Origin of the sequence: Vreelandella sp. F11 (assembly GCF_042466685.1) — a bacterium.
Lineage (GTDB): Bacteria > Pseudomonadota > Gammaproteobacteria > Pseudomonadales > Halomonadaceae > Vreelandella.
The window spans coordinates 3,078,766-3,540,138 of record NZ_CP170448.1; the positions used below are offsets into that span (position 1 = coordinate 3,078,766).

The following is a 461,373-nucleotide window of genomic DNA, read 5'->3' on the forward strand; positions in this document are numbered from 1 at the left end:
CATCTGGCTGTAGCGCTTCATGGCTTCCAGCTGATACTGGGTCATTTTTTCCATGTTGTTGAGCATCAGCGAATTAATTTTACGCATGGGCTCAAACATTTGCTTAGTTTGGGCGTTGAAGGCGTCCATCATATTATCTTGCATAGTGTCTGCTCCTGTTTAGTTCCTTGGCATGAGCCTTGGAGTGACTCATCGTGATGTAGCTGGTCTTACTTCACCTCGACTTGCTGCACTGCAAAAAGAGTAGTCCTACACATGCTGCATTGCAACAGCGATACCGTTTTAAGCCGCAGCATCCGGTAACGCTACAAAAACGGCTCCGCATGACGACTCTCATCGCTGGTAGCGACCTTTACCACGTTACCAATCGCTTACAGCCCACTTTCACAATCTATCTTTGCCCGTATATCGTTACCGATTTATGAATCACTGCGCTTGGATGTTGAACGTGCGTTTGAGCCTGAACGGGAGCGCGACGACGCTGTTGACTTGGTCTTACCACCACTGCTGCTGGCTCTTTTATTGGCACTATCGCTAGTCGCCTTGGCATTCGCCGCACTGCTTTTTGCGCTGGCGGTACCGGGCGGCTCCGCATCACTGCCCTTTGTCGAAGACGCACTGGCGTTAGTGCTTGCACTGCCCGCTTGGCGCAACATATCAAGCATCATTTGCTGATAAGTACCAAAGTTGGCTAGCCCTTGAGACAATCCTTCAGATAGCCCTTGAGAGAGCCCTTGATGCATCATCGGCTGCTGCAGAAAAGGCCGCATCAGACTCATGGGATCGTAGCCCTCTACACCAGACTCCATCTGCCGTTGAATATTTTCCAGCAGGTTTTTCTGAAAAGCTTCGACATCCGGGAGGCCCAGTGATTGGCGAAATTCATCCGGAGTAAGATCAAACTCAACGTTAATCTTCATAGGCGGCTCCTGCACTGTTTGTCACGACCAGTCGTCATGCATTTGTTTTGTTTGAGTGTAGCAGCGAACTGCCAACCTCACCGTATTGCGTTAGCGCTGAGTTAAACGCGGCGTATCAACGCTTACCTCACCATTTTGTCCGCGCTGACGCAGCCAGTGATCCAACAGCGTAATCGCCATCATCGCTTCAGCAATGGGCGTTGCGCGAATGCCCACACAGGGATCGTGGCGCCCTTTAGTAATCACCTCCACCGCATGACCATGGATATCAATAGAGCGACCCGGTGTGGTAATACTGGAGGTCGGTTTTAGCGCCAAGCGAGCCACAATGGGCTGGCCGCTGGAGATACCACCTAACACGCCACCGGCATGATTGGAGAGAAAGCCTTCGGGCGTCATCTCGTCACGGTGCTCGCTGCCGCGCTGGGCGATACAACCAAACCCTGCACCTATCTCAACACCTTTTACCGCATTAATACTCATCAAACCATGCGCCAGATCAGCATCCAGGCGGTCAAACACCGGCTCGCCCAGCCCAACCGGCACGCCTTCGGCAATCACGGTAATCTCTGCACCCACTGAATCCTGGTCGCGACGCAGCTGATCCATGTAGGCTTCCAGTTCGGCTACCCGCTCCGGGTCAGGACAGAAAAAGGCATTTTGGCCCACCGCCTCCCACTGTTTGAAATCAATTTTTATGGGGCCTAACTGGCTCATATAGCCGCGAATCTGCACGCCTTGGGCGGCCAAATACTTTTTGGCAATCGCCCCGGCTGCCACTCGCATGGCGGTTTCACGGGCGCTGGAGCGCCCGCCGCCGCGATAGTCCCGGTGGCCATATTTATGGTGGTAGGTGTAGTCCGCGTGGGCGGGCCGAAACTGCTCTTTAATTTTTGAGTAGTCGTTGGAGCGCTGGTCGGTATTCTCAATTAACAGGCCAATCGAGGTGCCGGTGGTCTTACCTTCAAATACCCCTGAGAGGATGCGCACCTGATCAGGCTCTTTGCGCTGGGTGGTATGTCGTGAGCTGCCCGGTCTGCGGCGATCCAAATCATGCTGCAAATCGGCTTCGCTTAACGCAAGCCCCGGGGGGCAGCCGTCGACGATCGCGCCGAGCGCAGGGCCGTGACTCTCACCAAACGTAGTGACGGTAAATAGTTTGCCAAAGGTATTGCCAGACATGGCGGTTAGTTCCTCACTGGAAAGACGCCGCATGGGCGTCGAGTTCAGCGGCGCTCAAAGCAAATACGCCCTGGCCGCCACGCTCGAATTCAAGCCATAGGAAAGGCACGTCGGGAAACGCTGCTTCCACATGGCGATCTGAGTTGCCGACTTCTACAATCAGCCAGCCCTCATCGGTTAAGTGCTCCCGCGCTTGACGCAGTATCCGCCGGACAATATCCAGACCATCGCTGCCTGCCCCCAGTGCCAAGGAGGGCTCATGGCGGAACTCAGCGGGCATGGTGGCCAGGTCGCGGGCATCCACATAGGGCGGGTTGGAGACGATGAGATCAAAACGACGACCTTCCAGGCCGCTGAACACGTCCGACTCCACCGCTCGCACTCGGTCTCCCACATCGTGGCGGGTAATATTTTGCCGTGCCACGGCGAGGGCATCCTGGCTGATATCGGCCAGCGCCACTTCACAAGTGGGTAAATAGAGGGCTGTGGCAATGCCGATACAGCCGGAGCCGGTGCATAGATCCAACACGCTGGCAGGCGGCTCTTCGGGGAACCAGGCGGCAAAGCCATCTTCAATCAGCTCGGCAATCGGCGAGCGCGGAATCAGCACGCGCTCATCAACGCTAAACGGATGGCCGGCAAAGAAGCTCTCGCCGAGCAAGTAAGGCAGCGGACGGCGGGAAGTCACACGCTCTCGTGCCAGGGCAATAATCCGCTGGCGTTCAACGGGCAGCAGCCGCGCCTCTAACACACTGGGGTCAATATTCCACGGCAGGTGTAGCGCGCCTAAGCAGAGCGCCACCGCCTCATCCCAGGCTGAGTCAGTGCCATGGCCATAGTGCAGCCCCGCCAGATAAAACTCGCTGGAGACCCAGCGCAGGTAGTCGCGTAGCGTAAAGAGCTGGCTCACCAGCAACGACTCCGACAGGGAAAGGGTTGAGTGTGAATGCTCAACATTTAAATGCGTGGTCACAGCGGCTCCTGGTTAACGATACTCATGGCGATAAAGCGTTATACGTCTAACGAATAAAAGATTGTACCTTTCACTTCGTCCGGTTCACAGCAACGCTCAGCCCGCTATACTGTGCTTCTTTAACTGATTCACCTTGCTACCTCCATTTTGCTACCACCCGAGCCTGACATGACGCGACACCGCCACCTGCCTAACGATGACGATATCAGTGCCTTTCGCGACGCCTTAAAGGCGGCGGGGGTACGTCCTATCGCCACTAATCAGGCCGACCCAGGCAAGCCCAAACGCGACACTAAGGCTCATGAGGCACGGCGCAGCGCGGCGGTTGAGAGCAGCACACCGCAAGCCAGTGGACGTACCTCGGATGGTCGGGTGGAAGCCGTACGCCCTTCCGAGTACCTAGAGTTCAGCGTGCCCGACTTGCCATGGCGTACGTTTAGCCAACTAAAGCGCGGTCAAACGGCGTGGCAGGCGGGGCTTGATCTGCATGGCTATACGTTGGAGGAGGCCCGCGCGGAGTTAGAGAGTTTTCTACGTGATTCGGCGGGGCAAGGCCTGCGCTGCGTGCTGGTCGTACACGGTAAAGCCTGGGGCACCACCTCGGATTTTCCTGTGCTCAAAAGCCACACCAACACCTGGCTCCGTGAGTGGCCGGGAGTACTGGCGTTCTGCTCGGCCATTGATATCGACGGTGGCACCGGGGCCGTCTATATATTGCTACGCAAGCGGGGCCAATAGACGTCTATTCAGTAGCGTCAGAAGCAATGCTGGGCATGCGCCGCTCTAATGCTTCATCGGCCAAATGACGGCCAAGGCGAATCAAATCTCGGCCCCGGTAAAATTCGTAAGTGCTACATACCGTTTTGGGGATTTCGATCAGCACATCGGGCGGGTACCCGGCCACCTTATACTTGGCCAATGCCGCTTGGGTAATATCGAATGACTCCAAAATCATATCGAGCTTGCTCCACTCACGCTTGCCTCGCGCTTCAGTGCTCTCTTCTAACGCTTCTTCGTCGCTCTCGCCATTAGCACCATCGCCATTAGTACCAAGTCCTGCCCACAGTTTTTGCGTAGCGGCACGCACATCGCCAATCCAACGCCCCATGCGTTGATCACGGTCAATCTCGCTTTCGGTGCGGCTATCGGCTGTTTCCTCCTCTTTAGGCAGTAACTCCTCTAAGGTCACCGGCAACGGGCTATGGGCAGTGACATTAACCGCGACCACAAAATCCGATTGGTGGGCGGCAACCATGGGCATAATCGGTAGTGGGTTGAGCAGCCCGCCGTCCACCAGCACCTGCTCGCCAAGATGAACCGGGGTGATAACGCCCGGTACGGCCATGGAGGCACGAATCGCCTGCAGCAACGGGCCGCTTTGAAACCACACTTCCCGCTGTCGCACCAGGTCTGTCGCAACCGTGGTAACGGGGATCGCCAGGTCTTCGATGAGAATATCGCCGACCAGCGATTCTAGTTTGCTCATGACTTTACTGGCCCGCATAGCCCCCATAGGGCTCCAGGTGACGTCCACCAGTTTGAGCACATCCAGGTAGTCGAGCTGGCACACCCAGTCACGGTATTCCGGAAGCTTACCCGCGGCATAAATCCCGCCAATCACCGCCCCCATTGAACACCCGGATACGGCCACGATTTCAAATCCTCGTGCCTCTAGCGCTTCAATCACGCCGATATGTGCATAGCCGCGGGCGCCACCGCTCCCCAGCACCAGTGCAACCTTATTGCCACTGTTCAAATGAGCCAGTTCGTTCATGCTACGCTCCTTCCCTAAACGGTACCGGTGTTGCCCCAGTGTCCGCCGATAACTAAGGCGACTTGCGCCACTGCCCTGGGCTCCAAGTGTAAGTGATGGCCACCCTTGAGCACCTGGCGGGTTAACCCTTTGACAGCTTTCCGCGCCTCTTGGGCCCATTTCCGTTCGCCCAGAATCCCCTGCTCGCCCTCTATCAGTAGCAGCGGCGCGGTAATGTTCGCCAGTAGTGAAATGACCTGCTCGGGTGTAAAGCGCACCAGGGAAGGCTTTAACAATCGGCTATCAGTGCGCATTTGCACATGACCATCGGCAGTAGACTGGGTATTGCGTTCGACTAGCGGCGCTGCCGTGATGCTATCTAACGGCGTGACCCCGCCTGTAACACGCGCAGCAACGGCACTCTCGATATCGGGGTAGCGCGGTGCGCGGGAAAGTGGCCGATGGTAGGCGACTAGTCCCTTACGCAGTTGACTAGCAGTCTCTTCAATAGGCGTATTGAGCGCCCCGAGCCCATCAATTAGCGTTAGCCGTTCGACTCGCTCTGGCAGCGAAGCGGCAAGCAGACAGGCCACTGCCGCGCCCATGGAATGGGCGAGTAAGCTGGTTTGCTCCAGTCCCAGATCCTCCATGGCATCCAAGATGTCGTGGCAGTAGTCCCAAAGTGCATAGTCACTGCCAGATGGCGCGTGTGCCGAATGGCCGTGGCCGCGAAAATCTAACGCCACAATACGAATATTCAACGCCTCGACCAACAGCGGGGCTAAACGAGTAAAGCTGGCGGCATTATCCAGCCAGCCGTGTAAAGCCAACCAAGTTGGGGCATCAGCTCTCCCCCAGCTCAGCGCCCCTAGGCGTCCTTGAGCAAGGGAAAGCGGCTTTGGCGCAACAGAGTGCGTCGCCGGAGTGTTTTGGGGCATAAATAGCAGTCCTGAATAAACAGCTAATGATCCTAAACGAACGGTCGCGTCACTGGATCAGTATGATGACGGCGCAGACAACAAACGTTACCATGCTAGGCATATTTTACTTCAACCTTGTACTTAACCTCGTACTTAACATTGTACTTAACACTGTATTGGTGCCGTTATGAAACCACGTCGTGATACTCGCGCCCGTAATCTGGTCTTTTTTGTTGCTGTCATCAGCGCCACCGTCGTCGGTTTCTGGCTAGCTAAATAAGTTCATGATCACTAAGCCTCACCCAATAGCCCCAGGCTGGCTGCTGGTGCTTGACGACGCAAACCCCGCGAAAGTGCATGACCAATGATACCGATCAGCAGCGCCCCGCCAATGGGGAGGAAAATCCATAGCCCCAAATGCAAACGCGGAGTGAGATCCAATAGGTAAATATACAGCACCGCCGACGTTAGCTCCGCAAGCACTGCGCCCATCAAACCGCTGGCAAAGCCTAACAACGCGTATTCAGCCCCCTGTACCCGTGAAATCATCCGGCTGCCTGCGCCAAATACGCGCAGCAGGCCACTTTCATGGGCGCGTACCGGGCGGCTTGCGGTCAGCGCGGCATACAACACGCTAATGCCTGCCAGTAGCACCAGGGCAAGCACTAACTCCACCGCTCGGGTAACCTGGGCGAGCACATCCCGCACCTGGCCTAAAATCGCGTCCACGTTAAGCAGCGAGACGCCGGGGAAGTCAGTGATCAGTTCACGGATCAGCCCTTGCTCCGCCTCAGGAAGGTGAAAAGCGGTAATGTAGCTATGGCCAAACTGCTCCAGTACGCCCGGCGGGAAGATGATGAAGAAATTGGGCTGGAAGCTATCCCAATTCAGACTGCGCAGGCTGGTAATTTGGGTAGTAATTTCGTCGCTACCCACCGAGAACGTCATCTCATCGCCAATGCCCAACCCAAGCCTTTCAGCCAGACCATCTTCCATCGAGATAGGTACTGGCGCCGATTGTGGCGTTGCGTCGACGGCGCTCATCCAGCCTTGAGGCGCGTCTCCCTCAGTTTGCGCGGCAGAGAACCACTCGCCGGCCACCACTTCATTGCCTTCTGGCACGTCTGATTGCCAGGTGAGGTTGAGCTCTCGGCGTAGCGAGTTGTCGCCCCGCGCATCCGGTGGAACAGCGTCTCTCGGCGGCTGATCATTGATCGCAATCACCCGGCCACGCACCATCGGGTAGAGCGTGCTTTGGGTTTCCACTCGCGGCGAGACCGCGGCTTCAAAGGGATCACGCTCAGAAGGCTGAATATTGATAGCAAAATAGTTGGGGGTATTTTCGGGCAGTTGATCCTGCCAGGTGCTTAGTAAATCGCCACGCACTAGCACGATCATCGCCATGGCAAAGAAAGTCACTGAGAAAGCCAGCAATTGACCCAGCCCCGCTTGACGCCTGCGTGCCAACTGGCGGCCACCTAGCCTCAGCGCCTGTGACCACTCACTACGCCCAGAGAATCGCTGCACAACGCGTAATAGGCCGCTAAGCAGCAGCGCGCTAATCATCCACAGCACACCCAGCAAAAGCGCACCACCGATTAGCAACCCAATCGCCAGTGGCAGACTGCCCGAATAGAGCCAAAGCAGCCCGCCAAACACGACACTCGCTACGCCCACGACCAGCCAAGCCGAAGGCGGCAGTGGGTCAAGCTCACGACGTAGTACTTTAAGAGCGCTGACTTGCTTGATACGCAGCAGCGTTGGCCCTGCAAAGCCAACTAAAACAGCAAGGGCCGTGAATACTCCTAGCCCCAGTGGCATTAGCCCCGGCGGCGGGAGCGTCATGGGTAGAAAGCTCACCAGCAGCCAAATCAGTACCGCTTGGCCCAGAAGCCCAAGTAGTGCCCCAATCACCGCCGCTACCAGAGCTAAACCGAGTAGTTGAAGGGTGAAGATCGTCACTAATTGACGCTGGCTGGCACCAAAGCAGCGTAGCAGCGCGGCGGTATCCAGGTGGCGCTCCACATAGCGGCGGGTAGACATTGCCACGGCCACGCCCGCTAGCAGCACCGCCGCTAAACCGGCTAACCCCAGGTAGCTTTCCGCACGCTGTAACGCATTGCCGAGTTGAGGGCGGTCAACGCGCACATCGCGCACCTCTACCCCGTCACGTCGTAGCTCGGCAAGCAGCCCCTGCACTTGATCCAGCGCTGCAGGAGCGCCCGCAGCTAGAATTTCAAATTCAATCCGCGAACCCTCCTGAACCAGGCCCGTGGCCTCGACATCCGCAGTGTTCATCATCAGGCGCGGATTAAAATTACCAAACCCACCGGACTGATCCGCTTCGCGCTCAATAATCCCGCTAACGGTCAGTTCGGTTTGCCCCACTTGCACCCGGTCGCCCAGCTCAATCTCGACCAGCTCCATCAGTCGCGGGTCAGCCCAGGCTTCTCCAGGCGGCGGACCAGAGGCGATTTGCTCAGTGCCATTGCCAAAATCCACGTAGGAGACACCGTAGTGTGGGTAGACCTCATCCACGGCTTTTAAGCTGGCGGGCTGAAAACGGCCATCGCGACTAATCATCGACACCAGATCTATCTGGTCGCTAAGGACAAAGCCCGCGCTCTCCAAACGTTCGCGCAGTTCCTCGGAAAACGGATCACGCTGCTCTAGCACTAGGTCGCCACCCAGCATCTGCCCCGCCTGGCGCTCCAAACCGCGCTCTAAACGGTCAAGAAAAAACGCGATCATGGTGGAGGCTGCCACGGCCAATACCAAGGCAATAAACAGCGCACGCACATCAGCAGCGCGCAGATCTCGCTTAAGGCTGCGCATTGCCAAACGCCAGTTCACATCACTCATTGCGTGCCCTCATCAAGCGCAGCCGCGGTGGGTACGCTGTTTTCAGGGACGGCCTCTAACTTGCCATGATCTAACCGCAGGCAGCGATCACAGCGACGTGCCAGAGCGTGGTCGTGGGTGACTAGAATAAGCGTGGTGCCCGCCTCACGGTTTAGGGTGAAGAGCAGATCAATGATTTGCGCCCCGGTGTCAGGATCCAGATTGCCGGTTGGCTCATCGGCGAATACCAGTTCAGGGTCGGTAACAAAAGCACGGGCGACGGCCACCCGCTGCTGCTCGCCACCGGAAAGCTGCTTGGGCAAGTGGTTCACCCGCTCGCCAAGCCCTACTCGCGCTAACCACTGAGCAGCGGTATGCGTCTCCCCGGCGCGCGGCGACAGTTCAAGGGGGAGCATGACGTTTTCAAGCGCACTCAGGGTGGGCAGCAGTTGAAAGTTCTGGAACACAAAGCCGACACGTCCAGCGCGCAGTGCTGCACGCCCATCCTCATCCAAACGGCTTAACGCGTGACCAAAGAGCGTTAGTTCTCCGTCGCTTGGCGTATCAAGACCAGCCAGCAGGCCCAGCAGTGTTGATTTACCTGCGCCGCTTTTACCCAAAATGGCGACACTCTCCCCCGCCGCTACGCTCAGCGACAGGTCGTGTAAGATAGTGAGCGAACGCTCACCGCTGGTGACTTTTTTAGACAGCTTATCTGCGTGCAGTATGGACGGCCTATTGGCGCCGTGGGGAACATCGTTAACCGCTTGGTTGTCGGTATTAGGCTGGCGCTCGCCTTGGGGTGACTCGCTTGACACTGTTTTATCGAAAGATGAATTCGCAGTTTGATCTGAGGAGCTGGAATTTGAAGAACTGGAATTTGAGGAGTATGACATGAAGCGTGGCATCCCTGTGGCATGGCATGGACTGAACCGCATGGTAACCGGATGGCTGGTGCTGCTGATAGTCACCGTTACCTCACCGTCTATCAACGCAGAGCCTGTCAGTGCAGACGCTGGCCCCACCCTATTGGTGATGGGCGACAGTTTAAGCGCCGCCTACGGCATAGAGCGTGATGAGGGCTGGGTGAGCTTGCTAGCAGCGCGTTTAGAAGGCGATGCGAACGTTATTAACGCCAGTATTAGCGGTGAAACCACATCCGGGGGTCTACAAAGGTTCTCTGAGATTATCGGACAACGGGAGCCAGATATTGTTCTCATTGAACTGGGCGGCAACGACGGCCTGCGCGGCTTATCACCCAATCAAATGCAGGCGAACCTAGCCAGCATGATTGAGCAGAGCCAGGATGCAGGTGCTCGGGTACTGCTGTTGGGAATCGATATTCCGCCCAACTATGGCCAAGCCTACCGGGATGCTTTTACTGGGGTCTTTTACTCGCTGGCAGAGGAGTATGACGTACCATTAGTGCCCTTTTTACTCGCGGATATCGCCCTGAACGATGCTCTAATGCAGAGTGATGGCATTCACCCTACCGCCGATGCACAGCCGATTATCCTCGACAATGTATGGCCTGAGCTTGAGCCGCTGATTGATCCATTAATAGAAAATACGCATCAGGCAGCCGCTCAATAACCCATCCTTTTGACTGAGAGGTGTAGCACTTCAACCCGCCAGCTTGTAATCTTAACCTCTATTTGGCGGTTACTAATGGCGACTCATGCCTGCATCCTCAGACCAAAGCCCTCCTGTATTTTCGCGTCGGCAGTTCTTAGCAACTGTCGGCGCGCTTTGGTTGGGCGCAGGTATTGGCATTCATCCAACGCCTGCGATAGCGTTTGATCCTCAACGCTTACGTCAAAGCATGCAACAACAGTATGGGCAGGCTGGCTTAGCCATATTAGAAGAGTGGTTTGCTCTTCTTCAACAGCTGCAAAATCAAGATATTCAAGCCAAACTACGCGGGGTTAATGACTTCTTTAATCGTCGCATCCGATGGGTGGATGATATTCAAGTTTGGGGAGAGGAAGATTTTTGGGCCACACCTTTGGAAGCGATGGGTAAAGGTCAAGGAGATTGCGAGGACTACTCAATCGCCAAATACATTAGCCTTAAGCAGTTGGGTGTTACCAGTCAATACCTACGCATGATTTATGTCCGTGCGCGCATAGGGCGTAGTCAAATTACCCAAGCCCACATGGTGCTAGGCTATTACTCGACGCCCGATGCAGAACCCCTGGTACTGGACAACATTGTACCTTCCATCACCCCTGCCTCTCAGCGTACTGATCTTGACCCACTGTTTAGTTTTAATAGTGATGGCCTTTGGGCTGGCGGTTCATCTGAATCCCGCGCAGATCCATTGGCTCGGCTATCACGCTGGCGCAGCGTCATCGGACGTATGCAAACCCAAGGTTTCATTTAAGAGGAATTGGCAAGATGTCACTTATCAAACAACTTTGGATTGCCATTATCGCCCTGCTGCTGCTGTCGTTCATTGGTAGCCTCGCCATTAGCATTACCACTAGCCGCGACTATATCGAGCAGGAAGTGCGTATTAAGAATGAAGACAATGCTACCGCTTTGGCACTTTCCATGAGCCAGCTCGATAAAGACCTTGTCACTCTCGAACTGTTAATCGCCGCTCAATTTGATACCGGTTACTACCGCCAAATCACTCTGCGTGATACAGACGACACTGTACTTATTGAGCGCTCAGCCGAAGAGTATAGTGGCGATGTGCCTGCCTGGTTTCGTCAGCTTGTCGAGTTTGATGTGCCCAGTGGCATAGCGACGATCCAAGACGGCTGGCGCCAGTACGGCACGTTGGAGCTTGAGAGCCAGCACAGTTTTGCCTATACCTCTTTATGGCGCAGCATGCTGGAACTCGCCGCCTGGTTTTTACTTGCTGGAGTAATCAGCTTAGCGATTGCGACGGTGATCGTTCGTGGTATTAAGCACCCCCTTTCCCGTGTCGTCACACAGGCACAAGATATCAGCGCACGCCGTTTTACCACCATTAAAGAGCCACGCACCCTGGAATTACGCCAAGTCACCCAGGCAATGAACGTACTCTCTGCCAATGTTCATCAGATGCTGAGTCACGAAAGTCATAAGCTGGATGAGTTGCGCCGCCACTTACAGCATGACCGAGTCACCGGTGCGTTAAATCGCGATGTTTTTATGGGCAAACTGTCGTCTCAATTGGGCAGCGAAGATGCGCGTGCAACCGGTATGCTGATCATGGTTCGCATCCAGGCATTAGAGACTCTCAACGAGCAGCTCGGCTACGCTGCCACCGACCAACTATTAAGTACGCTAGTTACCCAGTTGGGGCAATTGGACAGCGTGTCGGCAGAACCGATGGTAGGCCGCCTAAACGGTAGTGATTTTATCTTTATGCTACCGCTAATGGATGATGTAGAAGAGCTACGAATTCAAGTGATGGCATCCTTGGCTGAGGTAGCCGCCACGCAGCCCGACGTGGAAATTTATCTTCCTACGGCGATTGTGCCCTATGCACCCCATGATGAGCGCGGCACACTATTAGCCACCCTGGATGACGCCTTGGCACAGGCCGAAAGCTTAACGTCCTTCGAACAAGTCGTCGTACGTCAGCGTCAGCGCATTTCACTTTATAGCAGCCATGCCGAATGGCGAAATGCACTGGAAGCAGCCATTCTGGTTGGCCCAGAGTTAGCTTACTTCCCTGTAGTAGACGCCCAGGGAGACATCATCCATTACGAATGCCCGGCCCGCTTATTGCTAGGCGGTGATTGGCACACCGCTGGTGTCTTTATTCCCTGGATAACCCGCTTTGAGATGGAGCCCGCGCTCGATTTAGCTGTTGTCAAAAAAGCACTAACCAACCTCCAAACTGATCTTAAACCGGTAGGCATTAACCTCTCCGCAGCATCCATCACAAACACGCAGTTTGTTAACGAGCTGCGGACACTGTTGGTTGCCCACCCCCTACTGGCCAAGCAGCTCTGTTTTGAAGTGCCTGCTACGCTTAGCACGCATGCGATTGGCAGTTTACGGGGGCTTTGTACCGCTTTACGTCCGCTTGGCTGCACATTTGGCATTGAACACGTAGGGGCAGAATTCACCAAACTTGCTGATTTGCACGATGTAGGGCTTGCTTACTTAAAAATGGATAGCAGCCTTGTTCACCAACTGCATACTTCAAATGAGCAGCAAACCATTGTGCGCGGCATGGCCACGCTGTGCCATTCACTGGGTATTCAGGTGATAGGAGAAGGGGTTGCAGACGAGGAGGAGATCGCCTGTTTGTTCCGCGTGGGTGTCGATGGCGCCACCGGGCCAGGCGTGCAACTTTGATTACTTATGACATATCGCCCCAAGCGACGATGACTTTAGATAGTATCGTCTTCGCTTAGCAAACCCACATCATTTTTTGACCGCAGTGACTTACGCTCCATTACCTTGGCCTGCGCGGCTTCCGGCAGGTCAGTGAAGGTGATAACCCCCTTATCCAGTAACACCTCAAGAATATCCTCAACCACCCTAACAAACGCTAAGTCAGAGGCGATAAAGTTCGCGGAAGATTCCGGCTGTTCGGCAAGAAAAGCCAGCACCTCAGGTGAGTCAGGTGCGATCATTTCGCTGCACTCTGCCGTTGGTTCTTTGCTGAGCATTAGGATCTCGCCGGATGTATTTCGGTTGATGTAGAGCATCGTTCCCCTCTAAAGAAAGCTGTTCGCAATTAAGAAAGCCGCCCCCTTTCAGAGCGGCTATCAAGCTAATCAATAGAACAATGATAGACTATTGGTCGATTTTCAGTTGACCATCCGTAATCAGTTTAGCGATCAAATCCTCTCCATTATTGACCCCAAAGTCACTAAAGGACTTACCTTCAAGAGCTATCTTCTGATCAGCCCCGCTCGGGCTGCCTTGAGAGCTGATATTTAAGACGATATTACCGGCACTGTCTTCCTCTGCAAAGATGTACTCGCTGCTATCCTCACCTTTCAGAAGATCAGAAAGATCGAGCCTATCAGCGTTTTCGTCCGTGCCAAACTGTCCCTGGGTGAAGTCCATTACCTGATCCATCGCTGGCTGGTCTGTCGTACCCTGATCACCAAATTCCCAGGCGAAGGTATCAGCACCAGCTCCTCCAAAGAGGAGGTCATCGCCTTTTCCCCCAACCAGCAGATCGTCCCCCCCCTGACCATAGAGAATGTCGTCTCCCTTGCCGCCATACAACTCGTCGTTTCCGCCGCGCGTATCGCCTGCCACGTTCAGTTCCGCGTTACCGGCTTTGATGTAGTCATACAGTTGCTGCTCGGTAGGTTCTTCTCCACCGTTGCTGACTTTCAAATACTCCTTCAGCGCAGCCATGCCCGAACCGTCTGGCAGTTCACGTCCCGCCCAATCCAGAGCGTCGGTATTGATGGCGTCACCGAAGAGGATGTCGTTGCCATCCCCGCCGTTGACAACGTCATCGCCCAGCTCGTCGAGTTCCGTATTGGTGGAGCCACTTATGAGCACGTTATCAAGATCTTCAGCAGTATCGATCAATGATGGCTGACCAACCTGACCACTGACCAAGTTAGGTGTAGTCAACTTAATATTATCAATATCCAGGTCAGAGTCACCAAAAAAGCTATTGTCTTCAACACTAAAAACTAGCCTGTAAGCGCCCGCTGCAAGATCACTACTTTGGTTATCTGTCCATTCTGACGAAATTGCCAACGCTTTAAAATCGCTTACATCTTCCCAACTTGAACCAGATTGTTTCTGAAGCTTCCACCCAAATTTATCACCAGAGCGTGAGTCATAGGTTCGGTAATCAAACTCAATCAGGCTTCCGCCAACAGATACCTCAAAGGCACTGCTCACTACGAAAGTGGCACCAAAGTTAGTGGAGTCCTGGATCGTCAAGAACTCACCATACGTCTTGGTAACATTGCCTGAAGCGTCACTATTGCTTAGCTTGATCCATTTACTCAAATTATCGAGCTGGTCATTGGATCCTTTAAAGTCCGCCAATGTAAGCTCTGACGCACCAAATGAAACGCTACCTTGCCCCAGCGTCTCAGTGTTATCGAAGAATTTTAGATACTCTTCATTAACGTTATCACTTCCCAAGCCAATACCATGCACAATGCTTATATTCGACAGGGGTGTGAAGGCATCAAGAGCATTCTGTAAATTCCCCTGACTGGTCTGAGAGCCGCTACCATCGCTAGTGGGGTTACCCGACGCATCAAGATGATAGGTTGGATCGCCATCCGTTAGGAAGAAAGTCAGATTCTCATAGTCGTTCCCTTGGCCATCGAACCACTGCTTGGCTTCTACAAAAGCGGCCTCATAGTTCGTACCGCCATTTGCATCCAAGCTATTTATGGCTGACTTAATTGTGCTAAGTGCATCATCCGTATTCGTGATGTCACTCAGCGCCAATAAAGTTTCAGCATTGCTGTCGAAGCTGACAAGCTGGAAGTTGATGGTTCCATCGTGATTGACAAGCTGATCAGCGAGCTTATTAAGTGCATTCTTCAGCATGGTCAATTGATTGGCGATACTCCCTGAAGAGTCCACAATCAACGAGACATTATAGTTCTGACCAGGAGTGGTAACGATTTTATTACCACCCAAGTCACCCAGTAGAACGTCGTCGCCTTGACCACCCTGAATATTGTTATCACCATTATTCGCGGTTTCAAGATCGCCCTTGTACAGCGTCAGGCTGATAGGGACATCAACGTTCTCAAAGTTACCGTTAACGCTAATAACCTCAGCAGTCAGATCGCTTTGGCCATCCGTTTCCACGGAGACACTGCCCTTCCCGTTACGATCAAGATTAACCGTGTACTCTTGACCACCGATATTGACCGTGGCTGTCGGGAAAGTGTCAATGAAGTCGAACTTACTTTCATCGGGTGGATTAGACGTCTCGATTTCAAAGGTGACGTCAGAGGCACCCCCTATACTGGTCGCATCACCGTTCATTACTTCTTTGTAGGCGATTGCGTGGATCAGATAGTCGTCGTCATAGCCGACCGCCGTGAACTCGGCGCTTGTGAATGTGTCGCCGCTTCCCGGTTCAAAGGTATAGGCATTGTCAACGCGGTCAGAGCCGCCCTGCGCCCGCTCAGTCCTGGTTACATCGCCATTGGCGTCATAGTAAGTAACCAAGGCTTCTGTTGATGTACCGCCACCCGAAACAATCGCTGAACCAACAGAGTTTCCGTCTTTGTCAAAGAACTCTACTTTTGCTCGTTCATTGTTGTTCCGCCAAGCGAACTGAACGTCGAAGTTTTTCACCTCGTTATTGAAGTTGACAATGATGCTTTCACTACCTGCATTGCCGAAACCAAGCTCGCTGCTCGCTCCCCCGCCGGTAGTGGCTCCGACCACACCAAATCCATCATGGTTGGTTCCCGTCACTTTGGAAATAGTCCCTTCACTACCATTAGGGTTGGAGGCCGTGACGGTAAAGCTATCGGTATTATCCACATTGCCAACGTTAATGACGGATGTTTTCGTCACAATCGCGCTAATGCTGACGTCTGTGACGTCGCTGTCGTCAACCGTGGTCACCGTGGCGGTGCTGGTCGTGTCGAGGGCTTCGTAGTTGCCACCGTCGGTGCCGCTGATGCTGAGGGTCTGGCTCTCGTCGCCTTGCTGGAAGACGTCGTCCGCCCGGCTGGCGAACGTCACGCTGCCTTCGGTGGCGTTGGCGGCAATGACGATCTGCTCACCGTTGGACAGTGTGATCGTGAGGTCTGTGGCCGGGGCGTTGTTCACGCGGGCGGTGACGGTGATGTCGTTGCCTTCGGTGACGGTCTCCGGGGCGTCCAGGGTGATGGTGGTGACGTCGCTGTCGTCAACCGTGGTCACCGTGGCGGTGCTGGTCGTGTCGAGAGCTTCGTAGTTGCCACCGTCGGTGCCGCTGATGCTGAGGGTCTGGCTCTCGTCGCCTTGCTGGAAGACGTCGTCCGCCCGGCTGGCGAACGTCACGCTGCCTTCGGTGGCGTTGGCGGCAATGACGATCTGCTCACCGTTGGACAGTGTGATCGTGAGGTCTGTGGCCGGGGCGTTGTTCACGCGGGCGGTGACGGTGATGTCGTTGCCTTCGGTGACGGTCTCCGGGGCGTCCAGGGTGATGGTGGTGACGTCGCTGTCGTCGACCGTGGTCACCGTGGCGGTGCTGGTCGTGTCGAGGGCTTCGTAGTTGCCACCGTCGGTGCCGCTGATGCTGAGGGTCTGGCTCTCGTCGCCTTGCTGGAAGACGTCGTCCGCCCGGCTGGCGAACGTCACGCTGCCTTCGGTGGCGTTGGCGGCAATGACGATCTGCTCACCGTTGGACAGTGTGATCGTGAGGTCTGTGGCCGGGGCGTTGTTCACGCGGGCGGTGACGGTGATGTCGTTGCCTTCGGTGACGGTCTCCGGGGCGTCCAGGGTGATGGTGGTGACGTCGCTGTCGTCGACCGTGGTCACCGTGGCGGTGCTGGTCGTGTCGAGGGCTTCGTAGTTGCCACCGTCGGTGCCGCTGATGCTGAGGGTCTGGCTCTCGTCGCCTTGCTGGAAGACGTCGTCCGCCCGGCTGGCGAACGTCACGCTGCCTTCGGTGGCGTTGGCGGCAATGACGATCTGCTCACCGTTGGACAGTGTGATCGTGAGGTCTGTGGCCGGGGCGTTGTTCACGCGGGCGGTGACGGTGATGTCGTTGCCTTCGGTGACGGTCTCCGGGGCGTCCAGGGTGATGGTGGTGACGTCGCTGTCGTCGACCGTGGTCACCGTGGCGGTGCTGGTCGTGTCGAGGGCTTCGTAGTTGCCACCGTCGGTGCCGCTGATGCTGAGGGTCTGGCTCTCGTCGCCTTGCTGGAAGACGTCGTCCGCCCGGCTGGCGAACGTCACGCTGCCTTCGGTGGCGTTGGCGGCAATGACGATCTGCTCACCGTTGGACAGTGTGATCGTGAGGTCTGTGGCCGGGGCGTTGTTCACGCGGGCGGTGACGGTGATGTCGTTGCCTTCGGTGACGGTCTCCGGGGCGTCCAGGGTGATGGTGGTGACGTCGCTGTCGTCGACCGTGGTCACCGTGGCGGTGCTGGTCGTGTCGAGGGCTTCGTAGTTGCCACCGTCGGTGCCGCTGATGCTGAGGGTCTGGCTCTCGTCGCCTTGCTGGAAGACGTCGTCCGCCCGGCTGGCGAACGTCACGCTGCCTTCGGTGGCGTTGGCGGCAATGACGATCTGCTCACCGTTGGACAGTGTGATCGTGAGGTCTGTGGCCGGGGCGTTGTTCACGCGGGCGGTGACGGTGATGTCGTTGCCTTCGGTGACGGTCTCCGGGGCGTCCAGGGTGATGGTGGTGACGTCGCTGTCGTCGACCGTGGTCACCGTGGCGGTGCTGGTCGTGTCGAGGGCTTCGTAGTTGCCACCGTCGGTGCCGCTGATGCTGAGGGTCTGGCTCTCGTCGCCTTGCTGGAAGACGTCGTCCGCCCGGCTGGCGAACGTCACGCTGCCTTCGGTGGCGTTGGCGGCAATGACGATCTGCTCACCGTTGGACAGTGTGATCGTGAGGTCTGTGGCCGGGGCGTTGTTCACGCGGGCGGTGACGGTGATGTCGTTGCCTTCGGTGACGGTCTCCGGGGCGTCCAGGGTGATGGTGGTGACGTCGCTGTCGTCGACCGTGGTCACCGTGGCGGTGCTGGTCGTGTCGAGGGCTTCGTAGTTGCCACCGTCGGTGCCGCTGATGCTGAGGGTCTGGCTCTCGTCGCCTTGCTGGAAGACGTCGTCCGCCCGGCTGGCGAACGTCACGCTGCCTTCGGTGGCGTTGGCGGCAATGACGATCTGCTCACCGTTGGACAGTGTGATCGTGAGGTCTGTGGCCGGGGCGTTGTTCACGCGGGCGGTGACGGTGATGTCGTTGCCTTCGGTGACGGTCTCCGGGGCGTCCAGGGTGATGGTGGTGACGTCGCTGTCGTCGACCGTGGTCACCGTGGCGGTGCTGGTCGTGTCGAGGGCTTCGTAGTTGCCACCGTCGGTGCCGCTGATGCTGAGGGTCTGGCTCTCGTCGCCTTGCTGGAAGACGTCGTCCGCCCGGCTGGCGAACGTCACGCTGCCTTCGGTGGCGTTGGCGGCAATGACGATCTGCTCACCGTTGGACAGTGTGATCGTGAGGTCTGTGGCCGGGGCGTTGTTCACGCGGGCGGTGACGGTGATGTCGTTGCCTTCGGTGACGGTCTCCGGGGCGTCCAGGGTGATGGTGGTGACGTCGCTGTCGTCGACCGTGGTCACCGTGGCGGTGCTGGTCGTGTCGAGGGCTTCGTAGTTGCCACCGTCGGTGCCGCTGATGCTGAGGGTCTGGCTCTCGTCGCCTTGCTGGAAGACGTCGTCCGCCCGGCTGGCGAACGTCACGCTGCCTTCGGTGGCGTTGGCGGCAATGACGATCTGCTCACCGTTGGACAGTGTGATCGTGAGGTCTGTGGCCGGGGCGTTGTTCACGCGGGCGGTGACGGTGATGTCGTTGCCTTCGGTGACGGTCTCCGGGGCGTCCAGGGTGATGGTGGTGACGTCGCTGTCGTCGACCGTGGTCACCGTGGCGGTGCTGGTCGTGTCGAGGGCTTCGTAGTTGCCACCGTCGGTGCCGCTGATGCTGAGGGTCTGGCTCTCGTCGCCTTGCTGGAAGACGTCGTCCGCCCGGCTGGCGAACGTCACGCTGCCTTCGGTGGCGTTGGCGGCAATGACGATCTGCTCACCGTTGGACAGTGTGATCGTGAGGTCTGTGGCCGGGGCGTTGTTCACGCGGGCGGTGACGGTGATGTCGTTGCCTTCGGTGACGGTCTCCGGGGCGTCCAGGGTGATGGTGGTGACGTCGCTGTCGTCGACCGTGGTCACCGTGGCGGTGCTGGTCGTGTCGAGGGCTTCGTAGTTGCCACCGTCGGTGCCGCTGATGCTGAGGGTCTGGCTCTCGTCGCCTTGCTGGAAGACGTCGTCCGCCCGGCTGGCGAACGTCACGCTGCCTTCGGTGGCGTTGGCGGCAATGACGATCTGCTCACCGTTGGACAGTGTGATCGTGAGGTCTGTGGCCGGGGCGTTGTTCACGCGGGCGGTGACGGTGATGTCGTTGCCTTCGGTGACGGTCTCCGGGGCGTCCAGGGTGATGGTGGTGACGTCGCTGTCGTCAACCGTGGTCACCGTGGCGGTGCTGGTCGTGTCGAGGGCTTCGTAGTTGCCACCGTCGGTGCCGCTGATGCTGAGGGTCTGGCTCTCGTCGCCTTGCTGGAAGACGTCGTCCGCCCGGCTGGCGAACGTCACGCTGCCTTCGGTGGCGTTGGCGGCAATGACGATCTGCTCACCGTTGGACAGTGTGATCGTGAGGTCTGTGGCCGGGGCGTTGTTCACGCGGGCGGTGACGGTGATGTCGTTGCCTTCGGTGACGGTCTCCGGGGCGTCCAGGGTGATGGTGGTGACGTCGCTGTCGTCGACCGTGGTCACCGTGGCGGTGCTGGTCGTGTCGAGGGCTTCGTAGTTGCCACCGTCGGTGCCGCTGATGCTGAGGGTCTGGCTCTCGTCGCCTTGCTGGAAGACGTCGTCCGCCCGGCTGGCGAACGTCACGCTGCCTTCGGTGGCGTTGGCGGCAATGACGATCTGCTCACCGTTGGACAGTGTGATCGTGAGGTCTGTGGCCGGGGCGTTGTTCACGCGGGCGGTGACGGTGATGTCGTTGCCTTCGGTGACGGTCTCCGGGGCGTCCAGGGTGATGGTGGTGACGTCGCTGTCGTCGACCGTGGTCACCGTGGCGGTGCTGGTCGTGTCGAGGGCTTCGTAGTTGCCACCGTCGGTGCCGCTGATGCTGAGGGTCTGGCTCTCGTCGCCTTGCTGGAAGACGTCGTCCGCCCGGCTGGCGAACGTCACGCTGCCTTCGGTGGCGTTGGCGGCAATGACGATCTGCTCACCGTTGGACAGTGTGATCGTGAGGTCTGTGGCCGGGGCGTTGTTCACGCGGGCGGTGACGGTGATGTCGTTGCCTTCGGTGACGGTCTCCGGGGCGTCCAGGGTGATGGTGGTGACGTCGCTGTCGTCAACCGTGGTCACCGTGGCGGTGCTGGTCGTGTCGAGGGCTTCGTAGTTGCCACCGTCGGTGCCGCTGATGCTGAGGGTCTGGCTCTCGTCGCCTTGCTGGAAGACGTCGTCCGCCCGGCTGGCGAACGTCACGCTGCCTTCGGTGGCGTTGGCGGCAATGACGATCTGCTCACCGTTGGACAGTGTGATCGTGAGGTCTGTGGCCGGGGCGTTGTTCACGCGGGCGGTGACGGTGATGTCGTTGCCTTCGGTGACGGTCTCCGGGGCGTCCAGGGTGATGGTGGTGACGTCGCTGTCGTCGACCGTGGTCACCGTGGCGGTGCTGGTCGTGTCGAGGGCTTCGTAGTTGCCACCGTCGGTGCCGCTGATGCTGAGGGTCTGGCTCTCGTCGCCTTGCTGGAAGACGTCGTCCGCCCGGCTGGCGAACGTCACGCTGCCTTCGGTGGCGTTGGCGGCAATGACGATCTGCTCACCGTTGGACAGTGTGATCGTGAGGTCTGTGGCCGGGGCGTTGTTCACGCGGGCGGTGACGGTGATGTCGTTGCCTTCGGTGACGGTCTCCGGGGCGTCCAGGGTGATGGTGGTGACGTCGCTGTCGTCGACCGTGGTCACCGTGGCGGTGCTGGTCGTGTCGAGGGCTTCGTAGTTGCCACCGTCGGTGCCGCTGATGCTGAGGGTCTGGCTCTCGTCGCCTTGCTGGAAGACGTCGTCCGCCCGGCTGGCGAACGTCACGCTGCCTTCGGTGGCGTTGGCGGCAATGACGATCTGCTCACCGTTGGACAGTGTGATCGTGAGGTCTGTGGCCGGGGCGTTGTTCACGCGGGCGGTGACGGTGATGTCGTTGCCTTCGGTGACGGTCTCCGGGGCGTCCAGGGTGATGGTGGTGACGTCGCTGTCGTCGACCGTGGTCACCGTGGCGGTGCTGGTCGTGTCGAGGGCTTCGTAGTTGCCACCGTCGGTGCCGCTGATGCTGAGGGTCTGGCTCTCGTCGCCTTGCTGGAAGACGTCGTCCGCCCGGCTGGCGAACGTCACGCTGCCTTCGGTGGCGTTGGCGGCAATGACGATCTGCTCACCGTTGGACAGTGTGATCGTGAGGTCTGTGGCCGGGGCGTTGTTCACGCGGGCGGTGACGGTGATGTCGTTGCCTTCGGTGACGGTCTCCGGGGCGTCCAGGGTGATGGTGGTGACGTCGCTGTCGTCGACCGTGGTCACCGTGGCGGTGCTGGTCGTGTCGAGGGCTTCGTAGTTGCCACCGTCGGTGCCGCTGATGCTGAGGGTCTGGCTCTCGTCGCCTTGCTGGAAGACGTCGTCCGCCCGGCTGGCGAACGTCACGCTGCCTTCGGTGGCGTTGGCGGCAATGACGATCTGCTCACCGTTGGACAGTGTGATCGTGAGGTCTGTGGCCGGGGCGTTGTTCACGCGGGCGGTGACGGTGATGTCGTTGCCTTCGGTGACGGTCTCCGGGGCGTCCAGGGTGATGGTGGTGACGTCGCTGTCGTCGACCGTGGTCACCGTGGCGGTGCTGGTCGTGTCGAGGGCTTCGTAGTTGCCACCGTCGGTGCCGCTGATGCTGAGGGTCTGGCTCTCGTCGCCTTGCTGGAAGACGTCGTCCGCCCGGCTGGCGAACGTCACGCTGCCTTCGGTGGCGTTGGCGGCAATGACGATCTGCTCACCGTTGGACAGTGTGATCGTGAGGTCTGTGGCCGGGGCGTTGTTCACGCGGGCGGTGACGGTGATGTCGTTGCCTTCGGTGACGGTCTCCGGGGCGTCCAGGGTGATGGTGGTGACGTCGCTGTCGTCGACCGTGGTCACCGTGGCGGTGCTGGTCGTGTCGAGGGCTTCGTAGTTGCCACCGTCGGTGCCGCTGATGCTGAGGGTCTGGCTCTCGTCGCCTTGCTGGAAGACGTCGTCCGCCCGGCTGGCGAACGTCACGCTGCCTTCGGTGGCGTTGGCGGCAATGACGATCTGCTCACCGTTGGACAGTGTGATCGTGAGGTCTGTGGCCGGGGCGTTGTTCACGCGGGCGGTGACGGTGATGTCGTTGCCTTCGGTGACGGTCTCCGGGGCGTCCAGGGTGATGGTGGTGACGTCGCTGTCGTCGACCGTGGTCACCGTGGCGGTGCTGGTCGTGTCGAGGGCTTCGTAGTTGCCACCGTCGGTGCCGCTGATGCTGAGGGTCTGGCTCTCGTCGCCTTGCTGGAAGACGTCGTCCGCCCGGCTGGCGAACGTCACGCTGCCTTCGGTGGCGTTGGCGGCAATGACGATCTGCTCACCGTTGGACAGTGTGATCGTGAGGTCTGTGGCCGGGGCGTTGTTCACGCGGGCGGTGACGGTGATGTCGTTGCCTTCGGTGACGGTCTCCGGGGCGTCCAGGGTGATGGTGGTGACGTCGCTGTCGTCAACCGTGGTCACCGTGGCGGTGCTGGTCGTGTCGAGGGCTTCGTAGTTGCCACCGTCGGTGCCGCTGATGCTGAGGGTCTGGCTCTCGTCGCCTTGCTGGAAGACGTCGTCCGCCCGGCTGGCGAACGTCACGCTGCCTTCGGTGGCGTTGGCGGCAATGACGATCTGCTCACCGTTGGACAGTGTGATCGTGAGGTCTGTGGCCGGGGCGTTGTTCACGCGGGCGGTGACGGTGATGTCGTTGCCTTCGGTGACGGTCTCCGGGGCGTCCAGGGTGATGGTGGTGACGTCGCTGTCGTCAACCGTGGTCACCGTGGCGGTGCTGGTCGTGTCGAGAGCTTCGTAGTTGCCACCGTCGGTGCCGCTGATGCTGAGGGTCTGGCTCTCGTCGCCTTGCTGGAAGACGTCGTCCGCCCGGCTGGCGAACGTCACGCTGCCAGTTGTTTCACCAACGGCAATAGTGATCTGTTGACCATTATTCAGTGTAATAACCAACGGGCTACCCTGGGGGGCGCTACCAACGCTGGCGGAAACGGTGATCGGCTCGCCTTCAACGACTTGCTGAGGAACACTTAGAGTAATGACATCAGTTACTCCAGCATCTGGTATTGGTTCTGGGTCAGGAGTAGGCTCTGGCTCGGGAGCCGGTGTTGGCTCTGGCTCAGGAGTTAGCTCTGGCTCGGGCACCTCATCTGCGGTATCTGTTGCAAAAGTACCACCGTCAAATTCAAAAAACTCAGCGCCTTCTAAACCACCTTCAGTGCTAAAGCTTAGTGGGTCAGTTTCTTCGGCGATACGAGCAACACGCACGAAATCGCTACCACCGCCACCACCACCGGCACCACCACCGGCTGCAGTCGCGTCAAGAAGGTCAAGCAGGTCGCCCTCTTCGTCGTCTAGGGCAGCAAGCAGAGCGTCAAGATCATCATCTTGGGCGCTAGCATCTTCAGTAGCAACGATAAGATCGCTAACAAGATCGGCAGTAACAGCCACTTCCTGGCCACCTTCTACTACATTGGCGCCAGTGCCGTCAGCAAAATCTAGTTCTACGCGACCAGTACTGGAAGTAATTAACGTTTCGCCTTCCTGAAGCGTGTCGCCAATTCGCAGTTCACGTAGATTACCCGCTTCATCACGCGCCCATGCTTGGCCTGAAATAGCGATTACCGTTGCAGTTGCCATGTGTCACCCCTGGATCAATGCTTGATCATTATTTGATTCCACTTACCTAGCCTAGCGAGTTAGCACTAGCGAGATTAGCGGTATATGAATCCATCCTAGGGGAGTAGGCAATTAAAAAGTATTGTACCGATGGACAAAAAAATGAGGCCATTTAGGCCTCATTTTGTAACGCAGCGACAACTAATTAACACTATGTTGATAGCTATACTAAGAGCTTAACTGTTCAGCAACAGGCGCTAGCTTAAGAATAAGCTGTAAGCGATCTCGCACGGCAAATTTTTTAAAAATGGCGCTCAAATGTGCCTTTACGGTGCGCTCCGTAATATCGAGCTGCCTCGCCACCTCTTTATTAGTAGCACCACGAGCAACGGCAAGCGCCACACCCCGCTCGCGCTCGGTAAGCAGTTCAAGATATTCACCATGCTGAAATGATCCACCTTGATTGCGCTGCTGTAATGCTTTAAACGAGCCACCAAGCACCTTGGCCAGAAGCTCTTGACCTACCCATACGCCTTGATTGGATACCACCAAGGCCACCTGCTTAAGCAACTCAGGTGCGGCCAGAGAGTGGACATAGCCGCGCGCCCCCAGATCTAAAGCTCTAAGCGCTTCTCGGTCATTCGGCGCATAACTGAGCATGACTGCAACAGCCCCTTCAGCAACAACTAAAGGGACTAACTGTGGCCAATTTTCTACCGTAGTGGAGAGCCATACCAAGTCGTTTGGCTGCGCCGATTGAAGAACCGACTCAGGGTCTGATGAAGCTACATTATCAAATGCTTTTTTCCAACGCGCTTTCAAGTTACCGTCGGTGGTAATAAACCAATGCTTCATCAGCGTTCCCCCATGGAATCACGCCACGCTCTTAAAACAGGCTTCAGCATAAACTGCATCACTGTGCGCTTGCCGGTTACTATATCCACCTGCGCCGTCATGCCAGGGATTACTTGTAGTCTATCGGCGACATTTTCGTTTTCTAAACTGCGCACTCGAACCTGATAGAAGGTATTGCCGTCATCATCAGTAATGGTATCGGCACTAATACGCTCAAGCTCAGCCTGCAAGCCACCATAAATGGCATAATCGTAAGCCGTGAGCTTGATAGTCGCAGGCTGCCCTGGATGCAAAAAGGCGATATCTTGCGGGGCGATGCGTGCTTCAACCAGCAACTGGTCGTCAGTAGGCACGATTTCAACAACCTCTTGCCCTGGCTGGGCAACCCCGCCGATGGTGTTGATGTGGATACGCTGAACGATGCCGTCAACCGGCGAACGAATTTCGGTCAATCGAACGCGATCCTGCAGCCCTGTGCCCGATTGCTGTAATGCGTTTAAGTCACCGAGCGTTTGCGCAAGGTCATTCCGCCACTCACTCCGACGCTCGGCGCTTAGCTCCAGCAGTTGACCCTCGGCTTCTTCGACAGCGGCTTCAAGCCGTGAAACGGCAGCATCAGCCTGGTTACGCTCACCTGTAGCGCTGGACACATCCCTCTGCAGGCGCAACACCTCTACTTCCGAGACAGCCCCCGAAGCCAACAATGGTCGCGTCAAGTTAAGCTCCTGACTGGCCATATTGACCTCACGTTGAGCTGTATCGCGGCGAGCTTGTGCCTCTCGCAGCTCTTCCCGACGCTGACGAATACGGTCATTAAGTACATTTTCCTGTTCACGCAACTCTTCGCGGCGGCTCTCATAAACCTCGCGCTCCTGGGCCACAATATCTGGCACTTCTTGGCGCAGCTCTTCGGAAGGCTCAAACGCAGTGCCTGTTGCCAATGCTCGCAGCCTTTCAGCGCGTGCTTGAAGTGCATAGCGCTGAGCACGGTTTTCACGAAAATCCGAAACGAAACGAGTCGGGTCAATTTGCATCAGCACTTCCCCTGCTTCAACAATTTGTCCTTCGCGAATAAAGATTTGTTCAATAACGCCACCGTCAAACGACTGAATACGCTGCAACTGGCTGGCGGGGATCACCCGCCCCGCTCCGCGGGTCACTTCATCGATAGAGGCGAAATACGCCCACACTAAAAGCGCCACCACGGTCAGCAAAACGGTATACAGGAATAGCCGTGCACGAATGGGCTCTTGCTGCATACGCGCCCAGTCGGTATCGCTTGCCCAATCACGGTTTAAGTGGGCGGAAGAGACACGCTTGGCAAACAGCCGATCCATAAAAGGGCGAAATGGCTTTTGGCCTTTTTCTGAGAAACGGCCAATGGCATCAAAGCCTTTTTGCTCGGAGGTAGAAGAGGATTTGCGCGCCATCACGATGCCCTCCCGATCTGGCCTTTGCGCAATGCTTCGACCACAGTATCCCGCGGCCCATCAGCCACAACCTTGCCGGCGTCCATGACTATAATTCGGTCGACCAATGAGAGGAGCGAGGTGCGGTGCGTCACCACCAGAATCGTTTTTCCTGCAGCCACGTTTGTCAGGTTGGCTTTAAATGCCTCTTCGCTGGCGTTATCCATAGAGCTTGTCGGTTCATCCAACAGCAGAATAGGCGGATCCTGCACCAGCGCACGGGCGATAGCGACGGACTGTTTTTGTCCACCGGAAAGCGCTTGGCCGCGCTCGCCCACTTGCAGATCCACGCCATGGGGGTGGCTATTAACAAGGGACTCCAAACCCGCCAAACCAATTGCACGCAGCAACGCCTCGTCATCAACGCGGTCACTACCGCCACCCGCGACAATATTATCCCGCAGTGACCCTGAAAACAGGCTAACGTCCTGGGGAACATAGCCAATATGGCGGCGTAGCTGCAGTGGATCTAACTGACGAATATCCACGTTATCAACCAGCACCGCTCCCGACGTTGGCTGATAAAACCCCAGCACTAATTTATTTAATGAAGATTTACCGCAACCAATGCGGCCAAGCAGGGCTACTTTTTCACCGGCTTTGACCGTTATCGATACATCCTTCAGCGCTTCACGCTCTTCATTGGGGTAGCGAAGAGTGACTTTCTCAAGACGAATATTGCCAACGAAGCTGGGCTTTTCTACATAAGCTTTGCCCTCATGGCGCTCTACCTTTTTGTCCATTACTGCGTTGAGTGAATCAAGCGCCGTTGAGGATTGATGGTATTGCGCCAGCAGCGCCGCTGCCTGACTGATAGGTGCCATCGCCCGTGAAGAGAGCATATAGGCGGCAATCAACCCGCCCTGGGTGAGGTTGCCTTCGATAATTTGATAAACACCGACAATAATGACGCAGACCGCCACGCTGTGCTGCGCCCACTGGGCCACATTGGAGACCGAGGTACTGACCATTTTTAACTGCGCGCCGGTACGGGAAAGGAAGGCCGATGATTTTTCCCAGTGGCGCTGGATCCGGCTTTCTGCCCGCAGCGCTTTAACATTTTCTAACTGAGAAATCGATTCCACCAACAGCGAGTTACGCTGTGCGCCAACCTCCCAGGTAGTTTGCGAAAGCTCATGAAGTTTTCCCTGAGCAGCCAGGGCGTAAAGCAGCACAAATACAATGCCCACCAATACCGGAAGGACTAGCCAAGGGCTAATCAGCGCGATAATCGCCGCAAACATTAGTACAAATGGAAGGTCGACAATGCCCAAAATAGTCGCAGAACCAATAAAGGCGCGCACCGATTCAAAGGATTGAAGCGTCGAGGTAAACGACCCGGTTGATGCGGGACGCTCTTCTAAACGCAAACCTAATGCTTTGGCCATAATAGAGGAAGAGAGCTTCACATCCGCCCGGCTAGCGGCCAAATCGACAAAGCTGCTGCGCATTAGCCTGAGCACTAAATCAAAGCACAGCACAATAAAGATGCCTATCGCGAGCACCCAGAGCGTTTCCGTTGCCTGATTGGGCACTACCCGGTCATAAACGTTAAGCACAAACAGCGGCATGGCGATGGCAAACACATTAATGGCCACCGACCCGAGCACGATATCGCGATAGAGAGGTCTGTTTTCGCGAATAACGCCCCAAAACCAGTGCTGATCGCGACGCTTCTTGACCCCAGGTTCAGAGGCATTATCGGCGAGAAACTTAGGGCGGACATAAATAGCCTCGCCGCTATAGCCCGCATACAGCTCTTCAAGAGGCAGTTCAACGTTTGATTCAGATAGCTCAGGAAAGATGACGTTTGCTTTTTGCTGCTTGAGATCAATCCCTAACAGCACACACGCCCTACCCGGCTCCAACAAGAGAATAGCGGGAAATAGTGCAGGGTTTAGTGCCGACAGCTTGCTTTTAACAATCCGCGACGTCAGCCCGGCACGGGTAGCGGCCCTACCAAAGACGGAAGGCGTCAGCTTACCCTCCTCCAAGGGTAAGCCCGCTCTAAGGGCCTCTGATGACACCTCGTGCTGATGAAATGAGGCTACCGCTTTCAAACATTCGAGTAACTCATCGCCTAATGGCTGCTCGCCAGCATTTGCAGCGGTCGGCCTTTCCAGCTTGGTTTGTGTCACAAAGACCTCTTTCCCCTAATGCCTATGTAGGCATCTATTTCCCCTATGATTAGCGGAGGCCGCTAATCCATCGCCGCCAAACGACGAATAACTCTGTTTCAGTACAGAGACTATTCACACACATTAGCCGTTAGTGACCAGCGCATCCTCGTGGCCCAATTGCAGCTACTGGGAAATCATAGTTAGCTGCTCATTGTTGGCATAAGACGACGTTAGCGTATCAGAGTGAGTGGGTAACGAAGAAATACCGCGCGTAAAGTCTTCTAAATTAAAGCCACGAGGCCCTTCCGTTCCACAGGCCATCTCATTACTAAGCGTTATATCGTCGTAGCCAAGTTCGGCAAGGCTAGGAATATCGTCGCGCACCACTTCAAGAGTGTGCATAAGTTGCCCCATTGCAGCTAGCGTACGCGCTTGGGCCAAGGTTAAATCAAACTCAGCATTTGCGAAGGCTCGGCTGGCCTCGAAATATTCGTTTTCACTGTCAAGCACGTCCAACAACGTTCGCTGGCCAATATCAAACTGCTGCTGATAAGCCCCGCGAACTCGGTTAATCGACTGACGATGCTCATTTAGATAGCTCAGTTGCTCTTCCAAGCGCTGAGTATCGTTATAGGCAATTTGAGTAGTTTGACGAACATTTGTACAAGCCGCCTCACGTTGATTGACGGCTTGCTCAATCCGCGTGGCCGCCGCATCAAACGCTGCACTATCAGAACCACCGCGATAGAGATTCATGCTAGCAACCAATTGAATACTGTGCTCGTCACTGCGTCCAGCTATTGAGTCGTCTTGATTATTGGTTCCCGTGCGCCCCTGTATATCAAGGCGGGGCATAAAGGCGGCTTTAGCAGCCCCTTGCTCGGCACGTTGCACAGCAATATTTTCAATCGCGGCATGGAAATCTGGGTTCCCTTCAAATGCCATTTCGACAGCTTGGTTAACATCCGTGGGCAGGTCAGCGGCCAAGCTAGGTGCAGGCGACATATTCTGGGGAGGAAGTTCGCCGACGATACGCTGATAGCGCGCCGTTACATCGTGTAGGTTCGACGCCTCGGTCATCAAGTTAGATTCAGCTAACGCCAAACGGCCGCTGATTTGCTCCAGGTCAACGCCACGCCCTGCCCCGGAAAGGGCGCGTTCTTCAATTTGCGAGAACACCCGTTGATGCTCGCGGTAATTATCTTGTGCTAAACGCACCATCTCGCGGTAGCGAAGCACATCAAGATACGTTCGGAAGGCTTCCAGCGTCACTTCTTCACTTGCGCCCAGCAACTCAAAATAGGCAATCAACCGAGTGCGATCCAACCGCTCTACTTCACTACGGGTGGCAAACCCATCAAACACCATTTGGGTGAGTGTAAGTTCCGCAAAGTCACTGCTGTAGCTTCCACGTCCATCATTTTGCTGGTCTTGACGCCCCACTCCTGCAGAGATATCGATCGAAGGCAAATAATTACCCTTTGCGACCCTGACATCGCTACCGGAAGCGCTAAAGTTCGCCCAAGCAGCATTGACATCGGGGTTCGTAATGATCGTTTGCTGAATCGTACTGGGAAGATCGGTGGAGCCTGGTGCGTAGAGGCTAGCGGGAAGAGACTGCGCTAACGCCGTAAGCGGGACACACGCTAACGTGGTCACTGTCAGCGGCTTGAACACATGGTGACAGAAGATTTTTTTGAGTCTCGATACGGCATTTTTGTTCATCGTCAGCGTTCCCTAAAGTATGGCACTCATCGCACACAGCGCATTATTCGTGTGGCCCATTGAGCCATGTTGCGCTATTGCATCAAGCATCAGCTCGCGAAACCTTATCGCTAAGTGAGCCTATATCCCTACGAGCGCCCAATTTTTGAATTAAGTTAGTGGTAGTTAAAACTTAATCAGCCGAGCTTAGCCTAATTTAGTTAATTTCCTACTCATTCTGAGGACATAAAACCAAATGTCACAAAAAATTACAATAAGAACATCACTAAAACACAAAAAAATATTCAGAATTGTTCGCTCTTCTGGGTTTGCTGCAGCCCTAGACCCAGCAGTATCAGCACTAGCCCAATTAACGTCGAAGGCAAAATAGGCTCTCCAACGACCAGGAAAAGTAACAGCAGCGATACTGGAGGTGAGAGAAAAATCAGGTTGGAGACTTTTGCCGTACGCGACACCTTATGCACTGCCAACTGCCATAGAATGAACGCAACCCCCATTTCAAATAGCCCCACATACACTCCAGCACCAAAAGCAGGCCAACCGTGCCATTGGTAACCAGGGCCGAGCAGTAACAATAGGGACAATACAGGCAGGCCTACACTAAAATTTTGCCATTGACCAACGAGCGGTGGGCGTCGATCACGCGCATTAAGTAGCCAATAAAGCGCCCATAGCAACGTCGAAGCAAGTGCCAGCACGACCCCTAGCGGGTCGGCGAAAGAGACATTAAAAACCGCGCCGCGTGTAGCGATGACCCACACGCCAGCGTAGGCGACGAGCCCTGCTGCAATATCCATACGCGTCAAGCGCTGCCCCAGTAATGGCACCGCCAAAAACGCCATCGCCAAGGCCCAAGTGTAATTCAAAGCCATCGCCTCCTGCCCAGGGAGGCGGTCATAGGCGGCGAAGAGCACCAAATAATAGGCCACAGGGTTCATAAGCCCTGCCCAGGCTGCTGTCTTCCAGCCGTTGCGTAGCGCTGTGGCGATATTTCCCTGCTTAATGACCAGCGCCCCCATCAGTGCCCAGGAAACGAGCGCTGCAAGCCACATCAGCTCTAGAGGAGTCATCCAAGCGAGCGCTACTTTAAAGGCCGTTGCCACCGTCGACCATAATGCAACGGCCCCTAAACCAAACAGAATTGCTTGCCGATCCTGATTCATCGGTCGATATGTCCTAAATCGCGACCTGGCTCCAGCTGGTCGCGTACACGCTGCTTGAGAAGCTTGATATCAGGGAATCCACCATCGCGCTTGCGCTCCCATAACAGCACCTCATCACACCAGATCTCGAACGTACCACCATGGGAAGGGGCTAGCGAAACCTCGCTTAACCCCTCACCAAAGGTTGAGAGCAGTTCCTGCGCATACCAGCCACTACGCAGCAACCATTGGCATTGAGTGCAATAACGGATTTGAACACGTGACATCCTGACCTCTGAGTCAAATTAATATGGCATCCTAAGAAGGCATTCTGTCATTTTGAGTTAGCCTGAGATAGGTGGATTAAAAAGGAGCCCCGATGGCCAAACATAACGTTTCGCAAACTCGTCTGTATGAGTGGCTAACGGGCGATGACGACAGCCGCATGTGCGACGACATACCTGAAAGCGCCTGCGACGAACAACCGCGCAATTTTTTTCTTCATGTCTGGGCCTCTTTGGGCAATAAGTTGGCTGACGAGCTGTCGAGCGCACGCTTGGTTTTACCCTGGCTGATGGGCATCATTGGCGCCCCCGTATGGATGGTAGGCCTACTGGTTCCCATCCGGGAGTCAGGCGCCCTGTTGCCACAAATTTTTGTGGCTGGGTTTATCCGGTTAAAGCCCAGGCGCAAATGGGTGTGGGTAGCCGGCGCACTGACCCAAGCATTCGCTGCCTTAGCGCTTGCCGTATTAGCGTTATTCGCCACCGGCACCCTGGGCGGTGCGCTAGTGCTCGCAGCGCTAGTTCTGCTTTCGCTAGCACGTGGATTATCCTCAATTGCCACAAAAGATGTGCTGGGTAAAACCATTGCCAAGCGTCGCCGTGGCACGTTAATGGGCTGGAGCGGCAGTATTGCCGGCGGCGCGACGTTGGCAGCTGGAGCGGTGCTCATGCTGTTTGAAAGCCGCCCCGGCAATGTAGTAGTGGCAATACTGCTAGCCATAGCCGCCAGCGGCTGGCTAATGAATGCCATCGCTGCCGCGCGCATTCAAGAAGCCGCGGGAGCGATAGAGGGAGGAGAGAACGGCTGGGACAGTATTAAACTGGGGCTCTCGCTGCTGAAAGATGACCGCACTTTTTTACACTTCAATGTTGCGCGGGCACTCCTGCTGTCAAGCGCTCTGGCTCTTCCCTATATCGCTCTTCTCGGGCAGAACCAAAGCGGCACTGACCTGGGGGGACTGGGCATACTGATTGTGGTATCGGGACTCGCTGCCATGGTAGCTAGCCCGGTATGGGGAAAACGCGCAGATCAGTCGAGCAGAGGTGTGATGCGCGATGCAGCGATGGGCACCACTATTTGCTGCTTATTGGCCGCCAGCCTGGTTTGGCTCCCCGGTGAATGGACGCACAGCATATGGCCCTATGCAACGATTTATGCCCTGCTCGTCATTGTGCACCACGGCGTGCGATTAGGACGTAAAACCTATCTCGTCGATATGGCAAGCCAAGACAATCGTGCACTTTACGTTGCCCTATCAAACACCTTAACCGGCGTATTAATGCTGCTCGTAGGTGGTTTCATTGGCGCCTTTGCACAGTGGTTTGGTAGCGGAGTATTACTGCTCATTCTGGCGGCTACCGCCGTCGGAGCGATTCTAAGCGCGCATCAATTACCCGAAGTCGAGTAGTATGCCGCTGGCAAGCAATATGAAACACAAGGCTATTTTCAATAAGCCCGCTGGCGTTAGGCTAGCGTTCACGATTGCAATGCATGGCAACGCTCGCCATGATAGGGCCAGATAGCAGTGATGCGTTGGCGCATTTGCTATGCTACCTATAATAAGTGACTGGACATTCCGAAGGTTCACAGGCGTAGAAACGGCTGAGAATCATGGAAAGGACTTGGAGCTGCAACAGGAACCACTTGATGAAACGATCCCCTTTGATCAGCCCGGAGCTGCTTGAACGTATTGTTGACGCATCGGAAGACGGCATTGTCGTTGCCGAACAGGAGGGGGATGAAAATATCCTCATCTACGTCAACAAAGGCTTTGAGCGCTTAACGGGCTACAGTGCGGATGAAATTTTGTATCGCGACTGCCGCTTCTTACAAAACGAAGACCGTGACCAGGATGCGCTAGTCGCTATTCGGGATGCGCTTAAAGATGGCCACCCTTCCCGAGAAGTACTGCGTAATTACCGTAAAGACGGCACCATGTTTTGGAATGAACTGTCTATCACGCCGGTCTATGACGAAGCTGATGAGCTGATGTACTACATCGGTGTGCAAAAAGATGTGACGGAGCGTGTAGAGGCCCAGCTAGCACTTGCGGAGTTACAAAAGCAGCGGTAAGGCAGCTGATCATTAACTTTCTCACTAAAAAAAACTATAAAGCTTGAACTTCATCCCAACTGGCGTTATATAGCGGCAAGGCGCTTGAACTGCGCTAGGCGCTTCACGTTTCGGATAGCATGTGTTTTGAACTGCATATGCACTCGTGTGAAGCCGTTGTTTCGCCGGCACGCCGGCTGGGTTGGAGGACATCACATGAGCCGTGATCCCCTAAGTCGTGAGACCCTAAGTCATGAAACCTTAGGCAACGAAGCACTCGACTCAGACGAGTTTGAAAGCTTAGACGCCGTCAATGATGACCACTACGGTAAAAGCAAACCAAGCAAAGCAGACAGCTTACGTGCGCGACGCCAAGTTGAAGCATGGTTAGAAGAGCGCCGACTCCAGCGCGCCATTGAAGACGACTGGGACGAAGAAGAGTAAACCTTGAGTAGCTCGGCCTTCTCAGCAACTGAGTGGGCCTGGCTTGCTATACGTTCCTAGCCTTTCCTGGCGCAGACCACTATCATCACTCTCTGGTCAGTAATACGAGTCTGTAATAAGAGCCAGTAGCCCGCTGCTGTCGCTTTATTCTTTTCATCAACTTAACGGATCTCCATGGCGCAATACGTTTTCACCATGAACCGGGTCGGCAAAGTAGTGCCGCCCAAAAAGCAAATTCTCAAGGATATTTCGCTCTCGTTTTTCCCGGGCGCCAAAATCGGTGTGCTGGGGCTTAACGGTTCGGGTAAATCCACACTGCTGCGCATTATGGCCGGTGTCGATAAAGAGTTTGAAGGTGAAGCTCGTCCGATGCCCGGCATCAATGTTGGCTATCTTCCCCAGGAGCCGCAACTAGACGACGAGAAAAACGTCCGCGACACCGTCGAAGAAGCGCTAGGGGAGATTAAACAGGCGCAGGAGAAGCTGGATGGGGTGTATGCAGCCTACGCAGAACCCGACGCCGACTTTGATGCGCTGGCCAGCGAGCAGGCACGCCTTGAGAATATTATCGAAGCCGCCGATGCGCACAACCTGGAGCGCAAGCTTGAAGTAGCTGCGGAAGCACTGCGTCTGCCTCCCTGGGAGGCCAAGGTAGGCAATCTATCGGGCGGTGAGCGACGCCGTGTAGCACTTTGCCGCTTGCTGCTTTCCAGCCCTGATATGCTGCTGCTTGACGAGCCAACCAACCACCTTGACGCAGAGTCGGTGGCGTGGCTGGAACGCTTTCTTCACGACTACAACGGTACCGTCGTGGCGATTACCCACGACCGCTACTTCCTGGATAACGTGGCAGGATGGATTCTTGAGCTTGACCGTGGCCAGGGAATCCCGTTTGAGGGTAACTACTCCCAGTGGCTGGAACAGAAAGATCAGCGCTTAAATCAAGAAGCCAAACAGGAAGCCTCGCGTCAGAAGGCCATCAAGCAAGAGCTTGAGTGGGTGCGCAGTAACGCTAAGGGCCGCCAGGCAAAAAGCAAAGCGCGTCTTAACCGCTTTGAAGAGATGCAGTCAGGCGACTTCCAAAAACGTAATGAGACCAATGAGATTTATATTCCGCCTGGCCCACGCCTGGGCGATAACGTCATTGAGTTTCGTGATGTAGCCAAGCGCTTCGATGACAAGCTGCTCTACCAGAACCTCTCTTTCACCATTCCCCAAGGTGCGATTGTCGGCATCGTCGGCGGTAACGGTGCGGGTAAATCGACCCTCTTCAAACTGATTACCGGCAAAGAGCAGCCGGATGAGGGCGAAGTCCTGGTCGGAGAAACGGTCGACATCGCCTACGTCGAGCAGTTGCGCGACGCCTTGGACGACAAACAGACCGTTTGGGAGGCTGTTTCCGATGGCCAGGACATCCTTAATATCAACGGCTACGAAGTCTCTTCACGCGCCTATGTGGGCCGCTTTAACTTTAAAGGTAACGACCAGCAGAAGCGCTTGTCGGAGCTTTCTGGCGGTGAACGCGGCCGTTTACAGCTTGCTCAAACGCTTAAGCAAGGCGCTAACGTTTTGCTACTCGATGAGCCCTCCAACGACCTGGATATCGAAACCCTGCGGGCACTCGAAGACGCACTTCTAGCCTTCCCTGGCTGCGCCATGGTGATCTCTCACGATCGCTGGTTCCTTGACCGGATCGCCACGCACATTATGGCCTTTGAGGGTGACTCTGAAGTGGTCTTGTTTGAAGGCAACTACGCGGAGTACGAAGAGGATCATAGAAAGCGGGTGGGTAACGATACGCCTAAGCGCATGAAGTATAAGCGCATTGACGCCTAGTCATTGGCATCATGTTGACAGCAAAAGGCCCCGCTCTGCGGGGCCTTTTAGTTTGTAATTGCACTGGCGCCAGCGTAATCCCCTAACGCCTGCGGCCTGTAAAAAGAGACACAAGAAACAAAATCACAAACAGCACAAACAAAATTTGCGCAATGGAGGAAGCCGCCCCGGCGATACCAGAAAAACCGACCGCTCCCGCGATGATTGCAATAATCAAAAACAGCACCGCATTACCTAGCATCTCCTTACTCCTCTCCTTGGCAGCCATTTCCTTAAAACAGCGCATAGTCCATTTTGCTTCGTGAATCCGTATTAGAGATGATAGACGCTTTTAGTCATCGCCTTAGAGGCCAGACGCATACCCCACTTCACCGGCGCCGGAAAACGAACGCCTCCTGCTTCTAAGGCAAGCTGAGCGTGGTGGGCTTCATCCACGGCCATCTGGCTCAATATGGCGCGTGAGCGGTTATCGCCACTAGGTAGCGCCTGCTGGTGTGCATCAATATGCTTGCCTGCCAGCTCTTCGGTCGCAGAGACCAAGCCCAAGCTAATACGGTCACTGGCCGCACCCGCTGCCGCACCCACGCCAAAGGAAGCAATATAAAACAGCGGGTTTAGGTAGCTCGTTCGACTCTGCAACTGCTCCAGGCGCTCATCGCACCAGGCGAGATGGTCAATCTTCTCCTGCGCCGACTGCTCCATCTGGTGACGCCCATGGTGAAGTTTAGCGGTTACACCCTGCCCTTGATAAAGCGCTTGGGCACACACTTCACGGGTATGGTTAATACGCATTAAGCCCGCCGCATGACGGCGTTTTTGATCATCAAGCACTCCCTCAGCGACTCCTTCGCCAGGGCTGGTACACTGGGACGAGGCCGCATGGGGCATCAGCGTTCGTAAGGCGATATCAAACTGATGTATCAAGCGGTCTGAACGACTCTGTTGACGATCCATGGCAACACTCCGTTGACTTGCGATAGCGGCCTGCTGAGCTCAACCGGCAGGCCAGGTGAATGCACGCCCACCCATTAAATGCATATGAATATGGTAGACCGTTTGGCCGCCCATTTCGTTGCAGTTCATCACCACGCGGTAACCATCTTCCGCAAAGCCCTGCTCGCGAGCAAGCTTGGCAGCGGTAAACTGAAGTCGCCCAATCAAGGCAAGATCGGCCTCATCGATATCATTGAGCGTAGCGATATGCTTTTTAGGAATGATTAGCTGATGAGTAGGTGCCTGAGGGTTAATATCATTGAATGCCAACACGTGGTCATCTTCGTAAACGATATCAGCGGGAATTTCACGGTTAATGATTTTGCAAAACAGACAATCCATACAGCTCTCCATTATTTTTTGCACCTAACGGTTTTCTCGCCACAATTAGCGAAAGCGCCGTTGCGATAACAAATGTCGAACGAGAGGAGCAAGTATTAGCTCCATTGCCAGCGACATCCGCGCTCCCGGCACGACCAACGTATGCGGGCGGGTCATAAACGAGTCCTTTATCATCGCCAGCAGCCAAGGGAAATCGACGGTAGAAGGATCCCGAAAGCGGATGACCACGAATGACTCTGCATCGGTGGGAATATCCTGCACTTCAAAGGGGTTAGAGGTATCGACGGTGGGTACACGTTGAAAATTGATGTGAGTACGCGAAAACTGCGGCTGGATATAACGCACATAGTCATCCATCCGACCCAGAATAGTGTCAATGACCGCTTCTTGTGAGTAGCCACGCAGCTTGGTGTCACGGTCGATCTTTTGAATCCACTCAAGATTCATGGTCGGCGCTACACCGACCAACAGATCCACATGGCGGGCAATGTCATACTCCTCAGTGACCAGCCCACCATGCAAGCCTTCATAAAACAGCAGGTCGGTACCGCAGGGCAGCGACTGCCACTCGGTGAAAGTACCTACCCGACAGCCTGCTTCAATTTTTTGCTTATCTTCAGCGTGGATATAGTGCCGAAAAGTACCCGAACCATGCTCGCCATACTCACTGAACAGCCCTTCAAGGCGATCCAGCAAATTCGCCTCTACGGCAAAATGCGAAAGCTCATCTTTGCGCTCCGGCTCCTCCCGGAAGATGCGATGCAGATCATCGCGTGTATAGCGGTGAAAGGCGTCGCCATCGACCATTGCTGCATGCACATCTTCGCGCAAAAACATGCGCTCAAAGCTGCGCCGTACGGTGGTGGTACCCGCCCCTGAGGAGCCGGTTACCGCAATAATCGGATACTCGCGAGACATCAGCCACACCTCGCGCGAGAAAGCGCTTGTTTAACCGGCTCAGGCACGTCGACAGGACGTCCACTAGCAAGATCAATCAGTAGCTGATTCACCCGTGCGGTGGCGACTACCTGCTGAGAATCCAACTGATAAATACGCTGATAGATCGTTAATGATTTACCTTGCGGCTCAGGTACAGCGGTAGCAATCCTTAACTCATCAGGCCAGCGCGCTTCGCTTTGATACTGAACGGCGAGATCAGCGACTACCGAAGGGTACCCGTGCATATCCCACTCAGGCAGATCCAGTGCCGCGAAAGCTTGAATACGCGCCTCGTGGAGCAGCGATACCAACGCATCATGCCCCAAGTGGCGGCCGTAGTTCATATCGGTTATCCGCACCGTCATAGGATGACGATGAATGACCGCCTCAGCGGGAAAGTCCAGCTTGACACGCTCCATGCCTGTTTCCTCGTCAGTGAATTAGGAAGCCACTGATTAATCGGGGTATCCGTTCAGCGTAAGCTTGCTTACTCCTCGCGGGCAATCGCCCTGAAGGCGATATCACGACGATACTCGACACCATCCCACTGAATGGCACTAACGCCCTGATACGCTTGCTGCTGCGCTTTTGAGACACTATCACCCAATGCCGTCACACATAGCACACGGCCACCTGATGTGGTGATCTCACCCTTGTCATTTTGCACAGTACCCGCGTGAAACACTTTACAGCCTGCTGCTTCCGCCGCGGCTAGACCGTGAATCACATCACCCTTGCGGTAGCTACCGGGATAACCACCGGCTGCCAGTACCACCCCTACCGAAGCACGGTCATCCCATTCGCACTGTAACCCAGCCAACTTACCTTCGGCACCCGCTAAACAGAGCTCAGCGAAGTCAGAGGTTAAACGGAGCATGATCGGCTGAGTTTCAGGGTCGCCAAAGCGACAGTTATACTCAATAACCTTGGGATTCCCCGCCGCGTCGATCATCAGGCCTGCATATAAGAACCCGGTATACGCATTGCCCTCCTCGGCCATGCCGCGCACGGTAGGCAGAATGACCTGCTCCATGATGCGGGCGTCAACCTTGGGGGTTACCACCGGCGCTGGCGAATAGGCGCCCATACCACCGGTATTGGGGCCGGTATCACCATCGTAGGCGCGCTTGTGGTCTTGGCTGGTGGCCATGGGGACGACACTCTCTCCGTCCACCATGACAATAAAGCTCGCCTCTTCGCCTTCCAAAAACTCTTCGATAACGACACGCGCACCCGCACCGCCAAAGGCGTTGGCTTCCAGCATATCGCGAATAGCCGCCTCAGCTTCGGCCTCACTTAGCGCCACAATGACGCCTTTGCCCGCCGCCAAACCATCCGCTTTAATCACAATCGGCGCGCCCATTTTGCTTAAGTAATCAAGCGCAGGGCTTACTTCAGTAAACGTTTGATAGTCAGCTGAAGGAATATTGTGACGGGCCAAGAAGTCTTTGGTAAATGATTTTGAGCCTTCCAACTGAGCGGCCGCCTGAGTAGGGCCAAAGATAGTTAGGCCGGCCGCTTGGAAACGGTCAACAACACCTTCGACCAAGGGAGCCTCCGGCCCCACCACGGTCAAGCCAATCTGCTCATCACGGGCAAAAGCGACCAGGCTGTCTAGATCCGTTGCGTCAATCGCTACGTTGGTCAGCTTGGCTTCCGTCGCGGTGCCGGCATTGCCAGGTGCTACAAAGACCTGCTCAACCTGGGTGGATTGCGCCAATTTCCAAGCCAGGGCGTGCTCGCGACCACCGCCGCCTATCATCAAAACCTTCATGTGCATCCTTCTCAAACGGGAGAGCGTATATCGGCGGCATTATGCCACAGCGCAGCACCAAGTGGGGTCAGGAGGAGGGTTTGTTATCCTTGTTGGCCTCGCTGCTATCGCTCTCATGCTGCTCAGCATCACCCGGCTCATCGCTTTGTTCTGGCTGATTCAAGGTTTTTTGCCAAAAACGCATGTTCTCTTCGGCGAGCTCACGCATAAATTCAAGCGGCGTATTACGCATTGCCTGCTTCCACTGGCTCTGCAGCCGTTTCTGCTGCTCCAACATAAGCTGCGTACCTTGCTCGAGATAACGCGACAGCGGCAGCGGTGACGTCATATCGTAAACACGGATTAGCTGCGCCAGCAGATCGTTTGAAAATACTTCCGCTTCGCTATCGGCCTGCTCCTGCTCGATAATGATAGAGAGCAGAATAGTGCGCGTCAGATCTTCCCCGCTTTTGGCATCTTCCACCCTAAACGGCTCTTCTTCGATGATTAAACGGCGCAGGTCTTCAAGCGTTACATAACGGCTCTGCTGAGTATCGTACAACCTGCGGTTGGCATATTTGCGAATTACGCGCACGGCGCATCTCCTTAAACGCGATAGGGGCTTTTATTCCCGTTACTGGTATTGTGCCTGCACCACGCGCCTATGCAAGCCACCTTAATCGTTTAGATAGCCGCACTGCGCTAATTCTGTGACCAATAGACCACTATTATGAATTTGATTCTGCTCAATCCCAACGATCTTACTGAAGATGGCCACGTCTGTATTACCGACCCACGCCGCCTGACACACCTTCGCGATGTTCATCGTTCGTCACCCGGTGACCTGCTAACCGTCGGAGTTCAAGGCGGCAACATGGGGAAGGCGCTGCTAAAAGAGCTCACCGCTGAGCGGGCGTACTTCCAAGTGGAGAGCCTCAACGAGCCACCGCCACCGCCGTTACCCGTGCATCTGGTATTGGCCCTGCCCCGCCCGCGTATGTTGGCGCGTACCTTGGAGCATGTGACGGCACTGGGCGTGAAAGAGATCACCCTGCTACATACTAAACGGGTCGAGAAGAGCTACTGGCAATCCCCAGAGTTACGGCCTGATAAAATTCACCAACATTTAGTGCTGGGCTTAGAACAAGCTTGTGATACGCAGCTTCCCTCGGTAACCCTAAGCAAAGGTTTCCGCCCTTTTTTGCAACAGCAACTACCTGCTTTGCTAAGCCAACGCCGCGGATTGGTGGCGCATCCTGGCATGGCCAATGCCTGCCCAAGAGGCATAAGTGACCCCACCCTGCTACTGGTAGGCCCAGAGGGCGGTTTTATCGCTTGGGAGGTAGAACAACTGATGCTGGCAGGCTGCGAGGGTATGCACCTTGGCCCGCGTATTTTACGGGTTGAAACAGCCGTGACTGCGCTTCTGTCACGGCTGTTCTAAGCCTTATCTTATTGCATCAGGCCGAGTGAGAGCATCAGGACTGATCATCTTCCGGGTCGTGGGGCACCACCTCAGCGTTTTCCCCGCACCCGGGTTCTTGCAAGAAGGTTTCACGTACATCCAGCAGGCCAAGGTGGCTAATGGTACGGCGACCAAGCAGCAGCGGATAGTTCATCTCTTCACGGTCGCGTAGGCTAAACTGCTCTTCGTAAATGGTGTCCCCCATACAAACTTCCAGCAGCACCACAGGGCGTTCGTCACGGCCGCCTGCGCCACGCACGGATAGTTCCCGATAGAGCGGGCGCTCGATCTGATCGCTAAACACTTCACCACTTGCCTGATCTTCAAGCTTCAAGCGAAAGCGAACCCACTCCTCGTCATCCTGCTCAAACATCTCTATATCGCGGGCGTCTAGTGAGGAGGTTAATGCTCCGCTATCCAGCTTGGCTTTTACTTCGATATCCCAGGGTTGTAGGGTGGCTTTTTCAACCCAGCCGAATACCTGATCATCATCTGCCATCGCCGTGGAGGCAGACAGAAAGGCTCCTAATACCACACTGCTAAGAAATATCTTACCCATCAATTGCATAACATCATCCTTGGAAAGTAGAAGCACCTTAAACGCTGCTTACTGCGAACGCTGACGCAGCTGCTCGAGCAGTTCCTGGGTCGCAAACCCATCCGGTATTACCCCTTGATCACGCTGAAAGTTCCGCAACCCTTCCCGCGTGTTGGGCCCCATAACACCGTCAGCGCCACCTACTGGGTAGCCTATACGGTTTAATGCGCGCTGAAGTTCTTGAACATCGTCACGGGTCAGAGGCGCCTTATCCCGCGGCCAGCCTTGTTGAATGCCATCACGACCGGCAATCGCATCCCCCAGAGTGGCGACGGCCAGTGCGTAACTGGTGGCATTGTTATAGCGTAGGATTGCACGGAAATTGGCACCTACCAAAAAGGCGGGGCCATCCGCGCCAGCGGGTATCACAATAGCTGCACTATCAAAGTTCGGTAATTCACCCTGCTGTGCCCGCACGCCTTGACTGCGCCACTCATCGCTGCTGCGTCGCTCGGTCTGGGCGTAATCAAACCCTTCAGGCAGTCGTACCTCAACCCCCCAGGGCTGGTTAGCCTGCCATCCAGCTCGGTCAAGATAGTTGGCCGTTGAGGCCATTACATCGGGGATGCTGCCCCAAATATCGCGCCGACCGTCACCATCGCCATCTACCGCGTAGGCTTCGAAGCTGCTGGGGATAAACTGAGTATGTCCCATGGCCCCGGCCCAGGAGCCTTTCATTTCATCAGCGGCAATATCCCCTTGATCAATAATCCGTAACGCTGCGAGCAGCTCACCGCGGGCAAAGTCACGGCGCCGACCATCGTAAGCGAGCGTGGCGAGTGACTCCAAGGTCGAAAAATTGCCAAAATTACTGCCGTAATTGCTCTCAATGCCCCAAATGGCGACAATGATTTCGGCTGGCACTCCATAGCGCTGCTGCATTTGCTGAGCCGTTTCGCGGTGTTCAGCTAGCTTTTCTAACCCGTTATTAATACGCGTGGATGAAACGGCTGTATCCAAATATTCCCAAATAGGGCGGACAAACTCAGGCTGGTAACCGTCAAGCTCAATCACCCGTTCACGATAGCGAACACCATCCAGAGCGTTACTTAGGGTCGCCTCACTGATTCCCTGTTCCGAAGCATACTGGCGAAAATCGCGCAGCCACTGCTGAAAATTAGCATAGCTAACCTCAGTGGCAGTTTGAGTATCGACTTCAGACATCAGTTGAGGATTCGCAACCGCTACACTTGCTGCAAACGGCGTGCTTAACACGGCCATTAATGAGGCACACAGCAACGGGCTACAACGCAGCCCAATAGAGAAATGACGAGGCATTATTTCGATCCTTAGGCAGTCCTTGGCATACCAGGGATGATGGCCTAGAAAAGAGCCAGATACTAGGGTCTGGCAGAAGGTGATGATTACTTTATAACGCTCGCCACATCAGGCAGTTCGGCTGAACTGTCAAACTCACTGCGAGGGATCAACCACCGCTCCCACTGCTCAGGCTCAACGCAAGGCGCTTCAAACGTAGAAGGGTCGGCACGCCACGGTTGATGCCGTGCCAATCCATGGGGAAGTTTTTCAAGTGACTTTAACCAATGGGCAACATAAAGACCCTGCGGATCATAATGCCCTGCCTGCTTCAACACGTTAAAGTAGCGATCCTGGCGCGGATCGCGCCCAACACCAGCAATATAGCGCCAGTTGCCCCAATTACTGGCCACGTCATAATCAATCAAACAGTGCTCAAACCAAAGCGCCCCTAAACGCCAATCGACATGTAAGTCTTTAACCAAAAAGCTGGCTACGTTTTGGCGGGCGCGATTGGATAGCCATCCAGTGTGACGAAGTTCCTGCATGGCAGCATCCACAAATGGCAGTCCTGTGGTGCCACTACGCCAGGCGTCGAAGGCGGCACACGGCCTGTCAGTTTGGTGGGAGCCAAACATCGTCTCTCCTTCCAACTGAGCGGCACGGATAAAGTACTCCCGCCAAAGTAGTTCGAAAGTAATCCAGTAGCTTGATTCGTTACTCCCGTTTTCAGCCTCCCACACCCTCACCGCATCATAGACTTGACGGGCAGACAGGCAGCCACGCGCCAACCAGGGTGAAACGCGGGTTGAAAAATTTGCTCCCAGCAGCCCATTACGGGTTTTCTTATACGTTTCACCGCCCTGTTGACGCCACAAGTAATCCTTCAGGCGCCCATGTGCTGCGGACTCCCCCCCTCTATAGGCATAACCTTGACGAGCATCGGGATGCCAGGTAGCACTCTGCTCACAGACGGCTTTGAGCGGTGGAAACCCCCTTGCCGCCTCAGGCCACGGGGGCAGTGTGACAGGGGCGCAAGCACTGGCTGGGACGGTACATTCACTCTCCACGCTGCGCCTAAAAGAAGAAAAGCTCGCCGGCAACGCTTCAAGCGCGAAAGGCAGTGCCGACTGGTCGATGAGGCGTCCACTCTCAATGCAGTCAAATGCCGTTTGACGAGGCAAACCTTCCTTAACCGCCCGAATATGAGCCGTTTCCTCAACCCCTGCATGTTCAGCAACACGGACTTGGCGTGCGTTAAGCGTAGACGCCAGTTCAATCACTACGTCACTGGGTTTACCAATACGAACCAGCAGGTCACTGCCGCGCTGCAGAAGCTCCCCACGCAACTCCATTAAACTTTGCCATAAAAAACGCAATCGAGCAGGCCCAATACGCGGTGTCGATTCACCGTCAAATAAAGGAGAAAACCACTGTTCGTCCAGTACGTAGAGGCACAGCAGGTAACAAGGGGGGGTTGCGAAGTGAAAAAGAGGGTTATCAGCAATACGCAGGTCGTCCCGCAACCAGACAATATCAATCGTGCTGTTCATGCTTGAGCCTCCTAGAGGTGCTTTGATGCCTGGTACATAGATGCTGGTGCTTTAGGCTATGGCTGCTTCGCACTACGGCGGCACCGCTCGCTGCAGTAGCGCACTTGATCCCAGCAGCGCGCCCATTTCTTTCGCCATGTAAACGGTCGCTGGCATTCAACACAGGTTTTTTGCGGCAGGTTTCCTTTACGTCGCATACTTACGTCTAATCACATTTTTAGCGTTTTATGGTAAAAACATGAACGCATTATCTTATACAGTACAATTATTGTACATTATTTTTATTGTACACATTTTCCTTCGGCTGAAATAATAGTGAGTATCTACCTGCTCCCTACGTTAGGCACAAAAAAAGCCACCCTAAGGTGGCTTTGGCGGTTACGCACTGACTGGCGATTTGGCCAGCTTTAATCAGAACCTAGTCAGGGTCAGTCTCGCGGGGTTGGCGCTTGGCGTTTTCCTGAGTTTCCAGGCCACTTTTCAGCTCATGGGTGAGTGGATCATAGTTGGGGCGTAACTCATCCTTTACGGTTCCACTCCACAGCTTGGAACCGACGAAGTAGCCAGCGCGACCAATCACGTGAGCCGCCACCGGAGCGGTCATCAGGATAAACACGATGATAGCGAACGAACGAGCCACTATCCCTACTTCAGCAAAGTGCATAGCGGCCGCCAACATAATTAAAATGACGCCTAACGCCGCAGCCTTGGTGGTAGCGTGCATGCGGGTTAACAAATCGGGTAGCCGCAGCAGCCCAACTGAGGCGAGCAGTATAAACAGCGCCCCCCCGATGATTAGCGTGCCCTTTATAAAGTCAATCATCCCTCGGGCCTCCCCTTTCCAAAAAGCGTGCAAAGGCAATGGCTGCTAAAAACCCCATTAATGCGATTACAATCGCGGCATCCAGAAAGCTAGCCACGTCAGATTTGATGGCGTAAACCCCAACTAACCCCACCACAGTGGTAGAAAAAAGCTCTAACGCCACGACGCGGTCGGGCAGACTCGGCCCACGCACCACACGAACAAAGGTGAGGATAAGCGCCAGGCTCATAATCACCTGGCTGATAAGAATAACGGTGTCCATTAGCGAAACAGCTCCAAAGCCCGGTGCTCCATCTCTTTTAAGTTGCGCCGTAGCTCTTCCTCGTTGTCTAAAAACATCGCGTGGATATATAAGACTTTACGATCATCCGACACATCCAGGCTCAACGTTCCTGGTGTTAATGAAATTAGGTTGGCTACCAGAGTAATTTCCATCTCAGTCCGGGCGGAAAGCGGCATCGCGATAACTCCTGGTTTCATGTGCCAAGGCGGAGTCACAATATCAAAAGCGACGCGCAAATTAGCTTGAACCAGTTCTTTTAGAAAAAAACCAATAAAACCAATAAAGCGCGGCACGCGTGCCGGGTAACCCTTCAAAGAGTCGAGCTGAGGCTCAATCAGTACCAGGGTGATATAGCCAAATATTAACCCGACAAGAAGGTTTAACCCGCTGAAATCTCCGCTTAACAACACCCAAGCGAGCCCTAGCAGCAGGTTCCAAATGGCCCCGGTCATGGCGCTTCCTCCTCGGCGTTAGGCTCTGGTGAGGGTGGTTCCAGCAGCACATCGTCTGCACTGGCAGCCACCCCAAGCACCGCTTCAATATACCCTGCAGGTTCGAAAAGCTGATCCCCGATGCCCATCATTACCCACATGATCGGCTCTGCAAGCGCACCAATGAGCAGTGAAAATAGCGCCAACACCATTACCGGCAAATACATCATCCACAGGCTGGGCTTTAGCAACCGCCCGTCATCGCCAGTCGGTGTGGTCGTTTCAGGAACGTGATTATCTTCTGGGAGAGACTTCCAAAACACCTCATTCCAAATTTTCACCATGGAGTAGAGCGTCATTAGCCCCACGGCCAGCGCGATGCCGGTAACCCAATAGGCTTCAATCTCTAAACCGGCACGCACAATCACAAACTTGGCAAAAAAGCCTGACAGCGGCGGTATCCCTGCCAGCGAGAAGGCTGAAAGAAAGAACGCTACCGATAGCCAGGGACGCTCCCGGTACAGCCCGCCCATTTTTTTGAGCTGATAGGTCCCCTGCAAGCGGTGGGTGATACCACTGATCAAGAAGAGATTCGTCTTCACTACCATGTTATGCACGATAGCAAACACACCGCCGGCAATAGCGAGTGGTGTGTACAGCGCCAAGCCCAAAATCATATAGCCAATCTGGCTGACAATATGAAACGACAATATCCGCCTAAATTCATATTGGGCGGCAGCGCCAAGCACGCCTGTTACCATAGTGAATGCAGCGCCCCAGAGCATAATGTCCTGGAGGTAGCCCATGGTTTGATCGAACATCAGCGTGAAAACACGGAACATGGCATACACACCCACCTTGGTGAGCAGCCCCGCAAATAATGCAGAAACGGCGACAGGCGGGGTGTGGTACGAGGCTGGCAGCCAGAAAAACAGCGGAAACGCAGCCGCCTTGATTCCAAAAGCCACCATAAACATGACCGCAAGGACTTCGACCATGCCTGTGTGTTCCGCTGCATCCATGCGCAGCGCAATATCGGCCATGTTGAGTGTCCCCACCATGCCATAAAGCAGCCCCACCGCCGTTAGGAAGATAACCGATGCCAATAGGTTCAGGGTAACGTACTTAATCGCCCCTTCCATTTGCGCGCGCTCGCCACCGAGAATCAACAACGCAAAGGAAGCCACCAGCATTACCTCAAACCATACGTAGAGGTTAAAGATATCGCCGGTTAAAAAGGCCCCCATCACCCCGGCGAGCAGCAGATGCATTAACGGGTAGTAGCCAAATTTTTCGTGGCCGCGGCCAGTGGTGGCCAACGAGTAGATCCCCATTGCCAAACCGATAATAGCGGTCATCAACACCATCACCGCGCTTAATAGGTCAGCAATTAAGGTAATTCCAAAGGGAGCAGGCCAGCTTCCCATCTGCATGGTGACATAGCCATCTGACAACGTAGCTACAAACAGCCACAGGCTAACCACTAACAGCGCAACATTGCCTGCCACTGCCAAAAAACGCTGCATGGGGCGCGAGCGCCAAAACAACAAGGAGAGTGCCCCGGTCAGCAAGGGCAAGAGGACGGGAAGAGCAACTTCGGGCCTCACGTATCAGTATCCTTCATCTTATCGAGATCATCAGCCTTAACAACTTCGTAGGCGCGTCGAATCAGTACCACGGCAAAGGCAAGCACCCCAAAGGCAATCACAATGGCGGTCAGTACCACAGCTTGGGGTAAGGGGTCGGCTACCCCGCTGGGCGGCAACATCATGCCCTCTGCAATCAGTGGCGGCACGCCTCGCGTCATACCTGCAGTGGTAAAAATCAGTAAATTGGCGGCGTTAGAGAGCAGCATCAGACCAATCACTAATTTGACGATAGAGCGGCGCAACATCATAAAAATAGCCGTCGCGTACAGCAGGCCAATCGCCACTCCCATTAAAGGTTCCATGGTGTGCCTCCTGTTAACTCAAGGTTCATCCTTGTCGACCTCCATAAGCGTCATCACCATACCGGTGACCGAACCTAGCACGGCAAAGTAGACGCCTATATCGAAAATTAGCGGTGTGGAAGCTTTAAAGTCGATAACCGGAATAGTCCACCACTGAGCGGTCAAAAAGGGTTGGCCCATAAACCAGGCCGGCACCACCGAGATCATTCCCAACAGCAAGCCAACGCCAATCAAATCGCGAGGGTCGACCATGCGCAGCACTTCTTTAGTAGCGCTAACACCAAAAGCAAACAGATACAGCGTAAATGCCCCCGCCGCCACCAATCCGGCAATAAAGCCACCGCCCGGCTCATCGTGCCCTCTCAACAGTAAGAAAACAGAAAACAGCAACTGCAGCGGCATTAAAAAGCGTGCAGCGGTATTAAGAATAATCGTGCCTGACTTAACCATCGTAAGGCTCCTTGGCAACCAGTTTGCTGTTTTCGGCGGTTTTCATGCTGTTGCCTTCACCATTACGCACTTCTCCATGGCGTAGCTTCAACATGGCGATAACACCAATCGCAGCGAGAGCTAACACGAACATCTCGCCTAGCGTATCCAAGGCACGGTAATCGACCAAAATGACATTGACGATATTGCGGCCATAAGCCAACGGTGCACTGTTCTCAATCATATAGGTCGAAATGGGCTCAAATTGTTGAATGCTCCATGACGTCATAATCAGTAGACATATCAAGATACCCACCATAGCGGCCACCACGCCGTCGCGTATGCGCTCCAGGCTGGTGGAGAGATTGGAAAAGCGTGGCAGGCGGAATAGCACCAGGACGAGTAAAATGACCGTTAAGGTTTCTACTAGCAGTTGGGTAATCGCCAAGTCCGGCGCACTAAACAGGATAAAAATCAGTGCGATAGAGAACCCCATAATCCCGACCGACACCACTGCCCCCAACCGAGACCGAGAAATAGTCGCGAACAGAGCTCCCATCACCATACTCCCCACCACAACTACCTCATGGAAACGTACATCCAGGTCAAGGGCGAATTGCGGTGAATGGCGCAGCAGAATTGAATTACCGATGAGTGCGATGAGCGTGATTAACATCACCAAAATATAGTTCCGCATATAGCCGTTTTGCAGAAGCCGTGTTTGCCACTCTGAGAAATAGACTATGCCGTTCATCATGCTTTCATATCCCGCCTCGGGGCCATGGCGCATTACCGGCGCCAACACAGAAAGCTTGCCACGCACAGCGTCCCAACGCTTAAACAGCAAGAAGCCCAAGCCAAGGCTAATGATCGACATGATCAACGCGATGTTAATGCCATACCAAAGCGACAGCGCCACCTCTATCGGTTGCCCGGATATAGCCGAGGCGGTTGCCGTTAATAGCGCATCGGCACCCAGCACAGCGGGGATCAGGCCCAGTAATAGCGACATTATCACCAGCAGCGCAGGCCCTATTAGCATGCTCAAGGGCGCTTCATGGGGCTCTAGCGGGGTTTGGTGACGTTTACCGTAAAAAGGCCGTAACGCCACAATAAAGGCGACGGCAATAGTCAAAATTGAAGCCAGAAAGGCGAACAACACGAGTAGCGTTCGGAAGCTATCGGCGCCGAGCACTGACTCAAGCATTAACTCTTTACCGATAAAGCCGAGAAGCGGCGGCACACCGGCAAACGAGAGTGCTGCGACCAGGGCAATGGTGGCGGTTACCGGCATCAGTGAGCGAAGCCCGCCCATTTGAGTAACGTCTTTGGTACCGGTTTCGTGATCAAGAATGCCGGCGACCATAAACAGCGCGCCTTTATAAAGCGAATGCGCCAATAGAAAAGTAACAAAGGCGGTCATCGCATACTCGGTGCCAATGCCCAAGAGCATCGTCAGCGTGCCCAGTGCCATAATGGTCGAGTAGGCCAGCAGCTTTTTGATATTGGTGTGGTGAATCGCTAGAAACGCCCCGACCAGCATCGTAATCGCCCCGACCACGGAAAGAGTGCCGACCCACATCGCCGTTCCACCCAGCTCTGGGTGTAAGCGCGCCAGCAGATAAATACCCGCTTTCACCATGGTGGCAGAGTGCAAGTAGGCCGAAACCGGTGTCGGCGCCGCCATGGCATTGGGTAGCCAGAAGTGAAACGGAAACTGAGCCGATTTAGTGAAGGCGCCCAGCAGCAAACAGATCAGCATGGGTGTGTAGAGCGCATGTTCGCGCAGGTCGGCTTCCTGGCCCAGGATTTCCGCCAGCGACCAGCTACCGCTGGCAATCCCTAACAGCACTAGCCCAGCCATTAACGCCAATCCGCCCGCTACGGTAACGAATAAGCCCTGCCGCGCTGATTTACGCGCGTTAACGTCAGCGTGGTTAAAACCAATCAGCAAATAGGAGGTAATGCTGGTCAGCTCCCAGAAGATAAACAGCGTCAACAGCCCGTCAGCTAACACCAACCCCAGCATCGAGACCATGAAAGCGACCAGGGCGATATGGAAACGAGCAAGATCAGGGTGATCTTTAAGGTAGCCACCGGCATAGACCAGCACGCAGGCACCCATAACGGTAATTAACAACCCGAAGAGCAGCGATAAACCGTCCAAGAGGAAGGTAAGAGTGATGCCCAAAGAAGGCACCCACTGCCACTCTAAAAGCAGACTGCCGTTCTCAATAACCTCCAGAGCTTGTAGCGCCAACCATGCGGCCAGTCCGGCAGGAAACAGGGCCAGTACAAGACTGGTGCGCTGACCGAACCAGCCGTTCAACATTGGCGACAGCGCCGCCAGCACGAATCCCATTAAAACGGCGAATTGTATCAAGCGAAACCTCCTGAATAACGAAAGGCTCACCATCAGACAGCGGCTATAGCCCAGGCATCGTGCCTAATCACTGGCATGCCAGCGTTGAATAATAGTGATTCTAAAGTTGTACACTTTATAACAGTCAGTTTTGGCTGACCAGTCAAACCCTTAAACGCAAGCAGCCGCAAGCGCCTTAATGCGCACTGCGGCTGCCGCGAGCAAGATTTAACAGCAAATAGTTACACTAGGGAGCCGATAGCCATCCGGCCAACTCATTATTGATGACGGCGAGCAAAGCATCGATATGGTCATCGCGATCATTGAGGCAAGGTATATAGCTGAACGTTTCGCCTCCCGCCTCCATGAAGCTATCGCGGATCTCCTCTTCGATCTCCTCCAAGGTTTCGACACAGTCAGAGGAGAAGGCTGGCGACATAATCGCAATGTGTTTATGCCCCTGCTCGGCGAGCTCCGCCACATGCTTAACGGTTTGCGGGCCGACCCACTTTTCGGGGCCAAACTGCGACTGAAACGCGGTGTCCACCTCCTCTTTGCTAAAGCCAAGTTTCTCGCGGAGCAAACGTGTCGTTTTCTGACACTGGCAGTGGTAAGGATCACCCTCCAACAGGTAGCGCTCGGGAACGCCATGGTAACTGGCCACCAACTTGGTAGGCCGGGTTGAGAAACCGTCATAGGCTTCTTGCACCGAGTTAGCCAACGCCTGAATGTAGGCAGGATGTTCAAAGTATGCTGGCACCGTACGTATATAAGGCTGCCACTTCATCTTCATCAGGGTGCGAAACGCCTGATCATTCGCCGTTGCCGTTGTCGGTGACCCGTACTGAGGATAAAGCGGAAAGAATACGATACGTTCACAGCCCTTCTCTTTTAATCGCGTCAGCACGCTTTCCGTAGAGGGGTTGCCGTAGCGCATGCAGAAATCGACTTCAACATCGTCACCGTAAAGCGCTTTTAAGCGCGCGGTCATCTTCTCCGTCTGGGCACGCGTCGTTGTCAGCAACGGGCTTTCGTTCTTTTCATTATTCCAGATGCCACGGTAGGCCTTGCCCGATGAGAACGGGCGCTTAGTCAAAATAATCAGTTGAAGTAGCGGTTGCCATTTCCAACCGGCATAGTCGACCACGCGCTTGTCCGACAGAAATTCATTGAGGTAACGACGCATTGACCAATAGTCAGTGGCATCCGGGGTGCCCAGGTTCGCTAGCACAACGCCCACCTTGGCACGCGCTACCGGCGGATGATCGCTGGGTGCATGGGCCAAACGGCCCTCGCCCGGCTGATCCTTGACGACATACTCGGTCATTACTCATGCTCCTGAAAAATAGCGATGGTGCTCGGTACATATATCAATTAACTAAATCCTAACACTTTTCGGCAAAGTGGCGGCATAAAGTTATACTATCAACATCATTTGTATAACCCTGAGGCAACTCATGTCCAAGCCTTTGCTTTTAGTTCTTGGCGATCAGCTCTCATTTTCACTCACAACGCTGCAAAACGTGCCCGCTAATGCCGTCGTCGCCCTGTGCGAAGTCGCTGAAGAAGCGCGCTATGTGCCGCACCATATTCACAAAATTGGCCTCTTTTTGGCCGCCATGCGTCATTTTGCCCAGGCGCTGCGCGACAAAGGCTTTCAAGTACATTACAGCGCGCTGGATGATGCGGATAACTGTCACTCACTCATTGAGGAGGCCGAACGCATCGCCCAACAGTATGGCTGCGATGAGATACGCGTTGCCCGACCGGGGGAGTGGCGACTATGGGCGTCGATGCAGCAGCGCGAAAGTTTAACGACTCCCTGGCGACTCCTTGAGGACGATCGCTTCTTCACCACCCCGGAGGATTTCGCCCACTGGGCCAAAGGCCGCAAACAGCTTCGACTTGAGTACTTTTACCGGGAGCAGCGCAAGCGTACCGGGCTCTTGATGGAGGGCGACGAACCCGCCGGCGGCAAATGGAATTTTGACCACGATAATCGCCAGCCTATCAAGGCCGCGCTCGAGTTTCCTGAGCTTCCTCAACACCGCCAGGATGAGATCACCCAAGAAGCGCTCAGCGATGCCAAGCGTCACTTCGGCGACCACATGGGGTCTGCGGAAAATTTCAACCTACCGGTCACTCGCCGCCAAGCGCTGGGGGATTTACACCATTTCATGAATCATGGACTGGCGGATTTTGGCCGCTATCAGGATGCAATCAGCGACTCAGCTCCCTATCTGTATCACTCGCGGCTTTCTGCGGCGATGAACATTGGCTTGCTGTCGCCCCATGAGGTCTGCGCAGCCGCTGAGCAGCGCTATTACGATGGTGATGTACCGATCAACGCCGCCGAGGGGTTTATCCGCCAAATTCTTGGCTGGCGCGAATATGTACGCGGGCTCTACTGGACACAGATGCCAAGCTATAAAAGCGCCAACCAGCTAGGTTTTAAGCGCGATTTACCCGCCTTTTACTGGGACGCTGATACCGATATGCGCTGCCTGCAGCGTGCTATTCAGATGACTATCGACAACTGCTACGCCCACCATATTCAACGACTGATGGTCACGGGCAATTTCGCACTGCTATGCGGCGTTAAACCCGAGGCACTATGCGACTGGTACCTAGCCGTTTATGCCGACGCCAGCGAGTGGGTAGAGCTGCCTAACACGTTGGGCATGGTGCTGCATGCAGACGGTGGCTTAATGGGCTCAAAGCCCTACTGCGCCTCGGGTAAATATATCGACAAAATGTCCGACCATTGCCAGCACTGCCGCTACTCACCCAAGCAGGTAACGGGGCCTAACGCCTGCCCTTTCAATAGCCTGTACTGGCACTTTCTTGAAAACAACGCCGAGCAATTGAATAAAAATCCGCGCATGAAGCTGATATACGGCTCGCTTAGCCGTATGTCTGAAGACAAGCGTGAAGCAATGCACCAGCAGGCTGAAAGCTTCTTGGCGCAATTGAAAGTATCACCTGGCTACGGGCAAACCTGTCACACTGCAGGCTATGCCACTACCACAGGCAATAGCTAATACGATCGATACTCAGAAGGAGCCCCAATGAGCCGCTACGCACCGCTAAACGCGTCACCGCCGGTTACGCTATTTCACGACGGTCACTGCCCTTTCTGCCAGCAGGAAGTCGCGTGGCTTAAGAAGCATCGCCATCGGGAACATATTGCGCTGGTAGATATTCAGGCTGGGGGCTTTAACGCCAAGGAGCATGGAAAAGAATTTAACGCCATGATGGGACAATTGCACCTGCGCGATAGCCAAGGGAATTGGTTCATCGGTATGGATGCCAGCCGTGCCCTCTATGCAGTGTTGGGCTATCAGCGGCTGGTGAAGTTGTCTTGCTTACCAGGTCTATACGGCGCAATGAACGCCGGTTACCGGTATTTTGCCCGTCGCCGAATCAGGCTTGGGCGGTGGTGGGAAAAGCGTCAGGCTAAACGTCAAAGATGAGTAGTGTTAAAAGACAAGCGGCATACGCGATGTAAGTGGCTCACTATAGTGTGCATCGCGGCCTATTACTTCATCATGCGGTACGTGCTGAACCAGGTATGCGCGGTGTATTCCAGCGCGCTTGAGATCCATATAGGCATCGTCCAGCGAGCGAAACAGCATCGGCTTGGCACGCTGCATCAGCATATGGCGCTCACCTTCCACGTCTTCCAGCTCAATTTGATAAAAACGGCTGCCCGAATGGGTAATCACGCGAATTTCAAAGTTGTCGTGATTGGCGACAAACTGCTTAAGATCCTTCAGTTCCATGGTTCCCTCCTATTATTTGGCTATTTCATACGTTATGTCAGACGGTATGTCTTCAGAATATGTCATCAGGGCACAGCATGACTGCACCCTATGACACTTCTGTTGCCCCGTCATTGCAATGTAATGACAACAAGCAATCACTAGACATTAATAGCTAGGAGGCCAATAGTGCAAGAGAGTTCCTGACCGGAAGGTCAAGACATCATTCGATCATTGATATTCAGAGGGGTCGATGGCTTTACCAAGCGAATTGCGGTCAATCCAATTGCCCCCCTTAGTCTCTTTGTAGCGAAACACGACCTTATCTCCCACCGTCACAGGCAGCTCGCCATCTTCGGTCTGGTAACTATACTTCTCGCCCGCGACTACCAAATGGTAGCGATAAAGGTCAGGCATACCCAGCCACTCTTTGAAAGGGCCTTCCCGCTCTATCGCCTCTAGCTCACCGCGACCTTCTAACTTAGGAAGGCGCTGCCGGTTACCGCGCCGAAATCCACCTGCCATTTGCTGCTCCCGTTTTTACATATCGTGGGTGGGGCATTATACGAGCTCGCTCCCCATCCTCAAGTGACTCATCACAAAGCTGTCTCTACAAATCAGTCGTTACAAAACCAGTCTTTACAAAACTAGTCACCGAACGCTTGGCCGTAACTGTCCGGGGCCAAATCCTCAAAGCGGGTATATCTGCCGATAAACGCCATATGCACCGTGCCGATAGGGCCATTACGCTGCTTACCGATAATCAACTCGGCTATCCCCTGATTGTCAGGATTATCTGGATTATAGACCTCATCGCGATAAACGAAGGCAATGACGTCTGCATCCTGCTCGATCGCTCCAGACTCCCTAAGATCCGACATAACCGGACGCTTGTTGGGACGCTGCTCCAAGGAGCGGTTTAGCTGGGAGAGTGCCACGACGGGGCAACTAAACTCTTTTGCCAACCCCTTCAAGGAGCGTGAAATCTCGGAAATCTCGCCAGTACGGTTTTCACCAAAGCCAGGGATCTGCATCAACTGCAGATAATCGATCATCACCAACGCAATATTGCCGTGTTCACGCACCACACGGCGTAATCTTGAGCGCATCTCGTTGGGTGACAAGGCCGCGGTATCGTCGATAAACAGCTGCTTGTCTTTAAGCAGATTGACGGCGGAGGTAAGGCGTGGCCAATCCTCGTCTTCCAACTGCCCGGTACGCACCCGGGTCTGATCAATCCTACCTAGAGACGACAGCATCCTCAGCATCAGCGACTCGGCGGGCATCTCCATGGAGAACACCATTACCGGCTTGTCGCTGGAGATAACCGCATGCTCCACCAAGTTCATCGCGAAGGTGGTTTTACCCATAGAGGGCCTTCCGGCGATGACCACCATATCGGAAGGCTGTAAACCGGAAGTCATTTCATCCAGGTCACGGAATCCGGTGGAAAGCCCGGTCATCTCACCTTTTAGATTAAACAGCTCGTCGATGCGATCAACCGCTTTGGTCAGTAGATCACTCATGCCAATAGGCCCGCCCGTTTTGGGACGCTCCTCGGCAATCTGGAACACTAACCGCTCGGCTTCGTTGAGTAACTCATCCGCTGGACGCCCCTGGGGCGTAAAGGCGCTATCGGCAATTTGGTTAGCAGCACGGATCAGCTTACGTAGCGTTGCCCGCTCACGCACGATATCCGCGTAGGCGCGAATATTGCTGGCAGAAGGTGTGTTACGCGCAAGCTCAGCCAAAAACGCCAATCCGCCTACGGTATCCAAATGATCACGCGCTTCCAGCGCTTCGGAAAGCGTCACCACGTCCAGAGGTTGACCGGATTCCGCCAGATGAATCATCACGTTGAATACCAAACGGTGCTCATAGCGGTAGAAATCATCAGCGACCAACCGCTCTGAGACGTTATCCCAAGCCTGGTTATCCAGCATGAGCCCGCCTAGTACCGACTGCTCCGCCTCCAACGAATGCGGCGGCAGTTTTAACGCTGCCGTTTCTTTATCGGCAGAAGGCTGGTCCTGCATAGCGAGCTCCTTTAAACACAACGGTGTAGCCGGTGAAGATGCTTATCTTAGCCGTATGTAGCGCGACTACCAACACGATCAAGATGTTGCCTTAAAATACCCAGCAGCAATGGGCTAGATAGTTTAGGCAACACCCAGCACCCAGAAAAACAAAAGGCGCGGGAGAAACCCCGCGCCTTTTGAGGCAGCTGTCTTAGCTGCAGTTAGTAACGGCGTTACGCTGTTACTAACTTAATTACACTCACTTACTCTGCAACTACTACTACGCGTACAACAGCGTCCACTTCAGCATGCAAATGAAGGGTGATGTCGTATTCGCCGGTTTGACGAATCGGGCCATTCGGCATACGTACTTCGCTCTTGGCAATATCGATGCCAGCAGAGGAAATCGCATCAGCCAGGTCACGCGGGCCGATAGAACCAAACAGTTTGCCTTCGTCGCCTGCTTTGGAAACCAAAGAGAGCTCGATGTCATTTAGCTGCTCAGCACGCGCTTCGGCTTCTGCCTTACGCTCAGCGGCTTGCGCTTCGAGCTCAGCACGCTGTGCTTCAAACGCTTCGATGTTATCTTTAGTGGCCGGTACGGCTAAACCGTAAGGCACCAAGTAGTTACGACCATAACCAGGCTTCACAGTGACCTTGTCACCCAGGCCGCCCAGCTTACCAATGTTGTCGAGCAGAATGACTTCCATCTCGTAAACCTCTTGTCAGTTGCTGCGGGCAAGGCGTGCGCGAACGTTCGCGAATGTATCAATCAGCCCCAACAGCAGCACAATGAGAATCGTGGGCCAGGTCGTGATCAGTAGCACATAAAATGCTACCAGCCACAGCCCGTTCATCCCCTTTATTCCAATAAAACCATGCACTAACGCAACGCCAGCGACCAATAGCGGAATCCAACCCAGCATCGCCAGAGCATGAGCACCCAGCAGCATACCGATCACCCCAATAGCGACCAACACGGCCAGCTCTTTGGGGGCTAAGCGCAGTGCGTGGAACTCTTGCCGGAAGCCACCTGGGTTATACAACCCAGCTTGCCAACTCCGCGCAAGTGCCAGACACAGGATAGCTGCCAACAGCACCACAAACCCGGTCACTCCCCCCACTACCAGCGAGGCAATGGTTTGAGTATCGTAACCCTGATTGGCAAATTCCGTGAGCATGCGATCCACTTCTTCCGAACCTTCTCGCAACTGCTCAAGCATTAGCTCAGTGCCACCTGGCGGACTGAAGATGCCAAGCTGAACCATGACAGCGGCGACCAACGTCCCCACAATCAGGGTCTCACCCCAACGCATCCTCTCACGCAGGATGACGGCCATCAGCGTAACCAGCAGTAAGCTAGCCAGCGGAATTACGTCACCCTGAGCCCACCACCAACCGGCAGGTAGTGCTGCAGCGACAATGACAGGTAGCGCAGGAGCAAAGCCTCTGCGTAAGGTCATCAACGCGGCGATGGCTGCACCTAACCAGAACAGCCAGGGCACTAGCGTTGCCAAGGCAGCCCCGCCTGCAGCGTAAGGCGTGCCCCGCATTAGCCATCGGGCTAGTGCCAGCATCACGTTAAACGCTTACTGGTGGCTATCGGAGTAGGGCAGCAGTGCCAGATAGCGCGAGCGCTTAATAGCGGTCGCCAACTGACGCTGATAGCGTGCTTTGGTGCCGGTAATACGGCTTGGAACGATCTTGCCGGTTTCAGTAACGTAGGCCTTCAGCGTGTCCAGATCTTTGTAATCGATCTGCTTGATGCCTTCAGCGGTAAAGCGGCAAAACTTACGGCGACGGAAAAAACGTGCCATGGACTAGCTCCTTAAAACGTGCAGTGAATAAAATCAGGCAGTTTCTTCTTCTTCAGCGCGCGGTTTCTCTTCGCGACGCGGACGTTTTTCTTCTGCCGGTTTCATCATCGGAGAAGCTTCAGTAACAGCTTCTTTGCAGCGAACAACCAAGCTGCGGATAATGGCGTCGTTGTAACGGAAGATGTTCTCGATCTCATCGAGGGTCTCACCGGTACATTCAACGTTCATCAGCACGTAGTGGGCTTTGTGGATCTTGTTGATCGGGTAAGCCAAATGACGGCGGCCCCAATCTTCTAGACGGTGCACAGTGCCGCTGTTTTCAGTAACGATGCTGGTGTAGCGTTCAACCATCGCCGGCACCTGCTCGCTTTGATCCGGGTGGACCATAAACACGATTTCGTAATGACGCATGGGATCTCCTTGCGGTTTGACAGCTTCCGTTGAGTGCCATTGCGAAGTGCAATAAACAACGACAAGGAAGCAAGGAGTTAACTGAAGTGCTCCGCCACCGCACTAGGCGGCTACCGGGGCATCAAACAGAACTTTTATTTCAACAACTGTTTTTCACGACAGTTTCAATTACTAATTCTCACAGCTAACGCCCGCTTGCAGACAAACGGGCGCGTGTATCTTAGTAGTACGGCGATTAACTTGCAAGCTGACGCTGGCGAACAGCCTCAAATAGACAAATACCAGTGGCCACCGAAACATTAAGGCTAGAGACTTCACCGGCCATAGGTAATTTGGCAAGATTATCGCATGCTTCGCGAGTTAAGCGTCGCATCCCCTTCCCTTCGGCACCCATCACTAACGCCGTCGGGCCGGTCATATCTATATCGAAGACGCTTGACTGGGCCTCCCCTGCCGTACCGGTTATCCACACACCGGCATCTTTTAGCTTGGCCAGAGTGCGCGCCAGGTTAGTCACTTGATAAACCGGCACGACCTCAGCGGCACCACAGGCGACCTTGCGCACCGTTGCATTAAGTGGTGCAGCCTTATCCTTTGCCACAATGACCCCATGGGCACCGGCGGCATCAGCACTGCGCAGGCAGGCGCCAAAGTTGTGCACGTCCGTCACTCCATCCAGAATTAGCAACAGCGGTGGTGTAGACGAGGGCCATGCGCGCAGCTTAAGCCAAAGCGACTCTTCACCTTCTGGGGTTAACGGGGGGCAGAACGCCACCACCCCCTGATGAGCCGCGCCCTGGGTTAATTGATCGAGCAGGTCGCGGGGCTGCTCTTTCACTTTAGCCCCTTGCGCTTGTGCGTGAGCGATCAGCTCCTTTAAGCGACTCCCCGCCCCTTGCTGCACCCAGAGTTCGCGCGGTGCTTCACCTCTGTCCAGTAGGCTTTGCAGGGCATGAACGCCGTATACCTGATCCAGGCCATCGGGAGTCTTAGGCCCCCGCCGAGATGACGCCGACTTCATGCTCAACCCTTATTCGGTGATGGTTTGCGCGGGCCATTACGGGTGCGACGGGGGCCACGACGGGTGGCGGGCTTCTCGCTAGTGGATTTCTTCTCACCAGCCGTTTTTGCGCTATCGCCTTTCACACCAGCGCCTTTAGCACCAGCACCCTCTTGCCCACCACGGCTCTTACGCGGCTGGCGGCGTGGGCGAGGTTTTTCATCCCCCAGACCGAAGTCAATCTTACGGTCATCCATATCGACACGCGCCACCTGAACGGTAAGGCCATCACCCAAGCGATAGGTCGTGCCGGTGCGCTCACCTTTAAGACGGTGCTTCTCAGCTTCGTAGTGGTAGTAGTCCGAAGGCAGCGATGTCACATGTACCAAGCCTTCCACGAAGAACTCATCCAGACGAACAAACAGACCAAACTGAGTGACCGACGCGATAGTACCTTCGAACATCTCGCCGAGCTTGTCAGACATAAACTCACACTTCAGCCAACTCTCTACATCACGAGTGGCTTCATCGGCGCGGCGCTCAGTCATTGAGCAGTGCTCACCCAGCTCAAGCATCTGCTCAAAGGTATACGGACACCACTTGCTGGGCGGCTCAACCGGCGCACCCTCTACGCGCAGCACCGTGTTGGTCTGACGCGGGCCGCGGATCACAGAACGAATAGCACGGTGCACTAACAGATCAGGATAGCGGCGAATTGGCGAGGTGAAGTGGGCGTAGGCTTGATACGCCAAGCCAAAGTGACCTTCGTTTTGTGGCGAATAGACCGCCTGATTCATCGAACGCAGCATGACTGTTTGGATGATATCGAAGTCAGGGCGCTCAGCAATCGCCTCACGCAGCGCCTGATAATCCTGTGGCGTCGGCATATCACCACCGCCAACGGAAAGCCCCAGCTCGTTTAAGAAGAGGCGCAGCTTGTCTAGGCGCTCTGGCGTTGGCCGCTCATGAATTCGGTAGAGTGCAGGCAAATCATGTTTATCCAGAAAGCGAGCAGTCGCCACGTTGGCGGCCAGCATGCACTCCTCAATAAGCTTATGAGCATTATTACGGCTACGCGGAACAATTTTTTCGATTTTGCGTTCGTCATTGAAGATGATCGCCGTTTCAGTGGTATCAAAATCAATAGCGCCACGTTCAACACGCGCTTCTCGCAACAAATAGTAGAGCTCTTCCAGATTTTTCAGCGGCTTAACAAGTTCGCTGTGTTCTGCCCGGAGCGTTTCACCCTCTTCGCTCTCCTCATCAAGAATTGCGGCCACCTTGTTATAGGTCAGGCGAGCATGGGAGTTCATCACAGCTTCGTAGAAGCGGTAGCGGCTAATCGCGCCGGTTTGCGAGATATTCATCTCGCAAACCATGACCAAGCGATCCACATGGGGGTTAAGCGAACAGAGCCCGTTGGAGAGCAGCTCCGGCAGCATGGGCACCACTTGACCGGGGAAATAGACCGAGTTGCCCCGAGTCCGCGCTTCATCGTCAAGAGCCGTACCGGGGCGTACATAGTGGGAAACATCCGCGATGGCGACGAGCAGCTTCCAACTGCCGGATTTGGTTTTCCAAGCACACACAGCGTCATCAAAGTCTTTGGCAGACTCATCGTCGATGGTAACCAGCGGTACATCACGCAAATCAACGCGGTGTTGCTTATCCCCTTCTAGTACTTCTGCCGAAATACCGGAGGTCTGATCAAGCACCTCCGGCGGAAACTCTGCAGGAATATCGTAACTGCGAATGGCAATATCAATTTCCATACCGGGATCCATACGCTCACCCAGCACTTCGACCACTTCGCCCACCGGCTGCACCCGGGTGGCCGGCTGTTGGACAATCTTGGCCGAGATCACCTGGCCATCCTTAGCGCCACCGCAGGCGCTATGAGGAATAATCACCTCCTGAGTAATACGCGGGTTTTCCGGTATCAGAATGCCAAACTCAGGAGTGTTGCTACGATAAACACCAACGATGGTTTGCGTGTTACGCGCAATGACATCGGCAATGGTCGCCTCATCACGACCGCGTCGGTCACGCCCGCTAATGCGTGCCAGTACATGGTCACCATGAAAGACACGACGCATTTGGCGTGGGGGCAATACCAGGTCGGGCTTTTTGCCATCATCGCGCAGCAGAAAACCGAAGCCATCACGATGCCCAAGCACCTTGCCTTTAATCAGATCGAGTTTATCGATCAACGCGTAAGCACCGCGGCGATCGCGCAGCACTTGGCCATCGCGCTCCATAGCCGCCAACCGGCGCCTAACGGCTTCTATGAGTTCTTCGTCTTCCAGCCCTAGCATGCGGCTCATATTTTCGTGGGTAATAGGCTTGCCATAGCTTTCTAACGCAGCCAGCAGATACTCACGGCTCGGCGCTGGGTTGCCATATTTATGCGCCTCGCGCTCAGCGTGTGGATCATCACTCAACGTCCAGTACTTCATGCGATCAACATCCTTGATGGCGTCATTTGCGAGAGGCATAAAAAAGGCGCAAACGCGGTGCGTTGCGAGCTGGGTATTTCAGCGTTTGATAGGCTGAAATGAATAGAGTTTTGTTTAGTCATAGGCGCAGTATAGCGCTGCACGTTCAATCACCCAACCGTCTTAGACGTTGTTTATACAATTTGCCTTATAAAAAGCGCCTGTTGGGTCTTGCATTTAACCATCACCCCGGTATTATACGCGCCACTTGCCCAGATGGCGGAATTGGTAGACGCGCTAGCTTCAGGTGCTAGTGTCCGTATGGACGTGGAGGTTCAAGTCCTCTTCTGGGCACCAAACTGCTTTTATGCTATCTATTGGTATAAGCAGTACAGTGCTAAGGCAAGTGGTAACAAGCAAGGCAAGGTTTGTGTTCGCCCAGGTGGCGGAATTGGTAGACGCGCTAGCTTCAGGTGCTAGTGTCTGTATGGACGTGGAGGTTCAAGTCCTCTCCTGGGCACCATACGAACACAACCGGTAAAAAGTCAGTTGATACTGACTAATTTGTAAATGACTAAGCTGTAAATGATGCGCCCAGGTGGCGGAATTGGTAGACGCGCTAGCTTCAGGTGCTAGTGTCCGTATGGACGTGGAGGTTCAAGTCCTCTCCTGGGCACCATGACTTACATGGGCCAGTCCGCATCATTATGATTCTTCCCCCGATTATACTTTGCTGACTTTATTCTCCTTTCTTTATTCCCCCCCAATTTATTGAAACCGCCCCGGCCGCTTCGCTACTTCTCCCAGCGCCCACCCTTGTGTACGAAGCTCACCTTCCAGGACAGCCTCAAGCGGTGGTGCCAGGTCTGGGAAGAAGTTAAGCCCTGTGCGCGCTTCAATTTCATCGATGGTCACTAAGTAGTCATCTAACGGCTCATTGCCGCGCACGTCTTGCGGCATGATGAAGGCCAGCGCGAGTGGCCCTTCGCTATGCGGCACCACGATGATTTTATAAAACGCTTCCGGCACTTCAACCAGCCCAACGCGATTAAAGACGTTATCCATAAAGTGCTCTGGAAAAATGGGGCCAGTAATCACTTGCAAGCGGTCAAAACGCGGCGCGAAGTGATCCATTACCGCCTCTTCCAAGCGCTGCCAGAGCTGCCGGTTCAGGTTGGGGCGCTGCGGGGTCATATTGCTCATTAGGAAGGTATCGACCTGAGCGCTGCGCCCATGCACCGCCGCAATGGCGTAGTTGGGTGCTAAATGGCCTCGGTCGTAACCGCTACCGGCGTAGCTGTCGGTGCCTATCGGCCACAGCGTGCGCCAATCGGCTTGGAAATTTGGCCTTGGGCCAATGCTTGAGTCGTCTACTGCTTCAACCTGATAACTCACCCATAGCGGGTTGACCCGCACATCGGACCAGCCCACCAAGTAGCCATCGTTGCGCAACACCCGGTGTATTGTCGTCGGGCGAAACTCCTCCCAAGTGGGCACCCCCATCCAGGTGTAAGCATCTTTATGCTGCCGCTCCTGAAACTCCCACAGCCCTGTGCCAACCACCACAAAAAGCACGGCAATGCCCAAGCGTCGCCCCTGCCGACGCCAGCTCAAAAGCGATGTTCCCAACAGATTTTCCCCTTGTTAAATGCTTACATTAGTGTTTTTTCATTTTTACTGCGTCCGTGAACGCTTTGCGTGTAACCAAATAATAAAGGGCTACCAACCCAAAGAGAACATGGTTTCAAGATCGTGGCGGGAGTGAACCTGCATGGCATTCAGGGTCTCGGTATCGCTAATTCCTTCCACGGCGTTTAAGCGCTCCGTCACCAATTCGGCCAAGCTTTCAAAATCACGGGTGCGGGCAATCGCCACGAGATCATAACGGCCACAGGTGGAGTAAACTTCGCTAATGCCTTCTACATCAGCCAGGCGCTCGGCCACAGCCTTGACCTGGCCTTTATCAGTATTGATTAAAATAACTGCATTTTGCATGGCACGCCCCTTAGAGAAAATGGTCATAAAAAGTAATGTCGAAGATGCGCAGAGTATAGCAGCGACAAGGAAGCTAGCGCAGCACCCTGCTACGGCGTGACCAATTGTCGCTATCCCAGCAGCACTATTCGCACAACCCTTGTACATCCGCTAGCATGTAGTTGAAGTGTAGGATTGAAAGATGCAGCAAAAAGCTCCGGCTTATAAGGTGATGCGGAGCATAAAGAGGTGGATAACCACCCGATAACGTGACCAAACGTCAGACCGTGACGATAAGGAGTAATCATGGCTAATAAGAGCCGTCGTGACTTTATGCGTAACAGTATGCTGGGCCTTGCGGCTCTGCCACTGGGAGCGGGTATTCTTTCCAAGAGTGCTTTTGCCCAAGAGCTGCCGCGCCTTGATCCTTCCGCAACCAATGCACAAGCGCTGAACTATGTGGAAGACGCCAGTGAAGCTAGCGACCACCCTGCGTATGAAGAGGGCGAACGCTGCGATAACTGCATGTTCTATAAAGCAGAAAATGAGGGCTGCCAGCTATTTCCTGAGAATAGCGTAGCGCCTGCTGGCTGGTGCCAATCCTGGACCGCCCAAGCTTAAGCGTTTAGAAGTTGATAGCTGTATGAGAACCTCTACCCCGCCTTTTGAGCGGGGTAGCTTTGTTTAAAGCACGTTAGTGGCTAAGCGGTCGGGCTTTCATCCTCTACCGGCCAGTGAAAACGCCGCGTGACTCGCCCCTCTTCCAAAGAGACTAGATGAACGGGAAACCCCCACAGCTGCTGTAAATGGCGTATCACCGGATAAACGCTGCGCCCTAATGGCCGCCGGCTATCCTGAACGTGATGCAGCGTTAGCGAGCGATCCCCACGAATGGCAGCCTCCACCACTTGAATATTGGGCTCACGAACAGAGAGCGCGTATTGCGTAGCTAACGCTTCCCGAACCTGACGGTACCCCTGCTCGTTATGAATCGCTGCTACTTCAAGAGTCTCCACTTGATCATCGTCCACCACCAAAAACAGCTTATGATCACGCATTACCTTCGGTGATAAAAACTGCTGAATAAACGACTCATCCTTGAAATTACGCATCGCAAACTCCAGCGTTTCCCGCCAAGGAGTGCCCGCTATATCAGGGAACCACTCGCGATCCTCATCGGTGGGTGCTTCGCAGATCCGCTTAATATCCATAAAGATCGCGAACCCTAACGCATAGGGGTTAATGCCACTGAAGTGAGGATGATCAAACGCGGGCTGGTTAATAACCGCCGCATGCGACTGCAAAAACTCCAGCATCAGCCCCTCATCGACATTGCCATCGTCGTAGAGCCGGTTCATCAAGGTGTAATGCCAGAAGCACGCCCACCCTTCATTCATTACCTGGGTTTGCCGCTGAGGGTAAAAGTACTGCGCCAGCTTACGAACGATACGCACGATTTCACGCTGCCAAGGGGCCAATAGCGGCGCATTCTTTTCAATGAAGTAGAGCAGGTTCTCCTGAGGTTCGGGGGGGTAATGGCCACCGCTGTGCAAGCCCAAAGGGTCATCGTCGGCATGCAGGCTGCCCGGTAGTGGCACTTCCCCGGCGGGCGTCTCGGGAATAGTACGCCAGAGCATATTGACCTGGGTCTGCAGGTAGGTTTCTCGCTCCTCCTGACGCTTCGCTTCCTCTTCGGCGGAGATCGGCGAGGGACGCTTGTAACGGTCGACCCCGTAGTTTTGTAGCGCATGGCAAGCATCCAGCAACTGCTCGACGGCCTGGACGCCGTGGCGCTCTTCACACTTGGCGATATATTTACGCGCAAACACCAGGTAATCAACGATAGACGAAGCGTCGGTCCAGGCCCGGAACAGGTAGTTACCCTTAAAGAAGGAGTTGTGGCCGTAGCAGGCGTGGGCCATCACCAACACCTGCATCATCAGCGTGTTTTCCTCCATTAAATAGGCGATGCAGGGGTCTGAATTGATCACCAACTCATAGGCCAGGCCCATCTGGCCGCGTTTATACGCCTGCTCCACGGCCAGAAACTGCTTGCCGAACGACCAGTGGTGATAGCCCACTGGCATGCCCACGCTGGCATAGGCGTCCATCATCTGCTCGGTAGTAATGACTTCTATCTGGTTGGGATAGGTATCCAGCCGATACTCATCGGCGAGCCTAGCCAGCTCCGCATCAAAACGCTCCAGTACACTGAAGTTCCAATCGGAGCCAGTGGCAATCGGCTTACGCTTGCGGGTCGCACTCATAGCCCACTCCTCTACACACGGTCAAGACGACTGGCTTAAGCGGCGCTTAAACAACTCACGAAAGACCGGATAAATATCGCCCGCCTCCACAATTTGGCGCATGGCAAAGCGTTCAGGAAACTCTTTCACCACACTTTCGTACTCATGCCACAGTGACTGATGATCATGGGGCGTAATCTCCACGTAGGAGTAGTACTGCAGCTGCGGCATAAGCTGTTTGACCAGCAAGTCGCGGCAAATATTGGAGTCGTCGTCCCAGTTATCACCATCAGAAGCCTGGGCCACATATAGATTCCACTGACCCACGGGATAGCGCTTTTCGATAATGCTATTCACCAGGTTCAGGGCACTGGAAACAATCGTACCGCCAGTTTCCCGGGAGTAGAAAAACTCCTCTTCACTGACTTCCCGGGCGGCGGTATGGTGACGCACGAAGACCAGCTCGACTTTCTCGTAGTGCTTCTCCAAGAACAGATAGAGCAGCAGGAAAAACCGCTTGGCGATGTCTTTATGGTTTTGGGTCATCGAGCCGGAAACATCCATGACACAAAACATCACCGCTTGATTGGAGGGCTGTGGCTGCGCGCTAAGCTGGTGGTAGCGCAGGTCATAAGTATCAATAAAGGGTACGCCCGCGATACGCTTCTCCAGGCGCTCAATTTCGGCTTTCAGCTCAGTGATGCGTGCAGGATTGCGCAGTACCGGGTCTTTACGCTCTTCGGCCTCCAAGGCATCAATCGCTTCTCTTAGCGCCCGCTTAATCGGCGCGCGCATGGCAATACGCCGGGCATAGGCTTCGCGCATCGAGCGGGTAATGCTAATCCGCGACGGTACACCGTCCCGGGAGAGCCCCGCTCGCACCATTTTGACCTCTTCAAGCGATTTCAACGGTTTACGTTGCAAATGGGGGAGCTCTAAACCGTCAAAAACAAACTCCAAAAACTCTTCGCGACTCAGTGTAAAAGCGAACTCATCGACGCCTTCACCCTGATTAGAGGCTCCCCCCTCGCCGGTGCCACTACCGCCACCCTGACCACCGGGACGGCGGATTTTGTCACCAGCGACAAACTCTTTATTACCGGGCGAAACGATATTACGCGCCCCGCCCGGCCCATGCTGGAAGACCGGCTCTGAGATATCCTTCGCCGGAATCGAGATTTTCTCGCCGCGCTCCATATCGGTAATTGAGCGGCGGTTAACAGCCTCCTCAACCGAGCGCTTGATATGCTTACGGTAGCGCTCCAAAAAGCGCTGACGATTTACCGCGCTTTTATGTTTCGCGTTTGGCCTTCGATCAATAAAGTAGGTCATACGACCTCCTTAGACACCCATCTTAAGCATGCCACCCCTTACTGGGACTTGCGCACGCGCAGATACCACTCGGATAGCAACCTCACCTGTTTCTCGGTGTAGCCACGATCGACCATCCGCGCCACAAAGTCCTCATGCTTTTTCTGATCCGAGCGGGAAGCCTTGGCATTGAACGAAATCACCGGCAGCAGCTCTTCGGTATTGGCGAACATCTTGTGCTCGATCACGCCCTTGAGCTTTTCATAAGACTGCCAACTTGGGTTCATGCCATTGTTCTGCGCCCTCGCCCGCAGCACAAAATTGACCACCTCGTGGCGGAAGTCTTTAGGGTTCGAGATGCCCGCGGGTTTTTCGATTTTCTCCAGCTCTTCGTTGAGCGCCTGGCGGTCTAGTAACTCGCCGGTTTCGTGGTCACGGTACTCCTGATCCTGAATCCAGAAGTCTGCGTAGGTCACATAGCGGTCAAAGATATTCTGGCCATACTCGCTATAGGATTCGAGGTAAGCGGTCTGGATCTCCTTGCCGATAAAGTCCACATAGCGCGGCGCCATATACTCTTTGATAAAGCCTAAGTAGCGCTCAAACACTTCCGATGGCAACTGCTCGCGCTCCAATGCCTGTTCAAGTACATACAGTAAATGGACTGGGTTAGCGGCCACCTCGGTGCTGTCGAAGTTAAATACCTTGGAGAGAATCTTGAACGCAAAGCGCGTAGAAAGCCCCTGCATGCCCTCATCGACGCCGGCGGCGTCACGGTACTCCTGAATAGACTTGGCGCGGGGGTCGGTGTCTTTCAGATTTTCACCGTCGTAGACGCGCATTTTCGAGTAGATATTGGAGTTTTCCGGCGCTTTCAGCCGCGATAGCACCGAGAACTGGGCCAGCATGCGCAGGGTATCCGGTGCGCAGGGCGCGGCGTTAAGTGAAGAGTCCTCAAGCAGTTTTTGATAAATCTTGATCTCTTCGGTAACCCGTAGGCAATAAGGCACCTTGACGATATAAACCCGGTCAAGAAACGCTTCATTGTTGCGGTTGTTGCGAAACGCCTGCCACTCCGACTCGTTGGAGTGGGCCAGAATTACCCCATCAAAGGGAATCGCCCCCATGCCTTCGGTAGGGTTGTAGTTGCCCTCTTGCGTAGCGGTAAGCAGTGGATGCAGCACCTTGATCGGCGCCTTGAACATCTCCACAAACTCCATCAGCCCCTGGTTTGCCCGGCATAGGCCACCGGAGAAGCTGTAGGCATCCGGGTCATCCTGGGAGTAGAGTTCCAATTGGCGAATATCGACTTTACCCACCAGTGACGAGATATCCTGGTTGTTCTCATCCCCCGGCTCGGTTTTGGAGATAGCAATCTGGTTAAGCCGAGAAGGGTATAACCGCACCACGCGGAACTGGGAAATATCGCCACCGTACTCTTTCAGCCGCTTCGCTGCCCAGGGCGACATTACGCTGCGTAAATAGCGTTGTGGAATGCCGTACTCTTTCTCCAGCAGTTCGCCGTCCTCTTCAGGAGAGAACAGGCCCAACGGCGACTCGTAAACCGGCGAACCTTTAATGGCATAAAAGGGGATCCTCTCCATCAACAGTTTAAGACGCTCGGCGAGTGACGATTTACCGCCACCTACCGGCCCCAGCAGGTAGAGAATCTGCTTGCGCTCTTCCAGCCCCTGGGCCGCATGGCGGAAGTAGGAGACGATCTGCTCAATGGCCTCCTCCATACCGTGAAACTCGGCAAAGGCAGGGTAGCGGCGAATCACTTTATTAGAAAAAATACGTGATAGACGCGGGTCTTTCGCCGTGTCGATCACCTCAGGCTCGCCTATGGCTTCCAGCATGCGCTCGGCGGCGCTGGCATAAACCTTCGGATCACGGCGACAAAGCGCCAAGTACTCCTCAAGGCTCATGTCCTCTTGCTGAACGCGGGAAAAACGGTCTTGAACGTGATCAAAGATGCTCATGAAACTCTCCTATGGCCCATCCCCAGGCAGTCACCGTCAAGCCAAGTGTGTCGCAACGGCGTGCCAAACGAGGTGTCGCTTTTTTAGCGTAGTCAGCATTAGCAAAAAGTGATGACTAAAACTTCAACGCTGCAGCGATATAGATAAGAGAATTATTCAGACGAATAGTTGCGTTAGTCCAGGCATCACCAATAAACGCAAAGCATGACCCAGCAACGCCGCTGGCATTGGCAGCGGCGTTGCTGGGTCATGCGTGACAAGCCGCGCCACAAAGAGCGCAACACCGCCGTTACTGCGCTAGTACCAAGCGGATATCGGCTAGTAGCGCATCCAGCAGTTCAACGGTAGTGTTCCAAGCACACACAAAACGGGCTCCGCCTGCGCCAATAAAGGTATAGAAGGTCCAGCCTTTGGCTTTCAACGCTTCAATCGCCGGTAGCGGCAATTCAACGAAGACGCTATTGGCCTGGGTAGGGAACATAAGTGATACGCCCGGCAGCGCTTGCAGCCCTTCCGAGAGATAGCGCGCCATTTCGTTGGCATGCTGGGCGTTAGTTAGCCAGGCGCCGCTCTCTAACAGCCCTAACCACGGGGCTGAAACAAAGCGCATTTTGGAAGCCAACTGCCCCGCCTGCTTGCAACGGTAGGAGAAATCTTCGGCTAAATCACGATTAAAGAACAGGATCGCTTCGCCAAACGCCAGGCCGTTTTTAGTGCCCGAAAAACACAGCGCATCCACGCCTACCTGCCAAGTAAGCTCGGCCGGTGACATGTCTAAACTAGCACAGGCGTTGGCAAAGCGAGCCCCGTCCATGTGCAGTCGCAGGTCATGCTTATCGGCAATGGCTCGAATGGCCATTAGCTCTTCGCGAGAATAAAGGGTGCCCACCTCGGTGGCCTGGGTGAGCGATACCACTTTGGGTTTGGGGTAGTGAATATCGCTGCGTTTGGTGACCAGCGCCTCAATGCCTTCCGGTGTTAGCTTACCGTTGGCCCCCGGCGAAGTGAGCAGTTTGGCACCATTAGAGAAGAACTCCGGGCCGCCACACTCGTCGGTTTCGATATGCGCCAGCTCGTGGCAAATAACGCTGTGGTAGCTGCGCCCCATCGCCGAGAGTGCCAGTGAGTTGGCGGCGGTACCGTTGAAAACAAAGAAGACATCGCAGTCGTAGTCAAACATCTCGCGGAAGCGATCCGCGGCGCGGGCGGTCCAGAGATCGTTGCCGTAAGCCAAATCATCACAGCGGTTGGCTTCCAGCAGGTATTCCATCGCCTCCGGGCAGATACCGGAGGTGTTATCACTGGCTAAAAATCGCGGGCTACACTCCGAGGTCATGACGACAGTCCTTTTATCTGGCGATCGAACAGCGCGAGCTGGGTGCCACTCGCGCCTTTAATATCTAATTATGCTTAATAACTAGATTAGTCATTTAGTCTATCGCCATTTATGGGCTAACGTCACCTGCTCAACGTTCCTGCACAGAACTATCTCATGACGTACCGGTGATGAGGACAGGTTTCCGCGAGGGCGCTGTAAATCCATCCATGGACGCTACTTTCGCCATCCATGGCGAAAGACCCTCGCTTCAACCTGCCCTCACACCTAGTGAATGGGCGTTTGTAAAATTTACTCTAACCAGCCTACAGGCCAGCGGCCAATCGAGTACCCTGCTCAATGGCGCGTTTGGCGTCCAGCTCGCTGGCTTCATCCGCGCCGCCAATAATATGTACCGCTGTTCCTGCACGCTCTAGCGGCGCCAACAGATCGCGCACCGACTCCTGCCCGGCGCACACGACAATGCTGTCAACGGCGAGCACTTGATCGGCGCCGTCGCGGCGAATGTGCAGCCCCTCGTCGTCGATTTTGAGGTATTCGCAGCCGGTGAGGGTTTTTACCCCCCGCTGCTTAAGCGATGCGCGGTGTACCCAACCGGTGGTTTTCCCCAGATACTTACCCGGCTTGGAGGCTTTACGCTGGAGCATGACAATGTCACGGGGAACCGCAGGCGGCGTCGGCGCTTTCAGGCCGCCCCGTTCGCCCACCGCCAAATCAACGCCCCACTCGTCACACCAATCGGCAATATCCAATGCCGGGTGTCCTTGGTGCGCCAGCAATTCAGACACATCAAAGCCAATGCCTCCCGCACCAATCACCGCCACTTTACGGCCAACGCGCTCAGGGGATTCAATCGCTTCGGCATAACTCAGCACCTTGTCGTGATCGTAACCGGGCAGGCTTAGCTCCCGGGGTTGAACGCCGGTGGCCATGACCACCTCGTCAAATTCGGCAAGCGTTTCTACAGTGGCGGTGGTATTCAAGCGAACCTCTACCGCATGCTTCTCCAGCATTACCCGGTAGTAGCGCAGCGTCTCGTTAAACTCTTCCTTACCAGGAATCTTACGCGCATAGTTAAACTGCCCGCCCAGCTCGCTGCGCTGCTCAAATAAGACCACGCTATGGCCGCGGCTTGCGGCTGTCACAGCCGTTGCCAGCCCCGCCGGGCCACCGCCCACTACGGCCACCCGTTTGGGCGTTTGTGCCGGTTCAATGGTCAGTTCGGTCTCGTGGCAAGCGCGGGGATTGACCAAACAGGAGGTCAGCTTGCCAGCAAAGGTGTGATCCAGGCAGGCCTGGTTACAGGCGATACAGGTATTGATCTCTTCCGCCAGGCCCTGTTCGGCTTTGCGCACCCAGGCGGAGTCAGCCAGGAAAGGCCGCGCCATGGAGACCATATCCGCGTGGCCTGCTGCCAGCACACGCTCCGCCACCTCGGGCATATTGATGCGGTTGGTGGTGATTAACGGAATCGATAGCGCCGATTTGATGCGCTTAGTCACTTCAGTAAAGGCAGCGCGGGGCACGCTAGTCACAATGGTAGGTACCCGTGCTTCGTGCCAACCGATACCGGTGTTGATCACATTCGCCCCAGCCGCTTCGATTGCTTGACCCAGCGTGACAACCTCCTCCCAGGTACTGCCCTCTTCGACTAAATCAATCATTGAGAGGCGGAAGATGATCACAAAACGTTCACCCACTGCCGCGCGAACCCGACGCACAATCTCGACCGCAAAGCGCATACGGTTTTCAAACGCCCCGCCCCACTCATCGTCACGCTGGTTGGTGCGTTGGCAAATAAACTGATTGATCAGGTAGCCTTCCGACCCCATGATTTCAACCCCATCGTAACCCGCCTGTTGAGCAAGCCTGGCACAGCGAACATAGTCGGCAATTTGTTGCTCAACCTCATCGCTGCTCAGCGCCCGAGGCATAAAGGGATTAATCGGCGCCTGAATAGCCGAAGGTGCTACCAGATCCGGCGAGTAGGCGTAACGTCCAGCATGGAGAATCTGCATACACAGGTGGCCGCCCTCGGCATGCACGGCATCAACCACCCCTTGATGCTCCGGCAACTGCGCTTCATCAATAAGCGCGTTGGCTCCCTGGAAAACCGCGCCCTCTGGATTAGGCGCGATTCCGCCGGTGACGATCAGGCTGACGCCCTCCCGAGCCCGCTCAGCATAAAAGGCCGCTAAGCGTTCAAAGCCATTGGGGGCCTCTTCCAGATTGGTATGCATCGAGCCCATTAAGACGCGGTTGGGCAGGGTTAAATGGCCAATGGCCAGTGGGCGAAACAGATTTGGGTACGCGGGCGTTTGGCTCATCACGGGTCTCCTGAATTTTATTAGCGTCATTATAAAACAAATTCAAACAAGCGTATGACATCCAGAGCATCACGTATAGTCCCTAGATACTTGGGCCAACCGCTTGCCCAGCGTGCAAATCCGCGGCACATTACCCGGCTAACGATAAGGAACCGTTGCTATGCCCTTGATGTACTTTTTACCGCCGCTTGCCACCGTGCTTATCTGGTCGGGCAATATGACCATTAACCAGCTTAGCGTAGGTGCCATCGCGCCTAGCAGCATCGCTTTTCTACGCTGGCTGCTTGCCCTGGCGGTGATGACCCCCTTTGTCCTCCCCGCTGCGCTACGACACCGCGACGAAATACGTCGCCAGTGGCCAAAGCTTGCGCTTTTGGGCTTGCTAGGCATGGGCCTGTGGCAGGGGCTGGCCTATGTGGCTGCCGAAACAACCACCGCGACCAATATGGGCATTCTTGCCGCCATGGTGCCACTGTTAACGGTGCTGCTGAGCGCACTGATTCTTCGCGAGCCGCCGACCCTGGGCGGCATTGTGGGCGGCGTGCTGGCCTTCGTCGGGGTTACAGTGCTCCTGGGCCGCGGCAATCCCCTCTCGCTGCTACAGCTACAGGTGGCCCTAGGAGATGCGCTGATGGTGGTAGCCGCCACTTGCTACGCGCTATATGGGGTGATGCTCAAGCGCTGGTCGATGAATTTACCGCCCTGGGTGATGCTTTATGCCCAGGTCTGTTTTGCGGTGCTGTTCTTGTTACCGCCTTATTTGATGGGGCCAATGACACCTATCGATGGCCAAAATATCGGTCTGATTGTCTACGCGGGCATTCCTGCTTCGATCATCACCACTTTTTTATGGATGCGCGCGGTGCGCCAGATCGGTGCCAATCAATCGAGTATTTTCATCAACTTGATGCCGCTATTTAGCGCACTGATTGCGATGGCCTTCTTGGGAGAACAAGTGGCGGGGTTCCACTTTACCGGTGGGCTACTGATTCTGGCTGGGGTCATTATGGCGCAAACGCTGACACGCCCGTTAGCACGTGGTTTAACCTCGGATAAGCCTAGCAACGCCCAACAATGATAGAATGGTCGTTTACTTCTGACGCTGGGAAGCCCTGATATGTCCCTGGAAGAACTGCATCTTAATCTACGCAACCTAATGAGCGATGACTACGATCAGCTCAAGGCGTTGATGGACGCTGTCTATCACGATATCGGCGGGTCATGGCCGAAACACACCATCGACAAATTGATTCAGGAATTCCCCGACGGCCAAATCGCCATAGAAGACGATGGCCTTCTGGTGGGCGTAGCACTCACCGTGCAGGTGGATTACGACGAATTCTCCAACCCGCATAAGTACGATGACCTGATCGGCCATCGTGAGATCATCCTCAACGACGAGGATGGCGACGCTATGTATGGGCTGGATGTACTGATTCACCCGGACTACCGGGGTTATCGACTGGGCCGCCGCCTTTACGAAGCGCGTAAAGAGCTGTGCCGCTCCATGAACCTACGGGCGATCCTTGCCGGTGGACGCATTCCTGAGTACCACCAGCACGCCGATGAACTCACGCCTGCTCAATATATCGATAAAGTCTCACGTAAAGAGATCTACGATCCGATCCTCTCTTTCCAGCAGGCCAATGACTTCCAGGTAAAGCGCCTACTGCGCAAATACCTACCGGAAGATGAGCAGTCGCGGGGTTACGCCACCCTGCTGGAGTGGAACAACATTCTATTTGAGCCCGCGGCCAGCGTGCTTGATAACAAACCGACCCAGGTGCGGGTGGGCGCGGTGCAGTGGCAGATGCGTGAGTTCTCCTCGGTAGAAGCCGCGCTTCAGCAGATCGAGTACTTCGTCGACGCGCTCTCCGACTACCAGAGTGACTTTGCGGTATTTCCAGAGCTGTTCAACGCACCGTTGATGGGCCTTCAAGACCGCGCCGCTCAACAGGATCAAATGGGCGCAATTCGCTTTTTGGCCGGTTTCACCGAGCGCTTTAAGTCTGAACTGTCGCGTATGGCGGTCTCCTACAATATCAATATTGTTGGCGGCTCGATGATTGAAGTGGGGGACGATGACCGACTCTACAACATCGCCTACCTGTTCCATCGCGACGGCACCGTTGAGCGCCAGGCCAAGCTACACATTACCCCACAAGAGCGCCGCGACTGGGTAATCGAGGGCGGCGATGAGCTACAGGTGTTCGATACCGACGCCGGCCGCGTGGGCATTCTAATTTGCTACGACGTGGAGTTTCCAGAGCTGGGCCGGCTGCTGGCTGACCAGGATATGGACATTCTGTTTGTGCCCTTCTGGACCGATACCAAAAACGGTTACCTGCGTGTGCGCCATTGTGCCCAGGCGCGGGCGATAGAGAACGAGTGCTACGTCGTACTCTGCGGCAGCGTCGGCAACCTGCCTTCCATTGAAAACCTGGATATCCAGTACGCCCAATCAGCAGTGTTTTCCCCCTCTGACTTCGCCTTCCCCCACGATGCGGTGCTGGCGGAAACCACGCCCAATACCGAGATGATCTTCTTTTCGGACTTGGATCTCACTCGCCTAACGGTAGTACGCGCCGAAGGCTCTGTGACCAACCTTAAAGACCGCCGCAAAGACCTATTTGATCTGCGTTGGCGCGACTGGTCGTGGAAATCGGGTGCTAATTTGGAAGAGTGAGGAGTAAAATGTGAGGTGTGAGGTGTGAGGTGTAAAGCAAATCACCAACGCTCATAATAAACTCGCCACCATATACAACGGCGCCGCCCAATTTGGGCGGCGCCGTTGTTTTAAAAATACCTTAAAGCTTAATCAGGCCAAACGAGGTGCGCTGGTATGCGGCCTTTGGCATCGAACAGCACGCCTTCATCGCGCAGTTTGCGGTGCTGGCGTTCGGCGCCGCCGTGATCGGCGAGCTTCAAAGAGGAGGCAATCACTCTGTGCCAGGGGAGCTGATGGCCATCCGGCAGATGCCGCATGGCGGAACCTACCATGCGTGGGGTGGCACCTTCGGTCATGGCGGCAATGCGGCCATAGGTGGTCACGCGTCCCGGCGGAATTTGATCGACAATGGTGTAGATCTGTTCGAGCAGTTCCGGCCGGGCCATGTGATTCTCCTTCTATTATTCCTTGAGAGGCCTTGAGATATTCCTTGAGAGCGCGCCTAAGCGTGCTTAAAGCCCCTCAACCAGTTGATCGATCGCCTGGAAAGCTTCTTTAAGGGCAACAGCGCGATGCTGATCCCCCATGTTCAGGCCTTCTGCGTAAACCACGTCTACATCGGTAATGCCCATCAAGCCTAGCATGCTTTTAAGATGTGGCGTCTGGCTATCCATCTCGGTGCCGGCATACATGCCGCCACGAGCTGCCAGAATAATTGCCCGCTTGCCCTCCACCAAGCCTTGAGGGCCATTTTCGGTATAACGAAACGTTTCACCGGCCCGCAGTACTCGGTCAAACCAGGCCTTGAGCTGCGAAGGAACGCCCAGGTTATACATGGGCACGGCGATCACCAAAACATCATTGGCGCGCAACTCAGCCAGCAGTTCGTCAGAACGCACGGCTAACGCCTGCTGCTCGGCAGTACGCTCTGCGGCCGCCACTTGCCAAGCACCTAGTTCGCTAATATCCAAGTGAGGCAGTGTGTTCTTGACGACATCACGCTGGGTGACCTCGATATCGTTGCGGGCATTAGCCTGTTCAATCAAGCGATTCGCCAACGCATTAGATTGACCATTATCAGCCAGAATAGAAGAAGTAATCACCAGGGCACGAGTTGTCATTGAAAGCTCCAAAATCATTAAAGGGAAGGATTGGGAGCTATTCTACGGCGCTTTCTAATAAGCAAAAGCGCAACGTTTTCCGACTTGTATTCGATTAAATCGAATCATACCAGCACCAATAAAAAACCCCGCGTCGCAAAATGCGAGACGGGGCGCGGCCAGCCTACTAAACGCCTTGGACTCGTCTAGTGCAGCTCGTTTGGCTCAACTCAATTACTTTTTAGGCCAGGCCTTTGGATCAACCTTATCAACCAGCTTGGGGAAGCGGCTGGGGTCGAAAACCGGCTCTTTGCCCGCTTTCAACTGCCTTTCGTAGTCGCGGAAGAGTGAGAAAGCCACTGGCGACAGCATGAGAATCGCGACCAGGTTAATAATCGCCATCATGCCCATGGAGAGGTCGGCGAAGTTCCAAATCGCCCCCAGGCTTGCCACCGAGCCAATCATGATCATTGCCAGCACCGCTAAGCGGTATATAAACACGGCAACCGGGGCGCGGCGCCCGGCCAGATACTCAATGTTGGACTCGCCATAAGAGTAGTTGGCAATCACCGATGTGAACGCAAACAGCAGAATAGCCACCGCGACGAACATGCCGCCCCACTCGCCCACATGGCTTGAGAGCGCCATTTGGGTCAACTGAATGCCGTTATTCTCCTCCCCCGCCATTAGCTCCGGGCCGGCCATAATGATAATGGCCGCCGTGGCAGTACAGATCACCAGCGTATCCAGAAACACCCCAAGCATCTGAATAAAGCCCTGAGCAGCGGGGTGATCGGGCCGCGTAGAGGCTGTGGCTGCCGCGTTGGGCGCTGAGCCCATGCCCGCTTCATTGGAAAACAGCCCGCGCTGAATGCCGTTCATAATCGCCTGGGAAACCGCGTAGCCTACTGCCCCACCGGCCGCCTGCTCAAAGCCAAAAGCACTACGCACAATAGCCATGATCGCAGCGGGTAAGTCGCTGATATTCAGCCCTACCACCACCAGCGCCAGAATTAAGTAGAGCAGCGCCATCAGCGGTACAACAAGCTCAGCCACCTTGGCAATCGACTTCAAACCGCCAAAGATGATCGGAGCAACCACCGCCATCAACACTAACCCCATTGCCCAGGTGGGAACGGCAAATGCCTGCTCCATGGCCTGGGCGATAGAGTTGGCCTGCACGCTGTTGAACGCCAACCCAAAGGCAATAATCAAACAGATAGAGAATAAAACGGCCAGCCAGCGCAAGCCCAAACCACGCTCAATATAACGTGCGGGGCCGCCACGGAAGGTGTTGTCGCCGTGGTCGGTTTTATATGCCTGGGCTAGGGTGGACTCAACAAAGCTTGTCGCCATCCCCACCATGGCGGTCATCCACATCCAGAAAATGGCACCAGGGCCACCCAAAGAGATAGCCACCGCGACACCCGCAAGGTTACCCGTGCCGACTCGGGCCGCTAGGCTGGTGGAGAGCGCTTGAAACGAAGAGATACCACCATTTGATTGGCGGGAACTGCCCAGCAGCTTGAACATATGGCCGAAATAGCGCAGCTGAATAGCGCGGGTCAGCACCGTAAAATAGAGGCCTGCGCCTATCAGCAGGTAAATCAGCACACTGCCCCAGAGCAGACCGTTGCCGCGATCCACCAGCGATGTCAGCAGTGGAGGAAGAGTAAAATCCATGAAAAGCACGCCTTTTTAAACAGTGAAGGCGCTTCATTTTTCACGGTTGCACCAAAATGGCAAGAAAATTGGCAAAAAGACGTTCAATCAGCAACAACCACTTAGCCCAGTGAATCAACGAGCCACTGCCAAACCAGTGCGGCTTCATCGCTGACGTGGCGTCGGCTAGGGCGCACCAGCCAGAAGCGTTCATCGCTGGGTACACTCAGCTCAAAAGGCGCCACCAAGTCGTTGTGCTGCTCCATTAAGCGCCGGTGGGTTAGCGCGATACCCCCACTCTGGCTCGCCAGGGCCAATGTCATGACTTGATTGTCGCAAGTGAGCGACCAGCACTGCGCCTCCAGATGGGCAACGCCCGCCTCCTGTAGCCACCCCGGCCACCCGACCCCAAATCCCACTGCATGAAGCAGCGTATGCCCCGCCAAATCACTTGGCTCGGTTAGCATCTCCGCTAAGGCTTGCGAGCAAACAGGCAGCAATTGCTCTTCGCCTAGCGGCTGCATTTCAACGCCCGTCCACTCTCCTTTGCCATAACGAATTTCGATATCGGCCCCTTCGGGGCCAAAGTCGTCCGGCCAGATAGCGCTCACTAGGCGAATCGCCACCTGAGGGTGAGCGTGGTGGAAAGCAATCAATCGCGGCGCCAGCCACGACTGCTGAATGATCGGCGTGGCCCGCAGCGTCACCGGCTGTTCAGAGGTGCTGCCAAACACTTCCAGGGTGCCTTCGCTAATACGCACAAAGGCATCGTGAATACTTGGCAGCCACGCCTGCCCGGCGGGGGTGAGCGTCAAACTGCGCGCATGGCGCACAAACAATTTCTGCCCCACCCGGTCTTCCAGCAGCCTGACTCGCTGACTAATGGCCGCTTGAGTGACACCCAGTTCATTGCCGGCGGCAGTAAAACTCAAAGTGCGCGCCGCAGATTCAAATGCTTGTAGCCATAGTAGAGGGGGTAACTGACTCATGAAAAAGGAACCTATAAATAAAATGACACCTTAGGGGCCAGATTAATCGTTTGTCACTGCCGCAGCTACTCCCCATCCTAGATAGCACTTACGCAAATCCCCTGAGGCATGCCTATAAAACCGCTGCTGGCACTGGCACTTAGGGAGCGAATTGGAGTTCACATGAACAGCGCGTTACAAACCTCACCTCAGGATCACGCCCCCGAAATGGGCGAATTAGCGCCTTATCACTCAAGCCCGGCACTCATACAAGCCACGCTGACTCAGCAAGGCGTAGCCCTAACGTGGCAAGAGGGTCACCAAACGACCCTGCCCCTGCGTTGGCTACGTGATCACTGCGCCTGCCCGGCCTGCCGCCACCCACAGACCCGCGAACGGCTTTACCTGCCCCTTGAACCCATCACCGAGCCACCCAGTGTTGCGCTGCTGGAGGGCCACTTGCACCTTACCTGGCAGGATGGTCACGTCAGTGCCTTTCATAGCGGCTGGTTATACCAGCGCCGTCCAGAGGCCGCGCTAGCCTCAGCCGTTCCAAAAGTCGCTCCGTGGGAAGATGACTTTGCTCCCGAGCGCATTCGCCATAGCGACTTTTTAACTCCAGAGGGCGAAAAGGCCTGGCTGACCGCCATGCTGCGGGACGGGCTGGCATTGATCACCGATGGCCCCCTGGTGGAAGAGGAAGTGAGCCGTTTAGCCGAACGTATTGGCCCCCTGCGTGCCACCAACTTTGGCGCTCGCTTTGACGTACGCTCCAAACCCAACCCTAATAACGCGGCCTATACTGCCGTGGGGTTACCGCTGCATATTGACCTGCCAAACTGGCGGCAGCCGCCGGATATTCAGCTGCTCTACTGCCTACAAAATGGTGCCAGCGGCGGCGAATCGCTGTTTGCCGATGGTGCGCGTGTGGTTGAGGCCCTGCGCCAGCAAGACCCGGCAGCGCTCGCGATTCTTAGCGAAACGCCCATCGACTTTCGCTTTCAGGATGAAACCCACGATATTTCCATGCGGGCACCGGTGGTCACCCTGGATAGCGCAGGCAATCTGGTCGAAATGCGCTTAAACAACTGGATTCGCGATGCCCTCCACCTGCCGGTAGAGCAGATGGATGCCTGGTACAGCGCCTACGCCCTGCTATGGAAGCTGTTTCACAGTGAAGCGCATCAGTTGGAGTTCACTCTTCTCCCAGGGCAGATGGTCGCTTTTGATAATCGCCGGGTACTCCACGGGCGGCGCGAATTTGATCCCAACAGCGGCGCACGCCATTTACAGGGCACCTATTTAGACCGCGATATGCTGGCTTCACGCCTCCGCGTGCTGGCTCGCAACGTTTAGCGTCATCCAATAATAACTGTTGAACGACAACACCTATCCAGACAAAAACCAAGCAAGGAGATCCCATGACACACCTTAAACCTCTCACCTCAAGCATTGCCTTCGCCACCGCTACGCTATTCGCCTCGGCAGTTCATGCCGACGACCAAACCCTAGATTTTGGGGTACCCGCCTGGCCCGGCATTACGGTTAAAACCGCCATTGCTGAAAAACTGTTAAACCCACTCGGTTACGAAACCAGCACTCACGACATTGGCCTACAAGTCATTTATCAAGGGATCGAAAGCGGCGATATCGACGCCTTCCTGGGTGCTTGGCTGCCCGCCCAGAGGGAAATGTTCAATCCGCGCAAGGAGTCAGGCGTACTTATCGATGTCGCCAACAACGTCGATGGCGCACAAATGACCCTGGCCGTGCCGGAATACCTGTATGAGAGCGGCATTCAAAGCTTTGCTGATCTGGATGAAAATCGCGAACAATTCGACGGCGAGATCTATGGCTTTGGGGCAGGCTCCGCCGCCAGCGAGATTCTCCACAATGCCATTGATAACGACACTTGGGGCCTAGGCGACTGGCAGATCGTCGATACCAGTGAAGTCGGCATGCTTTCCGCTGCACGTGATGCCATTTCCCGTGAAGAACCGATTGTCTGGGTAGGCTGGACGCCCCACTGGATGAACCTTGAACTGCCCATGCGCTACCTGGAAGACCCCGAAGACCTGTTCGGTGAGAATAACGGTGAAAGCGATGTGCTGACGCTGCTGCGCAGTGATTATGCTGAAGCCAACCCCAATGTGGTGACCTTCTTTGAGCAGTTCACCTTCTCCGCAGAAGAGCAGAGCTGGATGATTCAGGTGTTTGGCCAGGAAGAGCAAGACCTTAACGATGTCGCCGAACAGTGGATCAACGACCACCCGGAACGCATTGAAGCCATGCTGGCAGACGTCACCACCACTGACGGCGCCCCTGCCTGGCCGGTCATTGAAGCCCAGCTCGACAACTAACGTTTGGTGTAAACGCACCTTCATCCCATCGGACAGCTAGCGTATGCTAGCGCTTTTTTAGCCGATGGGAGTGGGCATGTCGCGGACATTGAGCAAGGGTGTTGGCCTGCTGGTAGTCGTCGTGCTGCTGGGCATCATGTGGCAGCTACTGCAGCGCTACGACCTACTCACCCAGGCGCGCCTTAGCGAGTTTATCGCTTATATTCGCCAGTGGCGTACCGCGCCCTGGATGTTTGCCGCGGTGATGACCACCTACGCCAGCGCGCTACTGGTGATGTTTCCGCTTAGCCTACTGGTGGTGGTAACAGGTCTACTGTTTGGCCCGATATGGGGATTGGCCTACGCCACGCTAGGCACATTGACCTCGTCTGTTGTGTCTTACTGGGTAGGCCACTGGTTAGGTCGAGAGGCGCTGATGCGCTATGGCGGGCGCCATCTGCGTGGCCTATCGGGTTACTTATCCAAGCGCGGCATTCGCACCATGACGGTGATCAACCTGCTGCCGCTGGCACCGTTCACACTCACCAATATGCTGGCGGGTGCCTTCCACCTTAAATTTCGCGACTATATGATCGGCTCCACCCTGGGTATTGTGCCTGGGCTGGCAGCGGTGATCCTATTGGGCAGTCAACTCGGCGCTCTTTTCACCGCGGCTTCAGCGAAAGAAATTATCCTAGCGGCTGTCGGACTCGCTGCCGGAGTTGGCCTGTTAATAGGCCTTAAGCGTTATGCCAGCCGTCGCCAAGCAGCAAAAAAACAGCCTCACCGTGAGGGTGAGTAATACTTGGCCAGCACCTCAGCGTAAAAGCTCGCCACTGTTGAGGCGAAATTGGCGATATCGAACTCTGCGGCAAACTGGCTGGCCTGCTTACCCAACTGCTCGCTGAGCTCGGCATCATCTTTTAATGCCACTACTTTCTCCCCCCACGCCTGTCGATTTCGCGGTGTTTTGAAGCCGTTTACGCCCTGGCGTACCACGTCATCAATACCGCTGGAGCGCACCGCCACGACCGGCAACCCCGCCGACATCGCCTCAAGAATCACCATGCCCTGAGTTTCCGAGGTGGAGGCAAACACAAACATATCGCCTAGATGGTAATAAAGCGCCATCTGGTCAGGCGGCACCGCGCCCACCAGCGTGGCCTGCGCCGTAAGTTTCAAGGTATCAATTTTGGTTTGAATCGCTGCACGATCCGGCCCATCGCCAATCAGTAGCAGATGAAAATCAGCGTGCCCCTGTGCCTTAAGCTCGGCGAGGGCTTCCAGCATAAAGCCAATATTTTTCTCTTTGCTAATCCGCGAGACGCTGATCAATATTTTGCTGGCAGGGTCGACACCTAATCGCTCGCGCAACGCCTCCAACGCACTCTCCTCTACCTGGGCAAACCGCGCCACATCTATGCCCGTAGGCTGCACTAGCGTGGGGGTTTTCACTCCAATCATGCGCAGATACTCCTCTGCGGAGTGAGTCGGCACAATCACCCCTTGGCAGCGGTTGGAAAAGCGCTTGATCAGGTAGTGCGAGATCAGATTTCGAAACAGTGCACCGGGCAATGGCACAAAGTGGGCATAGTGCTCCAGGCGGGTGTGATAGGTGTAGATTACCGGCACCTTGAGCCGACGCCCCATAAATAGCCCCATGGAACCTAGCCAAAAAGGGTGATGAACGTGAATGAGGTCAGGCTTGAACGCCCGCAGGCAGCGGCGAAAACGCGCGCTGAAGGGATTGGTTAACCGAAACTCGCCCTTCTGACCAAACGCCATCAGCGTAGGGATACGCTCTGTTGCGCTATCGTCATGCCAGGGATCCCGGTAGCGCGGCACCAGCAGTTGGATAGTGTGGCCTAGATCGCACAAGCCAGTGCGCAGGCGATCCACCGAGACCGATACCCCGGACACAAAGGGAAAATAGTTATTGGATACCATCGCTACCCGTAGCCTCTTATCCATAAAAGGCGTCGGGTCGATATCAAAATCGGGATAGTAGTCGCGGTCTTCAAAGATCAGCCGATGCAAGCGCAGCGCGAGCAGCGTCAATACCCCCACAATCAGCAAAAACCGGGTATAGCTAACGTAGAAAAAGGCATACACCGTAGAAGCCACACTACTCAGCATTCGCCACCAGCCAGGGCTATCCACGTTCAAACGTACTGGTGCAATAGTGACATTGTCACTGTCGACATCGACGATAACGTAGTGATGAAAGCTACTGTCGGCATCGATCAGAATACCGCCCGCGCCACCGGTGGTGACGTAATCCACTCCATTAATTGTCTGCTGAGAGAAAAGCGTCAGGTTGGCGGAGAACACGGTATCGACACCGTGCGCTTCCGCCAGCGCCATAATCCCATCAGCAAGGCGGGGGTCATTGAGGTAATTGTCCGCTTCAAACAGCGGCGCGTCGCTCACCACATTGTGCAGAGGCAAGCCAACAAACAAAAACCTATGCTTTGCTTCTGAGGCCGTAAGCTCCCGCTCCAACCAATCAAGCTGCCAGGAGGTAGAAGACTTCCCGGTGCCGTCAAGGAAGATAAAGTGGCTATTACCTGCGACAAAGGAGTAAAAATGGGGCCCAAAGTATTCGTAAAACAAGTAGCTACCAAAATCACTATCTTCGTTTTCGCCGTAGGTGAGTAAGTAAGGGACATTGAGCGTCTCCAGGCTCTGGTAGATCGCTTGGTAGCTCTCCTGTCGCCCCCCATTCACGGCATTGCCCGCAGAAACCAGAAAGTCGATACCGCCCTGATTGATGAGCGGCACAATCTCCTCCTGAAACACGTTTACTGAGTTATTGATATTGCCCACCACCGCAAAGCGGTAGTCGGTTCGATCCCTCAGTACCTCGCGTATATCTGCCACTTCAAGGGTATGCACCGACTCAAATTTGGACTCTGCCACATACAGCCAAATTTGGTGAGTAATCAGCCCTACCACCAGGGCGAGATTAAGGTAGAAGAACAGCCGCAACCAGCGCTGACGGGAAAGGCGAAAAAAGGAGCGTCGAGGCATTTAAAAGCGCTTTTCAATAATAAACATGACAAAGCCGCCACACGGGCGGTTTGAGCCTAAAAACGCCTTTACTATACAGCAACGTTGCATAGAGTTGGCGGCCCAGGTTAACGCGCCTCACAGCCGTTTAGGGTAGCCAGTAACCGCCGTGGCCCCGCTTGATTGCGGTGTTCTCCCAGCCATATGCCCTGCCAGGTACCTAAGGCCAAGCGTCCATCCCGCACCGCCAGGGTAAGCTCTGTTCCCAGCAGGCTGGCGGCCACATGGGCTGGCATATCATCAGGCCCTTCCAGCGTATGGCGAAAATAGGGCAAATCTTCGGGTACCAGACGACGCAGAAACGCGTCTAAATCGTGGCGCACATCCGGATCAGTGTTCTCATTAAGCGTTAACGAGGCAGAGGTATGCATCAGCTGCAAATGCAGCATGCCAATATGGCAGTCGTTTATGCATGGCAGCGCACGAGCTACATCATTTGTAATCAAATGAAAACCGCGCGCCACTTCGGGGAAATGAATCTCTTGTTGGAACCACATAAACACTCCTTTGTTTGCCGTTTAAATAGTGGCACGCCATCACCAACGTGCTCTTCTTGTATGGCAAAATAGCGTCAGACATAGTCCTTAACATTGCCCTTAAGATAGCCCTTACCATAGTACTTGAGACAGTACTTAAGATAGCCGATCCCTCATGAGTCTTCGCCAAGGAGCGCGTTAATGAAAGCAGTGCTAGGAAGCAGTGTCATCACCATGGCCCTACTCACAGGGTGTACCGGCATCCCTGATGGCACCAAGCCCGTCACGGGCTTTGAGCTAGACCGCTACCTGGGCCAGTGGTACGAAATAGCTCGCTTGGATCACTCCTTTGAACGCGGCCTTGACTGCGTTACCGCCACTTACAGTCTGCGCGATGACGGCGGTGTGCGAGTGATCAACCGCGGTTACAACCTTGAAGAGCAGGCTTGGGATGAAGCAGAAGGCCGCGCCTACTTTATTGATGCCCCAGACGTCGGGCGCTTGAAAGTAAGCTTTTTTGGCCCCTTCTACGGCGGCTATAACGTTCTTGAGCTGGATGAGGAGTACCAATGGGCATTAGTGGCCGGCCCGAACCGCGACTACCTATGGATCCTTTCACGCACGCCGGAGATGGATAACACGGCTGAAACCCGCCTGCGCCAGCGGGCAGCCGAACTGGACTTCCCCACCGATGAGTTGATCGACGTTAACCAGGCTGAGGCTTGCCCCCGCCGATAACGCCTTACCCCGCTGGCAGCGCCGAAACCCTGCCGGTCATCTCACGCTGAATATAATCGATAAAAGCGCGTAGCCGGGCGGGTACATGGCGGCGCTGCTCGAACACCGCATAGAAATCCGCCCGCACACCTTGCCAGCCAGGCAGCAGTTCAACTAACGCACCACTGGCAAGGTGCTCGTTCACGTCCCACCATGAGCGCAGCATGACACCGTGGCCGTCCAAGGCCAGCCGGGTAATGACCTCTCCATCGTTGCTAGCTAATCGACCACTGACCTTTATCGACTGTGTCTGCCCAGACTGCCCTTTCGCAGACTGAGCGGCTTGTTCAAAGCGCCAAAGCGGGAAATCACTGTCATTTTCGCGAATCACCAAACAGGCGTGTTGCTGTAAATCTGTCGGTACTTGCAGAGGCGGCGCCAGGGCAATGTAGGCAGGCGACGCACAGAGCACGCGTCGATTGGCCAGAATACGCCGAGCGACCAAGCGCGACTCAGGGGGCTCGCCCACGCGAATACCAATATCAAAGCCATGGTCGCTCAAATTGAGCGGAAAATTAGTCAGCTCTAACCACCCTTCCACTTCCGGGTGCTCAGCACAAAAGCGCGACAGCAGAGGCGCGATATGGCGGCGGCCAAAGCCAAAGGTGGCGTTAACCCGCAAACGCCCGCTAAGTGCTTGGTCAGCCCCCTCTCCCAGTGAGTTTTCCAGCTCATCCAGCTCATCTAAAATCAACGCGCCACGGGCCAGATAGAGCTCCCCCTCCGCCGTCAGCGTCAACCGCCGCGTGGTGCGAGCCGCCAGCTCTACCCCCAGGCGCGCTTCCAACTGTTTTAGCCGCTTACTCACCGCAGAGAGCGACAGCCCCAGCTCACGAGCCGTCGCGGTGAGGCTACCTGCCCGCGCCAAGTGCTGAAAAAATGCCAAATCATCCAGATGCGCCATGCCTCTCCCCAGCTATTCTATACTTTCACGCAACAATAGCTTGAATAGTAGCCTGATTATCTCCGCCAAAATAGCCGCTACACTCTACTTACTATTCACGACTCACGACTCACGACTCACGACTCACAAACATAGAAGCAACTAACAAGATAAGGAACCAGTATGACCCACCGTATCGCCATTATCGCCGGTGACGGCATCGGCACCGAAGTAATGCCCGAAGGCATTCGCGCCCTTGAGGCCACCGCCAAGCGGTTTAATATCGATCTTGAGTTCACCACTTTTGAGTTTGGTAGCTGCGACTACTATCTCGAACACGGCCAGATGTTGCCGGATGATTGGTTCGAGCAGTTAAAAGGTTTCGATGCGCTATTTTATGGCGCGGTGGGCTGGCCGGATAAAGTGCCCGACCATATTTCCCTATGGGGCTCGCTACTGCAGTTCCGGCGCCGCTTTGATCAGTACATCAACCTGCGCCCCTGTAAGCTCATGCCTGGTATCAAAAGCCCGCTGGCTGGCCGAAAACCCGGCGATATCGATTTTTATGTCGTGCGTGAGAACACCGAAGGCGAGTACTCAAGCGTTGGCGGCAAAATGTTTGAAGGCACCGACCGTGAAGTGGTGATTCAAGACACCGTCATGACCCGCACCGGCGTTGACCGGGTACTGAAGTACGCCTTTGAGCTGGCCCAAACCCGCCCGCGTAAAAAGCTCACCTCTGCAACCAAGTCCAACGGTATCTCCATCACCATGCCCTACTGGGATGAGCGGGTGGTCGAAATGGCCAAGGGCTACCCTGAGATCGCGGTGGATAAATTTCATATCGATATTCTCACCGCCAACTTCGTTCTTCACCCGGATTGGTTTGATGTAGTGGTGGGCAGCAACCTGTTCGGCGATATTCTTTCTGATCTCGGCCCCGCCTGCACCGGCACCATTGGCATTGCGCCTTCGGCCAACATCAACCCGGAAGGCAACTTTCCCAGCCTGTTTGAACCCGTACACGGCAGCGCGCCGGATATCGCCGGTAAAGGCATCGCCAACCCAATCGGTCAGATCTGGTCAGGCGCGATGATGCTGGAGCACCTGGGCTATAAAGAAGCGGGCGATGCAATGGTAACCGCCATTGAAAACGTGTTGAGTGAAGGCGATGCCACCGTACTTACCCGCGATGTGGGGGGAGAAGGCACCACTGCAAGCCTAGGCAAGGCAATTGCCAACGCTATTTCGCACTGACACAGCTATGTCATAGCGTTTGGCTGTCCGATTGTACCCAATCGGACAGCCTATGTATGCTCTTTGAGAATCTATGTTCTACATTTGTCCTGAGGGCGGAAGAAACGTCAGTTTCACTCCGCTCATAACAACATCAACAAACAACCATCAGGACAATGCTATGAAACTTGGACGCCGTCAGTTCCTTTCGGCATCGGCCGCCCTGGCCGCTGTTGGCACATCGCCCCAGCTTTTTGCTTTGCAGAGCTCACAAGGCTCCATCCCAGAACGATATCCAATCGATGCCTGGAAAGTCGAAGATTCCCGCTTTAGTGATTACATGATTTTTAACAGCCCTCTAGAGCGCCACTGGAGTGGAGGACTGTGGACAGAGGGGCCAGCATGGAACGCCGTAGGGCGTTATGTCGTGTTCAGCGACATACCCCGTGCCAAGCAGATGCGTTGGGACGAATCCACTGGCCAGGTCAGCGTTTTGAGAGAAAGTGTCGGCCACTCCAACGGTAATACCTTCGATCATCAGGGGCGGCTAATTGCTTGCGAGCACTACCCCTCACGCGTTTTGCGCTATGAGTGGGACGGCAGCACAACGGTGCTCGCCGAACGCTATCAAGGCAAACCGCTCAATGCCCCCAATGACGTGGTGGCACTGCCCTCGGGTGGAGTGATCTTTACCGATCCAGGCTATGGAGCTCACTTCGATTACGAGGGTAAAAAACGAGACCTGGAGTTAGAAACGGCCATCTATTACGTCGATGACAGCCTGGATGAGCCCATCATGCTGACCGACGATATTTATAAGCCAAACGGTATTGTATTAACACCGGATGGCGATGGGTTCTACGCCAGTGACAGTGCCCCCACCCATTTCGACGAACCCGCGCGAATTATTCGCTGGTCGCTGGGGGAAGAGGGTCGCAGTGTTAGCGACCGGCAAGTTATCGTGACCAGTGAAGACACGATTTTCGACGGTATGGCCTGCGACGTGGATGGCAATATCTGGTCAAGTGCCAATGGTGGCGAAGGTATCGACGGAGTAGTGGTCTTTTCACCGGAAGGCACCCTGCTGGGCCGAGTATTGCTACCCGAAGTCTGCTCAAACGTGTGTTTTGCGGGCAAGGGCCGCAATCGGCTATTTATGACGGCCAGCCAATCCGTCTACACCATTTATACGGCAGCGCGAGGAGCTTAGTAAGGCGATAATTCCAGTCTCCATATCCCAACCCAAAAAAGCCTCGCTGGCTATGTCCAGCGAGGCTTTTACCATGACTAACTCATATATGACTTGGCTAGTGAGCTCATTAACTAGCCAGTTTAGCCGCCGTTTGCGCGACCAGCTCGCCCTGGAAACGGGCAATTTTCAGTTCACGCTCGTCAGGTTGGCGTGAACCATCGCCACCGGCCAGCGTTGCGGCGCCGTATGGCGTACCGCCGCTTACCTTAGAAATATCAAACTGCTCTTCAAGGCCGTAACCAATCGGCACAATGATCATGCCGTGGTGGGCGAGTGTGGTCCAGGTAGAGGTAATGGTCATCTCATCGCCGCCACCGGTACCGGTAGAGGTGAACACGCTAGCGACTTTGCCACGCAGAGAACCGTTCGCCCACAAACCGCCGGTCTGATCCAGGAAAGTACGCATTTGGCCGGCCATGTTACCGAAGCGGGTCGGTGTGCCAAAGATAATCGCATCGTAATCGGCAAGCTCTTGAGGCGTCGCTTCCGGCGTGTCGTAATCCTGCTTACCGCCTGCATTCTTAAATGCTTCTTCCGGCATTGTTTCGGGAACGCGCTTAACCGTTACTTCGACACCGTTCACACCTTTTGCGCCTTCTGCTACGGCTTGGGCCAGCGTGTCGATATGGCCATACATGGAATAATAAAGTACCAGTACCTTCGTCATTGCTATCTCCTTCACTAATGAGCAGTGCAATCAGCGTCGCCTAGAGTGGGCGTCACCTAATAAGTAGTAAACACAACATAGCGCACTCAAGCATAGAAAAAAGCGAATGTTTTCGTCCGTGGGCGTCGATTTCATCGACGCACGCCACCTTGCACTTTACGCCAACCACCACTAGCTTTTGACTTGCCCACATCAAACGTATCCAAGGAGTCTGGAATGACGATTTTTGAAGCCCTGCGCAAGGATCACGATATTCAGCGCGACCTGCTCGCCCGCTTAGTTGAAACACATGGAGATAGCGATGAGCGCGACAACCTTTATCAACAAGTTCGGGCAGAGCTGCACTATCACGCCGCCGCCGAAGAGCGGGCGCTCTATATCCCGATGATGTCGATTGACCTGACCCAGGAAAAAGCCCGCCACAGCGTTGCTGAACATCATGAAATTGATGAGCTTTTAGAACTGCTCGATGAAACTGATTACAGCGCAACTCATTGGCTCACCCACGCCAAACAGCTCCAGGATTTAGTCACCCACCACCTGGATGAGGAGGAGCAAGAGGTTTTCCAACTGGCGGGCCGGGGCCTGCAAGATAAACAGAAGACGTCGCTCGCCGGAGAATACCAAGAAGAGATGCAGCGTCAGCGCTCCGCGCAACCTTAGTAAGCCAACCCAAAAGCGTCCATGCATCTCACTGGGCGCTTTTTTGTTGCCAGCGACTTAGGGGCACGTTTAGATTCCGCTTGCTTCATGAATACGCTTTTGTACCAAAACGCTTTTTCACGAATATGCTGGGCTTTTACACGCGAACGACCTACTGGCTTGTGACAAAGGCCTCGCGTGGCGATGCTAGGCTCACTTTGATCCTGACAACGATACTGAAAATAGAGATTAAGGAGCGACAATGCTAGGCCAATGGCTCGACTGGTCGCTTGACGGGCAGCTCCCCACCGCCAGCCACGGCGCCTTCGCAAGCGGCACTTACCATTTGCATGCGCCTGGTATTTTGGAACTCTCTCCCAACACGGCTAGGGATGGCGCTTACGCGTGTATCATTTCAGCGGCGATCCACGGCAATGAGACTGCGCCAGTTGAATTGGTAGGTGAGTGGTTAAGCAGCATAGAAGCAGGCAGCATATCGCTCGGTGCGCCCGTTCTGGTGATTTTAGGCAACCTGCCCGCGCTTAAAGCGCAGCAGCGGTTTCTTTCCACCAATTTAAACCGGCTATTTAGCCGTGAACTCACCGCCAAGGGCGACGAACCTGATCGCGCCAGGGAATTAATGGCCGCCGTGGATAGTTTTTATTCCCGCCATGCCCAGCTCCCCAAACTGCACTACGACCTGCATACCGCGATTCGGGAAAGCCGTTACCCCCGCTTCGTCGTAGAGCCCTTTGCCGAAACGTCCACCGCTGCCGAGCAGTGGGGCTGGCTGGCGGCAGCGGATATGCAGGCGGTGCTACATCAACACCAGCACAGCTGGACGTTCTCCCATTACAGTAAACACTACCACGGCGCCCAGGCATTCACCTTTGAGCTGGGCCGAGTAGCCCCTTTTGGCCACAACGATATGGCATCCTTGCAACCGATGCGCACGCTAATCGCCGCGCTGAGTGAAGGGCATACACCACCCAGCCAGCCCGCCAGGCAAATGCAGTTTTTCCAGGTTCAGCACGAGTTAATACGTCACTCAGATGACTTCACTCTCTGTTTTCCCGAGGAGACAGCAAACTTCAGCCGCTTTGAGCCGGGTACACTGCTGGCCCAAGACGCCAAGGCGGGTGAATTTCGGGTAGGCGACACGCCCCTCCATGTAGTGTTTCCTAACTCGCAGGTAGAGATGGGCTCCCGTGCTGCGCTGTTGGTGGCGCCTATCGCTTAACCACAGGCAGAAACTATTTTAGCTAAGACAATAACAATGGTAAGGCGATAACAGGCCTCTCGACGTCGATAAGACCAACGTCGAGTGCATAATGTTATAAGGAAAGCGCGCATAATGCGTCCAGCCTGATAGAATCGCCCCTTTTTTCGCGCCAGCCGCATCAAACCCATATGTTGCTGCGGCAACTCTGTACTGGAGCCTATGATATGGCCGCTACGCCTACTCCCCTTGAAGTGCGTAATATTAAAAAACGCTTTGGCGATACGGAAGTTCTGAAAGGTCTTTCATTACAAGCCCAAAAGGGCGATGTGATTACCCTGATTGGTGCCTCTGGATCGGGTAAAAGTACTTTTTTGCGCTGCATGAACTTGCTCGAGCAACCCGATGATGGCGACCTTATCGTCCATGGCGAATCCATTCGATTTAAAACCACTAAGCACGGCCGAGAGCCCGAAGATTGGAAGCAAGTAGTACAAATGCGCGCCAAGCTCTCCATGGTGTTCCAGAGTTTTAATCTGTGGGCCCATATGACGCTGCTCGAAAACATCATCGAGGCGCCGATTCATGTGCTAAAAAAACCTAAGAAAGAGGCCTTGGAGCACGCCCATGCCCTGCTTGACCGGGTGGGATTAACGACCCGCGCCAACGCCTACCCTGCGCAGATGTCCGGCGGCCAGCAGCAGCGTGGCGCTATTGCCCGTGCACTGGCGATGGATCCAGAAGTGATGCTGTTTGACGAACCCACCTCTGCCCTTGACCCGGAACTGGTCGGCGACGTATTGAAAGTCATGCATGGCCTTGCTGAAGAGGGACGCACCATGGTGGTGGTGACTCACGAGATGGGGTTTGCCCGGGATGTCTCCAGCCAAGTGATTTACCTTCACCAAGGTCTGGTGGAAGAAGCCGGCCCCCCAGCCCAAGTGCTAGGCAACCCGCAATCACCGCGTCTGCAGCAGTTCCTGGCACCTAAATACTGATCCGCGAGGCTCACCATGATTGATTTACAAGGTTATGGCCCCCGGCTGATCGAGGGGGCAGGCGTTACCGTTCAATTAGCGGTGCTGTCGCTAATTTTAGCGATTATTTTAGGGTTGCTAACCGCCAGCGCGAAGATGTCGCGCAACTGGTTTTTAAGGCGTACAGCAACGGTTTACACCACGCTTATTCGCGGCGTCCCGGATCTCGTTTTGATGATGCTGCTATTTTTTGGCGGCCAGATTGGTGTTAACGCCATCAGCGACATGCTCTATTACAGTTACGATATCGACCTATATATTAATTTCAATGCCTTCGCTGCTGGCGTACTGACCATTGGTTTTATCTTCGGCGCCTATATGGGCGAGACCTTCAGGGGCGCCTTTATGGCGGTGGATAACGGCCAGATTGAAGCGGGCAAAGCCTACGGAATGAGCAATGGCCTCGTATTTCGTCGTATCCGCTTTCCGCAAATGATGCGCCATGCGCTGCCGGGGTTATCTAATAACTGGATGGTACTGCTCAAAACCACCGCGCTGGTCTCGGTCATTGGCTTGACCGATATGGTACGGGTGGCAGCGGAAGCCTCCCGAGCGACCCATGAGCCGTTTACCTTTTTGCTCCCCGTCGCCGTAGCGTACCTGCTCATCGCCAGCGTATCTGAATGGATTTTCGCGCGCCTGCAGAAACATTACGACATCGGCTTTGGAGGTCAGTGATATGCTCGATATTTCCACTTGGTTCAATGACCTTCTCGCTGGCAACACCATCTTCACCGCCAATACACTGGGATACTACTGGGAAGGCTTGGTCACGACCACGCAACTGGTATTTTTATCGCTTGTGGCAGGGTTAATTCTGGCCGTACCGCTAGCCATTATGCGCAGCTCCAAGCATAAATGGATTAGTCTGCCGGTTTATCTGTATACCTATGTGTTTCGTGGCACACCGCTGTTGATTCAGCTCTATATTATCTACTACGGCGTTGTCTTTGTTGACGGTATCCAAGAGAGTTTTTTGTGGCCAGTGCTGCGTGAAGCCTTCTATCCAGCGCTGATTGCCTTCACGCTGAATACTGCCGCCTACACCACCGAGATTTTTCGCGGCGCCATCAAATCCACGGCTAAAGGCGAGATTGAAGCTGCCCGCGCCTACGGCATGTCGCAGAGCCTGATGATGCGCCGAATCATCTTACCCAGCGCCTTTCGTCGCGCCCTGCCCGCCTACGGTAACGAAGTGATTTTTATGCTTCACGCCAGCGCTATTGCCAGCGTAGTCACACTGATGGATTTAACCGGTGCCGCGCGATTTGTCTACGCCCGTTACTATGCCCCTTTCGAGGCGTTTCTGTTCGTGGCGGCCATTTATCTATGCTTAACGTTCGCGATTTTGTTCTTCTTCCGCTATCTAGAGAAAAGGCTGCTCGCACACCTACGGCCACAAGATGCTTAATTATGGAAAAGCGGTTGATCATGGAAAAACGGTGCAACTGTCAAACAAACGTTGGTTCACAACGTAACGTCCCCTTTTCGTCAACGCCAACCTGGGTTAGTTTAATTGTCGACTAACAACTATTTGTCAGTTAAAAACGGGGCTCACTTTCAAGTGAACCCGCTTTCTACGGAGTAATAAGATGAAAAAACTACTATCCCTTTCACTGCTGGGCTTGGCAGTCGCCGCTGCTTCCTCGGCACAGGCACGTGATTACGATAACGTGCGCATTGGCGTTGACGTTCCTTACGAGCCTATGGAGTTCCGCACCGCGGAAGGCGAACTCACCGGTTTTGACATCGACCTGGGTAACGAGCTGTGTGACCGTATGGGCGTTACCTGCGAGTGGATCGAGCAAGAGTGGGACGGCATCATTCCCGGCCTAATGTCACGCAACTACGACGCCATCATGTCGTCAATGACCATTAACGACGAGCGTCGTGAGCAAGTGCTGTTCTCTGAGCCCTACATCACTATGCCCTCTGCATGGTTTGCTGCAAGCGACCTGGGTATCAGCGAAGCCACTAAAGAGACGCTGGAAGGCATGACCATCGGCGTACAGCGCGGCACCCTGCAGGATAACTACGTGACTGACAACTTCAGTGACGTGGCCGAGATTAGCCGCTACTCCACCGCCGACGATATGGTGCTGGATATGGAAGCTGAGCGTCTGGATATCGTGTTCCTCGACTTCCCGATTGGCCAATCCACGCTGCTAGAAAGCGAAGAAGCTGAGTACGTGGTGGTTGGTGAGCGCATCAGTGAGCCAAAAGAGTACTTCGGTGACGGCTTTGGCATCGCCTTCCGTCAGCGCGATGAAGCGCTCGCCGAGAAGTTCAACGAAGCCCTGGCTGAAGTGCAAGAAGACGGCACTTACGACGAAATCTATAACCGTTATTTTGGTGAAGCTGAGTAAGATTACACAGCAAGCCTTGATGTCCATTACCCCGGCAACTGCCGGGGTAATGTGCTTTTAGAGCCAAGCTAATTAAGTGAACTAGGTAAAGCTACCTCTGTCTGTGTATCATTGCGCATATTCAACACGGAGGTTTTATGGCTCAATCAACAAGCCCACATGCAGGCACGCTCCCTCGCCCATCCTCCCATTGGACCGGCTGGGGACAGTGGCTGGCACTGATCACCATGACGGTGGATCACCTCACGCGCTATGTGCTGCCCGGGGATTGGGATTTAAGCTGGGCGGGGTCTTCCATTGGCCGTATCGCCTTTCCTCTGTTTGCTGCCATGGTGGCTTGGCATGGGCTGTTTAATACCCGTAACCCGTTACGCTACTCACGACGAATTTTAGTTATCGGCTTGGTCGCCCAACTTCCCTATATGATGATGCCCCGTGCATCAGACGCGTTTATCCTCAACGTCTGCTTTACTCTGGCCAGTGGTTTAGCCCTAGGCACACTAGTGCGCCAAGGCTGGCAACACTACCAGCAGCAAACGTTAGGTTTACCCTGGCTGTTAGCAGGCGCGGCGGTAGGGGTTACCGTTTGGTACTTGCTTGGATTCTGGGTGGAGTACGGGCACAACGGACTGCTGCTGATTCCGCTATTAATGTTCGCCATGCACGCATTGAGCCAAGCTGAAAACCATTTTCAAGCGCGTCTATGGGCAGGCCTGGCGGCGTTCCCAGTACTCTGGATTGCCGGACAGATGAACGCCTCTGATATGGCCAAATCGTTTACCGTAGGCACCTGCGTCGTCGTGCTCATTCTGGCTGCAGGTGCAGCCCAGCGAATCCCCCCCGTCAGCTTGGTAATGCCGCGCCGTTTATGGTTGGCTTGGTACCCCGGCCATTTTGCGTTAATCGCATTATGGGTGCTTTTAATCGGCCAACTGGCTTAACAAAAACGTCTCACTGCATCTTATCGCGCATCCAGGGCTGGTAGCGGCACAGCCGCGCCCGCCCTTCTGTTTTGGCGCGATACATCGCAATATCCGCTTGTTTAAGCACTTCTTCGTGATCACAGTCGGCCGTCGTAAAGCATGTGTAACCGATGCTGGGTGTTACCTCCTTATCTTGGCTTGCCAATCGGTAAGGTAGAGCTAAAGCCTGCTGAACGTTGCGCATATAACTCTCAGCACGTGCTTCCAGGGATACCTCTGTCTCCCCTTCCAATAACGCCAGCAATACAAATTCATCACCGCTGAGACGAGCAGCCATATCGCCCTCACTCAAACAACATTCGAGGCGGCGAGCTACCTGCACCAATAGATCGTCCCCTGTAGCGTGCCCCCAGGTATCGTTAATCAACTTAAAGCGATCCAAATCCAAGAACATCACTAAACCGTTCTGAGATTCTGTTTGTTGCTCATCACAAAGAGTTGCCAAACGCTCTATAAACAGCCGCCGATTGGGTAAATCGGTGAGTGAATCATAAGAAGCCTGGCGGTAAATGATCGCCTCAGCGCGCTTACGCTCGGTGAAGTCTTCAATAATGGCTACGCCGCCGACCATCTCATTACCGGCACTATGCACACCATTGAAGAATGCCCGTAACGGGGTGCCTGCGCTCGCTTTGGGTAAATAGTAAGTTCCCTCGTAATAACCAGTCCCTTTGGAGAGTGCATCGCGCACAGCGTTGGCCACCTCTGGATCCGCTGAGTGGGATAACATTTTATAGCCGAGCAACTGAGCGCGATTAACGTCCAGTATCTCTAACAGCTTACTATTACAATCAGTGATGAGCCCCTGACTATCAAAATGCAGCACGCCCAATGGCGAGCGTTGAAAGATAGAGCGGTAGCGATTTTCGCTCTCCAGCAGTTGTGCCTCCCTGGCGGACATACTCACCCGCAGGGAAATGTTATCGTGGATAATTCTACTTAAACGTCGGCTGGTGGTCATAATCAGGCCAAGAAATAGGCTAAGCATGGCGCCAATCAAAATTGCCAACGGTGAACCTAATAGTAAAAATTGTACTAACAAGGGAAGCAAAATCGGCAGCACGAAACCGAGCGCCACCCACCAAATGGCCGAAAGCGTTGTGACACCACCGGCAGCAATACCCGCCAATACAATCGAAAGCGCTGCCACCTGACCGTGATTTTCGCCAGTAAACAGAACAACCCCGCCAGCGCCCCAGACACAGCCAGCTAAAAACGCCCCGGCGCTAAACCGATATAGCCAGCGGCGGCGCTGTTGCTGCTGCGCAGGCAAACGTTGAAAATAGAAAGCCAATGCAAGACGAGCTATTGATACCAGGATCAATACAGCAAGCCACGCGAGCAGCACCCAGCTTGTGATCACTGGCCACATGGCGGCCACTAATAGGATCCCTGCTAATACACTGCTCAGCACCGGTTGCCACAGGTTGTCGTATAGCAGAGTTACTTTTTCGCTATGCAAGCGTTTTACAGTGACATGATGATCGCGATGAAAACCACTGCGCAGCCCAGACGATGTTCCAGTGGTTGAAGAGTGAGGCATACTGACTACCCGCCTAAAAAGAGACTGTTAAGATCAGCCTAATGGCTGATTTTTATTGTCGCTCCTTTTTAGCGCATTTAAGTACTTTTAGCGATATAAGTTATTGTGGTTGGTCAATATTGTAAAAAAAGCCGCCTAAGTTAGACAGGCGGCATTAGCAATTACAGCTTAATGGAAAAACTTAACGCAGGCAGCGGTGCCTCAGGCAGTAACGCACTGCAGGCGTTCACTTTTTCCAGCAGTTCGGCATGATTAGGTGCGAGGATATTCACGTGGGCAAGCTTACGACCAGCCCGCTCAGCTTTGTCATAGCGATGCAGGTGCGTATTGGCAAGCGCTAGAATCGCTGCGTTGTCGCCTTCACGACCAATCACATTAATCATGCAGGTGGGGGCAATCGCCTGGGTATCGCCTAAGGGTAAACCCTGTATCGCCCGCAGGTGATTTTCGAACTGGCTGGTTACTGCACCATCCATCGTCCAGTGGCCGGAATTATGAACGCGGGGGGCCATTTCGTTGGCCAGCAGGCTACCATCACGAGTTTGAAACAACTCAAGCGCTAGCACGCCCACGTAATCCAGCTCATCCAACAGCGCACGAATATAGCCATCAGCAGTTTGCTGAACGCTGTCGTCCAGGTCTGGCAACGGCGCCACGGAGTAGCGAAGGATGCCGTCTACGTGCTGGTTCTCGGCCATGGGGTAGAACACCACCTCGCCATCGCGCCCCCGAACGGCAATCATCGAGACTTCACGCACGAAATCGACAAATGCTTCAACGACCAACTGCGAATGGCCAATAGCGCTCCACGCCTCGCCAGCCTGCTCGGGCTGCTTCAATACCGCCTGCCCCTTGCCGTCGTAACCCTCAGTGACCGATTTAGCCACTACCGGACAACCCAACTCACGGGCAGCCGCTTCAAGCTGCTCGGCACTCTCAACCACCCGGTAGGCAGGTGTAGGGATGCCTAAACGGTCAAACAGTGTCTTCTCTTCGACCCGGTTCTGACACACTTCAATAGCACGGCTGCTGGGGTAGACCGGCTTGTGCTGCTCGATCTCACGCACCAACTGAACGGGCAAGTGCTCAAACTCGTAGGTCACCACGTCAACCTTGGCTAAAAACTCCGCAAGGTGCTGATTGTTAGGATCGACAATCACATCGCCAAGCCCTGCGCTAGGATTGCCAGTGGTATCCAGAAAGGTGAAGCGGTTACCCAGCGGATACCCCGCTAGTGCCAACATGCGGCCTAATTGACCTGCACCCAGTACACCGATGTTTTGTACGACGTCAGTTTTAACGACATCAGTTTTAACAACGTCGCTCTTTGCACTACCTGAATTCATAGCCAGGCTCCTTATTCCGCTTCCGGCTCGGGGCGCGGATCAGGGTTGTCGAGGACTTTCTGTGTCTGCTCCGCGCGGAACGCCTCGACCGCACTGCGCACCGTGGCGTCTTGCAAGCCAACGATCTGCGCCGCCAGCAAGCCTGCATTTGTAGCACCCGCCTTCCCAATCGCCAATGTTCCCACCGCAATACCGCCAGGCATCTGCGCAATGGAGAGCAGCGAATCCAAACCTTTTAGCGCTTTTGACTCAACAGGCACACCCAGCACAGGTAGCGGCGTTTGCGAGGCCACCATGCCGGGCAGGTGCGCAGCACCGCCCGCACCTGCGACAATGACCTGTAAGCCACGCTCAGCAGCACTCTTGGCATAATCGAACAGCAGGTCAGGCGTGCGGTGCGCCGACACTACACGGGTTTCATAAGCCACGCCCAAACGCTCCAACATGGAAACAGCGTGTTCCATGACTGGCCAATCAGACTTGGATCCCATGATCACGCCCACCTTGGGTGCGCTGTTCGACGACATGCAAAACTCCTCGGCCAAAGGCCTATAAAAGCGAAACTAAATTAAAAAACAGCGTGCGCCGGGTTAGGCGCACATCAAAATAGGAAGGCGAATAGTCTACCAGAGCCACAGCGTTTGCGGGCTTTGCTGAGGTCGTGAAATTTTCATCAAAATAGGCATTGAAATACTCACCGGTTGGCGGCATTGTGTGATTGTCATTTCAGACTGATGGAGCCACATGAGCACGGCACGCGCAACTGCCACTGCGGAACAGCTTGATCCTCCGCGAAGCAGCCCTGACCTCGACGTCAGGGAACTTGAAAAACGTACGCGATTAATGCGTATTATCACGCGTCTGATCGCCGTATCAGACCTAGGAAGCCGAGAAATTGCCCGCCGGGCAGGGCTTCCCGTTCAGAAAATTAGCGACTTGCTCGCCGGAAGGCTAGAGCACCTGGGGGTAGATGAACTTCACGCCCTGCGTCGCACCTTAGAGCTGGAGGCGCCATAGCAGACACTTTTTGCTGCTGTTTCCCACTCCTCTACTCATCACAGACCGCCTCCCGGCGGTCTGGCAAAAATTATCATTCAAGCTAGCCCCCCCTAGATCAACACGCTTCGCTCGCTATGACACGTAAAATGTCATTGCTCACGGCGCGATAAGTATCCCCCCAAACGCGACGATAACCACCACTACCCAAGCGGGCAGCTTCCATACGGTTAATAGCAAGAAACCGGTGAGCGCCAGGGCAAACTCTTCCGCACCAATGATCGCGCTCGTCCACACCGGCTGGTAAAGCGCTGCACCTAAAATACCCACCACTGCGGCATTGGCTCCGCGCATAAGCGCTTGTGCGCTTCTCCACTGACGAAATTGATTCCAAAACGGCAACACGCCCACTAACAGCAAAAAGCCAGGGATAAAGATCGCCAACAGTGCCAGCAAGGCACCGGCGAGAGCATTTATACCGGGCAGCAGCGCGCCTAAATAAGCCGCAAAGGTAAATAGCGGCCCTGGCACCGCCTGGGCGGCCCCGTAACCAGCTAAAAATTCATCCGGCGTAACCCAGCCCGACTGCACCACTTCCGCTTCCAACAGCGGCAGCACCACGTGACCGCCGCCAAACACTAATGCACCTGAACGATAAAACGCATCGGCGATCTCCAGCCAAGCCGCCATACCCGCCAACAATGGCAACAGAATCAACAGCCCTGCGAATCCCCCCAGCGCCACCATGCCCACCTTCCGCGTGACAGGAAAATGCAGCGACTCACTTGCTGTGACAGCAGCACTATCGCGGCACAGCGCTAGCCCCGCTAAGCCCCCAGCACAATCGCCGAAACCTGGCCCATAGGGCCACTAACCAGCACCACCGTAAATATCGCCGCCAGCGCGATACCCGCACGGGTTTTATCCGGGCAGAGATTGCGCGCCATACCCCACATCGCGTGGGCCACAATCGCCACCGCCACTACTTTTAAACCGTGGATAATGCCACTGGCAATGGGGCCATCCAGCACGGCTGCGCCAAACGCAAACAGCACCAGGATAATCGCCGAGGGCAGTGTAAACGCTAGCCACGCCATGGCAGCCCCCCAGGGCCCCGCACGCAGTAAGCCCAGGGCAAAGCCCACCTGGCTACTGGCGGGCCCCGGCAAGAACTGACACAGCGCCACTAGATCAGCGTAGGCACTTTCGGTTAACCACTTGCGGCGTTCCACAAAAGCAGTACGAAAATACCCCAGGTGCGCCACTGGGCCGCCAAAGGACGTTAAGCCCAGCGCTAAAAATGCCCAAAAAACTTCACTGACACGCCCTCGTTCCTGTGTTTGCTCCACCATCTGGTCACCTGCTACCCAATTAAAAAAGCGCAAGGCTTTTATACTAAGCCCTGCGCTTTAAGTCTTTATGACAGCGTGTTTATAAGGATACGTTCATCATAGCAATACGTTTATTCCTGGTCAGTCACCGCACCGGTGCTGGCCGAGCTAACGAGGCGCGCATACTTGGCCAGCACACCGCGAGTGTAACGGGGTTCAGGCTGCTGCCATGCAGCACGACGGCGCATCAACTCTTCATCAGAGAGATCCACGTCGATGGTATCTGCTTCAGCGTCGATGGTGATGGTATCGCCATCCTCCACCAGCGCCAGCGGGCCGCCGTCGAAGGCTTCCGGCGACACATGGCCGACCACAAAACCGTGACTGCCGCCAGAGAAACGCCCATCGGTAATCAGCGCCACGTCGTTACCCAAACCACGGCCCATAATCGCAGATGTAGGTGTCAGCATTTCGCGCATACCGGGGCCACCTTTAGGACCTTCGTAGCGAATCACCACCACATCGCCTGCAACGACGGTGCCATCGTTAATGCGCGCCTGGGCCTCTTCTTCCGAGCCGAATACCCGCGCTGAACCTGAGAAGCGAGTGCCCTCCTTACCGGTAATCTTTGCAACCGCCCCTTCCGGCGCCAAATTGCCGTAAAGCATGCGCAGATGGCTTTCCGCTTTAATCGGATTACCCAGCGGTGCAATAATGGGCGGCTCTGCCGGGTAAGGCTCAATCTCAGCGAGGTTCTCCTCCAGCGTTTTACCGGTAACCGTCAAACAGTTGCCATTGAGCAGGCCCGCATCTAATAGCATCTTCATCAACGGCTGAATACCGCCGATCGCCACCAGCTCGCTCATCATGTAATGACCGCTGGGACGCAAATCAGCGAGAACCGGTACACGTTTACCAATCTCGGTAAAGTCAGCAAGGGTAAGTTCAACGCCGATGGTGCGCGCCATGCCGATAAGGTGCAGTACCGCGTTGGTAGAGCCGCCCAGGGCAATCACCACGGTAATCGCGTTCTCAAACGCCTCGCGAGTCATAATATCGGAAGGTTTGATGTCGTCGGCCAGCAGCGCCAGTACCGCTTCACCCGCCGCTTTACAGTCGTCGCGCTTTTCCTGAGAGATGGCATTTTGCGCCGAGCTACCCGGCAGGCTCATGCCTAAAGCTTCAATGGCCGACGCCATGGTGTTGGCGGTGTACATGCCGCCACAGGAGCCAGGGCCGGGGATCGCCGTTTCTTCGATGTTTTTAAGTTCGATCAGATCGATATCGCCACGGGAGTGGGCTCCCATGGCCTCAAAGACCGAAACGATATCAGTGTGGCCTTTGCCAGGCATAATGGTGCCGCCGTAAACGAACACGCTGGGGCGGTTTAAGCGTGCCAGCCCCATCAGACAGCCCGGCATGTTCTTATCACAGCCGCCAATGGCGACAAGACCATCAAAGCCTTCGCAGCCCGCAACGGTTTCGATGGAGTCGGCGATGACTTCACGTGAGACCAGCGAGTACTTCATGCCCTCGGTGCCGTTGGCAATACCATCGGAAATGGTGATGGTATTGAAAATCACACCCTTACCACCGCCCGCATCGGCACCGTCACGCGCAAACTCGGCCAGTTCATTAATATGGCTATTGCACGGCGTCACCATGCTCCAGGTAGAGGCAATGCCCACCTGAGGCTTTTTGAAATCTGCGTCGTTAAAGCCCACGGCGCGCAGCATAGCGCGGCTGGCGGCTTTGCCTGGGCCATCGACCACTTGAGCAGAGTGGCGGCGGGAATTGTTTTCAGGCTCGTTCATGGGGATCTCTCTTAGCGTTGTCCACGGTATCCGCATAGCTTGGCGATATTATCCTCATCCCGCAAGATGATTGACACTTAGCGGCTCAATCCTTCAAACGATTAACCAAATGAAACAGAGAACAAGCCTATCCTCCATCGTCGCTAGGGTGGTTAGAGAATCCTTACTTGATCGTGCAAGCTCAGGCCACCACGTTTACTCACCCGATGAGTTAACTTTAAAAAACTCATAGACTCAAAAGCAAAAAAATCATTTCACTAAAGACAAATCTAATGGAAGCACTTATAATCATTCACTTTAATTAACCATGAGCAGAGAATTAAAAATGGAACAGCAAGAACTGTTAAAGGATGTCATTGAACCAATCTACCGCGCTAAATTTTGGATGCAGCTAACGGGCGTTATGCTGATTCTATCTGGGATTTTGACCGCTCTTTCCATTGTCGGCATCATTGTTGCCTGGATCCCCATTTGGGCTGGCATTGTGTTAATGCAGTCGGCCAAAGCCGCTAACATAGCTTTCCAAAGCGGTGATGCACGTGAGACTAAGTTTGCCCTTGAGAAGATCAAAACACACTTCACTATCTTTGGCGTATTGATCTTAATATACCTCGCTATTTTTGTCTTTGTCGCGCTATCCGGTGCGATTGGCTTTGGCTCCATGATGATGTCGTATTGAGCGCTTTAGGTTGAAACATTAAGTCTGGCACCAGTACTGCTTATGACTTAAAATTCCGGCTACCCCTTAAGATGTGGTAGCCGGTTTTAGTTCCCCCCTCTTTATATGCCCACCTAAGATAAGCGCTTAAGACAAGAGCCCTAGCGGTTAAAAAAACAGCACTTACTGGCAAGGTTTAAGAACATTCGGCAGAGAGCCGCCCCCTATGTCACTATAGTGAATTGAATACCCCTGCCGTGAAGGAACATCGTGCATGCCTGCCAACTCGCTGCTCTCACAAACGCCGCTAACGCCGGGCTTTATGGTTGTGCATGCCAATCGCCTGGAAGATTTGCGCGGTTTGGCGGTGGAGTGGATGCGGCTACATCCGCTCGGCCCGCTGGAGAATGAGACCATACTGGTGCAGAGCAACGGTATCGGGCAGTGGCTGAAGCTGGCGCTAGCAGAAGACCCAGCCCAAGGCGGCGCAGGCATAGCGGCGGCGCTGAACGTCACGCTGCCTGCGCGTTTTCTGTGGCAGGCCTACCGCACGGTGCTAACCCAACTGACTCATGACGAGCAGGCGGTGCCCGAAACCTCACCTTTTGATAAGTCACGGTTGATATGGCGCTTACTACGCCTGCTGCCCAGCCTCGCCGAGCAAGAAGCTTTCGCGCCACTGGCTCGCTTTTTAGAAGTCGATCGCGACCAGCGCAAGCACTACCAACTGGCCGAACGACTGGCAGATCTGTTCGACCAGTATCAGGTCTACCGCGCCGACTGGCTGGACGCCTGGGCCAAAGGCAACGACGTATTGATCACCGCCCGTGGCGAAGCCCGCCCGCTGGAATCGCACCAACTGTGGCAGCCAGAACTATGGCGCGCACTGCGCGACGATGTAGCTAATAATCTTGGCGAAGCGGGCCTTAACAGCAGCCGCGCCCAGGTGCACAGCCGCTTTTTAGAAGCCGCCGTTCAGCTTGAAGGCCAGGCCTGCCCACACGGCCTACCCCGGCGGCTAATTATTTTCGGCATCTCATCGCTGCCGCAACAGACATTAGAAGCCCTGGCGGCGCTGTCGCGCTGCTGCCAAATCGTGCTCTGCGTGCACAACCCCTGCCAGTACTACTGGGCGGATATTATCGAACACAAGGATCTGCTGCGCGCCAGCCGCTACCGCCAGCGGCGCAAGGCAGGCATGCCTGATGCGTTGGATGTACTGGGTACCGGTGACGCCAGCGATTCCCTGCACCTCCATGCCCAACCGCTGCTAGCCGCCTGGGGCAAGCAGGGGCGCGACTACCTACGTCTGCTCGATGAACACGACGATTCGGGTAACTACCAAACGCTCTTCGAGCAGCAGGCGCTGCGCATCGATATGTTCGAGCCTTTTAGCGATGGCGAACACAGTTGCCTACTCAGCCAGCTCCAAGACGATATCCGCGAGCTGCGACCGGTAGCAGAGACACAAACCCACTGGCCCGCGCTAGATCCGGCCAGCGATGACTCTATCGTTTTCCACGTCGCCCATGGCCCCCAGCGGGAAGTGGAGATTCTTCACGACCAGTTGCTCGCCGCCTTCAGCGCCGACCCCGATCTGCGCCCGCGGGATATCATCGTCATGGTGCCGGACATCGACCGCTACGCGCCGCACATTGAAGCCGTGTTCGGCCAGTATCGTTCCGCTTTCAGCAGTTATGCGTTTAACGTCCGCCCCGACGACCCGCGCTACATCCCCTATACCCTTTCGGATCAGGCCAGCCGCCACCGCCTGCCGCTGATGATTGCGCTGGAAAAATTGCTGCGCCTGCCAGAGCTGCGCCTCTCGGTGAGCGACCTGTTAGACCTGCTGGAAGTCCCCGCGCTGCGCACACGCTTTGGCATCGACGAACATGACCTGCCCACCCTCAGCCGCTGGATCGAGGGTGCTGGCATCCGCTGGGGGCTCAATGCTGAGCAGCGCACCAGATTGGATCTTCCCGAAGGCCTGACCCAGAACACCTGGGCCTTTGGCCTGCGCCGCCTGCTGCTGGGGTATACGGTAGGCAGTGCTGATGCCTGGCAAGGCATCGAGCCGTTTGATGATATTGGAGGACTGGAAGCCTCACTAGCAGGCCCACTGGCGAACCTGTTGGAAAAGCTGGAAAACACCTGGGAAACGTTCTGCCAGCCCACCGATGCCGCCACCTGGGTGGCCCGACTACGCGAGCTACTGGAAACCTACTTCCTGACCGACGACGCCCAAGAGAGCGTGATGCTCACCAAGCTGGAGACCGCGCTTCAGCAGCTATTGGACAGTACCGAAGAGGCCGAACTTTTTGACCCAATGCCGCTCTCCATGGTGCGTGAACACTGGCTGGGGCAAATTGACGAGCACAGCCTCTCCCAGCGGTTTCTCGCGGGTGCGGTCAACTTCGCCACCCTCATGCCAATGCGGGCGATTCCCTTCAAGCACGTGTGCCTGCTGGGCATGAACGACGGCGAGTATCCGCGTTCCCAGCCGCCGCTGGATTTCGACCTGATGGGCAGTGACTACCGTCCCGGCGACCGCTCCCGCCGCGAAGACGACCGCTACCTGTTTCTGGAAGCGCTGCTCTCCGCCCGCCAGCAGCTCTACATTAGCTGGGTGGGGCGCAGCCAGATCGACAACAACCCCATGCCGCCCTCGGTGCTGGTCGGCCAACTGCGCGACCACCTGGAAGCAGGCTGGCACACGCAAAACGGCGCACCTTTGCTGGAAACTCTGACCACCGAGCACCCGCTGCAGCCCTTTAGCCGCCGCTACTTTACCCAACAGGCCGACGACTCCCCCGCCCAGGCACGGCTATTTACGTATGCCCACGAGTGGCACGCCCTGCACGCACCGCGAAGCGAAAGCCAATCAGGCGGGAGACCAGCGACGCTTAAACCAGACAGCGAACAACAAGGCACGTTAACCCTGGCCCAGCTAGGCGGCTTTCTGCGTGAACCGGCCAAAGCGTTTTTCAATACCCGCTTGGGGGTCTATTTCGAGCAGGAGGAGCTCACCCAGCTAGATGTAGAACCCTTCACGCTGGACGGCCTTCAGAACTGGCAGTTGCAGGATCAATTAATCGCCGCCCAACGCCACGCCGTGGATAACGGCCAGCCGCGCATGGAAGCACTGCATGCCGCACTGGAACGCTTCAAGGGTCAGGGCGTACTGGCCGTGGGCGCCTTTGGCGAGCGCATGCGCGAAGCGCTGGCAGAGCCGATGGAGGCGCTATTCGGCGCCTACGAAGAAGCGCTGCAAGAGTGGCCCCACATAGTGGCCGCGCCTCAAGTAGTTTATGTGGAAGGAAGCGTCACGCTGGAAGATTGGTTGGGGGAACTGCGCCAGGATGAGGCAGGCAATCGTTGCCGCCTACTACTGCTCAGCAGTAGCCTGGTCAGCCAAGGGCGCGGCCGTGGTCAGTACCGCTGGCAGCATCTGCTGCGCCCCTGGGTCGCGCATCTAGCGGGCAATAGCGAGCGCCCGATGACGACCCAGCTACTTTCCAAAGTGGGCCATGTGCGGCTGGAACCATTAGAAGCCGAGAATGCCCGCTACCAGCTACAAAACCTGCTCCGTATCTGGTGTGATGGCATGCAAGCGCCACTACCGCTGGCCCCACAGACCGCTTTCGCTTGGCTGGCAAAACTTGGCACGCCTGACAGTGAGGCCGATAGCGACGCCTACGCCGCCGCCGAAACCGCCTACGAGGGAGGCCGCTTTCAGACCGGCGAAGTCACCCAAAGCGCCTACCTTTCCCACCAATGGCCAAGCTTTGAGCGACTGTTTAACGAACAGGCCCTGGGGCACCGTTTTGCCTCGCTGACAGAAGCGCTCTACGCACCGCTGCACCGTGCGGTCAAGGGTGACTAAACAAAGCAACCCGTCTTAGGTTAAATACTCTGCCCATTCAGCGACAATACCCGCTTCGCCAGGGCGATCATTTCCGGGTCGCCGGTGTTCTTTTCCGCCACGTCGGAAAGCTTGATCACCGGCAGCCAGCCCTGCCCTTCAGGTCGCGCCTCGACCATCTTGATCACCATATTCATCGGTTCAGCGCCCACATCGTTAGTGAAGTTGGTGCCGATACCAAACGCCATGCCGATGCGATCCTGGCAAAAAGCGTGGATTCGCTCGACCTTCTCCGGTGTTAACGCATCGGAGAAGATAATCGTCTTGCTCAGCGGGTTAATGCCCAAGCGCTCATAATGCTCGATGGTCTGGGAGGCAAACTCGATAGGGTCGCCGCTATCGTGGCGTACGCCATCGAACAGCTTGGCGAACTTTTTATCGAAGCTGTCGTAAAACGCCTTAGAGGTAAAGGTATCCGTTAAGGCGATACCCAGATCACCACGATACACATCCACCCAATGCTCCAGGGCCAGGCTATTGGCCATTTTGAAACCGAAGCGGGCACCATGGAACATAAACCACTCGTGGGCGTGGGTGCCAATCGGCTTAACGTCATGGCGCATGGCCATCAGTACATTACTAGTACCGCTGAACGCCTCGCCGCCGTGGTGGCTAAGCGCACCGACCACCCGGTCGTGAACGTCAGAAGAGAAGCGCCGACGGGTACCAAATTCCGCAATTTTCAGCCCCAAGCGGCGGTAGAGTTCAATCTTCTCCTGGGCACGCTGCTCAATCTTCGCATCGGCGTCAGGGGTGATCGTTACGCCACGCAGCCGATACCACAGCTCGCTGATCAACGCCATCAGCGGCACTTCCCACAGAATAGTGCGGTACCAAGGCCCTTCGATAATCACCGAAAGGTCACTGCCCTGCTGCTCTACAATCACCTCACTGGGGTTGTAATGAAACCCCGCCAGAAAGTCGAGATAAGTTGGGTCTAAATAGGGGCAGGTCAATTCGAGGTAATGCTTCTCCTCATCGCTCAAGCGCAGCGATGCCATCTTATCGACCTCGCGGCGTAGCTCTGCACCGAAGCCTTCAGGAAAAGCATGCTCGCCACGATTAATAAAAGCGTAGCGCGCATGGGCATAAGGAAAGCGTTTGATCACGGCGTTCTGCATCGTGATCTTGTAAAAGTCATTATCCAGCAGCGATGTCAGCATGAGATCCCATCGTTAGAGTGAACCGAAGCCGCCGGTAGCGTAAACTAAAATGCACCTAAAGTGGCTCGGCAATAAGATTATCAGGTGGCGGGGCTGTCATACAGTTAAGGAGCTGACTTCATGCGTATTACCCAAACACATCGCGCGATCATTCTCTCCGGGGTGGAAGAGTACATTGATGCTGATGTGGAAGTTCTTGTCTTCGGTTCGCGACTTGATGATACCCAACGAGGCGGCAGTGTTGATCTATTGTTGACCTCCAAGACAGGGATCTCCGAGCTTTCTTGCGACGAACTCAAAGGCATACTTGAAGAATATCTTAAGCTGCCGGTTAACATTATAACCTATGATCCGTCCGATGAACCAAGCCCGCTCCAGGCGAAAGCCTTAGCTGAAGCTCTGCCTATTGATTAGAAGGATACGTCATGAGCCAGCCCGCCCCCCTCAATCCATTGAGCCTCCCCCTTCACGGCAGCCGACTGATAGAGGCAAGCGCTGGAACCGGCAAAACCTTCACCATCGCGCTGCTCTACGTGCGCTTGGTACTCGGCGGCCACAGTACGGACGACGGCACGGCCTTTGTTCGCCCGCTTACGCCGCCGGAAATCCTGGTCGTCACCTTCACCAACGCCGCCACCCAAGAGCTACGCGAACGCATCCGCAACCGGTTGGTAGAAGCAGCAGAAGTGTTTCGAGCTGAGGACGTAGAAGGAGGGGCAGATCCACTACTCCTCCAACTCCGCGACCAATATGACCCCGCCACTTGGCCCGCCTGCTCCCGGCGCCTGGCGCTGGCCGCCGAATGGATGGACGAAGCCGCGGTTTCCACCATCCACAGCTGGTGCTACCGCATGCTGCGCGAACACGCCTTCGACAGCGGCAGCCTGTTCTCCCTCAACCTCGAAAACGACCAGCGCGAACTGGAGCAGGAAGTGGTGCGCGACTACTGGCGCAGCTTCTACTACCCGCTGGACAGCGACGCCCTCGGCATTGTCACCCGCTACTGGAAATCACCGGACGACCTGCACGCCCCGCTGCAAAGGCTACTGCCCGAAAGCGAAGCGCTAGGCGGCGCAAAGCCCGAACCCAGCAAGACCCTGGCCGCCACCCAGGCCGAACGCAGCGCCCAGCTCAACGAGCTCAAAGCCCCCTGGGCCGCCTGGCTTGACGAACTGGTGCCCGCCCTGGAAGAGGCCGCCACGCGCAAAGCCTTCAAGGGCCAAAGCTTCAACGCCAAAAGCCGCGCCAACTGGCTAGGCGCACTGCGCGAGTGGTGCGAAAGCGATGCCGACCGCCCGGCGCTCACCGACGCCGCCTGGAAACGCATGACCCCCGACGGCATGGCCGATATCTGGAAAGAGGGCGCACCGCCCTGCCCGCAAGCCTGGGAAGCGCTGGCACAACTACCGAAAGCGCTGGATGCCCTACCCGAGCCACGCAACGACCTGTTGATTCACGCCGTGCAGTGGTGCCGCACCCGGCTGGAGCGCGAACAGGAACGCCGCGCCGAGATGGGCCCCAACGACCTGCTCACCCATCTGGATCGCGCCCTGAAAGGCCCCAACAAAGAGGCCCTGGCCGCGCAGATCCAGCGCCAGTTCCCCGTGGCACTGATCGACGAGTTCCAGGATACCGACCCGATCCAGTACCGCATCTTCAACGCTGTGTATGACGTCGCAACGCCCCAGCGCGACAGCGCCATCCTGCTGATTGGCGACCCCAAGCAGGCGATCTACGCCTTCCGCGGTGCGGATATCTTCACCTACTTGCAGGCCCGCCAGCACACTGAGGGCCGCCACGTCACGCTGGGCACCAACTTCCGTTCCAGCCAAGCCATGGTGGCAGCGGTCAACCACTGCTTCAGCTACGCCGACCAGCACGATGCCGGGGCCTTTCTATTCCGCGCAGAAGGTGGCGACAACCCACTGCCGTTTAACCCCGTCAACGCCAAAGGCACCACTGACACCCTGGTACTCAACGGCAAACCGCTACCCGCGATGACGCTATGGCCGCTTGAAAGCGAAGAACCTCTCTCCAAAACCGCCTACCAAACCGAGATGGCCGAGCGCTGCGCCTCGCACATGGCCGCGCTTCTGGAAGCTGGCCGACAACGGCAGGCGGGCTTTGCGAAAGTGGCTAATGACAGCGACGATAACGGACTCACTCCGCTGGCCCCCTCGGACATGGCGGTGCTGGTCAACGGCCTGCAGGAAGCACGGGCGATTCGACTGGCGCTGGCCAGCCGAGGCATCAAGAGCGTCTACCTTTCCGATCACGACAAGGTATTCAGCTCCCCCATTGCCCCGCAGCTAGCCATTTGGCTGCGCGCCTGCGCCGAGCCCCAAGCCAACTCGCGCCAGGCGGAAGCCAAGCTGCGCGCCGCCCTGGCAACGCCGGTGCTGGGGCTGAGCCTTGAAGCACTCGACCACCTCAACCAGAGCGAGCTGGCCTGGGAGCAACGGGTCGAACAATTCAGCGACTACCACCGCCTGTGGCAGCGCCAAGGCTTACTGCCATTGGTGCGCCGTTTGATGGTTGATTTTGATATCGCCGCGCGGCTGCTGGGCGAGTTCGCCGAGGGTGAGCGTTTGCTAACCGACCTGCTCCACCTGGGTGAAATGCTCCAGCACGCCAGCCAGGAACTGGACGGCGAACACGCGCTGATTCGCTTTCTAGCGGAAGCCATTGCCGACCCGGATAGCCACGGCGACAGTCACAAGCTGCGCCTGGAGAGCGACGCCGATCTGGTCAAGGTAGTGACCATTCACAAATCCAAGGGGCTGGAGTACCCGCTGGTGTTCCTGCCGTTTATCGCCAACCACCGCCCGGTCAGCGACACCGACCTGCCGCTGCGCTGGCACGATAGCGACGGCACACTGCAACTCAGCCTAAGCGCCGATGAAGCCACACTGGCTACAGCCGACCGCGAACGCCTCGGCGAAGACCTGCGTAAGCTTTACGTCGCGCTCACCCGTGCCCGTCACGCCACTTGGCTGGGGCTGGCGCCGCTGAAAGGCAGCGAGAACAGCGCCATCGGCCACCTGATCAACGACGGCAAAGCCATTGCCCCCAGCGCCTTTACCCAAGCGCTAGGCGATCTGGTGAAAGGCAGCGATATCGATTTAAGTGCCGCCCCAGAACCCACCGCGCTGCGCTTCACCCCGGCGCCGGAACAGCAGGCACTGGGCCACGCCCGCACCCCGCTGCGCCCCGCTCGGGAACAGTGGTGGATCGCCAGCTACTCGGCGCTGCGCACCTCAGGGGCTGTCTCTGAAACGATGCCAGGGGCGGCGCAGCCAACGCCCACGCCGGAGCCCACCACGCCCCAGGAAGCCACCACCCTGGAAGTGCTGGATGAACCCCACGACAACGCCATCAACACCGAAGCGTTTCACCTGCACCGCTTTCCACGCGGCCCCGGCCCCGGCACCTTTCTGCACGGGCTTTTAGAGTGGGCAGGTCAGTTAGGCTTTAACAGTGCCCTAGAAGACCCCACCGCCCGGGAAGATATGCTGCGGCGGCGCGTGCAGCTGCGCGGCTGGCAGGCATGGCACGACACCCTGGCGGGCTGGTTTGAAGAACTGCTCGCCACGCCGCTTCCACTGCCACTCTTACAACAACAGTCACAGCCCAGCGAAGGCAGCCAGGTGGCGCTATGTGAACTCGAAAGCTATCAGGTGGAGCTGGAGTTCTGGTTTGCCGCCCATCAGGTTGGAACGCGCAAACTGGATGAACTGGTAAGTGACCACTTACTGCCTGGGGTATCACGCCCCGCGCTGGATGCCGACACGCTTAACGGCATGCTCAAAGGCTTTATCGACCTAGCCTTTGAGCATGAAGGCCGCTTCTATGTGCTCGACTGGAAATCCAACTACCTGGGCAGCGACGACAGCGCCTACACCGCGGAAGCCATGCGCAACGCCATGCTCGAAAAGCGCTACGACCTGCAAGCCGCGCTTTACCTGCTCGCACTCCACCGGCTACTCAAAGCGCGCATGCCCGACTACGACCCGCACCAGCATTTGGGCGGCTCGATGACGGTGTTTCTGCGCGGCAGCCGCACCACCGCCCGCGGCGTACACGCCGTGCCTGCGCCGGTCGCGCTGATCGAAGCGCTGGATGCACTCTTTACAGGCACGGCAGCAGATGCAGTATCAGAAACAGGCCTAGAGGCGGTGGTATGAGCAATAGAGACACACAATCTATGAACCTTGACCTGTTCGCCGATGACGCGCCGCCCGCTGCACCTGATTCAACCTCATCGGTAACGCCACCGACAGAATCAGCCGCCAGTGCCGCCCAGCCGCACCCCGCGCTAAGCGACACCACCGCGCTATTCCTACTGTGTGAGCGCTGGGTTTCCCGTGGCTGGCTGCGGGATCTGGATTTGGCCCTGGTGCGTTTTCTTGACCGTGAAACACAAAACGCCCCGCCGCTGCTACTGCTCGGCGCGGCGCTGGCCAGCCACCAGCTTGGCCGTGGCCATGTGTGCCTGGATATAGCCGCGACGCTGGAAGCGCCAGATTTTGCGCTTTCGCTGCCGCCGGAAGGCGACGACCTGAACGACCCACCGCCGCTGCCCAGCCATGTGCTGGCCACGCTAACGCTGCCCAAATGGCAGGCCGCGCTCGACCACCCCACGCTTATCAACGACGGCCCCGGTAATACGCCCCTGGTACGCAGCGATGGCCAGAACACTACACGTCTCTACCTACGCCGCTACTGGCAGTTCGAGCAAACCCTACACCAGGAAATCGCCGCCCGATTAGCTACCACAGAACTTGATAAAACTGGTGGGAAGCCACTCCAGGGCTTAAGTTATGAGGATTCCACAGAGCATGATGATGTTTGTGGGAGGCCGCTTCAGCGGGCGAAGGGTGACGATAGTCACCCCCAAATACTCAAAGATGCCCTAGATACCCTATTCCCCGCCAGCAACAGCATAGACTGGCAAAAAACCGCCTGCGCCCTAGCCGCCCGCAGCCCCTTCGCGATCATCACCGGCGGCCCCGGCACCGGCAAAACCACCACAGTGGTGCGCCTGCTAGCCCTGCTGCAAACCCTACAACTGGCCCAGCCCAACGCCCACCCTCTGCGCATTCGCCTAGCCGCCCCCACCGGCAAAGCCGCCGCACGGCTAAACGAATCCATCGCTGGGCAGGTGGAACTGCTACCCACAGAGAAACTTGCCGCCTTGTGGGAGGGAGCTTCAGCTCGCGACGATTCAAGCACTGACCAACTACAGGCCGCCATCCCAACCGAAGTCACCACACTTCACAGGCTTTTAGGCGCAAGAGCCGACACCCGCCACTTCCGCCACAACGCCGCCAACCCGCTGGCGCTGGATGTGCTGGTGGTGGATGAAGCCTCGATGGTGGATATCGAAATGATGACGGCGCTACTCAGCGCCCTGCCCGCCAGCGCCAAGCTAGTGCTGCTGGGGGATAAAGACCAGCTGGCATCCGTGGAAGCAGGCGCCGTGCTGGGCGACCTGTGCCGCCGCGCCGACGCCGCCCACTACACACCCGCCACGGCGCAGTGGCTTTTTGAGCTCACCGACTACCCGCTGCCGGAGGCATTAATTGACCCCAACGGCCAGCCGCTGGACCAAGCCATTACCATGCTGCGGGTAAGCCACCGCTTTACTGAATCAAGCGGCATCGGCCAGCTCGCCCAGGCGATTAACCAGCCGTTAAGTGAGGCAATGCAGGAACGGGATAAACACCAAGCAGTGCATGGCGTACTGAATAACGGCTACGCCGACCTGCACCATCTGGTGTTGAAGCCTGACGCGCAAAACGAAGAGAGCGCCCTAGAACGCCTGGTGATCACCGGCAGCCCGCAACGTTTTCCCAACGCAGGCGAAGGCCGTACCAATTTCAAGGGCGAGCCAATTGCACCGCCCACCGGCTACCAGCACTACCTGAATACCCTGGCGAGTGAACGGCCTGATACAGCGCTAGCGTTTGAAGAGAACGGGGAAGCTTACGATGCTTGGGCAAGAGAGGTACTTAAGGCCTACAGCCGCTTTCAGCTGCTGTGCGCGCTACGCAAAGGCCCCTGGGGAGTAGAAGGCTTAAACCTGCGCATCGCCAAAACATTGCGCCGCGAAAAGCTGCTGTTCGGCAACGACCACACGCTAGAAAAAGGCTGGTTTGAAGGCCGCCCGGTGCTGGTCACCCAAAACGACTACGGCCTAAAACTGATGAACGGCGATATCGGCATCACAATGGCGGTGCCTGATCCACGAAGCCCTTCAAACAAGCCAGGAAGATCGCTCTTAAGAGTCGCATTTCCAACCAGCGACCCAGAAAACCCCATTCACTGGGTGCTGCCTTCCCGCCTACACGCGGTAGAAACCGTGTTCGCGATGACAGTACACAAATCCCAAGGCTCGGAGTTTCAGCACACCGCCCTGCTGCTACCGCAATCACCCAACCCGATTCTCACCCGCGAGCTGGTCTACACCGGCATCACCCGCGCCCGCGACTGGCTCACGCTAATCGAAGCCAAACGCGGGATATTGAATGATGCGGTGACTAGGGAGGTTATGAGGGTTAGTGGGATGGGGGTTAATACTTAGCTGCCAAGCCTGCGCGCCGAGCACCGAGCGTCCTATCTATCCAAACTCGTTTGATTGGGGGTGATTGGGGGTGATGTGAGTATTTACGGCACTGCAGCCAGTTGGGCGGTCCACCACACAGTAGGACAAACTCCTTGCGGCTATTAAACGATGCATACTGAAAAGAGATTGCCCATGACTTTGATCACATCCGTTAGATGCTTAGGACATGCGTTTTTAAGCATGGGCCTGCTGTTCATAACGGCACCAACCAGCGCTCAGACGACATCGGCCACCATTGATGATTTTTTCGCCGGCGAAGGTTGCGCCATTGGCCCTACAACACGCCATGCAGCACTAGCTGAGGGTTTTCAGGACAGCGATATTGATGCCTTGGTCAACGAAGTAAAGCTCGATGAACACACCGTGGTGACCGGAGAATGGGTCCTTCTTCCGCCCGACAAGTGCACGATACGTCTTCCAAGTCCTTCAGGTGCACTGGCGCTTAGCGATCCTGAGGTCGTGGCGGCCACCTCCTCGACGATTACTTACTATAGCGAGGCTTATAGCGATAAGGAGGACTTGGGCTGTTTCTTATCCAGCCCAAAACTACATAACAACTTAAGGCAATCACGCGGTTGGGATGATTATACTATTAGCCTCGAATATGCGCGGATGCTCAGTAGCGCCATTGCCCAGGGCAACGCCACTTTTTACTCCGACTCACCGCTGCGCACCCCACCCGGCTATCAGATACTCACAGGAGATTGTGTCAACGTGCCGATGATGCCTGAGATCCGCGAGAGCAATAATTTTTTGCGCGATAATTTCGACTATTTGATCCGCACTCTTGGCCAGTCACTGACTTGCGACTCAGATGCTAACCTCATCATGGTATACAACGAAAACGTCGCTGGCACTTTAGAGGAAGAGACACCATCTAATGCATGGCGGGGTATGGAGATCATGATTATCGCGATGGGCGCAGGCTGGTACGAGGACATGAGCACCACAACCCCAGGCACCCCACGGCCACCACTCTGTCATTATCCATGACTGAAGTGCCCCTCCAGCGGCACCGAAAAGCCCAGCCGCTGGGTTCTGCTTTCCCGCCTGCACGCAGTGGAAACCGTGCTTGCGATGACGGTACACAAATCACAAGGCTCAGAGTTTCAGCACACCGCCCTGCTACTACCGCAAAAAACCCAACCCAATTCTCACCCGCGAGCTGATCTACACCGGCATCACCCGCGCCCGCGATTGGCTCACGCTGATCGAAGCCAAGCGCGGGATATTGAATGATGCGGTGGCCAGGGAGGGATAGTGGGGTTAGAGGAGATTGTTTTTAATCAACATCGGTTTCCTCTTTAATAACTCTAGGTTGCTTTAACACTTAAGTAGCTGAATTATCAGTCAATAACAATATTTTCATTTTCTGACTTTCTTTGAGTAGGTGTTTCGCTGTACCTTTTATTGAGCTCATCATTTACGGTTTCTACAAAAAGATTGCCATGCAGAACATGACGCAAATAAATTTCGCTATTTTTAGTGTAACGATGAACCACATGTATAGCATATGATCGGCAAGCCCAACTTATTAAACCTTTATTATAAAGAGCACCATCAATATCACGCCATTTAACGCCATAAAATCCTTTTTGCCAAGGCAAAACTCCTTGATACAACCATACACCTTCATCATCGATATAAAGTTCAACACTTCGTATATATAAAACTTGATAAGCCAAACAAATAAAAGCTATGACTACAATCACTCCAACTAACCACTGGCGCTCTATCATTTCAGCAATATAAAAGCTAATCACTACTGCTAACATCGTAGTCAATACAGGCCTAAAGTATGCTACCCATGACAAATTATATATTTTTTTACAGCTTTCCATATTCGCCTCTAGCATATTAGATCAATTAAATTACAATATTACACTAATATTTTTACAAAAAAACTTAAGAGGAAAATATTACTTAAAAATTACACTTCAGTTACTTTTAGGCATCTATTCAACCAATCAATCTTACGTAATGTTACTTTTTGCAATATTAAGCCGCACACAAATCCCAGGGCCAGAGTTTCAGCACACCGACTTACTATTATCGCAAACGCCCAACCCGATTCTCACCTGCGATCTGGTCTACACCGGCATCACCCGCACTCGCGATTGGCTCACGCTGATCGAAGCCAAACGCGGGATATGGAATGATGCGTGACTAGGGAGATTATGAGGGTTAGTGGGGTGGGAAGGTTGTAATCCGAACTGACAAGACCGATGCAGATGGGCAGTTTTGGGCTCGGGGTGGCCCTTTGGCGCATTATTATATAACGCCGCGCTCGCAGGAGCCGAGCGTAGATCATGTTTGCGTAACATTTGAGCGCAGCTAAAACACAAAGAAGATCAATTGCAGCGCTGCGTGCAGCGTTTTTTATTGGAATAATTTAAAAAATTTAAAATAAAAGCGATCAAATTAAAAAATTTTAAAACGCAACATTTAAAAATAAAACTCCTCATCCTTTATTACCCAAAACCCATTGCAATCAATCATTATCTCTGAAACCAAATCTTTTGGCAAGTCTGAAATAGAGCGCACGAGCTGATAATTTTGACTTTCCAACCATGCAAAAACATCACTTTTGCTCATGTCGTCACTAAATAGGTGGTGATTCATATCAATAACTTTTTCACTAAAAACTAAATTATAATCACAAACCGGTTTTATCTGCACTATTGCTGAACAATCAAAGCCTGTCGTGTATTTTCCAGCCTCCACTCTATCAGGGGTAACAAAAATACAGCGTGAACGCGCAGACACATTAAAACTCTCTTTAAACCACTGATCAGCATACCGATGAATATTTATCGGTGTAGACACAGGCCTCCTTTCTTTTTTCCTATATTTATTATATTCCATACCGTATTTAGGAATAGACCCTAATCCTCTATATAACTTCACTTTTATTCCTTCGAGAAAAAACAATAATGTAGAAAAACCCAAGCCATATTAACGCCCACTTTTTTGACTGATTTGAAGCGCAGAGTCAAACCAGTCCAGCAACATGCGTTTGTTAAAATTTAATGGCTTGGTTAATGTCATTTTATTGAATGTTCTGCTTGCGCCAGTTATCAACAGCAATTGATAAACGCTTGTCTTTGACTGGTTTTTGCCATTCATCCCAAAAATCAACCGTACCACTATTTGGCTTATTTTGTGGCTCATCAATTCTGATCCGACTAGGCAATAGACTAGCATCGCCAACAACAAGAGCTTCGCCTGTATCAAGAGTTGGCAAAATATCGCTGAATCCGCCAAGGCTATCAGGAAGTAAACGCTTGATAACCCCTTGATCCTCGGCATTGGTCAACCTCATGGATACGAAGTTACTACATTGGCTAAGCATCGTCTTATTTACTTCGGACGGGCGTTGGCTTATCACCACCAAGCTTACGCCGTATTTACGGCCTTCCTTAGCGATGCGCTCGAAAATATCAAGCGAGATGTCGTCGGCAGAGTCGGCCATGTTGCGTTGTGGCATGTAAAGGTGCGCCTCATCACACAGCAACGCGATAGGATGACGTAGATGCGATGGCGTCCATTGTTGGACAGAGAACGTGACCCTTGCAACCAGAGATACAATCAGTGGGAGAACGTCCGACGGCACTTCCGAGAAGTTAATGATCTTAATCCCGGCCTTGCCATTCTCATCTGTACTCCCGAGTACTGCAGTAGTGAATTTATCAAGCCAAGTGAAATCTAGTAGGCCGCCACCGCCGTTGAACATAAAGCCAAGGCGCCTATCGGAGATTTTGTTCTCAAGACGGGAAATCATGCGGGCGAGTTTCCCGAAGAAATCACCTTGTTTCTCTCTGCCACCCGCTCCAGGAACCATCTCAACATTGATGTAATTCAACCGTCCCATAAGAACATCGAGATCAAATGGGACTGGGCTATCTACGGTGAAATGCTTTAACACGTCTTGCTGACCGTTTTCCTCCAAGTAAGTTTGCTTCGCTTGGTTGATTTCGCGCGCCATAATCATGGCCTGGTTGGGGGCATTCTGGTCGCTACGGTCGACGAACATGGACACGAGTGCTTCATAAGAAAGCAGCCAGTACGGAAGGTAGATCACATCATCATCAATGGTACGTTTGGCTTCAACATCAGCAGGGCCAGCAACCTTGAAATGCTGAATGCCTTTGCCCACCAAAGGAGCGTATTCGCCATGAAGGTCAAAGACGATAGCGTTAGCGGTAGAGAGCCCCGACATCTGCTCGATGATTTTGGCAGTCGTCCAGGATTTACCAGAACCGGTACTGCCACCAATAAAGGCGTGGCGTTGGAAAAATTTGTTGCCGTTTAGGTAGGCAACAGCATGTTCGTCCAACGTGTATTTACCGAGAGTCAGGGCATTCCCATCGGCAGATACGCTGGAAAGGGTACGCATGAAACCTGTGAGGTTTTCACCTTCGAGCGAGAAGCAATTCGCGTCTATTTCAGGAACGCTTTCGAGGGTACGACGGAATACGTTTTCCTTTTCGCCGTCACGATCTAGCATAGTGCCAATCAGGGCTATACGGCACAGATTTAACTCTGGTGCGTGGTCATTGATACCGTCATTGATAATGTCTTCGATACCACGTTTGCGGGTCACCTGCGTAATAAGACCGATAAGGTGCTGTCCGGGCCTGCTGCTTTGCAGTACAGCGAGATGGTTAACCTGTAACCTTTTGAGCTGGTCGATGTTCTCCACCTCTACTATTACATTTGTAGTGTCTACAGAGGCAACCTTCCCAAGCGCTTCTTCGTCCTCAAACTTAAAAATCGGCATATCTTCTTCCTATATGATTAGTGATAGGTAACCTTCAAGGCTCCAGATATTCATTTCTACTGTGACTGGAGCCTTATCAAGAGAAGAATAAACGATGGATTGATCGTCTGTATCACCCCGCTCTATTGCCAAGTAGTTCTGCGCATTACCATCAATAATAAGTTTTTTGACTGATTCAGAAAGCGAATAAGTAATAATAGTTACAGGTGTCTTCTGCCTAAGGCACTTCATCATCAACTTCGGCTGAATATGCTCGTCATTAAAGCCGTAGCCAATACAGAGATAAGAACCAGCTTCACTGATAGCTATATCAGCGTGATTGATAATGGAGCGGAACGGTTCCAGATGCGTTTTTTGATATTTCTGGGTGCCAGGGGTCACGATCTGAGGTTGGTAGTTGTCCGGTATCTCTTGGATATTTGAGAGGGCGACAGTATCTTCCAGGGGGGTCTGGAACCAATCCAAAGATCCATGAACCTTCCAGATATTAACTCTGCGCGCAGAGGTGATTTCTGTAGGGCCCGCGAGTTGGCGGAAGAAGCCGTGCGTAAATCCGGTGTAATGATGAGTGCGACTCTGATCGCAGGCATACTCTGCCAGACGATCATAATTTGTAGTGATAATATTTATCTTCTTGAGGCTGCTTCTGAACATATGATCAAGAAGACGGCTCAATGAAAACATCGTATTATCCTGAAGACTCTTCCGAAAAATTTCTATGTCTTCAGAGTTAATTAGCATCCAGGTGGCTTTAATGATTCTGGACGTCAGCTCCTCAGAAGGTGCTACTTGGTGTAGGGCGGATTCCAGGTCTACGCCGTCGCCCAAAACCTGACAGAACTTTTCCCAGACCTCCAGCTCATGAGCTGACAGACCGGACACGTCGGTGTGTGCGATAAGATGATTAGCAAGTGCCCACATCCCTGACATGCCGTGCGCAGCTGAGGCCCCGCTGCCCAGAATGATGACAGGTGCCTTTCCATAGAATTCCTGCGCTTGTTTTTGGTAGTTCAAATCAGGCATATCATTCTCGCTATTATTGCCCCTACATCCTTCAGTTAACTGTGCACCTGTCGACAGCGCTTACTCGCCCTAACAGTGAAGCACTTATGCGTCATGCTCCGCACAGCGTATATATGCTTCACGGATACTCCTAAGTATTAATTTTCATTCGGCAATATCACACCAATCATCGTGCCCACTGCATAACACGGAAGAACGTGCCGACAGTATTTGACGGTATGACCGCTTAGTCACTTCTATCACCAACATTTCCTCTACTATCTGCTCGTAACTCATTGCCTCCTGAGTATGTTGGCCAAACGAAAAGTACGTAGCATCGCCCTTGAAAGAGTAGTGGGTTGCGCTGTCGGAGACCACCAGCAGATCCATCCGTAGGTCATCCCGAGTAATATATTGCCGCGGAGGATAGCCGCGTTCGCGAAGCTCGATAGCTCAGGTGATATTGGCAAGCAAGGTGCCCGCACTGCACCCTCACGCGTGGGGCATGAGGATATAAGATAATGTGGGACTGGATGAAAACCGTTGGCATAAGCCAACCCTTACGTATGAGTATTGTCGTTATACTAAAATTAGATCAAGCCTAGCACCTTAAGCTGATTTGTCCCACTCTAGCTATCAACGGTTACCGCGAAATACGACCTATAGACTGTCGACGCTGCCTAGGCATCCAAGCATGGTTGGCTTGATGGTGGCCACACTCACTATCGTGGGGCAAGGGGACGTAGCACCGGCATCCTGGCGACAAGCTTCAGCGATGCCATGCAGGAACCAGACTGAAGGCGATAATAACGATTAACAAGACAGGGAGCGGAGAATGGCACTTCGATTTAATCGGCGTATCCGTATTGCCCCAGGCATTAGCCTGAACCTCAGCAAAAGCGGAATCGGGGCCTCTATTGGCCCTCGTGGCGCCAAATTAAACGTTAGTAGTCGCGGTGTATATGGCAATGTGGGGCTGCCGGGTACCGGCCTAGCCTACCGTGAGAAGCTCAACAAGCGCGGAGGTCGAAGCACCCAGGCAGGAGCGCCCTCTCCCGGCAAAGCTCTTGAGCAGCAGCTCAAGGCAGGGGGCTCTGCGGTGGTTCGTGTTCGTGTGCAAGAAGACGGGGAGTTCGTGATCACTGACGATGGCGGCCAGCCATATGACGAGACAGAGCTGCGTGTACTTCGTAAGTACGCTGGAGAAGGCATGCGCGATATGCTCCAACAAGCATGTGATCGGCTGAACGCCGACCTCTCTGCGTTGGCAACAGTGCATTGCGATACGCTGTCCCCACGAGACAAGCCAGCATTTCAGAGTCGAGCGTTTCCTGAACCCGAGCCCCAGCGCAGGACTCTTCTTCCGCCAACGCTCTGGAGCCGTATCTGGCCCCCTGCGAGACGTCGGCTAGAAGAGCAAAATGAGCGGCGGGCTGAACAATATACTCGCGCCTTTAGCGAATGGGAGGAGGCAGCGCGGGCCTTTAACGAGCAGGAGCGGCAACGACGTGAGCAGGAAACCGAGTTAGTGCTGACGAACCTCGATGCCATGGCCAATATTCTTGAGGAACACCTGGGGGAAATCCCGTGGCCCAGAGAGACGAGCGTGAGTTTTGATCTCGGAGATGATGCCAGCACCATCGCTATCGACATCGAGCTACCTGAGGAGAATGCCTTTCCAGATGTGGAGTACACCCTAGCCGCTAAGCAACCGAAAGTTTCTGTCAAAAAAATTGCCGCCACTAGGCGGCGCATGCTGTATCGCGACTACGCCCATGGCGTGGCGATGCGAGTACTCGGTGAGATATACCACCGTCTTCCAACCGTTCAGGTAGCGCTTATATCGGCCTACGTGCCGACCCTCGACACCGGAACTGGTCAGCCCACAGAAAAATATCTCTACAGCGTCCTAGTTACCAAGTCTCAGTGGCGAGAAATCAATTTCAAGGCCCTAGCCAACATTGAGCCACCGGCTACCCTTGAGCGCTTCGAACTACGGAGAAAAATGACCAAGACGGGAGTGTTCAAGGCTATTGAGCCGTTCGATGTTGAAGCGCTGGAGGGTTAGTGAGCCCGGGATCAAGATCAACCGAGCCCCAAAAGACAGGGAGTATTTTTGAGATGAGGTCTACGAATCCGCATCTTAATTCAAATCAGCCCCTGGTGTGCAGCAGCAGCTATAGCCTGCGCCCGATTGGTTACATCTAATTTCCGGTAGATATTGCTCAGATGAAACTTCACCGTCCCCTCAGACAGGCTAAGGATAATACCAGTTTCCCATACCGTTTTACCTTCACTTACCCACTTTAGCACTTCCGATTCACGTACAGTCAACGGCTGTACAGGCTTATGCTGTTTTAAAAAACTAGTTGCTGTATGCAACGCTGGCATGACATTACTAAGAGCCCATTGGGCTGCTGGGCATAATGCCTTGCTATCGACGCAAATAGAACAGATTGTGATTATGCCGGAGCCCTCTTGCGCATAACTACACGCGAACCCTGCATGCAAGCCATGATCAGCGGCTTTTTCAAAGAACGTAGTCGGGCAGTAACTTCCAAAGTGTGTATAAGCGTCTTCCCAGGAGTAAATATCTGAGGCTAAAGATGCATAACGTATCACTGGGTCGACCTTACCAAAATCTTGTGCCAAGTAAGTTTGTATCCATCTCGGAGGATAGTCATGGCTAACAAGATGCCTGATTGAGGAAGCGGATGGATGTTTAGCTTGGCACAGAATGATGCCATCGCAACAACTGAGGTCACGAAGCCAGTCCAGCGTGTCTGAGACACCTTGTTCTGGCTGCGACAAGCAGCTTTTCATGTGGTCAACAAGGTCGAAAAGAGTCGCTTCATCTAAGACATCGGACATATCTTCACTCCCTCTTCTATTCGAGAGTTCGCCTAATTACAGCGTCTCTGTAGGTATTACAAATAATACATACCCAATTTGGCGCGGCGTACCCCACTGTTTAAGGTGATTTATAGATAGCTAATCTACCTTCTCCTATAAGCCAAAACTATAATTAACTCCAGCTAGCTCTACCCTATCCATTCGGTTAGTAGACAATGATTTCGATAAAGGTAATGCTAATTTAAAAGATGACGATAACGGTGCTGGTATGCCAATGGGTGCTAAAAAAGCGAAACTACCTTTCGCAAATCCTGATGATGTGAAGACAATCACGCTTGATCATCAGGAGTACCGTCTTGAATATCCATTATGCAACTGTCGTTTAACCCAAGCATTCGAGCTTAGAGCCAAAGTCTTCTGCAGTGAGCTTGGGTGGGTAGGCCACAAAGGGCAATTGAGAGAAGTCGATACTTTCGATAGTAGCGTTTGGCATCTTGGAGTTCTGGCTCAGGGTAAGCTAGCAGCGTATTTACGTGTTCATCCTTATTGGGCGCCTTGGATGATCGATAGTGTTTTTTCTGACATCGCGCCGACAGATTGCTCAATACGACGGCCCGGTGTCTGCGAGGTGTCACGCTTAGTAGTAGCTCCCGCATTCCGCCGCTTCGTTTTTTCAGATGATCAGACAGCAACTAGCTTGATCTTACAGCTATTGTACACTTTTTGTTTTCTGCACCAAATCGATAAGGTGTACATGATCGTTACTAATCACTCACTTCGTGCCTTGAGACTGCAAGGTCTCCCCTGCCATCCCAGGCCACGGGCTCATCGCCAGTCTGATCGGGATGCACCGGTTTTTGCTACCCTCGACTGGGATGAGTTTAGGTCGAGTAGCGATTCGCTTATTGCTAAACGACGCCCTGCATTTTTAGCAATGGTGGCACAAGCCAAGCTCGCGCATAAGGGGAAGCTAGCGCGAGCATCTCAATGTCACTGCCAAGTACATCTGTAATCTCATCTTCTATTCTTTACTGTCTTATTCTTACTGATGTCCGCCGTCGGATACGAGCGGGTCATGTATGAACTGACCTCGATTTTCTTTTCTGGCTAGCCCTTTTCTCTATAACTGCTCTAGATAACTGGCTGTTAGCTGTTGCGCTAGCAAGTAGCTAACACTCAATCACAACAATAAAGCAAGTCTTGCCCGAACGCGGAGTAAGTCAGCATATGCCTATCCAGATGGACAGGTGCGCAGTCTAACAATGCCCGATAACCTCATAAGTGCCGACGTCGGAATTGAAACCAAAGCCATAAAAGGAGAAAGACATGTTGAAGAAAAATATCATGAAGAAGCACCTCCCTAGTGTGCTACGTCAAAAGACGTCTACCTTCAAAGCGAGCAGTGCAATCCGCGGGACAGGCGGCGGTGCCATTATTGAGGGCACCTATGCTGTTTACCGGGGCCCATGGATCTAAGGGCTAGCGCCCCACCGGCATGCCGTACCTAGTGCGGCATGCCGCACCGTGATACCTATGTTCCGCCATGTACGTGCGGACATCTCCTGCTCAGTAAACCACGGAGCCATGCCATGGAGGTTTATCCCGTTTTTAGCCAATACGCTCACTATGTCCTACTTAACGGTGAATTCATCATCCTAGATGAGCAAGCAGACTGTTATGTCATCCTTGAGGCACCAACCAGCCTAGAACTTGAGTCGGCACTAATAGAGGGCGGTGAACCGTCAGAGATTGTCCAAGCGCTGCTCGACCAGGGAATACTGGAGCTCTCCAGCCAGCGGCAGACGATCCGGAGAGTGTCAGCACGGGAGCAAGGGATTGGCGACTACGAGTGGCGGTTTGCTCGCCAATTCCACCAGGCCTTCCCAGCTAGGGGGATGCGCCTTCGCGCGTTGCAAACATTGCTTTGGACGAAGGCTTTGCTTTCGATGTGGGGATTTCACACCGCAATGAACAGTCTGCGTGCGCTAAAAGCCACATACACGAATGCGATTCATTTCCCAGCAGAATCCAGTGAGCACAACCGAATTTGCGCGAGCGCGGCTGCAAGCGTAGCAGAGGTAGCACTCTGGGTGCCCTATCGTGTGGAGTGTCTGGAGTATTCCATGTCGCTGTCACGGCTACTTCTTTCACTCGGTGTCTATCCCACGTTCCGAATAGGAGTTCAGCGGTACGACTTCTTATCACACGCTTGGGTTGAAGTCGGGGGAAAAGTGCTAGGCGATGACCCGAACTTACCCGAGAGAATGTGCCCGATTGTTGACATCTAGACCACAGAGCCCCCTGCTATGAAAGATACGTATCCTTCTTCCTATGTGACGACCTATCGGCGCGGGCTTGAGCTGGTTCGCTCACGATATCCACAATTTTTTGTCCACCTCATACTGGTGCTGCTGCTCATGATCAGCATAGCGGCGGTAGGCGCAGCGGTTCCCTATTTGCTCCGGCAGACGACTAACCTCTTAGTGGAGGGGTCGGGTGAGGCTATGGTGGGCATGATCTACGTCTTCGCTACTGCCTACGCGGTCGGCTGGACATTAAGCAACATGATGGAGTGGGGAAAGAATCTCGCGAGTTCATACGTGATGGCCAGATGCGATGCGGCCGTTTATTCGAGTGTTGTGCGGCGTCTCTTACGCCTGCCTTACCAGGCGCAGCATCAGCTCGATACGGGCGTAGTCATGGCGGATGTGAACCGCGCGATGAGCAGCTTTGGCCTGATCAACCATGCCATCTTCTGGACCATCGCCCCTGTAGTCATCCAGCTCTGCTTCGTCTTCGGTATTCTCTGGCAGGTGATCAATCTCACCTTCGCGGTCGCCTTCATCCTGGCCATCGTTATACTCTTCGTGTTGACCTACCGAATTGCCGATACGACAACCCGCATCCATAAGAAATTCTACCAGACGCATACTCAGCTGAGTGAATTCCTCGCGGAGCGACTACGGGCCCTGTACGACATCAAGATCAACCTCGCGGTTGGACATGAAGAACGCACACTCGATCAGCATCTGCACACCTACGTTCACACGGTATACGGGACTCATGCCAAGCTCAGCGGTTTGATGGGCGGACAAGTCCTCGCTGTGGGTCTAGTGCTGGGTGGGTTCACGCTCTATACCGTCAGCGAAACGCTACGCCAGCGCTATCAAGTCGGCGACTTCATCATGATCACGACCTATGTGGTTCAACTCACCTCACCGTTCGTCATGATCGCGGCGGCGCTGATCGACCTCAAGAAGAACTACGTCGCTCTCGGTGACGGCCTTAGATACCTTGACCTGCCTACCGAGCTCCAGGCCGCAGCCGATATTACCCTGGATCATCAGCAGCCTGTCTTCACACTACGTGGCGTTACCCTACGCACCGATGACGCCACCTCCGCCATGCCGCTCAGCACAGAAATCCAGGCAGGCAAGATGTACGGTGTACGCGGCCCATCCGGAAGCGGAAAGTCCACGCTGTTGAGAACCCTTCTAGGGCTTGAGCCTCAGGCAGGCGGCGAGATCCTCTTCCACGGTGTCAGTGTTCGCCATCTTTCGCCGGAGGACATCCTTGGCGAAGTGAGTGTCGTTCCCCAAGCGCCTCTGATTTTCAGCGGTAGCGTTCGCGAAAATCTTCTGTACGCACACCACCAGCCCGTGCCTGACCAGGAGCTACTGGCACTCGTCGAACTGCTGGATCTAGAACGGATCGGCGGTGCAACCTCTGGAGAGGGTGTGCTGGATCGTGATGTTGGCGTACAGGGAAGGAATCTTTCCGGTGGGGAGCAACAGCGTATCGCCATTGGCAGAGCGCTGCTGCGAAGCACACCCACCATCATCCTTGATGAGCCCACGGCGGCGCTGGATAGTGCGCGCGAGATTCAGCTCATGCAGGCGCTAAGAGCAAGCGTTGAGACCTTAGTGGTAGTAAGCCACCGTGAGCAGGTGCTCGCGCTTGCCGATGAGTTCATTGATGTCGGCCCGTGCAATACGCCGATTTTGGCAGAGCAGGGAGGGGGGTAAGCTTATGATTTTGGGAGACTCATCGGATACATTACATGATGGCGGCAATAACCCTTGTATGAAAGGCGTTGTGCATCAGCTCATCGGTCGTGTTCCGCTGCTGATAAGTCTCGATGACAGCTTAATTACACCAGCGCATGCGCAAAGCACGCTCAGCGAGATGACGCCAACGCCCATGGCTCGCGCTCCGTATGTCGAAGCCAAGAACGGCAAAATAAGGGTGCGGAATCCGTTAGGTAGTTGCCGCGAGATCTATTTACGAACTACGTCTTCAGGTGCATTAGTTAGCAGCACACTTGAGGAGATACTCGAGAAAGGAACCAACACGCCAGCGCTTGAGAAGGTTGTCGCGCATCTAAATAACGACCGAACATTGGGTTTCTCAGTTTGGCGAGATGTGCATGTTATCCCCGCCGGCGGTGTGGCTCACCTTCAGCGTGGAGGAGCGATGCACATTGCCTCGGAACTAGACTCAATCCACGACATCAGCAACGCCTCTGGAAATCCGGCTGTGATACTTGAAGAGTTACTTCAACAAGAGGCACTTACAGAGCGTTTCGGTGTTGCATTCTCGGGCGGTTGTGATTCAACTTCTTTGCTCTATGCAGCTGCAGCCGTATACGGGGTAGAGCAACCTGTAGCTTGCACTTGGTACTTTCCAGGCGGTAGTGCACACGATGATGCGAAGATTGCCTCGGCTATTGCCAACGAACTCGGCGTCGAGCACTTCTCGTTAACGCTTTCGGAAGATTTGTTATTTCGTCCGATTCAAGGGCCGCTACCTGCAGCTCCTTCAACTGCACTCGCCTTCCAAGCCGTCATCTACCAGCTTGCGGAGGAACTATCGATACGAACCAAGACACGGCCTGTGACGATTCTAGATGGCCATGGTGGCGACCAGATCTTTCTCGACCCCGTGCCGGTAGCCACGCTACGAAGTACCTTGCGTAGCCAACCTTCGGCATTCCCCCGGAAACTTAAGCACTACGCTCAGTTGTACTCGGTTAGTTATATCCGGGTGTTGCGAGAAATAATGAAGGCCCCTCCCAATCCGGTTAATAAGTTTCTCCGGAAAGAAGTGAGTGCGGGCTTCCGCCAAGATCATCCGTCACTCACAGCGAGAAATGAGCCTATAAGACGCGCATGGATGCAAGATGCTATTAGCGAGAACAGCTATCGTATCATTTGCGATGAACGGGCGAAGTATTTAAGGCCATTTACTCAGGATGAAATGCTCCGATACGCCCTTTCGCTTCCTACAGACGCCCTCTACGATAAAAATCATACGCGCCTGCCTTTTCGGCAGAAAGTTGCTAAGCACTATAATACAAATGCCGTTTTTCGACGCAGGAAGGGCTCAGTTACAGGGGCTTTTCAGAAAACATTGTGGAACGATAGAGCGTATTTGGAACCACTGGTTCTCGAGGGACAGCTCGCTCAGTGGGGACTAATTGATCGTGAAAGGTTTAGAGAAGTCTACAACCAGACGGCACTAGGCTGTGGTGGGTTTGACTATGATCTTTTTAAGCTCCTTACCACTGCGCTACTCCTAGACGCTTATCAAAGGCTGTTGTAGTTGGGGAGATTTGACTGGCAGTGCCTGCTCTTCCAAAAAAATGCCAGCAAGATCGGTTTTGCACGTAGCTTTTCCCATTAGCGTTATGTACAAACCTTCAACTGGGTGCTGCCATCCCGCCTGCACGCGGTAGAAACCGTGTTCGCGATGACGGTACACAAATCCCAAGGCTCGGAGTTTCAACACACCGCCCTGCTACCGCAAACGCCCACTCCGATTCTCACCCGCGAGCTGGTCTACACCGGCATCACCCGCGCCCGCGACTGGCTTACGCTGATTGAGGCCAAACGCGGGATATTGAATGATGCGGTGACTAGGGAGGTTACGAGGGTGAGTGGGGCTATGTGAGCATGTAAGCAACACCTATATTTAAAGTTTAATGGTGTCGGTTTTCGGCCAAAGAACAGTCTTTTAGATTCCACTAATGTAATGTGGTAACTCAGACACCCAATAACCGTCCAGCAGTTTCCGGGGCGGCTGGAGCGCCCTGTTGTGTCATATTGTCACTTAAACCCAGAAAGCTGTAAGTTGTATATAAGTTCCAGCAATGATTAACCAAAACCCAATTGCTGCATTGTAAAACAATATATTCCGCACCCATGTTAAGAATGGCCTTTCTAGGTTATCAATAATCTGCCGTGTAATATACGACGGACTACCATAAGGAAACTCATTTTCGCTACCATATTCATCTATTACCTTTTTAAACAGCCCACTCACCTCAAGTTGAAAAACACCAGAGGCTGTAGCAAGCAAGCCAGAAGAAGCTAGCTATTTTGCAGGGTTAGCACCACCCGTAATAACTGAATAGATACTTACAACTAGGCTAATCAAAGTCGCAACCAGCAATACAATAAAGGCTTGGCGTTCGAACCTCTTAAAGATAACGATATCTCCTATTTGGCCCAACGCCGTGTCCACGGGAATATCAGGAGCGCAGCAAATAATTTTTCCGAATGCAGCAACTTGTTATATGCTGGAAAATAAATTAAATAATGCAATGCCTTAAGAAGATAAGGGCTACCATCACAACACTTAATCGGCTGAGTGGATGAAAATTGCTGCCGGAGCGTCCTGCCCGAAAAGTCGTTTCTGGCGCTCCTTTTCGAGTTTTCCGTAGCGTCTATTCAGTGGGTTTTTCAGGCTCGTGCCAAAGGCTGCAATCGATCCGCCATCTTGAGTAAAGCTATCTCTCCACATATCAAACCGGCCATCAACACATTGTGTGAAAAGAACCCCAGCCTGCCAAAACGTGACAGGATTATTGGTTTCGCACATGATCTTGAACCAGTGTCGAGCCCAGCTATTATACCGATAGGCAGTGATCGCCGCCGCGTATGCTTTGCCGGGAAGGCCCTCGGTATCTTTGAATTCCGCTAATATCCTTTCACTGTGTGGGCTTTTATCGCAAAAGCCGGCAACCATAAGCCCGCGAGCAATTTGGGCTGGTTCGGGCTGCGCAATCTTTTCATCGATATAGGCATCAAGAAAAGACCCTTGATTGCATTGCAATGCGGATAATACTTCGATTGCAATCGCTTGGTCAGTTGCCGCGCTGTCCAATCGCTTTCTACGCAACGCATCAAAAGATGAAGATTTGCCTCCCTTCCATACGCTAATTGATCCAAGATCAACGCCGCTCTTACCGAATGTAAACCTTACCAACGGGCGGCTATGTGCCGCTCGCTCAAATAGCAGCACACTCTTCTCAGGATTGGTGTCTGCAATCGCACTAGCCACCAGCAGAATGAGATTGTGGACGACTGGGAGCCTAGTGTCGTTGATCTCCATGAAGAGGTCACCCCACTTATTTATAATTTCGGGATCGATAACGGCCAACGCCGCAAAATCCTCATGCGTAAGGTGATCAAGAATGATATGCGCTTTTGCTGCTGTCAGCTCTTCCCTGAAAGCAATGAACGAGTCTTTATTATGTTTTTGCCTATCGCGGAATTCATTATCGCTCTCGGATAAACGTCTGAAAAAATCTTCTATATTCTCTGAGGGTGTCTCTCGCTCTGAGACAGAGAAAAGTATTGGATCCTTGGAAAAAATATACTCTGCCTCCAACTCAATTTCAGGAGTAATCAGTTCAATCGGTAGGCCGACTGCACAGTGAATAGAGGCATCAATGCGTTGAGCTATTTGCTGAACCGCTGTTCTTTTGAGCACCGTTGCTGCTCGCCCATAGAGTGATGGTGAAATCCGGTCTATAACCATACTCTCATCGATGAGTCCGGCCTCTGCAGCCTCTAGCAATGCAAGAGAGCCATACCAGTTCTCAAAATTATCTTTGCCCTCGGACACGGACAGAACGTATTTCCAGTCACTCTCCGCTACCGCCCTTATAAGGGCGGGATGCCCCGAGTGGACTGCCAAACCGAGTGCACTTCTGCGAAGCCGTCCTTCTTTCGAAGTAATTGAAGACCGGGTGAAATCGCATATCTCGGTTGAGAGTTCTGCGCCCGTCGCAGCAGCTATCTCAAGAAGCAGGTGCTGCCTATAACATTTCGTGCCCTCGGCCAGGGTTTCTTTTAAGAAACGGTCGAGGATCTGTGGATCGGGAGTTTTGGTTTCATCGATGAGTTCCAGCAGGAGTGGCTGATCCTCGGTCGTTGCCAGCAGAATTTCAATCTGCTCGGAGCAAACAAGGAATGGAAAAGCGATGAGCAATTCATACTGCAGCAAGATGCTCTCACCTTTTGGCAGTCCTTGATTATCGCCTGCTCCTTGTGCATTTTTCCATTTTTCGACCAGCGCCCGTGCCTGATCCTCCGTGACGAGCGCGCCATGTTCGCGCAGCTCCAATAACCCTTGTCGAAGCGATATGTCGGTGCGTTTTACAACGTCCTCTGCAAACTCGCGAAGCTTAGCTGTGGCGGCTTTCAGTGCAAAACGGGCAACGACCGGCAGGGAATCAACAAAAACGTGATCCTGAGACGATTGCCCTCTGCCCTGTCGGAGCGCGGTGAAATCAAGGCTCTGGTAACGCTGGACAGTTTGATCCATGTTAGCAGGTACCGGTGCTGACGGATCACAGGGCTCTATTTTTTCCTTTGTAGGGAATAGGCCAGGTGGCATCTGACGATCTTGGGTTAGTTCCTCATAAAGGATGCCAGCTTCCCGATCGTCACCTGAATCGCCCGTTGCTCGCAAGATTCTAAGCAGAGCCCACTTGCCTGTTTTTGAGATGGTATCAGAGGTCAGATCCTTGCAACTTCGCAACAGTGAACTTCGCGTCTCTGACCAATCACGAAGGTTCAGGCTAATGAGGGCAAGGAAACTCTTGCTTGGCACCTGATAGGAGCCGTTAAGCGCGTTGGCAAAACTCCAGTCAGTAAGCTCGTTTGCGAACGGTGCGAGTCTCTTGCCAGCCAGCAAAATCAAAGCAAGCCCTGATAGCGCATCCAGATCACCCTCCATCTTTATTAGACGTCTCTGACGAGTCTTTTCGGCGGGAGAGAGGGCAGCAAGCTTATCATCCATTTCCGCTTGCAGCTTTTCACGCTCCTGCTTAACCTTATCCTGGGGATCACGATGGACGTGACAATGCATACGGCGCTCCACCGCCAGAGAGTTTGCGCGTAGCCAATCCCGAACTTCCTGTGCCACCGAGTCCCAGACGGCACTTGATTTTGCAGCTTGAACAAGCGCCGCTTGTATCCAGTCGAAGTTTGGCTGGTGACTAGGATGCAAACAGAGATTCCGAGCCGCCTTTGCGATATCCAGCGGTCTTTCCCTTGCTAAACTGACCAAGGCGTCAAGCGAATCCGGCGGTGGGTTCTGAAGCTCGGCGAATCCCTTAATAAGTGCCTGGGCAATCTCAGGTGAATACTCATCATCGTCAGCCGCGCATACTGTAATTGCCGCTTTCACTGCCTCAGCCGTTTTATCCAGCGCTTCGATCGGCTCAAGAACCTCTTTGAGAGCATCATCAAGACTATGGTTGTTGCGCTTGGCTTTGCGCAGATTTTCGATAATGGAGAACCCAAGGGCCAATGTTAGCCCCTCATCCCTGAGTTCGTATTTTTGCGGCTCCCCGGGGACGGCGGAATAGAAGCGGCCTTCGGCAACCGCGGGCACTTCGTTGTCAAAGATGCGCAGATCGTCCTTTACTTGGCTCGTAGCGCGTATTAGTAGTTCCTGCGCTTGCCCGCGTAGATGTGCTACGAATTCGATAGGATCGTCGCCAAAGTCTTCCTTGATTCCTGCCATGATATGCTCGAACAACAGGCGTTCGATGCTAAGTTCCTCAAATATTGCAACGTCATCCCCGAAAACCTCAAGTGCAATCGACAGAATGCGAGGATTCCTTAGGAACTCTGCAACAGTTGGATTGAGCTTGTTAAGAGGAACTAGGTGTTTCCTTAGAATGCTGTCACGTTCGTCAGCATCCCACTTGGGAACAACTACTTCTTTAACAGGGTATGTCAGCGCCTTCCTAACTCGCGTGTTGAAGTAGTGTGTGCGTGCAGTGAGTACGATGCGACCGCCACGCCGGTTAACATAGGTGGCGACATTATCGACGATCTTTCCCCATTTTCGGTCGGGACGCTGATTGATCCCGTCTAAAACGAAAACAAAGCGCGGACGTGCCGGTTTGCCTTCAGCTTTCCATGCCTTCAGTCGTCGCCGCCAGCGTATTGTGCTCTTATCGCTTTTTACGTCGCCGGTCTGCGCGAAGAGTTTTTTGATCAGAAGTGTCTCTATGTCGTCTTGTGTAGCGACCTCTGAAAAATCATCAGGCGTTAAAAACACCAGAAGAGGCTTGTCAGAGCGTGAAAGCCATGTCTGCAACACAATCCATGATTTGCCGCAGCCTTCCTCACCATGGACGCAGACAATATTGTCCTCATCCATATTCGATAAATATGCCCCCAGTTTAATGACTAAGTCATTGCGGGCTAGAACGGTGACAGCCTGATCTCTGGGGGCAAGGGGCTGACCGAGTTCGATGCGCGCAATGGCTTTTTGCGATACAGTTTTTTCAAACCATATTACGTTGGCATTCTCTGCCATCGCTGTGGCCATTCCCGACGCGTCGAGTCTTCTGCGAATGGACTCTTCTTGGTGCGGAAACCGAGTATCTAAACGAATAGCATCAAGTGCAGCAAGCGCCGCACTTAACATCTGATTGTTAAGACTAGCTTGCAGAAAGGCCTTGGTCTTGATGTCAGCTATTGCGAGTGCCACAGCCAAACGTGGAAAATCAGAAGGAGTCCAATCTAGGATCAGGACGCTGATACCTTGCTGTGCGCCATCAGCACGCAAGTCATCTGCCAACTGGCTAGGTACCTCACAGGTTGCGCCTAGTACCCAGACTAAGTCTGCGTAATCGTTGTGGCGGACAAGGTCTGGGATCTTTGACAGCACGTCTGCGCGCGGCAGTTTGTTCGTGTAGAGTTTGCCTTCAAAAGCAACAGCGCCTTCAAAAGCAGCCTTGCCATCGATTCCGCGTTGGTAGCCGCTACTCGCAAGCCGAAAGGGGATGCCCGTGATTCCCTCAAGCACTTCGCCAATAAGCCCTTCAAAGCCATCTTCTCCAGTTGGCTTCAGAGTCAGAAGAGCGTTCCTCAGGTTTTCAACATGGGTTATAAATGGTTTGATCATTCAGGATCTCATACCTAACTGTTCAGCACCGATGAAAGCACATGCTGCCTTTGCCTGCATGGCCGCTTTGGGTCGATTGCATCTATGCACGAGCATTCTTGTTTCGGCCAGACGCTGCCTTTTAGTCGTCTCTAATATAACGCTTTGCTCTCCGGTAAATTAGGAGCGCAGCGAGTAATTTATCCGCATGCAGCAACTAGTTATACGGGACTTGATTCGGCCTTCAACCATGCGCATACGGCCAAAATTAGACATGGAAATTATAAAAAATAACGTTATTAACGCTCTGCTAGTTTAACTTAAATTCTCTGATGAGAAATTAAGGTAAAATATTTGAATTAGAAAAAACTGTAATAGATTTTGCTCCCCGTGACAGTGCTACGTAAAGGTTTTGTGCATTCAACGTTCCTGCGTCTAGTAGGAGGCAGTGATCAGCCTCAAGCCCCTTTAACAACAATGTGGAACCAATTGCACGAGAAGGTATGCGGCTATCACCTCGATGCCTACGCTGCTCCCTTACTATTTCAGCAGCCTGCTTAGTGGTTTTAGTCGGATCGCTAACACTCAATGAAACAGCGCTTTTCAGTGCAGTGAATGCACCTCGTCGGAATAATCTTGTATCAGGGCTAACCTCAAGACAACCTAATAGATTACCAACAGAGCTTTTATCACTGATTTCGATAACATCCCTAACCGCCAGTTCGATTGGTGTAGCAGGCGTACGATTGCGACCCGCCAATATCGTAGGCATTCGCTTGAGCACATTTGCTTTTCCTACCCCAGTCATCATTAATGATATTGCCATAAGGACATGATTTGCCAACTCTTCACCACGCAAGCTGTCTATTTGTGACGAAATCTGCGTCACGTCCGCCAAATCAACAGGCTCAACAACATCAATCCCTCTCGATAGACTAGCGAAATTGTGTCTCGAACGCGGATTTCTTGAATCTCCTATGACTAATAGCGAATGACTGGGATCGTTACTATTTCGTATGTGGTATTGAATTTCCGTCTGTCGTTGTTTGTCGGTTTGTGGATCGCCTGCTAGCTGAATCCAATGTACGAAACCCGGACAACTTAAAAGGTCTATAGGTCGGCGCTGCAGTAAAGACTCTCGGCAATTAAGAATCCATTGGCCTAGATCAGGCGTTCCCGAATTTATCCATCGCCACGGAGTATTTAACTCCATGATAACCGGAAACCTTGACTTAACGTCTCCATCCCAGGATGGCATAGGTCCACCAAAGTTGAAGATGCACTGCATCGGATCACCAAAGATTGTGGTTGGTAACACCTCGGAAAGAGAACATATCAATGCATGCTGGTCAGCGTCACAATCCTGATACTCATCTACTAAAAGGCGAGTGTATGATGACCTAATAATTTCAGATATATGCCCCGGGGCTATATAGCCTTGAACCTTCCTTCTCAGCTCTGGATAAAAAACTCTCGGGTTATCAGGTGTAGCTCTAACATCACATGATACAGGGAAGACATTTGAGATCTGTCGTGCCCATCCGTCTATTGTAGATACAACATAATTTTTGTTTGGAACTCCAAGAATTTTCAAACGTTGCTTGAGCGCAGCTACACCAGCCGTAGTGTGTGTTAGGACTAGATAAGGCTTTTTATCAGTAACAGCCAATGTTTCGGTTATTAAGTGTGTTTTTCCACACCCAGCTGGAGCAACAATCAACCCTCTACCAGAACCCAATACAGCCTCAACACTCACTATTGAGCACCCGCCGGTTTTGCCCATAAGAATAGGTTGTTTAAAGGTTGCTGAAATATTTGATGAAAGTTTTCGTACTGTGGGGCAATTATTAAACGAGCGATACTCTCAGCGGGTTCAACATCTTTATACCATGCTCCTTTTTTACTTTTAGCAGCTTTAGCCAATATAGGCCTCATCGTATCTTCAAACCTATTGAGGCAGTCGTCAAGAGAAACTCTGTTTTCTGAAAAGCCTTGTATGTTCGAATTTATCGAGTCATACCCCTTTCGTTCGACAGCCAAATTGAGCAAGTTAGAAATAATCACTGCTGGGCAGCAGTTAAACAAAGCGTCTTCAGTTGAGTAATTATTTCCCCATTCAAAAATTTGGATACCTTGCACACGGGCTTCATTACTGGGAATTACATGTTCTGCATCTTTATCAGAGTCTTTCAGTATTGCGGTTGGATAGCCAAGGCTTTTAAAAACTTTAGCGCGTATAAACATACTATCGCCACCACCATCAGCACAAGAAGCCCCGCGTGATTGAATGGTTGCAGCATCTCTATCTTGGCAATAAAGATCAATTCCTCTGACTAATCCAATCTCTGTTTTACCCTCACAAACAATAACAGACTGACTAAAGAAAGATTCCGCACACACGCGCAATGTACTTTGTTGTTCATCGCCACCAGTCAACGAATATATCAAGTGAGAATAATTCATATACGGAGGTGGGAAAGGTGCGGCAGCGGCTTTCCGTATTACATGAAGCTGTGCAGCTTGAAGTTCTCTCAAAACATATGGCGAGTGTGTTGTTATAAATACCTGCTGTTCAGGAGCGACCGATTTTGAGCCGAGTTCATTTAACAATCTAGATATTCGATATGGCTCTAGTCCGTATTCCGCCTCATCCACAATGAAGATGTTTGATGTGCTAGCAGACTTTTGCAGCCCGCTAACTAGCAGTCGTGCCGATCCTGTTCCAAGCTGGCGCAACGGAGTATTATCATTGTTATGAAGGCTAATAGCCCCATTTGATAGAGAGGAGCTATTAACATCTAGCAATGCTTTTAGATCACCAACGGGGACTCCAAGATTGTTGGCTAGGATTTTTACTTTGCTAAGTACGTTTTCAATTCCTTCAACGTCATGTCCTGAAAATGTTTGGCGAGCCGTTCTACTCAGCTGTGCCAGTGTTGATGATATATCAAGGCCATCTTCTGACAGTTTATTTAAAACTGATCTTCCACCCCAGGCCAAATGATGGTTGGATGCGACACCAAGTCTTGCCGGTGCAACGAATTCTCGATGCTTCCATGGGAGTCTTCGCTCTACTCCCTCCGTTTCCGCTCTTTCTGAATAAAGTAGCCAGTCAGCATCTAAATCTTCCGCGACTGTTAACTTAAGAGTTATTACAATTTCTTGCCCGGCCTGAGGTTCGTCCGAGATTACTCCTGAAGTCGGGTCAAAACTCCTTAGAAACATACCATACGCATCAATATTTTTTAGCTCATCACTCAATACGCCAATAGTTACCCATATTTCAATGGGATTGTTTGTATCAAGGTTAAAAAAATCAGCGTCAGTAAACGGATAGGACCGTCTAGCTCCCAAAGCAAGGTCAATGGCATCAAGCACAGTGGATTTTCCAGAATCTCCAGGGCCAATAAGACAATTCAATCCAGGCTTGGGTAGCCATTCAAGCTCTTTTATTACGCGGAAATTTTTTACATGAATATATCTTATTTGAGACAAGAGAAAATCCTTTTGAGTATTTTCTTACCAATTATAATGTTTATTCAAGTTGCATTTTATTTCGAAATTTTACGCCAAAAAAACAATTCCAAGATCGCTACTGATCGAAAGCGCGCACGGCTGCGTTGCCGTATAACAGTGATTATGCTCCCCTCTACATAACCTCAATGAACCCAGCGGCGCGTTTATTCAGGTTATACAGCGCTTCATTCACGATCTATCCCATTGAAATTATAATTGATTAAGTATAAATAGGCAGAATAACATAGATCATCGTGCCGGCTGCATAACACGGCTGAATCAGCATGCCGCTTTCGCCGGGAGGGCCGCTTTGGGTCGAAAGGCCTCATTCGTTCTCTTCCTCACCAAACGCCACCCTACCCACTATCACTTCCATCCCTTCAATCGGCTGCTCATAACTCCAGGCAATATCTTTATTTTCGCCTAGCGAGAAATACACCGTGCTGCCTTTAAACGGGCAGTGGGTAGTCGTTTCTGAGGTGGTAAGCAAATCCATCCGCACGTCTTCGCGTGGGAAGTAGTGGCGTGGTGGGTAGCCAGTTTCGCGGAGTTCGAAGGCTTGGCTGGAGTCGGCAAGCAACTTGCCACCCACCTGCACCTGCACCTGCACGCGTTGGCTAACGGGGTGAAGCTCGATGCGAGGTGCCTGTGGCATTAGATTGTTCCCTGCGGCTTTTTTAGCTCTAGTAAAATGAGCCTAGCAGCAAAGTTCGTTGAATCCCATGTACGACGCATCACACTTTAGGCTACGACCATGACCTGCGTCATGTTTTTGCCACTGCTCTCTAATTCACTACGACTGTCCTAACACTGCGGTGCTCTCGCCCTTGCCTGAGTAGTAAGAATTAAGCCGGTTACAATCAGCCCAGCCCCAATAAAATCCGCCATACGCAATGGCTCCCCAAGTATTAGATAAGCGAGTAGTACGCCGAAGAACGGATTAAGTAAGTGATAGCTGGATGCCGTCGAGGCGCCGCTGATGCGAATCAGCACTAGCCAGAGACTCATTCCGCCGATGGTGACGACAAATACCAGATGTGCAATCGCTATCATCGTAGCAGTAGAAGGCACGGCCAGCGGCTGCCCAAATACCATGGCTATGGGAAGAAGCGCGAGGGCGCCCGCTATGGATTGCCAGAAATTGGCCTGCAAGACCGGAAGGCCTGCGCCTTGGCCGCGGAAGAACACGGTGCCACTGGCAAAGGCGAGCATGCCTCCAGTTGCCATAAGCACTCCCCAAATATCGACTTGCACCCCGCTAGCAACGCCTGAGATGACCACCACTCCCACTATCCCCAGCGCCGCGCCGAGTAACTTCATTGGGGAAAGAGGTTCTACGCCCCACCATGCTGATAGCAAACTGGTGGCCAGCGGTGCGCAACTAACAATAACAATAACGACCTGGGGGCGAACCGTCTGCAATGCGGCAAAGCTCAGCCCCAGGTAAAGGGCGTTGTTAAGCACGCCAAGTAGCAATCCGCGCCTAATAGCGATGCGATCCCCATGAGTTGATAACCGGAAGCCTCCGCAGCTAAGGCAAATGGGCAGCATCAGCAACGCACTCAATAAAAACCGGATGGTGAGTAGCGTAAAGGGGTCGAAATCAGTCAGTGCAATGGCACCGGCTATAAATGCCGAACTCCAAACGATACTGAAAATGATCACCAAGCCAGTTAATACGAAATTGTTCATGCAACCCCCTAAAAGCGCCATCCTGCTTTTGCACCATCACCATGAAACTGATGGTGCATGGGAGTTAGATGTAGTGGAAATTAATTATTAACCGATCATAATTAGATAAATTAATATTAAGTACGGAGAGATAGTGTGTTTAATTGCCAACCTTCCCCCTTGGGCGACAGGCGAGTCACGCTGGAACACCTGCGCGTTTTCGTACTGTTGGCCGAAGGCAATGGTTTTCAGCAGGCAGGTCTTCAGTTGTACCGCAGCCAGTCTGCGGTCACCCAAAGCCTGAAACGGCTGGAGGAAATACTCAGCTGTAAGTTGCTTGAACGTCGTCAAGGTCACATCCTTGGCTTGACGGCAGACGGCGAGCGTTTTCTTCCTGCCGTCAATGAGATACTTTCCCGCACATCTGAGGCGGTGAGTGCCATGCAGCAACCGGAAATTGCCGGACGTCTGCTGATTGGTGTTCCTGATGATTTCAAGGTGGTGGATCTACATGGCGCTATTTCCCGCTGCGCCGAGCTAAACCGCAATCTGCGTCTGGAAGTTGTCTCTGCGCTCTCCTCGCAACTGCTCCACCAGCTCGATAACAGCGGCCTTGATCTCGCCATCTTTAAGTGTGTGGGAGACTTAACGCCAAGCGACCCGCGCTGGCAGTGTCATCTACTGCGGCGAGAGCCTCTCCATTGGGTAGCCACGCAACGGCATGATTTTGACCGCATGTCTGATGTACCACTTGTTATCTTTCCTGATGGCTGTTGCTACCGTAGCGCAGCGCTCGCCGCATTGGATCAGCCCGGGAAGCAGGGCTACAGCGCCTATGTCAGCGCCTCTTATGACAATATTCGTGCCGCTGTGTCAGCAGGTCTCGGCATTGGTGTGCTGCCCGCCAGTGCGCTTGCTGAAGACCACATTATTTTAGGCAAGCGGGAGGGATTTCCGGAGCTGCCTATGGTTGAACTCGTGATGGTTCAGGCGTCACAGAAGCGTGCCACCCAGCAACTGGCGGACTTCCTTACGCTTTCTTCGGCGATGAAGTCTCAAAGCGTTAGCACTCCCCTAATCGATGCTACCCCACCCTGATATGGGTGCCGGTTGACGCCAACCCGCCAATAGTTGCTTGTCGAAGGCCCGCTATTTATTTTTAGATATACTGTTATATGCGAGGCGGTAGCGTTGGTGTATTGAAATGAGGAGAATGCATGAGTGATCAGGAGGATAGTCGCCGCAGTGACCACGACAGCCCATGGAAGATGGCGCTGGAAGCGTATTTTCAGGAGTTTCTGGGGCTGCTATTTCCCACGATCCATCAACAGGTGGATTGGTCGAAGGGCTACAGTTTTCTCGACAAAGAACTGCAACAAATCACCGTCGATGCGGAAAGCGGTAGGCGCTATGCCGACAAGTTGATCAAGGTGGCTGCCCTGGATGGTATTGAGACCTGGGTGTTGATCCATGTAGAGGTACAAGGCGAACCAGAAGATAGCTTTGCCGAGCGTATGTTTACCTACCAGTACCGGTTGCGTGACCGCTATAATATTGATGTGGTCAGCCTTGCCGTACTGGCAGATACCCGCGAGAGCTTCCGCCCCACAACTTTTCATTATCAACGCTGGGGATGTGCCCTGACCTTTACCTTTCCCACGGCTAAACTGATTGATTGGGAAGCGCACTGGGCAGAACTGGAAGCCAGCGACAATGTCTTTGCTTTAGTGGTGATGGCTCAGATTCAGGCTAAGCGAGTGAAGGAGAATGCATCACGAAAGGATACCAAAGTGGCCCTTATCCGGCTGCTCTACGAGCGAGGCTACAGCCGCGATCAGGTTTTACGGCTGTTCAACATCATCGATTGGATGATTCAACTGCCTAGAAGTTTAGATCCTGAATTTGCACAGGCGGTCTACGCCATACAGGAGGAGAAGCACATGCCTTACGTCAACACGATTGAGCGGCTGGGTATTGAAAAAGGACGTCAGGAAGGGCGTCAAGAAGAACGTCAAGAAGCTGAGCAGCGTGCTTTGGACAGCAAACGTGATACTGCCCGTCATTTATTGAAGTTTGGCGTGCTCACTGATGAACAGATTGCGGAGGCGACTGGGTTATCGGTTGATGATATAGCTAAACTCCGTCTCGAAGATAAACACTGAAATTAAGGTCTTCCCAGGTGGCATCGGCGGGCAACTGGTTAATTAGCCTATACGCGCCTTTTTTACTCATCGGGGCTCAATGCGCAAACAAAGTAGCGGTGCATTTACATGTCAGCCGTACGCGAATGATCACTTTGTACTCATAAACAATAGGTCACTGGTCGACTCTGATTCAATGGCAAAGAAACCAAGGCTGGAATACAAAGAATGTGCTGCATGATTGTCTCGGTAAACACGCAGAGTAACCGTTGATGAACCCGTTGATTGCCGCGCCTTAGCTATGAGTTGTTCACATAGCAAACGCCCTACCCCCTTTCCTCTAGCCTCAGGCGCAATAATAATTCTGCCGATATGAACCGCGCCTTCTTTACCGGCCCAAAACTGACCAAAGCCAATGCAGCTGTTGCTGCTATCGGACAAGCAATAGCTTGAGCCTCCTTTTACGGCGAGCAGCTTAGGCAGCTTTTCAGCTGCAAATGGAAACGGCACTAATGGGCCTGCCCAGCGAGCGCAAGATTTTTGATCAGTTACCCAAGCTGCAATAGTTTGGTAATCGATTTGCTCTGGCGTTCTCAGAATTTCTTTCATATGACTAATGCTTGAAGCGCTGGAAGAGCCATAAGCCATGCCCACGCATGGTTTACGCTGATCGAGGTCAACACCGGGATATTCTTAGCCGATGCTACCACACCCTGATATCGGTATAGACTAACGCCAACCCGCCAAACGTGCTTGCCGAAGGCCCGCTATTTATTCTTAGAAATATTGATTTTTTGCGATGCAATCTCGCTGGCACATTGAACAAGGAGCACATTGATAAGGTCATTACACGTTGGATCAAGCGTCACCTGCAACGGCTTGGGGCAGAGGTGAATCTGGAGCAGCTCAACAGTTTGGTGGAGGATAAAGATATGTTGGCAGAAAACTTAGAAAATCTGGTGCAAAAAGAGCGCCAACAAGGGCGTCAGGAGGGACGGCAAGAAGAACGGCAGGAAGCTGAACAGCGTGCTTTGGAAAGCAAACGCAACGCGGCCCGTAAACTGATCGCTCGCACCGAAATGGATGATCAGACAATCGCGGCTATTGAAGAACTGCCCGTCGAAGAGGTGGAAAGGTTACGGGCAGAGACTCAGCATTAAGGCCTAATAAACTAGCGCGACCGCCGCCACTCAGCCAGCGCTTGAATATCCTCCGGTGTCGTCCGGCAGCAACCGCCAATGCCTGACGCGCCTGCTGCCAGCCATTGCTCGACCCCTTGTGCCAATCCGGAAATATCCGAAGCGGTGTGATCGCATTGGGCCGGGTGCCAGGTTTTAGTTACCGCGTCGTAGACCTCTCCTGAGTTGGGGTAAACCAACACCGGCAGATCGCACTCACGGCGGATTTCCTCAATCAGCGATTCGATATGGGCCAACGCTGTGCAGTTCACACCGATTGCCGCTACGCCTTGGCAGTTGGCCAGCGCTCTCGCACATTCCGCAATCGACGTGCCATCGCTGATATGTTGGCCATCCTTCGCTGAGAAAGTGATCCAGGCCTGCGCGCCCGGATGCTCGGCCAGCAAATCGGTGATCGCCAGCGCTTCCTCCAATGAGGGCAAAGTTTCAGCGGCCAGTAGATCCGCCCCCGCCGCCAGCAAGAGTTCAAACCGCTCACGGTGAAACTCAACCAGCCCGGCGCGATCCAGGTCATAGCCGCCGCGATACTCACTGCCGTCTGCTAGGTAGGCGCCATACGGGCCGACGGATGCGGCTACCAACGGTTTGGGACGGTCGGTTTGGCCGGGCTGCCAGACCGCATCCCGTGCTTGCTGGGCCAGCGTGACCGATAACTGAATCAGTTCCCGCGCCTCTTCTGCCGTCATCCCCGCCTGCATAAAACCCGGCACTGTGGCCTGATAGCTGGCGGTAATCGCACAGTCGGCACCGGCTTCAAAGTAGGCCTGATGCACCTGAAGAATCTTCTCCGGGGCCTGGGCCAACAGGCGCGCCGACCAGAGGGCGTCATTGAGGTCGCAACCGAGCGCTTCCAGCTCGGTGGCTAAGGCTCCGTCGATGACCATAAACGGCACGTCGGCCAACAGCGCTTTGATTGGATTAAACTCAGTCATACGGTGTTTTCCTCAATGGCGTTAGGCGAATATTCAGAACGTTGGGGGGCCGAACGGTGGCGCACATAGTGCACCAGGTAGCACAGGCCAATGAAGGGCACACCGAAATAGAGCGCCACGCGTTGATGCGGGTCGAAGGCAATGCCAATGCACGCGGCAAGGCAGGCTGCAAACGCAAGAATCGGCACCCAGGGATAGAACGGCGTGCGATAGACCAAATCCTTCAGTTGCCCGCCTTCACGCAGGTAGTGGCGCCGGAAATTGAACTGGCTTAGCGCGATCGCCATCCAGACCACCACCACGGCCAGCCCGGAAATCGAGACCAGCACCAAATAGACGGTTTCAGGGGCATACACGCTGGAGAACAGCGCGCCCAAGCCGCCGACCATGCTGAGCAGCAGGGCATTCATCGGAATGCCGCGCTTATTGAGACGGCCAAGCGACTTGGGCAAGGTGCCCTGGTCAGCGAGCGTCCACAGCATGCGCGATGAGGCATAAAGCCCGGAATTCGCCGCCGACAGCAGCGCGGTGATGATGACGAAATTCATGATATCGGCTGCGCCCGGTACGCCAAGGCGTTGGAATACAGCCACAAAGGGGCTTTGACTGAGCCCGGCTTGATCCTGAGGTAACAGCGCCGCAATCACGACGATGGTGCCAACGAAAAACAGGATCAATCGCCACAGGGTGGCGCGGATCGCCTTGGGTACATTGCGGGCCGGATCCACCGTCTCTCCGGCGGCGATCCCAATCAGTTCGGTGCCGGAAAAAGCAAACATCACTGCTAGCAAGGCGGTACCAATGGCCAGCAGGTTGGGCGGCATGGCGCCCTCTCCCCATAGGGCCGATAGCCCCGGTGAGGCGACCTCAGCGCCAGCGGCATCATGCAGCGGCACCCAGCCAATAATCGCCACCGCCCCCACCAGCACAAACACCACCACCGCAATCACTTTGATCAGTGAAAGCCAGAACTCAGACTCGGCAAAGAAGCGCGAGGTAAACGCATTAACGCCAAAAACAATCGCCGCAAACAAGCCGCTCCAGTACCAGCCGGGGATGTCGGGAAACCAGCGCCCCATAAAGACCGCCGCCGCGGTGAACTCTGACCCTAGCGCTACCGTCCAGGTGAGCCAGTACATCCAGGCCACCATATAGCCAGTGCCGGGGCCGATATAGCGGCTGGCATGCGCGCTGAAGGCGCCTGAATTGGGCATATGCACCGCCAGCTCGCCCAGGCACATCATCACCAGCCAAGCAACAATGCCACCGACCAGATAGGCCAACACTGCCCCAATAGGCCCGGCCTGCTGCACGGTATAACCGGAACTCAAAAACAGCCCGGTGCCAATCACGCCCCCCAAGGAGAGCATCACCAAATGGCGCGTCTGCATACTGCGCTTGAAGTGCGCCCCCTCTTGATCACTTACTGGCTCACTCATGGTGACATCCCTATCGTTGGCCTAACGCGGCGGCAATCGCCTAGCGGCCTGGCTCAGAAAGGGCGCCATTTTAGTGCATACTTAATTTACTAAAAAGCATAAAAGATATTTTTAATATTCTTATTTTGAATATACAAGTCTGACATGAGTGATAAGCGCGGGAAGCTTCCATTTAGATAATGGCTGGCGCCAAGCAGCGGTACTAACTGAATGCAGTCTGCTCAAAGCTTGTACGTGCAGTCACGCCAGCGTGCCATATCTGAAGCTGCGGGTACTCTTCTTTCCAGTTCACCTCTGGCAGCCTAAAGGCGAGATAATCCAGCGCCACTGCGGTGGCGATGTGGCCCAGGTTGATAGTTGAGCTCTGTTGTTCTTCGCCAAGCTCACTGTCCAACTGTTTCAGTAGCCGCTGCATGGCTCGCGAACGTCGCTGGCCCAGCTCGCTAGCGTCAATCTCTTTGCCGTAATGCTTTCTGGCAATCACGGTGTTGAACGCGGCATCCATCAGGTTTTGGCCAAGCCCCGCCAGGTGCAGCACTTCACCCAAACTGTCTTGGGCAATCATCGGCTTGTTAGGGCTTACACCATCCAGATAAACGGCTATCAGCAGCGACTCGCTAAGCCGGATGCCCTCCTCCGTTACCAGCGCCGGAATACGCCCGGCGGGATTGGCTTTTAATAGATCGGCATCGTCTGCCCAAGGGTCGCACCACTTCAGCGTGACACTTTCCGCCAGGCCTTTTTCCAGTAAAACGATTCGCGCCAGGCGCGCATAGGGTGATGTGGCGTTTAGGTAGAGTTCCATTATTGCCTCCCAGGGTGTGATGTAGATTACTGAGTAGTAAAGTGCGCGTGGCGTTGCTGTACACCACGGCTAAGCAGCACCAACAAAAAGCCTGCTGCGAGCATGCAGCCGCTGATGGCAAATAGCGGCGCGTAGGTCTCCCAGGCACCATAAAGCGCAGACATGACATATCCCGCCAGCGCCTGGGCAGCAGCAAAAGCAGCGGTTGCCTGCCCCCATAGCTTCTTGTGCGCGGTCGGGCCTACTAATTCAGCAATGCGCCCAGAGGTGAGTGCGACAATGCCGGGGATCATCGCCCCCACCATAAAGGAGGAGACGGATTGGCTGAGCAGTGCTAGCGAAAATACCGGCAGCGATACAGCGGTAGCCTTGGCCACAAAGGCAATCGCTAGGCCACGATGCCAACCCACTCGATGCGCCAAGGCGCCCACCATCAGCGGCCCACAGACGGCGCCCAAGCCGAAGATGCCCCACTGTAGGGAAGCGGCGTGATTACCCAGAGCGTTCTCCCTGGCAAGATAGTCCACCCAGAACACGGTATGGGGCACAAACCCGACCGCGTCCAGAGCATAGGCGCCGATGACCAGCCACACCACTAGCTTGACTCCCACAACGCCCTTTTGGCTATTGGCCGATGGGCTAGCTGCCGAAGGTGAGGCTACGGATAAGTGGCTAACTCCCCAGTCACCTAAAAGACCCGCCGCAATGCAAAGCAACCCCAGCGTGCCCCAGGTGACCGTTAGGCTTAATTCAAGAAGCATGGGCACAATGGAGGCCGAAAGCAGCGCGCCGAGGCCAATACCGGTAAACACCATGGCACCCACACTGGCTCGCCTTTCAGGCGGCGTGGCCGCCAGCGCCAGCGAAGGGCCAACCACCATTAAAATGGCCCCGGCAATACCGGATACCAATCGCCAAAAGAAGAACCAGGCGAAACCGCCCGCCCCAGCGCAAAGAATAAAGCTGAGGGCAATAGCCGCGAAGCTTGCGTCGATGACTAAGCGAGGAGAAAAGCGCTCACTCAACGCGTGAGCGCAGAGTGCGCCGAGAAAGTACCCCAGCAGGTTCGCAGCCCCCAGGTAGGCGCCTTGGCTGGCAGTGAACCAGCCTTCCTGAATAATCGCGGGTAGTAGCGGCGTATAGGCAAAGCGCGCAATGCCAATTCCCGCCAAGGTCGCCATTATCCCGGTTATTAGGGCGGGTCGGTCTTGGGCAGTGAGTGTTCGATTCATCATCTTGTGTCCTTTTCGTGCCGCCATTCAGGCAAGGTGGGCAGCGCGTTGGTACGCAGCCAGACTACGCGTGAAGAACTATTTCTAGAAACGATTAATTTTGATAGCTACTATCTTTTTTTGAGATAACACTTTGTCGAGATGGCGCTTTTGACAGAACAACCGCTTGGCGGGGAGATGGGGTATGCAACTTAAATCACTGCGGCTATTTATGGCGGTGGCCGAAACGGGCAGTTTCGTGGCGGCTGCAAATCAGTTACACACGGTGCAATCCAACGTGACGGCTCATATCAAGAAACTTGAGGATGAGTTAGGCGTCCAGCTTATTCAGCGCCTGGGCCGCGTTCGCCCTACGAGCGCTGGTTTGGCATTGGTGGAGTACGCTGAACGCATGTTGACGGCTCACGATGAAGCGGTATCGCTATTCAAGGGCCAGGAGAAGGCGTGTGGACGGCTACGTATAGGCGCCATGGAGACCACGACCGCCCTGCGCCTGCCGCCGATACTGGCGGCGTACCACGCAGCGCAGCCTGACGTTGATATCCAGATCAAGACCGGGCCCACGGCGGAACTGGTGGAGTTGTTGCTGGACGGGCAGGTGGACTGTGTCTTTGTGGCAGGTCGACTTGAGCATGGCCGCTATCACTTGCTCAAGGCTTTCAGCGAGCAGCTTGTACTGGTGGGTTCAACGCCGATGATGACGATGCCCTCTTCTCAGGAGCTGATGACGTCGGCCTTTCTGGCGTTTCGCCAAGGGTGTAGCTACCGTCAGCGTATCGAGCTATTGCTGGCCTCCCGTGGGGTTAATGCTGGGCGGATTTTTGAGTTCGGCTCACTGGACGCGATGCTAGGCTGTGTCGCGGCTGGAATGGGCTACACGGTGCTGCCCCGTGGGACAGTCGAAGCCCATCAACACCGATTCGGGATTCACACCCTGGAACTGCCCTCATCCATCGCCAATGTCGATACTTACTTTGCCGCCCTCGAACCCAAGACCTGGACGCCCGCCCTGGCAAGCTTCGCTGAAACCTTGCGTGGCGCGGTGGTGGTGGATGAGCCTCAGTTTACTGCGTCGTGAAGTGGGTACCGACACTCCTCTATAGCGTTGCCCTATTCGCTTTTCAGTCGGTTCATAGATGCGTGTAAAACAGCGAGAACGTCAATTTGATCTGGTTTGATGTAGTAAATAATGCGGTAAGCGCCACACAAGACTTCCCTTATTTGAGCGATATCGTACTCGGGCACCTTGCGTCCTGAAGCGGGGAAATCACCAATCTGTTGTGACCTTCGGGTGATTTTATCAACTGTGCTCAACGCATAAGCTTCTGAGTCCTGGGCGATATAGGCATAAATCGCGTCCAAATGAGCTTCTGCTGTTGCTGTCCAGAACACATTCATTCAGGTAAGCCGTATTTCTTGCGAATATCTCCCACATTTGTAACGTTACCCGCTTGGCTATCCGCCATGCCCTTCTCGATGGTCTCCCGGATATAGATCTCATGCATAAGGTCTTCCCAGGTGGCATTCGCAGGAAGTTGTTCAATTAGCTTGTGTGCGTCGTCTTTGCTCATCGTAGCTGACATGGTGACTACCTTTTTAGGTACGTAGAAAATGCTTTTAGAAGATACCTTGGGTTACCGAGAGTTTTGCGGTTTATGCCATTTTCTGCAAACACATCGCCAAGGTCGACACCTACTTTGTCGCCCCTGAGCAGGAGACCTGAACACCCTCGCTGGCAAGCTTCGCTGAACCTCCGCTTACTGCGTCGTAAATTAGGTAGCTGGCCGAGTTCTGAGGCCGCCGGCTTTATCAACTTCTCTCCGCTCTGCCAAGCAACAAGACAGATAAACCCGCAGCGATAAACGTAATGCCAGCACCAATATTCAAACCCAAAATAGCGCGCGGGTGGCCTTCTAGCCATCTCGCAAATAAGGATGAAAAAGAACCCAACACTGTAAAAACCGCGAATGCCAGCAACGCAAACCATGTGCCCAGAAAGAACGTTTGTAGCTCGACTGCCCCATGCATGGGCGATACAAACTGAGGAACAAAGGCCAAAATAAACAGCGCTGGCTTGGGATTAAGGACATTGGTTAAAAAGCCGGTGAGAAACACAGCCCGATGGGACAAATGGCTCTGGGACGAGAAAGCAATCAACTCTTTTGAGCGTAAGGCTTTAATCCCTAGCCAAATCAAATATCCAGCCCCCGCAAATTTAACCACACTAAACGCTACTGCCGATGCCTGAATGAGAACCGCCAACCCCAGAAAAGCGACTAGAACATGCACCATCAGGCCAAGACCAGCTCCAGCACTAGAGACGCATGCCGCTAGACGCCCCTGACAAAGCCCCCGACTGATGGCAAGAATATTGTCAGGCCCGGGCACAAGAATGATTAAAATGCATGCGACGGTATACGTCAGCCAGGTTTCGATAGGTACCATGCTATCTCCTATGAGGCTAATACTCGGTTTTTAAGAAACTGTTATAGCAAAACGTCATAATCGGTACGGCTAGTGCCCTTTTAGCTGCTCACTCAATGCGACGAGGTCTTCAGCCACAAAATCCCATGCTTGCTCGGCTGCTAAATCTTTACGCTGTTGCGGGCCATACTCTGTACGACGGGGTATAAACGCCGTTTTCATCCCCAATGCTCGGGCAGCCGCAAGGTCGTAATTGTGCGCTGCGCATAGCATCACCTCTTCAGGCGGCAGGCGCAGTAGGCGGCAAGCCCCTAAATAGACCTCAGGGTCAGGTTTATAGTGCTGGAATAGCTCGGCGCAAAACACCATATCCCATGGCAGTTTGGCGTGACGGGCAACATCCACCATTAGCGACAAATTACCGTTAGTTAAGGTCGCGATAATGTGGTGCTCTTTCAACTGCTGAAGGCCACGCTGAACATCCGGCCATGGGTCTAACTGGTGCCAAAAGTGATTGACGCGATCAATGGTCGCCTCGTCTAGCGAAATCCCATGTTGCTTGAGCAGTGTGACTAGGCTTTCCCGATGCAGATCATCCAACCCCGTCCACGGAATTTCGCCTTTGCGCACCCGATCCATCGAAGGCGCATAATGCTGACGCCATTGATCCGTCAGCGCCTCGCTGGGAAGCTCGACACCCAACTCCTGCTCTAACGCCCGGAACTGGTTAATCAAACTGGAACGCCAGTCGACAATAGTGCCAAATACATCAAACACGATGGCTTTCATTAGCTTCGCCTTTACGTTGGATGGTCATCAGTAGCCCTAATAGTGTCATGGTGATCAGCAGGCTCCAGCCGAGCATAAAGCTGCCCGTTATATCCAGCATCCACCCCAGCAGTGGCGGTACCGATACGATCGCCAGTTGGTTAATCGCCATGGCCAGCCCCAGCACAAAGCCGGTTTTATCTGCGAGTGCCGACTCCGCCACATAAGCCACCCAAGGGCCGTACCAGCCGAAACCAAAAAAGCCCAACCAGGCCATCAAGCAAACCAGCATGAACGTTGAGTGTAGCGGCAACCAGACTAATACCAGCAGCCCGACGATTACCGCCACCATGCACACCATGACCGGGAAATAGCGCGAGCGACAGCGATCACTCCAGGCCGCCAGCAAAATGCGCCCGGCAACCCCGGCTCCTTGGGCCACAAATAGCAACGTTGCGGCTTGCAGCACCTCTATCTGCAAACGGCTGTGCAGATAGAGCACGGTAAAAATCAAAATACCGTATTGAACCGAGATCAAACTGATACCGGACGCCATAATCTGCTTCATGGCCGGTTCACGAATCATCGCCAGTCGCGATAAGACGACCTTTGTCACGCTGCCTTCAGAGGCTCTTGCGACCGGCACCGCGCCAGCAGGGGCACGATAAAAGAGCATAAAGACCAGCGCCCCGAAGACCGCAATCAGCCCGCCCACTAGAAAAGAGGCGCGCCACCCCCAGGTGATCGCGACGGTTGGCAGTACGATCGCCGCCAGCGCCCCGCCCAGTGGCAAGCCCGCCTGACGAATACCCATGGCAAAACCACGCTGGGATTTATCAAACCAAGCAGCTACCGATTTGCTACCGCCGGGCTGGGCAGTACTGTAGCCAGCCCCTACGATGACTAAAAATAGCAGCATGGCCCAGTAACTCTCAGCCAGCACGGCAGCGCTAAGCGCGATACCTACCACGAGGGTGCCTACCCCCACCACCAAACGCTCACTGAACCTGTCCAGCAACTCCCCGGCAACCAACAGCCCAACCAACGGCACCAGCTGAGCCGCCGAGACCAGCGCCCCAATCTGAAATGCAGAGAGCCCCATATCGGCCTGTGCATAGACGCTTATGGCACCGATACCCTGAACGAAGAAACACGCCGCTGCTTGCGCAAGAGTGGCTATCAACAGAATAACCCAGCGGTAATGTCGGTTAGCAGTCATCGGCGGCACGGCTGTCAGGTAAGTTCAGATTTTAGTCAGGCCTTTTTCACAAAATGGGCGGTCACCATCATGTCGCCGACGCCGTCGACTTTGCAGTCCAGTTGGTGATCCTTGCTGTCCATGAGCCGCTTGATCACGGCTTTGGTGCCTACCTTGAGCACCAGTGAACTGCCTTTAACCTTGAGGTCTTTGATCATCGTTACCTTGTCGCCTTCCGCTAACAGGGTGCCGTGGGCATCTTTTATCGTCACGGTGTCTTCCGCCTCAGCTTCTGCAGGGTTCCATTCGTGGGCGCACTCGGGGCAGATAAACAGGCTTTGATCCTGATAGACGAATTCGGATTGGCAATGGGGACACGGTGGGCACGACATGAATGATGACTTCTGTGGTTTGGTTTAGGCTACTTATGATACTGAGCCAGGGGCACCGTGGCGAATACCTTCACGCCTGCCCAGGAAAGGAGAACCAGAATGAACAAACGTGACCTGGAAGCGACCTACCGTGATTACATCACCTGCCTCAATAATCAGGACTGGATGCACCTTGGCCAGTTCGTGCATGACGATGTCCGCCACAGTGGCAGGCGTCTAGGGCTTGATGGCTATCGCGCCATGCTGGAAGCCGATTACGAACAGATACCAGATCTTCACTTCAACATTGAGCTGCTGGCCGTTGATCCACCGCATGTCGCGTGCAGGCTGCGATTCGATGTAACGCCTAAAGGTAGCTTCCTCGGCCTTGCGGTGGAGGGCAAAAAACTGATCTTTTGCGAGAACGCGTTTTACCTCTTCCATGATAATAAGATTCAGGAAGTCTGGTCGGTGATCGACAAGACGGCGATAGAAGCTCAGCTGGATTGAGGCTCCAAATGCCACCCTTGCTCGGTTACCAGCAGGCGGTCTGTTAAGGCTAGGTTTTCCAGAAAGGCATCGTCATGGGATACCACCACTAACGCACCTTGGTAACTGCGCAGCAGGGTTTCCAGTGCCTGTGCCGATGGCAGGTCGAGGTGGTTATTGGGCTCGTCGAGCAGCAACAATTGCGGGGGCGAGTCGGCGTAGAGGATGCAGGCCAGTGCTCCTTTTAGGCGCTCACCGCCGCTTAGTAGCCCGCTGGGCGTGGTGATCTTCTGCGCATCCAGGCCTAACTGGGCCAGTAGCATGCGCAGCTCACCCTCCGTCGTTGAGCGGTTAGCCCGTTGCAGCTGTTCGAGCACGGTTTTTTCCGGCTCAAGACTCTCCAGCCGCTGATCGAGATAAGCCTTTTCTGGGGTCACCTTGCAGGTTCCGGACAATGGCTCGATTTGGCCCGCTAGCACTCGGAGCAGCGTTGATTTGCCACAGCCGTTGGGGCCAACGATACCGATGCGCTGCGGCCCTCTCAGCAGCAGGCTAATCTGACGCGTGGTTCCCATCACGAACGGTAGCTCTACCCTCTCCAACTCTACCAAACAGCGCTTAGCGACCTGATTAACGGGGATCTCATGCAAGGTGATGTGCGCCTCGTCTTCGACCTGCTTTGCGGCTTCCCGCACGCGCTGATTAAGTAGATCCCGGCTGGCCGCCTGCTTTTGGCGCAGCGCGCCGGTGGAGTTTTCGCTGCGCTCTTTCTGTCCATCCAGTATTACCTTGGCCTGATTGGCTTCCTTACCCTGCCGTTTACCGCGGGCTTGGCGTTTCTCCTGGCGTTCTCGCTGTTTGCGCATTGCCCGATCCTGGCGTTGGCGCTCCAGCTTATGTTGATTGAGCTGATCAATCGCCGCTTGCTGCTCGTGAGCTTTCGCTTCTGCATAGAAGGTGTAGTTGCCACCGTAGCTGTGCAGCCCCAAGGGGGAAAGCTCCACAATGCGCGCCATGGATTCCAGTAGTTGCCGGTCATGACTAACTACGATCAGCCCACGCGACCAGCGCTGCAGCTGTTCGATGAGCGCTCGCCGGTTGGGTCGGTCGAGATGGTTGCTTGGCTCATCAAGAATCAGGAAATCGGCATTCGAGAGCATGGCGCCCATTAAGGCAACCCGCATGGTTTCCCCACCGCTCAGCGTGCTGGCCGGTGTGCTGGCCTCAAGATAGCCCAGGCCATTGCGTTCCAGCTCATGGCGAAATCGCTGGGGCATGTCCCAACGCTCATCCACGGCTTCGAAATCTTCCATGGCGGTACTACTACCCGCTTCGATACGCGCCAGCGCATCCAGGGTTGATTGAATACCAGCAAGCGCGGCGACAGAGACCCCCTTGGGCGGGGCTACTTGCTGGGCAAGGTAATGAACGCGACTGGGGCGCTGACAATTGCCGGTGGTAGGTGGCAATAAACCCGCGAGAATTTGGGCTAAAACTGTTTTTCCGACACCATTGCGCCCCACTAACCCGGTCGGGCGTGTATCGAACTGCTCATGGAGGTCGGTAAAAAGCGTTATGCCATCCGACAAAACGTAGGAGACACCTTTTAAGGTGAGAGGGGTAGTGGTCATAGTTGATTCCAGCGATGCCGAGTTCTCCCCCTGGGTCAGGGGCTAATGGAGACTGGCCGTCATTGCAACGGCGGGCATCAATGGTTCATTGGACAACTACCTCTGTTTAGCATGGAAAGGATCACTACAATACAAATAATGATAGCGAACCGACAAAGGGATGGCCATCCTAGTCTAGGTATTTGCATTATCCCCATTAACAAACGAGTAAAGCAAAATATCGGATCGGTAGGCCCAGCCTTGGTTTGACCAGAACTGCTGGGCGGCTTCGTTCTCGGGGAGAATCATTAGGTGTGATTTCAGGATGCCTTCATGCTTCAACGCTTCCAGGCAGAGGTCTACCAACCGCGTGGCGATGCCTAACCGGCGATGGGAATCCGCCACCGATAAGTGCTGAACATAACCGCGCTTGCCATCGTGGCCCGCCATGATCGTTCCCACCAGCTCCCCTTCTCTTTCTCCTTCTGCCACAAAGCTCAGACCGGGGTTACGCAGCAGGTATTTCTCAATGCCTTCCCGTGAATCGGCGTTGCGCAGCCGCACGCCTTCACTTTCGCTCCACAGGGCAATGGCGGCTTCGTAATCGTTGATGGTCATGGTGCGGTAGTGCATCAGGCGGCTCTCATTGGATGGTGGTATCGTCTTGTTCATTCTGCTGGGCAGGGTGGTTGAAGTGCTCCTTCTGCTCTGCCCATTTAAGCAAGGCATCCAGCGCCGGACAGAGCGTTTGCCCCCATTCGGTCAGGCGGTACTCCACTTTTGGCGGCACCTGGGGATAAACCTTTCGGGCCACAATGCCATCCGCCTCCAGTTGGCGCAGCTGTTGGGCCAGCATTTTCTGGGAAATGTCAGGGATGAGTTTTCCGAAATCGGAGTAGCGCTGCACTTTTCCATCGAACAGATGAAAGAGAATAATGAGCTTCCAGCGCCCTTCCAGCATTTTTAATACATTTTCCACATCGCTTGCGGCGCTAGCGGGCGTATAAATCTTTCTCATGGGTAAGCCACTTACCTTTTTGTGCGTTCTTGATAACGCGTCAACCTAGGCAGAATATTCTCTCACATTACCTTGCGAGAGATGATCATCATGAGCTTGTCACTGCCAGACGCGATCACCATTTACTTCACCATCAGCAACGGTGCGGATGCCTCCCACATTGCGAATTGCTTCACTCAAGATGCCTGTGTGTTTGACGAAGGAGAGACACATCGCGGGCACACCGCTATTCAATCATGGCTGCGCGCCACCCGTGCCAAGATTGTGTATCGCGTCCAGCCGGTCAGTGTTTCCCATCAAGACAACACGGTGGTGGTTGCTGCCACCGTGACCGGCGACTTCCCCGGCAGCCCGGTACAACTGGATCACACTTTTCAGCTTGCCGATGCGCAAATCCAGTCATTGGAGATTCACTAATGAACCTGAACTTGAACGGGCGACGCGTATTGATCACCGGTGGTAGCAAAGGGGTTGGCGCTGCCGTGGTGGCACTCTTTCGCGAGGAAGGCGCGCAAGTGCTAATAACCGCCCGTACTCGCCCCGCCGACCTGCCCGATGAGCTGTTTGTAACCGCTGACCTAACGACGGCCGAAGGCTGTTCCTCGGTGGCCGATGCGGTCAACGAACGCTTGGGTGGCGTGGATATTATCGTTCATGTGCTGGGTGGCTCATCCGCGCCCGGCGGTGGATTCGCAGCCCTTGGGGAGGAGGAGTGGCAGCGTGAGCTCGACATCAACCTGTTTCCCGCCGTACGGCTGGATCGTGCCCTACTGCCCGGCATGCTTGCCCAGGGCGATGGAGTGATTATCCACGTGACCTCCATTCAGCGTGAGCTCCCCCTGCCCGAATCGACCACGGCTTACGCGGCGGCCAAGGCGGCGCTATCCACCTATAGCAAGAGCTTGTCAAAAGAGGTGTCACCCAAAGGGGTGCGTGTGGTTCGGGTGTCGCCGGGCTGGATCGAGACGGAAGCCGCCGTTGCGCTGGCCGAGCGGATTGCCCAAGATGCAGGCACCGATTACGCAGGCGGCAAACAGATCATCATGAATTCGCTGGGCGGCATCCCGATTGGCCGCCCTTCAAAGCCTTCTGAAGTAGCCAACCTGATTGCGTTTCTGGCCTCACCGCTGGCGGCTACCATCACGGGTACGGAATATGTGATTGATGGTGGTACTGTGCCTGTTGCTTGAGGGTGGTAGGAAATTGAGATCGCCTAGTTTATATCGCTAATATCGGTGCTCTCGACTGGCCTTAGCCCCGTCCCTCTGACCACACGGCAAACTCGTTGCCGCTGGGTTCAGTAAAGTGAAAACGGAAGCCTCCGGGAAACTCAAAAATCGGCTTTACGATCTCGCCGCCATTGCCCACCACCTTGGTGTAGGTCTCTTCCAACTGAGCACTATAAAACACCAGCAAGGCGGCGCCGTTGTCGGTACGGCTGCAGGCGTCCGCCTGGTAGAAGCCGCCATCCAAGCCCTGGTTGGAAAACGCACTGTATTCCAGGCCGTAGTCGGTGAACTCCCAGCCAAACACCGCTGAGAAAAAGGTTTTAGTGGCGTTCAAGTCCTTGGCGGTAAGCTCGACGTAGTTGAGCTTTTCACGCTGGTTCATGCCCTGCTCCTTTGTTTTGTTGTGCTTTTTGATCCTGGCTTTTTAATCATCACCCTGCCCCAAGCCGATGTCCAGGCGCATCGCTTGGAGGCCGTCGAACTCGGCGCTTACCTCGTCTGAAAACACCGGGTGCCCTTACACCGCTAAATCCAGCGCGAGCACAACTAACGTGATAAAAGCTTTTTCATCGCGTTTCTCAAGTTGTCAGAACGTTGCGGTGTTCACCACCCGCCACCCCCTCTCCCTCCGCGAACGAGGGGATGATGCCGCTGGCTGGATCCACCGCCGCCACCAGCGCCTCACGCACCCGGCCCACCAGCGGGTGATCCTCGCGGTCGGCAAGCAGGAAGGCCAATGCCAGCACAATCATCAGTGAAAAGAGCTTTCCCATGCCGAATACTTGGCGGTGTTCACTATCGTTAGGCCATCATTGCACAGTCGATGAGCAATTATGTACAAGCATCCGTGGCGCTAACGATTGGGTTTGCGCATGTGTGGCGGCCACTTACCAGCGCTTAGCACCCACGTACTATCTATTGAGTTGCTAGTGGGAGGCTTTTATCGACTGAAAAATCAGAAGTCCTTAGCCAGAAAGGATTCAAGATTCAACTCGGGATACTGCTTCGCCACATTCGCAACGTCATTGCGTGTTTCTTCTATTATCCACTCCCGAACCTGCTTGGCTGCATCGCTTAGCGGCTTCTTACGTGAGTGAACCAGGTGGCATAGCCGCTCGGTGGCAATCGCGGTTGGTGTGGCGGGAACAAGCGAGCCGGTCTCCAGCCAGTGGGATGTGATATTCAGCCAGCCGATGGCGATACCCTGGCCCAGCAGGGCCGCCTGGATCACGACGGCATAGTCCGAAAAAACCAGTGAATGCGTCGTTCCATAAGCCTGCAGATGGAAATTGGGCAAAAGCTCAAACCAGTCTATGCGGCTATCGCTGAGGCTAATCAGGGTGGTGGAGACATCGTTACCGGACGATTCGAGCTGCTGCTTTCGATAGGCCGGACTGCAGACCGGTACCAATATCTCCGGCAGTATCAACGAGGCATCATGCAGAATGTCCTCCCCCGTAACAAAGCGAATCCCCAGGTCAACATCCTCGACCGAGCCGCTGACCGCCCCCGATATCAGCTGAAAGCGCAGATCGATATGGGGTAGCTGCGCCTGCAGCCTGTGCATGCGCGGCATCAGCCAATGGGTGGTGAAGGCGGTTGACACCGATAGCGTGACGGTTTCAAGCCCGGTGCTGCGCGCCCGAATTTCCTGAATCGCCGCTTCGATATTATGAAAGCCGTCGACCACGCCTTGGTAAAGTATCTCGCCACTCTCGGTCAGCTCGGTTTTACCGGGCGTACGCAAGAACAGTTTGACCTCCAGATACTCCTCCAGAAGCGCCAGCATGCGGCTGACCGCCGGCTGGGTCACCCCCAGCTCGGCAGCGGCTTTGGTGAAGTTACCGCAGCGGGCCGCTGACTCAAAAACAAACAGGGCGTTGGCACTGGGTAGTTGACGGCGCAATGTAGGCATAATTTCAGGTTATGCCAACGCCAAGAATTTCGCAATTGTCCGCGAACACCTTATCTGCTGTACTCAATGACAACCGATAGGCATTAAAACAATGAAAGGTGATACCCCCTATGGATGAGCGAGAGAGTGTGGGTGTTGCCATACGCTCCATCAGTAAGCGTTATGGCAGCACGGTAGCCCTGAAGGATATAACCTTAACTATTGAGCCGGGGGAGTTTGTGTCGCTACTGGGCCCTTCGGGCTCGGGTAAAACGACCTTGCTTGGGGCCTTGGGTGGCTTCGTAATGCCCTCTTCAGGGTCGGTGTGGGTCGGCGATCAAGACATGACCTATATGCCGCCACACAAGCGCAATATCGGCATCGTCTTTCAGAGTTACGCACTCTTTCCGCATATGAGCGTTGGCGAGAACGTCGCCTTTCCCCTTCGCGCTCGTCGCCTTCCCAAGTCAACGTGGCCAGAACGCGTTAAACAGGCGCTAGCCATGGTCGAATTAGATGGCTATCAGGATCGTGGGGTGTCGCAACTTTCGGGTGGCCAACGACAGCGGGTCGCTCTGGCCAGGGCGATAGTGTTCGAGCCACGGCTGATTCTAATGGACGAACCCCTGTCGGCACTGGATAAACAGCTGCGCGAGACGATGCAGATAGAACTGCGCCGCTTACACCGCAAGCTGGGGGCCACTGTGGTTTATGTGACTCACGACCAGCGTGAGGCGCTGACCATGAGTGACCGGGTGGCAATCCTTAAGGATGGTGAGCTGGTTCAGATCGGCGCTCCCGAGACCCTGCACAACAATCCTAAAGACTCTTTTGTGGCCAGCTTTATCGGAGACTCTACCCTGCTCCCGGTGACCCGTATTGATGAGCACAGTGTCCGGCTCGGCAATCACACGCTGCGTTCTGCCAAGCCCATCGCTCCCCATGCTGAGCTACTGCTGGCCATTCAAACCGAAAAACTGCTGATCGATGATGGCAGCCATGATCCGGGGGTCAATCGCCTGCCATGCCGGGTCATTGAGGCCGTGTACCAGGGCGATAGCCTGCGACTGTTCCTTGAACTGGAAGACGGCACCTCTATCAGTCTGCGTCAACCCAGCCACCACGCCGCAAGGCGACAGATTCCACCGCTCGGCGAGCGCTTGAGCGTGGTACTGCATCCAGAGGACACCATCATCGTGCCTCGTGCGGGATGCCCCACTCCGGCAACAAACGTTGCCTGACATAACTGCGCAGTAATAAAACAGGAGTCATAGCCGATCATGGAACTTTCCAACTTTAAAGTTCTGACATTTGATGTCGTGGGCACGCTGATCGATTTCGAGAGAGGTGTACTGGAAGCGATTCGGCAACTTGGTGGGGCTGCGGCCCTGGATCTGGACGACAACACTATTTTCGAGGCCTACAAGCGCGGGCGTGACCGCTACCCAGGCCGCTCGAGCAGTGCCATGGCAGATGTCTACCTCTCGCTGGCGGAGGAGTTGAAACTGCCTGCCGACACCACCTCGGCCGACGCCTTTCAGTTGGCGGTGCTGCGTTGGCCCGCTTTTGAGGATTCAGTAGCGGCGCTGAAACGCCTACGTAAGCACTATCGCCTGGTAGCAATGACCAATGCCGATCGCACCGCGTTCTCTTGCTACTCGCATATTCTCGATGACCCCTTCGACGATAGCGTAACCTGCGACGAGACTGGCGTTGCTAAGCCCAACCCCCAATTCTTCGCCTACAATCGCGGTCGTCAGGCGGCCCACGGCTATAAGTTCTCGGAAATACTGCACGTCGCCCAGAGCCAGCACCACGACATCGGCATTGCCAAGGAGCTGGGTTACACCACCTGCTGGATAGAGCGTCGCCAAGGGCAAACGGGGTTCGGCGGCACGCCGGAGCCAAAACAGCTCACGACACCGGATTTCCACTTCCCCACCCTTAAAGCGTTGGCCGACGCCGTAGAGAAGGTGTGATATGAGTGGGCCGCAGCCTGGATACCCAATTGCTTCGCTTTGGCGTGATACGGCCAGTATCACCCCTTCCTTTGCGCCGCTTTCCAGCGATAAAACCGTTGATGTCGCCATCATCGGCGGTGGCTACACGGGATTAACCGCGGCCCACCGTTTAGCAGAACGTGGCGTTCACGCCATCGTGGTGGATGCCAACCCTATCGGCTGGGGAGCAAGCGGTCGCAATGGTGGCGTGGTATCCGCCAAGTTCCGGCTCTCGTTTCCAAGCATTGCCCAAACCCACGGCATGGCGGTGGCCACCGCCATGCATCGGCTCTGCCATGAGGCGGTGGATGAGGTGGAAGCACTAATTCAGGCGTATGGTCTTGAGAGTGCCCGCTTCACCCGCTGCGGCAACCTGCGCTGTGCCCACACAACCAAGGCGCTGAAAGACATTTCCGAAGAAGCCGAGTGGATGCGGCGGGAAATGGGCGATGACTCGCTGCGCTGTCTCTCCGCTGGCGAGGTCGCCGAAGAGACTGGATCCAAGGCCTTTACAGGCGGGGTTTTAGGGCTTGGCGTGGGTACCTTGCATCCGCTCGACTATGTGCGGGGGTTGGCGGCAGGACTTAACCAGCGCCATGGCGAGATCGTCTTCGAGCGCTCCCCGGCCACTAGCATTCGCCGCTTGGGTGATGGTGTTCATATCACGACGCCAAGCGGTGAAATCAAGGCGCGACAGGTGATCCTGGCCACTAATGCCTATTCGGATATTACGCCCGTCAGTGCCGCGATAAAGACGCGCCTGGTGCCGTTTAGAAGCTCGATTATCGCCACTCACCCTCTTCCAGAGGCGCTGCAGAACTATCTGTTGGTCAAGGATAGAAGCTATGGCGAAACCCGCCGGATGATGCGCTGGTTTCGCAAGGTCGATGGACGGATCGTATTTGGCGGTCGTGGTGCGTTTGGGAAGCGTGACTCTCAGGCGGCGTTCGACTCCCTGCAGAGCGCTATGGTGTCGCTCTTTCCAGCGCTTGCGGATATCGGCATTGCCTATCGCTGGTCAGGGCATGTGGGCATGACGCTGGATGCCTTGCCCCATGTAGGCAGATTTGACGACCGTGTTTGCTACGCCGCTGGTTATAACGGCGCGGGTGTGGCCATGTCGACGTTGCTCGGGCGGTTGGCGGCAGACTACGCCTTGGGTGAAAGCCCTGACGTAGCGCTGCTTGCTGCGGAGCGGCTCAAGGCCGTCCCGCTTTACCCCTTACGTGAAGTCGGTATTCGACTGGTAGCCGGGTATTACCAGTTCCTTGATGCAATCGGGCGCTGATGCGGCGCCGAAGGCACTTACTCAGTTGGAGGTCGCAAGATGAAAAACATTAACTGCTTCAAATACTTGCTTGGTTCCTCGGTAGTGGTTGTTGGTGCGCTTGGCGCTGGGCAAACGCTGGCCGACGGCGAAATCACTTTCGTCTCTCAGGGTGGCGCGTATCAGGAAGCGCAGACGGTGGCCATTCTCGACCCGGTTGCCGAGGCGTTGGGCATCACCATTCGTCAGGAGAGCGCCCCCGACGCCTGGCCGATGATCAAGACGCAAGGCACCACCGGCCAGGCGGTATGGGACGTGGTCGATACACCCCCGCTGAACTGTGTGCGGGGCGGTAACCAGGGACTGATTGCAGAACTCGACTTCAGCCGGATTCCCAACGCCGAGTCGATGCCCGAGGCGTATAAAACGCCCTACTCTGTCGCTTACGAGTTTTATTCCAGCGTACTGGCCTACAATCCAGAGGCCTTCGAGGGTAAACCGCCCCAAAGCTGGGAGGACTTTTGGAATGTAGAGGAGTATCCCGGCAACCGTGCCCTTCGCAACCACCCACTGGGAACACTTGAAGCTGCTTTAATGGCTGATGGCGTGGCGCGAGAAGAGCTTTATCCGCTGGATGTTGACCGAGCTTTCGCCAAGCTTGAAGAAATCAAACCACATATCACCACTTGGTGGACGTCTGGCGGCCAGTCGGCGCAGTTGCTCTACGATGGCGAGGTGGACATGCTGATGATGTGGAATGGGCGTGTCAGCGCGATCATCAATGAAGGCGCCAGCGCTGATTTCACCTATAACGATGGTGTGTTGCAGAACACGCACCTGTGCATTATTGAAGGTGCGACCCATCAGGATACTGCCGTTGAGTTCATCAACGCGGCCATCGCCCCCGAGTATCAAGCCAACCTGCCCCTGCACATCGACTACGGCCCCGGCAACCCGGCCGCTTTCGATACAGGCAAGATTCCTGATGAGCGAGCCCGGGAACTGCCGAGCTTCCCAGAAAATGCCGAGCGTCAGGTATTGATGTCGTACGAATGGTGGGCCTCCTCTGCGGGTGAAGAAGCTGAGCGTCGCTGGCTGGCATTTATGCAACGATAAGTGCGTCGTTGCCGTGCCCCACCTGTGGGTTACGGCAACGCTTGTCGATTTCCCGCTAGGAGACATCCTTTGAAAGCGACTGTCATCAACAACAATTACCCTCACGCTCTCCACCGGGATGCCTCCCGTGGCTATAGGCGGCGCGAGCATGCACTCATGCTGCTTTTGATGTCGCCCGCCGTGCTGGTGGTGTTTGTGCTGCTGCTGATTCCACTCGGTTGGTTGATCGGCCAGTCCTTCTATGCCGATGGTTTCACGCTGGAGCACTACCAACGAATCCTCACCGAAGGCATCTACTGGAATACGTTTTGGGTCACGTTTCGTATCAGCTTTATCGTCACTCTGCTGGCACTGCTGATGGGCTACCCCATCGCTTATGCCGCCTCGGTCTTGCCACGGCGCTGGTCGATGTTGGTACTGGCCCTGGTGATTCTGCCGTTCTGGACCAGCGTACTGGTGAGAGCCTACGCCTGGCTGATTCTGTTACAACGCTCAGGGGTGGTGAATGAGTCGCTGATGGGCGTTGGCCTTATCGATGCACCGCTGGCACTAGTGCATAACGAGCTGGGCACTATCATTGCCACCGTACATATCCTGCTGCCATTCATGGTTTTGCCGCTTTACGCCACCATGCAGAAAATTCCCGGCGACCTGATCCAGGCGGGCGCGAGCCTTGGCGGCACGCCGCTGCATGTTTTCAGGCGTGTGTTCTTCCCTCTTTCGCTCAGTGGAGTGCTCGCAGGCATGACGCTGGTGTTCGTGCTGTGCCTCGGCTTCTATATTACCCCGGAACTGGTGGGTGGAGGGCGTACGGTCATGGCATCCATGCTGGTCAGCCGCAACGTCCAGCTCTATAGCGACTGGGGTGCCGCTAGCGCCGTCAGTGTCGTACTGCTCATCTGCGTGCTGTCCATTTTCTATGTAGTGAGCCGCCTCGTCCCTCTTGAGAAGATACTGGGTGCAAAATGAACAAACTATCCTTGAACCGCATCATCTTTATTGGCTATGTAGCGTTAGTGCTGATTTTCCTGATTCTGCCCTTGCTCATCGTCGTGCCCATGTCCTTCTCTGATAGCCGCTTCCTCTCCTTTCCGCCCAGTAATTACTCGTTTCGGTGGTATGACACATTCTTCAGCAATCTGGGCTGGATGTCGGCTGCGAAAACCAGCTTGATCGTGGCGTTCTCCACGGCATTGATCGCTACACCGATTGGCGTGGCAGCGGCCTATGCTATCAATAGCTCGACGCACTGGCTGATGCGCTATCTGAAGCTCGTGCTTCTGCTGCCGCTGATCGTGCCGATCATCATCGTCGCCACCGGGGTATTCTTTATTTATGCCCTGTCGGGAATGCTGTACACCATTCCGGGCCTGATCATGGCCGATGTGATGCTGGCGCTGCCCTATGTTATCACTGCGGTAACAGCAGGCCTGCACGGTTTCGACCAGACCCAGGAGATGGTCGCTAGAAGCCTTGGCATGAATCGTTTTCGTAGTTTCATGAGCGTCACCCTGCCTCAGATCATGCCGAGCGTGGTCACCGGGGCGATCTTTGCGTTCATTCAGGCCCTGGACGAAACCATGGTGGCGCTCTTCATTTCGGGGGGCCAGAACCAACCCCTGACCGTGCGCATGTTCACTGCGCTTCGCGACGAGATCGACCCAACCATCGCCGCCATTAGCACCCTATTAACGGCCGCTTCCTTCGCACTGGTATTATTGCTGGTGCTGGCACGCAAGCAGTCACCGGTATAAAAACGCTTCCCTGGTAGCTGCCACTGCCGATTAGCAATTATGTACAAGCATTCATGAACGGTGCTGGCATAAGCTAGTGGTGTGACTAATCAGGAGGGGCGGCATGAGTAACGCGAGCCGATTTCAATTCATCAAGAGCCAGCACGTGCCAACGCTGACGGTGCTTCACGCAGCGATTGAGGATTTCAGCTATGACCGCCACGCCCACGAGGAGTATGCCTTCGGCGTTACGCTGGCGGGGCGTCAGGATTTCTTCAGCGGCGGGCAGTTTCACCGTAGCCCACCGGGCAACGTTATTCTGTTCAACCCAGAGGAAGTTCATGACGGTCAACCGGGCGGAGAGAGCGCGCTGGATTACCTGATGGTGTATGCCCACCCTGAGCAGGTAAACGCCCTGTTCGCTGATGCCCTTGGTCACGAAAACACCGCTCACTTTCGTTCGCATAATACGCTGATTCAGGATACTCCACTGCGCAACGCTATTTTAGAACTGGCGCGCTTAGTTACCTCGCAAGCAGGTAGCTGTATTGATCATGAGAACGCGCTGTATCAAGTCATTGAGCGAACCGTGCAGCTCGGCGGCACCTCCCAACCCGACCAGATCAGCACGCGCCCTGATGCGCTGTTGGGATTAGCAAAAGAGTATATCCACGCCTACCTGGATAGGGATATCTCTCTTGATGACATTAGCCAAGCGGCGCACCTATCCAAGTACCACTTCTTGCGCCTGTTTCGTCAGCATTACGGCCTCACACCCCACCAATATGTGATTAATTGCCGGATTAACGCGGCTCGTTCGGCGCTAGACCTTGGTGCTTCCCTGACGGAGGTCGCTTTGCGCTATGGGTTTGCCGATCTCAGCCATTTCAATCGCCGCTTTAAGCGTATTTATGGCATGACGCCCCATCAGTACCAGCGTGATATTGCGCGCTAATCCCTAAATACCCAAATACCTAAATAGAGGTTTACCATGTTAGGAATTGTCGCCTATGCCCTAGGCGCTATGTATTCGCCTGGGCCTGTGAATCTGCTTGGTTTAAATATTGGCATCAATGGGCAAGCTAGGCAGTCGGTTGGGTTTTGCCTTGGCGTAGGCACCGCGATGCTGGCGTACTTAGTAGTATTAGGCTGGGCGGGCGCTGCTTGGATCGACGATGAGGCACTGATCGTCGTGAGCGCATTGGGCTGTGGCTATATTATTTATCTAGCGACGAAAATTGCCCGCACTAGCGTTGATTTAAGCCCCCATTCAAACACCGATGTAAACAGGCCCAATCATGCCCCTCGGCTAGTAAGCTTCCGAGATGGGCTGGTGATGCAGTTGCTTAATCCCAAAGCCATTGTCGCTACCCTGCCAATTACCACACTGCAATTTCCGGCAGCAGGGATTGAGGGGTCTAGCTTAGTAGTCTGGGCATTGGGGTTGGCCATGTTGGCCGCTGGCGCACCCGGCAGCTATATCGTGATGGGCAATTTCGTGGGCCATCGCATTAAAAGCGTCGGCATCATTAAGTACTTCAATTGGGTGATGGCAGGGTTACTGATTGCCGTAGCTTTGTCGATTGGTGTTGAGCATGTTTGGGTTCCGCTCACTTCTACGACTACCTAACCTAACTATTTGATGAGAATAGCTACTCCGACCAAACCGCAAATTCGTTGCCACTGGGCTCCTGAAAGTGAAAGCGGCGGCCGCCTGGAAACTCAAAAATAGGCCTAATGATCTCACCGCCGCTCCTCTCAACTTTGTTGAGTGTTGCGTCAATGTCAGCACTATAGAAAACCAGCAGTGCGCCGCCGTTTGAGGTTTGGTTGCAGGCATCAGCTTGGTAGAAGCCACCATCCAACCCCTGGTTGGAAAACGCGGCGTATTCAGGGCCGTAATCGACAAACTCCCAACCAAACGCCGCAGAGAAAAAGGCCTTTGTTGCGGCTAAATCTTTCGCGGCGAACTCAACGTAGTTGAGCTTTTCATGCTGGTTCATAGCCTGCTCCTTAGTTGTTTTTTTTCAGACGACAGAGGCGTTATCTATTGGCCGAAACCGATGCCTAAACTTAGTGCTTGCAGCCCATCGAATTCGACACTGACTTCATCAGAGAATAAGGGATGGCCCTGCACTATCAGATCCAACGTTGCTTGAGAGCCGCGATAAGTGACGGTCACCTCTATGTTGGCAATCGTGTTAATAGGCGCCAGCACACCATACTCAATGTTATCCACGCTGACGGCAGAGAGGCCGCGCTCATCCAACTGCTGCTGAACTTCTCGTTCAATGACAATGCCGTAATAGAAGTAGATACCTGTATAGCCAAGCACTACCAATAAAACCAGCGAAAAGAGCTTTCCCATTGTTTCTCTCTGTTTTATAGAATATTGGATGGTTGCTGCCTGCAGTAAACACGCTTGAATCGCGCACCTAAGCGTATGCTATGGGAAAGATCAGCAGGCAATACGAGTCTTGATAATGCTTGGGGTAATCAGAGCCCACAAGCGAGGAAGGCGAGCATTTTTACTCATCGAGCGAACTGCTGCAATAGTCGTCACAAGACCCAACACGATAGTAGTGCCTGTGTTCATTCGAGCCTCATATTAAAAAATATGTCCTGAGTAATTCAGACTCTGCTCAACCTTAAAAAAAAGAGCAGGCATTATTGGCCTGCTCTCTTAGCGTATCACTCTTTTTTGCTGTGCTTGTATCAGCAGATTTGTGGCTCGCTTGCGGTGCGACACGCCCTAATACTTTCTGCCAGTTCGCTGACCAGGCTATGTACCTGTTCAACGGCTTCATCCGGCGTATTGGCACGTTCGATACAGTCGACTAACGCAGAGCCGACAACGACTGCATCGCTGAAGCGGCCAATGGTGGCAGCTTGCTCGGCAGTGCGAATACCGAAGCCCACAGCAATAGGCAGTTCAGTGTGTTCGCGCAGTTGATTAACGGCGCTTTCCAGTCGTTCCGGTGTAGGGGCGTTACCACCGGTGACCCCAGCTACTGAAACGTAATAGATAAATCCAGAGGTATTAGCCAGCACTTTCGGCAGGCGCTTGGCATCGGTGGTCGGTGTCGCTAGGCGGATAAAATCGATGCCATGTTGGGCCGCTGGATGGCAGAGCTCTTCGTCGTGTTCGGGGGGTAGATCCACTACGATCAGACCATCGACACCAGCGCTGACGGCATCAGATAAGAAGCGCTCGACGCCGTAACAGAAAATAGGATTGTAGTAGCCCATCAGCACAATCGGCGTGGTGCTGTTCTGTTCACGAAATCGGCGTACCATCTCTAATGTTTTAGCTTGGGTTTGGCCGCTGTGCAGCGCTCGCAACGCGGCTTTTTGAATAGCGGGGCCATCGGCCATGGGGTCGCTAAACGGCATGCCAAGTTCAATAATATCCACCCCTGCCGCGGGCAGCCCGTGCAGCAGACGTCGGGAGGTCTCGGCGTCCGGGTCGCCAGCGGTCAGATAACTGACCAGCGCCGGGCGGTTTTGCTGTTTGAGCTCGGCAAAGCAGTTTTTCAGGCGAGAAGTATTATTCATGACAGTCTCCAGGAACGCACTCATTTGAATTTTTCCCCCAGATGATGGGCTACGCTCATCATGTCCTTGTCACCCCGGCCGCTCAGGTTGACCACCATTAAGTGCTCGCGGGGCAGACTGGGGGCACGCTTGGCCACTTCGGCCAGGGCATGGGCGGTCTCCAAGGCGGGAATAATGCCCTCCTGGCGGCAGCAGACCTGGAAGGCTTCCAGCGCTTCGTCGTCAGTGGCAGAGACGTACTCGACCCGTCCCTGCTCGTGCAACCATGCGTGCTCTGGCCCGATACCGGGGTAATCCAGCCCAGCGGAAATCGAGTGAGCGTCGATAATCTGGCCATCTTCGTTTTGCAGCAAGTAAGTGCGGTTACCGTGCAGCACGCCGGGGGTGCCGCCGTTCAGGCTGGCCGCGTGCAAGCCGCTTTTAACGCCCTTGCCACCCGCTTCCACGCCAATCATCTTCACATCAAGGTCATTCAGGAAGGGGTGAAACAGCCCCATGGCGTTTGAACCACCGCCAATGCAAGCCACCAGCGAATCCGGCAGGCGACCTTTCTTTTCCAGCATTTGGGTACGGGTTTCATGGCCAATCACGGCCTGGAAGTCACGCACCATGGCCGGGTACGGGTGCGGGCCCGCCACGGTGCCAATGATGTAGAAGGTGTCGTCGACGTTCGTTACCCAGTCGCGCAGCGCTTCGTTCATGGCGTCTTTTAGCGTGCCTGTACCCGAGGTAACGGGGATGACTTCCGCGCCCAGCAGCTTCATGCGGAATACGTTGGTCTGCTGACGCTCGATGTCGGTTGCGCCCATATAGATGACACAAGGCAAACCAAAGCGCGCCGCAACGGTAGCGGTGGCAACGCCGTGCATACCGGCGCCGGTTTCGGCGATAATGCGTTTTTTTCCCATCTGCTTGGCCAGCAGTACCTGGCCGATGCAGTTGTTGATCTTGTGCGCGCCGGTGTGGTTGAGCTCTTCGCGCTTTAAATAGATGCTGGCCCCACCAAAATGCTCGGTCAACCGTTCGGCAAAGTAGAGCGGGCTGGGCCGCCCGACGTAGTCACCTTGAAAATAGGCCAGCTGGCGCTGAAATTCGGGGTCGTTCTTGGCGGTGGTGTATTCGTCTTGCAGCTCTAGAATCAACGGCATTAGCGTTTCGGCGACAAAGCGACCGCCGAAGCTGCCAAATAATCCGTTGGCGTCGGGCAGGCTATTGGATACGTCTACAGGTTGATTCATCACGACCTCTGAATGCGTTATCAAACAATGTAGTGAAAGTAGCGCAAGCGGGTGGGGATAAAAATCGATAAGATGTCATCAACATGTGAGCTGGAGTCACCTATTAATGCAAAACAGCATGCCACCGCTTAGCGCCTTGCGCGCCTTTGAAGCTACCGCCCGGCTGGGTAGTGTCACCGCCGCTGCGGAAGAGCTTAACGTTACCCACGGCGCTGTAAGCCGGCAGCTTAAAAGCCTGGATGATCATTTTGGCATTCCGCTATTTGCCAAAGCAGGCCGTGGCATTGCGCTTACGCCGCATGGTGAGCAGCTTCAAAACGGAGTGGGTGAGGCGTTCACCCGCCTCAAGGATAGTTGCGTCGCGCTCAAGCGTGATATAGAGGAGGCGCCCTTTACCCTCGCCTGCCCTGGCAGCCTATTGGCCCGCTGGCTGATTCCCCGTCTTGATCGCCTGCACCGCGAGCTGCCAGAGCTGAAACTGAAAGTGGTCGTCAGCGAAAGTGAGCAACCTGGTATGCAGAGCGACGCCAGCGCTACCCTGGCATTTTCCGAGCCACCCTGGCCTGCAGACGTAGAGGTATTCGAGCTAATGCCGGAACAGATCTGCGCGGTAGTAAGTCCCCAGTTGATGGCCCTCATCGACGCCACCAAACCAGAAACACTCTTTGCCAACAAGCTACTGTACACCGCTTCCCGCCCCCAGGCGTGGCCGCAGTGGGCCAACGCTCATGGGCTTGAACTCGCTCAGCTTGAAGAAGCGTTAAGCAAAGGCCAGGGGTTTGAGCACCTTTACTATTTGATGGAAGCGGCAGTAGCGGGTCTGGGTATCGCCATCGCGCCACGGCTATTAGTGGAAGACGACCTGAGGAGTGGCCGGTTGGTGGCCCCCTGGGGAAGTATCCGAACACCTGGGCGCCTCTGCCTGTGGCTGCCCAGCCAAGCCGGCTTACTCTCCTACCCGCGCCGCAGCGAGCCGTTGGCGGAGTGGCTTAAAGGGGAGCTGGGGTAGGTAGGATAAAAAGTGAAAACTTAGCGCTGTATCACCCACTCAAGCGCTCGCGGTTATTGGCCACCAGTTCAGTAAGAAAGTCCGCCACGGCCCGGGTACGGCCTGATTGGGTGAGATCCGTCTGGATAACGAGGTAGATGGGCTGATCCACGCCAATATCGCCAGCAACACAGACCAGTCCAGCCTCCAACGCCAAAAAATGCGGCAATACCGCTATCCCCAGCCCCGCTTTCGTCGCCGCTAGCTGGGTCGCCAGCGAGGTGGTGGTTAGCGCGGGTTCGCGCCCCTGCAGTACCCGCTCAACCCACTGGGCGGCAGGCAGGTGCGCCTGCGTTTCGCTCCAGGTGATAAAAGCGTCGCTGTCGTAATTGCCCGCGTCACGATGAGCCTCACGCTGGGCCACATAACCGTGGCTAGCATAAAGCCCAAACCCCAGGGTGCCCAGGCGACGAAGGGTGACATTGCCCCGCTCCGGCTTGACCATTCTAAGTGCCAAATCGGCGTCGCGGCGGTGCAGGTTAACCGTAGTGATGTCGGTCACCAGCTCAAGCCTGATACCGGGATACTGAGCATGGAATCGTGGCAACGCGGGCAGAATCAGCGCTGTGGCAAGGTTTTCGGCAGTGGCCAAACGTACCCTGCCGCTAAGCTGCGTGGCGTGGGACACCCCGCTGGCAAAGGCCGACGCAGCGGCTTCCAGGGCTTCGGCTTTTTCGATTAGCCCTGCCCCTTCTTCAGTAAGCTGATAGCCCGACTGCTGACGCACAAACAGCGGTAGCTGTAAGGCTTTTTCCAGCCGCTCTATACGCCGGGAGAGCGTCGCGATACCCAGGTGGAGTTCCGCTGCCGCGCCGCTCAAGGTGCCATGACGGGCCACCGCCAGAAAGGTGCGCGTGTCATCCCAAACCCACCCGCGGGGCATCTGCTTTTCAAAACCGGAAATCGACTTACCCAATTCGTTTATTTTTTCCATTACTGGATAGTGCCACGCTGTCACTCCGCGACTCAAGAACGATTCAAGGAGCAACATTATGCAAACACGCACACTGGGCAGCGACCTGACCCTTTCCGCCATTGGCTTAGGCTGCATGGGAATGAGCGAGTTTTACGGCCCCCGTGACGACAGTGAGTCGCTGCGGGTATTGGCCCGCGCGGTGGAAATGGGCATCGACTTTTTCGACACGGCGGATATGTACGGCCCACACCATAACGAGGAGTTGATTGGCCGTTTTCTCGCCAGCCATAAACCCAAGGTACGTATTGCGACCAAGTTTGGCATTGTGCGCAAGCCCGGTGAGTACCAGCGCAGCCTGGACAGCAGCGCAAGCTATGCCCGCCAAGCCTGCGAAGCATCGCTTAAGCGGCTAGGCGTCGAACAGATTGACCTCTACTACGTCCATCGCGTTAACCCGGCCACGCCCATTGAAGCGACCATGGAAGGACTCGCCCAACTGGTAAAAGAGGGAAAAATCGCCCACATTGGCCTCTGTGAAGTCAGTGCAGAGACCCTGCGCCGAGCCCATGCGGTACACCCGGTAACCGCTGTGCAAACCGAGTATTCGCTCTGGACGCGGGACGTTGAACAAGCGGTGCTGCCTACCTGCAAGGAACTCGGTATTGGCTTTGTGCCCTACTCACCTCTGGGTCGGGGCTTCTTGACGGGAAGGTTTCAAGCCGCTGAAGATTTTGAGGAAGGCGATTTCCGTTCCAATCTGCCGCGTTTTTCTGAACAGGCTATGGTCACTAACCGCAGAATCGCCGAGGTAATTAGTGACATGGCGACACTTAAAGAGTGCACCCCGGCGCAACTATCGCTGGCTTGGCTGCTATCTAAAGGCGACAGCATTGTGCCGATCCCCGGTACCAAGCGGCTGCGCTACCTCGAAGAGAATGCAGCAGCAGCATCCATAACCCTAACCAGCGACGAACAGCAACAGCTTGAGGCGGCCACCGCAAACCTTCCAGTGATCGGTGAGCGCTATACACCGGAAGGCATGAAGGGGGTTAATGCATGAGTGGCTGAGAGCTACTTACTGAATAATCTCACTCATCGAACGCTTACCATCCAGCAGTAGGTACTCTTGATTGACCACGCCAGGGGTTTGCACCACATGCAGCAGTGCATGAGCCACATTGGCACGGGAGATCTGGTTATCGCCAGACTCCTCCACCGTGCTGGCAAACTGCTGGCTAGCGGCTTCGTCGGTTAGCCTCCCCGGCTTGAGAATGACATAGGGAACGCCGCTATTACTCAGGTGTGCGTCGGCGGCGAATTTTGCGGCCATGTAGGGGCGCATTTTCTCAGGTGCTTCCAGGGGCTTTTCTGCCCGCATGGCGCTCACCATAATGTAGCGTGAAAGACCTTTTTGCTTAGCAATGTCGGCGGTACGAATGGCACCATAAAGGTCGATCATCAGCGTTTTATCTGGCCCGGTGTGGGGCCCAGACCCCGCCGTGAAGACCACTTGATCGCAACCTTCAAAGGCGTGTTCAAACGCGCCTTCCAAATCGGCTATTACAGTGTCGATACCACGCTCTTTAAACCACAACGCCTGCTCTTCACTGCGAATCATCGCTTTAATAGGCGTGCCCGCTTGTTGGGCCAGCTCGCAAAACTGTTTACCAATCTGTCCGTTCGCGCCAATCACTAACGTTGTCATAACGACTCCTTGTGAATTGATTACTCCCTTATCAGTGCAGGCACTTAGGTGGAATTCAACCCTGGGATGCGAACAGTGTCGGCGCAGTATGTCTCTAAGCCATCACGCCAAACAGATGTCCGATGGCGGATGTTAAAGACATGGCGAGCGCGCCCCAGAACATTACTCTTGCCGCTGCTTTTAGGATTGGTGCTCCGCCCACTCGGGCAGCGATAGCCCCCAGAAAGGCTAAAAAGAGCAGTGAGAACAGCGCTACTAGTGGAATCAGCAGTGCATGTGGTGCCCACCACGCGACTAGCAGCGGTAGCAGTGCACCGATGGTGAACGTCGTGGCTGAAGAGAGTGCTGCCTGAAGTGGGCGAGCTTGGCTGGTGTCGGTGATGCCGATCTCATCTCGCGCATGCGCGCCCAGGGCATCGTTGGTCATCAATTGCTCAGCGACCAGCTTTGCCAGTTCGGGCGCCAAGCCGCGGGTTTCATAGATAGCCGCAAGCTCTTCCTGTTCTAGTTCGTAATGCTCATCCAGTGCTTTGCGTTCGATCTCAAGATCAGCGTTTTCAGTGTCCGATTGTGAGCTTACCGAAACATACTCGCCTGCGGCCATCGACATGGCACCTGCCACCAAGCCCGCAATTCCCGCCAACATAATATCACTTAGAGTGGTACTCGCCGCGGCAACACCCAGTATCAAACTGCTCGTAGAAACGATGCCATCGTTAGCCCCCATTACAGCGGCACGTAGCCAACCGTTACGGTGGGAACGGTGATGTTCTGTATGGATCATGGGCTTTCCTTTGTGTGAGGCATATGCACTATTCTGCAGGCACGACCCTAAGCAGCCTGCCCTCTGGGCTGTCGGTAAGTAGATACACCTCGCCTTCTGGGCCTATCCGCACATCTCTAATACGCTCGTCCAGCTCACCAAACAGGCCTTCTATATCGCTGGCTTGTCGACCATTGTGAGATAAACGTACCCGGCGCACCTCTTTATTGACCAGCGATCCAATGAGTATATCGCCTTGCCACTGCGGAAATAGTTCGCCGCTATAAAACGCTATACCTGAGGGCGCGATAGAGGGTGTCCATTCTAAAAGAGGCGACACAGTACCAGGGTACTCTTTGAAGGGAGTGACACGTGCGCCAGTATAATCCAGCCCTCCTGTGGCAATTGGCCAACCGTAGTTAGCCCCCGCTTCAATAATATTGATCTCATCTCCGCCACGCGGGCCATGCTCATGGGCAACCAGTCGCTGGTTCTCCTCATCGTAGACGACTCCTTGGACGTTGCGATGACCGTAGCTGTAAATCTCCGGGTGGGCATCGCCACGGCCTACAAAAGGGTTGTCGTCGGGTACGCTGCCATCGCGATTCAGACGTACAATAGTGCCAATGTGATTGTGGAGGTTCTGCGCCTGCTCGCGGTAATCAAAGCCATCACCCAGTGTAAGAACCAAGGTCTCATCTGGCAGCCAGGTCAGGCGCCCGCCAAAGTGAGCGTTGCCCTGTTTAGCGGGCTGCACACGGAATATCTCGACAACGTTTTCGAGGCTGGTTTCAGCCAGCGTGCCCCTGGCGAGGCAGGTGTGGTTGGCTTCCTCACTACCGCACGCATAACTGAAATAAACCTGCTGGTCGTCTTCAAACTGCGGCGATAGCGCTACATCAAATAAACCTGACTGACCAGAGGCATATACCTTCGGCAAACCACCTAGGGATTCCACCAAGGTGTTGCCATCCGCGCTTAGCACTCTTAAACGCCCCGGGCGCTCTGTCACTAGCATGCGCCCATCAGGTAGAAAAGCGAGCGACCACGGGTACGCTAAATTCTCAGCGACGATGTTCACTTTATACGGCGGTACACTTTGTGCCTGAATCGGTGGCGAGATCACAATGAGGCCACTGACACTCGTCCACAATGCAATGCTGGTAAGTGCGTGAGGATGAGAACGGTGAGTATTTCTCGAATGCCCGTTGAGCAGCGCGAATAGCCACCCGGCCAGCGCTGCACATAACAGCATGGCGATCAAACCAGAGATTTCTCGGGTAGCCGCGATGAAGGTCGGCATGGGGGCCAAACTATCCACGATTTTTAATGAGACCAGTAGCGCTATCGCCGCGGCGCCAGCACTTAACAACGCTTGAAACATGCCGCCCAGCCAGCGTGATATCAGCACAGCGGCTATTTGCGAAGGCAGAAACCCCACTATAAATAGTGCTGCATAGACTGGTGCAAACGTGATGAGGTCTTGAAGCGTAGTTTCCAGCCGTAGCATTGTGGGTATTTCAACGCCCATGCTTTGCAACGCAGCCAAATTAAACTGGGTTTGAACCACGCTGCCGAGTAATCCCCCGTTAGCAACGCGATAAGGAACTTAATACTGATAACAAACCTTCCTGATCGTGTGGGCATTGCAGATTCCAGTCGTCAGTAGCGATAAAGGATGTTCTCAAGATTAGCAGCTGTTGAGCGTTAATAGCGCTGATGCACGTACTGCCCCCCGCTATCTCGGTCATTTGGCTTAAACGCTTCAATGCATGTAAGGTTATTGAATGAACATTCAATTAAGGAGCTTTGATGCAACATCATCCGTTATTCGCCGCAATGACACTGGGTCTTTTGGCTGGTGCTACCACCACGACTGTTTTAGCAGATATGCCGCCACTGGAACAGCAGCTAAAAGATCTTGAAACATTCCAAGTAATCGCCCACCGCGGGGCCAGCGGCCACGCACCGGAAAGCACTATGGCGGCTTATGAATTGGCCCATGAGTGGAATGTCGATTACTTAGAGCTGGACGCCCAAATCACCGCCGATGGTGAAGTGGTGGTATTTCATGATGATGCCATTGACCGCACTAGCGACGGTGAAGGCAAGATTAATGACTTCACCTTGGAAGAGCTGAAAGCGCTGGATACCGGCACTTGGTTCAATGAAGCCAATGCTGATAAAGCAGATGCTGCCTTTGCAGGGGCACATATCCTCACTCTGGACGAGCTTTTTGAACGTTTCGGTCACGATGCTCGCTACTACATTGAAACCAAGTCACCGCAGCTAAACCCGGGCTTGGAAGAAGCCCTGGTAGAAACGCTGGAAGCTTATGACATGGTCGAAAATGGCCGCGTATTAGTACAGTCTTTCGAGCAGGAGAGCCTGCTCAAAGTGCAGAAACTGAACGACGACATTCCGCTCATTCAACTGGTTTGGTACTACCCCAGTGAAGAGGATGAATCGCGTTTAGTGGAGTGGACTGGCGTGACATCGGGCCCCGCAGAGATTAATGATGAAGACTTCCAGGCGATAGCGGAATACGCGTCGGGAATCGGCACTAACTATATCTACGAAGGCCAAGAAGTCATCGATGCCGATTTTATCCGTCAAGCAAATGAAAACGACTTGCCGGTACACGTGTACACCATTAATGAAACCGATGAGATGGAGCGTTTGATGGAAATGGGTGCAAACGGCCTGTTCACCAATTACCCTGACCGTTTGCTTGAGCTTGTTGAATAAGCTCGTTTTATAAGCATTCATTGAAACGATATTACGCCCGGCCTTCACTGGGCGTTTTCAATACAAGATTTTACTCTAGCCCAAGCTGCTCCAGTACCTGCTCTACTCTTTTACGGTCTCCCGTTTGGAGCGTTTGAAGCGGCTGGGGCAAGCAGGGCTGGCTCACTCTACCTGTGACTTCTGCAATGGTAGCCGCCACTCGCAGACTTCCGCCGTATTCACGGTATAGCGCCCACAGGGGCTCAAGCTGTTCTGAAAGTTGCTGAGCCGTTGTGGCATCCCCCGCCTGGGCCGCCCGGGTGATCGCCAGTGCTGCTTTCGGATATATCCCGCCGATAACCGAGTACCAGGCATCGCACCCCGCATTTAGACCGGTGGCTGCCGCCGCGTCACCGCTGATACCGATGGTGACATCAGAGGGAATCAGCTTGCGCAACCGTGCAACTCGCTCCGTTGCCGCTTGAATATCGCTGTTCACCGGGGGAATTTTGATAGAACGAACGTGGGGTAGATGGGCGATCCGACCATGCAGCTCATCGCTGAATTCAAAATGGGTAGTACCGGGGTTGTCATAAACGCAAAGCGGTACACTCAGCGATTGGGAAACCGTAGCGTAGAGGTCGAAAACCTCGTCAGAGGTAAGCTTTTGGTAAGAAACCGGCGCGAGCAATACACCGCTGACGCCTGCCTGCTGAGCCTTCTCTGCATTGGTCAGCACATCACGGGTACGTAACGCACCAATGCCCGCGATAACCGGTACGCCAGCCGCATTTTCAACGCTAAGCTTCACAACAGAGGCACGCTCATCAGGGTTCAAATAGGCGTAGTTCCCTGTCGAGCCCAACACGCCTATGGAGTCCACCCCAGCCTCAGCTAAATGCTCAACCAAATGGGCAAACTCCAACTCCTTGATGCCCTGCTCGCTCATAGGGGTTAGCGGAAATGCACTGAGGCCAGTGAACATAATGGGTGCTCCTTTGAAGATAGATGCCAATCGCAGTGTCGCACAGGCGGTTAACTATTATGTACAAACATACGGTAATGGAATAGCCACAACTTATCCTCGCTATTCGTTGACATAACATCCTGTTATTTTTCTTGAATTGATGTAGTGTTTGCGTATGCGCCGTATCGATACGGCACAATTGTGTTTGGATGCGTATCTTTCAGTCATACCAGAAGAGCTGAGTATAAACACAGTTCTGTTAGTGCTGCGAAGGGGAACACGTCATCAATTCATACACCGTTAATGTGCAGAGCAGAGCTGCATCGTGCGTGAAACTGGTGTTCATCAATCAACCAGTAAGTCACCATCAATGTCATCACCCGTTATAAGTGGCTCTTCATTACGACTGGCCTTACTGGCAGTGACCACCCTTTTTTTGCTGGTGGGAGTCACTTTCGCAGCAACGAATGCCATCGCACGTGAGGTTCCTCTGTATTTAGTGGCTCATCCTGATGTCGCCACCCAATGGCTGAATCGGGATACCACCCGCGCAATTTTCGCCATGCGTCAACGCTCATGGCCGGATGGCCAAGCTGTTAGGGTATTCGTTTTAAATAACAACAACCCCGTTCATGCTCGCTTTACCAAAGAGCAGTTGGCTGTTTACCCACACCAACTTCAGTTAGCCTGGGATCGCATGGTCTTTTCAGGCACCGGGCAAGCCCCAGACCGAGTAAACGATCAGGAAGAGATGCGCGAGCGCGTTGCCTCGACGCCGGGTGCTATTGGGTATCTTGAAAGGGAGTATCTGGATGATAGCGTCCAAGTCATTTCGATGGAATGAATGCCGCGCCATTGCCGCTGTGCTAGGCACCGTTGTGATGGGGTTATCTGCTAACGCCCAAAGCGACGAACAGGTGTTGGATACTCTGCAGGTGCATGGCTTTCTTAGCCAGGCGCTGGTTATTACTGACGATAACAATTTTTTTGGCCACAGTAGCCGTGATGAAGGCAGCTTAGAGTTCACCGAGATCGGCCTTAACGTCTCCTTGCGTCCTCATCAGGATGTGCTTGTTGCTGCTCAGGTGCTGAGTCGTCGAGCTGGTGGCGATAGCAGCGATGCAGCACCGAAATTGGATTACGGTCTGATCGATTACCAAATGATTTCTAATCAACAGCGTAATTTTGGTGTACAACTAGGCCGAATTAAAAATCCTTTTGGTTTTTATAACCAAACACGCGATGTAGCCTTTACACGTCCAAGTATCTTGCTGCCTCAGTCTATCTATTTTGATCGAACACGCTCAATGGCTCTTACAGGCGATGGAGTGACGTTTTATTTGGAAGAGCGATTGAGCAATGGGGTTCTACGGGGCCAAATTGGCTTAGGTGAGCCCCAGGCTGGAGATGACTTAAACCAAACTCTTCAGTTGAATCGTATTGCGGGCACCTTCGATCCTCAGCAATCCGCCATTGCACAGGTTCGCTATGAGCATGACGGGGGGCGCGTTGTTGCGGCGGTGAGCAAAGCCGAAGTGAAATCCCGCATAGAGTCACACCAACCCGGAGTAAGCGACGGAGATTTTTACTTTAAACCTTGGGTATTTTCCCTCCAGTACAATCAAGAGCTTTGGAGTTTAACGGCTGAATATGCGATCCGCCGCTCAGGTTTAAAAAACTTCGATCAGTCCTCTTTGAATTTTGATACCACAGGTGAGAGCTGGTATTTACAGTATACAAGACGCTTTTATGACGATTGGCAGTGGCTAATACGGTATGACAGTTTAACCAGTAATCGTAATGATGCCTCGGGTAAAGCGTTTGAGGCTAATGGCCAGGGGCCAGCACATACCCAATTTGCAGATGACCTAACTTTTGGCCTGCAGTGGACACCGCATCCACAAGTTATGCTGGCAGGGGAATATCACCATGTGGACGGCACTGGCTGGCTGCCCATCCAGGACAACCCCGATTCATCAGCAACAAGTCGGAGATGGAATATGTGGCTATTCCAGTTATCACTGCGCTTTTAAGGCTTCCCCCAATCCGGCTAGGACGTTACCGCAATGAAAACACCTACCCTTTTGCGAGCGCCTCAGCGCCTTAGCCTAACATGGCGGGTTATCGCGTTAAGCAGCCTGCTGCTTTTAGGGCTGGTATCGCTTTTTACTTGGCTAGGCCACGACAACTTAACTCGTCAGTTTCAGGAAAGCCGGGCTCAGCATCATGAACGTCAGCAGCGAGAAATCCGCTTAGCGCTACTCCGCTCATCGGAAAATTTACGCCAGCTAGCCGGCTTAACTGCCGCTTCTGCTAGCCTTGGGCTTCCCTTACAAGCAGGTAGTTCAGCCGATGTCGAACAAGCTCTGGACGCCCAGTGGCCCGCTCTTCAGTTGGAGGCAGGGATTGATGAGATTCTAATCATTAATACTCAAGGAGAAGTCTTGGGCAGTTGGGGGAACGGGTATTCGCAAGGACAGCTCCCCCTACTAAGCTGGGTAAGGCGTGTCATAAATTCCGAACAACCTCTCTCAGCGCTTCGCTGTTCAACTAGCTGTCAGCAGTTCGCTGCCGTACCGGTGCTAGAAGAGGGAGAAAGTGTCGGTATGGTCGTGTTGTCCCGTTCGCTAGCCGATGTCACTCGGCAAGCCAAAGAAGTTTCTGGCAGCGAAGTCGCGCTACTCGTAACAGGATCCGTTGAAGACAGCCAGGTAACCGCAACACGGCAGTTGCAAGCGTGGAATGGCCAGTTGCTGGCACTCACCAGCGAAGAACAAAGCTTAATACCTCTACAGCAAGCGGCTAATACGACTTCTGTTCGCCGCTTGATGGAAGCCCCCCTCAGTCTTGAGTATGACGGCAGGCATTTAGAACTCAGCGCAGTACGTATGGAAGAGGATAACGAACGTAATAATATCGGGTACTTCCTGCTGATATCAGACATTACCGAACAAATTAAGGCGATTAATCAGGATACCCGCATGCTGCTGTTCGTAGGTGTGCTCGGCTGGATTGCCGCTGAACTACTGTTATTAGTCATATTGCTAGGCCCAATGGCTAGGCTACGAAGAATCGCCGGATTGCTCCCTGCCCTAGCCGACGGCAAGTTCAGCGACATACACTCCGCCATTCCCAGCCACCGGCGCCGGATCCCCGATGAGATAGATGTGCTTGAAAGCAGCACGCTCGAGCTATCGCGGCAACTTGAATTGTTAGAAGGCGAGGTTCAGGAGCGCGGTCATCAACTAGCCGAGCGCATTGAAGAGTTAGCTGAAGAGCGTGATTTCATTAGTGGTCTGCTGGACACAGCTCAGGTATTTATTATTGCCCAAGACTGTACTGGTCGGATCAGCCTAGCCAATGAGTATGCGCAGTTGATGTTGGGGCTAAATGAGGCTTCGCTGCTTGGAAGGCATTTTGTTGATGTTTTCGAGGCGGGCGTCCCTACCACTGTGAATACGTTTTCCCAACCCCAGCAAGAGGAGAAAACGCTACGTACGCCCGATCACCGGCTCCATACTATTGCTTGGTACCATGCACCGTTACAGACAGGTAGTGAGGGGAAAGTATCCCGCCTATCTGTAGGGCTCGATATTACCGAGCGTAAGGCTGCCGAAGCACGTTTAACCTGGCTGGCAGAACGCGACCCGCTGACAGAGCTTTACAACCGTCGCTATTTCCAGCATGCATTGCAAATTGCTCTTGACCGTCCCTCGAAAAAAAGTGGGGCGGTACTGTTGCTGGATTTAGACCAATTCAAAGAGGTAAACGAGCTGAGTGGTCACCATGTGGGCGACAAATTATTAAGCGAAGTGGCCGACACACTCCTTCATAACCTTGGCCGCCGTGGCGTTATTGCCCGCCTTGGTGGCGACGAGTTTGCACTTTTATTAGAAGACACCAACGCCGATCAAGCAGTCAGTGTGGCGCAATATATAGTTCAACTGCTGGATAGTATCGGCTTCGCTGTCGGCGAGCGACGGCACCGTGTAACTGCCAGTATTGGCATTGCTCTATTCCCCACCCATGGCACTACACCTGCAGATCTTATGGCTAGTGCTGATGTGGCTATGTACAAAGCCAAGGAAAGTGGTCTTCATCACTGGCATCTTCTTTCCAAATCAGAGAATGCAAAAGACGAACTACAAGAACGAGTTTACTGGGTTGATCGCATACGCAATGCACTTGAAGAGGATAGCTTCGAGCTTATGGTGCAGCCCATCATGCGCCTGGAAGACAATGACGTAAAACACCATGAAGTACTGCTGCGAATGCGCGATGCAGATGGTAGCCTTATTTCTCCCGCCCACTTTATTCCTATTGCTGAACAGAGCGGACAAATCATCTTAATCGACCGTTGGGTATTGCGACACAGCTTAAAAGCACTTAGCCAATTGCAGGATCTAGGTATTACTCTAGCTGTGAATCTTTCCGGGCAATCCCTACACGATGGAGGCTTAAAACAGTATTTGGCTGATGAGCTGAATGCCAGCGGAGCTGACCCTCACCATCTAATATTGGAAGTTACAGAAACAGCGGCGGTAACCGATTTCTCTACCGCACGCGGCGTGCTACAGGCAGTACGCGACCTGGGTTGCCGTACCGCGCTGGATGACTTTGGGGTTGGCTTTAGCAGTTTCCACTATCTAGGCCAGTTGCCCGTCGATTATATAAAGATTGATGGCTCCTTTATTCGCAGCTTGTTAATCAGCCCTGACAGCCGCATTATCGTACGTGCTATTGCAGACATTGCTAAAGGGTTTGGCAAACAAACGATTGCAGAATTTGTGGATCAGGAAGCGATATTACCAATCTTAAAAAATTACGGCATAACTTATGGGCAAGGATACTACCTTGGGAGACCAATAAAACTTAACACAGCGTTTGGCATAACCAAAAATCTACCGTAAATTTCATTCTGGATTTAAATAGGGATAGCGCATGAAGCCTTCACAACAGAAAGCTAACAATAGGGAATCACCAGAGGTATTGATTGATAGATTCATTAAAGAATTCAAATTCAAGCTTTGCATAGCCGCACATGAGAAAGAGCTGGCTTATCGCCTAAGGCATGACGTTTACTGTGAAGAGCTTCAATATGAAAAAGCCAGCGACCCCATTAAAAAACTAGAATTTGATATCTATGACCAAAACTCTATTCACTGTTTGATTGAACATCGCAGAACTGGACTAGTAGCAGGCTGCGTGCGAGTTGTTGTTCCAACTCCCTCTAACCACTATCCGCTTAACCAGCTTCCTTTACAGTCTTATGGACGCGATAGCCTGACACACGCTGAACTACATCCCGACAAATTAGATCCAGAGAGCTTTTATGAAATTTCTCGGCTGGCTGTAAATCGTCTTTTTAGAACAAGACCCAAAGAGGATATTGTGTCTACTGCGTCCAACCCCATGAATGATACTTCTTTTTTTTCTACTGAAGAGAGAAAACTTTTTCCTTTCCTAGCTACCAGTCTATTTATCACAGGCTATGTTTTAGGTAGACAACTAGGTAAAAATCAGGTTTTTGCAATGATGGAACCTAGTTTACCTAGACTTCTCGCCCTTACTGGGTTTCATTTCACCAAGGTAGGCGAAACAATCGACTTCCATGGTCGCAGAAGCGCCTACTACATCAATAAGCAACAAGCAGAAAACGGATTAAAACTAACACTTTTACCACTCTATCAACATATACAAGAAACACTAACGCTTCAATTAAGAGAAGTGCCTCATGAATGTTCTAGCACCTCTCTCACAACTTGAGCCTTGCGTTTATATTTCTACGGTGGCCCCTCCATGCTCATCCAATGGTGATGAGCGCCTAAAGTCATCCACCGTTACACTGGTAAATTTTGCCAAGAAAAACACTAGCGTTTCGGGATATTGGAAACGCTCTTCAAAGCGCTCTTGACCCTCTTGTGAGCGCCGCGTCACGCTTGCTTTATAACCTTCACTCGATTTAGACACCTTTACGCTATTCTCACGAGTGCCGTCACGCTTAATTGCCGTAATTGGGGAGTGCTCGCTTAGTAACACGTCTAGCTGTTGAGCGGCAGTGCGCTCCTCATCGGATGCCCAAAGAGGTTGATCCCGGTCGCCATAACGGTAAAGCATAATCACCAGCATGACGGAGAATATGCTACTGGTCAGCATCCAGGTTAGTAAAACGCTCGAAAGCGATGATGTCAGCATGATGACCATTTGAACCACAACGCCCACCGCCAGCACACCGGCCAAGGGCCTCCACATACGAGGGTTCATGAACCCTCGTTTGAGGATGTATCCCCATAGTCCAATAACTGCTAATGCACCCAACAGCAAATGAATGGGAGCAAGTAGCGTCCCCCCTCCAGCCAATATGGCAATCACACCAATGATGACCATCAAACTGTAGAAGGCAGCCAGCAGGTAGTAAGCACGATCCAGGGTCATATACAGTCTCCATGCAGAGTAACCGATGGCTTATGGTGCCATCGGCTTTATTGTTATAGGCATGCGGATAAAGCCTTGAATTGCAGTATAGATGATCACCACAATTCTTCACTATTACGGTGGCAATCAGCAAGGCTATCAGCGTTCCGGGTCACAGTCCTTGCGCGCCCCGGCGTAACCAGTCGTGGACAAAGGCAAGCTTGCGACGAGCCGTCTCTGATAGCACAAACGGATACAGATCCGGCAACCCCATCGAGCGGTTTACATGGTTAACCCCGACGGTTAAAGCTGCTGCCACATATATTAAACGCTCGGCATCTGGCTCGGCATAAGGATCCCACTGGGGGCTTGGCAGCTCCGGCGAAGCGAGATCTGATGCTGCAAAGCTATCGGCAATATCGGTTAAATGCAGCAGGTGTGCGGCCGTTTCGGCCCAATCTTCGTGTGGATGTGCTGAGGCGTAGGTGGTTAAATAGTGCTCTTTCCAATCGGGCGGTGGGCCATCCTGGTAATGGCGCTGTAGCGCAGCCTGATAATCCTGACGCTCGTCGCCAAACATCTCGCGAAAAGCATCTAGGAAATCCTCACGTAAGCTGAGCCGCCACCAAAGCATATGCGAAATTTCGTGACGCATATGTCCGATCATCGTGCGATAGGGCTCTTCAAGCGCTTCTCGCCGGGTCGTGACTAACACAGGGTCTACTTCGGCCACACTAATGGTCACTACCCCCTCTATGTGCCCCATGGGGACAGGCGAACGCCCTTCCGCCAACAGATGGAAAACCGGCGGTGCGCCTGGATCTTCCGGGCGGAACCAGTGCCAACGGCCCAGGTTATCTAAAACCCAGCGTTTGGCTGCTTCTGTCTTTGCCCAATTTGGCATCGCATCAGGCAGGCTGGGGTCTGGCGCCAGCGCTGTCATAGCACAAGCGCGACAAAAAGCGCCTTCTTTAGGGGCGATCCAGTTACAGCCGATAATGTCGCGATTGATACAGAAAGGCGGCATTGGCACAAAAGCACGGGCCTGGGGGTCATAGGCAACGGGGATACCGTCTGCGGTGGCAAGATTGTCGAACCATAGAGAGCCGGAACCGACGGGATTTGAAAAGACGCGCATACGGTAAAGCTCCTGAAAGCAAGGAGAAGAGAACCTCTATCGACTGACTAAAGTTCTCTTCTCCAAAAGTCCTGTAAAAAGTGTGCAGCACCCCTTACTTCATTTCGAAACCGCGCTCGATCAAAAAATCGCGCATATGAGGGCGCAACTTGTTATCGAACAATGGTTTAAGATTGCGGGACCAGTCGGTATCTTTATTACTGCTGCTGCGAGCCTGATAATAAGCCTGCATCGTGGTGTCGAAGGCCTCTACCTGCTCACTGTCTTCAGTGTAGTAGTCTTCTTTGAGAACCGCCTCCACGGGTAAGCGTGGCTTTACTTCAGGCGCTTGGTCTGGATAGCCGAGGCACATACCAAACACCGGATAAACGTGCTTGGGTAGGCGTAACAGATCACTAATCTGTTGGGGGTTATTACGGATACCACCGATATAGCAGATTCCTAGCCCCTCCGACTCAGCAGCTACCGCTACATTTTGTGCCATCAACGCTGCATCTACTGTCGCTACCAATAGTTGCTCAGTCATGCCTCGAACAACGTTAGCGCCTGTGCGCTCCGAGGCTTCCGTTGGGCGCTTCATATCGGCGCAGAAAACCAGAAAGTCTGAACAGGTGGCAATATAACCCTGTCCACCGGCCAGCTCGGCTATCTGCTCACGGTTCGCCTGGTTTTTTACGTGGATAACGGTATATGCCTGAACATGGCTGGATGTGGCTGCACCCTGGCCGGCTTGAATTAGCTCCCGCAGTAACTCGCTTGAAATCTGCTGATCACTAAATTTGCGGATCGAACGGTGGGATTTCAGTAACTTAATAACGTCGTTCATGGAACCTCGCTTTTCTGGATAACGCTTATCTAACATAACTAGCCGATAGGGTAACAGATTCGTACAACATGACGGGGTTGGCTGATTGTTTTAAAACTGACTACAGCAAATGGATGATCGCGCCGCGCACGCCACGTTGATCAATCCATAATTTGCCAAGCGTAATAGGCAGCTTGAATCGCCGCTTTCCCGCCGCACCAGGGTTGAAGAGCAGCTTTCCTTCCTGATGTTCGTTGCGTGGCTTGTGGGAGTGGCCATGCAGAACAGCCACACAGGGAGTCCTTGGGTCGAAATCCTCTAGGCGGTGGACAAGGTGCAGGTGTTTTTCGTTCACAATGATGTCCTGATGTATCGGCAAACTCATTGCCCACGTTGGCGTATCGATATTGCCCTTCACACAGTGCACAGGCGCCATTGCCTCCAAACGTTGCAAGATCGTTTTATCCGCCTCTTTGCTGCCCACATCCCCCAAGTGAAGAATGAGCTCGCACCCTTCAAGTAGATAAAGAGCCTCATCACGCAGCACACCATGGGTATCGGCAATCACGCCAATAGGAGTATCAATGCTGTAGCACGGTATAGATGGACACATTCACAACCTCACTGCGCAGACAAATCGCATAATTGTAGCTTTTTTTGCTAGAACGCTATTAAAAGTTGCGCTCCTGGGCCGATATCTAAGCTATTAACCCGCTAGCGATGGCGAGTCATTTATTAGATTTTCATTGTCTATCTAATAAGTTAGACACCAGCAAGCTATACTGCTAGGGCTATACGCTGATAACTGACATGTGATGGAATAATAACGACGCCAGGAAGCCGATATGACCAATACCTCTCAAAATGCACCCGGGCAAGAGTGGAATGCCAGCAACTACGCCCAGAATGCTAACTTTGTACCTAAGCTAGGCAGTGAAGTGGTCAAGCTATTAGCGCCTCAACCCGGCGAACGTATTTTGGATCTTGGTTGTGGCGACGGCTCATTAACAGAGCGCCTTATGCAGTTGGGCGCAGATGTTCTCGGGGTAGACGCTTCAGAAGAAATGGTAGACGCCGCCCGCCAACGCGGTGTAACCGCCAGAGTCATTGATGGGCATCAACTGCCTTTCGATCATGAATTTGATGCAGTGTTTAGCAATGCGGCGCTGCACTGGATGCTAGACCCCCAGGCAGTACTTGCTGGCGTTAAGCGTGCATTAAAGCCGGGAGGCCGGTTTGTAGCTGAGTTCGGCGGCCATGGCAATGTTGCCGCTATTTGTACCGCCTTAATCGCCGCCCTGCAGTTTCGGGGCATTAGTGCCCGCGGGCGCCACCCCTGGTACTTTCCTACAACACACGAGTATGGCCATATGCTGGAAACCGTCGGTTTCAAAGTAGAAAGCATTGAGCTAATCCCGCGCCCTACGCCACTGCCTACTGGCATGATTGGGTGGCTTGAGACGTTCGCCAGCCCGTTTTTACATGGGCTCGACGAGGATGTGCGCGATGCCGTACTGGAAAACACCTTAACGCTGCTGGGCCATAGCCTTCGCGATGAGCAAGGCAACTGGACGGCAGATTATGTGCGGCTGCGCGTTGCTGCCCGCGCATAAGCATTAATCCCCTATATAGACGTAAAAAAAAGCCGCCGACGATAAGTACGCTTTTCGTCGGCGGCTTTTAGCTTATTAAGAACTAGAACTCATCCCATTCATCGACGGCCTCTTTTTTGCTTTGTGTCACTTGCGGGCGCGGCGCGGGATCACTACGACTGCCGACATGTTGCTGCTGTGAGGCGCCCTTATGCGTCAGCGCAACAGCGCTGGCACTGTTCTCATCAATGCGGAAGGTAGCCATCAAATCGGCTAACTCGCGGGCCTGCCCCTCCAGCGAACTAGCGGCCATGCTGGTTTGCTGTACGAGGGCAGCGTTTTGCTGAGTGACTGAGTCCATCTCGGTAAGCGCAGCATTAATCTGCTCAATGCCACTATTTTGCTCCCGCGTCGCGGTCGAAATCTCTCCCATCAGGGTAGTGACCTGGCGAATCGCATCAACCGTTTGATGAATCGTCTGCCCACTGCGCTCCGCCTGTTCAGCGCCACCGTTAATTTTCGTGGTGGTCTGCTCAATCAGGTTACGAATTTCTTTAGCAGAGTCAGCGCTGCGTGTCGCTAGTGAACGTACTTCACTGGCCACAACGGCAAAGCCACGACCCTGCTCACCGGCCCGAGCGGCTTCAACTGATGCATTGAGTGCTAAGATATTGGTTTGGAAAGCAATGGAATCGATAACACCGATAATATTGTTGACTTGGCTGGCACTGGCGGCAATTTCGCGCATGAGTTGCACCGTGCGCTCCACCTCTTCGCCCCCTGACTCCGCCGATTGTGACGCCGCGACCGAAAGCTGATCCGCCTCTTGGGCTGTTTCAGCATTTTTACTGACCGTCGTCGACATCTCTTCCATGCTTGAGGCTGTTTGCTGAAGAGCCGAGGCTTGCTGCTCGGTTCGTGAAGAGAGATCCTGGCTGCCCGCAGAGATATCACCTGCCCCACTGAAAACCCGCTCGCTACTGCCTCTCAACGCCATCACCAGTTGTTTTAACTTCTCCTGCATAGCCGAGAGTCCACTATACAACTGACCGATTTCGTTACGCCCACGATCCTCAATCTGGTCAGTTAGATCGCCGTCGGCAATCCTCGCAAAGTGTTCACTGGCACGCCGCAGGGGCCTTACAACGCTACGCATCATTGCCCATCGAATCACCACCACCGCCACAAGTGAAATCACTAAAAGGGTAATAGCAATGCCACCAATCGTCGTTGCTAAGCGATTGAGCCGTTGAAGGACACTAGCGCCACGCTCTTCTGTATAAGCGATAAAACCACTCATGGCCAGATCCAGTTCGGCGCTTAATGTTCCCAGCTCCTCTTGCCTGCGCTGAATTTGAAAAGGCGCGGCCTCGAGCAGTGGCGAAATACCCTCCGTCACAAAGGCATTATAAGCGCCGATAATCGCATCCCGGTGGGGCGCCAGCGTACCTTCGGGATTAATTGGCACAGCACGAAACTCATTAAAGCGTGCCTCTGCATCAGCAACCGCCTCTGCCGCCATGGCAAGGCTCTCCTGCCCTTTGTCCGGATTGCCCTGGGTACTGAAACTTGCCGCGCGGTCTAAAAAGGTTTGCGCTCTAAGTGCATGTACCTGGGTGCGGTTGGCTAAGTTAACGAGCCGTACGTTGGTGGCAGCCAGTTCTTCAAGCGCCTGCGAACTACTATGACTGGAGTAAAATCCAAGGCCACTGATCAAGCCTATCATAAGCACCAGTAGGGCTAACGCAGCAGTCAGGCTCCATTTGATAGAGAGGTGCTTCATTCTGTTCATTCCTTAATATTTATAGTTTATTCAATATGATATCGGCCAATATAAAATAATCTAAAACGCCATCGGGTGAATCTAGATGGCGTCCTAATATGACCTTTATCTGATATTGAGTATGATGATTGACCGCACGGCCTTTAAGACACTATGGCAACCCTTTGGCGGCTGGCAGTCTGAGCCACGTCTATCTGAAGCCAAGCCCCTGCCATGCACTCCAAGCGAGGAGCGTCGACTACCCCCTGTAAGCGCGCCCGCGATAGCAGCGTGGCCTTGGTATTGGCTTTAAGCGTACCCACCATGTGCCCATCAATATCGACACAACTCCCCTCAATATAGGACGCTACATGGCCAGAGGCAGTCACAGAGACAGGGTGATTGGGCGCGATGAGCGTCCCCTCTAAACGGCCTTTAATGAGCACAGGCTCATCGGCGATCACTTTACCTAAAATATGCGTGGCTGCCCCAATGCGGCTGCCGCATGATAGGGCTTCTATGCTGGGAGGTGTCACAGTAGAGGCATCTGCTTGGGGCGGTGACATCGCTTCAGCGGGTTGATTGGAGATGGGCGCAGCCTTCACTGCCTGTTTTTTTTGCGCTATACCAGCGGCACTTGATGAGCGCTGCTTTAGCTTACGGCGCTTGCCATCCCATACGATCAGCGTCATTACGCCAACGCCCAGCACAATAAACCATACTTGAATGCCCATACCCTTCCTGCCGCTTTAGATGTAGTTGCCCCAGCTAACGTTATACTCGTTCTGCTATATTGCGGCGGCGTGAATAAGCCCATTCACTTGGCTTAACTCCAGGCTTTAAGACGTCCAAAAGCCGATTAAAGTATTTAATGCTCACGACCATGCACCCTAAAGGCGCGCTGGCGTCTTTCACTAGGAGTCCCCCTATGTTTAACAAAGCCAAGAATGCCCCTCCTGAAACCAAGGCCGCGACGCTAGTATCCCCAGACACGCGCTCATCAGCAGTGCCAGGCACTCCGCCCAACAGCGCACGAGCAAGCCTCTCCGTTATCGGGGGGCATACACAAGTGGAGGGAGACATTAATAGCGATGAGGATTTGACGGTAGAAGGGCGTGTAAGTGGCATTATCACTTGTAAGCAGCATACCGTTACCTTGGGTGCTAATGGTTATATCAATGGTGATGTATTTGCTCACACGCTGCATATATCAGGCGAAGTAACAGGCAACTTGGTGGCACACCACCGCGCAACGATTCATAAAGGTGCCCAGGTCTCAGGCACTATTGTTGCTCCCTGCTTGGTACTAGAAGATGGCAGCGTTTTCCACGGCAGCATCGATATGGATCCTGACAACGAAGTACTGAAAAACGCTTTTGCCGATGCTACCGCTAGCATGACTAAAGCCTCGCCAAAACCAACCGTTGAGAAGCGCCCAGCCACGAGCGCGAACGCCGCGGAGCACGATACAACAGAAGCAAAAGCGAACGATTAAGACGCTGCCAGCAGCATCAATGGCGCTGAGCGCACACCGGGCAAGCGGGATCGCGGGGTACTTGAAAATGCCGCCACTGTCCGCTTAAGCCATCAAAGGTGGAGAGCCCCTGATGGGCAGAACCAGCGCCACTAAGCAGTTTGAAGGCTTCTACCGCCTGAAAGCAGCCGATTAAGCCTACCAGTGGCGCCATCACCCCACTCTCTGCACAGCTAAGCGCTTCGTCTCCGCTATCATCGGGTGGATAGAGGCATGCGTAGCAGGGGCAAGTTACGTCGCGGGGATCAAATACCGCCAGTTGGCCTGAAAAGCGTATGGCCGCCCCCGACACCAGCGGCACACCGGCCTTTTGTGAGGCGGTATTCACCGCATAGCGACTTGAGAAACGATCAGTACAGTCCAGCACCACATCCGCCGTAGCGACTAAGCGCTCAAGCGGCTCCCTAACCACATGCTGATCCAATGCCACCACTTGGCAGTGAGGATTGAGTGCCTGCATACTGGCCTGGGCAGAGTGCGCTTTATTTAATCCAATACTGGCGTGCTGGTGGGCAATTTGACGTTGAAGATTGGAAAGTTCGACGTGATCGGCATCAGCGATGGTGATGCGCCCGACCCCAGCGGCGGCCAAATAGAGCGCGGCCGGGGAGCCCAACCCTCCTGCACCAATAATCACCACATGGGCAGATTGCAGGCGCTCCTGGCCCTCGATATCCACCTCTGGCAACATGATCTGGCGGCTATAGCGCAGCAGCGCCTGGTCATCCATCATCAGTTTACTTATCCTCAAATTCCTCGTAGGCGGGAATGTGTAAATTGAAACTCTCTTTCACCTCTTCCATCACCACGTAGCTTTTCGACTCTTTCACGCCCGGCAGCGTTAACACCACATCGCCCAATAGCTGGCGGTAGGCGGCCATTTCGGGAATGCGGCACTTTAAGATGTAGTCGAACTGCCCAGAGACAAGATGGCACTCCTGTATCTGCGGCAACTTCTCGACAGCACGGCGAAACTCATCAAAGACCGCGGGAGACTGCGTTTCCAAGCTGATCTCGACAAACACTAATAAATTGGCTTTTAAAGCCCGCGGATCAAGAATGGCTTGATAACCACGAATAATACCCGCTTTTTCCAAACGCTTAACGCGTTCGAGGCAAGGGGTTGTGGATAAGCCCACTTCAGAGGCTAAATCGACGTAAGAAATACGCGCATTCTCCTGCAAACAGCGCAGGATTTTAAGGTCGATACGGTCCAGCGTTCTATTTTTTGGTTTCATGGCAGGATCCAATACTGATGAATCAGGCAGTTATTTAAAGGTGCCCCAGAGTAACCCGTTCGTGCCCTCCCAGGTCACGAATACTTTCAACGCTTTGATAGCCAGCGCTTTTAAGCGCCCTGCGCACCTTATCAGCCTGGCTGTAGCCGTGCTCAAGCAGCAACCAGCCTGACGCGGTTAAGTAGTGCGGCGCAGAGTGCACCAGATGCAGCAGATCGGCCATGCCTTCGGCAGCGGCAACCAGCGCTGAGCGAGGTTCAAAACGCACATCACCTGCACTTAAATGGGGGTCATCGGCGGCAATATAAGGCGGGTTACTAACGATAATATCGAAACGTTTATCTGCCTCTTCAAACGTTTCCAGCGCGCCGAACCAATTGCTCTGTAAAAACCGGGCATTGTTTATCGCCAGCGCTTGGGCATTACGGGTCGCCAATGCCACCGCCTCAGAGCGCAGATCCACACCCAATACCTGCCAGTCGGGCTGCTCGCTGGCAAACGCCAGGGCAATGGCGCCCGTGCCCGTACCAAGATCGAGCATGCGGCCTGTGGGCTGGGTCACACAGCCTAGCGCTAGCTCTACCAGGGTTTCGGTATCGGGCCGGGGTATCAGAGTGTCAGGAGACGTCGCTAGGCGCAGCCCCCAAAATTCGCGTTCGCCGGTGAGGTAGGCAACCGGCGTACCTTGAGCACGTGCAGCCACTAGCGCATCAAAACGGGCCTGTTCCCACAGGGAGCATGTTTTATCGCCCCAGGTGTAGAGCCAAGTGCGGTCACGCCCAAGCACGTGACATAACAACACTTCAGCATCAATACGTGGCGAACTGGAACCCGCTCTCTGCAAGCGCTGGGCGGCCTGTTTAAGCAGCGCATCAAGGGACATCAGACGTCCTGAAGGGCTGAGAGTTGCTCTGCCTGATACTCATGAATCAGCGGGCTAATCACATCATCCAACTGCTCACCGCTAACCACTTCATTGAGTTTATAAAGCGTCAAATTAATACGGTGATCGGTAATCCGCCCCTGGGGGAAATTATAGGTGCGAATGCGCTCACTACGATCTCCGGAGCCGACTAGCGAACGGCGTGCATCTGCCTGCGTCTGACGCTGGCTATCGACGGCGTTACGCTTTAACTTAGCGGCCAACAGCGACATCGCTTTAGCACGGTTTTTATGCTGACTGCGCTCTTCCTGACACTCCACGACTACACCGGTGGGCAGGTGGGTAATGCGGATTGCGGAGTCGGTGGTGTTAACGTGCTGACCGCCAGCCCCGCTGGAACGGTAAGTATCCACGCGCAGATCCGACGGATTGATATCGATATCGCCCACGTCATCCACTTCAGGCATGACCGCAACGGTGCAGGCAGAAGTGTGAATGCGGCCCTGAGATTCCGTCGCCGGTACTCGCTGCACACGGTGAGCGCCGGATTCAAATTTTAGCTGAGCGTATACACCCTCGCCTTTCACCCGTGAAATAATCTCTTTGTAGCCGCCCTGCTCCCCGTGGCTGGCGCTCACCACCTCGACCCGCCAACCACGCTTTTCCGCATAGCGTGAGTACATGCGAAACAGATCACCGGCAAAAATAGCCGCCTCATCACCGCCGGTACCGGCACGCACTTCCAGAAACACCCCGCGGCCATCGTCAGGGTCTTTCGGCACTAGTAGACGCTTCAATTCAAGATCCAGCTCGGCCAACCGCTCCCGTCCTTCGCTTAGCTCCATCTCTGCCAACTCGCGCATGTCAGCGTCACTATCACGGCTGAGCTGCTCGGCTTCATCCATATTGGCTTCAATATCACGATAGCGCTGCCAAGCCGCCACCAGCTCCTCTAGCTCGGCATATTCACGTGAGTAGTCGCGAAAGCGTTGCTGATTGTTGATCACGTCGGGATCCGATAGCAGCATCGCCAGCTCTTCAAAGCGTTCGGTAAAGCTGTCTAAGCGTTGGCGTAACGTCTCTTTCATGCGGGCGTATCATCCTTCTGGCGGTTAACCGTGGGCGCAGGCGTAGTCTCGAATGCTGGTTTTATGGGCAACAGCAGCCGTGGAGCGGCATTCAGCAAGTCGTGCTGCTCTTCGGAGGCTGCATCCCGTATCGCCTGGGTGGGCTGATGGAGCAAACGGTTGGTCAGTTGGTGGGCCAAGCGCTCAATGACCTTAGCAGGGTCTTCACCCCGCGCCAGCCGTTCCAGGGCTTGGTCACGGGAAAGATCGCGCAGCGCTTCGCCATGCTGGCGGTAGTCGCGGATCAGTTCGCCGCCATTACGAATACGCCGCTCGTGCTGCCAGCTCCCCACCCCATGTTCAATCAGCGACTCGGCCTGATCAGCAGCTACCTGACGGTGACGACGATTTTCCTGGATTACCTCCTCCAAATCGTCCACGGTATAGAGAAACACATCTGCCAATTCGCCTACTTCGGGCTCAATATCCCGAGGCACCGCGATATCGACCATAAATACCGGACGATGGCGGCGCTTTTTAAGTGCGCGCTCCACCATGCCTTTGCCAAGTATGGGTAATGGAGAGGCGGTGGAAGAGATCACAATATCGGCGTGCTCAAGGGCGTCAGGAATCTCTTGCAGGGTAATCGCCGTTCCCTCTAAGGGGCCTGCCACCAGCTCAGCTCGCTCACGAGTTCGATTGGCGACGGTGAGCTGGCGAACGCCCGCTTCGTGCAAATGGCGAGCAACCAGTTCGATGGTTTCACCGGCGCCAATTAGCAGCGCCCGTGAACGGCTAAAATCATCAAAAATGCGGCTGGCCATACTGACCGCAGCGTAGGCCACTGACACAGGGTTTTTACCGATGCCTGTTTCGGTACGCACTTGTTTGGCCACCGCAAAGGTATGTTGGAACAGGCGTTCAAGCTCGCCGCCCAACCCTTTGGATTGGCGCGCCTGCTGATAGGCATCCTTCAACTGACCCAGTATTTGCGGCTCGCCCAGCACCATAGAATCCAGGCCAACCGCTACGCGCATTAAATGGCGCGCTGCATCGTTGTCCAAATAGTGGTAGGCACAGCGCGTCAGCTCGTCGACGCGTAAGTTATGAAAGCGTCCGAGCCAATTGAGTACCGCCTGTTCGCCAGCCGCATCCGTGACGCAGTAAAGCTCCGTGCGGTTGCAGGTAGAGAGCACCGCCGCTTCACTAACTTGTGGCAGGTTGCGCAACTCAGCCAACGCCGTTTCAAGCTGCGTTGGCGTAAAGGCCACCTGCTCACGCACGGCCACGCTGGCGGTACGATGATTTATTCCCAGGGCAAGAAGCGTCATGCGTTATGCGTCTTCGCTAGTGTGTCGGACTTTTTGTCAGCCGCCATTAAAATAAGCAGCTGCACCATCAGTTAGGGCTTGCTAAAACAAGTCTTTTGCATGGTTCAAGCACTGCCTACAATAATCTGTCATCAGTAGGCATAAAGTTTGCTGACCACGTTTTCAAGGAGGAACATTCTATCACAGCAGGCTATCATCTGGCCCACACCACTTTGCCGCAGGCAGGCAAGCCGCTATGCTGGGCATTCGGCCACTTAATCGAGAGACGCATGCGACCTCGCTTTTCATTATCGGGCCCTGTATTAATGGGCTCTACCAGTTCCGGCTTCTCATTAGTGAGCGCTATGTTACGGCATACAATACTACTACCCGTGGCTGCCTCTGCGGCTCTACTACTGAGTGGCTGCCAATCAACGCCTGGCCCACAGGATGGCCCTCTCGGCACCTGGGGCGACGATCCGATGCACAATGCGCCGCCGATCACTCGTGGGCTTGATGCTAATGGGCTCAGCACGCTACTCGGCGCCGAGCTTGCTGGCCAGCGCGGCGACTATCGTTACGCAAGCCAGGGCTACCTTGAAGCGGCTAAGCGCTACCGCGAGCCAGCGCTTGCTGAACGTGCCACCTTTGCGGCGCGCTTTGGCAATGAAGCCGCATTAATAGAGGCTTCTGCACTGCGCTGGCGAGAGCTTGACCCTCAGGCAGAAGCGCCTAATCGTCTACTGGCGGCCTTCTCATTACAGCGTGGCGATTGGTTAGACAGCCTCGAACAGCGCCTGGATATCGTTGAAGCGGGCGGCCACGGCGATATCACCGCCTTTGCCGAGATTGCCGTGGCAGAGGAAGAGGCACCATTGAGGTTAATTGCCCAGCAACTGCAGGCGCATTTAGCCCGCCCTGATGCTGACCAGTTGCCGCACCATAGCGATGTACTGCTGGGCACGGCTTTGATCGAAGCTACCCTTGGCGACACCGCACCGGCTCAGCGACGGCTTGAACAAGTCGAAGTGCTCGACCCAGAATCCGCTGCATTATGGTTAGTGAAAGCACGCTTGGCACTGGAAGTTGAGGACTACCCCACTGCTCAGCGCGCTGCCCAGCAGGGCCTGGAGCTCGCGCCTGACGATGTACGTTTTATCTTACTGCTGGCCCAGGCGGAAATTCGCCTTAACAATATTAGTGCCGCTGAAGTTCAAACCGATGCACTACTCGCAAGCCACGGCGGCAATCAGGATCTGCGCTTGTCGCTAGCCCAACTCTATTTGGAAGAGGGGCACCCTGAACCCGCGCAACGATTGTTGCAGCCGCTTATCGGCCAGCCAGAGGTGCCGGATTTAGCTTATTACCTACTTGGCGCCCTCACTCAAGAGCAAGGCGATACCGATAATGCGCTACTTTATTACCGCCAAGTTAGCGAAGGCAGTGAATTTTTACCTGCTCGCGCGGCGGCAGCGCAGATGCTGATTGAGGAGGATCGTCTGCTGGATGCTCGTGCCTTCCTGCGTATTGAGCGAATGCGCTTCGATAACTACTTTTCTGAGCTGGTGATGCTTGAAGTCCAGCTGCTGGACGAGATAAATCAGCCTGCGGACGCCGATGCGCTATTAGACCGCGAGATTAGCCGTACGCCTGATGATGCATCGCTCCTTTATATGCGTGCTATGCGGCGCTGGGAAGCAGGCAATATTTCGGGCATGGAGCAGGATTTACGTCAGATACTGCGCAGCGACCCAAACAATGCCGAAGCGCTCAATGCCCTTGGCTACACCCTGGCTGACCTTAACTTGCCTGGGCGTTTACAAGAAGCATTTGAACTGATTGAACGCGCCTACGAGGCCGACCCGAACAACCCTGCCGTACTCGACAGCATGGGCTGGGTCTACTTCCGTCTTGGGCAGCCTGAAGAAGCGTTACCCTGGCTTGAAAGTGCCTACACCCAGCTACCTGATCAGGAAGTTGCCGCACATTTAGCAGAAGTACTAAAAGCGTTGGGGCGCGAGGAAGAGGCACGCCGACTGGTTCAGCAAATCATGCAGCGAACAAACCGGCATCCGCTGATTGACGAGCTGCTTGAGCGCTATCCAGAGCTAAGCCCTTAAATAAGCCCCGACCTAACGCCGCCAGAGGCACCCTAACCCTGCGAACCCCTAATGCGGCGCATCAATCATGTTACTCTTGCGCCGTACTCATCTGACATGGAGCCTGTTTATGTTGACACTGACGTCCCCTTCACCCTGCTGGCCATTAACACGCCACGCTTCGCGCCTCTGGCTTGCCGGCTTCACGCTACTCTTACTCGCCGGGTGCGCCTCCCAGGCGCCTATGGATGAGAGTGGCCGTCAGGCAGGCCAATGGGAGCGCCAGCAAGCCGAGGTAGAGGCATTCGATACCTGGACACTGGTCGGCAAAGCCGGATTGCGCACACCAGACGAGAATGTCAGCGCCAACCTGGATTGGAACCAAACCCCTTACTATTTCCGCATGCTGATTAGCGGGCCATTTGGCGGCGGGCGCAATGTGCTTGAGGGCCGCGAAGGGCGTTTCTCGCTCTCCAATAGCGACGGTCGTTTTGAAGCAGAGACCCCAGAAGCCTTAATGGAAGAGCAGTTGGGCTGGTCGCTACCCGTCACCGCCATGCCTAACTGGGTACGCGGACTGCCCGGCGATCCAGATAGTGACAACGCCAGCAGCTATCAGCTAGAAACCGACGAACTGGGCTTCCCAAGCCACCTTGAACAGGACGGCTGGGAAATTGACTACCGCGACTGGGAGCAGGTCAACGACTTATGGCTCCCCCGTCGCATGGTCATGCATTACGACGACGTGCGCATTACGCTGGTCGTTAATCAGTGGCAAGCCAGCGAGTAAAGGTAGCCTTTTACATGAACGCGCCGTTAACGCTCCCGGCTCCGGCCAAGTTGAACCGCATGCTGCATATTGTGGGCCGTCGTGATGACGGTTATCACGCGCTGCAAACGCTTTTTCAATTTATCGATCTATGCGATCAGCTTACGCTTACTCCCCGCAGTGACGGGGAGATCCACTTGACCAGTGAGGTAAGCGGCGTTAGCCACGATGACAATTTGGTCGTGCGCGCAGCACGCTTATTGCAAACCCATAGCGGCACACCATTGGGGGCTACGCTTAAGATTGAAAAGCAACTACCTTTGGGCGGCGGCCTCGGGGGCGGCAGCTCCAACGCAGCCACCACGTTAGTGGGGCTTAACCACCTTTGGCAACTCAACCTACCGCTGGGAGAACTAGCCCGCCTGGGGCTTCAGCTTGGGGCTGATGTCCCTGTCTTTGTCCACGGCCATAGCGCCTGGGCCGAAGGGGTTGGCGAGCTGCTTACCCCAGTAACGCTTGATACGCCATGGTTCGTGATTATTCACCCCGGTATTAATGTGTCTACGCCGGGCGTCTTCCAAGACCCGCAATTGACACGTGACAGCCACCCCATTACTATGGCGCGCGCACTGCAGGGGGGAGCGCCGGAGTGGCGCAACGACTGTGAAGCCGTGGTAAAGGAACGCTATCCGCCAATTGCGGAAGCCTTTCACTGGCTAGCACAGCACGCACCCAGCCGGTTGACCGGCACGGGCGCTTGTTTGTTTGCTACTTTTAAAACACAGCAAACAGCACAGGCAACCGCGCAATTAGCGGAACAATACTGGCCGACATGGGTTGCACGCGGACTCAACACCTCTCCTCTACATGCTGCACTGGGCTTTTAGTAAGAGCCCGCTCTGGGCAGTTGAAAGCGCCTGGATAACTGAGGGCCATTGTTGGGGTATCGCCAAGTGGTAAGGCACCGGTTTTTGGTATCGGCATTCCCAGGTTCGAATCCTGGTACCCCAGCCAATTTAATTTTCACATATGGCCTAAGCATGATCTGCGTTTTCTCCCCTGATCCCCAACACTGCAAAGGTGGCTGCGCGTGTCAAAATTGATGGTTTTCGCCGGGAATGCCAATCCCGCACTCGCTCAAAAAATTGCCGAGAGCTTAGACAGCCGTATGGGTAACGCTACGGTGGGTCAATTCAGCGACGGCGAAATCGCAGTCGAGATCAATGAGAACGTGCGCGGTAAGGATGTTTTCATCCTGCAATCCACCTGTGCACCGACAAATGACAATTTGATGGAGTTGATTCTGATGGTCGACGCCCTGCGTCGCGCCTCGGCAACTCGCATCACAGCGGTACTGCCTTACTTTGGCTATGCCCGCCAGGATCGCCGCGTGCGCTCCGCACGGGTGCCGATTTCCGCTAAGGTAGTGGCGGATATGATGGTTAAAGCGGGCGTTGACCGTGTGATGACCATGGATCTACACGCTGACCAGATCCAAGGCTTCTTTGATGTTCCTGTCGACAACGTCTACGGCTCGCCCATTCTGCTGGATGATATCGAACGTCAGAATTACAGCGACCTCGTCGTCGTTTCCCCTGACGTAGGTGGCGTTGTTCGCGCTCGAGCCATCGCGAAACAGCTGAATGCCGATCTTGCCATTATCGATAAGCGTCGCCCCCAGGCCAACCAGGCCCAGGTGATGCACATCATTGGCGAGATTGAAGGCCGCACCTGTGTCGTGGTCGACGACATGATCGATACCGCCGGCACGCTGTGCAAAGCCGGTGAAGCGCTAAAAGATCACGGCGCCAAGCGTGTAGTAGCCTATGCGACTCACCCGATCCTGTCCGGCCCAGCGGTCGACAACATTACCAACTCCGTACTGGATGAAGTGGTGGTGACCGACACCATCCCGCTATCTGACGTTGCTCGTCGTAGCGGCAAAATTCGCCAGTTGAGCGTTGCAGGCCTGATCGCGGAAGCGATTCGTCGGGTCAGCAACGAAGAATCTGTCAGCGCGATGTTCCACTAACGCCTGACGATACAGCCCCCTTTTGGGGCCACGGAAACGCTGTCGTCTGGTCGCGGTCGGCAGCGTATTCCTTACTTTAACTAAGAGGCAATTCCATGTCTGATTTTATCCTGAAAGCCAGCGTTCGTAACGACCTGGGGAAAGGTGCGAGCCGCCGCCTGCGTCGTGCGAACCAGCAAGTGCCGGCCGTTGTATACGGTGGCGAGAAAGGCGCGCAGTCTATCTCCGTAGAAAAAACCGCTTTCTACAAAGCGATTGAAGACGAGTCTTTCTTCTCCTCGGTCATCAAGCTGATGATCGAAGGCAAAGAAGAGCAAGTGGTTGTTCGTGACCTGCAGCGTCACCCTTTCAAGCCGCTGCTGACCCACGCCGACTTCCTGCGCGTTGATGCCACTCACGAAATCACCATCAACGTGCCGCTGCACGTGACGGGCGAAGAGAAGTGTGTCGGCATTAAAGACCAAGGCGGCGAACTGCACGTACTGGCCAACGAAGTTGCCATCAGCTGCTTGCCGAAAGACCTGCCTGACTTTATCGAAGTCGACATCTCTGCCGTTGAGCTGGGCACTACCCTGCACCTGTCTGATCTTACCCTGCCGGCCGGCGTTACTTCGGTTGACCTGTCCCACGGTGAAGAGCACGACAATGCGGTACTTAGCATCACTAAAGTAAAAGTACGTGCTGAAGCCGAAGAAGACGGTGAAAGCGAAGGCGAAGAAGACTCCAGCGCCGAGTAAGTACCCTGTTAAGCATCCTATCGGGGCCATGCCTGCGTGGCCCTCGTGATGCTGACATGATGTTAGAATCAAGCGCCTCGGCGCTTGATTTTTTTTAGGCCCGCCGCTGGCGCGGCGTCAACCATGTTTTCTGGATTGTTTTGGTTTTCTGGATAGTGTTGGTCTTCTGGATACATTGATGAGGTGGGAAGATGAGCCAGGTAACAGCCATTATTGGATTAGGCAACCCCGGGGCAGAGTATGAAGCCACACGCCATAACGCTGGCTTCTGGCTGGTCGACGCTATTGCCCAAAGCGCCCATGCAGAGCTACGCCCGGAAAAAAAGTTTTTCGGCCACTACGCCAAGGTGCGCCTAGGCGATCATGAGCTGCACCTGCTAAACCCCGCCACTTTTATGAATCGCAGTGGTGCCGCGGTAGCGGCCTTAAGCCAGTTTTTCAAACTCGCCCCTGAAAACCTACTGGTCGCCCATGATGAACTCGACCTCCCCCCCGGCCAGGCACGCTACAAAACCGACGGTGGGCATGGGGGTCACAATGGCCTGCGCGATATAATTAGCGCCTTAGGTGGCCAGAAACAGTTTCACCGAGTACGGATTGGCATTGGCCACCCCGGCGAGGCACGTCAGGTTACTAATTATGTGCTGGGGCGCCCCGGGAAAACCGAACAGGAAGCCATCGTTCGCGCCCTGGATGAGTGCATCACTACCCTACCGTTAGCGCTCGCGGGTGACTGGGCCAAAGCCATGAACCAGCTACATAGCTTTAAGCCAGAATAGACGTCGCCAAAAGCTGGCGAGTCACGCCGGTAGCTGACGGCCAGCGCATCTCGTAGAATGGCGGTTACTTTTACGCCCTACCACTTTATTCTCAGGAACATTTTATGGGTTTCAATTGCGGCATCGTCGGCCTGCCTAACGTCGGCAAGTCCACACTCTTCAATGCACTGACCAAGTCAGGCATCGATGCAGAGAACTTCCCCTTCTGCACCATTGAGCCGAACGTGGGTATCGTGCCGATGCCGGATCCACGACTTGATAAGCTCGCCGAAATCGTCAAGCCGCAAAAAGTATTGCCCACGACCATGGAGTTCGTCGATATTGCAGGCTTAGTCGCCGGGGCCTCCAAAGGCGAAGGTTTGGGCAATAAATTCCTGGCCAATATTCGTGAAACCCAAGCGATAGCCCATGTGGTTCGCTGCTTCGATAACGACAACGTTATCCACGTAGCCAACCAGGTCGACCCCCGCGCCGATATTGAAACAATCAATTTAGAGTTGGCACTGGCCGATCTGGACACCGTCGAAAAAGCCAGCCAGCGCCTGGTTCGCTCGGTGAAGGGCGGCGACAAAGATGCCATTGCTACCAAGGCAATTCTTGACCGTATACAGCCCCACGTGGCGGAAGGCATGCCGCTACGCAGCTTTGGCTTAAGCGAAGAAGAGCAGCGCCAGGTTAAGAGCTTCGGCTTTTTGACCCTGAAGCCGACCATGTACATCGCCAACGTCAATGAAGACGGTTTCGAGAACAATCCCTACCTGGATATCGTGAACGAAATCGCCGCTGAGGAAGGCGCACTGGTGGTCCCTGTTTGCAACCAGCTGGAGGCAGAAATCGCCGAGCTGGATGACGAAGAGCGTTCGATGTTCTTAAGCGAGATGGGCATGGATGAGCCAGGCCTTGATCGCGTGATTCGCGCGGGTTATTCACTGCTAGGCCTGCACACCTACTTCACGGCCGGTGTTAAAGAAGTGCGCGCCTGGACAGTGAAAGAGGGCGCAACAGCCCCTGAAGCCGCTGGCGTGATTCACACCGACTTTCAAAAAGGCTTTATCCGCGCCGAAGTGGTCGCCTATGAGGACTTCGTATCGCTAGGCGGCGAACAGGCAGCCAAAGACGCCGGGAAGTGGCGCCTGGAGGGCAAAGAGTACATTGTCAAAGATGGCGATGTAGTGCACTTCCGTTTTAATGTGTAATCAGCAGCCAGTAAACTTACGACAATAAAAGATTGACGAAAGACGGGGTTGTCAGTATCATTCGCCCCCGTTGAAAGGCTACGTAGCTCAGCTGGTTAGAGCACATCACTCATAATGATGGGGTCCCCTGTTCAAATCAGGGCGTAGCCACCAAACGACGTAATCAAAATACAGAAAAGCCCGCTGATCCTGTCAGCGGGCTTTTTGTATATGCGGCACATGCACGATAGAGAAATCAGCTAATCTCTTCGCGATTCAAGAATCCCACCAACGCACGGGTCAGATACTCGACATCCTTAGTGCCCGCGGTTTCACGAATCGAATGCATCGCCCATTGAGGCACCCCTACATCAATAGTGGGCACACCTAGCTCGGTAGCGGTAATCGGCCCAATGGTGCTTCCGCAGCCCATATCCGCTCGGGTGACAAACGACTGGACTGGCACATCCGCGTCACGACACACATCGCGAAATAGCGCGCCGGTAACACTATTGGTCGCGTAACGCTGGCTCGCATTCACTTTGATCACCGGGCCTCCGTTGATCGCCGGGCCATGACGCTCATCGTGCTTATCGCGAAAGTTAGGGTGGAGCGCATGGGCGTTATCGCAAGAGATCATCAACGACGATTGAATAAGCTGAATCAGCGACTCCTCACTCCCCCGCTCACTTTTGTTGCCACCGACTTGAGCATTGATACGCTTAAGCACATCGGCCAAGAAAGGGCCCTGAGCGCCGCAAGCGCTAGCACTGCCGACCTCCTCGTGATCATTAGCCACCAGCAGCGCGCCCTGGCGGCCATCGCAAGCCAGCAGCGCTTCTAACCCTATAAAACAGGAGAGCAGATTATCCAGCCGGGCACTCGCTACCAGCTCTTGCTTCACGCCCACCAGGGAGGGTGGCTGAACGTCGTAAAAACCTAATTCGAAATCAACTATTTCCACAGCACGCAGCCCATGCTGCTCTTCCACCCACTGCGCCAACAGCTGCTCCAAAGTGGCAGAGTCGCTCTGCATTAGCACCGGCGCCATCTGCGTCTGCGGATTGATCTGACGGCCAGCATTGACATCACGATCCAGGTGAATCGCCAAGCTTGGCACCATGGCAATCGCCCTGTCGATATTGAGCAACACACTGTCCAAGCGACCATCGGCATGGCGCACATACACCCGCCCCGCCAACCCAAGATCACGATCAAACCAAGGCGCCAACAAAACGCCGCCGTATACCTGCACGCCCATCTGTAGCCAACCAGCAGAGCACTGAGTAGCGTTGGGCTTTAGGTGCAGGCCCGGACTATCAGTGTGAGCCCCCACCATCCGCAGCGCTGTTAATGCAGACTCAGGCAATTGAAATGCAATAATAGAGGAGTCATTACGGGTCACGTAGTAGCGCTTACCCGGTGTTAGCTGCCAATTGGCCTTCTCTTCCAGTCGCTGAAAACCGGCTTGCTCGAATCGCACGGCCATATTGGCCGCGGCGTGCCACGGGGTCGGTGATTGGCGTAGAAAATCGCATAACCGCGTCAAACGATCAGCGTTGAAAGTCTCGGACATGGAAATCCTCATAACAGTAATGATTGAGTCTCATCGCGCAGGTGACCTGCTACAATACTCCCTCGACCTACGCAACTCATGGGTCAAATGCGAGTCTAGGGAAGAATGAGTGTACACAAATCCGGGAGAGCTTGACTGATGAGCTTGTTTGCAACGCTTTCGCGTTCGGTCGCCCTGGCTGTCATGCTGGTTGTTACCAGCCCAGCCGCCTTCGCGCAACTTGAACCGACCGACGAACAACGCCAGGCGGCAGTGGAAATTGCGGACTCGCTCCGCTACGGCCACTATGCTGATATAAATTTTGACGAAGCGTGGTCTAGAGATGCATTCCAGCGCTACCTGGACATTCTCGACGGCCAGCGCGCCTACCTGTTGCGCAGCGACATTGAGCCCTATCGCCACTTAGAGACGGGCATGGCAGATGCCCTCTTCAATGGCGAACTGGATGATGCATTTGGTCTCTACAACGCTTTTAGCGAGCGCCAGCGTGCACGCCTTGAGTCGCTGCTTGCGCAACTCGATGAAGGCCTTGATTTCGATTTCGACAGCAATGAACGCCTGGAAATTGATCGTGAAGACACCCCCTGGGCATCCCGGCAAAGCGAGCTTGACGAGCTGTGGCGTAAACGGCTTAAAAACGATGCTTTAACACTCGCTCTGACCGACCAGGATAGCGAGCAGATTGAAGACAACCTACGCCAGCGGTATGAAGGCCAATTAACGCGGCTGGAGCAAACCGAATCAGAAGACGTGTTTGGCGTTTTGATGGCAGCCGTAACCAGCAGTATCGATCCACATACTGGCTACCTCTCCCCCCGCCAGGGCGAATCTTTCGATATTCAGATGAGCCTTTCCCTTGAAGGCATTGGCGCCCTGCTTCAATCAGACGGCGAGTATGTCAAAGTCTCCAGCCTTGTGCCTGGTGGACCTGCCGAGCGCGCAGGCGTGCTTGAGCCAGCGGATCGCATCATCGCTGTAGGCCAGGAAGAGGGTGAGATGGTCAATGTGGTCGGCATGCGCCTGGACAACGTGGTGGATCTGATTCGCGGCCCCAAAGGCTCTATCGTTCGCCTGGATGTGGTACCTGCCCAAGCAGTCGATATGACCCGCTCTCAAACCGTTCAGATCACCCGGGACACCGTTAGCCTTGAAGATCAAGCCGCCCACGGCGAAGTGATTGAGGTACAGCGCGACGGCGAACCTCACCGTCTTGGTGTGATTAACATCCCTACTTTCTACGTCGACTTTGACGCTTGGCAAGCAGGCGAAGAGGAGTATCGCAGCACTACCCGCGACGTTGCCAAAGAAGTCGAGCGGCTTAAAGAAGAGGGCGTAGAGGGGATCGTGCTTGACCTACGCAACAACGGCGGCGGCGCACTGCAGGAAGCCAACTCGCTTATTGGCCTGTTTATTGACCGCGGCCCCACCGTACAAGTGCGCGACGCACAGGGGCGTATTCAGTTGTATGGCGATAGCGAAGCAGGCACGCTCTATGACGGCCCGCTAGGCGTACTGGTAAATCGCCTCTCCGCTTCCGCTTCAGAGATTTTCGCCGGTGCAATTCAAGACTACGGTCGTGGTTTAGTGCTAGGCACCCCAACGTTCGGCAAAGGCACCGTGCAAACACTTAACGAGCTTAGCCATGGGCAGATTAAGCTAACCCGCGCCAAGTTCTATCGCATTTCCGGCGATAGCACTCAGAACCGTGGCGTTGAGCCGGATATCGACTTCCCCAGCCTGATTGACCCCGAGCGTATCGGCGAAAGCAGCCTGGACAACGCCCTCGCCTGGGACACCGTTCAGAACGTGCAGTATCGCCGCTATGGCGAGCCTGAAACAATGCTGGACAAGCTGATAGCCCAACACGATGCACGCGCCCAGGACAACGCCAACTTCCGCTATCTAGAGCGTCAGTCCACACTAGCGCGCCAGTTACGCGAGCAGCACACCAGCGTGAGCTTAAATCGCGAACAGCGTAAGCGCGAAATGGAAGCCCAGGAAGCCGAACAGCTCTCGCTAGAGAACCAACGCCGCCGCGCGCTGGGCCTTGAAGAGCTGGATGAGTGGATGGACGCACGGGCAGATGCCACAGAGGGGGTAACGGAAGAAACGGGTGACACCGAGACCTCGCAAAACGGCGAAAACGAAGAGGATGAAGCGCTTGCCGTTGATCGTGCCTATGTACTCGAATCGGCTGAAATTCTGCTCGATTACGCCCACTTGCAAGAGTCTCAGCGCCTAGCCGCAAAGCGGTAATGGCTTTCCACTAAACAGTACGCTGAGCTCAAACCGCCGCTCCTTTCATAAGGGGCGGCGTTTTGGTTTTAACGTCTTGTTTTCAACATAGCGCTGCCAGGCGGGCAGGCCGATCGCCCATTTTGGTTAAGCGCTTAGTAAGCGCTGCCAACTGAACGGCACTGCCCTGACTTCCCGCACGAATAATCTCAAGCGCCCAGGCAGGTAACTTGGGAGCAAGTCGATAATAGACCCACTGGCCTTCGCGCTGGCCACTCAGTAGCCCGCACTGACGCAGCTGCGCCAAGTGGCGCGACACCTTAGGTTGCGACTCCTGCAGCGCATGGGTCATTTCACACACGCAAAGCTCTTGCTCTTGAGCCACCAGAAGCACCAACATCAAACGCGTTTCATCGCTTAAACATTTAAACACCTGCAAGGCTTGCGGTGTATTTACTTTACCCACCATAAAGGCCCCAGACTGATTGACTATATGTACTGCATGTAGTTTACGTCACAACAGTCGCTGGCGGTATGCACCACTCGGTTACGTAACAGGCAGACACGACAAAACACCCTGACGCCATAATGAGCATCGGGAGACAAAAAAAGTAAAGGCGTAATACGGAAAACTAAATGGCTCCTCGAGCAGGACTCGAACCTGCGACCCAATGATTAACAGTCATTTGCTCTACCAACTGAGCTATCGAGGAACAACGTATAGATATCAATCAACAGCAGGACAACTTGGCTCCTCGAGCAGGACTCGAACCTGCGACCCAATGATTAACAGTCATTTGCTCTACCAACTGAGCTATCGAGGAACATTATAAGTTGTCGTGTCTAAAGCAGAACCCAACCCCATTAACAGCTAGATTAAAAACCCAGCGATAAGTTGGCTCCTCGAGCAGGACTCGAACCTGCGACCCAATGATTAACAGTCATTTGCTCTACCAACTGAGCTATCGAGGAACTGCTCAAACACGGTGCGTAGTATACTCATAGAATCGTGAGGGTCAAGTATCGATTATGGATGAACGCTAGCCGCTGGTTTCTTCAATCCGTATAATGCGCCAACTAACGATAGCGGTTTGGACACCCTCATTGCCGACCGCACGACAACACTCCATTCATCCTCGTCCCCCGACGACTCATAGATGACAGGTACCGATGGCGAAGAAGCTCTTCATCAAAACGCACGGCTGCCAAATGAACGAGTACGACTCCTCCCGTATGGCGGATCTGCTCGGCGAATCTCACCAGCTCGAACTCACTGATAATGAGCGGGAAGCCGATGTCATTCTGTTAAACACCTGCTCGATTCGCGAAAAAGCGCAGGAGAAAGTTTTTCATCAGCTGGGTCGCTGGAAAAAACTCAAAGACGCCAATCCCAACCTGGTGATTGGCGTGGGTGGCTGCGTGGCGAGCCAGGAAGGCGAAGCCATCCGCAAGCGCGCGCCCCACGTGGACATGGTGTTCGGGCCGCAAACCCTCCACCGCGTACCCTCAATGCTGGATGCTCGTGGCAACAACCAGATTGCTGCCGTGGATGTTACCTTTCCCGAGATCGAGAAGTTCGACCACCTGCCCAAGCCCTCCTCCGATGGCGCAACGGCGTTTGTATCGATCATGGAAGGCTGCTCAAAGTACTGCACCTTCTGCGTAGTGCCCTATACCCGCGGTGAAGAGGTCTCCCGCCCCTTTGAAGCAGTTATGGATGAAATTATCCATCTTTCCGATCAGGGCGTGCGCGAAATCAACCTGCTGGGCCAGAACGTCAACGCCTACCGTGGTGAAAACCAGCTTGGCGATGAAATCGACCTGGCCGAACTGATTGCCTGCGTGGCTGCAGTAGAGGGTATTGACCGCATACGCTTCACCACCTCACACCCGGTGGAGTTTACCGACAGTCTGGTCGATGCTTATGCTGATATCCCTGAGCTGGTGAGCCACCTTCACTTGCCGGTACAGTCGGGCTCAGACCGTATCCTTACTGCCATGAAGCGCGGACATACGGCGGCCGAATACATTGAAAAGATGGAGCGCATCCGCGCCAATCGCCCGGACATCAGTTTCTCCTCTGACTTCATCATCGGCTTCCCTGGCGAGACAGAAGAGGATTTTGAAGCGACGATGGATTTAATTCATCAAATCGGTTTCGATCACTCCTTCAGCTTCGTTTACTCCGCACGCCCCGGCACACCTGCTTCTGGCCTGCCGGATGAAACGCCGGAGAGTGTCAAAAAGCAGCGCTTGGCGATTCTGCAGGAGCGGATCATTCAGCAAACCGCGCAAATTAGCCGCCGCATGGTCGGCAGCACACAGCGAGTTCTGGTTAACGGCTTTTCGCCCCGCGACCCCGGCCAACTCTCGGGACGCACCGAGAATAATCGCGTGGTTAACTTCCGCGCGGCCAACCCAACCGAACTGATCGGCTACTTTGTCGATGTAGAGATCACCGAGGCATTTCCCAATTCGCTACGCGGTGAGCTTGCTTCACCTGAGCGCTATTGATCGTTCTCTTATCACAGATCATTGCCCCGCTTCTGGCGGGGCAGTAAGCTGAACGATACACACACTAATGAGGGGTTCCCCACTCTTGAGCCAGCCAACACCTCAGGCCAATCGCATCATCACCTTAAGCCTTGAACCCAATGATCCGCAGCGCCTTGCTAGCCTTTGCGGCCAGCAGGACGAGCATTTGAAGCTGATTGAAAGCCGCCTAGATGTGACGCTGCGCAACCGAGGCAATGTATTCCAACTGGCAGGCCCCGCCAACCGCATTAAGGCAGCGGCGAACGTGTTGGAGCACCTCTATCGCGAAACAGCGGCGAGCGAACTCGATGCCGATACCGTGCATCTCTTCCTCCAAGAGTCCGGGCTTGAAGCCCTGGAAGAGGAAGAGGATGGCGCCGGCAGCAGCGACGAAGTAATTATGCGCACCCCGCGCACCATGATTAAACCGCGTGGGCTTAACCAGCAGCGCTACGTCTCTAGCATCCGCGAACACGATATCAACTTCGGCATTGGGCCTGCGGGTACCGGTAAAACTTACCTTGCCGTTGCCGCCGCGGTAGAAGCACTCAACCAACAGGAAGTGCGCCGTATCCTGCTCGTACGCCCGGCGGTTGAAGCGGGTGAAAAGCTGGGCTTCCTGCCCGGCGACCTGGCCCAAAAAATCGACCCTTATCTGCGCCCTCTTTACGACGCCCTGTACGAAATGATCGGTTTTGAGCAAGTGGCGAAATTAATTGAGCGCCAGGTGATTGAGATCGCCCCGCTGGCCTATATGCGCGGCCGTACGCTCAATAACTCCTACATCATTCTGGATGAGAGTCAGAACACCACCCCGGAGCAGATGAAAATGTTTCTGACCCGGATTGGCTTTGGCTCTACCGCCGTAATTACCGGCGACGTCACCCAGGTCGACCTGCCCAAGGGCCAGCGATCGGGGCTGATTCAGGTGCTCGACGTGTTGAAAGATACTCAAGGTATCGGCGTCACCCACTTTGCCGCCAAGGACGTGGTACGCCACCCGCTGGTTCAGCGCATTATCGAAGCCTACGATGTGTTTGAATCTCAGCAGGAAGTGGAAGAGCGCGCCCGCCGCGAGGTGCGCCAGCAAGAGCGTGACGCACGCATGCAGGCGCGTGAAGGCTCCTGGGATAGCTCGCGATGAATGAAGCTATAGAGAAGGGGTGTATCGTTGATCGCCAAGCGGCGATCGACGAACCACTGCTACCTAGCCTGGAACAGCTCACCCACTGGGTGGGCTGTGTATTTGCACACCACCCTGACGATCAGCGCCTTGAAGTAACGATTCGCTTTGTGGATGAGCGTGAAAGCCAAACGCTTAACCGCGACTACCGCAGCAAAAACAAAACCACCAACGTGCTCTCCTTCCCCTTTGAGAGCCCGCCGGGCGTGGAATTACCGCTACTCGGCGACCTGGTGATTTGCCATGCCGTGGTGGCCCAGGAAGCAGCTGAGCAAGGTAAGCCGATTGAGCACCACTACGCCCATATGGTCGTGCATGGCATCCTGCATTTAATGGGCTACGATCATATGGATGATCACGAGGCCGAGGAAATGGAGCAGTTTGAGCGCGAGTTGTTAGCAGAGCTAAACATCCCCGATCCCTATGTGGATAACACCCAAACGCCCAAAAGGGATGACGCTTAAACGCCTGCCTCTCTATTAATTGGCAGTAGGTGCGTTAAATCACGTAACAACTAATCTGGTACTATCCCACGTTTCAGTGATAAAACAGCTACCTGACGACATGGTTTATATAACGATGTCGTCAATGAGATAGCAACTGTCTGCCCGCAAACGAGAGAATTGACGCATGAGCGAAGACCGATCGAGCAACCCCAATCAAAAATCCTGGCTCGAGAAACTCTTTGGCGCCCTTTCCGGAGACAATGACGAACCCAGCTCGCGGGATGAGCTGATGACGTTTTTACGCCATACCGCAGGGAAACTAAAGCTGGATCAGGACGCCATTATGATCATCGAAGGCGCCCTTGAGATCAGCGATCAGCAGGTTCGCGAAGTGCTGATACCCCGCTCCCAGGTCTCAGCCATCGCGCTGGATCAAACCAGCGACGGCTACCTACCGCTGATTCAGGAAACCGGTCACTCCCGCTACCCGGTGATTGGCGAAAACCTGGATGATGTAAAAGGCATTCTGCTGGTCAAAGATCTGCTCCCCCTGCTCTCGCAAACTCAAGCTCAGCGTGATGCTTTCAAGTTAGATGACGTTTTGCGCCCAGCCATGTTTATCCCTGAATCAAAACGGCTCAACAGCTTGCTCAAAGAGTTTCGCGATACCCACAATCACATGGCGGTGGTGGTGGATGAGTACGGCGGCACCGCGGGCATTATCACCATCGAAGATATCCTTGAGCAGATCGTCGGCGACATCGAAGATGAGCACGATACCGATGAAGAGGATGATATCCGCGAATTAGAGAATGGCCATTTTGCCATTCGTGCGCTGACCCCCATTGAAGACTTTAACGAACGCTTTGACACCGAGTTCTCTGACGACGAGTTCGACACCGTTGGAGGCCTGGTGATGCAGCAGTTTGGCCATCTGCCTCGGCGCGGTGAACACACCACTCTGGGCGGCTGGCGGTTTGTGATTCTCAATGCCGACACTCGTCGCATTCGTCTACTCGAAGCCTACCGCGACACCCGCCGCGATGACGAAGAGGATGACGACCAGGAGAACAAATCAGCCTAGACGCTTGTTGTCGCGCTGCTCTCTACCCACTTTCTTGCACCTCACCGTAGATAGGTTATCGCTATGGGTTTCCCCCCCGCGTTTTTGTTACAGCTGCTTGCTGCCCTGGTGGCGGGCGGTTTCACCACCCTTACGGCTTCCCCTTTTGAGCTTTGGTGGCTAGGCCCGGTAGCGATTGGCTTACTCTATGTGGGCCTGCACACGCTAACCCCCGCCCAGGCAGCCCTAAAGGGGTGGCTATATGGGGTGGCACTGTTCGCCAGCGGCACCTCCTGGGTATATGTCTCTATCCACGACTATGGCTACACCGGCGTACCGCTAGCCGTTTTTCTAACCACGCTGTTCGTAACGATTCTGGCGCTGTTTTTTGCCGGCACTTTCTGGCTCTACCGGCGCTTCACCTCTGCACGGCTTGCATTTATCAGCTTTGCCGGTGCCTGGGTACTGGGCGAGGTGCTACGCACCTACCTGTTTACTGGCTTTCCCTGGCTGCTGCTGGGCTCTGGCTACGTCGACTCACCACTGGCCGCCTGGGCGCCCGTTGGTGGCGTCTATCTGCTCTCGCTTATGGTCGCGCTTAGCGGCGCGCTGGGGGCTGAACTGCTGCTTCGCCGCCAGTGGTGGACACTCGCCCCCCTTGCGGCTATTTGGTTAATCCCCCTGGCCCTCCCCGAACAATGGACCACGCCAGCAAGCGAACCTACTCGTGTGGCACTGCTACAGGGCAACCTGCCGCAATTATTGAAGTGGACACCCGAAGGGCAGCGCACAGCGGCAAATACCTATAGCGACCTCACCCGCGAAGTCGCTGATGAGGTCGACCTGATCATCTGGCCAGAAACCGCCCTGCCAATGATGGAAACCCAGGCTCGCCCAGTACTGGAGCGAGTGCAAGCGAACCTGCCGCCCGATGTCGCTCTACTCACCGGGATCGTTCAGCGCGACGAGCAGGAGCGCTACTTTAATAGCGTGATTGGCGTAGGGGACGTAGAGGGTAGCTACCAAAAAGAGCACTTGGTGCCTTTTGGTGAGTACCTGCCACTGGAGAGCATACTGCGCGGGGCAATCGATTTTTTCGACCTGCCCATGTCCACGTTCACCAAAGGTGCGCATGAGCAAACGCCGATGCAGGCCGCCGGGGTTCATATTGGCAATGCCATTTGCTACGAGATCATCTACCCACAGCTGGTCGCTCGCCGAGCCCAAGACAGCGGAGTGATCATGACGGTGTCTAACGACACCTGGTTTGGCGCCTCGATCGGCCCCCACCAGCACCTGCAGATGGCACGTCTACGTGGGTTAGAGAATGGTCGCTATGTGGTGCGTGCCACCAGTAATGGCATTACTGCTATTATCAATCCCAATGGGCAAATTGTTGAACGCGCCCCACAGTTTGAAACCACAACGCTTACCGGCGAGTTCTACGCTATGGAGGGCCTGACCCCCTTCACCCGTTTGGGGAGTTGGCCTGCTTGGTTGCTGGCTGGGCTGATGCTCTTACCCGGCGTGGTGGCAGCGAGAGCCACCCGTCAGGCGTGAAGCGGGAACGTCAGAGGCGTTAGTCACAAGGAGTAAAGCGGCTAGCTAGTAAAACGGCCCGAGTCCTTTAGAGGACTCGGGCCGTTTTGTTTTACTCAAGCTAATCGCCTATCTAAGTGGCTAGATAGGTGGCTACTCAATCCGTTATTTAGGCTGCGCTGTTTTTTAGCGTGGCCATATCGATCACGAAGCGATAGCGCACATCGCCTTTCTCCATGCGCTCAAAGCCTTCATTAATGTTATTGATATCGAGCATCTCAATATCACAGGTAATACCTTGATCGGCGCACAGTTTAAGCAGCTCTTCGGTCTCTGCAATGCCGCCAATCAGCGAACCGGCCACAACGCGACGCTTAAAGACCAAATTGAATGCTTCAATGGCGGGCTCAATGGGCTCCAGCAGACCGACGATAATGTGGGTACCGTCATACTTTAGCGACGTTAAGTAAGGGTTTAAATCGTGCTGCACTGGCACGGTATCGAGCATAAAGTCGAAGGTTTCTGCCACCGCATCCATCTGCGCCTGGTCGCTGGAAACCACCACATGGTCAGCACCGTTACGCTTGGCTTCGTCAACTTTGGCGTCGGATCGAGTAAACACAGTGACCTCTGCGCCCAATGCTTTAGCCAGTTTAACGCCCATATGGCCTAAGCCGCCCATACCAATGACACCCACTTTATGGCCTTTACCTACGCCGTGATGCTTGAGCGGCGAATAGGTAGTAATGCCAGCACAGAGAATCGGCGCTGCCGAGGCCAGATCAATGCCATCAGGCATCTGCAGCACAAAGTGCTCGCTCACCACGATGGAGTCAGAGTAGCCACCCTGGGTTATGGTGCCATCCTGGCGGTCTTCACTGCCGTAGGTCATGGTAAAGCCTTCCAGGCAGTACTGCTCTACGCCATCTTTACAGGCGGCACAGGTACGGCATGAATCCACCATGCAGCCAACCCCCACCAAGTCACCGGCTTTAAAACGCGTCACTTTATCGCCCACAGAGGTCACGCGGCCGACAATCTCATGGCCGGGCACCACAGGGTACTGGCTCATGCCCCAGTCATCGCGGGCAAAGTGCAGGTCGCTGTGGCAAACACCGCAGTAGAGTATTTCGATAGCAACGTCATCGAGACGCGGCTGGCGGCGATCAAAGGTAAACGGTGCTAAGGGCTTATCGTTAGCAAATGCCGCATAGGATAATGCTTGGCTCATCAGTGAAACTCCTTATCATCAAAACAGTGCCGTATACATCAGCAGGCATTTCCCCGGATGCGGGGCGTGCCAATAGTATTGGCCTATTCAGTGATGATAGCGATGAACGAAGCTACGCCATTTTTGCCAATTACTCCGATACCACGTAATAAAATAACAAAAAATGGTCATAAATCGTTATGATTATACAAAAGCCACCAGAAACCAGAGAGACACCACCATGGCCTCTACCGCTCAGGCTGGCAATGCGCTGGCTACCGTTATCGCGCCATTGGTTAAAGGCGACGGCAACAATGACACACCGTTACCTGGCGTGTCGTTACTCTGTTTAAGCCGCCACCAGGTACGCACACCGCTGCTCTATGAGCCGAGTCTTACCATTATTGCCCAGGGGCGAAAAATGGGTTATCTCGGCGATCGCGAAATCCACTATGACCCTGGGCACTACTTGGTGCAAACGCTGCCACTCCCCTTTGAGTGCGAAACCCACGGCTCACCGGAAGCCCCATTGCTGGGTATATCGGTACGTCTGGATCCCGCACTGCTAAGCGAAATGGTAATGGCAATGGGCGATACCGGCGGCCACTCCCAGGCACCGCTGCCAATGGCCTCGGTGGCGATGACAGAAGGCATGCAGGACGCCGTACTGCGCTTGGCGCGCACGCTGAATGAGGCGGTGGAGTGTAGCACCATGGGCACGGCGCGCATCCGCGATGTGGTCTTTGAAGCGCTAAAGGGCGAACAGGGTTCCGCTTTACGGGCACTGGTATTGGGGCATGGAAACTATTCACGCATCGTGCAGGTGCTGTCTAAGCTTCACAGACATTTTGCCGACGACTTTAGCGTGGAGCAGTTGGCCGCACAGGCCAATATGAGTCCGTCGACGTTTCACCAGCACTTTAAGCAGATTACCCGCTCATCACCGGCTCAATACTTAAAGCGGCTGCGCTTAATCAAAGCACAGCAGTTGTTGCTGCAGGATAATCACAACGTTAATCAGGCCGCTGCGGCGGTGGGTTACCGCAGCGTGCCCCAGTTTAGCCGCGACTATAAGCGCTACTTTGGCGAGCCGCCGCTTCAGCATCGTCGCCAGGAGCAGGCGCTACGAGCTTAAAGCGAGCTTTAACGCAGAGCCTATTTGGCAAATGCTATTCTGCAAAGACTACTTTGCAAAGACTTGGCTCATATCTTTAAACGCCTTGAACTCTAGGGCGTTTCCACATGGGTCGAGCAGGAACATAGTGGCCTGCTCGCCTACTTCGCCTTTAAAACGCACGTAAGGCTCAATCACAAACTGAGTCCCCCTCGCTTTCAAGCGCTCGGCCAAGGCCTCCCATTCGTCCCACGTCAAGATCACGCCAAAGTGCGGCACAGGTACGTTGTGTCCATCTACCGGATTGGTGTGGGCGCTCTCTTGCCCTGGCGTTTTGGGTTGCTCGTGAATGACCAACTGGTGGCCAAAGAAATTAAAGTCGACCCACTGTTCACTGGAACGCCCCTCTTCCAAACCAAACACATCGTTATAAAACGCCCGTGCCAGCGCTACGTCGTAAACGGGAATCGCCAGATGGAAGGGTGAAAGGCTCATGAAAGTCTCCTGCTTATTTAGTTTTATCAAATGGCGGGCACTTTATGCCACCACGCTATATGCATCCTAGGGCGGCTCATGGGAAAATAAAATCAATAACTATTTGGCCAATTCACAAAAAGGATTTATCAATGATCCGTGAATTAAAGACGTTAGTGGCTGTCGCCCAGGAAGGCACCTTTGCGGCGGCGGGCAACAAAATAGGCCTGACTCAGGCTGCCGTAAGCGCACAAATGAAACGCTTGGAGCAAGAGCTGGGGGTCGATCTATTCGAGCGCAAAGGGCGTGCAGCCATCCTGACCCAGCGGGGACAAGAGACGTTGCAGCAAGCCAACGCCCTGTTAACCCTTTACAGCACGTTAGGGTCTTCGCTATCCGAGCAGCCCTCTACACAACGCGTCAATATAGGTGCCATCGCCTCCATCCAGCGCTCACTACTTCCCGATATACTGGCGCGCTTTCATCACACCTTTTTAGAGTGCCGTACTCGCGTAGTACCTGGGCTCTCTATGGAGCTGGTCAATCAGGTCGACGCTGGCGAGCTGGATATGGCGGTGATCGTTCGTCCCCCCTTTTCACTGCACAGCGATTTGCGCTGGACGCCCCTTGCCCACGAACCCTTTCGATTAATTGTGCCGCGCCATATTGAGGTCGAGCAGTGGCGGGAACTGATCACCCACCAGCCGTTTGTGCGCTACGACCGCGCCTCCTTTGGTGGTCGCCAGGTAGACCGTTTCTTACGCGATAACCACTGCAACATACGTGAGGTCTGCGAAGTCGATGAACTAGAGGCTATCGTTAAACTGGTCGCCCAAGGCGTCGGCGTTGCCCTGGTACCCCAGGCGATTGCGCAGCAAAGCTGGCCAGCGGGAGTGCGGGCAATCGATTTGGGCGAGCGAACGTTTCACCGCGACATAGGATTGATTCATCCGACCAGTGGCCACTTGAGCGAACCCGCTCGGGCGCTTGCCCAACTGATTAGTGAAATCGCCCAGTGAAAGGGCCTTGAATAGCTACCATCAGCCAGGCAATAAAAAACGCTACCCCAAACAGCAGAGGTAGCGTTTTAGCTATTGACGTTAAAGTACGGCCAACAAAACGTTATACGTCGGTGACTGCTTCTTCCTGCGTCTCGTTTGCCGGGGAATCGTTTGCAGCCTCTTCGCTCTGCTCATCTTGCCCGTCACTCTCCTCGCTCACCTGCTCTGCGTCGCTATCGCTAGCAAGATTCAGTGGCTCTTCTAGCTGCAAGGTTCGCGCGGTAAAGGTACGTACTTCACTGAGCAACTCAGGATTCTCCGCTAAGCGCTGTCCATAAGACGGCACGATGTCGGTCAGTTTTCCCTGCCACTCTGCACTGGCCACCTGTTCAGGGAAAACGCGGTCAAGCAGGTTTAGCATGATGGAAGGCGCCGTCGAGGCCCCCGGCGATGCGCCCAGCAGTGCCGACATAGTGCCATCTTGCGACGTTACGACTTCGGTACCGAACTGCAACACACCACCCTTTTCAGGATTTTCTTTAATAATTTGTACCCGCTGACCAGCTGTCCATAGAGCCCAATCGTCTTGGTTTGCTTCAGGGTAGTACTTCTGTAGTGCTTCAAAGCGATCATCGTCGGACATCAGCACCTGGCCAACCAAGTAACGCACCAGATTAAAGTTATCCATCCCAACTTCAGCCACCGGCCAAGTGTTATGCAGCGTCAACGAGCTGAACAGATCCGTCCAGGAACCCTCTTTCAGGAACTTGGTGGAGACTGCTGCAAAGGGGCCAAAGAATAGCGCGGGCTCACCGTCCAGGTTGCGCCGATCCAAGTGCGGCACGGACATGGGCGGAGAACCTTCGCCTGCTTTGCCATAGGCCTTTACGTCGTGCTGTGCCACCACGTCCGGATTAGTGGTGTAAAGGAACTGGCCACTTACTGGGAAGCCTGCGTAAGCTTCGGCTTCAGGAATGCCGGATTCCTGCAGCAACAATAACGCAGCACCACCCGCACCGATAAAGACGTAGCGGGAATCCACGGAGGTTTCCCCGCCGTTGGCGAGATCCGCCACGGTCACTTTCCAGGTATTGTCATCATTGCGCTCTAGTCCGCGCACTTCACTGCTAAGACCTAGCGTAAAGTGGTCGCTTTGCGCCAGCGACTCAACCATTTGGCGCGCTTGCGCACCATAGTTAACTTCGGTTCCCATCTGCATTCGCGTAGCTGCCACGGGCGTATCGTTACCTTCACGCCCAGCCATCACTAACGGCATCCACTCGGCCAGTTCCGCAGGATCCTCTGAGTACTCCATACCCGCATAAAGGGGATTTTGCGTCATCGCCTGATAGCGCTTACCCAAGAAGTCGACGTCGTCCTCTCCCCAAACCACTGCAATGTGCGGGACTGTTTGGATAAACGAATCAGGCTCACCCAGAATGCCAGCCTCTACCTGGTGAGACCAAAACTGACGGGAGACTTCGAACTGTTCAGTTACTTTAGTGGCCCGCTCAATTTGAACTTGACCCTCAACCTCTGGCGTGTAATTTAGCTCCATGAAGGCCGAGTGCCCGCTACCTGCGTTATTCCAGGCGTTAGAGCTCTCTTCGGCAACTTGATCCAAGCGCTCATAAAGGTGGATATTCCACTCTGGCTCAAGCTCCTGTAGATAGGTACCCAATGTAGCGCTCATAATGCCGCCGCCAATCAGTACAACATCAACTGGCTCATCGGCAGCAAGGGGCATGGATGCCAGTGCCAACAGCGGAGAACAGAGTAATAGGCTAAAACGTTTTTGCATGTCATGTCCCAGACGATACAGAAAGGACGCACCGGAACACTATGTCTCCGGCATCAAGGGAGGTATTATTTGTCGACTAAAGTCTAACAAAAATATACTAATCCGGAAATATGCAATCTTACTTAAATGAAAGCGAATGGAATTTAAGCGATGAAACCAGAGGATCTGGAAAAGTTAGTGACGCGTACCATGCCCTTTGGCAAGTATGAGGGCCGCCTTATCGCCGACCTCCCTGGCCCCTATTTAAACTGGTTTGCCCGCGAGGGGTTTCCCTCTGGGGAAATTGGCCAGCTACTGCATCTAATGCACGAAATTGATCACAATGGGCTAGGCCCGCTATTGGATCCTCTGCGAAAAACGCCCAGCCAACGCGGCGAAACTTAACTCTGGCCTTTGTTCCACTCGTTAAGCGCGTGCTGAAATTCAGCCCGATAAGCTGCCTGATGTTGTGCAGAATCCTCAGGAAAGCGACCTAAGGCGACCGCCAGCTCAAAAAAACCAGCTGCGGGTAAATCATCGCCTCGACGGCTGACGACCAGTGTGGCTATAAATGGCTTTTGCTGCGCGGCATCTTCACGCATTAACTGCTCTAACGCTTGAGTAACCTGGGCAATGGTGCGCGGCGGCGTAAGTGCCAGCGCGCTCGCCGCTTGTTGATACGTTATTGGCAAGGCGTCTCGCGGTGTGCTCAGTAGTAACTGGCGCAGAGCGGCTACGTTATCGGTCATATATGTCCTATCGTCAGGTATTAACACGTTCACTTTGCCCATGGACACAGGGTGTTTGCTAAACCGTGTTTGTGCTAAGAAGAATCTGTGCTAAGAATAGCGAACTCTGCTGCATTAAGGAGAACACATGGTAACGCGACTCACCAAGGCACGCCCTCGTGGTGGCCGCTGGCTTGGCGTGCTGGCGGGCTTAGCCATTCTGCTGATAGCGATAGCGACACTGATGATGGCGGGCGCTGGGCCTGCTTATCGTGGTGAACTTATCAGTCTCGGCGAGGCATTCAACTTACTGCGCAACGGCGTCTATGCCGCTGGAGGGGCGGTGACGGTGAGTATTATCACGCTGTTATGGAGCATGGTGGCTCGCCGCTCTACACCCGCCCTAGTAGCCTCGTTGGTGATCGTCGCCGCTGCAGCACTGCTTTACGTACCCTGGCAGCATTGGCAACGCGCTCAACAAGTGCCCGCTATTCACGACATCACCACCGATACGCAGAACCCACCTGCCTTTGAAGCGTTAGCTGACGCGCGAGAAGCGGCGCCTAACGCGGTCGACTACCCAGGCGATACCACCGCTCAGCAGCAGCACGCTGCTTACCCTTATATCAAGCCACTGATCCTGGCCGAAGCGCCGCAAACGGTGCTGGCTGCCGCCCAGGCTGAGGCCGAGGAGGCGGGCTGGCGGATCGCCCGCATCAGCGACAATCACATAGAAGCCACCGCCACTACCCGCTGGTTTGGCTTTGAGGATGATGTGGTTATTCGCTTAACCGACGTTGAGAACGGCGTGCAGGTGGATATGCGCTCTGCATCACGCCTGGGCGCCAGCGATGTGGGCACCAACGCGGCAAGAATCGCAGCTTTTTTAACGTCGTTGGAAGCGCGGCTTAAATAGCGCTTGTTCGTTAATGTATCTGATCGCGCTTATGGTTCTCTTCGCGCGCTAAAATTTGCTCAGCATCCAGGGTGGCAATAGGCACTTGGTGCTGGGTCGGGATATCCCCGCTCAGCTGAAGCGCTTGATAACGCAGGGCACAAACGCGTAAAAACGAGGTAAAGTTGCCCAAATCGTGCCCGGCGTCGATGGATTCGTGATACAGCCGGGTGATCATCTGGGCCGTGTTCATGCCATCACGCTGGGCAATCTCTTCGAGAATATGCCAGAAATAATTCTCCATACGCACGCTGGTGACCATGCCATCAATACGCAGCGAGTGTGTCGCGCTTCGCCACAACTCGGGGTCAGCTTGAACGAACAGTTTACACATGGGAGTAGTCTCTTTTGGAAGGCATCGTCTCTTGGATCATTCGTATCCACACGAGTCATTAGCATAGCGGACATAAGCGCAGTGCGCCCAGCGGGTGCTGGGCGCAAACGTCGTTATTACTGCGGATAACCTTACTTATTCAGTAACGCCATAAACTGGCTAAGCCAAGCCGGGTGGGCAGGCCATGCGGGAGCAGTGACCAGGTTGCCATCGGTCACCGCATCGGTCACTTCCAGGTTGGCAAAGTGCCCCCCAGCAAGCTCTACCTCCGGTTGGCAGGCTGGGTACGCAGAGCACTGCCGACCTTCCAGCACTTTGGCAGCGGCTAACAGCTGCGCCCCGTGACAAATCGCAGCCACAGGCTTGTTGGTCTCAAAAAAGTGCTGAACCATCGTTAGCACCTCTTGGTTCAAACGAAGATATTCCGGAGCGCGGCCCCCTGGCACCACCAGCGCGTCGTAATCGGCGGGGTTCGTACTGGCGAAATCGGCATTCAGGGCAAAGCGGTGGCCGGGTTTTTCGGAATAGGTTTGATCACCTTCGAAGTCATGAATGGCTGTCGCTACAGTGTCACCTGAGGCCTTACCAGGGCAGACTGCATCGACACGGTGACCGACGGCCATGAGCGCCTGAAACGGCACCATGGTCTCATAATCTTCAGTAAAATCGCCGGTGATCATTAAAATGCGCTTGCTGCTCATCTCAGTGCTCCTCTTATCCATTTATCTTATGGTTATTGATCGAGTGTTTGAGCACACGCGAGGCGTGTTAGATGAGACTAGCAAGCGCTTTCAAATAATAGGTAGTAATTGCTTACTACTGAGTAACTTCTTCCTGTTGTGGGAGGGATAAATGCCGCTGCCCTGCCGTGTCACTGACGCGGAAGCGCCCTACCAGTGAGTGCATATCCCCGGCGCGGTCATCCAGGGTATGGCTGGCGGTGGTCGCTTCCTGCACCAACCGGGCATTCTGGTGGGTCACCTGATCCAACTGCGAAATCGCCTGGTTGATCTGGTCAATACCCGCAGATTGCTCATTGGTCGCCCCCGCAATTTCGGTAACATAGCGCGACACCTCACTCAGGCTATCGATGATTTCCTGCAGGTGCTTACTTGAGGCATTTACCAGTTGCTCACCTTCGCTTACTTTGGCGACACTATCATCTACCAAATGGCGAATTTGGGCGGCTTCTTCGGCGCTGCGTCCGGCTAGTTTGCGAACTTCCTGGGCCACCACGGCAAACCCACGCCCCTGCTCTCCTGCACGCGCCGCTTCAACAGAGGCGTTGAGCGCCAGCAAGTTGGTTTGAAAGGCGATATCGTCGATGGCTTTAATGATCGAGGTAATTTTCTCGCTCGCTTCACGGATATCCCCCATTGCCGCCGTTGTGCGCGTGGACACATCGCCTGCGGCACGGGCGCGCTGGTCAACATTGCCACTCGCGTCTTTGGCCTGATCAGCGTACTCAGCGGTTTGCTTCACCGTGGCAGTAATCTCTTCCAGACTTGAGGCCGTTTCCGCCAATGACGCCGCCTGTTGGTCGGTACGCTGGGAGAGGTTTTCATTACCGGCGGCAATTTGACGGCTGCTGGCCGCGATGGCTTCAGCGCTTTCGCGGATTTGCGCAACCATGCCTTCAAAGGTATCCATCATATTATTGAACGCTTGAGCAGTTTGGCCCACTTCGTCGTTACGCTTCAGCTCAAGGCGCATGGACAAGTCGGCATTTTCGCCCGCGGCGCCGCTGATGTTTTCCATTTGGTGGCGCATCGCCACTAGCGGCCCCAGCACCCGTACCATGGTACGCCAGCCAAAAATCGCAAGTAACACGATAACCGCTAGAGTGACCATAATCAGTAACGAGCGACCGGCGTTGGCTAAGGTTTCGGCCTGGGTAGAAGCACTTTGGGCTTGGCCAACGGTATAGGCTTCAACATCACTCAACGCATCACGCATTTGATTCATGGCTTCAGCCACACTGGTAAGTGCAGCTTGTACCTGTTCGTGTAGCGCCAGCTGTTGCAGACGTAATTCATACACAGCGTTGTCATCGGACACCATCAACCCTTCCAGCTCAACAATGACATCGTCTAAGTCTAGAATAAGCGCGCGCTGCTCTGCTTCAGTGCTGGGTGCTTCTGCAATCGCCGCTAATGATTGACGAGCCAGCCCCACCTGTTGGGCAATTTCGTTGTAACGCAGGTTGACCAATGCATCGGCACTGCCCGTCTGCATCATCTGACGGCCAAGGTCGGATAGCTGCGCCAATGCCATGCGCGCGTTTCCGCTTAAACGACCAATATCAGCTTGTGTCGCAAACATGTTGTCCAACAGCTGCGTTGGCAGCGTGGTCATGCCATCTTCGCGCCAGGCTTCCATCAATACGCGCTGCTCCTGGCGATTGCGAACCTGCGCCAGTGCAGCACGCCCAGCAATATTTTCCGCACTCAGCATTACTTGAGAAATTAGCGCTTGCATAGCGCTAATCCGCTCAGCCATCTGTATTTGCAGGCTCAGTTCCTCACGCCGCACCGCTTCAAGCGCAGTGTCGCCTCCCAATAACGCTTGATAGTGGCTCTCTAATGCACTCAGACCTTCAGCTATATCAATTCCACTCAATGCTTGCTGTGCAGCGCGAAAGCGTTCATCTAATTCGCTCTGAGGGGTGGCCGCGTCAAGGGCTGCTACGTTCTCTGCCGCAAGCAAATCCGCGTGGCGTTGGCCAAAAGCTCCCATAGTGAGCACCATGCCACGGCTGGCATCTTCAAGCGGGAGCACCTCACCAATAATATAACGCTGCGAGTCAATGAGCCGTTGGTTGGTCACCCAGCCCGTTGCCGCTAGTACTATGGCTCCCAGCACCGCTGCTAAGAACAGGCTGATCAGCATTGCTCGAATACTTAAGGTTTTTTTCATTATCTGTTTTCACTTGTGTCAGGGTCTTACAGGTAACGTAAGCTTTGTGAATCGAAGCTTTAAGGCAACAAGCTCGCCCATTCCACCGACTCGAAGCGGCCATTGGCAATAATCGTTGGCCATACCGCATCACTGGCTTGATGGTCGTTCGGCCCCAAGCTAACCGGCTCTTCCAGTCCAATATCAACCGACCCCAAACCAAGCAAGCCATCCACGATAGCGTCACGGTCAGGGTTGGCACCGGCGGCTTTCACCCCCTCCACAAAGAGCTTCGCGGCCAGGTAACCTTCGAGCGAAATAAAGTCCGGTTCGCTACCACTGGTATGGGCATCCAACGCTGCACGGTAAGCTTCTACGGCGGGCAAGTCAGCATCCAGGGGGGGCACTACCTGAGTAATAATGACGCCTTCGGCCAGATCACCAAGTTCATCCATAAGCGCCTGGCTACCCACAAAAGAGACATTCAAAAATACCGCGTCAGGTAAGTCGTTTTTCGCTTCACGAATAAAATCAGCGGCGGGGCCGTAGGTACCGACAATGATAATGGCGCGAGGCGTCACTGGCGCTTCCAGAATAGTCGCCAGCCCCTGGTGAATATTGCGCGTGCCACGCGTAAAACGCCCATGGGCGAGTGCCGCGATATTATCGACGCCATGGGCAGTTAATGCCTGGGCGGCACCATTGTATCCCGCATCGCCAAAGCTATCGTTTTGGGTAAAGAAGGCAATTTCCTCGGGCAATACACCGGCTTCCAGCAACCCATCCACCATCGCGGCAGTTTCTTGTACGTAGCTGGCCCGGTAGTTGATCACGTAGCGGTCAGGCGGCGACTTGCGCAGCACCCCGGCGCCGGTAAAAGCACCGTAAAGCAAAGTCTTATATTCATTATAAATGGGAATGGTCACCGTAGCGGTGGGAGTACCAACATTGCCAATCGCCGCCAGTACATCTTCATCCTGAATCATCTGTCGGGTATTGCTGGCGGCTTGTAGCGGTTTGTACTGATCATCTCGTGCAAGCAGCGACAAATTCTCGCCATTAATCCCGCCCGCCGCATTAACCTCGGCAAAGTAGGTCTCGATACCTTTTTGCATGCCCAACCCAAGCGGTGCAGCGCCTCCACTGGACGGGGCGACAATGCCAAAGGTAAGCTCTGCCTGCGCGGATAGGGGAGCAAACGCCCCGCCTAATACAGCTATTGTGAATAAAGCCCTTTTTAGCAAGACCTTTCTTAACAACTTGGTTCCCAATCGTCGCATTGATCTGCTCCTTAATAGCTAGATCACTTCCCCACGTAAATAGCATGGGCGAAAGTGCGCAACTTTCCCCTCACACTTTCGCCACATTACCGAACTTTTGTTTATTACTGTCTGTGTATTACTATCGGCAGGAGAATATACGACTAAAGGTTAATTATCGTTAATTAATGAGTAACGTTTGTTACCTACTCTGTAACATTCACTCACAAGCTGACAAAGCAAGCCAAATGGTTTCAAAAATCATACTCTTAAAACCTCAACCGGTTGCTAAGCGGGCCTTTCGATAGCGAAACGATCACTAATACGGATGTAGTCGCTACCTGCTAGACGTCCAACAGGTTTGAGCAAATCCATATCCACATGGCGACCGTCCCACAGCGAATCATCAATATGGATGGAGACGATTTGAGCCAATACTAACGTGCCTGCCAAGGGCTGATCACCAAAACTGATCATATCGAACAGTTTACAACCAAACGCCACGGGCGCGTTGGCAATACGTGGCACGTTGACACCTGGCATTTTAGCTTTCTCAAGGTCAGCCAGGGCAAACTCATCCTCTCCTGGCGGCAAACTGGCGCTGGTGGTATTGAGCGCTTCAATGAGTCCTTCACTACCCACGTGCACGACACACTCCGGCACTTCATTTAAATTGCGCACCGTATCTTTAAGCTCACCGCTACCATTAAGTAGCGGCGAAAACGCTAGCACTGGAGGGTTTACGCTGGCCACGTTAAAAAAGGAGAACGGCGCCAAATTGGCATTTCCCTGCTTATCCTGGGTGGATACCCAAGCAATAGGACGGGGGCACACGGCGCCGGATAATAACCGATAAATCACGCCGGGGCTTAAGGGGGCTTCATCTAATAGGTAGTCGCTCATTTTTTGGCTCACTCTAGCGTCATAAAACAGCTGCTGTTCAATAGCTCTCACTGTTAATTAGTGATACAGGGGCTCAGGCTTGGCGCGCTTTAAGATGATTAATCACGCCGCCTACCCGTAAAAGTTCGCACTGCCGTTCACTCATACCATGGTGTAACTGAATCATTCCTTTGCCGATAATTTCTGCTTCTAGTGTGGAACCATTGGCTATTTGGCTATGCAGGTTTTCAATGATAATACTATCACCTTGCACTAATTGATCAGCGTCACTCTCATTGATAAACGTTAATGGCAGAGCGCCAAAACAGATTAAGTTTTGCCAGTGGATACGCGCAAAGCTTTTTGCCAACACAGCCTGTAAACCTAAGTAACGAGGCACCAAAGCAGCGTTCTCACGACTAGAGCCTTGGCCATAGTTATGCCCACCCACAATCATATGGCCGCCTAAGTTACGCGTAGCTTCTGCACTTTTAGCGTAGTCAGGGGCGACGGCTTCAAAAGTGAAGGGAGCCGAAGCATAGATACTGCTCCAGTAGGGCATCACGCGCTGGCCTGCAGGCATAATGTCATCCGTAGAAATATTATCGCCAGTGACCAGCAGTACAGGTATTTCCAGGCGATCAGGAAGCGGATCAAGTGTCGGTAGTGCAGGCGTATTGTCAGTTTTTTGCAGTGGTTTTAAGCGGGCTTGGTCAAGCGGTAGTGGTGCGGTAAAGATATCGCGATTAACCACCATCGCTTTGGGTTCATTAATACGTGGGTAGTCCATTTGCATACTACGTGGGTCGCTAATCACGCCAGCTAAAGCTGAGGCTGCGGCTGTTTCGGGGCTGCATAGGAATACGCTGTCTTCTCGTGTGCCGGAGCGCCCAGGGAAGTTACGCGGAACCGTGCGCAAACTATTTCGTCCTACGGCAGGCGCCTGCCCCATTCCAATACAGCCATTGCAACCCGCTTGGTGCAAGCGTGCACCGCTAGCGACCAACTCGCCTAGATACCCTTCTTGAATCAACGTTGAAAGCACTTGGCGTGAGGAAGGATTGATATCCAACGAGATCCCCTCTGCCACTGAGCGGCCTTTCACCATACTAGAGACCACGGCAAAATCACGATAACCTGGGTTACCCGAAGAGCCGACGTAAGCTTGGTGCAGCGGCTGCCCGGCTACCTCGCTCACAGGCACTACCTTGTCGGGACTGGAGGGCAGTGCAATTAAGGGCACCAACTGCGATAAATCGATCACTTCATCAACATCGTAGTGGCAGCCTGGGTCTGCCGCTAATGGTAGCCAATCCGCTTCACGTCCTCTGGCGGCCAAAAAGCGTCGCGTACCTTCATCACTGGGGAACACACTTGAGGTGGCGCCCATTTCGGTACCCATATTGGCGATGACTAGTCGATCCATTGCCGAGAGCTCAGCAAGACCAGGGCCGTAAAACTCAAGAATGCTGTTTTTACCCCCCGACACCCCGTGGCGACGGAGTAGCTCTAGGACAATATCCTTGGCCGACACCCAGTCGGGTAATTGCCCTTCCAAGCGAACACCCCAAATCCTCGGCATAGTGATATATAGCGGCTCACCCGCCATTGCCATGGCAACCTCAATCCCCCCCGCGCCGATGGCCAGCATGCCCAATGCGCCCGCCGAGGTAGTATGGCTGTCGCAACCCACCAGCGACTGTCCAGGCACACCGAAATTCTCCATATGCACCGGGTGGCTAATGCCATTGCCAGGGCCTGAGTACCATACCCCGAAGCGTTCACATGCACTTTTTAAAAACAGATAAGTCTCTGCATTCAGGTTGTCGGCTTGAACAAGCCCATGGTCGATATATTGCACACTGGGTTGAGTATGCACTCGATCCAATCCCATGGCTTCGAGCTCTAGCATTACCAGGGTGCCCAGCACATCCTGTAACAGGGCTTGGTCTATACGCAGGGCAATTTCGCTGTCCGGGAACATTTCACCACTGACTAAATGATCACGAATCAGTTTTTGAGCTAAGTTCAAGGGGGTAATAGAGGGGGCTAGAGAGGTCATTAGAGTGATCCTAACGTTTTTATTATCATTGATAGAGAAAGGCGAACAACGGTGGCTAACTAATAGACAGTTCGTTATTACACTGACGCTCCACGTGAGCGGGAGTAATCAGTTGTTTTTGGCGCATTTGAGCGGTTCGCGCGGCTAATATATGTGCGCGCATAATCGCAGAGGCCCATTCAGCATCGCGATTTTGCAAAGCTCGAATAATTTCCCGGTGATGCTGCATACTGCAAAGCAGTTCCTCACGGGTGTAGTGATGAAAACTACGCCGTGAGACAGGCACTTGTACGATCGTTTCTAGCAAGCGCTGAAGACGCGGACTTTCAGCAGCAGTCACTAGTTCAGCGTGAAACTGGTTATTCAGTACGGCGATTTCGTCAGTCGCTCGCTCATCCTTCTGCTGACAGAGAACTTCCATTTCATCGGCAAAACTCCTCAGCGTAATGAGCTGTGCTTCACTGATGCGTTTAGCCGCACGCCGAACCACTTGCGGCTCGAGCAGCACTCTTAGCTCAAAAACCTCTTCTACATCTTGCTGCGTCCACTGCACCACCCGCGCCCCATGATGGGGTATGGCCTCAACCCAACCATCCGATACCAATCGGCGTAATGCCTCCCGAATAGGGGTGCGGCTGTAATCAAGCTCTTCCCCAATAGTCGCTTCACGCACATAGCTGCCCGCAGCATAGCCGCCGTTAAGTATGCGCTGTTTGATGATGTGATAAACCCGATCGGCGGCGGTCATATGGTCACTCCTAAACGTTCCAGCAGACTGCTTTAAAGCACTTGCTCAGTGTACCAAATCGATATTAGCGACTAAGGTCTCAAAGCTGATTGTGTACGATTTGTTGCACCGAAGGCCAATATAGGCCTACATTTATCAAAAATCGAGCATGATTGCATACAATAATCATTAAAAGCTTGTCGACTTCGGTAGCCATGCCATCCCAAAGGAGTTCCAAATGAAACTCGACCCTACCTCGTTACGGCTGTTTGTCCGGGTAGCAGAGATGGGCACTATAACCGGTGCGGCTGATGCTGAGTTCATTGCAACTTCTGCAGTTAGTAAGCGCTTAAGCGAGCTTGAAGCGCATTTCAGCACGCCGCTATTACATCGCAACAACCGTGGCGTAGAGCTAACACCTGCGGGCAATGCGCTGCTCCACCTATCCCGCGGGGTGCTGCATAACCTGGAAGACTTAGATCTACAAATGCGTGATTACACTAGCGGTGAACGCGGCATTATTCGTATTTTTGCCAATATGTCCGCTATCACCCAGTACTTGCCCGGCGAGACTCAAGCTTTTTTTGAAAAGCATCCAGATATTGGTGTGCAGCTCGAAGAGAAAGTCAGCCCTGTGATTACCAGGGAGATTATGGCGAATGGGGCCGATATTGGCATTTGTGCCAAGCTACCCCATGGCTACGACCTAGCAGAATTGCCATACCACACCGATGAATTGGTACTTGTGACACCGTTAAACCATCCGCTTGCCAACCGGGAGGCTATTGATTTTCGCGACAGCCTTGAACATGCCTATGTTGGTCTACACTCTTCCAGCGCCATTAATTTGCAGCTTTTGAAGGCCGCCAGCTTAGCTAACAGGCCGTTACGGCTACGTATTCAGGTCACCAGCTACGATGCGCTATGCTTGATGGTTCAGGCAGGATTAGGCATAGGTGTCGTGCCGAGAGGCGCCATTCGTCAGTACGTGGGCGGTCTACAAGTACGTGTACTGCCTATTCGAGATGACTGGGCGATGCGCCCACTGTGCATTTATGTCAATAACATCGATCGCATATCGATGGCAGCCAGACTATTTGTCGACCATCTCATTGAATCTTCAACTAATTCTAGACAAACCATACAGTTAGCCGAAATTGCTGATGGAACTATTTCTTCGGTGGTTTAGCGGCAATGAAGCACCTGCCTTCTCGGTTCACGAAAGCAGGCTCATCAATCACTAATACCCAAACGCGCTAGCAACAGGTATTTATAGTCTGGAGGTGGTTCTGTAAAACACCCAGTTGATCACAACAACAAATCTTCCAAGACAATAAAAGCATCCCAATGCTTGAGGTAATAATAATGAAATCCTTTGCTCTAAAATCACATCTGCTTATCCCTGCCTCTATTTTAGCACTCGGCACGCTCACCAGCGCCGGCCTCCAAGCACAAGAGAGTGCCCTAAATATTGGTGCAGTTCCCACTGGCACCGGCTGGTTCTTTGGTATTTCAGAGGGCGCGCGGGTAATTAGTGCCAACACACCATATGAAATTACCGTCCGCGAGACAGGTGGCACGCGTGAAAATGCTATCCGCCTAGGGCGCAATGAACTTGATTTAGCCTTTACTGAAGCCCTAGTAGGCTATGAGCAGTACAATGGTATAGGACGCTTCGAAGACACTCCTAACGAAAATGTGCGTCTTGTCTATTGGATTGCTCCTTCCACAATGCATTGGGCGGTTCGTCAGGATGCTAACATCGATAGCATTGAAGACCTCACGGGGCAGCGTTTTAACCCTAGCAGCATTGGCGGTGGCGGCGAGTATATCACTGAGCTAGTGTTTGATATCTTAGACGTAGAACCTGACTTTCAGCGTATGCGTATTGATGATGCGGCGGAGGGAGTCATCGACGGACGTCTAATCGGTTTCAGCTATAATGGCATTCCCCCCATTCCTGCCTTTACTGAAGTACACTCGTCACGTCCACTGCAGCTGCTTTCGCTTACAGAAGAGCAACTTGAGACAGTCACCGCAGAGCTTCCTTTCCTAGCGCCCTCCATTATCCCTGCAGAGACCTATCGGGGCATGGATGAGGCAACGTCTCTGGGTATCTATATGGGTGTTTCAGCCAATAGCACCTTAGATGACGACATCGTTTACAACATTACTCAAGCATACTGGGAAAACCATGAGCAGGTCGCCGCGTCGTTTGCCCCTGCAGATGGCATGACTCCGCAAGACGTGATTGATAATGCCACGTTCCCGATTCACGCGGGTGCGCTGCGCTATTACCAAGAACTGGGCCTTGATATTCCTGAAGATGTCATTCCTCCCGAAGCACGCTAATACCTGTTTGCACCCGTAGGCGTTTTAAGCGCCTGCGGGTGTTGCAGTCATTACCACCTCATTTTTGACACGCCCGTAGCAGTTGCCTTGCGGTATGGGAGCGTGGGAGCCATCCGATGGACACCCCAGACAGTAATAAAATTGTTGAAAAATATTCGGAAGACTCGGGTAAGCGCCAGCTAACGGGCTTCTGGTTTTTAGTGATGCGGCTAACTGCGGTGGCTATGGCAGTTTTTCACCTTTATGCCGCAATAACAGGGGCAGTGAATACCCAAAATGCTATTCACCTGCTGTTTGCTCTTCCGTTGATTTTTTTGGGCTACTCCTGCCGTGCGAAAGATAACCAACGCTTACCCTGGTTTGACGTTATCCCGGTGGTGCTAGCGGTCGCGGTGAGTGGCTACTACATCATGCAGTTTGATCGTATTATTTATGGCCTCGGCTATCTAATGCCGACCACCTTTGACCTGATTTTTGGCCTATTGGCGATACTGCTTCTTCTTGAAGCCTGCCGCCGCGCCATTGGTCTGGCGTTTCCTATTTTGGTGCTTATCGCCCTCTCCTATGCCTATTTTGGCGATCACTTGCCCGGTGTTTGGGGCCACGGTGGGTTTGGCTGGGCAGACTTAGTCGCTACGTTCTACATGAGCCCGACGGGTATTTACGGCAGCTTGATGCGTACCTCCTCTACAGTGATCGTGGTGTTTATTATGTTTGGCGCGCTGCTGGTAACCACTGGCGGTGGCGACACGTTTATGCGTTTATCTAATTCGGTAACGGGCGGTATGGCCGGTGGCCCTGCTAAAGCCGCCACGCTCTGTAGCGCCCTGTTTGGCAGTATCAGCGGTAGTACCGCTGCTAACGTCGCCACAACCGGTGTGTTCACGATTCCCTTAATGAAGAAAAGTGGCTACAGCCCACGCTTTGCGGCAGCCACGGAAGCCTCTGCTTCCACCGGCGGACAAATTTTGCCGCCTATTATGGGCGCGGCCGCTTTTGTCATGGCCGACGTTATTTCAGTTAGCTACCTGGAGATTATCGGCGCCGCGCTTATTCCTGCGCTGCTTTTCTATCTCGCTATCTGGATGAGTGTTCACTTCGAAGCTAAGCGCCTGGGATTAAACCCAATTCCTAAAGATCAGCGCCCGACGCTACGCGAGGGGCTGTTTAATATTGAAACGCTGCTGCTACCGATTATTGTGCTTATCACCATGCTGGTGCTGCGCTACACCCCAACCACTGCCGCCGTAGCCGCTTATTTCACCGCGCTGCTGATCTATCTCTTCTCCTGGCGTAGCCCAGGTAGCTTTATGGATCGTTTAAAGTCGATTCCTGCTGCCTTGGAAGCGGGTGCCATGACGGCTGCGATGATCGCCGTGATCATCGGTAGCGTTGCGATTATCGCCTCTGTGATCAGCCTTACCGGTCTAGGCCTGAAAGTCTCATCGGTCATTCTTGTGGTTAGTGGTGGCGATGTTTTAGTTACTCTACTGCTGGCGATGGTGGTCGCGATTATTTTAGGCATGGGGCTTCCGACGGTAGCGGCCTATATGCTAGCGGCGTCTGTCGTGGCCGCTGCGTTTATAGAAGCTGGCTTACCTAGCCTCTCGGCACACCTATTTATCCTTTACTTTGCGATTCTTTCTGGGGTGACACCGCCGGTGGCGCTAGCCGCTTATATTGGTGGCGCCATTGCGGGATCACACTGGTTTAAAACCGCACTTACGGCGACAAAAATTTCCCTAGGCGGTTTCTTGATCCCCTTCATGTTCATCTACCACCCGCCCCTGTTAGGCAATGGTACACCGCTTGAAATTGCGCTCGCCGTGGCCTCTGGCGTCATAGGCATTGTGGCACTGGCGGCCTCCACCATCGGCTATTTCCTACGCCCTTGCAGTTGGCTGGAGCGTGGCTTACTGCTCGCGGCGGCACTGATGCTGATCAATGGTCAGGCGATTACCGATGTAGTGGGTATTGCACTTATCTTAGGTCTGTTTGCATGGCAATATCGCTTGAATCGTAATGATAAAACAAGCGTGTCCCTGCCCAGCTAAGGAACCGATTCAATGAAGATTGCTATTCCCGATGATTATCAGGACTGTGTACGCAGCTTAGACGCTTTCAAGCAGTTGGAAGGCCACGAGGTCACGGTGTATAACGACACCCTTACCGACCTGGACGCGCTAAGTGCACAATTCCTTGGGGCCGAAGCGCTGGTGCTTATCCGCGAACGTACGCCTATTACCGCTGCCCTACTTGAACGCTTGCCCAACCTAAAAGTGATCAGCCAAACCGGCGGCGGTGCTGCCCATGTGGATATGGAGGCTTGCCGCCGCCAGGGCGTCACTGTAATGACGGGCACCGGTTCGCCATACGCCGCCGCAGAACTTACCTGGGGATTGGTGCTTTCGGCAATGCGGAACATACCAGCAGAGGTTGAGAACTTGAAAGCGGGCCGCTGGCAGCGCACGCTAGGCACCGGCCTTAAAGGGCGCACGCTGGGTATTTTCGGCTACGGAAAAATCGGCAGCTTAGTGGCCCGCTATGGTCAGGCATTTGAAATGAACGTGTTGGTGTGGGGCCGTGAAGGTACTCGTCAACGTGCTTTGGAGGCCGGTTTTGACGTGGCCGAAAGCCAGGCAGATCTGTTTCAGCGTTCAGATGTACTGAGCCTGCACCTGCGCTTGAACGACGATACCCGTGGCATTGTCAACGCTGGATCACTCGCCCAAATGAAGCCCACATCGTTGTTAGTGAACACCAGCCGCTCTCAGTTAGTAGCCCCTGGAGCACTTGAAGAGGCGCTGAAAGCCGGGCGCCCTGGTCAGGCAGCAGTAGATGTATTCGATACTGAGCCGGTGCTCAAAGACGCGTTGCTGGAATTGCCCAATTTGCTCGCCACTCCCCACCTTGGCTATGTGGAAAAAGATAGCTACGAGCTCTATTTTGGCGATGCTTTTAGCAACCTGCTGGCGTATATCGATGGTCAACCCGTCAACAATTTAGCCCGTTAATTGAGCGCGCTAAAGAGCGTGGCGGCCCCCGCCTCTGTGCCAACTGTGCTAGCCTTATGGGTTAACAGGCAACGCAGAGGCCATTAATGCTCACCATTTCTAGTAATGTCACCCTGGCTGATTGGGAGATTGATATCAGCCAGATTCGCGCCCAAGGTGCGGGCGGCCAGCACGTGAATAAAGTCGCCTCAGCGGTACACCTGCGCTTCGATATTCTGAGCTCCACGCTACCACCGCTGTACAAGGAGCGCTTAATGGCACTGTCGGATCAGCGCATCAGCAAAGAGGGCGTGGTGATTATTAAAGCCCAGAGCCACCGCAAGCTAGAACTGAATAAAGAGGACGCGCTAGCGCGTTTAAAAGAGCTGATACAGAGTGCCGCCAAGCAGCAAAAAGTACGCCGCGCGACCAAACCCACCAAAGGTTCACAGCGCCGCCGCGTCGATCACAAAACCCGCAAGGGGAAAATTAAATCACTGCGCGGCAAGGTGTCGGCCTCTTAATGACTAAAGACGCCACACCCCCCGCTCAGCGCCCTCTTTCGCCCTGCATACAGATCTGTCAGATTGAACCAACAACATCGGTATGCGAAGGCTGCGGCCGCACGCTGGACGAAATTGCGGTTTGGGGTAGCATGACCGAGGTCGAAAAGACCCCGGTATGGGAACGCTTGGTAGCCGAAGGCTATATTTCTAAAGACTATGTTTCTAAAGACTATGTTTCTAAGGGCTATGTTTCTAAAGACCATGTTGCTAAAGAATAGGTTGCCAGAGGCTACGTTTCTAAAGGTAGGGCTTCCGGCCGGTGACGGTCACGCAAGATATGGTGTAGCTCGCCACATGCGACCATCGGGTCATCACAGTTAATAACGATATCCGAGTGGGCCAGTACATAGCTGCGGCCGGTAATGGTGTTTTCCACTACCTGGTAAGCCCCTTCCTGATGGGTGCCAATGAAGGTACCAATAAAGCCGGTCTCCCGCAGTGACACCGTCTCTAACTTGTCACCCAGATTTAGCCGTCCTTCATAGTTCATCAGCGCCAAGCGCGCCGAAGTACCGGTGCCCGTGGTACTGCGGCAAATAACGCCAGGATGGACGTACGTCGTTGAACGTGAACGTATATAGCCCTCCCCTATCTGCTCTTCAGGCCCCATAAAGTGCAAAAATGGCAGCGGCCCCACATCGCCCAGTGTGTAGTGGGAAAAGCCCCGCTGCGCTTTTATCGCTTCGACAATTTTGTAGGCGCACTCCGAAAGCGCACGCTCCTCATCACGGGAAAGCTTAAAGCCCAGCTCAGTGGCGTCGACCAAAGCGTAAAAGCCACCGCTATAGGCGATGGAATAAGTCACCTCACCCAGTCCAGGAACCTGAATCTTGTCGCGATAGGTATCGATATAGCTGGGCAGGCCGCCACAGGTCACTGATTCCACTACGCCGTTATGCACTTTCGCTTCGATCTGTACTAACCCCGCCGGCGCTTCCAACTTAAATCGCTGTATGCCTTCCTGCTTGGGAACAATACCGCTCTCAAGCACCGCTGTGGCAGTACACAGCGTGTTGGAACCGGAATAAATAGGGTACCCCATTACTTCCATAATGATGTAACCCGCCACTGCCTCGGGATGGGTGGCTGGCACTAACAGGTCGACTGACATCTCCGGAATACCGTAGGGCTCTTCAAGCAGCAATCGGCGCAAGCCGTCGGCGTCATCGCGCAGATACTCCATCTGCTCACGTACCGTGGCGCCAGGCAAAATATCAATGCCACCCGTGACGATACGGCTAACATCGCCTCCTGCATGAGTGTCCATTAGCTGGATGGTATGAAGGTTTGGCACTAGCGGTGCTCCTAAACGGCAGTGGAGGAATTCTCAAGGGCGAACGGCGCACCATGGGATGCCCACTGGGCATCGGGGACAAGTACAATTTTACCCAGGTAGTTGCTGCCCCGACTGACAAAATAGCGCTCGGCAGCGTGCAGATCAGAGAGTTTAAAGGCGGCGTGAAGCACCGGCTTTAAGTCACCGCTGCGAATCCACTCGACGAGCTGCTCCGCCTCTTCACGGGTGCCGTGGGAAACGCCAAATATCTGTACTTGATAAAGATAGACGCGGGTCCACATCATTTCGCTAAGGTTGCCACCGCTAGCCCCGGCAATAGAGAGGCGCGGGTAGCTCTTTCGCCCCTGCATATCGACAATCATGGTGTCGATAAACAGGTTGGTCATCTCACCACCGACCAAGTCCATTACCGCATCGATCGGTTTGCCGCCGGTGGTTGCCAGCACCCTCTCTACAAAACTCGGCAGGTCACCACGATCAATCACCGCTTCTGCGCCTAGTGCTTTGAGCGCCTCGGCTTTGTCCAACTGGCTAACTGCGTAAGGGATAGCGCCAACAATACGGCAGAGCTGAATGAGTGCGGTGCCCACGCCACCGCTGGCACCGCTGACCAGCACACGCTCGCCAGCACTCACCTTGGCGGCAGTCATCATATGATAAGCCGTTTGATAAGAGCACATCCCCATCGAGGCCAGTTCAGCGTCATGAAGCTCAGAATTGGGCACGTGATAAAACTGATCCGCAGGCACGGCGATATACTCAGCAAAGCCGCCATCGGCCCCGTGGCCGTAGTAATCTGGAGTTAGATTAATATCACGACGCTCATCAGCGTAAATATTAAAATCCAGCAGTCCTCGCTGACCTATGCGCTCGGCGTCAACGCCGTCGCCGACCGCTACTATGTGGCCAGCGACATCGGCGCCTTGAATACGCGGGAAGGTTAACGTTGGGGTACCACCCATGGCGAAGGAGGTAACATCGCCCTTATCCTTGGTAGGGTACAGCCCTTCACGCGCCTTGCGATCAGTGTTGTTCTTCGCCGTGGCGGTCACCTGCACCAGCACTTCGCCCGCTTTGGGCTGCGGCGTGGCGACATCCTGATGATATTCCAGCTTTTCGATACCGCCATGTCCGGTCAATAGCATGGCAGCCATGGTGGTGGGTACCGTATATGTTGTCTCGGCCATGGAGTGGCTCCTATGTTGGGCTAACGCAATAGATGGGCTACAAACAAGTTAGCTAAAAACAGGGACGCCAATCAGTACTGTGTGCAGATAAAAAGCAAACACCACATACGCTATCAAGCCTACGAGCACGGTAGCAATGGTGGCCATTTTATTAGTGCTAACGGGCGCCGGTGGCGTAAGGCGGTCGCGCTTTTTGGCGGTTTTAAAGGCTAGGATAGCCCAGATAAGAAAGGCCGCAAAAAAGATAATATCACCCAAGCGACCGTTGGCCAGCAGGTGAGCAAACGCCCAGATTTTTACCGCCAGCATCATGGGATGACCAAGCTTGGCCTTAATCGCGTTATGCGGAATGTAGGCCGCCACCAGCATAATGAAGGCAGGCACCATCAGCAGCGCCACCGCATGGCGCATACCCATTGGCGGGTACCAGATATAGATGGGGTCGAGGCGCATCTGGCCAAAACCGTAAATAGCAATGGTCAGGCCAACGATGGATATCGCCGAGTAGGCGACTTTCCAAGTGGTTTCGCCGCGTTGAGCAATCTGCTGCTGACGCCAGTTTTCAGCAAAGATACGTACAGAGTGGCTGCCTAAAAAAATCAGCAGCCCGATAATCATAATCGTCATGGAACAACTCCCGGTGAAAACGCTAGTCGACGGCTTTATGCCTTATAGTCTTGGTCGCTGGAGAGGATGCCACACTCAACCGCTGTCCACCTATGAATGCGTCAACTTTTCGCTCACGGGCTTAAAACCAGTGCTTGCGCTTAAACAGCCAAATCAGTATACCGCCGATCCCCAGCATAGCGCCCCATACAAAAAAGTAGCCGTACTGATAGCGTAGCTCGGGCATATTTTCGAAGTTCATGCCGTAAATTCCGGCAATAAACGTAAGAGGCACAAAAATCGCGGTAATCACCGTGAGCACCCGCATGGTGATATTTAGCTGGTGGGAGGAAATAGAGATATAGCCATCAATTAGGTCACCGCAAATGTCGTAGTACATTTGGGTCAAGGTGTAGAGACGCTCGAAACGATCCGCTACATCGTTGATCGCGTGCAAGGTCTCACTCTCTTCCCGCGGCAAATGCTCATAGTCATAAGCGGTAAGTTCCTGGGTAATCCCCTGATGATAACTAAAGATGCGGCGCATCTTAACCAGCCGGGAACGGTAAGTGATGATCTTGCGCATTAGCATATCATTACCATTTTCCAGCAGTTCGTCTTCAAGATCACTTAACGCCGTTTCAAATTCGAGCAGGCTATCGATATAAAAGCCCGCAGAAATATACATCACCCGCAGTGCGACATGCTCCGGCGAATGGGCCAGAAGGGCTTTGCCGTGCTCGTTGAATAGCCGTTCTATAGAGAGCGCTTGGCCGGGGTGGAGAGTGACCAGAAATCGCTCACCCACAAAGAAACAGACCTGTTGAGGCAGATAGTTTAGCTCGGCATCAAAGGAGGATATGCCGCGGTAAATAATCAAGGTGTGATTATCGAACTCTTCAATTTTTGGCGGATGGCGCTCTTTGTGAGCATCTTGAATCGCCATGGGGTGGAACTCAAACGCCTCTAAAATCGCCCGCTCGCTCTGTTGAGACTCCCCTTCCATATCGATCCAGATATGGCTGCCGGGGGTAGCTTGCCAAACGTCCATCAGGCGTTCATCGCCCTCGTGGGTTTCGCCTTCCGGGGTAGTCAAAATCGTTCGAATCATGGTCGTCCTTGAAGGTTTTCCTGGTGCTTAACAAGTTCTATCAACAGGCTGGGCAATACGCACTTGGGCTTTTCCAGAGCGCTTGGCTTCATACATCGCCACATCGGCGCGCTTTAGCAGTTCGTTGGCGGTCTCGGCGCTGGCGGGTAGATACAAAGCAATCCCAATACTGACGCTGACGTTTAGTGCTGCTTTGCCAGCAGTCATTGGCTCTTGAACTACCTGGATTAATTTGTTGGCCAACTGCTCAATAACCGTAGGCTCACTGCCTTCCAATAGTAAAACAAACTCATCCCCGGCCCAGCGCGCGACATAATCGGTTTCACGGACAGCTTGCACCAACCGTTTAGTAATCACGCGTAGCAGTTCATCACCCATGGCATGGCCATGGGTATCGTTAATCGCTTTAAAACCATCCAGATCCATGAACAGCAAGGCTAAGGGCTGCTGAGTACGTCGAGTGCGCGCCATTGATTCAGGCAATCGTTCATCCAAGGCTCGCCGGTTAGGTAGCTTGGTAAGCACATCTTCACGTGCCTGTTGATCGCGCAGCCGCTCAAGCTGCTGACGCTCGGTAATATCGTGGATAAAAAGGCTTCGCCGCTCGCGCCCATCAATCATTAGCGCCTTAATGCGAATTTCAACCGGTAGTTCCGTATCATCCCGGCGTCGTGCCGTCGATGTAATGGTCATACGGTTATTCCTGGGGGGCAATCCGGTGGGGAAAATCAGCTCCGTTATCGTCCTTGCCAGTGCTTCTTTGCGCGGCCAACCAAACATCACTTCCGCTGCTCGGTTCCAGTCCAAAACCACGCCGTGGGCATCAATGCTGATATAGGCATCATAAGCTGACTCGATGACTAAATTGAGTTCATTGGTACGCCGCTCGATTTGGCACTCCATACTGCGGTGTAATTCATTCAGTTGTTGCTGATATGCCTGGGCATTTTTCTTCTCTAGCACCACCCGCTCACGCAAATGTACTTCCTCTGTCGCTATTGCCGCTAAGTCTTGCAAGGTCGCTAACTCATCCGCACTAACGGCGCGAGGCTTAGTGTCGAGAGCGCAGAGTGACCCCAGTGCGAAGCCTTGCAAAGAGCGTAATGGAATACCCACATAAAAACGGATGCCCTCAGGTGCAGTCACTAAGGGATTTTGGGAGAAACGGGCATCTTGGCTGGCATCCTCAACAACAAAGGGCTCTGAGGACAGAATGGTATAAGCACAGAAAGCCACACCGCGAGATGTCTCTTGAGCCTCAACGCCAATGCTCGACTTAAACCACTGCCGTTGCGCATCTACCAACGTCACCGTCGAGATAGGCACGTTTAGAAGCTTGGTCACCAGCCTCGTGACCCGGTCAAAAGCAGGCTCTTCAGGGGTGTCTAGAAGTGCAAGCTCATAAAGGGCTGCTAGCCGCGCATCTTCGTCAGGTGCTGTGGGGAAGCTCATTGTCTTATTAACCATGAGTTAATTGTTATTCTACTAGCATAACGCGATCAGCCCTTTACTGCTTAAATCTCACTTTTTCTAATTGAAAACGCGAGCAGCACACTCATCAGCGTAGAGGCGATTAACGCCCCAACGAATGGCCCCAAGGTAGGAATACTGCCGGGGAAGCTGGCGGCCACTACCCCGGCGACTAAACTTCCTTGGCTTAACCATCCAGGCAGAATAGCGCCCAATAACCCTGCGACGCCTCCCGCAATGGCCGCAAGCGGCGTCATTCGCCGCCACAAACCTAGCAGTACAGGTACCACAATGGCGGCACACAGCAAGTCGGCAATCAAAAATAGCCGTAGTACTGACAACCCCTGCAAGGCCATCAATACCACCGGAATCATCACCACAACCGTTACCCAACGGGCAGCGACGAGCGACACGCCCTGTTGCTCGCTGCGAGCGACCACCAGCGAAGCAATACCATTTTGCAACGTATCAACACTGGAGGCCACCAAGGTCACCGCCAATACCAAAGCAGGTAGCGTCAACCAAACAGGAGCATCGCTTAGCAGAGCAAAAAACGGCATTGGCGGCTCTCCCAGTTGCACACCACTCATGGCAGCCAACACGCCCAAACCGCCAATCACCATGACGACGACCACCGTCATCGCCCCACCTAACCATGCTCCGCGCCCCAAGCTCTGATCGTCTTGGGCAGCCCACACGCGCTGCCAATAGCCTTGGTGGAAAAGGTTAGCTGCCGTAACTGCGATCACTAATGTTAACGCTACGCTGAGCGCACTGGTAACAGGAATAGAAGGAATCACAGTCTCATGCGGAGTAGTGGGAAGCCGCCATAGGGCCATGCCACCCACCACACACAGCAGTACCAGCAGCAGCCATGCCTGCCAGCGGTCAGTGGCAAGACTGGCACGCAGGCCTCCCGCGGCGGTATACACTAGCGTAGTGAGCGCCACGCCAATAATCACCAGTGCAGGGGGCACATCGGAAAGTAACGCAGTGATTGCACCGATGGCGGTTAGTTCGGCGGCTAAAAAGCACGCCATATAGGCAATGGATACCAGCGTTACCCAGCGTCGTACACCCGCGCCGTAGCACGCCTCAGCAAACTCTGAGATGCTGCGCCCCTCGGGCAGCGCACGGCGAATCTTTGGCCCATACAGCCCTAAAACGATAAATGGCAGCGCAGAGCCAAGGGCATAGCCTGCCAGGGCCAGCGGGCCAACAAAGGCGCCGATTTCAGGAGGCGCAAAGAGAATCCACGCGCCCATGCCAGAGGCAAGGAAGGAGAGCCCCAGGGTAGACGCCGTTTGAGAGTTACGGGCGGTGACATAGTCATCAAGAGGGCCATCCACCCAGCGAGCCCTCAGGCCTAAATAAGCAAAGCAGCACAACGCCGCGCCAAGCACGGCTGACGTCAAATAAAGCATGTCGCGCTTCCTCCGCCGGTACGAACCGGATCAGGTTCCAGGGTCTGCGCAGCGCGCATCTCAGCCCTTTTGAGCAGGGCTCCCCTGGCGACAGTGAATGTAGATACGAGGTTAAGAACTGATTCAGGAACTATTCTCAATCAGAATAACCGCTTAGTAAAGCTTAGGATACCGTGGCCGCATGTTAGCGAGGTACACGCCCCATTAAGTAGAACTCCTCATTGGGCGGTGTGCCCGCCAGGGTGACCAACCGATTCGACAGGCCAAAAAACGCCGCGATGGCGCCTATATCCCAGCAGTCCTCTTGGCTAAAGCCTACTTCCAGTAGGCGGGAGAGCCATTCATCGGTCATTTCACCCACATCGATAGCGCAGTGCATAGCAAAATCGAGCATAACACGGTGGCGCTCGCTAATCGGCGCTACACGATGATTGATCGCTACTTGATCAGCGAGCAGCGGGTCTTTACTGTAAATACGCACCAGGGCACCGTGAGCGACCACACAATATAAGCAGCGGTTGCGTGCACTAGTGGCGACCACAATCATCTCTTTCTCGGCTTTGGTGAGCGTTTCCGATTCGCGCTCCATTAACGCATCGTGATAGGCAAAAAAAGCCCGAAACTCAGCGGGGCGATGGGCCAGCATCAGAAACACATTGGGCACGAAACCCGCTTTCTCCTGAACCGCTAAAATGGTACTGCGAATATCTTCCGGCAGATCATCCAGTGTTTCAGGAACGTTAAAACGACTTAATGATGCAGACATGTTCACCTCTTTATTGTTAAATTTAAATATCTGGTAAAAACGGTTTAGCCGATGGGTAACAAAAAGCTAAATTAAGAGGCTTTTAATCAGCCAACCTGCTCGCCATACTGATGTATCGATCTGTGATAAAAACCGCGCGCTACTCTTAATAAACAGTTCGTTCAAAGGGACACTGTCATGAACCAAAACGAAGCCGAAGCCAAGGAACATACCCCCGGTCGTCTAAATGAGCTGTTTACTGACCCCTATCGAGCATTTGAAAATGATACCGATGAGCGCCAGCTGCACATTCGTATTATGCTGCATATGTTACTTGCACGCCCAATGAAACGGGATCAGATGACCCTTCGTGTTATCCATGGCTGGGAAAACGGCGGCTTTGAGCCTGAAGACTTACAGCATGTCGACTACGCGCTCGGTGGTGTGCCTGATTTTAAGCGCGCGGTGCAGGATTTTGAACAAGCCTCCAAGCACAACACGCCGCTACCTGCCGACAAAAACGCCATCCTTGCCGCCCCACTCGCCGATGCAATTGCAGACGCCAAAGCCGAAGGGCAAGACCTTAACAATGACATTCGCGATACCCCAGCCCGCTGGCCAGCATTTGAGGGCGGTTTAGCCCTGTATACGCTGTTTAAAATGTACCATCGGCTGATTTATGGCGAAGATGACACCTACCGCTGCACTCAGTGCATGACCCCGTTGGGTATGCGCGAAATACACGAATTTCACCTTGAAGAGGGTGAATTCGCCCTACTGGTTCCGCCCGCTGAACACTTCATGGAGGGAGAGTCACTGTTAGTGCTGCATGAAAGCCAGCTCGGCCCCATCGAGCAACTACTCGAAGAAAGCCTACCTTTATTCGATAATTTTTAGCAAGGAAGGCCAGCACCTCCCCCATCAACTGGCCCTGCTTTACGCAGGGCCAGTTTTGTTAATGCAGGAAGCAAGGCTCTTTAACCCAGCGAAATCGTGCTATTGATACCGCTGGAAACATTTTCTGGTTCGAACCAACGTGCAGTAACTGTTTTTGTTTGTGTCCAGAACGCTATAGCCTGCTTACCGTTAGGCCCTAAATCACCCAGTTTTGAAGCTCTTGAACCGGTGAAACTAAAGTAAGCGACCGGTACGGGGATTGGCACGTTAATACCAATTTGACCAACGTCGATATCGGTTTCAAAACGGCGCGCCACCCAACCAGAGTTAGTAAAGATGGAAGTACCGTTGCCGTTGGGGTTGGCATTGATAAAGGCGATCGCCTCATCCAGCGTTTCAACGCTGACCACACACAGCACGGGGCCAAAAATCTCTTCGCGATAAATGGTCATATCGGCGGTAACGTCAGCAAACAGGGTTGGCCCCACAAAGTTACCGTTGGGGTAACCCTCTACCTCAACATTACGCCCATCGACCAACAGTTTGGCACCCTCTTTTTCGCCCGCATCGATTAAACGCAGTACGCGCTCACGGGCGGCCGGTGATACCAGCGGGCCCAGATCCGCATCAAGCTGAGTACCCGGACCTACCTTCATCTCTTTTGCCGCATCGACTATATCGCTCAGCCACTCACGTGCCTCGCCGACCAGCACCACTACCGAGTTAGCCATACAGCGCTGGCCCGCGGCACCAAAGGCTGATCCCAGCAGGTTGTTGATCGCTTGGCTTCGGTTAGCGTCGGGCATCACCACACAGTGATTCTTGGCGCCCATCATCGCCTGCATGCGCTTGCCCGCCGCTGCTGCACGGTTATACAACAGCGACCCCACATGGGTAGAGCCAATGAACGAGAGGGCTTTGATATCCTGATGATCGGCAATTTGGTTAGCTACATCCGGGCCGCCGTGCACTACGTTGAGCACGCCTGCTGGCACACCGGCTTCGTGGGCAAGCTCCACTAGGCGCATAGTGGAACTGGGATCCTGTTCGGAAGGCTTAAGAACAAAGGTATTCCCGGTGGCAATTGCCAACGGGAACATAAAGCAGGGCAGCATAATGGGGAAGTTAAAGGCGGTAATCCCAGCCCCGACCCCCAGCGGTTGGTGCATGGTGTAAACGTCTACCTCGTTGGCAGCGTTTTCGGCTAATTCACCCAGTTGCAGGGAGGTAATCGAGCAGGCGTGCTCCACCACTTCCAAACCGCGACCGACTTCGCCTTCCGCATCAGGCAGGGTTTTACCGTGCTCTTCAGTAATCAAGGCCGCCAGTTCCGCGGTGTTGTCGCGAATCAGTGCCTGTAGCTTAAGCATAATGCGCATACGTTTACCCAGCGGCACTTTGCGCCACTCTTTAAACGCCTCTTTCGAACTGCTGATGGCACGCTCCACTTCGTCAGCGGTACAGAACGGCACCCGAGCCACGACCTCTTGCGTGGCGGGGTTGACCACGTCGCGCCACTCCTGGCTTTGCGACTGCACGGGCTGACCATCGATATACATGGGAATTTCGCGAACGGACATAGCGTTGCTCCTATTTATGATTGTGGTTGTTATGGGTGCGAGTGTTAAAAAAGCTGTTTTTAAAATGCATCGCGGTAAGACAAGTACACAGGGTATAGCAGTAAGTTGACGTTAACGTCAACCAAGTGTCGCATGAGTAAACTAAATCTTCAGCAGGAGGTCAATTAGCCTTTCCATTGTGGTGCCACGCTGGCTATGCTTCGGCCTATCAGAGTGCACGTGTTTAAACACAGGGGATTATCTATGCAGGACTTTCACTGCCGCTGTGGCAATCCGCTGTTCTACGAAAACACCCACTGCCTTGCCTGTCAGTCAGAGGTGGGCTGGTGCCCTGTTTGTAGCAATATTACCGCCATTGAGCCCCTGGATAACGGCGGCTACCGTTGTACCCATCCAGGTTGCGATACGCCGCTAATGAAGTGCCACAACTACGCCGTTGAGAATGTCTGCAACCGAATGGTAGTGATGGAGCGCGGGCATGCAGATGCACTCTGCGACTGCTGCCGTTACAACGAAGTCATACCCGACCTCAATGTAGCAGGCCACCGCGAACGCTGGGCAGCACTTGAAGCAGCAAAACGACGGCTATTTCATACTCTGGATCTACTTAAACTCCCTCACGGCACCAAAGACGACGACATTTCTGTGCCGTTAAGCTTTTCGTTTATGGCTGATGCCCTGCCCGATCAGGGCTTATGGCGCTCTACCGCCAAGCAGGAGAAGGTGTATACCGGCCATGCCTCGGGCCATATCACCATCAACGTTAAAGAGGCCGACGACGTTGAACGCGAGCGCTTACGGGTCGATATGAACGAATCCCACCGTACGCTGATAGGTCATTTCCGCCACGAAATCGGTCACTACTATTGGGATGTGCTGGTTAAGGATCGCGATGAAGAGGCCTGCCGGGCGGTATTTGGCAACCACCACCGGCCAAGCTACGCAGAAGCGTTAGAGCGTTACTACCAACAGGGAGCCCCCGCCGACTGGCCTAACCGTTTCATCTCCGCTTACGCCACCATGCACCCCTGGGAAGATTTTGCCGAAACATTTGCCTATTACCTGGATATGGTCGCCGTACTGGATACCGCGCTGCACATGGGCATTACCCACGTTGAGTACGACGGCAGCCTGGAGAGCATGCTGATTGCCTTTCACCAGGTAGGCATGGCAGTGAATGAGCTCAACCGGGATATGGGTCTGCTCGATTTGGCCCCAGGGGTGCTTGCCCCGGCAGTACGCGAGAAGCTGGCCTACCTGCATCAAATCGTGCAGGCCGCCAGCCCGTTAGAGCGCAATTTCGTTACCGGCTAGTCGTTATCGTTGTCCCCTGCGTGGCTTTGACTTTGGCTCTGACTCTGGGTTTGGGTGACACGGGGCACGCTGTCATCATTCACAAAGTAGGTGGCGCTAAGCGTATCGTGGATGGCGGCAAAGCCGATCTGCAGTTCATCAATAAACAAGTGCAGTTTACTGGGTGAATGGGCTAACGCTTGAATATCGGCATCCACCACATCGGCGCGCACCAGCGAAACGGTGGCCGCCGGACGATCCTGTCTCGGCAGTAGCGTCAGCTCATGGCCCAGTGTCTCCAGGCTGCAGGCAATCGAGCGCGGCAGGTTGGGGTCTTGCAGCAAAAAGCGCAGCACATCGGGGCCACGTACGCGCAAGCGAACCTGCTGACGGTACATTTGGTAGGCGGTGAGTGACTTAAGCACACTCATCCACTGCAGGTTCTCAAACGGCAGCAACTCTTCAGGGTTTTGCGGCAGCAGGCTGGCGGAGCGCACGTCAACAATGCGAGTGGTCATATCGGCCCGCTCTAACTGACGCCCCAGTTCAATGAAAGTGCGCGCAGGGCCATGGCTTAACGTGCCTTCAATCAATCCTGTCAGCGCTTGGCAACCACGAATAACGCTTTTAAGAAAGCTATCGCGACGGCGTGGACTCACGCCGTTTTCGGCATGATCGGCGACGTTCAGATAGAGCTGGTTAACCTCTTCCCAAATCTCCCGGGGCACCACATCCCGGGTGGTTCTCAGGTTTTCACGGGCACTGGCAAGGGCGGAGATAATTGAAATATCATTGTCGGTATCAGCGCATAAAAAGTGCACCACATTACGTTCATCGAAGTCTGTATAACGCTCGGTAAAAGCTTCCAGGCTGCCGGTCATTTCGATAAGCGGCGCCCAGCCGAGCGGCAGACGCCCAGGCAAGTCGAGCATAAGGTGACTGTTGACGCTCAGCAAACGCGCGGTATCTTCAGCACGCTCAATATAGCGCGCCATCCAGTAGAGGTTCTCTGCAACGCGTGACAGCATGGCGTTAGACTCCTTGCACCGCGGCCGCTGCCGCCTTTTCGTCAGTTTCTACAATCCAGGTGTCTTTACTACCGCCACCTTGAGAGGAGTTCACCACCAGCGACCCCTCAATCAATGCCACACGAGTAAGCCCCCCGGTGGTCACATGAATTTCAGGCCCAGAGAGTATGAAGGGGCGTAAATCCACATGCCGTGGCTGTGGTAAACCATTCGCCAGCGTAGGCGTAGTTGATAGTGCCAGGGTGGGCTGCGCCATGTAGTTGCGCGGGTTCGCCTTAATCAAGCGGGCAAACTCTTCCCGGGTCTCCTTCGTTGAGCGCGGGCCAATGAGCATGCCGTAACCGCCCGACTCATTGGCCGGCTTCACTACCAATTCATCCAGGTGATCAAGCACATAGCGTCGGTCGTCCTCGAACATACACAGATAGCTGGGTACGTTGGGCAGCAGCGGCTCCTGGTCGAGATAGTAGCGAATAAGCGCAGGCACGAATGCATAAACGACCTTGTCATCCGCCACGCCAGCACCGGGTGCATTGGCCAGCGCGACTTTTCCCGCCCGCCAGGCCCGCATCAAACCCGCCACTCCCAGCATGGATTCCGGGTTAAACGCTTCCGGGTCGAGGAACTCATCGTCTACGCGGCGGTAAATAACATCGACCCGACGCAATCCTTCCACGGTGCGCATGTAAACCACATTGTCATCATCGACTAGCAGGTCACTCCCCTGCACTAGTTCAACGCCCATTTGCTGGGCAAGGTAAGCGTGCTCAAAGTAGGCAGAGTTGTAGATCCCTGGGGTCAGTACCACTACCTGGGGGTCATCCCCCGGCCTTGGTGACATCGCCGCGAGCATGTCATAAAGCTGCGCGACGTAATCATCAACGGGCAGAATTTTTCCAGAGGCAAACAGCTCCGGCAGTACCCGCTTGGTAACGTTACGGTTTTCCAACATATAGGAGACGCCGGAAGGAATGCGTAAGTTATCTTCCAACACATACAGCGTGCCATCCCCATCGCGCACCAGGTCTGAACCGCACACGTGGGCCCACACGCCGTGGGGGGGATTAATGCCAACACACTGGGGGCGAAAATTAACCGACTGCGCCAGCACCTCGGCGGGCAGCACTTTGTCCTTAATGACTTTTTGGTCGTGGTAGAGGTCATCAATAAATAGATTCAGCGCCTGCACCCGCTGTTTGAGGCCTGCTTCGGTTTTGCGCCACTCACTGGCGGGTATAATTCGCGGCACAATATCAAATGGCCAGGCGCGGTCGATCATTGCGCCTTCAGAGTAAACCGTGAAGGTAATTCCCATGGTGCGAATCGCGATCTCCGCCGCGGTTTTCCGCTCGGCCAACTCCTCGGCGCTAAACCTTGCCAACATGTTGCAGAGTTCACCCGCGGACTCGCGTGGCTGACCGGGTGCGGCCATCAGCTCATCGTAATAGTCACGACACGCATAGTTATTCCAATTCACTTGGCTCATGGGCGCTCTCCTGGCGCTGGGGTGGAAGCGGCAACTTCCTTAATGCTCAGTGTAGGCCTGCCGCGCGCAAAACAATCAAACAATTGACAGCAAAATACGTACCATCTTTTGCGATATTTCAACGTTTGCTTACTCAAACGCTACTTGACAGGGAGCCGGGAGAAACATGAAACGCCTTTTCGCTCTGGCATGGTGCACATAAGCAGCTTCAAGTTGGTGCACAAAGCGATTTCCACTTTAGTTAAACGCCTTAGTTGAGATAGCGGCTGCAAAAAAGTAAAAGTGGAACGATACTTGCGAAACGTTCGGTTATTCCCTAACCCAGCCGACAAACCGGTTGATAACGGTTCCTTAGAGGGTGGCCCATGACCATTCGCGTTGCCTTGTACCATCGTACGACCTATCACTTTGACCGTCCGGTGCGTCTTTCGCCCCACGTTATTCGGCTGCGGCCAGCCCCCCACTGCCGCACCCATATCGAGGCGTACTCGCTTAAACTCTCCGGCGATGACCACTTTTTAAACTGGCAACAGGATCCGTTTGGCAACTTCAATGCCCGCGTAGTGTTCCCTGAACCACGCAAAGAGCTAACCATTGCCGTCGAACTCATCGCCCCAATGACGGTAATCAACCCGTTCGACTTCTTTCTGGACGACATTGCGCAAAAGATTCCGTTTGATTATCCGGAAGCGCTGCGCCAGGAACTAAGCCCCTACCTTGAAATCACCGAGTCAGGGCCACGGCTAATGGAGTGGCTAAAAGCCGTTCCCCGTGAACCGACCACCACCGTCGATTTCCTGGTCGCGCTTAATCAGCGCCTCCAGGACGACATCGGTTATCTGGTACGCCTGGAACCCGGTGTTCAGAGCTGCGAAGAGACGCTGACACTCGCCAGCGGCTCCTGCCGCGACAGCGCTTGGCTGCTGGTGCAGATTTTCCGCCATTTGGGCCTCGCCGCACGCTTTGTCTCGGGCTACCTCATTCAGCTCAAACCCGATGTCAAAGCGTTGGATGGCCCCAGCGGCAGCGAGGTGGACTTCACTGACCTGCACGCCTGGACAGAAGTTTTCCTGCCCGGCGCTGGCTGGGTAGGTCTCGACCCCACTTCAGGGCTGTTCGCCGGCGAAGGCCACATTCCCCTCGCCGCCACGCCGACTACTGGCAGCGCCGCGGCTATCACCGGCTTTTCGGATAAGTGTGAAGTCACTTTCGATGTCACCATGGAAGTGGAGCGCATCCACGAAGACCCACGGGTCACCAAGCCCTATAGCGATGAGCAGTGGCAACGTATCTGCGCATTGGGTGACGAAGTAGATGCCGAGCTGCTGCACGAAGACGTGCGTCTTACCATGGGGGGCGAGCCCACCTTTGTGTCTATTGACGATATGGAGAGCCCGCAGTGGAATACCGAAGCGCTGGGTGAGCACAAGCGCGAGCGCGCAGAGGCGCTGCTCACCCGACTGCAAGCCGCCTATGCGCCCGGTAGCGCTATTCAACAACAGCAAGGCAAGTGGTACCCCGGCGAACCATTACCGCGCTGGGCGCTGGCCTGCTACTGGCGTAAAGATGGCGTGCCACTGTGGCGAGATCCAAAATGGCTGGCCTGCATGGAAGGTGCGCCCAAGGTAGACGCCGACAGTGCAATGGCACAACGCTTCACCAAGGCCCTTAGCGAACGCTTGGGCGTGGCCGAACGCTACTGGATTCCGGCGTTCGAAGATGCCTATTACTACCTCTGGAAAGAGCAGTCACTGCCGGTCAATATTGACCCACGGGAAGCCAATCTCAAAGATGACGCCGAACGTCATCGGCTAGCCCGCTTGTTGGAGCAAGGCCTGGATGAAGTGGTGGGCTACTCCCTGCCGCTGCGCCACTCGATTAGCCAAGCCCACCGCTGGGAGAGCGGCCGCTGGCCGCTCAAGCGTGAACACCTCTTCCTAGTACCCGGTGACTCGCCTATGGGCTTGCGTTTACCGCTTTCGGCGCTGCCTTGGGCGGATCCTGAAGAGCAACCGCAGCCTGAATCGCTATTCGCGCCGCGCCCTGAACTGGGCGATATTCACGGCGAAGTTGCTCGCCGTAACGCCGAACAACACCACCTCAGCGATGCCGAACGTTTGGGTCGAACCAGCCACCCAAGCCCATCACACCCCGAGGGCGAAGCCGTTCAACAGCAGCCAAGGGCCGATAGCGACCGGGAGAGTGGCGTTATTCATACCAGCCTCTGCGTGGAGCACCGCGATGGCCGCCTGCATATTTTTCTGCCGCCGCTGACCAGCCTGGAGCACTACCTCGACCTGATTAGCACCATTGAGGAGTGCGCCAAAGCGCTCGCTTGCCCGGTCATGGTAGAGGGCTACTCGCCGCCCCGGGATCCGCGCCTGGAGAACTTTATGATCACCCCCGACCCAGGCGTGATCGAAGTGAATATTATGCCTGCCGCCAGTTGGCAAACCCTGGTCGCGCAAACCGAAAGGCTATATGAAGAAGCGAGGAAAACCCGACTGGGCACCGAGAAATTTATGCTCGATGGCCGCCATACCGGTACCGGCGGCGGCAACCATGTCACCCTGGGCGGGTTGACGCCTGAGGACTCACCGTTTTTGCGCCGCCCAGATCTGCTCGCCAGCCTGGTCACCTACTGGCAGCACCACCCCAGCCTCTCTTACCTGTTTTCAGGTCTGTTTATTGGCCCCACCAGCCAGGCGCCGCGGGTGGATGAAGCGCGTCATGAAGCGCTTTACGAATTGGAAATCGCCCTTCAACAAATGCCCCAAGGCGAGGTGGTACAGCCCTGGCTGGTGGATCGTCTATTACGCCACCTGCTGACGGACTTAACCGGCAATACCCACCGCGCCGAGTTCTGTATCGACAAACTCTACTCGCCGGATAGCGACAGCGGTCGCCTCGGTTTATTGGAGCTACGCGGTTTTGAGATGCCACCCCACGCCCGCATGGGATTGATGCAGATGCTGCTGATTCGCGCATTGGTAGCACGCTGCTGGAAAACGCCCTACCGGGCCAAGCCGGTGCGTTGGGGTAGCGCACTGCAGGATCGCTGGATGCTGCCTCACTATCTGTGGAGCGACCTTGACGACGTACTGGGCGACTTGCGTCATCACGGGTTCGATTTTGATCTGGAGTGGTTCGCCCCCTTCCTGGAGTTCCGTTTTCCACTCCACGGACGCTTGCACACGCCTATGTTGGATATTGAACTGCGCCAGGCGATCGAACCCTGGCATGTACTGGGCGAAGAAGCCTCGGCTGGCGGCACTGCCCGCTATGTGGACTCCTCGGTGGAGCGCCTGGAAGTTAAAGTCAGCGGCATGAGCGGTGACCGTTATGTGGTGACCTGCAACGGACGTCGGGTGCCCCTTTCCGCTACTGGGAGAAACGGCGAAGCAGTGGCCGGCGTACGCTACCGCGCCTGGCAGCCACCGTCTGCGCTGCATCCGCAAATCCCCATTCATGCGCCGCTGGTGTTTGATGTCATCGACACCTGGAACCAGCGCTCTGTGGCGGGTTGCACCTATTACGTGGTGCACCCCACAGGGCGCAATTTCGATACTTTCCCGGTCAATGCGTTTGAAGCCGAAGCGCGCCGACTGGGGCGTTTTAGTGACAGCGGTCATCGCCATGGTCATCAGGTACCCAAGCTGGAAACGCCCAGTCTGGAACTGCCGCAAACCCTCGATCTGCGCTGGACGCCGAGTTAAAGTTTTTTAACAAAGCTAAGGCTTTTCTCTTAACGCCCGGTACAGGATAATCCGCCCCTTACCCATCAGGATTACAAGGATAATGACGGCCCCTGTCTCTACCTCACTTCTCGCGCCCGTGGCTCACGGGCTCGTTGAGGATTACTTACACCAGCTAGGCAAGGGACAGCCCGGCACGTTTGACGCCATGCTCGATGGCCAGGGGCAGTTACGCCCCGGTTGGCAGAGCTTATTGGACTCTCTGGAAGGCATGGGCTCCACGGGGCGCTTGCAGCAGCATGAAGAAATACAGCGTTTGCTGGCAGAAAACGGCGTTATTTTTAATATGCACGATGAAACCCAGGGGCGTTCATGGCGGCTTGACCCGCTACCCTGGGTGATTGATGAAGCACAGTGGCATGCATTAGAAGCAGGGCTAATCCAGCGCAGTCGTCTGCTGAGCGCCCTCTACGACGATATCTATGGGCCCAAAACGCTCTTTGATGCGGGGCTATTACCCAGCCAAGCGTTACTTGCATCACCGCACTTGCTGTTGCCTTGCCACCAGTCACTACCCAATGACCGCGCAGCGATCAACTTCCACGGTGTGGATGTCATTGTGGATACAAAAGGCCAGTGGCGGGTGATGGCAGATCGCCTACAGGCCCCATCAGGCACCGGTTTTGCGCTTGAAAACCGCATACTGATGGCCCGCGCGCTGCCGGATATGTATCGCAATGCGCCGTTAAAGCGGCTTGCCGGGTTTCTTGACCTCCACCACCGCACGCTGACCGCCATGGCCTATCAGCACCGCGATAACCCTACACTTATCTTGCTAACGCCGGGGCCAGGGAGTCCACGCTATTTTGAGCACGCCTATTTGGCCAACTACCTCAATATTGCCCTGGTAGAGGGTCAGGATTTGGTGGTACGTGACACCCAGGTATGGCTGCGCACCCTGGGGGGCTTGCAGCCGGTGGATGTGGTACTGCGCCACTGCGACGACGCTTACTGCGACCCATTAGAGCTGCGGGGGGACTCCCAGTTGGGCGTCCCCGGGCTACTCCAGGCCATGCGCGCTGGCGGCGTGGCGCTATCCAACGCCTTGGGGGTAGGCATTCTGGAAGCGCCAGTGCTGGCAGACTACTTACCGATGCTGTGCGAGCACCTGCTAGGTGAGGCCCTGCTACTGCCCAACGCTGATGCCACGACTCAGCCAGCCACCGCGCCGGTGTTTGATAGCCACCTACAGCGCCTGGAGCCCACCAGGCTCAACCTACGCTGCTTTGTGACACGCACACCGGGCAGCGCGACGGCTAAAAACAGTGCCACTGCCATAAGCCGCCCAGTCAGCGAATACCAGGTAATGCCCGGTGGTTTAGCCTGGGTTGGCGAGCCTGGTTTGCCGTCACTCAGCAGTACCATCGTTAAAGATGTTTGGGTGACGGCCTCCTCTCCCCAGCCCCATGTTAGCCAGCTCCGCCAAGCCCGCGGCCCGGTGGTGGCCACCCGCGACGGCATAGACCTACCCAGTCGAGTAGCCGAAAGCCTATTCTGGCTCGGCCGTTACGGCGAACGGTTAGACACCCGTGCGCGACTGCTACGTGAAGCGTTGCTCAGGCTGATGGAGTACGACCAGGATGCGATCGCCGATCAGTTGCTTGATGAACTCCTGCTAGCGCTCGATATCACCACCCTAAACGAAGAGGACGAACAGCGGCTAAAGGCACCACTCATTGGCTTTGAGCTAAAGCGCACCGCGCTGCTGGCCCAGTTTGACGACGTAGATCCCCAAGCCTTGCAACCGCTTTTCGCACAGTTATTGCGCAACGCACGCAGCGTGCGCGACCACTTGGGCGACGACTCCTGGCGATTGGTGCATCAACTGCGCCAGCGCATGGCGACCTTTAACCCCAGCTTAGGAGCCAGCGCTGCGCGACGCGCCTGCGAAGAGCTTTCTTCCCAGCTAGCCGCCTTCTTTGGCTTATGTAACGAAACCATGCCCCATCATTATGGCTGGCGGTTTATGGATATTGGCCGCTTCCTGGATCGCGTACTGGGGCTGCTTTCGCTGCTCAAGCTGACCCTCAATGCGCCCCACTCGCCGGGGTTGGCACTGTGGGAAGTCGTGCTCGCCACCACCGATAACTTTACCGCCTATCGCCGCCGCTACCGCAGCGAGCTACACCCTACGGCGATTCTCGACTTACTGCTGTTCGATGAAACCAATCCCCGCTCGGTGGGCTATATGCTCAAGCGCATTGAGCGGCAGATGGATCGCCTGCCCGGCAGTTCATCCCCCTACCGGAACGCTGAACGGCGACTGCTGATTCAAGCCAATGCGGCGCTGCACCTGGCCGACATTGACCGCTTAAGCCACTTGGCCGATACGTCAGAGGCACAAGATGCCTTAGCGCAACTGCTAGATGCCCTGATTGAGCCCTTAAGCGCGCTTTCTGAAGCCATCAGCCAGAGTCATTTCAGCCACGTGGAGCGGCCGCGCCAGTTAGTCAGTATGGAGCCCGATGCATGAACTACACGTTGCGCCATACCACCCGTTACCACTACAGCGCCCCGGTGACCCTGTGCCATAGCGAAGCGCGGATGCTACCCCGCAAAACGCCACATCAGCAGTGCGGTGCTTCAGAGCTGCAGATCAGCCCAGCGCCACAGGTGCAGATGGAGCGCCGCGACGTATTTGGCAATCGAGTGCTCTATTTCGCCATGGAGGAGGTTCATAAAACGCTGGATGTCACCGTGATAACGCCACTAAGCACGCAACCCTTATCAGCGTTGCCGCATGCTTCCTCAGCGTGGGAAAACGTTGCTCAGCAGCTTAGCCAGACCAATAGCTTTGACCTTCAGCTCTACCGCCTCGACTCCCCGTTTATTCGCCGTAACGATGAATTAGCGACCTTTGCTCACAGCTGCTTCACCCCAGGCAGACCAATCGTTGAAGCGGCACTGGCGCTTAATCAACTGATTCATCAAACCTTTGAGTATGACCCTAGCTTTACCACACTGGCGACGCCGCTAAGCGAGGTGCTCACCAACCGGCGCGGCGTGTGTCAGGACTTCGCCCACCTGGCCATTGGTGCGCTGCGCTCGGTAGGCCTCGTCGCCCGCTATGTCAGCGGCTACCTGGAAACACAGCCGCCGCCAGGGCAGCCACGCCTAATAGGCGCAGATGCTTCCCATGCCTGGCTGGCGACCTGGATTCCCGAATGGGGCTGGCTGGCCCTCGACCCTACCAACGGCACCGTGGCTGGCGAGCAGCATCCGGTGCTGGCCTGGGGTCGAGATTATGCCGATGTTGCACCGCTCAAAGGTGTTATGAACGGCGGCGGCGAGCATCGATTGGAGGTCGAAGTCGATGTGATGCCTTTAGCTAGCTAATGCAAACAGCCCCCACCTAAGGTATAACAGCAGTACGGTTAGCAGGTTCAAGGAAGACTCGATGCGGCATGGTGTGAGCGGTCAAAATGCTAAATATATGCCTCACCTGGTTTCCCGGTGCCTACTCTTAGGCTGTTTTTTAGTATTACTGTTTGGCGCTATTGAGCAATTTCACCAACCCCATTTCCCGGCATTTCATCAGGCCGATGAAGATCTGCAAAGCCATCCAACCCAGTACAGTGTTACTTCGCTTCCCGCTAAACTACGTATTAGAAATGAAACAACCAAGTGGCTGGAAGATGAAGCTGTAGCGGAGAGTTTAGCTCTACCAATCAATGATGAGCTATTTCCAGGCGCTATTAACACACTACCGCCAGTAATTCTGTATCACGCAGTGATAGCCAGAGTAGCCTTCCGCTGCTCCCACTCCTGCCGCACTACTCTCCCCCCGACCCGAGCTCCACCTCACATCAAATCCGTTATTTAACGATTGCTTAATGGTTGCTGGCAGCACAAAAATTAACTGCCAGTACATGTTGTAGGTACCGTTTAAAAGGGCTCTCCGTTTATGTTTCCCGTTGATCATCTCATTCTACTTGCTGCGATTTTAATATTAGTGGGCATTGTTTCCAGCAAGCTCTCTGCACGTCTTGGTTTGCCAGTGTTGGTACTATTTTTAGTGATCGGCATGCTAGCCGGTGAGAGTGGCATTGGCGGTATTGCCTTCGACAACCCAGCAGGCGCCCATGCGCTAGGTACCCTGGCGCTGGCGATGATCCTGTTCGATGGCGGGCTACAAACCCCCACTGCCTCGATTAAAAAAGTCTGGAAACCTGCTTCTCTACTCGCCACGTTAGGGGTATTGATTACCGCCCTTATTACCGGTTTAGCCGCTGCCTATATTTTAGGTTTGCCACTTTTAGAGGGTTTCTTACTAGGCGCCATTGTAGGCTCAACAGACGCTGCAGCAGTGTTTTCGTTACTGCGCAATGCTGGCATACATATTAATAAAAAGCTTAAGTCGACCTTGGAGATTGAGAGCGCCTCGAACGACCCGATGGCTATTTTTTTGACGGTCGGCCTGCTGGAAGTGCTGGTTAACAACATGCAGCCAGGCACGGGATTACTGAAGCTTTTTATACTACAGATGGGTCTGGGTGGATTAGTGGGGTTAGGGGTTGGCTGGGTATCAGTAAAACTCATCAACCGCATCCACCTGGTCGCCTCGGGGCTTTACCCGGTCATGGTCGCTGCTTGCGGCTTTCTCTCCTTCGGCATCTCAGCCAACCTGGGCGGCAGCGGGTTCCTGGCCATTTTCTTAACCGGGGTATTTATTGGCAACCATCGCATTGCTTTTCAACGCAGCACTTTCTTGTTTCATGATGGGCTCGCCTGGTTAAGCCAAATCGTCATGTTTGTGGTACTCGGCTTACTGATTAACCCCGTGTCACTGCTGGATGTATGGCTGGAAGGTTTATTAATTGCGGCAGTGCTTATTTTAATTGCACGCCCCATTGCAGTCTTCCCTATCATGAAGCTGTTTGGTTTTAATGCTCGTGAAACCAGTTTAGTCGCCTGGGTGGGTTTACGCGGTTCAGTGCCCATCATCCTGGCTATTTTTCCACTGATGTTTGGCCTGGAAGGAGCAGAGTTAATCTTTAACGTGGTGTTTTTCGTGGTACTGATTTCAGCAACGATCCAAGGTACCACTCTACCTATCGTGGCACGTAAATTAAGATTGACCGAGATGCCCCCCGCAGTACCTGCCGCAAGTCTTGAAATTACCGCGCTGGAGGAGGTGGATGCCGACATTGTGGAGTACACTTTGAGTGATCACCCACGAGCTGCAGGCCGACGGCTCTCACAAATGGCACTGCCCGACACCACGGTGGTCGCCATGATTACCCGGGGTAAAGATGTGATTCCCCCACGAGGCTCAACAGAGCTAATGGCGGGCGACCACTTATTTGTGGTGCTGCGGCCAGAAACGCGACCCTTTATAGACTGCGTCTTTTCAGATGCCATTGGCGTGGTGAGTGAAGAGCTTCCCGACCAGGAATTAAAGCTAAAAGGCAGCACAAAAATAGATGATTTACGCCACTCCTATGGCTTGTTCATCAAGGAGCAGAATGGGCAAATGACGCTGGATACACTACTGCGCAACAATTTATCTAAACAGCCCGAAGTAGGCGATTCAATGCAAATAGAGGGCATCTCGTTAGCAGTACTGGAAACACTCGGCGGTCGTATCACCACGGTAGGCTTAACGGTTCAGGAACCCTCATTAACGGCTGCCAGGGCTTAGGGTCTGTTGACGTTTCGCGCACGGCCACAATGAAACGCCAACAGCCTCTCACGAGGCTAAGAAACACCCTTATTATTAAGCATGTTGCTACGCTGAGGCCGTCTCATAGGCGGCCTTGAGACGATAAAACTCTTCCACAATGGCGGCCATTTCATCGGCGTCATAATCACAAAGACCGCTCACCACGAGCTTTTTAGAACCAACGCCAACCGCTTCACCCGCAGACTCAATCGAGAACTCCAGCAGCGCATCGGCGCGTTTACCGTGAACCTCTAGCGAAGAGTGGTTCAGCGTCAAACCAGGCGAAAAGCCATCCAAGCGCTCGAGTGAAAACCCCATGCTATCGTAGATCACCAATGGGCGTTTAGGGTTAAACATCACCCCGTGCTCTTCCATCAGTGGCTTGAGATAGTGTGGAAAATTCTTGCCTGAAAACGCCACATAGCAACGCGCAAAGGCTTCCACTACCGCAGGGTCGTGGGTAATGTCGCCACTACGCACCACCTGCAAGTAACATTTACCGCTCTCATCGCAGATGTGAAGAGTGCCGTCGTCTGCTTCGCTAAACTTTAGCGGCGTGTCAGCGCCCACCATGTTGGTGAAACGAAATTCCATTTGCCGCGACAACCCAAACTTTGTGAGTATCAGCACAAACAGTAGATCACCGGGTACACAAAAACGGCGTGCATCCGGATTATGAATAGGGTTGTAGTCACCAGCCACGCCTTTAGCAAAGCGACTGGCCTGCTCTGCAGAGATCACTACATACTCTCCGCGCTGCGCGTAAAAATCCTTGAACATGGCGTTTGTTGCCTGCCTAGCGTTGAAATCGAAAACCCGTCACTGCCCAACGTCGCGCATAATGCCACAAAATACGCCCCAACAGGAGTTATCTGCTAGGGAAGCCACTATGTCAGACGCGAACACTCGTAAAAATCGCCTACCTCGCCTGCTGCTGAGGGTATTGATCGGCCTACTTTTTATCATCCTTGTTTGGGTGGCAGGCAGCTATTGGCTGCTTAATAGCCAGTGGTTGCCAGCGCGCCTTTCACAGTTTGAGGGCATCGATATCCGCTGGGAGCAGGGCGTTAGCCGACACCCTGGCCGCTGGGAAGTCGAGGGGCTCTATCTGGCTCGTGAAGATGAAGCACTGCCCATCTCGATTGAGGCCGAAAACGCCACTCTTTCGCTCTCGCTACTGGCCCTATTGCGCGGCGAGCTGCATATCGAGGCACTCGATGCAAAGGGTATTCGCCGCCTGACCGTAGGTGACATTGCGCTTGAAGCTGACGGCCAGTTGCAGGTGGCAGAGACGACGCTAAGCCGTGACACCCTCGCGATCCCAAACGTTTCCCTCGCCATCACTAATGGTCGTTTAGTTCGCCTAAGGGATCAAGCGACCCTGGTAAGCGCTATCAATCTTAACGCTGAGGCGACGCTCAAAACGATAACCCCTGTCAATGCCCGCAGCGTCGAGCTGAACCCCAACCTGCTGGCAGCGCTCTCCGCACAGCTACAGTTGGATGCCCAGGCGGATGCCTGGGATGTCTTTATGCCCTACCTGGACGCCCTCCCCTGGTTAACCCTGGAGGGCCGCGGGGCGCTGACGGGAACACTAGAGCTCCTCGCTGGCAAGTTACAAGCCGGTAGCGACGTTACCCTGAACGCCCCCTTGCTGCGTTTAGCCATTGATGAGCAGCGTTTACGCGCACCCACTGACACACCAAACTGGCTCATTGCCGACGATCCACCACCACGCCACACAGCCACCGGCCAAGGCCAGGTTCGTTTGGCCGTTGAGAGTGATCAACTGCATTTTTCGACCCAGCTCAACGATGTAACGCTTGCTGACACTCATCCTTACGCCGAGAATGCCGACCTCCATTTAGCGTCCCAAATTTCCAACCAGCGCCTGGATCAGCTTGAACTACCCACGACAGCGACACTGGCGTTAAAGGGCGATATCACGCGCTTGAATATGCTTGATCGCTTCCTCGCTTTTGATAACGAAGCGTCTGGCACGGGATCTCCCGTTAGCCCAGTTAACAATGAAGGTAACATCCACCTTTCCGGTCATGGTCAAATTCAGGCCCATGCCAGCATTCGCGACTCACGCCCCCATGATGCCAAGTTGACGATTCAAGCGCCAGAACTGGCAGCCGATACACTTGGCTTCATTGCCCGCGGCAGCGGCTCACTTAACGCCCAACTGACGCCGCAGGAGATCATAGAGGCAACGCTTAGCTTTGCCGATGCCACGCTGCACCACCAGGAGCGGTTGCTGCTTGACGAAGCCGACATCAACATCGTCGCCACCAGCCCCATTGACCCGCAAAAAGTGCGTGAAGAGGCATCGGCAACGCTGCGTTGGCAATCCGCACGCCTGCCAAATATTAATGCGTTACAAACCTATCTAGGTGCCCTTTTACCCGACCCGGCACCGCTGCAGCTGCTAAGCGGGCAAGCCGCGAGCCATGGCCGACTCGATATCACCGCCGAGCAGCTCAGCGGTGAGGTGAATGTAGCCGGAGAGCGGCTTACTACTCGCTGGCAGAGCGAAGAGCAAGTCGGCACGCTAACCAGTGATATGCAGCTTTTTATGCCTATTCGACAGGCGGCAATGGATGGCTCGACCTTGAATATCAGCGGCACCCGATTGGCTTGGCAGGTAGCCGACATTGACCGTCCAAGTGAGCGCTTGGCGAGTGTACTGGTATTAACCGATGGCCTTTTTCAACGCCGTGGTAACGCACCGAGCGGGCAGTTTTCGCTGGAAGGCAGCGTACAACAACTGGGCTTTTTGAATGCTTTCCTGCCTGAGGCTCATGGTTTGACGATTACCGGCGAAGGCCAGCTCTTCGCCCAGGGGGCCTTTCGCGATAACCGCTTGCTGGCCCCCACCCGGCTAAGGGTTAACGCCGACCAGCTAGAGGTCTCGTTTTTAGATTATCTCGCCACCGGGCGCGGTGAACTCACCGCCCAATTGGATAGCGCCGAGCAAGCACAGCTCTCACTGGGCATCCCCCGCTTCGCGTTAAGACGCCAAGACGACAACAGCCCCCACCTGGAGGGTCGCCACTTTGCCCTCACCACGCAAACTGAGCGCTTTAGCGATGTGCTTGAATCTCCCCAGCCGGAGCACTTCACCACCCGAATCGCGCTGCCAATTACCGAAGTGCCCGACTTCACCCGCTACAACCGCTACCTGCCCGAAAACGCGGGTATCAGGTTGTTGGACGGGCAAGCCAGCCTGGAGAGCGAGTGGCTGCTGGAAGGCTTAAACGCCCAGGGCGAAATCACCCTGCGCGCCTTTGGCGCAGAGTTAGCGGTGCTGGATCAGCGGCTACGCGGCGACTTGCACCTTTATCTAGCGCTAACCGAGGGAGACCTGAAAACACGTCGCTTTACCGCCAATGATTCTGTATTACGCCTGGAGAATGTTAGTCGCCAGAGTGAAAACGGTTCGTCGGATGCCGGTTGGTGGGTAACGCTTTCCATGCTGGATGCGCAGTTGGCGTGGCAAGACCCTATTCGTCTCGCCAGCCAGCTCCGCCTTGAGATGCGCGATACCGGATTACTCGCCCGGCTGTTCCTCGCCCGAGCAAGGGAGAGCGACTGGCTAGGACGACTGCTGAATGTTCACGATATCGAGGGCACGGCACAACTAGCAATCAGCGGCGAGCAAATTAGCCTGAGTGACCTAACACTCACCGGCGGCCCACTGTTGCTCCTTTCGGATGTCACGCTGGCCGAGCGCAGTGCCAATGGCGCGCTCTATGCCCGCCTTGGCATGCTTGGGTTAGGGGTAGAGCTTAACGACAGCGAGCCAACCTTGCGGGTTATTCAACCACGCCGCTGGTTTGACCGCTGGCGTGAAGCAAACCGCTCCCAAGGCCCTAATAATTAGACGTTAATGAGTAGACCTTAGCGTTTTTTGCGCTCACGGCGAATCATCCTTACTCGCTCTTTAGCCTTTTGCGGGGTAGAGAGCGGCGCTGACGCCTCGTCATGGTTTTTAGGCGGTACTGTGACCCAGGCAAACACCGGCAATGCCAGGCGCCAATGAATAGCCGCCAAACGCAGCCCAAGGGTGACGCTGAGTGAGGCGGCAATGGTCAGCGTTAACGGCGCCGCCAGCGCATGTAGCGCTACGTAGACGATTCCCCCCACCATCGCAGCGGTCGCATAAATCTCTTCGCGCAGCACCATGGGCACCCGCTGGGCCAGCACATCACGAATCATGCCACCGGCCACACCGGTCATCATGCCCATTAACACCGCCACTGTGCCAGAGGTACCCAGCAGCAGTGCTTTATGAGTGCCAATCACCGTAAACAACGCTAACCCAAACGCATCGGCAAACGGTAAAAAGCCCCGCGACAGGCGATGGATATAGTGAAACCCCATCAACGAAACGCCCACCGTCGCTAAAATCACCCAAAGGTAGGCTGGATCCGTCACCCAAAAAACCGGTCTTACGCCTAGCACTAAATCCCGTAGCGTCCCTCCACCAATGCCCGTAACGGCTGCCAGCACCAGCATGCCTATCGGATCCATGCGTGACCGGCACGCCAAAATCACACCCGAAAGTGCGAACACGATGACACCCGCCATATCCAGCCAGTAAACAACGCCCGACACGCCCCTCTCCTTTAATACTCGCTATCGTTAAAGGCAGGCAGGATAGCACTCCCGATGCCACTGTTAGGTACAAAATCGTTCATTTTTTAATCAGTTTCTCGCCGTTTTGTAAGAGATTGCCTACAAGGCTTGTAAGACATTGCCGACAGATAGCTTCTAGGGGTTGCCGTATATAACTAGGTCGCTATCCTAAGCGTTTCTCATTTGTCATGGCGACGTCTGACGATTATTCCAGGAGGGGGCATGGCGCTCAGTACCGGTTTGCAATTCACCCTAACGCTACCCGGCGTTGACGACATTGCAGTCATCGACTTCACCCACCGCGAAGCGCTCTCCCAGCCCTTTGAACTGGCGCTCAACCTGGCCAGCCGCGATGGCAACCTGGATGCTGCCGAGCTGCTGGATCGTGAAGCCACCCTCACCATCTGGCAGGACGGCGAACCGCTGCGTCGGTTAAGTGGCGTGGTGAGTGAGTTTGGCCGGGGCGACCGTGGCCACCGCCGCACCTTCTATACCTTAGTAATGCGCCCCGCGCTCTGGCGACTCTCTTTGCGCCACAACTCACGCATCTTCCAGAAAGTCGACCCGCTGACCATCATCAATACCCTGTGCGACGAGCGCGGTATTACCGATGTAGCCTTTGCCGTGAACCGCGAACTGCCCGAGCGCGAGTACTGCGTGCAATACCGCGAGACCGATCTGGCCTTCATTGAACGCCTGGCCGCCGAAGAGGGGCTTTTCTACTTCCACGAATTCGAGGAGAGCGCTCACCGGCTGGTGTTTGCCGATGACCCGCAGGTGCTCACTAATCTGGGCGCGCGCAGCTACCACAGCCGCGATGGTGGCACGGCCCCCAACCGCCATGTTCGCAAACTCAGCCACACGGCAAGAGTGGCCGCGGCTACCGCCACGCTAAAAGACTACACCTTTAAAAAGCCTGCTTACGCACAACTACATGAACACCTGGGTCGCGATGTAGAAGACCATGGGCAGCAAGTCGATTACGAACACTACGACTATCCTGGCCGTTATAAACAGGACGCCTCGGGAAAACCGTTTACCCGTATTCGCTTGGAACAGCTGCGCCGCGAAGCGATCATCGCCAGTGCCGAAAGCGACCTTCCCGAACTCACCCCCGGCCTGCGTTTCACCCTGACCGATCACGATACCGACCGCCTCAACCGCGACTGGCAGGCCATTGAGGTGAAGCACTACGGCGAGCAACCCCAAGCCCTGGAAGAAGACGGGATCACTCAAGGCGATGCAGCTGGAATGACCCGTTACCACAACCAGGTCACGCTGATTCCCGGCGACACCCCCTGGCGCGCAACGCCTAATCCCAAGCCCCGCGTCGATGGGCCCCAAGTCGCCTTTGTGGTAGGGCCAGAAGGCGAAGAGATTCACTGCGACGAGCATGGTCGGGTCAAAGTACAGTTCCCCTGGGATCGCTACGCTGAACCTAATGACACCGCCAGTTGCTGGGTACGGGCCGCCCAGGGCTGGGCAGGCGGTGGCTACGGCAGTATCGCCATTCCGCGCATCGGCCATGAAGTGATTATCTCATTTCTGGAAGGCGACCCGGATCAGCCCTTGGTCACCGGGCGTACTTATCACGCAGTGAATACCGCCCCCTACCCACTGCCGGAACACAAAACCCGCACCGTCATCCGCACTCAGAGCCACAAGGGCGAAGGCTTCAACGAACTACGCTTTGAAGACCAAGCGGGCGAAGAGCAGATCTGGCTCCACGCCCAGAAAGACTTAGAACTGCTTACTCTTAACGATCGTATTGAAGAGATCCGCAACGACAGCTTCTTGAAGGTCAATAACGACCGTATCAGCGAAGTCGATAACGACGACCATCACACGGTTCACGGCAACCGTTTTGAACACACCGAAGGTCAGCAGCATTTCAGTGTGGATGGCACGCTGCATATCAGCGCAGGCCAGGCATGGCTAAGTGAAAGTGGCCGCGAGCTGCACATCAAAGCAGGTCATAAAGTGGTGCTGGAAGCCGGTAACGAACTCACCCTGAACGCTGGCGGCAGTTTTCTCAAACTGGACGGAGGCGGCGTCACCATGGTCGGCCCCAAGGTACGCGTCAACGCAGGCGGCAGCCCCGGTAACGGCAGCGGCCAAGCGGTGGAAAGCCCACTGCTGCCAGGGCATGCGGTGGCAGAGGTGCATGAAGCGATACCGCCAACATCGCTGCCAAAGCTGAAGGATTACCAACTAAGTGAAGCGGCCATCATGCCGCTCTGCGGCAAGATCAGTAATACCCAATGCTCGCGCGAGGATTGCCCATGTCTGGCTGGTTAAACCAACTAGCAGAACGGTGCCGTCCGGTGGATAACCTATCTGAGATGGAAAAGGGGCAACGCGGATTTGTGGTACTTGACCAGCGCCGGTCGCCTGAGCAATGCAGGCCTTTTCTGGATATACCTGGCAAACACGATTTCATCACGCTCTTTGCCGGTACGGCTTTATCGTCGTTAAACGATGCCAGCCCGTGGTTGTTTGAGTTAGATACAGACAGTGAAGCATGGCGATACGCACAATCGCTTTGCCAACAGCGCTTAGGGTGGGTCTTCCAGCCACAGGCCGATCAATCCCTGCAAAGCAGTGCTGACCATTTGCGGCCACTGTTTGTGATGGATGACCCGCACGGCGGTAAATCATTGGTCAATTTTCAACAGCCTGCGGCCTGGATCGCACTGCTCGCCAGCGCCCCCGCAAGCATTTACTCACACTGGTTACCCCCCCTGCATCAAGTGGCAACCCCCACACCTCAGGGCCAGTGGTTGGTGTGGCAGGCCAATGTGCCCTCCTCTTCAACACCAGAGCGTTGGCAGCTTAGCGCCGAGATGGAAACGGCGTTGAACGAAAGCCAACAGGCGTGGTGGTTGAGCCGAATGACGAAGACACCGCTAGCTTCCTTACCCAATGCTTGGTTGGCACGGATGAAAACAGCGATGCAGGCAGGAATCAGCCGCTCGGATCATTTAAAGCGGCTATTGCCCATTATTACGGACGAAGGCGAAAGGCTGCATATTCAGATAGACGACATTCTGAACACGCCCCTTTCTTCACGCCAAAAAGTACAGCAGTTGGAGCGCCTGTTATGAGTACTGAGCAAACCTCAGAGCGCCATCTTGACCCGATGGTGGTCAACATCTTTGAGCCACCGGAATCTGACGGCGAAAGCGCCGGGAAAAGCGCAGCGCACGTCTGCAAAGAGCAATGCTGGGCCGATATTCTGTATCTGCCAGGAACGCATACGTTCTGGTTGCTGACGGAAGAGGTCTCAGACATCTTGCTGGAAGCCGCAGAACAGCTTAAGGCGTGGACACAAGAAGAGGATGCCACCGCGCGACTTCGGGTACTCAACGAAGAAGCCGGACTAATGGAGTGCCTACTGCCGACCCGGGCCGAAAACTTCCTCGACGACAGCGAAAGAGCACGTTATCAGTCGTGTTTCGAACAACTAGTTGAAATTACCTCTGTTGACCAAGAGAGCTTGGAAGATCGCATTGCACGCCAACGCTCTTTGCTATGGCAATTCACGACGCCCGCGTTATTGGATCACTTAGCGCGACATTTCAGTGACCCCAGCGCTGTGCGTCTGGAAGACGAACTGCGTGACCTTTACCGAGCGGGCCTAAATCGCGCGCAGGAAGCGGGCTATAGTATCGAAGGTGAAAACTACTATGGCCCCTGGGAAACAGAAATCGAGCAGGCGTTGGAAACCTACCGTTCGTGCCGGGCCTTGGCTCAGCGCGAGTATCACTTCAACCCTGGAAGCGAAGGAGTAGCCACTCCCTTCTCGCTGCAAGAGGTGCTCACCGAGTATCAAACCTTCATCGGTTTGTGCGAATCCATGCCGCCTGACGAGGCAGCGCAGCAATGTAACTTTGTGGGCCACGTCCAGCAGCTCTCTGAGCAGCAGGAAAGCAAGTATAGCGACTATCTGGAGAGTATCCTCACCCTTGCTTCGCTCGGTATCGCCACCCCCGAACTGGCACTATCGGCAGCCAATGTCGAAACAGAGTCGCTGGACGAGGGTGTCAGTGCCTTCGACACTTACTGCAAAGTGCTCAAGCAAAGCGTCGAGTTACACCAGGCGGTCGAGGAAAAACTCAGCGAATGGGAAAGCGGCACCGCCGGCAATACCAAGCTGCCTATCTTTTTGTTCGAACAAGAACGGCAACATTATGAAAGCCTCCAAGTGACGCTAAGCGATCTGTTTACACAGGCCGATGACGCCGTCAGCAAGATGGAGCCTGGTCGCGTCCTTATCTGGCATACCGATATAGAAGACGACCGCCATGCTATGGGCTACCAGAAGCGCAAGATCGAGCTGCTGGTGCGCCGTGATTTCCCATTACGCGAGTTCAGCTCACCCCAGGCAGACCAGTCGCTCAGTCACCTCAGCCTTTATCAGTTGATGCCCGCCATGACCCAAACCGAGCGGCAACGGCTGGATAATGCCATGGGCGCGGACGGGGTATTGCCTGCAAAGTTATGGGAGGCGCCTGAAAGCGCGCTCTCCCAATGGCTGCAAGGGCGTGGCTGTGAGCCAATAGAGCATCGTTTCGACTGGCATGAAGAGCCGTTGGGTTTTTTCCAGCCTGAAAGCTTCTTCGCCTACCTTGAGGAGCAGGGGCATGAAGTTGACTCTCTCGACGGCGCCAGTAAAGAACAGTGGGGAGCCGCGCTGCAGAAAATTCTGTTCACTGGCCCGAGCCGTGAACGGCTTCGCTTGTTCGACGCCAGCGCTCAGGCCCAGATGATGCGACTGGTCGGCATGGCCAGGTTTGATCTCAACGAACCGCGCAGTGACGGCGACCGCGATACCCCCTGGGATGTCGTCGCCCAGCAACCCACACTGACGTTCTTAGACGGCGAACTGGAAATGAGCAGTGGCGGAAGTAACGGGCTGAAGACCACACGGCGCGACGAGCTTGCCATCAAGCGGCCTTCCAATGGTATGTGGCAACTCGATGATAGTGATTCAAACAAGAGTTCTGCCGAGGCCACCTATCGCTGGGAGGCCAAGGGCACCTTTAGCCTGGCGCGGGGGGAGCTGCCACTGGGGCGACTAGTCCTGCCGCGAGAAGAGCAGGCTCAGCAGGTGGTCGCTACTCTCTCCGAGGTTGATGAACAGCGCGCATTAGGCCGCTACGTCTTAGTCGTGGACGCCGTTGCCAAAGGGTTTGCGGGTGCCAGCCTGGCACTGGCGGCCGAGACAGGCATCTCCCTTGGCGAGGAAGGCCTCAGCGTGAGCGGTGTCGATTGGGCAAAACGGGAAGCCGAAGGTGCAACCATCGAGGCCTTTGCCGGTGCCCGGCTGAGTATCGAAACCCGCTGCGCATTAAGCTGGGAGCCACCCGCTAACCTGGAACGCATCCTCCCCAACCGGGCGGCGCGCTCCGAGATGAACATGCAGCGCGCCAGTCAGTCACTGACGGGGTGGCGCAAACTTGGCACCGCCACTCTTGCGATGGAAGTGGCTGAAGGCTTAGGGGGAAGGCTTGGCTTAGCACTGGGCATGCAGAACGGCAAGTTCGTGTTACGTATGGCCGCACGCGTCGTTATTGGCAAGGGGGCTGGCGGCAGTTTTTCCGTCGAACTGGATATCGACAGCCTAGATTTGTGGCTAGTGATGCTCCATCGCGCCATGGTGGATAACGACTACGTCCAACCCGACTGGATTGATGATGATGCCTACCAAAGCATGGGCCGACTGGGCTATCTCGCCACCACCACCTTGCTAAACGTAGGGCTACTCGCGGCCCGTGGGCAAGCGGGTATCGAACGACTGTATAGCGCCATGACAGGTGGGCAGAATGCAGGGCCAATTGCTTATGTGATTGCCAACGATCCCAGACAAGACAAAATGCGTGACTGGGTACAGCAGTTAACACCCGAAGCGCTGGGAGCTTTGCTTTACCTTCTGATTAGCAACCCGCAAGAATTTGAAATAGAAGTCCCCGGTAGGGGGAGAAGCGAAGGCAAAGTCGAGCCGTTTAATCACCAGGAGGCGTTGGACTTCCAGCAAATCGCCATTGCCAACTGCCTGGGTTGGATTGTCGAGGGTGTCACGATCGGTGTTTATGGGACGCTGTGTCGCTTTAGCAGAGAATCCCCCACGCCATCACAGTATCTGTTTGCCAAAGCGCTTATTTGTATGAGCGAGACCGGCCAGCCATGGCATGACGACCCGAGCCATGCCTACCAACGCCGTAAACGTGACTTGGAGGGATTTATGGCGCGGATTTCTGGCACGGGCAACGAAGATGCAATGTTTGCGAAGCGCGACTATCGTCGGTATGTCGGAGGGCTTGCAACGGAAGTGTGTGCTACTACAGAAAGCCGCTAAATAAGGAATAAAATTATGCGATCAAACTTACTGGTCACACTGGCAGGACTGACACTCGCGGTGCTGTTGTCGCCTTTTGCCTTGGCGCTTGACGAAGAGGTTCAGGCTGCAAAAGACGATGGCATGCGACTGTGGGGCATCCACCAGTGGGAAAAGATGCAACCCCCACTTGAGGTCGCAGCAGAGAGCGGTGATGTCGAGGCGATGTATTACCTGGGTGAAGCGAATCGGCTCCTCAGCCGAGGGCTTTCACAAGCCGCGTTGGACTGGTATTACCAAGCCGCACAACACGGTGACCCCCACGCAATGCTGCGCTTGTTTGATGGTGGCGCCTGCGAGCTGGGGGACGTCTGCCCGGAAAACGGTGACGACTGGCCCCAGGCAGCATTGGAACTCACCCTGCCCAAGGCCGAAGCAGGCGACCCCGAAGCCATGGCCGCGCTTTACGATATTTATTACTACGTTAAAGAGCCCGATGAAGATGAGGCAATGAAGTGGCTACGGCGTGCCGCTGAGGCGGGCCATGTGGAGTCCATGCATTTGCTGGGTGAGAGAGCCCGCAACGACGATGAAGGTTACGCCAACGATACCGAGCGTTTGGAAGCCGCTGAGGTGTGGTTTCGAAAAGCAGCAGAGGGAGGTTATGCCCCCTCTATGAATGATCTTGCGGTAGTTTTGAGTCATCTAGGTCATCACGAAGAAGCTTGGGAGTGGATGAGCAAGGCTTCAGAAGCAGGACATATTAATGGCAGGCAATGGCAAGCATCCTGTTATATCGAGCCTGAAGCCAAAGGGCGTGAAATGTGTCAAACACAAAAGGATCCTGCTAAAGGTTGGGCCATTATGCTGGCTAGGAACGAAGAAGTGCCCGGCACGTCTTCAGAGCGAGCGTTACGAGTCTATCGGGACAGCATCACTCCGGAACAACGCGAAGAAGGCGAGCGTATGATGGAAGAGTGGCTAAACCGTGAGCCGCCGCTATCCTATTTTCCCAAAAAGTTTGGTTACTGATTTTGTTACTAAAACGATCAACCATTCTGGCTATGCTAGTAAGTCTAACGCTTACAGCGCTCATGCTACCTTCAGTCTGGGCGCTGGACGATGAGGCTCAAGCCGCCAAAGATGAAGGCATGCGACTCTACGGTATTCGAAAAGCCGATTCAGCGATTCCTTATTTAGAACAAGCGGCTGAAGCGGGTGATGTGGAGGCGATGTATTACCTGGGTGAGGCGAACCGTCGATTGGTTATGGGTGGCATGAATCAAGCCGCGTTGGACTGGTATTACCAAGCCGCACAAAACGGCGACCCTCACGCCATGCTGCGCCTGTTTGATGGCGGTGCCTGCGAGCTGGGGGATGTCTGTCCGAAAAACGGCGACGACTGGCCCCAGGAAGCCTTAGAGCTCACGCTGCCCAAAGCCGAAGCAGGCGACCCCGAGGCCATGGCCGCGCTTTACGATATTTATTACTACGTTGAAGACCCTGATGAAGACGAAGCAATGAAGTGGCTACGGCGCGCCGCCGAGGCGGGCCATGTGGAATCCATGAATTGGCTCGGCGAGATAGCCCGTAACGACGAAGAGGGTTATGCCAACGATACTGAACGCTTGGAGGCCGCCGAGCCATGGTTCCGTGAAGCCGCAGAGGCGGGCTATGCCCCGGCTATGAACAATCTCTCAGTAGTTCTGGATCAGTTGGAGCGTCATGAGGAAGCTTGGCAGTGGATGATTAATGCATCTGAGGCTGGTCATATCAATGGCCGGTTATGGCAAGCATCCTGCTACTTCCAACCTGAGGAAGAAGATAATGAAATTTGCCAAACGGAAAAGGATCCTGCCAAAGGATGGGCTCTTCTTCTTGCGCTAAAAGAAGAAGTGCCAGGAAGCACTTCTGAAAATGCACTCACATATTATGGTTACGGCGAAAACATCACTCCTGAACAACGCCAAGAGGGCGAAGAAATGATGGACGAGTGGCTAAACCGTGAGCCGCCGCTCTCCTACTTCCCCGATAAATTTGGCCCCTAATGTTGTTGCCGAATCGATCAACCATCCTGGCAACGCTAGCAGGGCTAACGCTTACAGCGCTCATGCTGCCTTCCGCCTGGGCGCTGGACGACGAAGCTCAGGTCGCTAAAGATGAAGGTATGCGCTTATATAATGCTCATCAACGCTCTCTTAGCACGCCCTATTTAGAGAAAGCAGCAGAAGCGGGTGATGTGGAGGCGATGTATTACTTAGGCGAAGTGAATCGTTTACGGCATATGGGGATGAATCAAGCCGCCCTGGACTGGTACTACCAGGCCGCCCAGCACGGTGACCCCCACGCTATGCTGCGCCTGTTTGATGGTGGTGCCTGCGAGTTGGGGGACGTCTGCCCGCAGAACGGCGACGACTGGCCACAGGCAGCGTTGGAAATCACCCTACCCAAAGCCGAAGCGGGTGACCTCGAGTCCATGGCGGCCTTGTACGACATCTATTTCTACGTTGAAGACCCCGATGAAGATGAAGCGATGAAGTGGCTACGGCGTGCCGCCGAGGCAGGCAACGTGGAATCCATGAACTTGCTCGGAGAGATAGCCCGCAACGACGAAGAGGGTTACGCCAACGATACGGAACGCTTGGAGGCCGCCGAGCCGTGGTTCCGTGAGGCTGCGGAGGCGGGCTATGCTCCAGCCATGAATAATATAGCGGCAGTGCTAAGTAACTTAGAACGGTATGAAGAAGCTAGGGAGTGGAGAGTTAAATCTTCTGAAGCCGGTCATATAAACGGCCGTCGCTGGATTGCAGCTTGCAATATCGTGCCAACCCTCAGAGATTTTAAAGATTTATGCCGAGGTGCTCTAGAGCCGGATCCCGCACTGGGATGGGCAATACTCTTAGCAATTAAAGAGGAAGTACCCGGTAGTTATCCCGATCAAAATCTGAATATTTATAGGGAGCACGTTACCTCTGAGCAACGCGAAGAAGGCGAGCAAATGTTGGATGAGTGGCTAAATCTAGAGCCGCCGCTTTCCTATTTCCCTGAGAAGTTTGGCCCCTGATGTTGTTACCAAAAAGATCGAAGCTGCCTTTCACGCTGGCTTGCCTAACGCTAACGACACTGTTGTCGTCTTCAGTCTGGGCACTGGATGAAGAGGCACAAGCCGCAAAAGACGAAGGCATGCGGCTGTGGGATATTCACCAATGGGAAAAGATGCAGCCTCCGCTTGAAATGGCGGCTGAGGCTGGTGACATGGAAGCAATGTATTATTTGGGCGAAGCGAATAGACTCCTTAGTCGCGGGCTTTCACAAGCCGCGTTGGACTGGTATTACCAAGCCGCCCAACACGGCGAACCCTACGCTATGTTGCGCCTGTTTGATGGCAGTGCCTGCGAACTGGGGGATGTCTGCCCGGAAGATGGCGACGATTGGCCCCAGGAGGCCTTGGAGTTAACGCTACCTAAAGCTGAGGCAGGCGATGCCGAGGCCATGGCCGCGCTTTATGATATTTATTACTACGTTAAAGAGCCCGATGAAGACGAAGCAATGAAGTGGCTACGGCGCGCCGCCGAGGCGGGCCATTTGGAATCCATGAACTTGCTCGGCAAGATAGCCCGTAACGACGAAGAGGGTTACGCTAACGATACCGAGCGCCTCGAAGCCGCTGAGGTATGGTTTCGCAAGGCGGCGGAGGCAGGCTATGCCCCCTCTATGAATAACCTCGCCTCTGTATTGAATCATCTGGATCAGCCTGATGAGGCCTGGGAATGGATAACCAAGGCTTCTGAGGCAGGACATATGAATGGGCGTGGTTGGTTGGCCGCCTGTAACATTGAGCCCGAAGAGGCAGGCCGAGAGTTATGCCGTTCAGCGCCTGCCCCAGATCCAGCCAAAGGGTGGGCAATATTTCTTGCTATTCACGAAGAAGTCCCCGGCAGTTCATCTGAGAATGCTTTGCGTGCTTATCGCGATAGCGTTACCCCAGAACAGCGCGAAGAAGGCGAGCGTATGATGGACGAGTGGCTAAACCGTGAGCCGCCGCTTTCCTATTTTCCTGAGAAATTTGGCCCCTGATGTTGTTACCAAAACGATCAACCATCCTGGCAATGCTAGCAGGGCTAACGCTCACAGCGCTCATGCTGCCTTCCGCCTGGGCGCTGGACGATGAGACTCAGGCCGCTAAAGAGGAAGGCATGCGCCTATACAATGCTCATCAACGCTCTATTAGCACACCCTATTTAGAAAAAGCAGCAGAAGCGGGTGATGTCAAAGCGATGTACTACTTAGGCGAAGTAAATCGTTTGCGTCATATGGGGTTAAACCAAGAAGGACTTGAGTGGTATTACCAGGCCGCCCAAAACGGTGACCCCCACGCCATGCTGCGCCTGTTTGATGGTGGGGCCTGCGAGTTGGGTAACGTCTGCCCGGAAAATGGTGATGACTGGCCCCAGGCGGCATTGGAGCTCACGCTGCCCAAGGCCGAAGCAGGGGACCCCGACGCCATGGCCGCGCTGTACGATATTTATTACTACGTTGAAGAGCCCGATGAAGATGAAGCGATGAAGTGGCTACGGCGCGCCGCCGAGGCGGGCCATGTGGAGTCCATGCATTTGCTGGGTGAGATAGCCCGCAACGACGAAAAAGGTTACCCCAACGATATCGAGCGTTTGGAAGCCGCTGAGGTTTGGTTTCGACAGGCAGCAGAGGGAGGTTATGCCCCCTCTATGAATGATCTTGCCTCCGTTCTGAATCATCTGGATCAGCCAGCAGAGGCCTGGGAATGGATAACCAAGGCTTCTGAGGCGGGGCATATTAATGGGCGTGGTTGGTTGGCCGCCTGCAGCATTGAACCCGACGGAGAAGGGATGAACTTATGTCGTGCAGCTCCCGACCCAGAACCCGCTAAAGGATGGGCCATCTTACGAGCTATGAACGAGGAAGTCCCAGGTACATCTTCTGAGAGATTATTGAGAGTTTACGGAGAAAATGTAACTCCTGAACAACGCGAAAAGGGCGAAGAAATGAAGGACGAGTGGCTAAACCGTGAGCCGCCGCTCTCCTATTTTCCCAAAAAGTTTGGTTACTGATTTTGTTACCGAAACGACCAACGATCCTGGCAACGCTAGCAGGGCTAATGCTTACAGCGCTAATGCTACCTTCCGCCTGGGCGCTGGACGAAGAGGCACAAGCCGCCAAAGAGGAAGGCATGCAACTGTGGGGTATCCACCAGTGGGAAAAGATGCAACCTCCGCTTGAGATCGCAGCAGAAAACGGTGATGAAGTGGTTATTTGTGTTCTGCTGAAGTATCGCTTCGACGAATTGCAGAGGCGGGTTTATAACTCCCCCAGAATCCACAGCAGCAATATAAGTATTGAAAGCATGCAAGCATACACAAACTGAACCTGAGCAAGGACATGTAGAGATGTCCATTGTTACTTAAAACTCTCTAAACATAGACAGCATCAAGGATGTGAAATAATGAAAGCTTCGATAAAATTTATTACCATGTTATTTCTTGTTTTACTTTTGTCAGCATGCTCAAAGGAGGAGCGTGAAGCAAACCGTCTTTATAAGTCTTTAATGGAGGACATAACGAAAATAGACGCGCTGGAAAATGATGCTTCTATCAGCGACAAACTTGCTGTTTATAGCCAAGCGAGGTACAAGCTTGAAAGAATTCGTACGCGGTATGCGGCTACGAAGAAAGGGAAAGAGATTCTCGAAAATCCTACTTTTTCGTCTGGTCAATCTGCCGAAGATATACTTTCAGAGGCGCTTTCCCTAGAGGATAGAGCATCTGAAGAGCTCTCTGAAAACCAAGTAAAACTTATTATAATTAGTGCTATTTCTACACCAGAAATTCGAAATCATCGTTTGGAAAGTCATGGAATTTCTCTGGCTAGACAAGGGAATACTGAAGAAGCTAAGGCAATCCTTCCTGATCTCCTTAACTCTCTCAGCAAAGCAATCGTCCAGCTTGAAATTGCTAAAGCATATTATCAAGAAGACGATATCGAAGCCGCCAAAAGCATCTCATTAGAAGCTTATGACAAAATTTCTCATTATAATTTAAATGAGAATATATGCAGTACAGTAAGCTGTGATAATGAGGAAGCAAGAAAAAGGCTTGTAGACACTGAATTACGTCGATTTAGAATAGAACTTTATTCATCATAACACCGTAAAGCATCTTGCGCTAACCACTTCCGGTTGGCGCTTAACAAGCGAGCTCTTTAAAACATGAAAGTCAAAGCCATTACTTTTTCTATATTAGCGGCGTTTTTGGTATCAATATTTTTATACATGCAACCGAAAGGGCCTCCCCCGCCCCCCACCATGGTCAGTTTCATAGAAGCTATTAAGGATCAGGATCATGAGCAAGCGACATTGTACTTGCTTTCATCTCACAATAGGGAGATATATCGTCAGGCTTATTTAGAACAAAACATATTCGATGAAAACGATCAGCCTTTCCAAATGGATTTTGATGGTGCATGGCCATCTTATTCGGAAACTAGCCGAACTACCACTGACCCAAGAGAGTGGATCGAAGGTGAAATAATACAGCTTAATTGGATAGCAAAAAACCTGCGTGTTAACTGGAAAAAAATGCATTTAGAGGAGTGCAAAGAAACTTACCGCTCTAGATCAAAATTAACATGTGAGTATTCTAACAAGGCATGGATCTGGCCCTTCGACAAATCTCACAAAACCTATGAAATGGAATTAATTTATGATTATGAAGAAGACCGGATTATTTCATACTGGATTCACTCAAAAGATTAAATAAAAACAACAGCAGGCTAGCAAAGTCAATTACCACTACCTTGAAATATATTACAACACTCTACTGTTAAGAAGCCGGGTAGTGGTGAAATGATTAGAGGAAATCCTGAGTTAACATCACCTCAGAGCGGTCTTAAGAAGACGAACTCATCAAAGGCAAAAAGTTGAAATTAGGATTTTCCGTCTCTTAGCTACCCGAGAAACTTAGCAATTAATTACGGACATCACCTATGATGAGTAACGAAGATAGCCCTCCAGGCAGGATCACCATTAACAGTGATGCTATCACCTTCTACCTGGGCGCTCGACGATGAGGCCCAGGTCGAAAAAAAGCGAAAGCATGCGCCTCTATGGCCTTGGAGTATCTCTAGATGTTAAAGCCGAACCATTAATACGCCAATAGTAGACATATTCGGCTACAAGCTATCGACTACTCTGCTGAGTGTTAACTCAGGCCTCTTAGTTAGCTACTAAATCAATACTCTTGTCTCGCTAGCCACTCTCTTAAAAAAGCAATCTCACTCTCCTGGGCGGTAATAATCTCTTCTGCTAATTGACGAATCTCCTCGTCTTCACCGTACTCAAGCACTACTTCCGCCATGGCAATCGCACCTTTGTGATGGGGGATCATACCTTGCGCGAAATCCACATCCGGGTTTCCAGTAAACGCCATTGCCATATCTTCATGCATACGATCACTGGCAGCTTGGTAAGCGGCGACGGCAGGATTATTACCGTGCGAGTCAGCAGCGGCACTGTGCTCACCGTGGCTACCATGATGGCCATTTTCCTGGGCAATGACAGACGGCGCTACCAACACGCCAGCTACCACACACATACCTATAGCCCTTTTCAATACGAGAAGCGGCCGGAAAATAGGCACTTGGCTGTTGATATCGAAAAAAGACATGGCACGTTCCTATAGTGAGTATTGGTAATTAAAGTTTAAAACCTACAGGCGGCCCACAGGTCAAGACGGCCTAAGTGGGTTACCCTAAGAGGATCACCGCTACATTGCATTGGAGAACATATGGAATGGAACCCGGCTTATAGCTGGCTAGTACTCGCCTTGTTGCTGAGTCTGGCAGAGCTGACTTCTGGCGCGATGGTACTGCTTGCGCTGGGTATTGCCGCTGCGCTAACGGCGGCCGTTACTGCGCTAGGGTTAACGCTTCCTTGGCAACTGCTCAGCATGGGGATTTTTACCGGGATACTGCTGCCGATATGCATTATGGTCATTCGACCTCGCTTCTCCCCCCGCGGCGTTGCTTATGGCACAACAGGTACAGGTGTGGAAAAAGGTAATCGCTACGCAACTCTACGTCGCGATTTTGATGATGCCACCGGCATTAAAGTCAACGGCGACTTCTACCGTTTGCGGGTGCTTGATAGCGGTGAAACCGAGCTACCTGCCGGCACACCGGTCGTATTTAGACGTTTTGAAGGAACCACTGCGCTGGTCACGCTACATCAGCCTGCTGACATCACCCCACAAGATGACAATTCCCAACGCAAGGAGCCTTAACCATGGATCTACCTATAAGCCCAGGTTTATTGATAAGCCTTATTATCGTCGTGATCGCGGTACTGATCATTTCAAAAGGTCTGATTATTATTCGTCAATCGGAAGTGATGGTGGTTGAACGCCTTGGTTCGTTCCACCGCGTGTTAGAAAGCGGTATTAACATCATTATTCCGTTTATTGAGCAGCCTCGCGCAATCACCATGCTGCGTTATCGCAAAATGGGCGAGGAGTACACCGCCATTACCTCCGATGAAACCCGCATTGACCGCCGCGAGACGGTGATGGATTTTCCCGGTCAGCCGGTGGTCACCACCGACAACGTCACCGTGCGTATCAACGGTGCGCTCTACTACCAAATCATCGATCCTAAGCGGGCCGTTTATGAAGTAGAAAATATGAGCCAAGCCGTCGAAGTCCTGGCCAAAACCACGCTGCGTTCAGTGGTCGGCAAGATGGAGCTGGATAAGCTGTTTGAGTCCCGCGCGGAAGTGAATAACGAAATTCAGGCCGCCATGGAAGAGCCTGCCTCCAAGTGGGGTGTCAAAATCTCCCGGGTCGAAGTGCAGGATATTGCCATGCCGGAAGAGGTGGAGAGTGCCATGCGCCTGCAAATGGCCGCCGAGCGTAAGCGCCGCGCCACCGTGACCGAAGCCGAGGGGGAAAAATCAGCGGCGATCGCTATGGCCCAGGGGCAGCGCGAATCCTCGATCCTTAACGCTCAGGGTGACAAAGAGTCGGCCATTCTTCGTGCCCAGGGTGAGCAGGAGTCCATCAAACTGGTTCTCAGTGCTATTGGCGATAGCGAAGAGAACAAACGTACCGTCGTGGGCTACTTGCTGGGGCAGAGTTATATCAAGGTGCTACCCAATATGGCGCAAGATGGCGAACGGGTATTTGTGCCCTATGAGTCCTCTGCTCTGCTTGGCTCTATGGGTATGTTCCGTGAAATGGCTGGGTCACCGGAGGACACCGTGGCCAACCACCTGAAGAGAGGCAGTGGCAGTGATAACAACCTTCGCAGTGGCATCGTCGGTGGCGCTGCAGGGGGCAATTAACGTTGTAGCGATTAATAATGACTGCTTGACCGTTTAAAAAGTACTATTTCAATACGAGAGTGCTTAATGCTATTTATAGTGGCGTTGCAAAGCACGATTTGGCTGGATCGTAGGATATCCAGCAATACCTTTTTAACCTTTGAGTGATATAGAGGGCTGGTGGAGGTGTCGCCATCAACTGACACAGTCAACTGGCGCCTAAAATAAGTGCTTGCTTATGCGCTCACCACCCCATCGGTAGACACCGGTTGAAGCACTGACCAGTAGAAGTATCATAACCAAGAGGTGAGTACGATCATCATGTTGCCACGTTGGCTTGCCCTACGTCACTATGCTCAGCTACTTCTCCTCCTGGTCATCCTGGTGATGCTTCCGTGTGGTCTCCAGGCTGCTGCTTTGCCACAACCGCTACAAAATTGGGAGTATCGCTGGGGCGACTCTCCTTATGATGGCAATAACCGCCCTCAATGGCTGCAAAGCGACTCAACCGAGTGGCAGTCGATAGACTCCCCTTCTAATCCACCTGGTCGCGATGGACACGAACACCTCTGGCTACGCACAACGCTTCCCGCGGGTGACTGGAGCGATCCCGTCCTCTTTATCACCAGTATCAATTTGATCGGACAAGTGTATCTAGGCGAGGAACTCATCTATCAGTATGGTGAATTTGACGATCAGGGCAAAGGCGATTTTGCCGGCTGGCCCTGGCATATGATCGACCTCCCACACGATGCCGCCGGTCAAACGCTCACCTTTCGTTTCTACTCTTACTACACCAGTATTGGCTTATGGGGCCAAGTACAGGTAATGGAACGCATTGACGTTCTCAAGCAGGTTATTCATGAATCCGCTCAGGATCTGGGCGTCAGTGCGTTGGTCTTGGTACTCGCTATCCTGGCCACCATTTTCGCGTTAATAGGCCCTGAGCGACGTGGTTTTGGGTCTATTGCGTTATTTGCTTACGCTTCAGGGTTAATGCTGTTGGCTGAGACGCCTGCTCGTCAATTCATTGCCGATGGGCCACTGGCCTGGGACACCCTCCGCGCTGGCAGCTACTACACCTTGCCGGTGGCACTAGGAATGCTGCTCAGTCACTGGCTGGAAGGCTCCGCTAGGCGCTGGATAACACGCCTGTGGATTATCCATTTGGCGTATCTCATTGTTGCGATTGGCTTGGTTCAACTGGGGGTGGTGAGCCTTTCTCTCACCTTCCCCGTATTCGATGTCATGCTGGCAATAACGCTCCCCATCATGTTGGCGCTCGCGCTCATGCGCTTTCAACGGCTCACTCTGGAACAACGCCTTCTGGTAGTGAGTTTTACTTTTTTTGCCCCGCTGCTGTTGGCTGACATGGTGGTTGCCCACGGTTTTGTAGACTGGCGCAGCGTGCCCTTGAGCTACGGCACATTGGTTTTTTCTTTAGCTAACGCAGCTATTTTTCTGTGGCACTACCGACATACACAGCAACAGCTGGCGATGGCCAACGAGACCCTAGAGCAGCAGGTTGCAGCACGAACCGCCGACCTTGACCGGTTAGTGCAAGAGCTGGAAGGCCTCTCGCGCAAGGATTCGCTAACAGGCCTGCATAACCGCCGTCATTTCGATATGGCATTCGAACATCAATGCCAGCGCGTAAAGCAGCATGCCAGTCAACTTTCCGTGCTGATGATGGACGTGGATCACTTCAAGCAGATCAATGACGATTTCGGTCACGATGCAGGAGATGCCGTACTGGTCGAAATCGCCTTGTTATTGCGGCACCACCTCCGGGATTTGGACGTAATCTGTCGCTTTGGGGGTGAAGAATTTATTGCCTTACTGCCCGCCACTTCTCGAATCGCTGCCGAAACGCGCGCCAAGGCGCTGTTAACGTCCATGGCTCATCAGACATTTTCCCATCAAGGCACTCCACTACGTAGAATCACCCTCTCCTGCGGGGTTGCAACGTACCCTGATCACACTCAAGACCCTAAGAAATTACTACGCCTGGCCGATGAAGCGCTTTATCAAGCCAAGCACAGCGGCCGTAACCGCTGTGTCGTTTGGGAAGAGACACTCGAAGAGCAGGGATTTATGCTCGGTAGGCAGCAGCCTCTGTAATCGTCCATGCGATTGGCTGATTAAGCCGACCCCGCGGCCAGAAAGTGATCAATAAACACCGCATAATCCTGCTCTGTGCAGTCAGCGTAAGCCACTGCCAGAGTCGACACCACCTCAACAAACAGCTCTTCACGCCCTTTTAATCGCTGGCCAACGGCCTTGGCAAAGCGTGTTGAATCTCCCTTGTTAAGCGCCTGGGCACCGCGCAGATGTTCACGGGCGAGAATTTCTCCCCACTGCTGGGCCAGTTTTCGGTATGACTTACCGCCTGAAAGTTTATGGGTCGGAAAGTCTTTCTTGAAAGGCGAGCGCTCACGCACTGAAAAGACCTTTCCGTTCATGGTTAGCCAGCCGAGATAAGCGTCCGGGTGCTCAGCAATGGCGTGGAAAGCAGCTGCATGGCGGATGGCCTCGTTAGGAAACAATTTACGCCACGCCTGCTGCTGTTGTTTATCCATTAAACGAAATGCTTCTGGAGGCACCTGCTCCTTAACGTCCAGGATAATGTCATCGTGCTCGTGCTCAACGCCGCCCTCAATCAAAACGTAATAGCGTTCCACGCCCAACGAACCGGTGCCTGCATCCAAACGCCGCGCCGTATCCTTAACGCGAAAATGGTGGGGGTCACTCTCTTTGATCGCGTACTGCAGCGTTTGTTGGTACTCCTGCTCAATTAGGCGGCGCAGTTGGCTGGCCACATCCGCCGGCAGGTTAGCCAGTTTGCCAGGCCGCTCGGCGAACTGGCGGCCTTTCTGCTCATCCAGGGTCGTCCACTTTTCGAGCATTCGCGCACGGCTCTGCTTATCAGCCACTTTGCTCATAAAGGGCTTTAGTGTGCCTTTGGCGCTATCAAGGGTCACGGCGTGAACAGGTTTGCCGTCAACATGGTTCGCCAGGGTTTGGTAATAGCCTTTTATTAACTTTTTAAGCGCTTTATCAATCGCTTTGGGAGCCAACTCAGCGTTTTCGCGGGCATCTAACACGACGCTGATAGCCAGCCGCCACAGATCATATTGGTAGTCGCCAATCAGCGCATCATCGAAGTCATCCATGCCGTAGCGCACTTGGTCGTCATGGTGGCCATAAGCGCCAAAATTGTAGACGTGGGCATCACCCTGCAGCCAGGTTTGGGTTTCCGGCCAGCCGCCAAACAGGGCAAAACGCCAATCGTGCCATACATCATTCCAGTACAGATGGTTGCTGCCGCGATAAAAGCGGTAGGGCGATGCCGCCATTTTGGCGTACTTGGCTTGGCGAGTGGCCGTTGGCAAGGTGTTATTTGCCTGTTGGGTTGCCTCAACTACCTGCTGAGGACGGTTGTGTCCAGTCAATGCATGGCTCATTACGTTGCCTTTGTTGGTGCAAGTATCATTAGAAGCGCGGGTATCTATAAGACCTTTGCTACAAAGGTAGTTGATAACCATGAATAGATTAAGTCAGTGGCAAAGCGGCCCCCTTTCAGAGCGACTATCCCAGGCGAGTAAAACCCCGGGGAGCGGCAATACGGAAGAACCGCTCGACCACTTCAGCGTGGGTGGCGGGTGTTAGCAATGAGACGGCGACAAATACTGGCAGATTGAGCATCAACCCCCAAAATCCCGCGTGAATGCCCATGGGGTGTGGCCAAAGGAGAGTAAATGCCGTGGTGATCAAAAAACCTGCCACGATGCCCGCCATGACACCCAACCGAGAAGCTCGCGGCCAAAAGAACATACCGATAAAGGCAGGCAGTACCTGGGAGGCAAACCCCAACCCCACCAACAGAATCATCACCAGACTGCCGGGCTCGGCAATCGCCAGCGGCGCGACCACTAAGAACATAATGGGCAGTATCAGCAGCCGGGCGAGCTTTCCGGTCACGCCATCAGAGAGCTTTAGCACGGGCTGAAGCACATCTTTGCTGAGCGACAGCGATACCGAATGGATAAACGGCTCGCTGGAAGACATCGAAGCCGCCAGGGTACCCGCGCCGAGCAATCCCACTAACACCACCGGCAAGTGCTGCATGGCGTACTCAAGCACCACAGTGTCGGCTCGGGCCAGGTCAGGCAGTGAAAAAATGCCGATAAACCCGACCACCACCATGGGCAGGATGACCAGATAATAAGTGGGCAGCCAGGTAGCGCTGCGGCGAATAGTGCGCGCCGATGCAGCACTCATCCACTGCGTCCATACCGGCGGCATAAACGAGAACATGGAAACGATGATCGATGTTGTCCAGAAACTAAAGCTCATATCACCGCCTGCGCCTGGCAGGGTGAGAAACTCACTATGCTCGGCCTGAATGCGCTCGAATACCCCAGCGAAACTTAAGCCACCGGTTGCGCTATGCACCGCCCAAAGGCCAACGGCCCAGGCAACCATCAGCATCAACACGCCTTGAAAGGCATTGGTGCGACCAATCGCCCGCTGACCACTGGCGTAGAGATAGACGGCTATGCAAGCCAGTACCAGCACGACACCTAGCCAAATCGGTATCAAACCGCCACTCATCACAAACAAAATATACGCTGAACCAATGGTTTGCAGTACCGCGTAGGCAATAGAGCCAATGGCCATCACGAGCGCCGCCAACGCACCCAACGCGGGGCTCTGGTAGCGGTCTGAAATGGCACTCGCCTGGGTAACGTGACCAAACTGCTCGCCAAACTGCCACACCTTCGGCCCGAAGTACCACGCCACCAACGCCAGGTAAGCAAGATAAATCGCCACATAAAACACCGCGACGCCTTTGGAGTAAGCCCAGCCGGGTGCGCCCATAAAGGTGTAAGCACTTACACTACCGGCAGCGATCAGCAGGTAGAGCGTCACAGGCCCCATGCTGCGGCCCGCCACGCCCCACTCCTCCAGGCTATTCATGGAGCGCCCTGCCCTGGCGCGTAGGCCAATCACCATGGCGATAGCGACATAGGTCAAGGTAATCAACAGTGGCCAGGGGCTACTCATGGTCGTCTCGCTCCACGATACGGTTGCCGATCAGCATCACCACTACGCAGGCAAAAATTACCAGGTAGCTCCACACCACCATTAGAGGCAGCCCCATTACCAGCGTTGCCCGATTGACCAGGCCGATGACCGGCCACGTTCCCGCCATGACCAGCACAATAAATGCAATTAACAGCCCCCAACCAGCACCGGAGGTAGGCAGCACCAATAATCTTCGCATGTGTGTTCCCCTAGCTTTTTAATGACCGCTTTTTAATGACTGCTTTTTAAAAGTGATGTTATCGAACAGCCGATGTACCGTCTGGCAGCGCAGGCCAGCGCGCAGGCAGGGCTAAGCGCACTTCTAATTGCCGCGCCAGCTTGAGCACAAAGTGATCCGCAAAACGTGGGGCTACCAACTGCACGCCAATGGGCATACCGCTGCTACTGAACCCAGCATTAAGGGAAATAGCGGGCTGCTCGCCCATGTTCCATGGCACGGTGTAAGCAATATGCTCAAAGGGTTGGCGCGGATCATTAGTGGGCGATGGCCACTCGGCCGGAAAGGTGATATTGGGTGTGGTGGGTGAAATCACTGCGTCCACTTCGCCAAATACGGCTTCGGTGGCACGTCGCATCGCCATGGTTTGCTGAAAACCTTGCACCGCCTCTACGCCACTTAAGCGCGCGCCACCGTCGGCCCAGGCTAAAATGGCGGGCAATACCTGCTCACGCTCTTCTGGCGAGAGCTTTAACAGCTCGCTGCACTGTCGGGCTTGCCAGAAGTGATCCAGTCCATCCAGCATTTCGCGCGTCAGCACGGGTGCCAAGGACACTAACGTTGCCCCGGCGGCTTCCAGCTGTTTGGCAGCCTGCTCGACATGTTGGCGAATCTCATCATCCAACGGCAGGCCACAGCCCGCCGCCATCATCACGCCAATCCGCAGGCCTTTTATGTCCAGCGCTAGCTCCCTCCAATCGATCTCTTCTGGCGGCAGGCGCATCGCGTCGCGGCGATCCGTGCGGGCAAGCGCCGTCATCATCAGCGCGGCATCCTCGACGCTACGAGTCATGGGCCCGGCACAGCGGCCAACATAATACGGATCGATGGGTACCCGGCCCAGCGTAGGCTTAAAACCGACGACCCCGCACCACGCCGCTGGCAGGCGTACCGAGCCACCAATATCGGTACCCACATGCAGCGGCCCAAGCCCAGCCGCCGCCGCCGCGCCCGCCCCTGCGCTTGAACCGCCAGTATTACAGGCTAAGTTCCAGGGGTTGCGGGTTAAACCATGAAATGATGAAAGGCCGGATGAGAGCATGCCAAAGTCGGGGCAAGTGGTTTTCGCCAACAGCAGGGCATTGTCTTCCGCTAGGCGCGCAGCCGGGGGGGGCATCTTCAGAGGAAGCGGCCTGCTCGCCAAGCCCCGTGCCCACCGGCACCGGCATCCCTTTAGTGGCAATCAACTCTTTCAGGGTGACCGGGACGCCATCCAAACCACCGCTTGGCTCACTTTTTGACCAGCGCTGGGTAGAGACTTGTGCTGCTTTAATGAAGCCATCGGGCTGATAGGCATACAGCGCGTTGATGTGTGGCTCCCAGCTATTGATATGCTCAACCAGAGCACCGGCTACCTCACTGGGCGAGAACGTATGGGCTCGGTAGCCCTCTAGCAACTGCGTGGCGGTTAGTTGGTATAGTTCAGGCATCACATCACCTTCTGCTGTTGTTGTCAGGCGGCCGTTATCAGGCAGTCTTTATCAATAAGCCCAGCATGAACCCACACAGCCCCCACTGCTATTTCAATCTTGACCGCAGCGTGTCCACTTTTTGTGTGCACTCTACGCTTTCATAATATTTCAGGATGGCGGGACGGGCAGTGTTTGTAGGGCGCTCGCTAGCAACGAAAGGCACGCCTCGGTGGCAAAACTACGCTGGCGATGGCGATAAACGCAGAGATCAATCCGGGCAGCTTCGAGCTCTAAAGGAGATAAGGGAATGCTTATGAGCTCGCCTAACTGACACTCTCGAGCTACCGCCATCGGCGGCAATATCAGCACGCCTGCGCCGTTAAGGGCGAGTGCTTTCTGAGTTTCCAGTGAGGCAGTCTTGAAAGTGGGGGCCAGAGCAACCCCAGCCTGATGAGCGGCGCGCTCCAGCGCTTGGCGCACACCATAGGATTCATCAGGCAGGATCAGCCGGTGCTCTGCCAAGGTGTGCAGACTCACCTCAGAAGCCGCCGCCAATGGATGGCTTGGCGCCATCACTGCATGATGGTGCAACTCGGCACTCGCAAAGGGCACAATGTCATCATGGCGGGGCATAAAGAACGACAGGCCAATATCGGCATCGCCTCGGCGCAGCGCCTCCACCATTTGGCTAGCACTGGCAATGCCTATATCAAAACTCAAATGAGGATAGCGCTGCCCCATCTTGGCTAACGCAGGGGCTAACAGGCCAGCCACAACACCTTCCGCCACCTGCAAACTGACCCGGCCAGTGCGTAAACCTTTAAGGTCGGCAATATGCTCCTGCACCCGCTCAAGATCACGCAGCGTGCGCTGTGCCTGGGCGGCTAATAGCTCCCCCGCTGCTGTTAGGCTAATACCATTGGGACCGCGCTCGATGAGCGGTGCGCCAAGCTGATGTTCGAGCAGATCGATCTGACGGCTAATCGCAGTGGGGGCGATATGCAGCTGGGCAGCGGCTTGGCGCAGCGAACGGCACCGGGCAACAGTATCGAAGTAGCGTAACGCACGGCCACTGATCATAAAAGTCTCTTAGTTGTGTGGCTTATCTAGCTGCCGCGCCATCACCGTAACGTGCTCTTTTCGATACTCAACATCCTCCTTCTCCTGCCAACCCAGGCGCCGATAAAGCGCCTGTTGATCAGGGGTATAGAGATAGCAGCGCTCAAAGCCATGCGTCGCTGCTTCGGCTTCTACCCGGCGTACCAACGTAGAGGCAATACCCTGCCCCCGCCATTCAGGCACGACGAATACAGAAGCCAGCCAGGGAGTAAATTCGCGGCGAATGCTCATATCATCAGCAATCAAGCTGGCAGTTCCCACGGGGGTTTCGCCTTGCATCGCCACAAAGATTGAGGGCACACCGCCATGGCCACATTCGGCCTTGAAACGCTCAATAGCCTGTTCCAGCGTTAAGCCTGGGTGCAAATGCCCCCAGGATTCAAATGTCCAGCCCGCGACTATTTCAGCATTAGGGTCGTCGGCTCTTAGCCGCTGAAGAGTGATATCGCATTGCATAAGTGGCGCCTGTCTTATTTAGCACAAGCAAATACAGTAGCGATATATGGGTAGGCTGGCTAGCACCGATACTATCTGAAAACGCCGCTAGCCAGAGTTCTCACCGCCATGCGCTGTCAAAAGAACTACAACTAGGATGGGGCTCATCTCAATTTAAAAGTCCCTGTCCGATTAAGGGCTGGGCGGCAGCAAAGTCAAGTTATTAGACGGTCACAGGCTTCATCTGCTTAGCCAGCTCATCATCCAATTCATTGGCCCGTTTGGCTGCCGGCCTGCTTTCCATGCGCTCTATGTACTGCTTAAACACCTCTTTAGACGGGATGTTCTTCTGCATCGTTTCCCACCAGAGATAACTGCTAACCAATATATCTGCGGCAGTAAACTGATCGCCGCAGATATATGCGTTTTCAGTGAGTACTTTTTCAAGCGTATTGATGCTGTCCTCCACTTGGCCACAGCCGACAGCCTGCGCGTTGCTACTGTCGATTTTCCAATCGTAAGTCATGGCGCTGGTGGCCATTTCAAACGGGCCCGCCATAAAAAACAACCAGCGATAGTAGGCTCCGCGTTCGGGAGATTGCGGGGGCGGTGACAGCTTTTTATCCGGAACCTGATCTGCCAGGTACGCACAGATAGCCGCTACTTCCGTCACCACAGTGTTGCCATGTTTGATGGCAGGCACCTTGCCCATGGGGTTGATGGCCAAGTAGTCCTCGGCTTTCATCTCTGAACCGTACTCTACCGCCTTTACCGAGTAGGGTATGCCTACTTCTTCCAGCATCCAGCGCACCACGCGCCCGCGAGACATAGGATGAGTGTAAAACGTTAGCTCTGACATATTAGGCTCCTTTTTCAGTCAATTTTTCGGTGACAGAAGGTACTGCCAGATCAGATTAGTTTGTTAATAGGCGAGAATCCGTCCTAAATAAACGCAACAATGCACTTTTTCTGCAAGACTTTAACGATGGCTTCAGGAGGGAGGCGCTAATGGCAAGTCCCACAACACGCGTACTTGCGGTGCTTGAGTTGCTGCAGGCTAATGGCCAGATGGGCGGCGCAGAGCTGGCCGAACGCCTGGGCGTAGATCGTCGCACTATACGGCGTTACATTACGGCGCTGGAAGATATAGGTGTGCCGATAGTGACCGAACAGGGGCGCTACGGCGGCTATCGACTGGTGGCTGGCTTCAAGCTGCCCCCCATGATGTTTACCGATGAAGAGACTTTCGCTGTTTCTCTAGGCTTAGTGGCCGCCAGCCAACTGGGACTGACGAATGCCGCTCCCGCCATTGCCAGCGTACAAGCGAAGCTCGAGCGAGTGATGCCGGCGAATTTAAAAAGACGGGTGCGCGGTATCAGTGAGACCACTCAAGTGATCTTGCCCCGGCGTGAACCCAGCCGTGATGACCGTTCGCTTGAGACGCTAACTAAAGCCACTGAGGCCATGCGAACCGTCGGGCTGATCTACCACTCCCCACAGCACGATCCGATTGCGCGCCGGGTCGACCCCTACGGATTAGTTTTCCAACAGGGCCGATGGTATGCCGTTGGTTTTTGCCATTTGAGGAGCGCCATGCGCTCATTTAGACTGGATCGCATTAGTGGTGTCCACCTGCTCGATGCTACCTTCATACGACCCGCTCACTTCGATGCAGCCGACTTTTTGAGCGAAAGCCTCATGTCCTGGGGCCCAACTCATGAAGTATCACTGGTGCTACACATCGATCATGCCGTGTCCGCTGACGTTGAGAACCACTTCTGCTGTACAGGTTCGTTCGAGGAGGTTGACGGTGGGCTACTGCTCAACACCCGAACCGACAGCTTCGAGTGGTTTGCCTATTGGCTGGCACAACTTCCGTTTCGATTTACCGTTCTCAAGCCAGATGGCCTCAAAGCGGCACTTCGCGAGCACGCCAACCATTTACTGGCCAGTTGCGAGCCAGCTGCATCATAGTCAATCGATACGCCCTAACACTGTCTGCAACTTATGAGAATGGAAAGTACTATTCGTCTGACGTCGGGATAGGGCTTCTTAACCTCTTAGGTGCTAGTCTGTTGGTTAAATAACGTGGAATAAAGACTCACGAATGCAACCTTCTTTGAGACGCCCACACCGTCTTGCATTGGCAATAATTGCCCCACGCATTTTTGCCTTTTGCCATACCTTCGGACTCACCGTATGGATCGCCGTTGTAGAAGGCAGCGGCTGGACGCTTATTCTACCTGGGATGTTGCTGCTGCTATGGCCCGGCGTCGCCTATGCGCTTGCAGCATACGCCCAGAACTCCAAGCGTGCCGAGTTCAGAAACCTCCTCTTTGACAGCCTGCTGTTTGGTTTTTGGTGCAGCGTACTGGATTTTTACGTTTTAGCGACCATCACCATTGGGCTTGCCTGTTTGATGAACAATTTAGTGGTCGGTGGAGTGCGGAAAATGCTTATTGCAGCCGTACTTTTCATTCTGGCAGCGTTGATTGGAAGTGCACTAACGGGGTTCACTTTTCGTCCCTATGTAAGCAACCGTTTAGATATCTACCAATGGGCCGGGGCAGTGGTCTATTTTCTAACCATTGGCCGCGTCACCTACAGTCAGAATCGCAAGATTGGCCGCAACATAGGCGAGATTAGGTTTCAGAACCGAGTTTTTCACGCCCTGCTCGATCTAGGCGCCGTCGCCAATCGCGCGACCAATATCCATACTCTTCTGGTTGACTCCTTAAACCATCTACAGACCCAGTTCCCCGACTACGGATTTGCGGTTTTTCTACAAGAACGGCAGCGTTCAGAAGTGACACGCTTCGCGGCGGTGGCCGGGCTAAGCTCAGAGGATGAACAACGCCTAAGATATTTATTAGCAAACGTTCATAGGCAGGGAGAAGATCCCACAACACTGCCACAAACAGAGGAAGGCGAGAATCTGTATGTCGCGTCGATGGCGGGCCGTCTAAGCATGTATGAAGGCTGGTTGATTGTGAAAACTCCCAGTCGGGACGACGGTTTAGAGCAGATACTTTCTCTGTTTGCCGACCAATTGGCGGCGGCTACCGAGAATAAACTGCTGCATTTGGAACTGAAGAAAACGGCTGAGCGCGACGGACTCACCGGGCTTTATAACCGGGGCTTCTTGGAATCAGCGCTGCAAATGAGTATTCAGGGCAAGGCGCAAACGCCAAACCTGGATTTTGCTCTACTGATGATGGATGTCGACAGACTCAAGGAAGTAAACGACCATCATGGGCACGTCGCAGGCGATCAACTGATAGCTAGCGTTGCTAAGTACCTGCAACTTCACTGCAGAGAGAGCGACATACTGGCTCGCTACGGTGGCGATGAATTTGTCATTCTGTTTCCCTCTGCCGACCTAACAGCAGCCAAGCGTATGGCCAACTTGATCCAAGAAAACTTGCCTGAACAGCGTTGCACTATCGACACCGCCAGCGGTGAGCCTGAAGAACTGGCGCTGCATGTGAGCCTAGGCTGTGCGAGCTCCAGTGAAGTGCCCGCCCAACAGGTGTTTGCGCTGGCTGACGAGCGCATGTACGAAAATAAAAGCCAACGCCGCGGGCAATGGGCCGATGGACTAAGCACAGCAAACAGGCCCTACCTATAGAGCGAGCTCACAAACGACTGCTAAATGGCTGCCCCCACTTATCGCCATGCACCAAGTCACTCAATGGCAGGCGGGAACGCCAGCCTTTCGCTTCAAGCTCTGGCTGATCTAAAAACTCGCTCACGTAGCCAAGACAGAGATACGCCAGCGGGTAAACGTGCTCAGGCAGATTTAACGCAGTGCTCAGTTGAGCCTGATCAAGAATACTCACCCAACCAACGCCAATCCCTTCCGCCCGCGCTGCCAGCCAGAGGTTTTGCACCGCCAAACAAGTGCTAAACAGATCGGTTTCCACAATGCTGTTTCGCCCTAGCACATGGGGGCCGCCTCGGCTACGGTCGCAGGTAATGCAGAGATTAAGCGGGCTCTCCATAATACCTTGCAGCTTGAGGCTGCGATAATGCTCTTTACGCTCACCTTCAAAGCACTCGGCAGCCTTCTGGTTCTCTTGCTCGAATAGTTCCAACACCGTTTCCCTGACATCGCGACTCTCAATCACGATGAAATCCCAAGGCTGCATAAACCCCACCGACGGCGCATGGTGCGCGGCCTCTAACAGGCGGGCCAGCACATCCTTGGGAATGGGGTCGGGCAGAAACTGCGCGCGCACATCGCGTCGCTCAAAGATGGCGCGGTAGAGCCCACGCCGCTCAGCATCGGAAAATAGGTGGTTCGCGTTGTTCATGGCGCGGCTCGGGCCTTTTACTGATCGGTGGTAGAGACAAGTGAGAGTCTACACGAGCTCAGCCTAACCGCCATCGCAGCGGGTTTGTCTGGTGTAAAACGCCCTCATCGTCCCAGTCGTCCCAACCCGTAAAGGGGATGGGTCGTTCGCCACTCAAGCTCACCAGACGAGATGCCCAGGCCGCCTTGCAAGCCTCTAGATGGTTAATGATGTCGGCCTCTTCTTGATAGCGAATACCGCCACCCTGAATCCCGTAGCTCACCTGAGGCGCTAATACGTCAAAGCCAACGTAATACAATGAGGCGTGCATGGGCCATAGCCAGTGAACCATATTGCCAGCACGCCCAAAGGGCTGAAATGCTTTCTCCGGCGAGCCGGTGGTGACTGACAGCATCGCCTGCTTACCGCGATAGTAGCCCTGGTCGTAGCGCATACGGCTTGTGTAGCGCCCTCCATATACCAGTACCCGATCAAACCAGCCTTTCAAAATAGCGGGCTGGGCGTGCCACCATAAAGGGAACTGGAAGATCACCAAGTCGGCCCACTCCAACCGCGCCAACTCCCGCTGGACATCCTGCGGTAATGTGTCTTGCTGGTAGTGAGCCCGCTGCTCATTGAGGGGATAGAAGTAGTCCGAGGCCACGGTGCTATGCGGATATTGCTCAGCGTGCTCTACCGGATCAAACTGTTCAGCATAGAGATCACCCACCTCAACTTGATGACCCGCGTCCTCTAGCTGTTTTACCGCCACATCCACCAAGCCGCCATTGAACGACTTGCGTTCAGGATGAGCCAAGACGATCAATACATTCATTCTGCGCTGCCCCTATTGATTGGTTCAACGACAGACTAACCTGTTCAAATACGCTCAAACATTCGCGAAAAATGACAACTCAGCTTGCATGAATGAACAGCAAATAAGGTGGGACGATCTAGCAATTGTCCTCGCGACTACAAAGGGGGGCGCTATCCGACATCAGCCGAGCGCTGTGTATCAGCCATGCCAACGTCTACAGGTATTTAAGCGAAATGGAACAAGTTCTAGACGTGACTCTTTTCAATAGTGGCAAATTTGCCACTATGACAAACCTCACTCCCCCTCAACCCCCGCTAAGAACTGCTTAAGCAGAACATCGAGTTGCTCTCGTTGCTCTTCAGTCAGGGCGCTGACCAGCTGCGCCTGGGTTTCCACGTGGGCGGCCACCGCTTCGTCGATTAACTCGAAACCACGCTGGGAAAGAGAGATTAAATAGCCGCGACCATCATTGGGATTTTTAACCCGTTCAATCAACCCCGCCTTTTCCAGCTGGTTGATACGGTGGGTCATGGTGCCCGACGTCACCATGGTGGATGCCATCAAATCACCCGGCGATAGCGCGTAGGGCTCTCCCTCTCTACGAAGAGTCGCCAGAACGTCAAAGCTCGCGTCAGTCAGACCGTATTTTGCCCAGGTCTTCTCCATTGTGCGCATTAATGTGTGGTTAAGCCGTTTGACCCGCCCGATGGTACCCATCGGCGCAACGTCAAGGTCAGGCCTCTCCTGCCGCCACTGTTTAAGAATGTTGTCTACATGATCCATAAGTGTATTTTGCGCCTAATTAGCTTGACGTCAAGATTAATCACACATATCTTGATATCAAGATACTTTCGAAACGGTACCCATGAGAATTACGCTAATGAAATCATTAAGCACTACCCGTGCACACTCACGCAGAAGCGCTTGGCTTGCCCCACTGGTGTACCTGTTATCCGGTGGTGCCTTGCTGGGCCTATCGACTAATTTGGCGAAACTAGCCGGTGATATTCAGCTGTCAGCGCTCGCTTTTCTGTTCTGGTCGATTTCAGGGGCAGCGCTTATTTTATTGGTTCTCTCCGCCTTTCGCCGCAATCTACCGCCAGTGAACGGTCGCACTATTGAGTATTACGTTATTTCAGGGCTGCTGGGCGTAGCGGGTGCCAACCTACTGTTTTTCTCCGCCGTCCCCCATGTGGGTGCTGGGTTCGTGGCATTAATCATTACCCTGCCACCGCTACTCACCTACGTCGGCGCACTAGCATTAAAAATGGAGCGCTTCCAGGTGTTGCGCGCGGCGGGGGTAGTATCAGCCTTGGCAGGGGCCGTCACCCTGGCCTTCCATAAGCTCTCTGCGCCGGATGCCAATTATCTCTGGATTCTCCTCGCTTTAATCGGGCCCGTACTACTAGCCATCGGCAATCTTTACAGAACCTTGCGCTGGCCAGAAGGCGTATCCAGCGATGCACTGGCACCTGGGATGCTCATCGCCGCTGCCGTACTTCTGCTCAGTGTGGGATTTCTGCCAGGCTTCTCACTGAACGTTCCAACAGACCGCCCCCTGCCGATCATCCTGATTGCCATTCAAGCAGTGGTCTTCGCAGGCCAGTTCTTACTGCTTTTCCTGCTACAGAAAAGTGGCGGCCCGGTGTTTCTGAGTCTACTGGGTTCCGTCGGTGCTGTAGTGGGCGTCCCCGTCGCCATACTGCTGCAGGGAGAAACCGCCCCCGAGGGCTTACTACTAGGCACCCTATTAATTGGCGCCGGCATTGCCCTGCTGAATATTGGCAAAGCCAAGCAACTTAACTAATTAACCCAAGAGAGACATATCATGAAGATTGCAATATTTGGTGCCGCTGGCGATGTTGGCAAACGCATTATGAACGAAGCATTAGCACGTGGTCATAACGTAACCGGCGTGGTGAGAACAGAGAGTCAGCTTAACAAACTGCCCGCTGAGGCAAGCCATTGTGTCGCGGATATAGCAGTCTCGTACCAGCTAGCACATGTTATTCAAGAACAAGACGTGTTGATCAGCGCTGTTCGCCCTCCCGATGGAAAAGAAGCGGCGTTGGTAGAGCTATCCCATTCTCTATTGGAGAGTGCACTTCCGGGTCAGCGAGTGCTCTTGGTAGGCGGAGCCGCACGATTGCTAATTCCTGGGCGTAGCGGTAATACGGTTTTAACAGCCCCCGACTTCCTGCCTGCCTCTGCGTTAGAAATTGCCAAAGCTTGCCAAGCGCAATATGAACTCTGCTTAGCGGAAACCCGCACATCGTGGACTTACTTCTCTCCTGCCGCCATGCTGATGCCTGGAGAGAGGATGGGACGCTATCGTCTTGGCACCGATACACTCGTTGTGGACAATAATGGAGAATCCCGCATCTCAATGGAAGATTTCGCGGTAGCAATGCTTGATGAAGCCGAGACCCCACAGCACATTCAGAAAGCCTTTACCGTAGGGTATTAAATCGAAAACTTGACCGTTATCTAGCTGCAAATAATCAAACATGCGTCGGTAGGTTTTAGCAGAAAACCGGCGCAATCTAATCTTCCAAACCACGCCACTTGTCTGGTTAGAGAATTCGCCGCTCCATATAATGAGTTCCACCCTCGGTTTTACGCACGCGAAACCCCATTCGCTCGTACAAAGCGCTTGCCGGATTTATACAAAATACACGTAACCGAAGTAAGTGAATGCCTGCTTGTTTAGCAATTTCCTCTGTGTATCGAATTGCCGTTGTACCCAAGCCTTGGCGCTGCCACTTATGATCAATTTGTAGTTCGCGAATATAGTAGGCATTTTCATCGTGATTGATGCATAGCAGACCCGCTCGTGACGCGTTTATGATTAACTCGTAGCTATCCAACTCACCCCACTGTTTAGCAAACAGGGCGGTATCCCAGCGCATATCAAGTTGGTTGTAGTAGGCTGACATATTCTGAATAATGATGTTTTCCGCGAACGCCTTATCGTTTGTTGGCCGAATAATAGGGGTCATATCTTCCATCCTATAGCTGCGTTCAGACAATTTCTCCAATAAGCGCGTTATTGGCTGCCGCAATTTCATACTGACTAAACACTTGAACGCCATGCTCGCGGAGCAGTGCAGCAGTTACTCCCATACCGGGTACTTTTTTACCAGAGAAACTGCCGTCATAAATAGCGGAGCTTCCGCAGGAAGGGCTGAATTCAGCTAGTATTGCGACGCTGATATCGAATTTACGGCACAAGTTCAAAGCAATAGCGGCACCTGCTAGAAACTCATTGGTTACCTTGCCCCCAGCTTTTTCGAGAACATCGACCTCGCCGTTTAAGACGCTCTCACCACTACCTTTAAAAATCTCCGCGGGCTGTCTGGGAGTACTCATTCCCGCCTCAACTTCAGGGCAGACAGACACGATCCGACCTTCCGAACGCCATCGCTCAACGATCTGATCAGCCACCGCAAGGGCGCCACCATCGTAGCGAACCTTTTTCCCCAACAGGCAGGCACTCATTAGTACTTTCTTCAAATCACCGCTCCAATCAATGCGAAACGCCAAGGCATTACCTTGGCGTTTTATCTTACTGCTTAACTTATCCCCTATCCCAACTGAAATGGATAAACCGAGCCAATTTTCAGCAGTTGAGTGAGTTCATCCAGCGCGGTGAGGGACTCTTCTGCCAGCAGTGGATCGGCCAAATCATCCGGGGCCAGCCAGTCGCGATAGTATCGATTCACCCAGGCGGTTAGGTCATCATAGAGCGCATCGGTGAGCAGCACGCGGCCGGTAAGCGCTGCGCGTTCGGCGTCCGTTAGCACCACCCGCAGTCGCAGGCAGGCAGGGCCGCCGCCGTTACGCATGCTCTGCTTGACGTCTTTAACGATCACTTCGCTGATGGGGTTATTGCCTGCCAGCAGGTGATTTTGGATGGTGCTCCATACTGCTTCGCGCTCCTGGCATTCGCCGGGTACCACAAGCGTCATGGTGCCATCTGGGTTGGTGAGCAGCTGCGAATTGAAGAGATACGATGCCACGGCATCTTCCATACTCACTGCCTCAAGGGGCACCCGCACCGGAATAAGGGGCGTACTCATTTTGGCGCGCAGCTCATCCAGGGTGCCCTCTTCGTCCAGAAAGGCCATTTCGTGGTAGAGCAGCACGGGGCCATTGCCTACGGCAATCACGTCGTTATGGAAGACGCCCGCGTCGATAGCATCCGGGTGCTGCTGGGCGAACACCGTTTGCGCCTCCGTTAACCCGTGCTGGCGAGCCACCGCCTGGCTGGCTTCCAGCGTTTGTCGGGCGGGATAGCGCTGGGGTGCGCGCTCGCCCCCAAACGCCTGGCGGCCATACACAAACAGATGAACGCCGGGTTCGCCGTACTCGCCGCATAGACGGGTGTGATTGGCCGCCCCTTCGTCAGAAAAGGCAGGCGTTGCAGGCAGCACCGGATGGTGGGCGAAGTGCTGTTCGTCACGGAAAATTGCCTGCAGCACGTGACCGGTGGTTTGCGGCTCTAAATAGCGGTGAAAGCTGGACTGTAGATTCGCTGGCGTGAAATGTACCCGACTATCCAGTGCATCAATGCTGGGCGTAATAGTGCCCGCATTCGCCGTCCACATACTGGATGCAGAGCAAACCGCCCGTAGCAGCTGAGGGGCCTCTTTGGCAGCGCGGGCCAGCACTTCACTATTGCTGCCGCTAAAGCCCAAATCGCGCAGTGCGCCAATATCGGGGCGCTGCTGGGGTGGCAACACGCCTTGGGCATAGCCCGCGTCCATCAGCGATTTCATCTTTAAGAGCCCCTGCAGCGCGCCCTCTTTGGGGTTAGACACTAACCCGCCGTGGCTCATAGACGCCACGTTACCTACCGCCAGCCCCGAGTAGTTATGGGTCGGGCCGACCAGGCCGTCAAAATTGACTTCCTGGACGTTATTGATCGCAGAAGCACTCATAGGCTGACTCCCGGCGGCAGGGTCTCGGGCATCTCCAGGCTATCGGCTTCCATGGAGGCCACGGGGTAGGCGCAGTAGTCCGCCGCATAGAAAGCACTGGGGCGGTGGTTACCGCTGTCACCCACGCCGCCGAAAGGTGCATCGCCGGAGGCACCGGTGGTTTGGCGGTTCCAATTGACGATCCCGGCGCGAATACGCAGCAGGAAGTCGTCCCAATCGGCTTGTTCGCCGCCAATCAGCCCGGCAGAAAGTCCGTAACGGGTATTGTTGGCAAGCTGTAGTGCTTCATCCCAATCGCTATAGCGGTGGATTTTCAGCAGCGGGCCGAAGTGCTCCTCGTCGGGCACGTCAAGGCCGGTCACATCGATCAGCGCAGGGCTTAACAGGCTGGTGCCCTCTTGCAGGCGCTGCATACGATTGATCACCGTGCCGCCCATGGTTTCCAGCTCTTCTTGAGCCTTGAGCAGGCCGTCTGCTGCCGCTACGCTGACCAAACCACCATAAAACGGCGCTGGATTCTCTTCGAACTGGCCCGCCACGTGCAGCTTAGCGATCGCCTCGGAAAGCGCATCGATCAAGCGATCACCGACGGCACCCTCCGGCACCATCAAGCGCCGTGCGCAGGTGCAGCGCTGGCCGCCAGAGAGAAACGCCGACTGCAGAATGGCCAACACCGCTGCACGCTCGTCGTCGACATCCTTCACCACCAACGGGTTATTGCCGCCCAGTTCTAGCGCCAGGATTTTATCCAGCTGCCCTGCAAACTGTTGATGCAGCATACCGCCTACGTTGGCGCTACCGGTAAACAGCAGACCATCGATATCGGGGTTACCTGCCAGCGCCTGGCCTACCGGCACACCGCCTTGCACCAGGTTAATGACGCCTGCCGGAAGTCCGGCCTCTAGCCAGCACTGCAGGGTTAAATCTGCCGTCAGCGGGGTTTGGTCGCTGGGCTTGAAGACCACACAGTTACCCGCCAATAGCGCAGGCACCATATGGCCGTTGGGCAGGTGGCCAGGGAAGTTATAGGGGCCAAACACCGCCATCACGCCGTGGGGGCGATGGCGCAGCACGGCTTTGGCGCTGCCGACTTCTTTTTCCCGTTCGCCGGTGCGTTCGTTATACGCCTTCACCGACAGCGCCACCTTACCCACCATGGCACCCGCTTCGGTGCGTGCTTCCCAGAGCGGCTTGCCGGTTTCAGAGGCAATCGCCACCGCTAGGTCTTCACCGCGGTTTTTGAGTATCTCGGCAAACCGCTCGACCAGCGCCTGGCGCTCGGCAAAAGGGGTACGCGCCCAGTTGGGGAAGGCGCCGCGGGCGGCTTTTACAGCGGCCGTGACCTGCTCAGCGCTGGCGGTAGCGGCTTGCCATAGCGACTTACCAGAAACGGGGTCGTGCTTGCTCAACGGCTCGGCGTCGCCTGCGACCCAGGCGCCATTGATAAGTTGCTGCTGTTGGGCGTGCATAAAACTCTCCTGTAAACGTCGCCTAGGTTTCGAGTAGCCGTAGGGTATCGCCGGTGGTAACGCCTAAGCGCTGCGCTTCTTGTTCGCTCAGCACGATGGTGTTGTCTTCGCTGGGCGCGCGGCCTACCCAGCTGGCGGTAAAGTGCAGCATCTTAGTGGTAGCGGCCAGCCAGCGGCTGACGCTCTCTTCGCTTGCCCCGGCAGTTACTTCCACCTGGCAAAGCCGTGAGTTGCGGATGGCGCGCACGTCATCAATGTACGCCTCTACTGTGGGGCCACCGTCAAAAATATCGATATAGCCTTCCCAACGCAGTCCCTCTTTCTTAAGCATCTCCAGCGCCGGGCGGGTGTGGCGATGCACCTGACCAATGCAGGCCCGCGCTTCTTCAGCCATAAAGGTAGTGTAGATAGGGAACTTGGGCATCAGCTCGCCGATAAAGCTCTTCTGCCCCAGGCCGGTAAGCCGGTCTGCTTCGCTGAAATCCATGGGAAAGAAGTGTTTGCCCAGGCTCTCCCAGAAAGGGCTGGTGTTGTTTTCATCGAATACCCCACGCATTTCCGCCAGCACTTTATCGGGGAAGCGGTCGCGGAACTGGGCGATAAACAGCCAGCGTGCTTTGGAGAGCAGCGCGCCGTTGCGCAAATGTTTGTTGGCTTCGCCGCGGTACTCCGGGCGCAGAAACAGCGAGCACACTTCAGCGTCACCGGTATGGTCGGAGCTTAAAAACAGCGTGTCGATAGTGCGGTGCAGATCCAGCTGTACCGAGGAGTGGGCCAGCGTACCCAGCCGGTAGTTGTAGAACGGCACTTCCCGGCCCACCTGCCCCTCAATGGCGCAGCAGCCAGCGAGTTCGCCACTCACTTCATCCTCCAGCACAAAGAAGTAGAGGCGATCATCCACTGGCGTGCGCTCTTCAAAGGCGCTGGCGGCCGCCTCAATCTTACCGGCTAGAAACTCGCGGTTATCCGGCAGCGAGGTAAAGCCAACGCCCGCCTGCTGCGCAAGCGCCTGAAGCCCATCCAAATCATCACGGGCAATGGGTCGAATGCGCATTACATTTCTCCTTCATCAAGCGCGTCTACCACCGTGGGTAGCGTCAGCGGCGCGGCCAATACCGCTCGCCCTTCGGTAACGCCCAACCGCTCAGCGTGCTCCGCTGAGAGCATCAACTGACCTGTTGGCGACAGCGCGTAGCGCGCGACGATACAGCGGAACTCGCCCAGCTTTTGGTTAGCGACCAGTGCTGGCTCGGCATCGGGCAACGCGTGTTCAGGACGAATGCGTACCGGGTGCCAGGCGGCATTGCGGAAGGTTTCCAGCCGCTCGCGCTCGGCTTTAACAATCGGCCCGGCGTCGAAAATATCCACATGGCGCGAACGCACAAAGCCCTCCGCCAGCATCTCCTCCAGCGCCTCTTCGTGGGCGGGGTGTTCGCGACCAATCGCCGCCCGAGCTTGAGGCGTTAGCAGCGGCAAATAGAGCGGGAACTGGGGCATAACTTCGGCGATAAAGCTTTTCGAGCGTACCCCGGCAATATGATTCATATCCTGGAAGCTGCGGGCGAAAAAGTGCCGCCCTACGCTCTCCCAGAACGGTGACTCATTGCGGGCATCCAGGTAGCCGGGAAACGCCACCGCCAGAATGCGCGAAAAGCGCTCGGGGTACTGGGCGATAAACATCAGCCGCGCCCGGCGCAGCAGGCTCTCCACGCTGGTGCCTTTATAACGCGGGTTAAGCGAAAAGGCGCACAGCAGGGTGGCGTCCGAGACTTCATGGGAGAGCGCCAGCGTCTGCACTTCACGGCGAACGTTGAGCTGCTGTGAAGCGTGAATCAACGTTTCCTGGCGGTAGGTATAGTACGCCTCATTGGCGCCCGCCTGAGCGCGAATGGTGGCTGTTCCCAGCACCTCATCACGGCTATCGTCGGCCAACACAAAGGTGTAGTGCTCATCCTCGGGAAACTCGACGTCACCATTAAAGGCGTCTTGAGAGCGCGCAATGCGCTCCTGAAGCCGCTCACGGTTAGCAGGCAAGTTGGTTAGCTTAGGTACTGCATGCTCGGCTAATTGCTCAAGCGCCGTGAGATCAGACGTTTTAACGGGTCGAACTACCAGCATCCTCGACGCCCCCTCTTCAGTTAACACGACTGACGCAGCCTGTTGCTCACTCATCCTGCCGCAACTAACCGCTCAATCGCACGCTCTAAGCGCGCCATGCCCTCGGCGATATCCGCTTCTGGGATGACCAGAGAAGGCGCCATGCGCAGTACGTTCGGCCCGGCGATCAGTGCCATTAAGCCCTCTTCAATCGCTAGCGGTAGAATGTCTTTGGCCCGCCCTTCATAGGCATCCGACATCTGGGCGCCCATCAACAGGCCCATGCCGCGAATCTCTTTAAACACACCGTGCTTGCGGTTGATGGTTTCCAGGTGTTCGCGGAACAGGTCGTGCCGATTTTTAACGCCTTCAAGCACCTCAGGGGTGTCGATAAACTCAACCGCCGCCCGGGCAACAGCTGATGCCAGCGCATTGCCGCCGTAAGTAGAACCGTGGGTTCCAACAACCAGCGATTTAGCCACCGAGTCGATTGCCAGCATGGCGCCAATGGGAAAACCGCCGCCCAAGGATTTAGCACTGGTCAGAATATCCGGGGTAATACCGTAGTTCTTATAAGCGTAGAGTTCGCCGCTTCGGCCAACACCGGTCTGCACTTCGTCAAAAATCAGCAGCGCATTGTGCTCGTCGCAGAGATCGCGCAGCCCTTGGAGGAATTCTTGCGTGCCGGGCACAATACCGCCCTCGCCCTGCATGGGTTCGACCATAATCGCGCAGGTATCGTCGCCGACCAGCTTGCGTACGCTTTCCAAATCATTGTAGTCAGCATGCAGGATGCCACCGGGCACCGGGCCAAAGCCCTGAGAGTACTTGGGCTGACCACCGACGCTGACTGTGAAGAAGGTGCGGCCATGGAATGACTTATAAAACGAAATGATTTTATCTTTATGCTCACCGTAGTTATCCACTGCCCAGCGGCGCGCCAGCTTCAGTGCGGCCTCATTGGCTTCACCACCGGATGAGCACAAGAACACCTTATCGGCGAAGGTACGCTCGACCAACGTTTTGGCGAGGGCAAGCGCTGGCTCGTTGGTAAATACGTTAGACAGGTGCCACAGCTTTTCGCCCTGCTCTTTCAGCGCATTGACCAGCACCGGATGGCAATGCCCCAGGGAGTTCACCGCAATGCCACCAGCGAAGTCGATATATTCTCGCCCCTGTTGATCCCACAAGCGGCTACCTTCACCACGCACAGGAATGACCTGCTGCGGGGAGTAGTTAGGCGTCATGTAATGGTCGTAATCTTGACGGCTTGGGGTATGGCTCATGGCACGCTATCTCCAGTGGAGGAAAAGAATGAAAACAGTATAAGGGGCCAACCAGCTTAACCGCTTTCAGCAATGGGACGGCAAATTATGAATAGCGGCGCTTAGTGAAGCTAGCGGCTACCTTGAAGAACCCTAAAAGAGCCCCATACTTATTAGCAAGCTATAAAGTTATCAATTGTGTAGTGAGGTAGTGATACTCAGGACGAGAGGAGACCAACGTATGCATATTGATCTAAGCGGCAAACACGCCATTATCACCGGCTCGACGGCAGGCATCGGTTTTGCGATTGCTCAAGGACTCGCCAATGCTGGCGCTCGCGTGGTCGTGACAGGACGCACCCAGGCGCGGGTTGACGATGCCATCGCCGCGCTTAAAAACGCTACCCGCAATGCAAAAGTAGAAGGCGTAGCGGCTGATCTCGGCACTGCTGAAGGCTGCCAGACGCTGATTGAAAAGCAGCCCAGCACGGATATCCTGATCAACAACGTGGGTATTTTTGGCCCGCAGGACTTTTTCGACGTTGACGATGCCACTTGGCAGCAATTTTTCGATATCAACATCATGAGCGCGGTGCGGCTTTCCCGCCACTATGCCCAGGGCATGCGTGAGCGCAATTGGGGTCGTATTCAGTTTTTATCCAGCGAGTCAGGCATCAACATCCCCAGCGAGATGGTGCATTACGGCATGACAAAATCGGCGCTGCTGTCGGTTTCCCGTGGGCTGGCCAAGGTACTCAGCGGCACCCAGGTCACTGTGAATGCCATTCTCCCCGGGCCGACACGATCCGAAGGTGTCCTCAAAATGCTTGGCGACATGGCAGAGAAAGAGGGTATTTCTCAGCAGGAGGTTGAAGCACGCTTCGTGCGGGAGAACCGCCCCTCTTCAATCATTCAGCGTTTGGCGACACCCGAAGAGGTGGCGAGCATGAGCGTTTACGCTGCTTCGCCCCAGGCCAGCGCCACCACCGGCGCGGCACTGCGTGTTGAAGGCGGCATTGTGGATACCTTAACCTAATCCTGTTCTTCTAACCCAGGCGTTCTTCTCTCGGCGTCATGCCGAAATGGTGACGGTAGGCGGTAGAGAAGTGGGCGCCTGAGGAAAATCCCGTGGCAAACGCAATATCGCCTACCGGCCGGTCACTATCGCGTAACTGTTTACGCGCTTCCTGCAAGCGCAAATCGAGATAGTAGCGGCTGGGCACCGCCTGCAGATACTTCTTAAATAGCCGCTCCAACTGACGCCGGGAAATCCCCAAGTGCTCAGCCAGTTCCAGGGTCGAGAGCGGCTCCTCAATATTGGCTTCCATCAGCGTGACAGCATCCACCAGGCTTTGTGGTGCGTGGCCCAGACGGCTGCGCAGCGGCACGTGTTGGCGCTCATCGGCCAGACGAATGCGATCACAGACAAACTGCTCCGACACCTGCTCCGCCAAACGCGCGCCGTGATGCTGGCCAATCAGCGTGAGCATGAGATCCATGGCCGCAGTACCGCCCGCGCAGGTCAACCTGTCGCGGTCAATTTCAAACAGCTGTTGAGAAAGGGTTACTTGAGGATAGGCTTGGGAAAACGCTTCAAAACGCTGCCAGGGGAGCGTTGCCCGATAGCCCTCAAGCAAACCACAGCGCGCCAATACCTCTGTTCCCCCTGCCAAACCACCCAGTGCCACGCCGCGCCCCTGGTGCCCTCTCAACCACTCGTTCAGCTTGGCGGGCAGCGTATAAGGCAGTGGTGTTGGTGCACATACTAACAGCAGGTCGAGTGGGCCTAGCGCAGTACTGAGCTCATGCTGCGCGATTAGCGAAAGCTGGGCACCGCTACGCACGGGCTCGTCGTTGAGACTTAGCGTGACGGTGTGGTAAAGCATCTGCCCACTCAGTTGGTTGGCCATTTGCAGCGGTTCCAGTGCGCTGGCGTGGGTCAATAACGAAAACCCCGGCAGCAGCAGAAAGGCCACCCGTCGACGGAGTGGCGCTGCCTGTGAGGCTAACGGGTTAGGCTGCATGATAACTGATTGAGCTGCTTTAAAAGATGCGTGAAACGCTGCATGAAAAACCGCCATCGACGTAGGTAAACGACCATCTTACCCAATTGCGTAGCGGATGGCAGTGTTATGACCACTGCAGCAAAAACGTGACGCATGAATGCAAATTGCCGGGCCCAAGGCCCGGCAAAAAGGGAGCAGGGTTAAGCACTAGTTACCCCGATTAATAATGCCTAACACGACGATACTAACCACAATCACCCCCAGAATAATCACTACCAATGGGAGTAACTTATACAACCCACCAGGCCGCTTCTTGGCTTCGGGCTGTAGATGCGGTTTTGAGGTTTCATAATCCTCAGGTATCCGCTCATTGATAATGTGCTGCTTCTCTTCTTCCGGGGTTTTGCTTTCCCTAGTATCCATAAACACCTCCAGCGTTCCGGTCGAATTGGGCGGCACTGCCGCCTTTGTGAATGGCTTAAAGATTCACGACATCAAACTTAACCTCTGGATTGACGTCTGCATCGTAATCGACATCGTCACGCTCAAAGCCAAACAGCTTCAAGAATTCGTGCTTATAACCAGCATAGTCGGTAATTTCGAATAAGTTTTCAGTCGTCACTTCAGGCCAAAGATCCTGGCACGCTTTCTGAACGTCATCACGCAACTCCCAGTCATCCAAACGCAGGCGTCCAACGTCGTCAGTGGTGAACTCACCGCGTAGCCCCTCGGCCGAGTAGAGTTGCTCGCCGAATAGACGGTTCAACTGATCGATCGTGCCTTCGTGCAGGCCCTGCTCTTTCATGATGCGGTAGACCATAGCAATATACAGTGGCATGACTGGAATAGCCGCACTCGCCTGGGTGACCACTGACTTGAGCACCGCCACATTGGCACCGCCGCCGCTCTCTTTCAGCTTGGCATCGATAGCCGCTGCAGCGCGGTCAAGGTCTTCCTTGGCTTTACCCAACGCACCGTGCCAGTAGATCGGCCAAGTAATTTCAGTGCCGATATAGCTAAACGCCACGCTGCGCGCACCTTTAGCAAGCACACCGGCTTGATCAAGCGCGTCCATCCATAGCTCCCAATCTTCACCACCCATCACGGTGATGGTGTCGTCGATCTCCTGCTGGGTGGCTGGCTCTACTTCTGCTTCGATAATCGCATCTTTATTAGTATCGATAGCGGTGGCGCGGTAAGTCTCGCCAATCGGCTTAAGGCTTGAGCGTTTCAGTTCACCGCTATCCGGCAGTTTACGAACGGGTGAGGCGAGTGAGTAGACCACTAAATCAATCTCGCCCATGTCCTGCTTGATCAGCTCGATGGCTTTTCCCCGAGCCTCATGGGAGAACGCATCGCCGTTAATCGACTTGCTATAAAGCCCCTCCTGCTTGGCGAACTTGTCGAAAGCAGCACTGTTATACCAACCGGCGGTGCCCGGCTTTTTGTCGGTGGCGGGCTTTTCAAAGAACACACCCAGGGTGTCGGCGCCATAGCCAAACGCCGCGGTAATACGTGCCGCCAACCCATAGCCACTTGAAGCCCCAATGACGAGTACTTTCTTTGGGCCAGCCTGCTTATCCAAACCACGAGCACGGGTCGCTTCAATCTGTTCGCGAACGTTCTGCTCGCAGCCGACGGGATGAGTAGTGGTACAAATAAAGCCGCGTACTTTGGGTTTAATAATCACAGGAACCTCTTTATCAGATTGATTTAGCTTTTAATATCGTAACTGGCAACATCATAACTAGCGACATCGTTTTGCCATAGTTTTTGGTATAGCTTTTGGCATAGCAGTGTCATCTCTCATAAAGGCTATTCTAGCTGTCTACGTGCGCTCTGTCCGCTCTTGAGCTATCGCACTCCACAAGCGACGGTTCTTTGTTGAGCGACGGCCCACCCTTGAGCTGGGGGCGCATTCGCGTCACGATAGCTGCCAAAGTACTTATACCCGCACAAATATCGGCACTTATATTAGCAACGACTTCCCGTGAGGCGACCATGAATGCACAGCAGCTAGTAGATGAACGCGGCGATCTTTGGCTAGCGCTAGCCCCGCTGTGGCTGGATCGTGAACCCAGCGAGCGCGATTACGCGCGTATGGCCGAGGTCATTGAGCGCTATGATATGACCCTTAACGAGCTCGAATGGATGTTCCGCTTGGAATTGGCGCCGGTGATGTCTCGCCATCAGCTGTCAATCGCCAGCGAATGGCGACAATTTGATGACTATAAGCTGATGAAGCAGTTGGTCAATCACAACATGCGTTTGAAAGGCTGGCGGCGCAAAAGCTGGGCGCTGTTTTCAGGTTTAACCACCATGATGGTGCGTCACCGCTGGAATGCACTCATGAGCCGCGTGGCCGTTACCCGGGGCGAAAAAGTCTAGCGGTCTCAACGCTATGGATAGCGCTGATCCAGGGCCTCTTCCACTGCCAGGCGTAGTGGGCGCCCGTGGTCGCGCGGCCCAAAGCGGGCAATCACCTTGCCATCGCGGCCTACCAGAAACTTGGTGAAATTCCACTTGATCAGCTGTGTACCCAGCACGCCAGGCGCCTCACGTTTGAGATGAACAAACAGCGGATGGGCATGACTACCATTGACATTAACCTTCTCCAGCAATGGAAAACTGACCCCAAACTGCTTTTCGCCAAACTGACAAAACGCTTGGGCGCTTTCCGGCGACTGACGGCCAAATTGGTTACACGGGAAACCGAGCACGGTGAAGCCACGATCCCGGTAGCGCTGAAAAAGGGTTTCGAGTTCTCTTAGCTGCGGGGTAAAACCACACTGGCTGGCAACGTTAACCACCAGCAGCACTTGGCCACGCAGCGCACGTAAGTTAAACGGCAGCCCTTGGTGGGTATAGCAATCTTGGTCGTAAATTTGCATCACTTCGCCCTACAAAACCCCAAACGGCATGGGTATCACCATGCCACGGCTATGCTGTTTACACCAGTGGTCCAGCCACCACGCGTAACGCCAGCGCGATTAACAATACGCCGGTAATGCGGTTTATCCAGTGGGCACGCTGTTGTAGCCAAGGCAGAATGTGTGAGTGAGAAAGTACCACAGCGACCAACACGTACCACCCCCCGTCAATTATCATCGCCGTTAACACAATGATCGCCTTGGCCAGCCCACTCATTTCGGGGGTCACAAACTGGCTTAGCAGAGCGACAAAAAACAGGATCAGCTTCGGGTTGCCTAATGCCACCAGCACGCCCTCTTTAGCGGCCTGGCTCGGATTAGTGGCGACAGCACTGGGCTCTAAAGCACCGGCTCTACCAGCGCGCAGCGCCTTAATCCCTAACCACGCCAGGTAAGCCGCGCCGAACCAGGTAATCAATTGGAACAGCAGCGGAAAACCGGCGATTAAGGCGCCTAGGCCCCAAACAGTCAGCAGCGCATAGAAGCCCACACCAAAAGCATGGAAGATGGCGGCCGTCACCCCGGTAAAGCGACCGCCGCCTAACGTATGGCGCAACACCAGTGCCAAACTCGGCCCCGGCGACATAGCCCCCATGGCACAAATCGCAGCGAGTGATAGCCAGAGTGTCAACGGCATGCCTGTTTCTCCTTGAAGAGTTGATATTACCCTGAGGGGACTGGCGGTCAGTATACGCTAAGCCAAGCAATGCTTCGGCGAGCGCCTTAAATAACGCTGTTAGCATGGTACGCTGTTGGGTAAAATTTACTCTTTTCGCTCTATGCGATTTATTCGCTCTTTTGAAAACATCCGCCCCGCCACTCATTGCGCGGGGTATATAGAAAATATAGGTCTAGAAAAAATAGGACGGCAACATGGGTAGGGCTTTTCAGAACCGTAAGGAATCCATGGCCAAAACGGCCGATGCAAAGACCAAGGTCTACAGCAAATATGGACGCGAGATTTACGTTTGCGCCAAAGCGGGCGGCACCGACCCTAATGGCAATCTGGCGCTGCGCGGTCTAATGGAGCGGGCCAAAAAAGATCAGGTGCCCTCTCACGTTATTGATAAAGCGCTCGACAAAGCCAGCGGTGCCGGTGGCGAGGATTTCTCGCCCGCACGTTACGAAGGCTTCGGCCCTGGCAATGTGATGGTGATTGTCGACTGTCTTACCGACAACCCCAACCGCACCTTTGGCGATGTGCGCGGCTGCTTCACCAAAACCAAGAGCAAAATCGGCACTCCCGGCAGCGTCAGCCATATGTTTGACCACTGTGCCATCTTCTCCTTCGCTGGAAGCGATGAAGAGGCTGTGCTTGAAGCACTGATGGAAGCCGATGTGGATGTCACCGACATTGAGCAAGAGGGCGAGCGCATCACCGTTTTCGCTCCGCACACCGACTATGCCAAAGCCAAGCAGGCGCTGCTGGATACATTCGGTGAGATTGACTTTGAGGCGGACGAGATTCAGTTCCTCCCGCAAACCACCACCCCGGTGGAAGGCGATGACGTAGCGATGTTTGAAAAGTTTCTTGCCATGCTTAATGAGCTGGACGATGTGCAAAACGTCTATCACAGCGGTGAATTGCCCGCAGAGAGTGATAGCTAGTCACCACCTCTTGAGTAAGCTGACCCCACCGCGTTGCGGGTATCCAAGGCCGCATCCGGTGGCAACATCGCTGACTGCACACCCGCGGCACTCAGCACTGTTTTGCCGCGTACGGTGAGGTCGGTAATAAATAGAAACTGCTGACGGGGATCCACCGGATAGGCGCGTATGCGGTAGTGAGTGCCCCAGGGCTTCTCCTCAGCCACCACAATGATCGGCTGGTCGAATTTAAGGTAGGCACTGGTCAGCGCTACGTCACGCAGCGCTTTCCGCACCCAGCCTGCCTCGTGCTCAGGGTGAAGATAAAAGCTCGCTACGCACTGCAGACTGGTACCGCCGTTGTTGGCATTATAAACGGCGTGATCCCACAGCTTTAAATGCGGCACATAGACCAAATCATCGTCAGGGGTTTGGATATCAACGGTGCGTAAGCCAACGTGCTTTACCTCTCCGTAGGTATCTTCAATTTGAACCCAGTCGCCGGGACGATAAGGTAGCTCTACCGCCGAAACAACGCCCGCTATTAAGCTGCTCACGTAATCTTTCATGGCAAAGCCAATAGCTAAGCCCAGTGCGCCCAACAGGGTCACCATGTTGCGCAGCGACGGCTCAATGATAATTGGTACGATGATGGCGAGTGCCGTCATCAATATCAGCAAGCGCGTCATCGGCACCAGGGCAAAAACACGAAAGCGTACTTGGCCATGCATTCGGTTGCCGAGCCAGTTCAACCCCCGCTGGCTGACAATAATCAGTACAATGGTCGCTAGCAGGACTAGGCCCAACGTCATCAGCGCTTGGCTATCGATATCGTTAAACAGTCGCGCGTACTTCTGCTGTTCTTCCATGGGTCGCCCTCCACGGGCCTGTCACTTAATAGCGGGTCTGATTAGAGAGGATCCACTAGATAGTTACGCGACTCTAGTAACTGTCGAACACTCGCGTAGCTTAAAGGTGCAATCTGCCAACGCCCTTCGCAGCTTGAAACAATGCCTTTGCGCTGAAGGGCTAGACGGGCATTGAGTGCTTCATGGTGTGAGAACGGCAGCACTTCTCCCAAAGAGTCGTCATCCAGACCGCCATGAACCAATAACGCATGTAGTACCAGCGTCGCGATATCACCGGTATCAACGGCAAGCTCCGCCTCCGCAAGGGCATCTACCAGCCATAAGGCCTCTCCCTCGTCTGCTTTTGGCTCACGTAGCCGCTCGCGCCAGTAGTGCCATGCAAGACCTATATGTCCGCGGCAGTGAGCCGCTAAGCGCTGGAGCTCTTTATTAGCCGAGTGACGCTTTGGCTTGACTGCAGCATCAAACAGCACCTGCTTACCTGTTCGCGTGCTGTAAACAGGCGGAGGCTGCCCCGAATGGGTCGCAATTTGTGCAAAATAGCGTGCCAGCTGCTCGCCCTCCATGGATTGAAGGGTAAACACCGGCGCCCCATCAATACCGATTACATGTTGAAGGAAAGCGTAGGTCCAACTGTCGCAACCAATCACTCCTTTACCCAAACGTCCACTTAAAGCACGCTCAAGGAACTCCCGAACGCCCTGAATACCCTGGGTGTGGCGTAAAAAATAGCGTTCCAGAGCGGGAATGGCCCATTCTCGTTGATTGATACACTGCTCTACCCACTGAGTACTACCCTCAGCTATTTCGCTAAGCGTGGGCGGCGCTAAGCAAGCAACCTGATGTGTTTCAGCCCAATGAGTTACCACCGAAGCATGGCCGCTGTAGGGCGTGGTAATAAAGAACGTTACCGGCGCATCCAGGCCTTCTAGCTGTTGCCCCAATGCACTCGCCGCGGGAGCCCAATCAATAGGCGGCACTAAATGCGCCAGCCGAACCTCAGGTAGCGCACGCAGCTCGCTTTCGTCTTTCACCTGCTGCTCAGCGCTGTTTTTGCCCCCCAACCACGTTGAGATTGAACGTAGCGAACGTCGCCACTGGCTCGCCTGGGTCTGCTCGGGGGTACGAAATTGATCAAGCTCAACGACCGCCCACAGCGGCTTATCAGCCGACGATGGTTGCTCCCCCATGACTCTTTCCCTTTTAGCTAGCGTTAAGCACTCACCTTAGCACGGCGTTTCCAGTTGCTAACCTCATAAACGAACTTATGGTCTAAAATAAAGTCTTTGTAGACAGTCATTAGCGCACATAACGGACTATTATTTTCTTGCGAGAGCAATGGCAAAAGCTAAAGGAGAAAGCAATGAGTGTTGTGCACGTTAGCGAAGCAGAGCTGCACGCCAAACTTGAGAAGTGTATTGCCGGTGAGCGGCTACTGATTGAGCATGAGGGCAATCGCTTTAGCGCCAGAATTCAACACGTTGGTCTGATGGGCGTAAAGGTGATACCTGAAACCGAGATAAAAAACAGTCATCGCACACCGGGTGACGTTGAAGGCGTCATGGTGCCCTACGATGAGATACTAGAGCTTGAAGTCAAAGGCGTGGTCTACAGCCGCCTGCCAGATTAGTCTGCACTTGCACGCCCGGCAGGTTCGCTAGGCGTGCAAGCTGTTTACCCCTGGCCACTTTGCCAGAAGTAAGCCACCGCATTTAAAACGTCAGACAGATCTTGCCGAAGTGCTGACCAGACTCCTGGTGGCGAAAAGCGTCGGCAATCTCGGCAAGCGGAAATTCGCGGTCAATGATCGGGTGCATATCGAAGGTTTCCAGCGCGCGGATCATCTCGATCTGATGTCGACGACTGCCCACAATCAAGCCTTTCAAATTTGCCTGTTTGGCCATCAACTTGGCCGTTGGTAACTCACCTTCGCGCCCAGTAAGTATGCCAATCAAGGCGATATGTCCGCCGATTTTTATCGCATCAAAGGATTGCGGCAGCGTACCTGGGCCGCCCACTTCGACAATATGATCAACGCCTTCGCCGTTGGTCAGCTCTTTTACGCGCTTACCCCAATCAGGCGTCTCTTTGTAGTTGATGGTGTGCTCGGCGCCCATCTCGCGCAGACGCGCCAGCTTTTCGTTCGACGATGAGGTTGCAATTACCCGCGCGCCCATCAGGCGGGCAAACTGCAGGGCAAAAATCGATACCCCACCGGTGCCCAGCACCAGCACGGTGTCGCCCGCTTTGATACCGCCATCGACGACGAGCGCTCGCCAAGCGGTTAAACCAGCGGTGGTTAACGTAGCGGACTCTGCGTGGCTATAACCTTTGGGCTGATGGGTGAACCACTCGACGGGGCGCACCACCTGCTCACGCGCGTAGCCATCCACGCCGTCGCCCGGCGTAGTGCGAAAATCCCCCACTCTGGCCGGGCCTTCCAGCCAATGCGGAAAGAAAGTCGAGACCACGTGGTCGCCAACGGCGAACTCGCTGACACCTTCACCGACCGCTTCAACCACCCCCGCGCCATCTGACATGGGAATACGCCGATCTTCCGTCGGGATCATCCCAGCAACCACAGCGTAGTCGTGGAAATTCAGTGAGCTGGCGTGCAGGCGTACTTTAATTTCACCTGGGCCGGGCTCGCCTGGGGCCGCTAGCTCAACGACCTCTAGCTTGTCTAAACCGCCTGGCTCTCGTAGCTGAATGGCTTGCATCACTACCTCCTATGGAACACATGCCGTCAAAAAAACGACTGGTCTATTTTGAGATGAGGGCACTCTCTTCGAGATCAAGGTCGTGACCTAAAAAACCACCCGACTGACGCTGCCATAGGCTGGCATAAATTCCCCCTTTCTCCAGCAGCTCCTGGTGCGATCCGGTTTCAACGATACGCCCCTCATCTACCACAATCAGCCGATCAAGCATGGCAATGGTGGAGAGTCGATGGGCAATGGCAATCACTGTTTTGCCTTCCATCAGGGTATCCAGCTGTTCTTGAATGGCGGCTTCCACTTCTGAGTCCAGCGCGGAGGTCGCCTCATCCAGCACCAGAATCGGGGCATTTTTGAGCAGCACACGTGCGATGGCGATCCGCTGGCGCTGTCCACCGGAAAGCTTCACACCGCGCTCGCCCACATGCGCATCCAGCCCGCGGCGCCCTTTCGGATCGACCAGGTCATTGATAAAGGTATCTGCATGGGCGCGGCACACTGCGTTCCAAACGTCTTCGTCGCTGGCGTGGGGGCTGCCGTAACGGATGTTGTCACGTAGCGAGCGGTGTAGCAGCGAAGTGTCCTGGGTGACCATGCCAATCTGGTGGCGCAGGGAGGTTTGGGTCACTTCGGCAATGTTCTGCCCATCGATCAAAATCCGCCCGCCCTGCACGTCGTAAAAACGCAGCAGCAGATTGGCGAGGGTCGATTTACCCGCGCCTGAACGGCCGATCAGACCGATTTTCTCGCCGGGCTTGATGGTCAGGCTCAGCCCGTCAAAGACGTTTTTACTCTCCCCTTTCGCCTGAGCATATTGAAAGCGCAACTGGTCAAACACAATTTCCCCATCAGGAACCTGAAGCGCTTTCGCATTGGGCGCATCGTTGATGGTTGGCTCCTGGGCAATGGTGTTCATGCCATCCTGGACGGTGCCGATATTTTCAAACAGCCCGGCGACTTCCCACAAGATCCAGTCAGACATAAAACGGATGCGCATCACCAGCGCGATAGCAATCGCCAGCACGCCTAGCGAAATCGCCTCCGTGTACCAGGCACTGATCGCCATGGCCGCAGTGCCCACCAAAAGCACCGTGTTCAGTAGCGTCAACCCTACGCTCATGATCGTCACCAAGCGCATCTGGCGGTGAACGGTGACCATAAAGCCTTCCATGGCGTCTTTGGCGTAGCGCTGCTCACGCTCGGTGTCGGCAAACAGCTTGATGGTTTGGATATTGCTGTAGCTATCCACCACCCGGCCCGTCATCTGGGCGCGGGCGTCCGCCTGAGCTATGGAGACATCCCGCAAACGCGGTACGAAGTAGCGCATGATCCCCAAATAACCCACTAACCACAGCCCCAGCGGGATCAGCAGCAGCAAATCTGCCCGGCCCAGCAGATAGGCCGCACCGGTGAAGTAGACGATGGCGTAAACCAGCAGATCCATCACCTTGGTGACAGTCTCACGGATCGCCAGTGCCGTTTGCATCACCTTTTGCGACACCCGCCCGGCAAACTCGTCCTGATAAAATGCCAGGCTCTGGCTTAGCATATGGCGGTGGGATAACCAGCGGCCAATCATCGGGTAGTTACCGAAAATACTTTGATGCGTCACCAGCGACTGCATCAGTACTAACAGCGGCAACCCGATCAACAGCACTAGCCCCAGGCCAGCAAGCCACAGGCCGTTTTCCGCCCAAAAGCCTGCCCGCTCAACGTTGCCCAGCCAATCGACCAGTTGGCCCATGTAGCTAAAGAACACAACTTCCGCCGCAGACACCAAGGCGGTGAACAGCGTCATGAGCAGCAATAGCGGCAGCATCGGACGGGAAAAGTGAACAATAAACGGCATTAAGCCCTTGGGCGGCGTTTTAACCTCGCCTTCCGGATAGGGATTAATCCGCGTTTCGAAGTAACGAAATAACGGCTGTAAAACACGCGATAGCATGAGGCTTCCTTACGTTACTGGCGTTGGTATTGACGTTCTTTAATTTGTTATACGTGAGTGTGTAGAGTGTATATGGCGTTAAAGTGTCATGAAGGATGGGAGTGACGCAGCAGCCAACGCGCCCAGAACGGTGCAATAATCATCAGCGTCACCATACGCAACAGGTGATGAAAAGCGACAAATACCGGATCAATATTTAACGCCACGGCCAAAATGGCCATCTCGCCAATGCCCCCCGGCGCCAGCGCCAGGAGCGCTACATCGCGCCCTACCCCAAGCAATTGGTGAATCAGCTCGGCAAATAACGCCAGCACAACCAATGCTAACAGTGTCGCCACGCCAGACTGCCATAAATAGCGCCCAAAGAGCTGTCGCGTCATGCCCTGAAAGCGCGAACCAATGGCACTGCCCAGTACCCACAGAATCAGGTTCATGCCCCATTCCGGCAGAGCGAGACTGGCAATATCAACACCAGATAATAGAGCAGCGACCAGCAACGGTGCCAGTAACGCGGGGCTGGGGATGCGCAGCCAGCGGCCAAGCGGCAACAGTAACGGGATCATCAACAGCATCCAGCCATGTTCCAAGCCACTGTGAACAGGGCCGATGCCCTCGCCACCACCCTCATAGGCCCAAAATAGCGGCGGCAACACCAGAATTACTAAAATGATCCGCAGTGACTGCGCCACTGCAATACGCTGGGGGTCGCCGCCACACTTTTCACCCAGCAGAATCATCGCCGTCATCGCACCTGGCGACGCCCCAAACCAAGCGCTAACCGGATCAAATCCGCAGCGCCGATACCAGGCTGCTGCAACGGCGGTGGAAGCCGCCACCCCCAGCAGCAGTAGCGCGGCAGAAACAGGCCAATCCAGCACGCGATTCGCCAACTGCGGCGTGACCTGACTACCCAGCACCAGGCCCATGACCGCTAAAAAGACATTACGCAGCGGCTCGGGAACCGAAACCTTAACGCCTTGTGAAGAGGCCAGCAGGTTGGCAATCAGCGGGCCCAGCATCCAGGCCAGGGGCAGGCCGGTGAGTTGAAACAGCGTGCCACCCACGGCGCCAACGATTAACGATACTGACAGCGCTTTCGCGCTCCCGGCACTCAATATGAGACTCTTCACACCGTCTCCCTTTATCTCACCACTCAGTCCACTGAGATAATAATTAACCTGCTAAGAGCATCGTAGTCTACCACTGAACCAGCCACTTGGGCTTTATGGTAGCGGAGGGGGCCGCTTCTATTGCTGAGCTCGGCTTTTAGCCGTGATCCTGAATCAACGTTTCTTGTCATGCTAACAGTATCCGTTAGCCCGCAAGCAAGCGTATAATAGCCACCGCCATTAATGGCGAACTTTCTCAGGGCGGGGTGTAAGTCCCCACCGGTGGTAATGCCATATCTTAATAGATGCGGACAAGCCCACGAGCGCTCAGCCAAAGGGTGTCACCCGACAGTTGAGGACAGCAGATTCGGTGAGATTCCGGAGCCGACGGTCATAGTCCGGATAAAAGAGAAGGTTTCCTAGTAATGTTATCCGTAGCGTTCCAACGCATGCGGGTGCTGTGCTATTGGATGCCTCATGCCCTGATTCTGGTAAACAATCCCTAAAGGATAACCATGAATCAGACCCAACCTTCTTCATCCCCTCGCGTTGCCTTTATCGAAGCGTCTTGGCATCACGATATCGTCACTCAAGCCAGAGAGGCCTTTATTGCTCAACTTGCCAACGAGCATGGCTTTTCTGCTGACCAAGTAGAGATATTCCAAGTCGCAGGGGCTTACGAAATCCCGCTTCAGGCTAAACTACTCGCCAAAACTGGCCGTTACAGCGCCATTGTGGGGGCAGGCTTTGTCATTGATGGCGGCATCTATCGTCACGAATTCGTTGCTCAAGCGGTCATTGAAGGCATGATGCAGGCGCAACTGGAAACCGAAATCCCCATTCTTTCGGTTGTGCTCACGCCTCACCATTTTCATGAACACAGCACGCACCATGATTTTTTCTTTGATCATTTCCGCGCCAAAGGCAAGGAAGCCGCCGAAGCCCTGGTCATGACCCTGGAAAATCATAAAAGGATTCAAGGGCTACGGTAGGTCACAATAAGGCTCCTCACGTTGCTATAAAAACGAGAGGAGCCTATTCAATGAGGCATACCTAGCAAGAGTGGATTAGCAAGTCTGGATTAGTAAGGCTGAGGAATCTCGCCATCATCATCGTCATCGCGCATACGCGCTTGGCGTTCCGCCTCTTCCTCTTTGGCGTCGTCGATGACCTCCATCAGTTCATCCACGTTGGCAATATGGGTGTCGGCATCGAAGTGGCCGGTGAGTTTGCTATCCGGATGCAGCTCACCGGTTTCGTACAGCGCCCACATCTCTCTGCCATATTCAGTATTCAGAAGCTCTGGCGCAAACTGGCCGAAGTAATTGCGCATGTTATCCACATCGCGATACAGCATTGCGGCCGCGCTGTTATTACCGGCGGCGTCAACGGCCTGGGGCAGATCGATAATCACTGGGCCGGAGGCATCGACCAGTACGTTAAATTCCGACAAATCGCCGTGAATCAGGCCCGCGCAGAGCATTTTCACCACGTCTTGAATGACCTTGGCGTAGTAGGTCTGAGCCTGCTCTGGCGTTAGCGTCACTTCGTCCAGGCGCGGTGCCACGTTGCCTTCGGCGTCGCTGATCATCTCCATCAGCAGTACACCATCGACAAAACCGTGGGGCTCGGGCACCCGTACGCCCGCCGAAGCAAGACGGTAGAGGGCATCGACTTCAGCATTCAGCCATGCTTGCTCCTGCTCTTTCTGACCGTAACGGGTTTTTTTGGCCATTGCCCGCGAGCGGCGGCTGTTGCGCTCTTTACGCCCCTCTTGATACTGAACGGCCTGTTTAAAGCTGCGCTGTTTGGCCTCTTTAAACACCTTGGCGCAACGCACTTCCTCACCGCAGCGCACTACGTAGACCTGCGCTTCCTTGCCACTCATTAACTGCACCAACACCTCGTCGATCATTCCATCATCGACCAGGGGTTGTAATCGCTTAGGGATTTTCATGGTTAGCTGCGTCGGCTCCTCTTTGGTACGCGTTCAGTAACGGATACGGCGAACACGGAAAGCACGCCCTTTTAATTTATCACGCTCGAGTTTGGCCTGAGCTTGTTGAATCACGTCTCGCTCAACGGCCACATAGGCACTGCGGGCGAGTACTTTGATTTTACCCACTTGATCGCCGCGCAGCCCACCTTCACTGGTTAGCGCTCCCAGAATATCGCCCGGGCGCAGCTTATCTTTCTTACCACCGGCTAACTGCAGCGTCGCCATTAGCGGCTCGAACGGTACCGAGTGCTGGGGTTTCGGCAGGGGCTCGGTTTTAATCGCCTGCTCCAGCAAGCCTTCAAGCCGCTCCAGCCGGTAGCTCTCTTTCGGAGTGACTAGTGTACAGGCAATGCCACTGGCCCCGGCACGGCCGGTGCGCCCAACCCTATGTACGTGAACATCAAGCTCGCGGGCAATTTGGTAGTTAAACACGGCATCCAGCTGGGCAATATCCAAGCCCCGAGCGGCAACGTCCGTTGCCACCAGAATCGAGGCACTCTGGTTGGCAAACAGAATCAGTATACGGTCACGATCTTTCTGCTCAAGATCGCCATTCAGCGCCACGGCGCTAAACCCAGCATCGGTTAGCTGTTCAGCTACTGCCTGGGTTTCGCGTTTGGTATTGCAGAACACCACGCTGGTGGCAGGCCGATAGACCAGCAGAAGTTGGCGCAGAGCATCGAATCGCGCCTCTTCATTGGCGACGCTATAAAAATGCTGTTGGATCGTGCTGGCGTCGTGAACCTCAGCGATTTTGACAGTCACCGGATTGCGCAAAATGCCGCGGGTCATCTCGGTCAGACCGCCCGACGATTGTTCATCTGGGAAAGTCGCGCTGAACAGCAGCGTTTGGCGGTCAGCTGGGGTATCGGCAATGATGTCATCGATGGTTGCCTGGAAGCCCATATCCAGCATGCGATCCGCTTCATCCAGCACCAGTATGGAGAGCGCATCCAGGGTGAGCGAACCTTTGCGCAAATGCTCGTCGATACGCCCTGGCGTGCCGACCACAATGTGTGCCCCATGCTCTAAAGAGCCCAGCTGCGGGCCAAAAGGCGCGCCGCCGCAGAGCGTGAGTATTTTCACATTAGCCATACCGCGAGCCAAGCGGCGCAGTTCTTCAGCCACTTGGTCAGCGAGTTCTCGGGTGGGGCAAAGCACCAGGCCCTGCACCGCGAAGCTCCCCACCTTCAGCTTAGCCAGCAGCGCTAAACCAAACGCTGCGGTTTTGCCTGAGCCGGTTTTCGCTTGGGCCAGCACATCGTGCCCGGCCAGCATGGGCGGAAGACTCTCCGCCTGCACAGGCGACATTTCATGGTAGCCAAGGGTGTCTAGATTCGTAAGTAGCGCTGATGGAAGCGCCAGAGATGCAAAAGAAGTGTCGGACACAGAAAATTCCTGAAGGGGCCGTAGTGCCCCGCAAACCCATAATGTGAAGCACCATACCAGAAAGTGCCTCAAACTGCGCCGCCATCAAGCTGCCAGCGGTACAAAGGTTGCCTGAGTCAGCACGGCTAAATCCCCAGGCGCCAGCTCAATTTCAAGCCCGCGTCGCCCGGCGCTGACATAGATAGTGGTGAAAGCCTCGGCAGAGTGATCAATAAAGGTAGCCAAGCGCTTTTTCTGCCCCAACGGGCTAACCCCACCGAGCACATAGCCGGTCGTGCGCTCCACTTCCGACGGTTCCGCCATGGTGGCTTTTTTGGCCCCAGCGGCTTTGGCAATCTGCTTTAGGTTTAGCTGCCCGGCCACCGGCACAATGCCGACTACCAGTTGTTTACCATCCAGCTTTACCACCAGCGTTTTAAATACTTGCTCCACTGCGACGCCCAGTTTTTCAGCCGCCTCCAATCCATAGGAGTGCGCGGTGACATCGTGGTGGTACTCATGGAGTTGGAAGGCAATGCCTGCATGTTTTGCACCATTAATAGCTGGAGTCATGGCGTTCTCTTCGTTAACAGCATTGATACAGGGGAGTTACTGCGCGGTACACTTCGCCCGGTAGGTTAATAACGCGACAGGCAAATAGAAGTCAACGGATGACAGGGGATGAATGTTAGCACGCTATGGATGGAAAGCTGAGCTCTAGCGACTATGCTTAAAAATGCAATGCTCAACAGTGCAGTAGGTAAAAGGAAGCTAACCGAAAGGAGATCAGCAATGCCAGCAACCTCTAAAGCGCAGCAAAAAGCGGCGGGCGCGGCACTATCTGCCAAACGCGGGGAAACCAAGCCCAGCGAACTTTATGGTTCGTCTAAAGAGATGTATGACTCCATGAGCGAGGAGGAGCTAGAAGATTTCGCGAGTACAAAACGCAAAGGCAAGCCAGAAAAGAAACAGGATTGATGATCGCATTGCCCCTGCCTGCTAAAAGAGCCAAATAAACCAATAGCGCCAGCTTATCGAAGCTGGCGCTGTTGGTATTGACTAGCGAAGTGTTACTGCTTGCAAGGCACCACTTTACGCAGGGTGTCTTTTGCCCAAAGCGTTTGACCATCTGGCGTACGGCCATGCTCATTCCAGCGTTCGGCAGTTTCCAGGCAGAACGATCCAGCGCTTTCAACGCTTGCATCGCGATTTGCCGGGCGTTCACCGCCAATCCGCATAACGTCAGGATTGTCGGTGGTATAACTTGGTGCAATGGTAGAACTTGCACAGCCAGCGACCAGGACGGTCAGTAGCAGTGCGGGTAAACAGCGGCGCAATGGCATGTTTTACAACCCTCAACGTGTCAATGTTTGGCCGACACCTATTGTCGGTAGCGCTAAATAGCACTGCCTTTAAGCGTACGTCAATGCTTTTTCACCTGCCTCAGCCAGCGACCAACGTAAGGCTGGTAACCGGGCGCAGGTTTAGCCGCTTACAGCGCTTCTCTACGCTATCCACAATCTCTTGAGCGTCGTCGAACTGCTGCTTATCGAGCTGGATATCCACCATCAGGAAGCTGCCCACTTGGGCCAGGCGCACATCGTCGGCGCTGACATCAAAGTCGGCAACATCCTCCACTACATCGCGCCGCACGCTGCTGCATGAGCCGCCAAACATCAGCTCCCGCAGCGCCCCACGCACCATGCGAATCGGCATGGGTAAGAAGTAGCCTGCGATAACCAGCACCATCACCGGGTCGGCAAAGCGTGCGTAGCTGGCCCAGGGCGATTGGGTTAACAGCCAGGTAAGCCCAAACCCCAGCATGACAGCGGCACTCAGCCAGGTATCCATCTGCCACTGGCGCAGCTCCGCGGCCAACAGCGACGAGCGCGCCACCCTAGCGTATCGCGCCAGCCACCACCAGGTTAATAAACAGCCGGTTACGTTGACCACACCAAACATCAGCGCCAAATCCAGCGTGACCAGACGGCCACCATCAAGCAGGCTCCACACAGCGGATACCAGCGAGACAATACATACCATAGCGATCACCACGCCTTTGAGCAGCACGGCAAGGGGCTCTACCGTCAGCCGCCCAAAGGGGTAGTGATCGTCTGCAGGTTTACGCGCCTGCTTAAGCGCAAATAACGATAGCGACGCCAACACCAGGCTTAACAGCGAGTAGCCGCTATCAAAAAGAATCGTTATGGAACCGCTGGTCAGCCCTAGCACCAGCCCGGTAAACGCAAACAGGCTAGCAGAAATAGCTGAAAATCTTAGCGCACGGCGCTCAGCAATAAAGGGGGTCACGCGGGGAACTCCATCACACTGGTCAAATTGTGGGCCATAATAGTCGAGAGTGATGACAATCACGAATCGCTCAGCGCCAACTTAATTGGCGCTTGACCACTTTAACGAGACGACTATGCGCGCTGAACAGGTACAGGCTTTTATTGATGTTACCGAGCATGGCTCCTTTGCTGCCGCTGCACGGCATACTGGCTTAAAACGGAGCACGCTAAGTGCTGCGGTTAATGCGTTGGAGGACACTCTGGGCGTGGCGCTATTTGAGCGTTCGGGCAACAGCCTAACGCTGACCGCCGTAGGCGATAGCGTGCTTCCCGACTGCTACCGTTTGTTAACCAGCGCCAGCCGAATCAAAAAACACTGCCACCAACACCTGCAGGGTGTGGAAAGCCAGCTCGGCATCGCCCGGGATGACGCCCTACCCGAGGTATTTTGGCGCCAAGTAATGCACGATTTAAAACAGCAGTTTCCGTTGACCGCTATTTCGGTGTATCTGGTGCCACCCCAGGAGCACACTCAGTTTGTGCAGCGCCAAACGGTGGATATTGCCTTTGGCCTATATACCGCTGAAGGTATCGACGCCAGCGCCACTAACCTGGCCCCCGTCAATATGCGTTTAGTGGCAGCGCCCCATCATCCACTAAGCCGCCTTCCCAGCGTTAATCGCGACGACTTGGCCCAGTACACCCAAGTATGTTTAACCCATGTACAGGACGACAAGCTAATCAGCGAAGCGCTGTTTTCAGGTAACTATCTTGGCCTCACCATGTTTGAAGTAATTCGCGATGCCGTTATCAACGCAACCGGCTGGGCGCTGCTGCCCTACCCGCTGGTTAAAGGCGCCTTGGAAGCGGGCACGCTCTGCACGCTAAATCACGATTTAGCGTTAGAGAGCCACTACTACCGCTATGTGGAGAGCGATAACTGCGGCGTGGTCGCCACTGCGCTGTTAAATAAAGTGACGCATTTTTTAGCCACACTGAATTAAGCCAGTGCGGACTCACTGACATATCGTTGAAATCTTTTTTGTGGAAAAAAACGCCAAAGCCTTCCACGCTATTACAAAGCGCTAAATAAGGAGACGCCAGGACACGCCACGTGAGGAGCACTGGTAAGTGTCATCCAGACGTAATACGCACCTGCCAGTGTCGAAGTTGCCGTCAACCAAGGAGTGATTCCAACGATGGTACGACTCGATAAGAAAGCCACTCGGCTGTATGTGTTGGACACCAATGTCCTGATTCATGACCCTACCGCGCTCTACCACTTCGATGAGCACGATGTCGTTATCCCCATGACCGTCCTGGAGGAACTTGATAAGCACAAAAATGGTGTACGTGAAATTGCACGCACGGCTCGCCAAATCAGCCGTACGCTCTCCGACCTTACCAGCCAAGTCACCTTTGATGAGATCCAACGCGGCATTCCGATTCCCCGGCTCAGTGGCGACTCAGGACGCCTGCACTTCTTATGCTACAACGATTTAAAGCTCTTTGACGCCCTCGACGATAGTCCCGATAACCGCATACTGGCGGAGACCTGCCGCCTTCGCGAAGAACGTCCCGATGCCTCGGTCATTCTGATCACCAAAGACATTAACCTGCGCGTTAAAGCCGCTGCGCTGAAAGTACCGGTAGAAGATTATCTCAATGACCGCGCTTTCTCCGACAGCGATGCCATGATTGAGGGCGCACAGGTCTACGCCTCCGCAGGCCAGAATGGTGCATCATTATGGGAAGCGTTGAATGTTGACGTTACCGTGGAACGACTTGATCACCACACTTTCTACCAACTCACCGGCAATATGCCACGCCACTGGCACGTAGGCATGCTGGTCTCGGATAGCGAAAACGGTGCGGAGTTTGAAGCGATCGTTCGTGAACTGGGGCCCTCTTCGGCGCGCCTTCAGTTGCTGACGAACTACCGTCACCACGCAGGCGTTTGGGGCGTTCACGCCCACGACAGTCGGCAAAACTTCACGCTCAACCTACTCATGGATCCCGATATAGATCTGGTCACCATTGCCGGTAATGCCGGTACCGGTAAAACCTTTATGACGCTGGCCGCGGCCTTTCAGCAAACCCTGGACGCCAAGCTGTTTGAGCGCATTGTGTTTACCCGCGCGCCGATCCCCATGGGCGAAGACATTGGCTTTTTACCCGGCACCGAGGAGGAGAAGATGTCACCGTGGATGGGCGCCTTCCACGACAATATGGATAACCTGCTGCGCAACGAGGAGGGAGAATCAAGCTGGGATAACGGCGCCACACGGCAGTTGATTGGCTCGCGGGTACAGATCCGCTCGCCGAGCTTTATGCGTGGACGCACCTTAAACGACACTTTTCTCATCATTGATGAGGCGCAAAACTTCACCCCCAAACAGCTTAAATCGCTGGTCACCCGGGCAGGGCGCAATACCAAAATTGTCTGTCTGGGTAACGTTGGGCAGATTGACACACCCTATCTAACGGCTAATACCTGCGGTATGGCCGCGGTGGTTGAGCGTTTCCGTGATTGGCCCCACGCTGGGCATATCACCTTGAAAAGCGTTGAGCGCTCGCGCTTGGCACTGGCCGCGGAAGAACTGCTTTAAACCGTCTTCTTTAAACCTGCTTTCCCCCCTCCCACCACTGGTGGGAGGTAAATCTACGCCATCAAGTATCGTTACTATCCTCTATGGGCTTCCATGACCGGGGGGCACCAATGGTGTCCGCGGCAAACGCTTCACGCTCGCCTAACGGGCGCGCCTCTCCAATGGTGGTGTCGTTGAAGGTCTGGCGCTCCATTTCACAGTTAACTTCCGCACCAAACAGCACGACAAAGGCAGACAGCCAGAACCACAGCATCAGCGCCACCACGGCGCCCAGGGAACCGTAAAGCTCACTAAAGGTAGAGAAGTAACGCACATAAAGCGAAAGTCCGCCGGAACCTAACAGCCACATCACCGTTGCCAGCAGCGTGCCATAGCTTAACCAACTCCACTGGGCTGAACGCCGATAAGGCGCGTAGCGGTACAGCAGCGCAATCAGCATGCTCATCATGAACAATAGGGCGGGCCAGCGCAGCCACTGCAGGATTTTATTTAGCGGCGGATCAATCGCCAAGGCGTTAACGAGCACGGGTACGATGGCAATGAACGCCAGCGACACCAGGGTCATAAAAATCAAGCCAAAGGTCAGTGATACCAATACCGTACTGCGGTGTAACAGGCTGCGTTTTTCGCTTTCTCCGTACACCACGTTTAGTCCTATGACTAATACCGCCACCCCTTTGGAAGCGATAAACATGGCAATCAGTAGCCCGGCGAGAGCACCCAGAAAGCTACCTGACTCCGCGCTCTCCACTACCTGCTGGGCCTGCTTATCGATTAACTCAGCAGCATCCGGTGGCATAAAGCGACTGATTTCGTACAACTGCTGGCCAGCTTCATAAGGGTCAAACAGTAACCCCCAGAGAGAAATGACCGCCGCGATGGTGGGGAACAGCGCTAGTAAGGCGTAGAAAGCCACACCGGCGGCCAGCATGGTCAGGCGGTTACGGCGAGCGGCACGCACTACCCGCCAGGTAATATCGTGCCACCCCCGTTGGGGTATATCACCAGGTACCTGCGCGCGGCGACCGCGAGGGAGCTTACCCATAACAGGCACCTGACAAGCACACTCCACACACTCTTCTCATCGCTGGCCTTCCCATATCAGTAGCGCCGCAAGCAATACGGCAAGCACCATCATCAAACCACTGGCATGGTGACGCAACCAGGACTCAGTAGACAACAGCCGCGTTAAATACCCCATCAACGTTTCTTCGGTTTTTTGCGCGGTCACCACGCTCGTCGCTTTTATCTGGGCACAGTAGCCCCCAACCCAACGTAACGGCACCAGCACAGCGCCTACAATAACCGCGTAGATCCACCATAGGTCGCCTGGGGGGAGCGACTTCCCCTTCAGCGGACGCGTTAATAACCAACCCACCGCGGCGAACACTACCCCGACCGGAAAGGGCCACATGATACCCAGCCACTCTTTCAGCGGCGGTATCTCGATGCTGCCTGCTGGTAGGGGAAGCCACAGCGGTGTTAACAGCGCTGCGGCGATGGCGACTAACCAGGCGCCCCACTGCTCGCGGTTACTGCCCCCCTTATGACGCTGCTGCCACTGACGCCAAAGGGCAACGCTAACGAGCGCCGCTGTGCCAACAGCCGCCCAACTAAGCAGCTTGATCAGCGATTCATGGTGCATTTCATAGAGCGGACTCTTCACGCCCCACTTGGTGATCAGGCCCGCGCCAATGGCGCCCGCCAACGAGATACCCGGTAGAGAAAGCAAGGCCCAGACCAACGGCAGCGGCCAGCGCGGTAGGTGCTCGCTGATACTGGTGCCCATAAACAGCGCGCCTTTGGCCAGCGCATGGTGGGCAGCAAACAGCACCAAGCCTGGCCATAGCAGCGACCATACCTCTGGCGCGACTAACCCCATGGCCACCAACGCGGTCATCATGCCCATCTGGCTAATACTGGAGTAGGCCAACACCGCTTTTGGGTGGCGTTGAAAAACGCCATACAGGGCAGCACCAAAGGCCGCCGCCAGCCCTGCGATTAACATGAAGTGACCAAACTGGGCTAAGGAGGCGGAAACCAACTCATCGCCTAGCGGCAACACGTTGATCCAACCCAGCAGCCCCGCCTTAATCATCGCCCCACTCAGCACCGCACTGGCCGGCGCCGGTGCCACCGGGTGCGCTAAAGGCAGCCATACGTGCAGGCCGATAACACCCGCTTTCACACCAAAGCCTAGGCACAGCAAGGCGGCCATCCATGCGCCGTGTTCAGCGCCTACAATGCCTTCGCGTACCCCTTGAAGCGTCAGCGTATCGGCTTCACCGGCCGCCCATAGAAAGCCACCAAGAATAAGTCCTTCACCCACCACGGCTAATATCAAATAGGCCTTGGCTCCCAGGCGAGCTTCCTGTGACCCGCTATGCACCACCAGGGCGTAGGCGGCGAAGGTCATCAGCGCAAAGCCGAGATAAAAACTGGCGATATCCTGGGCAAGAATCAGCAGCACGTTGCCAAGCAGCGTCAACGGCCACAGCAGTGCTAAACGTAGTAGCCGCCGCTGGGCGTCTTGAACACCCTCCTGGGCCTTCGCCTGCTCCGCCGCAAAATAGCCCTTGGCATGAAACGCTGCCAGGCTCCAGAGCAGTGCGGTAAACGCAAGCCATGGGCGGCTTAGCGCGTTGAGCTCCCATTCGCCGCCCAGCATCCAGGCATCTATCGTCCAGTGCGCTTCGCCGCCGTAAGCTAATAGCAGCGCTGGCCAAGCGGCGCTTAACCATAGCACCGAAAAGTAGCCACGCCGGGCAGCGGAAATGCGATAGGCATTGCATAAGGCCCAACCAACGACGGCTAGCGGCCAGAGCAACGTTAGCGCAAGCAGCAGCGTCATCATGGCAGATACTCCCCGGACGCCACGCGAGCGGCCCAATCCAGGGGGCTAAAGGGCAGCCCGGCAAATAGCCCAGCGCCCAGGCTGGCCAGGGCGGTAAACACCATGGGCAAAAGCAGCCAACTATGGGTTTCAAAACGGCCTAAGCGCTGCTCTTTAGGCCAACTCCCTTTGCCATGGGAGGGCCCTGAACGGAACCATAAGCGGTGCACAATGGGTAAAAAGTACATGGCGTTGAGCGTACTGCTCGCGACCAGTACGGCGACGACCCAGTACATCTCTGCTTGAATCGCGCCAATGCCGAGGTACCATTTGGTAATAAAGCCAGCCACCGGCGGAAGGCCAATCATGCCAAACGCGCCGATGGTAAATGCAATGCTGGTCAACGGCATACGCTTACCGGCGCCATCCATTTCATCGATGCGGTGAATTCCCAGCTCTTCGGCATAGTTACCCGCACAGAAGAACAGCGTAACCTTCATTAAGCCTTGATGTAGCAAGTGCGCCAAAGCACCAACGGTGCCAAACGGGCCAAACAGCCCGATACCCAGAATAACGTAGGAGACCTGGCTGACCGTTGAGAACGCTAAGCGAGGCTTCAACTCCTCTTGAGCAATCGCCCTTAACGAGCCATAGATAATCGTAATAGAGGCCGCCACCGCTAACGCGGTAATAACGCCTAGCTCCACGCTCAGTTCAATGCCAAACAGATCGTAAACCACCCGCAAAATGCCAAACGCGCCCGCCTTCACCACCGCGACCGCGTGCAGCAGCGCACTCACCGGCGCGGGCGCCACCATCGCTCTGGGTAGCCAACCGTGTAGCGGCACCATGGCGGCTTTGACCGCCAACCCACCTACCAAGAGGGCAAATATCAGCGTTAGCAGGCCTCGATGATCGTTCACATAGTCGCCCAAGCCCTCTTCTGACGAGAACGATTGATCCCCGGTCAGGCTATACAGCAACACAGCCCCCAGTAGCAGCACCACACCGGCTGTTAGCGTATAGCGCAAATAGACGCGCCCCGCATTGAGGGCTTGCTGGGTGCCCTTGTGAACCACCAGCGGGTAGGTGGAGAGCGTCAACATTTCGTAGAAAACCAGAAAGGTAAACAAGTTATCGGCGAGGGCAATGCCGATCGTGCTCGCCACGCACAGGCTAAAAAAGCCAAAAAAGCGCTTCCGATTGGCAGAGCCTTCCAGATAGCCAATGGCATAAACGGTAGTGCATAGCCAAAGCAGCGACGATAACCCGGCGAACATCACCCCTAGCGCATCGCTGCGCAGAACGAAATCAACGCCTCCTACTACCTGAAAGCTAAAAATATCCTCATGCCCCGCGGCTACCCGCCTGACCATCAGCATAACCAGAATAATCTTAACGACGGCCGCCACGAGGTTGATCGTCGTGCGCAGGCGCCGAGCGTCTTCCGGCAGTGCGAAAATAATCACCACCACCAGTAGCGAGGTCGCCAAAGCGGTCAGCGGTAACCAGGCGGCGTTCATGGGCTACCTCCATGCATCAATTCCAGCGGGAAATGCGCCAATAGCCCGAGGGCGAACGCAATCAGAGCCAGCGTTAGTGCGATCAGATCCATACCGGGCGCCAGAGGTTGATAACGATGGCGGGGGGCCGTTTCATCAAACGAGTAACGAAACAGGCGGAATATATAGGCCGCAGTTAATAGCGTGCCGGCTAGTAGCGCCGCCACAGCCCACCACTGCTGGGTAATGATCATCGCTTGAAGCAGCATCCATTTCGCCGTGAAGCCAGCACTGGGGGGAAGACCCATCAGCGTGATAGCGGCGATGCCAAACACCAGTAGCGAAAGCGGCAAACGGCGGCTGGTACCGGCCAGGCCTTTGAGCGTGCTCTCCCCAGTGGCCAGTATTAGGTTGCCTGCGGCCATAAACATGGCGGCTTTGGCAAAGGCGTGCCCCATGAGCTGCAGCCAAAACCCCTCCCAGGCTAACGCCCGGGGCAGCGGCGCAATATCGGGCCCCAGCAGCAGCGGAAAAGCCACCATGAGATACCCCAACTGGGCCACGGTGGACGAAGCCACCAGGGTTTTAAGTGAATCGGTACGCCAAGCCAGCAACCCTCCCCATACGATTGCCAGCAGGCCTAGCCAGGCGATAACACGCGGGGCGTAGAAGGTTTCAGGGAGCAGAATGCTCCACAGCTGCAGCAGTATAAATAGCGACGCCTTAATCACCAGCGCAGCATGCAGCGCGCTCACGGGCGTCCAGGCACTCTCGTGCACCGGGGTCAACCAGGCATGCAGCGGAAACAGCGCGGCTTTTAAGGCTAGCCCAGCGCCGATCAACGCGGCGGCAAACCACGCCACCGGCCCAGGCTCTACCACATCAGCCAAGCCCTGCAGATCCAACCGGCCCCAGTGGCCTAAAATCAGCGCGACCCCGAGTAGATAGGTGAGAGACCCCACCAGCGCCAACAACAAATAGCGCATTCCCGCCACGAGAGCGGGCACTTTGCCCGATAGCATCAGCATGCCAACCGCCGCCAGCCCCATTAGCTCCAGCCCGGCATAAAGAGTGAGCAGATCGGTGGCCAGCCAAATTAACGACAGCGCACTCAGTACAACGCCCATCAACGGCCACAGCCAGCGTGCCAATGGCCCGGTTTCGCTTAAGCGCAGATATCCCGGCGTATAGAGCGCTGCCGCAACGCCGATCACCTGGGTCATTAACAGCAGTAGTACGCTCAGTCCGTTTAGACGCAACGACAGCAGGATACCGGCGATTTCCCACTGCCAGCGCAGTAGTCTCGCTTGATCGTAAGCAGAGAGCAGCATTAGCCCAGAGACCAATACTGGCACACTGGCTAGCAAGACGGGCCATGCCCGCTTAGGAGGAAAGAGTGCCGCCAGCATGCCCAGTAGTAGCGGCAAGCCAAGCGCAGCTAACAGCGCCCAATGGGTGCTGGAAAGAGGTTCAAAGGTACTCTCGAAAAGGCCAAAGCGCCAAGTCATGTGGCGCTCTCCTTGGGCTTACCGTCACGCCCAAGGGCCTCGACCCCTTCCAGGTGCAAAAGCTGTCGAATTAGCAGCGCACCCAGCATCGTCCCCAGCCAGGCGACCAACAGACCGACGCTAATTAACGCCTGGGCCGCCGCCGAGGTGCCCGCCACACCCGCCAGCAGCATAAATACCCCCGAGCCGAGAATATTGAACGCCAGCAAACGGCGCAGCAAATGACGGTGTAGTGCAAAAGCTCCCAATGCACTGGCGGCGATCACCACCCCCGACAGCAGCAGTGGATGCTCTTCAGGTGAATACGCCATGTCAGCGATGACATAACGGATTGCGGCACCGACCATGACAAACCAGGCCAGCGCCAACGCCACGCGCATCGCCACTCTCGACCAGGGCTCGTTAAATCTATCGCGCTCTAGAGGAGATGAAACACCCGGTGAAACGTGGCCCAGGGCATAAAAAAAACAGGCCCCTGTGAGTACAACGCCCAACACGAGTTCGGCAGCGGCGAGCAAGGGAGCCTCTAGCCGCAACCAAGCTAGCGTCATTGCCGCTGTAAAGGCGACAAAAAAACAGCAGGCGCGCAGTAAGTGGCGATCAAACAGGCACACTAGCGCCGCCACCGTTAGGCATAGCGCCAGCAGCATTTCCATTGCCTCAAGAGGTTTTATCGCATCAAAGAAAGCTATCATTCGTTTTCGCTACATCCTTGCATCGGTCACGAATAGGCATAGGCGCTTAGTTTAAGCGAGAACCCAACCACTTGCCGATATCATTGACCTGCTGTGGGCAGAGCGCATGGGCCATGGGGTATTGGCGGTAGTTAACCGCGTAGCCCATCTCTTTTAAGCGGTCGGCGCCACTGCGGCCAAGGCTTTCAGGCACAATGGGGTCAAAGTTACCGTGTTGAACTTCAATAGGGATCTGACGATTGGCTTCCGCCAGGTCGATATTGTCGGCAGTCGCAAAGTAAGTCGACATGGCCAACAACCCTCCAAGCGGTTCAGGGAAAGTCAGCGCAGCGTGGTAGGCAACCGCACCACCTTGCGAAAAGCCTGCGACAATAATGCGCTGGCTATCGATACCCTGGTCAATCTGCTCTTGAATCAGTGTCTGGATTCGCTCAGCGGATTTCTTGAGTTGAACCTCATCGACCCGACGCCCCAAATCCATGGCGAGAATATCGTACCAAGCGGGCATCACCATACCGCCATTAATCGTCACGGCTAAGCGTGGCGCATGGGGCATGATAAAACGCACGTGGGAATCTTTGGGCAGCGCCAGTGCGGGCACCAGCGGTTCAAAATCGTGCCCATCCGCACCTAAACCGTGAATAATGAACACACAGGCATCGGCGGGTTGACCATCTTTCGGTTCAATAATCAGTTCGCCAGGAGCAGTCATAACGTCGTATTCCTTATGCAAAAAGCGTCACCCTAGCGCAAACCCGCGTTAACAGCGAGCGGGAGAGTGCCTAAAAATAGTCACAGACCACTTAAAAAGGCCATACCAGAGGTATTAAAAACAGCGCGATGGCCCCCGTCAGTATATTTAATCCACTGCCCAGGCGTAGAAAATCGCTTACTCGGTAACCACCAGGGCCATACACCATTAAATTGGTTTGATAGCCAATGGGGGTTAAAAAGCTCGCCGAGGCGGCAAACATAACCGCGACTACGTAGGGCATCGGGCTAACGCCCAAGCTTTCCGCGGCGCTCATCACCACCGGGAAAATAATCACCGCCGCGGCGTTATTGGTGACCAGTTCGGTTAGCAGCGCCACCACGCAGTAAGTGCCAATTAACAGCAGCAGTGGATTACCCGCCACCAGGGTCAGCACCCCACCGCCGATTACCCCGGCAGCGCCGGAACTCTGCAGCGCCGCCCCCACCCCAAAGGAGGCCGCAATAGTGAGCAGCACCTGAGTATCCAGGCCACGCTTGGCAGCGCCCACCGAACAACAGCCCGTGAGTAGCGCTAATGCCGCACCCAACATGGCAGCGTTGAGCATACTCAGTACACCAAGCGCGGCGAGCAGCACGGCGCCTAACAGCAAGCCCCACGCTAGCGGCGCTTTTTCATGGATAGGCCGCGCCGCGCCGTTGAGCTCACTAATGAGTAAAAAGTCCCTTGACTGTCGATGTCGCTCAATAAACGGGGGCCGCGCCTCAAGCAATAGCACATCCGCGGGCTGCAACCTCACCTGGCCCAGATTCCCCTTAACCCGTTCGCCGCCGCGGCAGATCGCCAACACCGCTGCCCCATAGAGGGTTCTAAAGTGACCATCGCGAATACGCTGGCCAATAAACTGACACTGATTAGAGACCACCGCCTCAACCAAGCGACGCTCTTTAAACTCCTTCTCCAAACTGGAAGTGCCATCCCGGGAGGGGATCAAGCCACGAATTTGCTGCAACTCCACTGCTGCATCAGAGGTGCCTGCAAACACCAAGCGGTCGCCGCCTTTGAGCTGCTCACCAGGCCCCACCACGCTGACCACGTTGCCTGCGCGTTCAATCTCTACCAGAAACAGCTCCTGTAGGTGACGTAACCCCGCCTCTTCAACGGTTCGATCCACCAGCACGCCAGCCGGATCGACTTCCATTTCGATAGTGAACTCCCGCGGGTTGGCGAACGCATTGGCCAGCCCTTCCCTGGCGGGCAACAACCGCGGCCCTAACAAAATGAGATAGGCAAGCCCGGCCACCGCAACGGGAACACCGACCCAGGCCAAATCCAACAGTCCCATACCAAGCTCTGGGTAGCGCTCCAGCAATAACCCATGCACTACCAGGTTCGTGCTGGTACCGAACAGCGTAATGGTGCCCCCCAGGATAGAGGCGAAACTAAGCGGCATCAGCAGCCGTTGGGGTGACAGGCGCAGCCGACGGCTCCAGCTCATGACCGCGGGAATATAGGTAGCAACAACGGGGGTATTATTGACAAAGCCGCTAAGCGAGGCCACCGGTAGCAACAGGCGAACCAGCGCGCCCCGCTCGCTTTTGGGCCGTTTAAGCACATAGCGAATAATCAGGTCGATGCCGCCGGTTTCGCGAATGCTGGCCACCAACACATACATAAACGCTACGGTAAACAGACCGCTATTGGAGAAGCCCCCCAGCGCCTGCTGGGGGTCAATCACCCCAAGCGTCATTAGCACAATAACCGCACCCAGCAAGATAATATCCGGCCCCAGGCGTGAAAAGGCCATTAACGGGAAGATGGTGAGCACCACCCCTACCGCTATCCAAGCATCCAGTGACATAACCACGACATCCTTAACCAATAAGCATGGCGGTATTGTGAAGCCAATTTTATATTCTAAAAAGTTATTTTTAGAAACATTTAAAGATCAAAATGGAATATGCAGCGCGAGGTGTGAGGTGTGAGGTGTGAGGTGTGAGGTGTGAGGTGTGAGGTGTGAGGTGTGAGGCGAGTTTAAGTTACAAAACCTGAAAAGCGAAAACCCCGCGCTTGGCGGGGTTTTCTGGTCAATCAACGCTAAGCGGTGATTGCTAACATCTCAATGCTTAAGAATAAACTTAAATCACCTTGATGTTAGAAGCCTGAAGGCCTTTTTTACCCTGGGTGACGTCGAAGGAGACCTTCTGACCATCTTGCAGAGATTTGAAGCCTTCTGCCTGAATTTCTGAGAAATGCGCGAACAGATCGTCGCCATTGTCGTCAGGAGAGATAAAGCCGAAACCTTTAGTGTCGTTAAACCACTTAACGGTACCAGTTGCCATGATCGAAATCCTCGATGTTGCTAATTAAACCGGGAAATACCCGAATTGCAGTGGGTATAACAAGAGACTTTCACCAGATTTAACGCTAGAGGCGCTTCTATACTGCTGACAACGTTCGACTTGCTAACCAACTAGCTTTATTTTGCGCTTAACCACCCTTCCACGTCAACACCCACTATAAATGCCGTTTAATAGCGTACATCGCTAAGTGCTACCGGGAACTTCACGACGCTCAGCCAGCATCCAGCCGGCAGCCTTCTCCGCAATCATCAGCGTGGGCGAGTTAGTGTTACCACTGGTGATAGTCGGCATAACGCTGGCGTCGGCCACTCTTAAGCCGCTAACACCACGCACTAGCAGCCGCGCATCGACCACTGCCATGGCATCATCCTTACGCCCCATTCGCGCGGTTCCCACTGGGTGAAAAATAGTCGTGCCGATATCACCGGCTAACCGGGTTAGCTCGTCATCGGTTTGATACTCAACACCAGGCTTAACCTCTTCTGGCGCATACTTGGCAAACGCAGGCTGCTCGGCAATGCGCCGGGTTACTCGCAGTGAATCCGCGGCCACCTTGCGATCTTCTGGAGTGCTCAGATAGTTAGGCGAAATCGATGGAGCCTCGCGTGGATCACTGCTTTTAAGCTGCACGGTGCCCCGGCTGGTAGGATTCAAATTACACACGCTGGCGGTTATCGCCGGGTAAGGGTGTAACGGCTGGCCAAACGCTTCCAGGCTTAGCGGCTGTACATGGTACTGAATATTGGGGTGGGGATGATCCGGCGTGCTGCGGGTAAAAGCCCCCAGTTGCGAAGGCGCCATGCTCATTGGCCCCGAGCGCTTAAGCAGGTACTCAAGGCCAATGCCGACTTTACCCCACAGCGTACTGGCCATGGCATTGAGGGTTTTGCCATTGGTGATGCGATATATCGAGCGAATCTGCAGATGATCCTGCAGGTTCTCACCCACCCCCGGCAGGTCATGGACTAGCTCAACGCCATGTTTGTGGAGCAGTTCGGCTGGCCCTACCCCAGAAAGTTGCAACAGGTGCGGTGTACCAATGGCACCCGCGCACAGGACGACTTCCTTGCTCGCTACAACGTGAAGGGGGTTGCCCTCACGCTCCACCTCAACGCCTGTGCAGCGCAGTGTATCTGCCTGTTCAAAAACCAGTCTATTCACTTGCGTAGAGTGCCATAACGTGAGGTTGTCGCGCTTGAGTGCTGTACGTAAAAACGCTTTGGCGGTATTCCAGCGCCAGCCCGAGCGCTGATTAACCTCAAAGTAGGCCACGCCTTCATTAGAGCCGCGGTTAAAATCGTCGCTGCGCGGTATGCCCGCCTGCACCGCAGCCTCGGCAAAATCATCCAATACCTGCCATTTTAGGCGCTGTTTTTCGATCCGCCACTCGCCGCCATGGCCGTGAAAATCGCGGTGTTTTGCATCGGTATCGCCGCCCTCATCCAAGCGGTAGTGGTCTTCGTGTTTGATAAAGTCGGGTAGGCAATTCTCCCATCGCCAGGCATCGTCGCCGGTGACCTCGGCCCAATGGTCGTAGTCCCGCGCCTGGCCACGCATATAAATCATGCCGTTAATACTGGAGCAGCCACCGAGGGTTTTGCCCCGCGGATAGATCAAAGAACGTCCGTTGAGCCCTTTATCAGGCTCGGTTCGAAACAACCAATCGGTACGCGGGTTATTGATGCAGTAGAGATAGCCCACTGGGATATGGATCCAGTGATAGTTATCCCGCCCCCCTGCTTCGATCAACAGCACCTTGTTGTTAGGGTTGGCGCTGAGTCGGTTAGCCAACAGACACCCGGCGGTGCCCGCTCCTACCACGATATAGTCGAAGTTCTTGGTATCGTCGACACTGTTATTAGTTGGCGCTGGCATGCGTTGGCTCCCATAACGTTTAGGCGTTACTTCGCCGTGGGCATTACAAATTCAGCGCCTGCGTCGATGGAGTCTGACCAGCGCTGCATGATGGATTTTTGCTTGGTGTAAAAACGCACGCCCTCTTCGCCGTAGGCATGCGTATCACCAAATAGCGAGCGCTTCCAACCGCCAAAGCCGTGCCACGCCATAGGCACTGGGATGGGCACATTGATACCCACCATGCCGACCTGAATACGGCGGCCAAACTCCCGCGCCACTGTACCGCTTTCGGTAAAGCAGCTAACGCCGTTGCCAAACTCGTGGTCGTTAATCAGTTGAATGGCCGTGGCGATATCCGGCACCCGCACACAGACCAACACCGGGCCAAAAATCTCCTCTTTATAGATCGTCATCTCGGGGGTGACGTTGTCGAACAGCGTGCCGCCCATCCAGAACCCTTCAGCACACTCATCACCCGCCGCTGAGGCGTCGAAAGTACGACCATCAACGACCAGTTCAGCGCCTTCCGCCACCCCTTTTTCGATATAGCCGGTAATCCGCTGATGAGCCTCACGGGTCACAATGGGGCCCATTTCCGCATCCAGCTGCATACCATCTTTTACTTTCAGCGCTTTGGCGAGTTCAGCCAGAGCTGGGACGACTTTATCCGCCACATCGCCCACCAATACGGCCACACTAATGGCCATGCAGCGCTCACCGGCTGAGCCGTAGGCGGCACCAATCAAGGCATCCACAGCCTTATCTAAATGCGCATCGGGCATCACCACCATATGGTTTTTAGCGCCGCCGAGAGCTTGAATGCGCTTGCCGTTGCGGGCACCGCGCTCGTAGATCAAGTTGGCAATCGGCGTTGAGCCCACAAACGACAGAGCTTTAACGTGCGGATGGTCGATGAGTGCTTCAACGGAGTCTTTATCACCCTGCACAACGTTAAATACGCCGTCGGGCAGACCCGCCTGCTTTAGCAATTCAGCCATCAGCAGTGAAGCGCTGGGGTCGAGCGGGCTGGGTTTCAAAATAAACGTATTACCCGCGGCAATCGCCAGGGGAAACATCCACATCGGCACCATGGCCGGGAAATTAAATGGCGTTATACCAGCAACGACACCTAACGGCTGGCGCGTCGTCCAGTTATCGATCCCTGTGCTCACTTGCTCGGTGTAATCGCCCTTTAACAACTGCGGAATACCGCAGGCAAACTCCACAATATCGATACCGCGAGCCACTTCCCCCTGGGCGTCGGTAAACACCTTGCCGTGCTCTTTGGTAATCGCTTCGGCTAGCTCATCTTTATGAGCGTTTAACAACTCTAAAAACTTGAACATTACCCGAGCACGACGGATGGGTGGGGTATCGGCCCAGGCGGGAAAAGCGGCTTGGGCGGCCTCTACCGCGGTATTGACGTCCGCTGGGGAAGCCAGCGATACACGACCGGTAACACGGCCGGTGGCGGGGTTGAATACGTCCTGAGAGTGAGAAGATTCACCAGCACTGACCTGGCCATTAATAAAGTGTTGAATCGCTGTTGTTGTCATGAGAAGTACCTGTTTTAAGAACGCATGTTGAGCGCGTGTGCAAAGAGCATACCTTCAGCCTAGCCTACTGGACCCTGCGAACGGATCAATTGAGTTATTTAAAAGCCAGTTATAAGCTCTACTAATATCAGCGCTCTATTTAAGGCCTACTATGCAAGACTACGCCACGCTGCGCGCCTTCGTGGCCGTTGCAAGAACGGGCAGCGTGTCGCGCGCCGCCGAGCAGCTACACCTGACTCAACCCGCCATTAGCCTAAAGTTAAAACAGCTACAGACCAATTTAGGCCTCACGCTGTTTAGCCGCCGTCCTCAGGGGCTTGCTTTGACCGCCGACGGCCATGCGCTGCTGCCCGCCGCCGAAAAAGCCTTGGCCAGCGCCCAGGCGTTTGAACAGACCGCCGGAACGCTACATAGCACGCTGCGCGGCAAGCTCTCGATCGGCACCATTGTCGACCCGGAATTTCTCCGCCTAGGCGCCTTTTTAAGCCGCCTGATGGCCCGTGCCCCCCAGTTAGAAACCGAGCTGCACCATGGCATGAGCGGCAGCGTGCTTAACCGCATTGAACAGGGCGATTTAGATGTCGGTTTTTATTTAGCGCCGCCCGGCGAAGACCCTGGCCTAGCCTCTGGGCTCGCCCCTGGCAAAGGACATGAAGCGCTGGCTTGGCGTGAGCTAACGCATTTTCACTATCATGTGATTGCCCCTCCGGGCTGGGAAAACCGGCTTATCGATACCCGCTGGGAGCACCTGGCCACGCTGCCGTGGATTGTCACGCCCCAAAATTCTGCCCACCATCGGCTGTTAAAACAGGCGCTTGGGCCAAGTGGCGCAGTACCCAATCGGGTGGCCCAGGTTGACCAAGAGGCCTGCATGCTTGACCTGGTGCGCGCAGGCGTTGGCCTAAGCCTGGCCCGGGACGCTCTAGCGATGACCGAACGCCAGGAGAGTGGTCTAGCCGTGGCCGACAACATTCGCCTGCCCTGTGCATTAAGCTTTATTTGGCGACACGACAGCGCCAACGAGCCGCCAGTAAATGCTGCGCTGAGTACACTGGATGAGGTATGGCCTCATCGACCCGGCTAGCTTGTAAGAGAATAGCTGTAACAGAATGGCTGTAAGGAAATCGCGCTTGATGCCACTAATCGACTCAACAGTACGCAATGACTCGCCACCACCACTGGAGTGCCTACGATGACCCGACTTCCGCTTTTGCGCCCCTTAACGCTCTGCATCATGGCCGTTGCAGGCCTCGCCAGTGCGTCACTCCAAGCCCAGTCGTCTCAAGAGCATGCCAATGCAGAAGCGACGTTTGCCGGGGGCTGCTTCTGGTGCATGGAACCTCCTTACGACAACCAACCCGGCGTTAGTGCCACCATTTCCGGCTACATCGGCGGCGAGCTTGAGAACCCCACCTACGAAGATATCACCCGAGGTAACACGGGCCACGCTGAAGTTGTTCAAATCGAGTACGACTCAGAGCAGATCAGCTACGCGCAGCTACTGGAGATCTTCTGGCGCAATATCGACCCCTTTGCGGTCGACCGTCAATTCTGCGATGTGGGCGATCAGTACCGTTCGGCGATTTTCTATCACAACGACGAGCAACGCGAACTGGCTGAAGCCTCCAAAGCGGAAATGGAGGCACGCTTTGACCGAGACGTTGCCACCCAAATAGTACCGGCCACCACCTTCTGGCCTGCCGAGGAGTACCATCAGGATTATTATCAAAAGAACCCCGTGCGCTATAAATTTTACCGCTACAGCTGTGGACGTGATGGCCGCCTGGACGAGGTCTGGGGTGAAGAAGCCGGTGGGCCTACGTTTGAGTAGCAGGTGAACAATATGATCTAACGCCAGCGCCGCTGCTTCTTCACTAACGTCGACTGATCGATTCCCAGCACAGCGGCCGCTGCGCGCGTCGTGCCATGCTTGGCAAGCGCTTGTTGAATGAGTTGCTGTTCAAACCGCTTAACCTGCTCTCGCAGATCACCACTTACGGACTCTGAACTAACCGGCAGAGCGGGAAATATCTCACTCGGCAGCGTAGTGGTAGTGATCTCATCCTCTACTGCCGTAACGGCTAAGCGCTCGGTTAAATTGATCAGCTCGCGGATATTGCCAGGCCATGAGTAGTTCGAAAGTAGTTCCAGCGCCTCGGGATCCCAGCGCCTATTAACATCGTGCAACTGATTGAAGTGGTCTAGGTAATAGTTCAGTAAGGGGATTACCTCATCGCGACGCTGCCGCAAAGGCGGTAACCATAGCGGCACCACGCTTATGCGATAAAATAGATCCTCACGAAAGCTCCCTTTCTTAACGTGGTCATTTAAATTCTGATGGGTAGCGGTAATCAGGCGCACGTTGGTATGACGAAAAGCTGTCCCGCCTACTGGTAAATAGCGATTTTCTTCCACCACTTTGAGTAGTTTCACCTGCAAAGCGAGGGGTAGATCACCGATTTCATCCAGAAAAAGCGTGCCGCCATGGGTCACATCCAGTAGCCCCTGCTTACCTCTTGGCGTAGCCCCGGTAAACGCCCCGGCGGCATAACCAAACAGTTCTGCTTCCAGCAATCCTTCCGGAAATGCCGCACAGTTAAGCTCCATAAACGGCCCTTCCGCACGGTCACTTTGCTGATGGATATAGCGCGCCAACAGCGTTTTACCCGTCCCCGTTTCACCTTGAATCAGGATCTTCGCGGTTGATTTCGCCACTCGCTTAGCAAGCGCAAAGCAGGGTTCCGTTTGCTGGCTGGTGATCACCCCAGGCGCACTTAGTGACGTTATCTCTGGCACTTTATACGCCTCACGAATGCGCTGGATCTGCTCTAACTGCTCCTGGGCGTGTTTCGCCAGCAATAGCTCGGTAATGTCACGCACACTGGTAACCACGTAGGCAATGGAGCCATCGGCATTGAACATGGGCGTGCCGGTCACAACAATCTTGCGACTGCCATGAATGGTCTGCACCAGCGTAATCGGACGACGTTCCCGGATAACCTCCAACGAGGCTGACTTAGAAATAAACCCCGCCTTCACCAAGTCAGCCATATGAAACCCAACTACCTCCGCACGTGAAATACCCGTGATACGTTCATAAGCTTTATTGATCGTCACCGTAATACCATTGGCATCGGTGATATAAACACCGTCATGCAAGGCATCCAGAAATGAACGTAATGGCTCATGGTCAAAGCCAGATGCATCAACGCATTCAGCCTCCGTCTGAGGTTTAATGCCTGTTACACGGTAGCACATACACTCGCCTACCAACTGGCCTAGCGCCGCGTCGCGCCGTGCCTTTTCAATATCGGTGCGGGTTAATACCCCAATCACCTGACCGTGGGTATCAAATACCTCAACCGCATCAGTGCCGTGCAAATCAAATAACGGCAGCGCGGCTTCCAACGACAGGCACTCTTCGATACGTTGCATAACAGCTCCCCTGATAGACCGCGCCCACCGCTTTCACGGTGGGCACTGGCTCTACATCCAATAGCTTTTAAGCCACTATAAAGGCAGAGTCTGTTATTTGCGCAAAGGCACCACCGGTTCAGGGTCAGTCTCTGGTTGCAATGCCTCATCCCAATCTTTCACGAAGGTTTTATCCACCTCGCCTGAGAAGAAGCGTTTGCCGTAAATTAACGCGCAGAGCAAGATACCCACCGCAAAAGCCCAAGTAGCCCCTTTAATGACTAACATGGCGGCAATAATGCCCGCGATACCCAAGTCCCGCTGGCTGCGCGCCTCCATAATGCCAATACGCACACTCACGTAGCCCTGAATCAATAGCGTCAGCGCCAGGGCAATTCCCAGGATGGGCTCCACCAAGCTCACGATCGGCAGTAGCAACAAGCCGGTATTCGTCCCCCAGCGGAATGAACCAGAGCCACCAAAGATAGAGTTCATCGCCGCTTTGCCCTGTTTGTAACGCTCCACCGTTACCACATGCATCGCAGCCCACAGCGGGCCACACATCACCACATCGGGGCCAAAGATACTCATCCCGAAGTTACGCCCACCAAAAATCATGTGTGCACGATTAGGGTTATAGTCGATTTTTTCGTCCTGACGCTTCTCGTCAGCTTCTTCCAGCAACGCCTTGCTTTGTAGCACATCGCCAAACAGCACAATGTAAGCGGCGATAACGGTGGGTAGCGCGGTCAAAAACATCGTCAGCGGCGGTAAGCCAACGCCAAACACTGTGTATTCGCTAAACATCAACGCAAAATCAGGCTGGCTAAACCCCCACTCCACATTCGGCCACGGCGCTTCACCAAACAGCGGAGCCACCACAATTGCCAGCACGATGATTGGGAAAATACCCAGCTTGCCTATGGCGCCCCACAGGCCACCCTTTGCTTTCAGCTTGTTGAAATGGCGAGAGAAAATCAGATAAAACGCGACGCCTACAGCAATCGCAATGGTGAACGGGTACTGCTCAAAGCGGCCACCCTCATCAAAGACCACCACAATAGCTGCCAGCCCAGCGCCCATAATAACCCCTGCTTTGATAGCTGAAGGAATCAGTCGCACCACTTTACTGGCCATGCCGGTTGCCCCCAGCCCCAGAGCCAGCGCCCCCAGCATCATCTGGAAGGCAATCAGCGCATGAACTCTGTCTACCCCCTCTGGAAAGGTCGATACATAAGCCATCAACAAAGGAATCGCAGGGGTAATCCAACCAGGAATAACCGGGTCACCCAGCAAGTGATGCATCAAATAGAGCAAGCCATTTAAGATTACTATGGCCAACGCCGCTTCAAACGGCATTCCTAACAGCTGCATCATTAATGGAATCGCGGCAAGATCCACTGCACACATTAATAGCCCTTGCAAATAGTCGGGCAGCTCAAAACGGTAGTGATAAAAAGGCAGGCGTAGTTTAAATGGCCCTAGCGGGGTATACGGGCTCTCTTCACCGTCAACGCGATGCTTCCAAGCACTCATGGCATGGACTCCTGTTTTAAAATTGTTAGTATTTTTAGATAGACGCTTTTTTGTTATTAAACGTTAATAAGCGGCGTGATAAATCGCCTCAATATCCGCCTGAGTTAATACCCGTGGGTTATTGCGCAACAAGCGCTCAACGTTGATCGCCTCGGCAGCTAACGCCGGAATGGCAGACTCAGGAATATCAAACGAACGCAGGCCAGAAGGGATCTCCACATCAGCGCACAGTTTGTGTAAGCGCTTGATAACCAGATCCGCCACCGCATCATCGGAAAGGCCCGTTACTGGCTCGTCGAACGCCACCGCAATACCCCGAAAGCGCTCAACGCAAGCCAACTTATTCCACTCCATGACGAAGGGAAGCAAGAGCGCATTGGTAACCCCATGGGCTAAGTGGTAACGCCCACCTAACGGGTACGCCAGGGCATGCACCGCACCTACACCCGCATTACCAAACGCCAGCCCCGCCAGCAGGCTACCGGTGGCCATATCCTCACGGGCGTGCAGATGGTTTGGGTTGGCAAACGCCTTGGGCAGCGCGTGCACAATCAGGTTCATCGCTTTCACCGCCAACGCATCGGTAATGGGTGTAGCAAAGTTTGAAAGGTAGGCTTCCACCGCATGCACCAGTGCATCCACACCGCTAGCCGCCGTCACTGAGCGCGGGCAGCTTAGCGTCAGTTCAGGAGCTACGATGGCTACATCAGGTAGTAAGCAATCGCTTACTATGCCTTTCTTCATTTGCTGGGCTTTATCTGACAAAATCGCAATATTAGTCACTTCAGAGCCCGTGCCCGCAGTAGTGGGCATAGCGATTAAAGGCACCTCACGCTGGGCGACTTTATTCTCGCCAAACAACCCCTCAAGTGGCCCCTCATAGCGCGCATAAACCGCCACACACTTAGCGATATCCATAGCACTGCCACCGCCAATAGCGATGACGCTATCGTGCTGGCCAGCAATAAAAGCACGGGTGCAGATTTCAACAATTTCCACTTCCGGCTCGGGCGTTACCTGATCAAACACCTCGTAGGACACATTGAGCGCCATGAGCTGTTCGGTGACGATCTCCAGCGTGCCTGAAGCCACCACACCGCTGTCAGTAACAAGCATGGGACTCTTCATTCCCAGTGATTGGACGTATGACTGCAACTGCTGTGCAGCCCCATGACCGGTAATCAACTTACCGGCACTTTTAAAGCTACTTACTTGATTAAGGTGACTTAACTGCATTTGGCGTTTCCTATTAGCGTTTTATTGGTTGTTGTACCAGCGCCATCGCTCCATAGAGGTATGCATGCTGGCTAGTTGTTACATAGCAAACGCCGTGCCAATCTAAAAAAACAACCAATCATCTGATTTTTAAGGGAAAATATTTAACATACAATTTTGCATAAATAAGTGGCTGACATAAGCGAGCCAATAAATCATCGGAAACATACATTTTGATGATTTTATTCATCAACATATTAGTGCGTAGGCCAAGAGCCTAGAAGGTACGTGCTTAAAACATGCATTATCCTTATTTTATCGCAATGCGATAAATAATAACTCTTGCCGATAAATAAAAAGTCACCTAGGCTCTGAAGTGACGTTATCGAAAAGTTTTTAACAAAGCGTAAATAACAACCCCTAACACTCTCGATGGTGACCCAATGAAACCTAAATCCAGCAACCAACCTGTTCTTCGCTTTAAAAAAGCGATGCTGTTACCGGCAGTACTGGGCGCAGCCTTATCGCTCGGTGCCACAGCCAACGCACAGGACGTGCTGAAAGCGGGCGGAACGCCAAGCGGGATTCCGTTTACGTTCCTGGACGTGCAGACGAATGAAATCACCGGCGCGATGGTCGATCTGGTCAATGCACTCGGCGAAGATATGGGCTATGAGGTCACTATTCAGGAGTCCCAGTTCAACGCATTAATACCCTCGCTGACCGCAGGGCATATCGATATTATTTCTGCCGCGATGCTGAAGACCGAAGAGCGCGCCAAACAGGTCGCGTTTAGCGATGATGTTTACCCCTACGGTGAAGGCGTTGTGACCCGTCAAGACTACGATGGAGAGATCAACACACTGGAAGACCTCTCAGGTGAAGTGATTGGCGCCCAGGTAGGCACCACCTATGTCGAACAGCTCAACAACATGGGCATTTTTCCAGAAATCCGCAATTACGACTCCCTGGCGGACATGATGCGCGACATCTCGTTAGGCCGCATTGTGGCGGGTGTCGGTGACGCGCCCATCATGGGCTATCACCTCAGCCAAGACCGCTTTCCACAACTTCAGCTAGCCGACAACTACGAGCAACAAATGGTGGGTCATATTGGCTTTGCGGTTGACCAGGAGAACACAGAACTGCTGGAACAAGTGAACACCTCGCTTGCTCACCTGAAAGAGGATGGCACCCTCGATGCCATCTTCGAAGAGTGGGGCTTATAAGCCACCTTCAGGTAACCCACCGGCAGCGTTAACGAATCAGCCTGCTAATGATCACCCCAGCACCGCTTCACTACCCCTTCGGGGGTAGTTGAAAAAGTGCATGCAAAATAAAGGCTTCCTATGGAGTTTTCGGACATCACCGCCTTTCTACCTATTTTATTAAAAGGTGCTCTGATTACGGTGCAGATCACCATTGGCGCCCTACTGCTAAGCACCCTGCTCGGCCTGCTACTCGCCCTGATGAAACTCTCACCCGTGCGAGCACTGTCGATCACCGCAGGCACCTTCATCAATGTGGTGCGCGGTCTACCGATTATTGTTCAACTGTTTTATATCTACTTCGTACTCCCCGAACTCGGCATACAGCTGAGCGCCTTCCAGGCCAGTATTATCGGGCTTGGCGTCGCCTACAGCGCCTATCAAGCGGAAAATTTCCGCGCCGGTATAGAAGCGATTGAAGCGGGCCAAATCGAAGCCGCCAGATCCATCGGCATGAAAAGCAAGCTCATCATGCGCCGGGTCGTGCTTCCCCAAGCGATCCGTATTGCGCTCCCTCCCTACGGCAATACGGCCGTCATGATTCTGAAAGACTCATCACTCGCCTCCACCATCACCGTGGCCGAAATGACCCGGGCCGGGCAGTTAATCGCCGCCTCCACCTTTCAAAACACTACGGTCTATACCCTGGTTGCCCTGCTCTATCTCTGCCTTAGCCTGCCGCTGATTTTTGGCGTTAACCGCCTAGAGCGCTATTTCGGGAAGTCAGCGAAAGGAGGCCAATAATGATCAATATCCACGCTATTCATAAATCCTTTGGCGACGTAGAAGTACTCAAGGGGGTCAGCCTAACGGTCGCCAAGGGTGAAGTGGTTTGTCTGATTGGCCCCTCAGGCTCTGGCAAGTCGACCGTGCTTCGCTGCATCAATGGCCTGGAGTCTTATGACCAGGGCAGCATTACGATCAACGACCGCCAGGTCGATGTGACCAGCAAAGATATTAACGACCTGCGTACTCAAGTCGGCATGGTATTCCAGCGCTTCAACCTATTCCCCCACCGCACGGTGGTCGAAAACGTCATGGAAGGCCCGATCTTCGTCAAAAACGAACCCCGGGATACCGCCCACGCCAATGCCGTCGCCTTACTGAAGAAAGTCGGGCTGGGCGATAAAGTCGATGCCTACCCGCAGCAGCTATCTGGCGGTCAGCAGCAGCGTGTTGCTATTGCCCGCGCGCTGGCTATGCAACCGGAAGCCATTCTGTTCGATGAGCCCACCTCCGCTCTCGACCCCGAACTGGTTGGCGATGTGCTTACTGTTATGCGCGACCTGGCCAACGAAGGCATGACCATGGTGGTCGTCACCCATGAAATGAGCTTTGCCAAAGAAGTCGCTGACCGCGTCTGCTTTCTGTATGGCGGGCAGATTGTCGAATCCGGCGATGCCCACACGCTGCTTACCCAGCCTTCCCACGAGCGCACCCAGGATTTTCTGCGTCGCGTGCTAAATCATTAACGGAGACCAAGGATGGCAATCGCATCTCATATGCCCCCCTCCCTATGGGCTGACACAGCCCCCGTGGGCAGCGAATACCCAATGCTGCAGGGTGCCCAGCGCAGCGATGTGGTGATTATCGGCGGCGGTTTTACCGGCCTTTCCGCCGCCCTGGCACTCGCCAAGCGCGGTATAAGCGTCACCTTATTGGAAGCCGAAAGTGTCGGCTGGGGCGCGTCTGGCCGTAACGGCGGCCAAGTCATCCCCGGACTCAAATACGACCCGGATGAACTCATCACACGCTATGGCGAAGAGCGCGGCCAACGCATGATAGCGCTCTCAGCCCGCAATGCCGATGTGGTGTTTGAGCTTATAAAGCAGCACAACATTGACTGCGACGCGCAGCAGCGCGGCTGGATTCAACCCGCCGCTACCCACGCCAGCCTGAAAGCGATTGAATCCCGAGCCCGCCAATGGCAGTCCCGCGGCGTAGACATCGTCTGTTTAGATCAGCAGCAGTGTGCTGAGCGTCTCGGCACCTCTGAGTATCTGGGCGGCTGGGTAGACCCCAGGGCCGGCGGGCTGAATCCGCTCGCTTACGCCCGTGGGCTGGCACAGGCAGCCCACGACAGCGGAGCAACGCTGCATGAACACACCCGCGTAACCTCAATGACCCGCGCCGAAGGGCGTTGGCGCGTAATGGCGGAAGGCGGGGCGGAAATTCAGGCGGAACGAGTTCTGCTCTGCACCAACGGTTACAGCGACGCCCTGCAGCCCAAACTTGCCAGCAGCCTGATCGCCGCTAATAGCTATCAGATTGCCACCCGCCCCCTCACGGCAGAGGAAGGCAGCCATATTTTACCCGGTGGCGAGGTGGCGTCAGATGCCCGTAAGCTGTTGCTCTATTTTCGCCGCGATCGGGCTGGGCGCCTGCTGATGGGGGGGCGCGGTTCCTTCAACGACCCACGTAAACCCAGCGACTTCCGGCACCTCGAAAACGCCATCATCAAACTCTACCCCCAGCTAAAGGACGTTGAGATCGATTTTCGCTGGGCAGGGCGTATCGCCATCACCCAAGATTCACTTCCCCACGTACACGAGCCGCAGCAAGGGCTCACCGTGGCGCTAGGCTATAATGGCCGTGGTGTGGCTATGGGCACACACCTCGGCAAGCTGATTGGCGAGCATCTGGGAGAGCCTACGCTGAAGGAAGTGCTTCCCTTTCCATTCACCCCCATCAAGCCGATTCCGCTGCACGGTCTACAAAGACTGTATGTTGAAACGGTGGTCAACTACTATCGGGCCAGGGATTGGCTGGAGCGCTAAGCGAGCGGCCACTTAAAGATCAATACTCAAGCTATAGAGATGTTCCCCTTGGGTTCGCCACCCAAGGGGAACACGTAAGGAATCTTATAAAAGCATGAAGCACGCCAACGCCAACGAATCACGCTCGCCGCAGTTCAATCAATCGCTGGAGAAAGCGTTTGCTGTGCTTGAGTTGTTTGATGCTCAGCACAGCGAACTCAGCCTTTCGGAAATCGCCAAGTATTCAGCGCTAAGCATGGGCTCGGTGCAGCGCATCACCCACACGCTCGAACAACTCGGCTATTTGGCCAAAGCGCCCGCCAGTCGCAAGTACCGGCTCGGCATCCGCCTGATGACCCTCTCCGCCAACTATCTGGAAGCCGACTTGCTGGTCGATTGCGCCAACCCCTACCTATCGGAATTGAGCAACAGCTGCCTGGAAACCGTGTCACTAACCGAACCCTACGGGCTCGATATGATCTACATGGCCCGTTTTACCAGCCGCCACTACATTCCCATTCATATGCCGGTTGGCAGCAGCGTACCGATGTACTGCTCCGCATCTGGCAGAGCGTTTTTATCGGCGCTGGACGACTCCCGCGTTCAGGAGTACTTAACCGCCTGCGAGTTAAAGGCCCATACTCCAAATACGATTACCGATATAAGCGCCCTAACCGACTTGATCCGAGAATGTCGTACACGTGGCGTCGCCTGGAACGATGCTGAATACTTCCTGGGGGATATCAACATTGCTGCGCCGATAAGCAATGCCGCAGGTTTACCGGTAGCCGCTGTGCACATCACAACCCCTAGCAGCCGCTGGAACCTTGAGCGAGCACTGGAACAGCTTGCCCCCTCTTTAATGGAGTGTGCTCGCGCGATAACCAAGGCCGCTCGCATGCGTAGTTAACGCTATCGCGTTTAATAGATTTTTTTCAATAAGCATTAAGCATCTACCTGATACAGATAGCTGCGCTCAAATTCCATACGCAATACTTGGAACTGATCGCTCTTACCACTGCCGGATAAATAACACCGATGCTATGCATGGCCGCTGTTTTTGTACTACAGTGACCAACTAGAAGTAATAGACCGGTCGATTAGGCGCCCTGGAGCTGGACGCTTTGACCTAACGTTGATCTATAGATAGGAGATCTTATGAGCAACAGTATCAAGACGATTAATCCCACTAATGGTGAAACCCTCGAAACTTATGCGTTGATGAGCAGCGCAGAAGCCAAGCAGGTCGTGGACGACTGCTACGAGGCCTTTCTCGATTGGCGCTTGGAATCGCTGGAAAGCCGCGCCAAAACGGTAAAAGCCATTGGCCAAGCGCTGCAAAAGCATAAAGACGAGCTTGCCGACCTGATGGTCAAAGAGATGGGTAAACTGCCTTCTCAGGCCCGTCAGGAAGTGGATCTGTGTACCGGTATCTGTGACTACACCGCTGAGCACGGCCCGAAAAAACTGGCCGACGAAGAGCGCCAGCCTGGCAATGGCGAGCGCGGTTTCGTGACCTACTCACCAATGGGTGTGATCTACGGCATTCAGCCCTGGAACTTCCCGGCGTATCAGGTGATCCGTTACTCTATCGCCAACCTTATGGCGGGTAACGGCGTACTGCTAAAACACGCTGAAAACGTCACCGGTAGCGGCCTGCTGCTGGAAAAGATCTACCGCGAAGCGGGTCTTCCGGAAAATGTCTTCCGCACGCTGGTGATCTCTCACGATGTGTCTGATGAGGTGATCGCCCACTCTGCAGTGCGTGGCGTAACACTCACGGGTAGCGATGGTGCGGGCCGCAAAGTGGCCGGTAAGGCCGCGGAGCATCTTAAAAAGACCGTGCTTGAGCTGGGCTCCAACGACGCTTACTTGGTGCTTGATGACGCCGACATGGACGTGGCCATCGACACCTGTGTTCAAGGGCGTGTTTATAACGGTGGGCAAACCTGCGTCGCGGCCAAGCGTTTTGTGGTTACTGAAAAGAACTACGAGACGTTTAAAAAACGCTATGTAGAGCGCATGCAGTCGCTTAAAGCAGGTGACCCGACCCAAGAAGACAGCGACCTGGGCCCCATGGCTCGCTTGGATCTACGCGATGACCTCCACGACCAAGTGGAAGAGAGCGTGCGCAAAGGCGCGAAGATTCTCTGCGGTGGCGAAAAACCATCCGGTAAGGGCGCGTTTTACCCGGTCACCGTGCTGGATAACGTCACGCCCGGTCAGCCCGCCTATGACGATGAACTGTTTGGCCCCGTGGCTGCGCTAATTCGCGCCAAGGATGACGAAGACGCCATGCGCATTGCCAACGACAGCCGTTACGGCCTGGGCGGCGGCATCATCTCTAAAGATGTGAAACGCGCCACCGAGCTTGCCAGCAAATACTTTGATACCGGCATGGTGTTTATCAATGGCTTTGGCGTTGCGACACCGGAAATGCCTTTCGGCGGCGTTAAAAACTCCGGTTACGGCCGCGAGCACGGCGGTTTCGGCATGCACGAGTTCGTCAATGCCAAGTCAGTGATTGTCGTTCAAGAGTAATCCAGTAAACGCTCACAACGGTGAGTAGTAAAAATAAAGCGCCGCTAGCTATTTAGGCTAGCGGCGCTTTTTTGTGGCACTAAAACGCTTTTATGCCCGCTGAAACGTTCGGCGTTGCCATAGTTTTAATCCAATCGCTATTACCACCCAAGTCACCAGCGCCGCGATAACATCATCCAACACAATGCCAAAACCGCCGTGAACATACTCTGCCAAATGAATCGGCGGCGGCTTCAATCCATCGAAAAAACGGTAGACAACAAAGGCTATCGCCATGACCAGCGGGTGGCGCGCAGCGGTTAAGCCTATTACCGCCAGTGGAAACGCTACGTACTCATCGGCGACGATGCTGCCATGATCCAAGCCGGCATAGTGCCAGGCGGCGACGTGACAAACCGGCACCGCTAGCACCAGTAGAACAGCGATGATAGAGCCCTGTTGAACCAGCGGACGGCTTAGCAGCCACCACGCCAAGGGAATGCCCAGCAGCGAGCCAAAAGTACCTGGCGCCACCGGCGATAGCCCCAGCCCAAAGCCGGTGGCTATCCAAAAATTCACCGTATCGAGCATTAACCAGCCTGCTGCGCTTGGCGTTCGAGTTCGTCGGTCATCTCTTTGGGTAAGTTCAGGGCACTGGCCAGTTGGTCAAGCCAGGCGCGCTCCATGGGGTTTTGATCGTCTGTCACGGCCACGCTGATGAGATACATTTCCCGCGCCGCCTGCGGGGAGTCCGCTTCCCGGGCTAGCGCCTGGGCATCGAGCGGCGCTTTTAGCTGCTGCTCCACCCAGTTATGCATCTCCTGGTCGGCACCTAGGGCGTCAATCTGCTCGGTAATCAGCGCCTGCTCCTGCTCATCGATATGGCCATCGGCCCGGGCGGCCATAATCATCGCCTGCAGCAATTCCAGGCTGCGGCGCTCTTGATACTCGCCGCTAAGCGCTTCTACCCGCTCACCCTCTGCCTCCGTTTGGGCAGTACGCTCTTGTGCATTGCTGTCTTGCGCATTACCATTTTTTGCCGCTTGAGAGCTCTGCCACGCTTTCCAGGCCAACACGCCTACCCCGGCAATGGCGCCATATTTAAGCGCTTTGCCCCCCATACTGCGGCCGCGCTTGGAGCCGACTAACATGCCCATGGCACCACCGCCGAGCAGGCTTTTCATATCAAAACCGCTGGAGGAGCCACCGCCTTGACTGCTGCCACCGCCCAGTTGCTTTGAAAGCCCACCCAGCATGCCTTTAACATCGACCCCGCTGCTACTGCCGCCCTTCTGACTGCCGCCGGCCTGTTGCATCAATTGCTGTAGAATCTTGCTTGCGTTCATCCTTGTACTCCTAAGTAGATAGTATCTTTAGGGCTCGCTTGACGACTAGTACACGTTATAGAGCATGCAGTATGAACGCAGCATGAACTAACGCTACTCCCGCTATTAAAGAAGTGCGCCTTTTACTTCTGCCGAGCTCCCATGTCGACTAGCACGCACCTCTATACGGACTGGCATTTGCTCCTTGAGTTCGCTGACATGGGAGATCACCCCAATCATTCGCCCGCCCATTTGCAGCTCGCTGAGCATGGCAATGGCTTGATCCAGCGCATCCTGATCAAGGCTACCAAAGCCCTCATCGATAAATAGTGTATCCAGCTGAATGCCGCCAGCATACGCCTGCACCACGTCGGAAAGCCCCAGCGCCAACGACAGCGCGGCCATGAAAGATTCGCCGCCAGACAGCGTTGCCACCGAGCGGTTTTTGCCGGTATAGGTATCGGCTACATCAAGTTCCAAACCTGACGCTCTGTTACCTTTGGAGGGATCCTCCCGGCGCACCAGCTGATAGCGCCCGCGGCTCATGCGTACCAAACGCTCAGAGGCTTGAATCAGAACATCATCCAGCAGTACGCCCAACACAAAGCGCTGCAAACTGATGCGATGCCCGGTGCGGCCATTGGCTACTTCGCTGAGCGTGCCCCACAGCTGATACTGGGCTTCGAGCTCTGCTTGCGCCGTATGGGCGGTCGCAAGCTTTTGACGAATGCCTCGCAGTGTGGACAGCCTTCCATCTAGCCCCCGCCACGCCTCTAGCTGGGTGTTCTCTTCTACTTGGGCGGCCTCGGTTAGGCTGGTCAACGTGGCCATATTCGGCAGCGTTTTTCCCGCCAGCTGGGTTTGGTAATTCGCCAGCGCACCTTCAAGCTCGGCTAGGCGGCGTTGGTACGCCTCTATCCGCTGAGTCAGTTCATGCCGCTGGGTGTCATCCAACTGTGCGGCTTGAAACGCCGCCTCGTCATCAAAGGGGCTGGCCTGCAGCGAGGCTCGCCACTCGGCTTGAGCCTGCTGAAGCGACTGTTCGCTACGCTCGACCCGCTCGTTCGCGCCGCGTTGCTGCTCTTCCGCCCGCGCCAGTTGGGCTTGGCTGACCGAGAGTGCCTGTTGGGCGCTCTCCCAGGCTTTTTCGAGTTGGGCGATCTGGTGTTCAAGCTCAGTGAGGGTTCGGCGCATTGCCTCAGGGTCGCGAGCGTCTTCCGGCAGCGATTGGCTCAGTTGATCGCGCTGACTCTCCAGGCGCAACGCCTCCTCTTTCGCCCTCTCCACCGCAGGCCGCTGGGTTTTGAGCTGCTTGTCCAGCGCACCCCACTCCCGGCGCAGCGCATCCCGGGCGGCAATTTGCTGGCTAATCTCACGTTCAACACTTGCCCGGCGCTGCACTTGGCGACGCAAGCCTTCGCAGGCATTTTGCAGTTCAAGCAGCGGTTGACTAGCCCACTCGCCCAGCTGTTGGGTCAGCCGCTGGGCCTGCTCTGTGTTGTAGTTGATCTGCTGAGTGAGCTGATGGTGGTGACGTTCGGCGCGCTGTTGTGCTTGGCGAGCCTGCTCTTGGGCCGATCTGGCCTCTTCAACCTGTGCCTGCGTGACCAGTTCGGCACGGTTAACCGCTGGAGAGGGATGCTCCAGGCTGCCGCACACTGGGCAAGGCGCATCCTGTTCAAGAGTGAGCGCTAACAGCGCGGCCTGCCCCTGGTGCCAGCGCATCTCCTGCTCAGTGGCGTGGCGTTGCGCTCGTTCTGTTTCGCTTTGCTGACGCTTGAGTGCGTCAGTTGCCTGCTGCTGTTGGCTGGTTAACTCACGTGCTTGCCGCGTGAGTTCATCCAGCTCTTGGCGCTGGGTCAACAGGTCGTTATGGCGGCTTAGCTCAGTGGGGGCACTGGCCAGTTGCTGGAACTCTGTCTGTAAGCGTTCCAGATTAACGCTAATCGCTTCGCCCTGCTGGCGGATGCTTTCTAGCTGTTTTTCATCCCGTTTGAGCGCCCCATCGGCTTGCTGCCAGGCGGCCTGCGCCGTTTGAAAGCGTGCCTGAAGCTCGCTTAACTGCTGGCTTTTATGAATAAATTCGCCCAATTGGCGATGCCGTTCCTGGAGCGTGGGAAGCTCTGCCTGACGCTGGCGTGCCACTTCTAACGCCTGCTGCGCCTGTTCAGCGTTACTACGTTGAGTGGCTAACGCAGATTGCGCCTGGCGCTGCTCGGCTTGGTCGGTGGTCAACGCCTGCTGCGCCTGATCTAAGGCAGCCCTCTGGGGGCGCAGCGCCTGGGCGTGAGAACTTTGCGCTAAACGCTCCTTACAGCTATCTATCTCAGCGTGCTGCTCAAGATGGCGGGCTTTATCCGCCGCCAGCTGATCCCGGGCCTCAAACTGCCGCTGCAGTGCCATGGCCTCATCGCGCTGCTTTTCGGCGCTACGGCGCTTCTGCTGGGCGGTTTCAAAGTGTTGCCGCGCTTGGTCTACCTGGGGTGTCAACGCTTCAAGCTCTTGCGCTAATGCAGCCTCGCTCGCCAGCTCCCCCCCGGCGAGAATGCCGCTAATATGCTGGCGGTGGTCACTCACCGCCCGTTCGATTTGGTTGGCCTGGGTGCGCAGGCTCTCTTCGATACGCTGAAAAATCTGGGTTTGAAACAGCTGGGAGAAAATCACTTCGCGCTCTTTAGAGCCTGCCAGCAGCAGTTCACGAAACTTGCCCTGGGGAAGCACCATCACCTGACGAAACTGGTTGGCATCCAGGCCGATCAGGGTTTGCAGCTCCGCAGTGGCGTCGTTGACCTTGCGCGCCACCAGGCAGGTCTCTACATCACCATCTGCCTTTAATCGCCACAGCTGGGCTTCCGCGTTATGTGTGGTGGTGCCTTCGCCGCGGGCTTTGGGGCGCTCCTGCTGGGGAACCCGGCGAACCCGGTAATCCACACCCCGCAGGCGAAAGTCCAGCGTCACTTCGGTTAGCAGAGAGGCATCGGCCTGGTCGCAGCGCATCTGCGCCGGATCACGCTCATTGCCCGTGGTCTGGCCGTAGAGCGCAAAACAGAGCGCATCGAGAATCGAGCTTTTACCGGCGCCGGTGGGGCCATTAATCAGAAACAGCGGGCTTCTTCCCAGCGCGGTGAAGTCGATGGTCTCACTGCCCGCAAAGGGCCCAAACGCCTGCATGGTAAGGGTTAGCGGTGTCATCCCTGAGCCTCTTCATCACGGCTAAGCTCGCCTATCAGTGTGCTTATCGCCTCGGTTTGTTGGTCGGTCAGGGGCTCGCCACTGGTCTGAGCGAAGAAGTCGCTGAACATATCCAGTGTGCTGAATTTCAGCCGCTCACGGTCAAGCTGCTGATTACCGCGGGCATCCAGCATGCCGGGCTTCTCCAGATGCAGCACGTTGGGATACACCTCACGCAGCTTGCCCATGGGGTCGAGAATGGCGTGGCGATCGGTTAACCGCACCAGCAGATAGTCATCAGCGTGCGGGTCTGTTCGCCCCTGGGCGATCAATGCATCAAGCTCGCCTTCCAGTACGCGCACTTCACGGCTGGGTAGTAATGGGATCTGTTCAATCTGAGTGACGCCGGACGCGTCGAGATCCACCAGCGTTACGCCTTTGCGCTGGCTCGCTTCGGAAAAGCTGTATTTGAGCAGCGAGCCGCTATAGCGAATATGCTCGCCGCCGCGATACTGGGGGCCATGCAGATGGCCAAGTGCCACGTAATCAAAGCCTTGCATAGGCTCCCAGGCAACGCTTTCGGCACCGCCCAAGGTCAACGGGCGTTCAGAGTCAGAAGCGCTGCCGCCATCCACAAAGCAGTGGCTCATTAGTATGCAGGGGCGTGTAGGGTGGCGCTGCTCTTCAATGCACTCAACCAGGTAACGGTGGGCAGCGTCAAAATCGCGCACCTCCACATTAAATTGGCTGCGCACATGCTCTGGGTCGGCGTAGGGAATGCCGAACACATCGACTTCAACGCCCTTAATCGCCAGCGTGACGGGAGTGGCAAAATCGGCGAGGTCGGAAAGAATATGCAACCCGGCCTGGCGCAGATGGCGGGCGCCGAAGCGTAATCGTTCGGCACCGTCGTGGTTGCCTGAGATCATAACCACCGGCAGTTTGCGTTCTTCGCAGAGCGCGTGGAGCACCTTATCCAGCAGCGTTACCGCCGCCGAGGGCGGCACCGAGCGATCGTAAATATCGCCTGCAATCAGCACCGCATCGACGTTCTCCCGGTCGATGATCTCAATGAGCTGATCGAGCACATGGCGCTGATCATCCAGCAACGAAAGGTTGTGGAATAGCCGCCCCAAGTGCCAATCGGCGGTGTGAAGTAGACGCATAACAAGCTCAACTGCCAATAGTGTAGCGGCATCATAACAACCTAATAGGGCTGCGTTTAGCGCTTGCGTTGAGCTAGTATCAAATTGTGTTACGGCGTTTTGGGTAGCTGGCGTTTATGTTCGGTGCGTTGGTAGGTGCGGGTAATGGTCGTGTAAGCCTGCTCGCTCACCTCCTGGCCGCTAAGAAACGCGTCGATTTCAGCGTAGCTGACACCCATTGCCTCTTCATCAGCCAATTGAGGTTTCAGTGATTCCAAATCTGCAGTGGGTAGTTTCTCGACCAGGGAAGCAGGCGCGCCCAAGGTGGCACCAATCTCTCTTACCTGCGCTTTGGTAAGACCGGTAAGTGGCGCCACGTCGCAAGCACCGTCGCCATATTTGGTGAAAAAACCCATCAACGCTTCCGCCGCTTGATCAGTCCCCACCACTAAACCGGATTTAGCACCTGCGACGGCATATTGGGCAACCATGCGCTGTCGCGCCTTGATATTGCCCAATACAAAGTCCCGCTGAGCAGCATCTTTAAACTCCAGCCCCCCTTCTTCAAGAGAAGTTAGCATAGTGTCGCTAGCAGGCTTTACGTTGACAGCTAACACTTCATCGGGGCTGATAAAGGTGAGTGCCTGTTGAGCGTCCTGTTCATCTTTTTGATCCCCGTAAGGCAAGCGCATCGCGTAGAAACGTGCGTCAACCCCCTTATCGCGGGCTTTTTCGACGGCTAACTGGGCTAACCGCCCCGCGACAGTTGAGTCCACGCCGCCACTAATACCCAATACCAGCCCGTGCTGGCCTGTCTCTATCATTTGGCTGCAAAGAAAATCGATCCGGGCATTGATTTCATCACGCGGCGCTATAGATGTCTTCACCTGTAACGCAGACTGAATAAGCTGTTGCTGATCTGCTTGTTGAGTCATTGCTCGTTCTGCCTCCATGCAATTTATAGGGAATCGTGGTTAAGACTCATCAATACGCGGCGCGTTGTCTGCTAGCACTTCGCCATGTTTCTGCGGAACCATTTCCAGAGCGTAGTGGGCGGCGGCGAGGCGAACTTGATTTCGATCCCCTGAGAAACGCCGCGTTTCGGTGGTTAGAAATACCTCCTGGTTATGACGAAAGGCCCAGGCAAAGCATACGGTGCCGACAGGTATTCCATCGTGAGGCTCAGGCCCAGCGATACCTGTATTGGCCAACGCCACATTAGCGTCATTATTATTTAATGCGCCCATTGCCATTTCACGCACGGTTGCTTCACTGGTTAACCCGTGTTTATCGATGGTTTCAAAACTGACGGCCAAGTAGCGATTTTTGGCCTCGGGCGAGTAAACCGCTAAGCCACAGTCTATCGATTGCCCGCTGCCCGGCACTCTGGCGAGTTCGGAAACAATTAACCCCGCAGTACAAGACTCCGCTGTGGCCATTTTAAGTTCATGCTTTTGCAAATACTCACTAATTTTTTCAAGCAGCTCCATTGCTCATCTCCTTGTCACGCCATGGCCCCCAACTTTCTTTTTGACGCTATTTAGGCACTATAGTTAAGAGCTTTGATTTGTCTAACCTGTACGGTGAATATTATATTGTTTATGTTCACAGTGTGCCTTACCAGCTGCTAATAAAAAGCCCCGCTCAATGGCGGGGCTACTAATCAATCAACAGCGTTACTAACGACGGAAAGCGTCAGGGTAATTGGTGAGATCAACTCCCCACATAATCGGCAGAAGGAAATACACCGCTGCCACAATCAGCAACATGGCAATAATGTTGATCCAGAAGCCGGTGCGCACCATCTCGATAATTTTCAGTTTGCCAGTGGCGAAGATGATGGCGTTGGGCGGTGTACCTACCGGCAGCATAAAGGCGCAGTTGGCCGCCATGGCAGCGGGCACCATAAGTACAAAGGGGTGAATATCCAGCGCCAATGCCAGCGACGCCAGCACCGGTAGAATCATCGTGGCCGTGGCGGTATTCGAGGTGATTTCGGTCAAGAATAGCACCATGCCGGTTGCCAGCAGAATGACCAGCAGGAAGTTGACGCCTTCCAGCACGCTCATTTGCCCACCAATCCACTCTGCCAGACCGGAAGAGCCGAAGCCTGCGGCAATCGCCAAACCACCCCCGAACAGTAGCAGAATGCCCCAGGGGACGTCTTTCGCCACATCCCAACCCAGCAGGCAGCCACCTTTGTTTTTAGAGGGAATAAGAAACAGTAGGAGCGCGGCGACAATCGCGATCATGGTGTCATTGATGCCGGGGATATTGATGATCTGCCCCTGCCACAAGAACGAGCGGGTAATCCACATAAAAGCAGCGAACAGAAACACCGCCAGCACCGCTTTCTCCTCGAAGCTGGTGTTACCCAGCGCCGCTTTTTCCTTGTTAATGAGCTCTCGCCCGCCCGGCAGGTGACTAAACTCAATGCGGAAAAATACCCGCGTCAGTAGCAGCCAAGTGCTAAACAGCAGCACCACTACCACAGGGAAAGCAAACATCAGCCAGCCGGCAAAGGAGATCTCGATGCCAAACAGCTGATTCACAATCGCGGCAAGAATGATATTGGGTGGGGTGCCAATCAGCGTGCCCAATCCACCAATGGTACCGCCGTAACCGATACCAAAAATTAGTGTTTTGCTGAATTTATCTATTTCGGCGCTGTGGTCGCCGTCACTCTTAGCCAGCTCTTGACTCACCTGATACACGATAGCGGTACCAATCGGCAGCATCATCATGACCGACGCAGTGTTGGAGACCCACATGGACAAAAAGCCCGTCGCGGCCATAAAACCAAACACGATGCTATTAATACTGGTGCCCAGCACGGCAATAATCGACAGCGCGATGCGCTTGTGGAGATCCCATCTTTCCATTGCCAGCGCGATCATAAAGCCGCCCAGGAACAGGAAAATAATTGGATTGCCGTAAGCGGCGGTCACCGTATTGCCATCCAGTGCGCCGGTTATCGGCAATAGCACAATAGGCAGCAACGAGGTCGCGGGAATAGGAATAGCTTCAGTGATCCACCATACGGCCACCCACAGGGTGGTGGCGAGCACCATGCGCCCTTCAAAGCTTAAGTCCTCAGGGTGAAAGAACATCACCACAAAAGCGAACAGCAGCGGGCCAAGCAACAGACCAACCTTCTGCGGCGTGGTGTAGGCAGGCGGCTTAGGTTGAGGTGAAGGAGCACGCTTGGTATTCGAAGCCGCGGCATTGCCGGCCCCGCCCGTCGGCAGCGCGCACATCAATAGTTTTTTGGCTTGGTAGTGGGAGTGCCATAGCTGATCCCACACCGTCATCAGGGCAGTTTTATGCATACAATTTGTGCCACTTACGGTCAGAGTGAAAAGAATAAGGGTCGGCATCCAGGTAAATAAGCCACCCGATGGGCAACGCGGAACCGCCTTTGGCGCCCTTTATTAACTGCAATAGGCAATTAGTCCAGTGCTTTACTGGTAATTACAACCAAAGTCTAACAACTTTAGTTTAGCTATGGGTAAATGCGAACAGTGGCATAAACGTATGAACTGGGTAAGTTGTAGGTACTATAATAACGTCAATTTTCCCATACCCGTTGAGGAGAACCGCGTGCTTGATCGTTGGACAATGCCGCTAACACATCGCCCTCTGCAACGAATCGCGCAGCCGTTGCATCAAAAATGCATCTCTCCCGATCAGGTGACGCTGGTCGCATTTTTGATTGGCATGACGGCCTTACCGCTCTTGGCCTATGAGCAGTATGGGTTAGCCCTGCTGGTCATTTTGCTCAACCGGCTCGGTGATGGCATTGATGGCGCATTGGCGCGGTTAAGTAATAACACCAACGATGCCGGTGGCTTTCTTGATATAGGCCTCGACTTTGTCTTCTACGCCGCAGTGGTGTTGGGTTTTGCATTGGCTAATCCCAGTCAGAACGCGCTCGCTGCTGCGTTGCTGTTATTTGCCTTTATCGGTACAGGCACCTCCTTTCTTGCCTTTGCAATTGCCGCCAAGCAGCAGGCCATAGAGCGCCCTCACTTTCCCAACAAAGCGTTCTACTATTTAGAGGGATTAACCGAAGGCACTGAAACCTTGCTGGCGCTGGTGATTTTCTGTTTATTCCCTGACCATTTTCCAACACTGGCAACACTATTTGCGATCGCTTGCCTGGTGACAGTGGTTACACGGTTATGGGGTGGTTACTGGACACTACGCCGGCATATTGCTGAAAGGGAATAGTTTACAGCCCCCTTTTTCGCATTTGCTTCTCACTCACGGCTATATTAAGCTCAGTTTCGTACAACACACGTACAACTCAAATTCAGGCAGTTAGCGCAAGTTAACCGCCGTTATATTAGCAATCACACGGAGCCGTGATATGCATAACGAAACATCAAACGATCTTTCTCAGGCGGGCCTTCACATCGCCATTCAAGACCTCAAGGATGAACTCTTCGACACCCCCGAGTGTGACTTTGCCATTGCCCAACTGCTTACCCGTTGGGGCCGGGCTGAAAAAGCCGATCAAGTGCTGGATGAGATGCTGATGAAGTGGGGTACTTCACCTGAAGTACTTGCTTTAACTCAGCGCGGCTATACGGAGATGGTTGGCAGCAGTGAGCTATCTGCGGATAACGACGAAACCATCCAAGAGCCGCAAAAAACCACTTCTGCAGCGCTCGAGGTAGTGGCGGCCTGACCTAAAAGCCAGTCAAAGCCTAGCTCGCCAATGCAGCAAGCATCATTTACTAATGCCCTGTACTAATGCCCCTACGCTCTTATGAGGCAGGGGCATTTTTATTGCATTAATGCAGGTGTTAATCCAAGTGATCAAGCGTGACGATGATATCTTGTGTTGAGACATCCACGTTCCAGAAAGTATAGCTATCCTCATCCTCATCAACTAAGCGAATATCGAAATAGGGGTTGGTATAGCCCGTTAGCGTGACCCGCTGGGTGTCGCCGTTCATTAATACAGCATCACCCAGCACGTCCTCTTCCCAGCTCTTCGAGTTCCCTGGGCTCACGTACATATAGTAAATGGTGTAACCCGTTCGATTGGTGATATCCACATAGTAGTCAGCGGCCAGCGCCAGCGATGATGCACACAGTGCCGCAAACGCCAATAAAAAAGTTCTAATTTTCATGCAAAGTTCCCCAATTTTTTTTAAAAGTAAACAGCAAGTTGCGTCCTAAGTACAGAGTCTGCAGGTTTTTTATCCAGCCCCCCGCATCATGCTTGTAGCTGATAGAATACCGCCCCTTTCAGGCGCGTTAGCGGCCAACCCAATAACGCCACACACCTTTACCACCTGAGAGTTGCACAATGATCGCCACCGCCAGCACCGTTTTCCGGCCACTTATTCGGCTGGGCCTTATCCCACAGATTTTAATCGGTATCGTTGCTGGGGTAGTACTCGCCCTGTTTGCACCGGGCGTTGCCAGCGATGTCGCCCTGCTTGGCCAGCTATTTATCGCCGCTTTGCAGGCAGTGGCGCCCATTTTAGTGTTTGTACTGGTGGCGGCGGCGATCTCTGCCCATCAGAAAGGCCAGCCGACCCACATTCGCCCTGTGCTGGTACTGTATGTAGCGGGCACATTGATCGCTGCGTTAATTGCAGTGGCAGCCAGCTTCCTATTTCCCACCGAGCTTTCATTGAATGCAGGCCAGGTTGACGGCAATCCGCCCGGGGATATTTTTAGCGTTCTGCGCGACCTGCTTTTGAACGCGGTGGCCAACCCGGTTAGCGCGCTGATGGAGGCTAACTTTATCGCTATTCTGGCCTGGGCCATCGGCCTGGGCTTGGCGCTGCGCCAAGCCAGCGATACTACCCGCCAAGCGCTGAGTGATTTATCCACGGCGGTCACCCGTATCGTCACGCTGGTGATTCGTTTGGCACCGCTGGGTATCTTTGGCTTGGTAGCTGGCACGCTGGCGGAATCCGGCGTTGCGTCGTTGCTTAACTACGCCCAGCTGCTGGGTGTGATTGTGGGCTGCATGCTGTTTGTCGCGCTGGTTAGCAACCCGCTGCTGGTTTACTTCACCACCCGGCAAAACCCTTATCCCCTGGTGTTTACGTGCCTGCGCGGCAGCGCGATTACCGCCTTCTTCACCCGCAGCTCGGCAGCGAATATCCCGGTGAATCTGGAGCTTTGCCGCCGCCTGAAGCTCGACCCTGACACCTACTCCATTTCCATTCCGCTGGGCGCGACGATCAATATGTGCGGTGCAGCGATCACTATTACGGTGATCACTCTGGCAACCACTCATACGCTGGGCATTAGCGTCGACTTTCCCACGGCGCTACTGCTGTGCGTAGTATCAGCGCTGGCAGCCTGTGGTGTTTCCGGCGTGGCGGGCGGTTCACTGATGCTGATACCCATGGCTGCCAGCCTGTTTGGGGTTTCCACTGAAGTGGCTATGCAGGCGGTGGCGATTGGCTTTGTAATCAGCGTGGTGCAGGACTCCACCGAAACCGCACTCAACTCCTCGACCGATGTGCTGTTCACCGCCGCCGCCTGCCAGTCGCAAGAGACAAAACGCCCTTAACCATTCGCCCTGGGGAGTGGCTGCTTATCACAACCACTCCCCGCGTACTTTTGGATGTTTTGACCAGCCTCGCCAAACGCTCCCGTTCATCCTCTTCATAAAAACTCGGGTCATCAAATAGGTCGCGCTGGGTATCATCAAAGATCATTTCCAACACTTCTGCACTACTTTGCACCATCGGCTCGAAGTGCGCGGTATGTGTGACCACTGCCCTGACGCGGCGGCGGCGATACAGCGCGTAGATACCCAGCAAGGTGAACACACAGGCAATATAGAGCGGCAGTCCATGACTACCCACTACGCTCATCAGCGACCCCGCCGCTATCGGCGCCACGGCACAGCCCGCGCCGTGCATTACCAGCATATCCGCCGAGCCGGAGACAATTTCATCCGGGTGAAGCTGGTCGATCAACTGAGCTACCGCCAGCGGGTAGAGCGAAAATGCCAAGCCACCCCAGATAAAGTAGAGCCCCAGCAACACCTCGTGGCTGGGCGCAAAGGGCATGGCCGCGGCGCTCAAGGCCGCGAGCAGCACCACCCAGATCATCACCTTAGGACGGTCGTGTTTATCGGAGAAGCGCCCAATGGGAATCTGTAGCAGCGCCCCACCAATAATCGCCGCGCTCATTACCAAGCCAACACCGCCAATATCAAACCCCAACTGAGTCGCGTATATCGGTGTCATCGACCAAAAGGCGCCCATGGCAAGCCCCGATAGCGCGGCGGAAGCCACCGCCAGCGGCGCAAAGCCCAGCAATGCACGTAGGCTGCTTTTGGGTCGTTCGGAAATTTTGGGCTGAACGCGACGGGTCAGGGTAATGGGTAACAGCGCCCAACTGATCAAAATGGAGATCACCACAAAGAGCAAAAAACCTTCCGGAGAAGAGAGGCGCAGCAACTGCTGGGCCAGTGCCAAGGCGCCCAGGTTAACCACCATGTATACCGCAAAAATACGCCCCCGTTCATGGCTGGCGGCTTGGCTATTCAACCAGCTTTCGATCACGGTAATTAAGGTAATAAACGCCAGCCCATAGACCACCCGCAGCGGTAGCCATACCCACGGGTCGATAAACACCAGATGCAGCAGCGCCACCGACGAGCAAATGGAGGCGCAGAAGCCAAAGGTACGAATGTGCCCCATCCGCCGAATTAAGCGCCCGCTCACCCAGGTGCCGCAGATGAAGCCGACAAAATAGCCGGACATGATGATCCCCAGCACCGCGCTTGAAAAACCTTCCGCCGTACCTCGCAGAGTGAGCAGCGTGTTGAGCAAGCCGTTGCCTAGCAACAATAGCGCCACACTTCTTAGAATCGATTTAACCGGTTGGAGCATTGCCAATGAACGCATCGCGCTTCCTCTCAGCCGACAACCTAAAGGTCATGCATAAAGAGTGCCACTGAAAGCGCTTATCACAATCATTGACAGGCTAACGTTCTTTATATAGAACGTTCTATATAAAGAACAGCACAACGGATGGCGTGCAGCCTCATGGATAAACTCTCACTCAACACGCTGGGTCAGCACCTTCAAGCACTACGCCTTGAACGGGGTTGGTCGCTTTCGCAATTAGCCAATGAGGCGGGGATCGCCAAGTCCAACCTGTGTCGCTTGGAGCAAGGCAGCGGCAATCCCACCATCGACACCATTTGGCGGCTTGCGGTGCAGCTCAATGTGCCCTTTGGCACCCTGGTAGCGCCGATTAGCGTGCCGCTGGGTGAAGATGGTGTGCAGGTACGTTTGATCGACCAAGGCGAAGACTCGCCTCAGGTGGACGCCTACTGGATGCGCTGCGCGCCACATACGCTGCGCCATGCTGAAGCCCATACAAGTGGCACCCGTGAATCACTCACGCTGATTAGCGGTTGGCTGGAAGCGGGGCCAGAGGGTGCCACCACGCAGCTTACCCCCGGTGATACCGTAACCTTCCCCGCCGATCAGCCGCACCTTTATCGCACCCAGGCAGCAGAGGCCACGTTAATGATGACCATCACCTACGGTGCAGAAGGCCAAACCCCATGAGCCAAGGTACCAGCCACTCTCCACTGCGTAGCGCGCTACAAGGCGTACGCGAAGCTATCCCGCTACTGGGCGGCTATATTCCGGTAGCGCTGTCGTTTGGCTTGGTGGCCACCCAGGCAGGCTTTAGCACCCTGGAGGCCACGGCTATTTCAGCGCTAATTTACGCCGGCGCCTCGCAGTTTCTGTTTGTGGGCATGATCGCCACCGGCGCACCGCTGTGGCTGGTGGTGGCGATGACACTGCTGATTAACGTTCGCCATGTGGTCTACGGCCCAAATTTGGCAGGACTGTTGCCACGCAGCCGCCACTGGCCCTGGTTGATGCACGGCCTCACCGACCAGGTGTTTGCACTGGCCCTAACCCGACTGCCCCAACTGCCTGAGGTAAAGCGTTTTAGTTGGTTTTTGGGCGCATCACTGCTGGCCTGGGGCGCCTGGATCATCGGCACCGCGGTGGGGGCTACCGCCGGTGAGGCCTTTACCGCCCGCTGGCCGCTGCTGGGTGAGATTATGCCCTTCGCGCTGCCCGCGCTGTTTTTGACCATGGTGGCGCCGCGCTTTACCGACAAGCGTTGGGCAGTCGCCATGGGCTGCACCATTTTAGCGGCGCTGTGTTTGACCCTGGTCGGCTGGGGCAACGTGGCGATTCCCTTAGCCGCCGCCTGCGGCGCGCTGTGCTTCTACTCCATGCAGTTCTATACGGTGAAATTCACCACCAGCAGGAGGCGTGAATCATGAGCACTGCACTTTGGCTAGCGGTCGCGGTTTCCGCCATTGGCACGTTGTTGATGCGGGTAGTGCCGTTTTTATGGATGCAGCGCCGCCTCAACAGCGAAAGCGGCCTTAATAACATGCCCCAGTGGCTGGGTATTCTCGGTCCGTTGATGATTGCCGCCGTGCTGGGGGTGTCCATTGTGCCGGTTAACCCAAGCGCTGTTTCCTGGATCGCCACCGCCATCGGGCTTTCTGTCACGCTGCTGGTGTGGTCGCGGGTACGCTCACTTGGCTGGCCGGTCGCGGCTGGTGTCGCAGTATTTGGGATGGTGGAGGTCGCGGCCTTCATTTGGTAATGCTTTGCATTAGCTTTTACCTCATGCCATCATCCTGGCTCTTCACTCCAGGGCAATCGCAAAGTGACCTTAATGTTAAAAGCACACACCCACCGCAAGAACGTTTTAATGCGTGTGTTGCTGATAACGGTGGCAGCGCTAACGCCCGCGATGTTGACCGCCAACCCGCTTCACAGCCCCCCTGAGCCGCTGCGCATTGTGACGCTTTACCAGGGAGCGACCGACAGCGCCGTGGCCCTTGGGCTGACGCCGATTGGCGTAGTCGATTCATGGCTGGAAAAGCCCACCTACCGCTACCTGCGTGCCCCGCTTGATGGCATCGAGCACGTAGGACTGGAAACTCAACCCAACCTGGAAAAGGTGGCCTGGCTGAAGCCCGATCTGGTGATTGCCAGCGATTTTCGCCATGCGCGCATAGCGCCGCTATTGAGTGCTATTGCTCCCACGGTATCGGCGCCTACGGTATTTAACTTCAAGACCACCCTCACGATGGTGGCGAATGCCACTCACCAAGAAGCCGAGGCCAGTGAGCTACTCCAGCGTTGGGAAGAACGGGTGGCCGATTTTCGCCAGCAGGTCGCCGTCAAACTGGGCGATGAGTGGCCGCAAAAAGTGGCCGTGGTGCGGTTTAAAAGCGATCACGTGCGTATCTATACCAGCGGCTTTGCGGGCTCGATTCTCGATGAGCTGGGCTTTGCGCAACCGGATACACTGCAGAGCCAGAGCTGGGGAATGAAGCTCTCCAGTACGGAAAACATTCCCGTGCTGGATGCCGATGCCCTGTTTATTCTGCTGGAACCGGATGACCCCGCCATAGCTGATAATTACCGGCACTGGGCCTCCCACCCTCTGTGGCAACAGCTGTCAGCGGTTCAAAGCGGGCGTGTATTTGAAGTGGAGCCGGTGAGTTGGATGATGGGGGGCGGCATACTGGCGGCCAACGCCATGCTGGATGATCTGTATAGCCACTATGGGCTGTTGCAACCCGAAGCGGCGCATTATCAGGCTTGCCTGCCTCGCTCCTCCGGCCGTGGGGAGCCTACGTCATGCTAAACAGTGCTGCCGCAAAAAGTATTGGCCTGCTACTTGGCACTCTGGTGGCGCTAGGCGCCTTTTTCGCCAGCGTGATGTTAGGCACAACGGAGATATCACTCTCCTCTCTGTACGGTTCGTTCGCCCATTACGACCCTACCAACATCGCCCACATCATTCTTTTAACTGAGCGCTTACCCCGTGCGGTGATTGCCGCTCTAGTGGGCGCCAGCTTAGCGATTGCCGGGGCACTGATGCAGACCATGACGCGCAACCCGTTAGCGTCGCCGGGCATTCTGGGCATCAATGCAGGTGCGATGTTTTTTGTGGTGGTCGCGGTTTCGCTATTACCGCTACATACCCCCGCTCACTACGTATGGGCCGCGCTATTGGGGGCGCTCGTTGCGGCCATACTGGTGGTGGTGCTTAGTCGCGGCCGCCACGGTGAGCTTTCACCGCTACGGGTTGTGCTGGCAGGCGTTGCGGTAACGGCGATGTTTGTGTCGTTCAGCCAAGGACTTCTGGTCATTGACCAGCAAAGTTTTGAAAGCGTGCTTTACTGGCTGGCGGGCTCAGTGTCGGGACGTGATCTTTCATTGGTAGCGCCCTTATTGCCTCTTTTTGGTGGAGCACTGTTGCTCAGCGCACTGCTGATACGCCACGCCAACGCACTATTGCTAGGCGATGACATGGTCACTGGACTCGGCATGCAGGCCACCACCATCAAGCTACTACTCGGCTTAATTGTGATTGTGCTAGCAGGTAGCTCCGTGGCGCTGGCGGGCATGATCGGTTTTGTGGGTCTGATTGTGCCCCACATGGCGCGGGGAATATTTGGCATTGACCATCGCTGGCTGCTGCCTGCCTGCGCCCTGCTAGGTGCCTGTTTACTGCTGCTGGCCGATCTTGGCTCGCGCTTTTTAATGCCACCCCAGGAGATCCCGGTGGGTGTAATGACCGCGCTGATCGGCACGCCCTTCTTTATCTATCTGGCACGACGCAAGATGGCTGGCCAATGAGACAAGCAGCAACGTTAAGCCTCGATAACAAGGCGCAGAGCGACAGTAACCGCTTACTGCGCAGCCTCATAATGCTAACCCTTTTATTGGTCGCCAGCGTCGGGCTGTCGCTCTGTTTAGGCAGTTTCCCCACACCGCCTCTGCAGGTGCTTCACGCACTGACAGCCCCGCAGAATAGCGATATCACTTTTATCGTTTGGGAGTTAAGGCTGCCACGTATTGCCCTAGCCATACTGGTCGGTGCCGCCCTGGCGATAGCGGGGGCGATTCTGCAGAGCATTGTGCGCAACCCGCTGGCCTCACCAGACGTGATCGGCATTACCAGCGGCGCGGCACTGGCGGCGGTGCTGTTTTTAGCGCTATTGAGCACCACCTTAAGTATTCACTGGCTGCCCGTGGCGGCAATGCTGGGGGCACTGGTTTCTGCCCTGTTGGTGATTAGTCTCGCCTGGAAAAACGGCATCAGCCCATCGCGGATGGTACTGGTGGGCATTGGCTTGGCGGCGGCCATGGGCGCTGGCACCACCCTGTTAATCGTGATCAGCGATGACTCCGCCGCCATGACCGCCTATGTCTGGCTGACCGGCAGCCTTTACGCTGCACAGTGGGACGATGTTCGGGGTCTATTGCCGTGGCTAGTCGTCGCGGTGCCGATCAGCCTAGCCTTTGCTCGGCATGCCGACGCCATGGCACTGGGCGACGCCGTTGCCGAAGGGCTCGGGGTGGCGCTTCTACGCAGCCGATTAGTATTGCTGGCCTGCAGCGTGGCGCTGGCCGGTGCCGCGGTGGCGTTTGCAGGGGGCTTAAGCTTTGTGGGGTTAATTGCCCCCCATCTGGCAGCCAGGTTGGTGGGGCGTAATATGGCACAGCTGGTGCCCGCGTCAGCGCTGGTCGGCGCCTTGATTGTGCTTTACGCCGACCTGCTGGGCCGAGTGGCCTTTTTACCCAAAGACCTGCCTGCGGGCATCTTCGTTGCCGGGATAGGCGCGCCTTTTTTTGTTTATTTGTTGCATCGATCGCGCACTCGCTTCTAGAACCTGTTGACGAAAAAAAGCGGCACCCTCGGGGCGCCGCCAAACAGTATCGAGCATAGAAAATAAAAATAGAAAGCGGCTGATTAGAAATCCAAACGATAACCCAGCGTTAAGGTGCGGCCTCGCCCGGCAAAGTAGCGCTCATCATTCACTAGAGCGCTTTGCGAGTAATATGTGACGTACTGCTCATCAAGCAGGTTGGATACCCCTACATTGACCTGACCAACGGGTAGTTGGTAACCCACGGCAGCATCCATCAACAGATAGCCATCAAACTCACGATTGGCTTCATCGAAGGTTTCATCAAAGGCGTAATTGGCCTGAACAAAGGTAGAGAGCTCGTCTGACCAATTAGCTGACCAACTGGCCGTCAGGCGATCCGGAGAGACATCCAGCCCCGATAGTTTGGCATCTAAGTTACCGTCATCGTTGCTATCGTAGCGCCCTTCCATACGTGAATAAGCCAAGCGACCAGAGTGTTGATCGTTAAACTGATAATCGACCGCGGCCTCAAAACCTTTAATCTCTGTTTCTTGGCGCTGCATATAGAAGACATCATCTACCTCTGTTAGACGGCTACCGAAGTCAGAAGAGGATTCGTAATAGCTAAGTTCGGCGGCTAAGCGTCCATTCTCAAAACGCACCCCAGTCTCGATGTTGTCAGTAACAATGGGGCTCAGATTCTCAATGTTGTTGACTGATTGATTCGGCGTACTGATCCCCCTCAATGCACGGCCCACATCCGGAATAGAGAATCCTTCTGAGTAGTTGGCAAACAGACTCCAGTGGTCGACCGGCTTCCACACGGCACCAAGGTTATAGAGCGTTTCATTAAAACTGGGGTCGCCACCCTCGACAGCAACGCCATTATTGGCCGCTACCGTCTGGTAACTGTTGATATCGAGCTTGGCATACTCATAGCGCGCGCCAGCGGAAAGCAATAGCGAGTCTACCGGGCGCAGATCAACCTGTAGGAAGGGCGACAGGTCGGTATATTCGGTGGGCGGCACGTAAGTGCGGTCACTTTGGTACAGGTACTGCTCGGTTTCATCAAACAGGGTATCAAAACCAACGGTCATCTTCAGGCGCTCATTCCAAAGATCATCTTTGGTCAGCGAGACTTTGGTACCGAATTTGCTGGTGGCCGCCATGGTTTGATCATAAAACGTACCCACGGGGGCAATCGCAGGATCTTGGAACGTTGCTGAATTAGTGGCTCCGAACAACGCCTCATAATCTTGATAAAACGCCTGCGCGCTCAGGTGCATACCGGCTAAGTCGTAGTGATCGTAACTTAGCCCAGTCGTCCACACTCGATTGTAGGGCGCATCACCTTCTGGTGTACCACGCTCTGATGTCGTTACCACGCCATTCGCACGATCCCCCGTCACGCTGACGTAGTTGTTATGCCCCTCAATATTGTAATGGTTCAGGGTAAACTGCAGTCGCTGATTTTCATCGAACCAATAAGCAAGCTTGCCCAAAATATCGAATGAGCGGGCATCCATTAGGTCACCCTGGGTGTTATCCACACCGACGGGGTCGCCATTGCCATCCAGAAACAGTCCTTGATCCTCATAACTTGCCGAGAACAGGTAATCCACATCGCCGCTATTGCCACTGATGCCGTAGGTGGATTTATAACTGATCGTGTCGCTGTCCAGCTCATTGGTGGGGGTTGTTACCTGAGCTTCAATATGCTGATTAAAAGACCCTGGCTCAGGGCGTTTAGTGATCAAGTTAATCACACCACCCGCCGCACCTACCCCGTTGGTAGCATTGGCACCTTGAATCACTTCGATCTGCTCTACCATAGAGAAATCGATGACATGAGCTTCACGACCAGTGGGACGCAATGGGTTAGATTGTGGAATACCGTCAATCAAGATCAACGGCGTACGCCCACGCAACGTCTCACCGCTGCCGCTCATTTTCTGGCGGCTAGGCGAATAGGACGGCAACAGGTTGCTCAAAATTTGTGAAGAGTCGCTGGTAATTTGCAACTGCTGACTAATCTCTTCCTCACTAATGATCCGCACTGTTTGAGGCGAATCTTCTTTTGTTGCATTAGTCCGCGAGGCGGTCACCACGACTGTCTGATTTGAGTTATCTCGTCCACTTTGAGACTCGTTGGTTGCCGTTTCCTGAGCGTGCCCCTGTGTGGCTGCTATTAATCCCGCAAGCGTCACCGTAGGCCAAAATACCTGGCGTTTCTTGATGTACATCGAGTGTTCATCCCCCCTGCTTTTGAGTAAGTTTGCCCTTGAAATCGTAATCTACATCTAAATAATAATGATTATTTTATGCATATAAATCACAAAGGTCTACTCAGCAGTACGAACCGTTCAGGATAACGACACTAATTCTCCCCTCTCTTATCCTCTATTTCCTCTAGAGCCGAGGCTTAAAGCAGTGAGCAATTGGTTGCTGAGCAATGGCAAGTATTGAAAATGAGAATATTTTGGCTTACGGTTCTGCCTGCTTAAACAACCCCAATGAGCACATTCATGACCCACCCTTCTCATCAACCACCTCGCTTGACGGGCGAAGCCCTGCACGCGGGCTATGACACTCGACGTGTACTGGATGGTGTCGACATTGCAATTGAGGAAGGCAAGCTCACGGTGCTGTTGGGGCCGAACGGAAGTGGCAAGTCAACGCTGCTGAAAACCCTTGCCCGCACGCTCACACCGAGTGGCGGGCATGTGTATTTGGACGGTAAGGATATCCATCGCAGCAAGACGCGAGAGGTCGCCAAGCACCTGGGAATTCTGCCCCAAGGCCCGGTGGCGCCCGAGGGGCTGAGCGTAAAGCAGTTGGTGGGCATGGGCCGCTTTCCGCACCAGGGGTTATGGCAGAAAAATGCTCAGCAAGATGCCGAAGCCATTCGTGAAGCCATGGCTTATACCCACGTGACGAAGTTTGCCGAGCGTAACGTTGATGCGCTCTCCGGCGGCCAGCGCCAGCGCTGTTGGATTGCCATGGTGCTGGCCCAGCAAACCGACCTGATTCTGCTTGATGAACCCACGACCTTTCTGGATCTGAAGGTACAGGTGGATTTGCTGGAGCTGCTTTCGCGCCTGGCCCATGAAAAAGGCCGCACCCTACTGCTGGTGCTCCACGACCTGAACCTGGCCGCTGCCTATGCTGATCATTTAGTGATGATGTGCGATGGCCGCATCGTCACCAGCGGCACGCCCAGTGAAGTCTTTACCACGGCCAATCTCAAGCGCGTGTTCGACCTGGATGCCCATGTCATCCACGACCCCGAAAGCGGCAGCCCGATTTGCGTGCCGCGGAAACGCAGCCTATCCATTACTGAATCGGATCTGGTTGTTTAGCAACGCTACGTATTGGGAGACGCTACCCGACCTGCCATGGATCGATAATAGGGATGTCTAAATATTTGAAGTCTCTCACATTGCGGGTAGCAAGCTGGGCGTGGTGCTGCTGACAAATGGCGGCGATTTGAGCATCAGCAGAATGCACTACCCGGCCTGAGCGCTCGCTGTCGGCAACTAAAGTTGCATAATAGGCAGCGGCTAATTCATCAAAAGGCAAAATACGTTCGGTAAAGTCTTCTTCAAACATCTCGGCGGCTAGCTGTGCAAAGCGCTGCTTACGCTTGCCATCAGGCAAACGTTCAATACCGTAAAGAATTTCGGCCACGGTAATAGCGGTTATCGTGACTCCGAGAGGATCCTCAGCATTAAGCCAATTAACTACCCTCATATTGGGCGCAGGACGCATCAATTCCGACAATATGTTGGTATCAAGAATAATCACGACTCAAAGTCCGCGGCTCTTGGTTTTTCCTCACGTTTTGGCAACGCTAATTCCAATTCGCCCTCAGCGGCAAAACGCTGATGAATGCGACTTCCCAACCCACCCTGTTGCGGCTTTACTAACGCCTTGCGAAGAATAAGCCGTACCTCTTCTTCCATAGAGTGCCCATGGCTCGCCGCTTGAACACGTAGCTGCGCTTTGAGTTCATCATCCAAGTTACGCACCGTTATAGTTGCCATTTTCACACCCTTTTCAATGCTAACACTGACATCATTGATTGCAATAATAGCACATGATGAAAAGACGAAACGGCTGGCAGCTCTTGCCTAAGGAGCCTTCTCTAATAAATACTCAGCCACTGCTTGATAAGCTGGAAGCGAGGAGGGGTCGTTAGCAGCATTGCCAGCCACCGGGTGAGAAGCAAAGCGCACTATCACCATCTCCGCGGTGGGGTCGATATATATCGTTTGCCCATGCACACCCCGGGCAGCGAATGCGCCATGGTCGTTATGCAGCGACCACCACATGCCACGGTAACTACCGCCGGGTAAAGTGCGGTAACCTGCAGCGGCAAACGCTTGTCTGTCGCCACCTTGCCGGATGCGCTCTACGGCGGCAGCGGGAAACAGTCGCTCGCCGTTGATAACCCCTTCATTCAGCACTAACTGCCCTACTCTCGCCATATCCCGCAGGCCCGCGCTAAAACCACCACCGGCAAACGTTGTTCCGATGGAGTCAACGGTAAAGTAAGCATCTTGCTCGGCGCCTATGCGTTGCCAAATTCGTGACGACAGCAACGACGTCACTGACTCTCCGCTGGTTCGAGCAATTACCCAGCCCAGCGCATCGGTGTTAATAGTCTTATAGCCAAACACTTGCCCATGCGCCCCTTCCGGCTGCACAGTGGCTAAATACTCATAGTAAGTACGCGGCCCGGTGTAACCTTCTGGCTTAGGAAGCGGGCTTGCTGCTGCGTTGTAGACCCAGATATCCGCATGGGGGTCGCTGTAATCTTCGCTATAGGCCAGTCCTGTCGTCATTTCGAGCAATTGCTGCACGGTGGCACTGCCAAACGCACTATCGGCCAGCTCTGGCAGTATGTCGCCGACAAGCGCTTCTTCATCCAATGCGCCTTCAGCTACCAAGATTTCCCCCAACAGGCCGGTCATCGATTTAGTGACCGACATGGCTCCATGCTTGCCTGCTTCATCTAAACAGCCGGCGTAATATTCATACACCACTTGCCCCTGATGCAGAATTAGCAGGCCATCAATGTAATTTTCGTTCAGCGACGCCTGCCATGACATGGGTTCACCACCATCAAGCGGAGTAAATATCACCTCATTGATAGCGTCATCCAGTGCGTAGCTGAGCGGCACAGGCGCGCCTAATCCTCTACTTACCTGTTTGGTGGGCAGCAATTCGCGAAAATGGCATACCGTCCAGCGCATTTTAGGAAAGCTAAAGTAGTTGGCGTCAGGTTGGCCAATGACCCGTTCGGAAGCGGGGGGAAAGCCTTGCATCCAGCCTAACCGGTTAGGGTCTGATTCTTCGGCAGTTAACACGTCACTGTCGAGTGTTTGCGCGGCAGCCGGTGATGCCCAACCGACTAATACAGCGGATATCACAAACGGTAGGATACAGGTGGATCGAAGGGGTAAACGTGGCATGTCCTACTCCTGAGTGAGCTGCTGTGCTCAAAGGTGAGCTCCCAGAATCCTCAGTATAGGTAGAAATGCGTGATGCCGTACTTAGATATATGCCTAAGCCATAAGGCATGCCCCAGAATCGAGTAGGAAGGGGAGTCGCCTCCCCTGTCCTCTCACACCACCGGGCATACGGTTCCGTACCACGGCGGTTCATGCAGAACGTTTAAGCCATCTTACCGTATCCAGTACCGAGATCAGTCCCTGGTCATAAAACCATTTCCTCGGCAGGGCCTGATTCATGTGCGAAGCCCCGGCATTCCACCAGGGGCCTCGACCGTTCCCCGCCGATTTCCAGGCGCGGTGCCCGTCTAGGCCTAGCCCTCGCAGCTTCCGACGCCGAGTCGATGGGCGTTTCCATTGTCGCCAGATCAGGCCGCGTAAGCGCCGGCGTATCCATTGATCCAGTGCTTCCAAGGGGCGTTTCACATCAACAAGATTGAAGTAGTTAGCCCATCCTCGTAGGACTGGCCTCAACCCTTCGATTACCCGTTGGATGTTACGCCCCCTGCCACGTTTCAGGATCTCACGGACACGCTGCATCATGCGTGTCAGGCTTGTCTTGGCGAGCGTCAGTTTCGACTGCTTGTGCCGAGTGAGGCTGTAGCCCAGGTATCCGCGTAGCCATGGCCGATCCACCGCACTTTTACGGCGATTGACCGTCAGCCGAAGTGAGCTCTCGAGATACTCACTCAAGCTGCCCATGACCCGCTCGCCTGCTCGTCGGCTCCGTACATAGATTTGTACATCGTCGGCGTAGCGGCAGAAGCGGTGGCCTCGGCGTTCCAACGCCTTGTCCATGTCGTCCAGCAGGATGTTCGCCAGTAGCGGGCTGAGGGGCCCGCCTTGGGGTGTCCCCCGCCGCCTCGGCGTGGGCAAGCCATGCTGGAACATACCCGCCTCCAGATAGCGACGGATCAAACGCAGTACACGCTTGTCGTCAACGCGCCGCGCGACCCGTGCCATCAGCAGGTCGTGATTCACTCGGTCGAAGAAGGCTTCCAGGTCAAGATCGACCACCCAGCGGTGACCGGCGGTGACGTGGGCCTTCATGGCCGAGACGGCCTGCTTGGCGCTCCGCTTGGGGCGGTAGCCGTAACTCGACTCGGAGAAGCCCGGGTCGAAGATCGGCATCAGTACCTGGGACAGCGCTTGCTGGATTAGGCGGTCGGTAACCGTGGGAATACCGAGCTGCCGCGTCCCACCCTTGGGCTTAGGGATCGTGGTTGCTCGGATCGGGCTGGGGTGGTACTGATCGGCCAGCAGCCGCTCGCGCAGCGTTGGCCAGTACGTCTTTAGGTGGTCGGCTAGCTGATACACCATCATGCCATCGACACCCGGTGCGCCTTTGTTGGCAACCACCCGACGGTAAGCTCGCTCCATGTTTTCCGGGTCAACGACCCGTTCCATGAGCGAGGTTGGCTCCGCTTTCGTCCACGATAACGACGCCGGGCTCGTCTCGACGCTCACCGGCTGGGACTCGGAGTACTGCCCCTGCCCCTCTGGGTGAGTGACGGTATTCGCGTCATGGTCTGTCTTCATGATCGATCCTCGAGACGTTATCGCCTACTCGCGGTTCTTCATGTTCGGCCCTTGGTGCCGTGGTGAACCGGCACTTACTATGGCCTCGGCTGACGTCTGGTGATCCATCCCGTCGCCTCTCGACGCCGGTAGCACCGTGGCAGACCACCAGACCTCCCAGGGTAAGACGCGCGACCTTCCCGCTTATGCCTGTCGGATTTACGTCATGGCGTTCCGTGCAAGTATCGGGCTTTGGTGAGTGTAGCCACCTTACCCCGCCATGACGCCTCGTATCCGCTTCCTGTTCGTCAGGCCAGCGTTTTGCCTCGGGCTGCCTTTGGATTCCCCCTCGCGAGGGACACCCTTGCCGTCGGCTAGCACTTCCCCTTGCCGGGCGTGCAGGGGACTTTCACCCCCAAGTCATCCTGAAGCACCACCCCCAGGAACAGCGCCGGTCAAGGCGCTGCGCGCCATGCCTGGCGCACTACGCAAACGCCCGGCCAATATGGCCGGGCGTTGAGGGAAACAATAGGCTTTTACCAGCTATATTTCACACTGCCAATCACACTGCGGGATTCGCCGTAGTAGCACCAATATTCACAGCTGGCCACATACTCTTTATCGGTTTCTCGAGTGAGCAGTTCATCCGTACTTATCGGCGTGTAATTGTCATAAGTGGGGTTGAAGATATTGATGGGATCGCCGAATGAGAAAGAACCTGCTTCTTGGCCGCTCTTCCGAGCGTTAATCGACAGTCCAGCTATCGATAGTGCCATCGCGGTAGACATGGCCACGGGTTGCCTGCCGCTCATCGACGATGGAAAGTGCGTAAGTGCTTCGCAGCTCTAATTCCAGTTCGCTGTAGCGCAGGTCTTCTCAAGTTGGTCTGTGAGTCGATGGTCAAAGGGGGGTATTTGCCAAAGTGCCCTATGGCAGTTTAAAGCCATTAACGGGTACGCCATCATCTTTTGCATGCGGGCTAACAAAGTCACGGTAGTATCTTCACTAAGATCCACCGCCAGACTCGACGCAAAGTAAGTACTTTTGAATAGTTGTGTTCAATCGTAAAGTATTTCGTAGGCAAAAGTTCTTCTGGTATCGAGTATTGGGGAGAAAGGAAGCGCTGCGTTCCCTGCAGCGCGAAATACCATTAGCTAGCCTTTAGCTTAGAAAATATGACGACTGACTAGAGCAAATTTTTGTAAGCCACTCCCCCTTTCATAATCAGCATGAGCTGCTCATCCGGCTGAGTAAGAACATTAATATCGTCCAAAGGATTATCTTTGAGCACGATTACGTCTCCCCTTGCGCCTGGAATAATCTCGCCAAAATCGCCTGTGTGCCCATAGGCGTCGGCGGCGTGGCTGGTGGCTGCACGAATCAGCTCGTCGGTGGGTACCACGTCTTTACGTAAATGGAATTCGTTGAGCTGATGCCGCTGCATCCGACCAAGCAGATCAGAGCCGTAGAGCATTTTAACGCCATACCGTTGGGCCATTTCTAATGCCTTGCCGCCAGCCTCCAAAACGTCATAAACCTTCCGCTGCAGGTGCTCAGCCATCCCCGCCTCCACACCTTCTTTTGCTAGGGCATCGTAGGTGCAGAGCGTCGGCGTTAGGTAGGCGTTGTGTTCAAGAAATAGTCGGCAGCTCTCTTCGTCCATAAGGTTGCCGTGCTCAATGGTCTTGACGCCTCTTGGTATAAGCCGGTTGATAGCCCGCGCCGTATAGGCATGTGCCATGGTGTGAATATTGGCGGCGGTGGCTTCTTCCACAATGGCGTCAATTTCCTCAAGCGAAAATTGCGTGCTGTCGATACGGTCAGTCGGTGAGGAAACGCCACCGGAGGCCATAATTTTAATCTGAGTGGCCCCCTTGCGAATTTCATCCCGGGCGGCGCGGCGTACTTCGCTGACACCATCGCAAACGCGACCTAGACCCGCGCAGCAGAAACAGCCTTCAAAGGTTTGCTGCCCAGGGCCACGCATGTCGGCGTGTCCGCCGGTCTGGGAAAGCGCATTGCCTGCGTACATGATACGCGGGCCGATCAAAGCGCCTTCGTCTACCGCTTTGGCAAGCCCATAATCTGCCCCGCCAGCGTCGCGCACGGTAGTGAATCCACGCATCAACATGGCTTCTATCAACTCGCTTGATTTGGCACCGACATAGAAAGGTGAAAGTGTCTCAAGCAGGGCAAAATTGGGAGTGATAGCCGTGACATGTACATGCGAATCAACCAAGCCAGGCATCAGGAAGTGGCCCTTGATATCGAAGACTTGATCGTCGCTGCCCTCTAGCGGCGAATCGCTAACAGCAACGATACGACCATCCTGAATGCGCACCTGCTGGTTGGCGAGCACCTGGCCATTGCGCGTGTCGATAACGTTGGCATTGATAAAGCGTGTCGTTGTCATGAGTATTCCTTGTGAGTGTTCTGGTGAGAGTGGCGTTAAAACATTTTTTGAGGGAGGTAGAGCGAAAGCGCTGGAATCAGCACGATCAATAACAGGGCGACAATATCCATGACGATGAACCAAGCTACGCCCTTGAACACTTCAGACAGCGTGACGCTATTACCCAGGGCACCTTTGATGACATACACATTGAGCCCGATGGGCGGAGTGACCAGCCCCACTTCAAGAAGCTTGACGACGATGATCCCGAACCAGATCAAGTTAAGGTCAGCGCCCTCTACTAAAGGGAGGATTAACGGCAGAGTGAGCAGCAGTAGGCCAATGGAGTCGATAAACATCCCCAGCACCAGATAAATCAGTGCTACCGCGAGAATGATCCACCAGGTCTCAGTACTGACGCCAAGAATCAACTCAGAAAAAGCGGCGGGTACGCCACTCATGGCTAGAAAACGGGTGAAAAACAGCGACCCGATAAGAATAATAAAGATGCTTGCCGTGCTCACCGCCGTGCGAATCAGCGCTTCCTGAATGGCTGAAAAGGTTAGCGTGCGGCGCGCAAAAGCGATCAGAGCCGCAATGGTTGTACCCACCGCCCCCGCTTCGGTAGGTGAGAAAACACCCAGAAAAATCCCGCCGAGTACTGAGCCGATCAGCAGCGGCAACGGCCAGATATGCTTAAAGGCATCCCACTTCTCGTCCCAGCTAGAGCGTACATCGGTGTTGCCCGCTAGGCTGGGATTCAGCTTGGTGCGCACCATAATCATCGCGATGTAGAGCAGCGCTGAAAGTACACCGGGAATGAATCCCGCCATAAACAGCTGACCTACCGAAACCTGGGCATAAACGCCATAGAGCACCAGCAGCACGCTTGGGGGGATCAGCGAGCCAAGTGTACCCGACGCGGCGACGGTGCCTGTGGCCAACCCCTTATCGTAGTTATGCTTGAGCATTTCAGGCACGGCAATCCGCGACATAGCCGCCGATGTTGCTACGCTAGAGCCCGAGGCAGCGGCAAAGAAGGCAGAGGCCATGACGCTGGAAACAGCCAGACCGCCAGGCAGGCGCGCCAGATAAAGGCGCATGGCATGGAACAGACCTTGGGTCATATTGGTGCTGGTGCACAAATAGCCCATAAATAGAAACATAGGTGCCGCGGTCAGTTCCCAGGTACCTGCAAAGTCAAACGGAGTGGCCGAAATCATTCCCCAGGCCACGCGCATGCTGGTCATTTCACCAATGCCAATGATCGACACTAATCCCAGTGCAACGCCGATTGGCACGCGCAGGGCGATAAGGGCCAAGGCGATGGCAATGCCTGCCACGCCTATCTCGATATTACTCATTAGGAAACTCCTAGAGGGCTCGGCGTTGTTGCAGCGCCTTAATCATGTTGGCGACGATGGCCAGGCACATAGCCGCGAAACCAACCGGTAACGCCCAGCGACTGGGCCATAGATAGAAGGTAAAGTTGGCCATGGCAGTTTCCATTCGAACCGTGGCGCGAACTGCATCAAGATAGCTCTGGTAACAGAGCATGCCGAAATAGAGGAGCCCTAGGGTACTGGCAAACAGATAAAGCACCAGTTGGGCGCTAGGCGGAAGCCTTCCCACCAACACATCCACGCTGATGTGTTCCCGCTGAAGCTCCACATAAGCGAGCGGCAGAAAGACGACGGCGACCATGTAGTAAAAAGACACAAACTCCAGTGTGCCGGTAAACGACTTCCCGAATAAGTAGCGCAGTCCAACATCCAATGAGACATGCAGCGCCATCAACACCAGAAATAGGGCCGCCAGCACCATGGCACTTTTGGCGACCCACTGGCTCAGCGATTCGAAGTGTTTGGCCATCATGCGGGCTCACTCCTCTGCGCATCCGGGGCAGAAAAGCCTAGCTCTAACAGGGTCTCTTTCCAGAACAGCAGCATGTCGCGGTAGAGTTTGGGGTCATCACGCCAGATGCTTTGCGCCCCCATACCTCGCATCATGCATAAAGTGGCGTTTAGGGCGACGCGATTCTGATGTGAGGTGTGCTTGGAACTGGCGACCAACTGTTCCCAAATCTGCTCCAAAGAGTCATTGAACTTTGCGGCCAGCGGTACCAGCACTTTCATGATATCGGGGTCGGTTCGCGCATTCGTGAGGTATTCGAGAGTCACCATGTATAGGTCACCTTTGAAATGCTCATGTAGCGCTTTAAGTAGGCTGTCAAAGTTAAGCTCCCCTGCTTTAACCTTTACGGCCATCTCCCTCACACTTTCCACTTCGCGACTCAGCAAATCCTCGAGCGCCGCCTGCATCAACAATGTTTTGGAGGGGTAATGGTGAACTAAAGCACCACGGGACACGCCCGCAAGACGCGCGACATCCACGGTTGAAGTGGCACGAATGCCCTTCTCGAGAATGCACTCGATAGTCGCTTGCGTCACCCGAGCCTGGGTTTGGCGTGAGCGTTCTTCTTGATTCTGTCGCTTCGTCATAGCGAACCCTTATTTGGCCTAGGCCGCCTCAATGCGGCGGCCTCAGTGTTGCCGTATTAATAGATCCCGTAGTCAGCAGGAAGCTTACTGTAGATCTCCTTCATGGCCAGTTCGGCCAGAGCCTCTTCGTCCTCGCGATCAACGTCGCTGATTAGCGCATCCCATTTTTCGTAGGTCGCGATAAAATCATCAATCAGCGCCTCGGGGTCTTCAACACCGTACTCATCGCGCGCCTTATTGTAGACATTGGCCAAGGCCTCATCGCGGAAAGCCTCCACGGAAGCCATCAGATCCTCTTCAGGCTCGTAGATGTTGTTGCCATGGGCTGCGGCTTCTTCCAGTGCGGTTTCAGAGGCGTTGAGGAACTGGACGATCATGCGTGTCATTGCGTTGGCCGTCGCTTCTTTAAAGACATCGCGCTCTTCATCGCTGAGGCTAGCCCAAAAGCCCGAGTTGAAACCCCACTGAGGGCCAGACCAATACATGCCTGTCGGCAGCAGCGTCGTGTGCTCGGCGACTTCCCAAAGAGACCGATCAATCAAGTCATTAGGCGCATTCGTTGCACAATCTAAAGATCCCCGATCAAGACCACTGTACATCTCACTGGAAGGCACATTCACCGGCGTTCCTCCGGCCTGCTCGACCCAGGCAGAGACAGTCGAGCCTGCAGTACGAATACGCTTACCGCGCAGCTCTTCTAAAGTGCGGACGGGTTCGCGGCAGAACAGCACATAGGAAGGCGTGCTGTAGGCACCCAGGTAGACAATACCCAGCTCTTCCCACTCGGCTAGCTGGGTTGGATTGTTAAGGCTGAAGTCTGTCACCGCCAGAATGGCAACCAGAGGGTCATCATAGTTAAAGCCTAACTCCTGAACGGCATTAGCCACCGGCATTTCAGATGGCGTGTAAATAGCGGCATGGTGAGCCACCTGAACAACATTATCTTGGATACCCTGCAGGTTAGCGCGGGGTGCCAGCAGCACGGTGCCGGTATAAACTTCCGGCTGCAGTTCACCGTTCGAGAGTTCTTTGACCATTTCGGCCCACTCAATGTACCCGTAACGGGAGTGGGGGTGTTGCTGGTCGTAGAACGAATTGGCAATAAAGGATGTTGCGGCATGGGCCGAAGAAGCAACGGCCGGCAAGACCAGCGCCGCAACGGCGATTGTCAGCGTATTACGAGCGAGTTTCATATAGTTTCCCGGGCCGATTTAATCGGCTGTTTTTTTCTGTTGTATTGTTTCATCTTGTTGACACGTCGCCCGATGTGGCGCGTGGACATAATCCAATCTAGACTTCAAATAATAAAAAAACAAGCAGGTCTGTTTGTTTTTAGCATGGCCAGTTTCGCGGAGAAAGGTTAAGTAATGAAAGTAAAGGAAAATCCCACTCGGCTTGATACAGCGGGCACCTGGCGAGGGATTCGCATGATGCTGCCTTTGGCGGTTTTTACGATCGCTTTTGGATTGGCGTTTGGCGTAGCCGCCGTACATCAAGGGTTGGCTGGTTGGGAGGCGATGTTAATGAGCCTGTTTGTGTTCGCGGCGCCATCACAATTTGCGGCCCTTGAGATGTGGCATTCGCCGCTACCGCTACTTGCGTTGGCGGCGGTCACACTGGCGATCCATACCCGGCATATGCTAATGAGTGCGGCACTCTACCCCTGGCTCAAGCCGCTACCGAGACGCCAACAATTCGCGATGGTGATTCTGCTGACCGACTCCAACTGGGCGATGGCACTGGGCGAATATCAGCGCGGCGAGCGCAACCTGGGCATTCTTTTAGGTGGCGGAATAGCGCTATGGGGGGCCTGGGTCGCGGGCACTGCAATAGGGCTAGCCTTTGGCGGAGGCATTACCCAGCCCGAACGCTTCGGCCTTGATGTCATCATGCTGTGTTTTCTGCTGATGATCGTTGTCGGTGGCAACCCCAAAGCGGCAATGGCCCTGCCCTGGCTAGCCGCAGCGGCGAGTGCATTAATGGCGTACTGGTGGTTGCCGCCTTACCTCCATGTGATGGTGGGCGCCTTCACCGGTGGCGTGGTAGCCGTGCTGTTGCCTGGACGCTGGTTCAGGGCAAACGCCTTATGAGCTCATCATCAGTGTGGCAGTCGTTGATAGCCATCATGCTAATGGTAGTCATTGCTTATGGCTCAAGAGTGCTGGGGCTACTGGTCATGTCGCATGTACCGCTAAGCCCCCGCGTGCGGCGATTCGTCGATGCCATGTCTAGCTCAGTTCTGATTGCCGTTATTACGCCCATCATCGTGCATGGTGACGGCGGCGTTCGGCTTGCGGCCATTGCGGCGGGTACGGTAGCGGTGGTGTTTAGAAGCCCACTGGTATCGATTGCCATGGGTATGGTTTGCGCTGCGGGTTGGCGCTGGTGGGTTGGGTAATGTTGTGCGAAAACGGAGACTTGAACGTTTTAGACGTGCGCAGGGGGTAACTAGAATTAGATATACCGCATTTCCAGGGACTCATTATTCCCTGCTTTTGAAATAGGTAAATATAGGAATGGTGGGCCCAGTAGGACTTGAACCTACGACCAAGGGATTATGAGTCCCCTGCTCTAACCAACTGAGCTATAGGCCCGAAAAGCGTGCATATCATAGCGAATGTGGCGGTGTGAGGCTAGCCCCATTGCGCTATCTTGATGTGATTACGGCACTTTATGTTGATTGGGCAGTCTGGTGAGTAGTTCTTTATGCGGAGACGCGCTGTGAAAGCATTGATTGCTCTAGTTCCTTTATTATTGGCGCTGCCCGTGCACGCGGATTGGCAGCTTGATCCTGCCCAGTCGCGGGTGCAGGCGTCGATTACCCAATTGAACGGTGACCCCCCGCAAACTCATCACCACCAGGTGCGCAACCTGCAGGGGGATATCTCCAGTGATGGCACCCTACGCCTGCCGTTAAAACTTAGCCAAACCGATGTGCTAGAGCGCTTTGGCGAACTGCCGCCGTGGATAGGCTTGCTGGCAAACACCACCTTGGTGACGTTAGAGGCACAAATGCCCCCAGAGCGGTTAGACGGTTTGGATATTGGTGAATCCTTGGTTGAAACGCTGACGTTTAGCGTGCAGTCCAACATGGTTAATCAGCAGGAGTCCGTGCCGCTGCGGTTTACCCGTGAAGGCTTGAACGAGATACGCGTGACCCACGCCGAGCCCATGGCGATGGACGGCAGAGCGCTGATGGCCAACAGCACGGTACGTACTGTGATGTCGCTGCTGGGCTACCAGGAGATTGACGAGCATGTGCCCGTCACCCTCAATGCACTGTTAGTTAATCGGTAGTCATTAACCGTTCAAGATTAACGACTGAGTACTTCCATATCCCCTACCTGGGCTTCGCCGGTTTGCACCCGCCACTGGGCGGCGTAGTGGCCGTTAGCTGCCAACAGGCTTGAGTGGCTGCCGCGCTCAGCCACTTGGCCTTTCTCGATCACCACGATCTCATCGGCGTGCACAATGGTGGAGAGCCGGTGGGCAATCATAATCACCGTGCGGCCATGAGCGATGCGTTTTAGCGAACGCTGAATGGCCGCTTCGGTTTCGTTGTCCACCGCGCTGGTGGCTTCATCCAGCACCAAGATAGGCGGGTCTTTAAGCAGTGCCCTGGCCAGTGAAAGCCGTTGGCGTTGGCCACCGGAAAGCCTTACGCCCCGCTCGCCTACCGGTGTGTCCAAGCCTTGAGGCAGCGTTTCGATAAAGCTCCACGCTTCAGCGGTTTTGGCGGCATCCACAATCGCGGCTTCGTCGGCGTCCGGCTTGCCGTAGGCGATATTGTCGCGAATGCTGCCTTCGAACAGGTAAACATCCTGGCTGACCAAACCAATCGATTGGCGCAGTGAGTTCATACTCACTTCGGTGATGGGCTGCCCATCTATGAGCACGCAGCCGTTTTCGGGGTCATAAAAGCGCAGCAGCAGTTTGATCAGAGTGGATTTCCCCGAGCCCGTCGCCCCCACCAGCGCCAGGGTATTACCTGCGGGCACGTGCAGGTGAATACCATCAACCCCAACGCCGCTGGTGGCGTAGTGAAAGCTCACATTGTCTACCGTCACCTCGCCGCGCACCGGCTGGGTAAGCGGTGTGGTGCTGTCATCTTTAACGGTAATCGGCACTTCGAGCAGGTCAAGAATCCGACGGGTGCTGGCCATGGCGCGCTCGAACAGGTCGATCACTTGAGCCAGGCCGGTCAAAGGCCAGAGCAGGCGTTGGGTCAAAAACACCAGCACGCCGTAAGCGCCCACGTTCAGCGAGCCGTTGAGCGCCATCATGCCGCCCACGGTAAAGGTGGCAAGAAAACCGGCCAAAATCGCCATGCGGATGACCGGAATAAACGCGGAGCTCACCTTGATCGCCCGTCTGTTGGCGTCTACGTAGGCTTCGCTGGCATCCCGCAGGCGCTCGGCTTCGCGATCTTCGCTGGTAAAGCTTTTAATCGTCGCAATGCCGCTGAGGTTATTGGATAAACGGCTGGCTAGATCCCCAACCTTTTCGCGCACATCGCTATACAGCGGCCCGGCTTTACGCTGGAAGAAGAACGCGCCCCAGATAATCAGCGGGATAGGCGTAAACGCCAGCAGCGCAATCAATGGCGAAAGCACAAAGAAGACCGCGCCTACCGCCACCACGGTGACGACCACCTGAATAATAGAATTCGCCCCGCCGTCCAGGAAACGCTCAAGCTGGTTGACATCATCGTTCATGGTGGCCACCAACTGGCCAGAGCTTTTCGACTCGAAAAACGCCATATCCAACCGCTGAGCGTGCTCGTAGGTATCTTGGCGCATATCCGCTTGTAAGCGTTGGGCTAAGTTACGCCACAGAATTTGGAACAGGTACTCAAACAGCGACTCCCCTGCCCAGATAACAAACGTCAGCACCGCTAGCATGGTGATCTGCTGTTGGGGTGTTTCAAACCCCAGGCTGGCGACAAAGCTCTGCTCTTGGTTAACCACGACATCAATGGCCACGCCAATCAGAATTTCCGGGGCAATATCAAATAGCTTGTTGATCACCGAACAGGTAGTGGCGGCAATAATGCGCCGACGATAGCCTTTAGCGTAGCGGAGTAGCCGCACCAGGGCTTGAAAGCTCTGATTCTTAGAACGGGGCGGAGAAGGAGCCACGAGCATTCCTTACTGAGGTTGTTGTAGGCCAAATAGGTAGGCGCTAGCGTAATGAATTCAATGCTCAGGCTCAACGCGTTAATGCTTGGGAGTTAAGCGGGTGCCATGCTGCGTCGCACATTGGCCAGCAGCGGGCTGCCGGTATCGGGGTCTAGCAGCAGCGTGCACTCTACTTGATAGAGCGTACGCACCAGATCAGGCGTCACCACCTGAGCGGGCGGCCCTTCCGCCACGATCTGCCCTTCGCGCATGGCGATAAGATGGTCAGCATAGCGGCAAGCGCTGGCGAGATCGTGAAGCACCATCACCACGGTGCGGCCATGCTGGGCAAGGTGCTTAACCAGTTCGAACACTTCGATCTGGTGACCCAGATCCAGCGCCGACGTGGGCTCATCCAGCAACAGCAGCGGGGTTTGTTGGGCGATGGTCATGGCAATCCAGGCGCGCTGCCGCTGGCCGCCGGAGAGCGCATCAATGGGTCTGTCAGCGAGTTGTTCAAGCCCTGCCGCCGCCAGGGCGTGCTGCACTACGTGCTGGTCTTCTGCTGACCACTGGCGCAGCCAGCCCTGGTGGGGCTGGCGACCAAAGCGGATTAACTCGGTCACGGCGAGCCCTTCCGGCGCCACGGCCTCCTGGGGCAGTAGCGCCAGTTGGGTCGCCAGTTGGCGGGTGGGCAGGCGCTGAATATCGGCGCCATCCAGCAATACAGCGCCGCTATCGGGCTTATGCAGCCGCGCAAGCCCGGCCAGCAGCGTTGATTTACCGCAGCCGTTGGGGCCCACAATGGCGGTGACTTGGCCGCTGGGCAGGGTGATATTCAAGCCCTCAATCACCTGCCGTGAGCCATAGCTCATGCCCAGTGCCTGGGTAGCCAGAGAGGGGATTGGCGACGCAGGGGATTGGCTCATGTAAAACTCCGTTGGGGACGCATTAATATCCAAAGTAACCAAGGCCCGCCGACCACAGCGGTAACGATACCGACAGGAATCTCAATAGGTGCCAGCAGCGTACGCCCGGCCAGGTCGGCGAGCACCATCACCAGCGCCCCCGCCAGCGTAGCCGCCAAAATAGGCACGCTGCGCGAACTCGACAGCGAACGAGCAATCTCCGGGCCAATCAACCCCACCATGCCCACCGGGCCTGCCACAGCCACCGCCAAACCAGTCAACGCCACAGATAGCAGCAACACTTCCAACCGACGCCGCTTGACGTTCACGCCTAACCCGCTGGCGGTGGCATCCTTGAAACGCAGCAGCGTTAGCGAACGAGCTAGCGCCAATGCCGTGGCCAGCCCTAACACTAGCCCAAGCATGAGTAATTGAAGCGCCCCGCTGGGGCGGGCATTGAGCGATCCCACTGTCCATGGGTAGGCGGCATTGGCAGTATCAATCGCGACTCGTGCCAGCATTAGTTGAGTCACCGCGCCAAACACCGCGCCCACGCCAATACCCGCGACGATAAAGCGGTAACCCTGGGTACCGTTGCCTGCGGCTAAACCAAAAGTAAGTACCGCGGCGGTGGTCGCCCCAGCTAGCGCCATGGCAGGAGGCGCGATGGTAAAGCCGACACCCACTATTGAAGCCACCGCAAACGCAGTCGCACCATTATCAATGCCGATAATCCCGGGTGTTGCCAGGCGATTGCGGGCCAGGGTCTGCATTAGAATGCCCGCTAATGCGAAGGCCGCCCCGGTACTGCAGGCGGCGGCCAAACGTGGTAGACGTAGTTCTTGCACCACAAAACTCGCCATCATATCCGCATTGCCCAGCAGCGCTTGCAGCACTACTAATGGTGCCACCTTAACGCTGCCCAGGCTTAGGTAAACAACACAGGCAAGTAGTAACGTGCCAAACAGCAACAGATTAACCGCCACCGCACGCTGCTCAAACAGCAGGCTGTTCGCACCGCGCCGACTTCGCCAAGCAAATCGCCAGTACCCCTGCGGAGGCATTATGCTGCCATTTACCTCCTCTCTCGACTGAGCTTCATAATCAACAGACATAGCGGTGGGTTGTTCAGATAAGGCTCTGGCATTTGAAGAATGAATAGCTGAAGAACGAATAGCTGGGGTTTTCATAAACCCACTCATAACATCGGTAAGCGGCGCGCACGCACGACTGCTATTAATACGGGGGCACCGCATAGCGCAGTGAGCACGCCCAGCGGTAGTTCCGAAGGCGCAACCACCACGCGGGAGATGATATCTGCAGCGAGTACCATCAACGGCCCGATGGGCAGGCAAAACAGCAGCGTGCGACGAATATCAGGCCCGGCAAACGCACGGGCGACAAACGGCACCACCAACCCCACAAAGGAAATTGGCCCCGCGATAGCAGTTGCAGCGCCAACTAATAGCGCTACGCACGCGACGACCAGCCAACGAATAAGGTTGGGGTGGTGGCCTAAACCAGAAGCAACCCGCTCGCCTAGAGCTAGCGCAGCTAACGGCCGAGCAATCAGAGCAACTATCACTGACGCCACCAGCATACTGGGCAGAACGGCAAGCAGATCATCCAAGCGGCGGCCGGCTAAGCTGCCAATTACCCAGAAACGAATTTCATCGGCGGCACGCTGGTCATAAAGCAGCATCAATGAGCTTAATGATGCCAGCAGGCCAGAAAATGCCGCTCCGGCAAGCACTAACCTTATAGGGTCGTTACCCACACCGCGAAAGCGCGCCACGCTTAACACGCAGACACAGCCCACCAAGGCGCCGAGCTGTGCGACTGAAATGCGCAGAGTGGCGGCGCTGGCCCCCAGAACCAAGGCCAGCGCCACGGCAAACGCCGCCCCCGCGCTAACGCCTAAAAGCCCCGGTTCAGCCAGCGGATTGCGCGCCACCGCTTGTAATAACGCCCCTGCTACCCCCAGTGCCATGCCCACCACAATGCCAATGAGAGTACGCGGTGCGCGCAGCTCCCAGACAATGAAACTCGCCTCACTGTCCTGTACGCCACCTAGTAGCGCCAGCACCCGCAGTGGGCCAACGCTGCCTGCACCCATCAATAAACTAACGACACTCACCGCCACAAGGGCGGTGAGTAGTAACAGCATTAACGTACGATGGCTGGAACGCCTGGCAACTCCAGGCGTTGCAAAACGAGGAACCGTCACGGCAACAGCGCAGCCTCTATATCATCAAGAATGGCTTGCGCGGCCAGTGGGCCATTGGCACTGCTCCATAGCTGGCCATTCACTGGCACCACCTGCTCTCGCTGAACCACGTTAAGGCGAGTGAACGCAGGGCTCTGTTTCGCGGCGTCCAAGGCTTGTTGACCATCTTCATTGAGGGTTGCCAGGAATAGCCAGTCGTCATCTACTTGGGCAAGGTTTTCCAGGCTGAGCACATCGCTGTGTACGCCCCGCTCGCCAATCAGATCCGCACCTTGTACATCCAGGCCAACCCGATCCAGCAGTCCAGTGGCAATCAGGTTTTCCGACATTACCATCGGGCCACCCGGCATCCAGCGCACTAAAAAGGCGGTGCCGCTTACGTCAGCAGCGGCTAACGCTTCAGCCAGCTCTGCGGTGCGTTGATCTACCGCGGCAATAGCTTTTTCGATCGCTTCTTCACGGTTTAACGCTTCGCCGTAAAGTCGCGCCTCAGCTTCCCAGTTATCCGCGGCTAACGGCTGGGTATGCGGCACAACGGTTGGCGCAATACGTGAAAGCAGTTGGTACTGCTCATCGGAAAGCTGGGCGGGCGCCAAAATCAGATCCGGCTGCTGCGCCAGCACGGCTTCAATATTGATTTCCCTAACAACGCCCATAATGGCGGGACGATCATCGCCCAAATGGGCCTCCACATACTCGGCGACGTTATCGCCACCGCGCGTGGTGACGGCGCCTAATGGTGTAATGCCGGCCGCTAGGGCAGCATCCAGTGCGCCTTCGTAAAGGGTCACAACCCGCTCAGGAGTTCCCTCCACCTCTACATCACCAAAGGCGGTATCCAGCGTGCGCGCTTGCGCGGTGCCTGCCACTAAAGCGCTTAGCAGAACGCTGACCACGCCTAAACGCGCACCTTTAGTGAGGGTAGCTGTCATTGAGGTCGTTTTATCCAGCGCCGTTTTCATCAGCACAGTTTTAACAAACATAAGTTTCTCTCGATACGATACATTGCAACGGATAATAACGATTCTCAAAAACACTTGCACTACTATTCCTGGGAATAGCGTGTTCCATTTTGTGCAACCCTTCCACCACAACCTTTGCCGCACGCATGTTTCAGTTTGTGCAACGCAACGTTCGATGATCATACCCTCGCGTTTGGGAACTTTTCTTTTTAGACTCTCGCCCCTATTTGACAATTAGTATCATTAGCTAATAATTATCGTCACCAAGGGGAATGACATGCCACGCTTTACCCGCTCTGTTCTCGCTAGCGCCGTCACACTCGCTGTTTCTGCAGGCACCGCCTCCGCCCAAGAGGGTCAACAGCTGGACAACATCGTTGTCTCGGCCAGCGGCTTTGAACAGGCAATGGTCGACGCGCCTGCCAGTATCTCGGTGATCTCCCGCGAGGAGCTTTCGCGTAAACGGGTTACCAGCATTGCCGATGCCTTGCGAGACGTTGAAGGGGTGGATGTGGGTGGCGCGGTGGGTAAAACCGGTGGACGCAACATTAGTATCCGTGGCATGCCCAGCGACTATACGTTGATCCTGATTGACGGCCGCCGTCAAAACGCGGCAGGCAGCGTGACCCCCAACGGCTTTGGCGAAACCTCCACCAGCTTCTTTCCACCCATTTCCAGCATCGAGCGCATTGAGGTGATTCGTGGGCCGATGTCGACACTGTATGGCTCTGACGCCATGGGCGGTGTCATCAATATTATTACCCGTCGGGTGGGCCGCGAGTGGACAGGCTCTGTTGGGGTCGAAAATACCTTTAACGAAGATCGCGATTTTGGCGACCGTCGCGAGATCAATCTCTATACCAGTGGCCCTCTGGTCGAAGATACTCTGGGCCTTCAACTGCGCGGGCGGGTTTATGAGCGCGACGCTTCCGAGCTTACCTATACCGACAACAACGGTGACTCTATAGAAGTCGACCAGCGCGGCCCTAGCCCAGTGGAAGGCGATACCTACAGCCTGGGCGGCAAGCTAACCTGGACACCCACTGACAGCCACGACCTATGGTTGGATGGTGAAGTGAGCCGCCAGCGCTACGACAACGATGAGTGCCAGCTAGGCACCCTGGATGGCCGCACTCGTAGCTGTGCGCCCGACCCTGGCAGCGCCAACGGCTATGCGGATGAGCTCCGTTTTGAGCGCGAGCAGATCGCCATTGGCCATACCGGCCGCTTTGCCTCGGGCACCCTGGAATCCAGCCTGATGCGCAACACCACCGAAACCAAAGGCCGCACCATCCCAGGTGATACGGGCGTCGCGTATGAAGGTTTTCCCAGCATTGTCGGCGGTGCCCCGCGGGAGCTTGAAACCACTAATACCGTGCTCGACAGCAAGTTCATCATGCCGCTAGACAATCACATTGCCACCGTGGGTATGCAGTGGTGGGATGCGGAGCTTGACGATGGCTTGGCCGGTGAAACCTTTGAGCAGACTACCTGGTCGCTGTTTGCCGAAGATGAGTGGCTGCTACGGGACGATTTAGCGCTAACCCTGGGCGGCCGCTACGATCACCACGATGCCTTCGGCAGTCAGTTTAGCCCGCGCGGCTACTTGGTGTGGAACACGACGCCCAACTGGACACTCAAAGGTGGCGTAAGCCGGGGCTATAAAACGCCCACGCTTAATGACCTACATGACGGCATTAACGGGGTAACCGGTCAGGGCACAATACTCACGATTGGTAACCCGGATCTTGAGCCGGAAACCAGCACCAGCAGCGAGATCGGTGCGCATTACGATAACCAACAGGGTTTCACTGCCAGCGCCACGCTGTTCCACAACCAGTTTGACGATAAGATTGCCAGCGGCAGCGATATACTGGTGGAAAACGACCCGCTGATTCCTGACGGCCTTTACAGCCAACAGGTCAACGTCGACGAGGCGATCACCCAGGGGGTGGAACTCTCTACCGGCTACCAATTCGCCCCTGATTGGCGCATTAATGCCAACTACACCTACACCGATAGCGAACAGAAGAGTGGCGATAACAAGGGCGAGCCGCTGACGGATACCCCGGAACACGCCATTAATGCCACCCTGCGCTGGCAGACAACGGCAAAGCTGGATACCTGGCTCTCAGCAGAGTACCGCAGCGAACGCTACCGTAACCGCGAACGCGTCCGCGGTGCCCCCTCGTTTGATGACCTGGGCGACTTTAAAGCCTATTCGCTGTTTCACTTGGGCGGTAATTACGCGGTCACCAATCAGCTTAATCTGAGCGCGACGATCTACAACCTGTTTGACAAAGACTTTGTTGACTACCGTGCTTACGGCGATGGCACCAGCTTTGGCAACGTTTACGCCAATAGCGAAGAGGGCCGCCGTCTGTGGCTCTCTGCCCGCTACGAGTTCTAATCGGTTTCAGCTCGCTACTGTTTCGATGTTCTGTTTTGATCTTCTCTTTCTGCCCCGGCCATGCGCTGGGGCTTTTTTGTTTCCGCGCCCTGCACCCTCCCCCTTTCCTAAGCCGCTAAAAAAGCGGCTATCGCTGGGATAGCCGCTTCAGTGTTGCGCTTATGACAGCCAGCTAGCCCTTAGAAGGCAACATTAAGGCCTAACCAAACCCGACGACCGTCTTCTACATAGCCGTACTCGTCGTAGTTGATCGTTTCGTCGAACAGGTTGTAGATACCCGCATTGAGTTGAGTCGTCTCACTGAGCTGGTAGCCAACGCCTGCATCTACAAAGGTGTAGGAAGGAGCCACAATGGAACTGCTCGAAGGGCCGGTAGTCGGTTGACTCTCTTCGCCGCGATAAGTGACTTTTGTCCATTGGCTCAACTTGGCAGAGACTTGCCAATCCAACGAAGCGGATACCTGGTGCTTAGGCAGTTGTGTTAACGGCTCACCGGCATACTCACCGCTTTTTTGCTCGCTATCGGTATAGGTGTAGCTGGCCGTTAGCTCAACGGTATCGGTTAACGGCGCAGCCACACTCGCCTCTACGCCCTGAGTCACCGCTTCATCAACGTTAACGCGATAAGTCGGGTCGCTGCCAAACTGGTTAGCGCCATCCGTGCAGATATCGATAGGACAAGCAATGCGGGTAATTTTATCGTCAAAGTCGTTATGGAACAGCGTGACGCCGCCGCTCAAGCCCCTATCGTTGGCATAAAGCAGGGCCAACTCTTTATTGAGCGAGGTCTCTGGCTCAAGATCAGGGTTACCGTAGATATTCCCCCCGCGGCTGACCTGCCCCCAGTCGGAGGTGATCTCGCGCAGGTTGGGCGCCCGATAACCGGTCGAAACGCCGCCTTTCAACGTCCAGTCAGGCGTCATACTCCATACGCTGTAAAGCCGCGGGCTGAGGTGGCTGCCGTAGTTATCGTCGTCATCAATACGCACCCCGCCGGTCAGTGCCCAAGCATCGGTGAGCATCCACTCATCTTCCACAAAGAGGGCCCACTGGCTGTTCTCAATCTCACTACGATCAGAGCTAGGCAGTTGATTCGTCGTACTGTCGTCAAGCGACTCCTCCTCGTAGCTAGCGCCTACCGTCAGCATATGCATGCCTAGCGGAATGACCGTACTGGTTTTAGCGGTGGTGTTGGTGATTTCAATATCCCGCGATTTGTTTTCGCTACGTTCACGCTGCAGATAGGTTTCGCTGGTGCCCCACTCGAAGCGACCACTATGGGTCACAGCGACATGCTGGTGGGTGAACTCATTAAAACTATCGGAGCAGCCGCCGCGACAGCCCTCGGATGGCGCCGAGTTGCCCATCAGTGATTCGCGCTCCTGCTCGGTAATACCCGCCTCAAAAGTAACGTCATGGTTATCAGTCGCCGCAAAACTCAGCCGTGCAGTAAGACTTTGCAGGCTTTTATCTTCGTAGCCGTTAAGAATAGTGTCTTCGTCACGCTGAGAGGTGCGTCCGTAGAGCTGAAGCCCTAAACGGTCGCCTACCAACGGGCCGCTGAGATAAAAGTTGGCCTGGCGGCTATCGCCGGAGTCGCTATCTTCCTGAAGCACGGTGTCGAGTTGCACATTGCCGTGCCACTGCTGAGCCACCTTGCGGGTTATCACATTGATGACCCCGCCAATGGCGTCAGAGCCGTAGAGCGTCGACATCGGCCCACGCACTACTTCAATACGTTCAATGGCCTGTAACGGCGGCAGCCAGTCTTGTTCAAACCCCGCATCGCCATTAGGGCGAGACTCGCGGGAATTTTGCGGGCGACCATCGACCAATATCAGGGTGTACTGGGAGGGCATGCCGCGAATGGAGATATCCTGGCCGTTATCCCCTCTCCCGCCGCCGGTGACAATCACACCGGGCACATCGCGTAGCGCATCGGTAACACTTTGATAGTGGCCTTGTTCCAACTCTTCGCGGGAAACCACGCTGATAGACGCAGGGGCATTGGTAATCTGCTGTTCAAAACCTGACGCGGTTACCACCATATCGTCTAAGCGGGGCGCTTCTTGTGCCCAAAGAGCACTACTGGCAAGCGAAGAGATAGCGCTGGCCAGCAGCGTACGGCGCAAACAGGGAGACATAACTTCGTCCTTCATAGTGTTTGAGAAGTGTGTGAGCAATGTGGATAAGCATTCGCTCTATTAAATGCGAATTATTAGCATTAATATTTTTACACACTCTTTGCACATTGGGGTGATACGGTTCGTTCAGCATACCGTAACACAAATGCCTATTATTTTCATTCGTACCAAACAGTGGCACAATTAGCGTTCACCCTTTTCCCGTGGGCCTGACCATGTATGACTTTGACGAACTGACCGCCTTTGCCGATGTGATGACCACGGGCAGTTTGACACGCAGCGCGCAAAAGTTAGGGTTAGCCAAATCGACCCTTAGCAGGCGCATCAGCCAGCTTGAATCCCGGCTTAACCAGCCGCTGCTGCGCCGCCAGGCCAACCGCTTAATTCCCACCGAAGCGGGGCTGCTATTTCATAACTACTGCACCGAGCTTTTGGCAATGGCGGCGCATAGCCAGGAGGCACTGGCTGAACTGCGTGAGGAGATTAGCGGCGAAATTACCCTTGAAGTGCACGGTGCCCTGGCGCGCAGCTGGTTAGCCAGTGCTATTGATGCATTCTTAAATCGTCACCCTAAGGTAGAGCTAACGCTACACACCAGGGAAACGCCGCCCACTAAAATGCACAGTAATAGCGTGCATGTCTGGCTTGGGCCGACTCACGAGTGCGGGCTAAACCAGGAGCGCCTGGGCCATCTATCCCGCGGGCTTTATGCTAGCCCACACTATTTAGCAGCGGCTGGCACGCCGCACCATCCTGATGAGCTGAACCAGCATGCCTGGATAGACCTGTTGGGCACAGCCTCTGACGGGCTGCTGCTCACTCATCCAGAGCATGGCCAGTACACCTTTAACCCACCCCGTTCAAGGCTGCGGGTAGATCTCACTACCCTGCATATAGACGCCATTGCTCGCAGCCAGGGTATCGGCTTGCTCTCACACTGGTTAACCGAAAAACGTGAACAGCACCATCCAGGCGAGCTGATTAACTGCCTGCCCGGCTGGGAGCCGGTGCCACTCCCTATCACGCTGCTCTATGCTTACGGTCACCAGACCCGCCGTACCCACGCCCTGTTAGAGTTTTTACGTAGCCAAGTGCCCGCACCTTGGCGCATGCCAGCCGCGACGGTGTAGGTTAATTCGAGTGTTTGCCTTGCCAGTTAGCCCGCTTATTAACGACAATGGGCGGCTCACGATTGCCAAGGACAGCCAATGCTTGCCGAACTTTTTGCCGTCATGGCGCCCGTGCTGGCTGGCGCAGGGCTCGGCTACCTGTGGGTACGCTTAGGACACCCCTATCCGGTCGACTTTATTACCCGGCTGGTATTTAACATTGGTACGCCCTCACTGGTATTGGCCTCTCTTGCGGGTGCCGATATTGATGCCACCACCTTTGGCCAAACCATGCTGGCCGCCGCGTTAGTGATCCTCACCATGGGGGCCGCGACTTTTTTGGTGGCAAAACTGTTGCGCCGTAGCTGGCGGGTTTTACTTGCCCCCATGATGTACCCCAATACCGGCAACATGGGCTTACCTGTGGTGCTCTATGCCTTTGGTAGTGCTGGGTTTGCCTACGGCATTACGGTGATGGTGACCGTATCGCTCTTTCAGTTCACCTTAGGTGCCGTACTGAATAGTCAGGGCAACCCGCTAAAAACCCTTGTCAAAACCCCCACGGTGTACGCCATCGCCATCTCCATGGCGCTACTGCTGACAGACACTGCCCTGCCGCCCTGGTTGGCCAATACGGTGGACTTGATGTCAGGGTTCACGGTACCGCTCATGCTCATTACTCTGGGCGTATCACTGGCCAGCATTCAGGTGAAGAATCTGCGCTCAGGGCTAGGGTTTAGCCTGGTGCGAGTGCCGCTCGCCGCCGGTGTCGCCTGGCTGATCGCTGGCTGGGTGGGCCTTCCACCTCTGGCGCAAAGCATTTTAGTACTGCAAATGTGCATGCCGGTCGCGGTCTTCAACTATCTCTTTGCTCAGCGTGCTCAACGCGAACCCGTCTATGTGGCCAGCCTGGTCTTCTGCTCAACGTTGTTAGCACTGTTTTACCTGCCAGTGCTACTTGCCCTGCTGATGTAATAGTGGAACCCCTACGTGGCGATAGGGTCACTGCTAGACTAATGGCAAGGATGCCAATGATTAATTTCACCAGAGGGCACGCTATGCTTTATATGAACAACAGCCACCCTACCCGTCTGAACCCGACGGTTTTGGCTGGGATCAGTGGGTTAGTGCTGGCGAGCGCTATCAACACGGCAGAGGCGGAAACTATTCAGGAATCACTGGAGACCGACCACCTAACGCTCTCCATTGAGCGCATTGCTGATGGGTTCGAGCACCCATGGGCGGTGGCGTTTCTACCCGATGGCCGCTACCTGGTGAGCGAACGCAGCGGGCAGCTGAAACTCGTCGACCCCGAAAGCGGTGAAGCCCATACGCTGGAAGGCATACCGGAAGTGAGCACTCGGGGCCAGGGCGGCCTGTTAGATGTAGTTCTGCACCCCGATTTTGAAGGGGGAAACGGCGGAGGCGACAACGACTGGATCTATTTCACCTGGAGTAAGCCCGACGGCAACAACAGCCGCTCGGCATTATCGCGGGTAAAATGGCAAAATGACCGGCTGGGTGAGGTGGAGCACTTGTTTGAACAGGATCGCGCTTCTGGGCCTGGCCGCCACTACGGCTCAAGGTTAGCGTGGCTGCCCGACGGCACCCTGCTGATGAGTATTGGTGACCGTGGCAGTGAACCACCTCGCGCCCAGGCAAGCGATGACCATGCAGGCTCTACCCTGCGCCTTACCGCAACGGGCGGCGTTCCAGATGACAACCCCTTTGTCGGCGATGACACCACGCTGGACGAAATTTACTCCATGGGTAATCGCAATATTCAGGGCATGACCGTGCTCAGTAACGGCGAAGCCTGGGCATCTGAGCACGGCCCCCGCACCGGCGACGAACTGAATCATATCGAAGCGGGCAACAATTATGGCTGGCCAACCGTCAGCCAGGGCAATGACTACGCGACCAATGAGCCAATTGGCGAAGATTCGTTACCCGGCATGGAGGATCCCGTGTACCTCTTTGAAGGCCGCTTTGCCCCTGCCGGGCTTGCCGAAGTCACCAGTGAAGCCTTCGGCGAGTGGCAGGGCAGCTTATTAGCCGGCGGCTTAGGTAGCGAGAAACTGCTGCGTTTGCGCCTAGATGAGGGCCGGGTCGCCGAAGAGGAGCTGATTTTACAGGGTGAAGTAGGCCGTATTCGGGATGTGCGCCAAGGCCCTGATGGCGCTATTTATCTGCTGACTGATGATCCACAGGGCGGCTTGTATCGCCTGGCGCCAACAGACCAGTAGCACTCCACTCACCCGCTGATACTAAACCGTATTAACACCACCATGGATGCCCCATGCGATTACGCAATTTAATTATTTTGACGGTGATTGTGCCGCTGTTTGTCATCCTGGTGGTGTTTAGCTTAGTGGCGATCAAGTCGCTTGAGGATAACGTACGCTCGAAGCTACAAACGGAAGTGGAGATTATTACCCGCACGCTGAGCTCTTCGCTCAGCTACGCGGTGACACCAGATAGCAGCACACCGCTTGAAGAAGCGCTTCAGTCAGCGTTCTCATTTCACCGCATTTACGGCGCTTATGTATTCGATACTCAGGGTCGTGATATTTACGGCCTGGGCCTTGGTAAAGATATTTTCAGTCGCGAAGAGATTCAGCAAGTCATTGAGCGCGATGACTTATATAGTAATTATCGCCAACATGATGGTTGGAACTACTACTCTGCGTTGACACCACTGCGCTCCCAAGATGGCACTGTGTATGGCGTACTACAGGTCAATCGGCTAAATACCGGTATTGAGAACTACACGGGGTTTATCAGCATTGTGGCCGTGTTGGTGTTTGTGATTGGTGCCGCCGGGATCGTGTTTAGTATTTGGTGGGGCTTCCGGCGCCATATTGAGCGCCCGCTCAACCGGCTACTGCACGTAATGCTGCTGGTAGAAGATGGTGATCGCAGCCAGCGTGCCACTGAAAACGGCCCCACCGAGTACCGCCGCCTCGCTTCCGGTTTGAATGGCATGTTGGACGCGATGGCCGAGAAAGACCATGAAATCGAGGAGCGTCAGCGGCGCGAAATAGAGCTTGAAAAGCGCCTGCGTAAATCGAAAAAGCTGGCTGAGCTGGGCGTACTGGCAGCCGGCGTGGCCCACGAGATAGGTGCGCCGTTGACGGTGATTAATGGCCAGGCCCAGCGCCTGGCTCGTCGCAGTGTTATTGGTGATGACGAGCGAGCGAGGTTGGGCCGCATACGCGGTGAGGTTGAGCGCATCGTTGAAATTGTGCGCCAACTGATGGAATTAGGCCGTCAACATAACGTAGAAAAAGGTGAACTGGCGCTCGATCAGCTTATTATAAGTGCCAAAGACCTAGTGGAAGATGAGCTGGAACCACGCAATATTCGTTTAGACATTGAATTACCGAAGCCGACACCCAACTTACTCGCTAACGGCCAACAAATTGTACAGGTGCTGACCAATTTACTGCGCAATGCCGCGCAAGCCCCCGAAGTAAGCCGAATTCGGGTACACGCCCAGCAGCAAGAACACGAATTGATACTGTGGGTGGAAGATGACGGGCCGGGAATACCCAGCTCTCATCACCATAAAGTGTTCGACCCTTTTTTCACTACCAAACCGGTCGGCCAAGGCAGCGGGTTGGGACTCTCTATGGTACATCGCATTATTAACGACCACGGCGGTACGATCGGCGTGTTTGACAGCGCCCTTGGCGGCGCTGGATTTGAAATTACACTACCTATTAGTGAAACCGCATCCGCGTGAGGACAACGTTTGTGACCCAACAGGAATCCCTTTTACCTTTGTTGGTGGTGGAAGATGACGCCGCTATACGCGAGTTATTAGAAGAAGAACTGCAGGATGCAGGCTACACAACGCTCGGCGTCCCTAGCGCTGAAGAGGCAATCGCCTTACTAAGCCACACCTCCGTCTCATTGGTGATTACCGATGTGCGACTGCCGGGCATGACCGGCATTCAACTACTCCAACAGCTCCGCCAGGCGGGCAGTGAGCTGGGCATTATTGTCATTACCGCTTTTGGTACCATCGACCAGGCAGTTGAGGCACTAAAGCTAGGGGCTGACGACTTTTTAACCAAGCCGTTAGACCTTGATGCCATCCGCGATGCCGTATTTCGTGTGCTGGAACGCCAGCGTTTGGCAGTTTCCCACGACGCTGAAATTAGCCACTTCCATGGCATTGTGGGTAAGAGCCAGGTCATGCAGACGCTATTTCATGACGCCTCCCGCCTTGCCAAAAGCGATGCCCCCATTCTGATCTTGGGAGAAAGCGGCACCGGCAAAGAGCTACTTGCCCGCGCCATTCACCAGGAAAGCCCTCGCCATGACCAGCCATTTGTACCGGTTAACTGTGCGAGTATTCCTGCGGATTTGATGGAGAGTGAGTTCTTTGGCCATGTTAAAGGCGCCTTTACCGGAGCTAATGAAGCGCGCAAAGGACTCTTCCAAAGCGCCCAGGGCGGCAGCCTGTTTTTAGATGAGATTGGTGAAATGCCTATCAATCTCCAGGCTAAACTACTGCGTGCTTTACAGGAAAAGACCGTGCGCCCGGTGGGTGGAGAAAGAGAAGAGCCGGTTGATGTACGAATTATCGCCGCGACCCACCGCAACCTGGAAAAGGAGATCGAGCAGGAGAATTTCCGCAGCGACTTATTCTACCGCTTGGAGACATTCTCACTGCGCATCCCCCCGCTGCGCGAACGCGGTACCGATATTGAGCACCTTGTGTTTGCGCTTATCGATAAGCACGCGGAAGCCCAGGGTAAACAGATTGAGCAAATCGAGCCAGAAGCACTCAATAACCTGCTCAACTACGCCTATCCCGGTAACGTTCGCGAACTGGAAAACGCCATTATGCGGGCCGTTACCCTAAGCGAAGATGGTTCACTCAGCTATAAAGATCTGCCCGAGCGTCTGCGTGAACAATCGACGGTTGAAACCGGTAGCCCTCTGGTGCCCACTGTGAGCGGCGAAGTACTAGCAGGCGGGCAGATGCCAACGCCACCGCCAATCCGCTGGCCCAGTTTAGAAGAGGTCGAAAAACGCTATATTAACAAAGTGCTGGAAGCCACCGGTGGGAACAAGCGGCGCACTGCCGAAGTTCTTGGAATTGCTCGTCGGACGCTCTATCGCCGTCTGGAAGATAGTGAAGAGTAACCACCATGACACGACTAAATCGCGACACGACACATTTTAGCTAGAAGCAGGCAAAAAAAACCCCCGCGGGCGCGGGGGCAGAAAGGATGGTAAACCGTGTGGAGCAGCCGCAGGGAACAAACAGCTGGGTCGATTTACCATCGTAGGGAGCGGTACACTTGCTCAAACTTAAAACAGTTGATTAAAAACAGTTACTTAAAATTTAACTAATTAATTAACGGTTGAATTCTCGTCATCTTCCGTTCCGGGCATCGGGTCAGTACCTTCACCAAAGCCAGGCTCGTCCTCATCAGGATTCATCGTACCTTCTGCGGGCTCGTCCATGGTGTTGTCTGGCATGGAGTCCTCAGACATCGTTCCTTCCGGCTGTGACATACTGTTTTCTGCGGCGGGATCATCACCTAAACCAGGATCCTGCTCCATCGCGGGCTCTTCGTTCATGCTCGGCTCTGCCTGAGTAGACGCGTCCTGTTCTAAGGGAGCGGCTTCATCCGCAGGCGGTGCTGCCTCTTCATTGTCACCGCAACCAGCTAATACAAGTACACTTGCTGCCGTCGCCATCATACATAGCGTTAACCAGCGTGGGCGGTTGGAAACCTGCTTACTCTCAATGTGGTCGTGATGCTTATCCATAATTACCCACCTCCATTGCTAACACCGTATGTTTCTAAACGTATCACTGGATAATGGCTAACCAGCCTTATACAGATAATAGGTTACTTACACCCAGCCCATTCACTTTACGTGCCAAACCTAATAAAAAATAAATAAAACAATTAAAATCATATATTTAAAACAAATAAAGCGTATCCCTATAAGCGCGCAACGAAACGCCTTGGATGGGTGAAAAATGACACATGTAACGTTAATTGCCCCGTTGAGCGAGCCGTTGTGACACACTGGCCCTACCTATGTATAATAATTTTTAATAAATTATTCGACTCAAGCTCTTATTTCTTTATGAATGGCTAATTAGTGACATATGCCCATTCTGTTCAACAAAAAGGCATCGCCGATGGATGAGACACGACCTGTCAAAATTAAAGTGCGCGGCTTGAGCAAAGTCTTTGGCAAGCACCCACAAAAAGCCATTGAGCTACGTAACCAGGGAATGAAACGCCCCGAAATTCTGGAGAAATCTGGCCAGACGCTAGGGCTATCCAATATTTCGTTTGATGTTTATGAAGGCGAACTGCTAGTCATCATGGGGCTATCAGGGTCGGGCAAATCGACGTTGATCCGCTGCCTGAACCGTCTGATTGAAACCACCGAAGGTGAAATCATTATCGACGGTGAAAACATTCCGACGCTAAAAGAGAAAGCGCTGCTGGAGTGTCGCCGCCGTCACTTCTCTATGGTATTTCAAAATTTCGCGCTATTTCCCCACCGCACTGTGCAGCAAAATGCCGAGTTCGGTTTGGAAATTCGCGGCGTAGAGAAGACTGAGCGGCAAAAAATTGCTCACAACGCGCTGAAACAAGTGGGCCTGGAGGGCTGGGAAGACGCCTACCCCAACCAGCTTTCCGGCGGCATGCAACAACGGGTTGGTCTAGCCCGCGCACTGGCGAACGATGCCACCGTTCTGCTGATGGATGAAGCCTTCTCCGCGCTCGACCCGCTGATTCGCAAAGATATGCAGCAAGAGCTTTTACAGCTGCAATCCAAAATGCAGAAGACTACGGTCTTTATTACCCACGATTTGGATGAGGCGCTCAATATTGGCGACCGCATCGTGCTGCTGAAAGATGGCGAAGTGGTACAAATCGGCACACCGGAAGAGATTCTCACCAAACCAGCAGACGACTACGTACGGCGCTTTATCGAAGGCGTTGACCGAGCGCGTATCTTGACCGCCGAGAGTGCCATGCGGCCACTGCGCTCCACCGCACGGGATAGCGATGGCCCACGCACGGCACTACACCGCATGCGTGACCATGCAATCGACTCTATCTATGTGGTTGACCGCGACCGCCGCCTGCTCGGCCTGCTTGAGGCCGATGCCGCCGGCCGGGCAATTGCTGAGGGTGCCGACTCAATCATCCCCTACTTAACCCAGGATTTCCGCAAAGTCCCCATGGATGAACCACTGCACAACCTGTTCGCCATGTTTAGTGAAAAGAGCTTCCCTATCGCCGTTATTGATAAGCAGGAACAGCTACTGGGTGTGGTGGTTAAAGGCGCAGTACTCGATGAACTGGCACGAGCAGGAGAGCAATAATGGATATCCCACGCATCCCGCTAGGTGATTGGATTGAAAGCGGTCTGACTTGGTTGACCAGCGAATACTCCTTGGTTACCCGCGGTATATCGCGTTTCACTCAAACCGGCATCGATGTTTTAAATGACAGCTTGATGTGGTTGCCTGAGTGGGCGCTGCTCGCGTTGATAGCACTGCTCTGCTGGAAGCTGGCGGGCTCTCGGCTTGCAATCGGCGCCGTCGCTGGCTTGGCACTGATTTGGAATCTGGGCCTCTGGAATCCGATGATCGAGACCCTCACGCTGGTGGTGTTCGCTACCATGGTGGCGGTGGTCATCGCGCTACCGGTAGGTATTGCGGCGGCGCTCTCCAATCGGCTTTATCGGGTCATTATGCCGATCCTGGATTTTATGCAGACCATGCCTGCCTTCGTTTATTTGATTCCGGCGATTCCCTTTTTCGGGATTGGCTCGGTCTCGGCAATTTTTGCTACGGTGATTTTCTCAATGCCCCCGGCAATTCGCTTTACCACCCTGGGTATTCGTCAAGTACCGGTGGAGCTGATCGAAGCGGCTGATGCCTACGGCGCCACCCGTGGTCAGAAGCTAATCAAAGTACAGCTACCGCTGTCACTGCCCACCGTTATGGCGGGTATCAACCAAACGATTATGCTGGCTCTCTCCATGGTGGTCATTGCCGCCATGATTGGTGCGGATGGCCTGGGCAGCGAAGTATGGCGTGCTATTCAACGTTTGCGCCCTGGCGACGGCTTTGAAGCAGGCATCGCCGTGGTTATTCTGGCCATGCTGCTTGACCGCTTAACACAGTCACTAAGAAAAACCCGGCAATAGCGAAAATGCACGGGTAGCGTAAAACGATAAAGTAAGAAAGCAGAAGCGGCTGCGTTGAGCCATTAGCTTGCTAAGTCGCTCTACGCTCACCATGCTGTATTTTGTAGCAGCTCTGTTTGTTGTTGATTGTGTACGTTAATAAATTTATACCCAAGGGAGAAAGTGAATGAAACATCGCACATTGAACCTCCGTATCCGTCTTGCGTCACTGGCACTGCTAGCAGGTGCAGGCGTTGCCGTCAGCAGCGCGGCACAGGCCGAAGAAGAGAAAGGCACGGTTAACCTGGCCTACGTGGAGTGGTCATCCGAAGTCGCTTCTACTAACGTCATTGCCGCAGTGCTTGAGCAGGCAGGCTATGAGGTTGACCTAACCTCACTCTCAGCGGCGGCCATGTTCCAAGCGCTCTCCACTGGCGATGCGGACGCTATCGTTGCCGCTTGGCTGCCGACCACTCACGCCGATTATATGGAACGCCTGGGTGATAGCATTGAAGACCTGGGCCCCAATCTGGACGGCACCAAGCTGGGCCTTGTGGTTCCAGAGTATACCGACGTCGACTCGATTGCCGACCTTAACGATAACGCTGACAGCTTTAATGGCGAGATCATCGGTATTGACCCCGGTGCAGGCTTAATGAGCCTCACCGAAGAGGTTGTGGATACCTATGACCTTGAGCTGAACCTGCGGAGCGGCAGCGGCGCCACCATGACCGCCGCGTTATCCAGCGCGATCAACAACGAAGAAGATGTCGTTGTTACTGGCTGGACACCCCACTGGATGTTTGCCCGCTTTGATCTGAAGTATCTAGAAGATCCTGAGAACGTCTATGGTGGCGCGGAGCAGATCCATACTGCGGTTCGCCAAGGCCTGGAAGATGATATGCCCGAAGCGTATGCGATTCTCGACGCTTTCGAGTGGACGCCTGAGCAGATGGGCGAAGTCATGCTAATGAACCAGGAAGATGGCAGCGATCCCTACGAAAACGCGAAGCAATGGGTTGAAGATAACCAAGACGTAGTTGCAGAGTGGCTCGATAGCTAAACGGGCCAAGCAGTCACGACATCAGGGGGCTTTGGCCCTCTGTTGTCGTTTTAAGAACTGTTTTAAGCACTGCTATTAAGTACTGTTTAAGCGCCAAGGTTCATATTGCGTTGAATAGTGTCATAACAGATTTGCTATTGTGGGCACCTGAGCGCGCGCCACGCAATGCTGGCTGATGACCACATTTTGGTTTCTGTAAAACCTACTACTTCATCTAAATAGAGAGGCTTCTGTGGATAACCACGACGATAAACGCCCCCCTGAAGAACCGGTCTCTGAGGGCATACCTGCCCCAGAGGGTGCGGCTAATCTGATTGATACCGATTACGTTATCGGCCAAGACAACATCACCACCAGCACCCTGGGTCTCAATCTTGATCTCCATGGCAAAGTGTTCAGTATCTCAGCCGTTATCGTGCTGCTGTTTGTGGTACTAACCCTTGCGCTGCAAGACACCATCGCGCCTATTTATGACGCCATTTTCAGCTTTTTAACCGGCAACCTGGCGTGGTTTTTTATCCTCGCGGCGAATATATTCGTTATTTTGTGTGTTGGCCTGATCTTTTCACCGTTAGGTAAAATCCGTATTGGTGGCGCTGAAGCCAAACCGGATTTTACCTATATGGGCTGGTTCTCGATGCTGTTTGCTGCGGGCATGGGCATTGGCCTGATGTTCTTCGGCGTTAATGAGCCGCTGGCGCACTTTGGCACCTCGTTTGATGGGGGCAGTTGGGCGCCATTGGCGGGCGCGGAAGGTAATGCTGCTGGTGCGGAAGCGTTGGCCATGGCAGCAACCATCTTCCACTGGGGCCTACACCCCTGGGCGATTTATGCCGTTGTTGCACTTTCCCTGGCACTTTTCTCATTCAATAAGGGCTTGCCACTCTCCATGCGTTCTGTGTTTTACCCGATTTTGGGCGAGCGCGTTTGGGGTTGGCCAGGCCATTTGATCGATATCCTGGCGGTGTTTGCCACGCTGTTTGGTTTGGCCACATCACTCGGCCTAGGGGCTACCCAGGCCGCCGCGGGCCTTACCTACCTGTTTGGCGCGCCGGAAAGCGATATCACCATGATTCTTTTGATCATCGGCATTACGATGATTGCTATCGCCTCTATCGTTGCAGGTGTTGATAAGGGCGTACAACTGCTCTCCAAAATCAACATCGCCATGGCGGCAGCGCTGTTGTTCTTTGTGATTGCGGTTGGCCCTACCCTACTGATTCTCACTGGCTTCTTTGAGAACCTATGGAGCTATGCGATGCACTTGCCTGCACTGTCGAATCCTTTCGGCCGTGAAGACGCCAACTTCAGCCAGGGCTGGACCGCCTTCTATTGGGCGTGGTGGATCTCCTGGTCTCCGTACGTCGGTATGTTTATCGCCCGTGTATCCCGTGGCCGTACCGTTCGCGAGTTCCTGATCTCTGTCCTTATCGTGCCCTCTGTTGTGTCGGTTCTATGGATGACCACCTTCGGTGGCACCGCTATTGACCAGTATGTGAGTCAGGGTATTGAAGCCGTACGTGATGCCGGGGTGGATCTACAGCTCTTCATAATGCTGGAGCAACTGCCGCTATCACAGATCACGTCATTCGTTGCGATTGTGTTGGTAATCGTGTTCTTCGTCACCTCTTCTGACTCCGGCTCGCTAGTGATTGATTCCATCACCGCTGGCGGCAAGGTCGATGCACCGACACCCCAGCGTGTGTTCTGGGCAATCATCGAAGGCGCGATTGCGATTGCACTGCTGCTCGGCGGTGGCCTAACCGCGCTGCAGACCATGGCGGTCTCTACCGGCTTTCCGTTCACCATCATTCTACTGGTGGCCTGCTATGCCATCGTCAAAGGATTGATGAGCGAACCCAAGGCGGTCTAGCGCTGTTTTAAATCGATCGCCTGGTGTAATTTAGCGCCTAAGTAAAACGGGCAACCCAGTATGGGTTGCCCGTTTTTTTATGGGTATGTGGACTGGTAGCCTTCAACACCACATATCTTTCAAGGGCGTGTCGGGTCGATAGTGGGTGGCAATTTGGGCCTGCAGCAGCTCTGCGGTGGCCAGCGCATCGACCAGGGCATGATGCCCCTGATAAGCGGGCAAGCCGTAGCGCTCACGACTTGCGTGCAGGCGTATAGAAACCGGTGGGCGTCCCAGCCAGCGGCGAAAACGCGCCCACAGGGTCTGGCGATGCAGCCGCGCTTCCAGCGACATGGTATCAATCATCGGAAACAGCACCCCTTCCCCACGCCGGGTTTTGACAGCCGCGTTCAAGAAGGGCCGCTCAATATTGCGAAAATGAACGACCACTAGGCGACCTGCTAACTGGGCCAACAGTGCGTCCAGGATCTCGTCCAAGTCCGGCGCATGGGCGATCTCTGAGTGGGTAATATGGTGGTAGGTAATTGAGGCTTCTGCTAACGGTCTTGAAGGGTTCACTACCCAGTAACGCCGCTCAGCCAATTTGATACGATTTAACGTAAAGGGTACAAGGCCGATACTAACAATCGCATGTCGCCTCTCATCCAGCCCCGTGGTCTCCATGTCCAGCGCCACCATGGGCACCTCGGAAATGGGCGTTTCAGGGTCAGGCAACGGTGTACCAAAAAATTGCTGAAGCGCAGGATTTTTCGCCTGCTGAGCCCGCTGAGCCATGAAGCCCTTCCAGTCGGCCTGGGTAATTTTCTGACGTGGGCGTATACCGAACATCTTAACGCCCCTGCCGCTGGGCGGGCATAGGGTAGCGGTATTTCAGAAACTTTTGCGCGTTGCTCAACACCTGAAAAGCGTCTTTGAGGGTATGCCGTTCGCTATCCGCCACGTTTTCAGGCTCAATATTGTTATCCGGCAGACGATCCTCCTGAAGATCGATCATTTGATGGCGAATCCGCGACATACATAAAAATTCAAATGCGTAGCTCAGCTTGTCGCTCATACCATTCGCCAATAGCTGGGTCTTGCTGATGTCATTTAAGCGCTGAAATGAGTTTTGCGCTTTTGAGCCGCAGGCCAAGGCGTGAATACGCACCAAATCCACCATCGGCGCCGTGCCGCGGCGCTTCAAGTTGATCGAGTTGTTGTGCTTGCCATCCTGCTCCATCACAAAGGTGCGGAAAAACCCCAGCGGTGGCGTACGGTTCAGTGCGTTGCGCGCCATGGCGGCTAAAAACAGCGGTGATTTTGGCGCTGTTTCGGCAATCAAATCCTGCAGCGTTTCGACATAGAGGTCTTCGCCGTAGCAACTATCCAGATCAAAGAAAATCGAGCTGTGAAGCAGTCGTTCAGGCGTTGGTTTGGCCATCCAATCCTGAAAATAGCTCTTCCAAACGCTGAGCGGCTGACGCCATTGAGCATTAGTCGCCATAACATCGCCTTTGCAGTAGGTATAGCCACAGGCGTCCAAGCCATCGCTGACTATTTTAGCCAGGGCGTAAAAGTAGTCATCATGCTCTTCAGGATTAAACTCGTCGGATAGGATCAGCGCATTATCCTGATCGGTGACAATGCTCTGCTCGTTGCGAGCCATTGAGCCATTGACCATAAAACAGTAAGGCACCGGCGGTGGGCCCAGTTCCGCTTCGGCCATTTCCAGCAACCGCCGCGTAAAGCTACGGCCGATAGTGGATAGCGCGCTGCCCACCATCTGCGAATTAGCCCCCTCTTGCACCATACGCACAAATGCCGCGCTCACATCCGGTGCCAAGCGTGCGAGCCCCTGGGTGCTGGACTGATGAAAAATATTGCTGACCAGGTAGAGGCCGCTATGGGTCTCGTAGCGGATAATATCCGAAAGGTGCACCACGCCCACCGGGCGCTGACGATACAATACAGGGAGGTGATGTACGTTGCTGCGCAGCATCGTCAGCATGGCCTCATAAACAGAGGCGTCCGATTGAATGGTGATTAGCCTTGAGGAAACCACCTCACCGACCGCGGTTTGCGGCGATAGCCCCTCGGCCACCACGCGGGTACGAAAATCGCTGTCGGTTAAAATCCCGCACATCTGCCAAGTCTGGCCTTCACTATCTTTGAAACTGTAGCGTGGGTTATCACTTCCCTCTTTTATTACCAGCAGTGCGGATGCTTGTGCTTCGCTCATCTGCTGTGCGGCGTGCTGAACGCTGGTAGATGTTTCCACCATTACCGGATAGCGGGTCAGCAGTTTGCGTATCCGGGTGACCATCATATCGTTGGACTTCTTCTGCTGCTCGGCAGCGCTCTCAAGACGCGGTCGTTCCAGCTCTACGAAATCAGCAAAGTGCTCATCCTCCTCGCACAGCCGAAGGAAGACCGCCTTGGGAATAAAGTAGATCAGGGTATCTTCAATCGCCTGAGCGGGAAAACGCACCTTATGGTTACGCAGCAAGCTAAAGTGGCCAAAAATATCGCCCTCACCTAAGCGGTTATATAGCTCTCCCTGGCTACGATAAACTTCCACGGCCCCACTGCGGATATAGCAAAGATCATTGAGCATCTCGTTGAGCGCCAATATGCTGCTGCCGGTTTTGAAGTAGCTCACTTCCACCTGCTCAGCAATGGCATCTAGGAGATCATCCGACAGCCCATCAAAAGGGGGAAACCGCCCCATATGTTGACGTATTTCTAACAGCTCGACATCCATACGGACTCCTTGGGCTTGCCGGACAATAGGCGGGATAACCAACGCGTTACCTAAAGTGTGGCGGGAAGGCTAAGTCAGGTAAACCCCTCCAAGCATAATAAAACTATCCTTGAGCTGAACGATCAATAAAAAAGCCCGATGCAGTTAAGCATCGGGCTTTGTGGCCGAAGTCATTTAGACTGCTAGGTAAAGTTTGCTATATAAGCAGTACCAACATTAGCAAAAATGACCTCGATAGCGTTCAGCAAGTATGACTTACGACTGGTTAGCCATTTCCTGCACGCGCTGCATCATTTCCGGGTCTTGTTGAATAGATTGACCAATAGCGTTGAAGGTATCAACATCTAGGCCGCTATCTTCAACCACTTCGATCATGCGGTCATTAGCTTCGGTGCGCACTTCCTGTTGCGCTGATTCATCTTCCGCTTCCTGCAGACGCTGGGTATATTCCTGGGAAATAACCGCAATTTCTTGAGAAGCATCGGCAAACTGCTGGAGCTGATCGTCAGAGAAGTCCTGGGCAGGTGCTTGCTGGGTTGCCATAGGATCTTGTGCAGCGCCTTGCTCTTCTTGGGCGTGGGCAGTAGCCGTCATCAGGCCGGTCGCGAGCAGGGCAGCGGAGAACAGAGCAGTCATACGTTGCATAAAAGAAACCTCAGTATTGCGTTGTGTATGTGCCCACTGTGACGCGCCGTATTCAACCAGGTTCAATTTTTTATGTAAAAGCTGGTAACAAAAAGAACATAATGTATCAAAAAATCGAATTACGCCCGCCACTACGGAAAGCACATGTATAGAAAATTCAACGAATTACGTCACAAAAACCTATCCTCGGCAGGGCTTGCCGCCATGCCAGCACTTTTTGTGCTGCTTTGGAGTACCGGCTTTATCGGCGCTAAATTCGGGCTGCCGTATGCAGAACCCTTTACGTTCCTGTTTATTCGCTTTGTACTCACGCTACTGCTGCTGATTCCACTGGTAGTAGTGATGCGAATACCCTGGCCATCATCACCCAGGTTATGGACACATATCGCAATATCGGGTTTTCTAGTTCATGGGGCCTACTTGGGGGGTGTCTTCTATGGCATTTACCTGGGCATGCCCGCCGGTTTAGCAGCGCTACTGGTCGGGCTTCAGCCGCTCCTGACCGCCGCTTTCGCCGGGCCACTGTTAGGCGAGCAGCTCGCTTGGCGTCAATGGTTAGGGCTAGGACTGGGCCTAATAGGTATCAGTCTAGTGCTGGGTAGTAAGCTTGAGGTGGGCGAGTCGCTGTTTGACGGTTTCGGCATTAGCGCTCTGCTGTGTGTCACCGCAGCCTTGATGGGGATTTCGCTGGGTACTCTCTATCAGAAGAGGTACTGCACCAGTATGCCGCTTCTTTCCGGGGCAGTGATTCAGTACTTGGCGGCGGGCGCGCTGCTCGGGATAGGGGCGCTTTTATTTGAGAGCCGCCAAGTGGAGTGGAGCAGCACCTTTCTCCTCACCTTGGGTTGGCTGGTGTTGATTCTCTCAATTGCCGCTATCCTGTTACTCATGGCCTTGATTAAAAAAGGGGAAGCCTCGCGTGTGGCGAGTCTTTTTTATCTTGTGCCACCGGTTACAGCGCTGCAGGCGTGGTGGCTTTTTGACGAACGTCTTCCCATGCTAGGACTTATGGGGATGTTGGTTGCCATTACTGGGGTGGTGATGGCGATTAGACGATGACGCGCTTATTATAATTAACGCGCTTTTTTATAATTAACGACAGCTGTAGACCAGGGCTTGGATTAAACATGTCAGCACACCATCACTGTGCGAGAGTGAACGGACACTGTAACCGTTGCGACTCTCCGGTACCTTTTGCATTCACGATGGCATTTCAACCGATCGTCAATGTCAGTCAGCGACAAATTATTTACTACGAAGCGTTAGTACGCGGCCCCAACGGTGAGTCCGCTTTTTCAATACTGGAACAGGTAACCGATGAGTTGATGTACCGTTTTGACCAGGCATGTCGCATTAAAGCGATTGAACTCGCCAGCGAACTGGGCATGCGGGAACGGCTCTCTATCAATTTTCTGCCCAATGCCGTTTACGAACCACAGGCGTGCATTCAAGCCACTCTGGAAACAGCCCATCGTGTTGGCTGGCCCACCGAGCGGCTCAATTTCGAAATTATCGAAACCGAGCGGGTCAAAGACCGCATTCATATGCGCACCATTATTGAGAGCTATCGCGAAATGGGCTTTACCACTTCGCTGGATGACTTTGGTAACGGTTACGCCAACCTTGATCTGTTGACCGATCTGCGACCTGATACGCTAAAAATCGATCGTGATCTGGTAATGGAGTGCGATAGCGACAAGCGCCGCCAAGCTATACTACGTAGCCTGGTGGCGCTAGCAAAAACACTGGAGACAAAGCTGATTGCTGAGGGCGTAGAAACCCGTGAGGAGTCGCGCTGTCTGCTGACGCTAGGCATTCCCATGCAACAAGGCTATTACTTCTCCCACCCCAACCTAGAAGCTCTGGCGGAGATCGATGACGCTAAATATGGCTAACGAGGCCAAAAACAGCTATAGATGCTGCAAGTAATCAGCTCCACCTAAGTTACGCATCTGCTGGCGAATCCACTGGCTTCGCCGCTCAACCTGGGCATCGGGGCGTGCGGCGCTGCGCGTCAGCGGGCTGGGCAAAATAGCCGCAAGAAGGCTTGCCTGACGTTCAGTTAACGAATTAGAAGAGACGCCAAAATAGTGCTGAGCAGCAGCTTCCAGCCCAAATACACCGCGATCCCACTCGGCGACGTTGAGATAGACCTCCAAAATACGCTGCTTGCTCCACAGTATTTCTATCAGCAGCGTAAACCATGCTTCTAACCCTTTACGCGTCCAACTACGACCAGTCCATAGAAAAACGTTTTTCGCCGTCTGCTGACTCAAGGTACTGGCACCACGCAGTCGCCCCCCATCTTGGCTGGCCTGCAACGCGCGACGCAGTTCGACAAGGTCAAACCCCTGGTGGTGCGGAAAGCGCTGATCCTCAGCCGCAATCACTGCCAACTTGGCATTAGTAGAGAGCGAATCCCATCCCCGCCACTCGCGCTGTATGCGAATCGGATTGCTGTGAATCCAGCTCTCTATTTTGCGCTCGACCATCACCATCGAACCCGGAGGAGGAACGATCCGGAACAGCAGTACCAGCGCAACTGACAGCAGCACAAACGCCAAAACGCCGCGCCAAACAATCCGCCATAGCAGGCGCATAAAACGACGCAGCGAGCGATTGAGCATCCCGTTATCCTTAACGCTTCATGAGGTGGTCTGCATGATAGCGCAGATGATCCTCAATGAACGAGGCTATAAAGAAGTAACTGTGATCGTAGCCCGGCTGGCGGCGCAGCGTTAACGGGTGATCGTGCTCTTCGCAAACGGCTTCTAAACGCTCGGGCTGAAGCTGCTCCTCCAGAAACTGATCCGCTTCACCTTGGTCGATAAACAGACGTTGGCGTGATGCGCCGTTGGCTACCAGCTCACAAGCATCATACTGGCGCCAGCGAGCCTGATCATCTCCCAGGTAGGCGTTAAACGCCTGCTGCCCCCAAGGACAGTTCATCGGATTGACCACTGGAGAGAAAGCCGACACAGAACGGAAACGCCCAGGGTGACGTAGCGCCAGAATCAACGCCCCGTGCCCCCCCATTGAGTGCCCGCTAATCGATTCACGCCCATTGACCGGGAAGTGCTGACGCACCACGGAAGGCAGCTCCTCAATCACATAGTCATACATGCGATAGTGAGACTTCCAGGGAGACTCGGTGGCATTGACGTAAAAACCGGCCCCAGAGCCTAAATCATAACTTTCATGCTCCCCGGGCAAGTCAGTACCCCGTGGGCTGGTATCAGGGCACACAATCGCCACGCCCAGTTCAGCGGCAATACGGTGAGCGCCCGCTTTCTGCATGAAATTTTCGTCATTACAGGTAAGTCCCGAAAGCCACCAAAGCAGCGGCACGCGCTCGTTTTCAGCCTGGGGTGGCAAGTAAACGGCGAAGATCATGTCGCAATCCAGCGCACGGGAGTAGTGGCGGTAGCGCTTATGCCAGCCACCGAAACTACGGTTGGCAGACACCAGTTCTAAAGTTTCACTCATGCTCATGGGCAGGTTCCTTTAAATGCAGCAAACGCGGCAGGTCTGTCCCACCGCGTTTTAAACGTTCTTACTATACTACTTAATAATGCTAGACCTAGTAGTGCACAGGGTAATTGACTACTTATAAAACCCCCTTATAAGAGATTGCCAGGGTAAGTTGGAGTGAGGGTCTTTTGACAGGGCCGGAAAGTATTCCCGACAATTCCGGCATTCCCGCCATCCATGGCGGTCAGATGTCAAAAGTAGCGCCCATGGATGGGTTCACAGCGCCCTCGCGGAAACTTGCCCTGGCAGGCACCTAATCGTGCTGAGCCTAGTAATGCAGCACGGTACGAATGCTCTTACCCGCATGCAGTAAATCGAAAGCTTCGTTGATTTTCTCGAACGGCATATCGTGGGTAATGAAATCGTCGATATTGATCTCACCATTCATATAACGATCAACGTAGCCCGGCAGTTCGCTGCGGCCTTTTACACCGCCAAAAGCAGAACCTTTCCAGACCCGACCGGTAACCAGTTGGAACGGACGTGTGGAGATCTCTTCGCCTGCACCGGCGACACCGATCACGATCGACTCGCCCCAGCCCTTGTGGCAACACTCCAGCGCCGAACGCATCACGTTGACATTGCCGATGCACTCAAAGGAGTAGTCGACGCCACCATCGGTCAGATCGACGATGACCTGCTGGATGGGGTCTGAGTACTCTTTCGGGTTCACAAAGTCGGTAGCACCAAACTGCTTGGCCAGCTCGAATTTATCCGCATTGACGTCGATGGCAATAATACGCCCCGCCTTGGCCATTACAGCGCCTTGAATAACAGCCAAACCGATAGCTCCAAGACCAAACACAGCCACCGTGGCGCCCGGCTCTACTTTAGCGGTATTCAGCACCGCACCGATACCGGTGGTAACCCCGCAACCCAGCAGGCAGATTTTATCCATGGGCGCTTCTTTGGAAACCACTGCCAGGGAGACTTCAGGTAGCACGGTGTACTCACTGAACGTGGAGGTGCCCATATAGTGATGGAGCATCTTGCCATCGAGTGAGAAACGCGAAGTACCGTCAGGCATTACCCCTTTCCCCTGGGTAGCGCGCACACTGCCACACAGGTTGGTTTTACCCGACAGACAGAACTTACACTTGCCGCACTCCGCAGTGTAGAGCGGAATGACATGATCGCCCGGCTTTAGACTGGTGACACCTTCACCCACTTCTTGCACAACGCCAGCACCTTCATGGCCCAGCACGGCAGGGAAATTACCCTCTGGATCAGCGCCGGAGAGCGTGTAAGCGTCGGTATGGCAGACGCTCGTGGCGGCCATTTTAACCAGCACTTCCCCAGCCTTCGGGCCTTCCACATCAATCTCAACCAGTTCAAGCGGCTTGCCCGCTTCCAGTGCAACAGCTGCGCGTGACTTCATTTTGACTCCTAAATGTACGTTACTTCAGAAAAACTAAGACGTTACTTATCAGTGGTTACCGGGCCGAATTCAATCGGCAACCAGCGATAGCCTTGGTCATCTTTGGTGATATGACCAATACCAGGAAATGGCATATGGGCACCAGCCACCCAGTGTTTATCTTCAACCGCGCTTTCGAGCACTTCTTCTCGAGTGCGAATGGCTTGCTCGGGGTCTGAGTCAAACTCAATGGCAACAGTAGGGTCGGCAAATTGAACGCCGTAACTGTGCACCACATCACCCCATACCAGCATGGCGTCATCATCGCTGTTGAGCATAAAGCTTGAGTGCCCGGCGGTGTGGCCATGGGTATCTTGGGCAACGATTCCCATTAGCACTTCATCACCTGCCGTGAAGGGATTGAAACGACCAGCCTCCTGATAAGGCGCTACCGCCTCTTGGGCCATGGTAAAGAAGGCCTGGGCAGACTCAGGGGCCGCTGCTGCACGCTCCTCATCCAGCCAAAAGTCAGCATCTGCCTGGCTGGCACGCAATTCCGCATTGGGGTAGACCGCTTCGCCATTCTCATCGGCCAAACCGCATACGTGATCAGGATGGAGGTGGGTCATCAGCACCGTATCGACATCATCTGGCGAGTAGCCAGAAGCACGCAGGTTGCTCTCTACCTGGCCCAAAGAGGGGCCAAAGCAGGCGGCAGAACCGGCATCAACTAGCACGAGATTCTCGCCAGTGTGAATAAGAAAAGCGTTTACCGCGGTTTGCATACCACTCTCTGCATCAATGAATAACGCATCCAAGTGGCGGAGAATCTCTTCTTGCTCCATGCCTTTTAGCAAGGAGGTATCAATAGCCGTATGACCATCGTATAGAGCGGTCACCTCATACTCCCCGACCATCATACGAAACCAGCCCGGCGCTTGTTCTTGCTGCTGAGTGGGTAGCTCTGCTTGGGCAGTCACTGCCCAGCCAGCACTCACGGCCACTGCCAAGGCACCACGCGACCATTGAGATAAGGATATAGACATAAGCAAAAGGCTCCATTGTTAAGCTACCGATGGTAGCAGTGTAGGCCAGCTAGGCGCCCTTGATAAACCGGGATACACTCACAAGATTATTGCCACACAGCAACAATCGCTATTGACCCAGGGAGTTAGCATGCAGCACTGGAGCCGTATCGAAGCCTTTGTCGAGGTGGTGCGTTTAGGCACCTTCTCTGCCGCGGCCCGTCACCTGAAGGTATCGACCTCCCATATCAGCCGTCTGGTTAGTCAGCTCGAAAATCAGTTAGGGGTACAACTGCTCTACCGCACCACCCGCCAGATCCGCTTAACCGATGCAGGCACTACCTACGTGGAGAACTGCCGCCATCTATTTGATGGTCTACGGGATGCCGAGCAGGCACTTAGTGAACTTCAGGATAAGCCCAATGGACTGCTTAAACTTACCTCCGCCACCACCTTCGGTGAACGCTTTATCGCCCCCCTCGTTAATGATTTTCAGTGTTTACATCCACAGTTGGACATCCACCTGCATTTCACTAACCGGCCGGTGGAGCTGATTGAGGAGGGCTACGACATTGCCATTCGGATGGGGGTGTTGAAGGATTCCAGCCTTATCGCCAAGCGCCTTTGCGACCGCCGCGAGTATATCGTCGGTTCACAAAGCTACTTTCGCCAAGCGCCACGCCCGCACACGTTGGGCGAGCTTAACCAGCATCGTTGTCTTATCGGTTCACGGCCTAACTGGTTGTTTGAAGTGAACGGTCAGCGTCGCGAGGTGCGCGTAGAAGGTCGCTGGAGCGCCAATTCAGGCCCGGCTTTATTAGATGCCGCACTTAAAGGGCTGGGGCTTGCACAACTGCCCGACTATTATGTTGGCCCCTACTTGGCCAGCGGTGAGCTGGTGGCCGTACTTGAGCCCTTTCGACACCACGATACTGCTGTCTGGGCGGTCTACCCTCGACACCGCCATCTGTCGCCTAAAATACGCCAGTTGGTCGACTACTTGGCCGCCAACATTGACAGCTTATTGCCCAATAACCCGCTGGCTTAACACTTGAAGAGCTAGCACTCGATGGCATTGACAGCGAGCCCGCCCTTGGAGGTCTCTTTGTATTTATCCTGCATATCACGGCCGGTGTCGCGCATGGTACGAATCACTTTATCCAGTGATATAAAGTGCTCGCCATCACCGTGCAGTGCCATTCGTGCCGCGTTGATCGCTTTGACAGAGGCGATCGCATTACGCTCGATGCAGGGCACTTGCACAAGCCCACCCACCGGATCACAGGTCAAACCCAGGTTATGCTCCAAGCCAATCTCGGCGGCGTTCTCCACCTGGCCCGGCGTTCCGCCCAGCACTTCAGCAAGCCCTGCGGCCGCCATGGCACAGGCGGAGCCCACTTCCCCCTGACAGCCTACTTCCGCACCAGAAATAGAGGCGTTCTTTTTGCATAGAATGCCCACTGCCCCCGCGGTAAGCAGAAAATCCACCACATCGGCCTCGCTGGCATCGGGCTCAAACTTCAAGTAGTACGCCAATACAGCAGGCACAATACCCGCCGCGCCATTGGTCGGGGCGGTGACCATGCGCCGCCCGGCAGCGTTCTCTTCATTCACCGCTAGGGCAAAGACATTGACCCAATCCATCACGGTAAAACTCGACACGATCAGGCGCTGATTGGCCGGTGGATTAAGTAGCTGTTGATGCAGCAGTTGCGCGCGGCGGCGCACATTCAAGCCACCGGGCAAATGGCCAGTCGCACGCAGACCATTCTCAATGCTGTCGCTCATGGCGTGCCAAATGGTCATCAGCTCTTCACGAATGGCCGATTCGCTACGCCAGGCTTTTTCATTTTCCAGCATCAACTGGCTAATGCGCAGTTGATGCTGCTGGCATAACCCGAGCAGCTCGGCAGCCGTATTGAAGGGGTAAGTCAGCTCAGTAGCGTCTTCACCCATCTCGCCTTGATCTGCCTTAGCCTGATCGACATAGAAACCGCCCCCGAGGGAGTAAAACGTATTGGTCGCTATCAGCTCATCATCACAATAGGCACTCAGCACCATGGCATTGGGGTGAAACGGCAGGCAGGTCTCATCCCACTCCACGTCAACAGAGTGGTCAAACGTAATCTGTTGCCCATTGGCCAACAACAGGGGTTCACCTTCAGCAAGTTGTTTTAAGCGCGACGCAATCGTATCCGGATCGATATTTTCTGGCGCTTCACCCATTAGCCCCATTATGACGGCTTGATCGGTACCGTGGCCCACCCCGGTGGCGGCAAGTGACCCATGCAGCCTTACCACTATCCGGGTAACGCGAGTATCGCCAAGCGCCAAGGCAAAATCTCGCGCCGCGCGCATTGGCCCAACCGTGTGGGAGCTTGATGGCCCGATACCGATTCGGAAAAGATCAAACACACTAATAGCCATGTCTATTTCGCCTCACAACGCTGTTATTACCTGCCGATGGGACACTTTGCAGCGTCGACGCCCAAACGTCGAGTGATTAACCGCAATATCGACGTGCGAACATATAAGTGTGACGATATAATGAACATTCACCCATGCATGTTTTAATATGCGAATAGCGACGCTGCTTACCCACAAAGGATGTCGGTATGTATTCCCCCCCTCCCTGGCCCATTGGGTTTCAAACCATCTTAGTACGTGCGGTGCTGTACGTACTGTTTATTGGCGCAATTGCCCAAGGCGCCTATTTAGAGGCGCTCTATCTCCCCTCAGTACGCTTTTCTGAGCTGGGCTTTACCGAATTTACCCAAACGCTGGTGCTGGCCACCTGCTGCGCCATGCTGATTTATATTCGTCAGGTACTTAAAGTCTGGCCTACCGTTACACTGCTGCTGCTGGCATTTGTGGCCGCCTCTCTAGTGCGTGAGCAGGATCACTTTTTAGATAACTATGTGGCTCATAACACTTGGAAGGTACTTGTTGCGCTGATTATTCTTCCCACGCTCTTTTGGGTGATTAAACAGCGTCAACGCTTCCTGGAGGAGTTCGCACATTACAGCAACACCTTCGCCTTTGGTCTGTTTACCGCAGGCGTGTTAACCACCTATATATTCTCGCGCCTGTATGGGCGGCAGGAGTTCTGGCAAGCCATTCTTGAAGAGAGCTACTCGGGAACCTTCAAGAGCGTTGCTGAAGAAGTCGTCGAATTGCTCGGTTATAGCCTAATTTTGATCGCTACGTTGGAACTGCTGCTAATGGCTCGGCGCATCTACATAGCCCGCCAAACTTCTCCTTAACGACCCGCTTTACTTGCTTTTTAAAGCCCCGCTAGTGATTAGTGACAAACGCCGTCTTTGCTTGGCAAGACGGCGTTTCATTTTTCAAATCTCGTTATGCAAAAAGCCGTTTGCGACCCGCTGCGCTTCAACGTAGTGTCGCTCGCTATGCTTCATAGCCACATTTTTCACTACAAACCCTTACATTGACGACATAAACCTTATGAATAAAACCAAAGATGATGAAAAAAACCTCCAGCGTGGTTTTTTCACCCGTTTTCTAGATAGCGTTGAGTGGCTAGGTAACTTGCTTCCTCATCCCGTCACACTGTTTGCAATACTTTGCGTATTGGTGGTTATCGCCAGCGGTGTTGCGGCTGCACTGGGGGTTTCCGTAGCCGATCCACGACCCGCCAATGAGGGCGAGTGGATCGCCGTGAACTCTTTACTTAATGCAGAAGGTTTACGCCGATTGGTCACCGAAATGGTCACTAATTTCACTAGCTTCGCACCACTTGGCACCGTGTTGGTGGCTATGCTGGGTGTAGGCGTTGCCGAGCATTCGGGGTTGCTTTCTGCGAGCATGCGCGCCCTGGTACTTAACCGCTCCCCCCGAATTGTTACTTACGCGGTAGTCTTTGCAGGCATCATGTCTAATATGGCTGCAGAGCTTGGTTATGTGGTACTGATTCCACTTGCCGCTATGATATTTCAGTCACTGGGTCGGCACCCCCTTGCGGGCCTAGCTGCTGCGTTCTGTGGCGTCTCTGGGGGGTACAGCGCTAACCTGCTAATCGGCACAGTTGACCCATTACTTTCAGGCATTACCCAGGAAGCGGCCCGGCTGCTTGACCCTGCTTATGTGGTCGGCGCAGAGGCCAATTGGTTCTTTATGTTTGCCAGCACGTTCTTCGTGACGCTGATTGGTGGACTGGTCACCGAGCGCATCGTAGAGCCCAAGCTGGGTAAATTTGATCCTGGTTACGCCGATGACGACATTGACCAACAAAGCATGGGAGGCCTTTCTTCTACGGAAAAGCGCGCCTTAAAAGGCACCGGCTTAGCAGTGCTGGCATTAGTCGCGCTGGTCGCCGTGATGGTAGTGCCTGAGAGTGGAATACTGCGTAACCCTGAAACGGGGTTGATAAGCGGCTCACCATTTTTACGCGGAATCGTTGTGATTGTAGCGGTGTCCTTCACCCTATTAGGCTTTGTCTATGGTCGCCTGGCAGGCACCATGCACAATGACCGCGACGTGGTAAACGCCATGGCTAAAAGTATGAGCAGTCTGGGCCTATACATCGTTCTGGTGTTCTTCGCTGCTCAGTTTGTGGCCCTGTTTAACTGGAGTAACTTTGGTACCGTGACCGCGATTGCTGGTGCGGATCTACTGGAGTCTCTCGGGCTACGCGGCCCCGGCCTGTTTGCTCTGTTTATTATTATGTGTGCATTCGTCAATCTGTCGCTGGGCAGCGCCTCTGCGCAGTGGGCGGTAACGGCTCCCATCTTTGTCCCCATGTTAATGTTAATGGGTTACGCACCAGAGGTGATCCAAGCAGCCTATCGTATCGGTGATTCAGTCACCAATCTGATCACCCCGATGATGAGCTACTTCGGCCTGATCCTTGCTGTAGCAACACGTTACCGGAAAGATATGGGCATCGGCACGCTAGTTGCTCTTATGCTCCCCTACACGCTGTTTATGCTGATTGGGTGGAGTCTACTGTTCTTCATTTGGGTTTTCGTGTTTGGTTTACCTGTTGGCCCTGGCTCCGCCACCTACTACACGCTATAACCCTCTGTATCATTTAAGGCAAAAAAAAGCCCGCCGTTCAAAGAACGGCGGGCTTTTTACTTTCTATCTCCCAATCGCTACTTACGACATTTACTCGTCGAGGAACGAACGCAGCGGCTCGGAGCGGCTTGGGTGACGCAGCTTACGCAGCGCTTTGGCTTCAATCTGACGAATTCGCTCACGCGTCACGTCAAACTGCTTGCCCACCTCTTCCAGCGTATGGTCGGTATTCATATCGATACCGAAGCGCATACGCAGCACCTTCGCTTCGCGGGCGGTCAAGCCGCCTAACACGTTACGCGTTGCTTCGATAAGGCCTTCACCGGTGGCCATGTCGATGGGCAGCAGCATAGTGCCGTCTTCAATAAAGTCGCCCAAATGGGAGTCATCGTCGTCACCAATCGGCGTCTCCATGGAGATCGGCTCTTTGGCGATTTTGAGCACCTTGCGTACTTTATCTTCCGGCATCTCCAAACGCTCGCCAAGCTCTTCCGGCGTCGGCTCACGACCCATTTCCTGCAGCATCTGGCGCGATACGCGATTGAGCTTGTTGATCGTCTCAATCATGTGCACCGGGATACGGATGGTGCGGGCTTGGTCGGCAATCGAGCGGGTAATCGCCTGACGAATCCACCAAGTGGCATATGTTGAGAACTTATAGCCACGGCGGTATTCGAACTTGTCGACCGCTTTCATCAAGCCGATATTGCCTTCTTGGATAAGATCCAAGAACTGCAAACCACGGTTGGTGTACTTCTTGGCGATCGAGATCACCAAGCGCAGGTTAGCCTCAACCATCTCTTTCTTGGCGCGGCGAGCTTTCGCCTCACCAATAGAGAGCTTGCGGTTGACCTCTTTGAGATCGGCAACGGAGAGTTGCACCATGTCCTCTTCGAAGGCGATCTTGCGCTGAGCCCGGGCGATATCGGCGCGCAGCGGCTCAAGGCGGTCAGCGTACTTGCTCTGCGCTGCCTGGAACTCATCCAGCCATGTTTTGCTCGACTCATTACCAGGGAACGACTTGATAAACGTCTTACGCGGCACCTTGGCTTTTTTCACGCACAGCTGCATGACCGCTTTCTCTTGGGCACGCACTTGCTCAACGCTGATACGCACTTGACCCACTAAGCGCTCAAAATGCTTGGGTACCAGCTTGATCGGCGAGAAGAGCACTGCCAAACGAGCTTGTTCCGCTTTGAGCTCGGCACTGCCGCGGCCATACTTGGCAAACGCCGCTTCGACTAAGGCGTTCTGCTCGCGAATCTGCTCGAAACGCGCACGCGCCTCTTCAGGATCCGGGCCGCCTTCGCTGGCCGTGGAGTCGTCGTCTTCATCGTCACCGTCGCCGTCGATATCCTCTTCAAGCTCGGACTCGGGTTCTGGTTCGGGCACCTCTGCTTCGGCAACACCGGGGATACCCTCATCGGGATCGATGAAACCAGAGAACAGATCCGAAAGTCGTCCCGGCGCTTCTTCATCCTGGGTGGCGTCGTAGGCGTCCAAAATAGACGCGACGGCACCCGGCAAATAGGCCAGAGACGACATCACTTCACGGGTACCCTCTTCGATCCGTTTGGCGATTTCAATTTCGCCTTCACGGGTCAGAAGCTCAACCGTGCCCATTTCACGCATATACATGCGCACGGGGTCAGTGGTGCGGCCTACATCGCTTTCCACGGCGGCAAGGGCCGCTACGGCCTCTTCCGCAGCGGACTCGTCCGTGGATTGATCCGACATCATCAAAGTGTCTTCATCTGGCGCTTCTTCAGCGACACTTATACCCATGTCGTTGATCATGCCAATGATGTCTTCCACTTGATCCGGGTCGGCGATATCCTCGGGTAGATGGTCGTTGACCTCGGCATAGGTCAGGTAGCCCTGTTCCTTGCCTCGAGCGATCAACTCCTTCAGACGCGACTGCTGCTGCGCATTTCCAGCCATAGAAACCCTATCTCGACGAAGAAGAATGAAACACCTGGAGCGCTGAATCGATTAAACTCAACAAGCCGTACAGTATAGCGTAAAAAGCAAGAAATTTTCCAGCCCAACGTATTTGCGCGGTAATTCAGGTGTGTTAGTTTGTTCGGTTAGGCCAACGCTCGGTGGCTGACCCTATATCTGGTGCTGAAACGTTAGGAATTCAACCCCCATCGCCCAAGACACCGCCTCATTGGCGCTGGGCAAGCTCCATTACCAAACTTGCCAAACGCTGGCGCTGCTCCTTATCCAACTTTTGCCCGGCGCGCTCCTGCGCCAGCAACGCCGTGTACTCCTCTTGGGGAGAACGCTGACGCTGAACGTACTGCAAATGTTCCACCAAGCCCTGCAGCTCCGCTTCCCGATCTGCTTTGGGAATCAATAACTCGCGCTTGGCAAAGACCGCCAAGGCCTGCCCCTGCTGACTGCCTTGAAAATGCGCCAACACCACCTGTGGGCTGCGGTAGCGACCCGCCTTGAGCAGTTCAATCAACTCTCGGCAAAGCGGCGCATCATCATCTTCCGGCAACCACTCCAAATGATCAGGCAGCGTGGCCACCAGGTTGGGCTCATGCAGTAACAGCTGCACGATACGCCCAACCGGGGAGAGCGCTTGGGAACGTGAGCGCGATGAGCGGGCTGACGTTGCTAAAACAGCGCCGGGCGCGGATGAGGCCGCATCAGGCTCCCCTTGCTCTGACTGCTCCTGAGATACATCACCTTTGGTGACGGATCGCTGCGATGCCTGGGCCCGCTTTTCAAGCAGCACTTTCAACTGCTCTTGCGCCAACCCGCTACGCTTTGCCAATGACTCTAGCAGTAACGATTTGAGCATGCCTTCAGGCACTTTGTTCAATGCTTCGAGCACCTGACTGGCAAACCGCTCGCGCCCTTCCACGGTATTCAAGTCGCGCCCCTGGGCCGCCTGTTCGAACAGAAACTCCGACAGCGGCATGGCACAGGTCACACGATCCTGAAATGCCTGGGTGCCTTCACGGCGCACCAGGGTGTCCGGGTCATCCCCTTCGGGCAGAAACAGAAAGCGCGCTTCACGACCATCAATCATTTGTGGCAGCGCGGTTTCCAGCGCCCGGCTGGCAGCCTGTCTGCCTGCACGGTCACCGTCAAAACAGAACACCACGCGACTCACCAACCGAAACAGACGGGTCAAATGGTCTTCCGTGGTGGCGGTACCCAGCGTGGCCACGGCGTTATGAATACCGTATTGCGCCAGCGCCACCACATCCATATAGCCTTCGACCATAACCAGCTGTTCAAGCTTGCTCGAAGCTTGGCGTGCCTCATACAAGCCGTATAGCTCACGACCTTTATGGAACACCGGCGTTTCCGGCGAGTTAAGGTATTTGGGCTGATCATCCCCCATCACCCTGCCGCCGAAAGCAATCGTGCGACCACGCAGATCGCGAATTGGGAACATTACCCGATCGCGAAAGCGGTCATAGGTACGCCCAGTATCTTCGCGGTGAATCAACAGGCCGTACTCGACCTGCACTGGCTCACCAATACCGCGCTCGCTGAGATGCTGTTTCAGTGCCTCCCAACCAGCCGGGGCATAGCCAATGCCATAGGTCTTGATCACCTCGTCCGAAAGCCCACGCCCCGTCAAATAGCGCTGGGCAGACTGCCCCTCCTGCATCTTTAACCGCTCGCGATAAAAACTGGCGGCGAGCTCGAGCAAGTTGACGCCCTCTTTGCGCTTCTTTTCACGCTGCTGAGCACGCGGGTCATCAGCGCCTTCCCGCGGCACTTCAATACCCAGGTGTCCAGCCAACTGCTCTACCGCTTCTGGAAACGGTAGTTTGTCGTACTCCATCAAGAAGCGTAGTGCATTACCATTAGCTCCGCAGCCAAAGCAGTGATAAAACTGCTTATCAGCACTGACGGTGAACGATGGGGTTTTCTCTTGATGGAAGGGACATAGCCCGGAATAGTTGCGGCCAGCCTTTTTAAGCTGCACACGCTCACCAACCACCTCGACCACATCAACGCGGCCTAACAGGTCATCAATGAAACGCTGTGGAATTTGGCCTGCCATGAACTACGGGCATCCTCGCGCAAAGCGCTAACTTTCGAGACTGTTTTTTAAAAACCGCTCTTAACCACCCTGCTTAACGTCATCAGGCCCATTGCCAGATCACCTTAAACAGCGACACTCTTGAACGATTGCTTTGAAAAACGATGGCTTTAAAAATAACAGTCAAAAACAAACGGCCACCTAGTGGCGGCCGCTTGGCATCCCTCTTGAGACGACCAGCTAACTGCTCCGGCCCCCTCGGGTACGGATCAATAGAGCCGTTCGAAACGCTTTTGCTCACGCTGAACTTTCTTAGCGTGGCGTTTTACGGCAGCTGCCGCTTTGCGCTTGCGCTCAGCAGTCGGCTTCTCGTAGTGCTCGCGGCGGCGTACTTCAGAAAGAACACCGGCTTTTTCGCAAGAACGCTTGAAGCGACGCAGGGCGACGTCAAACGGCTCGTTATCACGTACTTTTACAGAAGGCATTAAGCACTCACCTACCTTAAGGAGTCTTGAGTTCGGATAGTACGTACACTGCGATATTACATTTTAGAACACGGTGTACGACCCAGTTTTACAGCGCACAGTAGTTTAGTCGCCGTTGGCCATCTTTGCAAATGCTTACGCTGACTTGCTGCGACAATGTTAGACTACTGGCCTTATGTTTTTTTCACTTTTACATCTTTTGAATAGCCTTTGAGAGTCCCTCTATATGCGTGTTCTGGGCATTGAAACATCCTGCGACGAAACGGGTGTCGCGCTTTACGACACTGCGTTAACCGGCGGCAAGGGTCTGCTTGCCGATGCGCTGTATAGCCAAATCGCCATGCATGCAGAATTTGGCGGCGTGGTGCCCGAGCTCGCTTCTCGCGATCACACCCGCAAGCTACTGCCGCTGATTGAGCAGGTACTTAGCGACGCCAAGCTGACGCGCCGCGACCTGGATGGCATCACTTACACCGCAGGGCCCGGCCTGGTTGGCGCATTAATGGTGGGAGCCAGTACGGCTCACGGCATGGCACGCGCTTTAAATATTCCGGTGCTCGGCGTACACCATATGGAAGGCCATTTATTGGCTCCGATGCTGGAAGAAGAAGCTCCAGAATTCCCCTTCGTAGCGCTGCTGGTATCCGGCGGCCATACCCAACTGGTTGAAGTTAAAGGACTGGGGCGCTATCAGTTGCTAGGCGAATCGGTGGACGATGCCGCAGGTGAAGCCTTTGACAAAGCTGCCAAGATGCTGGGGCTGGCCTACCCAGGCGGCCCCCAGGTCGCCAAGTTAGCGGAACAGGGCGACCCCAAACGTTTTCGCTTCCCGCGCCCTATGACCGACCGACCAGGGCTAGACTTCAGTTTTTCGGGGTTAAAAACCCACACCATGACGGCCATTCGCCAACTGGAAACAGCCGGTGAGCTCGACGCCCAGGCGCGTGCCGACGTTGCCCGCGCTTTTGAAGAGGCCGTGGTCGATACCCTAGTGATCAAGTGTCGTCGAGCGCTGGATCAAACCGGCTTGAAGCGCTTGGTAGTGGCAGGCGGAGTGAGTGCCAATCATCGCCTGCGCGAACGATTACAAGCAGCGTGTGAGAAACGCCAGGCCCGCGCTTACTATCCACGAGGGCGATTCTGTACCGACAATGGCGCTATGATTGCTTATGTAGGCGCTCAACGCCTGGCAGCAGGCGAGCGCGACACCCCTGGAATGATGCAAGCGACGCCCCGTTGGCCGCTGGATAAGTTGACACCGCCAGCCTCACACTAAGAATCACGAAACGGCGGCTCTTCACCGCGCCGAAGACGGCGAATGTTAAGCCCATGACGGGCCAACACTAGCAGGCTGAATCCACCTACCACCACGACGTACTCCGGCGCTAGCCAGGCACAAGCCAGTGGCGCCACGAGTGCGCTCACCAGCGAGGCCAGCGCTGCCGTTTTTAATCGCCACGCCAGCAGCGCCCATATCGATGCACTCAAGAGCGCTACCTGAGGCACCAGTACCAGCAGGACACCAAAGGCACTGGCGACCGCTTTACCACCACGAAACCCATGCCAAACGGGAAAGCTGTGACCTAGCATCACTGCCAATCCCACGACGCCCTGCAGCCAGACTGGGCAGCCCATCAGCTTTGCGCCCAAAACAGCAGGCATGGCTTTTAAGGCATCTAACAGCAGCGTGGCTGCCGCTAAACGGGGCCCATATAAGCGCAGCACGTTGGAAAAGCCGGGATTAAACGAGCCGAATTGGCGGGGATCGCCCACCCCCGCCAGGCGGCAAACGCTTAGCGCTGCCAGCCAACTGCCACTTAAATACCCCACCACTATCCATACCATGGTGCCATGCTCGCTTTGTGGCCCGATATACTGTCGTTTCCCCCCATCCTAACGTACAATCGCCCGCTTGTTACCGCAGGGGGAAGCTGGATGGATCGCATTTTGATTGAAGCGTTAAGCGTCGATACCGTGATTGGTGTCTACGACTGGGAGCGCTCGATTCAACAGTCACTAAGCTTAGACCTGGTATTGGCGACCGACATTCGCTCGGCGGCCGCCACCGACGATTTACGCCTTACCCTGGACTACGCCGCTATCTGCCAGCGCATTCAGCAGTTTGCCGATGCCCATCAGTTCGCTCTGGTCGAGACCTTTGCCGAACGTCTTGCTGAGTGCCTGCGTACGGAATTCCCCATCAGCTGGCTGCGCTTGACGGTACGTAAACCGGGGGCGGTTCCCAACGCCGCCAGCGTCGGCCTGGAAATTACTCGCGGCGCCCTGCCGGAGGCAGCCCAGGAGACCCACGCATGAACCTGGTAACCGTCAGCTTAGGCAGCAATATTCATCCCATACGGCATATTCGCTGCTGCCTTGATGCGCTTGCAGATACTTTCGGCCCCCTGAAAATCTCTCGCGTGTTTGAAAGCGAGCCGGTCGGCTTCGCCGACAACCGCAACTTCTATAACCTGGTGGTGGCGTTCTATAGCGATTGGACGCCTGGCGAACTGCAGGCATGGGGTAAGCAGCTGGAAATAGAGCATGGCCGCCTCCCCGACATCGCCAAATTTAGCCCCCGCGCGCTGGATATCGACCTACTCACTGTAGGCAACCTCTGTGGCACCGTTGATGATGTTGTCTTACCGCGCGGCGAAATCACCCATAATGCGTTTGTGTTACAGCCCCTTGCCGAGCTACTACCGGAACAGCGCCATCCCCGCTGTGGCACTCCCTATGACGTGCTATGGAGCGCCTTTGAGCTTGGCAGCCAACGCCTTTGGGCGGTGGACTTCAGTTGGCGTGGCCGTTGGATCTCCCAAGCTGACGAACAGCCGCTGATGGCAGCAACACGCAGATAAGCTATTTAGCTAGCGCCTCTTCCACGGCCTGTCCACGGCGCTCACGTATAGCTTCGCCCAGCGCAGCCCCTTGATAACCCTCGGCCATCAGTGTTTGAGGGCTAACCTCCTGCGCAGCTTGCCAGGCACTTTCAAGCCGACCAGTCTGCTCAGGCGCCAGCACCTTGACTAGCCCTAGCTGGGCGTCGACCTGCTCTGGCTTACGCCAGCCATCCAAACGCTCCAGCCAATGCAGCACCCTGACGCCCTCTAACGGGTTGGCTATTAGTGCATAAGTAAGTGCGGTATGGCGAGCTAACTGGGCAACCGCATTGGGCAGCTTGAGTCGCTCCAACAGGGCATCACGTTGCGCAGCACTTAGCGGCGACACCAACTGAGCGTAGCGCCAGTGTGCCAGTGGGAACATACCGTTATCAGGCACCTGAGCCATCGCTTCCAGCCCCTTCACTAGCGCCGCACCCACCAATTCAGGCCACCACACGCTGAGCGCTTCGCAACGTTCAAGGGTCGTGAAATAGACATCTGGGCTTGGTTCTCCCAGCGCTTTCTCCGTTTCAACCCACACCCGCTCAGCGGCTAGGTGCTCAAGTTCACCGCTATGACTCACCTGGCGCATCAGCGCCAGGGTGTCAGGGGCAATGGTGAAGCCCAGCGCTGCATAACGGGCCAAAAAGCGTGCGGTACGCAGTACCCGCAGCGGGTCTTCGCTAAACGCAGAAGAGATATGCCGAAGCACGCGCCGTTCGATATCGCCTTGACCATTAAACGGGTCGGTTAATTCACCCTCGGGGCTCTGGGCAATGGCGTTAATGGTTAAATCCCGTCGCAAAAGATCCTCTTCCAGGCTGACATCGGGGCTGGCGTGCACTTCAAACCCGCCATAACCATGGCCAGATTTGCGCTCGGTGCGGGCGAGCGCGTACTCCTCGGCCGTATCCGGATGCAGAAAGACCGGAAAGTCGCGCCCCACGGGTTTAAAGCCACGTTTGCGCATGGCGTCTGGCGTAGCGCCCACCACCACCCAATCATTGTCATAGACCGGCCAGCCCAGCAGCGCATCGCGCACGGCGCCGCCCACCCGATACACGCTCAAGCCCGCTAAACGTGGATCGCTATTGGTCTCTTTCACTACTGTTTGCTCCGTTGCTGTCTGCTCCGTTGCTGGCTCGCCACGCTGATTCGCTCTCCGCTGTCCAGATTGAGCGCGGTTAACCGCCCACCCCAAACGCATCCCGTATCCAACGCCTCGACGGGCACCCGCGCCTGGGGGGTTCTTCCTTCCAGTGCCGCCCAGTGGCCGAAAAGCAGCCGGGTATTATCATTTCGCGGGTATTGAAACCAGGGCAGAAAACCTGAAGGCGCACTATCCAGCCCCTCTTTGGCAGCAAAGTCCAAACGCCCCTCGGCATCAATAAAGCGCATGCGGGTGAGTACATTGACAATCAGGCGCAGACGATCCATGCCGTCTAGATCGTCGCGCCAGGCATCCGGCTGGTTGCCAAACAGCTGGGTTAAAAAATCACCGGATGTTTCGCTAGCAAGCACCGCCTGTACTTCCCGCCCAAGCGCATCAGCCTGAGGAACGCTCCACTGGGGAAGCAGCCCCGCGTGGGTCATCAGCGTACCGTTTTCAAACACGCTAAGCGGCTGGCTCTGTAGCCAATCCAGCAGCGCTTCGCGGTCAGGGGCATCAAGAATACCGCTCAGGGTATCGTTTTGTTTCAGCTTGCCGCCACCGCGGGCCACCACCAGCAAATGGAAATCGTGGTTGCCCAATACGCTGCGGGCAGCGCCACCCAGCGCGCGCACTTCGCGCAGGCACGCTAAAGAGCCTGGGCCACGATTAATTAAATCCCCGACCAGCCATAGCGTATCCCGTGTGGGGTTGAAGCTGAGCTTCTCTAGAAGGGCTACAAATTCGGCGTGACAGCCGTGCAGATCGCCGATCGCATAGGTACTCATGCGGGAGGCCTTTTTCATAAAATAAGTGGACTAATACTACCACTTCACCGATACCCTCTGCCTGTTGTAGACGGTTTATGTTGATGATTAATACTGGTTAAAAGAGTGAACCTGGCTCACTATAAAAGTACGCTTTGATACTCTTAAGCCATTCGATAGTTAGTTAGCCACCTGGTAATAACTGTTAAGGAAAACGATACGCCTATGGCAATGGATCACTCTCGACGCAGCCTGCTGCGAGTTGCAACACTGGCGGGCCTTGCTACCCTCATACTTCCCGGCACAGCGCTTCTTCCTACCGCACGTGCCACTGCAGCCAAGCTTGGCCCTCCCCCCGTAGCGGTGACGGTTAATGGCTGGTTACTGCGCAGCAGTGACCGCTGATGTATATCGCCTTTGAGGATATCAACGAACACAGCGACGCCTGGGATGTCTGTATTATCGGCGCGGGTGCGGCGGGCATTTCCATAGCCGTAACCCTAGCGGAGCGAGGCCACCGGGTACTGCTCTGTGAAGGTGGCGATGCGGACTACAGCGAACGCTCCCAGGAGTGCTACCGGGGCGACGTCGTCGGCGACCCCTATATTCCCCTGTATGGCGCTCGACTGCGCCATTTGGGCGGGTCGACCAACCACTGGGGCGGCATTTGTCGCCCTTTGGATCGCTACGACTTCAATGCCAAAGCCGCCGCCAGCGAAACGGCCTGGCCTATAGGCCGCGATGCGCTGGCTCCTTACTACAGCACTGCCATTAACATGCTAGGACAAGAGCCTACGCCAGCCGATTATTTAATCCCAGAGGCGGGGTTTAAGCGCATCTATTTTTCGCTGGGCCACCCCACACGCATGAAGGAGAAGTATGCCGCTACGCTGAGCGATTCGGCCACTCTGGAGTGCTGCCTAACAGCCAACTTGGTGGCACTGGAAAGCCAGGCGGGCAAAGTCACCAGCGCCACTTTTAGCAATTACCGGGGCGACTACCGCAAGGTTCAGGCGCGCTACTTTGTACTGGCCTGCGGCGGCATCGAAAACTCGCGCCTGCTGCTGTGGTGCAACCAGCAACTAAATGGCCAGCTAATACCCCAAGCCGATACCCTGGGGCGCTACTGGATGGAGCACCCCCATGCCACGGTGGGCAAGGCGCTGCTATTTGAGCCAGCAGCACTGGGCTTGGACGACGAGTACAATGTTTTCCTCTCCCCTACCGCTGACGCCATCAACGCACGGCAAATACTTAATTGTGGGCTGCGTTTGCACCGCATGAACGCTGAAGCCACCCAGGAGCTGATTGACGAGCTCGCCGACCAGGCGCCGACGCTGGCCGGCCGACTGCGAGTCTGGCAGGCTCAAGGCCGAGTCATCCACGGCGCCGTGCTAAGAGCCGCCTGGGAGCAAGAACCGCGCTATGACAACCGTATTGAGCTAAGCGATGAGCTGGATAAGCTGGGGGTGCCGCGTAGCCGGCTGGTGTGGCGGCAATCTGAGCTGGATCGCCGCACCATTCGCGAAAGCATGCTGCTGCTGGGGGAGTATCTGCGCGATAACGAGGTGGGTAGGCTGCAAATGGAGCCCTGGCTCGCCGCTACGCCTGTGGAACTGCCCAGCGAGGGCGAGTTGGCGGGGCGCCACCATATGGGCGGCACGCGCATGAGCCTGAATGCAGAGGAAGGCATTGTTAATGCCGACTGTCGCCTGTTTGCCCAGGATAACGTCTATGTGGCGGGCTCCAGCGTTTTTGCCAGCGCAGGGCATGCCAACCCCACGTTAACCCTTGTGCAGTTGGCCCTGCGGCTTTGCGACCATCTGGAGAGTAGGCTAACGCCTAATGGAGCTGAAGCGGCACAGCCAACCTAAATGGGTTAATCGCCACCTCAAAAACACGCTGGGTGGAGGTGTCTAACAGTGTATAGGCGCCCTCCATCACCCCTACTGGGGTCTGGAGAATCGCCCGGCTGGTGTAACGAAAACTCTGGCCGGGCCCGATCAGCGGCTGCTGACCGACGACGCCTTTGCCGCGCACTTCTTGGTACTCGCCGCCTCCCTGGGTAATTTTCCAGTAGCGCGCCATAAGCTGAACGCTATGAGGACTCTGATTTTGGAGGGTCACGGTGTAGCTAAATACGTAGCGTGACTCCCCATCATTTGACTCATCGGCACGGTAGTCAGGCACAACGCTTACTTTGATCGCTAGGTCACTCACGTTTGGCTGCCCCGCTCACCGTTTGCCTGCTCGTCGGCGGTAACACGGTTGGCAATGGCCACGTACTCCGCCACGGTCAAGGTTTGCGGACGGCGAATGGGGTCAATGCCCAGGTCTTCCAGAGTATCGGCAGTTACCCGCCCTTTGAAGTTATTGCGTAGCGTTTTACGCCGCTGGCCAAAGGCGAGTTTTACCAGCTCAAACAGTAGCGCGGGGTCTTCCGCGGTATGGGGCAACGTTTCATGGGGCGTTAAGCGCACGATGGCCGAGTCGACTTTGGGTCGTGGCACAAAGGCTTCGGGCGGTACAATAAACAGCTGTTCGACCTGGCAGTAGTACTGGGCCATCACCGACAGGCGCCCCCAGTCGGTACCGCCGGGCTCTGCCGCTAAACGTTCAACCACCTCTTTTTGCAGCATAAAGTGCATATCTTCTATGGCACTTCCTGCCGCCAGCAGATGAATGATCAGCGGTGTGGAGATGTTGTAAGGTAGGTTGCCTACCACGCGCAGCGCAGGCCCATCGCCTTTTAGCGCGGCAAAATCGAACTTCAGCGCGTCGCCTTCATGAATCACAAACTCGGGGTAGTTGAAGAACTGCACCCGCAGACCTGGGATCAGGTCGCGGTCGAGTTCAATCACTTCTAAATGCCCCGCGGCTTCCAGCAGCGGCTCGGTCAGGGCGCCCTGGCCCGGGCCGATTTCGACCAGGCGATCCGTTGAGCGCGGGCCAACGGCGCGAACGATCCGCGAAATAATGCCAAGGTCGCGTAAAAAATTCTGACCAAAGCGTTTACGAGCGCGGTGTTGGGGCACAGTAGACATCAAACGGTGTTCCTTGAAGTGCGGATTCAATCGGAAGTAGGTAGCACTGTTGCAACAGGTTGTCTGCTCGCATCAGTACCAGGGTAGGTTTCCGCGAGGGCGCTGTGAACCCGTCCTTGGGCGCTACTTTTTCCATCCCTGGAAAAAGACCCTCGCTACAACCTACCCTGGCACCGAATTAAATTTCAGCAGCAGACAACCGCTGCGCGGCTAGACGGCGCGCAAGGGTGATAGCGACGTTTAGGCTGCCGGGGTCTGCCACGCCTTTGCCTGCCAGATCCAGTGCGGTGCCATGGTCGACCGAAGTGCGTACAAATGGCAAGCCCAGAGTAATGTTAGCGGCCTGACCAAAGCCGGCGTATTTTAACACCGCCAAGCCCTGGTCGTGGTACATCGCCAGCACTGCATCGACACCCGCCAAATGCCTGGGTGTAAACAGCGTATCGGCAGGCAGCGGGCCAAGGATATCCACTCCCTCAGCGCGCAGTGCATCAAGCGCGGGAATAATCACATCCAGCTCTTCGCGCCCCAGGTGACCATCTTCACCAGCATGGGGGTTTAAGCCGCACACCGCAATGCGTGGCTGGGCAATCCCAAACTGGCGCTGCAAATCGGCCGCCAGCAAGCGGCTGATACGCGTTACCCGCTCAAAGGTGATAGCGTCGGCGACGGTGCGCAGCGGCAAGTGAGTGGTCACCAGCGCCACACGCAGGTCGCCATTGCCCTGCCAGCTGGATGACGCCGCATGCAGTGCCGCGTCGGTGGCAAGCATCATCACCACCTCATCGACGCCGCAGGCGTCGCGCAACCACTCGGTGTGGCCGGTAAAGCCTGGATGGCCGCCTTCGATGATCACGCCTTTGTGCAGCGGCGCCGTCACCATGGCGGAAGCCAAACCTTTTTGGCAGGCGTCCACGGCCAGTGACAGCGTCGCCAGCACATAATCAGCATTGGCGGGATTGAGCACGCCGGGTGTAGCAGGCGCATTCAGTGCGACAGGCCAAACCCTCAACCCATTGGTGCCACTTGGAGGCTCGCCGGGCGAACACACATTAATGGTGATATTGAGCCCCAGCGCGGTTGCGCGCTGGCGCAGCATATCCGGATCGCCAATCGCCACCGTGTTTTCAGGCAGCTTACCCCGAGCCGCCAGCATGAGCGTTAGCTCTGGGCCGACACCTGCCGGTTCGCCAGTGGTCACGACCACCGGCAAAGCGTTATCGGTTGATAAAGCGCCCGCTACCATTAGAGTCGAATATCAACAAAGGCCTGAGAGCGCACCTCTTGCTGCCAGGTCTCTAACTCTTCGTTAGCGCGACGCTGGAAGATCGCTTGACGCACCTGCTCGCGCTGGCTCTCTTGGGTAACGTTTTGACGACGACGCTCCTCTACCTCAATCACGTGGTAGCCAAACTGAGAACGTACCGGCTGGGATATCTGGTTAACGTCCAGCTCACGCATCGCCTCTTCAAAGGCGGGAACGGTCTGCCCTGGGCGCACCCAGCCCAGTTCGCCGCCGTTGAGGGCCGTTCCGCTGTCGTCACTCATCTCACGGGCTACTGAGGCAAAATCCTCGCCCTGTGCCAAACGCTGACGCACCTCTTCAGCGCGTGCACGGGCCTGGTTTTCATCGCGATTAGGGGTCAGGGCAATCAGCACGTGGCGGGCACGGGTCTCTTCAATAAAGTTCTGCTCGCTGGACTGACCGGGCTGCTGATTCAGAAAGCGCTCGACGTCGCGGTCACTGACCGATACGCGGTTACTGATCTGCCGCTGCTGCACTTGGCGCATCAACATTTCGCGGCGAATGTCTTCACGCACGCTGGCCAGCGTCATGCCGTCGGCTTCCACGGCATCGGCAAACTCATCCAGCGTCATGCCGTTGGATTCAGCAATCGAGCGAACCTGCCTGTTGAGTTCGGTGTCATCAATGCTCAAATTGGCATCTTTAGCCATTTGCAGCTGAATCTCTTCCATCACCATGCGCTCAAGCACCTGCCGCTCCAACTGGGAGCGCGGCGGAAGGTTGCCGCCCTGGGCTTGCGCCTGCTGCTCAATTTGCGCCATACGGTCATTAAGCTCGCTGCGCATAATCACATTGTCGTTAACCACCGCCACCACACTGTCTAACGCCTGGCGCTGGGTGGATTGGAAGTTTTGCGCCTGCAGTGCAAGCGGGGCCAGCGCAAGGCCTGCACCTACGCACAGCGCGAGCAGGCTACCCGCAGAGAGCTGTTTCATACGGCCTAGCAGGGGCTTTCTCATTTTCATAACAAACGTCTCTTTAATTAGCTTCATTAGCCATTCGATGGAAGTCATTTACAGAGCAGTCGGACGATAGCCAGGAATGGTCTGTTCAAAATAGCTATCCGCATCCTGACCAACGCCGCCTAAGCCACGGAATACGAAGCGCAAAAATAGCCCACGATCATTAAAGTCATCATCAATGGGTGCGGTGTCATTGTCGTCTACCCATTCGCGCCACACCAGCTGCAGACCGTAGCAGCAGTTATTCCACTGCACGCCGGCCAACTGCTCGAGGGAGCGCTCATTGGTTTGATCGTGCAGGTAGCGGCCAATCAAATCAATGTTAGTCGTGGCTTTCCAGGCAAACGAGAGATCCCACTCTTCGCGGTTATAGTCGCGGAAGCCATCGTCGCCCGGCAATACACCCGGGTCGAACCCTTCGATCTCCCAACGGTAGCCAAGGTTCACTACGTGCCCTTCCGGGTGCCGATAACCTACATCAATGCTGGAGCGTTCAGTACGTTCACGGTAATCATCGTAGAGCCATTCTGCGCCACTGCTCCAGCGATCATTGATCTGCCAGTCCAGCCGGCTGACCAGCGGCGAACGATCCCGAGTGGCTTGGTAGCGGCTTTCTGGATTAACGCTAGGGTTATCTTCCGGTCGATCCGGCAGCGTATCGGCATCGCCTTCACTATCAATGCGGCGGTCGGCAAAGTAAACACTCTGGCCTACCCCGAACGAGAGCCGGTCACGACCAGACGCATCTTCCAGTAGCCGAGACTGGACGCCGTAAGAGAGCCGGTTGAGATCACCCACCCGGTCAGTGCCGGAAAAGCGCTGGGCTGACCAGAGTTGATCCCAGGAGAAAGCGCGCTCGCGGCTGTCGAAGTCAGGCAGCTCGCTCTGATCGGTGCGCGGCACGTAGGCGTAGTTCAAACGCGGCTCCAGCGTTTGGCGGTACTCCCGCCCACCGAGTGCCAGCTCACGCTCAAAGACCAGACCGCTGTCAATAGAGGTCAGCGCAACGCTTCGGCTGGGTGAGTCGCTACGCTGCGTATCGCGCTCGCCATAATCCAGTTCATAGGCGGTATTCCATAGCTCGGTGCGCGGTTCCAGGTAACCCCAGGGCCGCTCAAAGCGCCAGCCAACCGCAGGCATGAGGTGCAAACGGCTACCGGTGGCCGCTTCACGCTCCGGCACGCGGCGCTCATCCACGTCGCGCCAAAAATAGGTCGCGTTTGATCGCCACTGGGTATAGAGCCCGTTGTCGAACTGCCAGTTGGCATTGGCGCTCAGGCTCGGCAGTTGGTAAAAGGGTTTGTCGCTATCGCTAAGCGGGTCTTCCAGGCGCTGGAAACCCTGGGCGCGGGCGTCCAACTGCCAGCGCTGGCCGCGGTAATCGACCTGGGCCAATCGCTCCATGCTGTCGCGATCACTGTCGCCAAACTCACCACCAAAGTCATCGAAATAGCGACCGTCGCTGGCCGCACCGTAGCGAAGCCGGTAATTACTGCGCTCGTTCACCCGCCCTGCATGGCGGGCATCCACATACCAGCGATCATCACCCTCGAAGCGATTTTCTCCGCCGCCAGAGCCACCGTCATCACTGTTTAAATAGCCGCCTTCAACGATGCCCGAGCTCTCCTCGAACAGGTAGCGGTACTCACCGTTCATCAACAGCCCGCGGTCGCTCATCCAGCGCGGCGTAATCGTCGCATCGTGGTTAGCGGCAATATTCCAGTAAAACGGCTGAGCGTAGTCGACACCGTCCGTGGAAAAACCGATCGATGGCGATAGCAGCCCGGTATGGCGGCGATCATCAATGGGAAAGCGCAGCCATGGCCAGTAAAAAATCGGTACATCTTTTACCTCAAGGCGCGCATGACGGGCTGTACCAAAGCCTGAAGCTTGATCCAAACGAATATCACTGCTGACAAGCTGCCAGCTATTGGCGCCTGGGTCGCAGGTAGTAAAGCTTGCGCCCTGCAGGCGATACTCGTTTTCCCCGGTCTGCTCCAGCTCACTGGCTTGACCGCGCAAATGCTGCTCGTAGAGCACATAGTGGCTGTTGCCCAGAGTGGCCCGGTCTTCGTTTAGCCGGAGCATCGCCTGCTCGCCACGCACTAAAGCGCGCCCGTCACGTATGGCAATGTTGCCTTCAGCATCGACCTGCTGGCGGTCGGCGGGTAAGAACACCCGCTCCGCCTGAACTTCCTCACTGCCGCGTCGCAGGACGACATCGCCGCGCAGCAACGCCTCGCCGTTGGCGTCGTAATCAACGTCACTGGCCTCCAGCGAGAGAGTTTCCGGGTTATCCTCCGCTGGCAAACGGTAGCTGGGCATGACATAGCGCCCACGGCACAATTGAGTAGCCGCTTCTTCTTTTCCCCAGGGTTGCCAATCCAGCGCTTCAGCGGACATGGTTTGACCCTGAGCCACCGCCGTAAACGAGGCGCTAGCAAGCAAACTGCCCATTAGCGTATGCGCAACCGGCAAGGTGCGCGAAAATCGCTTGCCCATGTTCGTTATCCTTGGCATCCAGAATCGGTATTATACAGCCCGCATGATGCCCGACCAGCAAGGAGCTTGCATGTCCTCATATCGGATTAACGCCCTCACCCTGTGGGCTGCCCAACAAAATGGCCTATCCCAGGCCGATATTTCGCTTTCATCCGCCGTGGGCGATGCGAGTTTCCGGCGCTATTTTCGCCTTACGCTACCCGACGGCACCACCCAAGTGGTCATGGATGCCCCCCCTGAGCAAGAGGACTCCCAGCCGTTTGTTAACATCGCCAAGCGCTGGCGCAGCGCCGGGCTGCCGGTACCCAAGGTGCACGCGGCCAACCTGGCGGATGGCTTTCTGCTGCTTGAAGACTTGGGCGATACGCCGCTACAGCATCTATTTAGTGACGACGCTACCACCCAGGCTTACCACACTCAGGCTCTCACGCTGATCGCCGCGCTGCAAAACCGTGCCGGCCCTGACGCACTCCCCGCTTATGATACGGCGCTGCTGGGCCGTGAACTCGACCTGTTTCCCGAGTGGTGTCTCAGCGCCTGGTTAACGCTGCCACCGCCGGACAGTTGGTACGCCGTTCGTGAGCAGCTAATCCAGCACGCCTTAGCGCAGCTGGTGGTCACTGTGCACCGTGATTTTGATGCCATGAACCTGATGGTACATGAACAGCGGCTGTTTATGATCGACTTTCAGGACGCCGTGGCGGGCCCGCTTAGCTATGATTTGATCTCGCTGCTGCGGGGGCGCTACTGCCGCTTTAACAGCGAGCAGTTTGCCAACTTTGTCGATACTTTTTATCGCCAGGCGCGCAGCGACGGCCGACTTTCCAGCAGCGTGGATTTTGCCACTTTTCTCACCCAGTGCCACGCTATGGCCGCTCAGCGCTCACTAAAAGTGTTGGGAATTTTCTGCCGTTTAACCCTGCGCGATCAAAAAAGTGGCTATCTGGAGCGCTTACCGCACTTTCTGAACCATTTGGAAGATAGCCTTTCGCACCTGACCGAGCAGGCTGAGTTCGCCGAGTGGGTCAACCGCTGCTTAAGGCCTGCCATTATGCAACGATTAGCGGAAGTGTTATGAAAGCGATGATTTTAGCCGCGGGCCTGGGCAAGCGGATGCGACCACTCACTGACCACTGCCCCAAACCGCTGCTACCCATAGCGGGCAAACCGCTGATCGTGCACCACCTGGAGCGGCTTCGCCAGGCGGGTATTCATGAGGTTGTCATCAACGTCAGCTACCGTGCCGAGCAGATTATTGACACGCTCGGCAATGGTGACGCCTATGGAGTGCGCATTCACTGGAGTCGGGAAGCAGTGCCTCTGGAAACCGGCGGGGGCATTCAGCAAGCACTGCCGCTGCTTGGCGAGGCGCCGTTTCTGCTGGTTAACGGTGACGTTTGGTGCGAAGCACTCCCCGACCAGCACGCGCTACAAGGTAACGACCTGGCTCATCTAGTGCTAGTGGAAAACCCCTCTCACCATGCGAATGGGGATTTTGGACTGGTGGGCGGGCGCGTAAATCAAACCAGCCCTGAGCGCTTGACCTATGCGGGTATCAGCGTGATTCACCCTGCCCTATTAGCCGATCAGCCTCAGGGAGCCTTTGCCTTGGCGCCACTCCTGAGAGACGCTATTGATAACCAACGGGTAAGCGGCGAACGGTACGCAGGGCACTGGGTCGACGTGGGAACCCCGGAACGGCTGGCAGCACTGGAAAACCAGCTACAGAGCTGAGCAATTGGTGGGGCGCGCAGGCCAAGAAATGTTATGCTGCGCGACTTACCTATCGTCGCCTAGATGAGGAGAGCCGCGTGAAAGCACGGGTAAAATGGACAGAAGGCCGCCAATTCGTGGCGGAATCCGGTAGCGGGCATAGCGTTGTGATCGACGGCCCGCCCGACCATGGCGGCCGCAACACAGGGCCTCGCCCAATGGAAATGCTGCTGATGGGCATGGGCAGCTGCACCGCTTTTGATATTCTGAATATTCTTGATAAAGCACGTGCTGATGTAACCGACTGCGTCGCTGAGCTGGATGCCGAACGCGCCGATGAAGTGCCTGCCGTGTTTACCAAGATCCATGTCCATTTCGTGGTAACCGGGCGCGCGCTGAAAGAGAAGCAGGTTGCCCGTGCGGTTGAACTCTCCGCGGAAAAGTACTGTAGTGCATCGATAATGCTCGTTAACGGCGGCGTTAAGATCACCCATTCCTTTGAGATTATGGAGGAGGCTCGGACGTGACAGACAATCTCCGACTCCACGGGTTTAATAACCTGACTAGCTCGCTGAGCTTTAATATTTATGACATCTGCTATGCCAAAACCGAAGAGCAAACAGCGGCTTACATCGACTATATCGATGAGCTCTATAATGCTGAGCGTCTAACGCAAATTCTTAAAGACGTCACTAATATCATCGGTGCTCACGTACTCAATATCGCCCGCCAGGACTATGAACCCCACGGCGCTAGCGTGACGATTTTGATTGCCGAGCATGAGCTTGACGAGGCGGCACCTGAGCAGATTGAGCCGGGGCCCGGCCCGCTGCCGGAAACAGTGGTTGGGCACCTGGATAAAAGCCACGTTACCGTACACAGCTACCCCGAGTCACACCCCGACAACGGCATTAGCACCTTCCGCCTAGATATCGATGTCTCCACCTGTGGTCATATCAGCCCATTAAAAGCGCTGAACTACCTGATTCACAGTTTTGACTCTGACATCGTCACCATGGATTACCGGGTACGCGGCTTTACCCGCGATGTGGATGGTAAGAAACTGTTTATCGATCACGGTATTACTTCCATTCAAGACTACCTCGCTGAAGACACCAAGAACGCGTACCAGATGATGGACGTCAACGTGTATCAGGAGAACATGTTCCACACCAAGATGCTGCTCAAAGACTTCGAACTGGATAACTACCTGTTCGGCACGTCGCGTCGCGACATTACCTTTGAAGAGGCCCGTGACATCGAGGGCCGTCTGCGTAAAGAGATGCTGGAGATTTTCTACTCCCGCAATCTGGATTAAGCCCCCATCTGGAATTACCGCAGCACCAGAACACCAAAAAGCCAGCGAACGCTGGCTTTTTTTATGACTGCAGGGAATGGTTAATAAACGCTAGGCTCGCCTTCGGGGCGAGTCTTAAAGCGCCGGTGCAGCCACAGGTACTGCTCTGGATGCTTGCGAATGGCCAGCTCAATAAACTGATTGATCCGTGTGGCATCGGCTACTTCGTCCTTGCTGGGAAAGCCTTCCAGCGCTGGCAGGCTTTCAATCGTATACGTCGCATTATCCGGGTTGCGATGGAACATCATCGGCACCACCGGTGCACCTGTCATTCGCGCAAGCTTGGCCGTCAAACGAATGGAGGCTGCCGGCTGGCCAAATAGCGGTGCAAACACACTCACATCACGGCCAAAATCCTGGTCAGGTGAATACCAAACCATGCGTCCCGCTTTTAGCTGTCGCACCACACCGCGCAGATCATGACGGTCAATCGCCTGCCCAAAAATGCGTCTACGGGCCCGGGTCATAAAGCGCTCAAACAGCGGGTTGTTATGTGGGCGATAAACGACATCGGCAGAAAAAAACAGTGAGTGCAGGGCACCGCCTAAATCGAGAGTAGAGAAGTGAATGCCAACGATGATTACCCCTTTGCCACGGGCTTCGGCGCGAGCTATATGCTCTTCGCCGATATAAGTGACCCGGTGGCGCAGAGGTTCGCTATCTCGACACCAACCCGTAGCGGTTTCAATCAGGCCAATGCCATTGGCAATAAAGGTATCTTTGACCAGTTGTCGCTGCTGTTCGGGGCTTTTTTCGGGGAAACAGAGCGCTATATTGGTTTCGGTAATATGCCGACGACGCTTGGCAAAGCGCCAAGCCAGTAGGCCAAGCCCTTTGCCGATGGCCATTTTCAAACGCCATGGTAGCCAGGCAGCGATATACATGGCACCAATAGCCAGCCATGTGGGCCAGTATCGCGGGTGGGCGAACGAGCGCGGGTAACGTGATTTCGACATGCAAACAACCGTTTAAGCAAAACGCCCATAATAACGCCGCGGCGCCCGGGGCAGTACCCCTGTGAGCAACGTATAGCTGATGGTATCGCAATAGCGGGCCACTTCATCCACCGACAGCACTTCACCGTTGCTGGCTCTGCCCCAGAGAACAACCTCGCTGCCGATCGCGACATCAGGCACATCCGTCACGTCAATGGTCAACATATCCATAGAGACTTTACCGGCAATGGCGCAGCGTTGGCCGTTGACCAGCACCGGCGTGCCATCGCGGGCATGGCGGTCGTAGCCATCGCCATAGCCACAGGCAACCACAGCAATGCGTGAACGCCGCGGCGCACGCCAGCGACCGCTATAGCCCACGGGCTCCCCCTCTTCCAGCTCACGCAGGGCAATGATTTCCGAGCGTAGCGTCATAACCGGTTGCAGTTGCTGGGTGATGTCGTTGGCCTCTTCCAGGGGGTCACTGCCGTAGAGCATGACCCCTGGCCGGTTCCAATCGCCGTGGGCCACTGGCCACGCCAGGGTGGCGGGTGAGTTGGCCAGGCACAACGGCGCTGCCAGCTCACTTGCAAGCCCTTGCAGCCGGGTCATTTGCTGCTTGAAGTAGCCGTCATCACGGGAATCGGCGCTGGCAAAGTGACTCATGAGATGGAGCGAAGCCACACTCGGCGCGGCGCTAAGCTGATGCCAGATGGCGGCGGCCTCGTCGATAGCAAAACCGAGGCGGTGCATTCCGGAGTCAACTTTCAACCAGACGGGTATCGGCGTCTGCGGTGAAGCGGCTAGCAGGGCATCGACCTGCCACTGGCTGTGCACCGTAATCCAGAAGCCGTGGGTGTCCACCAGCGTCAGCTCGTCGGCGCTGAAGATACCTTCCAATAGGATAATGGGTTGGGTAATGCCGCCCTCACGCAGGCTAAGCGCCTCTTCAATGCAGGCGACGGCAAACGCCGGTGCTAAGCTCTCCAGCGCCTGAGCGCAGGCCAGCGCGCCATGCCCATACCCATCGGCTTTAATCACCGCCACTGAGCGGCTTTGGGGCGCGCAGCGGCACGCCAATTGATAGTTGTGACGCAGAGCGTCCAGATCAATATCGGCCACAAGGGGTCGCATGTGCTTTCTCACTTACTGATTTAGCAATAAAAGCTTATTAATCAACATTTTTGCAATAAAAAGCCGGGTAAGCGCTCAATGTCACTCGCCCGGCTTAGAGGGAAGGCGCAAGTTACTTGCACCGAAGAATCACTCAGGTTTCAAACAGCGCTTCTAAAGAAAGACCCTGTTTTTCCAATGCACGGCGCAGCTTCTTGAGCGCTTCGACCTGGATCTGGCGAACCCGCTCGCGGGTTAAACCAATTTCGGCACCCACTTCTTCCAGAGTGGCCGACTCATGGCCGCGTAAGCCGAAACGGCGCACCACCACTTCACGCTGTTTTTCACTCAGCTCGTCCAGCCACAGATCCACATGCTCTTTGACGTCACCGTCCACCAAGCGTGCTTCAGGGCCCTGCACTTCGTCGTCCGCCAGCGTATCGATCAGTGGCTTATCGCTCTCGCCCCCCATGGGGTAATCCACCGACGACACGCGCTCATTAAGACCGAGCATCTTTTTAACCACATCGACCGGTTTATCCAGGTGATCGGCGATCTCTTCAGCGGTGGCTTCGTGATCAAATTTTTGAGTTAATTCCCGCGCCGCACGCAGGTAAATATTCAACTCTTTGACCACATGGATCGGCAAGCGGATGGTGCGTGTTTGATTCATCAGCGCGCGTTCGATGGTCTGGCGAATCCACCAAGTCGCGTAGGTCGAGAAACGGAAGCCCCGTTCGGGGTCGAACTTCTCCACCGCGCGAATCAAGCCCAAATTGCCCTCTTCGATCAAATCCAGTAGCGTCAAGCCACGGTTCAGGTAGCGACGGGCAATCTTTACCACCAGCCGCAGGTTGGATTCAATCATCCGCGAGCGACCCAAGGGGTCACCCTTACGCGCCAAGCGACCGTAATATACTTCTTCTTCTGGCGTTAACAGTGGCGAAAAGCCGATTTCGTTGAGGTAGATTTGCGTCGCATCCAAGCTTTGGGTCGATTGACGATCCTCGCGCCCTAGTGCCTTTTCGAAAGCGTCTTCTTCTACCGTGACATCATCAGTATCATCAAGCGCCTCCTCAGCAGCATCCAGGTCAACCTCCTGTAGATCTTTCTCCAACATACTCATGGCCTTACCCCTCGTTTGTCGCCTACCCGCCATTTAGAAAGTCAAAGGGGTGCGTTCAAGGACGCACACCATATTGTTATGTGACAATTGTTATATGACGCTCGAATGCAGCGATTCGGGCAACGAAGTCATACGCAGACGGCTCACCCTCCCTGTGAGGACATTAGCGGGAAGGCAGAAAATCCATGGGATCTTGCGGCTGCCCATCACGGCGAACCTCAAAGTGTAATCTGACGTTTTCTGCATCGCTATCCCCCATTGTGGCAATCACCTCGCCGGCCTCGACCACATCATTTTCACTGACCCGTAAGCTGTCATTATGCGCATACGCACTCAGGAATTGATCGTTGTGCTTGAGTAGGATGAGGTTGCCATACCCCCTGACACCACTGCCCGCATAGACCACGATGCCGGGGCCTGCCGCTTTTACAGGTTGCCCCTTTTCACCGGCGATATCAATCCCAGCGGTGATGCTATTACCCTGACCAAACTCTCCGACTACATTGCCATTAGCAGGCCACTGCCAGGCGATGTTTTCAGCGGGCGTATAGGTGCGCGAAGAGCGGTCTACGCTGGCGCTTTGAGCAGGAGCGGAGGCTTCAGGCTGGGGTTCAGGTTCAGACGCTGGCTGCGGTTCTGGTTCTTGCGCTGGTTCTGGCTTTGGCGCAGGCTGGGCGGGCTCAGGCTCTGGGTCAGCTGCGGCGACCACTTCAGGCTGGGGCTTAGACGAAGGGCTACTGGCGGGCTCAGCCACTTGCTCTGCTGCATCTAAGGCCTCTCGTTCAGCCGTAAGGCGCCGATTACGCTCAATCGCCGACTCATCGGGCAGCAACCAATCCAGCTCCTGGTCATCACTTGCCACCGAAGCGGTCTGCGGGCTTAGCCCTCTCGCCACAGCGCCACTGCCACCTGAGGTACTCGCAGCGGACTGGTTGCTGCTGGCCGCTGGCGCAGCGCCTTCGCGCAGGGCAATGGTTTGTCCTGGCCGGATTTGGTAAGGCGGATTAATGTTATTCATTGCCGCGAGCTGGCGATAATCCAAATTATGCTGCCACGCAATGCCATACAGGGTATCGCCGGCTTTGACCGTATATTGGGGCGAGCTTTCCACCGCCTGGCGAGCCTGACTTAAATCCCGCACCTGGGGGCTTCCGCCTTGCTGGCTGGCACAGCCAGCAATTGCCAGTGCCAGCGCCGACATCATCATTGCTTTAGGTAGATAACCTTTACGCATATAAACCTACTCCTTTTCAGCGCCAAGCTGGGTATCGATTGGCCGACGATCCGCATATCGGTTGAGTAACACGACAATAAGAGCACCTACGGCCATTAGTGCGACAACACCGACCACTTGTGCCGAAGCATCGGTCAATGCAGCATAGTCAGCGGGCAATAAATAGCGGTACTCCAGAGGAATCATTCGCCCCTCTGGCCCGATTTGATAGCGTAACAGTTCACGCCATGGCCAGAGAACCGGTAGCGAACCGACAATAAACCCCAATAGCAGTTGCATGGTTGAGGTGTGATGACGTCGTAACAGCCAGGCAAGCAGCCGTGAAAACAGTGCCAAACCCACCATACAGCCCATGCCAAACAGTATAATAATACCCATATCAAAGCTGCGAATTGCGCCCATGATGGTGCCGTAGAGCCCCATGGTCAGCAATAGAAAGCTGCCTGAAACACCCGGCAATAGCATGGCGCTAATCGCGATGCAGCCTGCCACCATCACTACCAGGGCTTCATTCCCTATTAATAACACCAGTGGCATCATGCCTGGCAACGTCTGGGCGAGCACTAACCCCACCAGTAGCGGCAATAAATACCATAGCTTCCAGCCCTTACTCGCTCGCCACACCACCAGTGCAGAGGCAGCGACCAAACCGAAAAAGAACCCATCCAGCAGCAGCGGATGCGCTTCCATCAACCAGAGTGCTAAATGCGCCACGCTAAATAGGCTAACCGCGCCCCCCGCCAGTAGAGGCACCAGAAAGGCCAGATTCAAATGATTGCCCAGAGCCCGCCAGCCACCCCGTCGCCAAGCGCTGATGGCGCTGGGGCCAAACTGCTTGATGGTGTTGATCAGCTCTTCATAAATACCGCTAATAAACGCAATTGTTCCTCCCGACACGCCGGGCACCGCATCGGCAGCACCCATCCCTGCGCCTCTTAAAAATATTCCCAAGGGTTGCCGCTTCAATCCACTACTCCTTGCAGTAAGGGTACAAAACGCACGGGTTCAAGCCGACGTTTTTCAAAGGCACTGCCGATGCGCTTTATCTGGGTAAGCCACTGGCTGCCATCGGGCTCTTCTATCGGGGCGATGAGCACCCCATCGTGACTCAATTGCTCGAGTAGCGCGGTCGGCACCGTCTGAGCACAGGCGGTGAGTAAAATAACGTCAAACGGCGCGGCGTCAGGCCAACCAAAACCACCGTCTGCCACCGCCAGGGTGGCAGGTGCTGCTAGCCGTCTTAAGCGCTCCGCCGCTCGCTCGTGTAGTGCGCTGATACGCTCGATGGAGTAGAGCTCTTCGACCAATCGCGACAGGATAAGTGTCTGATAGCCAGACCCTGTTCCCAGTTCGAGCACTCTATGCGGCGCGGCGCGCAGCACGAGCTCTGTCATCCGCGCCACAATGAACGGCTGCGAGAGCGTTTGGCTAAAGCCAATCGGCAGCGCGGTATCTTCATACGCGCGATGGGCCAGCGCTTCGTCAACAAACAGATGACGCGGTTCACTGGCCATCACCTCCAGCACCCGGGTGTCGCTAATACCCTGTTGCATGAGGCGCTCGACCATACGGTCACGGGTGCGCTGGGAGGTCATGCCGCGACCGCGCAGCTCTCCTGGAGAGATATCAGGCAAAAACATCCAACCAATCCTGCACATCGTTAAGCGCGGGGTGCCGCGTTAGGTCTGTTTGTAGGGGAGTGATCGACACATAGCCCGCTTCGACGGCAGCAAAATCGGTATCATCACCATCATCAGCATTGGCGGCTACCGGCGCAATCCAGTAGCGCGTGCGCCCACGCGGGTCTTGAACCGCCAACGGCTTCTCTGCCGGCCCACGATAGCCTAAGCGCGTCACTTTAACGCCTTTAATCTCCTCCCAGGGCACATCGGGCACATTGACATTCAGCAGTGTTCGCGGCGGGAGCGAGAGCTGATCCGCAGCACCAATCAAGGTGGCAGCCACCCGAGCAGCAGTCGCGAAATGGCGCTCGCCACATAGCGACATGGCAATCGCCGTCATCCCCAAATTGCGCCCCTCCATGGCCGCCGCAACAGTACCCGAGTAGAGCACATCGTCACCCAGATTACTGCCGTGGTTGATGCCTGAGATAACTAAATCAGGTTTTTCGTCCCACACGCCGTGAACGCCCAAATAGACGCAGTCCGCGGGCGTACCATCGACGCTGTAAAAGCCGTTATCCAGCGGCGTCAACGAGAGAGGCCGTGACAAAGTAAGCGAGTTGCTGGCACCGCTACGGTCACGGTCAGGCGCCACTACGCGGATATTGGCATGGGCCAACAGCGCATCGTGCAGCGCACGCAGTCCCGGTGCGTGCACACCATCATCATTGGAAAGCAGTAGTCGCCGCATGGCGGGTCTCCTTGATCATAAGCGCGTAACGTGACGGCTCATATCCATCACTTTTACTAACCTCTAAGCCTGATTAGTCATCCAGGCACTGACGGCTCATTTCCGTCCACCGCTACCCGTTCACTAACGTCAGCTCGCTAATATCAGTTCACCAAGCACAGCGGTGGCAAAACTGCCCCGCGGCAGCGCAAACGACAGTCGGACGGCGCCAGGTTCCCAAGTGAGCTGGGGGTTAAGCAGCCGCATACGCAATGCTCGGCGCGCCTGCTTTACCCCGCTGCGCTCTAAGCCACTACATAACACTGGGTAGTGCTGCATCAAGCGCGCCTCATAAACAGCAGCGTCGCCTTCGCCAGCGTCGCCAACGCCCCACAACACCCCGGTGGGATGTACATCCAGTTCCGCGGCACGCTCCTGGAGCGTCGCATCAGCGGCATCGATACGAAACACGCTTTGCGTGCCGTCCAGCATTAACGTATCGCCCGCCAGCGGCTGCGACCAAGTGCCATCGGCGATGCGCGCGCTGAGCAGTTCATTAAATAGAAAACTTCGCGCGGTGGAGAGCATCATACCCTGGCGATCGTCGCGTTTACGCCAACCTCGGTTAAGTAGTGCTTCGGCGCGCTGAAGATTGCGTCCCTCCGGGCCAAAGCGCTGGGGGCCAAAATAGTTGGGCACGCCATGCTGACAGAGTGCTTCCCAGCGGCCAATAAAATCATCGCCCTCAATGGCTTCACCGCTCAAGCGCAAAACAAACCGATTCGTACGGTGAACGCCACGTTTCAGCTTACGGGGGTGGCGCGCCTGCTCCACGACCGTGATACCCAGCGCAGTAAGCGACTGCTCAAGCTCCGGCGGCGCATCACGGCCGGGCAGATGCACACTTAGCCACTGGCGTGTAATGGCAATGCGGTCTTTCATGCCGGAGTAACCAATATCACGGGGCGTTACGCCACAAAGCCGGCTTAAGGTTTTGACGACATCTAACGTGGTTTGATTGCGCTTTTCAACTCGCAACCACAGATGCTCCCCGTGCGCTTCGGGGGTAAAATCAAGCTGCTCATCGACCCAAAAATCTTCCGGCTGAGCACGGTACTGGCCCGGTTTAGGCGCACCAAACTGAGTGTCTAAACAGCGCTGCCACGCTGGCACATTAATCATTAAGCGCCTCAGCACGGTCAAGCAACACCACTGCCTCCGCGGCGATGCCTTCACCGCGCCCGGTGAAGCCTAACCGTTCGGTGGTGGTGGCTTTAACGTTGACTTGACCAAGCGCCACGTTTAGGTCGGCGGCAATGACTTCCCGCATGGCTTCGATATGCGGCGCCATTTTGGGCGCTTGGGCCATCAGCGTAGCGTCGATGTTGACTACCCCATAGCCTTGTTCCTGAACAAGCATGACCACGTGGCGTAGCAATTCGCGACTATCAGCGCCCGCCCATGCCGAGTCAGTGTCAGGAAAGTGGCGGCCAATATCGCCCAGCGCACAGGCACCCAGCAGTGCATCGCTAATGGCATGAAGCAGCACATCGCCATCGGAGTGGGCCACAAAACCGTATTCAAACGGCAGCTTAACGCCACCGATCATTAAATGATCGCCAGGGCCAAAGCGGTGTACATCGAATCCGTGGCCGATACGCATTATATGCTCCTAATGATTAAAGCCTGCCTGGCGTGTTAGCGGCTTGTGCCGCCATAATCGCGGCTGCCAGCGCCAAGTCATCTGGGTGGGTAATTTTCAGGTTGTCGCGCCGCCCAGTTACCAACTGTGGGCACTCGCCCAAGGCTTCAACCGCCGAGGCTTCATCAGTCACCAGCGTTTTCTGCTGGCGGGCGGTCTCCAGGGCTCGCCGCAGCAACGCATAGCGAAAGCCTTGGGGGGTTAGTGCGTGCCACAACCCCTCCCGGGGTTCAGTGCGCGCGCTTTGGCACTGCTCATCGGCGCGTTTCATGGTATCGGCTACCGGCATCGCCAGGAGAGCGCCTGCGGTGTGGGTCGCCGCAGCTTGATAAAGCGCCAGAAGATCGCTCACGGTAATACAGGGGCGGGCCACATCATGCACTAACACCACATCGTCATCGTCGGCCGCCATCGCGTGCAGAGCATTTAATACGCTGTCCATTCGCTCGCTGCCGCCCACCACCCGCTGCCAGTCAGTAAAAGGCACCCAGTGAGGTAAAAACCAGCGGTCATCGGCATCCAAACAGAGCACCAGGCGAGCGCTAGGAAAAGCATGATGAAGACGCGCCAAGGTATGCGCCAGCACCGGCCGTTCGTCGGCCAAGGTCAAATACTGTTTGGGTTTATCGGCCCCCATACGTCGGCCTTGACCCGCTGCAGGAACAATTAACCAGATTTGACTCACTGCGGCGGCTCCTGGGGAGCAACCAAACCCGCATTAATACCAATGAGTTCATTTTGGATCGCCACCCCCGGCACCCAGAAGAACTGCTCGTCGGTGCGCACCATACCCATATCGCTACGAGCACGCTCCTCAATGGCATCTAAGCCGGTTTTTAAATCCGTCACCTCTGCCGCCAGCCGCGCATTGCGTTCACGCATGGGCACATTGGCCGCCTCTTGCACCGCCACTCGCTGCTCCACGTGCTGTAAATCGCGCCAGCCGCCGTTGCCTAACCACAGCTCGTATTGCAGCAGCGCGAAGACAGCGAGCAATGTCAACACTAGCCATTTACGCATTACTGCTCTCCGATAACCTATCTAGTACAGCCTAACGTTGACTAATGCTCGATTAAGCTGCAGGTAAAAATCACGTTTTAAACAGCCGTTGTATCAAACAGACGCGCTGATTGGCGCGCATTATGCCATCAAGGCGCAACACCAGCGAGCCGCGCCTCATTTAAATGGCAGCGCTTGATGGGCCGCCTCGCGGTAGGCGCTGACATGTTCGCCCTCTTGATGGCAAAACTGGGCAACACCGGCAGCCAGCCCAGGGTGGCTAATATAGTGCAGCGAGCGAACGCGCTGGGGTGCAAAGCCGCGTACCAACTTGTGTTCGCCCTGGGTACCTGGATCAAATAGCGTTAAGCCACGCTGTAAACAGTAGTCAATCCCCTGGTAGTAGCAGGCCTCAAAATGCAGGCAATCAGCGACCACTTCGCTTCCCCAGTAGCGTCCATACAGCGTACTACTGCCTCGAAAGTAGAGCGCTGCCGCTACCGGACGCTCTTCAACATGAGCCTGTACCAGCACCAGCGCCTCCGGCATGGTTTGGCGCAGGCGCTCAAAAAAATCATGGTTTAAATAAGGGGGGCGGCCACGTTCATGATAAGTGATCGCATAGCAGCGATAGAAGTGCGCCATATCCGCTGAGGTGATCGCCTCGCCTTCCAAACGTGCCACCTGTAAGCCTTGCTCGGCGACCAAACGCCGCTCGCGCTTGATCATTTTGCGCCGCTTCGAGGTCAGGCTGGCTAGAAAGCCCTCAAAGTCACCGAATCCGCGATCACGCCACTGAAACTGAACACCTTCGCGGCTGATCAACTCCGGGCACTGTGCCTGCCAGGCGGTGACATCTGCCTCGTCGGCAAACAGTAGGTGCCAGCTTGAGAGATTAAGACTTTCGCACTGCTCCCGCCACGCGTTGGCCAGCAGTGCACGGATGGCCCTGGCGTCGGCGTGTTTGGCGATGAGGGTGCGCGCTCCTGGCACCGGCGTGAACGGTACCGCGCTGAGCGCTTTGGGGTAGTAGCGCCCCCCTGCGCGCTCCAGCGCTTCCGCCCAGCCCCAATCAAATACATACTCGCCGTAGGAGTGATGCTTGCAATACATGGGCAGCGCCGCGACCAGTTGCTCGTCTTGCCATACACTCAGATGGCACGGCTCCCAGCCCGTAGCCTCGCTAACAGACCCACTGGCCTCCAGGGCGTGCAAAAAGGCGTGACGTAAAAATGGCTGATCGTCATCTACCAGTGCATCCCACTGGCTTGCCGTAACGGCCTCAATGGTGGGTAGAATAGTGATCGATAGTGGGGGTAACGGCATAGCACCTTCCCGGGCGTATAGAGGCTAAAAGACCACTTTACACTAACTGTTTATATAAACCGTTTACACTCATCATCTATACCCACGGGCGAGATCAACGGGCTAAATCAAAGAGCTAAATCAAGGGCTCTGCCAACGAAGCCAACGAAAGCAGATTCGGCGATTGAACTGCCGTACTTAACGTTAACGCCAGGCCGGGAACGGCATATAAGGAGAGGCCATGACGCGCGATCTAACGGGTGACTTTCAAACGCAGCGCCAAGCGGTCAATCAAATGCCCTACCCGACGCTAACGGTGCGTCGTGACCGGCTGGCCCGTCTAGCGCGTATGACCAAGCACCACAAGCTTGAGATTATCCGTGCGATTCAGACGGATTTTGGCCAGCGCAGCGATGTGGAAATACGCATGGCTGAAATCAGCGCGGTGCTCCACGCTATCCGCCACACCAGGCTACATCTATGGCATTGGATGCGCCCTTGGTCGGTCAGTATGCCGTGGCGGCTAATGCCGGCCCGGGCACGCATTGCGCCACAGCCGCTGGGTGTTGTCGGGGTGATATCACCCTGGAATTACCCCTGGAGCTTAGCGCTAATGCCGGTAGTGGATGCCGTTGCAGCAGGCAATGTGGTGATGCTTAAACCCAGTGAGCACTCGCCCGCTACCAGTGCCCTACTGCAACGGCTGGTGCCCCAATACTTCACCCCTGAAGAGTTCAAGGTCGTCGAAGGAGATGTAGAGGTGGCGCGTCGTTTTAGCGGCTTACCGTTCGATCACCTGGTGTTCACCGGCTCTAGCGCGGTAGGTCGGCAAGTGGCCCAAGCAGCCGCGGCGAATTTGACCCCAACAACGCTGGAGCTGGGAGGCAAGTCACCCGCGATCGTGGCAGGCGATGCGAATATAGATAAGGCGGCAGCGGATATTATTTTTGGTAAGGGCATGAACGCCGGGCAAACCTGTATCGCCCCTGACTACGTACTGGTTGAGAGCCGACACATTAGTGCCTTGGTTAAAGCGTTGGGCGAGGCTATTCAACGCCAGCGCCCCGATGATCATGCGGCTACCCGGGCAATTAGCGTGGCTCACCAGCAGCGGATTGACGCCATGCTGCAAGAAGCCAGCGACCACGGCTGCAGAATCATCGATCACGGCCCTCATGCCCCTGCGCTGATTATCGACCCCCACCAGGGGCTTCAGGTAATGCGTGAAGAGATTTTTGGCCGCTGTCTACCGGTCATTGGCGTTAGCGACATGTCAGCAGCCATGCATTATGTAAACGCACGGCCCCATCCACTAGCGCTGTACGCCTTCACACATGATAAGGGCTTACAGCAGCAGTTGCTGCAAACGACACGCTCTGGCGCGCTGGTGTTTAATGCCACCCTGCTCCATCACGCTGTGCCCTCTTTACCTTTTGGCGGCCTCGGCGAGAGTGGCATGGGGGCCTACCATGGTCGTCACGGCTTTGAACGTTTTAGCCATTTGCGTGGCATCTTCTATCAAGCTAAACGCTCGGCTAGCAGCATGCTGTATCCTCCTTACCGACGCTGGTTAATAAAACTATTAGGTCTTGGCTAAAGCTTGTCGGTTAATGTCCGATATGTAATTACCTATTAGTCTAACGACCTCATAGAATGTTTTATTAACTCTCAGCTTTGGAACGGCCATGCACGCCCCAGACACTCCTCATAACGAAACAGAGCGCCTGGCGGCTTTGCATGCTCTAGAGGTACTCGATACGCCTCACGACTCGGCTTTTGAGCGTTTGACGCAATTGGCACGCGACCTGTTCGGCGTGCCCATTGCTTTAGTGTCGTTGATTGATAAAGAGCGCCAGTGGTTCAAATCACACCGCGGGCTTGAGGTGTGCGAAACCAACCGAACCGTTTCATTCTGTGCCCATGCCATCGTCCATGATGCGCCGCTGGTCATTGAAGACACCCATAAGGATGCGCGCTTTGCAGACAACCCGCTGGTCACCGACGCGCCGCACATCCGTTTTTACGCAGGTTACCCACTGCGGCCGCTGGGAGGCATGGCCATTGGTACGCTGTGTATTATTGATCGCCAGCCGCGCCAGTTCAGCGAGCGGGACTTAACGCTACTCGGCAGTTTAGCGGGTCAGGTTGAAGAGCTACTCCGCCAGCACAAGCTGCAGATGGAGCTAGCCCACACTGCTCAACGGATGCATAAAGAGCAGAAACTGCTCAAAGTACTCCACCAAGGCATTACGGATTACCAAGCGCTGATGTCAGGCAAACGGCTGTGGGTGTTTCTAATGGAGGCACTGCGCGAACTGACCGATAGCGACTACGCCCTGATTGGCGAAGTGCTGCCCACCAACACCACTAATGCCCTTAAAATTCATGCCATCACTGATCTTTCCTGGAGTGAGGAGTCACGCCACCTGATGGAGCGACTGCGTAGCGGCGACATGACCATCACTAACCCACACTCGCTGGTGGGCCGTGTGTTCGCGTTTGGCGAAGTGATCATGACCGACGATGTCGATAACCACGCCCAACGCGGCGGTTTCCCTCCGGGGCATCCGCCCCTTCATAACTACCTCGGCGTGCCGATTTTCAGCGGCGACCAGTTAGTCGGTATGTACGCTATTGCCAACAGTAAACAGCCGCTAAACCAGGCATTGCTGGATTGGCTACAGCCGTTTACTGACACCTGCTCGCTATTGATCAACCTTTACAGCCAAATGGCCGAGCGCGAGCAGGTCATGGGCGATCTGGCCGCCGCCCGTGACCAGGCAGAAACCGCTAGCCGGGCGAAAAGCGAATTCCTGTCGTCGATGAGCCACGAACTGCGCACGCCGCTCAATGCAATTATCGGGTTTGCCCAAATACTGGCCAATAGCCGCCGCGAACCGCTGGGCGACAAACAGCATCGCCAGGTCTCCCAAATTGAGCGTAGCGGCCAGCATCTGCTTAGCCTGATTAACGAAGTGCTGGATTTGGCCAAAATAGAAGCGGGCCATATGACGCTCTCTATCGAGCCGATTATTCTTGCCAACGTGCTTAATGACGCATACTCCACACTAGAGCCTAGCGCCGAAGCAGCAGGCATACGTTTTCGCTATACATCGCCCAATGATCGTTGGCAGGTCAAAGCCGACTACACACGCACCAAACAAATACTTTTGAACCTGCTCTCCAATGCGATTAAGTACAACAGTGCTAACGGCTCAATTGATATAGCCGTGGCCCACCTGGTTGACCATGTGCGCATCAGCGTGACCGACACCGGCCCTGGCATTGACCCTGAACGCCAGCACGAGCTCTTTGAGCCTTTCAATCGCCTTGATGCAGAAGGTGGCAGTATTGAAGGTTCCGGTATTGGCTTGGCGATTACCCGCGAACTGGTAGAGCGCATGAACGGCGAGATGGGGGTAGAGAGTCAATCCGGTCAGGGCGCCACCTTCTGGTTTACCTTACCTACGGCTAGCGCAGACACCACTACCCACGACGCTCCTACGCCCAGTCCGGTTTACGCTCAGCCCAGCAACGCCTTGACGCTGCTCTATATTGAAGATAACCCCGCCAATCAGCGGCTAATGGAAGACATCATTGAAGAGCTGGGCGAAATAACGCTAAAAATTGCGCCCAGCGCCGAAATTGGCCTGGAAATAATGCGCCACTGCTCACCGGCTCTGGTACTAATGGATGTCCACCTGCCGGGCATGAACGGCTATCAGGCATTAGAAGCGATGCGCCGCAATCCACAGCTGCAAACCTTACCAGTGGTGGCCCTATCGGCTAATGCTCTGCCGAGCGACATCAAGCGCGGTCTAGAAGCAGGCTTTAACGCCTACCTCACCAAACCGCTGGAACTTGATAAACTGGAAGCCACCATTGCTCAGTTCATTCAGACTGCGTCGGGGAAAGCAACATGAGCCTTACTGCAAAACACCTGTTAATAGTGGATGACAGCACGGTTAACATCGAGCTCATGTTTGATCTTCTCGACGAGTATGGGTTTGAAAACATCCACGGGATCAACGACCCCCGCGAGGTGCTCACCCACTGCCAGCAGCAGTTGCCAGACCTACTGCTGCTGGATATCCGTATGCCGCACCTAGACGGCTACGCAGTCATTGAGCAGCTCAGGGCGCACTTTGCCGAACAGATGCCGCCCATTATCGTGCTCACGGCACAAATTGATAACGCAACCCGCCAGCGCGCCCTGATGATGGGAGTACGCGATTTTATTACCAAGCCGTTCAGACAGGATGAAGTCTTACAGCGCATACGCAACACCTTGAACATCGAGCACCGTTATCAAGTGCGTGACAAAGAGGCCGATACCCTTGAACTAATGGTTGCCAAGCGTACCCAGGAGTTAGATCGCCAAGCTCGCACTGATCCCACTCTTCAGTTGCCTAACCGGCGGGGATTAAGCCAAGCACTGCAAGCCGCTGCCCTCAAGGCTTCCGGGACGGGGCTACTGTTTATCGCTATTGATAAGCTCGATGATGTGGTGCGACTGCACGGCTACCGGGTTGCCGATCAACTGTTGTGTTTGATTAGCCAACAGCTGCGCCAACAGCTCGATGCTGAGTGCCTGCTCGGGTTATGGGGAGGGAGCGAGCTGCTGGTCATTACCCCTACGGCAAACCCCACCCAACTGCAGCACCTGGCCGAGCAACTGCTCGAATGTTTCGACCAGGATCAGGCGCTGGAGGAGTTACTGCTTCCCCTCAGTGCCCGTATCGGCATTAGCGCCGAAGCAGGCTACTTTGAGGCAGAACGCTTGGTACATATGGCGGCCTTAGCGCTTCCACCTCTGGAATCGCTCAAGGTTCAGTACTACACACCAGCGCTTGAGACCAAGCAACGGCATCGACTGCATATTCAGCAGGCGATTCGTGGCGCCACGGAGCGTGGTGAGATGTCGCTCGCCTTTCAGCCTAAACTCTCCTTGGCTGACCATAAGATTTTAGGCGCGGAAGCGTTGCTACGCTGGCAGCACCCGGAGTTCGGGCTCATCTCTCCAGGTGAATTTATTCCGCTGGCAGAGGCAAGTGGTGATATTCTCTGCATAGGCGATTGGGTGCTGGATGAAGCCATGCGCTATATCAGCACCTGGCGGGCACAAGGGGTGCTCAATGACGATTTTCATATCGCGGTGAATGTGGCCGCTCGCCAGCTCTCCCGCAAGGACTTTGCCCAACAGCTGGTTGCTCGCCTTGAACAGCGGCAAATTCCCGAGCGCTTCCTGGCCCTGGAAGTCACCGAGTCGGGACTGATGAGCGATATGAATCATGCCCGCCAGCAGCTTGCTCAATTGGCTGAAATGAATATCGCCGTGGCCATTGACGACTTTGGCACCGGCCAGTCGTCGCTGGCGTATATTAAAACGCTGCCCTTCTCGACACTCAAAATAGATCGTGCCTTTGTGATGGACTTGGAAACCAGCGCCGTGGATCGCCAACTGGCGCATACTATTACCCAGCTCGCCCATAGCGTGGGCTGCGATGTAGTGGCAGAAGGTATTGAGACTTCAGGCCAAGCGGCCTATTTAAGCTCAATCGGCTGTGAAGCCGCGCAGGGTTACTTCTATGCCCGCCCATTGCCTGCGGCAAAATTTGTGGCTTGGTGCAGCGAATGGAAACCGCTTTTGTCTACCCCACTACTTTCATCCCCCCATACGGAGACCGTTAATGGCTCATGACTTACTTGACCGCTTACGCGAACGTTTAGAAGAACTCAATCGCTCGGAGCGTAAAGTCGCCAATGTAATTCTTGAAGACCCAACGGTCGCCACCAGTCTAAGCATTGCCAGTCTGGCCCAGGCGGCTAGCGTCAGCGAACCCACGGTTAACCGTTTTTGCCGTAACTTTGGCGCCAAGGGCTATCCCGATTTTAAAATCAAACTGGCCCAAAGCTTAGCCGGCGGCACGCCCTATGTGACCCGCGCGGTGGAGCCCGGTGACACTGCCACCCAGTACACCCACAAGATTTTTGGCGCCACCATCGCCGCCCTCGATGAAGCCCAGCGCGAAATTGATATGAGCGCCGTCGAGCGCATGGTCGACTATCTCACCCAGGCTAAGCAGATCCATATTTTTGGCTTGGGCGCCTCCGGCGCGGTGGCTCAGGATGCCCAGCATAAGTTCTTCCGCTTCAACCTGCCGGTGATGGCCTATATTGATGTGCTGATGCAGCGCATGGTCGCCGCCGCTTGCCACACGGGGGATGTGGTGGTGATCATCTCCTACACCGGGCGTACGCGGGAACTGGTGGATATCGCCCGTTTAGCGCGAGATGCCGGAGCCGTGGTGCTAGGTATTACCGCGCCCCACTCACCGCTGGCTAGCGAGTGTACCGCCACTCTTGAAGTCGCCACTCCCGAAGACACCGACCATTACATGCCGATGACCTCGCGGGTCATTCAGTTAACGCTGATTGATGCGCTGGCTACCGGGGTGACCTTGAGGCGCGGTGAAGACTTCTTACCCCACCTCAAAAAAATCAAAGATAGCCTGCGCGATACCCGCTTTCCGGTGGAAAAGCCTGGGAAGTGAATGGAAAATCGTGAGGGGTGAGTGGTAAATCGTGATGGGTTAGCTCACTGCGGCAGTCACCGTAATTTCCACTTTGAGTTCATCGGCGGGCATGGGCGCACAGACACAGGTGCGCGCCGGTGCGTAGCCTGCGGGTACCCAGGCATCCCACACCTCGTTCATGGCGGCAAAGTCCCCGCCCTCTTTAAGGTAAATCGTTGCGCTTAACAACTGCTCACGGCTTGAACCAATCTCTTTCAGTAACGCATCCACCCGTGCCAGCATGCTTTCCGTTTGGGCGGTGATATCGCCCTCGCGGGCCTCGGGGCCAGCCACCTGGCCGCAAAGATAGGCCACCCCCTGATGAATCACTGCACGGCTCATGCGGGCTTTTGTATCGTGACGCTGAATGGCCATAGGGAAAACTCCTAACAGGTTGAAAAAAAGCAGTCTAAACCGCCTGACCTACCCTTGACCATGCCTTCTGCATCAAAGCCGATCAGTCGGCACCGGGCGGTGTTCAAACACCCGCCGCAGTACAAAGCTGGTATGCGCGCCCGTTACCCCCTCGATGCGATTAATCACATGGAGCAGCAGGTGTTGGTAGTCATCCATATCGCGTACCAATATTTTGAGCTGAAAATCCGCCGCCTGTCCGGTAATGATCAGGCACTCGATAACGTTGGGTATCTCACGAATATGGCGTTCAAAATTATCGAAGCGCTCCGGCGTATGCTGATCCATGGAGATATGCAGCAGCGCCATTAACTGATAGCCCAACTGGCGGGAATCGACCTCTGCACGGTAGCGCACTATTAGGCCGTGCTCCTCAAGGGCCCGCACCCGGCGCAAACAGGGCGAAGGCGAAAGCCCTATGCGATCGGCTAACTCCTGGTTACTGATACGTCCCTCCTGCTGGACAATATCCAGGATATGGCGATCAAAACGATCCAACACCAGTGGCGACACCGACATAAAAGGCAGCTCCTGCCAAAAAATAAAATATTAAAGAAACTTCCTGCCAATTATTGACCAACACTCCCTATCTTCGCAAGAACCTAGCGCTGCAAACCCTTTACACTATACGAGTTGCCAAAAGCAGCGAATCAATCACTATGGCCGCCACAAGCAGCCACTACCATAAAACGGTTATTTTCAGGAAGACCTCTACTTCAGGAAGTTCACTATGTCTGCTTTCGATCATCGCAAATATCGTCCTGCGCCCCGCGTGCCTGCCTTCAATCGCCAATGGCCGGATCGTGATCTGGATCACGCCCCGATCTGGGTGAGCGAAGACCTACGCGACGGCAATCAGGCGCTGCTTGAGCCGATGACCGTTGAACAGAAGCAACGCTTCTGGCGGCAGATCATTAAAGTGGGCATTAAAGAAGTCATGGTGGGCTTCCCTTCGGCCAGCCAGCCCGATTACGACTTCGTGCGCTGGCTGATCGAAGAGGATCAAATTCCCGAGGATGTCACCATTGCGGTACTGGTGCAGTGCCGCGAACACCTTATCGAAAAGACCTTTGCTTCACTGGTCGGCGCCAAGCGCGCCATTGTGCACCTGTATAACTCTACCTCGACCATTCAGCGCGAGCGGGTGTTTGAGATGGATCGTGCCGGGATTGTCGATATCGCGGTACAAGGGGCTACCTGGGTCAAAACCTATGCCGACCAATACCCTGATATTGAGTGGTGTTTCGAGTACACCCCGGAGAGTTTCTCCAGCACCGAGATCGATTTTTCCCTGAAGATCTGCGAAGCGGTAATGGATGTATGGCAACCAACGCCCGAGAATAAATGCATTCTCAACCTGCCCACCACGGTGGAAGTGGCCGGGCCGCACCATCACGCCGACCAGATTGAGTACTTCTGCCAGCACATTAGCCGCCGCGACAGCGTGATTATCTCGGTGCATACCCATAATGATCGCGGTGGCGCGGTGGCCTCTGCGGAACTCGCCCTACTGGCGGGTGCTGAGCGGGTGGAAGGCACCCTGCTAGGCAACGGCGAGCGCACCGGCAATATGGATATCGTCACTTTGGCAATGAATCTCTACAGCCAGGGCATCGATCCTGAATTGGATCTATCCAATCCGGATGAAATCATTCAGGTAGTCAACGAGTGCACCGGTATCGCCATGCACCCGCGCCACCCCTGGGTGGGCGAAATGGTCTACACCGCCTTCTCGGGTAGCCACCAGGACGCGATTCGTAAATCCCTCAAGCATCAAAAGCCCGACGAGCCGTGGCAAGTGGCTTATCTGCCTATCGACCCCCACGATATCGGCCGCGATTATCAAGCGGTGATTCGGGTCAATAGCCAGTCCGGCAAAGGCGGCATGGCCTTCCTGCTTGAGCGCGATTACGGTATTAATCTGCCGCGCTGGATGATGCTGGCCTTGGCGCCTTACGTACAGCAGGA

General features: G+C 54.8%; 415 protein-coding genes, 9 tRNA genes, 3 pseudogenes and 2 riboswitches (2 of these 429 cut by a window edge). Of the genes and pseudogenes, 178 read left to right on the top strand and 249 right to left on the bottom strand.

The annotated features are described in order from the left end of the window. The 4 genes from ACFIOZ_RS14105 to prmB all read right to left on the bottom strand — a co-directional run. Positions 1–144, bottom strand: the beginning of a protein-coding gene (locus ACFIOZ_RS14105; protein ID WP_007113285.1) for a phasin family protein. The gene continues 267 nt to the left of window position 1, outside the view; 144 of the gene's 411 nt are visible here — the first part of the coding sequence; the start codon lies at positions 142–144; its stop codon lies off the left edge, out of view. A 275-nt stretch (positions 145–419) separates the two neighbouring features. Further along, on the bottom strand, positions 420–920 hold the full coding sequence (locus ACFIOZ_RS14110; protein ID WP_386078857.1) for a hypothetical protein: 501 nt from the start codon (positions 918–920) through the stop codon (positions 420–422). Positions 921–1,010: 90 nt separating this feature from the next. Beyond that, entirely contained in the window at positions 1,011–2,102 is a 1,092-nt protein-coding gene (gene aroC, locus ACFIOZ_RS14115; protein WP_386078860.1) for a chorismate synthase, read from the bottom strand. A 13-nt stretch (positions 2,103–2,115) separates the two neighbouring features. Further along, positions 2,116–3,075 carry a 50S ribosomal protein L3 N(5)-glutamine methyltransferase gene (gene prmB / locus ACFIOZ_RS14120; RefSeq protein ID WP_386078862.1) on the bottom strand — a complete coding sequence of 320 codons (960 nt, stop codon included), beginning with the start codon at positions 3,073–3,075 and terminating at the stop codon, positions 2,116–2,118. Between the two features lie 168 nt (positions 3,076–3,243). Between prmB and ACFIOZ_RS14125 the strand changes: the two genes are divergently transcribed. After that, positions 3,244–3,813 (top strand): Smr/MutS family protein, encoded by a 570-nt coding sequence (locus tag ACFIOZ_RS14125; protein ID WP_386078865.1) that lies wholly within the window; start codon positions 3,244–3,246, stop codon positions 3,811–3,813. 4 nt (positions 3,814–3,817) lie between these two features. Here ACFIOZ_RS14125 and ACFIOZ_RS14130 read toward each other — a convergent pair whose 3' ends face one another. The 4 genes from ACFIOZ_RS14130 to ACFIOZ_RS14145 form a co-directional block, all read right to left on the bottom strand. Further along, the gene (locus tag ACFIOZ_RS14130) at positions 3,818–4,849 is read right to left on the bottom strand and encodes a patatin-like phospholipase family protein (RefSeq protein ID WP_386078868.1); all 1,032 of its coding nucleotides are present in this window, start codon (positions 4,847–4,849) and stop codon (positions 3,818–3,820) included. Positions 4,850–4,863: 14 nt separating this feature from the next. Then, complete coding sequence (locus ACFIOZ_RS14135; protein ID WP_386078870.1) at positions 4,864–5,766, bottom strand: alpha/beta fold hydrolase; 903 nt, start codon at positions 5,764–5,766, stop codon at positions 4,864–4,866. Positions 5,767–6,039: 273 nt separating this feature from the next. Next, a complete protein-coding gene (locus tag ACFIOZ_RS14140; protein WP_386078873.1) occupies positions 6,040–8,610 on the bottom strand; it encodes an ABC transporter permease in 2,571 nt (856 codons plus the stop codon). Beyond that, complete coding sequence (locus tag ACFIOZ_RS14145; RefSeq protein WP_386078875.1) at positions 8,607–9,407, bottom strand: ABC transporter ATP-binding protein; 801 nt, start codon at positions 9,405–9,407, stop codon at positions 8,607–8,609. The genes ACFIOZ_RS14140 and ACFIOZ_RS14145 overlap by 4 nt, the downstream gene beginning before the upstream one ends. A gap of 76 nt (positions 9,408–9,483) precedes the next feature. Between ACFIOZ_RS14145 and ACFIOZ_RS14150 the strand changes: the two genes are divergently transcribed. From ACFIOZ_RS14150 to ACFIOZ_RS14160, 3 genes are all read left to right on the top strand, one after another. After that, positions 9,484–10,182, top strand: coding sequence for an arylesterase (locus ACFIOZ_RS14150; RefSeq protein WP_386078878.1), 699 nt, complete (start codon positions 9,484–9,486; stop codon positions 10,180–10,182). 85 nt (positions 10,183–10,267) lie between these two features. Beyond that, positions 10,268–10,972, top strand: a complete 705-nt coding sequence (locus ACFIOZ_RS14155; RefSeq protein ID WP_386078880.1) for a transglutaminase-like cysteine peptidase — start codon at positions 10,268–10,270, stop codon at positions 10,970–10,972. Positions 10,973–10,986: 14 nt separating this feature from the next. After that, positions 10,987–12,888: an EAL domain-containing protein gene (locus ACFIOZ_RS14160; RefSeq protein ID WP_386078882.1), complete on the top strand. Its 1,902-nt coding sequence runs from the start codon at positions 10,987–10,989 to the stop codon at positions 12,886–12,888. Positions 12,889–12,923: 35 nt separating this feature from the next. On the opposite strand, the gene ACFIOZ_RS14165 is transcribed toward ACFIOZ_RS14160, so the two are convergent. From ACFIOZ_RS14165 to ACFIOZ_RS14200, 8 genes are all read right to left on the bottom strand, one after another. Continuing rightward, positions 12,924–13,244, bottom strand: a complete 321-nt coding sequence (locus ACFIOZ_RS14165) for a tryptophan synthase subunit beta like protein (protein WP_386078884.1) — start codon at positions 13,242–13,244, stop codon at positions 12,924–12,926. An 88-nt stretch (positions 13,245–13,332) separates the two neighbouring features. Beyond that, positions 13,333–24,183, bottom strand: a complete 10,851-nt coding sequence (locus tag ACFIOZ_RS14170; RefSeq protein WP_386078886.1) for an immunoglobulin-like domain-containing protein — start codon at positions 24,181–24,183, stop codon at positions 13,333–13,335. A gap of 207 nt (positions 24,184–24,390) precedes the next feature. Continuing rightward, positions 24,391–25,017: a response regulator transcription factor gene (locus tag ACFIOZ_RS14175; RefSeq protein WP_386078889.1), complete on the bottom strand. Its 627-nt coding sequence runs from the start codon at positions 25,015–25,017 to the stop codon at positions 24,391–24,393. After that, positions 25,017–26,447 carry an HlyD family type I secretion periplasmic adaptor subunit gene (locus ACFIOZ_RS14180; protein ID WP_386084083.1) on the bottom strand — a complete coding sequence of 477 codons (1,431 nt, stop codon included), beginning with the start codon at positions 26,445–26,447 and terminating at the stop codon, positions 25,017–25,019. The genes ACFIOZ_RS14175 and ACFIOZ_RS14180 overlap by 1 nt, the downstream gene beginning before the upstream one ends. Then, entirely contained in the window at positions 26,447–28,624 is a 2,178-nt protein-coding gene (locus ACFIOZ_RS14185) for a type I secretion system permease/ATPase (protein WP_386078892.1), read from the bottom strand. The genes ACFIOZ_RS14180 and ACFIOZ_RS14185 overlap by 1 nt, the downstream gene beginning before the upstream one ends. Before the next feature lie 165 nt (positions 28,625–28,789). Continuing rightward, positions 28,790–30,331, bottom strand: a complete 1,542-nt coding sequence (locus tag ACFIOZ_RS14190) for a TolC family outer membrane protein (protein ID WP_386078894.1) — start codon at positions 30,329–30,331, stop codon at positions 28,790–28,792. A gap of 284 nt (positions 30,332–30,615) precedes the next feature. Then, positions 30,616–31,494 (bottom strand): DMT family transporter, encoded by an 879-nt coding sequence (locus tag ACFIOZ_RS14195; RefSeq protein ID WP_386078896.1) that lies wholly within the window; start codon positions 31,492–31,494, stop codon positions 30,616–30,618. Further along, positions 31,491–31,760: a SelT/SelW/SelH family protein gene (locus tag ACFIOZ_RS14200; RefSeq protein ID WP_386078898.1), complete on the bottom strand. Its 270-nt coding sequence runs from the start codon at positions 31,758–31,760 to the stop codon at positions 31,491–31,493. The genes ACFIOZ_RS14195 and ACFIOZ_RS14200 overlap by 4 nt, the downstream gene beginning before the upstream one ends. Positions 31,761–31,852: 92 nt before the next feature. On the opposite strand from ACFIOZ_RS14200, the gene ACFIOZ_RS14205 reads away from it, so the two are divergent. The 4 genes from ACFIOZ_RS14205 to ettA all read left to right on the top strand — a co-directional run bounded on the left by ACFIOZ_RS14205 (position 31,853) and on the right by ettA (position 36,090). Continuing rightward, positions 31,853–33,166 (top strand): MFS transporter, encoded by a 1,314-nt coding sequence (locus tag ACFIOZ_RS14205; RefSeq protein ID WP_386078900.1) that lies wholly within the window; start codon positions 31,853–31,855, stop codon positions 33,164–33,166. 239 nt (positions 33,167–33,405) lie between these two features. After that, complete coding sequence (locus tag ACFIOZ_RS14210) at positions 33,406–33,831, top strand: PAS domain S-box protein (protein WP_386078903.1); 426 nt, start codon at positions 33,406–33,408, stop codon at positions 33,829–33,831. 195 nt (positions 33,832–34,026) lie between these two features. Then, positions 34,027–34,254: a PA3496 family putative envelope integrity protein gene (locus ACFIOZ_RS14215; RefSeq protein ID WP_386078905.1), complete on the top strand. Its 228-nt coding sequence runs from the start codon at positions 34,027–34,029 to the stop codon at positions 34,252–34,254. 174 nt (positions 34,255–34,428) lie between these two features. Next, entirely contained in the window at positions 34,429–36,090 is a 1,662-nt protein-coding gene (gene ettA, locus ACFIOZ_RS14220) for an energy-dependent translational throttle protein EttA (protein WP_386078907.1), read from the top strand. 82 nt (positions 36,091–36,172) lie between these two features. On the opposite strand, the gene ACFIOZ_RS14225 is transcribed toward ettA, so the two are convergent. The 7 genes from ACFIOZ_RS14225 to phaR form a co-directional block, all read right to left on the bottom strand. Further along, positions 36,173–36,331: a DUF1328 domain-containing protein gene (locus ACFIOZ_RS14225; protein ID WP_386078909.1), complete on the bottom strand. Its 159-nt coding sequence runs from the start codon at positions 36,329–36,331 to the stop codon at positions 36,173–36,175. 71 nt (positions 36,332–36,402) lie between these two features. Next, entirely contained in the window at positions 36,403–37,044 is a 642-nt protein-coding gene (coq7, locus tag ACFIOZ_RS14230) for a 2-polyprenyl-3-methyl-6-methoxy-1,4-benzoquinone monooxygenase (protein WP_386078912.1), read from the bottom strand. Positions 37,045–37,083: 39 nt separating this feature from the next. Then, on the bottom strand, positions 37,084–37,425 hold the full coding sequence (locus ACFIOZ_RS14235) for a histidine triad nucleotide-binding protein (protein ID WP_386078915.1): 342 nt from the start codon (positions 37,423–37,425) through the stop codon (positions 37,084–37,086). Positions 37,426–37,470: 45 nt separating this feature from the next. Then, a complete protein-coding gene (locus tag ACFIOZ_RS14240; RefSeq protein WP_035584077.1) occupies positions 37,471–38,343 on the bottom strand; it encodes a phosphoribulokinase in 873 nt (290 codons plus the stop codon). Continuing rightward, positions 38,343–38,783, bottom strand: coding sequence for an acyl-CoA thioesterase (locus tag ACFIOZ_RS14245; RefSeq protein ID WP_386078918.1), 441 nt, complete (start codon positions 38,781–38,783; stop codon positions 38,343–38,345). Before ACFIOZ_RS14245 ends, ACFIOZ_RS14240 begins: the two co-directional genes overlap by 1 nt. Before the next feature lie 68 nt (positions 38,784–38,851). Continuing rightward, positions 38,852–40,138 carry a phosphoribosylamine--glycine ligase gene (gene purD / locus ACFIOZ_RS14250; RefSeq protein ID WP_386078921.1) on the bottom strand — a complete coding sequence of 429 codons (1,287 nt, stop codon included), beginning with the start codon at positions 40,136–40,138 and terminating at the stop codon, positions 38,852–38,854. 67 nt (positions 40,139–40,205) lie between these two features. Beyond that, on the bottom strand, positions 40,206–40,712 hold the full coding sequence (phaR, locus tag ACFIOZ_RS14255) for a polyhydroxyalkanoate synthesis repressor PhaR (RefSeq protein WP_386078923.1): 507 nt from the start codon (positions 40,710–40,712) through the stop codon (positions 40,206–40,208). A 135-nt stretch (positions 40,713–40,847) separates the two neighbouring features. On the opposite strand from phaR, the gene ACFIOZ_RS14260 reads away from it, so the two are divergent. Then, the gene (locus tag ACFIOZ_RS14260) at positions 40,848–41,561 is read left to right on the top strand and encodes a 16S rRNA (uracil(1498)-N(3))-methyltransferase (RefSeq protein ID WP_386078926.1); all 714 of its coding nucleotides are present in this window, start codon (positions 40,848–40,850) and stop codon (positions 41,559–41,561) included. Positions 41,562–41,595: 34 nt separating this feature from the next. Here the strand turns inward: ACFIOZ_RS14260 and ACFIOZ_RS14265 are convergent, their stop codons facing one another. The 12 genes from ACFIOZ_RS14265 to hemH all read right to left on the bottom strand — a co-directional run bounded on the left by ACFIOZ_RS14265 (position 41,596) and on the right by hemH (position 52,596). Next, the gene (locus ACFIOZ_RS14265; protein ID WP_386084085.1) at positions 41,596–42,141 is read right to left on the bottom strand and encodes an ATP-dependent zinc protease; all 546 of its coding nucleotides are present in this window, start codon (positions 42,139–42,141) and stop codon (positions 41,596–41,598) included. 48 nt (positions 42,142–42,189) lie between these two features. Beyond that, positions 42,190–43,458 (bottom strand): lytic murein transglycosylase, encoded by a 1,269-nt coding sequence (locus ACFIOZ_RS14270; protein ID WP_386078928.1) that lies wholly within the window; start codon positions 43,456–43,458, stop codon positions 42,190–42,192. An 86-nt stretch (positions 43,459–43,544) separates the two neighbouring features. Then, positions 43,545–44,990 (bottom strand): DASH family cryptochrome, encoded by a 1,446-nt coding sequence (locus ACFIOZ_RS14275; protein WP_386078930.1) that lies wholly within the window; start codon positions 44,988–44,990, stop codon positions 43,545–43,547. A gap of 56 nt (positions 44,991–45,046) precedes the next feature. Further along, entirely contained in the window at positions 45,047–45,187 is a 141-nt protein-coding gene (locus tag ACFIOZ_RS14280) for a DUF2256 domain-containing protein (RefSeq protein WP_386078932.1), read from the bottom strand. Between the two features lie 221 nt (positions 45,188–45,408). Continuing rightward, positions 45,409–45,813: a monovalent cation/H(+) antiporter subunit G gene (mnhG, locus tag ACFIOZ_RS14285; RefSeq protein WP_308337987.1), complete on the bottom strand. Its 405-nt coding sequence runs from the start codon at positions 45,811–45,813 to the stop codon at positions 45,409–45,411. Continuing rightward, positions 45,806–46,075 carry a monovalent cation/H+ antiporter complex subunit F gene (locus ACFIOZ_RS14290; RefSeq protein ID WP_008958995.1) on the bottom strand — a complete coding sequence of 90 codons (270 nt, stop codon included), beginning with the start codon at positions 46,073–46,075 and terminating at the stop codon, positions 45,806–45,808. Before ACFIOZ_RS14290 ends, mnhG begins: the two co-directional genes overlap by 8 nt. Beyond that, entirely contained in the window at positions 46,075–46,548 is a 474-nt protein-coding gene (locus ACFIOZ_RS14295) for a Na+/H+ antiporter subunit E (protein ID WP_088699089.1), read from the bottom strand. The genes ACFIOZ_RS14290 and ACFIOZ_RS14295 overlap by 1 nt, the downstream gene beginning before the upstream one ends. Next, positions 46,545–48,134, bottom strand: a complete 1,590-nt coding sequence (locus ACFIOZ_RS14300; RefSeq protein WP_386078937.1) for a Na+/H+ antiporter subunit D — start codon at positions 48,132–48,134, stop codon at positions 46,545–46,547. Before ACFIOZ_RS14300 ends, ACFIOZ_RS14295 begins: the two co-directional genes overlap by 4 nt. Further along, positions 48,131–48,478 (bottom strand): Na+/H+ antiporter subunit C, encoded by a 348-nt coding sequence (locus ACFIOZ_RS14305; protein ID WP_386078940.1) that lies wholly within the window; start codon positions 48,476–48,478, stop codon positions 48,131–48,133. The genes ACFIOZ_RS14300 and ACFIOZ_RS14305 overlap by 4 nt, the downstream gene beginning before the upstream one ends. Positions 48,479–48,496: 18 nt before the next feature. Then, the gene (locus tag ACFIOZ_RS14310; RefSeq protein WP_007113326.1) at positions 48,497–48,928 is read right to left on the bottom strand and encodes a Na+/H+ antiporter subunit B; all 432 of its coding nucleotides are present in this window, start codon (positions 48,926–48,928) and stop codon (positions 48,497–48,499) included. Then, the gene (locus ACFIOZ_RS14315) at positions 48,921–51,287 is read right to left on the bottom strand and encodes a putative monovalent cation/H+ antiporter subunit A (protein WP_386084086.1); all 2,367 of its coding nucleotides are present in this window, start codon (positions 51,285–51,287) and stop codon (positions 48,921–48,923) included. Before ACFIOZ_RS14315 ends, ACFIOZ_RS14310 begins: the two co-directional genes overlap by 8 nt. A gap of 229 nt (positions 51,288–51,516) precedes the next feature. Beyond that, positions 51,517–52,596, bottom strand: coding sequence for a ferrochelatase (gene hemH, locus ACFIOZ_RS14320; RefSeq protein ID WP_386078943.1), 1,080 nt, complete (start codon positions 52,594–52,596; stop codon positions 51,517–51,519). Positions 52,597–52,726: 130 nt separating this feature from the next. Here hemH and ACFIOZ_RS14325 point away from each other — a divergent pair, with 130 nt between their 5' ends. Together ACFIOZ_RS14325 and ACFIOZ_RS14330 are read left to right on the top strand one after the other, a co-directional pair. Further along, positions 52,727–54,310 carry a cryptochrome/photolyase family protein gene (locus ACFIOZ_RS14325; RefSeq protein ID WP_386078946.1) on the top strand — a complete coding sequence of 528 codons (1,584 nt, stop codon included), beginning with the start codon at positions 52,727–52,729 and terminating at the stop codon, positions 54,308–54,310. A 27-nt stretch (positions 54,311–54,337) separates the two neighbouring features. Continuing rightward, positions 54,338–54,742, top strand: a complete 405-nt coding sequence (locus ACFIOZ_RS14330; RefSeq protein ID WP_386078949.1) for a thiol-disulfide oxidoreductase DCC family protein — start codon at positions 54,338–54,340, stop codon at positions 54,740–54,742. A gap of 6 nt (positions 54,743–54,748) precedes the next feature. Here the strand turns inward: ACFIOZ_RS14330 and ACFIOZ_RS14335 are convergent, their stop codons facing one another. From ACFIOZ_RS14335 to rnr, 9 genes are all read right to left on the bottom strand, one after another. After that, positions 54,749–55,051 (bottom strand): DUF6482 family protein, encoded by a 303-nt coding sequence (locus tag ACFIOZ_RS14335; protein ID WP_386078952.1) that lies wholly within the window; start codon positions 55,049–55,051, stop codon positions 54,749–54,751. A gap of 210 nt (positions 55,052–55,261) precedes the next feature. Continuing rightward, complete coding sequence (locus tag ACFIOZ_RS14340) at positions 55,262–55,555, bottom strand: hypothetical protein (RefSeq protein ID WP_022522725.1); 294 nt, start codon at positions 55,553–55,555, stop codon at positions 55,262–55,264. A 122-nt stretch (positions 55,556–55,677) separates the two neighbouring features. Beyond that, a complete protein-coding gene (gene dnaB, locus ACFIOZ_RS14345; RefSeq protein WP_386078954.1) occupies positions 55,678–57,066 on the bottom strand; it encodes a replicative DNA helicase in 1,389 nt (462 codons plus the stop codon). A gap of 245 nt (positions 57,067–57,311) precedes the next feature. After that, complete coding sequence (rplI, locus tag ACFIOZ_RS14350; RefSeq protein ID WP_022522724.1) at positions 57,312–57,758, bottom strand: 50S ribosomal protein L9; 447 nt, start codon at positions 57,756–57,758, stop codon at positions 57,312–57,314. 15 nt (positions 57,759–57,773) lie between these two features. Then, positions 57,774–58,625: a hypothetical protein gene (locus tag ACFIOZ_RS14355; protein WP_386084088.1), complete on the bottom strand. Its 852-nt coding sequence runs from the start codon at positions 58,623–58,625 to the stop codon at positions 57,774–57,776. A 12-nt stretch (positions 58,626–58,637) separates the two neighbouring features. Beyond that, entirely contained in the window at positions 58,638–58,865 is a 228-nt protein-coding gene (gene rpsR, locus ACFIOZ_RS14360; RefSeq protein ID WP_007113337.1) for a 30S ribosomal protein S18, read from the bottom strand. Positions 58,866–58,898: 33 nt separating this feature from the next. Beyond that, on the bottom strand, positions 58,899–59,276 hold the full coding sequence (rpsF, locus tag ACFIOZ_RS14365) for a 30S ribosomal protein S6 (protein ID WP_133730183.1): 378 nt from the start codon (positions 59,274–59,276) through the stop codon (positions 58,899–58,901). A 235-nt stretch (positions 59,277–59,511) separates the two neighbouring features. Then, positions 59,512–60,297, bottom strand: a complete 786-nt coding sequence (gene rlmB, locus ACFIOZ_RS14370; RefSeq protein WP_386078959.1) for a 23S rRNA (guanosine(2251)-2'-O)-methyltransferase RlmB — start codon at positions 60,295–60,297, stop codon at positions 59,512–59,514. 2 nt (positions 60,298–60,299) lie between these two features. Further along, positions 60,300–62,732 (bottom strand): ribonuclease R, encoded by a 2,433-nt coding sequence (rnr, locus tag ACFIOZ_RS14375; RefSeq protein WP_386084090.1) that lies wholly within the window; start codon positions 62,730–62,732, stop codon positions 60,300–60,302. 249 nt (positions 62,733–62,981) lie between these two features. Between rnr and ACFIOZ_RS14380 the strand changes: the two genes are divergently transcribed. The 3 genes from ACFIOZ_RS14380 to ACFIOZ_RS14390 all read left to right on the top strand — a co-directional run bounded on the left by ACFIOZ_RS14380 (position 62,982) and on the right by ACFIOZ_RS14390 (position 63,390). Further along, a tRNA-Leu gene (locus ACFIOZ_RS14380) sits at positions 62,982–63,068 on the top strand. 79 nt (positions 63,069–63,147) lie between these two features. Next, a tRNA-Leu gene (locus tag ACFIOZ_RS14385) sits at positions 63,148–63,234 on the top strand. A 69-nt stretch (positions 63,235–63,303) separates the two neighbouring features. Continuing rightward, positions 63,304–63,390: transfer RNA gene (locus ACFIOZ_RS14390), tRNA-Leu, on the top strand. Positions 63,391–63,479: 89 nt separating this feature from the next. Here ACFIOZ_RS14390 and ACFIOZ_RS14395 read toward each other — a convergent pair. Together ACFIOZ_RS14395 and ACFIOZ_RS14400 are read right to left on the bottom strand one after the other, a co-directional pair. Next, on the bottom strand, positions 63,480–64,325 hold the full coding sequence (locus ACFIOZ_RS14395; RefSeq protein ID WP_386078962.1) for a DNA/RNA non-specific endonuclease: 846 nt from the start codon (positions 64,323–64,325) through the stop codon (positions 63,480–63,482). A gap of 105 nt (positions 64,326–64,430) precedes the next feature. Then, complete coding sequence (locus ACFIOZ_RS14400) at positions 64,431–64,706, bottom strand: Lrp/AsnC family transcriptional regulator (RefSeq protein ID WP_008958975.1); 276 nt, start codon at positions 64,704–64,706, stop codon at positions 64,431–64,433. A 285-nt stretch (positions 64,707–64,991) separates the two neighbouring features. On the opposite strand from ACFIOZ_RS14400, the gene ACFIOZ_RS14405 reads away from it, so the two are divergent. Continuing rightward, positions 64,992–65,306: a high-potential iron-sulfur protein gene (locus tag ACFIOZ_RS14405; protein WP_386078965.1), complete on the top strand. Its 315-nt coding sequence runs from the start codon at positions 64,992–64,994 to the stop codon at positions 65,304–65,306. An 80-nt stretch (positions 65,307–65,386) separates the two neighbouring features. On the opposite strand, the gene ACFIOZ_RS14410 is transcribed toward ACFIOZ_RS14405, so the two are convergent. The 5 genes from ACFIOZ_RS14410 to ACFIOZ_RS14430 all read right to left on the bottom strand — a co-directional run bounded on the left by ACFIOZ_RS14410 (position 65,387) and on the right by ACFIOZ_RS14430 (position 73,887). Then, positions 65,387–66,952 (bottom strand): SpoVR family protein, encoded by a 1,566-nt coding sequence (locus ACFIOZ_RS14410; RefSeq protein ID WP_386078968.1) that lies wholly within the window; start codon positions 66,950–66,952, stop codon positions 65,387–65,389. A gap of 21 nt (positions 66,953–66,973) precedes the next feature. Then, entirely contained in the window at positions 66,974–68,263 is a 1,290-nt protein-coding gene (locus ACFIOZ_RS14415) for a YeaH/YhbH family protein (RefSeq protein ID WP_386078971.1), read from the bottom strand. A 38-nt stretch (positions 68,264–68,301) separates the two neighbouring features. Then, positions 68,302–70,224 carry a PrkA family serine protein kinase gene (locus tag ACFIOZ_RS14420; RefSeq protein WP_226247045.1) on the bottom strand — a complete coding sequence of 641 codons (1,923 nt, stop codon included), beginning with the start codon at positions 70,222–70,224 and terminating at the stop codon, positions 68,302–68,304. Between the two features lie 289 nt (positions 70,225–70,513). Beyond that, positions 70,514–71,560 (bottom strand): threonine aldolase family protein, encoded by a 1,047-nt coding sequence (locus ACFIOZ_RS14425; RefSeq protein ID WP_386078975.1) that lies wholly within the window; start codon positions 71,558–71,560, stop codon positions 70,514–70,516. A gap of 305 nt (positions 71,561–71,865) precedes the next feature. Next, the gene (locus ACFIOZ_RS14430; protein WP_386078978.1) at positions 71,866–73,887 is read right to left on the bottom strand and encodes an FAD-dependent oxidoreductase; all 2,022 of its coding nucleotides are present in this window, start codon (positions 73,885–73,887) and stop codon (positions 71,866–71,868) included. A 160-nt stretch (positions 73,888–74,047) separates the two neighbouring features. On the opposite strand from ACFIOZ_RS14430, the gene ACFIOZ_RS14435 reads away from it, so the two are divergent. Together ACFIOZ_RS14435 and ACFIOZ_RS14440 are read left to right on the top strand one after the other, a co-directional pair. Next, positions 74,048–74,965, top strand: coding sequence for a DMT family transporter (locus ACFIOZ_RS14435; protein ID WP_386078980.1), 918 nt, complete (start codon positions 74,048–74,050; stop codon positions 74,963–74,965). 39 nt (positions 74,966–75,004) lie between these two features. Next, a complete protein-coding gene (locus ACFIOZ_RS14440; protein ID WP_386078983.1) occupies positions 75,005–76,573 on the top strand; it encodes a GNAT family N-acetyltransferase in 1,569 nt (522 codons plus the stop codon). A 128-nt stretch (positions 76,574–76,701) separates the two neighbouring features. On the opposite strand, the gene ACFIOZ_RS14445 is transcribed toward ACFIOZ_RS14440, so the two are convergent. The 4 genes from ACFIOZ_RS14445 to ACFIOZ_RS14460 form a co-directional block, all read right to left on the bottom strand. Then, positions 76,702–77,001, bottom strand: coding sequence for an MGMT family protein (locus ACFIOZ_RS14445; RefSeq protein WP_386078985.1), 300 nt, complete (start codon positions 76,999–77,001; stop codon positions 76,702–76,704). Positions 77,002–77,067: 66 nt separating this feature from the next. After that, positions 77,068–77,676 (bottom strand): FMN-dependent NADH-azoreductase, encoded by a 609-nt coding sequence (locus ACFIOZ_RS14450; RefSeq protein ID WP_386078988.1) that lies wholly within the window; start codon positions 77,674–77,676, stop codon positions 77,068–77,070. Between the two features lie 213 nt (positions 77,677–77,889). Further along, the gene (locus ACFIOZ_RS14455; RefSeq protein ID WP_386078990.1) at positions 77,890–79,338 is read right to left on the bottom strand and encodes an alanine/glycine:cation symporter family protein; all 1,449 of its coding nucleotides are present in this window, start codon (positions 79,336–79,338) and stop codon (positions 77,890–77,892) included. 101 nt (positions 79,339–79,439) lie between these two features. Then, a complete protein-coding gene (locus ACFIOZ_RS14460) occupies positions 79,440–80,306 on the bottom strand; it encodes a LysR substrate-binding domain-containing protein (protein WP_386078993.1) in 867 nt (288 codons plus the stop codon). A gap of 162 nt (positions 80,307–80,468) precedes the next feature. On the opposite strand from ACFIOZ_RS14460, the gene ACFIOZ_RS14465 reads away from it, so the two are divergent. The 3 genes from ACFIOZ_RS14465 (at position 80,469) to ACFIOZ_RS14475 (ending at position 83,426) form a co-directional block, all read left to right on the top strand. Then, positions 80,469–81,641, top strand: a complete 1,173-nt coding sequence (locus ACFIOZ_RS14465; protein ID WP_386078996.1) for a TauD/TfdA family dioxygenase — start codon at positions 80,469–80,471, stop codon at positions 81,639–81,641. Between the two features lie 65 nt (positions 81,642–81,706). Then, positions 81,707–82,645 (top strand): ABC transporter substrate-binding protein, encoded by a 939-nt coding sequence (locus ACFIOZ_RS14470; RefSeq protein ID WP_386078998.1) that lies wholly within the window; start codon positions 81,707–81,709, stop codon positions 82,643–82,645. Between the two features lie 76 nt (positions 82,646–82,721). Next, entirely contained in the window at positions 82,722–83,426 is a 705-nt protein-coding gene (locus ACFIOZ_RS14475) for a TVP38/TMEM64 family protein (RefSeq protein ID WP_386079001.1), read from the top strand. On the opposite strand, the gene ACFIOZ_RS14480 is transcribed toward ACFIOZ_RS14475, so the two are convergent. After that, entirely contained in the window at positions 83,408–85,654 is a 2,247-nt protein-coding gene (locus tag ACFIOZ_RS14480) for a glycosyltransferase (RefSeq protein WP_386079003.1), read from the bottom strand. The two genes, ACFIOZ_RS14475 and ACFIOZ_RS14480, sit on opposite strands and share 19 nt — an antisense overlap. Positions 85,655–85,761: 107 nt before the next feature. Then, entirely contained in the window at positions 85,762–86,190 is a 429-nt protein-coding gene (locus ACFIOZ_RS14485) for a secondary thiamine-phosphate synthase enzyme YjbQ (RefSeq protein WP_386079005.1), read from the bottom strand. A 180-nt stretch (positions 86,191–86,370) separates the two neighbouring features. Between ACFIOZ_RS14485 and ACFIOZ_RS14490 the strand changes: the two genes are divergently transcribed. Continuing rightward, a complete protein-coding gene (locus ACFIOZ_RS14490; protein ID WP_386079008.1) occupies positions 86,371–86,907 on the top strand; it encodes a lipocalin family protein in 537 nt (178 codons plus the stop codon). A gap of 4 nt (positions 86,908–86,911) precedes the next feature. On the opposite strand, the gene ACFIOZ_RS14495 is transcribed toward ACFIOZ_RS14490, so the two are convergent. After that, positions 86,912–87,850, bottom strand: coding sequence for a LysR family transcriptional regulator (locus tag ACFIOZ_RS14495; RefSeq protein ID WP_386079011.1), 939 nt, complete (start codon positions 87,848–87,850; stop codon positions 86,912–86,914). Between the two features lie 162 nt (positions 87,851–88,012). Between ACFIOZ_RS14495 and ACFIOZ_RS14500 the strand changes: the two genes are divergently transcribed. Then, positions 88,013–89,086 carry a tartrate dehydrogenase gene (locus tag ACFIOZ_RS14500; protein WP_386079014.1) on the top strand — a complete coding sequence of 358 codons (1,074 nt, stop codon included), beginning with the start codon at positions 88,013–88,015 and terminating at the stop codon, positions 89,084–89,086. Between the two features lie 160 nt (positions 89,087–89,246). Beyond that, on the top strand, positions 89,247–90,275 hold the full coding sequence (locus tag ACFIOZ_RS14505) for an SMP-30/gluconolactonase/LRE family protein (RefSeq protein WP_386079017.1): 1,029 nt from the start codon (positions 89,247–89,249) through the stop codon (positions 90,273–90,275). Positions 90,276–90,384: 109 nt separating this feature from the next. On the opposite strand, the gene wrbA is transcribed toward ACFIOZ_RS14505, so the two are convergent. Next, positions 90,385–90,984 carry an NAD(P)H:quinone oxidoreductase gene (gene wrbA / locus ACFIOZ_RS14510; protein WP_386079020.1) on the bottom strand — a complete coding sequence of 200 codons (600 nt, stop codon included), beginning with the start codon at positions 90,982–90,984 and terminating at the stop codon, positions 90,385–90,387. Between the two features lie 216 nt (positions 90,985–91,200). Here wrbA and ACFIOZ_RS14515 point away from each other — a divergent pair, with 216 nt between their 5' ends. The 7 genes from ACFIOZ_RS14515 to ACFIOZ_RS14545 all read left to right on the top strand — a co-directional run bounded on the left by ACFIOZ_RS14515 (position 91,201) and on the right by ACFIOZ_RS14545 (position 97,189). Continuing rightward, positions 91,201–91,647: a hemerythrin domain-containing protein gene (locus ACFIOZ_RS14515; protein ID WP_386079022.1), complete on the top strand. Its 447-nt coding sequence runs from the start codon at positions 91,201–91,203 to the stop codon at positions 91,645–91,647. A gap of 241 nt (positions 91,648–91,888) precedes the next feature. Further along, the gene (locus ACFIOZ_RS14520) at positions 91,889–92,866 is read left to right on the top strand and encodes a succinylglutamate desuccinylase (RefSeq protein ID WP_386079024.1); all 978 of its coding nucleotides are present in this window, start codon (positions 91,889–91,891) and stop codon (positions 92,864–92,866) included. 206 nt (positions 92,867–93,072) lie between these two features. Then, positions 93,073–93,843, top strand: coding sequence for an ABC transporter ATP-binding protein (locus ACFIOZ_RS14525; protein ID WP_386079026.1), 771 nt, complete (start codon positions 93,073–93,075; stop codon positions 93,841–93,843). A 15-nt stretch (positions 93,844–93,858) separates the two neighbouring features. Further along, entirely contained in the window at positions 93,859–94,560 is a 702-nt protein-coding gene (locus ACFIOZ_RS14530; RefSeq protein ID WP_386079029.1) for an ABC transporter permease, read from the top strand. 1 nt (position 94,561) lies between these two features. Then, positions 94,562–95,293, top strand: a complete 732-nt coding sequence (locus tag ACFIOZ_RS14535) for an ABC transporter permease (RefSeq protein ID WP_386079032.1) — start codon at positions 94,562–94,564, stop codon at positions 95,291–95,293. A gap of 181 nt (positions 95,294–95,474) precedes the next feature. Beyond that, positions 95,475–96,248, top strand: a complete 774-nt coding sequence (locus ACFIOZ_RS14540) for a transporter substrate-binding domain-containing protein (RefSeq protein WP_386079035.1) — start codon at positions 95,475–95,477, stop codon at positions 96,246–96,248. A gap of 137 nt (positions 96,249–96,385) precedes the next feature. Beyond that, positions 96,386–97,189, top strand: a complete 804-nt coding sequence (locus ACFIOZ_RS14545) for a TraX family protein (RefSeq protein WP_386079038.1) — start codon at positions 96,386–96,388, stop codon at positions 97,187–97,189. 10 nt (positions 97,190–97,199) lie between these two features. On the opposite strand, the gene ACFIOZ_RS14550 is transcribed toward ACFIOZ_RS14545, so the two are convergent. From ACFIOZ_RS14550 to purE, 3 genes are all read right to left on the bottom strand, one after another. Further along, positions 97,200–98,774 (bottom strand): diguanylate cyclase domain-containing protein, encoded by a 1,575-nt coding sequence (locus ACFIOZ_RS14550; RefSeq protein WP_386079040.1) that lies wholly within the window; start codon positions 98,772–98,774, stop codon positions 97,200–97,202. Positions 98,775–98,935: 161 nt separating this feature from the next. Continuing rightward, the gene (locus ACFIOZ_RS14555; protein WP_386079042.1) at positions 98,936–100,120 is read right to left on the bottom strand and encodes a 5-(carboxyamino)imidazole ribonucleotide synthase; all 1,185 of its coding nucleotides are present in this window, start codon (positions 100,118–100,120) and stop codon (positions 98,936–98,938) included. Between the two features lie 11 nt (positions 100,121–100,131). Further along, positions 100,132–100,647 carry a 5-(carboxyamino)imidazole ribonucleotide mutase gene (purE, locus tag ACFIOZ_RS14560; RefSeq protein ID WP_022522693.1) on the bottom strand — a complete coding sequence of 172 codons (516 nt, stop codon included), beginning with the start codon at positions 100,645–100,647 and terminating at the stop codon, positions 100,132–100,134. Between the two features lie 217 nt (positions 100,648–100,864). Between purE and ACFIOZ_RS14565 the strand changes: the two genes are divergently transcribed. Beyond that, positions 100,865–101,137, top strand: coding sequence for an XRE family transcriptional regulator (locus ACFIOZ_RS14565; RefSeq protein ID WP_008958942.1), 273 nt, complete (start codon positions 100,865–100,867; stop codon positions 101,135–101,137). A gap of 138 nt (positions 101,138–101,275) precedes the next feature. Here the strand turns inward: ACFIOZ_RS14565 and chrA are convergent. Next, a pseudogene (gene chrA, locus ACFIOZ_RS14570) lies at positions 101,276–102,468 on the bottom strand (chromate efflux transporter). A gap of 110 nt (positions 102,469–102,578) precedes the next feature. Continuing rightward, positions 102,579–104,261 (bottom strand): dihydroxy-acid dehydratase, encoded by a 1,683-nt coding sequence (gene ilvD / locus ACFIOZ_RS14575; protein ID WP_386079047.1) that lies wholly within the window; start codon positions 104,259–104,261, stop codon positions 102,579–102,581. A 325-nt stretch (positions 104,262–104,586) separates the two neighbouring features. Here ilvD and ACFIOZ_RS14580 point away from each other — a divergent pair, with 325 nt between their 5' ends. Beyond that, positions 104,587–104,940, top strand: coding sequence for a DUF5362 family protein (locus ACFIOZ_RS14580; RefSeq protein WP_386079050.1), 354 nt, complete (start codon positions 104,587–104,589; stop codon positions 104,938–104,940). 253 nt (positions 104,941–105,193) lie between these two features. After that, positions 105,194–108,802, top strand: coding sequence for an exodeoxyribonuclease V subunit gamma (gene recC / locus ACFIOZ_RS14585; RefSeq protein WP_386079052.1), 3,609 nt, complete (start codon positions 105,194–105,196; stop codon positions 108,800–108,802). A gap of 20 nt (positions 108,803–108,822) precedes the next feature. Here the strand turns inward: recC and pncB are convergent, their stop codons facing one another. Beyond that, positions 108,823–110,004: a nicotinate phosphoribosyltransferase gene (gene pncB / locus ACFIOZ_RS14590; protein WP_386079055.1), complete on the bottom strand. Its 1,182-nt coding sequence runs from the start codon at positions 110,002–110,004 to the stop codon at positions 108,823–108,825. Positions 110,005–110,124: 120 nt separating this feature from the next. Here pncB and ACFIOZ_RS14595 point away from each other — a divergent pair, with 120 nt between their 5' ends. The 5 genes and pseudogenes from ACFIOZ_RS14595 to ACFIOZ_RS14615 all read left to right on the top strand — a co-directional run. After that, a complete protein-coding gene (locus tag ACFIOZ_RS14595) occupies positions 110,125–110,418 on the top strand; it encodes a nucleotidyltransferase domain-containing protein (protein WP_386079058.1) in 294 nt (97 codons plus the stop codon). Positions 110,419–110,429: 11 nt separating this feature from the next. After that, on the top strand, positions 110,430–114,188 hold the full coding sequence (recB, locus tag ACFIOZ_RS14600) for an exodeoxyribonuclease V subunit beta (RefSeq protein ID WP_386079061.1): 3,759 nt from the start codon (positions 110,430–110,432) through the stop codon (positions 114,186–114,188). Positions 114,189–114,208: 20 nt separating this feature from the next. Continuing rightward, positions 114,209–116,587 carry an exodeoxyribonuclease V subunit alpha gene (gene recD / locus ACFIOZ_RS14605; protein WP_386084092.1) on the top strand — a complete coding sequence of 793 codons (2,379 nt, stop codon included), beginning with the start codon at positions 114,209–114,211 and terminating at the stop codon, positions 116,585–116,587. A gap of 174 nt (positions 116,588–116,761) precedes the next feature. Further along, complete coding sequence (locus tag ACFIOZ_RS14610; protein ID WP_386079063.1) at positions 116,762–117,622, top strand: hypothetical protein; 861 nt, start codon at positions 116,762–116,764, stop codon at positions 117,620–117,622. Positions 117,623–117,646: 24 nt separating this feature from the next. Continuing rightward, positions 117,647–117,890, top strand: a pseudogene (locus ACFIOZ_RS14615) (ATP-binding domain-containing protein); the annotation flags it as partial. Between the two features lie 85 nt (positions 117,891–117,975). On the opposite strand, the gene ACFIOZ_RS14620 reads toward ACFIOZ_RS14615, so the two are convergent. After that, entirely contained in the window at positions 117,976–118,470 is a 495-nt protein-coding gene (locus ACFIOZ_RS14620; RefSeq protein WP_386079066.1) for a hypothetical protein, read from the bottom strand. A 139-nt stretch (positions 118,471–118,609) separates the two neighbouring features. On the opposite strand from ACFIOZ_RS14620, the gene ACFIOZ_RS14625 reads away from it, so the two are divergent. Continuing rightward, positions 118,610–118,795, top strand: coding sequence for a hypothetical protein (locus ACFIOZ_RS14625; protein ID WP_386079069.1), 186 nt, complete (start codon positions 118,610–118,612; stop codon positions 118,793–118,795). A gap of 279 nt (positions 118,796–119,074) precedes the next feature. Here the strand turns inward: ACFIOZ_RS14625 and ACFIOZ_RS14630 are convergent, their stop codons facing one another. From ACFIOZ_RS14630 to ACFIOZ_RS14645, 4 genes are all read right to left on the bottom strand, one after another. Continuing rightward, entirely contained in the window at positions 119,075–119,455 is a 381-nt protein-coding gene (locus ACFIOZ_RS14630; protein ID WP_386079072.1) for a hypothetical protein, read from the bottom strand. Positions 119,456–119,678: 223 nt separating this feature from the next. Then, positions 119,679–121,409, bottom strand: a complete 1,731-nt coding sequence (locus ACFIOZ_RS14635; RefSeq protein WP_386079074.1) for an ATP-binding protein — start codon at positions 121,407–121,409, stop codon at positions 119,679–119,681. A 9-nt stretch (positions 121,410–121,418) separates the two neighbouring features. Continuing rightward, positions 121,419–122,432 (bottom strand): SIR2 family protein, encoded by a 1,014-nt coding sequence (locus ACFIOZ_RS14640; protein WP_386079077.1) that lies wholly within the window; start codon positions 122,430–122,432, stop codon positions 121,419–121,421. A 144-nt stretch (positions 122,433–122,576) separates the two neighbouring features. Beyond that, positions 122,577–122,801: a hypothetical protein gene (locus tag ACFIOZ_RS14645; protein WP_386079080.1), complete on the bottom strand. Its 225-nt coding sequence runs from the start codon at positions 122,799–122,801 to the stop codon at positions 122,577–122,579. Positions 122,802–123,246: 445 nt separating this feature from the next. On the opposite strand from ACFIOZ_RS14645, the gene ACFIOZ_RS14650 reads away from it, so the two are divergent. After that, complete coding sequence (locus ACFIOZ_RS14650; protein WP_386079082.1) at positions 123,247–124,479, top strand: DUF4236 domain-containing protein; 1,233 nt, start codon at positions 123,247–123,249, stop codon at positions 124,477–124,479. Positions 124,480–124,559: 80 nt separating this feature from the next. Here ACFIOZ_RS14650 and ACFIOZ_RS14655 read toward each other — a convergent pair whose 3' ends face one another. Beyond that, on the bottom strand, positions 124,560–125,282 hold the full coding sequence (locus ACFIOZ_RS14655; RefSeq protein WP_386079084.1) for a helix-turn-helix transcriptional regulator: 723 nt from the start codon (positions 125,280–125,282) through the stop codon (positions 124,560–124,562). A 256-nt stretch (positions 125,283–125,538) separates the two neighbouring features. Between ACFIOZ_RS14655 and ACFIOZ_RS14660 the strand changes: the two genes are divergently transcribed. The 6 genes and pseudogenes from ACFIOZ_RS14660 to ACFIOZ_RS14685 all read left to right on the top strand — a co-directional run. Next, positions 125,539–126,276: an acyl-homoserine-lactone synthase gene (locus ACFIOZ_RS14660; RefSeq protein ID WP_386084094.1), complete on the top strand. Its 738-nt coding sequence runs from the start codon at positions 125,539–125,541 to the stop codon at positions 126,274–126,276. Between the two features lie 314 nt (positions 126,277–126,590). Continuing rightward, a complete protein-coding gene (locus ACFIOZ_RS14665) occupies positions 126,591–126,740 on the top strand; it encodes a hypothetical protein (RefSeq protein ID WP_386079086.1) in 150 nt (49 codons plus the stop codon). 113 nt (positions 126,741–126,853) lie between these two features. Further along, positions 126,854–127,552, top strand: coding sequence for a lasso peptide biosynthesis B2 protein (locus tag ACFIOZ_RS14670; protein ID WP_386079088.1), 699 nt, complete (start codon positions 126,854–126,856; stop codon positions 127,550–127,552). Positions 127,553–127,681: 129 nt separating this feature from the next. Continuing rightward, entirely contained in the window at positions 127,682–129,289 is a 1,608-nt protein-coding gene (locus tag ACFIOZ_RS14675; RefSeq protein WP_386084096.1) for an ATP-binding cassette domain-containing protein, read from the top strand. A 4-nt stretch (positions 129,290–129,293) separates the two neighbouring features. Continuing rightward, complete coding sequence (locus ACFIOZ_RS14680; RefSeq protein WP_386079090.1) at positions 129,294–130,865, top strand: asparagine synthase-related protein; 1,572 nt, start codon at positions 129,294–129,296, stop codon at positions 130,863–130,865. A 58-nt stretch (positions 130,866–130,923) separates the two neighbouring features. Next, a pseudogene (locus ACFIOZ_RS14685) lies at positions 130,924–131,213 on the top strand (ATP-binding domain-containing protein); the annotation flags it as partial. 687 nt (positions 131,214–131,900) lie between these two features. On the opposite strand, the gene ACFIOZ_RS14690 reads toward ACFIOZ_RS14685, so the two are convergent. From ACFIOZ_RS14690 to ACFIOZ_RS14710, 5 genes are all read right to left on the bottom strand, one after another. Next, positions 131,901–136,475, bottom strand: coding sequence for a hypothetical protein (locus ACFIOZ_RS14690; protein WP_386079093.1), 4,575 nt, complete (start codon positions 136,473–136,475; stop codon positions 131,901–131,903). A gap of 319 nt (positions 136,476–136,794) precedes the next feature. After that, positions 136,795–138,210: a UvrD-helicase domain-containing protein gene (locus tag ACFIOZ_RS14695; protein ID WP_386079096.1), complete on the bottom strand. Its 1,416-nt coding sequence runs from the start codon at positions 138,208–138,210 to the stop codon at positions 136,795–136,797. After that, on the bottom strand, positions 138,210–139,949 hold the full coding sequence (locus ACFIOZ_RS14700; RefSeq protein ID WP_386079098.1) for an AAA family ATPase: 1,740 nt from the start codon (positions 139,947–139,949) through the stop codon (positions 138,210–138,212). Before ACFIOZ_RS14700 ends, ACFIOZ_RS14695 begins: the two co-directional genes overlap by 1 nt. A gap of 346 nt (positions 139,950–140,295) precedes the next feature. Continuing rightward, positions 140,296–140,625 (bottom strand): DUF427 domain-containing protein, encoded by a 330-nt coding sequence (locus ACFIOZ_RS14705; protein WP_386079101.1) that lies wholly within the window; start codon positions 140,623–140,625, stop codon positions 140,296–140,298. A gap of 149 nt (positions 140,626–140,774) precedes the next feature. After that, complete coding sequence (locus ACFIOZ_RS14710; protein WP_386079104.1) at positions 140,775–141,662, bottom strand: DMT family transporter; 888 nt, start codon at positions 141,660–141,662, stop codon at positions 140,775–140,777. A gap of 135 nt (positions 141,663–141,797) precedes the next feature. On the opposite strand from ACFIOZ_RS14710, the gene ACFIOZ_RS14715 reads away from it, so the two are divergent. Both ACFIOZ_RS14715 and ACFIOZ_RS14720 read left to right on the top strand, forming a co-directional pair. After that, positions 141,798–142,739 carry a LysR substrate-binding domain-containing protein gene (locus ACFIOZ_RS14715; RefSeq protein WP_386079107.1) on the top strand — a complete coding sequence of 314 codons (942 nt, stop codon included), beginning with the start codon at positions 141,798–141,800 and terminating at the stop codon, positions 142,737–142,739. 119 nt (positions 142,740–142,858) lie between these two features. Then, a complete protein-coding gene (locus ACFIOZ_RS14720; RefSeq protein WP_386079109.1) occupies positions 142,859–143,803 on the top strand; it encodes an Rpn family recombination-promoting nuclease/putative transposase in 945 nt (314 codons plus the stop codon). A gap of 129 nt (positions 143,804–143,932) precedes the next feature. On the opposite strand, the gene ACFIOZ_RS14725 is transcribed toward ACFIOZ_RS14720, so the two are convergent. Next, a complete protein-coding gene (locus tag ACFIOZ_RS14725) occupies positions 143,933–144,391 on the bottom strand; it encodes a GNAT family N-acetyltransferase (RefSeq protein WP_386079112.1) in 459 nt (152 codons plus the stop codon). A gap of 140 nt (positions 144,392–144,531) precedes the next feature. On the opposite strand from ACFIOZ_RS14725, the gene ACFIOZ_RS14730 reads away from it, so the two are divergent. Beyond that, entirely contained in the window at positions 144,532–144,942 is a 411-nt protein-coding gene (locus tag ACFIOZ_RS14730; RefSeq protein ID WP_386079114.1) for a hypothetical protein, read from the top strand. Between the two features lie 11 nt (positions 144,943–144,953). On the opposite strand, the gene mmuM is transcribed toward ACFIOZ_RS14730, so the two are convergent. The 4 genes from mmuM to ACFIOZ_RS14750 all read right to left on the bottom strand — a co-directional run bounded on the left by mmuM (position 144,954) and on the right by ACFIOZ_RS14750 (position 149,389). Next, positions 144,954–145,913, bottom strand: coding sequence for a homocysteine S-methyltransferase (gene mmuM / locus ACFIOZ_RS14735; RefSeq protein WP_386079117.1), 960 nt, complete (start codon positions 145,911–145,913; stop codon positions 144,954–144,956). Beyond that, positions 145,910–147,352, bottom strand: a complete 1,443-nt coding sequence (locus tag ACFIOZ_RS14740; RefSeq protein WP_386079119.1) for an amino acid permease — start codon at positions 147,350–147,352, stop codon at positions 145,910–145,912. Before ACFIOZ_RS14740 ends, mmuM begins: the two co-directional genes overlap by 4 nt. 202 nt (positions 147,353–147,554) lie before the next feature. Then, the gene (locus tag ACFIOZ_RS14745) at positions 147,555–148,157 is read right to left on the bottom strand and encodes a glutathione S-transferase family protein (RefSeq protein ID WP_386079122.1); all 603 of its coding nucleotides are present in this window, start codon (positions 148,155–148,157) and stop codon (positions 147,555–147,557) included. A gap of 26 nt (positions 148,158–148,183) precedes the next feature. After that, entirely contained in the window at positions 148,184–149,389 is a 1,206-nt protein-coding gene (locus tag ACFIOZ_RS14750; protein ID WP_386084098.1) for a YbfB/YjiJ family MFS transporter, read from the bottom strand. Between the two features lie 184 nt (positions 149,390–149,573). On the opposite strand from ACFIOZ_RS14750, the gene ACFIOZ_RS14755 reads away from it, so the two are divergent. Continuing rightward, complete coding sequence (locus ACFIOZ_RS14755) at positions 149,574–150,467, top strand: LysR family transcriptional regulator (protein WP_386079124.1); 894 nt, start codon at positions 149,574–149,576, stop codon at positions 150,465–150,467. A 32-nt stretch (positions 150,468–150,499) separates the two neighbouring features. On the opposite strand, the gene ACFIOZ_RS14760 is transcribed toward ACFIOZ_RS14755, so the two are convergent. The 6 genes from ACFIOZ_RS14760 to ACFIOZ_RS14785 form a co-directional block, all read right to left on the bottom strand. Next, on the bottom strand, positions 150,500–150,787 hold the full coding sequence (locus ACFIOZ_RS14760) for a type II toxin-antitoxin system RelE/ParE family toxin (RefSeq protein ID WP_008959972.1): 288 nt from the start codon (positions 150,785–150,787) through the stop codon (positions 150,500–150,502). Continuing rightward, positions 150,784–150,972 (bottom strand): hypothetical protein, encoded by a 189-nt coding sequence (locus ACFIOZ_RS14765; RefSeq protein ID WP_386079126.1) that lies wholly within the window; start codon positions 150,970–150,972, stop codon positions 150,784–150,786. The genes ACFIOZ_RS14760 and ACFIOZ_RS14765 overlap by 4 nt, the downstream gene beginning before the upstream one ends. Positions 150,973–151,198: 226 nt before the next feature. Beyond that, the gene (locus ACFIOZ_RS14770) at positions 151,199–151,834 is read right to left on the bottom strand and encodes a LysE family translocator (protein ID WP_386079129.1); all 636 of its coding nucleotides are present in this window, start codon (positions 151,832–151,834) and stop codon (positions 151,199–151,201) included. A 69-nt stretch (positions 151,835–151,903) separates the two neighbouring features. Beyond that, complete coding sequence (locus tag ACFIOZ_RS14775; RefSeq protein WP_386079132.1) at positions 151,904–152,602, bottom strand: haloacid dehalogenase type II; 699 nt, start codon at positions 152,600–152,602, stop codon at positions 151,904–151,906. Continuing rightward, positions 152,583–153,800: an MFS transporter gene (locus ACFIOZ_RS14780; protein ID WP_386079134.1), complete on the bottom strand. Its 1,218-nt coding sequence runs from the start codon at positions 153,798–153,800 to the stop codon at positions 152,583–152,585. The genes ACFIOZ_RS14775 and ACFIOZ_RS14780 overlap by 20 nt, the downstream gene beginning before the upstream one ends. Before the next feature lie 35 nt (positions 153,801–153,835). Then, on the bottom strand, positions 153,836–154,171 hold the full coding sequence (locus ACFIOZ_RS14785; RefSeq protein ID WP_386079137.1) for a zinc ribbon domain-containing protein YjdM: 336 nt from the start codon (positions 154,169–154,171) through the stop codon (positions 153,836–153,838). Positions 154,172–154,270: 99 nt separating this feature from the next. Between ACFIOZ_RS14785 and ACFIOZ_RS14790 the strand changes: the two genes are divergently transcribed. Then, positions 154,271–154,660, top strand: a complete 390-nt coding sequence (locus tag ACFIOZ_RS14790; RefSeq protein WP_386079139.1) for an ester cyclase — start codon at positions 154,271–154,273, stop codon at positions 154,658–154,660. Here ACFIOZ_RS14790 and ACFIOZ_RS14795 read toward each other — a convergent pair. The 3 genes from ACFIOZ_RS14795 to ACFIOZ_RS14805 all read right to left on the bottom strand — a co-directional run bounded on the left by ACFIOZ_RS14795 (position 154,648) and on the right by ACFIOZ_RS14805 (position 157,267). Then, positions 154,648–156,270, bottom strand: coding sequence for an ABC-F family ATP-binding cassette domain-containing protein (locus ACFIOZ_RS14795; protein WP_386079141.1), 1,623 nt, complete (start codon positions 156,268–156,270; stop codon positions 154,648–154,650). The genes ACFIOZ_RS14790 and ACFIOZ_RS14795 overlap by 13 nt on opposite strands. A 174-nt stretch (positions 156,271–156,444) precedes the next feature. Further along, positions 156,445–156,882, bottom strand: a complete 438-nt coding sequence (locus ACFIOZ_RS14800; protein WP_386079143.1) for a GNAT family N-acetyltransferase — start codon at positions 156,880–156,882, stop codon at positions 156,445–156,447. Between the two features lie 10 nt (positions 156,883–156,892). Further along, complete coding sequence (locus tag ACFIOZ_RS14805) at positions 156,893–157,267, bottom strand: winged helix-turn-helix transcriptional regulator (RefSeq protein WP_386079146.1); 375 nt, start codon at positions 157,265–157,267, stop codon at positions 156,893–156,895. 90 nt (positions 157,268–157,357) lie between these two features. Here ACFIOZ_RS14805 and ACFIOZ_RS14810 point away from each other — a divergent pair, with 90 nt between their 5' ends. Further along, the gene (locus ACFIOZ_RS14810; protein ID WP_386079149.1) at positions 157,358–157,684 is read left to right on the top strand and encodes a nuclear transport factor 2 family protein; all 327 of its coding nucleotides are present in this window, start codon (positions 157,358–157,360) and stop codon (positions 157,682–157,684) included. Then, entirely contained in the window at positions 157,684–158,457 is a 774-nt protein-coding gene (locus ACFIOZ_RS14815) for an SDR family oxidoreductase (protein WP_386079152.1), read from the top strand. Before ACFIOZ_RS14810 ends, ACFIOZ_RS14815 begins: the two co-directional genes overlap by 1 nt. A gap of 61 nt (positions 158,458–158,518) precedes the next feature. Here the strand turns inward: ACFIOZ_RS14815 and ACFIOZ_RS14820 are convergent, their stop codons facing one another. From ACFIOZ_RS14820 to ACFIOZ_RS14830, 3 genes are all read right to left on the bottom strand, one after another. Next, entirely contained in the window at positions 158,519–158,878 is a 360-nt protein-coding gene (locus ACFIOZ_RS14820) for a VOC family protein (RefSeq protein WP_226247104.1), read from the bottom strand. A gap of 196 nt (positions 158,879–159,074) precedes the next feature. Further along, positions 159,075–159,269 (bottom strand): DUF3541 domain-containing protein, encoded by a 195-nt coding sequence (locus ACFIOZ_RS14825; protein ID WP_226247105.1) that lies wholly within the window; start codon positions 159,267–159,269, stop codon positions 159,075–159,077. A 182-nt stretch (positions 159,270–159,451) separates the two neighbouring features. Continuing rightward, the gene (locus ACFIOZ_RS14830; protein ID WP_386079157.1) at positions 159,452–160,411 is read right to left on the bottom strand and encodes a LysR family transcriptional regulator; all 960 of its coding nucleotides are present in this window, start codon (positions 160,409–160,411) and stop codon (positions 159,452–159,454) included. Positions 160,412–160,521: 110 nt separating this feature from the next. Here ACFIOZ_RS14830 and ACFIOZ_RS14835 point away from each other — a divergent pair, with 110 nt between their 5' ends. From ACFIOZ_RS14835 to ACFIOZ_RS14870, 8 genes are all read left to right on the top strand, one after another. After that, the gene (locus ACFIOZ_RS14835; protein ID WP_386079161.1) at positions 160,522–161,631 is read left to right on the top strand and encodes an ABC transporter ATP-binding protein; all 1,110 of its coding nucleotides are present in this window, start codon (positions 160,522–160,524) and stop codon (positions 161,629–161,631) included. Positions 161,632–161,670: 39 nt separating this feature from the next. Further along, on the top strand, positions 161,671–162,369 hold the full coding sequence (locus ACFIOZ_RS14840) for an HAD-IA family hydrolase (RefSeq protein WP_386079164.1): 699 nt from the start codon (positions 161,671–161,673) through the stop codon (positions 162,367–162,369). Position 162,370: 1 nt separating this feature from the next. Next, positions 162,371–163,678 carry an NAD(P)/FAD-dependent oxidoreductase gene (locus ACFIOZ_RS14845; protein WP_386079166.1) on the top strand — a complete coding sequence of 436 codons (1,308 nt, stop codon included), beginning with the start codon at positions 162,371–162,373 and terminating at the stop codon, positions 163,676–163,678. A 39-nt stretch (positions 163,679–163,717) separates the two neighbouring features. Then, the gene (locus ACFIOZ_RS14850) at positions 163,718–164,773 is read left to right on the top strand and encodes an ABC transporter substrate-binding protein (RefSeq protein WP_386079169.1); all 1,056 of its coding nucleotides are present in this window, start codon (positions 163,718–163,720) and stop codon (positions 164,771–164,773) included. Positions 164,774–164,842: 69 nt separating this feature from the next. Further along, on the top strand, positions 164,843–165,742 hold the full coding sequence (locus ACFIOZ_RS14855) for an ABC transporter permease (RefSeq protein WP_386079172.1): 900 nt from the start codon (positions 164,843–164,845) through the stop codon (positions 165,740–165,742). Next, entirely contained in the window at positions 165,739–166,527 is a 789-nt protein-coding gene (locus ACFIOZ_RS14860) for an ABC transporter permease (protein WP_386079175.1), read from the top strand. Before ACFIOZ_RS14855 ends, ACFIOZ_RS14860 begins: the two co-directional genes overlap by 4 nt. 103 nt (positions 166,528–166,630) lie before the next feature. Beyond that, entirely contained in the window at positions 166,631–167,461 is an 831-nt protein-coding gene (locus ACFIOZ_RS14865) for a helix-turn-helix transcriptional regulator (RefSeq protein WP_386079178.1), read from the top strand. A 36-nt stretch (positions 167,462–167,497) separates the two neighbouring features. Beyond that, entirely contained in the window at positions 167,498–168,136 is a 639-nt protein-coding gene (locus tag ACFIOZ_RS14870; RefSeq protein WP_386079180.1) for a LysE family translocator, read from the top strand. Between the two features lie 22 nt (positions 168,137–168,158). Here ACFIOZ_RS14870 and ACFIOZ_RS14875 read toward each other — a convergent pair whose 3' ends face one another. The 4 genes from ACFIOZ_RS14875 to trpB form a co-directional block, all read right to left on the bottom strand. Further along, the gene (locus ACFIOZ_RS14875) at positions 168,159–168,509 is read right to left on the bottom strand and encodes a VOC family protein (protein ID WP_386079182.1); all 351 of its coding nucleotides are present in this window, start codon (positions 168,507–168,509) and stop codon (positions 168,159–168,161) included. A gap of 44 nt (positions 168,510–168,553) precedes the next feature. After that, positions 168,554–168,874, bottom strand: a complete 321-nt coding sequence (locus ACFIOZ_RS14880) for a hypothetical protein (RefSeq protein WP_386079184.1) — start codon at positions 168,872–168,874, stop codon at positions 168,554–168,556. A 347-nt stretch (positions 168,875–169,221) separates the two neighbouring features. After that, positions 169,222–170,061, bottom strand: coding sequence for a tryptophan synthase subunit alpha (gene trpA, locus ACFIOZ_RS14885; protein WP_386079186.1), 840 nt, complete (start codon positions 170,059–170,061; stop codon positions 169,222–169,224). Positions 170,062–170,081: 20 nt separating this feature from the next. Next, on the bottom strand, positions 170,082–171,299 hold the full coding sequence (gene trpB / locus ACFIOZ_RS14890; protein ID WP_386079189.1) for a tryptophan synthase subunit beta: 1,218 nt from the start codon (positions 171,297–171,299) through the stop codon (positions 170,082–170,084). Positions 171,300–171,405: 106 nt separating this feature from the next. On the opposite strand from trpB, the gene ACFIOZ_RS14895 reads away from it, so the two are divergent. Continuing rightward, positions 171,406–172,308, top strand: a complete 903-nt coding sequence (locus tag ACFIOZ_RS14895; protein WP_386079192.1) for a LysR family transcriptional regulator — start codon at positions 171,406–171,408, stop codon at positions 172,306–172,308. Positions 172,309–172,339: 31 nt separating this feature from the next. Here the strand turns inward: ACFIOZ_RS14895 and ACFIOZ_RS14900 are convergent, their stop codons facing one another. Then, positions 172,340–173,281, bottom strand: a complete 942-nt coding sequence (locus ACFIOZ_RS14900; RefSeq protein WP_386079195.1) for a LysR family transcriptional regulator — start codon at positions 173,279–173,281, stop codon at positions 172,340–172,342. Positions 173,282–173,339: 58 nt separating this feature from the next. Here ACFIOZ_RS14900 and ACFIOZ_RS14905 point away from each other — a divergent pair, with 58 nt between their 5' ends. Next, positions 173,340–174,323 carry an aldo/keto reductase gene (locus ACFIOZ_RS14905; RefSeq protein ID WP_386079197.1) on the top strand — a complete coding sequence of 328 codons (984 nt, stop codon included), beginning with the start codon at positions 173,340–173,342 and terminating at the stop codon, positions 174,321–174,323. Between the two features lie 15 nt (positions 174,324–174,338). Here ACFIOZ_RS14905 and ACFIOZ_RS14910 read toward each other — a convergent pair whose 3' ends face one another. From ACFIOZ_RS14910 to ACFIOZ_RS14920, 3 genes are all read right to left on the bottom strand, one after another. Next, positions 174,339–174,968, bottom strand: a complete 630-nt coding sequence (locus ACFIOZ_RS14910) for an SDR family oxidoreductase (protein WP_386079200.1) — start codon at positions 174,966–174,968, stop codon at positions 174,339–174,341. 94 nt (positions 174,969–175,062) lie between these two features. Further along, positions 175,063–175,752: a VIT1/CCC1 transporter family protein gene (locus tag ACFIOZ_RS14915; RefSeq protein WP_386079202.1), complete on the bottom strand. Its 690-nt coding sequence runs from the start codon at positions 175,750–175,752 to the stop codon at positions 175,063–175,065. Positions 175,753–175,780: 28 nt separating this feature from the next. Then, the gene (locus ACFIOZ_RS14920; RefSeq protein ID WP_386079205.1) at positions 175,781–177,301 is read right to left on the bottom strand and encodes a PQQ-dependent sugar dehydrogenase; all 1,521 of its coding nucleotides are present in this window, start codon (positions 177,299–177,301) and stop codon (positions 175,781–175,783) included. 242 nt (positions 177,302–177,543) lie between these two features. On the opposite strand from ACFIOZ_RS14920, the gene ACFIOZ_RS14925 reads away from it, so the two are divergent. After that, complete coding sequence (locus ACFIOZ_RS14925) at positions 177,544–178,479, top strand: glycerophosphodiester phosphodiesterase family protein (RefSeq protein WP_386079208.1); 936 nt, start codon at positions 177,544–177,546, stop codon at positions 178,477–178,479. A gap of 70 nt (positions 178,480–178,549) precedes the next feature. On the opposite strand, the gene ACFIOZ_RS14930 is transcribed toward ACFIOZ_RS14925, so the two are convergent. Next, positions 178,550–179,443: a dihydrodipicolinate synthase family protein gene (locus ACFIOZ_RS14930; protein ID WP_386079211.1), complete on the bottom strand. Its 894-nt coding sequence runs from the start codon at positions 179,441–179,443 to the stop codon at positions 178,550–178,552. Between the two features lie 352 nt (positions 179,444–179,795). On the opposite strand from ACFIOZ_RS14930, the gene ACFIOZ_RS14935 reads away from it, so the two are divergent. Genes ACFIOZ_RS14935 through ACFIOZ_RS14950 form a run of 4 tightly spaced genes read left to right on the top strand, consistent with a single transcriptional unit; the run spans position 179,796 to position 185,191 of the window. Then, positions 179,796–180,269 (top strand): hypothetical protein, encoded by a 474-nt coding sequence (locus ACFIOZ_RS14935; protein WP_386079213.1) that lies wholly within the window; start codon positions 179,796–179,798, stop codon positions 180,267–180,269. Further along, complete coding sequence (locus ACFIOZ_RS14940) at positions 180,238–181,458, top strand: hypothetical protein (protein WP_386079216.1); 1,221 nt, start codon at positions 180,238–180,240, stop codon at positions 181,456–181,458. Before ACFIOZ_RS14935 ends, ACFIOZ_RS14940 begins: the two co-directional genes overlap by 32 nt. A 33-nt stretch (positions 181,459–181,491) precedes the next feature. Further along, the gene (locus ACFIOZ_RS14945; protein ID WP_386079219.1) at positions 181,492–184,335 is read left to right on the top strand and encodes an EAL domain-containing protein; all 2,844 of its coding nucleotides are present in this window, start codon (positions 181,492–181,494) and stop codon (positions 184,333–184,335) included. A gap of 31 nt (positions 184,336–184,366) precedes the next feature. After that, positions 184,367–185,191, top strand: coding sequence for a PEP-CTERM/exosortase system-associated acyltransferase (locus tag ACFIOZ_RS14950; protein ID WP_386079221.1), 825 nt, complete (start codon positions 184,367–184,369; stop codon positions 185,189–185,191). A 9-nt stretch (positions 185,192–185,200) separates the two neighbouring features. On the opposite strand, the gene ACFIOZ_RS14955 is transcribed toward ACFIOZ_RS14950, so the two are convergent. The 4 genes from ACFIOZ_RS14955 to ACFIOZ_RS14970 form a co-directional block, all read right to left on the bottom strand. Next, positions 185,201–185,860 carry a hypothetical protein gene (locus ACFIOZ_RS14955; RefSeq protein ID WP_386079224.1) on the bottom strand — a complete coding sequence of 220 codons (660 nt, stop codon included), beginning with the start codon at positions 185,858–185,860 and terminating at the stop codon, positions 185,201–185,203. Between the two features lie 151 nt (positions 185,861–186,011). Further along, positions 186,012–186,977, bottom strand: a complete 966-nt coding sequence (locus ACFIOZ_RS14960; RefSeq protein WP_386079226.1) for a zinc-binding metallopeptidase family protein — start codon at positions 186,975–186,977, stop codon at positions 186,012–186,014. A 94-nt stretch (positions 186,978–187,071) separates the two neighbouring features. Then, on the bottom strand, positions 187,072–187,803 hold the full coding sequence (gene nfsA / locus ACFIOZ_RS14965) for an oxygen-insensitive NADPH nitroreductase (protein ID WP_386079229.1): 732 nt from the start codon (positions 187,801–187,803) through the stop codon (positions 187,072–187,074). Between the two features lie 100 nt (positions 187,804–187,903). After that, entirely contained in the window at positions 187,904–188,395 is a 492-nt protein-coding gene (locus tag ACFIOZ_RS14970; RefSeq protein WP_386079232.1) for a metallophosphoesterase family protein, read from the bottom strand. A 232-nt stretch (positions 188,396–188,627) separates the two neighbouring features. Here ACFIOZ_RS14970 and ACFIOZ_RS14975 point away from each other — a divergent pair, with 232 nt between their 5' ends. Beyond that, positions 188,628–189,395 (top strand): class I SAM-dependent methyltransferase, encoded by a 768-nt coding sequence (locus ACFIOZ_RS14975; protein ID WP_386079234.1) that lies wholly within the window; start codon positions 188,628–188,630, stop codon positions 189,393–189,395. An 82-nt stretch (positions 189,396–189,477) separates the two neighbouring features. Here ACFIOZ_RS14975 and ACFIOZ_RS14980 read toward each other — a convergent pair whose 3' ends face one another. Together ACFIOZ_RS14980 and ACFIOZ_RS14985 are read right to left on the bottom strand one after the other, a co-directional pair. Next, on the bottom strand, positions 189,478–191,157 hold the full coding sequence (locus tag ACFIOZ_RS14980; RefSeq protein ID WP_386079236.1) for a methyl-accepting chemotaxis protein: 1,680 nt from the start codon (positions 191,155–191,157) through the stop codon (positions 189,478–189,480). 143 nt (positions 191,158–191,300) lie between these two features. Further along, complete coding sequence (locus tag ACFIOZ_RS14985; protein ID WP_386079239.1) at positions 191,301–191,870, bottom strand: bactofilin family protein; 570 nt, start codon at positions 191,868–191,870, stop codon at positions 191,301–191,303. Between the two features lie 194 nt (positions 191,871–192,064). Here ACFIOZ_RS14985 and ACFIOZ_RS14990 point away from each other — a divergent pair, with 194 nt between their 5' ends. Beyond that, positions 192,065–192,631, top strand: coding sequence for a bactofilin family protein (locus ACFIOZ_RS14990; protein WP_386079241.1), 567 nt, complete (start codon positions 192,065–192,067; stop codon positions 192,629–192,631). Between the two features lie 16 nt (positions 192,632–192,647). Here the strand turns inward: ACFIOZ_RS14990 and ACFIOZ_RS14995 are convergent, their stop codons facing one another. From ACFIOZ_RS14995 to hemA, 5 genes are read right to left on the bottom strand one after another with little or no spacing between them, the layout of a single operon-like run. Then, positions 192,648–193,403, bottom strand: a complete 756-nt coding sequence (locus ACFIOZ_RS14995; RefSeq protein WP_386079243.1) for a HesA/MoeB/ThiF family protein — start codon at positions 193,401–193,403, stop codon at positions 192,648–192,650. 4 nt (positions 193,404–193,407) lie between these two features. After that, positions 193,408–193,908, bottom strand: a complete 501-nt coding sequence (locus ACFIOZ_RS15000; protein ID WP_035584519.1) for an Lrp/AsnC ligand binding domain-containing protein — start codon at positions 193,906–193,908, stop codon at positions 193,408–193,410. A gap of 34 nt (positions 193,909–193,942) precedes the next feature. Beyond that, complete coding sequence (prmC, locus tag ACFIOZ_RS15005; protein ID WP_386079246.1) at positions 193,943–194,791, bottom strand: peptide chain release factor N(5)-glutamine methyltransferase; 849 nt, start codon at positions 194,789–194,791, stop codon at positions 193,943–193,945. Further along, positions 194,791–195,879, bottom strand: coding sequence for a peptide chain release factor 1 (gene prfA / locus ACFIOZ_RS15010; protein ID WP_386079248.1), 1,089 nt, complete (start codon positions 195,877–195,879; stop codon positions 194,791–194,793). Before prfA ends, prmC begins: the two co-directional genes overlap by 1 nt. Next, a complete protein-coding gene (hemA, locus tag ACFIOZ_RS15015; protein ID WP_386079251.1) occupies positions 195,876–197,189 on the bottom strand; it encodes a glutamyl-tRNA reductase in 1,314 nt (437 codons plus the stop codon). Before hemA ends, prfA begins: the two co-directional genes overlap by 4 nt. A 344-nt stretch (positions 197,190–197,533) precedes the next feature. Here hemA and ACFIOZ_RS15020 point away from each other — a divergent pair, with 344 nt between their 5' ends. The 9 genes from ACFIOZ_RS15020 (at position 197,534) to ACFIOZ_RS15060 (ending at position 204,933) form a co-directional block, all read left to right on the top strand. Continuing rightward, a complete protein-coding gene (locus ACFIOZ_RS15020) occupies positions 197,534–199,288 on the top strand; it encodes a tetratricopeptide repeat protein (protein WP_386079254.1) in 1,755 nt (584 codons plus the stop codon). 109 nt (positions 199,289–199,397) lie between these two features. Continuing rightward, the gene (lolB, locus tag ACFIOZ_RS15025) at positions 199,398–200,057 is read left to right on the top strand and encodes a lipoprotein insertase outer membrane protein LolB (RefSeq protein ID WP_386079256.1); all 660 of its coding nucleotides are present in this window, start codon (positions 199,398–199,400) and stop codon (positions 200,055–200,057) included. 14 nt (positions 200,058–200,071) lie between these two features. Next, a complete protein-coding gene (ispE, locus tag ACFIOZ_RS15030) occupies positions 200,072–200,923 on the top strand; it encodes a 4-(cytidine 5'-diphospho)-2-C-methyl-D-erythritol kinase (protein WP_386079259.1) in 852 nt (283 codons plus the stop codon). A gap of 52 nt (positions 200,924–200,975) precedes the next feature. Beyond that, positions 200,976–201,050, top strand: a tRNA-Gln gene (locus tag ACFIOZ_RS15035). A gap of 76 nt (positions 201,051–201,126) precedes the next feature. Then, positions 201,127–202,068 (top strand): ribose-phosphate pyrophosphokinase, encoded by a 942-nt coding sequence (locus tag ACFIOZ_RS15040; protein ID WP_009287569.1) that lies wholly within the window; start codon positions 201,127–201,129, stop codon positions 202,066–202,068. Positions 202,069–202,163: 95 nt separating this feature from the next. Beyond that, positions 202,164–202,805, top strand: a complete 642-nt coding sequence (locus tag ACFIOZ_RS15045; protein WP_386079262.1) for a 50S ribosomal protein L25/general stress protein Ctc — start codon at positions 202,164–202,166, stop codon at positions 202,803–202,805. 191 nt (positions 202,806–202,996) lie between these two features. Next, positions 202,997–203,584, top strand: a complete 588-nt coding sequence (gene pth, locus ACFIOZ_RS15050; RefSeq protein WP_386079264.1) for an aminoacyl-tRNA hydrolase — start codon at positions 202,997–202,999, stop codon at positions 203,582–203,584. A 104-nt stretch (positions 203,585–203,688) separates the two neighbouring features. Next, the gene (gene ychF / locus ACFIOZ_RS15055; protein WP_386079267.1) at positions 203,689–204,780 is read left to right on the top strand and encodes a redox-regulated ATPase YchF; all 1,092 of its coding nucleotides are present in this window, start codon (positions 203,689–203,691) and stop codon (positions 204,778–204,780) included. Positions 204,781–204,856: 76 nt separating this feature from the next. Next, positions 204,857–204,933: transfer RNA gene (locus ACFIOZ_RS15060), tRNA-Met, on the top strand. An 82-nt stretch (positions 204,934–205,015) separates the two neighbouring features. Here ACFIOZ_RS15060 and ACFIOZ_RS15065 read toward each other — a convergent pair. After that, the gene (locus ACFIOZ_RS15065; protein ID WP_386079269.1) at positions 205,016–206,335 is read right to left on the bottom strand and encodes a M18 family aminopeptidase; all 1,320 of its coding nucleotides are present in this window, start codon (positions 206,333–206,335) and stop codon (positions 205,016–205,018) included. 138 nt (positions 206,336–206,473) lie between these two features. On the opposite strand from ACFIOZ_RS15065, the gene ACFIOZ_RS15070 reads away from it, so the two are divergent. After that, entirely contained in the window at positions 206,474–208,591 is a 2,118-nt protein-coding gene (locus tag ACFIOZ_RS15070) for a carboxy terminal-processing peptidase (RefSeq protein WP_386079272.1), read from the top strand. Between the two features lie 82 nt (positions 208,592–208,673). Here ACFIOZ_RS15070 and ACFIOZ_RS15075 read toward each other — a convergent pair whose 3' ends face one another. The 4 genes from ACFIOZ_RS15075 to ACFIOZ_RS15090 all read right to left on the bottom strand — a co-directional run bounded on the left by ACFIOZ_RS15075 (position 208,674) and on the right by ACFIOZ_RS15090 (position 209,542). Then, positions 208,674–209,039, bottom strand: a complete 366-nt coding sequence (locus ACFIOZ_RS15075; protein ID WP_386079274.1) for a metalloregulator ArsR/SmtB family transcription factor — start codon at positions 209,037–209,039, stop codon at positions 208,674–208,676. 168 nt (positions 209,040–209,207) lie between these two features. After that, positions 209,208–209,283: transfer RNA gene (locus tag ACFIOZ_RS15080), tRNA-Asn, on the bottom strand. Between the two features lie 35 nt (positions 209,284–209,318). Continuing rightward, positions 209,319–209,394 (bottom strand) — tRNA-Asn (locus ACFIOZ_RS15085). A gap of 72 nt (positions 209,395–209,466) precedes the next feature. Next, positions 209,467–209,542, bottom strand: a tRNA-Asn gene (locus ACFIOZ_RS15090). Positions 209,543–209,740: 198 nt separating this feature from the next. Here ACFIOZ_RS15090 and miaB point away from each other — a divergent pair. From miaB to lnt, 5 genes are all read left to right on the top strand, one after another. Next, positions 209,741–211,084 (top strand): tRNA (N6-isopentenyl adenosine(37)-C2)-methylthiotransferase MiaB, encoded by a 1,344-nt coding sequence (miaB, locus tag ACFIOZ_RS15095; protein WP_386079277.1) that lies wholly within the window; start codon positions 209,741–209,743, stop codon positions 211,082–211,084. A gap of 85 nt (positions 211,085–211,169) precedes the next feature. Beyond that, positions 211,170–212,249, top strand: a complete 1,080-nt coding sequence (locus ACFIOZ_RS15100) for a PhoH family protein (RefSeq protein ID WP_386079280.1) — start codon at positions 211,170–211,172, stop codon at positions 212,247–212,249. Then, complete coding sequence (ybeY, locus tag ACFIOZ_RS15105) at positions 212,246–212,752, top strand: rRNA maturation RNase YbeY (RefSeq protein ID WP_386079281.1); 507 nt, start codon at positions 212,246–212,248, stop codon at positions 212,750–212,752. Before ACFIOZ_RS15100 ends, ybeY begins: the two co-directional genes overlap by 4 nt. 166 nt (positions 212,753–212,918) lie before the next feature. Next, on the top strand, positions 212,919–213,818 hold the full coding sequence (locus ACFIOZ_RS15110) for an HlyC/CorC family transporter (RefSeq protein ID WP_386079284.1): 900 nt from the start codon (positions 212,919–212,921) through the stop codon (positions 213,816–213,818). A gap of 63 nt (positions 213,819–213,881) precedes the next feature. Then, positions 213,882–215,357, top strand: coding sequence for an apolipoprotein N-acyltransferase (gene lnt, locus ACFIOZ_RS15115; protein ID WP_386079286.1), 1,476 nt, complete (start codon positions 213,882–213,884; stop codon positions 215,355–215,357). 148 nt (positions 215,358–215,505) lie between these two features. On the opposite strand, the gene ACFIOZ_RS15120 is transcribed toward lnt, so the two are convergent. Then, entirely contained in the window at positions 215,506–216,567 is a 1,062-nt protein-coding gene (locus ACFIOZ_RS15120) for an NAD(P)-dependent alcohol dehydrogenase (RefSeq protein WP_386079289.1), read from the bottom strand. A gap of 220 nt (positions 216,568–216,787) precedes the next feature. Here ACFIOZ_RS15120 and ACFIOZ_RS15125 point away from each other — a divergent pair, with 220 nt between their 5' ends. Then, positions 216,788–217,681: an AraC family transcriptional regulator gene (locus ACFIOZ_RS15125; RefSeq protein WP_386079291.1), complete on the top strand. Its 894-nt coding sequence runs from the start codon at positions 216,788–216,790 to the stop codon at positions 217,679–217,681. A gap of 48 nt (positions 217,682–217,729) precedes the next feature. On the opposite strand, the gene ACFIOZ_RS15130 is transcribed toward ACFIOZ_RS15125, so the two are convergent. Further along, positions 217,730–218,155 carry a VOC family protein gene (locus ACFIOZ_RS15130; RefSeq protein ID WP_386079294.1) on the bottom strand — a complete coding sequence of 142 codons (426 nt, stop codon included), beginning with the start codon at positions 218,153–218,155 and terminating at the stop codon, positions 217,730–217,732. 131 nt (positions 218,156–218,286) lie between these two features. Between ACFIOZ_RS15130 and ACFIOZ_RS15135 the strand changes: the two genes are divergently transcribed. Continuing rightward, positions 218,287–219,153, top strand: a complete 867-nt coding sequence (locus tag ACFIOZ_RS15135) for a LysR substrate-binding domain-containing protein (protein WP_386079297.1) — start codon at positions 218,287–218,289, stop codon at positions 219,151–219,153. A 103-nt stretch (positions 219,154–219,256) separates the two neighbouring features. Here ACFIOZ_RS15135 and mqo read toward each other — a convergent pair whose 3' ends face one another. Then, on the bottom strand, positions 219,257–220,936 hold the full coding sequence (mqo, locus tag ACFIOZ_RS15140) for a malate dehydrogenase (quinone) (RefSeq protein ID WP_386079299.1): 1,680 nt from the start codon (positions 220,934–220,936) through the stop codon (positions 219,257–219,259). A 150-nt stretch (positions 220,937–221,086) separates the two neighbouring features. On the opposite strand from mqo, the gene ACFIOZ_RS15145 reads away from it, so the two are divergent. Then, positions 221,087–221,320, top strand: a complete 234-nt coding sequence (locus tag ACFIOZ_RS15145; protein ID WP_022522550.1) for a DUF3820 family protein — start codon at positions 221,087–221,089, stop codon at positions 221,318–221,320. Here ACFIOZ_RS15145 and ACFIOZ_RS15150 read toward each other — a convergent pair. Continuing rightward, positions 221,317–221,664, bottom strand: a complete 348-nt coding sequence (locus tag ACFIOZ_RS15150; protein ID WP_386079302.1) for a hypothetical protein — start codon at positions 221,662–221,664, stop codon at positions 221,317–221,319. The genes ACFIOZ_RS15145 and ACFIOZ_RS15150 overlap by 4 nt on opposite strands. Before the next feature lie 127 nt (positions 221,665–221,791). On the opposite strand from ACFIOZ_RS15150, the gene ACFIOZ_RS15155 reads away from it, so the two are divergent. After that, a complete protein-coding gene (locus ACFIOZ_RS15155; RefSeq protein WP_386079304.1) occupies positions 221,792–222,559 on the top strand; it encodes a DUF1499 domain-containing protein in 768 nt (255 codons plus the stop codon). Positions 222,560–222,569: 10 nt separating this feature from the next. Here the strand turns inward: ACFIOZ_RS15155 and ACFIOZ_RS15160 are convergent, their stop codons facing one another. The 7 genes from ACFIOZ_RS15160 to ACFIOZ_RS15190 form a co-directional block, all read right to left on the bottom strand. Continuing rightward, a complete protein-coding gene (locus ACFIOZ_RS15160) occupies positions 222,570–222,932 on the bottom strand; it encodes a ribbon-helix-helix domain-containing protein (protein WP_386079307.1) in 363 nt (120 codons plus the stop codon). 131 nt (positions 222,933–223,063) lie between these two features. Further along, on the bottom strand, positions 223,064–223,633 hold the full coding sequence (locus ACFIOZ_RS15165) for a DJ-1/PfpI family protein (protein WP_386079310.1): 570 nt from the start codon (positions 223,631–223,633) through the stop codon (positions 223,064–223,066). A gap of 115 nt (positions 223,634–223,748) precedes the next feature. Then, the gene (locus ACFIOZ_RS15170; RefSeq protein ID WP_386079313.1) at positions 223,749–225,848 is read right to left on the bottom strand and encodes a methyl-accepting chemotaxis protein; all 2,100 of its coding nucleotides are present in this window, start codon (positions 225,846–225,848) and stop codon (positions 223,749–223,751) included. A 59-nt stretch (positions 225,849–225,907) separates the two neighbouring features. Then, complete coding sequence (locus tag ACFIOZ_RS15175) at positions 225,908–227,107, bottom strand: ABC transporter substrate-binding protein (RefSeq protein WP_386079315.1); 1,200 nt, start codon at positions 227,105–227,107, stop codon at positions 225,908–225,910. Between the two features lie 267 nt (positions 227,108–227,374). Then, on the bottom strand, positions 227,375–227,989 hold the full coding sequence (locus ACFIOZ_RS15180; RefSeq protein ID WP_386079318.1) for a flavin reductase family protein: 615 nt from the start codon (positions 227,987–227,989) through the stop codon (positions 227,375–227,377). 73 nt (positions 227,990–228,062) lie between these two features. Further along, positions 228,063–230,030, bottom strand: a complete 1,968-nt coding sequence (locus tag ACFIOZ_RS15185) for an aconitate hydratase (RefSeq protein WP_386079321.1) — start codon at positions 230,028–230,030, stop codon at positions 228,063–228,065. Between the two features lie 55 nt (positions 230,031–230,085). After that, positions 230,086–230,778 carry a GntR family transcriptional regulator gene (locus ACFIOZ_RS15190; RefSeq protein WP_386079324.1) on the bottom strand — a complete coding sequence of 231 codons (693 nt, stop codon included), beginning with the start codon at positions 230,776–230,778 and terminating at the stop codon, positions 230,086–230,088. 217 nt (positions 230,779–230,995) lie between these two features. Between ACFIOZ_RS15190 and ACFIOZ_RS15195 the strand changes: the two genes are divergently transcribed. The 6 genes from ACFIOZ_RS15195 to ACFIOZ_RS15220 all read left to right on the top strand — a co-directional run bounded on the left by ACFIOZ_RS15195 (position 230,996) and on the right by ACFIOZ_RS15220 (position 236,886). Beyond that, positions 230,996–231,946 (top strand): LysR family transcriptional regulator, encoded by a 951-nt coding sequence (locus ACFIOZ_RS15195; RefSeq protein ID WP_386079327.1) that lies wholly within the window; start codon positions 230,996–230,998, stop codon positions 231,944–231,946. A gap of 176 nt (positions 231,947–232,122) precedes the next feature. After that, positions 232,123–233,109, top strand: a complete 987-nt coding sequence (locus tag ACFIOZ_RS15200; RefSeq protein ID WP_386079330.1) for a TAXI family TRAP transporter solute-binding subunit — start codon at positions 232,123–232,125, stop codon at positions 233,107–233,109. Positions 233,110–233,225: 116 nt separating this feature from the next. Continuing rightward, complete coding sequence (locus tag ACFIOZ_RS15205; RefSeq protein ID WP_386079333.1) at positions 233,226–235,163, top strand: TRAP transporter permease; 1,938 nt, start codon at positions 233,226–233,228, stop codon at positions 235,161–235,163. A gap of 12 nt (positions 235,164–235,175) precedes the next feature. Then, positions 235,176–236,123, top strand: coding sequence for a D-2-hydroxyacid dehydrogenase family protein (locus tag ACFIOZ_RS15210; protein ID WP_386079335.1), 948 nt, complete (start codon positions 235,176–235,178; stop codon positions 236,121–236,123). A gap of 86 nt (positions 236,124–236,209) precedes the next feature. Further along, entirely contained in the window at positions 236,210–236,626 is a 417-nt protein-coding gene (arfB, locus tag ACFIOZ_RS15215; protein WP_386079338.1) for an alternative ribosome rescue aminoacyl-tRNA hydrolase ArfB, read from the top strand. Beyond that, a complete protein-coding gene (locus ACFIOZ_RS15220; protein ID WP_386079340.1) occupies positions 236,626–236,886 on the top strand; it encodes a DUF1289 domain-containing protein in 261 nt (86 codons plus the stop codon). The genes arfB and ACFIOZ_RS15220 overlap by 1 nt, the downstream gene beginning before the upstream one ends. An 11-nt stretch (positions 236,887–236,897) precedes the next feature. Here ACFIOZ_RS15220 and ACFIOZ_RS15225 read toward each other — a convergent pair whose 3' ends face one another. The 7 genes from ACFIOZ_RS15225 to ACFIOZ_RS15255 all read right to left on the bottom strand — a co-directional run bounded on the left by ACFIOZ_RS15225 (position 236,898) and on the right by ACFIOZ_RS15255 (position 244,529). After that, positions 236,898–237,962 carry a proline racemase family protein gene (locus ACFIOZ_RS15225; RefSeq protein WP_386079343.1) on the bottom strand — a complete coding sequence of 355 codons (1,065 nt, stop codon included), beginning with the start codon at positions 237,960–237,962 and terminating at the stop codon, positions 236,898–236,900. A gap of 11 nt (positions 237,963–237,973) precedes the next feature. Then, the gene (locus ACFIOZ_RS15230; RefSeq protein ID WP_386079346.1) at positions 237,974–239,152 is read right to left on the bottom strand and encodes a zinc-binding dehydrogenase; all 1,179 of its coding nucleotides are present in this window, start codon (positions 239,150–239,152) and stop codon (positions 237,974–237,976) included. A 48-nt stretch (positions 239,153–239,200) separates the two neighbouring features. Beyond that, entirely contained in the window at positions 239,201–239,779 is a 579-nt protein-coding gene (locus ACFIOZ_RS15235; protein ID WP_386079348.1) for an NnrU family protein, read from the bottom strand. A gap of 121 nt (positions 239,780–239,900) precedes the next feature. After that, positions 239,901–240,869: a magnesium transporter CorA family protein gene (locus ACFIOZ_RS15240; protein ID WP_386079351.1), complete on the bottom strand. Its 969-nt coding sequence runs from the start codon at positions 240,867–240,869 to the stop codon at positions 239,901–239,903. A 27-nt stretch (positions 240,870–240,896) separates the two neighbouring features. Further along, complete coding sequence (locus ACFIOZ_RS15245) at positions 240,897–242,321, bottom strand: diguanylate cyclase domain-containing protein (RefSeq protein ID WP_386079353.1); 1,425 nt, start codon at positions 242,319–242,321, stop codon at positions 240,897–240,899. A gap of 62 nt (positions 242,322–242,383) precedes the next feature. Further along, the gene (locus ACFIOZ_RS15250; protein ID WP_386079356.1) at positions 242,384–243,763 is read right to left on the bottom strand and encodes a sodium:solute symporter; all 1,380 of its coding nucleotides are present in this window, start codon (positions 243,761–243,763) and stop codon (positions 242,384–242,386) included. Continuing rightward, positions 243,753–243,859, bottom strand: a riboswitch (TPP riboswitch). It overlaps the preceding gene by 11 nt. An 88-nt stretch (positions 243,860–243,947) precedes the next feature. Continuing rightward, complete coding sequence (locus ACFIOZ_RS15255) at positions 243,948–244,529, bottom strand: peroxidase-related enzyme (RefSeq protein WP_211595548.1); 582 nt, start codon at positions 244,527–244,529, stop codon at positions 243,948–243,950. A gap of 177 nt (positions 244,530–244,706) precedes the next feature. On the opposite strand from ACFIOZ_RS15255, the gene ACFIOZ_RS15260 reads away from it, so the two are divergent. After that, on the top strand, positions 244,707–245,405 hold the full coding sequence (locus tag ACFIOZ_RS15260) for a hypothetical protein (RefSeq protein ID WP_088699188.1): 699 nt from the start codon (positions 244,707–244,709) through the stop codon (positions 245,403–245,405). A gap of 80 nt (positions 245,406–245,485) precedes the next feature. Here the strand turns inward: ACFIOZ_RS15260 and ACFIOZ_RS15265 are convergent, their stop codons facing one another. Continuing rightward, positions 245,486–246,985, bottom strand: coding sequence for a CoA-acylating methylmalonate-semialdehyde dehydrogenase (locus ACFIOZ_RS15265; protein ID WP_386079360.1), 1,500 nt, complete (start codon positions 246,983–246,985; stop codon positions 245,486–245,488). 243 nt (positions 246,986–247,228) lie between these two features. On the opposite strand from ACFIOZ_RS15265, the gene ACFIOZ_RS15270 reads away from it, so the two are divergent. Then, on the top strand, positions 247,229–248,299 hold the full coding sequence (locus tag ACFIOZ_RS15270; protein WP_386079363.1) for a zinc-binding metallopeptidase family protein: 1,071 nt from the start codon (positions 247,229–247,231) through the stop codon (positions 248,297–248,299). Here the strand turns inward: ACFIOZ_RS15270 and ACFIOZ_RS15275 are convergent. Then, positions 248,296–249,306: an alpha-E domain-containing protein gene (locus ACFIOZ_RS15275; protein ID WP_386079366.1), complete on the bottom strand. Its 1,011-nt coding sequence runs from the start codon at positions 249,304–249,306 to the stop codon at positions 248,296–248,298. The genes ACFIOZ_RS15270 and ACFIOZ_RS15275 overlap by 4 nt on opposite strands. A 4-nt stretch (positions 249,307–249,310) precedes the next feature. Continuing rightward, positions 249,311–250,792, bottom strand: coding sequence for a circularly permuted type 2 ATP-grasp protein (locus tag ACFIOZ_RS15280; protein ID WP_088699184.1), 1,482 nt, complete (start codon positions 250,790–250,792; stop codon positions 249,311–249,313). A gap of 365 nt (positions 250,793–251,157) precedes the next feature. Between ACFIOZ_RS15280 and ACFIOZ_RS15285 the strand changes: the two genes are divergently transcribed. The 4 genes from ACFIOZ_RS15285 to ACFIOZ_RS15300 all read left to right on the top strand — a co-directional run bounded on the left by ACFIOZ_RS15285 (position 251,158) and on the right by ACFIOZ_RS15300 (position 260,188). Beyond that, positions 251,158–254,508 carry a DUF2126 domain-containing protein gene (locus ACFIOZ_RS15285; protein WP_386079369.1) on the top strand — a complete coding sequence of 1,117 codons (3,351 nt, stop codon included), beginning with the start codon at positions 251,158–251,160 and terminating at the stop codon, positions 254,506–254,508. Between the two features lie 82 nt (positions 254,509–254,590). Then, positions 254,591–257,020 carry a circularly permuted type 2 ATP-grasp protein gene (locus ACFIOZ_RS15290; protein ID WP_386079372.1) on the top strand — a complete coding sequence of 810 codons (2,430 nt, stop codon included), beginning with the start codon at positions 254,591–254,593 and terminating at the stop codon, positions 257,018–257,020. Beyond that, complete coding sequence (locus ACFIOZ_RS15295; protein WP_386079375.1) at positions 257,017–257,883, top strand: transglutaminase family protein; 867 nt, start codon at positions 257,017–257,019, stop codon at positions 257,881–257,883. The genes ACFIOZ_RS15290 and ACFIOZ_RS15295 overlap by 4 nt, the downstream gene beginning before the upstream one ends. Positions 257,884–258,451: 568 nt before the next feature. Beyond that, positions 258,452–260,188, top strand: a complete 1,737-nt coding sequence (locus ACFIOZ_RS15300; protein ID WP_386079378.1) for a potassium/proton antiporter — start codon at positions 258,452–258,454, stop codon at positions 260,186–260,188. Positions 260,189–260,275: 87 nt separating this feature from the next. On the opposite strand, the gene ACFIOZ_RS15305 is transcribed toward ACFIOZ_RS15300, so the two are convergent. Next, positions 260,276–260,989: a DUF3581 family protein gene (locus ACFIOZ_RS15305; protein WP_386079381.1), complete on the bottom strand. Its 714-nt coding sequence runs from the start codon at positions 260,987–260,989 to the stop codon at positions 260,276–260,278. Positions 260,990–261,098: 109 nt separating this feature from the next. On the opposite strand from ACFIOZ_RS15305, the gene ACFIOZ_RS15310 reads away from it, so the two are divergent. Then, on the top strand, positions 261,099–264,095 hold the full coding sequence (locus ACFIOZ_RS15310) for a hypothetical protein (protein WP_386079384.1): 2,997 nt from the start codon (positions 261,099–261,101) through the stop codon (positions 264,093–264,095). Between the two features lie 17 nt (positions 264,096–264,112). Here the strand turns inward: ACFIOZ_RS15310 and ACFIOZ_RS15315 are convergent, their stop codons facing one another. Further along, positions 264,113–264,829: a trimeric intracellular cation channel family protein gene (locus ACFIOZ_RS15315; protein ID WP_088699178.1), complete on the bottom strand. Its 717-nt coding sequence runs from the start codon at positions 264,827–264,829 to the stop codon at positions 264,113–264,115. Between the two features lie 243 nt (positions 264,830–265,072). On the opposite strand from ACFIOZ_RS15315, the gene ACFIOZ_RS15320 reads away from it, so the two are divergent. The 11 genes from ACFIOZ_RS15320 to ACFIOZ_RS15370 all read left to right on the top strand — a co-directional run bounded on the left by ACFIOZ_RS15320 (position 265,073) and on the right by ACFIOZ_RS15370 (position 277,977). After that, complete coding sequence (locus ACFIOZ_RS15320) at positions 265,073–267,148, top strand: type VI secretion system Vgr family protein (protein ID WP_386079387.1); 2,076 nt, start codon at positions 265,073–265,075, stop codon at positions 267,146–267,148. Next, positions 267,133–267,954: a DUF4123 domain-containing protein gene (locus ACFIOZ_RS15325; protein WP_386079389.1), complete on the top strand. Its 822-nt coding sequence runs from the start codon at positions 267,133–267,135 to the stop codon at positions 267,952–267,954. Before ACFIOZ_RS15320 ends, ACFIOZ_RS15325 begins: the two co-directional genes overlap by 16 nt. After that, positions 267,951–271,208, top strand: a complete 3,258-nt coding sequence (locus tag ACFIOZ_RS15330; RefSeq protein ID WP_386079392.1) for a hypothetical protein — start codon at positions 267,951–267,953, stop codon at positions 271,206–271,208. Before ACFIOZ_RS15325 ends, ACFIOZ_RS15330 begins: the two co-directional genes overlap by 4 nt. Positions 271,209–271,223: 15 nt before the next feature. Beyond that, positions 271,224–272,219 (top strand): tetratricopeptide repeat protein, encoded by a 996-nt coding sequence (locus tag ACFIOZ_RS15335; RefSeq protein ID WP_386079394.1) that lies wholly within the window; start codon positions 271,224–271,226, stop codon positions 272,217–272,219. Positions 272,220–272,281: 62 nt separating this feature from the next. Then, positions 272,282–273,235 carry a tetratricopeptide repeat protein gene (locus tag ACFIOZ_RS15340; protein WP_386079397.1) on the top strand — a complete coding sequence of 318 codons (954 nt, stop codon included), beginning with the start codon at positions 272,282–272,284 and terminating at the stop codon, positions 273,233–273,235. Continuing rightward, positions 273,235–274,251 (top strand): tetratricopeptide repeat protein, encoded by a 1,017-nt coding sequence (locus ACFIOZ_RS15345; protein ID WP_386079399.1) that lies wholly within the window; start codon positions 273,235–273,237, stop codon positions 274,249–274,251. Before ACFIOZ_RS15340 ends, ACFIOZ_RS15345 begins: the two co-directional genes overlap by 1 nt. Further along, positions 274,251–275,264 carry a tetratricopeptide repeat protein gene (locus ACFIOZ_RS15350; protein WP_386079401.1) on the top strand — a complete coding sequence of 338 codons (1,014 nt, stop codon included), beginning with the start codon at positions 274,251–274,253 and terminating at the stop codon, positions 275,262–275,264. The genes ACFIOZ_RS15345 and ACFIOZ_RS15350 overlap by 1 nt, the downstream gene beginning before the upstream one ends. After that, the gene (locus tag ACFIOZ_RS15355; RefSeq protein ID WP_386079403.1) at positions 275,264–276,277 is read left to right on the top strand and encodes a tetratricopeptide repeat protein; all 1,014 of its coding nucleotides are present in this window, start codon (positions 275,264–275,266) and stop codon (positions 276,275–276,277) included. The genes ACFIOZ_RS15350 and ACFIOZ_RS15355 overlap by 1 nt, the downstream gene beginning before the upstream one ends. Before the next feature lie 47 nt (positions 276,278–276,324). Next, positions 276,325–276,591, top strand: a complete 267-nt coding sequence (locus ACFIOZ_RS15360) for a hypothetical protein (RefSeq protein ID WP_386079405.1) — start codon at positions 276,325–276,327, stop codon at positions 276,589–276,591. Between the two features lie 78 nt (positions 276,592–276,669). Further along, a complete protein-coding gene (locus tag ACFIOZ_RS15365; protein WP_386079407.1) occupies positions 276,670–277,368 on the top strand; it encodes a hypothetical protein in 699 nt (232 codons plus the stop codon). A gap of 63 nt (positions 277,369–277,431) precedes the next feature. After that, positions 277,432–277,977, top strand: a complete 546-nt coding sequence (locus ACFIOZ_RS15370) for a hypothetical protein (RefSeq protein ID WP_386079409.1) — start codon at positions 277,432–277,434, stop codon at positions 277,975–277,977. Positions 277,978–278,452: 475 nt separating this feature from the next. Here the strand turns inward: ACFIOZ_RS15370 and ACFIOZ_RS15375 are convergent, their stop codons facing one another. After that, positions 278,453–278,887, bottom strand: coding sequence for a DUF305 domain-containing protein (locus tag ACFIOZ_RS15375; RefSeq protein WP_386079412.1), 435 nt, complete (start codon positions 278,885–278,887; stop codon positions 278,453–278,455). A 120-nt stretch (positions 278,888–279,007) separates the two neighbouring features. Here ACFIOZ_RS15375 and ACFIOZ_RS15380 point away from each other — a divergent pair, with 120 nt between their 5' ends. The 3 genes from ACFIOZ_RS15380 to ACFIOZ_RS15390 all read left to right on the top strand — a co-directional run bounded on the left by ACFIOZ_RS15380 (position 279,008) and on the right by ACFIOZ_RS15390 (position 282,657). Next, the gene (locus ACFIOZ_RS15380) at positions 279,008–279,502 is read left to right on the top strand and encodes an NfeD family protein (RefSeq protein ID WP_386079414.1); all 495 of its coding nucleotides are present in this window, start codon (positions 279,008–279,010) and stop codon (positions 279,500–279,502) included. Positions 279,503–279,504: 2 nt separating this feature from the next. Next, complete coding sequence (locus ACFIOZ_RS15385) at positions 279,505–280,557, top strand: SPFH domain-containing protein (RefSeq protein ID WP_386079417.1); 1,053 nt, start codon at positions 279,505–279,507, stop codon at positions 280,555–280,557. A 300-nt stretch (positions 280,558–280,857) separates the two neighbouring features. After that, the gene (locus ACFIOZ_RS15390) at positions 280,858–282,657 is read left to right on the top strand and encodes a GGDEF domain-containing protein (protein ID WP_386079419.1); all 1,800 of its coding nucleotides are present in this window, start codon (positions 280,858–280,860) and stop codon (positions 282,655–282,657) included. Positions 282,658–282,677: 20 nt separating this feature from the next. Here ACFIOZ_RS15390 and ACFIOZ_RS15395 read toward each other — a convergent pair whose 3' ends face one another. The 8 genes from ACFIOZ_RS15395 to ACFIOZ_RS15430 form a co-directional block, all read right to left on the bottom strand. Further along, complete coding sequence (locus tag ACFIOZ_RS15395) at positions 282,678–284,000, bottom strand: DUF2252 domain-containing protein (protein ID WP_386079422.1); 1,323 nt, start codon at positions 283,998–284,000, stop codon at positions 282,678–282,680. 124 nt (positions 284,001–284,124) lie between these two features. Continuing rightward, the gene (locus ACFIOZ_RS15400) at positions 284,125–285,603 is read right to left on the bottom strand and encodes a sodium:solute symporter family protein (RefSeq protein ID WP_386079425.1); all 1,479 of its coding nucleotides are present in this window, start codon (positions 285,601–285,603) and stop codon (positions 284,125–284,127) included. Continuing rightward, the gene (locus ACFIOZ_RS15405; RefSeq protein ID WP_386079428.1) at positions 285,596–285,823 is read right to left on the bottom strand and encodes a hypothetical protein; all 228 of its coding nucleotides are present in this window, start codon (positions 285,821–285,823) and stop codon (positions 285,596–285,598) included. Before ACFIOZ_RS15405 ends, ACFIOZ_RS15400 begins: the two co-directional genes overlap by 8 nt. A gap of 58 nt (positions 285,824–285,881) precedes the next feature. After that, positions 285,882–286,934 (bottom strand): amidase, encoded by a 1,053-nt coding sequence (locus ACFIOZ_RS15410; RefSeq protein ID WP_386084100.1) that lies wholly within the window; start codon positions 286,932–286,934, stop codon positions 285,882–285,884. Further along, entirely contained in the window at positions 286,840–287,292 is a 453-nt protein-coding gene (locus ACFIOZ_RS15415; protein WP_386079430.1) for an amidase family protein, read from the bottom strand. Before ACFIOZ_RS15415 ends, ACFIOZ_RS15410 begins: the two co-directional genes overlap by 95 nt. A 150-nt stretch (positions 287,293–287,442) precedes the next feature. After that, complete coding sequence (locus ACFIOZ_RS15420) at positions 287,443–288,354, bottom strand: LysR family transcriptional regulator (protein WP_386079433.1); 912 nt, start codon at positions 288,352–288,354, stop codon at positions 287,443–287,445. Between the two features lie 9 nt (positions 288,355–288,363). Beyond that, a complete protein-coding gene (locus ACFIOZ_RS15425) occupies positions 288,364–288,849 on the bottom strand; it encodes a GNAT family N-acetyltransferase (protein WP_386079436.1) in 486 nt (161 codons plus the stop codon). A gap of 202 nt (positions 288,850–289,051) precedes the next feature. Further along, positions 289,052–289,687 (bottom strand): glutathione S-transferase family protein, encoded by a 636-nt coding sequence (locus tag ACFIOZ_RS15430; protein ID WP_386079438.1) that lies wholly within the window; start codon positions 289,685–289,687, stop codon positions 289,052–289,054. Between the two features lie 149 nt (positions 289,688–289,836). Here ACFIOZ_RS15430 and ACFIOZ_RS15435 point away from each other — a divergent pair, with 149 nt between their 5' ends. Together ACFIOZ_RS15435 and ACFIOZ_RS15440 are read left to right on the top strand one after the other, a co-directional pair. After that, positions 289,837–290,802 (top strand): helix-turn-helix transcriptional regulator, encoded by a 966-nt coding sequence (locus ACFIOZ_RS15435; RefSeq protein WP_386079439.1) that lies wholly within the window; start codon positions 289,837–289,839, stop codon positions 290,800–290,802. 133 nt (positions 290,803–290,935) lie between these two features. After that, positions 290,936–292,456 carry a diguanylate cyclase gene (locus ACFIOZ_RS15440; RefSeq protein ID WP_386079441.1) on the top strand — a complete coding sequence of 507 codons (1,521 nt, stop codon included), beginning with the start codon at positions 290,936–290,938 and terminating at the stop codon, positions 292,454–292,456. Between the two features lie 7 nt (positions 292,457–292,463). On the opposite strand, the gene bluB is transcribed toward ACFIOZ_RS15440, so the two are convergent. The 3 genes from bluB to ACFIOZ_RS15455 all read right to left on the bottom strand — a co-directional run bounded on the left by bluB (position 292,464) and on the right by ACFIOZ_RS15455 (position 294,720). Then, positions 292,464–293,141, bottom strand: coding sequence for a 5,6-dimethylbenzimidazole synthase (gene bluB / locus ACFIOZ_RS15445; RefSeq protein ID WP_386079442.1), 678 nt, complete (start codon positions 293,139–293,141; stop codon positions 292,464–292,466). 58 nt (positions 293,142–293,199) lie between these two features. After that, the gene (locus ACFIOZ_RS15450; protein ID WP_386079444.1) at positions 293,200–293,955 is read right to left on the bottom strand and encodes an NAD(P)H-dependent oxidoreductase; all 756 of its coding nucleotides are present in this window, start codon (positions 293,953–293,955) and stop codon (positions 293,200–293,202) included. Positions 293,956–294,231: 276 nt separating this feature from the next. After that, complete coding sequence (locus ACFIOZ_RS15455; RefSeq protein ID WP_386079445.1) at positions 294,232–294,720, bottom strand: MarR family winged helix-turn-helix transcriptional regulator; 489 nt, start codon at positions 294,718–294,720, stop codon at positions 294,232–294,234. Positions 294,721–294,817: 97 nt separating this feature from the next. Between ACFIOZ_RS15455 and ACFIOZ_RS15460 the strand changes: the two genes are divergently transcribed. Then, complete coding sequence (locus ACFIOZ_RS15460; protein WP_386079446.1) at positions 294,818–295,744, top strand: DMT family transporter; 927 nt, start codon at positions 294,818–294,820, stop codon at positions 295,742–295,744. Positions 295,745–295,765: 21 nt separating this feature from the next. Then, a complete protein-coding gene (locus ACFIOZ_RS15465) occupies positions 295,766–296,404 on the top strand; it encodes an NAD(P)-dependent oxidoreductase (RefSeq protein ID WP_386079448.1) in 639 nt (212 codons plus the stop codon). 106 nt (positions 296,405–296,510) lie between these two features. On the opposite strand, the gene ACFIOZ_RS15470 is transcribed toward ACFIOZ_RS15465, so the two are convergent. From ACFIOZ_RS15470 to ACFIOZ_RS15500, 7 genes are all read right to left on the bottom strand, one after another. Then, positions 296,511–296,936, bottom strand: coding sequence for a GNAT family N-acetyltransferase (locus ACFIOZ_RS15470; protein WP_386079449.1), 426 nt, complete (start codon positions 296,934–296,936; stop codon positions 296,511–296,513). 22 nt (positions 296,937–296,958) lie between these two features. Beyond that, positions 296,959–297,435, bottom strand: coding sequence for a DUF523 domain-containing protein (locus ACFIOZ_RS15475; protein ID WP_386084102.1), 477 nt, complete (start codon positions 297,433–297,435; stop codon positions 296,959–296,961). Positions 297,436–297,521: 86 nt separating this feature from the next. Continuing rightward, positions 297,522–298,877, bottom strand: coding sequence for an N-succinylarginine dihydrolase (astB, locus tag ACFIOZ_RS15480; protein WP_386079451.1), 1,356 nt, complete (start codon positions 298,875–298,877; stop codon positions 297,522–297,524). Continuing rightward, positions 298,874–300,346, bottom strand: a complete 1,473-nt coding sequence (gene astD / locus ACFIOZ_RS15485) for a succinylglutamate-semialdehyde dehydrogenase (RefSeq protein WP_386079453.1) — start codon at positions 300,344–300,346, stop codon at positions 298,874–298,876. The genes astB and astD overlap by 4 nt, the downstream gene beginning before the upstream one ends. 22 nt (positions 300,347–300,368) lie before the next feature. After that, on the bottom strand, positions 300,369–301,400 hold the full coding sequence (gene astA / locus ACFIOZ_RS15490) for an arginine N-succinyltransferase (protein ID WP_386079455.1): 1,032 nt from the start codon (positions 301,398–301,400) through the stop codon (positions 300,369–300,371). Then, a complete protein-coding gene (locus tag ACFIOZ_RS15495; RefSeq protein WP_386079457.1) occupies positions 301,400–302,464 on the bottom strand; it encodes an arginine N-succinyltransferase in 1,065 nt (354 codons plus the stop codon). Before ACFIOZ_RS15495 ends, astA begins: the two co-directional genes overlap by 1 nt. A 50-nt stretch (positions 302,465–302,514) precedes the next feature. Continuing rightward, a complete protein-coding gene (locus tag ACFIOZ_RS15500; RefSeq protein ID WP_386079459.1) occupies positions 302,515–303,729 on the bottom strand; it encodes an aspartate aminotransferase family protein in 1,215 nt (404 codons plus the stop codon). A gap of 220 nt (positions 303,730–303,949) precedes the next feature. Here ACFIOZ_RS15500 and ACFIOZ_RS15505 point away from each other — a divergent pair, with 220 nt between their 5' ends. Continuing rightward, a complete protein-coding gene (locus ACFIOZ_RS15505; protein ID WP_386079461.1) occupies positions 303,950–304,744 on the top strand; it encodes an SDR family NAD(P)-dependent oxidoreductase in 795 nt (264 codons plus the stop codon). Between the two features lie 10 nt (positions 304,745–304,754). Here the strand turns inward: ACFIOZ_RS15505 and ACFIOZ_RS15510 are convergent, their stop codons facing one another. The 3 genes from ACFIOZ_RS15510 to fabV form a co-directional block, all read right to left on the bottom strand. Continuing rightward, a complete protein-coding gene (locus ACFIOZ_RS15510; RefSeq protein ID WP_386079463.1) occupies positions 304,755–305,732 on the bottom strand; it encodes a GlxA family transcriptional regulator in 978 nt (325 codons plus the stop codon). Positions 305,733–305,921: 189 nt separating this feature from the next. Continuing rightward, positions 305,922–306,137, bottom strand: coding sequence for a hypothetical protein (locus ACFIOZ_RS15515; RefSeq protein ID WP_386079464.1), 216 nt, complete (start codon positions 306,135–306,137; stop codon positions 305,922–305,924). A gap of 55 nt (positions 306,138–306,192) precedes the next feature. Continuing rightward, positions 306,193–307,404, bottom strand: coding sequence for an enoyl-ACP reductase FabV (gene fabV / locus ACFIOZ_RS15520; protein ID WP_386079466.1), 1,212 nt, complete (start codon positions 307,402–307,404; stop codon positions 306,193–306,195). Between the two features lie 311 nt (positions 307,405–307,715). Here fabV and ACFIOZ_RS15525 point away from each other — a divergent pair, with 311 nt between their 5' ends. Then, entirely contained in the window at positions 307,716–308,102 is a 387-nt protein-coding gene (locus ACFIOZ_RS15525) for a DUF7079 family protein (protein ID WP_386079468.1), read from the top strand. 11 nt (positions 308,103–308,113) lie between these two features. Here the strand turns inward: ACFIOZ_RS15525 and ACFIOZ_RS15530 are convergent, their stop codons facing one another. Together ACFIOZ_RS15530 and ACFIOZ_RS15535 are read right to left on the bottom strand one after the other, a co-directional pair. Continuing rightward, positions 308,114–308,605: a glutathione peroxidase gene (locus tag ACFIOZ_RS15530; protein ID WP_386079470.1), complete on the bottom strand. Its 492-nt coding sequence runs from the start codon at positions 308,603–308,605 to the stop codon at positions 308,114–308,116. 58 nt (positions 308,606–308,663) lie between these two features. Further along, positions 308,664–309,281, bottom strand: a complete 618-nt coding sequence (locus tag ACFIOZ_RS15535) for a LysE family translocator (RefSeq protein ID WP_386079472.1) — start codon at positions 309,279–309,281, stop codon at positions 308,664–308,666. Positions 309,282–309,517: 236 nt separating this feature from the next. On the opposite strand from ACFIOZ_RS15535, the gene ACFIOZ_RS15540 reads away from it, so the two are divergent. Then, positions 309,518–310,252: a YebC/PmpR family DNA-binding transcriptional regulator gene (locus ACFIOZ_RS15540; RefSeq protein WP_088699150.1), complete on the top strand. Its 735-nt coding sequence runs from the start codon at positions 309,518–309,520 to the stop codon at positions 310,250–310,252. Here ACFIOZ_RS15540 and ACFIOZ_RS15545 read toward each other — a convergent pair. Both ACFIOZ_RS15545 and ACFIOZ_RS15550 read right to left on the bottom strand, forming a co-directional pair. Further along, complete coding sequence (locus ACFIOZ_RS15545) at positions 310,249–311,100, bottom strand: mechanosensitive ion channel family protein (protein WP_386079474.1); 852 nt, start codon at positions 311,098–311,100, stop codon at positions 310,249–310,251. The genes ACFIOZ_RS15540 and ACFIOZ_RS15545 overlap by 4 nt on opposite strands. A gap of 41 nt (positions 311,101–311,141) precedes the next feature. Next, positions 311,142–312,290 carry a hypothetical protein gene (locus tag ACFIOZ_RS15550; protein WP_386079476.1) on the bottom strand — a complete coding sequence of 383 codons (1,149 nt, stop codon included), beginning with the start codon at positions 312,288–312,290 and terminating at the stop codon, positions 311,142–311,144. Between the two features lie 173 nt (positions 312,291–312,463). On the opposite strand from ACFIOZ_RS15550, the gene ACFIOZ_RS15555 reads away from it, so the two are divergent. Continuing rightward, positions 312,464–312,730, top strand: a complete 267-nt coding sequence (locus tag ACFIOZ_RS15555) for a hypothetical protein (protein WP_022522484.1) — start codon at positions 312,464–312,466, stop codon at positions 312,728–312,730. Positions 312,731–312,812: 82 nt separating this feature from the next. Here the strand turns inward: ACFIOZ_RS15555 and ACFIOZ_RS15560 are convergent, their stop codons facing one another. The 3 genes from ACFIOZ_RS15560 to ACFIOZ_RS15570 form a co-directional block, all read right to left on the bottom strand. Next, positions 312,813–313,820, bottom strand: coding sequence for a zinc-dependent alcohol dehydrogenase family protein (locus ACFIOZ_RS15560; RefSeq protein ID WP_386079478.1), 1,008 nt, complete (start codon positions 313,818–313,820; stop codon positions 312,813–312,815). A 43-nt stretch (positions 313,821–313,863) separates the two neighbouring features. Beyond that, positions 313,864–315,762 carry an ABC transporter ATP-binding protein gene (locus ACFIOZ_RS15565; protein WP_386079480.1) on the bottom strand — a complete coding sequence of 633 codons (1,899 nt, stop codon included), beginning with the start codon at positions 315,760–315,762 and terminating at the stop codon, positions 313,864–313,866. Positions 315,763–315,848: 86 nt separating this feature from the next. Then, positions 315,849–316,877 carry an AbrB family transcriptional regulator gene (locus ACFIOZ_RS15570; RefSeq protein WP_386084104.1) on the bottom strand — a complete coding sequence of 343 codons (1,029 nt, stop codon included), beginning with the start codon at positions 316,875–316,877 and terminating at the stop codon, positions 315,849–315,851. A gap of 242 nt (positions 316,878–317,119) precedes the next feature. Beyond that, a riboswitch (FMN riboswitch) is annotated at positions 317,120–317,289 on the top strand. A 97-nt stretch (positions 317,290–317,386) separates the two neighbouring features. Here ACFIOZ_RS15570 and ACFIOZ_RS15575 point away from each other — a divergent pair. Next, entirely contained in the window at positions 317,387–317,863 is a 477-nt protein-coding gene (locus tag ACFIOZ_RS15575) for a 6,7-dimethyl-8-ribityllumazine synthase (protein ID WP_386079482.1), read from the top strand. 89 nt (positions 317,864–317,952) lie between these two features. Here ACFIOZ_RS15575 and ACFIOZ_RS15580 read toward each other — a convergent pair whose 3' ends face one another. From ACFIOZ_RS15580 to ybaK, 3 genes are all read right to left on the bottom strand, one after another. Beyond that, positions 317,953–318,828 carry a PA4780 family RIO1-like protein kinase gene (locus ACFIOZ_RS15580; RefSeq protein WP_088699797.1) on the bottom strand — a complete coding sequence of 292 codons (876 nt, stop codon included), beginning with the start codon at positions 318,826–318,828 and terminating at the stop codon, positions 317,953–317,955. Between the two features lie 33 nt (positions 318,829–318,861). Then, on the bottom strand, positions 318,862–320,259 hold the full coding sequence (dbpA, locus tag ACFIOZ_RS15585) for an ATP-dependent RNA helicase DbpA (protein WP_386079484.1): 1,398 nt from the start codon (positions 320,257–320,259) through the stop codon (positions 318,862–318,864). A gap of 84 nt (positions 320,260–320,343) precedes the next feature. Continuing rightward, the gene (gene ybaK / locus ACFIOZ_RS15590; RefSeq protein WP_386079485.1) at positions 320,344–320,811 is read right to left on the bottom strand and encodes a Cys-tRNA(Pro) deacylase; all 468 of its coding nucleotides are present in this window, start codon (positions 320,809–320,811) and stop codon (positions 320,344–320,346) included. A gap of 219 nt (positions 320,812–321,030) precedes the next feature. Between ybaK and ACFIOZ_RS15595 the strand changes: the two genes are divergently transcribed. Next, positions 321,031–321,216 carry a DUF3008 family protein gene (locus ACFIOZ_RS15595; RefSeq protein ID WP_035584858.1) on the top strand — a complete coding sequence of 62 codons (186 nt, stop codon included), beginning with the start codon at positions 321,031–321,033 and terminating at the stop codon, positions 321,214–321,216. Between the two features lie 92 nt (positions 321,217–321,308). Here ACFIOZ_RS15595 and ACFIOZ_RS15600 read toward each other — a convergent pair whose 3' ends face one another. Beyond that, complete coding sequence (locus ACFIOZ_RS15600; protein ID WP_386079487.1) at positions 321,309–321,581, bottom strand: hypothetical protein; 273 nt, start codon at positions 321,579–321,581, stop codon at positions 321,309–321,311. Between the two features lie 100 nt (positions 321,582–321,681). Beyond that, positions 321,682–322,548, bottom strand: coding sequence for a cation diffusion facilitator family transporter (locus ACFIOZ_RS15605; protein WP_386079489.1), 867 nt, complete (start codon positions 322,546–322,548; stop codon positions 321,682–321,684). A gap of 115 nt (positions 322,549–322,663) precedes the next feature. Here ACFIOZ_RS15605 and ACFIOZ_RS15610 point away from each other — a divergent pair, with 115 nt between their 5' ends. Then, positions 322,664–323,533: a LysR family transcriptional regulator gene (locus ACFIOZ_RS15610; RefSeq protein ID WP_386079491.1), complete on the top strand. Its 870-nt coding sequence runs from the start codon at positions 322,664–322,666 to the stop codon at positions 323,531–323,533. Between the two features lie 195 nt (positions 323,534–323,728). Then, positions 323,729–325,138, top strand: coding sequence for a PhoH family protein (locus ACFIOZ_RS15615; RefSeq protein ID WP_386079493.1), 1,410 nt, complete (start codon positions 323,729–323,731; stop codon positions 325,136–325,138). Between the two features lie 61 nt (positions 325,139–325,199). On the opposite strand, the gene ACFIOZ_RS15620 is transcribed toward ACFIOZ_RS15615, so the two are convergent. The 10 genes from ACFIOZ_RS15620 to ACFIOZ_RS15665 form a co-directional block, all read right to left on the bottom strand. Further along, a complete protein-coding gene (locus ACFIOZ_RS15620) occupies positions 325,200–326,183 on the bottom strand; it encodes a YihY/virulence factor BrkB family protein (RefSeq protein WP_386079495.1) in 984 nt (327 codons plus the stop codon). 36 nt (positions 326,184–326,219) lie between these two features. Continuing rightward, positions 326,220–327,992, bottom strand: coding sequence for a proton-conducting transporter membrane subunit (locus tag ACFIOZ_RS15625; RefSeq protein WP_386079496.1), 1,773 nt, complete (start codon positions 327,990–327,992; stop codon positions 326,220–326,222). After that, positions 327,989–329,494 carry a complex I subunit 5 family protein gene (locus ACFIOZ_RS15630; RefSeq protein ID WP_386079498.1) on the bottom strand — a complete coding sequence of 502 codons (1,506 nt, stop codon included), beginning with the start codon at positions 329,492–329,494 and terminating at the stop codon, positions 327,989–327,991. Before ACFIOZ_RS15630 ends, ACFIOZ_RS15625 begins: the two co-directional genes overlap by 4 nt. Beyond that, on the bottom strand, positions 329,491–330,981 hold the full coding sequence (locus ACFIOZ_RS15635; RefSeq protein ID WP_386079499.1) for a complex I subunit 5 family protein: 1,491 nt from the start codon (positions 330,979–330,981) through the stop codon (positions 329,491–329,493). Before ACFIOZ_RS15635 ends, ACFIOZ_RS15630 begins: the two co-directional genes overlap by 4 nt. Next, the gene (locus tag ACFIOZ_RS15640; protein WP_386079500.1) at positions 330,978–331,676 is read right to left on the bottom strand and encodes a hydrogenase subunit MbhD domain-containing protein; all 699 of its coding nucleotides are present in this window, start codon (positions 331,674–331,676) and stop codon (positions 330,978–330,980) included. Before ACFIOZ_RS15640 ends, ACFIOZ_RS15635 begins: the two co-directional genes overlap by 4 nt. Positions 331,677–331,722: 46 nt before the next feature. Beyond that, positions 331,723–332,388, bottom strand: coding sequence for an alpha/beta hydrolase (locus tag ACFIOZ_RS15645; protein ID WP_386079502.1), 666 nt, complete (start codon positions 332,386–332,388; stop codon positions 331,723–331,725). Between the two features lie 91 nt (positions 332,389–332,479). Continuing rightward, a complete protein-coding gene (locus tag ACFIOZ_RS15650) occupies positions 332,480–334,249 on the bottom strand; it encodes an SLC13 family permease (RefSeq protein ID WP_386079503.1) in 1,770 nt (589 codons plus the stop codon). A 277-nt stretch (positions 334,250–334,526) separates the two neighbouring features. Next, positions 334,527–334,730, bottom strand: a complete 204-nt coding sequence (locus ACFIOZ_RS15655; RefSeq protein ID WP_088699784.1) for a cold-shock protein — start codon at positions 334,728–334,730, stop codon at positions 334,527–334,529. A gap of 204 nt (positions 334,731–334,934) precedes the next feature. Further along, positions 334,935–336,626: a GMC family oxidoreductase gene (locus ACFIOZ_RS15660; protein WP_386079505.1), complete on the bottom strand. Its 1,692-nt coding sequence runs from the start codon at positions 336,624–336,626 to the stop codon at positions 334,935–334,937. A gap of 26 nt (positions 336,627–336,652) precedes the next feature. Beyond that, complete coding sequence (locus ACFIOZ_RS15665; RefSeq protein WP_386079507.1) at positions 336,653–338,164, bottom strand: CoA-acylating methylmalonate-semialdehyde dehydrogenase; 1,512 nt, start codon at positions 338,162–338,164, stop codon at positions 336,653–336,655. A gap of 151 nt (positions 338,165–338,315) precedes the next feature. Here ACFIOZ_RS15665 and ACFIOZ_RS15670 point away from each other — a divergent pair, with 151 nt between their 5' ends. Together ACFIOZ_RS15670 and msrA are read left to right on the top strand one after the other, a co-directional pair. Further along, positions 338,316–339,248, top strand: coding sequence for a LysR family transcriptional regulator (locus ACFIOZ_RS15670; RefSeq protein WP_386079508.1), 933 nt, complete (start codon positions 338,316–338,318; stop codon positions 339,246–339,248). A gap of 108 nt (positions 339,249–339,356) precedes the next feature. Beyond that, positions 339,357–339,995, top strand: coding sequence for a peptide-methionine (S)-S-oxide reductase MsrA (gene msrA / locus ACFIOZ_RS15675; RefSeq protein ID WP_386079510.1), 639 nt, complete (start codon positions 339,357–339,359; stop codon positions 339,993–339,995). A 17-nt stretch (positions 339,996–340,012) separates the two neighbouring features. Here msrA and ACFIOZ_RS15680 read toward each other — a convergent pair whose 3' ends face one another. The 3 genes from ACFIOZ_RS15680 to ACFIOZ_RS15690 form a co-directional block, all read right to left on the bottom strand. Continuing rightward, positions 340,013–341,599 carry a sigma 54-interacting transcriptional regulator gene (locus tag ACFIOZ_RS15680; protein WP_386079512.1) on the bottom strand — a complete coding sequence of 529 codons (1,587 nt, stop codon included), beginning with the start codon at positions 341,597–341,599 and terminating at the stop codon, positions 340,013–340,015. Positions 341,600–341,692: 93 nt separating this feature from the next. Beyond that, on the bottom strand, positions 341,693–343,114 hold the full coding sequence (locus ACFIOZ_RS15685) for a hypothetical protein (RefSeq protein WP_386079514.1): 1,422 nt from the start codon (positions 343,112–343,114) through the stop codon (positions 341,693–341,695). A 63-nt stretch (positions 343,115–343,177) separates the two neighbouring features. Beyond that, positions 343,178–344,350, bottom strand: a complete 1,173-nt coding sequence (locus ACFIOZ_RS15690; RefSeq protein ID WP_386079516.1) for an iron-containing alcohol dehydrogenase — start codon at positions 344,348–344,350, stop codon at positions 343,178–343,180. Positions 344,351–344,772: 422 nt separating this feature from the next. Here ACFIOZ_RS15690 and ACFIOZ_RS15695 point away from each other — a divergent pair, with 422 nt between their 5' ends. The 6 genes from ACFIOZ_RS15695 to ACFIOZ_RS15720 all read left to right on the top strand — a co-directional run bounded on the left by ACFIOZ_RS15695 (position 344,773) and on the right by ACFIOZ_RS15720 (position 350,894). Continuing rightward, a complete protein-coding gene (locus tag ACFIOZ_RS15695) occupies positions 344,773–345,558 on the top strand; it encodes an ABC transporter substrate-binding protein (protein WP_386079518.1) in 786 nt (261 codons plus the stop codon). Positions 345,559–345,678: 120 nt separating this feature from the next. Further along, a complete protein-coding gene (locus tag ACFIOZ_RS15700; protein WP_386079520.1) occupies positions 345,679–346,341 on the top strand; it encodes an amino acid ABC transporter permease in 663 nt (220 codons plus the stop codon). Beyond that, a complete protein-coding gene (locus tag ACFIOZ_RS15705) occupies positions 346,341–347,069 on the top strand; it encodes an amino acid ABC transporter ATP-binding protein (protein ID WP_386079521.1) in 729 nt (242 codons plus the stop codon). The genes ACFIOZ_RS15700 and ACFIOZ_RS15705 overlap by 1 nt, the downstream gene beginning before the upstream one ends. Before the next feature lie 12 nt (positions 347,070–347,081). Next, entirely contained in the window at positions 347,082–348,374 is a 1,293-nt protein-coding gene (locus ACFIOZ_RS15710; protein WP_386079523.1) for an NAD(P)/FAD-dependent oxidoreductase, read from the top strand. A 94-nt stretch (positions 348,375–348,468) separates the two neighbouring features. Beyond that, positions 348,469–349,263: an IclR family transcriptional regulator gene (locus ACFIOZ_RS15715; RefSeq protein ID WP_386079524.1), complete on the top strand. Its 795-nt coding sequence runs from the start codon at positions 348,469–348,471 to the stop codon at positions 349,261–349,263. Positions 349,264–349,511: 248 nt separating this feature from the next. Beyond that, complete coding sequence (locus ACFIOZ_RS15720; protein WP_386079526.1) at positions 349,512–350,894, top strand: NAD-dependent succinate-semialdehyde dehydrogenase; 1,383 nt, start codon at positions 349,512–349,514, stop codon at positions 350,892–350,894. Positions 350,895–350,984: 90 nt separating this feature from the next. On the opposite strand, the gene ACFIOZ_RS15725 is transcribed toward ACFIOZ_RS15720, so the two are convergent. The 7 genes from ACFIOZ_RS15725 to ACFIOZ_RS15755 form a co-directional block, all read right to left on the bottom strand. Next, a complete protein-coding gene (locus ACFIOZ_RS15725; RefSeq protein ID WP_386079527.1) occupies positions 350,985–351,464 on the bottom strand; it encodes a phosphatidylglycerophosphatase A in 480 nt (159 codons plus the stop codon). After that, a complete protein-coding gene (locus ACFIOZ_RS15730) occupies positions 351,464–352,219 on the bottom strand; it encodes a tellurite resistance TerB family protein (RefSeq protein WP_386079529.1) in 756 nt (251 codons plus the stop codon). The genes ACFIOZ_RS15725 and ACFIOZ_RS15730 overlap by 1 nt, the downstream gene beginning before the upstream one ends. A 105-nt stretch (positions 352,220–352,324) precedes the next feature. Beyond that, on the bottom strand, positions 352,325–355,390 hold the full coding sequence (locus ACFIOZ_RS15735) for an AAA family ATPase (protein WP_386079531.1): 3,066 nt from the start codon (positions 355,388–355,390) through the stop codon (positions 352,325–352,327). Continuing rightward, a complete protein-coding gene (locus tag ACFIOZ_RS15740) occupies positions 355,387–356,535 on the bottom strand; it encodes an exonuclease SbcCD subunit D (RefSeq protein WP_386079533.1) in 1,149 nt (382 codons plus the stop codon). Before ACFIOZ_RS15740 ends, ACFIOZ_RS15735 begins: the two co-directional genes overlap by 4 nt. Positions 356,536–356,624: 89 nt before the next feature. Beyond that, positions 356,625–357,449, bottom strand: a complete 825-nt coding sequence (nadE, locus tag ACFIOZ_RS15745) for an ammonia-dependent NAD(+) synthetase (RefSeq protein ID WP_386079535.1) — start codon at positions 357,447–357,449, stop codon at positions 356,625–356,627. A 39-nt stretch (positions 357,450–357,488) separates the two neighbouring features. Continuing rightward, the gene (locus ACFIOZ_RS15750) at positions 357,489–358,004 is read right to left on the bottom strand and encodes a CinA family protein (RefSeq protein ID WP_386079537.1); all 516 of its coding nucleotides are present in this window, start codon (positions 358,002–358,004) and stop codon (positions 357,489–357,491) included. Positions 358,005–358,193: 189 nt separating this feature from the next. Continuing rightward, complete coding sequence (locus ACFIOZ_RS15755; protein WP_386079539.1) at positions 358,194–359,843, bottom strand: DASS family sodium-coupled anion symporter; 1,650 nt, start codon at positions 359,841–359,843, stop codon at positions 358,194–358,196. A gap of 271 nt (positions 359,844–360,114) precedes the next feature. Here ACFIOZ_RS15755 and ACFIOZ_RS15760 point away from each other — a divergent pair, with 271 nt between their 5' ends. Next, positions 360,115–360,744, top strand: a complete 630-nt coding sequence (locus ACFIOZ_RS15760; RefSeq protein WP_386079541.1) for a CDP-alcohol phosphatidyltransferase family protein — start codon at positions 360,115–360,117, stop codon at positions 360,742–360,744. Positions 360,745–360,883: 139 nt separating this feature from the next. Next, entirely contained in the window at positions 360,884–361,204 is a 321-nt protein-coding gene (locus ACFIOZ_RS15765) for a hypothetical protein (protein WP_386079543.1), read from the top strand. Positions 361,205–361,322: 118 nt separating this feature from the next. On the opposite strand, the gene ACFIOZ_RS15770 is transcribed toward ACFIOZ_RS15765, so the two are convergent. After that, positions 361,323–361,652 (bottom strand): hypothetical protein, encoded by a 330-nt coding sequence (locus tag ACFIOZ_RS15770; protein ID WP_386079545.1) that lies wholly within the window; start codon positions 361,650–361,652, stop codon positions 361,323–361,325. A gap of 179 nt (positions 361,653–361,831) precedes the next feature. Here ACFIOZ_RS15770 and sstT point away from each other — a divergent pair, with 179 nt between their 5' ends. Then, positions 361,832–363,055: a serine/threonine transporter SstT gene (sstT, locus tag ACFIOZ_RS15775; RefSeq protein WP_386079547.1), complete on the top strand. Its 1,224-nt coding sequence runs from the start codon at positions 361,832–361,834 to the stop codon at positions 363,053–363,055. Here sstT and ACFIOZ_RS15780 read toward each other — a convergent pair. Further along, positions 363,012–364,403 carry an MFS transporter gene (locus tag ACFIOZ_RS15780; protein ID WP_386079548.1) on the bottom strand — a complete coding sequence of 464 codons (1,392 nt, stop codon included), beginning with the start codon at positions 364,401–364,403 and terminating at the stop codon, positions 363,012–363,014. The two genes, sstT and ACFIOZ_RS15780, sit on opposite strands and share 44 nt — an antisense overlap. 141 nt (positions 364,404–364,544) lie before the next feature. Here ACFIOZ_RS15780 and ACFIOZ_RS15785 point away from each other — a divergent pair, with 141 nt between their 5' ends. From ACFIOZ_RS15785 to ACFIOZ_RS15810, 6 genes are all read left to right on the top strand, one after another. Continuing rightward, on the top strand, positions 364,545–365,075 hold the full coding sequence (locus ACFIOZ_RS15785) for a helix-turn-helix domain-containing protein (protein WP_386079550.1): 531 nt from the start codon (positions 364,545–364,547) through the stop codon (positions 365,073–365,075). Beyond that, positions 365,072–365,812 (top strand): AzlC family ABC transporter permease, encoded by a 741-nt coding sequence (locus ACFIOZ_RS15790; protein ID WP_386079552.1) that lies wholly within the window; start codon positions 365,072–365,074, stop codon positions 365,810–365,812. Before ACFIOZ_RS15785 ends, ACFIOZ_RS15790 begins: the two co-directional genes overlap by 4 nt. After that, complete coding sequence (locus tag ACFIOZ_RS15795) at positions 365,809–366,144, top strand: AzlD domain-containing protein (protein WP_280113057.1); 336 nt, start codon at positions 365,809–365,811, stop codon at positions 366,142–366,144. Before ACFIOZ_RS15790 ends, ACFIOZ_RS15795 begins: the two co-directional genes overlap by 4 nt. Before the next feature lie 72 nt (positions 366,145–366,216). After that, positions 366,217–367,197 (top strand): ABC transporter substrate-binding protein, encoded by a 981-nt coding sequence (locus ACFIOZ_RS15800; protein ID WP_386079555.1) that lies wholly within the window; start codon positions 366,217–366,219, stop codon positions 367,195–367,197. Then, positions 367,191–368,195, top strand: coding sequence for a FecCD family ABC transporter permease (locus tag ACFIOZ_RS15805; protein WP_386079557.1), 1,005 nt, complete (start codon positions 367,191–367,193; stop codon positions 368,193–368,195). The genes ACFIOZ_RS15800 and ACFIOZ_RS15805 overlap by 7 nt, the downstream gene beginning before the upstream one ends. Beyond that, the gene (locus tag ACFIOZ_RS15810) at positions 368,192–369,229 is read left to right on the top strand and encodes a FecCD family ABC transporter permease (RefSeq protein WP_386079559.1); all 1,038 of its coding nucleotides are present in this window, start codon (positions 368,192–368,194) and stop codon (positions 369,227–369,229) included. The genes ACFIOZ_RS15805 and ACFIOZ_RS15810 overlap by 4 nt, the downstream gene beginning before the upstream one ends. Before the next feature lie 83 nt (positions 369,230–369,312). Here ACFIOZ_RS15810 and ACFIOZ_RS15815 read toward each other — a convergent pair whose 3' ends face one another. Next, entirely contained in the window at positions 369,313–371,454 is a 2,142-nt protein-coding gene (locus tag ACFIOZ_RS15815; RefSeq protein ID WP_386079561.1) for a TonB-dependent receptor, read from the bottom strand. A 282-nt stretch (positions 371,455–371,736) separates the two neighbouring features. Between ACFIOZ_RS15815 and ACFIOZ_RS15820 the strand changes: the two genes are divergently transcribed. Further along, on the top strand, positions 371,737–372,570 hold the full coding sequence (locus ACFIOZ_RS15820; protein ID WP_386079563.1) for an ABC transporter ATP-binding protein: 834 nt from the start codon (positions 371,737–371,739) through the stop codon (positions 372,568–372,570). A 22-nt stretch (positions 372,571–372,592) separates the two neighbouring features. On the opposite strand, the gene ACFIOZ_RS15825 is transcribed toward ACFIOZ_RS15820, so the two are convergent. From ACFIOZ_RS15825 to ACFIOZ_RS15870, 10 genes are all read right to left on the bottom strand, one after another. Further along, complete coding sequence (locus ACFIOZ_RS15825) at positions 372,593–373,015, bottom strand: type II toxin-antitoxin system VapC family toxin (protein WP_386079565.1); 423 nt, start codon at positions 373,013–373,015, stop codon at positions 372,593–372,595. Further along, positions 373,012–373,254 carry a FitA-like ribbon-helix-helix domain-containing protein gene (locus tag ACFIOZ_RS15830; protein ID WP_133729951.1) on the bottom strand — a complete coding sequence of 81 codons (243 nt, stop codon included), beginning with the start codon at positions 373,252–373,254 and terminating at the stop codon, positions 373,012–373,014. Before ACFIOZ_RS15830 ends, ACFIOZ_RS15825 begins: the two co-directional genes overlap by 4 nt. Before the next feature lie 87 nt (positions 373,255–373,341). Further along, complete coding sequence (locus ACFIOZ_RS15835) at positions 373,342–374,685, bottom strand: serine hydrolase domain-containing protein (protein ID WP_386079567.1); 1,344 nt, start codon at positions 374,683–374,685, stop codon at positions 373,342–373,344. A 189-nt stretch (positions 374,686–374,874) separates the two neighbouring features. Beyond that, a complete protein-coding gene (gene ltrA / locus ACFIOZ_RS15840) occupies positions 374,875–376,263 on the bottom strand; it encodes a group II intron reverse transcriptase/maturase (RefSeq protein WP_386079569.1) in 1,389 nt (462 codons plus the stop codon). A gap of 515 nt (positions 376,264–376,778) precedes the next feature. Continuing rightward, positions 376,779–377,030, bottom strand: coding sequence for a hypothetical protein (locus tag ACFIOZ_RS15845; RefSeq protein ID WP_386084161.1), 252 nt, complete (start codon positions 377,028–377,030; stop codon positions 376,779–376,781). Positions 377,031–377,428: 398 nt separating this feature from the next. Then, positions 377,429–378,655, bottom strand: a complete 1,227-nt coding sequence (locus ACFIOZ_RS15850) for a metal-dependent hydrolase family protein (RefSeq protein ID WP_386079570.1) — start codon at positions 378,653–378,655, stop codon at positions 377,429–377,431. 35 nt (positions 378,656–378,690) lie between these two features. Next, positions 378,691–379,998 (bottom strand): TRAP transporter large permease, encoded by a 1,308-nt coding sequence (locus ACFIOZ_RS15855; protein ID WP_386079572.1) that lies wholly within the window; start codon positions 379,996–379,998, stop codon positions 378,691–378,693. Between the two features lie 10 nt (positions 379,999–380,008). Further along, positions 380,009–380,509 carry a TRAP transporter small permease gene (locus tag ACFIOZ_RS15860; RefSeq protein ID WP_386079574.1) on the bottom strand — a complete coding sequence of 167 codons (501 nt, stop codon included), beginning with the start codon at positions 380,507–380,509 and terminating at the stop codon, positions 380,009–380,011. Further along, entirely contained in the window at positions 380,506–381,135 is a 630-nt protein-coding gene (locus ACFIOZ_RS15865; protein ID WP_386079576.1) for a TetR/AcrR family transcriptional regulator, read from the bottom strand. The genes ACFIOZ_RS15860 and ACFIOZ_RS15865 overlap by 4 nt, the downstream gene beginning before the upstream one ends. Before the next feature lie 56 nt (positions 381,136–381,191). Then, positions 381,192–382,328 (bottom strand): C4-dicarboxylate TRAP transporter substrate-binding protein, encoded by a 1,137-nt coding sequence (locus ACFIOZ_RS15870; protein WP_386079577.1) that lies wholly within the window; start codon positions 382,326–382,328, stop codon positions 381,192–381,194. 174 nt (positions 382,329–382,502) lie between these two features. Here ACFIOZ_RS15870 and ACFIOZ_RS15875 point away from each other — a divergent pair, with 174 nt between their 5' ends. Together ACFIOZ_RS15875 and ACFIOZ_RS15880 are read left to right on the top strand one after the other, a co-directional pair. Continuing rightward, complete coding sequence (locus ACFIOZ_RS15875) at positions 382,503–383,225, top strand: AzlC family ABC transporter permease (RefSeq protein WP_386079579.1); 723 nt, start codon at positions 382,503–382,505, stop codon at positions 383,223–383,225. Then, positions 383,222–383,533 carry an AzlD family protein gene (locus ACFIOZ_RS15880; protein WP_386079580.1) on the top strand — a complete coding sequence of 104 codons (312 nt, stop codon included), beginning with the start codon at positions 383,222–383,224 and terminating at the stop codon, positions 383,531–383,533. Before ACFIOZ_RS15875 ends, ACFIOZ_RS15880 begins: the two co-directional genes overlap by 4 nt. A gap of 119 nt (positions 383,534–383,652) precedes the next feature. Here ACFIOZ_RS15880 and ACFIOZ_RS15885 read toward each other — a convergent pair. Further along, a tRNA-Ile gene (locus ACFIOZ_RS15885) sits at positions 383,653–383,729 on the bottom strand. 127 nt (positions 383,730–383,856) lie between these two features. On the opposite strand from ACFIOZ_RS15885, the gene ACFIOZ_RS15890 reads away from it, so the two are divergent. Continuing rightward, positions 383,857–384,432, top strand: a complete 576-nt coding sequence (locus ACFIOZ_RS15890; protein ID WP_386079582.1) for a hypothetical protein — start codon at positions 383,857–383,859, stop codon at positions 384,430–384,432. A gap of 17 nt (positions 384,433–384,449) precedes the next feature. On the opposite strand, the gene ACFIOZ_RS15895 is transcribed toward ACFIOZ_RS15890, so the two are convergent. From ACFIOZ_RS15895 to ACFIOZ_RS15915, 5 genes are all read right to left on the bottom strand, one after another. Continuing rightward, the gene (locus tag ACFIOZ_RS15895) at positions 384,450–386,279 is read right to left on the bottom strand and encodes an ABC transporter ATP-binding protein (RefSeq protein ID WP_386079584.1); all 1,830 of its coding nucleotides are present in this window, start codon (positions 386,277–386,279) and stop codon (positions 384,450–384,452) included. An 86-nt stretch (positions 386,280–386,365) separates the two neighbouring features. Continuing rightward, positions 386,366–387,181 carry an ABC transporter ATP-binding protein gene (locus ACFIOZ_RS15900; RefSeq protein ID WP_386079585.1) on the bottom strand — a complete coding sequence of 272 codons (816 nt, stop codon included), beginning with the start codon at positions 387,179–387,181 and terminating at the stop codon, positions 386,366–386,368. Then, positions 387,178–388,275 carry a FecCD family ABC transporter permease gene (locus tag ACFIOZ_RS15905; protein WP_386084106.1) on the bottom strand — a complete coding sequence of 366 codons (1,098 nt, stop codon included), beginning with the start codon at positions 388,273–388,275 and terminating at the stop codon, positions 387,178–387,180. Before ACFIOZ_RS15905 ends, ACFIOZ_RS15900 begins: the two co-directional genes overlap by 4 nt. A gap of 83 nt (positions 388,276–388,358) precedes the next feature. Next, positions 388,359–389,327 (bottom strand): FecCD family ABC transporter permease, encoded by a 969-nt coding sequence (locus ACFIOZ_RS15910; RefSeq protein WP_386079587.1) that lies wholly within the window; start codon positions 389,325–389,327, stop codon positions 388,359–388,361. Positions 389,328–389,383: 56 nt separating this feature from the next. Continuing rightward, complete coding sequence (locus ACFIOZ_RS15915; protein ID WP_386084107.1) at positions 389,384–390,319, bottom strand: ABC transporter substrate-binding protein; 936 nt, start codon at positions 390,317–390,319, stop codon at positions 389,384–389,386. 307 nt (positions 390,320–390,626) lie between these two features. Between ACFIOZ_RS15915 and ACFIOZ_RS15920 the strand changes: the two genes are divergently transcribed. Further along, the gene (locus ACFIOZ_RS15920; protein WP_386079588.1) at positions 390,627–392,759 is read left to right on the top strand and encodes a TonB-dependent receptor domain-containing protein; all 2,133 of its coding nucleotides are present in this window, start codon (positions 390,627–390,629) and stop codon (positions 392,757–392,759) included. A gap of 179 nt (positions 392,760–392,938) precedes the next feature. Here ACFIOZ_RS15920 and ACFIOZ_RS15925 read toward each other — a convergent pair whose 3' ends face one another. Beyond that, complete coding sequence (locus ACFIOZ_RS15925) at positions 392,939–394,903, bottom strand: ligand-gated channel protein (protein WP_386079590.1); 1,965 nt, start codon at positions 394,901–394,903, stop codon at positions 392,939–392,941. Positions 394,904–395,118: 215 nt separating this feature from the next. Between ACFIOZ_RS15925 and ACFIOZ_RS15930 the strand changes: the two genes are divergently transcribed. The 5 genes from ACFIOZ_RS15930 (at position 395,119) to ACFIOZ_RS15950 (ending at position 401,169) form a co-directional block, all read left to right on the top strand. Then, a complete protein-coding gene (locus ACFIOZ_RS15930; RefSeq protein ID WP_386079591.1) occupies positions 395,119–396,033 on the top strand; it encodes a LysR family transcriptional regulator in 915 nt (304 codons plus the stop codon). 78 nt (positions 396,034–396,111) lie between these two features. Beyond that, a complete protein-coding gene (locus tag ACFIOZ_RS15935) occupies positions 396,112–396,987 on the top strand; it encodes an AEC family transporter (RefSeq protein WP_386079593.1) in 876 nt (291 codons plus the stop codon). An 83-nt stretch (positions 396,988–397,070) separates the two neighbouring features. Further along, positions 397,071–398,258: a PQQ-dependent sugar dehydrogenase gene (locus ACFIOZ_RS15940; RefSeq protein WP_386084109.1), complete on the top strand. Its 1,188-nt coding sequence runs from the start codon at positions 397,071–397,073 to the stop codon at positions 398,256–398,258. 53 nt (positions 398,259–398,311) lie between these two features. Next, complete coding sequence (locus tag ACFIOZ_RS15945) at positions 398,312–399,757, top strand: ATP-binding protein (protein WP_386079595.1); 1,446 nt, start codon at positions 398,312–398,314, stop codon at positions 399,755–399,757. Positions 399,758–399,768: 11 nt separating this feature from the next. Then, complete coding sequence (locus ACFIOZ_RS15950) at positions 399,769–401,169, top strand: sigma-54-dependent transcriptional regulator (RefSeq protein ID WP_386079597.1); 1,401 nt, start codon at positions 399,769–399,771, stop codon at positions 401,167–401,169. Positions 401,170–401,379: 210 nt separating this feature from the next. Here the strand turns inward: ACFIOZ_RS15950 and ACFIOZ_RS15955 are convergent, their stop codons facing one another. Next, positions 401,380–401,802, bottom strand: coding sequence for a hypothetical protein (locus ACFIOZ_RS15955; RefSeq protein ID WP_386079599.1), 423 nt, complete (start codon positions 401,800–401,802; stop codon positions 401,380–401,382). A gap of 382 nt (positions 401,803–402,184) precedes the next feature. Here ACFIOZ_RS15955 and ACFIOZ_RS15960 point away from each other — a divergent pair, with 382 nt between their 5' ends. The 4 genes from ACFIOZ_RS15960 to ACFIOZ_RS15975 all read left to right on the top strand — a co-directional run bounded on the left by ACFIOZ_RS15960 (position 402,185) and on the right by ACFIOZ_RS15975 (position 407,132). Further along, positions 402,185–403,387, top strand: a complete 1,203-nt coding sequence (locus ACFIOZ_RS15960) for a quaternary amine ABC transporter ATP-binding protein (RefSeq protein ID WP_386079600.1) — start codon at positions 402,185–402,187, stop codon at positions 403,385–403,387. Further along, on the top strand, positions 403,387–404,217 hold the full coding sequence (locus ACFIOZ_RS15965) for an ABC transporter permease (protein ID WP_386079602.1): 831 nt from the start codon (positions 403,387–403,389) through the stop codon (positions 404,215–404,217). The genes ACFIOZ_RS15960 and ACFIOZ_RS15965 overlap by 1 nt, the downstream gene beginning before the upstream one ends. A 166-nt stretch (positions 404,218–404,383) precedes the next feature. Beyond that, positions 404,384–405,259: a glycine betaine ABC transporter substrate-binding protein gene (locus tag ACFIOZ_RS15970; protein ID WP_386079603.1), complete on the top strand. Its 876-nt coding sequence runs from the start codon at positions 404,384–404,386 to the stop codon at positions 405,257–405,259. A 232-nt stretch (positions 405,260–405,491) separates the two neighbouring features. Continuing rightward, positions 405,492–407,132 (top strand): BCCT family transporter, encoded by a 1,641-nt coding sequence (locus ACFIOZ_RS15975; protein ID WP_386079605.1) that lies wholly within the window; start codon positions 405,492–405,494, stop codon positions 407,130–407,132. Between the two features lie 102 nt (positions 407,133–407,234). Here ACFIOZ_RS15975 and ACFIOZ_RS15980 read toward each other — a convergent pair whose 3' ends face one another. From ACFIOZ_RS15980 to ACFIOZ_RS15990, 3 genes are all read right to left on the bottom strand, one after another. After that, positions 407,235–407,960 (bottom strand): 3'-5' exonuclease, encoded by a 726-nt coding sequence (locus ACFIOZ_RS15980; protein ID WP_386079607.1) that lies wholly within the window; start codon positions 407,958–407,960, stop codon positions 407,235–407,237. 1 nt (position 407,961) lies between these two features. Beyond that, complete coding sequence (locus tag ACFIOZ_RS15985) at positions 407,962–409,872, bottom strand: DUF294 nucleotidyltransferase-like domain-containing protein (RefSeq protein WP_386079609.1); 1,911 nt, start codon at positions 409,870–409,872, stop codon at positions 407,962–407,964. Positions 409,873–410,127: 255 nt separating this feature from the next. Beyond that, positions 410,128–410,517, bottom strand: coding sequence for a DUF4168 domain-containing protein (locus tag ACFIOZ_RS15990; RefSeq protein WP_088698839.1), 390 nt, complete (start codon positions 410,515–410,517; stop codon positions 410,128–410,130). 144 nt (positions 410,518–410,661) lie between these two features. Between ACFIOZ_RS15990 and ACFIOZ_RS15995 the strand changes: the two genes are divergently transcribed. Then, a complete protein-coding gene (locus tag ACFIOZ_RS15995) occupies positions 410,662–411,576 on the top strand; it encodes a DMT family transporter (RefSeq protein WP_386079611.1) in 915 nt (304 codons plus the stop codon). A 146-nt stretch (positions 411,577–411,722) separates the two neighbouring features. Next, complete coding sequence (locus ACFIOZ_RS16000) at positions 411,723–412,412, top strand: EAL domain-containing protein (RefSeq protein ID WP_386079612.1); 690 nt, start codon at positions 411,723–411,725, stop codon at positions 412,410–412,412. Between the two features lie 15 nt (positions 412,413–412,427). On the opposite strand, the gene mtgA is transcribed toward ACFIOZ_RS16000, so the two are convergent. The 4 genes from mtgA to ACFIOZ_RS16020 all read right to left on the bottom strand — a co-directional run bounded on the left by mtgA (position 412,428) and on the right by ACFIOZ_RS16020 (position 416,451). Continuing rightward, a complete protein-coding gene (mtgA, locus tag ACFIOZ_RS16005) occupies positions 412,428–413,144 on the bottom strand; it encodes a monofunctional biosynthetic peptidoglycan transglycosylase (RefSeq protein WP_386079614.1) in 717 nt (238 codons plus the stop codon). Positions 413,145–413,154: 10 nt separating this feature from the next. Continuing rightward, the gene (gene fghA, locus ACFIOZ_RS16010) at positions 413,155–414,009 is read right to left on the bottom strand and encodes an S-formylglutathione hydrolase (RefSeq protein ID WP_088698843.1); all 855 of its coding nucleotides are present in this window, start codon (positions 414,007–414,009) and stop codon (positions 413,155–413,157) included. A 307-nt stretch (positions 414,010–414,316) separates the two neighbouring features. Beyond that, entirely contained in the window at positions 414,317–415,426 is a 1,110-nt protein-coding gene (locus tag ACFIOZ_RS16015; protein WP_008956357.1) for an S-(hydroxymethyl)glutathione dehydrogenase/class III alcohol dehydrogenase, read from the bottom strand. A 41-nt stretch (positions 415,427–415,467) separates the two neighbouring features. Continuing rightward, complete coding sequence (locus ACFIOZ_RS16020) at positions 415,468–416,451, bottom strand: MBL fold metallo-hydrolase (protein WP_386079616.1); 984 nt, start codon at positions 416,449–416,451, stop codon at positions 415,468–415,470. Between the two features lie 130 nt (positions 416,452–416,581). Here ACFIOZ_RS16020 and ACFIOZ_RS16025 point away from each other — a divergent pair, with 130 nt between their 5' ends. Beyond that, positions 416,582–417,478: a LysR family transcriptional regulator gene (locus ACFIOZ_RS16025; protein ID WP_386079618.1), complete on the top strand. Its 897-nt coding sequence runs from the start codon at positions 416,582–416,584 to the stop codon at positions 417,476–417,478. 11 nt (positions 417,479–417,489) lie between these two features. Here ACFIOZ_RS16025 and ACFIOZ_RS16030 read toward each other — a convergent pair whose 3' ends face one another. Then, on the bottom strand, positions 417,490–418,857 hold the full coding sequence (locus tag ACFIOZ_RS16030) for an L-serine ammonia-lyase (protein WP_386079619.1): 1,368 nt from the start codon (positions 418,855–418,857) through the stop codon (positions 417,490–417,492). 188 nt (positions 418,858–419,045) lie between these two features. On the opposite strand from ACFIOZ_RS16030, the gene ACFIOZ_RS16035 reads away from it, so the two are divergent. Both ACFIOZ_RS16035 and ACFIOZ_RS16040 read left to right on the top strand, forming a co-directional pair. Then, positions 419,046–419,693, top strand: coding sequence for a hypothetical protein (locus ACFIOZ_RS16035; RefSeq protein WP_386079621.1), 648 nt, complete (start codon positions 419,046–419,048; stop codon positions 419,691–419,693). Between the two features lie 202 nt (positions 419,694–419,895). Then, positions 419,896–421,467, top strand: a complete 1,572-nt coding sequence (locus ACFIOZ_RS16040) for an AbgT family transporter (RefSeq protein WP_386079622.1) — start codon at positions 419,896–419,898, stop codon at positions 421,465–421,467. 90 nt (positions 421,468–421,557) lie between these two features. Here the strand turns inward: ACFIOZ_RS16040 and rpoD are convergent, their stop codons facing one another. From rpoD to rpsU, 3 genes are all read right to left on the bottom strand, one after another. Beyond that, the gene (gene rpoD, locus ACFIOZ_RS16045) at positions 421,558–423,408 is read right to left on the bottom strand and encodes an RNA polymerase sigma factor RpoD (protein WP_386079624.1); all 1,851 of its coding nucleotides are present in this window, start codon (positions 423,406–423,408) and stop codon (positions 421,558–421,560) included. Between the two features lie 226 nt (positions 423,409–423,634). Further along, positions 423,635–425,500: a DNA primase gene (gene dnaG / locus ACFIOZ_RS16050; protein WP_386079626.1), complete on the bottom strand. Its 1,866-nt coding sequence runs from the start codon at positions 425,498–425,500 to the stop codon at positions 423,635–423,637. 248 nt (positions 425,501–425,748) lie between these two features. After that, positions 425,749–425,964, bottom strand: coding sequence for a 30S ribosomal protein S21 (gene rpsU, locus ACFIOZ_RS16055; RefSeq protein WP_008956349.1), 216 nt, complete (start codon positions 425,962–425,964; stop codon positions 425,749–425,751). A gap of 226 nt (positions 425,965–426,190) precedes the next feature. On the opposite strand from rpsU, the gene tsaD reads away from it, so the two are divergent. Further along, positions 426,191–427,240 (top strand): tRNA (adenosine(37)-N6)-threonylcarbamoyltransferase complex transferase subunit TsaD, encoded by a 1,050-nt coding sequence (tsaD, locus tag ACFIOZ_RS16060; protein WP_386079628.1) that lies wholly within the window; start codon positions 426,191–426,193, stop codon positions 427,238–427,240. Here the strand turns inward: tsaD and plsY are convergent. Continuing rightward, positions 427,237–427,809, bottom strand: coding sequence for a glycerol-3-phosphate 1-O-acyltransferase PlsY (gene plsY / locus ACFIOZ_RS16065; RefSeq protein WP_386079630.1), 573 nt, complete (start codon positions 427,807–427,809; stop codon positions 427,237–427,239). The genes tsaD and plsY overlap by 4 nt on opposite strands. 90 nt (positions 427,810–427,899) lie before the next feature. On the opposite strand from plsY, the gene folB reads away from it, so the two are divergent. Together folB and folK are read left to right on the top strand one after the other, a co-directional pair. Continuing rightward, a complete protein-coding gene (gene folB, locus ACFIOZ_RS16070; protein ID WP_088698852.1) occupies positions 427,900–428,280 on the top strand; it encodes a dihydroneopterin aldolase in 381 nt (126 codons plus the stop codon). Continuing rightward, positions 428,277–428,825 carry a 2-amino-4-hydroxy-6-hydroxymethyldihydropteridine diphosphokinase gene (folK, locus tag ACFIOZ_RS16075; RefSeq protein WP_386079631.1) on the top strand — a complete coding sequence of 183 codons (549 nt, stop codon included), beginning with the start codon at positions 428,277–428,279 and terminating at the stop codon, positions 428,823–428,825. The genes folB and folK overlap by 4 nt, the downstream gene beginning before the upstream one ends. A 1-nt stretch (position 428,826) precedes the next feature. Here folK and ACFIOZ_RS16080 read toward each other — a convergent pair whose 3' ends face one another. Beyond that, positions 428,827–429,954, bottom strand: a complete 1,128-nt coding sequence (locus ACFIOZ_RS16080) for a polynucleotide adenylyltransferase (RefSeq protein ID WP_386079633.1) — start codon at positions 429,952–429,954, stop codon at positions 428,827–428,829. Next, positions 429,954–430,787, bottom strand: coding sequence for a symmetrical bis(5'-nucleosyl)-tetraphosphatase (locus ACFIOZ_RS16085; RefSeq protein WP_386079635.1), 834 nt, complete (start codon positions 430,785–430,787; stop codon positions 429,954–429,956). The genes ACFIOZ_RS16080 and ACFIOZ_RS16085 overlap by 1 nt, the downstream gene beginning before the upstream one ends. Positions 430,788–430,991: 204 nt before the next feature. Here ACFIOZ_RS16085 and ACFIOZ_RS16090 point away from each other — a divergent pair, with 204 nt between their 5' ends. Together ACFIOZ_RS16090 and ACFIOZ_RS16095 are read left to right on the top strand one after the other, a co-directional pair. Next, the gene (locus tag ACFIOZ_RS16090) at positions 430,992–431,171 is read left to right on the top strand and encodes a hypothetical protein (RefSeq protein ID WP_386079636.1); all 180 of its coding nucleotides are present in this window, start codon (positions 430,992–430,994) and stop codon (positions 431,169–431,171) included. Beyond that, positions 431,171–432,640: an FAD-dependent oxidoreductase gene (locus ACFIOZ_RS16095; protein WP_386079638.1), complete on the top strand. Its 1,470-nt coding sequence runs from the start codon at positions 431,171–431,173 to the stop codon at positions 432,638–432,640. Before ACFIOZ_RS16090 ends, ACFIOZ_RS16095 begins: the two co-directional genes overlap by 1 nt. Here ACFIOZ_RS16095 and apaG read toward each other — a convergent pair. The 5 genes from apaG to ACFIOZ_RS16120 form a co-directional block, all read right to left on the bottom strand. Beyond that, positions 432,609–432,986 (bottom strand): Co2+/Mg2+ efflux protein ApaG, encoded by a 378-nt coding sequence (gene apaG / locus ACFIOZ_RS16100; protein ID WP_088698858.1) that lies wholly within the window; start codon positions 432,984–432,986, stop codon positions 432,609–432,611. The two genes, ACFIOZ_RS16095 and apaG, sit on opposite strands and share 32 nt — an antisense overlap. Next, positions 432,983–433,810, bottom strand: a complete 828-nt coding sequence (gene rsmA, locus ACFIOZ_RS16105; protein ID WP_211594784.1) for a 16S rRNA (adenine(1518)-N(6)/adenine(1519)-N(6))-dimethyltransferase RsmA — start codon at positions 433,808–433,810, stop codon at positions 432,983–432,985. Before rsmA ends, apaG begins: the two co-directional genes overlap by 4 nt. A 178-nt stretch (positions 433,811–433,988) precedes the next feature. Beyond that, complete coding sequence (gene pdxA / locus ACFIOZ_RS16110; protein ID WP_386079640.1) at positions 433,989–435,056, bottom strand: 4-hydroxythreonine-4-phosphate dehydrogenase PdxA; 1,068 nt, start codon at positions 435,054–435,056, stop codon at positions 433,989–433,991. Beyond that, positions 435,056–436,081: a peptidylprolyl isomerase gene (locus tag ACFIOZ_RS16115; RefSeq protein ID WP_386079642.1), complete on the bottom strand. Its 1,026-nt coding sequence runs from the start codon at positions 436,079–436,081 to the stop codon at positions 435,056–435,058. The genes pdxA and ACFIOZ_RS16115 overlap by 1 nt, the downstream gene beginning before the upstream one ends. Positions 436,082–436,129: 48 nt before the next feature. After that, positions 436,130–438,580: an LPS-assembly protein LptD gene (locus tag ACFIOZ_RS16120; RefSeq protein ID WP_386079644.1), complete on the bottom strand. Its 2,451-nt coding sequence runs from the start codon at positions 438,578–438,580 to the stop codon at positions 436,130–436,132. Positions 438,581–438,650: 70 nt separating this feature from the next. Between ACFIOZ_RS16120 and ACFIOZ_RS16125 the strand changes: the two genes are divergently transcribed. From ACFIOZ_RS16125 to speD, 4 genes are all read left to right on the top strand, one after another. After that, on the top strand, positions 438,651–439,658 hold the full coding sequence (locus ACFIOZ_RS16125) for an aminoglycoside phosphotransferase family protein (RefSeq protein WP_386079645.1): 1,008 nt from the start codon (positions 438,651–438,653) through the stop codon (positions 439,656–439,658). Continuing rightward, positions 439,655–440,314, top strand: coding sequence for an N-acetylmuramate alpha-1-phosphate uridylyltransferase MurU (murU, locus tag ACFIOZ_RS16130; RefSeq protein WP_386079647.1), 660 nt, complete (start codon positions 439,655–439,657; stop codon positions 440,312–440,314). The genes ACFIOZ_RS16125 and murU overlap by 4 nt, the downstream gene beginning before the upstream one ends. Before the next feature lie 77 nt (positions 440,315–440,391). Beyond that, the gene (locus ACFIOZ_RS16135; RefSeq protein WP_088698865.1) at positions 440,392–440,820 is read left to right on the top strand and encodes an OsmC family protein; all 429 of its coding nucleotides are present in this window, start codon (positions 440,392–440,394) and stop codon (positions 440,818–440,820) included. Then, positions 440,817–441,611: an adenosylmethionine decarboxylase gene (gene speD, locus ACFIOZ_RS16140; RefSeq protein ID WP_022522363.1), complete on the top strand. Its 795-nt coding sequence runs from the start codon at positions 440,817–440,819 to the stop codon at positions 441,609–441,611. Before ACFIOZ_RS16135 ends, speD begins: the two co-directional genes overlap by 4 nt. Before the next feature lie 80 nt (positions 441,612–441,691). Here the strand turns inward: speD and lpxL are convergent, their stop codons facing one another. The 12 genes from lpxL to ACFIOZ_RS16200 form a co-directional block, all read right to left on the bottom strand. Continuing rightward, positions 441,692–442,606, bottom strand: coding sequence for an LpxL/LpxP family Kdo(2)-lipid IV(A) lauroyl/palmitoleoyl acyltransferase (gene lpxL, locus ACFIOZ_RS16145; RefSeq protein ID WP_386079649.1), 915 nt, complete (start codon positions 442,604–442,606; stop codon positions 441,692–441,694). A 12-nt stretch (positions 442,607–442,618) separates the two neighbouring features. Then, the gene (alr, locus tag ACFIOZ_RS16150) at positions 442,619–443,719 is read right to left on the bottom strand and encodes an alanine racemase (RefSeq protein ID WP_386079651.1); all 1,101 of its coding nucleotides are present in this window, start codon (positions 443,717–443,719) and stop codon (positions 442,619–442,621) included. Positions 443,720–443,852: 133 nt separating this feature from the next. Continuing rightward, positions 443,853–444,824 carry an RNA polymerase sigma factor RpoS gene (rpoS, locus tag ACFIOZ_RS16155; RefSeq protein WP_088698869.1) on the bottom strand — a complete coding sequence of 324 codons (972 nt, stop codon included), beginning with the start codon at positions 444,822–444,824 and terminating at the stop codon, positions 443,853–443,855. A 163-nt stretch (positions 444,825–444,987) separates the two neighbouring features. Next, complete coding sequence (locus ACFIOZ_RS16160; protein WP_386079653.1) at positions 444,988–446,058, bottom strand: peptidoglycan DD-metalloendopeptidase family protein; 1,071 nt, start codon at positions 446,056–446,058, stop codon at positions 444,988–444,990. 6 nt (positions 446,059–446,064) lie between these two features. Beyond that, a complete protein-coding gene (locus ACFIOZ_RS16165; protein WP_386079655.1) occupies positions 446,065–447,024 on the bottom strand; it encodes a DUF368 domain-containing protein in 960 nt (319 codons plus the stop codon). Continuing rightward, positions 447,021–447,698, bottom strand: coding sequence for a protein-L-isoaspartate(D-aspartate) O-methyltransferase (locus ACFIOZ_RS16170; RefSeq protein ID WP_386079656.1), 678 nt, complete (start codon positions 447,696–447,698; stop codon positions 447,021–447,023). The genes ACFIOZ_RS16165 and ACFIOZ_RS16170 overlap by 4 nt, the downstream gene beginning before the upstream one ends. Next, positions 447,685–448,431: a 5'/3'-nucleotidase SurE gene (gene surE / locus ACFIOZ_RS16175; protein WP_386079658.1), complete on the bottom strand. Its 747-nt coding sequence runs from the start codon at positions 448,429–448,431 to the stop codon at positions 447,685–447,687. Before surE ends, ACFIOZ_RS16170 begins: the two co-directional genes overlap by 14 nt. Before the next feature lie 129 nt (positions 448,432–448,560). Next, positions 448,561–449,592, bottom strand: coding sequence for a tRNA pseudouridine(13) synthase TruD (gene truD / locus ACFIOZ_RS16180; protein WP_386079659.1), 1,032 nt, complete (start codon positions 449,590–449,592; stop codon positions 448,561–448,563). Then, positions 449,585–450,073, bottom strand: coding sequence for a 2-C-methyl-D-erythritol 2,4-cyclodiphosphate synthase (gene ispF, locus ACFIOZ_RS16185; protein ID WP_386079661.1), 489 nt, complete (start codon positions 450,071–450,073; stop codon positions 449,585–449,587). The genes truD and ispF overlap by 8 nt, the downstream gene beginning before the upstream one ends. Positions 450,074–450,089: 16 nt before the next feature. After that, positions 450,090–450,797 carry a 2-C-methyl-D-erythritol 4-phosphate cytidylyltransferase gene (gene ispD, locus ACFIOZ_RS16190; protein ID WP_386079663.1) on the bottom strand — a complete coding sequence of 236 codons (708 nt, stop codon included), beginning with the start codon at positions 450,795–450,797 and terminating at the stop codon, positions 450,090–450,092. Beyond that, a complete protein-coding gene (gene ftsB, locus ACFIOZ_RS16195) occupies positions 450,794–451,132 on the bottom strand; it encodes a cell division protein FtsB (RefSeq protein WP_308335910.1) in 339 nt (112 codons plus the stop codon). Before ftsB ends, ispD begins: the two co-directional genes overlap by 4 nt. Positions 451,133–451,288: 156 nt before the next feature. Beyond that, positions 451,289–452,437 carry a GNAT family N-acetyltransferase gene (locus ACFIOZ_RS16200; RefSeq protein WP_386079665.1) on the bottom strand — a complete coding sequence of 383 codons (1,149 nt, stop codon included), beginning with the start codon at positions 452,435–452,437 and terminating at the stop codon, positions 451,289–451,291. A gap of 220 nt (positions 452,438–452,657) precedes the next feature. Here ACFIOZ_RS16200 and ACFIOZ_RS16205 point away from each other — a divergent pair, with 220 nt between their 5' ends. The 4 genes from ACFIOZ_RS16205 to ACFIOZ_RS16220 all read left to right on the top strand — a co-directional run bounded on the left by ACFIOZ_RS16205 (position 452,658) and on the right by ACFIOZ_RS16220 (position 458,970). Beyond that, positions 452,658–454,013, top strand: a complete 1,356-nt coding sequence (locus ACFIOZ_RS16205; protein WP_386079667.1) for an aldehyde dehydrogenase family protein — start codon at positions 452,658–452,660, stop codon at positions 454,011–454,013. An 88-nt stretch (positions 454,014–454,101) separates the two neighbouring features. After that, the gene (locus ACFIOZ_RS16210; protein ID WP_386079669.1) at positions 454,102–456,339 is read left to right on the top strand and encodes an ATP-binding protein; all 2,238 of its coding nucleotides are present in this window, start codon (positions 454,102–454,104) and stop codon (positions 456,337–456,339) included. Next, on the top strand, positions 456,336–458,117 hold the full coding sequence (locus tag ACFIOZ_RS16215; RefSeq protein WP_386079671.1) for a putative bifunctional diguanylate cyclase/phosphodiesterase: 1,782 nt from the start codon (positions 456,336–456,338) through the stop codon (positions 458,115–458,117). The genes ACFIOZ_RS16210 and ACFIOZ_RS16215 overlap by 4 nt, the downstream gene beginning before the upstream one ends. After that, positions 458,107–458,970 (top strand): MurR/RpiR family transcriptional regulator, encoded by an 864-nt coding sequence (locus ACFIOZ_RS16220; protein ID WP_386079673.1) that lies wholly within the window; start codon positions 458,107–458,109, stop codon positions 458,968–458,970. Before ACFIOZ_RS16215 ends, ACFIOZ_RS16220 begins: the two co-directional genes overlap by 11 nt. A 39-nt stretch (positions 458,971–459,009) precedes the next feature. On the opposite strand, the gene ACFIOZ_RS16225 is transcribed toward ACFIOZ_RS16220, so the two are convergent. Both ACFIOZ_RS16225 and ACFIOZ_RS16230 read right to left on the bottom strand, forming a co-directional pair. After that, a complete protein-coding gene (locus ACFIOZ_RS16225) occupies positions 459,010–459,366 on the bottom strand; it encodes a RidA family protein (protein ID WP_386079674.1) in 357 nt (118 codons plus the stop codon). 72 nt (positions 459,367–459,438) lie between these two features. After that, positions 459,439–459,924 (bottom strand): Lrp/AsnC family transcriptional regulator, encoded by a 486-nt coding sequence (locus ACFIOZ_RS16230; protein ID WP_088698884.1) that lies wholly within the window; start codon positions 459,922–459,924, stop codon positions 459,439–459,441. A gap of 211 nt (positions 459,925–460,135) precedes the next feature. On the opposite strand from ACFIOZ_RS16230, the gene ACFIOZ_RS16235 reads away from it, so the two are divergent. Then, positions 460,136–461,373, top strand: partial view of a 2-isopropylmalate synthase gene (locus ACFIOZ_RS16235; RefSeq protein ID WP_386079676.1) — the 5' portion only. Its footprint extends 454 nt past the window's final position; only the first 1,238 of its 1,692 coding nucleotides appear in the window; the start codon lies at positions 460,136–460,138; the stop codon falls past the right edge of the window.

Excerpts from the sequence above, each read along its gene's own strand:
- msrA (WP_386079510.1), top strand. The coding sequence starts at position 339,357 with ATGACCCGACTTCCGCTTTTGCGCCCCTTAACGCTCTGCATCATGGCC.
- ACFIOZ_RS15530 (WP_386079470.1), bottom strand. The coding sequence starts at position 308,605 with ATGCAAATTTACGACCAAGATTGCTATACCCACCAAGGGCTGCCGTTT.
- ACFIOZ_RS16115 (WP_386079642.1), bottom strand. The coding sequence starts at position 436,081 with ATGAAAATGAGAAAGCCCCTGCTAGGCCGTATGAAACAGCTCTCTGCG.
- ACFIOZ_RS14810 (WP_386079149.1), top strand. The coding sequence starts at position 157,358 with ATGAGCTTGTCACTGCCAGACGCGATCACCATTTACTTCACCATCAGC.
- ACFIOZ_RS15820 (WP_386079563.1), top strand. The coding sequence starts at position 371,737 with ATGACCCACCCTTCTCATCAACCACCTCGCTTGACGGGCGAAGCCCTG.
- ACFIOZ_RS15970 (WP_386079603.1), top strand. The coding sequence starts at position 404,384 with ATGAAACATCGCACATTGAACCTCCGTATCCGTCTTGCGTCACTGGCA.
- ACFIOZ_RS15350 (WP_386079401.1), top strand. The coding sequence starts at position 274,251 with ATGTTGTTACCAAAAAGATCGAAGCTGCCTTTCACGCTGGCTTGCCTA.
- ACFIOZ_RS14870 (WP_386079180.1), top strand. The coding sequence starts at position 167,498 with ATGTTAGGAATTGTCGCCTATGCCCTAGGCGCTATGTATTCGCCTGGG.
- ACFIOZ_RS16220 (WP_386079673.1), top strand. The coding sequence starts at position 458,107 with ATGGCTCATGACTTACTTGACCGCTTACGCGAACGTTTAGAAGAACTC.
- ACFIOZ_RS15335 (WP_386079394.1), top strand. The coding sequence starts at position 271,224 with ATGCGATCAAACTTACTGGTCACACTGGCAGGACTGACACTCGCGGTG.
- aroC (WP_386078860.1), bottom strand. The coding sequence starts at position 2,102 with ATGTCTGGCAATACCTTTGGCAAACTATTTACCGTCACTACGTTTGGT.
- ACFIOZ_RS15815 (WP_386079561.1), bottom strand. The coding sequence starts at position 371,454 with ATGTACATCAAGAAACGCCAGGTATTTTGGCCTACGGTGACGCTTGCG.
- ACFIOZ_RS14675 (WP_386084096.1), top strand. The coding sequence starts at position 127,682 with ATGATCAGCATAGCGGCGGTAGGCGCAGCGGTTCCCTATTTGCTCCGG.
- ACFIOZ_RS14980 (WP_386079236.1), bottom strand. The coding sequence starts at position 191,157 with ATGAAGCACCTCTCTATCAAATGGAGCCTGACTGCTGCGTTAGCCCTA.
- ACFIOZ_RS16170 (WP_386079656.1), bottom strand. The coding sequence starts at position 447,698 with ATGTTTTTGCCTGATATCTCTCCAGGAGAGCTGCGCGGTCGCGGCATG.
- ACFIOZ_RS15785 (WP_386079550.1), top strand. The coding sequence starts at position 364,545 with ATGGATAAACTCTCACTCAACACGCTGGGTCAGCACCTTCAAGCACTA.
- ACFIOZ_RS15685 (WP_386079514.1), bottom strand. The coding sequence starts at position 343,114 with ATGAGTGCTTGGAAGCATCGCGTTGACGGTGAAGAGAGCCCGTATACC.
- ACFIOZ_RS14905 (WP_386079197.1), top strand. The coding sequence starts at position 173,340 with ATGCAAACACGCACACTGGGCAGCGACCTGACCCTTTCCGCCATTGGC.
- ACFIOZ_RS15565 (WP_386079480.1), bottom strand. The coding sequence starts at position 315,762 with ATGCTATCGCGTGTTTTACAGCCGTTATTTCGTTACTTCGAAACGCGG.
- ACFIOZ_RS15305 (WP_386079381.1), bottom strand. The coding sequence starts at position 260,989 with ATGTTCAAGGATTTTTACGCGCAGCGCGGAGAGTATGTAGTGATCTCT.
- ACFIOZ_RS15635 (WP_386079499.1), bottom strand. The coding sequence starts at position 330,981 with ATGACTTGGCGCTTTGGCCTTTTCGAGAGTACCTTTGAACCTCTTTCC.
- ACFIOZ_RS14830 (WP_386079157.1), bottom strand. The coding sequence starts at position 160,411 with ATGCCTACATTGCGCCGTCAACTACCCAGTGCCAACGCCCTGTTTGTT.
- ACFIOZ_RS14495 (WP_386079011.1), bottom strand. The coding sequence starts at position 87,850 with ATGGCGCATCTGGATGATTTGGCATTTTTTCAGCACTTGGCGCGGGCA.
- ACFIOZ_RS15205 (WP_386079333.1), top strand. The coding sequence starts at position 233,226 with ATGGACACCCCAGACAGTAATAAAATTGTTGAAAAATATTCGGAAGAC.
- ACFIOZ_RS14110 (WP_386078857.1), bottom strand. The coding sequence starts at position 920 with ATGAAGATTAACGTTGAGTTTGATCTTACTCCGGATGAATTTCGCCAA.
- ACFIOZ_RS15355 (WP_386079403.1), top strand. The coding sequence starts at position 275,264 with ATGTTGTTACCAAAACGATCAACCATCCTGGCAATGCTAGCAGGGCTA.
- ACFIOZ_RS14210 (WP_386078903.1), top strand. The coding sequence starts at position 33,406 with ATGAAACGATCCCCTTTGATCAGCCCGGAGCTGCTTGAACGTATTGTT.
- rpoS (WP_088698869.1), bottom strand. The coding sequence starts at position 444,824 with ATGAGTATGTTGGAGAAAGATCTACAGGAGGTTGACCTGGATGCTGCT.
- ACFIOZ_RS14290 (WP_008958995.1), bottom strand. The coding sequence starts at position 46,075 with ATGGACACCGTTATTCTTATCAGCCAGGTGATTATGAGCCTGGCGCTT.
- ACFIOZ_RS15255 (WP_211595548.1), bottom strand. The coding sequence starts at position 244,529 with ATGTCTGCATCATTAAGTCGTTTTAACGTTCCTGAAACACTGGATGAT.
- ACFIOZ_RS15365 (WP_386079407.1), top strand. The coding sequence starts at position 276,670 with ATGAAAGCTTCGATAAAATTTATTACCATGTTATTTCTTGTTTTACTT.
- ACFIOZ_RS14620 (WP_386079066.1), bottom strand. The coding sequence starts at position 118,470 with ATGGAAAGCTGTAAAAAAATATATAATTTGTCATGGGTAGCATACTTT.
- ACFIOZ_RS16230 (WP_088698884.1), bottom strand. The coding sequence starts at position 459,924 with ATGTCGGTGTCGCCACTGGTGTTGGATCGTTTTGATCGCCATATCCTG.
- ACFIOZ_RS15230 (WP_386079346.1), bottom strand. The coding sequence starts at position 239,152 with ATGGCCGAGACAACATATACGGTACCCACCACCATGGCTGCCATGCTA.
- ACFIOZ_RS15500 (WP_386079459.1), bottom strand. The coding sequence starts at position 303,729 with ATGAGCCATACCCCAAGCCGTCAAGATTACGACCATTACATGACGCCT.
- ACFIOZ_RS15880 (WP_386079580.1), top strand. The coding sequence starts at position 383,222 with ATGAGCTCATCATCAGTGTGGCAGTCGTTGATAGCCATCATGCTAATG.
- ACFIOZ_RS15130 (WP_386079294.1), bottom strand. The coding sequence starts at position 218,155 with ATGAGCCTTTCACCCTTCCATCTGGCGATTCCCGTTTACGACGTAGCG.
- ACFIOZ_RS15855 (WP_386079572.1), bottom strand. The coding sequence starts at position 379,998 with ATGAGTAATATCGAGATAGGCGTGGCAGGCATTGCCATCGCCTTGGCC.
- ACFIOZ_RS15390 (WP_386079419.1), top strand. The coding sequence starts at position 280,858 with ATGTTGCCACGTTGGCTTGCCCTACGTCACTATGCTCAGCTACTTCTC.
- ACFIOZ_RS14130 (WP_386078868.1), bottom strand. The coding sequence starts at position 4,849 with ATGAACGAACTGGCTCATTTGAACAGTGGCAATAAGGTTGCACTGGTG.
- ACFIOZ_RS16095 (WP_386079638.1), top strand. The coding sequence starts at position 431,171 with ATGTATATCGCCTTTGAGGATATCAACGAACACAGCGACGCCTGGGAT.
- ACFIOZ_RS15755 (WP_386079539.1), bottom strand. The coding sequence starts at position 359,843 with ATGCATAAAACTGCCCTGATGACGGTGTGGGATCAGCTATGGCACTCC.
- ACFIOZ_RS15765 (WP_386079543.1), top strand. The coding sequence starts at position 360,884 with ATGCATAACGAAACATCAAACGATCTTTCTCAGGCGGGCCTTCACATC.
- ACFIOZ_RS15200 (WP_386079330.1), top strand. The coding sequence starts at position 232,123 with ATGAAATCCTTTGCTCTAAAATCACATCTGCTTATCCCTGCCTCTATT.
- ACFIOZ_RS14135 (WP_386078870.1), bottom strand. The coding sequence starts at position 5,766 with ATGCCCCAAAACACTCCGGCGACGCACTCTGTTGCGCCAAAGCCGCTT.
- ACFIOZ_RS14550 (WP_386079040.1), bottom strand. The coding sequence starts at position 98,774 with ATGCCTCACTCTTCAACCACTGGAACATCGTCTGGGCTGCGCAGTGGT.
- ACFIOZ_RS14795 (WP_386079141.1), bottom strand. The coding sequence starts at position 156,270 with ATGACCACTACCCCTCTCACCTTAAAAGGTGTCTCCTACGTTTTGTCG.
- ACFIOZ_RS14930 (WP_386079211.1), bottom strand. The coding sequence starts at position 179,443 with ATGTTCACTGGCCTCAGTGCATTTCCGCTAACCCCTATGAGCGAGCAG.
- ychF (WP_386079267.1), top strand. The coding sequence starts at position 203,689 with ATGGGTTTCAATTGCGGCATCGTCGGCCTGCCTAACGTCGGCAAGTCC.
- ACFIOZ_RS16200 (WP_386079665.1), bottom strand. The coding sequence starts at position 452,437 with ATGCCGTTACCCCCACTATCGATCACTATTCTACCCACCATTGAGGCC.
- ACFIOZ_RS15300 (WP_386079378.1), top strand. The coding sequence starts at position 258,452 with ATGTTTCCCGTTGATCATCTCATTCTACTTGCTGCGATTTTAATATTA.
- ACFIOZ_RS16020 (WP_386079616.1), bottom strand. The coding sequence starts at position 416,451 with ATGTCTATATCCTTATCTCAATGGTCGCGTGGTGCCTTGGCAGTGGCC.
- ACFIOZ_RS14780 (WP_386079134.1), bottom strand. The coding sequence starts at position 153,800 with ATGACTGCTAACCGACATTACCGCTGGGTTATTCTGTTGATAGCCACT.
- ACFIOZ_RS15295 (WP_386079375.1), top strand. The coding sequence starts at position 257,017 with ATGAACTACACGTTGCGCCATACCACCCGTTACCACTACAGCGCCCCG.
- ACFIOZ_RS15580 (WP_088699797.1), bottom strand. The coding sequence starts at position 318,828 with ATGAAAATCCCTAAGCGATTACAACCCCTGGTCGATGATGGAATGATC.
- ACFIOZ_RS15180 (WP_386079318.1), bottom strand. The coding sequence starts at position 227,989 with ATGAGCGACTACCTATTAGATGAAGCCCCCTTAAGCCCCGGCGTGATT.
- ACFIOZ_RS14160 (WP_386078882.1), top strand. The coding sequence starts at position 10,987 with ATGTCACTTATCAAACAACTTTGGATTGCCATTATCGCCCTGCTGCTG.
- ettA (WP_386078907.1), top strand. The coding sequence starts at position 34,429 with ATGGCGCAATACGTTTTCACCATGAACCGGGTCGGCAAAGTAGTGCCG.
- ACFIOZ_RS15770 (WP_386079545.1), bottom strand. The coding sequence starts at position 361,652 with ATGAAAATTAGAACTTTTTTATTGGCGTTTGCGGCACTGTGTGCATCA.
- ACFIOZ_RS15110 (WP_386079284.1), top strand. The coding sequence starts at position 212,919 with ATGAGCGAAGACCGATCGAGCAACCCCAATCAAAAATCCTGGCTCGAG.
- ACFIOZ_RS15705 (WP_386079521.1), top strand. The coding sequence starts at position 346,341 with ATGATCAATATCCACGCTATTCATAAATCCTTTGGCGACGTAGAAGTA.
- pdxA (WP_386079640.1), bottom strand. The coding sequence starts at position 435,056 with ATGGTAGCGGGCGCTTTATCAACCGATAACGCTTTGCCGGTGGTCGTG.
- ACFIOZ_RS15800 (WP_386079555.1), top strand. The coding sequence starts at position 366,217 with ATGTTAAAAGCACACACCCACCGCAAGAACGTTTTAATGCGTGTGTTG.
- ACFIOZ_RS15860 (WP_386079574.1), bottom strand. The coding sequence starts at position 380,509 with ATGATGGCCAAACACTTCGAATCGCTGAGCCAGTGGGTCGCCAAAAGT.
- ACFIOZ_RS14490 (WP_386079008.1), top strand. The coding sequence starts at position 86,371 with ATGAAAGCAGTGCTAGGAAGCAGTGTCATCACCATGGCCCTACTCACA.
- folK (WP_386079631.1), top strand. The coding sequence starts at position 428,277 with ATGAACCTGGTAACCGTCAGCTTAGGCAGCAATATTCATCCCATACGG.
- ACFIOZ_RS14530 (WP_386079029.1), top strand. The coding sequence starts at position 93,859 with ATGATTGATTTACAAGGTTATGGCCCCCGGCTGATCGAGGGGGCAGGC.
- ACFIOZ_RS15630 (WP_386079498.1), bottom strand. The coding sequence starts at position 329,494 with ATGAACGCCGCCTGGTTACCGCTGACCGCTTTGGCGACCTCGCTACTG.
- ACFIOZ_RS15980 (WP_386079607.1), bottom strand. The coding sequence starts at position 407,960 with ATGTTCGGTATACGCCCACGTCAGAAAATTACCCAGGCCGACTGGAAG.
- ACFIOZ_RS14595 (WP_386079058.1), top strand. The coding sequence starts at position 110,125 with ATGCGTATTACCCAAACACATCGCGCGATCATTCTCTCCGGGGTGGAA.
- ACFIOZ_RS15650 (WP_386079503.1), bottom strand. The coding sequence starts at position 334,249 with ATGTCACTGGATGCTTGGATAGCGGTAGGGGTGGTGCTCACCATCTTC.
- ACFIOZ_RS15915 (WP_386084107.1), bottom strand. The coding sequence starts at position 390,319 with ATGACAGCTACCCTCACTAAAGGTGCGCGTTTAGGCGTGGTCAGCGTT.
- ACFIOZ_RS14410 (WP_386078968.1), bottom strand. The coding sequence starts at position 66,952 with ATGAGTGCGACCCGCAAGCGTAAGCCGATTGCCACTGGCTCCGATTGG.
- ACFIOZ_RS15345 (WP_386079399.1), top strand. The coding sequence starts at position 273,235 with ATGTTGTTGCCGAATCGATCAACCATCCTGGCAACGCTAGCAGGGCTA.
- ACFIOZ_RS15475 (WP_386084102.1), bottom strand. The coding sequence starts at position 297,435 with ATGAGTGCCTGCCTGTTGGGGAAAAAGGTTCGCTACGATGGTGGCGCC.
- ltrA (WP_386079569.1), bottom strand. The coding sequence starts at position 376,263 with ATGAAGACAGACCATGACGCGAATACCGTCACTCACCCAGAGGGGCAG.
- ACFIOZ_RS15965 (WP_386079602.1), top strand. The coding sequence starts at position 403,387 with ATGGATATCCCACGCATCCCGCTAGGTGATTGGATTGAAAGCGGTCTG.
- ACFIOZ_RS15245 (WP_386079353.1), bottom strand. The coding sequence starts at position 242,321 with ATGAGCTTCCCCACAGCACCTGACGAAGATGCGCGGCTAGCAGCCCTT.
- ACFIOZ_RS16025 (WP_386079618.1), top strand. The coding sequence starts at position 416,582 with ATGCAGCACTGGAGCCGTATCGAAGCCTTTGTCGAGGTGGTGCGTTTA.
- ACFIOZ_RS15710 (WP_386079523.1), top strand. The coding sequence starts at position 347,082 with ATGGCAATCGCATCTCATATGCCCCCCTCCCTATGGGCTGACACAGCC.
- ACFIOZ_RS14775 (WP_386079132.1), bottom strand. The coding sequence starts at position 152,602 with ATGAAAGCCATCGTGTTTGATGTATTTGGCACTATTGTCGACTGGCGT.
- mqo (WP_386079299.1), bottom strand. The coding sequence starts at position 220,936 with ATGCAAAAACGTTTTAGCCTATTACTCTGTTCTCCGCTGTTGGCACTG.
- pncB (WP_386079055.1), bottom strand. The coding sequence starts at position 110,004 with ATGCTGACATCGCTGCTGGATAATGACTTTTACAAGATCACGATGCAG.
- ACFIOZ_RS16210 (WP_386079669.1), top strand. The coding sequence starts at position 454,102 with ATGCACGCCCCAGACACTCCTCATAACGAAACAGAGCGCCTGGCGGCT.
- ACFIOZ_RS14280 (WP_386078932.1), bottom strand. The coding sequence starts at position 45,187 with ATGCGACGTAAAGGAAACCTGCCGCAAAAAACCTGTGTTGAATGCCAG.
- ACFIOZ_RS14960 (WP_386079226.1), bottom strand. The coding sequence starts at position 186,977 with ATGCGCGTCTTTTCAAATCCCGTCGGTTCCGGCTCTCTATGGTTCGAC.
- ACFIOZ_RS15290 (WP_386079372.1), top strand. The coding sequence starts at position 254,591 with ATGACGGCCCCTGTCTCTACCTCACTTCTCGCGCCCGTGGCTCACGGG.
- ACFIOZ_RS15310 (WP_386079384.1), top strand. The coding sequence starts at position 261,099 with ATGTCAGACGCGAACACTCGTAAAAATCGCCTACCTCGCCTGCTGCTG.
- ACFIOZ_RS14635 (WP_386079074.1), bottom strand. The coding sequence starts at position 121,409 with ATGCCGATTTTTAAGTTTGAGGACGAAGAAGCGCTTGGGAAGGTTGCC.
- ACFIOZ_RS16030 (WP_386079619.1), bottom strand. The coding sequence starts at position 418,857 with ATGGCTATTAGTGTGTTTGATCTTTTCCGAATCGGTATCGGGCCATCA.
- ACFIOZ_RS15525 (WP_386079468.1), top strand. The coding sequence starts at position 307,716 with ATGAATGCACAGCAGCTAGTAGATGAACGCGGCGATCTTTGGCTAGCG.
- ACFIOZ_RS15700 (WP_386079520.1), top strand. The coding sequence starts at position 345,679 with ATGGAGTTTTCGGACATCACCGCCTTTCTACCTATTTTATTAAAAGGT.
- rpoD (WP_386079624.1), bottom strand. The coding sequence starts at position 423,408 with ATGGCTGGAAATGCGCAGCAGCAGTCGCGTCTGAAGGAGTTGATCGCT.
- ACFIOZ_RS14720 (WP_386079109.1), top strand. The coding sequence starts at position 142,859 with ATGAGTGATCAGGAGGATAGTCGCCGCAGTGACCACGACAGCCCATGG.
- ftsB (WP_308335910.1), bottom strand. The coding sequence starts at position 451,132 with ATGCGTAAATGGCTAGTGTTGACATTGCTCGCTGTCTTCGCGCTGCTG.
- ACFIOZ_RS14820 (WP_226247104.1), bottom strand. The coding sequence starts at position 158,878 with ATGAACCAGCGTGAAAAGCTCAACTACGTCGAGCTTACCGCCAAGGAC.
- ACFIOZ_RS15075 (WP_386079274.1), bottom strand. The coding sequence starts at position 209,039 with ATGGTGGGTAAAGTAAATACACCGCAAGCCTTGCAGGTGTTTAAATGT.
- ACFIOZ_RS14165 (WP_386078884.1), bottom strand. The coding sequence starts at position 13,244 with ATGCTCTACATCAACCGAAATACATCCGGCGAGATCCTAATGCTCAGC.
- ACFIOZ_RS15235 (WP_386079348.1), bottom strand. The coding sequence starts at position 239,779 with ATGACGATTATGATTATCGGGCTGCTGATTTTTTTAGGCAGCCACTCT.
- ACFIOZ_RS14680 (WP_386079090.1), top strand. The coding sequence starts at position 129,294 with ATGATTTTGGGAGACTCATCGGATACATTACATGATGGCGGCAATAAC.
- ACFIOZ_RS15285 (WP_386079369.1), top strand. The coding sequence starts at position 251,158 with ATGACCATTCGCGTTGCCTTGTACCATCGTACGACCTATCACTTTGAC.
- ACFIOZ_RS15190 (WP_386079324.1), bottom strand. The coding sequence starts at position 230,778 with ATGACCGCCGCCGATCGGGTTTATCACATCATCAAACAGCGCATACTT.
- ACFIOZ_RS14860 (WP_386079175.1), top strand. The coding sequence starts at position 165,739 with ATGAACAAACTATCCTTGAACCGCATCATCTTTATTGGCTATGTAGCG.
- ACFIOZ_RS14760 (WP_008959972.1), bottom strand. The coding sequence starts at position 150,787 with ATGAATGTGTTCTGGACAGCAACAGCAGAAGCTCATTTGGACGCGATT.
- ACFIOZ_RS15510 (WP_386079463.1), bottom strand. The coding sequence starts at position 305,732 with ATGCAGCCTAACCCGTTAGCCTCACAGGCAGCGCCACTCCGTCGACGG.
- ACFIOZ_RS14915 (WP_386079202.1), bottom strand. The coding sequence starts at position 175,752 with ATGATCCATACAGAACATCACCGTTCCCACCGTAACGGTTGGCTACGT.
- ACFIOZ_RS14335 (WP_386078952.1), bottom strand. The coding sequence starts at position 55,051 with ATGGAACTGAAGGATCTTAAGCAGTTTGTCGCCAATCACGACAACTTT.
- ACFIOZ_RS14340 (WP_022522725.1), bottom strand. The coding sequence starts at position 55,555 with ATGGCAGGTGGATTTCGGCGCGGTAACCGGCAGCGCCTTCCTAAGTTA.
- ACFIOZ_RS15270 (WP_386079363.1), top strand. The coding sequence starts at position 247,229 with ATGCAGGACTTTCACTGCCGCTGTGGCAATCCGCTGTTCTACGAAAAC.
- ACFIOZ_RS14910 (WP_386079200.1), bottom strand. The coding sequence starts at position 174,968 with ATGACAACGTTAGTGATTGGCGCGAACGGACAGATTGGTAAACAGTTT.
- ACFIOZ_RS15575 (WP_386079482.1), top strand. The coding sequence starts at position 317,387 with ATGAATCAGACCCAACCTTCTTCATCCCCTCGCGTTGCCTTTATCGAA.
- ACFIOZ_RS15655 (WP_088699784.1), bottom strand. The coding sequence starts at position 334,730 with ATGGCAACTGGTACCGTTAAGTGGTTTAACGACACTAAAGGTTTCGGC.
- ACFIOZ_RS15240 (WP_386079351.1), bottom strand. The coding sequence starts at position 240,869 with ATGATTCGAACGATTTTGACTACCCCGGAAGGCGAAACCCACGAGGGC.
- recB (WP_386079061.1), top strand. The coding sequence starts at position 110,430 with ATGAGCCAGCCCGCCCCCCTCAATCCATTGAGCCTCCCCCTTCACGGC.
- ACFIOZ_RS16125 (WP_386079645.1), top strand. The coding sequence starts at position 438,651 with ATGTCCTCATATCGGATTAACGCCCTCACCCTGTGGGCTGCCCAACAA.
- ACFIOZ_RS15680 (WP_386079512.1), bottom strand. The coding sequence starts at position 341,599 with ATGCAACGTATCGAAGAGTGCCTGTCGTTGGAAGCCGCGCTGCCGTTA.
- ACFIOZ_RS14895 (WP_386079192.1), top strand. The coding sequence starts at position 171,406 with ATGCAAAACAGCATGCCACCGCTTAGCGCCTTGCGCGCCTTTGAAGCT.
- plsY (WP_386079630.1), bottom strand. The coding sequence starts at position 427,809 with ATGGTATGGATAGTGGTGGGGTATTTAAGTGGCAGTTGGCTGGCAGCG.
- ACFIOZ_RS15665 (WP_386079507.1), bottom strand. The coding sequence starts at position 338,164 with ATGACAACAACAGCGATTCAACACTTTATTAATGGCCAGGTCAGTGCT.
- ACFIOZ_RS14995 (WP_386079243.1), bottom strand. The coding sequence starts at position 193,403 with ATGATGGATGACCAGGCGCTGCTGCGCTATAGCCGCCAGATCATGTTG.
- ACFIOZ_RS14535 (WP_386079032.1), top strand. The coding sequence starts at position 94,562 with ATGCTCGATATTTCCACTTGGTTCAATGACCTTCTCGCTGGCAACACC.
- ACFIOZ_RS15360 (WP_386079405.1), top strand. The coding sequence starts at position 276,325 with ATGCTTACAGCGCTAATGCTACCTTCCGCCTGGGCGCTGGACGAAGAG.
- ACFIOZ_RS15660 (WP_386079505.1), bottom strand. The coding sequence starts at position 336,626 with ATGCCAGCGCCAACTAATAACAGTGTCGACGATACCAAGAACTTCGAC.
- ACFIOZ_RS14835 (WP_386079161.1), top strand. The coding sequence starts at position 160,522 with ATGGATGAGCGAGAGAGTGTGGGTGTTGCCATACGCTCCATCAGTAAG.
- ACFIOZ_RS14985 (WP_386079239.1), bottom strand. The coding sequence starts at position 191,870 with ATGGGCATTCAAGTATGGTTTATTGTGCTGGGCGTTGGCGTAATGACG.
- ACFIOZ_RS14355 (WP_386084088.1), bottom strand. The coding sequence starts at position 58,625 with ATGCTGGCACTAGCCCGATGGCTAATGCGGGGCACGCCTTACGCTGCA.
- recD (WP_386084092.1), top strand. The coding sequence starts at position 114,209 with ATGAACCTTGACCTGTTCGCCGATGACGCGCCGCCCGCTGCACCTGAT.
- ACFIOZ_RS15735 (WP_386079531.1), bottom strand. The coding sequence starts at position 355,390 with ATGACACCGCTAACCCTTACCATGCAGGCGTTTGGGCCCTTTGCGGGC.
- rpsF (WP_133730183.1), bottom strand. The coding sequence starts at position 59,276 with ATGCGTCATTACGAAATCGTGTTTATGGTCCACCCGGATCAAAGCGAG.
- ACFIOZ_RS14150 (WP_386078878.1), top strand. The coding sequence starts at position 9,484 with ATGAAGCGTGGCATCCCTGTGGCATGGCATGGACTGAACCGCATGGTA.
- coq7 (WP_386078912.1), bottom strand. The coding sequence starts at position 37,044 with ATGGATCGTCAACAGAGTCGTTCAGACCGCTTGATACATCAGTTTGAT.
- ACFIOZ_RS15720 (WP_386079526.1), top strand. The coding sequence starts at position 349,512 with ATGAGCAACAGTATCAAGACGATTAATCCCACTAATGGTGAAACCCTC.
- ACFIOZ_RS14430 (WP_386078978.1), bottom strand. The coding sequence starts at position 73,887 with ATGAGCCAAACGCCCGCGTACCCAAATCTGTTTCGCCCACTGGCCATT.
- ACFIOZ_RS15430 (WP_386079438.1), bottom strand. The coding sequence starts at position 289,687 with ATGTCAGAGCTAACGTTTTACACTCATCCTATGTCTCGCGGGCGCGTG.
- sstT (WP_386079547.1), top strand. The coding sequence starts at position 361,832 with ATGATCGCCACCGCCAGCACCGTTTTCCGGCCACTTATTCGGCTGGGC.
- ACFIOZ_RS14310 (WP_007113326.1), bottom strand. The coding sequence starts at position 48,928 with ATGGTTAAGTCAGGCACGATTATTCTTAATACCGCTGCACGCTTTTTA.
- lnt (WP_386079286.1), top strand. The coding sequence starts at position 213,882 with ATGGGTTTCCCCCCCGCGTTTTTGTTACAGCTGCTTGCTGCCCTGGTG.
- ACFIOZ_RS14580 (WP_386079050.1), top strand. The coding sequence starts at position 104,587 with ATGGAACAGCAAGAACTGTTAAAGGATGTCATTGAACCAATCTACCGC.
- ACFIOZ_RS14215 (WP_386078905.1), top strand. The coding sequence starts at position 34,027 with ATGAGCCGTGATCCCCTAAGTCGTGAGACCCTAAGTCATGAAACCTTA.
- ACFIOZ_RS14660 (WP_386084094.1), top strand. The coding sequence starts at position 125,539 with ATGGGTGCTAAAAAAGCGAAACTACCTTTCGCAAATCCTGATGATGTG.
- bluB (WP_386079442.1), bottom strand. The coding sequence starts at position 293,141 with ATGAACAACGCGAACCACCTATTTTCCGATGCTGAGCGGCGTGGGCTC.
- ACFIOZ_RS16225 (WP_386079674.1), bottom strand. The coding sequence starts at position 459,366 with ATGGCCATTCAGCGTCACGATACAAAAGCCCGCATGAGCCGTGCAGTG.
- ACFIOZ_RS15265 (WP_386079360.1), bottom strand. The coding sequence starts at position 246,985 with ATGTCCGTTCGCGAAATTCCCATGTATATCGATGGTCAGCCCGTGCAG.
- ACFIOZ_RS14325 (WP_386078946.1), top strand. The coding sequence starts at position 52,727 with ATGTCCAAGCCTTTGCTTTTAGTTCTTGGCGATCAGCTCTCATTTTCA.
- ACFIOZ_RS15600 (WP_386079487.1), bottom strand. The coding sequence starts at position 321,581 with ATGCCATTGCGCCGCTGTTTACCCGCACTGCTACTGACCGTCCTGGTC.
- ACFIOZ_RS14520 (WP_386079024.1), top strand. The coding sequence starts at position 91,889 with ATGCTAGGCCAATGGCTCGACTGGTCGCTTGACGGGCAGCTCCCCACC.
- ACFIOZ_RS15455 (WP_386079445.1), bottom strand. The coding sequence starts at position 294,720 with ATGGATCATGTAGACAACATTCTTAAACAGTGGCGGCAGGAGAGGCCT.
- ACFIOZ_RS14955 (WP_386079224.1), bottom strand. The coding sequence starts at position 185,860 with ATGACCCTGGATCGTGCTTACTACCTGCTGGCTGCCTTCTACAGTTTG.
- ACFIOZ_RS14545 (WP_386079038.1), top strand. The coding sequence starts at position 96,386 with ATGGCTCAATCAACAAGCCCACATGCAGGCACGCTCCCTCGCCCATCC.
- pth (WP_386079264.1), top strand. The coding sequence starts at position 202,997 with ATGAGCCAGGTAACAGCCATTATTGGATTAGGCAACCCCGGGGCAGAG.
- rnr (WP_386084090.1), bottom strand. The coding sequence starts at position 62,732 with ATGAAGTACTGGACGTTGAGTGATGATCCACACGCTGAGCGCGAGGCG.
- ACFIOZ_RS15615 (WP_386079493.1), top strand. The coding sequence starts at position 323,729 with ATGGTACGACTCGATAAGAAAGCCACTCGGCTGTATGTGTTGGACACC.
- ACFIOZ_RS14450 (WP_386078988.1), bottom strand. The coding sequence starts at position 77,676 with ATGACAACTCGTGCCCTGGTGATTACTTCTTCTATTCTGGCTGATAAT.
- ACFIOZ_RS14770 (WP_386079129.1), bottom strand. The coding sequence starts at position 151,834 with ATGGTACCTATCGAAACCTGGCTGACGTATACCGTCGCATGCATTTTA.
- ACFIOZ_RS15995 (WP_386079611.1), top strand. The coding sequence starts at position 410,662 with ATGTATAGAAAATTCAACGAATTACGTCACAAAAACCTATCCTCGGCA.
- ACFIOZ_RS14500 (WP_386079014.1), top strand. The coding sequence starts at position 88,013 with ATGACCCACCGTATCGCCATTATCGCCGGTGACGGCATCGGCACCGAA.
- ACFIOZ_RS14155 (WP_386078880.1), top strand. The coding sequence starts at position 10,268 with ATGCCTGCATCCTCAGACCAAAGCCCTCCTGTATTTTCGCGTCGGCAG.
- ACFIOZ_RS15145 (WP_022522550.1), top strand. The coding sequence starts at position 221,087 with ATGAAACCAGAGGATCTGGAAAAGTTAGTGACGCGTACCATGCCCTTT.
- ACFIOZ_RS14445 (WP_386078985.1), bottom strand. The coding sequence starts at position 77,001 with ATGGCCCGGCCGGAACTGCTCGAACAGATCTACACCATTGTCGATCAA.
- ACFIOZ_RS15070 (WP_386079272.1), top strand. The coding sequence starts at position 206,474 with ATGAGCTTGTTTGCAACGCTTTCGCGTTCGGTCGCCCTGGCTGTCATG.
- ACFIOZ_RS14540 (WP_386079035.1), top strand. The coding sequence starts at position 95,475 with ATGAAAAAACTACTATCCCTTTCACTGCTGGGCTTGGCAGTCGCCGCT.
- ACFIOZ_RS15910 (WP_386079587.1), bottom strand. The coding sequence starts at position 389,327 with ATGCTGTTACTACTCACCGCCCTTGTGGCGGTGAGTGTCGTTAGTTTA.
- alr (WP_386079651.1), bottom strand. The coding sequence starts at position 443,719 with ATGCGACCCCTTGTGGCCGATATTGATCTGGACGCTCTGCGTCACAAC.
- rplI (WP_022522724.1), bottom strand. The coding sequence starts at position 57,758 with ATGGAAGTCATTCTGCTCGACAACATTGGTAAGCTGGGCGGCCTGGGT.
- ACFIOZ_RS14670 (WP_386079088.1), top strand. The coding sequence starts at position 126,854 with ATGGAGGTTTATCCCGTTTTTAGCCAATACGCTCACTATGTCCTACTT.
- ACFIOZ_RS15195 (WP_386079327.1), top strand. The coding sequence starts at position 230,996 with ATGAAACTCGACCCTACCTCGTTACGGCTGTTTGTCCGGGTAGCAGAG.
- ACFIOZ_RS14800 (WP_386079143.1), bottom strand. The coding sequence starts at position 156,882 with ATGCACTACCGCACCATGACCATCAACGATTACGAAGCCGCCATTGCC.
- ybeY (WP_386079281.1), top strand. The coding sequence starts at position 212,246 with ATGAATGAAGCTATAGAGAAGGGGTGTATCGTTGATCGCCAAGCGGCG.
- ACFIOZ_RS15340 (WP_386079397.1), top strand. The coding sequence starts at position 272,282 with ATGCTACCTTCAGTCTGGGCGCTGGACGATGAGGCTCAAGCCGCCAAA.
- ACFIOZ_RS15865 (WP_386079576.1), bottom strand. The coding sequence starts at position 381,135 with ATGACGAAGCGACAGAATCAAGAAGAACGCTCACGCCAAACCCAGGCT.
- ACFIOZ_RS15420 (WP_386079433.1), bottom strand. The coding sequence starts at position 288,354 with ATGATCAGTGGCCGTGCGTTACGCTACTTCGATACTGTTGCCCGGTGC.
- ACFIOZ_RS15460 (WP_386079446.1), top strand. The coding sequence starts at position 294,818 with ATGAAATCATTAAGCACTACCCGTGCACACTCACGCAGAAGCGCTTGG.
- ACFIOZ_RS14305 (WP_386078940.1), bottom strand. The coding sequence starts at position 48,478 with ATGGAACCTTTAATGGGAGTGGCGATTGGCCTGCTGTACGCGACGGCT.
- nfsA (WP_386079229.1), bottom strand. The coding sequence starts at position 187,803 with ATGAACGACGTTATTAAGTTACTGAAATCCCACCGTTCGATCCGCAAA.
- ACFIOZ_RS15940 (WP_386084109.1), top strand. The coding sequence starts at position 397,071 with ATGCTTTATATGAACAACAGCCACCCTACCCGTCTGAACCCGACGGTT.
- ACFIOZ_RS14850 (WP_386079169.1), top strand. The coding sequence starts at position 163,718 with ATGAAAAACATTAACTGCTTCAAATACTTGCTTGGTTCCTCGGTAGTG.
- ACFIOZ_RS14945 (WP_386079219.1), top strand. The coding sequence starts at position 181,492 with ATGAAAACACCTACCCTTTTGCGAGCGCCTCAGCGCCTTAGCCTAACA.
- ispE (WP_386079259.1), top strand. The coding sequence starts at position 200,072 with ATGAACGCGCCGTTAACGCTCCCGGCTCCGGCCAAGTTGAACCGCATG.
- ACFIOZ_RS16160 (WP_386079653.1), bottom strand. The coding sequence starts at position 446,058 with ATGCGTAAAGGTTATCTACCTAAAGCAATGATGATGTCGGCGCTGGCA.
- ACFIOZ_RS15805 (WP_386079557.1), top strand. The coding sequence starts at position 367,191 with ATGCTAAACAGTGCTGCCGCAAAAAGTATTGGCCTGCTACTTGGCACT.
- ilvD (WP_386079047.1), bottom strand. The coding sequence starts at position 104,261 with ATGAACGAGCCTGAAAACAATTCCCGCCGCCACTCTGCTCAAGTGGTC.
- ACFIOZ_RS14690 (WP_386079093.1), bottom strand. The coding sequence starts at position 136,475 with ATGATCAAACCATTTATAACCCATGTTGAAAACCTGAGGAACGCTCTT.
- ACFIOZ_RS15395 (WP_386079422.1), bottom strand. The coding sequence starts at position 284,000 with ATGAGCCATGCATTGACTGGACACAACCGTCCTCAGCAGGTAGTTGAG.
- mmuM (WP_386079117.1), bottom strand. The coding sequence starts at position 145,913 with ATGACTGAGTTTAATCCAATCAAAGCGCTGTTGGCCGACGTGCCGTTT.
- ACFIOZ_RS14625 (WP_386079069.1), top strand. The coding sequence starts at position 118,610 with ATGTTACTTTTTGCAATATTAAGCCGCACACAAATCCCAGGGCCAGAG.
- ACFIOZ_RS15920 (WP_386079588.1), top strand. The coding sequence starts at position 390,627 with ATGCCACGCTTTACCCGCTCTGTTCTCGCTAGCGCCGTCACACTCGCT.
- ACFIOZ_RS16120 (WP_386079644.1), bottom strand. The coding sequence starts at position 438,580 with ATGGGCAAGCGATTTTCGCGCACCTTGCCGGTTGCGCATACGCTAATG.
- ACFIOZ_RS14400 (WP_008958975.1), bottom strand. The coding sequence starts at position 64,706 with ATGCAAAATGCAGTTATTTTAATCAATACTGATAAAGGCCAGGTCAAG.
- ACFIOZ_RS15370 (WP_386079409.1), top strand. The coding sequence starts at position 277,432 with ATGAAAGTCAAAGCCATTACTTTTTCTATATTAGCGGCGTTTTTGGTA.
- ACFIOZ_RS15465 (WP_386079448.1), top strand. The coding sequence starts at position 295,766 with ATGAAGATTGCAATATTTGGTGCCGCTGGCGATGTTGGCAAACGCATT.
- ybaK (WP_386079485.1), bottom strand. The coding sequence starts at position 320,811 with ATGACTCCAGCTATTAATGGTGCAAAACATGCAGGCATTGCCTTCCAA.
- ACFIOZ_RS14235 (WP_386078915.1), bottom strand. The coding sequence starts at position 37,425 with ATGGATTGTCTGTTTTGCAAAATCATTAACCGTGAAATTCCCGCTGAT.
- hemA (WP_386079251.1), bottom strand. The coding sequence starts at position 197,189 with ATGACGCTTCTTGCCCTGGGAATAAATCATCGTACCGCCAGCGTGGCC.
- ACFIOZ_RS15150 (WP_386079302.1), bottom strand. The coding sequence starts at position 221,664 with ATGACCGATAACGTAGCCGCTCTGCGCCAGTTACTACTGAGCACACCG.
- ACFIOZ_RS16205 (WP_386079667.1), top strand. The coding sequence starts at position 452,658 with ATGACGCGCGATCTAACGGGTGACTTTCAAACGCAGCGCCAAGCGGTC.
- ACFIOZ_RS15850 (WP_386079570.1), bottom strand. The coding sequence starts at position 378,655 with ATGACAACGACACGCTTTATCAATGCCAACGTTATCGACACGCGCAAT.
- ACFIOZ_RS14195 (WP_386078896.1), bottom strand. The coding sequence starts at position 31,494 with ATGAATCAGGATCGGCAAGCAATTCTGTTTGGTTTAGGGGCCGTTGCA.
- ACFIOZ_RS14260 (WP_386078926.1), top strand. The coding sequence starts at position 40,848 with ATGAATTTGATTCTGCTCAATCCCAACGATCTTACTGAAGATGGCCAC.
- ACFIOZ_RS15260 (WP_088699188.1), top strand. The coding sequence starts at position 244,707 with ATGAACCAAAACGAAGCCGAAGCCAAGGAACATACCCCCGGTCGTCTA.
- murU (WP_386079647.1), top strand. The coding sequence starts at position 439,655 with ATGAAAGCGATGATTTTAGCCGCGGGCCTGGGCAAGCGGATGCGACCA.
- purE (WP_022522693.1), bottom strand. The coding sequence starts at position 100,647 with ATGTCGTCGAACAGCGCACCCAAGGTGGGCGTGATCATGGGATCCAAG.
- mtgA (WP_386079614.1), bottom strand. The coding sequence starts at position 413,144 with ATGCTCAATCGCTCGCTGCGTCGTTTTATGCGCCTGCTATGGCGGATT.
- rpsU (WP_008956349.1), bottom strand. The coding sequence starts at position 425,964 with ATGCCTTCTGTAAAAGTACGTGATAACGAGCCGTTTGACGTCGCCCTG.
- dnaG (WP_386079626.1), bottom strand. The coding sequence starts at position 425,500 with ATGGCAGGCCAAATTCCACAGCGTTTCATTGATGACCTGTTAGGCCGC.
- ACFIOZ_RS15945 (WP_386079595.1), top strand. The coding sequence starts at position 398,312 with ATGCGATTACGCAATTTAATTATTTTGACGGTGATTGTGCCGCTGTTT.
- ACFIOZ_RS15960 (WP_386079600.1), top strand. The coding sequence starts at position 402,185 with ATGGATGAGACACGACCTGTCAAAATTAAAGTGCGCGGCTTGAGCAAA.
- ACFIOZ_RS16040 (WP_386079622.1), top strand. The coding sequence starts at position 419,896 with ATGAATAAAACCAAAGATGATGAAAAAAACCTCCAGCGTGGTTTTTTC.
- ACFIOZ_RS15120 (WP_386079289.1), bottom strand. The coding sequence starts at position 216,567 with ATGAGCCAAGCATTATCCTATGCGGCATTTGCTAACGATAAGCCCTTA.
- ACFIOZ_RS15320 (WP_386079387.1), top strand. The coding sequence starts at position 265,073 with ATGGCGCTCAGTACCGGTTTGCAATTCACCCTAACGCTACCCGGCGTT.
- ACFIOZ_RS14480 (WP_386079003.1), bottom strand. The coding sequence starts at position 85,654 with ATGCCTCGACGCTCCTTTTTTCGCCTTTCCCGTCAGCGCTGGTTGCGG.
- ACFIOZ_RS14940 (WP_386079216.1), top strand. The coding sequence starts at position 180,238 with ATGATAGCGTCCAAGTCATTTCGATGGAATGAATGCCGCGCCATTGCC.
- ACFIOZ_RS14125 (WP_386078865.1), top strand. The coding sequence starts at position 3,244 with ATGACGCGACACCGCCACCTGCCTAACGATGACGATATCAGTGCCTTT.
- ACFIOZ_RS15595 (WP_035584858.1), top strand. The coding sequence starts at position 321,031 with ATGCCAGCAACCTCTAAAGCGCAGCAAAAAGCGGCGGGCGCGGCACTA.
- ACFIOZ_RS15695 (WP_386079518.1), top strand. The coding sequence starts at position 344,773 with ATGAAACCTAAATCCAGCAACCAACCTGTTCTTCGCTTTAAAAAAGCG.
- wrbA (WP_386079020.1), bottom strand. The coding sequence starts at position 90,984 with ATGACGAAGGTACTGGTACTTTATTATTCCATGTATGGCCATATCGAC.
- folB (WP_088698852.1), top strand. The coding sequence starts at position 427,900 with ATGGATCGCATTTTGATTGAAGCGTTAAGCGTCGATACCGTGATTGGT.
- ACFIOZ_RS15955 (WP_386079599.1), bottom strand. The coding sequence starts at position 401,802 with ATGGATAAGCATCACGACCACATTGAGAGTAAGCAGGTTTCCAACCGC.
- ACFIOZ_RS14265 (WP_386084085.1), bottom strand. The coding sequence starts at position 42,141 with ATGGGTAAGATATTTCTTAGCAGTGTGGTATTAGGAGCCTTTCTGTCT.
- ACFIOZ_RS14865 (WP_386079178.1), top strand. The coding sequence starts at position 166,631 with ATGAGTAACGCGAGCCGATTTCAATTCATCAAGAGCCAGCACGTGCCA.
- ACFIOZ_RS14750 (WP_386084098.1), bottom strand. The coding sequence starts at position 149,389 with ATGAATCGAACACTCACTGCCCAAGACCGACCCGCCCTAATAACCGGG.
- ACFIOZ_RS15545 (WP_386079474.1), bottom strand. The coding sequence starts at position 311,100 with ATGGAAGAACAGCAGAAGTACGCGCGACTGTTTAACGATATCGATAGC.
- ACFIOZ_RS15470 (WP_386079449.1), bottom strand. The coding sequence starts at position 296,936 with ATGACCCCTATTATTCGGCCAACAAACGATAAGGCGTTCGCGGAAAAC.
- ACFIOZ_RS14665 (WP_386079086.1), top strand. The coding sequence starts at position 126,591 with ATGTTGAAGAAAAATATCATGAAGAAGCACCTCCCTAGTGTGCTACGT.
- surE (WP_386079658.1), bottom strand. The coding sequence starts at position 448,431 with ATGCGGCGACTACTGCTTTCCAATGATGATGGTGTGCACGCACCGGGA.
- ACFIOZ_RS15640 (WP_386079500.1), bottom strand. The coding sequence starts at position 331,676 with ATGATAGCTTTCTTTGATGCGATAAAACCTCTTGAGGCAATGGAAATG.
- ACFIOZ_RS15895 (WP_386079584.1), bottom strand. The coding sequence starts at position 386,279 with ATGCTCGTGGCTCCTTCTCCGCCCCGTTCTAAGAATCAGAGCTTTCAA.
- ACFIOZ_RS15990 (WP_088698839.1), bottom strand. The coding sequence starts at position 410,517 with ATGCAACGTATGACTGCTCTGTTCTCCGCTGCCCTGCTCGCGACCGGC.
- dnaB (WP_386078954.1), bottom strand. The coding sequence starts at position 57,066 with ATGCAGGACCAGCCTTCTGCCGATAAAGAAACGGCAGCGTTAAAACTG.
- ACFIOZ_RS15740 (WP_386079533.1), bottom strand. The coding sequence starts at position 356,535 with ATGCGTCTACTTCACACCGCCGATTGGCACTTGGGGCGGCTATTCCAC.
- ACFIOZ_RS14505 (WP_386079017.1), top strand. The coding sequence starts at position 89,247 with ATGAAACTTGGACGCCGTCAGTTCCTTTCGGCATCGGCCGCCCTGGCC.
- ACFIOZ_RS14460 (WP_386078993.1), bottom strand. The coding sequence starts at position 80,306 with ATGAGTCAGTTACCCCCTCTACTATGGCTACAAGCATTTGAATCTGCG.
- ACFIOZ_RS15870 (WP_386079577.1), bottom strand. The coding sequence starts at position 382,328 with ATGAAACTCGCTCGTAATACGCTGACAATCGCCGTTGCGGCGCTGGTC.
- ACFIOZ_RS15715 (WP_386079524.1), top strand. The coding sequence starts at position 348,469 with ATGAAGCACGCCAACGCCAACGAATCACGCTCGCCGCAGTTCAATCAA.
- ACFIOZ_RS14475 (WP_386079001.1), top strand. The coding sequence starts at position 82,722 with ATGTCGCGGACATTGAGCAAGGGTGTTGGCCTGCTGGTAGTCGTCGTG.
- ACFIOZ_RS14990 (WP_386079241.1), top strand. The coding sequence starts at position 192,065 with ATGTTTAACAAAGCCAAGAATGCCCCTCCTGAAACCAAGGCCGCGACG.
- ACFIOZ_RS14650 (WP_386079082.1), top strand. The coding sequence starts at position 123,247 with ATGGCACTTCGATTTAATCGGCGTATCCGTATTGCCCCAGGCATTAGC.
- ACFIOZ_RS15020 (WP_386079254.1), top strand. The coding sequence starts at position 197,534 with ATGTTACGGCATACAATACTACTACCCGTGGCTGCCTCTGCGGCTCTA.
- ACFIOZ_RS16035 (WP_386079621.1), top strand. The coding sequence starts at position 419,046 with ATGTATTCCCCCCCTCCCTGGCCCATTGGGTTTCAAACCATCTTAGTA.
- ACFIOZ_RS15250 (WP_386079356.1), bottom strand. The coding sequence starts at position 243,763 with ATGCTTTATTTGACGTCAGCCGTGCTTGGCGCGGCGTTGTGCTGCTTT.
- ACFIOZ_RS15175 (WP_386079315.1), bottom strand. The coding sequence starts at position 227,107 with ATGCGACGATTGGGAACCAAGTTGTTAAGAAAGGTCTTGCTAAAAAGG.
- rpsR (WP_007113337.1), bottom strand. The coding sequence starts at position 58,865 with ATGGCACGTTTTTTCCGTCGCCGTAAGTTTTGCCGCTTTACCGCTGAA.
- ACFIOZ_RS15555 (WP_022522484.1), top strand. The coding sequence starts at position 312,464 with ATGAGTGTTGTGCACGTTAGCGAAGCAGAGCTGCACGCCAAACTTGAG.
- ACFIOZ_RS14205 (WP_386078900.1), top strand. The coding sequence starts at position 31,853 with ATGGCCAAACATAACGTTTCGCAAACTCGTCTGTATGAGTGGCTAACG.
- ACFIOZ_RS15835 (WP_386079567.1), bottom strand. The coding sequence starts at position 374,685 with ATGCCACGTTTACCCCTTCGATCCACCTGTATCCTACCGTTTGTGATA.
- ACFIOZ_RS14745 (WP_386079122.1), bottom strand. The coding sequence starts at position 148,157 with ATGGAACTCTACCTAAACGCCACATCACCCTATGCGCGCCTGGCGCGA.
- ACFIOZ_RS15125 (WP_386079291.1), top strand. The coding sequence starts at position 216,788 with ATGGCCTCTACCGCTCAGGCTGGCAATGCGCTGGCTACCGTTATCGCG.
- ACFIOZ_RS16015 (WP_008956357.1), bottom strand. The coding sequence starts at position 415,426 with ATGAAGTCACGCGCAGCTGTTGCACTGGAAGCGGGCAAGCCGCTTGAA.
- ACFIOZ_RS14935 (WP_386079213.1), top strand. The coding sequence starts at position 179,796 with ATGTCATCACCCGTTATAAGTGGCTCTTCATTACGACTGGCCTTACTG.
- ACFIOZ_RS14245 (WP_386078918.1), bottom strand. The coding sequence starts at position 38,783 with ATGGAGCGTGTCAAGCTGGACTTTCCCGCTGAGGCGGTCATTCATCGT.
- prmC (WP_386079246.1), bottom strand. The coding sequence starts at position 194,791 with ATGTCCCTTGATGCGCTGCTTAAACAGGCCGCCCAGCGCTTGCAGAGA.
- ACFIOZ_RS14470 (WP_386078998.1), top strand. The coding sequence starts at position 81,707 with ATGACACACCTTAAACCTCTCACCTCAAGCATTGCCTTCGCCACCGCT.
- ACFIOZ_RS15185 (WP_386079321.1), bottom strand. The coding sequence starts at position 230,030 with ATGACCTCTCTAGCCCCCTCTATTACCCCCTTGAACTTAGCTCAAAAA.
- ACFIOZ_RS15830 (WP_133729951.1), bottom strand. The coding sequence starts at position 373,254 with ATGGCAACTATAACGGTGCGTAACTTGGATGATGAACTCAAAGCGCAG.
- ACFIOZ_RS14140 (WP_386078873.1), bottom strand. The coding sequence starts at position 8,610 with ATGAGTGATGTGAACTGGCGTTTGGCAATGCGCAGCCTTAAGCGAGAT.
- rsmA (WP_211594784.1), bottom strand. The coding sequence starts at position 433,810 with ATGTCTACTGTGCCCCAACACCGCGCTCGTAAACGCTTTGGTCAGAAT.
- ACFIOZ_RS14485 (WP_386079005.1), bottom strand. The coding sequence starts at position 86,190 with ATGTGGTTCCAACAAGAGATTCATTTCCCCGAAGTGGCGCGCGGTTTT.
- ACFIOZ_RS14440 (WP_386078983.1), top strand. The coding sequence starts at position 75,005 with ATGTCCCTGGAAGAACTGCATCTTAATCTACGCAACCTAATGAGCGAT.
- ACFIOZ_RS15935 (WP_386079593.1), top strand. The coding sequence starts at position 396,112 with ATGCTTGCCGAACTTTTTGCCGTCATGGCGCCCGTGCTGGCTGGCGCA.
- ACFIOZ_RS15425 (WP_386079436.1), bottom strand. The coding sequence starts at position 288,849 with ATGCAATGCGATATCACTCTTCAGCGGCTAAGAGCCGACGACCCTAAT.
- ACFIOZ_RS15440 (WP_386079441.1), top strand. The coding sequence starts at position 290,936 with ATGCAACCTTCTTTGAGACGCCCACACCGTCTTGCATTGGCAATAATT.
- ACFIOZ_RS14275 (WP_386078930.1), bottom strand. The coding sequence starts at position 44,990 with ATGAACAGCACGATTGATATTGTCTGGTTGCGGGACGACCTGCGTATT.
- ACFIOZ_RS14190 (WP_386078894.1), bottom strand. The coding sequence starts at position 30,331 with ATGAACAAAAATGCCGTATCGAGACTCAAAAAAATCTTCTGTCACCAT.
- ACFIOZ_RS14425 (WP_386078975.1), bottom strand. The coding sequence starts at position 71,560 with ATGACCTCGGAGTGTAGCCCGCGATTTTTAGCCAGTGATAACACCTCC.
- ACFIOZ_RS15550 (WP_386079476.1), bottom strand. The coding sequence starts at position 312,290 with ATGGGGGAGCAACCATCGTCGGCTGATAAGCCGCTGTGGGCGGTCGTT.
- ACFIOZ_RS15930 (WP_386079591.1), top strand. The coding sequence starts at position 395,119 with ATGTATGACTTTGACGAACTGACCGCCTTTGCCGATGTGATGACCACG.
- prfA (WP_386079248.1), bottom strand. The coding sequence starts at position 195,879 with ATGAAAGAGACGTTACGCCAACGCTTAGACAGCTTTACCGAACGCTTT.
- ACFIOZ_RS15875 (WP_386079579.1), top strand. The coding sequence starts at position 382,503 with ATGAAAGTAAAGGAAAATCCCACTCGGCTTGATACAGCGGGCACCTGG.
- recC (WP_386079052.1), top strand. The coding sequence starts at position 105,194 with ATGCCTGCCAACTCGCTGCTCTCACAAACGCCGCTAACGCCGGGCTTT.
- ACFIOZ_RS15625 (WP_386079496.1), bottom strand. The coding sequence starts at position 327,992 with ATGATGACGCTGCTGCTTGCGCTAACGTTGCTCTGGCCGCTAGCCGTC.
- ACFIOZ_RS14765 (WP_386079126.1), bottom strand. The coding sequence starts at position 150,972 with ATGTCAGCTACGATGAGCAAAGACGACGCACACAAGCTAATTGAACAA.
- ACFIOZ_RS15540 (WP_088699150.1), top strand. The coding sequence starts at position 309,518 with ATGGGTAGGGCTTTTCAGAACCGTAAGGAATCCATGGCCAAAACGGCC.
- ACFIOZ_RS14725 (WP_386079112.1), bottom strand. The coding sequence starts at position 144,391 with ATGAAAGAAATTCTGAGAACGCCAGAGCAAATCGATTACCAAACTATT.
- ACFIOZ_RS14270 (WP_386078928.1), bottom strand. The coding sequence starts at position 43,458 with ATGCCTCGTCATTTCTCTATTGGGCTGCGTTGTAGCCCGTTGCTGTGT.
- ACFIOZ_RS15450 (WP_386079444.1), bottom strand. The coding sequence starts at position 293,955 with ATGAATGTATTGATCGTCTTGGCTCATCCTGAACGCAAGTCGTTCAAT.
- ACFIOZ_RS16000 (WP_386079612.1), top strand. The coding sequence starts at position 411,723 with ATGGCATTTCAACCGATCGTCAATGTCAGTCAGCGACAAATTATTTAC.
- ACFIOZ_RS14525 (WP_386079026.1), top strand. The coding sequence starts at position 93,073 with ATGGCCGCTACGCCTACTCCCCTTGAAGTGCGTAATATTAAAAAACGC.
- arfB (WP_386079338.1), top strand. The coding sequence starts at position 236,210 with ATGCTCACCATTTCTAGTAATGTCACCCTGGCTGATTGGGAGATTGAT.
- ACFIOZ_RS14515 (WP_386079022.1), top strand. The coding sequence starts at position 91,201 with ATGACGATTTTTGAAGCCCTGCGCAAGGATCACGATATTCAGCGCGAC.
- ACFIOZ_RS15385 (WP_386079417.1), top strand. The coding sequence starts at position 279,505 with ATGGATCTACCTATAAGCCCAGGTTTATTGATAAGCCTTATTATCGTC.
- ACFIOZ_RS15750 (WP_386079537.1), bottom strand. The coding sequence starts at position 358,004 with ATGGAGCTGCTTGAAAAAATTAGTGAGTATTTGCAAAAGCATGAACTT.
- ACFIOZ_RS14240 (WP_035584077.1), bottom strand. The coding sequence starts at position 38,343 with ATGTCTCGCGAGTATCCGATTATTGCGGTAACCGGCTCCTCAGGGGCG.
- ACFIOZ_RS15795 (WP_280113057.1), top strand. The coding sequence starts at position 365,809 with ATGAGCACTGCACTTTGGCTAGCGGTCGCGGTTTCCGCCATTGGCACG.
- ACFIOZ_RS15535 (WP_386079472.1), bottom strand. The coding sequence starts at position 309,281 with ATGCCGTTGACACTCTGGCTATCACTCGCTGCGATTTGTGCCATGGGG.
- fghA (WP_088698843.1), bottom strand. The coding sequence starts at position 414,009 with ATGAGCATGAGTGAAACTTTAGAACTGGTGTCTGCCAACCGTAGTTTC.
- ACFIOZ_RS14200 (WP_386078898.1), bottom strand. The coding sequence starts at position 31,760 with ATGTCACGTGTTCAAATCCGTTATTGCACTCAATGCCAATGGTTGCTG.
- ACFIOZ_RS14740 (WP_386079119.1), bottom strand. The coding sequence starts at position 147,352 with ATGAGTGAGCCAGTAAGTGATCAAGAGGGGGCGCACTTCAAGCGCAGT.
- ACFIOZ_RS15645 (WP_386079502.1), bottom strand. The coding sequence starts at position 332,388 with ATGACTGCTCCTGGCGAACTGATTATTGAACCGAAAGATGGTCAACCC.
- ACFIOZ_RS14295 (WP_088699089.1), bottom strand. The coding sequence starts at position 46,548 with ATGACCGGGGCCATTTGGAACCTGCTGCTAGGGCTCGCTTGGGTGTTG.
- ACFIOZ_RS15275 (WP_386079366.1), bottom strand. The coding sequence starts at position 249,306 with ATGCTGTCACGCGTTGCAGAGAACCTCTACTGGATGGCGCGCTATATT.
- ACFIOZ_RS15495 (WP_386079457.1), bottom strand. The coding sequence starts at position 302,464 with ATGCTGGTAGTTCGACCCGTTAAAACGTCTGATCTCACGGCGCTTGAG.
- purD (WP_386078921.1), bottom strand. The coding sequence starts at position 40,138 with ATGAAGGTTTTGATGATAGGCGGCGGTGGTCGCGAGCACGCCCTGGCT.
- ACFIOZ_RS15160 (WP_386079307.1), bottom strand. The coding sequence starts at position 222,932 with ATGTGTAAACTGTTCGTTCAAGCTGACCCCGAGTTGTGGCGAAGCGCG.
- truD (WP_386079659.1), bottom strand. The coding sequence starts at position 449,592 with ATGATTAATGTGCCAGCGTGGCAGCGCTGTTTAGACACTCAGTTTGGT.
- ACFIOZ_RS14435 (WP_386078980.1), top strand. The coding sequence starts at position 74,048 with ATGCCCTTGATGTACTTTTTACCGCCGCTTGCCACCGTGCTTATCTGG.
- mnhG (WP_308337987.1), bottom strand. The coding sequence starts at position 45,813 with ATGATTGACTTTATAAAGGGCACGCTAATCATCGGGGGGGCGCTGTTT.
- ACFIOZ_RS14705 (WP_386079101.1), bottom strand. The coding sequence starts at position 140,625 with ATGCCACAGGCACCTCGCATCGAGCTTCACCCCGTTAGCCAACGCGTG.
- ACFIOZ_RS14825 (WP_226247105.1), bottom strand. The coding sequence starts at position 159,269 with ATGGGAAAGCTCTTTTCACTGATGATTGTGCTGGCATTGGCCTTCCTG.
- ACFIOZ_RS14170 (WP_386078886.1), bottom strand. The coding sequence starts at position 24,183 with ATGGCAACTGCAACGGTAATCGCTATTTCAGGCCAAGCATGGGCGCGT.
- ACFIOZ_RS14330 (WP_386078949.1), top strand. The coding sequence starts at position 54,338 with ATGAGCCGCTACGCACCGCTAAACGCGTCACCGCCGGTTACGCTATTT.
- ACFIOZ_RS15415 (WP_386079430.1), bottom strand. The coding sequence starts at position 287,292 with ATGCCTGAACTATACCAACTAACCGCCACGCAGTTGCTAGAGGGCTAC.
- ACFIOZ_RS15670 (WP_386079508.1), top strand. The coding sequence starts at position 338,316 with ATGCAAGACTACGCCACGCTGCGCGCCTTCGTGGCCGTTGCAAGAACG.
- ACFIOZ_RS14805 (WP_386079146.1), bottom strand. The coding sequence starts at position 157,267 with ATGAGAAAGATTTATACGCCCGCTAGCGCCGCAAGCGATGTGGAAAAT.
- ACFIOZ_RS15045 (WP_386079262.1), top strand. The coding sequence starts at position 202,164 with ATGTCTGATTTTATCCTGAAAGCCAGCGTTCGTAACGACCTGGGGAAA.
- ACFIOZ_RS14875 (WP_386079182.1), bottom strand. The coding sequence starts at position 168,509 with ATGAACCAGCATGAAAAGCTCAACTACGTTGAGTTCGCCGCGAAAGAT.
- ACFIOZ_RS15330 (WP_386079392.1), top strand. The coding sequence starts at position 267,951 with ATGAGTACTGAGCAAACCTCAGAGCGCCATCTTGACCCGATGGTGGTC.
- ACFIOZ_RS14225 (WP_386078909.1), bottom strand. The coding sequence starts at position 36,331 with ATGCTAGGTAATGCGGTGCTGTTTTTGATTATTGCAATCATCGCGGGA.
- ACFIOZ_RS15170 (WP_386079313.1), bottom strand. The coding sequence starts at position 225,848 with ATGAAAAAAACCTTAAGTATTCGAGCAATGCTGATCAGCCTGTTCTTA.
- lolB (WP_386079256.1), top strand. The coding sequence starts at position 199,398 with ATGTTGACACTGACGTCCCCTTCACCCTGCTGGCCATTAACACGCCAC.
- ACFIOZ_RS14465 (WP_386078996.1), top strand. The coding sequence starts at position 80,469 with ATGAACAGCGCGTTACAAACCTCACCTCAGGATCACGCCCCCGAAATG.
- ACFIOZ_RS15515 (WP_386079464.1), bottom strand. The coding sequence starts at position 306,137 with ATGGATACTAGGGAAAGCAAAACCCCGGAAGAAGAGAAGCAGCACATT.
- ACFIOZ_RS15405 (WP_386079428.1), bottom strand. The coding sequence starts at position 285,823 with ATGCGAAGATTATTGGTGCTGCCTACCTCCGGTGCTGGTTGGGGGCTG.
- ACFIOZ_RS15730 (WP_386079529.1), bottom strand. The coding sequence starts at position 352,219 with ATGAACGCAAGCAAGATTCTACAGCAATTGATGCAACAGGCCGGCGGC.
- ACFIOZ_RS15845 (WP_386084161.1), bottom strand. The coding sequence starts at position 377,030 with ATGTCTACCGCGATGGCACTATCGATAGCTGGACTGTCGATTAACGCT.
- ACFIOZ_RS16215 (WP_386079671.1), top strand. The coding sequence starts at position 456,336 with ATGAGCCTTACTGCAAAACACCTGTTAATAGTGGATGACAGCACGGTT.
- ACFIOZ_RS15925 (WP_386079590.1), bottom strand. The coding sequence starts at position 394,903 with ATGTCTCCCTGTTTGCGCCGTACGCTGCTGGCCAGCGCTATCTCTTCG.
- ACFIOZ_RS15435 (WP_386079439.1), top strand. The coding sequence starts at position 289,837 with ATGGCAAGTCCCACAACACGCGTACTTGCGGTGCTTGAGTTGCTGCAG.
- ACFIOZ_RS15280 (WP_088699184.1), bottom strand. The coding sequence starts at position 250,792 with ATGAGCCAAGTGAATTGGAATAACTATGCGTGTCGTGACTATTACGAT.
- ACFIOZ_RS14880 (WP_386079184.1), bottom strand. The coding sequence starts at position 168,874 with ATGGGAAAGCTCTTTTCGCTGGTTTTATTGGTAGTGCTTGGCTATACA.
- lpxL (WP_386079649.1), bottom strand. The coding sequence starts at position 442,606 with ATGTCGAAATCACGTTACCCGCGCTCGTTCGCCCACCCGCGATACTGG.
- miaB (WP_386079277.1), top strand. The coding sequence starts at position 209,741 with ATGGCGAAGAAGCTCTTCATCAAAACGCACGGCTGCCAAATGAACGAG.
- ACFIOZ_RS15375 (WP_386079412.1), bottom strand. The coding sequence starts at position 278,887 with ATGTCTTTTTTCGATATCAACAGCCAAGTGCCTATTTTCCGGCCGCTT.
- astD (WP_386079453.1), bottom strand. The coding sequence starts at position 300,346 with ATGCACGCCCAACAGCAGCAACTTATCAATGGCGCCTGGGTCGCAGGC.
- ACFIOZ_RS15505 (WP_386079461.1), top strand. The coding sequence starts at position 303,950 with ATGCATATTGATCTAAGCGGCAAACACGCCATTATCACCGGCTCGACG.
- ACFIOZ_RS14455 (WP_386078990.1), bottom strand. The coding sequence starts at position 79,338 with ATGGATTTTACTCTTCCTCCACTGCTGACATCGCTGGTGGATCGCGGC.
- ACFIOZ_RS14405 (WP_386078965.1), top strand. The coding sequence starts at position 64,992 with ATGGCTAATAAGAGCCGTCGTGACTTTATGCGTAACAGTATGCTGGGC.
- ACFIOZ_RS14710 (WP_386079104.1), bottom strand. The coding sequence starts at position 141,662 with ATGAACAATTTCGTATTAACTGGCTTGGTGATCATTTTCAGTATCGTT.
- ACFIOZ_RS14645 (WP_386079080.1), bottom strand. The coding sequence starts at position 122,801 with ATGGATCTGCTGGTGGTCTCCGACAGCGCAACCCACTACTCTTTCAAG.
- ACFIOZ_RS14840 (WP_386079164.1), top strand. The coding sequence starts at position 161,671 with ATGGAACTTTCCAACTTTAAAGTTCTGACATTTGATGTCGTGGGCACG.
- ACFIOZ_RS14565 (WP_008958942.1), top strand. The coding sequence starts at position 100,865 with ATGAGCACGGCACGCGCAACTGCCACTGCGGAACAGCTTGATCCTCCG.
- ACFIOZ_RS15620 (WP_386079495.1), bottom strand. The coding sequence starts at position 326,183 with ATGGGTAAGCTCCCTCGCGGTCGCCGCGCGCAGGTACCTGGTGATATA.
- ACFIOZ_RS15155 (WP_386079304.1), top strand. The coding sequence starts at position 221,792 with ATGGTAACGCGACTCACCAAGGCACGCCCTCGTGGTGGCCGCTGGCTT.
- ACFIOZ_RS16090 (WP_386079636.1), top strand. The coding sequence starts at position 430,992 with ATGGCAATGGATCACTCTCGACGCAGCCTGCTGCGAGTTGCAACACTG.
- ACFIOZ_RS14975 (WP_386079234.1), top strand. The coding sequence starts at position 188,628 with ATGACCAATACCTCTCAAAATGCACCCGGGCAAGAGTGGAATGCCAGC.
- ACFIOZ_RS14790 (WP_386079139.1), top strand. The coding sequence starts at position 154,271 with ATGAACAAACGTGACCTGGAAGCGACCTACCGTGATTACATCACCTGC.
- ACFIOZ_RS14755 (WP_386079124.1), top strand. The coding sequence starts at position 149,574 with ATGCAACTTAAATCACTGCGGCTATTTATGGCGGTGGCCGAAACGGGC.
- ACFIOZ_RS15135 (WP_386079297.1), top strand. The coding sequence starts at position 218,287 with ATGATCCGTGAATTAAAGACGTTAGTGGCTGTCGCCCAGGAAGGCACC.
- ACFIOZ_RS15810 (WP_386079559.1), top strand. The coding sequence starts at position 368,192 with ATGAGACAAGCAGCAACGTTAAGCCTCGATAACAAGGCGCAGAGCGAC.
- astA (WP_386079455.1), bottom strand. The coding sequence starts at position 301,400 with ATGCGCATTCGACCCATTGCCCGTGATGATTTGGATGGGCTTCAGGCG.
- ACFIOZ_RS15725 (WP_386079527.1), bottom strand. The coding sequence starts at position 351,464 with ATGCTCGATACGGTGAATTTTTGGATAGCCACCGGCTTTGGGCTGGGG.
- ACFIOZ_RS14610 (WP_386079063.1), top strand. The coding sequence starts at position 116,762 with ATGACTTTGATCACATCCGTTAGATGCTTAGGACATGCGTTTTTAAGC.
- ACFIOZ_RS14950 (WP_386079221.1), top strand. The coding sequence starts at position 184,367 with ATGAAGCCTTCACAACAGAAAGCTAACAATAGGGAATCACCAGAGGTA.
- ACFIOZ_RS15790 (WP_386079552.1), top strand. The coding sequence starts at position 365,072 with ATGAGCCAAGGTACCAGCCACTCTCCACTGCGTAGCGCGCTACAAGGC.
- trpB (WP_386079189.1), bottom strand. The coding sequence starts at position 171,299 with ATGAATCAACCTGTAGACGTATCCAATAGCCTGCCCGACGCCAACGGA.
- ACFIOZ_RS15220 (WP_386079340.1), top strand. The coding sequence starts at position 236,626 with ATGACTAAAGACGCCACACCCCCCGCTCAGCGCCCTCTTTCGCCCTGC.
- rlmB (WP_386078959.1), bottom strand. The coding sequence starts at position 60,297 with ATGAAGTCGGCGTCATCTCGGCGGGGGCCTAAGACTCCCGATGGCCTG.
- ACFIOZ_RS15900 (WP_386079585.1), bottom strand. The coding sequence starts at position 387,181 with ATGAGCCAATCCCCTGCGTCGCCAATCCCCTCTCTGGCTACCCAGGCA.
- ACFIOZ_RS14555 (WP_386079042.1), bottom strand. The coding sequence starts at position 100,120 with ATGAATTCAGGTAGTGCAAAGAGCGACGTTGTTAAAACTGATGTCGTT.
- ACFIOZ_RS14785 (WP_386079137.1), bottom strand. The coding sequence starts at position 154,171 with ATGTCGTGCCCACCGTGTCCCCATTGCCAATCCGAATTCGTCTATCAG.
- ACFIOZ_RS15065 (WP_386079269.1), bottom strand. The coding sequence starts at position 206,335 with ATGTCCGAGACTTTCAACGCTGATCGTTTGACGCGGTTATGCGATTTT.
- ACFIOZ_RS16085 (WP_386079635.1), bottom strand. The coding sequence starts at position 430,787 with ATGAGTACCTATGCGATCGGCGATCTGCACGGCTGTCACGCCGAATTT.
- ACFIOZ_RS14900 (WP_386079195.1), bottom strand. The coding sequence starts at position 173,281 with ATGGAAAAAATAAACGAATTGGGTAAGTCGATTTCCGGTTTTGAAAAG.
- ACFIOZ_RS14640 (WP_386079077.1), bottom strand. The coding sequence starts at position 122,432 with ATGCCTGATTTGAACTACCAAAAACAAGCGCAGGAATTCTATGGAAAG.
- ACFIOZ_RS14925 (WP_386079208.1), top strand. The coding sequence starts at position 177,544 with ATGCAACATCATCCGTTATTCGCCGCAATGACACTGGGTCTTTTGGCT.
- ACFIOZ_RS15165 (WP_386079310.1), bottom strand. The coding sequence starts at position 223,633 with ATGAGCAGCAAGCGCATTTTAATGATCACCGGCGATTTTACTGAAGAT.
- ACFIOZ_RS15210 (WP_386079335.1), top strand. The coding sequence starts at position 235,176 with ATGAAGATTGCTATTCCCGATGATTATCAGGACTGTGTACGCAGCTTA.
- ACFIOZ_RS15780 (WP_386079548.1), bottom strand. The coding sequence starts at position 364,403 with ATGCGTTCATTGGCAATGCTCCAACCGGTTAAATCGATTCTAAGAAGT.
- ACFIOZ_RS14845 (WP_386079166.1), top strand. The coding sequence starts at position 162,371 with ATGAGTGGGCCGCAGCCTGGATACCCAATTGCTTCGCTTTGGCGTGAT.
- ACFIOZ_RS15560 (WP_386079478.1), bottom strand. The coding sequence starts at position 313,820 with ATGCAAGCCATTCAGCTACGAGAGCCAGGCGGTTTAGACAAGCTAGAG.
- trpA (WP_386079186.1), bottom strand. The coding sequence starts at position 170,061 with ATGAATAATACTTCTCGCCTGAAAAACTGCTTTGCCGAGCTCAAACAG.
- hemH (WP_386078943.1), bottom strand. The coding sequence starts at position 52,596 with ATGACCGAGTATGTCGTCAAGGATCAGCCGGGCGAGGGCCGTTTGGCC.
- ACFIOZ_RS14175 (WP_386078889.1), bottom strand. The coding sequence starts at position 25,017 with ATGAAGCATTGGTTTATTACCACCGACGGTAACTTGAAAGCGCGTTGG.
- ispF (WP_386079661.1), bottom strand. The coding sequence starts at position 450,073 with ATGCGTATCGGCCACGGATTCGATGTACACCGCTTTGGCCCTGGCGAT.
- ACFIOZ_RS15985 (WP_386079609.1), bottom strand. The coding sequence starts at position 409,872 with ATGGATGTCGAGCTGTTAGAAATACGTCAACATATGGGGCGGTTTCCC.
- ACFIOZ_RS15905 (WP_386084106.1), bottom strand. The coding sequence starts at position 388,275 with ATGTCTGTTGATTATGAAGCTCAGTCGAGAGAGGAGGTAAATGGCAGC.
- tsaD (WP_386079628.1), top strand. The coding sequence starts at position 426,191 with ATGCGTGTTCTGGGCATTGAAACATCCTGCGACGAAACGGGTGTCGCG.
- ACFIOZ_RS15325 (WP_386079389.1), top strand. The coding sequence starts at position 267,133 with ATGTCTGGCTGGTTAAACCAACTAGCAGAACGGTGCCGTCCGGTGGAT.
- ACFIOZ_RS14655 (WP_386079084.1), bottom strand. The coding sequence starts at position 125,282 with ATGTCCGATGTCTTAGATGAAGCGACTCTTTTCGACCTTGTTGACCAC.
- astB (WP_386079451.1), bottom strand. The coding sequence starts at position 298,877 with ATGAGTGCTTCTGCGATCAATAACGTCCAGGAAGTCAATTTTGACGGC.
- ACFIOZ_RS15400 (WP_386079425.1), bottom strand. The coding sequence starts at position 285,603 with ATGAGTAGCCCCTGGCCACTGTTGATTACCTTGACCTATGTCGCTATC.
- nadE (WP_386079535.1), bottom strand. The coding sequence starts at position 357,449 with ATGACTCAACAAGCAGATCAGCAACAGCTTATTCAGTCTGCGTTACAG.
- ACFIOZ_RS15000 (WP_035584519.1), bottom strand. The coding sequence starts at position 193,908 with ATGAAACCAAAAAATAGAACGCTGGACCGTATCGACCTTAAAATCCTG.
- ACFIOZ_RS14180 (WP_386084083.1), bottom strand. The coding sequence starts at position 26,447 with ATGGCGCGCAAATCCTCTTCTACCTCCGAGCAAAAAGGCTTTGATGCC.
- ACFIOZ_RS14970 (WP_386079232.1), bottom strand. The coding sequence starts at position 188,395 with ATGTGTCCATCTATACCGTGCTACAGCATTGATACTCCTATTGGCGTG.
- ACFIOZ_RS15690 (WP_386079516.1), bottom strand. The coding sequence starts at position 344,350 with ATGCAGTTAAGTCACCTTAATCAAGTAAGTAGCTTTAAAAGTGCCGGT.
- ACFIOZ_RS14420 (WP_226247045.1), bottom strand. The coding sequence starts at position 70,224 with ATGAGCATCTTTGATCACGTTCAAGACCGTTTTTCCCGCGTTCAGCAA.
- ACFIOZ_RS15380 (WP_386079414.1), top strand. The coding sequence starts at position 279,008 with ATGGAATGGAACCCGGCTTATAGCTGGCTAGTACTCGCCTTGTTGCTG.
- ACFIOZ_RS15610 (WP_386079491.1), top strand. The coding sequence starts at position 322,664 with ATGCGCGCTGAACAGGTACAGGCTTTTATTGATGTTACCGAGCATGGC.
- ACFIOZ_RS14415 (WP_386078971.1), bottom strand. The coding sequence starts at position 68,263 with ATGACCTACTTTATTGATCGAAGGCCAAACGCGAAACATAAAAGCGCG.
- ACFIOZ_RS14815 (WP_386079152.1), top strand. The coding sequence starts at position 157,684 with ATGAACCTGAACTTGAACGGGCGACGCGTATTGATCACCGGTGGTAGC.